Genomic DNA, 461,373 nt, shown 5'->3' on the forward strand with positions numbered 1-461,373 from the left:
TACTTTTACCGCATACGTGGTGTCATTGGCCAACGTTTTGGAGAGCGATATTTCCGCAGCGCAGCCGTTATTGAGGAATGTGCTGCGGCTGGCAGGGATCGTTTCGATCACCGCCTCATTCGACTTCTGCACCAGTTGGATGGAACCTGTTCCTGCCACCATCTCTTCTGCAAATGCCATTTTCAGCTTTAGGCCATTGGGATTTACCCCGGTTTCATTCACCGCAGGTTCAAAACCCGTGACAGCCTTCTTGATCGTGTTGAATTTGAGCTCTTCCGAAAGCGAATTTTGTCCATCATCCGTCTGAAAAACGCCTGCATTCACTTTCAGTATGTATTGATGACCGTATTGCAATCGATTCTGGCTGGTGAACCGGACCTCGTAATGCTTCCCTGGCTGCGCCGGGTCCTCCTGAATCTGCAGGTTTTCCATGCTTCCGTTCGAATTCGTGACATCCTGCAGGTCGACTTCCGTCTTCCCGCCAACGATCACAAGTTTCATGGGTTGATTAAAATCCAGACTAAAGGTCGGCGTCAGGCCGACTTCATCCTTGTTGCATTGATTGGGGGATACGGAAATTTTCGGCGTTAAATCTTGGGCAGAAGTGACCGCAGCGGCGCTTGCGCCAAGTCCTCCCCAGATCACTTCAATCGTCATGATGAAGGCCAGCAGCAGCGACAGCCTTTTTCTCATTCGTCTCATCTTCCTTTCCCGGGCTTGGTGTTCTCCTGACATGTTTTATGAGCCCATCACAAAACACACGCTTACCTTCTTTTTCGGTTAAAAGAGGGACGAAGTTTAGGATTCCGGCCGGAAGCTTTCTTTTCCACGTAAAAAAACCCCAGCCCGGCATCCAGCCAAACTGAGGTTGCATTTGAATTATAAAAGATTAGAAGCTTACAGACCCGCTTGGGCTTTAAGCTCTTCCGCTTTATCCACGCGTTCCCATGGCAGATCCACGTCCGTACGGCCAAAGTGACCATAAGCAGCGGTTTGCTTGTAGATAGGACGACGCAGATCGAGCATGCGGATAATGCCCGCAGGACGAAGATCAAAGTTGCCGCGGATCAGCTCAACGAGCTTCTCGTCGCTGACTTTGCCCGTGCCATACGTATCGATGCTGATGGACACCGGCGTAGCTACGCCGATCGCGTAAGCAAGCTGGATTTCGCATTTGTCGGCGAGACCGGCTGCAACGATGTTTTTCGCGACATAACGTGCTGCATAAGCTGCGGAACGGTCCACTTTCGTTGGATCTTTACCGGAGAATGCACCACCGCCGTGGCGTGCGTAACCGCCGTAAGTATCGACGATGATTTTGCGGCCTGTCAAACCGGCATCCCCTTGCGGTCCGCCAATGACGAAACGTCCGGTCGGGTTAATGAAATATTTCGTTTCCTCATCCAGCAATTCAGCCGGTACGACCGGAAGAATAACCTTTTCCTTAATATCCGCTTGGATTTGTTCCAGCGTGGCATCTTCGGAATGCTGCGTCGACACGACGATCGTGTCTACGCGTACCGGTTTGCCGTCCAGGTATTCGATCGTTACTTGCGTTTTACCGTCCGGACGGAGGTAGTCCAACGTGCCGTCTTTACGGACTTCGGACAAACGGCGTGCAATACGGTGAGAAAGCGCGATTGGGAGCGGCATAAGCTCCGGCGTTTCGTTGGTCGCAAAGCCAAACATCAGACCTTGGTCGCCTGCACCGATATTTTCCGTTTCTTTGTCCACTTGGGCAGGATCGCGGCTTTCAAGGGCAGCGTTCACGCCTTGGGCGATATCCGCAGACTGCTCGTTCAGGGATGTCAACACAGCCATCGTATTGTAATCGAAGCCAAACTTGGCGCGAGTATACCCGATTTCTTTCACGGTATTTCTAACAATAGCTGGAATATCGACATACTCGGATTTGGTGCTGATTTCGCCAATGACCAACACAAGGCCCGTCGCAACCGACACTTCGCACGCGACGCGAGCGTATGGATCGTTTTCCAGAAAAGCATCAAGCACCGCATCGGAGATTTGGTCGCAAATCTTGTCCGGATGTCCTTCCGTAACGGACTCTGAAGTAAACAGATGACGTCCTTTTACAGACATAGGTTCAACCTCCTAAGGATCAGAATATTGAGAAAAACGTCTTCGACGTACTTCCTTTGCAGCTGCACCGCGGATCGCGGTGGTGGTGGATTTCGATTATAAAAATAATCAATAAATATGTCCCACACAAAAAATGAACCTTTTCCCAGGCAGGAAAAGGCTGCTGACAATCCTCAATGGACATATTAACGCATTTGTCAACCTATGTCAACGAAAGGAGAATCAATCCTATATTTGCAAAAAGACGTTCCCTTTACCGGATCATCGTGTCCCATTACTGAGGAAATCTTTTGTTTTTGTATAGCGCTTTCGAATTCAAATGATGGGTTAGGATTACAATAAGCTTTGCTGTGCTTGGCGAACGAGGCGTTTCGTCATTTCCCCGCCAACCGATCCGTTTTGACGCGAACTCAAATGGCCGGCATAAGAACTTCTACCGCCGAATCCGCCAACTTCGCCCAACTCTCCGGCAAATTCAGTGTCCGCAGAACCGCCGGAAGAACCGTAAGCCGAACCCAGCCCCAACTCCGCTGCAATTTCATATTTCATTTGATTCAGCATGTTTCTGGATTCCGGAACAACCTTACGATTATTTGATCTAGCCATTGAAAATGCACCTCCTGCATGGTTGGTACTGCAGGAATAGTATCTGTATTTCGCATCACAATAGACGTATAAATCATTGTTACTTTTGGCAAAAATATGATTATAAGTACACGTTATCGTACATTATTGAATCGAATATCCACCGCGTACCATGACAATCAAATTGTATTTGTTGCCATCCTGCACCATGATGCCGCGTCCTTCTCTCGGAAATGAAAGCAAATGGTTATTCCCTACAGGTTGTCCATTGGCAATATCTTTCCCGTCCGTCAGATCGGCAACGCCGTTGACATCTTCGCTGTATATAACGCCTTTGCCGCTGCGAATAATAAATTCGGTACCGGCTTTGGCAATCAGCTTTTCGCCTGGTTTCAGCGTCACAACCGACACCGTATTTTCAACGACGGTGGTTTCGTCTTTATCGGATGGCTTTGGCTTCTCCGTTGCAGGTGGTGTCGTCGGAGTAGTTGGATTTGTTGGCGGCGTTGTTGGCGTGTTACCGCCACCGCCTAGTGCTTTTTGGATTTGCTGGTCTACGTAGCTTTTGGTGACGACGGGGTCGTCGGCTGTGCCGGGTTGGCCTACAGAGCTAGCGCCTTGGGCGGTGATGTTGAAGATGGAGCCAAGGGCGAAGCTTCCAACAATTGCAGTGATAGCAAAGATTTTTTTTGAAATTTTGGTCATTTCTTACTCCTATTCTGTATGTTATATAAATAAAATATCCCGTAGCAAATTGCTACGGGATATTTCGAACTTCAACTGCTAATTGGGAAATAACAATTAGAGCAATTCAGCCGAATGGAAGGTAGCAGTAGTGCCAGCAGGCAATTCAACTACCAGTGTTTTATCAGAAACGGATACTTGGTCTTTGGAGACAATTACAGGCGTTCCGCTCTTATCAGAAGATGTGTACAGAGCAACATAATTGAATTTAGTCACTTTGTTGTCGGCTGTCAAAGTAACAGTTGGCGCTACCGCATCTTTACCAGTTGCTGTAGTAACAGTACCATTAGCTGTCAATGCTGTTCCAGGTGCAACGTCGTCAGTTGCTACATCAAACAACTCAGCAATTTTTGCATTGTCTTTCAATGCATTAGCAACAGCCAACACTGTAGTAGCATTGCCTTTTACAGTGATAACATTATCGTTGATACTTGCAACTGCTTTGCCAGCTTCAACATTGGAAGAATTATAACTTACAGTTACTACATAATCGTTATATTCCTTTCCATCTGTTTTAGCAGTCAAAGTAATTTTTTTACTATCCAGGGTCATTTCACCTTTAGCTGGAGTAGCATCAGAACCAGGAGTTGTTGCACTAATAGTTTTGATTGTAACTGCATCTGGTGCTGTTGTCGATTTATTAGTTACAACTACTGGATCGGATTTAACAGCAGTTTCACCGTTCAATGCAGCAATATATTTCGCTCCATCGTTAACTTGAACTGTATAGGTTCCAGTGTAAGTTTGAGCTTTAGAAGAAGTCAAATTAACAACTACTCCGTCTTTGCTCCAATCTGTCAAGTAATCTACACCGGCAACAAGTGCAGGAGTATCTTTGATGTCAGCTTGTTTAATTGTCAGGTCAAAGCCAAACAGATTAGCATTTTCTGTTTTCAAAGTTGTCGTGAATGGCACTGTAATTTTGTTACCTTCTCTGTAGATCGGGCCGTTAACAAGTTTAGGAGCTACAGTGCTAGTAGTAGAGAGTGTTTTACCTACAACTTTGTTGCCTGCATAAGTTCTCAAGTTGCTGTTAGCTTTAACTATAACATCAGAACCAGATGCGGACAGGTCGTTAGCAGTTTTGATAACTACAACATCCCCGTTGTCTGCGATGTTTACAGAAGAAATGGAAGAACCAGATACAGTGAAATCAGAAGCATAAGCTTGAGAAATCGCTTGATCGAAAGTAACCTCAATCGTTCTGTAGTCCTTCTGTACAGCTTTTGTTGGAGTTGCATCTTTAACAGCGATTGCCTTTGGAGCATACGTTGTGTTCAGGATATTACCAGCAGCAGATTTGACACCTACAACAGTGATCGCTTTAACGGAACCGCCGTTACCATTCTCACTGAAAGAAGTAGGTACGTTTCCGTCAATGTATTCAGGGAACACGAGTTGAACTGCGCGACCTTCCAAGATTGGACGAATCGAAACCTCGGCTGGCAACGATTTAGTTACATTGTTACCATTCAGGTTAAGATCGAGGTAGTAGTTGCCACGATCAGTGATGCTTGCCAGATCCATTTTTTTATCGAAGTTAACAACAATTGTACGAGTCAGATTGTTAGCATCGATATCCTTGTTAAGGGAAGGACGTGTAACATCGTCAACCTTGAAAGTAGTGGTGTAGTCTTCCATCGTATTACCAAGAACTGTTCTGTCTTTGATTCCACTAATTTTCAAAGTATATTCTCCATCGCCCAGGCCACTGCTAGTAGTCAGGTAGAACACTTTGTTATCGGAACCAGGAGCTGCTTCAGCGCTAGTCACAGGGTACGTGTTGTCACCTTTAGTGATTTTATAGGCACCCTTAACATCACCGTAAACAGCTTTGTCGAATTTAACTGTCAGAATATTGTTTCCATCTTTACCATAAGCAACGCTAGACACTTTAGGGCGTGTCAAGTCAACAGAAGCAGTAATTTTATGTTCAACAGTTGCGTTGGCATTACCGCTATAATCCTTCACGTTGATATAGAGTGTAGTTTCATAACCTGGAAGCGGGTTTGCAGTAAAATCTACTTCATAAACATTACCTGCGATTTGGGTGGCTTTACCTGTTTTCTTGGTATCGCCAGACTTCCAGTAGAAGCTATCGCTAGTCACACTAGCCGGATCAACTTCTTCATTAAATGTTACAGTTACTTTTTCCAAAGTTGCACTGATTTCAGAAACAACTGGACCTTCTTTGTCTTCAACAACTGTGAAATCATTAGTCGCGGACAAAGATTTCAGGCCTGCATAATCTTCAACCAATGCAGCAGTCAACTTATGAGCTCCAATCCCCAAACTTCCGGAATATGGTTGAAGCACAACTTCTCTTTCATTAGCGCCTTTTGTTACATTACCAACATATGCTTTATCATCCAATTGGAAGTTGCTGGATGCAACATTCTTCACTGGTTCAGAAAAAGTCACTTTGATCGCTTTGTTTCCAAGGGCTTTCACTTCAGAAACAGTTGGCAAAGTATTGTCAGCAGATGTGAATTTCACTTCTTGAGTGCTCAGCACTTTCCCTGCAGAGGACTTAACGTTTTTCACGTTAACAGTGTAATCAGTGCCTTGAACGAACACGTATCCATCAGCCAGCAAGAGGCGAACTGTTTTTCCATCAGCTTGGAGAGCAGCGGATTTAACCACTTTTGCACCATTATTGATGCTGTAGTTATCCTTATCAGTTGCGCTAGCTTTGTCTACTTTGCCGTCGAATACTACATCAACCTCTTTAAGGTTCGAAGAAGAAGCAGACGAAACTTTAGTTGCGGATTCTACAACCCAAGTCACTTTTGCAGTGATTTCTTGGCCAGCAGCGTTTTTGAATTTAACTTCAGTTTCTTTGTTAGGCTCAAGAGCTTTTTCCAAAGTTACTTTTACAACTTCGCCGGAGCTCAGTGTGAACTCGATGTCTTTGCCGTTGTCAGCGATTTTGTATTCCTTTACGGAAAGGTTGATGATTTGCTCTGCTTGGTAAGCAGCGATAACCAGCTGTTCGCGAGTAGCGTTAGCTTGGAAGTTCAGGTCTTTAGCGATCAGACCTTTGTCGATTGCTGCTTGCACATAACCTTTAGCCCAAGCGGATGCGCTGTTGTCAGCATTAGCCGGAACTTCGATTTTCAGCGCGCGAACCAATGCAGTCGCCATTTCTTGAACGGTTACTTTACCGTTGTAGTTGAAGATTTGTTTTACTTTGTCTTGGCCTTCCATGATACCGGCAGCAGTTACTGCTTCGATGTAAGGAACAGCCCAGTTTTTAGCGTCATAGCCTTTGTCTTTGTAAGACAATGTGCCAGTGACTTCTTTCAGGCCCAGAAGTTTAGTCAGGACCTTCGCGAACTCAGCGCGAGTCATGTCTCTTTCCAGGTGAGCTTGTTGGTCTGGGTAACCATTGAAGATTCCTTTAGCTTTCAGGGAATCATATTTCTCTTGTACGGATACTGCGGAATCACCGAATGCTACAGAAGCAAACATGGAGAATGCCATTGCTGTAGACAAAGCGACTGTCAAAATTTTCTTCATAACCTTTTGTTCTCCTCCTTGAACTTTCATCACAATAGAGTTTTCTTTAATTGGGTAGCTCTTGTTACTCATTGTCGTTGCACCCCCTTTCCCGAGTTGAGCAGAGTTACATATAAATGATGTCTGTGACGAGATCACAGAAACTGGTAAACTTGGAATACGACAAAAATAGAGTAGATTCCTAATCCTACCTAAGTATTATACAATGGGGCCAAGGTGCCGTAAAGAACATTTTTCTAAATCATAGACAAATTTCTTCTTCAGGTCATTGTTGGATTCGCCCATCGTAATTGACTCTATATCTTAGACGCACAAGGTTTTAAAAAGTTGCACTCTTTTTTAAAAAATTTCAAATTTGTTACCCGAAATTTTTGAAGCGGATACAAAGGGCCTGTACATGAAAAATGTGGAAGCACGAGGCCTTTGCGAACTGGAAATAAAAAAAGAACGCCGGACGGCGTTCTTTAAGCTTCCTGTTTACGTATCATCGGTTACAAAACATTAACGAATTTTCATGGCCAGCTCGATGATCTGAGCGCGCATCTCCGGACTGGAGTTCAGGTTCTCATACATCTGCTCGATCGGCTGTTTGTTTTCGCGGTATGTCTTCTCGTGTTTGATCGTGGTGTGGGACCACTCGATCAGTGCGTTTTCGGATTGCAGCAGTTCGTTATAGGCATCATGAAAGCCCGTTTCCATTACAAGGCCTTCCATAACTTCTTGAGTAATTTCTCTCGTTTTGCGAGTCATCTCAATCTTTTTCTCCAATGTGCTGGCCTTATTCTCAAATTTGGTCTTTGCTTTCATATAGTCCAACTGAGCTTTGGAATAGATCGGTTTCATAAGATAGCCTTCACCCTTTAAATTATAAATTGTTTTCTACGTCATTGTATCCTAATCCTCGACAAATTACAAAGAATTGTAATTGGAAATAGAACGGGAGCCGGAATTGCCGGCTCCCGCTGTTTGTTTTTTCATGCTTACATCTTAGGCAGCTTCTTCAGGTCTGCCATGACTTTGCCCATAATGATGGCGGCATCTCCGCGCAGCATATTGGCGGTAGGATTAAACATGTTACCCCGTTTCGGATCGGCCGGATCGACAGGCGAACCTTGGATGAAGCCCTTTTTGGCGATGGCCAGAACCGAAGGCTGCGCGTAGTAATCGATGCTTGCATAGTCTTTAAAATATTTTTGGAGATCCTTCGTGATTTTCGCCCGGTCGGTCTCAAGCTTCAGGTTGAGCGCCTTGGCGATCATGACCGAAGCGTCCTGGCGGGTAATGGCGCTTTCCGCGTCGAAGAACTGCGGCTGCGCCCCTCTCGTGATCCCTTCGCGCGCCGCGGTCTCGATATATCTGAAATCCCATAGACCGTCGACGTTAATGCTCGTAAGCGAGCTTGGAATATCGGAGAAATGCTTAGGTCCCTGGTAATTCAAAGGAATCTCCAGCGCTCTGACGATCGCGCGCACGAATTCAGCCCGGGAAATATACAAATCCGTTCCAAAACGTTCCGACGGATCGAAGGCGTTCATGACGCCTTTGGCATAGATGGTTTCGATATAATCCCGGCCGTACGGATGCTGCACGACATCGTTGTAGGAATAACCTAATTTGGCAACGACGTAGTAGCCAAAGCGGTCAAACGGCACTTTAACCGTATGTTTTTTCGGATCCACGACGCCGCCGATGTTTTCCCATTTCTGCAGCTCCGGATCAAAACGGAATACCGTTACGAGCCGTCCCGCGTCCTGCGTAATATTCGCGTCATAGGTGAGCGTCAGCGTCCCGCGTTTGGACGGAACCAGCTCGTTCATGCTTTCTCTATTATAGAAGCTTCGCACTTCGGACCCCGGAAGCTGGTATGGGTCGGAACCATGCGTAATCGGGTCATATACCTTGTCCGTGTTGATATCGTCGGCCGTTCCCGGATCAATCCAGAATACAGGGCTCGATTTGACAAACCGCTGCTGGAAGTTGCCGATAAAGAGCTGTTTGCCCAGCGCGATTTCATTATCGAAATTGGCAACCGGCACTTCGAATTCGCGGCGGTCTACGACGCCGTCCTCGCTGTTCGCGATGGCGAACAAAATATCATGCCCGGAGAACACTTGGTTTTTGAACTGGTCGGCCACGTTGTAATCTCTCCGGATCAGGCTTGCACCTTTCGGAAAGGTTAACGTCAAATTGCCGTCAAAAGCTTTGTGCGAGCTTTTCATCGTTTCCAAATATTGCGCGCCCGGAATGCTTGTCGGCACGTATTTGACGGTAATGTAGTCTTTCAGTTGATCGTTTCCGACAAATACCGTAATGTCGATTTTGTTGTCCTTGTTCGGCTTGAGATCTTTAACGATCGCCCGATAAGCGTTCGGGTAATCGATGCCGTTGGACGGATCGTAATCCGCGTCAAAAGCGGACTTCTTCGCTTCCTGCTTTCCGATCATCACTTTCGATGCGTTGTCGGACGAAACGATGACCTCGACGAAGTTCTGGTTCACCAGTCTTCTGCCTTCAAGCGGACGAATGATCTGGAACGGTGCCGTTTTATAAGTGACTTCGAGTCGGAACGTTGCCGTCGGACCGCCTTCCCCGCTGTTATACACCGTGATGTTGTATACGATCGGGCTGCCGTTCAGCGGCAAGGATTGATTCAAAAGCTTAAAGCTGAACGTTTGGGTGTCGTAATCATAATAAACGTTCAGGTTCGGATTCGTATTGCCGTTCGAGCTGTTAAATACGTCGCCCGGGCTTTTTAATGCATAAAATCTTTGATCCATGGACCAAGTATATTCTTGGGTTTTGCCATCCGTCGTTGGAGTCGAGATTTTAAGCATATATTCCGAGTTGCTTGCTGAATTGGTGGAAAGCTTGCTGTCCACCGCGCTTTTGGTTTGGCCCAAATCGATGAAATCGAACGTTCCGTATACGTTCATCTTTTTCTCGGTCGTCGTATAGACGGAACCCGTCTTTTCGAACTTCTTGTCGTTGTTGTCAGGAACCGGGTCGGTATTGTCAATGCTGTAAGGGAATACCCCTACGGAATCCGGTACCGGAATCACAGGTACGTTCAAAGGCACGTAGCTGATATTGATCGATTTTTCATACGAATTTTTCGGAGACTTGAACACGAATTTAATGATATTGTTGCCCGGGAACAATGCTGTGTAAGCTTTGTTTTCGTCCGCCGAGGCGATTTTGAACTTCGAAGGGTCGTTCCGATCCGTGGGTTCAAGACTCACGAGCGTATTGTTGATATACAAAAAGATCGTCTGATCCTTGCCGCTGTATTTGATCTCGGTGTCGTTGGCGACGTTCATCAGCTGCCCTTTGAAATAATCCACGTCTTTCATGACGTTGTCTTTCAGATTCGGATTATTCGTATCCATCTCGATTTTCATGTCGTCATACAGCGATGTGAACTGCACATAAGGGCCGTAAAGCAGCGTAACCGGAACGGTCAGCTCAGACCCTTTGGGGTCGGCAGCCACATTGTTGGCCTGGAAGGTAATCTTCTGATAGCCTGCCGCGGGAAGCTTGTCTACCCGGATGATGATGCGCTGCAGTTCGACCTGATTGCCGTTAATGTTTCTAACGACTCTTTCGGAGGCCAGGACAACCGGCTGGCTGAATGGCGTAAGGTCGTTGCCTTTGGCATCCGTGATGCCGGTGATCGTGATGTTATTGACGCTTGCCCCGTTCGCGACCAAAACCTCCATGGCGATCGGCAGGGAGAAAATGTTGGCGCCGTTCATCGAAGTCCCCGAAAGGTTCAAGATCTGCGACGGGCTCATGCCGCTGCTGTAACCGGACAAATAATTGACTTCCTGGATAAAAGGCTTGTTTTTGTCTCTTAAGGTTAAACCGACCGTCGAACTAATGCCTGCACCGGTCGTGCCGTCTGCAGCTGTCAGCGTCACGTTGATCAGGCTGTCGAACTGCGCCGAAACCGGAGCCACGTCGGAGAACTCGATCATCATGTAATCGTTGGCACTCTCGAGCACGGTCACGCGCGCGGTTCCGCTGCCGGATGCCCCGTCGGCAAACGCGTACCCCAAATAGGTCGAAGGAGCTGCCACATCCGGCAATTGACCGTTTTTGATCGGGATAATTGCTTTACCTTTGACGGTAATTTTCGTGCTGCTTACATTGAAGTTAGGGAAAGACGACAGATCTGCCGATACGTCGGTACCGTCCGTCGCTCTTACGTCAAAAAAGGTGACCTTGCCGTTATAAAACGTAACTTCGCGGCTAGTTTCAAGCGTCTGGTTTTGATTCAAAACTTTGATTTTGACGATGTTGCTTCCGCTGTTGACATTGATCGGCGAAGCAAAAAACTTGTAGTTGTTGTAGCTCGACACCGTATAAGTCCAACTGCGTCCGTTAACCTCGACCGTCACTTTATCCGCGCTCGGCGCATAACCGGAGATGCTGATATCCGTTTTGGTCTTGCCATACGCAGGGCTTCCCGCGGAAGCCGTCAATACGGCCGGGCTGTCTTCTTTCAATTCCACGGCTTGGCTGCCGTCCACCAAATTGGCTTTCAGGTCATAAATCGTCGGGCCGTTGCGGTACTCGACATAGATCGAATCTTCGACCTGCGTCGTCCCCTGCAATCCTTTAAACGTAATCCGGTTCAATCCGGAAAACAGCTTAATGTTGGACACCGTGATTTTGCCGTTGTTGACGATGATATTGCCGGTCTGTCCTTCGTTTGAGTTGACGACGGAAGTCGTTCCGTCCGCCTTCTTCGTCAATTGGTATACGCTGTAGGAGATTTGCTTGTCATTGACTCCGTTCAGCGTACCCGTCAAGCTGACGCGGTCTTCATTAACAAGGCGCGCCGAGTTGGCGTCATACTGTTCGTTCGGAAAAATAAAAAAGGTGCCGGCTTGCGCTGCGCTTGCCTTACTCGCAAAGGAAGCCGGCAACAAACCTATGACCAGGGCTACCGTCAAAAATACAGATAGGATCCTCTTCAAAATCATTTCCCTCCTGTTTATGCATTTATCTAATTTATCGGCACCAATCTATCGATAATTTAGAAAAAGCTAACAATAAAAAAACCTTTCCTCACGAGCATCCAACTTGATCGCTTTATTCATGGCCGCACCCGTCCGTCAAAAAGCAATAAAAAAACGCCGCACCTCAGTGCAGCGTTCTCCATATAAATTAAATATAATGGCATGAATCCATGTCCTTAAAACTTCACTTCGAACCTCGCTCCGCGCTTGCCTTCATCCTAAGCCTTGCAACCAAGTCCAGAATCGGACGTTTCGTCTTGCCGACAAGGCCGATGACCTCGGCGCCGATTTGCATAAAAAACATCATCACGCAGATGACGACGAAGGTGACCCAATTCGCTTCATACATCGCGGCGGAAGACTGAATGACAGCCAGGACGCCGAAAAAGGCGGCGATGCCGTATACGATGAGGACAGACTGGCGGTGGCTGAAGCCAATTTCCCGCAAGCAGTGATGCAGGTGACCCTTGTCCGGGGCGAAAATCGGTTTCTTCTGGATCCAGCGGCGCACGATGGCGAAAAACGTATCCGACAGCGGCACGCCGATAATGATCAGCGGTGTGATAAACGAAACGATCGCGATCTGCTTGAATCCGAGCATGGACAACATCGCCAGGCAGAAGCCGAGGAACAGCGAACCCGTATCGCCCATGAAAATTTGTGCCGGATGGAAGTTGAAGAACAGGAATCCGATGATCGCGCCAAGCAGCAGCAGGCAGAGCAGCGCAACGGTCAGGTTGCCCATGAGCAGGGACATGACCAGAATCGTTCCGATCGCGATGCCCGATACTCCGGCGGCCAACCCGTCCAGACCGTCGATCAGGTTGATGGCGTTCGTGACGCCGACGATCCAGAAAATCGTGAGCGGGATGGCAATCCAGCTTTCGAGCGACGAGTAGGAATCGTTAAAAGGTATATTCACAAAATCGACCGTGATGCCAAAGCCGAAAACGACGATGCACGCGGCAATGATTTGTCCAAGCAGTTTCACTTTGGCCGACAGCTCAAACCGGTCGTCCAAGGCGCCGGTCAGGACGATCAGCGATCCCCCAAGCAAGAAGGCTTTAATAAAATTCGCATCCCGAGCGGAAAACTGATCTGCGACAAATGGAAGGACGGCAAACATGGACAGCATAAATGCCAAAAATATCGCCAATCCGCCAAGCCGGGGCATGATTTTCGTGTGCACTTTTCGGGCGTTCGGAACATCGACGGCGCCGATCTTTATCGCAAGTTTTTTCACCAGCGGCGTTAACAGCAGTGCCAAAGCCAATGACACGATACATCCGATGATGGCTATCATTAACATGTGTACGTTCAACCCCCATTTTCTTTACCGGATTGAATTATACTCTCATCAAAAAAATAAAACCAATCCTGTTTTTCAGCAAAAAATCGGGTTTTTGCAGTTCATAAGCGTCTTTTATCTGGGTTTCGTCACGTTTTCTTTATCCCGCATCACTTTAAGGGCGAATTTCGGCAGCGCAAGCATTCTTGCGGCCCGCGTCGGCTCTCTCAGCAGCCGGTAGAACCATTCGAGACGCAGTTTTTGGAACAGCTTCGGCGCGCGTTTGGACTTGCCCGAGATGACGTCGAAGCTTCCGCCGACGCCCATCATAAGCGGAACGCCAAGCTGTTCCTTATAACGGGCAATCCATGGTTCCTGCGTATCCGCCCCCCGCGCGACGAACAAAATATCCGGCGCAGCCTTGCGAATCTCCGCGATGACCTCCGCATCCTGTTCCGCCTTGAAATAACCGTCGCGGTAGCCCGCGATTTCGACGCCCGGATATTGCAGATGTAACCGCTCCGCGGCGGCCTGAATCACTTCCGGCGTCGAACCGAGCAAGTATACCTTCCAATGGTAGTCTTCTCCGACTCTCATCAGTTCATGTAAAAGGTCGAACCCGGCCACGCGTTCCTGGACAGGCATTCCCGTTTTTGCGGCCGCCCACACGACGCCGGTACCGTCCGGCACGAGCAGCTCGGCGTTTTTCATCACCTGCATGTAATCCGGCTCTTCCAGAGCTTTCATCACCATGATCGGGTTGGCCGTAATTACCTGTATAGGCTTGCGCTCTTCCGACTGCAACTTATGGGTTAAATACTTAACGGTGTCCTCCATCCCCCATCTGCAAATCTGCAAACCGTAGATGGGAACCGTAGGCATCTGTTCGAATTGGTTCACGGTCAAATCCCCTTATCCTTTACTGCTCAAAAACTCAATGATGTGCCGCGCAGGCTCCTGCGCCTCCCGCTTCAGCTTGTCGATGCGGGGTTTGGCCTCTTCCTTCCACCGCTCCGCGCCGGCCAACAGCCTGGAGATTTCCGACGCAAGCGCCGCGGGGGAAAGCGAACTGCTCGTTCCGACAGGCTCAACGTCGAGCCTTTTCAGGAAATGGTCGATCTTCGGGTCGTACGAAATGCCGATCAGCGGCACCTGCCGGTTAGCGGCGTAAATCAAACTGTGAAGCCGCATCCCGATGACCAGGTCGCAGCGACCCACTTCGGCCAGCATGTGGCGCGGATGTACCGCCTCCCGGCATACCGACACCTTGCTTCCGCTGGCAGCGAGATCCCCGAGCTGCTCAATGATTTCCTGCGACGCCTTTTCGTCGCCCGGAAAATAAAACGGCAGAAAGCGCAGGTGGGCGGGCTGCTTTTGGCAAAATTCCCGAAGCCCTTCGGCAATCGCCCGCAGCTCCCGGCGCTCCGCATCCCAATAACGGACGGAAATGCCGATGACGGGCAGCTGCGGCTCTTCATCCGAGGCAAGCGCAGCCAAGCCTTCCGTTTCAGGCGTTAGCCCCATCACGGGGTCGGGAACCACTTGAATCCGGTCCCGCTCCAGCCCCATGCTTTGCAGCAGCTCCGCGGATTGCTCGTCGCGAACGGAAATGTATTCGCATTTTTTGAACGTTCCTTTAATCAGCGGATAAAACAGCTTACGGTTCACGGGGCCGATCCCTTGGGAGTATATGAACACCGGTTTGTTTAACCATTGGGCCAGCTTGATGATCCCCAGGTAATACGGAATGGTCTTGGTTCCGGTGGCGTCCTGCAATAGGCTTCCGCCCCCGCTGATCAAGCCGCTGCTATTCTTCAGGGCGTTTCTCACTTCGCCCAGCTTCATCCGGTGAACCGCCCGCACGCCGTAGGTCGACGACGTCCATGCCGGATCGATCGAGAGCACGACGGGAGTGATTTTGACCCCCGCTTGCTTCCCCTGTTCTTCCAGCGCCGTCAGAATGGACTGCAGCACGGCCTCGTCTCCGCTGTTTTTAAAGCCGTAATACCCCGAAATGACTACTGTTGTTTCAGGCGAGGTGACCATTTTTTCCAACATCCTTCCGCGATTTGCCATACCACGATAGCGATCAGTCCGAGGATAAATCCGATTCCCAGACCCAGGAGGTCGCGGGCAAGCGAAATTTTCATCGGCGAATGAATATGGGCAAAAGTGTCCACCATCGACAATTGGCCGATGACGGCGAAAATCATGATGTAAACGGCATTGCGGTATCTAATCGACAGGAAGATGCCAAGCAGGAAGAGCGGATGCATGGCGATTTCCTTGTTACGCGGACGCACATGGAACGTATTTTCCAGGAACGTACGCATCACCATTTCGATCGAGCTGACTTTGCCCGCATTGCCTGTCCGGCTCAAATAATACATGCCGGCGCCGGCGATCACGACGCCCGCGACGACCCACAGCAGCGTAATCGGCGTTCTGAACAGCTTGCCGATCTGACGGAACGGCTGGCCGCCGCGGTACAAAATGACGAACACGGCGATAAGCAGAATCGGAGCGGCATGCAGCAGGCTGACGCCGCGGAACTGGTTCAGCACCAGGCTGTACGTAATATTGTTGAGCAGCGCGATCACAAACGGGATCGCCGCCATGGAAATAATGGCCGTTTTGATGTACAACACGATGGCATGCGTCACGCGCCGCCCCGTTGCCAGTTCCGAATCCGCGCCGTTAAGGGCATTGATCTTGCGTACCGCAAGAATCATCGCCACCGTTGGGCCGCTGATGGCCACGAACAGAGCAAGCGCTTGTTCAAACAGCGTAGGCTTCAGCACATACAGCCCCGCGCTGCCGATCAAACCGAGCACAAAAGCCGGCAAAGTAAGCAGCGGCAGGAAATAAGAAATCATAAGCGCCACAAAAGCGACTCCGCCAAGCACGACGACCATTTTCAAATAATGCTGCAAGGAAGAATCGGTAATATGGAAAGCTTCTGCGCGTCCCATATGGAAACCGTTTTTCTCCATTTGTTCGATGGCGTTGCCTGGCTCTTTCAAACTTTTGATGATGTTGTCGATCGAATCGGTCACCATCGCTTTGGATGCGCTCCGGCTTGGCGCCGTATTGATGTAAAGCATCCGGATATTCCGGTCTTTGGTCGCCAAGGCAAAACGGTCGGCGATCGTGTTCTCGTCCAGGAGCGCGTCTTTATCGCTCAAAGAGTACAGCCGGACGACATTATAATGGATGTTATACGCCAGCGTGGACATGCCCGCCTGCGGTTTTTTCGTGTTTTCGATGGCCGCAATGCCGATGCCGTGCTGGTTCAGCAGATTGGCGAAGCTTTGCAGGCTGTTTTTGTCTTCGTTATCGTTAAACCCTCTGACCGAGTCTCCCTCAAACAAAATCCGTTTGACGTCATTGGCTTCATAATAAGCAAGCAGCTTCTCCATCGCCTCTTGGTCGTAAGGAAGGCTGTCGGACATGCGCGGCACGATATGGAATCCTTTGCTGCGCAGCATTTCGAACGCGATCGGATCCGGCTGCATCGGTTTGAGCGCGGCGTCCTCCGGCGACGTTTCGATGATCAAACCTTTCTGGCCATGGAACTCCCAAGGTTTCACGTTGATATCCAGACTTTTGAACGTATCTTCGATAACAGGCGTTAACCGGCCTGCATTCTCTTCATTGGTAAACAGAATGTACGTGAAGTTTTCATCGGTCGGCACGACGCTTTGCGTCATTTGCGCAATGTCTTGGGCGTTATAGACCATCAGACGCCGCGATTTTTTGAAATCGTCCAGCGTGCTTTCAAACATGGCCATGCTTGTGATGCCGGCCGCTTTTAATTTATCCAGCTGCTCCTGCAAAAATTGCTCGGGATGGGCGTGGTAAGAAGCCACCTCGGCCAAGCCGCGGTAGTTGAATACCAGCTCCACATTGCTCGCTGATGATTCCGTTTGGTATCGGTCGTACGCGACCGGCAATGCGGCGACGATGCCCAATACGACCAGGATCCACAGCCATTTGCGCGATGCCGTGCTAAAGTGCTGCCATTTTTGATGCACCAAAAGTACCTCCTCGTTTATAACACTCCGCAAAGCCGCAGCAGCAGTTGCCGGGGCTTTGCGGACTATCCTTGTCTTGTCGTGTTAGGCGTCCACCCTCGACATCACTTCGGCCGCGAGCTTGTTGATCCGCTCCTCGGCATCCTGCAGCGACGTGCCGCGAACGGCAAAATACACCTTAATCTTCGGTTCCGTGCCGGATGGGCGCAGGCAGAACCATGAACCGTCATCGAGCATATATTTCAGCACGTTTTCGCGCGGCAGGCCGTCCAGCCCTTTGGAATAGTCCAGCACTTCCTTCACGGAAGCCCCCGCAATGGTCTGCGGCGGATGATTGCGCCAATCAGTCATTTTCGCCTGGATTTGGGCCAACCCGTCCTTGCCCTTCAGCGTGCGGGATTCCAGCTTCTCGCGGAAGTATCCGAACTGCTCGTACAGCTCCTGGAGCACGGTATAGAGCGTTTTGCCCTGAGCCTTATAGTAAGCGCCCGCTTCGCAGATCAGGAGCGACGCAAGCACCGCATCCTTGTCCCGTGCATAGTTTCCGGCAAGGTATCCATAGCTTTCCTCATAGCCGAACAAATACGTATGCGAGCCGGATTGTTCGAACTCGGTCATTTTTTCGCCGATATATTTGAAGCCGGTCAGCGTATTGAAGACTTGCGCCCCGTAATGCCGGGCGATCGTCGCGCCCATTTCGCTCGTCACGATCGTTTTGATGACCGCGCCGTTATCCGGCAGTTTTCCTTTTTCCTTCAGCTGGCTCAGCAAATAGTGAATCATGATGGCTCCGGATTGGTTTCCGGAAAGAACTTCATATTCGCCCTTGTCATTCAGCACGACGGCTCCCATGCGGTCGCAATCGGGATCGGTGCCGATCAGGATATCGGCCTGCAGCTCTTTGCCGAGTTTCATCGCCAGCGTAAACGCTTCGCGTTCCTCCGGATTCGGCGATTTGACGGTTGAAAATTCCGCATCCGGCTGCTCTTGCTCGGTTACGACATGCACGTTGGTAAAGCCAACCTTTTTGAGCACGTTCCGCACCGGGATGTTGCCCGTGCCGTGCAGCGGCGTAAAAACGATGTTAAAATCCTTGCCCAGCTTCGAGGCAATCAGGTCCCGATTGACGCTTGCCGCCGCGACCGTATCCTCGAATGCTTCGTCTTCGGCTTCCCCGAGCCAGACAAGCAGCCCTTTCGCTTCCGCTTCGGAACGGTCGAGCCGTTTTACCGCGGCAAAAGAATCGACTTCCTGAATATAAGCGATCACTTTTTCCGCCTGGTCCGGAACCAGCTGGCCGCCTTCGGCATTATACACCTTATAGCCGTTATATTCCGGCGGGTTATGGCTGGCCGTCACCACGATGCCTCCGGTCGCGTTCAAATGGCGTACGCTGAACGAAAGCTGAGGCGTCGGGCGAAGCGACGGAAAGAGTTTGGCGGTGATGCCGTTGCCGGCAAGAACCAGTGCCGCTTCAAGCGCGAATTCCGGAGAAAAATGGCGGGAATCATGGGCGATCACGACCGATGGCGTACCTTCCGCCTGGCCGTGCTGCTCAAGAATGTAGCGCGCAAAACCTTGCGTGGCCCTGCCCACGGTATAACGGTTCATCCGGTTGCTTCCCGCGCCGATCACGCCGCGGAGGCCGCCGGTTCCGAATTCGAGATCCTTATAAAAACGGTCTTCCAGCTCCTGCGGCTGCTCGCGCAGCTGTTGCAGCTCCTGTTTGGTCTCTTCGTCGACCGAAGGATCGGATAACCAGCGCCGTACGTTTTCTTCTGCCGTTAAGCTGAGTTGCGTCATATCGTTTCCCCTTTCACCGTCTTTTTAATATTGGTTTCGTCTAACCTTTGGTTGGATCGGACAAAGCAAACATGATTTCGCCTTCGGCAACCACCTTGTCGTCAACCTTCGCGACCGCATGGCCTTTGCCGATGCTCCCTTTCAATCGGGTGATTTCCACTTCCAGACGGAGCGTATCGCCCGGAACGACTTGTCCTCTGAAACGGAATCCGTCAAGGCCGGCCAAAAAACCTATTTTGCCCTTATTGCTTTCTTCCTGCAAAATCGCCGCAGCCCCTACCTGAGCGAGCGCTTCGGTAATAAGAACGCCCGGCATTACCGGATATTCCGGAAAATGGCCAATAAAAAACGGCTCGTTGATCGTCACGTTTTTAATGCCGACCGCACGTTTGCCGACCTCCATTTCCACGATCCGATCCACCAGCAAAAACGGGGGACGGTGAGGGATAATCTCCTGGATTTCTTTAACGTTAAGCACGAGTATCAATTCTCCTTCCAAAAGTGGGTTGAGCCGATGGGCGCCGCTACCGCCTGCGCCTAAACGGCGTTTCTAACCTCTATCATTGCATAAAAACATAAATATACGGAAAAAACTATACGTATCCTTCACCAACTGCAGAAGTGAAGGTTCAGATAAGGGGCTTTCTCCATCAAGCCGCAGTCGATTGGCGCGGCCCGGAGAGGGCCCTTTTGGGCGTTCTCAAGTCCCCCATCATTATACATTTTCCGAGCAAAAAAAGAAAACTCCCACGGACGAACGAAGGAGTTTTCTGTCACTCTGTTGCAATGTTTCGCCCTTTAAGGAGCAAAAACCAAATCGATGACATGCTGCCATGTCTCCCACTTGAACACGTCGGACAAGCTTTGCTTGCCGATGACGACGTATCCGACAATCATCCCGCCGACCAGCGCAAGCAGCAGAAACAGCGGAATCATCCAGCGTATGACAATTCTCCAGCGTGCCGTTTTTTTCCTGGCAGGCTTCGTCCCGTCATCCGGTTTCCCGTCCTGCTTGCCTTCGGCATCGTTTGTATGCCGTACCCTCGCCAAACGATCGGTTGGCTTATTCGTATCGCTCATAGCCGCTTCCACCTAACCCCGCATATTATTGGCCAGGCTCATCATCGTATCGCTGGAAGCAATGGCCCGGGCCGCCAACTGATACGCGCGCTGCATTTGCATCATATCGGTAATTTGGCCCATGTAATCCACGTTGGATTGTTCGAGATACCCGGAACGGATCGACGTATCCTTCGGCAGGCCTCCTGCTGCCGGTACTTCAAACACCTGATTTTCGTTTAAGCTCGCCGGAACGACAAACAGGTTGCCGTCCATTTGCTGAAGCTCATCTTCGCGCAGCGGCTTCAGCACTTTAAGCGTGCCTGCCGTCGTGATGGCGCCGCCTCGATCGACCAGAACTTTGCCTTGAGGGTCAATGGCCACTTTCGCCTTATCGGACACCCGGATATGCTGGTTTTTGTCGTTTAACACGAAATAGCCTTGGTTATTGACCAGCACCATCGATCCCGGAACGCCCGGATCCGGAACAAAATGGAAGGCGCCTTCCCGCGTGTACGCCCGTCTGCCGCCCGCTTCGACCGCAAACATGCCTTCCCCCTCGATCGCCAGATCCATCGGCTGGTTCGTCTGTTCCAGCGGTCCTTGCGACACATCACGGAAAACGTCGCCCGTACGGACGCCGAAGCCGGTCGTATATCCCAGCTGCGAAAATCTTCCCTGCTGCTTGAAGTCCTTCGGCTGCTGCATCACGGAAGTCAGCGTATCCTCGAACGTGGTATCCTTTTGTTTGTATCCCACCGTATCCAGGTTCGCGATATTGTCGGCAATGACATCCAGTTTGCGTTGAATCCCGTTCATCGACACCATCGCGCTGATCATGGAGTTGTTCATGTTAGACCTCCCTTAACCCTCATATCCGCTTTATACCCTGCCGACCTCGTTGACGGCTTTTTCCAAGCTTTTATCGTAAAACTGAATCACTTTCTGATTGGCCTCGTACGCGCGCAGCGCCGTATTCATATCGACCATGACCTCGGACGCGTTGACGTTCGAGCTCTCGATATAGTGCTGGCGTACCTCAACGCGGTCCGTTCCGCCGACGGGACGGACGCCGGCCTCTTGCGGATCGTCGATCCGGAATACGCCGTTTCCTTCGCGGACCATCTGATAAGGTTGTCCCACGACCGCCACGCCCAGCCGCGCCCCGCGCGCTCCGGTGGCCGGATTCAGGACGTATCCCTGCTCGTCCACTTTAAAACGGTCTGCAGGGCCTGTCAATACGATCGGCCGATTATTGCTATCCAATACCTGGTATCCTTCCTGGGTCAGCAGGCTGCCGTCAAGGGCGACTTTAAAGCTGCCGTCCTTCGTATACCGGAGTTCTCCGTTTTGATCCTGCACCGTAAAGAAAGCTTCAGGCTTGTAAAAAACTTCACCGTCCGCATTCACGTATTTGCCGGAGCCGTCAAACCGGATCGGTTGCCCGGTGGCCGGATCGGTCATTTCCATATCGGACACGAGCGCAAAATCGGTCGGTTTGCTGCTTTCCCGAATGACGCCCTGCTGATATATCGACAACGCCTCTTCCGCAAAAACCCCCGTGTTCAGCTTGCCGATCCTGGTTGCCGGGACATCGCTTGCGCCGCCGACCATCGACAGCAGCATTTCCGGAAACGAACGCGCTACGCTGTTCACCTGTTTGTAGCCCGGGGTATTGATATTCGCTAAATTTTGAACCGCCGTATCATGCCGGCTTTCCTGGGTCAGCATGCCGGCGGCTGCCGTGTACAATCCTCTAATCATTGAGCGGGAGCCCCCTTTTCCTGGTGGTGCATATCCGTAAACGAGCCCGACGGCCCGTGATCCTATACCTTTTTATCGGACGCTCAGACCGTTTTCTTAACCACCTTGTCCAAATTGTCCAGCATGATGCCCGTCCCTTTGACGACGCAATGCATCGGATCTTCGGCAATCAATACCGGAACGCGGAGTTCTTCGGAAAGAAGCTCGTCCAGTCCGTTCAGCAGCGCTCCCCCGCCTGTCAATATGACGCCGCGGTCGATAATGTCCGCCGACAATTCGGGCGGTGTCCGTTCCAAAACCGACTTGGCTGCAGCGACGATGGAGGAAACGGGCTCCCACAGCGCCTCCTGGACCTCGTCCGACGAAATGGTGACCGTGAGCGGAAGTCCCGAAACCATGTCGCGCCCGCGAATATCCATTTCATCCTTGCGTCCCCCCGGACGCACCGTGCCGATCTTGATTTTGATATCCTCGGAAGTACGCTCGCCGATCAACAGTTTATATTTGTTTTTGATATATTTTACGATGGACTCGTCAAACTTGTCCCCCGCCATTTTAATAGAAGAAGCCGTTACGATGTCGCCCATGGAAAGCACGGCCACATCCGTCGTGCCGCCGCCGATGTCGACGACCATATTGCCGCTCGGTTCGAAAATGTCCATGCCGGCTCCGATCGCCGCGGCCTTCGGTTCCTCTTCCAAAAAGACGTCCCTGGCCCCGCTGCGCTCGGCCGCCTCGCGGATAGCCTTCTGTTCGACTGACGTGATGTTGGTCGGCGCGCAAATCAGGATGCGGGGGCGGCTGCTCCAGCCGCGTGCACCCACACGTCCGATAAAATATTTCAGCATCGCCTCGGTGATGGCAAAATCCGCAATGACCCCGTCGCGAAGCGGACGGATGGCCACGATGTTGCCCGGCGTGCGTCCCACCATCCGGCGGGCGTCCTCGCCGACGGCAAGCACCTTTTTCGTATCGCTTTCAATCGTTACTACGGAAGGTTCGTCAAGGATAACCCCCTTCCCTTTGACATGGATCAGAACGTTAGCCGTACCTAAATCAATTCCAATATCCTTGCTAAACATCATGAAAAGAGCCCCCAAAGTCATATTTTATGGTAAAAGAGTCCCTGAGCCTTAAGAAGTCCCTTTTCGACAAGATGCGGCAGGAATTATGTATATAGGGAAGCAGGGATCACATTTTTCGACCTCATACCATCTTTTAACATATCATACTTCAGGGGACGGATTCAATGGTTTAAGGCGCTTTTGGACCAGCCAATCGTTACGATTTGGCCGACGCCACGGCTTCGCGTTTTTTCGTCTTTTTGTATTTGATTTTTGTCGCTTCCCCTCCCCGTAGATGACGGATCGACTTATGGTATTCGAGTATGTGTTTGACCTGGTCAGCCAGATCAGGATTGATTTCCGGCAGCCGCTCGGTCAAGTCCTTATGCACAGTGCTTTTTGATACGCCAAATTCCTTGGCTATAGTCCGGACCGTGTGCTTCGTTTCCACGATACAACGTCCAATCTTAATAGTCCGTTCCTTGATGTAATCGTGCACGTTCCCGCCTCCCTACTGTGGATAGTTTGGTACATTATATGAGGGGCGTGCCTATATATTCGCGCTTTGGAGGGCTGACAAGCTCCTTTAGGCCTATTTATTTTTCGCTGCATGCAAAAAACCTAAGGAAAACGGGGCCTTGGTTCGAAGCCGACCGAGCGCTTTGCCGGGCTTCGGAAAAGGATCATCGTCCCGGTTCCCCATAAAAGCTCCGCTGTACGAAGGACCGGCATGAAACGCCAAGCAAAGGAATGGACGAAAAAAAGGCAGGGGATTTCCCTGCCTTTCCTCATGCTTTAATTATTTTTTGGGAAGAAGCTCTTCCGGATTGACCGGCGCTCCTTTTTCACGCACTTCGAAGTGCAGGTGGTTGCCCAGGTCTTTTTCGAGTTCGCTGCGGCCGGCCGTACCGATCGTATCGCCCTGCTTCACCGTGTCGCCTTCTTTGACTTTGGCGTCGGAAAGGGATTGATACACCGTTTGGACGTCGTTGTCATGCGTAATTTCGATGACCGTGCCGGTGAGCGGCGGATTCAGCTCCACGCGGGTGACTTTGCCCCCGAGCGCTGCTTTGACTTCGAAAGCTTTGTCGTCCTCGCGTCCGAGATCGACCCCGACGTTCGGCATAAACGTGTCATTGTACTGCACCATGGCTGCCTGATTGTTTTCCGGCGTTCCATCTTCTTCAAAAAACGGCTTCACGACTTTGATTTCCTTGGCATCGGCCACCGGCCATGCCATGTCTTCGACGGTTGCGGTCACTTCAACGGCTTTGTCTTGTTTGGCGTCCTTGCCGGTTTCGCCAGCAGCAGGCGCGTTTGCGGTTTCCGACACTTTAGCAGGGTCTTGCGGAAGGTTCTTCATGCTGGCATCCTGGTAGACCCAAACTAAGGTTAGTATAATTGCTGCTGCGGCCACGTAAGCTGCCGGGTATACCCACCGTTTGGACAACAGCTTTTTCCATGCAGACGGCTGGTTTACCAGCTCTCCCTGTGATTTTTTAGGAGTTTCTCCATGGTTTTGACTACTTTTGTTTTGTTCATTCATATGGTTATCACCTCAGTAATCATTGTTACCGGGGTCAAACCTTTTATACGTATCTCTTATATTATTTTTGAAAAAAATCTATCGGCCCATTTTCGGAGTCTCACTTTACAAAATCGGAAGCTTTCGAAAATTGGACGCCGGTATAATAATGTTTCAGGATTTGCGTGGCGGTGTATCCTTCCTTCGCCATGCCTTCCGCCCCCCACTGGCTCATGCCTACGCCATGGCCGTACCCGTACGTCGTAATCAACACGTCGCTGCCGGAAGTCTTCCAACTGAATTCGCTGGAGCGCAGCCCTAGTTTTTCTCTCACTTCGCGGCCGGTGAACGTTTCGCCCCCGATCGAAATCTCTTTGATCCGATGCCCTTCGGTCGTTGATAGGATTTGGATAAAAGGCCGGTGTTCTCCCGTCACTGAAGCCGGAACCGCCTTGTCCGCCAATCCGAGCTTGGTCAAAAAATCCTTGATACTCATCTGAACGGTCTCTTTGTAACCCGGCGCCTGCTCGTCCCATGGACTGGCGACGCTGCGCAGGTACGGGATGCTCTGGCTCCAGTAGTCTTCGGAATTTTCGGTGTATCCGTTGCCGGTAGAGAAAAATGAAGCGGTGATCGGTTTACCGTTATAAGTCATGATCGTGTTGCGGCTTTCTTCCACCGCCCGTTTCAGCTTCGCCAGCTCCTCGGGTTTTTCCTTCCATTTGGCCGCCAGCTCGGCCTGGGAAATGTAAGCCTGGTGGGTTACCGTATCGGTCACGTCCGCCTGCAAACCGGGGACGCCGCTTTTATCCCCGTCCGCGAGCCTGCGGACAATAAAGGTGCGAGCCGCGACCGCTTGCGCCTTAAGCGCTTCAAGGTCGAATTCGGCGGGCATTTCCGCCGCGACGACACCAACGACGTAATCTTCGAGCGACAGCTTCTCCACCTGGCCCGTCTTCGTTAAATAGACGGACACCTGCGGCTGTGCCGTCTGCTGCGGCACAACCGGGGCGGCCGGCGCGGGGATCGGCGCCGGCGCGGGATCCGGCTTTTGGTGCGTTGCCACCACAAGCGCCGGGATGAGCAGCGCCAGCGTCAGCAGCCCGCCCGCCCACATGGCGGCGGGGCGGAGCCTGCGGGCGCTGCCCGGCCCCTGCGGCCGCCAGGCTTTGCCGCGGCCGCGCGCGGGCGGCGGCGGGGCCCATGGCCGCCGCCCGGGCTCCTGCCGGGGGCTGGCGGCCGGGCTGCGCTCCCGGCCGCCCTCCTGATGTATCGTATGCTCCGGCTCCGCAGCTTGGCGGCGCTGCCCGACGGAAACTCTGATTTGCGTGCGAGGATCGTTCATATTCTTTCAACCTCCATTGGTTCGGATCAACCGCTATTGGTAGAATGTCATCGGCATTCGGCTTGCGTAAGGGATTGTGGTCGGATTCCTCCAGCTATTTCGCCTCTCAACAATCCCGATACGTATAGTTATGACCCCAATTTGGATGATAGAACTCCTTTTTAAGAGAAAAGAAGATTCATATGCCCCGAACATAACGGCACGTTCATGCAGAAAACCGCAGCTTCACCCGATCGTCGCACGCATCGCATACATGGTTTCTTCCGCTTGCAGCTTCTCTTCTATATTGAAGAAACGGGAGACGAGAATTCTGCAAAACGATCGAAACGCAAAAAAGGCCGAACCCTCACGGGCCCGGCCTTCTTCCCAAAAACACGTACTTTATGTTTTGTTCCAGTCCAAGTTCTTGCTCGATTCCAGTACAATGTTATTTTTTACTTCATTTAATAAGAAATAAAAACAGTTATACCCAAGTCGGCTGGACTTTGAATAGAGGAACCTCTTCTTCCAGCTCCACTTTTTTCTTCGCCGGTTCAAGCACCGGCTCGTCGACGGAAACGCGCCAAATATCGGCGCCAAGCGCAGACAGCTTCTCCGCCAGATCCACGTATCCGCGGTCAATGTGATGCGTTCCGCTTACTTCGGTCGTCCCCTCGGAAACGAGGCCCGCCAAGATAAGCGCGGCACCGGCACGCAAATCCGTTGCGCATACTTTGGCGCCTTTCAGGTTGGCTCCGCCCGTTACGATGGCCGAGCGGCCTTCAACCTTGATTTCCGCATTCATGAGCTGGAATTCGTCCACATGCATGAACCGGTTCTCGAACACCGTCTCGGTGACGACGCTCGTTCCTTCCGATTTAAGCAGCAGCGCCATCATTTGCGCCTGCATGTCGGTAGGGAATCCTGGATAAGGCAGGGTTTTGATGTCGACTGCTTTCAGCGGATGGTTCGCCGTTACGCGGATTCCGTTTTCGTCGGTTTCGATCGTGACGCCCATCTCCTCCATTTTGGAGATGACCGGACCAAGATGGTCCGCAATCGCGCCTTCCACGTACACGTCGCCGCCGGTGATCGCCGCAGCGACCATAAACGTGCCGGCTTCGATCCGGTCCGGAATGACCGTATGTTCCGTGCCGTGCAGCTTCTCGACGCCTTCGATCCGGATCACGCCCGTACCCGCGCCGCGAACTTTGGCGCCCATGCCGTTCAGGTAGTTTGCCAAATCGACAATTTCCGGCTCTTTTGCCGCATTTTCGATGATGGTTACCCCTTCCGCCAGGGTAGCTGCCATCATAATATTTTCAGTAGCGCCTACGCTTGCCACATCCAAATAGATTTTAGCCCCGCGCAGTCTGCCGTTGATTTTCGCTTCAATATAACCTTGCCCGAGACTGATCTCGGCGCCCAAAGCTTCAAATCCCTTCAAGTGCTGGTCAATCGGTCTCGTTCCAATGGCGCAGCCGCCCGGCAAGGAAATCCGCGTATGCCCCATTCTAGCAAGCAAGGGACCCATAACCAGGAAAGACGCACGCATTTTTCGCACCCATTCGTAAGGCGCTTCGCAAGAGGAAATAGCTTGGGCATCAACCCTCATTACATTGTTGTCGTATGTAATGCCTGCACCTATGGATTCCAACACTTTGCTGATTGTAATTACATCGTCAAGAGGAGGTGCGTCATGAATGACGCTTACTCCTTCTTCCCCAAGAAGAGAGGCAGCGATGATCGGAAGAACTGAATTTTTTGCTCCGCTGACTTTCACGCTTCCGGTCAGTTTATTGCCACCGCGGACGATAAATTTGCTCATCATGATTCCCTCCGCGTCCATTTTTTTCCGCAAATTCTGTATTTATTAGAAAACACATTGTGAATTCCCTAACCTCCATCTTAACACCGACCATTTCAAGGATACAAGCGTTTTTTGACGAATGAGGCCCAGAACACAGCTTGGTTTGTGTCTTAAGACCTACTTTCAATTTGGCCGAATCATTTCATGAATACGGAGGGATACCGATGTGCGCCGAATCTGCAATGTCAGACCCCGGGCAGCCGATACGAAAGGGGGGTTAGAACAAGCTATAAATCCCGTTATACTCATTGTTGACATAAAAAAATGTTATTATTCGACAAGTTTTCCGTTCATTCGACTTCCTGTCTTGCAGGATAACCTAATGGGGTTATAACCACATACCGTCAAGTTAAAACATGTATTTGATCATTTGGCTCCAGTTCAAGTAATCCAGCAGGAATTTCGCGACGAAATGTCCCAAAATAATGGCCAGCAGCAAATGCAGCAGTTTGCCTTGGGGACTCTTCGGAAACCGGATGAACAAATCCAGCTTTAAATTTTGCAGAGCCCACCAAGACAGTCCAATGCAGACCAGCGAGACAATCATCGAGATCAAGCCCATTACGCCCAAACTGCCGACCAGGTTATTTGCAAAATTGGAATCCATGGCTACTCCACCTTTCCTGTAGGATTTGCTTCCGCAAAGGTTCGACTGAACTATTATATAATACTTGGCTTTGGTTCAAGAATCCAGCTTCAAAACCGTAATTTTTCGAAAACTTTCAATCCAAAAAAAGGAATACCTTTTTTAGATCAAAAGAGAACGGCTTTCTTTTGCTTCTCCACATTCGTCATTTCCTCGGAAATATATTTGAAAAAGGATAAAAAATCCTATATATTCGCGCTTTTCGACACAAGAGGCATCGTTTTCTCCTAAATCCAATTCCAATATGAAGTTTGCATTCTATAAATCACCAAAACAAGCAACCTCTTATTTCCGTTTTCATGTCAATCCAAGCTAAAACAGGAACATTCAGGGCGAGGCTCAAATTGGTTTTGGCACCTGAACAGGAAGAATCGGGCATATGATCCGTCTTAGACAGGCCCCATAGGCAAAGGTAAGCCCTGTTACAAACAGGCGTCCTCGATAACTTTCCCGCATATCATACGCTTCGGTCATTTAAAAACCCGCCTCAAAACCTATGAGACGGGCTGAACAGCTTATTTATTTGTTGTTGCTATGAACATTGATCCGGTTGATCGCCTTTTGCAAGGCCAATTCCGCACGGCGATAATCGATTTCGGCCTGCTTGTCAGCATTGGCCAAACGGCGTTCCGCACGTTCCTTAGCGGCTTGCGCACGCTGCAAATCGATTTCTTCGGCTGCTTCGGCACTTTCCGCCAGCACAACCACTTTGTCTTTGCGGACTTCCACAAAGCCGCCGTTCACCGCAATTTGACTGGTTTTATTGCCAGTTTTGATGGTAAGCGGAGCGACCTGAAGTGGGGTTACCATCGGAATGTGTCCCGGCAAGATGCCGAGATCGCCTTCCACACCCCGAACCGTCAGGCTTTCTACCTCTCCGGAATATGCCAAGTGATCCGGCGTCACAATTTCCAATATAAAGGTACTCACTTTCATCCCTCCTGAACAGCTCTCACCGGAAGCTTAACGCCCCCGCGCAGGACTTATTCCAGTGTTTTTGCTTTTTCTACCGCTTCTTCAATCGTTCCTACAAAGAGGAAAGCTGCTTCAGGAAGATCATCGTGTTTACCATCGAGGATTTCTTTGAAACTGCGGACCGTTTCTTTTACAGGCACGTAAGTACCCGGCATGCCGTTAAATGCTTCCGCAACGTGGAACGGTTGAGACAAGAAGCGTTGTACTTTACGGGCACGCGCTACGATCAGCTTGTCTTCTTCGCTCAATTCATCCATACCGAGGATCGCGATAATATCTTGAAGCTCGTTATAGCGGGCAAGAAGCTGCTTAACGCCTTGAGCAACGTTGTAGTGCTCTTCGCCTACGATTTCAGGCGTCAAAATCCGGGAGCTCGAAGCGAGCGGATCCACCGCCGGGTAAATACCCATCTCGGAAATTTTACGCTCCAGGTTGGTCGTTGCGTCCAAGTGGGCGAATGTCGTTGCCGGAGCCGGGTCGGTATAGTCATCCGCAGGAACGTAAATCGCCTGGATGGACGTTACGGAACCTTTTTTCGTGGATGTGATACGCTCTTGCAGCTGACCCATTTCCGTTGCCAGCGTAGGCTGGTAACCTACGGCCGAAGGCATGCGGCCGAGCAAAGCGGATACTTCGGAACCGGCCTGCGTAAAGCGGAAAATGTTGTCGATGAAGAGCAACACGTCTTTGCCTTCTTGGTCACGGAAATATTCGGCCATCGTCAAACCTGTCAACGCAACGCGAAGACGCGCGCCCGGAGGCTCGTTCATTTGTCCGAAAACCATCGCCGTTTTCGAGATAACGCCGGAATCGCTCATTTCATGGTACAAGTCGTTACCTTCACGGGTACGTTCGCCGACGCCCGCGAATACGGAAATACCGCCGTGTTCTTGCGCGATGTTGTGGATCAATTCCTGGATGGCGACGGTTTTACCTACGCCCGCGCCTCCGAAGAGACCGATCTTACCGCCTTTTTGGTAAGGAGCCAACAAGTCGATAACTTTAATCCCCGTTTCAAGCATTTCGGCTTGCGTGGACAATTCATCATATTTTGGAGCTTCACGGTGAATCGGGCTGGTTACTTCCGTAGAAACGTCTCCCGCCTCATCGATCGGCTTTCCGAGTACGTTAAATACGCGGCCAAGCGTCGCGCTTCCTACCGGCACGGTAATTGGAGCGCCAAGGTCGACGGCTTCCATGCCGCGAACCAGACCATCCGTGGAGGACATGGCGATGCAGCGTACCATGTTGTCGCCAAGATGGTTTGAAGCTTCCAGGGTCAGGTCGATTTGGCGTCCGCCAGCGACAGTGCCCTCAATTTTGATCGCATTGTAGATTTCCGGAAGTTGACCTCTTTCGAACTCGATGTCGACAACCGCACCCATAATGCTGACTACGCGTCCTTTGTTCATCTTTTTTGTTCCCTCCTACAAGTCTGCTTCTATGCAAACCTTCATCGTAAGCTGCTGGCAGCTTTACGCCAAAATCCGTTCATGGTTTGTCATTTGGTACAAAAACGTTCTACTTATGCCTGAGCGTTCGCTCCGGCCACGATCTCGGTAATCTCCTGAGTAATGGCAGCCTGACGGGCACGGTTGTACGTAAGCGTCAATTCGTTGATCAGCTTGGTTGCGTTTTTCGTTGCAGCGCCCATCGCCGTCATTTTCGATCCGAGCTCACTCGCCTTACCGTCGAGCAGCGCGCTGAAGATCAGCGTTTCGGCATATCTTGGCAGAAGCGCCTCGAGCACGGCTTCCGGAGAAGGCTCGTATTCGTAGCTTGCCGTTACGCCGGTCGACTGCGTTTCCATGTTTTCCATCGGCAGGAGCTGATTTACTTCAGGGATTTGAGTCAGTGCGTTCACGAAACGGTTGTAGCAGATAAACAGTTCGTCGATTTTGGACTCTTCAAACTGACGTACCGCTGCATAAGCGATGGATTTGATATCCGAGAAGGAAGGCGTATCGGACAGATCCGTAACCTCCTCGACAACCGGCATTTCGCGGCGGCGGAAGTAGTCACGGCCTTTGCGCCCGATAACGAAAATCACGTATTCGTCCTTGGACTTGTGCTTCTCTTTAATCGTGGACATCACTGCTTTCAAAATGTTCGAGTTATACCCGCCGCAAAGACCGCGATCCGAGGTGATTACCAGATAACCGGTCTTTTTCACAGGGCGTTTTTCGAACATCGGATGCTTGATGCCTTTCGTACCGGAAGCGATGCTGGACACCACTTCTTTCAGCTTATCGGAGTAAGGACGGGCATGCTGCGCCATCTCCTGGGCTCTTCTCAGCTTGGAGGCGGCGACCATTTCCATCGCTTTCGTGATTTGCTTCGTACCTTGAATACTCTTGATCTGACGTTTGATTTCACGCAATCCTCTTGCCATGTTTTCACCACCTTCAAGCTTTGGCGAAGCCAAAGCTAACTTCGTAAGCATAAGCTAAACTTTGGCGGAGCCAAAGTTACTTCGTAAGCATTTTGCTAGCTATAGCCAAGCCGGTCATAACAGCATTTATCCGTTTTTTGGCCCAGGACCGGAGGCTGTATTCCCGCGCCTTCGGAACCTGTGCCAAAGCATGTTCGCATTCATTGAAAAAGATGAATCCGAGCCTTGCGGCCCGGTTCATGTTATGACTTACGCCGTCACAGCAAAGCCTCTCTTGAATTTCGCGATGGCATCCTTCAAGGCTGCTTCGTTGTCAGCGACAAGATCTTTGGTGTCGCGAATGGACGCCAGAATTTCCGGATGGTTGCTTTCCAGGAACGCCAGGAATTCTTTTTCGAAGCGGCGGATGTCGCTCACCGGAATGTCGTCCAGATGGCCTCTGACAGCCGTATACAAGCTCGCTACCTGCTGCTCGACTTTGAGCGGCTGGTTAACGCCCTGCTTCAGGATTTCCATCAGTCTGGCACCGCGGTTGAGGCGGGCAAGCGTGGATTTATCCAAATCGGAACCAAATTGCGAGAACGCTTGAAGCTCACGGTATTGGGCAAGGTCGAGCTTCATACCGCCGGCAACCTTTTTCATCGCTTTGATTTGAGCGGAGCTACCTACGCGGGATACGGAGATACCCACGTTGATCGCCGGACGTTGGCCGGCATAGAAGAGCTCGGACTCCAGGAAGATCTGACCGTCCGTAATCGAGATGACGTTCGTCGGAATGTAAGCCGATACGTCGGAAGCTTGCGTTTCGATGAACGGCAGCGCGGTCAAGGAACCGCCGCCGAGCGCGTCGCTCAGCTTCGCTGCGCGTTCCAGCAAGCGGGAATGCAGGTAGAATACGTCACCAGGATAAGCTTCGCGGCCTGGAGGACGTTTGAGCAGCAAGGAAAGTTCGCGGTATGCCGCTGCTTGTTTGGACAAGTCATCATAGATGATCAGGGCATGCTCGCCTTTGTACATGAAATATTCGCCCATTGCGCAGCCGGCGTAAGGAGCGATGTACAAGAGCGGGGACGGCTCGGAAGCCGACGCCGTAACGACGATCGTGTATTCCAGGGCGCCATGGCGGCGAAGGTTTTCTACGACGTGAGCAACCGTGGATTGCTTTTGGCCGATCGCAACGTAAATACATTTTACGCCGTTGCCTTTTTGGTTGATGATCGTGTCGATCGCGATTTGCGTTTTACCGGTTTGACGGTCGCCGATGATGAGCTCGCGCTGGCCGCGGCCGATCGGTACCATGGCGTCGATCGCTTTGATACCGGTTTGCATCGGTTCATGTACCGATTTACGGTCGATAACGCCCGGAGCGTTGTTTTCTACAGGACGGAATTCGGATGCTTCGATAGGTCCTTTGCCGTCGAGAGGTTGACCAAGCGGGTTCACGACGCGTCCGAGCAGCGCTTCGCCTACGGGAACCTGCATGATGCGCCCGGTACGTTTCACTTGGTCGCCTTCTTTGATTTCCGTGTAAGGTCCGAGGATAACGACACCTACGTTGCTTTCTTCCAAGTTCAGCGCAAGGCCTACGACACCGTTCTCGAATTCCACGAGCTCGCCGGCCATGACGTTGTCGATCCCGTGAACGCGGGCAATACCGTCACTAACTTGAATAACGGTACCGACTTCGGATACCTCGATCTCTGATTTATATTGTTCAATTTGACTTTTAATCAGCGTACTGATTTCTTCAGGTCTGATACTCAAGTGTCTTCACCCCTATCTACTGTGCTAGTCTGTTAAAAGACTTTTCAAGCCGTTCCAGCTTCCCTGCCAGACTTCCGTCATACAGCTTGTCGCCGATGATGACTTTTACGCCGCCGAGCAGGCTTTTATCGATCACGTTCGTCACGCGGATTTTTTTGTTGGCCAAAGCTCCAAATTGTGCAGCAACGGTCCCTTTTTCCTGCTCACTCAGCGGATAAGTGGAGTACACTGTCGCATCCGCAATTCCGAGGCTTTCACCTTCGATCCGGATATAGCTTTCCAGAAGATCCGGGAGGATATCAGCTCTGCCCCGCTCAATGAGCAGTTCTACGGTATTGATGACCGGCTGGGATACTTTTTCTTGAAGGGCTTTTTTCAGCACATCCAGTTTTACTGTCACGGAAATGTTGGGTGTAGAGATAAACTGCTGCACGTCGTTGTCTTGCGCGATGGCTTCCACGACGGCTTTCAGCTCCTGCTCCACTTCCAGCGTCTTCTGCTGCCCTGCAGCCACTTCAAACAGCGCCTTTGCGTAACGCTTGGCTGCTATCGTTTCCCGGCTCATGGTCTGCCCCCTACCTCTTTAAGGTATTGGTCCACCAGTTCTTCCTGCACGCCTTCGCTGCTGACTTCCTTCTCAAGCAGCTTGGAAGCGATCTTCACGGAAACGGCGCCCACTTCGTTGCGCAGCTCCTGAACCGCCTTGTTCTTTTCGCTGGCGATGTCGCGGACGGCTTCTTCTTTGATGCGGGCCGCTTCTTCCTTCGCCTGCGCCATCAACTGGTCGGCCTGTTTGCTGCTCGTTTGCTTGGATTGTTCGATAATCTCGTATGCTTCCTTGCGAGCCGCCTCGAGGGCTTTCTTCTGCTCCTCTACGTAAGCGACTGCCTGATCGCGGGTTTGCGCAGCTTCGTTCATCTGCGACATCACCAGCTCACGGCGTTTTTCCATGATGGAAAAGAGCGGTCCGAAAGCATATTTGTTGAGAAGCAGGTACAAAATCACAAATGCGATCAACGCGAGTATAAAAGACGGGATGTTAATACTCAATCTTAGTCACTCCTTTCCGGTGCACGTGCACTGCCGTTCACTCTCGTTTACGAAAGACCATAATTCTCACGGCTAAAAAGAAGGCGCGGATGGCCGTGGCCTTCCCCGCCAAACCCTGCTTGTGTTAAATTAAGCTCCTGCGTAGAACAAGAACGCGAGTACGACACCGATGATTGGAAGTGCTTCGACCAGACCAACACCGATAAACATCGTCGTTTGCAGAGTGGATTTTGCTTCTGGTTGACGAGCGATCCCTTCAACCGTTTTAGATACGATCAAACCGTTACCGATACCTGCGCCAAGCGCGCCCAAACCTACTGCGATAGCAGCTGCCAAAAATGCCCAAACTCCCATTTGTAAATCCTCCTTAGAGATGTGTATTTTGTTTGTATTTATGTTGAGTTAAGTGAAGCCTTACTCCAAGCTTAACTTTGAAGCTAATGTTCGTCATGCGACTCGATCATTTGCGAGATGTACACCATCGTCAGGATCGTAAATACGAAGGCCTGGATCGCGCCGACGAAAATACTGAATCCTTGCCATACCACGAGTCCGAGCGCCGAAGCCACCCAGCCCGCCGCGCCAAGCGCAGTCAGTTTCAGCAATACCGAAATGAGCACCTCGCCCGCAAAGATGTTACCGAATAGACGCATGCCCTGCGTGAGCAGTTTCGCGAACTGTTCGATGACGTTGATCGGGAAGAAGAACCAGTATGGCTGAAAATAGTGTTTGAAATAATTCTTCGTATTTTTCGTGATGCCGAGGAAATGCGACAACAGGAAAACGATCAACGCGAGCGCCATCGTCACGGAAGCGTCGGCCGTCGGGGATTTCCACCAAGCGACTCCAACTTCCTCCAGTTCCGGATTTTTCTCGAAGGCCTCTTTTACGGAGACGATCTCCTTGCCGAAAATGTGCGCATGTTCGGCGCCGTGATAGTCGGTTACGATACCAAACGGCAAGCCTAGCAAGTTCGCTACGAAGATAAACATGATGAAAGTGAGACCAAGGGACAGAAAATGCTTCCCTTTTTTCCAGTCCATCGTGCTTGAAATCAGATTTTGAACGAATTCAACTGCCCATTCCATGAAGTTTTGCAGTTTGCCCGGATTTTCGACAGACAAATTTCGAGTTGCCAGTTTCGCGATGACAAACACGATCACGCATGTCACAATGAGCATGAGAACGATGGAAAGGTCAATTGGAATGCCGCCCAATTCAATAATCGGTGATTCATGCATATTTTTCTCACCCCTTTCTCAGTTGAGCAATCTACTCTTCTTTGCGAGACAATCGAATTCCTATAAATAAGAGAAGGAACTGCGATAAGATCAGGGTAGCTGCGACAGCGTACAAATTAAACGTTTCCGGCTTCTGATAGGCGAGTATGACGGCCAGCACGCTTACCGCTGCGCGGGTCAAGAACCCCATGTTCACTCTTTTGCTTTCTCCGTTTGCGACCGCATCGGTCACCTTCTGCACCTTATAGCCCAGATAGAAGCTATTCAGCAGGCTGACGGTAGCGCCAAGCACCATCCCGAGCGCAATGCTCTTGTAATCGGGAAAGAAAGCAGCACCCAAAAAGCATAGGGCAAGAAAATAAAGCGTGGTTCTGGTCAATACCCTGCGGTATTTCCATATTTCATTCATCACTTTCCCCCAGGACTGCCTTGGTGATTATAAAAACGCTTACGCCGCCGATAAGGAGTCCGAATAGAACGCCGAAAGCGATCCAAAGTCCGGGCCCTCCCAAGATCTTGTCCAGCCAGGAGCCCAAATAAAAGCCCCCTAAAGTACACGCTGCCAGATCAATTCCGATTGCGCTTGCAAGTCCGATATATTTCATTGGGGTTGCAACGTTTTTATTGGTTTTACGCGGCTTTTCAGGTTTACTCATTATAGTCCACCCTCATAATCCCTGTTCATTTTACTGAATGTCACAAGAGTTTGTCAATTGAGCGGATTAATGTCATTTTTGCCCGAAACTATGAAAATCATCACAGCAAAACGCCGCAAAACCGTGCAAACCGTACAGTTTAACTGTATGCTGTACTCTTTGCCTCAAGAATGTTGGTTCAACTTTCCTTTGTGAACATTCTGTGAAATTGTTCCGGACGTTCTTTTCGGATGCCAAAATGATGCAAAATCGCTTGAACGATCCGCTCCGACGCCTTGCCGTCCCCGTAAGGATTCGCCGCCTTGCTCATCGATTCGTAAAGCGCCTGGTCGGTCAGCAGCGTTTTGGTGCGCTCGTACACTTTTTCCTCGTCCGTGCCCACCAGCTCGAGCGTTCCTGCCTCAATGCCCTCGGGACGTTCGGTCGTATCGCGGAGCACGAGAACCGGCACGCCAAAAGAAGGGGCTTCTTCCTGAAGCCCGCCCGAGTCCGTCAGGATCAGATGGGTATGAGGATAGAAGTTGTGCAGGTCCACCACGTCCAGCGGGTCGATCAGCTTGATTCGCGGATGGCCGCCGAGGATGGCGTGGGCCGGCTCCTTCACCGCGGGGCTCAGATGCACCGGATAGCAAATCGCGACGTCCTCGAATTCGTCGGCAATCCGTTTGACCGCGCGGAAAATGTTCATATGGGGTTCCCCTTGCGATTCGCGGCGGTGCGCCGTCATCAGGATCAGCCTTTTGCCTGCCGCCCATTCCAGCACCGGATGCGTGTAATCCGGCTGTACCGTATATTGAAACACATCGGTAACTGTGTTGCCTGTGACATAAATGCTTGATTCGTTTTTGTTCTCCCGTTTCAGGTTGTCCGCGGACCAATCCGTCGGCGAAAAATGAAGATCCGCGAGGATGCCGGTCAATTGGCGGTTCATCTCTTCCGGATACGGGGACAGCTTGTTCCAAGTCCGGAGTCCCGCCTCCACGTGCCCTACTTGGATTTTTTGCAGGAATGCCGCATAGCTGGCCAGGAAAGTCGTCAGCGTGTCGCCATGCACCAGCACGATGTCCGGCTGCGCTTCGCGAAGCACGGGCTCGAGCCCCTCCAGCACGCGGATGGTAATTTCGTTCAGCGTTTGCCGGTCCTTCATGACATCGAGATCGTAATCCGGCTTGATTTTGAACACGTCAAGCACCTGATCCAGCATCTGGCGATGCTGGGCGGTCACGCAGACCACCGATTCGATATGCTCGGGGTGTTTTTCCAGCTCCAAAATGAGCGGAGCCATCTTGATTGCTTCCGGACGCACGCCAAAAATCGTCATCACTTTTATTTTAGACATGAACTCTAACCTCTTTTCGCTTACTTGGTTCCGAACAGGCGGTCGCCGGCATCGCCGAGGCCCGGCACGATATATCCATGGTCGTCCAATTTTTCGTCGAGGGCCGCCACGTAAATGTCTACGTCCGGGTGAGCTTCCTGCACCGCTTTGACGCCTTCAGGTGCAGCGATCAGATTCATCATTTTGATCTGGGTGCAGCCGCGTTTTTTGAGCACGTCGATCGCCGCGATCGCGGAACCGCCCGTTGCCAGCATCGGGTCGATGACGATCAGCTCGCGCTCCGTCACGTCGGTAGGCAGCTTGGTGTAGTATTCGACGGGCTGCAGCGTTTCGGGATCGCGGAACAAGCCGACATGGCCCACCTTCGCCGCGGGAATGAGCTTCAAAACCCCGTCAAGCATGCCAAGGCCCGCACGCAGGATCGGAATGAGTCCGAGCATGCGTCCGGCAAGCACCTTGCCGTCGACCTCGGCGACAGGCGTCTGGACCTTCACCGTTTCAAGCGGAACCTCGCGCGTAATTTCATAAGCCATCAAAGAAGCAACCTCGTCAACAAGTTCACGGAAATCTTTTGTGTTTGTCCGCACATCACGGATAAAAGTCAGCTTGTGTTGAATTAAAGGGTGATCGCAAATCACCAGTTTTCCCATTGTATTGTCCCTCCGGTAATCGTAAGTCTAAGTGCTGCCAGTGCCGGTTTGCCATGTGCAAAGACGTCTAGGTACACAAATCTTGTTTATTATATCATTCCCTGAAATGAAATTGCACCACGTTTCACATGTTTATTTTCGCCCCAAGCCGCGGAAGATTAAACCTTTTGTGACAAGGGCTGCAATCCGGAAACCGTTTGGCCGGCCGGAGGGTCTTGGTGCGGCATGCATAAAAAAGGGGCCGGAGGCCAAGCCTCCAGCCCTTTCAGGTTCAAGTAGGATGCGAATTAATAGTTAAGTTCCGGATACAGCGGATATTGGTCCGTCAATTCCTTCACCATGGCAGCCGCTTTGGACAGGACGGTTTCGTCCTGAGGCTGCTTCAGCGTCATGGCGATGATTTTGCCGATTTTCTCCATGGCGGCCTCGTCCATGCCGCGCGAAGTGGCGGCTGGCGTGCCGATCCGGATGCCGCTTGTGACGAACGGGCTGGTCGGATCGAAAGGAATCGCGTTTTTGTTCACGGTAATGCCGATGGAATCCAGCACCTTCTCGGCGTCTTTACCCGTGATGTTCACGCTGCGTGTATCCACCAGCATCAAGTGGTTGTCGGTACCGCCGGATACGATGTTCAGGCCTTCGCCGATCAGCGTTTCGGCCAAAACTTTGGCGTTTTTCACGACGTTTTGGGCATAGGTTTTGAACGAAGGATCAAGCGCTTCGCCAAGCGCCACCGCTTTGGACGCGATGACGTGCATCAAAGGACCGCCCTGGGTGCCAGGGAATACCGCTTTGTCGATGGCCTGCGCCCACGGCTGTTTGCACAAAATCATGCCGCCGCGCGGACCGCGAAGCGTTTTATGCGTCGTTGTCGTGACGAATTGGGCATGAGGCACCGGACTCGGGTGAACGCCCGCGGCGACCAGGCCGGCGATATGCGCCATGTCGACCATGAACAACGCGCCCACGTCGGTTGCGATCGAAGCGAAAGCTTCGAAATCGATCGTGCGCGGATACGCGCTGGCGCCGGCAACGATCAAACGCGGACGGTGTTTGAACGCGGCTTTGCGCACTTCGTCGTAATCGATCAGGAAGTTGTCTTCGCGAACGCCGTAAGCGACGAAGTTATACAAAAGGCCGGAGGCGTTGACCGGGCTGCCGTGCGTCAAATGTCCGCCGTGGGCCAGGTTCATGCCGAGCACCGTGTCGCCGGGTTTGATCGCGGCAAGATATACCGCCATGTTCGCTTGTGCGCCGGAATGCGGCTGCACGTTGACGTGTTCGGCGCCGAACAGCTGCTTCGCGCGGTCGCGGGCGATATCCTCGACGATATCGACGCGCTCGCATCCGCCGTAATAACGTTTGCCCGGATAACCTTCCGCATATTTGTTCGTGAGGACGGAGCCCATGGCCTCCATCACCGCTTCGCTGACAATGTTTTCGGAAGCGATCAGCTCGATGTTGCTGCGCTGGCGCTTCAGCTCCAGATTCATCGCATCCAATACCGCAGGGTCCTTTTTACGCAATTGATCCATCTTCTTGTTCCTCCCTTAAAATAAACTTTCCTATTTTTTTGTGCATGAACGCTGTCCAATCCCCGACGTTTAATCGCAAGCGGAGGCGTTGCCCGCATCCTGCCCGGGCGAGATGCGGTACACCGCACGCTCGCCGCCGATCAGCTTCGGCCGGGTGAAGGCGGTATTCACGCGCGCCTCCCCCACATATCGAAGCTTGGTGCGGTAAGGCACGGCCACGCGCCGCAAATGCATCCCGATCAATGTTTCTCCGATGTCGATCCCCGCATCCGCTTCGATCGTTTCGGCCAAACACGGCTCCTTCATGGAGCGGTATGCCGCGCTGGCCATGGAACCTCCGGCCTTCGGCACCGGTACGGCCGCCACTTCGGTCAGCCGCAAAGCGGCAAGAAGGGAACGCTCCACGACAAGCGCCCGGTTCAAATGCTCGCAGCACTGGAACGCGAGCTCGAAACCGAACTCGCGGCTGACTTCCCGGATGCCTTCCAGCAGCTCCTGCGCCACTTCAAGCGCCCCCGAGGTGCCGATCCGCCGGCCCGCCACTTCGCTCGTGCTGGTTCCAACCACGACGACCTTGCCGGGGCCAAGCCCGGCCGCTTCCGCCAGCTCGCGCAAAATGGCCGACACTTGCTCTTTTAGCGAAACTTCCGCCGGAATGCCTTGTTCGGAAAATTCCATGCGAATACCTCCCTAGCGCTGCAGATAACGGTCCTCGATCGCTTTGATTTTGCCGACGCGCTGCGTATGGCGCTCTCCGCTGCTGAACGGCGTATCGAGCCAGATTTTCGCGATTTCCTGCGCCAGGCCGGGGCCGATGACGCGCTCGCCCATCGCCAGCACGTTCGAATCGTTGTGCTCCCGGGTCGCTTTGGCGGAAAATACGTCATGCACCAGCGCGCAGCGAATGCCCGGAACCTTGTTGGCCGCGATGCTCATGCCGATCCCCGTACCGCAAATCAGAATGCCGCGATCAGCCTCACCCGAGGCAACCTGCTCGCATACAGGCAGGGCATAGTCCGGATAATCCACGGAGTCAGCGCAGCTGCACCCCACGTCCACGACCTCGTGGCCCATTTCCTGAATAACGGCGATGATGTCTTCTTTCAAACGCACTCCCGCGTGATCTGTTCCCACAGCAATCTTCATGTTTCGAAAAACCTCCCTGAATGTCGTGCTTTTGTGACTTCTTGTACATTATACCCTATTTCAAAGCCACAAGATGAAAATACCTTCATGGGGATGCCTGCAAAATCCTCCCTATGAATACAAAAAAGAGCAGTCCGCGGATAACCGCAGAATTGCTCTTTTGCCCAGGCGACCGGCCGTATCATCCGGTGCTCCATCGTGGTTTCATCCACAGTTGTCGCCAGTTACACCGGATCCAAGGTTTTTCACAACCATCATAAATCATTAGACGGCGAAAAGCAAGCAATTTCGGTGCTTGCTCCGCCTGCCGGAGGCGCACCGGGGAAACGTGCAGCCTGGGCCGCTGTATCCCTTGAAGAGGTTCGTTGACGCGCCCCGGATCAAACCGAAGCCGATCCCCACGCTTTGCTTACGAAGCGCGATAAGCTTCCAGCTTATCCAGCAAACGTTCGATCGCGGCCCGGATTTCTGCCGCGGCCAAATCATAATCCTCCCGGGACCCCCCGAACGGGTCGGAAATATCGAAGCTCGGCACGCGCTGCTGGATTTCGATCAAGCGTTCCCGCTCCGCATCGGTCAGCTCCTGTCCGAGCGAGCGTTTGACCTCCCAGGTCGCGTAAAGGCCGTCCAGTTCTTTCAGGTCGTTCAGCACGCCTTCGTCGTCTTCCACGTATTCCTTCAGCGTGAACACTTTGTCCGCCGCATGCGGAAAGTTGCGGATGACCTGCTGCTTATGGCTTTGGGTCAGCGTAAGGATCAAGTCGGACCAATCGACCGCTTCCGGCTTCAACGATTTCGAAGTCAGGCGGTCGCCGATCTCATGGTCGCGCAATACTGCCTCCGCATGCCGCGACATCGACATGCCGTCCATGGCCGCGACGCCGGCGGAACGGGCTTCCACGTCGATGCCGCGGTCCTTGGCCATTTTGCGGAGAAGGGCTTCCGCCATCGGGCTGCGGCACGTGTTCCCTGTACACACAAACAAGATATGCTTCACGTCTATCGCACCTCCCGGATTGTTCTTTGGCGATTATTGTATCAAAAGATAAAGGCGAGGCCAAATGCCAGCAGGATCACGCCTCCCAGCGCCTCCCCGAAATCCCCCAGGTTGCGGCTTGCCCTCCGGCCCAGCAGGAGTCCCATGACCGACATCACTCCGCCGCTGATGCCGAAGGCAAGCACGGTGACGATCAAATTGCTCTGGAACATCCCGAGCGACAGCCCGACGGAAAAGGAATCCACGCTGACGCTTAAGGCGAACAACAACATGCCCGGCAGCGACCGGTGGTCGATCATCCGGGTCTCTCCGCTTTTGAAAGAGCCGAATACCATGTGAACGCCGAGCAGGATGAGCAGTCCCCCGGCAACATAGTCGGCTACCTGTCCAAGCAGGGAGCTCATGTATTGTCCGGTATACATGCCGATCAGGGGCATCAGGATATGAAACAAGCCGATCAGCACGCTGATCTTCAGCACGTGCAGCAGGCGAATCCCTTTCATGCCGATTCCGATCCCCAGGGAAAATGCGTCCATTCCAAGTGCCGCGGCCATCATCAGGATCGCGATCAGCTGACCCAAACCGGCGGGTGTCTCCAACATTCCCATTCCTCCATGTCCGTTAGGTTCTTGTACAACCATATGCGGACAGGTGGACAATCATGACTTGTACGTTGTGGCGGCCAAGCTACCGATCGGCCCGCCCAAGCCTGACGACGTCCTGTCCCGCCGCCTTGCGGAGGCGGTTCATGATCGCCGCGCCGATGCCGTCTTCCGGGCAAGCCTCGGATAAAATAAAACCGACTCCCTCTTCGTCCATGCGGCGCAGGGCGGCATACAGGCGATGCGCAGCGGCGCTCAAATCGGACAGGCTCCCCAGCGACTCGACGCAATCGGCCTGATAGCGGCCGATATGCTCCTCGAACGCAAGGACCCCGGTCCGTTCGCCGCGGGCAGCGGCTTCCCGCAAATGGCGGGCAATCCAATCGGACACTTCGGACGCCGAAGGTCCCGTGACGATGCGGAGCGCGCCCTGGGGAGCATAATGCGTATATTTCATTCCCGGAGCTCTCGGCGCCTGGACAGGCTCGCTTCCGGACTCCGGCAGAAGCGCCGGATCCAAACGCGCCGGCGCTCCCGCCGCCTGCGACAGCTGCTCCAGCGTCACGCCGCCCGGCCGAAGGACGGTCACGATGCCGTCCTCCGCCACCTGAACGACGGTCGACTCGACGCCGACGCCGGTCGCGCCGCCGTCGACGATGCCGCCGATGGCGCCGGCAAGGTCCTCCAGCACGTGGCCGGCCAGCGTCGGGCTCGGCCGTCCCGAGCGGTTCGCGCTCGGCGCCGCCACGGGACAGCCGGATTCTTCGATGAGCGCCAGCGCGACCGGATGATCCGGCATCCGAATCCCGACCGTGTCCAGTCCCGCGGTCACGCGGTGCGAAAGCGCGCCGGACCGTACCGGCAGCACGATCGTGAGCGGTCCCGGCCAAAAGGCTTCCATCAGCCGCCGCGCCGCCGGGCTAACTTCCTTTACCAGCCCGTCCAGCTGATCCTTCCGCGATATATGTACGATCAGCGGATTATCCGACGGTCTGCCTTTCGCCCTGAATACCGCTTCAACCGCTGCCGTGGAACGGGCGTCTGCGCCAAGGCCGTATACCGTTTCGGTCGGAAAAGCGACCACGCCTCCTTCCCGAAGAATGGCCGCCGCCGGTTTAAGCGCTTCTTTCAGCCTGCCGGGCTCGGAGAGAAGCTCCGGACCGATACGCCAATAAGGCGTGACCGATGTCCCCGAAACCGTCTCTTGATCTGTTCGTTCCATGTTTATCCCTGTCTTTCTGTCTGATGTTCATCCCAATATTTAAAAAAGACCCAAATTCGAACCACGGCTTTGCCTCAGGCTTTTCAGCCGATCAGCGACCCGTCGAGCAGCCCCCTAACGCGCATATTGCCGTGATTATGAAGTTGAGCCGTTTGACCGATGAAATGGTTTATCCATTCCTTATCTTATCACACCTGAAACGATGGTTGTATCTCCCGCCCGGGCCGCCGTCCGGAAAACGCCGGATGCGAAAATGTCAAAACAAAGCCTTGAACCAGCTGAAGATCCCTTCGAGCATGTCCCAGAGAAAAAAGCGGACTTCCGGTTCGGATGCTTTGACCGGCGCTTGATCTGCGGCTTTTGCGGATTGGCTTCCCGGCTCCCCCGGGCTGTAGGACGTTTTTTTCGTTTTGCCCGACAACTCTTTGGACGATTCCGCTTTCGCCGCAGCGGGTTTTGCCGCCGCGTCGCCGCTTCCCGCATCGATGAAGCAAAGCGGCGGGAACAGCACGCACCACCAGTTCTGGCCTTTGCCTTCGCCCAGCGTGATCCGCAGCGCTTCATAGTTTCCCGCAGGATACACGGTGCCCCCGTACAATTTCGTCGGGAAAGGCACAACGCCGAGTTCCACGCGGTAACCGTAGCCGATCCCCCGCTCTTCCAGCTCTCTGCCTACCAAGTCATGAAGCTCGGGCAAATGTTCGCGGATCGTTGCGCGAGCGGCCTCCAGACTTTGCGGATCCTCCAAATCCTGTACCCAGGCATCCATTTGCTCTACCACCGCATCCCGGATTTGCCGCTTGACGAGCTGGTCGTCCGGATGATCGGAATTGGCCAGGATGCGCAGCCGGATCGATTCCCCCGGAATCGGCCCGCCGGCGACGGCCGCGTCCGTTTTTTGCGCTTCCCAAGTCATGGCGAGCATCAATAAGATACAAAAAATAATGACGGTATTCTTCACCAAAGACCGGAGACGGTCTCCTTTTTCGTTATGATTCCACATGCCGTTCATGCCCCCTCTATCAAATCCTGCTATGATACTGACCAGTATGGCCGGAAATGATAGAGTCTAAACCTGGCAATCTATGAATCTAGCGAAATAGTACAAAAGACCGTTCTCCCATTACCTTTGAAGGTCAGGGAAAACGGTCCACTTGTCCGTGTCAGGCCTGTTTGGCGGCCGCAGCTTTCTGCGGCGCCGGGGCGAAAATATCCTCGCTCACCTCGTGGCCGTGCACGCGCACGCTCATCACGATGCCGATGCTGGCCATATTGATGAGCAGCGACGTACCGCCGTAGCTGATAAACGGCAGCGTAATCCCCGTCAGCGGCATGAGCCCGATAAAGGCGCCAATGTTTTCGAAAATCTGGTAAAGCATCATCGACACGACCCCGACGATCAGCAGCGGCCCTGCCCGGTCCCGGCATTCGAGGCAAATCAGGATCATGCGGTGAATCAATATGAAATACAGCAGCAGAACGACCGACGATCCGACAAACCCGAACTCCTCCGCGATTTCTACGAAAATCGAGTCGGAATACGTGTAAGGCACGCGGCCGGACTGGACCGACGTCCCCTGCATGTACCCTTCGCCCATCATGCCTCCGGAAGCGATGGCAAGTTTGGCGTTTTTCGTATGGTACGAGGCTTTGGCCGTCGCTTTGTCCGGAACCAGCCAAGGGTCGATCCGTTCCGTCCAATGTTCTCGCCCGATGTCTTTCAAGAATTTTTCGATATTGTCATGAAAGTGAATATAAGAGAAAATCCCGCCGACGGCGACCGCTCCCAAAATAATGAGGGCCAGAAACGCATGCAGGAACTTGATGTTCCCAACCCACAGCAGCCCGAGCAAAATGAGCACATAGCTGAGCGCGTTCCCAAGGTCGTTTTGGATCATAACCAGCGCAAACGGAATAAAGGTCAGCCCCCCGATCGGCAGCACGTCCCTCCATAGGGAAAGCTTGGGTTTGGGCCTTTTCATCAACAAATACGTCAGGAATATGATCAAAATGAGCTTGAACAGCTCGGCCGGCTGCAGGCTGAATCCTCCGAATTTGAACCAGCCCTGGGCCCCGTTTACGTCCGATCCCAAAAAGTTGACCGCGACCAATAACGCGTTGCCGAACAAATAAATATATAACGCATACTTGACGAGCAACTTATAATCCAGTAACACCAGCCCGAAAAAAACGACAAAAGCCAAGATGTAATACTGGAGCATTTTGATGTGGGAGCCTGCGAACTTGGTATCCGTAGTAACGCTGTATATTGCCATGATGCTGACGCCCATGAAAATCATAAGTATAAAGACGACGACGTAATCCACTTTTTTTAGCTTCTGAAGCATCTGCTATCCCCCTGATGCGGGCCTCTCCCGCCCTTCTTGCCGTGATCCTTGCCGAAAACTCACTGTACTATTGTAATGGAATAGCAGCCCCATATTCAATTCCTGTTAAATCCATCGCGAAGACGCCGGAGCAAACGGCCGTACCGGCCGCCTTTCTCCATGCTTTCCGGAAGCGGAAACGGCTCTTCCTCCTCTTGCCCATGAATCCGGATGCTCATAACAACCCCGATGCTCACCATATTGATGACCAGCGAGGTCCCCCCGTAACTGATAAAAGGGAGCGTGATCCCGGTCAGCGGCATCAGGCCGATAAAAGCCCCGATGTTGACGAATATCTGATAAACGAACATCGCGATGATGCCCGTGATCAAATACGGCCCGGCCCGGTCGCGGCAATCGGCCGCGATCAGCACCATCCGGTGGATCAGGATAAAATAAAGCAGCAGCAGCACCGACGAGCCGATAAAGCCGTATTCCTCGGCGATCTGCACGAAAATCGAGTCGGCATAAGCCAGCGGCACGCGCTCCGATTGGATCGTCGTGCCTTTCATGTACCCTTTGCCTTCGATGCCTCCCGAACCGATGGCCAGCTTGGCGTTGTACGTTTGCCAGCTGACGTCGCGGGAGGCGAGATCCGGCACCAGCCACGGGTCGAACCGGGCGATCCAGTGTTTTTTGCCGAGATCATCCCTAATCAGTTTGACCGCCTTGTCATGATAATGGATGTAAGCCTGAATGCCCCCGAAAATGGCGGCAGAGGCGATCGCCAGCGCGATAAACGCATGCGAATATTTGATGTTGCCGACCCACAGCAGCCCCGCCAAAATGACCATGTAACTGAGGGCGTTGCCCAGGTCGTTCTGCAGCATCACCAGCGCCCAGGGAACCAGCGTGACAAGGCCGAGCGGGACCACGTCCCGCCAGAACAGCAGTTTGTTTTTGCGCTTGCGGACCAGCAGGAAGGAAATGAAAATGGTGAGAAACAGTTTGAACAATTCCGCCGGCTGCAGGCTGAGCCCGCCCGGAAGCGTGATCCACCCTTTGGCCCCGTAATATTCGTTGCCGAATAACAGCACCAGCACGAGCAGCATCAGGCCGAACAAATAGATATATAAGGCATACCTGACCAGCAGCTTGTAGCTGATCAGCGAGAAACTCAAAAAAGCCGCGAATCCGACCACGTAATAAACGGCCATTCGCTCCGAATAATGTCCGATTTTGGGCCTGCCGGCCGTGACGCTGTAGATGGAAAGCAAGCTGAACGCCATCAACGCAAGCAGGATGAAAATGATGGACATGTCCATGCGTTTGAATTTCTGCAGCATGCGGCATCCTCCAATATGTTTTGGATTTGGCGAAATTCCCCAAGCCTCAATACCTCTATTGTAGTTTAAACCGGATGCAAAGAAAAATTTACCTCAGGCGCGGCACGTTGGAGACGCCGATCACGTGGCGCTCGATGCCGGCGAGGTCAGGGACGATGATGATTTCGTCCCAATGGCCGGCGGCGCGAAGGAGCTGCGCGACTTCGCGGGCCTGCCCCTGCCCGAGCTCGAAGGCGATGAGCCGGGGCGGGGCCTGGAGCAGCGTCAGCTGCTCCATCATGAGGCGGTACGGCGCGAGTCCGTCTGTGCCGCCGTCAAGTGCGGTGCGCGGCTCGTGGTCGCGCACCTCCCGCTGCAGGCCGGCAATGTCGGCCGCAGGAATGTACGGCGGGTTGGACACCAGAATGTCCAACCATTCCCCCGCAAACGGTTCAAGCAGGTTGCCTTCCAGGAAGGCAACCTGCGCGCCGTTTGCGGCGGCGTTGCGCGCGGCCACCTGCAGCGCGCTTGCCGAGATGTCGCTGGCACGGACATGCCAGCGCGGGGCGTGCAGCGCCAGCGTGACCGCGATGGCGCCGCTGCCCGTGCCGATGTCGGCGCACTCGAGCCGCCGCTCGGCGCCGTTTTTGCCCGATGCCCCTTCACCGGAGGCATCGGGTCCGCCTGGAGCGCCGCTTCGCGCGGCGCCCTCCGGCCATAAACGTCCGGCCTGCGTCAGCACGGCCTCCACGAGCAGCTCCGTTTCCGGCCGCGGTATGAGCACGGCCGGCGTTACCTCAAACGGGATGCCGTAAAATTCCTGCATCCCGATAATGTATTGCGCCGGCTCCCCGGCCCCGCGGCGCGACACCGCGCGCTCCCAAGCTTCGCGGCGCTCCGCCGGGAACGGCTCGGCCAGCGCCATGTAATAGGCGGCCCCTTCCAGCCCCAGCACATGCTCAAGCAGCAGCTGGGCGCTGCGCTGGGGTTCGGTTACGCCGCACCCGCTTAAAAAAGAGGAAGCCTCAACGAAGGCTTCCCGTATCGTTTGCTTTGGCGTCATCACGAACGTGGCATCATGCAAAGCGTTATTCCCCTTTTTCCATCAGTTCCGCCTGTTCGGCGATGTTCAGCGCGGAAATGATTTCTTCGATTTCGCCGTTCATCACCTGATCGAGCTTATGCAGCGTCAGGCCGATGCGGTGGTCCGTCACCCGGCTTTGCGGGAAGTTGTAGGTCCGGATCCGCTCGCTGCGGTCCCCGGTGCCGACTTTGCTTTTGCGCTCGCCGGCGTATTTCGCTTCCTCTTCCTGGCGTTTCATATCGAAAATGCGGGCACGCAGCACCTGCAGCGCCTTTTCTTTGTTCGAGTTTTGCGATTTACCGTCCTGGCAGGTCGCCACGATTCCGGTCGGGATATGCGTAACCCGCACGGCGGATTTGGTCGTGTTGACGGATTGTCCACCCGCGCCGCTGGAACAGAACGTGTCCACGCGGATATCCTTGTCGAGAATCTCGATGTCGATATCCTCGACTTCAGGCATGACCGCCACCGTCGACGTCGACGTATGGATCCGGCCGCCCGACTCCGTTGCCGGGATGCGCTGCACGCGGTGCGCTCCGCTTTCGTATTTCAATTTGCTGTAGGCGCCGCGGCCGTTGATCATGAAGATAACCTCTTTGAAGCCGCCGAGATCGTTCATGTTCGCTTCCATCAGCTCCACGCGCCAGCCTTGGGTATCGGCGTAGCGGGTGTACATGCGGTACAGGTCGGCCGCAAACAGCGCCGCCTCGTCGCCGCCCGCCGCGCCGCGGATTTCGACGATGACGTTTTTGTCGTCGTTCGGATCTTTTGGAAGCAGCAGGATGCGGATGCGTTCTTCCAGTTCGGTCTGCCGCGAGGACAGCTCCTCGATTTCCATTTTGACCATTTCGCGCATCTCGTCATCGAGCTTTTCGCCTTGCATCGCTTTGGCGGCCTCCAGCTCTTCCGTTACGGTTTTATATTCGGTATAAGCCTCGTAAGCAGGCTGTAAGTCGGATTGTTCCTTCGAATATTCCCGAAGTCGCTTGCTGTCGTTCACAACATCTGGGTCGCACAGCAGCTCGCTGAGTTTTTCATAGCGGTCTGCCAAGGCTTGCAATCGGTCCAACAAGGGGGGTCACCTCTCCTGTTTTTAATATATTCCGGGCCCCCGCAAAGCAATCGGAATAAGCTTCAGACATCACGCGTCACTTTGTGGGGCTGTTTTTTTGGTATCATATGAAGAAAAAGCCGTTTATCCTTTCGCTAGCACACCATGGACAGACGACTTTTTATTATAACATGGAACATGTATTTTTTCCAGCTTCAAAACAGTGGCCCTACTGAACTCTGAAATAGCCGGGATTCAAGCTTCCCGGGTTGAGTGCGGTGCCAACGGTTCAAGGTTCCGCACCGGAATCCATCCATATCCTGCCCGCTCGCCATGCGGCACCATCCCCATTCGTTCAGTTCCTTAAACAGTTCAACCGTGTCGCCTTCGTCGACATCGAGTTCATGCGCGCAGTAGTTTTCGGTGATCCTGCCTTCCGTCCCGTTTTTTTCGATGATTTGCTCGGGCACCCACCCCTCCATGCCGCCGTCAAGGGTGTAGCAGTATCTCCAGTTTTTCCAGCCTTCGGGATCATCGTCGATTCGGCCGAGCACGACCGTCTGACCTTGGATCAGGCGAATCGGGTGAGGATAATTGGAGCGGTGCCGGGTATGTACGCTATAGAATTGACTCATGCCTGCCTCCCTAACATCTTCATGTTCGCTTAGCATTTTAAACCTCATTGTATGCCAAAATGGAAAGCAAGCAAAGGCCAGCCGCAAGATCATTCAAAACAAATACAGCACCCTTCCGCCTTAGGGTAGAATTAAAAAAAAGTTTTTAAAAATCTTGCAGGGTTCGTTTCGCGCGGGGCGTCTAACGAAATGAAACGGGAGGAGGGGAGAAGACTGGAAGAGTTGCAATGGGTCCGGGCCGTCAAGGCCGGCCATCCGGAAGCTTACAAATACCTGGTGCAGCGGTACCAAAACATGGTTTACCACGTGTGCCTTAAAATAACGTCCGACGATACGTCGGCCAAGGATTTGTCACAGGACATCTTCATGAAGGCTTATTCGGCCCTTCCCGCCTTCCGCGAGGATTCCTCCTTCTCCACCTGGCTGTACCAGATCGCCGTCCGCAAATGTCTCGACTGGAAGCGCGCGCAGCAGCGCGAGCAGGCGCGGCGGAGTCCCGGGGAAGTCAACGAAAACGATTGGGTTACAAGCGAGACCCCGGAACAAATCGTACTGTCCGAAGAAAAAAGCAGCCGGATCCGAAGGATGGTCGACGAATTGGCGGAGCCGTACCGGTCGGCCGTCCGGATGTATTATTTTGAACAATGCTCTTATCAGGAAATTGCCGAGAGGCGCGGGATCACCGCCAAAACGGTGGAATCGCAGCTGTACCGTGCAAGGGCGATGATGCGAAAGAAAGGAGAGGAATTACGATGAAATGCGAATTGATCCAATACCAGCTGGGGGCTTATACCGCAGGGGAACTTCCTCACGAATCCTCCCTTTTCATCGAACAGCACCTCCGTACCTGTCCTGCCTGCCAGGCATGGCACAAGGAGGTACAGGAAATGGCCCTCATCTGGCAACAGCCTGGAGAAACGAACGACTTTCCCGATTTAACGGCGGACATCATGGATGAAATCCGGCAGATGCCGCCTCTATATACGCGCCAGACTTCGCGTTTGAAGCCGAGGGATTCCCGAAGATCGATGATCGCCCATTTTGGGGTAGCGGCCTGCCTGGCCTTCTTCCTGTTCCAATTCAACGTGTTCGAACACGTAAGCTCAGGCATCACCCAGGCGACGCAAATCTTCTCCGATTCCGTGGATCATATATTTAAGGAGGGTAAACGATGATTAGAAAAAGTAGATGGCTGACGTTTTTGCTCGCGATGATTCCGGGCGTCGGACACCTGTACCTGGGTTTCACCAAACAAGGACTGCAAATGATGATCGGGGCCGCAGCCTGCATCATCCTGATTCCGTCCATTCCGATGATTTTCTCGTTCGCTCTGGCGATTCTGTGGTTCTATCAACTGTTCGACGCGCTGCAAAAAGCCGCCTGGATGAAAGCCGCAGCCCTGGAGCAGGAACGCATGATGATGGGGCAGGAAACCTTCGGGTATCCTTGGACGATGCAGGATTTGATGGCAATGGGCGGATATCCGCGGGAAAACCAGCTGAATCCGGTCTGGACCGGGATCGGGTGCGTCATCGTAGGGGCAGCGGTACTGCTCATGACCATCTTCCCCGCGCTCTGGCACTGGCTGCTTCAGCAAAACACGGCCAGCGTCCTGCTCGCCGTCGCATTAATCGGCTACGGCCTGCGGCTGTTGCTAAAAAAACCCGATCGTAGAGGGAGCGAATCTTTATGAACCCCCAAGTGAATCAAACGCCTCCGCCCGTCAAGGTCGGCCGATGGACTTCTGCCATCGGCCTGATCGGCATCGGCGTGATCGTTTTGCTGCAATTCAATAACATCATTTCGTTTGAAGCGCTCAAATACGTTTGGCCCATGCTGCTGATTCTGCTTGGCGTCGAGGTGGTCATCGCCAATATCGTCCACTCCGAAAGAAGGGTCCGTCTCGGCGGATTCAGCGTCACGATCCTGATTCTGCTGCTGCTGGTCAGCATGGTTCAGACCGTGGTTCCCGATGTAAGCAGCTTGTTCAACCGGGGATATGTCAGCGCCATTCGGGGCCAGGAGGAAATAGGGAGCAGCATCAAACGCGTCGAAATCATGGTCGATCACGGGAAGATCAACGTCACCGGCACCGAAGACGCCAAGTTGACCTACGACGGAAAATTTCGTTTCCGGGACGCCAAACATCAGGAAGATGCCGACCTCAAAGCCAAAGAAAGATGGAAGGTCAGTTCGTCGGGAGACACGCTCGTCCTTTCGCTCGAAGACAATCCTGAAATTTGGTTTAATTTCGGCTTCATCCCGGATGATTATTTGAACGTATCGGTTCCGAAATCGCTTGAGGTCGAGGTTCATACCAAAAACGACTCGGTGACCGGGAAACAAATGGACGCCGGCTTCACGGCCGTAACCACCAACTCGTCCATTACGCTGGAGGAAATCAAAGGCAGCGTGTCCGCTTCGACGACAAACGGAGCGGTTCGCGTGAAGGACATCGGCGGCTCCGCCCAAGCGAAGTCGACCAACGGGGCCCTTACGATCGAACGGGTCGCCGGCGCGGTCACCGCCAAGACGACCAACGGAGCGATCCGGGGAACATCCGCCATTGGCGGCGACTGGACCTTAAGCAGCACGAACGGCAGCATTAACCTGAAGGTTCCCGAAAACACAAGCGCCGAAATCAAGGCCAAAACCACCAACTCATCCATCAGCGGCAGTGTTCCGTGGACCGAGGACGGCGGTGATAAACATAAACAGGCCGTGGTCGGGGACGGTTCCCACCAAGTCGTGCTGTCGACATCCAACGGGAGCATCAAGGTCAATTATGGAGAGTAACCTTTAGCCGCCTTTACAGGAGATGTTCATTTTATTCGTTCGTAAAATTAAAGATCGGCCTATCGAGATTGTTCATCTCGTTTAGGCCGATCTTTTTGTTTGCAGGCCCCGTCGTTCATTCTTTATTCATCGACCAGCTCCAACAAGTAATCGGTGTATTCCTGCTCGCTCATCTTCGAAATGGCGGCCGCCAGCTTGTCCTGGGCTTGTTCGGACGGCAGCCGCTCATAATCGGCTTGGTTTATTTTGGCCATCCGCGCCCGATATGCGGGCGTGCTGTTCTGCTCGATATATTGAATGACTTCCTGCATGGGCATTTTCTTTAGCGTCCAAATACTGATGTCGTCGCTCAACGGATCCTCCCCCTTTTTAACCAGATGTCCATGTACTCCTATGGTGTCCGATCACCGTGACACCCATTCCGTTCATTTCGGGCGTTGCCTTGCCCGGAGCCAGACTAAGAGATGTAAAAAGGCTGCCCCCGGGCAAACTGAACTCTTTCGCTAATTGACTAGCAATCGGGTGCAGTGCGCTGTCGGGACAGCCTAATATGTCGAACTCTTCTTACACGTTAAACCGGAAATGCATCACGTCGCCGTCGGCAACGACGTAGTCTTTGCCTTCGAGGCGGAGCTGGCCGCGCTCTTTGGCCGCGTTCATGCTGCCGGCGGCCATCAGGTCATCGTAGGATACGACCTCGGCCCGGATAAATCCGCGTTCAAAGTCGGAGTGGATCACGCCTGCAGCCTGCGGCGCCTTGGTTCCTTTGCGGATCGTCCACGCCCGTACTTCCTGAACCCCGGCCGTGAAATAGGTATACAGGCCGAGCAGGCGGTAAGCCGCTTTGATCAGGCGGTTCAGGCCGGATTCCTCAAGGCCCAGCTCTTCCAGGAACATCGCCTTGTCTTCTCCCTCCAGCTCGGCGATTTCCGCTTCGACTTTCGCGCTGATCGGCACGACTTCGGCATGTTCCGCCGCCGCGAAATCTTTGACCTGCTGCACGTAAGGATTGTTGTCCGCGTCGGATACCCCGTCCTCGCTGACGTTGGCCGCATAAAGAACCGGCTTCATCGTCAAGAGATGCAGATCGCGCAGCACAACCTTCTCGTCTTCGGTCAGCTCCACGCTGCGCGCAGGCTGATCGTTGTACAACGCTTCTTTGACGCGTTCCAGAATGGCGATCTCCTGCTCGTATTGCTTGTTGCCGCCCTTCATGTTTTTGCGGGCGCGGTCGATCCGTTTGTCCACGCTCTCCAGATCGGCCAAAATCAGCTCCAAATTAATGGTCTGAATGTCGCTGACCGGATCGACCTTGCCGTCGACGTGCGTAATGTTTTCGTCCTCAAAGCATCTGACGACATGGACGATGGCGTCCACCTCGCGAATATGGGCCAGAAACTTGTTGCCAAGCCCTTCGCCTTTGCTGGCGCCGCGGACCAGGCCCGCGATATCCACGAATTCGAATGCGGTGGGCACGGTTTTGTTCGGCTGCACAAGTTCGGTGAGCTTGTCCAGGCGCTCGTCCGGCACCTCGACGACGCCGACGTTCGGGTCGATCGTGCAGAACGGATAGTTGGCGGATTCGGCTCCCGCCTGCGTAATCGCATTAAACAAAGTGGATTTGCCGACGTTCGGCAGTCCCACGATACCTGCTTTCAAAGCCATGGATGATGACACTCCTATTTCATATTGGACTAGGCTTAAGCCTGAATGAATTGAAGGATGCTGCAAACCCTCATCTATTAAAAAAACACATACGCGAATCCTCGTTACTTCGCTGCAAATGCGCAGCCTCTCAATCCTACCCATTATATATTAGAACCTTGGGGGCATCAAGATAAGGAACCGATTCCCCGCCGATGCGGCGGAGGTTCGCGCCAAACGCCATGATCCCTTCCACAAAAGGGCGGAAAGCTGGTGCAGACAGCCGTCACGGCGAAATCCGGACCAGCCTGTCGGTCGCCCGCAGCGCGGCGATATCGGCCGCGCCGATCCCGAACATGGCCGTGCGCAGCTCAAACTCGACTTGGGCCAGCACCGCATGCAGCGCCTCCTCCGACTCCACGGCCGGGCCAAGCATGCTTCGCCCGTACCCGGCCAGGTCGGCCCCAAGCGCAAGCACCTTGGCGGCATCCACGCCGGATTGGAGGCCGCCGCTGCCGATCAACCCGGCTTCCGCCGAGGTTTTCCGGATCTCCGCGACACATTCGGCCGTCGGATTGCCCCACCCGGCAAAGGCCTCGGCCGCTCTTCTTCGCATCGGATCTTGGCTGCGGTGCTTTTCGACCTGGCTCCAGGAGGTGCCTCCGGCTCCGGCGACGTCGATGAATTTCACGCCCGCCTCCAAAAGCAGCACCGCCGTCTCCCCGTCGATGCCCCAGCCGACTTCCTTGACCCCGACCGGAACCTCCAGCTGCCGGCATACATGCTCGATTTTGGACAACAATCCGCTGAAGTTCGTATTGCCTTCGGGCTGAAACACTTCCTGCAATCCGTTCAAATGAAGCACCAGCATGTCCGCTCCCGCTATGTCGACCGCACGGCGGCACTCCTCCGCCCCGAAGCCGTAGTTGAGCTGCACCGCTCCCAGGTTGGCGATGACGGGGATCGTGGGGGCATGTTTACGCACATGGAAGGTGTATGCAAGCTCTTCCCGCTCTACGGCGGCGCGCACCGATCCGACTCCAAGCGCCCAGCCCCGCGCCTCTGCGGCCGCGGCAAGTCGTTCGTTTATGGCCCCGGTCGCTTGGCTTCCCCCCGTCATGGAGCTGATCAGCAGCGGCGTGCGCACCGGCCTGCCCAAAAAGGAGGTCTCCAGGCTGATGGCCTCAAAATCCGTCTCCGTCAGCGCGCAATGGCGAAAGCGGTATGTTTCCAGTCCGGACGTCACGCCTACGCCGCTGACATCCTCCGTCAAACTGATCCGCACATGTTCGATTTTTCGTTCTCCCGTTGCGATTTCCGGCAAAAGCGATTTTTTGCCCGTATGATTATCGCTCATCGCGATCCCCCTTCCGCATCTTCCCGCTTGGCCATACACATGTGATCCGGCCGAATATGAACCCGTAGATTACGCATCCGTCCGCCAAAATATTCTCCTATCATCTCATTTCTAACCCTTTAGTTCAAATCCGATTCATGACCGGCGCCTTTTTAGTCCAGACTAGAAGGTGGATTTGAAAAAACGGACGGAACGCGTAAAAAGCAGCCGAAACGGAGGATGACACATGCGACAAAAGGCGGACAGTGCCGCGGCTTACGGGGCGAATCCCCCCTCTTCAGACAACCGATCCGAAAGCCTTCGCCGCGGAAAGCGGCGCAAAGGCCGCTGGGCCACGGCTTTGTCGGCCCTCCTCGTGCTCTGGCTCGTATGCGTGGTCATATACCAGACCCATAAACCGCTCCCTCCGGGCCTTTCCCACGAAAGCCCGCTTTATTACGTGAACAACGTCCGGTTTCTCTATGACCTGACCTACCCCGATCCGTCCGGCAGGGTGGTGAGCGAGCAGCAGATCAAGGACCGCATCCATGAAATCGTGGACGAGTCCCGGCGGTTTCTCGTGATCGACTTGTTCCTGTTCAACAACTACACCCATAAGGGCCAAAACTTTCCGAAGGTCAGCGAAGATTTGACCGATCACCTCATACGCCACAAAAAGGCGTTCCCCGCCATGGACATCGTTATGATTACCGACCCGGTCAACACGGAATACGGCTCCGCTCCCAACCCGTTGCTGGAACGGCTGAAGGCAGCCGGGATCCGGGTCGTGGTGACGGAACTGAATCCGCTGCGCGACCCAAATCCGGTCTATTCGGCGGTATGGCGCACGTTTATGCAATGGTTCGGCGAATCCGGCCAAGGATGGGTGCCGAATTTGATGGCGAACAAAGCTCCGAAAATGACGGTCCGCTCCTACTTGAAGCTGTTAAACGTGAAGGCAAACCACCGAAAAGTCGTCGTTAGCGAAAAAAACGCCCTCGTCCTTTCGGGCAACGTCCACGACGCCAGCGCCTATCATTCCAATGTGGCCCTGGAAGTGCAGGGTCCGGTGATTCAGGATATTCTCGCGTCGGAACAGGGCGCGGTCGACTTATCGAAGGGAGGCAAGCTTCCGCGGTACATTCCGGATGAACACGCAGGAAAAAACCGGGGGCCGATCGGCGTCCGGTATGTAACGGAAGGCAAAACGTACAAATACGTGCTGCAGGAGATCGAGAAGGCAAAGCCGGACGATACGCTGTGGATGGGCATGTTTTACATCGAGGACAAAAAGGTGGTGAACGCCCTGCTGTCCGCGGCGGCGCGCGGCGTGGACGTCCGCCTGGTGCTTGATCCGAACAATAACGCCTTCGGACAGAAAAAAATCGGGATTCCGAACCGGCAGATCGCTCCCATGCTAACCAAACGTTCAAAAGGGAGCATCTCCATCCGCTGGTACCATACGACGCAGGAGCAGTTCCATACGAAAATGATGTACATCCAAAAGCCGACCGGACATTCCGTCATCATCGGCGGCGCCGCAAACATGACCCCTCGCAACCTGGACGATTACAACCTGGAAAACGACCTGTGGGTTTCCATGCCGGCGGGCTCGCCGCTGGATTTGCAGTTGCAGCATTATTTCGACCGCTTATGGAACAACCGGGACGGCTCCTTCAGCCTCGATCTCGGCGCCTACCGCACCACCTGGTACGAAAATCTCATTTACCGCGTCCAGAAGGCGGTCCGTTACACCACCTATTGACGGTGGTATTACGGTACCCCCGGTATTCCCCCGCCGACATGGAAGCATGCAAAAAAGGCGTTCCGCCGGGCGGGACACCTTTTTTTATGGCGTTTTTATGGTTGCTCGCAAACGGACTTAAACTGGCAGCGGTCGCCGCACAGGCGGCCTTTGCCGTGCGGTACGCACATCGGCGTGCCGAAAATCGGGTCTTCCGCGATCATGCAGTCCATGTAAAACACTTCCTTGACCATCTGAGGCGTCAGCACGTCTTCGGGTGCCCCGGCGCAAAATACGCCCTGGTTTTTGACCGCGATCATGTGGTCGGCATAACGGCAGGCCAGATTCAAATCGTGGAGCACCATGACGATAGTGCGGCCCTGTTCGCGATTGAGCTCGTACAGAAGATCGAGCACTTCGATCTGATGGTTCAGGTCCAAATATGTGGTCGGCTCGTCGAGCAAAATAAGATCGGTATTTTGCGCCAGCGTCATGGCGATCCACGCCCGCTGTCTTTGGCCGCCGGATAGCGAATCCACCGTGCGTTCCGCGATGTCGGTAAGCCCGGTCATCTCCAGCGCTTCCCGCACAAGCCGTTCGTCCTCCTCGCTCCACTGCTTCAGCCAGGACTGGTGCGGATATCGGCCTTGTTTGACCAGCTGCAGCACCGTGAGTCCTTCGGGAGCCGTCGGCCCCTGCGGCAAAATCGCCATGTTTCTTGCTACCTCTTTGGTTGATGTGCGGTGGATTTCCTTGCCGTCCAGAAGCACAGATCCGCTTTTCGGTCTGAGCAGGCGGGCCAGCGAGCGCAGCAGCGTCGATTTGCCGCATCCGTTGCTGCCGATCAGCACGGTCACCTTTCCTTCAGGAATCTGAAGGCTGAGGTCCTTAATAATTTCCGTATCTCCGTAACTGAGTGTCAGCGCCTCGGTTTGCAAAAGCGTCATCGCCGGTTACCTCCCCATTCTCTGTTCTTTTGATCGCCATCCAAGCCAAAGTTCCGCCAGGCAGCAAATGATAATCATTATCACAAATATAAAATGTCCCGGAACCAATGTCAATACGGCGGGCTTGCCCGCCCCGCTATAAAAGCGGGGACATCAGGCGGGCGAGCGACTCCAGAATCCGTTCGGGAATTTTCTTTTTCATGAACTTGTCCATGACGATTTGCTTCGTCGATTTGAGATCCCGCTCAAAATCCGATACGATCCGCTTCACGCTTTCCGTCTGCACGAGCAGCGCGTTCACCTCGAAATTCAAATGAAAGCTCCGCATATCCATGTTCGCCGTGCCGATCGTGGCCACTTCGCCGTCGATGATGAGCAGTTTGGAATGCAGGAACCCTTTTTCGTATTCGTAAATTTGCACGCCGACGTCCAGCAGTGCCGGGAAATAGGAATGGGATGCCAGAAACGGCAGCCATTTATCCGGTTTTGCCGGGAACAGGATGCGAACGTCCAGGCCCGACATGGCCGCCACCCGCAGGGAGGTGAGGATGTCCTCATCCGGTATGAAGTACGGCGTCGCCAGCCACACGGATTTTTGCGCGGAAGTGATCATGGAGAAAAATATATTTTTGAGCGCGCGGCGGTCGTTGTCCGGCCCGCTCGGAATGATCTGGACGGCCCCGCTGTTCCGTTCCGCCAGAAGCGGCGAAAGGTATTCCGCCTCCAGCACCTGTTCCCCCGTCATGTAGTTCCAGTCCTGGAGAAAAATGATCTGCAGCGTCCGGACGGCTTCGCCTTTCACGGACATGTGCGTATCCCGCCAGAAGCCGTAGGTGGCATTGCGGCTCAAATATTCGTCCCCGACGTTCAGACCGCCGATGAACCCCACGTTCCCGTCGATGACGACGATTTTACGATGATTGCGAAAGTTGACCCTCGACAGGAAAAACGCTTTGGAGCTTCCGTATGCCGCAACCTTGACCCCGGCGTTGGCCATCTCCCTCAGGAACGACTTCGGCAGCTGCATGCTGCCCCAGGCATCGTACATAAACCGCACGTGGACGCCGGCTTTGGCTTTTTCTATCAAGATCCGCTGAATCCGGGTCCCGATATCGTCCGCCCGGTAAATGTAATACTCCATATGAATATGATGTTTGGCCTTTTCCAGCTCCTGCAGCAGCGTGGAGAAGGTTTCTTTGCCGTTGGTCAAAATGCGGGTTTCGCTCGAAAACGAAATCGGCGTCCTCGCCAATCTCTGGGACAGCTTCAGCAGCTGCTGCTGCATCGGATTCAAATCCGACAGGTCCTGCTGAATGCGGACGCTTCCTTCCTCGAGCATCTCGTAGATTTTCGAATCCTGCTCGGCCTTTTTGTCGAATTTGCGGCGTTTGAAGTAGTTTTGCCCGAACAGCAGGTAAAAAAACAGCCCCACGACCGGCACCAGCGCCAACAGCAAAATCCACGCCATCGTCGATGAAGGGTTTCTGTTCTCCATAAATATCATGAATCCGAGCGATACGACGGTCAGGGTCGAAAATATGCTGACGATCGTGCCTGCCGTTTTGCCGAAAAACCCGAATCCGACGTAATAAAAGACAAATAATAAAGCCGCAATAAGTACAGCCTGTATAGCCCTTCTCATCTCTTCCCCCGATTCGTCCGCTTTTCCAAAAGCGCGGCCTGTTCCGGAATTTGGCGAAAATCCAGGTACAGCCAGCAAATTCTATTCTACATGAAGTGACGCCATCTTCCTATAGATCCCGCGATAAAAAACAGTTTAAAAAACGGGATTTGAAAGGGGGCCATCCCTTTTCTTAAACAGAAAAATTTGACGCAGATAAGGACGCCTCTTCAAGGCAATGATCAAAAAGATGCATCGGCGGTCTTGACAACCGGCTGCATTCGTGAAATGATGTCCCTAACGACCGTTAGGTAGTTTTAATGGAGGCGATGTTTATGAATGCAAAACGAATGCTTTTGGAAACCGCGCTGGCGCATTTTGCGGAGGATGGTTACGAAGGGGCCTCGCTGCAGAAAATAGCCGAAGAAGTCGGGATCAAAAAGCCTTCCATATACGCCCATTTCAAGGGGAAGGACGACCTGTTCCTCTGTTCGCTCAAAAACGCGCTGAAAGAAGAAAAGCGGCGAATTACCCGCTTTTTCATCAGCCGGAAGGACCAGCCGCTGGATCGGCGTTTGTCCGGGCTGCTGGCCTTTCTTCAAGAGGAATACAACCGCAGCAGCGAGAGCAAATTCGTGCTTCGAATGTCCTTTTTTCCGCCTTCTTCCTTGTACGACGAAGTCATGAAACTGATTTATCCCTTTTTGGATTCCATGGAAAGGCGCGTTTTGCGGCTGATGGAGCAAGGGAAGGCGGACGGGACCGCACCCATCGCCAATCCCGAGGATGCCTCGGTGGCCTATATGACCTTGGTGGACGGCATTATGATCGAGATGGTGTACAGCGGGATGGCCAGCGCCAAGCGGAGACTGAAAGCATCCTGGCCTATTTTCTGGGCAGGCATTCAAGCTTCGCAAGCCTAGAAGGAATGATTAGAGGAGGGGATCAACATGAACCGGAATTGGTTGTACGTTATTTTGGGCGGCGTCGTCGAGGTGCTGTGGGTTTCGGGCTTGAAACACTCCACTAACCTGTTGGAATGGATTCTGACGATTGCCGCGATCGCGGTCAGCTTTTATCTCATTATCGAAGCATCGAATCATCTTCCCGTGGGGACGGTATATGCCGTCTTTACCGGTCTTGGAACGGCCGGCACGGTCGTTACGGAAATGCTCGTCTTCGGGGAGCCGTTCAGTTGGCCGAAAACGCTGCTGATTCTCGTGCTGCTGGCAGGCGTCATCGGATTGAAGTTGATTACGGCGGATGAAGGCGCCAAGAAAGGAGCGGATGCGTAATGGCTTGGGCAGCGATCGTGCTTGCCGGGATCAGCGAGATTTTCGGCGTCATCGGCATCAAGGGCGTAACGCAGAAAAAAGGCTGGACCGCCTACTTGCTGCTGTTCGCCGCTTTCGCCGCAAGTTTTTCCCTGTTGTCTTTCGCGATGAATACCCTGCCGATGGGGACGGCGTACGCCGTATGGACCGGAATCGGGACCGTGGGCAGCACGCTTGTGGGCATGTTTGTGTTCGGGGAGCCGAAGGAATGGCGCCGCATGCTTTTTATCGCGATGATTCTCGGTTCGGCGGTAGGTTTGAAATTAATTTCGTAATGGGTGTCACAAAATGAAGGTCCTCTTTGTCTTCCTATATGGAACGACAAGACGAGGAGGGAAACGGAAATGAACATGCGATTAAATTACCGGACCGTAAATCCGCATGTATTCCAAGCGTTGGGAAATCTGCAAAAGGCCAGTTCGGCCACTTCGATCGATATCGTCCTGCAGGAGCTGATCAAAATCCGCGTCTCGCAAATCAACGGCTGCGCGTTTTGCCTGGATATGCACGCCAAGGATTTAATGAAACACGGGGACTATTTGAATCATATCGTACTCCTTAGCGCATGGCGCGAGGCGCCGATTTTTACGGAGCGGCAGCGGGCGGCGCTTGCCCTGGCCGAAGCGGTGACGAAGATCTCCGAGCAGGGCGTGCCGGACGACGTCTATGCGGAAACCCGGAAGTATTTTGACGAAAAAGAGTTCATGGAGCTGATTCTGACGATCAACACGATCAACGGCTGGAACCGGGTGGCGATTTCGACGGGCTTGTTCCCCGGATGCTTCTCGCAGCCTGAGAACGCTAAAGCTTAATCGGTTCGCGGAATCGAAAACCCTGCCCTTTTAGCGAAGGTGCAGGGTTTCTTTTCATTGCACGGAAGGTTGATCCCTCTTGGGCGCAGAAATGTATCATACCCGTACAATAACGAAAAGAGGGAGGCTGGAGATGACGAATACGGCGGCATTCGAAACGCTTTACCGGACCTATCGGACCTACGGTTTGTCCATCGCCTACCGTATGCTGGGCACGTACGCCGATGCCGAGGATATCGTCCAGGACGTATTCGCCGAGCTTGCGGACAAGGACCCGGCGGAAATTAACCATATGAAATCCTATATCGCCAAATCGGTGACGAACCGTTGCTTGAACCTGCTGCGTTCCGCGAGGAAAACCCGCGAGGAATACATCGGCGAATGGCTGCCCGAGCCCATCGCGGCATCCACCGAGCTGCCCGAGCTTGCAGCGGAGCAAAAGGATACGCTCTCCTACGCCTATCTGCTCATGCTGGAGCGGCTTAGCCCGATCGAACGGGCGGTATTTCTGCTGCGGGAAGTGTTCGAATACGGGTATGGGCAAATTGCGGACATGACGGGCAAAACGGAAGCCAATTGCCGCAAAATACTCAGCCGGGCCAAACGGCAGCTTCAGGGAAACGAAAAGCCTGCATCCCCGCCGGGCACCGAGCGGCAAAGGGCAGCCGTGGAGCGGTTTGCGGACGCTTTTCTTCACTACGATTCGAAGGCGCTGCTTGAACTTCTGGCGGAAGACGCGGTGCTTATTTCCGACGGGGGAGGCGTGGCACGGACGGCCATCCGGCCGATTTTCGGCCGCGACCGCATCCTGAGATTGTTTTGCTCACCGAAGGCTTATCGGGATATGCGGATCTGGAACAGGCAAATCACCGAGCTGAACGGCGAAACGGCCATCGTGTTTACGGACGGCCATGGAGCGAAAGCGGCAGTTTGCTTCCGTTTTACCGAATCGGGGGATCGGCTGCGGCATGTGTATATGATCAAAAACCCGCACAAGTTAGTTCACTTGCGAACGTAATAAAAACGCCCCTTTATCAGGCGACAAAAAAGCCATGAAGAAGCTCTTCATGGCTTCTATTGTTGCTCCGCGGATGCAGGAATCCTCATTCTTAGATCAGTCTGCTCCTCTAACGTTAAGGGAATCCCCGTCGGCCCAAAAACGGGCCAAAGACGCAAATTTGAATCCCCCCTTCCTTTTGTAATATAATTTTTTTGACTACACGGTCAGATTAAGAACCGAAGTGTTCAGAAAGGAGTGAACGTTCGTTTGTCTGAGAAATTGGCGGACAAAAAGAAACAGATTTTGAAGACTGCCCTGCAGCTGTTTTCCACCCAAGGGATCTCGTCCACGTCCATGCAGGAAATCGCCGAGTATTGCGGGATGTCCAAGGGAAGCCTTTATTTGCACTTCAAATCGAAGGAAGAGCTTGAACAAAGCATTTATTCGTATTGCGAAGGAATGATCCGCGACAGCGTCATGCAGGTGGAGCAGGAGCATCTTCTGACTCCGAAGGAACAGCTTCAAAAGCAGGTCGAAGTTCTGCTGAACCGTCTGGTCGAGCTTAGGGAGTTTGCGATCATGCAGCTCCATGACCAGCATATGGGCGGCAAAAAGCCGGCCCTGGAAGCATGCATCCGCGAAAAGCATGTCCACGCGCTGCAATGGTTCCACGACAAATTGGCCGTCATCTATGGGAAGGACATCGTGCCCCACGCCATGGATTTGACGCTGTTTGTGACCGGCATGCTCGGCGGATACATCCGGATGCTCATGATCCCGGGGCTGCCGCTGAACGTCCGCCGGATGGCGGAACGCCTTGTGATGCTGCTGGACGACGTGGCGGCAAGCACGCTCCGCAAGCAAATGGAGCCGATGATCGCCACCGAGACGTGGTCCCAATGGCTGGATAAGTACATGACAAGCCCGGACCGTCCGCGCCATCCGCTTATGGTGACGAAACAAATGAAGGATAGGCTCAAAGTTGCCGACATCGACGCGGCCAGAAAGGAATTTGCCCTCGATTCCATTGAAATCATGGAACAGGAACTGCTCGACATCGAGCCGCGCAAAGCCATTCTGACCGGCATGATGAGCAACCTGGAACAAATCCGGGAGCTTGGGCCGCTGAACAAGGAACTGAAGGAAATTTACGAGCTTTACATCGTTTCCCGAGCCGAGCAGCTATGAAAATACATGACGATTTTGGCTACACCCCATACTTGGAAGGTAAATAGAGAGGAGTAGAAACCTGCGAGATGAAAGGAATCATTAATTTCTCATTGAACAACAAGTTTGCGATCTGGATTCTGACCGTCATCGTCGCGGCAGCCGGATTGTACAGCGGCTTGGCGATGAAACAGGAAACCATCCCGAACATCAACATCCCGTTCCTTAGCGTGACCGCGGTTTATCCGGGCGCTGCCCCCGAAGGGGTCGTCCAGGACGTGACCGTACCGCTGGAGCAGCGGCTGCGCAACGTCGACGGCGTCAAAACCGTCACTTCCACGTCGATGGAAAACGCGGCCAACATCGCGATGGAATTCGATTACGGCACGGACCTCGACCAAGCGACGGCGGCCGTGCGCGAAGCGCTGAACGAGGTCAAACTGCCGGACGGCGCCCAGAAGCCTACCATCTCCAAATTCAGCATGAATTCGTTCCCCGTCGTGTCCCTCAGCGCCTCCGACGATTCGGACGATCTGGAGAAGCTGACCCGCAATATCGAAAATCAGGTAGAGCCCGAACTGGAAAAAATCCCGGGCGTCGCCTCCATCTCGATTTCGGGGCAATACGTCAAGGAAGTAAAGCTGAAGTTTAACAAAGAAAAAATGGCCCAGCTCGGCCTTTCCGAGGACACCGTCAAAGGCATCGTCCAAGGATCTTCGATCCACGTTCCGCTGGGCTTGTTCACGCTGGATCAATCCTCGAAGGCCGTTGTCGTCGACGGCAACGTCATTACGCTGGACGACCTGAAAAACCTGGCCATCCCCGTCATCCCTAACGCGGGAGGCGCAGCCTCCGGAGCAGCCGGTGCGCAGGGCAATGCCGCTCCGCCTGCCGGAGGCGCCAGTGCAGGCATGACCGGCGGCGCAGCCGGGCAAGGACTTGCGGCGGCCGGCATTCCGACGGTCAAACTGAGCGATATCGCCGACATCCAGGTCATCGGCAAGGCCGAGTCGGTATCCCGCACGAACGGCAAGGCTTCAATCGGCCTGCAGATCGTCAAGGACAACGACGCCAACACCGTCGAAGTGGTAAACGCCGTTAAGGATAAAGCGAAGGCCCTGGAAAGCGAGTTCAAGGGCATGCACCTGACGGTTCTGCTCGACCAGGGCAAGCCGATCGAGGACGCCGTGTCCACGATGATGAGCAAAGCGGTATTCGGCGCTTTGTTCGCAGTAATCATCATCCTGATCTTCCTGAGAAACATCCGTTCGACGCTGATTTCGATCCTGTCGATCCCGCTCTCCCTGCTGATCGCGCTGTTGATCCTGTGGAGACTGGACATTACCTTGAACGTGATGACGCTCGGCGCCATGACCGTCGCAATCGGGCGCGTCGTCGACGACTCGATCGTCGTCATCGAAAATATTTACCGCCGGATGAGCAGCAGCGGCGAGAAACTTCGCGGACGCGAGTTGATTCGCGAAGCCACGCGCGAAATGTTCATCCCGATCATGTCGTCGACGATCGTGACGATCGCGGTCTTCCTGCCGCTTGCGTTCGTCAGCGGCATGGTCGGCGAGCTGTTCCTGCCGTTTGCGCTGACGATGGTATTCGCCCTGCTGGCTTCCCTGCTCGTGGCGATCACGCTCGTGCCGATGATGGCGCACTCCTTGTTCCGCAAAGGCATCAAAGCATCGAAGAAGCATGACCATGACAAGCCCGGCAAAATGGCCCGCGGCTATCAGCGCATCCTGAACTGGTCGCTTTCGCATAAGCTGCTCACCTTCGGCCTGGCCGTGATTCTGCTTGTGGCGAGCTGCTTCCTGACGCCGCTCATCGGAACAAGCTTCCTGCCGGATCAGGAGGACAAATACGTCATGGTGACGTACTCTCCGGAGCCTGGCGCTCAGCTGGAAACCGTCGAAAAACGCGCCTTGGATGCGGAAAAATACATTTTGCAACAGCCTGACGTCGACAAAATGCAGTATTCCGTCGGCGGCAGCGGCAATCCGCTTGGCGGCGGCTCCTCCAATTCGGGGCTCTTTTATATCGAATACAAAAAAGACACCAAAGATTTCGAAAACGTGAAGAAGAACCTCATCGAAGGACTGAAAAAACAAGTCGCCAAGGGCGAATGGGCCACGATGGACATGGCGGGCGGCCTGGGCGGAAGCTCGCTGAACGTCAGCGTCTTCGGCAACAGCCTGGAGGACATCAAGCCGGTGGCCGATCAAATCCTGAAGCTGGTCGAAGCGGACAAAGCCAATTTCGAAAAAGCAAAAACGAGCCTGTCCAAAGCCTATGACCAGTACACGATCATCGCCGACCAGCAAAAGCTGAGCTCCCTGGGGCTGACGGCAGGGCAAATCGCCATGAAGCTGAGTCCGGAAAGAGAGAAGCCGGTGCTGACCGAGGTTGAGGTCGAAAACAAAAAATACAAAGTGTACATCGAAACGGACGGCAAAGATTACAAGAGCATCGGCGACATCGAAAAAGAAACGATTGCATCCCCTCTTGGCATGAACGTGCCGATTAAAGACGTCGCCAAGGCGGAAAAAGGCACGTCTCCGGATACGATTACGCGCACGGACGGCAAAATGGTCGTCAACGTCACGGCGAACATTGTATCAAGCAACGTGGGCAAGGCATCCGCCGATTTGCAGAAGGGCATTGACAAAATCAATCTTCCGGACGGCGTGGAGGTCAAATTCGGGGGCACGACCGAGCAGATCAACGACACCTTTACGCAGCTCGGCCTCGCCATGGCGGCGGCCGTCGCGATCGTGTATTTCGTGCTCGTCGTGACATTCGGCGGCGGTCTGGCGCCGTTTGCGATCCTCTTCTCCCTGCCGTTTACGATCATCGGCGCGCTGGTCGGCCTGTGGCTCGGCGGAGAAACGCTGAACGTATCTTCGCTTATGGGTGCGCTCATGCTGATCGGCATCGTCGTCACCAACGCGATCGTCCTGATCGACCGGGTCATTCACAAGGAACGCGAAGGCTTGTCGACGCGCGAAGCGCTGCTGGAAGCAGGCGCAACCCGTCTGCGTCCGATTCTGATGACCGCGCTCGCCACCATCGGCGCCCTGCTCCCGCTCGTCACCGGGCTGGAAAGCAGCGCGGGCATCATTTCGAGGGGCCTCGGCATTACCGTGATCGGCGGCCTGATCAGCTCCACCCTGCTGACGCTGGTCATCGTGCCGGTCGTATACGAATTCCTGATGAAGTTCCGCAGACCCAAGATAGAGGATTAATTTCAAAAAACGCAGCATAACCAATAAGGACGCGTTCTTCCCCGAGCGGGAGGGGCGCGTCCTTTTATCGTAACTCCGCCAGGGCCATTCCCCCGGCCCATCAAGTTTGTATCGGCCTGCAGCTTGCAGTAAAATGAAAAAAATCCGCAGCACAAGGAGGCGGCCATGATGAACGAAGAATGGAAACAGGCGGAACCGGCATTATCCCGCATGGAAGTGCTAAAGCAGGGAGATAACGATCCCGTATCCATCGTCGGCGAATCGGACGACTTGTACTGCATCGGCGTCGGAACCGACGCCGCGGTGTTTGTATATGAGCCCCTTCCCGCTTATGCCTACAAACTTTATACCGAACCCGCGCTGCCGAAAAAACAGGCGGAAACCGAGGTATACCATAAGCTTGAGGGCATTCCGTATTTCCCCGTCTATTACGGCGCCGGCGACCGTTACGTCGTCATCAGCCGCGAGGAAGGAACGACCTTGTACGACTGCCTGCTCTACGGCATCCCGGTCCCAAGGCAGGTGATCGACGACGTGGAGGCGGCACGCGATCTGGTTCGGAGGAACGGACTGAACCCGAGGGACATTCACCTCAAAAACGTGCTTATGCAGAATGGCCGGGGGAAAGTGCTCGATGTGTCCGAATATATCCAAAGCGGGAACGACAAACGTTGGGAGCATCTGCTGTGGGCTTACGACAACGTGTATCCGCTTTTGGAGGGCAGAAAGCTCCCGCTATGGCTGCTTGAGGCGGTCAAAGCCGCATACAACCGCCTGGACCCGCTCAACATCAACCTGCAGGAGTTTGCGGAACGGATTCGAAAGCTGTTTTACAAAAAATAAGGCGACAGATTCCTCTTGACCCTCACATTAATGTCAGGCTTTACAATAAACATACCCCGGGCAGGAAGGAGGAGTTCACGGTGAATATCGGAGAGTTGTCGTCGTTGACCGGAGCAAGCATCCGCTCTCTTCGTTACTACGAGCAAAAGGGCCTGCTGTCGCCGTTCCGGAAAGATAACGGATACCGGGAGTACGCCCCGTTTGCCGTAGAGCAGGTGCGCTCGATTCAGCTGTATTTGAATCTGGGGCTGTCAACCGATGAGATTGCCGGCATCCTGCAGTGCGTGCTGAAAAACAAGGAAGCCTTCTGCGAGGAGGTGCTGCCAATCTACCGGCAGAAGCTCCAGGACATCGACGAACAAATCGAGCTGCTGACGAACATCCGGCAGAACTTGACCGAACGGATCGATGCCATCCTGCTCGAGCGGTCCATATCTGGTCGGGAGGAATAACGATGAGCATCGAAACCGTCAACGATGAGACGTTTGCGGCACGCATCCAACCGGAAGGAACCACGCTTGTGGAATTCGGAGCGGAATGGTGTCCTCCGTGCAAAACGCTGCTGCCCATGCTGGGCGAGCTGTCGAACGAACAAGGAAGTCAGGTCCGCTTTCTGCAAGTAGATTGCGACGAATCCCCGGAGACGGCAAGCAGGTACCGGGTGATGTCCGTGCCGACGGTGATCGTGTTCCGGGACGGAGAGCCCGTAGAGAAACTGGTCGGCTTGCGGCCGAAAAGCGTGTATGAGCAAGTTCTCTCCAAACACGGCTGAAAGCGACCGGCCAACAATAAAGAGCCCTTGCAGATATATAGCGCGTGACTTTTTTAGACGCCCTCGGCGCCGATTAAAAAGTCCGCGGCCCACGCCGCTAAACCTGCGGGGACAGCAAAAGGCGCATGCCGCACCGGCACGCGCCTTTCTTTATTTCGTCAGCTCTATTCGCAGCAACCTCAGCATCGATAGATCATAGGGAATAAACTCGCCCAAAATGCCGCCGATTTCCCGGTAAAGCGGTGTACGCGCGCTGGCGGCCAGTTCCTTCGCAAACTGCGGCGTCCACTGCAGCAAATGCCGCTCCAAAAAATCGACCTGCGTATCCAGCCACGTCAGCCTGCATTCCGGCAGCCCTGCCGTCAAGGCCATATGTTCCCCGGCCACGGCCATAAACTCAAGCTCGATCGTCAGATGATCGTCCGTTTCGCTTTGCAGCTTGTTAAAGACGATGCCGCAGTCCTCGTAAGCCTCCCGGATTTGCCGCAGGCAGCGCCGGGCGCCGCGCGCGTCTTCCGTCCGATAGGCGCTTTCGCGAACGCAAGGGAAGACCGCATTCCGGCCGACGAACAGCCGCCCGTACTCTTCCGTCTCCGTCCGGCAAGCCGCCAGCAGCCGATCCGGCGTTATGCTTGCCAAATAATCCTGCAGCCGGCGCCCTCCTGCAGTAAGCGCCAGCTCCTCCCGCAGCCCGGCTTGGCGCTGCCACGGCGCGATCTGCGCCAGTCCCGGCGGACTCTCCAAAAAATCGATCAGCAGCTGGTACGCCCAGCCCCTGCCCTGCAGCCATCGGGCTCCTTCCACCGTATCCAGCAGCGGTTCCAGCGTTGTCGTCATTGCCGCCCCTCCTTGATCCAGGTCCGGATATTGTTCAGGATGATGTATCTTCCTAACTTCACATTACCTGAAACCCAGCCGCAGTTATGTGACTTAATTCACATCATACGATTCAAATCCGCCCATTTTAAAGAAGAGTGGCATAAAAACGCTCGAAGCCCCCTGATCCCTGATGCCGCTCAGCCTAAACATCGCTGCACGGCCATAAAAGGCGGAGCGCCTTAACGCCCCGCCTCTTCTTCGCGCCGCTTCGCGAGCGCAGCCCGGTAATCCTCCGGACGGTTCATATTAAAAAACACATGGCCGGCTTCCAGCCCCGTCTCCTTGGCCAAAACGTCTTCGGGGATATACCGGACCCGAAGATGCTCCAGCCATTCGGTCATACGCAGCCGGCCGGTTGCGAGCGAATCCTCCAGCGCGGGCAGCGCGCTGGCGTGATAAGCCGCCAGCAGCGGCTGTACCCGGCCTCCCTCCATCGGGATGACCGCTTGGAATCCGCCTGCAGCCGGACCGGTTTCCGCGTCCTCTGCGATCTTTTTCAGAAAACGGAACAACCCCGGAGTGACGAAAGGCATGTCGCAGGCTGCGACGACGATCCACGGCGTCCTGGCCGCATGCAGCGCCGCATGGATGCCGGACAAAGGCCCCTGCCCCGGATATCGGTCGCAGACGATCTCCCTGCCCAGCATTCGGTAGGCGCTTGCGGTTTGCCCGTTTGCGGCGACGATCACATCGAGGCCGGCCTCCGACATGGCTCCGATAATGGCCTCGATCGCCTTTTCCCCGCCGACGGCCAGCAGCGCTTTATTTTGCCCCATTCGCCTCGATTCGCCGCCTGCCAACACCACGCCGGTCAGCTTCGTATCCGTCATTGAATCACCTCCTGAAAATTCGGTCCGTCCCCCCCTCTGATTACGGCCGTTCATCGTTTAAAAACCGCGCGGGGTGGACACTTTAACAATTATTGGTTTGTATCCCTTTTCAACAAATGATAAAGTGAGGGTGGCGGCTTCTATACCTAGCCTCTGTCGATTTGCATTCGGTCGGAAAGGAATGTGCAACGTGCATGATCGTGTAAAAAAACAGTCCAAGCTGCTGCCGCTTAAGGCATTTAATTTCTTAATTTACGGAACCATGGTGATCTTCACCAGCTTTTTTCAATTATACCTGCAGGACGCAGGCATGAACAAATTCGAAATCGGCAGCTTGATGGCGCTTGGCCCGCTCGTGTCCCTATTCGCCAATCCGTTCTGGATGAAATGGAGCGATCGTCTGCATAATACGAGACGCATCCTGCTGATCATGATGACCGGCACCTTGCTGCTCCTTCAATGGGTGTTCCATGCCGGCACCTACGGAATGGTTTATTTGGCGATGATCCTCTTTTTCTTCTTTCAGAGCCCGCTGTTCGCCCAAAGCAACACGCTGATTCTGGGATACACGGCGAGCCAGCCGGAAAGGTTCGGCGCGTTCCGGAACTGGGGTTCGATCGGTTGGGCGGTGGTCGCCGTGACCGGGGGCATGCTCATCGACCGGATCGGCATATCCCGGCTGTCGTTCCTTGTCACGGGCATTTTGCTGCTCGCCATCGGTATGGTTTTGCTCCTTCCGCCGCTGAAGGCGGCTTCGGAGACGCCGCCCATCCGGCTGAGGGGACTTGCCCAATTTGTCATCAACCGGTATTTCGTGGCGTTCATACTGCTTGGGATCGTCGTTTCCGTCCCCAATGTCATGAATAATACGTTTATGTCGCTTTATATTACGGAGCTTGGCGGTTCCAAAACGATGGTCGGGTTTGCCGTGTTTCTCTCGTCGTTTCTGGAGGTTGCCGTGCTGATCCTCTTTCACCGTTTCCTGAAACGCTCCCTTCCGACCCTGATCGGGTGTCTGGGACTGGTAAGCGTGCTTTTCTGCATACGGTGGTTGATGATGGCCGGCGCTTCGCATCCGCTTGAAGTCGCGTTCATTCAAATTATGCATTGCATCACGTTCGGCGGATATTTTTACGTCGGCATCCAGGTCGTCAGCCAGCTTGTTCCACCGGCTCATCGCGCATCGGCGCAATCCCTGTTCACGCTGACCTGGAGCGGCATTTCCGGGGTCATCGGCAGCTTGGCCGGCGGATGGCTGTACCAGAACTTCGGCGGCGCCGCGATGTACAACATGAGCTTCTTGATGGCTTTAGTCGGGGCTGTCGGCTTCGGCATGATGTGGTATTGGCTGCGCTCGCAGGGCCATCACCCGAAAACGGACATCCCTGAAGAAGGATTCGAGGAAATGCAAGACGTCTGACGCATCACGAAAAAAGCCAGCGCAAAGAACATGTCTTTGCGCTGGCTTTTGTATTGGGCAGCGGAACCCCTTCCGCCCTTATTTCGGCAGCTGGTAGGAGCTTTTCATCGAAACGATCAGGTTGAACACCGGCTCTCCCGGCTTCGAATATTTCGGATCGACGTTAAAATAGCCGTGGCGGAAAAATTGGAACTTGTCCTGCGGCTTGGCGTCCTTCATGCCCGGCTCCACGAACCCGTGCAGAACTTCCAGGGAGTTCGGGTTGATTTCGTCCAGGAACGTTTTTTCGGCCTTTTCCGTCTCGTCGATCGCTTCCTCGCCTTCGGCCTCGCCGTCATCCTTCGCTTTGATCAGCGGCTCATACAGGCGGAATTCGGCCGGCACGGCGTGGGAAGCCTCCACCCAATGGATCGTGCCCTTCACTTTGCGGCCGGTAAAGCCGGTGCCGCTTTTCGTTTCGGGGTCATACGTGCAGTGGATTTCGGTCACGTTGCCGTTTTCGTCCTTGATAAAATCGTGGCATTTGATGAAATACGCATTTTTCAGGCGCACCTCGTTGCCCGGGAACAGACGGAAATACTTATTCGGCGGGTTTTCCATAAAGTCGTCCTGCTCGATGTAAATTTCGCGCGAGAACGGGATTTGGCGGGTGCCCATCTCCGGATTTTCCGTATTGTTCTCCGCTTCGAGCCATTCGACCTGGCCTTCCGGATAGTTCGTGATCACCACTTTCAACGGCTTCAGCACGGCCATCGTGCGCGGCGCCTTCAGCTTCAGGTCCTCGCGGACGAAATGCTCGAGCATTTGCAGGTCGATGAGGCCTTGGCTTTTGGAAATGCCGGTTTCATAGACGAAGCTGCGGATCGCTTCCGGCGTATAGCCGCGGCGGCGAAGCCCGGAAATCGTCGGCATGCGCGGGTCGTCCCAGCCGTCCACGATGTTTTCGTCCACCAGGAGCTTCAGCTTCCGTTTGCTCGTCAGCGTTTGCGCCACGTTCAGGCGGCCGAATTCGTATTGATGCGGCGTGTTTTCCATTTCGCATTCCGCGATCACCCAATCGTAAAACGGGCGCTGATCCTCAAACTCCAGCGAACAGAGGGAGTGGGTCACGCCTTCGATCGCATCCTCGAGCGGGTGGGCAAAAGCGTACATCGGGTAAATGCACCATTTATCTCCCGTGTTGTGGTGCGTTGCGTGGGCAATCCGGTAAATGACCGGGTCGCGCAAGTTGATGTTCGGCGAAGCCATGTCGATTTTGGCGCGCAGCACCTTTTCTCCGTCCTTGAACTCGCCCGCGCGCATTTTGCGGAACAACTCCAGGTTTTCTTCCACGCTGCGGTCGCGGTACGGGCTGTTTTGTCCCGGCTCGGTAAGCGTCCCGCGCGTTTCGCGGATTTGATCCGCGCTTTGGTCGTCCACGTAGGCTTTGCCTTTTTGGATCAGCAGCTCGGCGCGCTTGTACATTTCTTCGAAATAATCGGAAGCGTAGCGCTTTTCCGCCCATTCGTAACCGAGCCATTTGACGTCTTCTTCAATGGATTTGACGTATTCCACGTCTTCCTTCAGCGGGTTTGTATCGTCAAAGCGGAGGTTCGTCGAACCGCCGAATTCCTGCGCAAGCGTAAAGTTAATCCAGATGGCCTTGGCATGTCCGATATGCAAATAACCGTTGGGCTCCGGCGGAAAGCGGGTAATCACTTTCTGGACTTTGCCGGACTCCAGGTCATCGATCATTACGTTTTTGATAAAGTTGGAGGGGGTGCTTGGTTTCTCCACAGTAATCAACCTTTCATCCTGATTTATGTCCGCCTCATAGAATGAACCGTCAGCAGTTTCCTGCTCTACCCTACATCTATTCTTTATAAGCGTGTTTCATTTAAATATACCTGTATTAACCGGATAGTTCAATGATTCGGCTTTTTGAGCTTTGACGAAAGGCAGGGGATTAGGGTAGCATGGAAAAATAGAATGGAAACGAAAGCCAAAAAGCGCGGCAAATGCCGTTTACCTCATTTTATATAGAAAGAAGGTCTGAAATTATATGTTTACATATCTTCTGGATGACCATATCGAGCTGAAGCCGCTGGCCCTCCAGCATGCGCGCCCGCTGTTCGAGCTGACGGTCGATTCGCGCGACACGCTGCGCGAGTGGCTTCCTTGGGTCGATGCCATCACGGACGTGGAGCATACGGTGAGCTTCGTGAAAAACGCCATCAAGCAGGGAGCCGAAAACGGCGCCGTCTCCGCGGGCATTTGGGTGCATGGGGAACTTGCGGGAATTATCAGCTTTCATGAGATTCAGTGGCATAACCGTTCCGTCAGCATCGGCTACTGGCTCGGCAAACATTTCGTAGGCCAGGGCATCATGACCAGCGCCTGCCGCGCTTTCGTCGATTACGCCCTCATGGATTTGGATCTGAACCGGGTCGAAATCCGCTGCGCCACGGGCAACCATCGCAGCCGCGCCATTCCGGAAAGGCTCGGTTTCGTCCTCGAGGGGATCGTCCGCGAAGCGGAGCTGCTGCCCCAAGGGTATGTGAACCATGCGATTTACGGCATGCTGAAAAGCGAATGGAAGCTGCTGCGATAAACACGAAGCGCACAAGGAAAGCCGCCCCGGCAGGATCCGCGATCCGGCTGAAGCGGCTTTTTGAGCTTTTTATTGATCCTGCAGCCATTTCGCAAAGGATTCCTTGACCGTCGCCGCCAGCGCATCCAGGCCCAGCAGGCGTTTCAGCTCTTCCCGGTCCGCCGCGCGGCGTCCGAGCGCCTGCTGCTTCAACACGGCCGCTACCGTGACGCCCATCGGATGCGAAGAGCGCTTGACGATCTTGGCATCCCGGCTTAAACGGCCCTCCTCCAAAATCCGCAAATAAAAGCCGCTGAATCCGGTATCGAGCACCCGGGCCGGAAAATCCTTGACGCCATGTTTGCTGGCCAGCTTAAAGCACGGGAAGCGCGGCTGGCTGACCTGAACGACGACTTCCCCGATTTCGAAAACGTCCCCGATGCACACCCCGGTTTCAAGCAGCCCGGTTACCGTCAAATTTTCGCCGAACGCGGAATAGTCCAATGTCTTGCCCAGCGCCTGCTCCCAATAAGCGTAATGTTCGTACGGGTATACGCAAACGGCCTTGTCCGGCCCTCCGTGATTGACCGTATCGGCCTGTCCGTCGCCGTCCATCTGCGTGCGTCCCACGAACACTTCGCCATGAACCGGTTGTTTATAAATGCCCGTCGTCAGCGGCTTGCCCAAATAATCGACCGTTACGGGCTTGCCGACATTGACGGACACGATGGCGTACGCGTTTTTTTCCTTCAACTTCGATCCATCTCCCTGCCGATATGCTTAACCCTTATCATACCAAAAAAAGGAGAAAGATCTCAAAGGAATTTTTCCGCCGTTGACGTCTTGCGGCGTGCAAGTCCGTTTTCTGCGGTTTCGCGTCCCGTCGCGGGAGCCGGGCACGCCGAGCGGTTACGCGGCAATGGCCTTCCGTTACAGGGCTTCGACCAGCCCTCCGTCGATCACTAACGTGCTGCCTGTGATGTAGGTGTTTGCTCCCGACAGCAAAAACACGACCGCTTTCGCGAATTCCTCGGGTTCGCCGTAACGGCCCAGCGGAATTTCCTTTTGCGCCTGCTCCGCGACGGCCTGGACCGGAATCCCTTTGTCCTTCGCGCTGCTTTCATTCAGCTTCTTGATGCGGTCCGTGGCAATCCGGCCCGGGGCTACCGTATTCACCAGGATATTGTATTGGGCCAGCTCTTGCGACAGCGTTTTGCTCATGCCGGCCACGCCCGTGCGGAACGTATTGGACAGAATCAGGCCGGGGATCGGCTGTTTGATGGAGCTGGACGTTATATTGACGATGTGGCCCCCGCGTTCCTTCATATGCGGCAGGGCGCAGCGGGTCGTCCGGACATAGCTGAGCAGGTTAAGCCGAAACGCGTTTTCCCAATCTTCATCCGTAAAAGATTCGAACGTTCCCGACGGCGGGCCGCCGCCGTTGTTGACCAGAATGTCGATCCGTCCGAACGTTTCGGCCGTATAGCGGATGAGCCCCTCCACTTCGTGCGGAATCGTAATGTCTGCCGCGTAGTATTCGACTTTGCCGCTGCCAAGCTGCTGCAGCTCCTGCTGCACCGCCTGCAGCTTGTCGTCGCTGCGGCTGTTCAGCATGACGTCCGCTCCCTCTTTGACGAGTTCGGCGGCAATCGCCTTGCCGAGTCCCGAGCTTGAAGCAATGACCAACGCCTTTTTGCCCTGAAGCTGTAAATCCATCATACAACCCCTTTTCCATCGTTTTTTACAAATTGGTTACCACCGAATATATCAAAATTTCCGAACTTTCGAGCGCCGACAAAAAACGCACATAACCTTCATTACCCGGCTTTACGCCCGGCGAATCGGCCATTTGAAACAAAGGACCTTCACCTCGTGAAAGTCCATTGATTTACTCTATTCTATTAAGAATAAGCCCGTCGCGGCAAAATATCAAATTCAGGCTATCCATCCAGAAAATATGCCATCCAAATTTCGTCCGTCTCCCGGCCTCCGATCCTATATTCACGAACAAGCCGGCCCTCTTCCACGAACCCGCATTTCAGGTAAAAACGGACCGCTCCGGGATTGGTCGAAAGCACGCGCAGCCGCAGCTTGCGTTTGCCCTGCCCGGCAGCCCACGCCTTGGCCGCGCCGATCAGCCTCGTGCCGATGCCTTCCCGCTGATGCGCCGGGTGCACGGCGATGTTGATCTCGCAAACATGCGAATGGGCCGGAAGGCCGGTGGGGTCCCGAAACCCGACATATCCGCACACGATCCCGTCCGCCTCAGCCACGAGCTGCGACGCCGGAGGGCTGTGCCTCAGAAACGCCTCCCTTGAAGTCCAACGCATCGGCTCAGGCGCGGTCCGCTCCGTCCATACCAACGCATCGATATCCATGAGCGCCTGGGCATCCTTCATCGTGGACAACCGGATCGTAAGCGTCTGCTGATCAAGGTTCATGGAAATTGCACCTCTTTTTGTCTAACGTGTGATGTTGAAATTCTCCGGCGAATCATCTTCCTGCCCTATCCGCCGATGGACTCGCTTAGCGCACGTTCCGCCGCCTTGTTGCGCATCGCATGCACGACGAAACAGAGAACGGCCACGACGGCGATGCCGATCGACAGCCAGGCCACCGGCGCCAGCCCTCCGCCGTCGTACAGGATGCCCATGAAATAGGGGCCGATCATGCGGCCGAGGGCGGTCATGCCGCCGGTCACGCCAATGTAAAACGGAGCCGCTTTATGCGCATGATCCGAGATGAACGCAGGCACGGCCGGGGAGATGAGCATTTCCCCCAGCGTGGCGAGCACCATCGCAAACAGGAGCCCGGAATAACTCGGAAGCATCAGAATGACCACGTAAGCCGCCAAATAAAACAGGCCGCTGGCCGTCATCTGCGAGGACGACTCTTTGGCGAACCACCGTTTGATCCAGGTCGTGACCGGCTGCGCCACGAAAATGAGGATCCCGTTCAGCGTCCATAAAAAGCCGTAGGCCCGTTTCGGCAGCCCTTCGGAAATGATATGCGGCGAAACCCCCGTGTTCCAAATCGAGTTGCCGAACCACAGGAACAGGGAGCCGAGCCCCAAGTACAAATAAAGCCTCGTATTGCCGAGAAGGGCAGGGACGCTTTCTCCCGTGCCGGCTTTGGTCTTTTTGGCCAAATGCACGGGGCCTTCCTGCTTGTCGAGCCGGTTCAAATAATTCAGGAAAAACAAAGCAAACACGGCAGAGGTGGCGCCGTTCAGGATAAAGGTCAGGTGATACGACACGTCGGCGAGAAAACCGCTCAGCGCCGTTCCGAGCGCCACGCCGATGTTGTTGGCCACATAAATGACGTTAAACAGCTCGCCGCGCCGGTCCGCGAACCGAAAGCCGACGAAGGCCTGGATGGCAGGCATCGACACCGCGTTGCACAGCCCGATGAACCCCATCATGATCATGTACAAGACCCAAAACGAGCTGATGAAAGGGAGCGCGAACAAGCCAAGGCTGCATAACCCCAGCGAGCCGACGATCAGCCGTTTGACCCCGACGCGATGATACAGCGCCCCGCCCAGAAGCTGGCCGATGATGCCTCCGAAGGCTTGGATCATGACGACCAGGCCGGCATCGGCCATGCTGCGCCCAAGCTCGTCGAACACGTACATCGTCGTCAGCGGCCACATCAGCGATCCGCCCGCGGAGTTGATCAGGCTGGCGGCGAGAAATATTTTGACTTCGTTCGGATAGGATTGCAAAAATTTCATGAATTATGTCTCCTGCTTTTGCAAAATGCGTGTTAGACAAGCTGTGCGGGACATCCGGCATCTTTCCGATGCCACGGTCCCGAAGACTGTTTTCCGATGCAAAAAAGCCCCGAGGGGCTTTTTCAAACGCAAGCGAATACGGTCTTCCTGTCCCAAAACCAGTATCCATGATCTTCGCATCCCTGGCAATGACGCCTGCTAACGCTTTACTTGGACGACGGTCGAAAAAAATACCGCTCCGCCCCCCATGTCGGCCAGCCGGTCCGGAGTCAGGGCGTTGGCCCGCTGCTTGCGGCCCTTGCCGTCCCACCACAGTCCTTGGCTGACGACCGTTCCCGGGAGCATCTTGTCCGTCACCAGCGCTTTCAGCTCCAGCCGTCCGCGGTCGTTGTAAACGACGACGTCGTCCCCGTCTTCAATGCCGCGTTCCGCCGCATCCTGCGGGTGGATTTGCAGCATCGGTCCCTTCTCCAGCCGCTGGTGTTTTTCGACGTTGGCAAAAGTGGAGTTCAGGAAGTTATGGTTCGGCGGCGAAATGAACATCAGCGGATAAGCTTCGCTTGAACCGGGCCGCCTTGTGCCGTCATAACCTTCCTGAAGCGGAATATATTCCGGGAGCGGCGGCAGGCCGGCTTCCTTCATCGCTTCCGAATACAGCTCGATTTTTCCGGAAGGCGTCGGCAGGCGGTCCAAAAAGGTTGCTTGCGGCGTCATGTCGAGCTTCACGAAACGCCGCTCCTTCAGCGCGTCGAGGGTCACGCCGTTCAAATACGGATTCTCCGGGTAATTCAGCGCCCCGGCGATCAGCTCTTCTTCCGTTTCCGCGAATGCTTCGTCGTCCAGCCCCATGGCGCGGCCCAGCATCGCAAACAGCTCGACGTTGCTTTTGGCTTCCCCGATTCTTTCGATCACGGGCTCCTGCAGCTGCACGTAATGATGCCAATACGATGCGTACAAATCGGTCGTCTCGAACGACGAGGCCGCTGGCAGCACGATATCCGCGTATTTGGCGGTGTCGGTCATAAACAGGTCGTGCACGACGGTAAACAGGTCTTCGCGGGCGAAGCCGGCCTGTACCCGCTCCGTATCGGGGGCAACGACCAGCGGATTGCTGCAATAGACGAAGACGGCCTTGATCGGCTGCTCCTTCAAATGCAGCGCTTCGCCGATCCGGTTCATGTTGATGGCGCGCGCCCCGGGGTTCGGCCGCAAATCCGGCCGCTCCAAATAATCGCTGTTCATGGCATGATAACCGCCGTTCGTTTTTACCGCGCCGCCGCCCTTTTTCAGCCACTGCCCCGTCAGCGCCGGCAGGCAGGCGATGCTGCGCACATTCATGCCCCCGTTATCGTGGTGCTGAAGCCCGTTGCCGATCGCGATATAGGAGACGAAAGCCTCCCCGTACGCGCGCCCCAGCTTCTCGATATCTTCCGCCGGCACGCCCGTGATGGCCGAAACATGCTCCGGCGTGTAGCTTCTGACATGCTCGCGAAGCTCCTCATGCCCTACGGTATACCGCTTCAGGAAGGCTTCATCCGTCAGTCCGTCGCGGAACAGGACGTGCATCATGCCCAGCGCAAGCGCCGTATCCGTCCCCGGATAAAGCGGGATGAACCAGTCCGCCCATTGGGCGGTGCGGTTTTGGTGCACGTCGATGACGATCACCTTGGCTCCGCGTTTGCGCGCTTTTTCGGCGATGACGATCTGGTGCATGTTCGTGCTGATCAGATTGCCTCCCCAAACGATGATCAGATCCGCATGCTCCGTATCTTCCGGCGAGGTGCCCCCCTTGAAGCCCATCGTATATTTCCAGCCGGCGTTTCCGGCGGCGTTGCAGATCGCTTGGTCCAGGCGGCTTGATCCGAGCGCGTTGAAAAACCTCCGGTCCATGCCGTCGACGCTGAGAATGCCCATGTTGCCGTAGAAGCTGTAAGGCAAGATGGACTCCGGCCCGTATTCGTCGATCAGCTCCCGGTACCGCGCCGCGATTTCACTGACCGCCTCGTCCCAAGTAATCCGCCTAAACTCCCCGGACCCCTTCGGGCCCGTCCGCTTCAGCGGGTACAGAATGCGTTCTTTATGATAAATCCGCTCGGTCATATTGCGGACTTTGTTGCAAATCGCTCCCTGCGTGATCGGATGCTCCGGATTGCCGGTAACCTTGACGATTTTGCCGTCTTCCTTATGCAGCAGCAGGCCGCATGTGTCGGGGCAATCCAGCGGGCATACCGCCGGGAACACGCCGTTTTTTTGGTCTATCATTTCCGCTCCACTCCCCTTGTCGCTTCCAGATTGTTCGCTCTTCTATAGTTATCTTAATGGGCGGGCGGGAAATGCGCAAAAGAAATTAAACCGCACCCATACCAAACCGACCGGGCGTCGGCGTTTTCGCCAAAATCAGAACCACCCGTCAAACGGGTGGTTTGCTCTTGGGGTATAACCCCTTGTTGCCAAACTGCGCCTAAAGACGCTAGCCTGACAATAAAATTGTTCAGGCTCAGTGTAATTTGTCACTTTCACTTACCAGTTAAACTGGTTTACTTCTTCTTGCTACTGTTTTTGCTGAATGGGTCTTCATACTCTTTCACACTCAGTTTATCAATTGCTTGGTCGTGTGCTTCTTGCTCACGGATATATTTTGCCACGGTTGCTTCATTCAAGCCCACTGTGCTGACGTAGTATCCCTCCGCCCAAAATTTTCGATTGCCATATTTATACTTCAAGCTAGCATGCTTCTCGAATATCATGAGTGAGCTTTTTCCCTTCAGGTATCCCATAAATGATGATACTGAGATTTTTGGGGGAATTGCTACCAACATATGTACATGATCGGGCATCATGTGGCCTTCGATTATCTCCACTCCCTTGTATTTACATAACCGTTTGAATATTTCGATTAAGTCTTTCCTCACTTGATTATAAATCTCTTTCCGTCTATACTTCGGGGTGAACACAATGTGGTACTTGCACATCCACTTCGTGTGAGCTAAACTATAGCTCTTGTTTGCCATCTAAGACCATTCCTTTCATTATTGAGCCTGAACATCTCAATTTTATCGGAATGGTCTTGTTGGTCAAACCCTCGATCCCTCCACCCGCATAGCGGGTGGTTTTATGTTTCGCACGCTTCGCGAGCTCAACTGGCTAAAGCCACTAAAGAAAAACCTGCCGCAAAAGCGGCAGGTTCCCCGTGCTGATGTTCGTTGTTCGGCTGCGATCCGTTTCGGCTCGTCTACAGCAGCTGTTCGATGGCCCCCGCCATCGCTTCCGGAGCTTCGCGCGGTTCATAACGTGCGACGACCTCGCCGCTGCGGTTCACCAGAAACTTCGTGAAGTTCCACTGGATATCGCTGCTTTCCGCGGTTCCGGGCTGCTGCTCCTTCAAATAGGCAAAAAGCGGGTGCTCGGCTTCGCCGTTGACGTCGATTTTCGCGAATACAGGGAACGTTACCCCGTAATTCAATTGGCAAAACGAAGCGGCTTCCTCGCTGCTGCCGGGCTCCTGTGCCCCGAATTGGTTGCACGGAAAACCGAGAATGACGAGCCCCTGATCCCGGTAACGTTCATACAGCTTTTGCAGGTCGCCGTACTGCGGCGTCAGACCGCATTGGCTTGCCGTATTGGCAATGACCAGCACCTTGCCCTTGTACTCCTCCAGAGAGACTTCCTTGCCCGCCGGCGTGGCGGCTGAATACGCATATACCGACATGTTCTTCCCCCGCTTTCATGGATTATCTTCCCCGGTGTTTGGCTTTGGCTTTTTGAACGGCAATTTCCCGTTTGCGCTTCGCCTGGGCTTCCCGCAGCTCTTTGGAGAGACGCGTTTTTTCCTGCTTGCGCAAATCAAGCTCCTGCTTGATGGCTTCCTGGCTTGCCGAGCTGACTCCGCGTCCCCTGGACTCCCTGGCCGCAAGCCGGGCGAGCCTTTTCGGGTTTGCCTTCGGCTGCGTTGCCTTGGCGATATCGACGCCGCAAGACAACCGGTCCGCCACGGAAGAAAGCCTGTGCAGGACAAATTCCCATACTTCCGGAAGCGAAGGCTCCCCGCCGAAAATATGCCTGCCCGCCAGCAGCTTGCCGTCCTTCTCCGCTTCCACGATTCCAACCCAATAGGGTTCTTCGAAAAATACCGTTAATTTCATGGTACTCCCCCTCTGTTCAACATGGGAACGCCGGACATCCCAAGGGGGGAAGGTTACTGACACGGGACGGCGCCGGGCCGCCGCCTCCGTGCGCCCGGACTACCAACCGGGCCGTGTTTTTGCGTTCTAATTCCATCATACACAAGTCGAAGCCGAGTGCAAGCCGCGGCAAGCGTTCGGCCCGGATCGACGCCCGGCAAAAAAAATGAACCGAAAAAGCGCAAAAACCGCGCTTTTCGGTTCATGAATCCGTTGATGTTAACGTCCCGCTCTTCCGCCACGGCGTCCGGAAGCGTCGCCGCGGCCTCTCCGGCCTTGCGCCTGGGATGCGCCGCGACCCGGTTTGCCGCCGCCCGGGGCTCCGCGCTTGGCACCGCCGCGGACGTCCCCCTTGCGGGAGGAAGCCCGGGCCGGCTTATCCTCGCGGCGGGAACGGCTTTGCCCGCCCCGGCTCGAACCGGCGCTGCCGCCGCGCCCGCCTTCCTGCTCTTTCCGGCGGCCGGGGGCCCGTCCTTCCGCCGGACGAGGACCGCGCGCTTCCACGATCGCTCCGTCCTTTTCATACCGGCGGCGCTCAATGGTGTACTGGATGCCCTGCTCAATGCGCTGCAAGTCCCCTCTGTCCTTCGGGGATGCCAGCGTGACGGCCATCCCTTTTCCGCCGGCACGGCCCGTACGGCCAATGCGGTGGATGTAGCTGTCGACCTCATGCGGCATGTCGTAGTTAAAGACGTGGGTTACGCCTTCGACGTCCAGCCCCCTTGCCGCCACGTCCGTGGCTACCAGCAGCTGCAGCTTGGCTTCGCGGAAACGTTTCATGACCTGCTCCCGTTTAGCCTGCGACAAGTCGCCATGCAGTTCGTCGGACTCATACCCCTGCTCCAGCAGCGCCGCGTTCAGCGCCGATGCCCGGCGTTTGGTGCGGCAGAATATGATCGCGAGGTACGGACGGTACATTTCAATCATCGAGACCAGCGCCTGCTGTTTGGTCCGGTCCGTCACTTCGACGACCAGCTGGCGAATGGACTTCAGCGGCACCGGGGAATGTTCCACCTTGATCGTGACGTCTTCGGCGTCACGGGTATAAAAAGAAGCGAGCCGCTTGACTTCGGCCGGCATCGTGGCGGAAAACAGCAGCGTCTGCCGATGGTACGGGAGCGCCTGGATGACCGTCTCCACCTCGTCCAGGAAGCCCATATGCAGCATCTGGTCGGCTTCGTCCAGCACGAGCGTTTTGACCCCGCCCAGCTCCAGCGTGCCGCGGCGAAGATGATCGTTCAGCCGTCCCGGCGTACCGATAATGAGATGCCGCCCGCCTTCCAGCTTGCGCAGCTGCTTCTCCACGTCCTGGCCTCCGTATACCGCTAGGATGCGGATCTCAGTGCCCCGCGCCAGCTTCCGCGCTTCCTCCGTGATCTGCAGCGCCAGCTCCCTCGTCGGCGCAATGATCAGGGCCTGCGGGAAAGGACGGCCCGGGTCCAGTTTCTGCATGATCGGCAGCAGGAAAGCCAATGTCTTCCCCGTTCCGGTTTTGGCGCGGGCGATGACGTCCCGTTCGGCCAGCGCCAGCGGAATCGTCTCCGCCTGCACCGGCGTCGGCACGGCAATTCCGTTTTCTTTCAGGGCGGAAACCCATGTTTCCTTGATGCCCAGCTCTAAAAAATTTGGCAAAACATCCACCTCGTTATGTTCACTTTTTCGTCTGTCCCTGTTTCGAATCCATCTTCAAAATACTTATTGTAACGGATATGCCGCAAGTTGGCGACTCCAGCCCCAAACCCGTTTGCCGAATCATTCCGGATTTACCGGATTTGCCGGCAGGCCATCGTGATCTCCGCGGGCCGCCGTCATCACTCACCTTTTGCCGGGTAATCCCGATTTGATCCGCCGCCACGGCCCGGACTTAAAATTTGCCCGATTTGAAAATGGCGTACAGCAGCCATACGACCATCAGGAACGCGACGCCCAGACCGATGCCGATCACCGGAAAATGCCATAGAATCGAAGACTGCCGGTTCATGGAGGATCCGATGATCAGCCCGACCATGATGATGCTGAAGGCCAGCAGCACGATGCTGAAGGACAGCCTGTTGCTGATTTGGTCCAGCTTGCGCATGAGCGATTCCATCTCCGGCATGCTGATCTCCACCTTCAGTTTGCCCTTGCTGAACAAAGCGGAGAGATGTCTCGCCTGGGAAGGCATATCCAGCAGCGCCTCGGCCAGCCCGGCCGCGCTGCCGAGCAGCTTCCCGCGGATGCGGCGGGGGCTGAACCGATCCTTGATCAGCTTCTTTCCGAACGGCTCCGCCATGTCGATGATGCTCAGCTCCGGATCGAGCTTCTGAATGACGCCCTCCATCGTAAGCAGCGCCTTGCCGAGCAGCGTCAGATCCGGGGGCATCATAATCGCATGGCGCTGGGCTACCCCGAACAGGTCGCTGAGCGCCTTGCCGATGCCGATCTCGGAGAAAGGCATGTCGTAATATTCGTCCCGGAGCGTGTCCAGATCCCTTCGCAGCGCATCCAAATCGTTGTCTTCCGGCAGCAGGCCGAGATGCAGGATCGCGCGGACCATGCTGTCCGTATTTTTACGCATAAGAGCAATAATAAGTTCGGATAAATGATCCTTCATATCGCCGCTAAGACGTCCGACCATCCCGAAGTCGAGAAAGGCCAGGCTGCCGTCCTTCCGGAGGATCAGGTTGCCCGGGTGCGGGTCGGCATGGAAAAATCCCTCGATGAACATCTGATGCAGCATGGCGTTGACGAATCGTTTGGCGATCAGCTTCGGATCGAATCCCGATTGTTCCAATTGCTCGGGCTGGCTGAGCGTAATGCCCTCCACATACTCCATCGTCATGACCCGCGAAGAAGAATACTGCCAGAAAATCCGCGGGATGAAAATGTAAGGGTCGTCCTGAAATTGCAGCGCTATTTTTTCCGTGTTGCGGCCTTCGCGGCTGTAATCCATTTCCGCCAGCAGGGATTTGGAAAATTCCTCGACGATTTTGGTCAGCTGGTACCGTCTGGCCCATTCCCAACGTTTTTCGGCGATCTGGGACAGATCCCGCAAAATCGCCAAATCGCGCGTAATGGTTTGCAGCGCGCCGGGGCGCTGGATTTTGACGGCCACCGCTTCCCCCGATTTCAGCTTGCCCAAATGGACCTGCCCGATGGAAGCGGCCGCAACCGGAACGTCGTCAAAACGAGCGAACACCTCGGCAACCGGCGCCTCCAGCTCTTCTTCCAGAATGCTTCGGGCGGCTTTCGCCGGGAAAGGGGGAACCTGGTCCTGCAGCTTCACCAGCTCCCTGATCACGGTATCCGGCAGCAAATCCGAGCGCGTGCTCGCAAGCTGCCCAAGCTTCACGAACGTCGGCCCCAAATCCTCCAGCACGAGACGGATCCGCTCGCCGAGCGTTTTCGTCTCCGCCTGCTCATGCTTCAGCCGGCGCCGCGGCAAGGACAGCATCTGAAACAATCCCAATTCCTCCACCATGTAGCCAAAGCCATGACGCATGAGCGCCATGGCGATTTCCCGGTAACGACCGGTATGCCTGATGCGGACGGCCATATCACGAATGTCCCGTTTCCGGCGCCCGCTCCCCGGCGGTCCCTTCGCGTTCGGCGAGCTTTCGTTCCAGCTCTTCGATGCGCCGCTCCAGATCGGCAACCTGCTTTCCGGAAGGTACATGAAGCTCTGTCAAAATCCGCTGAACTTGCTCCCTCAGAAAATCTTTGAACTGGGACTTCTCCTCCTCACCGCGTTCGACCAGCCGTTCGATCAGGTCCTTGGATTCCGTAGGCGCCAGTTCGCCGCGCTTCACCAACTCTTCGACCGTTTTTTCGATTTTTTCCTTGCTGACGATGGTCAGGCCCCATCCGAGCGAGATGGCTTTTTTCAACAGATCACTCATCATATTCCCTCCCATGGTTCATTTTCCCTTATTATACCCTGAAATCGCCTTACGTATTTAAAAGACCGTTATTCTGACGCCGCCGAAAATCGGTTTCCCTCCGAACTTAGCCGGGAAGATGGGCCGCCCAGCGGGCTGCCTGCAGGATGAGCTTGCGGATTTGCGGGTGCTGGAACGTCGGCTCATGATGGCCCGGCATGAAATAAACGACTCTGCCAAGGCCGTATTCATGGGTCCAGGCTGCCGGGTACCAATCTTCCCCAAGCTTGTATTCAAGCAGCACCTCTTTTTCCGTCAGCGGATCGAACCGGATTTGGTAAGGCTCCTCCTCGAGTTCGAACGGTTCGACGCCTTCGGTCACGGGATGTTCCCCGCTCACGCGGAAGGAGATCGGCTGAATCGGCGGATGCCCGTCAAAACGGCCGCCCATCAGCTGAGCCAGCTCATAACGGCGGTTCCCCAGCGACAGGCCGTTATGAAGCACCAGCAAACCTCCCCCCTGGCTGACATAAGAAAGAAGACCCGACGTTTGCTGCTTTGAAACCTGATCGTCCCACAGGTCGAAATAGCAGATGCACAGGTCAAACGGCTTCAGATGCTCGAGAAGCAGCAAATTTTTGTTTTCGCTGCATTGGACCGAGATGACCTCGTTCAGTATGTAGCTGATCTGCGCGTCCACGCCCTGCAGCGGATGGAATTTCGGATGGGTATAGTCGCCGAGCAAAATGCTTTTTTTATTGTACAAAGCTGTTCCTCCTTCGGTAAAACGCATTCTTGGCTATTCTTATATTGTCATATTCCACAATTTTGAATGCATGAAACACGTGCGGGCGGATCGACGCCCTTTCGCAGGGAGCCTAATTAAAAAGGGATGCCGCTTTCGTCTGCATCCCTCTATGGCTTTCATGCCTGAACCAATACACCGAATATGATTTTTACGCATCCTGCGTCTGAAAATAACGCGCAAGCTCGACAAGCATGCTGCCCATCCGCTCGTCCCCGGACGGATACACGACCCGCGCGATGCCTTCCTCCCGCAGCGCCTGCGCCGTCAGCTTGCCGACGGCCGCGGCGACGACGGGCCCTTCGAAGGCGGCTATCAGCGCCTCAAGTTTGCCCTGGCGCCTAGCGTATTCCGCCAAATTGCGGATTTGCGGGGCGCTGGTGAAGGCGGCGGCGTCGACCGCGCCGGTCAAAATATCCCCGAGCAGCCGCTCCAGCTGCTCCGGTTCAGGCGGGGTATGCCGGTAAGGCAGTACCTTCCGGACCTTCGCGCCCTGCTCCGCGAGCCACGCTTCCAATTTCGGCGCCGGATCGCCGTGAAGCTGCAGCACGACCTCCGCGTCCCGAAGCGGATATTCGGCAAGCCCGCGGATGAGGCCCGACGTGCTGCCGTCATCGTCGCGGACGAGAGCTTCGAGCCCTCTTTTGCGCAGGGCGTTTACGGTTTTGTACCCTCTCGCGGCCAGCGACGATCGCCGCAGCGCATCGAGAAAATCCTCTTCCGCGCCCATCTCGGCCGAAACGGCGAACAACGCATCCAGCCCCATGCCGGTCGTCAGGATCGTCCAGTCCGGAGGAGACCCGATCCAATCCGCCAGGTCGCCCCGCACCTTTTCGTCATCCAGAAACACCGTGCCTTGGGCAGGCCGAACGAGGGCCGCACCGCCCATTTTTTCAACGATTTTGACCATGTCCTCCGCTTTGCGCGGACCCGTTAGGGCAATTGTTTTACCAGCCAATCGGTTTCCCATTGACGTATTCTCCTCTCCCGGAAGCGAATCTGTTTTGAACAGTATACTTGACGGGAAGAACGAGGGAAAGGAGTTTTCCGAGTTTTATGGCTTTCGGCCGCACACGTCGTAATACGGTCCTACATCGGCGCGCCCGCCCTCTTGGACAAGCGGTGCTTGAGCCGCTGGTTGTACAAATACCGAACGACAAAATAGGAGGCGACTCCGAGGACAAGCCCGAAGACGGACATGCCGATCAATACGTGCAGGCCTCCCTGCAGCAGATGCTTGAAGATCGTAAAATCCCCTTGCAGCAAATTGCGCCAGGCATGCTCCTGCATGGGCACGTCGATCATTTTTTTCGGAAACAGCCATTCCCCGATTTTTTTGGCAAAAGGAAGCAATACGATAGGCAGGAAGGTCAGCTTGCCGATGACGTTGCCGATAATGGCGGCGGGGAGCGATCCTCCGGCAAGTCTGACGGTGGGATAAAAAATAAGATACACGAGCGATCCGGTCGAAATGACGATCATTTCGAGCCCGAACCCGATCGCGAATCCGAGCGAAACCTTCCTGGCTCCGCCCGGGGAACGGAACAGCTTGATCATATTGAAGCGCAGCTTCCGCGAAAATTTATGGAACAGGTTGTATTTCTTTTGTTTTTTTATCATGCGATCACCCTTCATAACCCATGGCGGCGTCAAGCCGCATGGAGAGCCGTACCGTCAAGGCCTGCCCTTATGCCCATTGTATCATTTCCGGGCCCCTTTTTCTAACGATACGTCGCCGCCGTGTTCCCTTCTCTTCACGTTTTTTGCAGGATGGTGAACGAGAAAAATCAGGATCGGCAGGACAAGGATGAAGAAAAGGGCAATCAGCGTCCATACCTCGTTGAAGTTAAACAGCTCGATCGAGTTGGAATAAAACCAAAAGGCGCAGCTGTAGGCAAGCAGGCCGATCGGCGCCGCCATCATTTTTCCCGATACCGGCGGAATGACGAGTTTCAGGCCGTAGCAAATGATATACAAGCTGATGGCCAGGTTCAGCAGCATCCCCGGGTACCACAACGCCACCACGATCAGGTCGAAACGGTCCAGAAAGTCTGTAATACGCAGCTGCCGAACCAGTTCGTACGTGGGGTACATCATTCGCTCGGTAATCTCCACCCCAAGCAAAAGAATGTCCATGATCACCGCGGCAGCCAACATCCCGACGACGAGCAGCGTGGCATAGAAACCGTACTTGAATTTGAAATCCTTGCCGGAAAAAATGAACGGAAGAATCAGCATCTGCCCGATGTACGCGACGGATATCCAGCTCCCCTCGGTCACTCTCCCCCAATCGACATGCAGCAGGGGCCGCATCAGCCCAAAGTTGAAGTCCCGCAAGGCGATGACCGGCATCAAGGCGAACACGATAATGATGATCGGGCCGTATAGCTCCGTGATCCCCAGGACCGTCCTGGCTCCGCCCCGGGCAATGTAAATAACGGTCGCGGTAACGCAGAGCGCCGTAATGAGGAGCGGAGTAATCGGCAGGAGCACGACGTTCGTAAAATCCGAAACGATCCGGATATCCCGTACGAGAATCATAAAGAAAAACAGCATGTACAGCACCACCAGCACCCGGCCGAGTGCCGGGAACCGGCTGATGAGCGACTCGAACAGATTTTGGCCGGGAAACCGCAGGGAGCTGCGGGTCAGCATATACAACAGCACCAGAATTAGGGCGCCGGATACCAGAAAACTGATAAAAGCATGCTGGTGGGCCCTGGAAACCAACTGGTTCGGCACGTTCAGCGCCGTTGTATTAATCACGTAGATCATGCCGAGCAGCACGATTTGGCGGGCGGTGATTTTTTGCACGTCAAACGTTCCTCCTTCACCTGACTTAATGTCCGGGGATTTTCGCAAATCCCGATCCTAAAAAGGCACTAGCGGGCCAAGCCATTTCTGCAACCATACGGAAGCATACACGACGCGGCTGATCTGCAGCGTATAAGCGAAAATGCCCATCCCCGCCAGCAGGAAAATATAGGTGAACCAGCGGTTGATTTTGGGAAGATCGCGAATCACCTTGAAGTCCGTAATCAAAATGATCGCGGAGGCAATCACGTAAATAATCAGAATTTTAATCATGTTTCAGTTTTACGTCCTTTCTGCCGAACGGTTTGTTTACCGCCCCGATGTTTTCGATATGCAGATTGGTGTTGACCACGACCTTGACGTTCGGGTAAAGCTCATCCCAGCGGTCCTTAAAGCGGTCCCAGGCTTTCGGATTTTTTTGGTGTATCGTCCGGCCGAATCCGAGGATATCGGTATGGTACTGGTCTTGAAGTTTATGAAGCCCGGTCTTGATCTGGGCGATGATCTCCTTGCTTGCCTCCTGCTCCAGCCGGTTCATATGTTTTTCATCGCCTAGAATGTAGTTGGAGTTGTTCTCGATGACCCCTCCCTTGGCCAAAATGTCTATGTGCATCGTAATGTTGTCGCCGTGGATTACGGGTCTTAACGTCACCAGGTTTTCGATGAACGTGATCGTGATGTATCCTTTCCCGCTGGGGCTCGGCACCGCCACGTCGTATGTCGTAGACTGATTCATGGCCAAATTGATCATTTTTATTTCCGGTCCCTTCATGACCCCTACGAGACGGTCATCTTTGAACAGGGCGAGACCGGTAATTTGAATGTTCTTTTTTTCGTTCTGGTCCCCGATATTATCGGGAACGGCCTGCTGCAGCGAAATGTAAGGCAAAACTACGTCAACGCCGGTTGTCAGCAGATCGTTGGCGAGGACTTTAAGCGTGACTGGCGTTTTCGTGAATTCATTCATCAACTCGCGGATCATTTCGCTCGGGAACTGTTCCATCGGCGCGGCCGCGTCCATGATTTTATAGGCGGGCCCTTCCGTGATCGCGACCAGGGACGAAAGCCGGTTTTGCGGAATGCGCGCGAATTGGTCGAGCATTTCGCTGATGCCCCCTTTGGCGAATTCCTCTCCGACCAGCAGCGTTCTGCGGTGGGCGAAAGAGAGTCTCCGCGAGTTACCCGCTTGGATTTGCAGGTTGGAGTTGCGGAGCGTGATTCCCTTCTTCGATTCCAGATAGTACTTTTTGTTCCCGGCCGTTCCGCCTCCGCCGCCTTCGCTCCCGCTCCCGCCCAAACTGCCGGGAAGCGCGATTTGCAGCGTGCTCCGGACCTGATCGCCTTCTTTGTCCACGCAGGAGCCGATCACGAACGCAACGTCGTTAATCTCGGTGCGGTCCCAGCAGCCGGTAAGAGCGACGGACACGCTCAGCAGCAGCCCTGCGGCACGTATTTTTTTCATCCAACATCACCATACCTTGTCGGAAACGGGGTTGCCGTTGATATCCGGCTTTTCCCGCTCCGAATTTTTCTTCGACAGCCAGGACGGCCGCGTACGCATTTTCCACCATGGGACGCGAACGAAAATATCTTTGTGGTCCTGCCCATGGAACGGGCTGACGCCCGACATGTACGGAACGCCAAGCGAAGACAACTGCGTCACGTGAACGAGAATCCAGGTAATGCCGAGGATAATGCCGAAAAGCCCCAGCACGCCTGCCAGCAGCATCAGCGGAAAACGCAGCAGGCGAATCGTAATCGCCAGATTGAAATGGGGGATCGTAAAGGACGCAATCCCCGTCATCGAGACGATGATAACCATCGGCGCCGAAACGATCCCTGCCTGGACGGCCGCCTGCCCGATGACCAGCGCACCGAGGATGCTGACCGCCTGGCCGACCGTCTTCGGCAATCGAATCCCGGCTTCGCGCAGCGCTTCAAAGGATATTTCCATCATTAACGCTTCGACCAGCGCCGGAAAAGGAATGGCCTCCCGCGCCGCGGCGATGCTCAGGACAAGCGTCGTCGGCAGCATGTCCTGATGGAACGTCGTGACCGCAATGTAGAGGGATGGCAGAAACAATGCGATAAACAGAAAGATATACCGGATCCACCGGATGAAATTCGTGATGAAAAAACGTTCGTAATAATCCTCGTTCGCCTGCATCAACTGGAAAAACGTCACGGGCGCGATCAGCACGAGCGGCGTCCCGTCCACGAAAATGGCGCACCGGCCTTCAAGCAGCTGCGCCGCGACGCTGTCCGGCCGCTCCGTATAGAGCATTTGCGGAAACGGCGAATACGGGTGGTCCTCGATCATTTCTTCGATGTAGCCCGATTCGAGCACCCCGTCGATTTTAATGTCCTTGAGCCTGTTTTTGACGTCGTTCACCATCTTTGGATCCGCAAGGCCTTCGATATAAGAAACGACGATGTCCGTCTTGGTATCCGTCCCCAGCACCATGCGGTACATCTTGAGATTCGGCGTCTTCACCTTGAACCGGACGAGCGCCGTATTGATGCGGATCATTTCGGTAAATCCTTCGCGCGGGCCCCGGATGACCGATTCCGTCTCCGGCTCTTGGACCGGGCGCCGGATGCCGCCCTTGATGTTGAACAGATGCGCTTCGCTCAGGCCGTCCACGAACACCGCCACGCTGGAATTGAGGATGCCCTCCACCGCGTCGATCCATTTCGTGGCGCTCATCACCTGCGGCAGGGAAACGCGGGTATTTTCCAGCGGTTCGAGATCGGCAGCCTTGATCTGCTCCGGAGGATGTTCGTTTTTCATCCGCATGTACGCTTCGACGATCGGCTCAAGTATATGCCCTTCAAGCTCCAGCGAGAGCACGATGCCCTCCACGTAAGCAATGAATGCATTGATGCCCGGAGCGATTTCGATGGAGCGGAATACCATATCCGAGCAGTCTCTAAAAATCGTTTTTAAGGTCTGGATGTTCTGATCGAGGCTTTTCTGGATCTCCAGCTTCTCCCAAGGGGGAGAGGGGAGCCCGAGCGGAGTGCCGGAGGCAAGCCCTTGGGCGCTGCTTCCGGGGTTCTTTCCGCGTTTACTCATGTTCTAACCCCCTCGTATGCCGGCTATAATATGGACGTATGAGCCATAGGTTGTGCCAAAATTGGATAAATTATGTGTTGTCGGCCCCGGCACCCCAAAAAAATGAACATGCCCGCAAAAGCAGACCTCGACCGCTCGGCCGGTTGAGTTGCTTTTCGGGAAGAAGTCGCGGGAAATTATTCGGACAACTGCGCAAAAAAGGCCGTGCCTGTCATGGGCACGACCTTTCCCTGCCGGGAGCCTTTATTCGATTTTAAATTTGGCCACCAAATGCTGCAGCTTCTCGGCCAGGCTGCTCAAATGCTCGGCGGAAGAAGCGATTTCTTCGATGGACGCAAGCTGTTCCTGGGCGGAAGCCGATACCGACTGCGTATTATCGGCAGCCACCTCCGACAGGCTCCGGATATGGCGGATCGCCTCCACGGCGCTTTCACCGTTCCGCGCAAGCTCTCTCGAAGCTTCCGCCGCGGAGTGGATGCCTTCCGCCGCGCCTTGAACCGCTTTGAGGATCCGGGTGAACGATCTGCCCGTAATGTCTGCGGCTTCCATGCCTTCGGCCACCCGGCCCTTGGCATCTCCCATCGCCGCAAGCACCCGCTGCATTTCCGAACGCATGCCCGCCACCAATTCTTCGATGCGCTTCGCCGAATGGCCGGACTGTTCCGCCAGCTTGCGGACCTCGACGGCCACGACCGCAAAGCCTTTCCCGTGCTCACCTGCACGCGCCGCCTCGATGGAGGCGTTCAGCGCAAGCAAATTGGTCTGCTTGGCGATTTCCGCCATGAGCGTGACGATTTCCCCGATTCGGCCGGTACGTTCGCTCATATGCATGACGACTTCGTCCAGCTCGTGAACGGTGGCATGGATTTCGCCCATTTTGCCCGTGACGTCTTCGACCGCGGCGTTGCCTTCCTCGGCCGACCGTGTGGTCCGCTCCATTTTGGACAAAGCATCATCCATGTGGGTGCGGATTCGCTCCGACTGCGTGGACATGATGTCCATGCTGCCCATGCTTTGCTCCACGCTGCGAAGCTGCTGTTCGCTTCCCGCGGCCACTTCCTGTATCGCTTCCGTCACGGTTTCGATCGCTTGGGTCGTCTGGTCGGCGCTCGTCGACAATCCTTTGGCGGACAAGCTTACCTGTCCGGTAATTTCCTGGACGTTGACGATCATGCTCCGAAGGTTGTCCACCATCGCTTGGAAATGCCGGCTGAGGTGGCCGATCTCGTCCCTGCTGGAGGTATCGATCCGTGCCGTCAGATCCCCTTGGCTGATCCGCTCCGTCGCCTGCGTCAGCTTGCTGATCGGACGGATGATCGACCGGACGTTCAAGAAGATGATCGCCAGCGCCGCCAAGATGGACGCCGTCATCACGATGATCACCGAATTGCGGATTCCGTGCGCGGACGCTTCAATGTCGGCCTCGAACATCGATCCGGCCACCTTCCACCCGGTCAGCCTGTTCGTCGTAAAAGCGAGGCGGCGTTCCTCATTTTCAAAGGTATATGAGAAGTTGCCCTCAGACTTGCCGTAAAGCGGTTTGAGAAATTCGCCCTCCGCCTTTTTGCCGGTATATTTCGGATGGACGACGTAGTTTTGGTCCTGGTCGGTAATGAATATGTATCCTTTGTTGCCAAGCTTCATATTGGTGAGCGTCCGGATATTGTCGAGATTCAGCTCGATCGAGAGAACGCCTTTCCCGGACGGAGCCGCCTGCGAGATCGACACGGCCATCTTTCCGTTGGCTGCCTGGAATACCGGCGATACGACCGGCTTGTCCCCTTGCTTTAAAGACTGGATATACCAGTTCTGCTTCGTGACGTCATATTGCTGCGGCAGAGGATCTTCGGAAGCGCGGACGAAATAACCGCCCTCGATGCCCAGAACGACGTCCTTCACGTCGGAATGCATATCCATGTATTCACGCAGCTGCAGCTTCAGTTCCCCTCCCTTTCCGAGCGGATCGCCGATGGCCCGTTCCAAATGGGGCTGCTTCAGCAGATATTCGATATCGTTCATTTTCGCCTGGATGTTCTGGGAGATGATATTGTCGGCCGATTTCGTGCTTTCGAGCGCGCTGTTCATCAATTCCTTCGCATTTGCGTTTTTGGCGGATTGGTAGGATAGAATGCCGATCATGAAGCTGGGGACGAGCAAAACGATAAGATACGTCATGAATAGCTTTCTCTTAATGGAAATTGAAAATCGTTTCACAATGGCATTTTCCTTTCTGCATCATTAGGACTTAAGGCATGTAAACAACGACATACCAAGGACATAGTTATTTGGGCACTTCTTCATAATATATCGGAAAAGTACACAAATTTTTTTCAACTATTATCCAATTCATTGAGAATATTCTATCATCTTCCGCTTCATAGGCAAAGAGGCCCAGTTTCAAAATGTGAAGCCCAACAAAATTTTCGCAAAATAACATGACCTGTGCCCCCATTGGCTTTCCCTAAACGTAAAAAAGGACAACCCTCGTCGTTGGGCTGTCCTTTTTTCAGCTGCGTTTCGCCTTCGTGATCCGTCCGCTGAGATCCGCAAGCTCCTGCCTGACCTTGGTCATCTCCGCGATTTTGTAATCGACAAGTTCGAGCTGCTTGCTTACCGCCTGGGACATCTGCTCCAGCTCGGCTTGCCGCTGCGCCTCGTCCAGGGACGAGGAGGCGTTGCTCCGGTGCTTCATCACCTGGTCGTGGATCTGCAGAAACTCTTGGATTTCCTGAAGCGAGAAACCGAGAACTTTTTTGGCAAGAACGATATTTTTAAGCTGCTGGACATCTTCTTCCGTATATAATCGGATTCCTCCATCCGACCGCTCCGGCGATTTGATGAGGCCGATTTCCTCGTAATAGCGGATGGACCGTTTCGTTAATCCCGTTTCCTTGGCGACATCGTCGATTTTAAGCCATTCCAAGCCGTTCTCCCCCTAGGTAAAGGTATACTTCAAGTATATCGTTCCGTGGAGGCGAAAGCCAATTTTTCAACTGCTCAACGGTACGAAAAACAAAAAAAGAATGGCCGCCGCAGGCCATCCTTTTCGCTGCATCCACGCTTACGGCCGAGCCGCGTGAAGCCGTCTATATAATGGATTTATTTGGAAAGGATTTGCTCGATTCGCTCCAGCGCTTCGGCGGGGATTTCAACGCCCGATGCCTTCACGTTTTCGGCGACCTGTTCCGGGCGGCTCGCGCCGATCAGCGCGCTGGCCACGTTCGGCTGGCGCAGCACCCAGGCGAGCGCAAGCTGGCTCATCTTGAGGCCAAGCTCGTCCGCTATGGCGCCGAGTTCCTGCACCTTCGCGATTTTCGCTTCGCTGATCTGCTCTTCCTTCCAGTTGAGCTTGGCGGCGCGGCTGCCTTCCGGCGCTTGTCCCGCCGTTTTGTATTTTCCCGTCAGCAGGCCCTGCGCAAGCGGCGAATACACGACTTGGCCGATCCCTTTGGCTTCGCCGAGCGGAATGACTTCCTTTTCGATGTCCCGGTTGAACATATTGTACACCGGCTGGTTCACGACGATCCGGTCCAGCAGGTAACGATCGGCCGTGCCGAGCGCCGCTTCCATTTGAGCCGCCGTCCACATGCTGACGCCGATATACAGCACCTTGCCTTGGCGCACCAGGTCGTCCATGGCCCGCAGCGTTTCTTCGATCGGCGTTTCCTCATGATAACGGTGGCAGTAATACAGGTCGACGTAATCATGGCCGAGGCGCTTCAGGCTCGCATGGCATTGCTCCATGATATGTTTTCTGGACAGCCCCATGTCGTTCGGGCCATCGCCCATTTTGCCGAATACCTTCGTCGCAAGGACATAGGATTCGCGCGGATACGCTTTCAACGTGTTGCCTAGCAGCTCCTCGGCCGCGCCGCGTTCGTATACGTTGGCCGTGTCAAAAAAATTGATGCCCAGATCGTAAGCCGTCTGAATCGCCTTGACCGCGTTCTCCTGCTCCACGTACCCCCCGTACGTCAGCCAGCTGCCCAAGCTGATTTCGCTTACCTTAAGCCCGCTTTTCCCCAGTCTCCGATACTTCATCGTCACAAGCAAAACCTCCCCGTCGGATTATTCTTCCTCCCATATTGTAAACAACCGCGGTTTCGATGGAAAGCGTGTCGGTTTCATTTCTGAAAAATATGGAAATAAATATGGTGTTGAATATGATGAGGAGGATACGCCATGCGTCAATCAGATTCCTTTTCCCGGCATTTGCCGCAGTTCCCTGAATCCCTGTGGAGAGCAACGACCGAATTGCCTTCCTTCCCGCGTTTGGACGAGGATATCGAGGTCGATGTCGCGATCGTCGGCGCGGGGATCGTCGGCATAACGACCGCCTACCTGCTGTCGAAGCAGGGGGTGAAGGTGGCCGTGCTGGAGGCAGGCGTCATTTTAAACGGCACGACCGGACATACCACGGCCAAAATTTCCGCCCAGCACGGAAAAATTTATGACGAACTGCTGAACCATTTCGGCAAAGAAAATGCGCAAATGTATTACAAAGCCAATATGGATGCCAAAGCGTTTATTTTGAACACGGCGAACGAGCTCGGCATCGAATGCGATCTCAGGCCGGAAAGCGCCTATATCTACGTCGAAAAAACCGATGACCTCCAAGGGTTGCAAAAAGAGTTCGACGCCTACATCAAACTCGGCATTCCCGGACAATGGAGGGACGAGCTCCCGATTCCGCTGAAGGTCAAAGGCGCGATCGAAATGCCTGACCAGGGCCAATTCCATCCGCTGCATTACTTAAAGCCGCTGGTCGAGGAAAGCGTGAAAAACGGCGCGAAGATTTATGAGCATACGACGATTACCCGGCTTGAAGACGACGGGCCTCCGTATACGCTCAGCGCTTATCACGGCAAAGCCAAGGTGCGCTGCCGCCGGATCGTGTCGGCTTCCCATTTCCCGTTTCTGGACAAAAAAGGGCTCTATTTCGCCCGGCTGCATGCCGTCCGTTCGTATGCCGTGGCATTCAGGCCGGAACGGCCGTTTCCCGGCGGCACGTACCTGAGCGTAGGAAACGCGACGCCCAAACGCTCTTTGCGTACCGCAAGCTATAACGGCGAGGATCTGATCATTGCCGGCGGGGAAAACCATAAGACGGGTCAAAGCATTCGCACGTATGAGCGCTATGAGCAGCTCGAAAAGTTCGGCTCGGAGCTGTTCGGCATCAAGGAAATTCCGTTCCGCTGGTCGGCGCAGGATTTGGAGACGCTCGACAAAGTGCCGTACATCGGGCAGCTTACCGAAGGCGACGACGGGATTTATGTCGCAACGGGCTTCTATAAATGGGGCATGACCCAAGGCACGCTGTCGGGCATGATTCTTTCCGATCTCATTGTAGGAAAGCCCAATCCTTATGCGCTGCTCTATAACCCTTCGCGCTTCAAAGCGGATCCGTCGGTCAAAAACGTGGTCGTGCAAAACGCGGACGTGGCCAAACATTTCATCGCGGGCAAGGTCGGCCTGATTCAGCGGAAAGCGGACGATCTCCAACCCGGCGAAGGCGGCGTCATTTCCTATGACGGCCGGCGGGCCGGCGGCTACCGGGACGACGAAGGCAATCTGTATATCGTGGACACGACATGCTCCCATATGGGCTGCGAAGTGGAGTGGAACGATGGCGAGCGCAGCTGGGACTGCCCGTGCCACGGCTCGCGGTATACGTATGAGGGCGAAGTCATTGAAGGGCCGGCAACGAAACCTTTGGACAAGCTGGAAAAACGAATATAAGCGGCCATTTCGGTCAATGCAAAGAAAAAGCGTTCTCCCTTGCCAAACGCGGCGGTCGGGAACGCTTTTTTATATTGGACGGGCTGTCTGCGGGCATGCGTTAATTTCCACAGGCAACCTTTTTAGGGAAAATTCGTTTATGATTAGGAGAAGAAAAAGCAGCGTTTCCTTCCATGCTGCCAAAAAGGAGAAATAGGATGAAAAGCACCCCATTCATGTTGCGGACGGCATTCGGCATCATCGCAACCGCAGCCGCGCTGTCTTTAACCGCCTGCTCCGGACAAGGCGCAAGCGAACCGCCCGCCGCCAAATCTTCGGAACGGCCCGTCGCCGTGCAAAACAGCCATGCCGAGGCCGGCACCGCTGCCAAAAAGCAGGAAACGCCGGAAGAAGCCTTCTACGCCGCGTATAAGGAAAGCTCGTCCGATCGGGACAAAATCGAAAACATGATGAGCCGCATCACCGGTTTGGATTGGAAAACGTATCGGGAGCTCCGGAAAGACGTTCCCCTTATGGACGAAACGCTGGGCTATCTATATAGAAACCGCAGCATGATCAAGCCGGAACATTACAAGGCGGTGTTCTCGGCCACCCGCAATCTGGACGGCGCAGGGAGCGAAAGTTACGCCGCCCTTGCGAGCGAACTGTTTTGGACGGACAAAAAAGCCGCGATCCAAGCTTTGTCCGGCATGGACGATCCGAAACGGCGGCAATCGGTCATCGGCTTGATCGCCTATGGCTTAAGTTATAAGGATGCCACACAGGTTCAAAAAGAAATCGAGGCATGGCAAGCCGGCGCCGAACTGACTTCGGCCGAACAGCAAATCGTTCAAAGCTTGCTCGAGGCCGTCAAAGATCCTTATTAAAGAAATTCCCGGCCCATACATCTGCCACGGTTTCATCCCCGTGTCGATCTAGTACGGCCGCTCCTGATAAAAGAAATTGGGATATACGATCGTATTGTCGTAAGATTGGTGAAAAATATGGGTCGTCGCCGGGGACACCGGCGGGATGAGCCAATTCCAGTACCCCGTCAGCTTCCGGCCGCATTGGGCCTCCCGCTGCTCGAACAATTGGAACTGGGCCGCCGCGGTATGGTGATCCACCATGCTGACGCCTGCCCGTTTGTACGAATGCAGCACGGCCACATTCATTTCGACCAGGGCGCGGTCGCGCCAAAGCGAGGTTTCGCTTGCGGTTTTTAGTCCCATCACCTCTGCCACCTGCGGCAAAACGTCGTAGCGGTTCGTATCCGCAAAATTGCGGGCCCCGATCTCCGTCGCCATGTACCAGCCGTTAAAAGGCGCCGCCGTATAATGAATGCCGCCGATGACCAGCTCCATATCGGAGATGAGCGGCACGGCATACCAGCGCAGTCCCAACTCCCCGAAGGCGGGATAATCCGGATGCGTCAGCGGAACCTCCAGCACCAGCTCATCCGGGATCGAATACAGTGCCGGCTTCCGGCCCTCCGCCTGGATAACGAGAGGAAGGACGTCAAACCGCGTGCCTTTGCCCTGCCATCCCATCTTCAGGCATACGTCCGTAAACGGCACCGAAGCGGGGTCGCCGACGATCCCGCCTTCCGTCCGGTACCCCGCATACCGGATCAGCTGGTGATTCCAGATGCGCACGCCGCTCCCGGTCGGCCCCGCAGGTTTGAACACCGATATCGTCGGCACGATTTTGCCGCCGTTGGTCGCGGTCTCGATATGCTCCAGCAGCGCCGAATGGATGTCGTCCGCATGGGCCAAATGGCGCCGGTCCCGCACCACCATCGAATCCCAGAACAGTCGGCCGATGCAGCGGTTGCTGTTGCGCCAAGCCATTTTGGCCCCATGCTCCAGCTCCTCGAACGTATGCCCGTAGGTACCGGTCAAACCGATTTCCTTTTTGATTTCCTTCAGCCTGCCGTCCGCTTCCTGCTCCGTTTTTCCAAGTTCGGCATAACAAACCCGTATAAAATCCTCCGCTTCCTGCAGCAGAACGTTACGATCCGTCATTTTCCATCATCCTTATGCTCCGTCTACTATGTGTTCGTACCTATTATAGCCTTGAAGAAGGCTGCAGGACCACGGCAAACTTGATATCTTCGTGAACTTGCATCCCCGTTTTAAGCTTCCGTGCGCACGGAACGCTCCTTCGCTGCGGCCGGTCTGGACGTCCAAAACGCAAATCGTCCCAGCAGGGCCGTAATCGCCGGCACCAGGAACGGACGGACGATAAACGTATCCAGGAGCACGCCCACCGCCGTAATGATGCCGAATTGGACGAGAACCTGGATCGGCAGCGACGCCAGCACCGCAAACGTTCCCGCCAAAATGAGCCCGGCGGAGGTGATGACCGAACCGGTCTCCCCGACCCCTTCCTTGATCGCCTGCTTGAAAGGCATCTCCTTTCGCTTTTTCCAAATGCTCGAAATCATAAAGATGTTATAGTCTTCGCCGAGCGCCACCAGGAACACGAACGAATAAAGCGGAATGGCGCTTTGGATGGCATCGGCTCCAAGGCCGTAATGGATAATGATCCAGCCGAGGCCCAGCGCCGAAAAATAAGACAAAATGACCGTCAGCACAAGGTAAACGGTAGCCGTCACCGAACGCAAATAGACCAGCAGAAGCAGCGTGATCATGCCGATCACCACCGGAATGATGACCATCGTATCCCGGTCTCCCGTCTCCCTCGTGTCGTATTGGGTCGCCGTTTGGCCGCTGATCCACACGCGGTCCGCCGGCGAGGCGATTCCCGCTTCCTGCAGCGCTTGCTCCGCAATGCCGCGAAGCTCGGGGATGAGTTCGATCGCCTCCGGCGAATACGGATTCATGTTCAATTCGATATCGTAGGCGAGTATATCGGCGTTTCTTTCTCCTTGTTGCGGCTTGGACACGCTGCTGACAAAGGGCAGGCCTTTCAGTTTTTCGCCCAGCACATCCCCTTGGCCGCCGGTGTTCGCCATCAGCTTAACGGGAGCAAGCGTACCCGGGGAGAATTGTTTGCCGATCAGGTCGTATCCTTCCCGCGAAGCCATGTTTTTCGGGAAAGAAGACATGATGTCGTTGGTGAACTTCACTTGGCTTGAAAAGACGGCGAGCCCTCCGAGGACGACCAGCGTGACGACGACGATCAGCCACGGTTTCGTGACGACCCAGCGTCCGGCAAAGCTCTCCTTTTTCGGCTTCGGAGCAGGAATAGCTTTGCCCTTCCGCCGGGCACGTGCTTCCTCCATCTCCGGCGTCCGCGGAACGAACGGATAAAACGAAGCGCGGCCAAAGACCGCCAGCAGCGCGGGAACCAGCGTCAAACTTGCGATGACCATCACCAGGATGGATACGCTGAACGGCACGGCAAAGCGGTGATAGGCGCCGTATTTGGCCAGCAATAGCGCAAACAGCGACAGCACCACGGTAAACCCGCTCATGGCGATGGCCCCGGAGGTTTCGGTAATGGCCCGGACCAGCGCCTTGCCTTTGCTTGCCTCCTCCTTCAGCAGATGGCGGAAATGAGAGATCAGGAACAGGCAGTAATCCGTCCCGGCGCCGAACAGGAGCACCGTCATGATCGACACCGCCTGCGAATCGACGGTAATCCAGCCTTTGGCCGCCATCAGGCCCAGCAGCGGACTGATCGCTCCGTATGCAAAACCTACCGCCACGATCGGGATCAATGCCAAAATCGGAGAACGGTAAATCAGCAGCAAAATGACCAGGACCAACAGAACGGTCGCCATCATCAGCTTAAAGTCGGCGTTTTTGAACAGCCCGGACGCATCGATGGAAATGCCGACCGGACCCGTCACGCGGGCGCTGAGCTCGGTGCCGGAGTCCACCCCCGCCGCAAAGGGATCGGTTCCGAACGTTTTGGCCGCCTGCTCCTTCAGCAGCTCGGCCCCTTCCTTCAGCTGGTCGCTGCTCGCGGTGCTGCTGAAAAGAACGGGCGTCACCAGCGTGCTTCCATCTTTGGAGAGCTGCGCCGTCAGAGCCTGTGCAGGGACCTGATCCAGCGGCGGGACAAACTCTTGATAAGGGACAGGCGAAGCCCCGAGCCCGGCGTACAGCTGCTGGATCAGCTCGAGATCCTCGTTTTTGATGCCGCCTTCCCGATGCCAAACGATCAGGGCCGGAACGCTTGAGCTGCCGAATTGCTCCGCGGCGATCTTTTCCGCCTGAACGGACGGGGTGTCCTCCCGCAAATTGGCGGCGTTGTTTTTCACCTCTTTGTTGACCATCGGCCATAAGGAACTAAGCACGCCCACGACGATCATCCAAACCGCCAGCATAACCCATTTGCTCCGTTTTCCGGCAACGAACCGCCCAAATCCCGATTTTTGTTCCATAATCTCCTCCTCACCCTGGTCCGGGCGTACATGGTATAGTGTGTGTATGTATGACCTTGAAGTGTTATGATTCATAGAGCATTCCCTTAAACCATACGCTCCTACAATAATTAAATATACCGGAAGGTTAATTATTGAACAAGCATTTTCAACGGAGGTAACCATGAACCATTCCGAGCAGCCAACCAAAACGAAACGTCCTCCCGGCCGTCCGAAACGGCAGGAACATGAAGAGGCGACCAGCGAGTTTATTTTGAAGACCGCTTCCGACCTGTTTATGGAATACGGTTATGAACCGATATCGCTGAAGCAAATTGCCGAAGCATGCGGGATCACCAAGGCAGCCATCTACTACCATTACGAAAATAAAGCGCAGCTCTTCACCGCGGCCGTCACGGCCATGATGGAGAGAGCGCGGAAGACGTCGGAGGAAATCATGCAGCAGCGGGACCTGCCGTTATACGACCGGCTTGTCATGTTGGCGGAACGCAAGCTTCGCTTCCCGCACGGCGATTTCGAGACCATCCTGCGCAAAGCGTCGGATGCGCTGACCAAAGAGCAGCTGGAACGCATCCGCCGGAGCGAGGAAAGCATTCATCACGTTCTGACGGTCAGCTTCACCGAAGCGATCCGGAAAGAAGAGGTCCGACCGCTGCATCCGCTGCTGATGGCCCATACGCTGGCCTCGATGCTGATGCTCGGCAACCGCGAGGTGGCCAATGACATTCAACCGTCGCCCCAGGAGCTTGCCCGCGACATCATCGAAATGTTCTGGAACGGCGTCGGCATGGAGCCCAAACCCCGGTCAGACGAGCCTAAATAAAAGGCATCCGTTCAACCGAACCTCCTCCTCTTCGCTTGCATAAGGTATATTAGCCCATCAAGTTGGAGAGGAGACCAGTCCCTTGAATCTATACGGAGCCTACTACCGGCCCTCAACGAGTCCCGACGCCGCGCTGGCCGGAGATCTGATCAAAGCCATCAATGGCGAATTTAGCTCGGTAACCTGTTACGAGCAATTGGCGAAACTCGCCCCATCGGAGAATGCCAGAAAACGCATTTTGGAAATTCGCGACGACGAAGTGAGGCATCTGCGATTTTTCCAGCAAGCATACCGGCACCTGACCGGTCAAACCCATACCCCCGTTCAAACGGAGGCCTGCCCGAGGGAATACAGGGAAGGTTTGATATCTTCGTTTCTCGATGAGCAGGAAACCGTCGATTTTTATTTGAAAATGTCCGACCGGGCACAGGATCCTGCCCTGAAGGACACGCTCCGCCGCATCGCCATGGATGAACAAAATCACGCCGTCTGGTTCCTGTACCTGTTGAATCAGGGTTAGGACGGAACCGAAAAAGAGGCTTTCCTCCGGGAAAGCCTCTTTCATTCAACATTCACTAGGCGATGTCGGCCTCCATCTCGGCCTGCCGGACCCGGCTGCGGTAAGCTTCGAGGGATTCGTCGATGATGCTGCTAACCATGACCCTATCCGCCTCGGGAATCAGGGTCAACGCGTAATTCCACGCATTCTCTTCAATTTGGAGAGCCGCCCGCATTCGCGTTCCTTCGCTGAGGCGCATATCCTCCGTTAGTTCGCTCAACGAGGACAGATCCGGATCTGCCGCATGTCCAAGCTCATGGGCCAGCACAATCGCAAAATATTCCTCCACCCGTTCAAGGGAGCCGAACATCTGCATGCACTGCTCCTCAATCACCCCGGTATACATCGTAACGCTTCTGGAATGCATGCCGAACTTCCCGCCGACCAGACGCCCGCCATCAAAACGGGATTCAAGCCGAACGGCAACATCAACCTTCGACCGCTCCAGCAGCCGCCTAGCGATCTGATTTAAGCGTAAGATCTCCAATTCCCTATCTTTGTCCCCTTTTTCATCGAAATACACAATAGCCATTATAAGAGGAATCGGCAAGAATGCAACAAGTTAGCAAGCACTTTATGCCCCGGTTTGCAATTCCTCGGCTTCCTTAGGTTTGGAGGACAAGACCTCTTTCTTCAAAAACCAGCACAATATGAACACGATGATCATCGCGGCAAAGGAGTACATGTAGATATACTGGAACGACTCTACGAACATCGTTTTTACCGTCGTGACCAGATTTGGCGGAAGATCTTTAGGGATCCCGCCTGCAGCCAAATCGTGCATATGTCCTTTGACGCTCTCAGGCAGCTGCGAGCCTAAGCTTCCTATTTTCGAAATGAGCGTCGACGATAAAAGATTGCCGAACAAACTTACTCCGATGGTGGCGCCAATCGTTTGAAATAAGGGAACGGTTGCCAAGGCAACCCCTGTGTGCTCCTTTTCAACAGACTCCTGTACAATCAAGTTATCGCTGCCGAACAGGACGCCCATGCCAAGGCCCGAGATCACGAAGAACATGATAATCTGCATGATGGTCGTATCCATATTGATATGCGAAAAGAAATAGAAGCCGATAACCGGCAGGATAAATCCGATGCCGAAAATTTCGCGGTAGCGAACCTTCGTCAACAAAAATCCGCAAACCATGGACGAAGCGACGGCGCCAACCATCATGGGCAGCTGCAAATAGCCGGATTCCGTCGGCGTGAGCCCTAACACATTTTGCCCGAAATACGGAAACGACGAGAAGGCACCCATGAGCCCAAGACCCACGATAAATACGATCATGGATAAAACCACTATATTGCGGTTCTTGAATAGATGCAGCGGAACGATCGGTTCCTTTACCTTGGACTCAACCCATACAAAGATTCCAAACAACGCAGCTCCTACGACGAGTATGCTTACAATAAGCGGTGAGTCCCAAGCATATCCGTTATTTTGAACGAGCACCGGCGTGATTAACAGCGATACGATCGAAGCGACCAATAGAATGGCCCCGCCCCAGTCGATAGCCACTTTCTTCGCCTGCTTCGACTCGCGAAGTCCGCTTGCCAAAAAGATCGCCGCAATCACTCCGACCGGGATGTTCACGAAAAAGATCCAATGCCAGCTCACTTGGTCGACGAAAAATCCGCCCATCAATGGTCCGAGCAGCATGGGAATAAACATGACCGGCCCCATCAAACCTTGCACTTTAGCACGCTGCTCCACCGGAAAGAGATCGCTTGATATCGTCATCGCTAGCGGCATCAAACCGCCGGCGCCGATCCCCTGTATGCCGCGCCCAACCAATAATAAGGTCATCGAATGCGATAAACCGCACACGATGGAGCCGCCGATAAATAAGGCCATGCATATTAAATAAACCTTTTTTCGGCCATACAGGTCCGCCAATTTCCCTAGAATCGGCATGAACGCCGACATCGCCAGCATGTAAATCCCGGCTACCCATCCATAGAGGGACAGTCCGCCGAGCTCGCGGATGATCGTCGGCATCGCGGTACTGACGACCGTTTCGTCCAATTCTGAAAATATAATTCCTATGAGTAGGCCGATCATGACAAGGACTTTGTGATTTTTCTTCTCCAGGGTCCCCTGACCGCCCTTTAACACATTTTCCATTTTGTATAGCTCCTTTCCTTTGGTACCACGATTATAAAAGAGCTATATGAACTGAATATGAACTGAAAATATTTCAGAAAAAAAGGGGCTCCCGGCTGCCCATAGACTGGACGCTTTGAAAAAAGGTGTCTGGGCTATGGGTACTTAAGACCAGGGCAGCCATACAAGCCCGACCTTTCAGAAACTGCTCAAGAAGTACAAGCTTGGTCAGTCGATGTCCAGACGAGGTAACTGTCGGGATAACGCCCCTCAGGAATCCTACTTCGGCCATCTTAAAGACCATGTTGACCACCAAAGCTGTAAAACCTTATAGAGCCTCAAACAGAAAGTATCCGATACATACGGTACTACAATAACCACAAATATCAGTGGGGACGTAAAAAAGATGACCCCTGTACAGTACAGGAATCATCTTTTATCCGCGGCTTAAAAACCACAAGCCTTTTTTATAAGTGTCCTTGACAAAGGGGACAGTTCAGGTCTTCCTCCGTCTTTTCACATCCAATTTTTCTGACTGGTCCCTATGGCCCAAGCCTCCACAATATTCTAACGGACCTCACAACCGCTAAGTGGTTAAGAAAAGCCGGTTTAAAAGTCTAACGGTTATCTCTGCGCTTAATTCCTTCGAAACACTTCTAAAAAGAAGCTTTTTCAAGAAATAGCCGCACCTGTAACCGTTAAAAAACAAATTTATCGGCTTTGCCCTCAATAACGGCGACTGCAACCGTTAGAGTCGCGGGTGCGTATGATTGTTGCTGTTCCTTGAAAAAAGGTACAGTTCAGCGTGGAGTGCCCTCTCTTCTTTTTGGCGATGAAATTTCACATGATGCTTAGAATGCCGCTTTAAAATATCGTGACGTATTTTCCGTAAACAAAGGCCGTTTTTCCTTGGTAAACGACTTTCACCCAGCCGTACGGCGCCGTTCCCGTCACTTCAAGCACAGTTCCTTTCGGAGCCGCACCCAAAATTTTCGCCTTGGCGGAAGCCCCCGCCCGAATGTTCAGGTATTCGGCCGTAATTTTCGCCTGCTTGCCGGAGGATGGCTTCGCAGCAGGTTTTGCCGGTTTTACAGGTTTAACAGGTTTAGCAGGCACCGGTTTCTCCGCCGGTTTGGTCGATGGCTTTTCCGCCTCCGGTTTGGCCGGCTTGCCCGGTTTTTCGGCAGGTTGCTCCGGCTTCGCAGCCGCTTTGCGCGCCTCGTTCAGCTTATGGTACAGCTCGCCGGTCGTTTTGACGCCGGCCAGCAGCGCCGGATCGACGCCCGCTTTTGCAGCCAATGAGGCTGCGTCTTCCGCCTTGACCGGATCAAGGATATTGATGGAAGCGATGTTGGTATATTTGCCGTCCGGCGTGGTCGGCACGCTCAAAATGCCTGCGTTCATCAGCTCCACCACATCCGCGCGTTCCTTTGCGGTCGTGTCGACGCCGATGATGTTCCAATTGTTTTGCAATTTTGCTTCATATTTGCCGTTCGCGACCTCTTTCAGATAGCGGATGGAAAGATTGCGGATCGTACCGCCGGTTTCCCCGTAGGCGCTTTCCGCTTTCGACGTCCACAGCTTTTCGAACTTGCGCCCTTCCAGCGCCCCGCCTTTGGCCACCAAGGCGTCCATGCGGTAAGCGTTCATGCCGAGCGTGAGCGTTTCGTCCATTTGGATCGGCGTGCCGTCCAGATGTCTCAGGTTGGTGATCCGGCTGCCGTAAGGTTTGGACAAATCGATGACGTATTTGACGCCCCCGAAGAAATCGTTGGTGCTGTATTTGGAGGATCGGCGTTTTTCATCGAAGCTGACCGTCACGTCGCCCGGACGGGTGCTGTTGAAATAGCCTGCCGCCCATTCCATGTAGTCTTTTAAGTCCTTGCCGGTGACTTTATAGTTGGTGACCTCGCCGAGCGCGAACTGATAGTTGTAGGCGATGTCCTTTTTGCGGATCGGACCGACGTCCAGCCTTGCTTTATCATTGTCGATCTGATGCGCAACGACGTCCGCTTTGCTGTAATGCAGCATGACTTCGCTGAAAAAGTCGGACAGCGGCGTCTCCTGAACCTGTACGGCCGGAATGCCCTTGATCTCGTTTTCCGGGACCATATTGCGCTTTCCGACCAGTTCGCCGACCACGATATTGGCGTCCTTGCGGGCGAATTCATGGTAAGGCAGCAGCTCTTTTTCCAGATCCGGGTCGGAAACCGCCGGGGTGCCGTCTTCGCCTTTGACCGGAATGGCCGTGGCCGTTTTGTCTTTCAGCACCATTTTGCCGCCTTGATTGACGAAGGTGAGATCGATTCGGGACACATGCGTTCCATATTTGTCGGGTTCGCCGATCAGGACGCCGTTGACCGTCGCGCTTTTCACCAGCTTGTGCATATGGCCCGCAAAAATGGCGGTCAGCTCCGGCACTTCATTGGCGATATCGGTGACGCCCGTTCCCGGAAGTGCATTTTCGTTTTCCAATCCCATGTGCATCAAGCCGATCATGACGTCGACTTTGCCTTCCAGCTCTTTGACGGCCTTTTTCGTTTCGTCGATCGGATTTTTGACGACCAGCCCGTTCAGGTGATCGGTGTCTTTCTCGAAGTCGGTGATGAGCGGCGTCGTCATCCCGATAATGCCGACCTTGATGCCGCCTCTTTCGACGATCGTCGTGGCCGGAAGGAACCGCTCCCCGTTTTCTTTGTATACGTTCCCTGCCAGCTTCGCCGCTTTGAATTGCCCCGCGACTTTGTCGAAGGTATCGAGGCCGAAGTTGAACTCATGATTGCCCATGGCCCAGGCATCGTATCCCATCTCGTTCATCGCGACCATCATCGGCGATTTCGGCTGGTCATTGAACAGCTCCGCGGAGTTGTCCTGAATGACGTCGCCCGCATCGAGCAGGATCGTGTTCGGGTTTTCGGCGCGAACCTTTTTGATCAAGGTGTACAGCTGGGTAAAGCTGCCGTTCGTGTTGGCCGTGTCCATCGCGTAGTCCCACGGCATGAACCGTCCATGGACGTCGGAGGTCGCCAGCAGCGTGATGTGCGTCTGCTGGTCTTCGGCGGCCTTCGCTTTTGCCGGCTGGAAACCCGCTGCGCCGGACAACGCAAGCGTGGCGGCCAGGGCCAGCCCCGTCAGCCTTTTGAAGCGGCTTTTCATGTTAAGCATGTTGGAGTCCCCTTTTCTCTTTATTCTTTTTTTGGAAAAATGGTAGCGCTATCAAAAGTTTTCCAAAGGCTCATTTTAATCTAAAAAAAACCATCCGTAAACCTTTAGGCGCAAAAAAACTCCTCCCGCATGCCTTGAATTCTGCGGCGGTGACTCCGTTATTTTACAGGGTTCCCAAAATGGGAATCCCTTGTAATTCCCCAAAAAAAAGAACGCCCCGTATATTCGGAGCGTTCATCATTTATAGATGATGCGTAAATCTAGAAATCTCTTTCTCCCGCATCAGCCTGCATGCTGCGCTTTTCCGCCCGTAAACTGGCTGTTGTACAGATCGGCGTAGAAGCCGCCTTTCGCCAGCAGTTCCTCGTGCGTGCCCTTTTCGATGACGCTGCCGCCGTTCATGACCAAAATCAAATCGGCGTCGCGGATCGTGGACAGGCGGTGCGCGATGACAAAGCTGGTGCGGCCCTTCATCAGCTCGTTCATCGCTTTTTGGATATACACCTCGGTCCGGGTATCGACGCTGCTTGTCGCTTCGTCGAGAATCAGGATCGACGGGTCGGCCAAAATGGCGCGGGCGATCGTCAGCAGCTGCTTCTGCCCCTGCGAAATGTTCGAAGCTTCCTCGTTGAGGACCGTATCGTAGCCGTCCGGCAGCGTCCGGATAAAATGGTCGGCATGGGCCGCTTTCGCCGCCTCCACCACTTCCTCCTCGGTCGCGCCGCTGCGGCCGTAAGCGATATTTTCGCGGATCGTGCCGTTAAACAGCCATGTATCTTGCAGCACCATCCCGAAAATGCTCCGCAGGTTGCCGCGCTTCAGCTTCGTGATATTGACGCCGTCGATCGTAATCGCGCCGTCATTGATTTCATAGAAACGCATCAGCAGGTTGATGAGCGTCGTTTTGCCGGCGCCGGTCGGCCCGACGATCGCAATCGTCTGCCCCGGCTTGACGTCGATGTTCATGTCCTCGATCAGCGTTTCGCCTTCTTTGTAGCCGAATTTTACGTGCTCGAAGGCGACCGCGCCTGTCGGTTTGTTCAGTTCGACCGCATCGGCCGCTTCCGGCACCTCCTCCTGCTCGTCGAGGAGCTCGAAGACGCGTTCCGCGGAAGCGATCGTTGACTGAATGATGTTGGCGATATTCGCCGTCTGCATGATCGGCTGCGTGAACTGTCTCGCGTATTGAATGAAGGCCTGCACGTCCCCGATGGTGATCGTTTTATGCGTGACGAAAATGCCGCCGACGACGCAGACCAGCACGTAACCGATGTTGCCGATAAAGGACATCATCGGCATGATCATGCCGGAGATGAACTGGGCTTTCCAGCCTGAATGGTACAGCTTGTCGTTGATTTCGTTGAACGTCGCCACGGACTCGTCCTCGCGGCCGAACGCCTTGATGATTTTATGGCCGGTGTACATTTCCTCGACATGCCCGTTCAGCTGGCCGAGGGAACGTTGCTGGCCCATAAAATGCTTCTGGGACCGCGATGCGATCATCCGGATCACGATAAAGCTCAGCGGCAGCGTCACGATCAGAATGAGCGTCAGCCAAGGGCTGATCGTCAGCATCATCACGATGACCCCGACCAGGGTGACGATCGACGTCATCAGCTGCGTCAAGCTCTGCTGCAGCGTCGTGCTGATGTTGTCCACGTCGTTGGTCGCGCGGCTGAGAATTTCGCCATGCGTTTTCGAATCGAAATATTTGAGCGGCAGCCGCGACAGCTTGCGGTTGATCTGCTCGCGCATGTCGTACACGACCTTTTGCGCCACGCCGGCCATCAAATACTGCTGCGCATAACTGAACACGGCGCTGAACAGATACAGCCCGATCAGCCAGAGCAAGATTTCCGTAATGTAGCCGAAATCGATGGAAGCGCCCGGCACGTGTTGCGTTTTGGCCAGGATGCCTTCAAACAGCGTGGTGGTCGCCTCTCCCAAAATTTTCGGGCTGACGATGCTGAACACGGTGCTGAGGATCGCCATCAGGAAGATGACCGCCAGCGTCACGCGGCGCGGCCGCAGATAGCCCAGGAGCCTGCGCAGCGTGCCTTTAAAATCTTTGGCCTTTTCGGCCGGCATCATCTGTCCGGGGTGGCCGCCGGGATGGCGCGGGCCCGGAGGCCGGCTTCCGGGATGTTTTCTGTGTTCGCTCATGCGATCTCCTCCTCCGACAGCTGCGAGGATACGATTTCACGGTATACGTCGCAGGTTTCCATCAGCTCGCGGTGTTTGCCGATGCCGGCCACGCGCCCTTCGTCCAGCACGATGATCCGGTCGGCATCCATGACCGTGCTGGCCCGCTGGGCCACGATCAGAACGGTTGCGTCCCCCGTCACTTCCTTCAGCGCTGCGCGCAGCTTGGCGTCCGTCTTGAAGTCAAGCGCGGAGAAGCTGTCGTCGAACAAATAAATCTCGGGTTTTCGGACGAGCGCCCGGGCGATGGACAAACGCTGCTTCTGCCCGCCGGACACGTTGGTTCCGCCTTGGGAAATCTCGGACTCGAAACCGTCCTTCATCTTGGAAATAAACTCGGTCGCCTGCGCGATGTCCGCGGCCCGGCGCAGCTCCTCGTCGGTTGCGTCGGCTTTGCCGTAGCGGAGGTTGTCCGCGATCGTGCCCGTAAACAGGACCGCCTTTTGCGGGACATAACCGATTTTGGCGCGAAGCTCCTCTTGGGTCATCTCCTTGACGTCCCGGCCGTCCACCAGCACGCTGCCGCTTTCCGCATCGTAAAAACGCGGGATCAAGCTGAGCAGCGTCGATTTGCCGGAACCGGTGCCCCCAATGATCGCGGTCGTTTCGCCCGGTGCGGCGCTAAAGGAAATTTGGCGAATCGCCGGCTGCTCGGCGCCCGGGTAACTGAACGTCACATCCCGGAACTCGAGATAACCGCGTTTCTCCGTTTCTTTGCTTTCGGCGGCCGGTGCGGCGGGATCGACGATTTGCGGCTCCATGTCCAGCACTTCGTTGATCCGGGTCGCCGACGCGGATGCGCGGGGCACCATCACGAAAATGACCGATACCATGATCAGCGAAAACATGATCTGCATCGCGTACTGGATAAACGCCATTAATGCGCCGACCTGCATATGGCCCTCGCTGATCCGGATGCCGCCGAACCAGACGATGGCGATCGTCGAGAAGTTCATGACGAGCATCATGATCGGCATCATGGCCGCCATGATTTTGTTGACTTTGACCGCCGTTTGCGTCAAATCGTAGTTGGCTTCATTAAAACGCTTCTGTTCATGTTCGATGCGGTTAAAGGAACGGATGACGCGTATGCCGGTCAAGTTCTCGCGCAAAACGCGGTTCAGCTTATCCAGCTTGACCTGCATCGCTTTAAAGAGCGGCAGCCCTTTGCCCGCAATGATGAAAATGGCCCCGGCCAGCACCGGCACGATCACGACGATCACGAGCGACAGCGTCGCATCCTTCGAAACGGCCATAATGATCCCGCCGATGCACATCATCGGGGCGCTGATCATCATCCGCAGAATCATCGTCAGCACCTGCTGCATTTGCGTAATGTCGTTGGTCGTGCGCGTGATCAGCGAGGCGGTGCCCAGCTTATCGAATTCCTGCAGCGAAAAATGCTGGACATGCCGAAAGACGCGGCTGCGCAAATTTTTGGCGAAACCGCCCGCCACCTTGGCCGACAGGTAACTGGCTCCGATGGAGCAAAAAGCCCCGCCCAAGGCCACCAGCAGCATAAAGCCGCCGATTTTCCAAATATAAGGGATATCTCCGTGCGTGATGCCTTTGTCCACGATGTCGGACATCAGCGTAGGCAAATACAGGTCCGACATCGATTGGATGAACACGAGCAAAAAAACGAACAGAATCGGCCCTCTGTAAGGCTTCAAATTCCGAAACAGCTTCAGCATGTCGGCACTTCACCTCCATCCGATGAATCATCCTTCTTTTTGCTTTCATAATACTTATAGGCCTTGTTCAGCAGCTCGGACAGCTTCTCGCTCTCCTCGATGCCCAGGTAATCGACCAGCCCCCGGAAGGAATGGATCGTCGCCTTGCGGGCTTGCAGAATCACGTCCCGCCCCTCCTCGCTGAGCCTGATCCGCACGACCCTGCGATCGGCCTCATCCGGGGTCCGCTCAATCCATTTTTTCTTCTCCAGCGCTTTGACAAACTGGGTGACGGTCGGAGAGGTGACCCGCAGCATCGAGCTGATCTCGGACACTTTAAGTCCCGGTGCGCCCGGCTCGACATGCCGCATGAGCAGAACCATCAGCCCCATCTCGCTGAGCTTCAATCCTTCGACCACCCGGTGGCGAAATTCGCCCCTGTTAAACCGCATGACCGCCTGAAGCAGCTGGACGACGGTTTCGTGATGCCGATCATGCTCCTGCAGCTCGGGATCCTCGCAGCAAGGTCCCTGCCGGTTGTTGTTATCGCCGTTCATGACGTATATCATCCTCCTTTCCTCAGGTGTGCTATGAAGAATGTTTGCCCGCACAAAAAAATAATTAGGTCACCAATTAAATAGGCAACCTAATTATATATCCGTTCCGATTTTTATGTCAATTAAAACATATGTAAAATACGATGAGCCGCTACCCCTTGTCTTCCATCAATATCCCCTGCGTAAATGCGATCCATTCCCGCGCGGCATAGGACAGGTAACGGTCCTTGCGCCAGATCATCCCAAGCTGCCACGGAATGACCGGTTCCACCAGCGGCATAATCCGGATCCGCTCCCGGTTGATTTCCCGGCAGATCGTTTCCGGCAGCAAGGCGATGCCCAAATTCGCAGCTACCATGCCGCTGATCAGGTCCCATTGGGAGCTTTCGTAAACGATATGCGGCCGGAAGCCGACCTTGACGCATTCGGTGATGATCCGGTCGTGCAGCGCAAAATCCTCCCGGAACAGCACGAAGTTCTCTTCCGCCAGATCGATAAGGCGGGCGCACTCCCGATCGGCAAGGCGGTGGGAGGGATGCATCAGCAGCATCAGGTTTTCCCTGACGAACGAAAACGAGTGGAACAGCGCGTCGTCGGTCGGCAGCACCACGACGCCGATGTCGAGCAAACCGCTCTCCACGTCGACCTCTACCTTTTTGGCCCCGTCTTCAAAGATCTGCATCGTCACCTGCGGATATTTCTGATGGAACTGCCCGATCACCTCCGGGAAAAAGCTCGATCCGACCATGGGCGGAAGGCCGAGGCGGATATGCCCCTTCTTCAGGTTTTTCAAATCTCCGAGCTCGGAGGACAAGCTTTGAAACGACTTCACGATCGGCTGCGCCTGCTCGTAAATAATCCGGCCGGCATCGGTTAGAACCACCTTTTTGCCGGAGCGGTCAAACAGGGTCACGCCAAGTTCCTCCTCGATGTTGCGGATCGTTTTGCTGATGGTCGGCTGCGTGATGTACAGCGTTTCCGCCGCTTTCGTAAAGCTCTGCAGCCGGGCTACCTCCATAAAGTACTGCAATTGCCTGATGTCCATCTCAAGCCTCAAACTCCTTTCAAAACGCCTGATCTGCAGCGGTATGTCCCAATTGCCGGCGTTCGGACGCGATCTTGTTATGTATAGAAAAAGGGAATGGTCATCATTCTTTTAATTCATTTTACTCATGAAAATAAGGGGTGTAAAATTTTCACGTAAATGAAAGGAGAGAATCCCTGTGAACAACATGATCAAAGGAACGGTGCAGGTTGCGGCGCTCATGGCATTCTCGCTGCTGATGAACAAGCTGGCCGGACTTTTGCATTTGCCGATTCCAGGCAGCATTCTGGGGATTGTCGTGGTGTTTGTTTTGCTGGAAACCGGCATCCTCCGCCTGGAATGGATCGAGCTCGGCGCCAATTGGCTGCTTGCGGAGCTGCTTTTGTTCTTCATTCCCGCGGCTGTCGGCATCATGAAATATATCCCGATGATGGAAAACGACGGCGTCCGCATCTTGATCGTAGTCATTTTCAGCACATTCATCGTCATGGCCAGTTCGGGGCTGCTTGCATCCCGAATCGCCAAACAAAAAGAACGGAGGGCTTCGCGATGATCGGCATTGTCTGCCTGCTCGTTACGCTCGGCATTTATTTCGCGTCCAAGCGCGTTTACGGCAAATACCGCAAAATTTATTTATCGCCGCTCCTGGTTACGCCCATCATCCTTGTCCTTATTTTGATCTGGGCGAATATTCCTTATGAATCCTACAATTCTGGCGGCAAATGGCTGAGCACCATGCTGCAGCCGGCGACGGTCGCGTTTGCGGTGCCTTTGTACAAAAACTTCAAGGTACTCAAAAAGCACGCCGTCGAAATTATCGTCAGCGTGCTTGCGGGTTCGTGCATGGCTATGGTCTCATCGGCGTTTCTTGCCAAATGGCTTCATCTCAGCGGATCGCTCGTCACGAGCATGATTCCCCGCTCCATCACGACGCCGATCGCGATGAACGTTTCGCAGGTCCTCGGCGGCGTGCCGAACATCACCGCCGTGTTCGTCATTATTTCCGGGCTTCTTGGCCCCGTGATCGGGCCGTTCGTGCTTCGCCTGTTCAAGATCGAAAGCGAAGTCGCCCGAGGCATCTTGTACGGCACCAGCTCGCACGGCGCAGGCACCTCGAAAGCCTTCGAGATGAGCGCCTTGTCCGGAACGATTTCGAGCATTTCGATGATTCTGGCCGCCTTGTTTACGCTCGGCGTGGCAACCTTCATGACGGCCATCACGTAAGATGGACATCTGATGGAACGATTTCACTCGTAATTGACGCGTACCGGCTTTCCGGTACCCGCCGATTCCAGCGCGGCGCAGGTGACGGCCTGCGTCTTGTACGCGTCGGCATAATCGGAACGAATCCGGGAGCGGTCACCCGTGCGCAGCGCATGGAGGAACGCTTCCGTTTCTTTTTGGTATGGATTCGAAGGCTCCCGGTATTCCGTCCGCTCGCCCGGCCTGATCCAGGATAAGCGCCGCGGGTTCCAATCCAGCACTCCCTGATCGGTATAAACGGCCAGTCCCACGCCGTCCGCTTCGGTTCCCGCCGGCAGCACGCACGTATTGGAAATATTGGCGACCAGGCCGCTTTTCAGCTTGAGCGTGACCGTGCCGACATCCGAGACTTCCACGCCTTCCTCCTGCTCATGTTTGACGCGGCTGCCGTACAGCGCATACACTTCCTCCACCTCGCCGGCCAAGTAACGAAGCAAATCCGCCAGATGCGTGGTTTGTTCGATGAACTGCCCTCCGGAACCGTTCTGCTTCCTCCACCAGGAAACGCCGGGCATGCCGTCCATCCAGCGGCCGAGAACCATGCCCGCCTTCTGCTGACGCAAAAGTTCCTTCATTTTATCCATGTTGGACTGGTAGCGGAAATGATACCCGACCGAAGTGAGCAAACCGGCTTCCTCCACCCCTGCCAGGATGCTCCGCGGAACGTCCGTATCCAGTCCGAGCGGTTTCTCCGCCAAAAACGGGATGCGGCGCAGGATCAGCTCCCGTTCGATCGCTCCGTGCGACATCGGGGGCACGCAAACGTATGCCGCGTCCAGCTGCTCCGTTTCCAGCATTTCCGTCAGGTCCCCATATCCGGCGGCCCCGTACGGCTGCGCCGCATGCTCCGCCTTCTCCTTGCTGGTCCCCAAAAAAGCCCGAACCTTTACGCCCTCGGCTGCGGCCAGCAAATCCGCGTGTACCTTGCTGAACCAGCCTGTCCCGATGATTCCGATCTGAAGCGCCATGGCAGATCCCACCTTCTTCCGTATTTATCCCCTATCATACAGGACGTTCGGAAGGGTTGGCTACGGATTTCATCCGTTCCGCCTAGCTCTTCCATTCCTCCGGAAGCAGCGCCCGGTAATGCGGCTGCGTAAACCGGTCGTCGATCAGCATCAAAACCCCGGTATCCCGCTCCGAGCGGATCAGCCTGCCGCCGGCCTGCAGCACTTTGTTCATGCCGGGCAAAACGTAAGCGTAATCGTAGCCGCTTTTGCCTTCGCGGTTAAAATGGTCGCGGATCAGGTTCCGCTCCAGCCCGAGCTGGGGCAGCCCGACGCCGACGACGGCCACGCCGATCAGGCGGTCTCCCTGCAGGTCGATGCCTTCCGAGAAAATGCCTCCGAGCACGGCAAACCCGGCCAACGTATCGCGATTATCCGCCTGGAAAGCGGACAGGAAACGCTCCCGCTCCTCTTCGGCCATGCCGGGTCCCTGCACGATCGTCCCGACGTCCGGATATTTCATGGCGAAAACTTCATACACGCTCTGCAAATATTGGTAGGAAGGGAAAAAGAGCATGTAATTGCCCCGTTTTCCGGTAACCAGCCGGTAGAGCAAATCGGCCAGCGCTTCGCGCGTCCGCTCCCGGTCGCGGTACCTGGTGGACAGCGGGTGAATCTGCACGTCAAGCTGCTCCTTCTTGAAAGGCGTTGGGATCGAGACGGCATAATCGTCCGCATCCGCCCCCAGCATATCCCGATAATAGGAAAGCGGCGTCAACGTCGCCGAGAAAAACACCGTCGAACGATACCCTTTCTCCGCCTGCGCCAGCAAATAGGAAGGGTCCAGGCAAAACATCCGGATCGTGACGTCGCTGCGCATAATCTCCGCATAGGTCACGTACCGTTCGTCGTACAGCTTGGACGTGCGGATGAAGTTTTGGGCGGCAAAATACGTTTCCAGCAGAAGCTGCTGTTCTCCCGGGCCTGCGGCCAGTTCCCGTTCGGCCTCGCCTGCAAAGGCCTCCAGGAGACGAACCAGCTCTTCGGGAGCTTCTTCGGACACATGCGTCCGTTCGTCCCCGCAAGCCTTCCGAAATTCGATGAAGTATTTGTTGACGGCGTCCGCGGCCTGGGCAACGGCCCGGTTGCGCTGCTTGTAATCCCGTTTCAGCTGGAGAAAGCCGGCTTTGCCGATGTCGGCCGAGAACATCTCCCGCCCCCGATCGACCAGGTTATGCGCTTCGTCCACCAGCAGCGCCGTACGCCGTTTTTGCTCTTCCATCAGCCTTTTGAACGACACGCGCGGATCAAAAACGTAATTGTAATCGCAAATGACCGCATCCGCCGCATATGCCGCATCAAGCGAAAACTCGAAGGGACAGACCCTATGCTTCCGGGCGTACCGCTCAAGCACCTCCCGCGTCATGATCGTTTCGTTGGCGAGAATGTCGAGCACCGCGCCGTTAATCCGGTCGTAATAACCGTCCGCATACGGACAGGCTTCCTTCGTGCATACGGTCTCCTCTTGAAAGCAGACCTTCTCCTTGGCGGTGATCGTGACGGACTGCAGGCGCAGCCCCTTCTCCTGCATCAGGCCTAACGCCTGCTCCGCGGCGGTCCGGGTAATGGTTCTTGCCGTCAGGTAAAAAATTTGCCCGAGCAGCCCTTCGCCGATCGCTTTGACGGACGGAAACAGGGTGGACATCGTTTTGCCGATCCCGGTCGGCGCTTTGGCCAGCAGCTTTTTCTTTTCCATGATCGCCCCGTACACCGACCCGGCCAGCTTTCTCTGCCCTTCGCGGTATGCGGGAAAAGGAAACGGCAGCGCCCGGATGCTCTCATCCCTGAGACGTACATTTTCGAGCCGCAGGGCGGCGTAGGGGGCGTACCGCCTGACGACGTCCGTCACGAAATCCGTCAGCTCGCCGAAGGTGCGGGTGCGCTTGAACCGCCTTTCCTCCCCCGTTTTGGCGTCTACGTAAGTGAGCTGAACGCCCACGCGCTCCAAACCCTGATCCTTTGCTACAATATAAGCGTATACCTCCGCTTGGGCCCAATGGACGGCTCGCCCGTCCTCAAGCATGTCCAGTCCGGCCGAGGTCGATTTGATTTCGTCGACGGTCAGCCCCTCGTCCGTGACGATCAAACCGTCGCATCTTCCTTCGATTTGATATATAATGCCGTCAAACGGGATTTCCGTTTTAAGATATACTTCTTTATGATCCCCTTCCCGGTACGCCCGCTGCACCTGCTGGTGAATCCGGGTGCCCTCATGCATCGCGGCCGGGGTCCGGAAACCGGAATCGATGCTCCCGCTGCTGAATACATATTCCACGAGCGGCCTAACCGAAATATGTACGATGTTGCTTTTCGTTTCTTCGCCAGTCAATGGGATCACCCGTTCCCCTGTTGTTTTTCAATATCATACCACATCGTTCTTCCCGCAGCCTACCTCTCCTTCCCAGAAAAAGGGTGTTCCTTCCAAAAAGTTGTCCAAAATGTTTCCGGAAGCCAAAAAAATATTGCCTGTTTAAAGTATTAAAGGGTTGAAGATTTCCGGCACTCTCGTGTATAATTCTTGTTTAAATACAGATTCATGCTTACAGAATGCGTAAGCCTTAAGTTAGATTTTCTTAATGCTTCAGCATTCTGTAATTTTGAATCCAGGGATAAGGAGAGAAGCCAATGACATTTTTGCATGTAGAACTGCCTGCGGAAAAGAAAGCCAAATCGTATGTCAATGAAGTCTTCGAAACGGTGTGTAAAAGGAACCCGAACGAAAGCGAATTCCATCAGGCCGTCAAGGAAATCCTCGACTCGCTCGTTCCCGTGCTGGCCAAAGAGCCCAAATACATGGAGAACGGCATTCTGGAAAGACTGGTTGAGCCTGAAAGACTGATTACCTTCCGGGTTCCTTGGGTAGACGATCAAGGAATCGTGCGCGTCAACCGCGGGTACCGCGTCCAATTCAACAGCGCTATTGGCCCTTACAAGGGCGGACTTCGCTTTCACCCCTCTGTAAACTCCAGCATCATCAAATTTCTCGGTTTTGAGCAAATTTTGAAAAACTCCCTGACAGGCCAGCCGATCGGCGGCGGTAAAGGCGGTTCGGATTTTGACCCGAAAGGCAAATCGGACGCCGAAGTCATGCGCTTTACCCAAAGCTTCATGACCGAGCTGTACAAATACATCGGATCGGACGTTGACGTTCCTGCCGGCGATATCGGGGTAGGCGCCCGCGAGATCGGATTTATGTTCGGCCAGTACAAGCGCATTCGCAGCGGCAACGAAGCCGGCGTCCTGACGGGAAAAGGCATCACTTACGGCGGAAGCTTGGCTCGTCCTGAAGCGACGGGCTACGGCACGGTATATTTCGTCAACGAAATGCTGAAAGCGAAGGGCGACAGCCTCGAAGGCAAAACGGTCGTCGTTTCCGGCTCCGGCAACGTGGCCATTTACGCCATCCAGAAAGCGAACCAATTCGGCGCGAAAGTCGTGGCATGCAGCGATTCCGCCGGTTACGTGTACGATCCGGAAGGCATCGATTTCGAAACGGTGAAACAGCTGAAGGAAGTCGAAAGAAAACGGATCAGCGAATACGTGAAGCTGCATCCGGGCGCAAAATATTTCGAAGGCTGCTCGGACATCTGGACGATCCCTTGCGACATCGCCCTGCCTTGCGCGACCCAAAACGAAATCGACGAAAACGCGGCGAAGCTGCTCGTAGCCAACGGCGTCAAAGCCGTGGCGGAAGGCGCCAACATGCCTTCGACGCTGGCCGCCATCGACGTATTCCTTGAAAACGGCGTTCTGTTCGGACCGGCCAAAGCGGCCAACGCCGGCGGCGTAGCGGTGTCCGCGCTCGAAATGTCCCAAAACAGCATCCGTACGTCCTGGACGTTCGAAGAAGTCGACGAAAAGCTGCATCAAATCATGATCAACATTTACAACAACAGCGCCCAAGCGGCCGAGCAATACGGCTACCCGGGCAACCTCGTGGTCGGCGCCAACATTGCCGGCTTCGTCAAAGTGGCTGACGCGATGATCGCCCAAGGCGTCATCTAATCCGGTCTCAATCATTTTTTACAAGCATCCGTTTTCCCGGAAGAAATTTGCCCCTTGCGGCAAACCTATTTTCTTCCGGAAGGCCGGATGCTTTTTGTTGTTGGCCGCGAAGCGGCTTTTTACCCCGAATTTGCCTTGAAATGTTTTGTCCTCGGTTTTGACTTCTGATCTGGCGAGGGGCATAATATTTTTATTACGATCCGGAATTTTGCAAGTTTTTGACTCACGAAGCTCCGAAAATCCGCATCCATCACCTGCTTCGCTGCCCGTTTGGGCGGCTAGTTGTTTTTCTCAACGGAGGGAAGTCGTATCGTGTCACGTGAATCCATTGCCCAAATTTTAAAAAAGCCGTTTGCGATCTTTACGATCATTCTGCTGTTGAAAGGGTACCTTGCCTGGGCCGTAACGTTTGGAGATTGGCTGCCCTGGAGGGTGCTGATCACGGAAATCCCTTTCATATGGCTGCTGTTTTGCCTGATCGAATGGTGCGCCTCCAAGCGCAAGCTCATGGCCTATACGATCGTAAACATCATACTCACCGGCGTTTTTTTCGCAGTCATCATGTATTTCAAGTACTACGGCGTCATCGTCAACTACCATGCCTTGGCGCAGGTCAACCAGGTAACCGAGGTCAAAAGCAGCGTGTTCTCGCTGATGGACCCGTATTATCTGCTTGTGTTTGCCGATATTATCGTGCTGCTCGTGCTTTTGCTGAAAAGCCGCAAGGTCAAGGAATGGAGAATCAGCATCAAGCGCAAGCCGAAAAAAAGCGTCGTAACCGTCGTCTTCATCTTGTGCCTGGTCGTCTGCCTGTTTAACATTTTGCCGAACCGGGCCAGCATGAACGAAATCAAAAAAGCCCAACAAATGGGCATTCTCAACTATGAGGCTTATACGATTTTTTCGCAGAAGAAAGAGCCGCTCATTCCGCTGGAAAACATCCATCAGGCCGACATCGACAAGCTGAAGGGCATTACGGTGCCGGACCATCCCAAATATTTCGGGAATGCCAAAGGGAAAAACCTGATCATCATTCAGCTGGAATCGTTCCAGAATTTCCTGATCGGCCTGAAAATCGACGGCAAAGAGATTACGCCGAACATGAACAAGCTTGCCAAGGAGCAGCTCTACTTCTCGAACTTTAACCAGCAAGTCGGACAAGGAAATACGTCGGATGCGGAATTCGTGGTCAACACCTCCTTCTACATTCCGCCGGACGGAGCCGCCACCCAACGTTACGTGGACAAAAAGCTGCCAAGCCTGCCGCGTCTGTTGGAGCAAAACGGCTACAATACGCTTACGCTGCACACCAACAAGGTGCATTTCTGGAACCGGGAGGAGCTGTATTCCTCGCTTGGCTTCCAGCATTATTACGACCAGTCTTATTTCGGGGAAGACGATCTGGTATTCTTCGGCGCTTCCGACGAGGTGCTGTACGCGAAGACGGCCAAGAAGCTGCAGGAGCTCGACCGGGAGGACAAACCTTTTTACGCCCAAATCATCTCGATGTCGGCGCATCACCCGTTTACGATTCCGGCCCGAAAATACAAAATGGAACTGCCTGAACGTTACCAAGGCACTTTTGTCGGAGACTACATCCGGGCGCAAAATTATGCCGATTACGCTTTGGGGCTTTTCATCGACGATTTGAAGCAAAAAGGGCTCTGGGACGACAGCCTGATCGTCATATACGGAGACCATATGGGACTGCCGATTTATTCCCTGGACCATGACGATAAAGAGCTCATGAAAGAAATTTACGGGCATGAATATTCGTACACCGACATGCTGAACATTCCGCTGATCATTGCCGGCAGCGGCGTTCCGCACGAGCAAATCCGCGAGGAGGTCGGCGGGCAGACCGACATTATGCCGACGGTGGCCAACCTGCTCGGCGTTTCCTTGAAGGATCACATCCATTTCGGACAGGACCTGCTGAACCAGACCTATAATTTGCTCCCGCAGCGGTATTACCTGCCTTCCGGATCGTTCTTGAACGACAACGCGATGTTCATGTCCGGCAGCGGATATGAGGATGGCACGCAATACCCGCTGAGCGGAAACGATTCGATCGGCAAAGGAACGACCAAAGATGAATTCAATCGCGCGCTCAAGCTGCTGAAGCTGTCCGACAGCTACGTGAACCAGCAGCCGCTGAAGTAAGCCCCGCGCGGCAAATAAAAGCCCCGCTCCTGATGTCAATCAGGGCGGGGCTTTTCATATCATTACGGCTAATACGCAAGCTGGTGCAGCAAATCGGTCAGCACCTGAACGCCGGCTTCCAAATGTTCGGGTTCCGTATATTCGAGCGGCGAATGGCTGATGCCTTTTCGGCTCGGGACAAAAACCATGGCCGTCCGGCAGCAGGCCGCCAAGATTTGGGCGTCATGGCCTGCGCCGCTTGGCATCCAGCGGTACGGCAAATCCCGCGATCGGCAGATCCGCTCGATGGCATCCGTAAGCTCCGCGTCCATGGCAATCGGTGCGGTATTCATCCAACGTTCGGTCTCGATATCGACGTTGCGCCGCCCGGCAACCTCATGCAGCAGGCCGACGAAATGGGCGCAAGCCTCTTCCAGCCGGGCCCCGTCGGGATGGCGGATGTCCATGGTGAAGATGACTTCCCCCGGGATGACGTTAGGCGTGCCGGGAATCAGCTCCATGCGCCCGACCGTCGCCACAAGCGGCGCACCGATCTGATCCGCGCCGTCCATGACCGCGGCCACCATCTCGCCGGCCGCCCGCATCGCATCCCTGCGGTACGACATCGGCGTCGTCCCCGCATGGTTCGCCTCTCCTTTCACGCGGACGGTATAACGCTGCAAACCGACGATTTGCTCGACGATGCCGATCGTCTGCCCTTCCTGCTCCAAGATCGCTCCTTGCTCGATATGCAGCTCGATAAAGGCGCCGATATCCGTCCGCGCCCCGCGCCCCCGGCTTCCGGGCCCGAAGCCCGCCGCCTTCATCGCCTCCATGAAAGAAATTCCCTGCTGGTCCCGCGCATGCTCCACGTCCTTGTAACCCGCAGCGCCGGTCAGAAACGTCGATCCCCAATAGTTATAAGGGAACCGGCTGCCTTCCTCTTCGCAAAAAGCGACGACTTCGACCGTTTTTTTCGGCGCTCCGTATTTCTCGCGCAGGCGGGCCAGCGCCGCGATTCCGGCCACGATCCCGTACGCTCCGTCGTATTTCCCCCCGCGCTGCACGGTGTCCACGTGCGAACCGGTCAAAATGCACTCGCTGTCCGCATCCGTGCCCTGCAGCCGTCCGAACAAATTGCCGGCATCGTCGAAAGCGGGTTCAAGCCCAAGCGATTTCATTTTTTCCGCCAATGCCTCCTGCGCTTCCTTCCAGGAACGCGTATATAAAAGACGGGTCACTCCGCCGTCCGCATCCGCCCCATAGCGGCCCAACCACTCAATAAGCTGTTCGGTCATCTGCATGTCTTCCTGCTCCAATCCTGTCTCGGTTTTCAAGCTGATGCAAAATATCCCCGCTCATACCGGATCTTCTGCATACTCTTCTTTGCTTCTATACACCATATCACTGCTGCAACAAAATTTCTATGTATACCCGTAAAGCTCTTTTCTCAGGTTTTCCCGGCTCCTTTTTTTCTGTAAATACGAACATTAATGACTATGATATTGCACAAAGTTCGCTTTTTTCTTTGACGCGTTCAAAATGTACATGGTATAGTTACAAGGCAGAAGACGAAAACACAACCAGACAAAGGAGTCCTCCAGCAATCATGAACAGCACGAGATTATCTTGGTTAGACCGCTTTTTTAAGCTCAGCCATTATAAGACGAACGTGAAAACCGAAATTCTCGCCGGTCTCACCACGTTCGTCACGATGGCATACATCATTGTCGTCCAACCGGACTTGATGAAAGCCGCAGGCATGGATCAGGGTGCCGTCATGGTCACGGTGCTGCTGGCATCCGGCCTGTTCAGCATTATTATGGGACTTTACGCGAAACGGCCGTTTGGCGTAGCGCCCGGCATGGGCGGAAACGTATTTTTTGCCTACAGCATCGTGGCCGCAGGCCTCGCGACATGGCAGCAAGGACTCGGGATGGTGTTCATCTCCGGCGTGGTGTTCCTGCTTCTCACCTTCTTGGGGCTGCGCGAAACGATATCCCGCATCATTCCTAAAAATATCAAGCATGCCATTGGCGCGGCCGTCGGCTTGTTCATCATCGGCACCGGCTTTGCCAATGCAGGCATCATCGTACAAAACAAAACCGGAACGCTCACGCTCGGCAGCTTGCATTCGCCGACCGTGCTGCTTTCCCTGATCGGGCTGGTCATCATCATCGGCCTGATGGCGCGCAAATTAAAGGCGGCCGTTTTCATCGGGATCATTATCACGTCCGCCATCGGAATACCGATGGGCATTACGAAGCTTCCGCATTCCTTCGGGGATTTATTCTCCCTGCCGCCGGATCCGTCTTCGATCATCTTCCAGGTCGATATTCCCGGGGCCTTGAAGCTTGCGTTTTTCCCGCTGATGTTTACCTTTTTCACGGGGGAATTCTTCTCCACCATGGGCACCGTGCTCGGCGTAGGAGCGAAAGCGAACCTGCTCGACAAGGAAGGGAATCTTCCGGATATCAAAAAGCCGTTTATCGTCGACGGGATCGCGACGGTGGGCGGATCCTTGCTCGGACAAACGACCATCACGACGTACATTGAATCCGCGAGCGGCGTCGAAGCCGGCGGACGCACGGGCCTCACGGCCGTCACGACGGGGGTTGTGTTCCTGCTCGCTTTGTTCGTTACGCCGCTCATCCTGCTCATTCCCAGCGCGGCTACGGCTCCGGCCCTGATCGTCATCGGCTTGTCCATGCTCGCCACGCTGAAGAACATCGATATGGAAGAATGGGAAGAATCCCTTCCCGCCTTGCTCACCGTCATCTCTGCGGGACTTACGTTCAGCTTGGCGAACGGTATCGTATTCGGCATTTTGTCTTACGTCGTCATCAAAGTATTCCTGGGCAAATTCCGCGATATCCATATCGGGTTATGGATTTTGTGCATTCCGCTCATCTACTACCTCTGGCTCAAATAATCTGGGATAAGGAGATCGATTCAGCATGAACCGCAAACTTATTGCCGCCGCGCGCGGCGATCATCCACTGGATTTAGCGATCAACAACATTCGGCTGGTCAACGTTTTTACCGGCGAAATTTACCCGGCTGCCATCGGCATCGCGGACGGCACCATCGTTCACGTCACCGCGCCGGGCGAAACGGAGCTTGAAGCCAACGAAACCATCGACGGGCAAGGCAAGTTCGCCGTTCCCGGACTGATCGATACGCATTTGCACATCGAAAGCAGCATGCTGACGCCGGCCCATTACGCGGAAGCCGTGCTGCCTCACGGCACGACGCTGATCGTGACCGATCCGCATGAAATCGGCAACGTCCTGGGCGAGGAAGGCGTTCGTTACATGGTCGAAGCCAGCAAGGTGCTGGACCTGCGCGTCATGACGCTGGCACCGTCCTGCGTGCCGTCCGCCCCGGCGGTCGAAACGGGCGGGGCCGATTTCACGCCCGAGGTCATCGAACGCATGTTGACCTGGGACGGCATCGACGGCGTGGCCGAAGTGATGAACTATCACGGCGTCATTCACGAGGACCCGCGCATGATGGGCATCCTCGAAGCCAATGAACGCGCCGGCAAAATTCCGCAGGGACACGCGCCGACGGTCGTCGGCCGCGAGCTGTCGGCTTACCTCGTCGCCGGACCGGACTCCGACCATGAATGCCGCACCATGGCAGAAGCGATTGCCAAACTTCGCGCCGGCATGATCGTGGACATTCGCGAAAGCTCCTTTTCGCTGAATATGGCCGAAGTCGCCAAGGCGATCGCCGGCAAAGGGTACCTGCCGAACGTTACGCTCTGCACCGATGACGTGCTGGCATCCGACCTGATCGACCGGGGCCATATCAACCACGTTGTGGTCCGTGCCATCGAAGAAGGCATTCCAGCCGTGGACGCCATCCGATATGCGACGCTGAACGCCGCAAACCGCCTGAACCGCAAGGATGTCGGAGCCATCGCCCCGGGACGCCTTGCCGACATCGTGCTGGTCGACGCGCTTGAAACGATGAACGTCTCCGACGTTTTCATCGGCGGCGAAGCGATCGTCAAAGAAGGCAAGCTGATCAAACGCCAGCAGCATCTGGAGCCGCCGCAGGCGTATTTGCAAACCGTGCACCTGCCGGAAATCCACGCCGAAGATTTGCGCCTCGACGTCGACGACCCGAACGCCACCCAAGCGCGCGTACGCGTCATCGAATACGATTTTGCGCCCGGCCTTCCTACCGGATTCATCGAAACCGTGCTGCCGGTCAAAGACGGACAGCTTGTCCCGGAAGCATATGACGGACATAAAGGGCCTCTGAACCGCGTTGCCGTATGGCATCGCCACGGGCTGAACAACAATAAGGCGCTCGGGCTGACGGCAGGCTTCGGCATTATCGAAGGCGCGGTAGCGACGACGGTTGCCCATGACAGCCATCATCTGGCCGTCCTTGGCGTCAACACCGACGATATGGTCATGGCGGCCAACGAGCTGCGCAAGCGCAACGGCGGCATGATCGCCGTCAAAAACGGCAAGGTGATCGCATTCCTTCCGCTCCCGCTTGCAGGGCTGATGAGCTTGGAGGAAGGCGAAACCTTCGCGCCGAAAATCAAAGAATTCATCGAGATCATCCAGGCAGAAGTCATGCCGGGCAAAAACCCGATCCACCGCATGATCGTCGTCACGCTCCCGGTCATTCCGGCAGCCAAAATTACCGATCTTGGCTTGGTGGACGTCAACAAGCAGGAGCTTGTCCCGCTGATTATCGAAACCAAATAATCCTTTGAACCATAAAAGCCCCCGGGACCGCACCGGACGTCCAACGTCCATGCGGTTCGGGGGCTTCTTTTTTGATCCGGCGCCGATTGCAGTTTTGCTTACACGACCGGCTGGTTTTCCGCTTTTTCCGGCACAGGGGACAAATAGCGCTCCACAAAACGGCTTATGCGATGCGCATATTCCTTCTTGTCCACAAAATAGGCATTCGCATGGACCGCGGCAGGCACGACATACAAATCGGTTTCCCCTCCGGCCGTCGCTGCGAGGCGATGAACCATTGGAAAAGGAACAAACGCGTCCTTGTCGCCATGGATAAACAAAATGGGAAGGCGCGTTTTGGCGACCTGCTTCAAGGCCGAACCTTCACCGAAAAAATAACCTGCCCGGAGCTTGCACACCAGACTGGTTACGGGCAAAAGGGGAAACGGGGGCAGCTTGTACATCTGCTTCAGCTGGTACGTCAAAATGTCCTTGATCGAAGTATAGGCGCAGTCGGAGACGATGCATTTTACCTGATCGGGGAGCTGCTCGCCGCTGGCCATCAGCACCGTTGCCCCGCCCATCGAGACGCCGTGCAGCGTTATCTGCATTTCGGGCCCGCTTCGCTCCAACATATAACGGATCCACTGCACGACGTCCCTGCGGTCATGCCAGCCGAAACCGATGTAATCCCCGCCGCTTTGCCCGTGTCCGCGGTTATCCGGCATCAGGACATGGAACCCCATGTCGCTGTACAGCTTGGCGAAAGCGCCCATTTCCCGTCCTTGGCTGTTATATCCGTGTACCACGATCGCCGTCCGGTTCGACGGCCGGGGCGCAGGGATGTAATATCCCGTCAGCGGCAGTCCGTCCTCTCCTTGAATATGCACGGTCTCAACAGGCTGGCTGCTCAGCCATTCCTCCGCGTGTTCCCACGGATGATCCACTTTTACCAGCGCCGGATCGGTTTCCAGGAAATCCTTCCGGCTTCGTTTAATGCCTACATTATAGAAATATATGCTTGCTCCGAAAAGAAGCAGCAGGATGACGATCACGCATAAAAAGACGATCATTGCCGCGGTCATGTTTTCCTCCTTACCGAAATTGCGATCGAACCACTGTAAATATGTACCTTTTAAAAATACCACTTGCCGCGGTCTTTCACAATGATTGCCCCAATCAAAAAAACAGCCCGCGGCTTATGTCCGCTGCGGCTGCTTTTTGAGGCTCGGAGCTCCGTTCAGGAGTCCCCTTTGTTTTGCTGTTTGCGCGCCATGGCCCGCAGCGCTTCGCGGTAAGCATCGTCGGAGCTGGGGTCCGGCTTTGCTTCCGTCTTCTCCTGCCGGACTTCTTCCGGAGCATACCCCGCAAACTTGCGCAGCGCCTCACGATAGGCCCGGTCGCCTTCGCTTGCGGACCGGTGCGCCTCCGATTCGGCTTCCGCCAGCGCCGTCCGGTCCGCGGCCCTTGGCGCGACCGTCCTTGAAGGTTCAGACGGAGCCGCGGTCGGGGGCCCGACCTCCGGAGGAAGATCCTGAATGGACATCGCAGGCGGAGCTTCGGGCGTTTTAGCCGCTTCTTGCTTTGCAGGTTCCTTTATTTCCTTGCGTTTGCCGGCCCGTTTGGCGGCACGGGAGTTATAGACGAAAAGAAAAACTAGCGCTGCAATGGCGAGCACCACGAATGCAATGACCATCGTTCATTCACCCTACCTTGAGGCCGATGAAGCAACCAGCCGTTTGGTTACCTCAGCCACCCGTCTGCCCAAAGCGCGCCCCAGAATCAAGTCGTTTTCGCTTGGCAGGTTTTTCGGATCGTCATCGGACAGCTCGACGGGGCAGGTGACGCCAACGCCGTAATAAGAGCCGTAAAGGGCATTTTCCGGAATGTCGCTCGGGAGCCCGACGATGATCATGCCGTTATGAAGCATCGGCGTAATCAGGTTGATTAACGTCGACTCCAGGCCGCCGTGAACGGTAGCGGTCGTGCAAAATACGCCGCCCACTTTTCCGATCAGCTTGCCCTGTGCCCATAAATACCCCAGACGATCGATCCATGTCTTCAGCCCGGCGCTGATCGTCCCGAAATGCCCCGGGCAGCCCCAGATGATGGCGTCCATGCCTTCCAGCTTGTAAATATCCGCCTCATTGACATGGGCGATCTCCGTTTCCGCTCCTTCGACTTCGCGGGCGCCTTCGGCCACGGAACGGGCAAGCGCTTCGGTATGTCCGTTTTCGCTGTCATAAACCACGTATATTTTCATGCGGATGATCCCCCTTACTCATGCTTTGATTCCTTATTTATCCCCATTCCCTTTTCATTTATCCATAGGCATGGCGGCCGGATGCAAAAATCGACAATGCTGAATATGATTTCCCCATTTAGGGGATGCTCACTTTATCTGGCTGCAACCAGCTACCCAAGATTAGGAGGAGACTAACACGTATGAACTCTCGCGCACTTCTCGTCAATGTTCTTGTTGTCATCATCGTGCTCGCGTTGGGCGGTGCGGCGATCTACTATTACAACCAGACGTCGAATTACGTGAAAACCGACAATGCGCAGGTGACGGGACAGGCTGTTTCCATTAACGCGCCGGCGGCCGGAAAGCTGGCGAGCTGGAACGGGCAGGTCGGGCATTATTACCAAACGGGCGAAGTGGTGGGCAGCATCGTCGTGCAAGGAACCCGCACGGACATTACGTTTCCGCTCAGTTCCACGATCGTACAGCAGAACGCTCTTCCCCATACGTATGTCGCGCCCGGCACGACGCTGGCAAGGGCTTATAATTTGAACAATCTGTGGATCACCGCCAACATTGAAGAAACGAAGCTGGACAAAATCAAAGTCGGACAAACGGTCGACGTCTATGTCGATGCCTTTCCGGATACGACGCTGACGGGCAAAATCGATCAAATCGGACTGGCGACCGCCTCGACGTTTTCGATGTTTCCGACGACGAATTCCAACGCCAACTACACGAAAGTGACGCAAGTCGTTCCGATTATTATCACGATCGAAGGCTACAAAGGTCTCGGGCTCGTTCCCGGCATGAACGCTACCGTCCGAATCCACATTTAGCGAGGGGGCTTTCCTGCCATGGCAAACGCAAAGGAATTTCATATGGGGCGAACGCTCACCGTCCTGCTGCTGGGAGCTTTTGTCTCCATTTTGAACCAAACGCTTCTGAACGTGGCCATCCCCCATTTGATGAATGAATTTAACGTGTCGGCCACGACCGTCCAGTGGCTCTCCACCGCGTATATGCTCGTGAACGGCGTGCTCGTGCCGGTGACGGCGTTTCTGATCGAATCGTACGGAACGCGCGCCTTGTTCATGTCCGCCATGGGCCTTTTTACCGCCGGGGCGGTCATATGCGCCGTCAGCAACTCGTTCGTGATCATGCTCGTCGGGCGGATCATTCAGGCGAGCGGCGCGGGCATCATTATGCCTGTCGTCATGAACGTGTTTCTGACGGTGTTTCCCCCGGAAAAACGGGGAACCGCGATGGGGACGATGGGCATCGCCATGATGTTCGCCCCCGCCGTGGGCCCGACGCTTTCCGGTTGGATCGTGGAGCATTACACGTGGCGCATTCTGTTCATCATGGTCATCCCGCTTGCCGTGTTGGACATCTTGTTCGCTTTCCGGTGGCTGACGAACGTCAACAAGCTGACCAAACCGAAGTTCGATTTTTGGGGAGTTGTCTTTTCCACGCTTGGTTTCGGCGTGCTTCTGTACGGCTTCAGCTCGGCGGGAGACAAGGGCTGGACAAGCGGGATCGTGCTTGGCTCGCTGTTCGTCGGGCTCGTCTTTATCGCGTTGTTCGTCGTGCGCGAGCTGAACATGAAGGTTCCGATGCTCGATTTTCGGGTGTTCCAGTACGATATCTTTACGTTTTCCACCATTATCGGCGGCCTGGTCAACATGGCGATGTTCGGCGCGATGCTGCTGCTCCCGATTTACCTGCAAAACATCCGGGGCTTCACGCCGCTTCAGTCGGGGCTGCTATTGCTGCCCGGCGCTTTGCTGATGGGCGTCATGTCGCCGATTTCAGGCGCGATTTTCGATAAAACCGGGGCCAGGCCGCTTGCGATCGTCGGTCTCATCATCACCGCGCTGACGACGTTCGAATTCAGCAAACTGACCACGGACACCACCTTCTCCCACCTGATGCTGCTGTACACGGTGCGCAGCTTCGGCATGTCGCTCATCATGATGTCCGTGCAGACCGAAGGACTCAACCAGCTTCCTCCCCGGCTTGGGGCTCACGGCACGGCCATGTCCAACACGATGCGGCAGGTGGCCGGTTCGATCGGGACCGCGCTGCTCGTGACGGTCATGTCCACGCGCACGACGATTCACGTTGAGCAGGCCGCGGAACTGTACACGCCCAATAATCCGTTTATGGCCGAAAACTTGGCCGCGGTCAGCCAAAACATCTCCGCCACGGCCGGGGTGCCCGCCGAAACCGGATTCGCCCTGGCGCTTCAAGGCGTCATTGGCGTCGTGACCGAAAAGGCAACGATCGAAGGGATCAACGACGCCTTTATCGTGGCGACCTGGATTGCCGTCATCGCATTGGTATTGTCCTTCTTCCTGCGCCGGGCGCGGAAAGGCAAAAGAGCCAAACCCGCGAAATAATAATCCGGACGCCGGAAGGCTTGGATGACGAAAAACGCTCCCGCATACGGGGATACCCTCGCGTGCTGGAGCGTTTTTGTATTGCCCAAAGCGGGCGGGACGAAGCCGGTCATGCCTTCATCGACCTCGCAAATTTTATCCATAAGTTCAAAAAAAACGAGGGGCTGACTCCGATCCAATACCGGACCGTCATCCGCGCCGAACGCCCCCGCGTAGAAGCGAGTTTGTAGCGCTTGCCCCTCATACCAACCTGCATTCCGGGAAGGAACGGCAGGTTTTCTTTATTTTTTCACGCCCCATGCTTTCAGGATCGCGTCATGCACGTACGTGTTTTCGTGCACGCCCGTAAAGAGCTCCGCGCCGCTTCCCATCGCCGTCAACGGAATGTCCGCCCCGGTATGTCCGGAAGTCGTCCAATCGACGTAGAACTGCTCTTTTGAGCCGTAAATGCTGAACGGTCCGTCCTCTTTCGAAATGCCGTCGCCGGATTCGTCCTTCTCATCGACGGGCTCGAGCGAAAAGCCGCCGGTTTCATGGTCGGCCAGCACCAGCACGAGGGTGTCCGGGTGCTTTTTCGCGAATTCTTTGGCGACGCCTACCGCTTTGTCCAGCTCCTGTCCGGCTTTGATCGTCAGCTTCGCGTTGTTTTCATGCGCCATTTCGTCGGTGCCTTCCTCTTCAACCATCAGGAAAAAGCCTTTTTTGTTGGTGGACAGCGTATCCAGCGCCTTTTGCGTCATGTCTTTAAGCGAAACGACAGGGTTGTATACGTCCCCTTCGCCTTCCGGATTTTGCTGGAACATCTCCTCATTGGCGAACAGCCCGAGGATTTTACCGTTTTTCGCCTTTTGCAACTCTTCCTTGCTCGTGACGTATTGGTAGCCGAGTTTCTTCGCATGCTCGACGAGATTGCCTTCCGTGCCTTTGCTTTCTTCCTTAGGATCTTCGGCCGGATGATCTGGGAATTTGCCCGGATTTCCTGCAGGGTACCAGAAATCTTCGCCGCCGCCGAGCAGCAGGTCGACTTTGCTGTTATCCAGATACTGCTTGGCGATTTTGCTTTGCTGCGAACGGTCTTCGACGTGGGCGCCAAATGCGGCCGGCGTGGCGTCGGTAATTTGGCTTGTCGTTACCAGCCCTGTCGATTTGCCGAGGCCTTTTGCCACTTCAAGCAGCGTTTTGGCCGGTTTTTTGTTGGCGTCGACGCCAACCGCGCCGTTATACGTCTTCACGCCGCTGGCGATCGCCGTTCCCGCAGCGGCCGAATCGGTCACCGCAACCGTGGAATGCGTGCGCAAAAGCGCCGAATAAGGCATATCGTCCATCTGCAGCTTGCCGTTCAGACCCACCGTGTTCAAACGAATGGCATCGCGCTGGGACGTTCCCATGCCGTCGCCGACGAACAAAATGACGTTTTTCGCTTTGGTCGGCGGCGCCGCGTTCCCTTTCGCTTGAACGGCTCCCCCGGATACGATAAGGCTGGCTGCCGCCGTCAGGCACAGCGCGGCTTGCACGATACTGCGTTTCTTTTTGCTCATCATTATTCCTCCTTCATATCGTTCCTGCTAGGGTTAGTATAGAAGGAAACTATGAAAAGAAATGAAGAGAAATGTAAACGCAATGTTTAATTGCATCCTTTTGCTCGCGCGCTTTCTTTTTTTCAATTTCAACTGGCCGGGAGATTATGATATATTTCATATGGAGACAGGTCCGTTTCTTGCGGCCGGTTTCGGCCCGGTAACGAGCCTTGGAATCGAATATGAACTCACGAGTGGTGAAGGAGGAAATGCAAGTGGAATTCAGAATCGAAAAAGACACCATCGGCGAAATTAAAGTTCCCGCGGACAAGCTGTGGGCAGCCCAAACGCAGCGGAGCTTTGAAAATTTCAAAATCGGTACGGAGAAAATGCCGCTGGAGCTGATCCGCGAATTTGCGATCCTGAAGAAAAGCGCGGCGCTCGCGAATAAAGAGCTGGGCAAGCTGAACGCCGAAAAAGCCGATGCGATCGTGGCGGCGGCCGACGAGGTGATCGAAGGCAAGCTGAACGAACACTTCCCGCTGGCCGTATGGCAAACCGGAAGCGGCACCCAATCGAACATGAACGTCAACGAGGTGATCGCAAACCGCGCCAACCAATTGCTGCAGGAAAAAGGCAGCGAGCAGCGCGTGCACCCGAACGACGACGTCAACAAATCGCAAAGCTCGAACGACACGTTCCCGACAGCGATGCATATCGCAGCCCTGATTGCCGTCGAGGATCAAGTCCTCCCCGCAATCGCGAAGCTGAAGGAAACGTTCCGCACGAAAAGCGAAGAATTTATGGATATCATCAAAATCGGCAGAACGCATCTGCAGGACGCCACTCCGCTTACGCTCGGCCAAGAAATCAGCGGCTGGCACCGGATGCTGGAAAAAAGCGAAGGCATGATCCGCACAAGCATCGAATCGCTGCGTGAGCTGGCCATCGGCGGAACGGCCGTGGGCACGGGCATCAATGCGCATCCGAAATTCGGCGACATGACGGCGGCCAATATCAGCAAGCTGACGGGCAAAACCTTCACCTCCGCCGCAAACAAATTCCATGCCCTCACCAGCCATGACGAGCTCGTGTATGTTCACGGCGCGCTGAAAGCGCTTGCCGCCGATCTCATGAAAATCGCCAACGACGTGCGCTGGCTGGCCAGCGGTCCGCGCTGCGGCATCGGGGAACTCACCATTCCGGCCAACGAACCGGGAAGCTCCATCATGCCGGGCAAAGTGAATCCGACCCAAAGCGAAGCGATGACAATGGTCGTCTGCCAGGTGATGGGCAACGATGCGGCGATCGGTTTTGCCGCGAGCCAAGGCAATTTCGAGCTGAACGTGTTTAAGCCGGTTATCATCTATAACTTCTTGCAGTCTGCGCGTTTGCTGGCGGACGCCATGGTATCCTTCAACGACCACTGCGCGGTCGGCATCGAACCGAACCGTGCCGTCATCGAGCGCAACCTGAACCAATCGTTGATGCTGGTCACGGCGCTGAACCCGCATATCGGCTACGAAAATGCCGCAGCGGTTGCCAAACTGGCGCATAAAGAAGGGCTGACCCTGAAAGAAGCGGCCCTGAAGAGCAACCTGCTCACCGAAGAGCAGTTTGACGCCGTTGTGCGACCGGAGCAAATGATTCATCCGAAGGAATAATACGTTACGGCAATAAATCAGCCCGTCCGGAAAGGACGGGCTTTTGCGGTTGGGCTAAACTTTAAGCGTTTGAAGCTCCTTGGGCATGCCTCCATTCGTTCCGAATCGCTTTGCTGCGGCTAGCCCGCCCGGCAGGCGGTTATGCAGATACGCTTCGACGCTTTCCCGTCAACGGCTTTCCGTTTCGCTTGGCGTAATATCGGGCGAACTTCACGGAGTAAGCCAGCATGTAAACGACCAGCAAGGAAGCAAGGATATTCAGGACGATCAGCGACACGTTCATATCGAAGAAATACGTCAGCACGCCGGTGCCGACGACCGGAACGATGAATCCCGAATATCCGGCGAAATAAAAGGTCGAAACGACCTTCGACCGGGCTTCCGGATTCGGCAATTCCCCGGCCAGGCGCAAACTGACCTGGAACGTCCACCCGCTGCCGAGCGCCTGAATCAAAACGCCCGCCCAGAGCAAGCCGATGCTTCCGGTCGAACCCGAAAAGACGACCAGCCAATCCCCAAGCGACAGCAAGGCGATGCCGGCGCGCAGACGGTGGACCGGATGTTTGACGAACGGCAGCAGCTGCAGCAGAGCGCCGCCTCCAAGCAGCAGCAAAATCAACAGGCCGGATACCGACAAGTTCGACGAATGAAGGACGCCTTTCACAAACGAAGGAATCAAGGACAGGATGATGCCGTTCAGCGTAAACAACGTAAAAATCGGCAGCGCGCTGAAGGACCAGAACGGACGGCGAATATCGTCGGGAACCCCGAGGGAAATCGGTGCCGGAGGCGTTTTGGCAAGCTGTTTGCGAGCCTCGAAGTCCCGGTCTTTTAACGTTTCAAGCGTGATCAGCCCGCTGAGCAAAAACAGAGTCAAGATCCAAAACGGCACCCTGAGCGGCATCAGATGGAGATATTGAATGACTAGCCCGGTTATGGCCGGTCCCAGGCCGAATCCGACGGACACCGTCATTCCCGATAACATAAGCGCCTTGCCCGTTTGCTCCTTGGGGGTTTGCTGCAGCAGGAAGGCCACGGACGTTCCCGTAAAGATGCCGTACGCGATGCCTTCCAAAATTCTGGCGGCATAGACCAGCCACGCCTGCTGGCTCCCCATAAAGACAAGCGTGGCGATGATGGATAACCACATACTAAAGCGCAAAACCCTTTTAAGTCCCCAGCCGCTCCCTCTGGACCCGGAAATGAGCAGGGACGGAAGCAAAAACAGCGCATAAACCGCAAATAGAACCGTGATTTGCAGACTGCTTAACCGATAATGCTCCTGGTAAAGCGGAAATAAAGGCGAAGTAAACGTCGTCCCGATGGACATCATCAGAATAACCCATAACATGCGTTTCATTGGATCCTCTCCTTTTTTGGAATGTTCGTTCAAGAAAATGAGGCAAAAAAACCGTCTATCGCCCCCACTTTCAAAGATTGACAGACGTATTTTTGCAAATTTCAGAAAAGCGTTATTGACGAAAAAAATACTTGAATGATGATTCAAAAATTAGTTAAAAAAAATTAGAAGACCGCCGAAACCGCGACTTTGCAAAAATCCTCCATCACGCTGCGATCCGCCGCGTTCCGGGCCATCACGTGCAGCCCCTGCTTGATACCGGACAGGAAACGCGCCAGCTCCCGCGGGCTATGCTTGCTTTTCAGGCAGCCTTTATTTTGAGCGCGCATCAAAAAGCTGAAAAACAACGATTCCGTGTTCATCGCATGCGCCTCCAGGCGGCGCGCCACGTTCGGTACGTTCGCCACCGGCCCGAGCGTCGTATTCGTCATCAGGCAGCCGCGCCCGCGCGCCGCGTTGTTCATCGACACGTCGATGACCTTGGAGAAAAAGCGCTCCAGCTGTTCGTGCGGCGAATCGCTGTCCTCTTTTAAAATATAATTGTAATTTTCGTCCGCCCGCTGGCTGAACCGGTCGAGGCAGGCCAAAAACAGCTCGTGTTTATCCCCGAACGTATCGTAAAGGCTGCCCCGGTGAATGCCCAAATGATCGCATAAATCCTGGATGGAGGTGCTTTCGTAGCCTTTTTCCCAAAATAGCTCCAGCGCTTGGTCGACGGCTTTTTCCTGGTCGAATTCTTTATGTCTGCCCATGGCTTTGCCCTCCTTTTCGTGTCTTATACTATAATTTTTCTTGAACGATAAGTCAAGTATTGGACAGGGAAAGATTGATAAATGGGCTGCAATAAGAGTAGAAGGCAGCAACTGCAATGACAAACAAGGGTGTCCCAACGGTTCATCGACCGGGAGACACCCCTTGTAGCGCGATTTTGCATGTTGAAGTAAACCATGGGTTTAGAACGGCAATATATTTTTTCAAGAAGATCGCCGCCAACTACTCGGATTGCTGCTCGCCGAACGCTTCCTTCGCGTCTTCGACCATTTCCTTCGCAAATTCCTCTCTTTGCTTGTCAGGCACCGGCATTTTGTTCAGTTCGGTTCTTTGGACTTCATATTTGCTTGGCTCTTGGGAATTGTTGTTGTCAACCATTCGATCGCACCCCCTTCGCATGCCATTTTAACCATATATAGGATGCGCGGATTTGGCGATCTTATTCATTCCCGTCTACCATCCAATCTCCGGCCGATCAAGCCGGTACAACCGCCGGTATCGTTCGGACGACGCCATCAACTCCGCATGGGATCCCCTCATTTCGATGCGGCCGTTCTCCATAAAAATGATTTCATCCATATACTCGGCACCCATCAAATGATGCGTCACCCAAATGAGCGACTTGCCCTCCATCGTCTCCAGCATGGTTGCCAGCAAATCTCGTTCCGTACGTGGATCGAGCCCTACCGTCGGTTCATCCAGAATGACCACCGGGTTGTTCTGCAGCAGCACCCTGGCCAGCGCGATCCGCTGGCGCTCACCGCCGGAGAAACGCTGCCCGGTTTCGAGCATCGGCGTTTTGTACCCAAGCGGCAGCGATTCGATCAGCCGATCCAGCTTCACCTGCGCGGCCGCGCCGCGGATTTCCTCATCGGTTGCGTCCCTATTGCCGAGGCGGATGTTGTTTGCCACCGTCGTATCGAACAGATGCGGGTTTTGATTCAGCACTGAAATGACCTGCGGCATCCGGTCGCCGATGGCATAAGCCTCGATTCCGTTCAATCGAACGCTGCCGGACGTCGGCGCCAAAGCTCCTTCGATCAGCTTGAGCAACGTCGATTTGCCTGCCCCGCTGCGTCCGATAACGGCGATCCGTTTGCCCTGCGGCAGGTCCAGGGAGATATCCTGCAGCGCCCAAGGGGAGCGGTCGTCATAACGGTAGCATAGGTCCTGTACCTTTACATGGACATTCCCCATGTTCAAGCTGCGAATATCCTCCGCCGCCCCGGCATCTCCCTCCTCCTTCGAAGTCTCCGCATGCCGGCTTATCTCGTTCAAACGCTGCAAAGAGCTTTGATACCCCGGGATTTTTTCGATCGCCTCGGATACCGGCAAAAACGCATCCATCATCGGGAAGACGACGAGCGTGAACGCGGCGATCAGCACGGCCGGGATGTGCCCGGCGGCGTATTCTCCGGCGGCCCATACCGCCATCGAAAGCACGCAAAGGCCCACCACGGCCTGCCCGATCAGCTGCCGCCAACGCGCCCAGCTTTTGAGCTGGCCGTCCACCCGCGCAGCCTCTTTCGCCGCCGCATCGTATGCGGCCAAAAACTGCCGCTCCCTGCCGCTGATCACCCAATCGCTCATGCCGAGCACGGCGTCGGTCAGCATGGCGTACAGCCCGCTGCGCTGTTTTTTCGCCAAACGGCTTTTCGCCTTGGTGACGAGCAGCGATGCCCATGGCAGGACGACGATAAGCACCAAAAGGTACAGTGCCATCACCAAAGCAAAACGAAGATCGAACCGCCCCAATGCCGCGATCGATCCTATATAAAGCACCAACGCCGCTACGCTCGGGAATACCGTTCGCAAGTATACGTCCTGCAAATATTCGATATCGTCCGCAAGCACACCCAGTACATCTCCGGTTCGGAACCGGGATGAAATGAACAACGCTTGCGGTTCCAGGACGCGATACAATCGGGTCCGCATCCGGGAGACGATCCGCAGCACGGCGTCATGGCTGACCAGGCGCTCCACGTAATGGACGACCGCGCGTCCGATCCCGAACGTGCGCACAAGCACGATCGGCACGTACACCATCAAAATATTTTCCGGCCGCAGCGCCGCCTTGGAAATAAGGAAACCCGAGGTAAACATCAGCATCGCCGCGGTCAGGAGCGTCAGGCAGCCAAGAGCGATAATGACGAGAAAACGGCCGAGATACGCCCGTACATAAGGCCGAAGCCAGCTTTCTTCCCTCATGCGATTCCCTCCCTTTGCGATCGGATCAGTTCATAATAGGCTCCCTTGCGGGAGATCAGCTCCTTGTGCGTGCCGACTTCGGCGACACGTCCGTGTTCCAGCACGACGATCAGATCCATATCCGGCATCCAGTGCAGCCGGTGCGTCGCTAGCAATACCAGCTTCCCTTCGAACAGCGGCAGCATCGTCTGCTTCAGTTCATATTCGGTCTCGATATCCAGATGCGCCGTCGGCTCATCCAGCAGAATGACGGGCCGTTTGCTGAGAAAAGCCCGGGCCAGCGCCACGCGCTGCGCCTGTCCTCCGCTCAGCTGGCGGCCGCCCCCTCCGATTGTCTCCTCAAGGCCATGCGGCAGGCTCCGCACCAACTCGGTCAGCCCGGCCGCAGAGACGGCGCGCTCCACGTCTGAGCTGGATGCTTCCGGCGCATAAAAACGAATGTTATCCGCAAGCGTGCTGCTGAAAATAAACGGATGCTGCGGAATATACGCCATCAGCTTTCTCCATTCTCCCAGCGCCGGGGCATCCAAACGCCGTCCATCCACTGCCACGAACCCTTCGGACGGCTGCAAAAATCCGCCAAACACGTCGATGAACGTGGATTTGCCCGCGCCGCTGGCGCCGATGATCCCGATTTTGCCCGTCCCCCGCAGTTCCAGCGAAAAGTCCCTCAGCGAATAAGGCCCTTCCTGCTCATGCCGTACGGACACTTCCGACAAGGACAGGCGGCTTTGGGCCGTCCAGTTCAGTTCTCTTTTTTCCTGACCGGTCTTCAAATCATCCGCATCTTCATTAAGCGGCTCCTCGATGATGCTCCGCATGGCGGCCCCGGCTTCCTTGCCGTCCAGCGTGGCGTGGAAATCCGCGCCCACTATCCGCACGGGCAAAAAATACTCCGGCGCCAGAATGAGCACCGTCAATCCGGTCACCAGCGCCAGATCGCCGCTGATCAGCCGCAAGCCCAGTCCGACGGCCACGACCGCCACCGACAGCATCGTAAAAAAGTCAAGCGCAAAGGAGGACAAAAACGCCACCCGCAGCGTGCGCATCGTCGCCGACCGGTATCTATCGCTGACCTTAGCGACGCTTCCGATATGCTCCCGGCTCTGCCCGAGCAGTTTCAGCGTCTCCAGTCCGCGGAGCGAATCGACGAAGTGGTTGGAGAGCGTGCGGTACGTATCCAGCTGCTTTTCCGTCGTTTTGCGCGCAGCCAGCCCGACCAGGATCAAAAACGCGATCAAGATCGGCATCGCCAGGATCAGAATAATCCCCGATGTGATGTCCTGCATGAAAATATACGCGAGGACGACCCATGGAATGAGCGCCATACCGGCCATCCGCGGCACGATCAGCTCCAGGTAGTTCCGGAATTTCGCCGTTCCTTCCAGAATGAGCGTGACCAGATTGCCCGTGCCCTCCTCCTTCGCGAACCTCGGCCCAAGCTGGAACAGCTTCCCCATCACCTGCTGCCGCAGGTCGGCTCCGGTCCGTTCGGCGAAGGCATAACTCATTTTTTGCTGAATGAAACCGATGATGTGCCGGACTAGGAATGCCCCCAGAAACATCATCAATTTGTTGTATTGACTATGAAGCGGTTCGCCGGCAAAAAGGGCGGAGAGCGCCTCCGCCAGCCATCTTGCCAGCAGGATGATCGACAGGCTTTGCGCAAGCGTTAATGCGAGTGAGGCGGCAAGAATTGGCTTTATCCCTTTATAGCCGAGCAAATTCCGATCCATTAATATTCCAAATGGCCTTTCTCGTGAACCCGTTTATGGAAGACAAAATAGCTCCAGATTTGATAGCCGAGCACGAAAGGCAGCAGGGATAAAGCCACGATCGTCATCACTTTCAGCGAATAATGTCCGGAAGCCGCGTTGTCCACCGTCAAGTTGAAGGCGGCGTCGATCGAGCTGATCATGACGTTCGGGAACAATCCGATGAAAAACGTCGCGATCGTCATGGCGATCACCGCCCCGGTCATGCCAAACGCCCAGCCGTCTTTTTTCTTGCCGGAAAACACGACCGCAAGCACGAACGCGATGGCCAAAGCCGCAAGCACGCCCGCCAAGATGCCGCCATGTGCTTCAAAAATGCCCGTGTTGAAATACGTCAGCGTAAAGAACGCGACAACGAGTACCGCAAGCGGAACCATCAGGCTGCGGGCCATGCGGCGCGCGCGGGCCTGAAGGTCGCCCGTCACCCGCAGCGTCGCAAACAGCAGGCCGTGCACAAGGCAAAGCACCACCATCGTCAGGCCGCCGACCACGGAATAGAAGTTGACGATATCGCCGAAAAACGAAGCTTTCATTTCCATCGCCCGGTCGATCGGCAAGCCTTGAATCAAATCGGCGAACACGACGCCCAGCAGAAGCGGCGGCAGCAGGCTGCCGAGCAGGATGACGATATCCCATGTTTTTTTCCAGGACGCCTTTTCCACCTTGCCCCGGTATTCAAAGGCGACCCCCCGCCCGATGAGCGCAAGCAACAGCAGCACCAGCGGCGTGTAAAACCCGCTGAACAACGTGGCGTACCAGTTCGGAAATGCCGCGAACATCGCGCCTCCGGCCGTCAGTAGCCACACCTCGTTGGCATCCCAGAACGGGCCGATGGAATTGATCAGCACCCGGCGTTCGGTATCGGTTTTCGCCAAAATGCCCGTCGACATCCCGATGCCGAAATCAAAACCTTCGAGGAAAAAGAACCCCGTAAACAGCACCGCGACGAGCACGAACCACAGCTCATTAAGAGATAGCATGGCGGTATTCCTCCTTATCGAATGGATCGCTGGACGTTTCCGCCTGCGTTTCGGCGGCATACGGTCCCTTTTGGATGACGCGGATAAACAGGTAGGCCATCACGACGGCCAGTATGGCATAAATGGCTACGAAGGCGATCAACGAAAACAGCACTTGACCCGCGGTCACGCTCGGGGACACGCCGTCGGCGGTCGTCATCAGTCCGAACACGGTCCATGGCTGGCGTCCGATTTCCGTCATGATCCAGCCCGACGTATTGGCGATGATCGGCAGCGAAATCGCAAAAACCATCAGGCGCATAAACCATTTGTTGCCGTTTTCCAATCTTTTGCGCGCGGCCAAGTATACCCCGTACATGCTGAGCAGAATGAGCAGCGTACCGCTCGCCACCATGATCCGGAAGCTCCAGAAGGTCGTGCGCACCGGAGGAATATAATCGCCTGGGCCGTATTGCTGCTCATACTGTGCTTGAAGCTCTTTCATGCCCTGCACTTCGCCCGAAAACTTGCTGTAAGACAAAAAGCTGAGCAGGTAAGGGATCTGGAACTCCCCGGTATTTCGCTGGTTTTCCGTATCGATGAACGCCGTCACCGTCCACGGCGCCGGGTCGCCGCTGTTTTCCCAAAGCGCTTCGGTTGCAGCCATTTTCATCGGTTGGGTTTTGACCAGATATTGGGCCTGCTGGTGACCGACAAGCGCCACGCCGATCGAGGAAACAAGCCCGATGACGGTGGCGATCACAAACGATTTTTTGAAGAACGGCACGTCTTGTTTCTTGAGCAGCTTATACGCGCTGACCCCGGCAATGAGGAATGCGCCCGTCATAAACGCGGCCAATATCGTATGCGGGAACTCCAGCAGCAGCTGGCCGTTCGTGATCAGCGCCAAAAAGTCGTTCATTTCGGCCCGGCCGTTGTTGATCGTAAAACCGACGGGACGCTGCATGAAAGAGTTCGCCGCCAAAATCCAAAACGCGGACAGAATCGTCCCGATGGCAACCAGCCAGATGCACAGCGCATGCACTTTTTTCGAAAGCCGTTCCCAGCCGAAGATCCAAAGTCCGATAAACGTCGATTCCATAAAAAAGGCAAGCAGCGCCTCTACCGCCAGCGGAGCGCCAAATACGTCGCCGACGAACCGGGAATACGCCGACCAGTTCATGCCGAACTGGAATTCCTGCAGAATGCCCGTCACGACTCCGATCGCGAAGTTGATCAGGAACAGCTTGCCCCAGAACTTCGCCATCCGTTTGTACTCTTCTTTGCCTTTGACGACGTACATCGTCTCCATGATGGCGATCGTAAACGCCAGGCCGATGGACACGGGCACGAAGAAAAAGTGAAAAATCGTCGTCGCCGCAAACTGAATCCGCGACAGCATAATTACGTCCATTGTTCTTCCCTCTTTCTCATAGTTTTCAAGTTAGAACCCTTGGGCGATGGATTCGAATACCCCATCCTTTTGTTTTCCTCGGCATTTTGCAAAACCCGGCTTTCGCGCTTCCGGGCTGCAAAATCCCCTTCTTCCTGTATTCTGGCAGAGCATCGGGATTCTAAATGTGATAAATGTCACAATCTTAGGTCCAAAAGCCCACTTATGTGAATTATGTCACAAAATATTAAAAATTTTAGGCATCGCCCCAAACAAAAGGGACCGTTCCAAGCCGCACGCGGCCCGAAAGCAGTCCCTTAATGGTTCGGATTTCCTCTATATCTTCTCGCCCGGACGGCGGGCGTTTCGCGCAAATTCCTGCTAGTCTCTTGCTACGTAATACTTGTTCGTCATGTACCAGGCATCGCCTTTGTCCGTAGCCACTTTGCCCTTCTTCTTGTCCAAAAACACGATCTCGTTGCATTTGGAACAATACCATTTGGTCGTGTAGTACTGGGAATAGGTCGTGTAAGTCGTGCCGCATTTGCAGTCGACTTTGAAGTACACGCGGTTCTCTTCATACGCTTTGGACAGCTGATCGGTATTATCCGATTCCGTGGGGCGGTTGCCTACGGGCTTGATGACTTCGGCGTAGTTGGAGAAACGGTTATGCACTTTGAAATCCGCGACCAGCTCTGGATTAAGGCCGAAAAACTCCTTGCCAATAGCTGTAATGAATTTCGCATCGGTGCGATAGCACTCGATCCATTCCTGAATTTGCTTATTCGATAAAGGTACAGTTCCTTTAATGCCACTATTCAAGGTGTAGGTCATGATGGTCAGGTTCTCATTGTCTTCATAGAACATTAATTCAGAAACCTCCTTATGATTTCATCTATTAATGTACTACTTCTTTGTACCATAATCAAAGTGTGAAATATAGGCAGGAAAGTGCAAATTTTTTTCGCTGGAGCAAGAACGGGTAATTTTACCTATTCAGGTACTTAAGACGCAGGCAGCTCGCGGAAAGCCAGCTTCCAAGCCAGGAGATTCAGAACGAGCAGAAGCAGCATATATAAATACTCGCCGTAAGGTAAAAATGTAAAGCCAAAATGCGCACCCGCGAAGACGCCGAGCAGCACTAAAAGCCCAAAAATGACGAACCCGCTGCCGGATTGCGAGCCTTGAAACGGCTGCGAAAACGGCAGTCCCTTCTCCAGCGCCATAAAGCTGACGACCGCGTAAAGCAGCACCCCGAGCAGAATGACGATGAGTTCCGGAATAATCCTCGCGCCGAAAATAATCAGAAAGATGACGGCCTGCAAAATAAACACCGGAGCAAACAGCCGGACGATCATGGCTTTCAGCGCGCCTTTGTAGACGGGCGCGGTATCCGTCAGCGGCGCGGTTTGGTAGATCCAAGCCCCTTTATAGTTGCCCGAATATTTGAGCATCATGATGATGCTCGGGATCATCAGCGCGCAGAAGTACAGGAACAGGAACCCTTTGCCCGTCCTCATGGCGGCAAAACCGCCTTCCGAACGCAGCATGTTGAACATGAAAATGAACGGAAAGACGATCGAAAAGCCAAGCTGCGGATACACCTTGAGTTTAAAGTCCCGTTCCCGGCCCATCATGTCCCAGGAAAAGCGGAAAAAGAGCCTTTCGAGCTGCCCCCGGCAAAAGAGCTTGCCCAGACCTTCCTGCAGGCGGAAACCTCCCGACTTGCCCCGCCCGTGATGGCTGACGAGCTTCTGCAAATTCCGTTCGAATGAAGGCATCAACAGCGAATACAACCCCCAGGCAGCCAATGTCCCGACGACCGAAAGAATGGAAAAGACGATAACCAGCGGCGACTTCCCTTCGCCAAGCAGCCATTCGAACGGGGAGGCGAACCAAGCCGGAAATATGAATATCTCCCACCATTGCGGCCTAAATGCGACCTTCAGATCGATGAAGTTAAACAATCTGGAGATAAACTGATAGCCCACCGTCATGACGATGGTCAGCCCGATCTGAACGTAATTGATGATGTCCTTCAGCTTCTCCCCGTCGAAAAAACGCAGTACAAGCCAGTAAAGCGCCGCCGTCAGCGCGACGATAAAAAAGTCCATCAGCACGATTTCCACAAGGAAAAGTAGAAAAAACAAGACGCCCTGCCTAAATAAACCGACCAAAAGCGGCACCACGGTCAACGATCCGGTCAACAGCAGCAGGTAAATCATCACGTGCAGCATCTTCGCCATACTGATCGTTCGGCGCTGCACCGGCTTGGAAAACAAAATGTTCCGGTCGCGCACGTCCAGCATTACGGATGAAAAGTCAGAGATCATGGATGTCGTGATCATGAACATTAGGATGCCGAACACCAGGCCCATCTGAAACATGTAATTCGTCTTCATGACGACAAACGGCACCAAGATGACACTGATAATGACGTAAATCCACAGCGACTTGATAAATTGGTTGGACTGCTTGTCAGGGTCAGCCGTTTTGGAGGATTTCTGAATAAGCGTCGGCACCCTGCGGCCGTCCATCAACAGCTTGACCTCCAAAATGCGGCGCATCATTTCGTAGTCGACTCCCGATCTTTCAAACAGCTCTCGCAGCGGATCCAGAATTCGCAGCCATTTCACGCTACCCATCCGCTACACCTCCTGAACGATCGACACGAACGAAGACGCCACATCCTTGTATTCGTGAAATCCGGTCAAATCATTAAAAATTTGCTCCAACGACCGTTCATGCGACTGCTCCCGCAGCTCCTCGAAGCTGCCGTCGGCGACGATCTGCCCCCCGTTAAGCAGCAAAATGCGGCTGCTGATCTTCTCGACGACGTCCATAATATGCGAGGAATAAAAAATCGTTTTGCCTTCGGCCGCCAGCGCCGCCAAAATCTCTTTTACGATCATGACGCTGTTGGCGTCCAGCCCGCTCAGCGGCTCGTCGAGGAACAGGATGTCCGGGTTATGCAGCAGGCTGGAGATGAGAAGCACTTTCTGCCGCATCCCTTTGCTGTACGAGGAAATCCGGTCGAAATAAACCTCCTCGAGCCCGAATTTGGCCATCAGCCGTCTCGCTTTATGATCCGCCTTCCGCTGCGCAAGCCCGTACAGCTCCCCGACAAACACCAAGTACTCCTGTGCGGTCAAGCTGTCGTACAGCTCCGCCACCTCCGGCACATAACCGATACGCCGCTTGTATTCGATGTCCCCGTCCGCGATGTCCCTGCCGAAAATACGCACCTCGCCCCGGTACCCCTCGACCAGGCCGAGCATGATTTTGACCGTCGTGCTTTTGCCCGCGCCGTTCGGGCCGATATAACCGATGATTTGCCCCTTGTGCACGTCCAGGTCGATGCCCTGCAGAATCGGCTTGCTTCCATAACTCATTTCCAGATTGCGGATCGATATGACCGGCTCCTGCCGATTTCCCGCCGTTTCAATCAATTCGTATCACTCCCTTTAGTGTTGCTTTATGTATTTTTGAAATCTTCATACATGCAAGTGGGCGATTCGATGATGGATCGCCCTTCCAAATGCCGTTTCTCTTCCAAATAATAACATATGGCTGCCTAATATGCTGGTTAAAAAAGTCAGATCATTTAAAGACCCTTCCAACAGCTAAGATATACCTCAATTTCTCATCATCATTACTCGCTGTAAAACTCACAGTTCTAGTAAAGATTTGGTTCAACCCGAGTTTTGGGCGTGGTCGTTCATTGTTCTGATCCGTCGTATTCGAGTCTGCTTCCATTTGAAATGCTTTATCAAACAGGAATATTACATGAAGATCCTCTTTTCCTTCGGCTATGACTTTTCCGCTTATATTTTTCGATTGGATATAGATCTTTCCATTTTGCAATTCACCGCTGCCGTTATTATTTAATGTCAAGTCGTAGAAAAGTGGAAGAATTGCATTATGATCCGCAATATCGGCAGGGGAAAGATCTGACTCTTTCATTAATTCAATTATTTGGTTTTTGTCCATGGATTCGCTGCTTATATGAACGAACCCTGTATTTGGGTCTATAATTGCCGGAAGATCCAAGTTATCGATCAAGGCACGAACCGGGATAAAAAAAGATTGTTGATACAGAACCGGGACCGTATCCATCATTCGGGGGACATTATTCACTTGGATACTCTTCGATCCGGCTGTAATCTGGAGATCTTTGTCATTCATTTGAATTAATGCTGTCTTGTGGGTTGGATTATAACTTACTTTACCACCGATTAATTCGCTTACAGCGCGTAAAGGTACCATTATTCTATTGTTTTTATCGAGGTATGGCTGCTTCGGGTAGGTGTATAATACATCATATTCATTAATCTGCAGCAGCACCGGAACCTTCTTTTCGATCATGGAAGCAGATGCATAGCTACCTTTCGGGAAACCCAAGAATACTGCCAAAACAGCAACTGCCATAAGAAAACGTTTTGTTTTTCGCACATGAACCCTCCAATAGTTTTTTTGGTTAGTTTAGCAAAGTTAATTTTGAAAAGGAGAATAAGAAGTCGGCCTGCTATTCCTATTTACGACATATTCATAAAAACAGATAAAAAAGTAAAAAGTTACATATTACAGTAAAAAAAACAAAGCCACTTGGAGTCCAAGTGGCGAATTCTTTTGGGAAAATTTTTACGGCCTAAAATGCTGCACAACCCTCCCGCGTCCGTCCTCCGCCTCCACCTCGGCGTATGCGCCGTTGATGAAGGTAATCTGCGGAGGCACATGCCCGCAGTCGATGTCATGGATAACAGGCACCTGCAGTTCTTCCGCAAGCTCGCGGTATATATCCTCGGCGGTGTAATTTTCGACCGGACGGTTGGCCGGACTTCGTCCGAACATCAGGCCGGAACAATGATCGAACCAGCCCGCCAGCTTCATCTGCACGAGCGACCGGCGCAAATCGGCCGTGTTCAGCTCGCAGTTTTCGAGATACCACAGGATCGGTTCCCCGCCAATCCGTTCCCGCTGAAAGCGGCGGACATCGCCAAACGGCGTGCCGATCAGATGCCGGATCACGTCGACGCAGCCCCCGAGGAGGCGGCCCTGGATGGCGGTTTTCCCTCCGGATACGGTCTTCCATGCCGTCGGTTCCGTCAATTGGAAGACGCATGGCGACGGGTTAGCATGATCCCATTGTTTCTGAAACTTTGGCGACGAATGCTGCACGACGGATTCCCCGGATTTCGTAGACAGTACGGTACGCCACATGGCCGTCGTCTCATCGGAAAATTCACCCCTTAAGTCCACCAGATTCGTGCCGTGGGCGGTGGCCAGCCCTGTTGTGAGCGTCACGGCAAGCAGCAGCACGCTGATGTCCGAATAGCCGAGCAGCCATTTTTCCGGCAGCTCTTCGATATCGAGATGCTCCAGAATCTCGACCAGCAGTTCCCCGCCCCAAGGGGGAACGATCAGGTCAATGCCCTCGTCCCGGACCATCCGGTTCAGTTCGGCGGCACGCACCTTGGCCGGGGCGGATTTTGCCTTGTTTTGCGTCCATACGGTTTCCCCGGCAACGACCCGAAAGCCATCCTTCTCCAAACGTCGGGTCGCTTCCCGAATCAAACCATGCATGCTTTCCGGGACGCCGGATGACGGCGCTGTCGTGCCGATGACGGCACCTTCTTTTAAAATGGGATAACGTATCATTGCCGACCCTCCGTTTTTACTTTACTTTTTAAGGTAATGGTACATGGGGAAAAATTTATAACCAATGGGGTGAATTCATTGAAATTAATTAAATTGATTATTATTTGTGCGTTTATTTTGACGACAGGCTGTTCAAGTACAAGCAAGCAAAGTGTGCTTGAATATTTATCCTCGGATTCTAGTAACAGATATAAAATCCACTTATTCTACGATAATCAAACTCAATTAGATGATAAGCTGCTTGAATATATGAATTCAAAAAAAGAACTGTTGGAACGAATTCAAGGTATCCAGCTATACGATGTTGAAGTCAAGAAAAACAAAAAAATGGCTGATGCCATTGGAATAGACGAATTCCCTGCTATAATCGTGACCGACAACAAAGAAATCACCCTTAAGACACAAAATTTAAACGATATTAAAAATTATTTCAACAAATTAAGCCAATAGGACTATTCAAAAATAAAAAAACATTACACTTAGATGACAAGCGTCTAAGTAACGAATAGGCTGCGATGGCTCGCAGCCTTTTTACTTCATCAAAGAGTTCAACTAACTTTTCAAAGGAATGCATAAAAGAACTTACCCGGAAACCTCCCGCATCTCCTCCGACAGCGTCGCGGCTTGCTTGGACGGCCACAACACCGCCTGAAAAACGAGGCAGGCTATTCCGATTATCAATACCACGGCCCCCAACAGGAGAAATACCCTGCTTACGCCCCATCCATGAATAAGAACCCCGCCAATTAACGGAGCGGCGACCATCAGGGTGCTGGCGGACATGTTTTGGATGCCGAAAATGCGTCCGGTCATGCCCTCTGGCGTTTCTTTCTGCAGAACATAGTTATACGTTACGATAAACAGCCCGTTGCCAATGCCGATGACGAAGCCCAAAGCGATGCTCCATATGTCCGGCGAGCCCGGTACGAGCAGCCCCAAGAAGCCGAAGGCGGCTCCAACCAGCGCTACGCCTCCCCCGATGCCGAGGCCGTATCTTACTCTGCCAAGACGGTTCAGCAGCAAGATGGTGATCACCGCGCCTACCCCGGTAGCCGACAGCACCCAACCGAGCAGCGATTCATTATGGGGTGCGATTTCCCGGTACAACGTTGGAAACTGAAAATCGATCATCAGGATGACCAGCATCACGGACATGTTGACGAGAAAGCTGCTGAGCAAAATCCGGCGCTGCAGCAGCGCGCCCCATCCTTGCTTCCACGATCTGACAAAGCCTTGTTTTTGCCCCTCATCGTCCGAATGGCCGCCGTGCGCCTTCCGCTCTACGGCCTCGTTTTGATCGATATGCCGCAGCGTAAACAGCAGTGCGCAGGAAAGCAGCCGCGTGACCGCATTGACCAGAATGCAAAGCTGCGGGGAAAAAACCGTCAAAGCCACGGCCCCGAGCAGGGGACCCGCGATTTTGGAAAACTGGTTGACGAGTCCGTTGTAAGAGGTCGCCTTTAGCAGCTGGTTTTCATGGACCACTTGGCGGGTCAGCGCCTGATGCGCCGGGACGCGGAATACGCCCATGGCGGCGCGCAGCGCAAGAAGCGGCAGCAGCCAGTACATGCCCGGGACAAAAAGCAGCAGCACGGTAAGGACCGTCTCGGCCGCATCGGCGATCAGCATTAAATTGACCTTCTTCCACCGGTCGGCGATGACGCCGGCAAAAGAACCGAGCAGGATGCCCGGAAGAGCCATCATGACGGGAATGAGGGCAATCATAAACGGATCGGCATGCCAGCGGTAAGCGACCAGGATTTCAATCGCAAAGGCGTCGAACCATTCGCCGAAAGACGCCATGGCGTAGGCCGCAAACATTTTCGAATACGTCCGGTTGGCCCAAACCGATGCCGGGCGGTTGCCGGACGCAGTTGATACGGTTGACATCAGAATTCCTCCACCAATCAGAATACTCTTACTTTAATGGAGGAATATCAGAAGAATATCAGACGGAATCAAGAATCCGCTCGATCATCCGTTCAAGCGGCTGTTTATGCGGCAAAAACCCGTACCTTCGGTCGAATTCGTCATAACGCGCCTGAAACTGCCGCTGGAGAGGAGGATCGTAATGCACCGTTTGAAGAAAGTCGATCGTGCCCAATACGGAACTTACGAGAACAGGTACATTATGCGCGGCTTCCCCGGCTTCGAGGCCATGCTCAAAAGCGGAAAGCGCCTCCGGACGGCGGCCTTGAAGCAGCAGCAGCCTTCCCTTTAAACCTTGATAGCTGCAAATCTCCCTTAAATAAGGGGTTTCGGCCAGCATGCCCTCGATCCGCTTCGAGCAGCATTCCGCCTCCGAAATATGCCGCGCTTTCAGATGAACGTACAGTTCCGACGTGGCCACATGTACCTTAAAACCGTCAAGCTCACTGGCAAGTCCGTCAATCACCCGGTAAGCAGCTTCGATCTTGAGCAGGTCTTCTTCAAGGCGTCCGTTGTCGGTATAAAGTCCGATGATGTTCAGCATTTCCAGCTCCCGGTGCATATGAAACGGTAAAATTCCGGCTTTGATGGCCCGCTCAAAGTAATCCAGGCATTTCTGCGGCTCTCTGTAAAAAGCGAAATAGGAAACCAGCAGCCAATACAATTTATCCCGATCCTCCGCGTCGGGGCTGTGCAGAAACCAGTCCAAGTCCGCCTGCACAAAACGGAGAAAAATCAAATAAAAGGCATCAATGTTTACGCCAAGCAGCTCCTGCTGGTTGGCCAGAGCCAGCATCGATTGGCTTTGTCCCAGCTTTTGATAGGTATCGAGCAGCTGCGCGATCTGCTGCTGCAGACCGCCGTCCGACCGCGATGGAACGGCAATCGCCGGGGTTTCCTGCACGATCAGGCTGTAACCGAGTCCCCGTACGGTAACCAGCCGGATCTGCCCGCTCCACCGCTTCAGCTTCTTCCGTAGGCGGTACACATGGTCGTCCACGGTGCGTTCGCCGGGATATTCCTCCCCCCACACCTGATCGAGCAGCTGCTCCCGCGTGAAGGGCCGGCCGGCATGGCGGTACAGAAACTGAAGCAGCGCGTATTCCTTAGCCAGCAGCACAATGGTATCCGACTTGTATGTGACGGAATAATCGTTGGGGCGAAAGTCCAGATAAGCCATGCCGCTCTCCTCTCCTCATTGCTTGGTATTTATCAGTAACCCCATTAAATCATATACAGGATTTGACAGACAAGATATCGTTTGACGGCGCTGTGTTCATTTTTAGATTCTCGCAAAAAGCATGGTAACGGCAATAAGAAAAACGCCTATCGACATATTCCCTAAGAAGCCAAGACGCCGTCTCTTAAAGGGTGGTATTATTCTTGCAATATCGGAAAGCAGGCAGCGGCTGTAGTTCTTACTTGCTGATATTATAAAAAAGCCGCCCGCAATTCCCTAAGGGAAATTGGGGCGGCCTTTCCGGCCATAACATGCGTGCTTTGCGCGCCGTTATTTGATGCTGTCGCCGACTTCCTTCACCATTTCCTGAACGGACAGCAGACCGCCGCCGGAGAGGTACCAGTAGTTCGGGTCAAGATAGACGATATGTCCTTCTTTGTATGCATTCGTGTTTTTCACTAGATCGTTTTCTACGGTTTGCTTCGCTTTTTCTCCGTCTTTATCGGTGGCTACCGCGGCGTCGCGGTCCACGACAAACAGATAATCCGGATTTTTCTCGGCAACGTATTCGCTCGTTACGCTTTGTCCATGCGTCGATACCTCGATTTTGTCATCCGAAGCGGCAAATCCGAGAACGTCATGAATGAGGCCGAAACGGGATTTCGGGCCGTATGCACTCAGCTTGCCTTCGTTGGAAAGGACGATCAGCGCTTTTTTGCCGGAAGCTGCAGCTTTGTCATGCACCTCGGCGATCGATTTGTCGATGGCTTCGAGTTCGGTTTTGATTTCGTCTTCCTTGCCGAAGATTTGACCGACGGTGGTCATGTTTTCCTTGAACGAATCCATGTAACGGGTCGTGTCCAGCCCAAGGTATACGGTCGGAGCGATTTTGTTCAGTTCTTCGTACGCTTCGGATTGTCTGCCGGAAATGATGATCAGGTCCGGATCCAGCGCGTTGATTTTTTCGAAATCGGGTTCTTTCAGACTGCCGACGTTTTGATAAGCATCTTTATCTTCATATTTGGACAGGTACGGAGGAATGTTGGCCTGCGGCACGCCGGTTACCTTCACGCCCAGCTTGTCGAGCGTATCCAGGATGCCGAAGTCGAATACGACGACCTTCTGCGGGTTTTTCTTCACTTTCGCTTCGCCGAGCTTATGTTTGATCGTCAATTCTTCCGAAGCGGAGGCATCGGAGGAGCCGCCGGCTGCATTGGCCGAAGTTTCCGTTACCGGCGTTTCCGCCGTCTTGTTATTGTTGCCGCAAGCCGCCAGCACGAACACCAGCATCGCGGATAGAATCAGCATGAACATGTTTCTTGTTTTCAAGGGGGTCACCTCATTTATATTTTTTTAATTTTTACTTTCGTGCACGGCGGCCGCTACGCTACCCATGTGCAATATTTCAATCACTCAAACACTTATAAGAATGATGCGACGCACAGCCGTCCTGCCGGGCCCTGGCAAATTTGGCGAGCATCGATCTCAATACCAACGTCGGGAGACACAAGTCTTACGCAAAATAAACGCAAATCCGGTGATCGTTGATCGTTTCGATCTGGATATCCATGCCGTACACCTGCTTCAGCACGGACGAATCGATGATTTCCGCCGCCGGTCCTTCCTTGACGACCCGCCCGTTTTTGAGGGCGACGATATCGTCGGAATACACCGAAGCGAAGTTGATGTCGTGAATGACGATAATGACGGTTTTGCCGATCTCGTCGACCATCCGCCGCAGCACCTTCATGATTTGCACCGAGTGCTTCATGTCCAGGTTGTTTAGCGGCTCGTCGAGGAGCACGTATTCCGTGTTTTGCGCGATGACCATGGCGATAAAAGCCCGCTGCTGCTGGCCGCCGCTCAGCTGATCCAGGTATTGGTGCTGCAGATCCTCCAGCTCCATGTAGCGGATCGCCTCGTCGACGTATTCCCAATCCTCCGGCTTCAGCTTGCCCTGCGAATACGGGAAGCGCCCGAAGCTCACCAGCTCGCGGATCGTAAGCCGCACATTGATATGGTTGGACTGCTTGAGGATCGATATTTTTTTCGCGAGATCCCCGCTTTTGCACTTGTCGATCGGATCGCCTTCGATCAGGATGTCGCCTTCGTCTTTTTTGTTCAGGCGGCTGATCAGGGACAGGAGCGTGCTTTTGCCCGCGCCGTTCGCGCCGATGAAGGAAGTGATTTTTCCCTTGCGGATCGTGACGGACACATCGTCCAGGACCGTTTTGTTGTTGTATCGTTTGGTTACGTTTTTGACCTCGATCACGACGATTTACTCTCCTTTAGCAGCAGGTAGAGGAAGTAGATCCCTCCGGCCAGATTGATGATGACGCTCAGCGTCGTAGAGAACGTAAATACCCGCTCGACCAGCAGCTGCCCGCCCACCAGGGCGATGATGCTGAGCAGCATGGAGCCAAGAATGAGAAAATGGTGTTTGTAGGTTTTCATGAACTGGTAGCCGACGTTGGCGACGAGCAGGCCGAGGAACGTAATCGGTCCGACGAGCGCGGTCGAAATCGAAATCAGGATCGCCACGACCACGAGCATTCGTTTGACGACCCGGTCGTAATCGACGCCCAGGTTCACGGCCTGGTCTTTTCCCAGGGCAATGACATCCAGATACTTGGTATAACGTGCAAAATAAATCGCGGTACCCGCCATCAGCACGATCGACAGAATCAGCAGCTCGGTGTTGATGTTGTTGAAGCTCGCAAACATCTTGTCCTGGACGATCTGGAATTCGTTCGGGTCGATCAATACCTCCATGAAGGTCGACAAGCTCTGGAACAACGTCCCGAAAATCAGCCCGAGCAGCAGCAGGAAGTAGATGTTTTGCCCCTCCCGCTTAAACAGCAGCTTGTAAAAGACCATCGAAAAAAGTCCCATCAGTGCGACCGAAATGATGAAGTTCACGTTTTTTCCCATCGCCGTAAGCCCTGCCGAACCGAATATGTACACCATAAACGTTTGGAACAGCATATACAGCGAATCCAGTCCCATGATGCTCGGCGTCAGGATGCGGTTGTTCGTAATGGTCTGGAACACGACGGTCGAAAAGGCGATCGCCCCGCCGGTAATCATCATGGCCAGCACCTTTTTGCCCCTGCGCGGAAGGATGTAGTCCCAGTGGCCTCCGGCCTGGATCAGCATGAACACGGCGATGAGGGCAAGTGCGATGACTGCCAGAAATATCAGCTTTTTTTTCATGACGCATATGCCTTTCTTCTCAGGAGTAGGAAAATAAAGATCGCGCTGCCCAAAACGCCGACCGTCAGGCCGATGGAGATCTCATACGGATAAATGATGATCCGGCCCAGAATGTCGCAGAACAGGACGAACACGGCTCCGAGCAGGGCGGTATGCGTCAGGTTTTTTTTCAAATGGTCGCCCTGGTACATCGTCACGATGTTCGGGACGACCAGGCCAAGGAACGGAATCGTGCCGACCGTCAAAATGACGACCGACGACACCGCCGCGACCAGCACCAGCCCGATGTTGACGACGGCCTTGTAGTTGAGGCCCAGGTTGACCGCGAATTCCTCGCCCATGCCCGCGATGGTGAAGCGGTTCGCGAACAGGTAAGCGATGATGAGGAGCGGGATGCTGACGTACAGCATTTCGTAGCGCCCTTTCAGCACCGTCGAGAAATCGCCCTGCAGCCAAGCGGACATATTCTGGATCAGGTCGTTTTTGTAAGCGAAAAAGGTCGTGATCGAACTGACGATATTGCCGAACATCAGTCCCACCAACGGAATGAAAATCGCATCCTTGAACTTCACCCGGTCCAGAATGCGCATAAAAATGAACGTGCCCAGCAGCGCAAACACGAACGCGACCAAAATTTTCTCCAGCGTGCTCGCGTTCGAAAACAGCATCATCGCGACCAATATGCCGAACCTTGCTGAATCCATCGTTCCCGCCGTCGTCGGCGAAACGAATTTGTTGCGCGTCAGCTGCTGCATGATCAGGCCGATGATGCTCATGCTGGTGCCGGCGATGATAATGCTGACGAGCCTTGGCAGACGGCTGATCCACAGTACCTGCTGCTGCTCCGGAGTCAGATGGAACAAATCCCACGGCGCGATGTCTTTGACTCCCACGAACAGGGAGATGATGGATAAAACGATGAATGCTGCCCACAAGTACCAAATTTTCATAGGAATCAGACTCTTTCTATCCAGACTATATGTCATCATATTACATATAATAAGAATGATATTCATTCTCAATTAGATGGATTCTGTTATCATTCTACCAGCTGAACCGGTTTTGTCAATCATTAAAGTGTGATCAAATCAAGGAATTTTAGGAGCAATGCAAAATTGCGGAACAGCGAAAAGGCCGTAACCGCAAAGATTACAGCCTGCCCGATTTGTTGTTTTATGCACAAAACTGTATACAATTTATGCAAACACCGTCAGCAGCACCGCGACCGTGTTGGTCAGCCCGTGAACGATCATGCCGGGGACGACGGAGCGCGTTTTTTCATAGGTCCAGGCAAAAATCAGCCCGCTGGCAAAATTGAGGGGCAGCGTATTATACGTCGGGATGTGGGCGACCGTAAATAATGCGGAGCTGATAAAAAGCGCCCACCCCGGCCCGCAGCGCGTCCGAAACCAGCGGTATAGAAAACCGCGATAGAGGATTTCCTCATACACCGGCGAGATCACGCCTCCGGCCGCAATGGCGATCAGGATGCCCAGCACGTTGGCATGGCTTTGTAAACTTTCGGTTTTACTGTTTTCGTAGCCGCCTCCAAGCAGCGACATCATCAGCAGCATGACTGCCCCAAGCGCCAGCACCGCAGCGGACCACAGCACAATGGGGCCCCAATACCTGCGCGGAAAAGAACGGAGACCCACCTCGGACCATCCGGCTTTATGCGGTTTAAGCACTATAAGATAAAGACTTGCTATGTACACGATGCTCAAAATGAAGCCCATCAGCGTGCCCGCATACAGCGTGTTGTCAAACCACTGTTCAAGAAATGCGTATAATTTGACCTCGACCAGCCATGGCACGAGCACAAAAGCCAAAAATACGATGGCGGCCAGCTCTTTGACCGACCAGGGATCTTTGGGCCAAGCTTGTTTGTTGGTTGTTTTCATTTGCGATTCCCCCTATATTTTCCTTCGGTTATCATGTAGTCTACAAGGTGACGCAACGTCACCTGCAAGCACAAATTTAAACCTTAAAGAAAGCGGGGTCTGATCGACATGGGCCATACCTGGACGACGGGGCAAGCGGCCGCGAAGCTTGGGGTGTCCATCCGCACCATCCGCTATTACGACCAGATCGGGCTGGTCACCCCCGGGATCAAGGAAGCGGGCGGCAGACGGCTTTATACCGAAGAGGATTTATTGCGCCTCGAAAAAATATCGCTGCTGAAGTCCTTGTCGCTTCCGCTCGAAGAAATCCGGCATCTGCTTGACGAGCTGTCCATCGGGCAGATTTTGGAGGCCCACCGGAAGCATTTGAAAACACAACTGGAGAATCTGCAAGAAAGCTTGGACAATACGAACGCTTTGCTGAATCTTCTCGAAGCGGAGGGCATGATCCGGTGGGAGACGCTGCTGCCGCTGGTGAAAGGATCGAAGGAGCGTACCGTAAGCTGGGAAGCTTATTTTGAAGATGAAGAGCTCAGCGTACTGAAGGCGAAACTGCCCCGCCTCGAGGGCAGCGATGAATCGACGCGCGGCTGGGTGCGTGTAATCGCCCGAATAGAGCAGTGTTTACGAGAAGGTCGCGGACCGAAATCCAGCGAGGGAAAGGCGATTGCCGAAGAAATCGAACGGCTGTCCGAGCTGACCTTCGGCGGCGACCGGAAGCTGATGGAGAAGTTCTGGAAACTGCGCCGGGACCCCGCCTCTTCGAAGCAGGGCCTCGCCCCGATCCGGGAAGAAGTGCTTGCTTTCGTGGAGGCATGCCTCGCATCCCATGAATTCCATTTGCCCTCTTCGGAAATCGTAACAGGGAACCCCATTTCCGAAACAGAAGGGAGTGAAGGCAACATGACGGACAGCACGCGCGATTTCGTAAACAAGGTCCACGAGCAGCAGGAAAACCAGCGCAAAAACAAGCAGCGCGCCGCAGGCCAGCCCCAGGCCCAGCTGCAGAACAAACAGCACAGCACGAATAAGTAAGACGCAAATAAGCACCTGGCCTTCCATTGCGGAGGCGGGTGCTTTTTGCATGCTCTCCCGCCGGCGCCAGGGCATGCTTCGGACGTTGTCCCGTCCCCCTAGCCATTCCTTGTACCGAACCGCTTCCTGAGAACTTGCAGGGAAAGACGGGGCTAAGTCGTCTAAATCAATAACAGGCACGCGCGGGCGCGGCCAGACCAAGGTCTAGGGCTTAGACTGGACCGCGGTCAGTTCCGAACGCTCTTCCGTTTCTTATAGAATGGACAATAGACGGAAACTCATTCCTGAACATGCGGATTTTGTACTGCCATTTGAATAAATATCCGGACATTTTCCGGCGATTAGAGATAAAAGGAGATTGAAACGATGGAGTGGATGAATCAACTGTTTGAACAATACGGTTACCTGGTGTTATTTCTCGGATTATTTTCGGAGTCGCTGGCGCTCCCTTTCCCGGGCGAATTGGCGATGGCCATATCGGGCCACATGTCCTCTTTCGGGGACTTCCATATCCCCTTCATCATTTTTTATTCCTACGTGGGCGCGATCATCGGCACGACCGTCACCTTTTTTGTCGGCTACAGGCTGGGGACCCCCTTCCTCGAACAGTACGGCAAATATGTGTTTCTCAATCAGGCGCGCTTGGCCAAGGTCAAGGAATGGTTCGGAAAATACGGCAACAAGCTGATCCTGATCAGTTATTTCGTGCCGGGGCTCCGCCATTTTACGGGGTACGTCTCCGGGGTGCTCAAAATCCGCCCGCGCACCTTTTTCGTTCTGAACTGCATCGGCGGATTGGTATGGGTTCTGGTTTACGTCATGATCGGCAAAATCTTCGGCCCGAACATCGAGCAGCTCCTCCACGTCGCCACCCGTTATTTTGCGCTGTCCATGGTCATTTTGGCCGTTGTCGTGGCGGCGTTGTTCTGGTTCAAGAAAAAAAGAAGCACGGCAAAAGGGCGCCTGTAATTTCAGGCGCCTTTTTCGTTAATCCCGGGCTGTTCCGGCGGCATCCGCCGCGCTTTCGAGGTTTTTGAACTGGCTTTCGAACATGCGGGCGTAAAAGCCCTGCCGCCGCATCAGCTCGTCATGGCTGCCCTGCTCGACGATCTCGCCATGGTCGATGACCATGATCGTATCGGCATCGCGGATCGTGTTCAGCCGGTGCGCGATAATGAAGGTCGTCCGGCCCTGCATCATCTGGAGCAGCGCATCCTGGATATGCAGCTCCGTCCGGGTATCGATGCTGCTGGTCGCCTCGTCGAGGATGAGAATGGACGGCCTTGCAAGCAGCACGCGGGCGATCGCCAGCAGCTGGCGCTGGCCTTGGCTCAGGTTGCCGCCGTTCTCGGACAGCACGGTATCGTATCCGTCCGGCAGCCGCCGGATAAACACGTCGGCATTGGCCATGGCCGCGGCCTCCCGGACCTCCTCGTCCGTCGCTTCCGGCTTGCCGTATTTGATGTTTTCCTTGATCGTCCCCGAAAACAAATACGTATCCTGCAGCACGAATCCGAAGCTGCGCCGGAGGCTGTCCCGCGTATAATCCCGAATGTCCGTCCCGTCGATGCGGATCGAACCGCCGGTCACGTCGTAAAACCGCGTCAGCAGGTTCACGATCGTCGTTTTGCCCGCTCCCGTCGGCCCGACAAGCGCCGTGCTGCTGCCGGGCTTTGCGGTAAAGCTGATATTTTTCAGGATCGGAACGTCCGGCCTGTATCCGAAGCTTACCTGATCGAAGACGACCTCGCCCTGAATCCGCTCCAGCGCTTTGGCATGTTCGGCATCAAGCGGCTCTTCGTGTTCATCCAGCACTTCGAAGACGCGCTCCGCGCCCGCGATCCCCGATTGAAGCAGGTTGTAAATGTTGGCGAGCTCGTTCAGCGGCCGGACGAACTGCCGCGAATAGCTGATGAAGCTCGCGATGACGCCGACGGTGATCAGGCTTTTGACAGCCAGAACCCCGCCGACGAGCGCCACGGCGGCAAAGCCGATATTGTTGATCACGTTCATCATCGGCATCATAAAGCCGGAACGGATCTGCGCTTTTAAGCCCACCTCGAACAGCTTCCGGTTCACGCCCTCGAATTCCTCGATCGCTTTGTGTTCATGGTTGAAAGCCTTGACCACTTCCATCCCCGAAATGCTTTCTTCGATATGTCCGTTCAGCCTGCCCAGCTGCACCTGCTGCTCTTTGAACAGCACCTTCGTTTTTCGGGTGACGGTCCGCGTCAGCCAGAACAGGATGGGCACGGTAATGAGGCTCGCAAGCGTCAGGATCGGGCTCAAGACGATCATCATCACAAGCGACCCGATGATGGTGATGACGCCGGACATCAGCTGAACGGTCGATTGGGAAATGGTCGAGCTGACATTGTCGATATCGTTCGTCAGGCGGCTCATCACTTCGCCGTGCGAGCGGGCGTCGAAATACGATACCGGCAGCTTCTGCAGCTTCCCGAACAGCGCCCGGCGCAAGGAGGCGACGATCCGCTGCGATATGCCTGCCATCAGCCAGCCCTGCAGGAAGCTCAGCACGGCATCGGTTACGTATGCGGCGGCCAGGACGGCGATCAGGATGCGAAGCAGATGAAAATCGACGCCGCCGATATCAAGCGACATCGCGTCGATCGAGCGGCCGATCAAATACGGGCCGACCAGCGTCACGCCCGCGCCGATGACGATAAACAGCATAATGAGCGACAACAGGCCGCGCTCCCGGCCGATATACCCCCACAAACGCTTGAGCGTTCCCGCGAAGTTTTTCGGCTTTCCGCCGGGACCCCTGCCCATCATTCCTCGCATGGGACCCGGTCTCCCCCCGGGAGCGCCGGCCCCCTGGGGCGGGGGAGGAGCCTGCTGCTGGTCGCGTGCGGCATCATTGTGCGGCATTCGGCTGCATCTCCTTTCCCAGTTGGGACTTGTAAATCTCCTGGTATACGCGGCAAGTTTGCATCAATTCCTCATGCGTCCCGCTGCCCGCGATTTCCCCGCGGTCCATGACGACGATCCGGTCGGCGTCCATTACCGAGGTAATCCGCTGGGCGATCAAAATGCAGGTCAATCCCTTCGCATACGTTCGCAATGCCTGCTTGATCCGTCCTTCGGTCGCGACGTCCACCGCGCTGGTACAGTCGTCCAAAATCAAAATCTCCGGCTTTCGGACAAGCGCTCTCGCGATGGAGAGCCGCTGCTTCTGCCCGCCGGAAAAGTTGACGCCGCCCTGGCCGATCCGGCTCCGGTATCCTTCCGGGGAGGCTATGATAAAGTCGTGCGCTTCCGCCGTCCGGGCCGCCTGCTCCAGCTCCTCGGCCGTCGCATCCTCTTTCCCCCAGCGCAGATTGTCTTCGACCGTTCCCGTAAACAGCATGATTTTTTGCGGGACGATGGCGATCGTTTCCCTAAGCTTGGCCGGGTCCATTTCCCGAACGTCAACGCCGTTCACTTTCACCGTGCCGGACGTCGCGTCGTAGAACCTCGGGATGAGGTGAACCAGCGACGTTTTGCCCGCGCCCGTCGACCCGATGATGCCTACGGTTTGCCCCGGCAAGCAGGTCAGCGTAAAATTCCGGATGACCGGATCGCCCGACGAACCGGCGTAAGCGAAGCTGACCTGCTCGAAATCGATCCGTCCCCGCTCCCCGGAGGCAGGCGCGGCATCCGCTCCTTCGCCCGGCATCCCGCTGTCCTCGGACATCACTTCGCCGATCCGGCCCGCCGATGCTTTCGCCCGAACGAACATGTTGAATACGTTCGAAATCATCATCAATGAAAACAATATTTGTGTCATATAATTGATGAATGCGATGATGCTGCCGACCTGCATTTGCCCGTTGTCAACGCGCAAGCCCCCAAGCCATAACACCGCGATGATGCCGAAATTGACCGCAAGCGATATGCCCGGGCCGAATACCGACATGACGCGCATCGAGGTCACCGAACGGGCCGTAAGTTCGTCGTTGGCAGCACGAAACTTCTCCACCTCGTAATCGAACCGGTTGAACGCCTTGACGACGCGCACGCCGGACAAATATTCCCTCATGACGCCGTTCACCCGATCCAGCGCGCGCTGCACGCGGATGAAAAACGGGAAGCCGATCTTCATATTCAGCACGATGAGCACGGCCACGAAGGGCACGACGACCGCAAGCACGACGGATAAATGGACGTCCAGCCGGACCGCCATGATTAAGCTGCCGAGCCCCAGCAAAGGCGCTTTGACGAAAAACCGCATCAGTCCGTTCACGAAGTTCTGCACCTGCGTTACGTCGTTCGTCAGGCGGGTGACCAGCGAGGCCCGGTCGAAGCGGTCCATCCGCTCGAACGAAAGCGACTGGATTTTGCGGAACAAATCGGACCTGACCTCGGCCCCGAAACGCTGCGATACATGGCTTGAAATGACGTTGCGGATCGATGCCGACAACGCGCCGATGCCCGTCACGAGCAGCATCAGTCCGCCCAGCTCGAATACCTTGTCCATGCTTCCTTTCGCGACGCCGTCGTCGATGACCTTGGACATGATGGTCGGCTGCAGCAAATCGCAAAACGCCTCCAGCGTCAAAAAGAGCACCGCCACGCAAAACAGCTTTCCGTATTTCCGGACATATTTCCGTAGAAATGACAAAGCGACACCCACCTCCCGCGGTTTAGGGCCGTATTTTCCGAACGCCCCACCCCTTTATGTATGTACATACATATTCGCCGATCGGGACGACATCCGTCAATCTCTCAGCCATGCATCGAAAAAGTTTTTGTACCCTTCCTTCATCACCCGGCTGGAAAACTGGTCGAACGCATAATAACGGTTGTCCATCGAATGGGACTGCGGCAGCGCGGCCGCCATGTTCACGAGCTCGAACCAGTTTTCCTCATGCCCGGAAAAGGAATGGCGCGCATTGATATGGCGGTAGCATGGATGCTCCGGCTTCACGACGATTTTGCCCATCGCAAGCGCCTCCGTGAGCGGCATGGCAAACGTATCGAAACGGGAGCAGTTCCAGTACACCTTCGCGGTGTTCATCAGCGCAAACACCTCGTCCTGGCTCAGCGCAAACCGCAGCCGCACGTTATCGGGAACGTCGTATTTTTTCATGCTTTCCCGGTAACGCTCGCCGCCGAACACCATGAACACTTCCTTGTCCGGATTCTGCTTCGCGTATTTCAGCACCAGATCCGGCCGCCGGTTCTCCTCGTCCCTGCCGATCCATAAAATGCGGTTATGCACGACCTGCGAAGGGTCAAAGTGCTTTTGCGCCAGGCTTTCGCTGAAGCCGATCGGAATGACGTCCACGTCGGTAATCCCGAAATTCCGGGCAAATTCCTCTTTCAGAAACTCCGTCTGCACGATGGCTTTGTCCACAATTTGATAAAAAGGCTTCATCATTTCGTATCCCGTCAAAGCCGGATCCGGAAAGCTGTGCGGAAAAAGGACGCTTTTTTCGATGAACATCTTCAGGTACGTAAACCCGGACACCGTGTAGATGACATGCTCGATGCCCTGTTCGTGGATTTGGTCCAGCACAACGTCGTAATTGACCAAATCCCCTTTTTCGTGCTCGTATCCCGGCAGCCAATCATACCCGCTGACATGGCGCTCCGGGGAAACAAACACGATGTCCACGCCCAGCTCCTGCCCGATCGCTTTCAGGCGGTCCGCAAACACGCGCGGCCCCTGGTTTTCGCGAAACTGGATTTTTCTCATGACCAGTCCGACTTTTTTCATATGTCTAATCATCCTTTTTTGCTGTGTCTTTGGTTTAAGTTAAAAGCGGCAGCGCCAGCAGCGCCATTTCCAGGCAGACGCGCCGCTCGGGCTCCAAATAGTCTTCGCCGAGAATCTCCATCAATTTATCGAGCCGGTTGTAAAGGGTCTGCCGGTGGATATACAGCGCTTTGGCCGTGTCGTTTTTGGAACCCATGCATTTCAAATACATGTCGAGCGTCTGCAGCAGATGCAGATGATGCTCCTGATCATAGGCAATCAAGGCGCCGAGCTGGTCCTGGACGAACGATTCGAGCGCTTCCGCCGGGATTGCCTTCAGCAGCCGGTATACCCCGATCCGGTCGTAAAAAAGGGCATCCTGAACCGCAGCCCTTGATCTCGCCACCTCGAGCACCTGCTCCGCTTCCTTGAAGCTCCGGTGCATATCCGTCATCCGGTTGCGGACGAGGCCAAACCCGGCGTGCAGCCGGAATACAGGCGCCCCCGAAGCCGGATGCTGCAGCCGTTCCACGATTTTGCGGATCGTCTGCTGCAGGGAAACCGGCGCATCCTCTCTGGCGGGTTTCTCCCGCGCGCACAGCACGTAAATCCTGCGTCCCTTCTGCATGAGCAGGTTATGAAGGGCGTATTTTTTCAAAAGCGCGCGCAGCCGGACGAGCAGGTCCTGCTGATCCGATTCGACCTTGTCCCGGTCCGGCTCTTCGTCTCCCCCGCCATATTCCGCTTCGATCATCCCGCCGGCAAACCACATTTCGCTTTGCTTCGGCGGCCGCAGCCCCATGCGCATCCGTGCTTCCTCTTCGTCCTCGATCTGGTGGTTCAAAATGTCCTGGATCAGCTGATTCTGGTCGCGGAGCATTTTTTCCTCCAGAAAAAGCATTCTAAGGAGGAGCGAAGCCAGCGATTTGGCGGTGTAATCCAGCAGCAGCGTCAGCCTCTCCTGCACCTGCTGGCGGGGCAGCACCAGCCCGACATGGGCCAGCGTCTGCCCGAGGCAAATGACGGGCTGCGTCAGCAGCAGCCTCTCCTGCGGCAGCTCGAACATGCCCGCCTCCTGGTGGGCGGATTCGTTTCCTTCCACGCGCTGCCGGTAAAAGGCGGCAATTTCGTCCGCAGCGGCCGGGGATATGCCGCGGGGCATAAATTTATTCGTATCCACGGTGGAGTAGTACACAACCTGCTGCTTGGCGTATTCATATAATACATGGAGGATCGCGTTCACGTCGGTGCTTTGAAGGGTGATCTGCTGAAGCCTGCGGGAAAAGGCCTCCAAATCCTTCAGCATCTGGTGCTGCTGGTTGATGAGCAGGCCGTGGATATCCTGGGTAATTTCCACGAACCGGACAGGCTGCTCGAACACGATCAGGGGAAAATCGGATGCGTCTGCAAGTTCGATGATTTCGGCCGGGATGTTTTCGATGCTCGTGCCGAGCTCCACGCACAGCCCTGCCGCTTCCTGGCGGATGAGCTGCTGCATGTAGGACAGGCGCTGCTGCTCATAATGGCGGAGCCAAAGCCCGGTCGTCATGATCAGATCGTTTTTCGTGACGTATGGGGCCACGTTGGCGATTTCCAGGATGTGAACCCATCCGACCTTGCGGCCGGTTCCGCCCGCGCCTGCGATCAGCCGGGCCTTCCGAAATACGGGGCGTTCCAGAACGTCCCTGATATATAGCGTAAATTCGCCCAAAGCCGTCACGTCCCCTCTCGTTAATGGAGTCATTATAGAAGTTTGGAGATCCATTTTCAATATGGGCGACATGCCCGCCCGGCTGAACAAAATGTCCTGTCATGTGATCTATTCCCTTGACAAGACGTATGATGCTTCGCCGCAAAATCGATTGTAAACTTTTACTGTCAAGGTTTTGCGCGATTTGATGGAGCTTGCATTTATTTTTAGGAGAAGGTGATCTGTCATGAACATCGGAATACCGAAAGAGATCAAAAACAACGAAAATCGGGTTGCCGTTACCCCGGCAGGCGCCTTGGAGTTCGTCCAGCACGGCCACAAGGTCCTCGTCGAGCGCGGCGCCGGTCTTGGAAGCGGATTCACGGACGAAGAATACCATGAAGCAGGCGCGGTCCTGTTGGCGGAAGCCAAGGATGTATGGGATCAGGCCGACATGATCATGAAGGTTAAGGAGCCGCTGTTAAGCGAATACGGATATTTCCGCAAAGGGCTGATCCTGTTCACCTACCTGCATCTGGCTGCCGAACCCGAGCTGGCCAAAGCGCTTGTCGCCTCGGGCGTGCATGCCATCGCATATGAAACGGTCAACGTGAACGGCACGCTGCCGCTCCTGACGCCGATGAGCGAAGTGGCGGGACGGATGGCCGCGCAGATCGGCGCGCAGCTGCTCGAACGACCGCATGGCGGCAAAGGCATTTTGCTGTCCGGCGTTCCCGGCGTTGCCAGAGGCAAGGTCACGATCATCGGCGGAGGCGTCGTCGGCATGAACGCGGCCAAAATCGCCGTAGGATTAGGCGCTGACGTGACGCTGCTCGATTTGAGCATTCCGCGTCTGCGCCAGCTGGACGATATTTTCGGCAACCAGATCCATACCCTCGTCTCCAGCCCGGCCAACATCGCCAAGGCGGTGGCGGACACCGACCTGCTGATCTGCGCCGTTCTCATTCCGGGGGCCAAAGCGCCCCGCCTCGTCACGGAAGCGATGGTAAAAACGATGAAGCCCGGTTCCGTGATCGTCGACGTCGCGGTCGACCAGGGCGGCGTGGTCGAAACGATCGACCATATCACGACGCACGACAACCCGACTTACGTCAAACACGGCGTCGTCCATTACGCCGTCGCCAACATGCCGGGCGCGGTGCCCCGCACGTCGACGCTGGCGCTTACGAATGCGACGATGCCTTTCGCGCTCAAGCTTGCAGGCACGGAGCTGCGGCAGCTGCTTGCGGCGAACCCCGCCATCCGCAGCGGCGCAAACGTCATTAACGGCCACGTGACGCATGAAGCGGTCGCCCGCGATTTGGGATACGACTACGTCCCGGCGGAAAAAGCGTTCAGCCAGGTGACGATTTAACCTATGCCGGCAACGAAAAACAGGGTCCCTTGCGGCGGCCCTGTTTTTCCTTTTCATATGATGGCGTGCACCTAGATCAAGGTGCCCTTTCTCAGCATTTTGATAGGATGATCGTTGACGACCAAAGGCAGCATCTTCGTGCCGCTGACCATGGGCGAGCTGCAGTGTGCGCAAACCGGCTCCTGCTCAAAGGCAAAGTTATCCCGCATCCAGCCATTGCAGTCCTCGTTGGTGCAGGACCAAATCGCCGTATCCGCTTGAGGAATCTCCTCAACCACTTTTTTTCCGAAGTACATTTAATCCCATCCTCATCCTATATTTTCGTCAGCATCCCAGCTGTTTCCTTAGTATGACCCGGAAGGGCTGAATTATGTTCCATGCATAAAGAATGGATCGGCCAGCCCTCCGCCACTAAAAAGGGATGGTCTGTCTTACTATATATATTTCGTATCGGGACTAATATTGCACCTTTTTGAAAATTCGAATGCTGCGTTCGGGCCAGCCGAAGCCGATATCATCGCCTCCGCTTTCCCCATGCCCCCGGGCATCCGGGAGCAGGACGTTGCAGCCCCATTTTTCATGGTACATTCTGGCGTAGCTGCTCATTTGCGTCGCGTCTTATTTGGTTTAGTATATCACAAAAATTCCCATCATTTCTTTTCCATTTCATAATAGGCCTGATCCGCATAGGCCCGGTCGTTTCCCTTCAAGTAAGCCCGCACGATGCCCGGATTTTTAACTAAACACCAATCCCCATACTGGTCGAATTTTCGGCATGAAGTCGTCATCAGCGCTTTCGTGACGGTACCGTATTTTTTCCCGTTCTGTTTGCCCCATTTGTTCAGGCGGCTGGCAAATTCGATATCTTCCGCCATGAGCATCTGTTCGTTAAAACCGCCCACCGCGTCAAAGTCCTTTTTGTACCCCCAGAAGAGGCCTACGGTTAACGGCCCGTATTTAAAAAGGAGCGGAACGATCAGCACAAGCGCCGACATGGCGATGCCGAGCGAATTCCGTTCAAAAGCCGAGCGGACGCCGCCGCCGATATATTTGCCCGTTTGCAGCATCCGGTCGATTTCGGTCAGCATATTGTCCGTCACCCAGCTGTCGGCGTCGATCGTCACGATGATTTCCCCTCTGGCGGCCCCAATGCCGGCGTTTCGGATCTGCGACAAGTTTTTGTGATCGACCGGCAGCGTGACAGCGCCGTAAGATTGGGCAATATCGGCCGTCCGGTCGGTGCAGCGGTTGATCATCACGATCACCTCGACCTGCCCCGGATAAGGTCTGGCGGCGGCAGCTATGGAATCGAGGCAGCGGCCGATATATTTCTCCTCGTTTCGTGCCGGAATATGACGGAAAACTTAATGGGTTGATCGGTACCCGATGCAAATGGGCTATTCATGATTCATCGCTCCTCAAGGAATAAATTATTTTTGAATCCCTTCGAGTAATAGCTTGGTTGCTTTGCGGTAAAACCGTTTGGCGTCTTCCTTGCCCATCATCTGGATGTGGTCGCTGAGGCCGGAAAAATAGCCTAGAATCATCATGCTCAGCTCCTGCGCGTTGCCGCCTTTCCACTCGCCGCGGTCGAGACCGGCTTGCACGAGCCGCTCGAAGCGCTGCATATACGCCATCATTGTGCCGAGAAACCGCTGCCCCGCCTCGGAATCCGCGCCGACGCGGCTTATGAATTCCTCTCCCGCCTTATTGAGCGGCTTTTCGAGCGTGTCCACAAAATAATCCGCGTACTTATACAGCTGCTCCGTGGCCGTCATTGTCCCGTCGATCTCCTGGTCCCAGTTCTCCCACGACGCCGTAAACGCCTGGTCGGCGATATAAATGAACAGATCCTCTTTGCTGTCGAAATGGTGATAGAGGCCTCCCCTGCTGCAGCCGGCGGCGCTGCAAATATCGCTCATGGAGGTTGCCGCGTAGCCTTTCACCGCAAACAGCCCCTTGGCGGCTTCCACAATATCCCGTTTCGTTTGTTCCGCTTCGTCTTTGCTTTTTTTCATGATCCCAATGCCTTTCCCATTAATGCGACCGACTGATCGGTCTGTATAAATTGTATTCCATGTATTTCCTTTTGGCAATATGTATTTGTGAATATTTGACGAGCGGCCGATCAAAAATCAATCGTTACGTCCAAGGAAGTGTAAGCGTTGTACTTATATAGGGTCATGCGCACAGAGCAAGGAAATGCCTCCTTGTTGTCGAAGAAGTATAATAGACAAACCAGGATAGGAGCAACAAAACATGATTCGCAAACTGACGCCGGAAGAGCTGGAGTCCATCCCCGCTTCGCTCGACCGCGAGAGGCATTTTTTATATTATTCATATTTGACGTTCCGAAAGCCGCGCACGACGCATTACGGGCAATTTACAGACCAAGGCGAGCTGCTTGGAGTGTTGGCCTTTCTGGAGGGGCTTCCGTTTTATGCCTTTTCCATATTCCCCGTGCATCCATCGTTTGATTTTCCGGCCGTTCTGGCGTTTACGAAAAAAGAACTTCGGCTGCCGGACGAGGCGATCGGCAATTTCATCGTGCACGAGGAGGACATGGCCGCTCTTCGCGGACAAATGGCGTTCGCCAAACCTCCGGAAAAACTGTTTCTCATGAAGCATATACATCATCAGATGCTGCCCGCCGCGGATCCGCGGGTCCAGCGTTTGGAGCCATCCCGCTTTGACCGGATTGAGGCCTTGATGAAAAAGATCGGCACCATGGCATTTTCGGCCGATGAGCTTCAGTACCCTTTCTATGGCGTGATGGACAATGAGCGGCTTGCCGCCGCAGGAGGGTATCACATTTACGGCGCGGATTACGTGGAGCTCGGTAATATCGGGACGGATCCCGCTTTCCGGAGACAAGGCTTGGGGAAAATGGTTTGCGCAGAGCTCACCCGCGCAGGAGCGGCTGCGTCTCCGAACGTTTACCTGAATGTTTTTGAAGAGAACGAAGCCGCCATCCGGCTTTATCGATCCATTGGCTACGAAACGGTTGCCATTCAGCACATCATCCAATTTTTCATGCCTGCTGATAGCCATAAATAACCCTTGCGAAAGGAAGTGATCCCGATGTCCGATTTCAACGACGAATTCAGCTCCATGCTCATTCTGGACCGGATGAACCCCGATCCGCAGCAGGATGCGCTGTATCCGTTCGCGCTCGACGAACTGCTGTGCAAGGAGACCGGCAGAGGCGGACCGCCCTTGCTGCATATTTGGCGCCAACCCCGCTCCTTTATCATCGGGCTGCGCGACAGCCGCCTGCCGGGGGCGGCCAAAGCCTGCGCCTGGCTGGAGGCGCTCGGGTACAAAACGGCCATCCGCAATTCCGGCGGCGCGGCCGTGCCGCTTGACGCGGGCGTCGTGAACCTGTCGCTCATCCTGCCCAAGCAGGGCAAAGGCGACGAACGTTTCCGCGGCGATTTCGAGCGGATGTATGCCCTCATTCGCGAGGCGCTGGCCCATACGGGCGTAACGGTCGACAAAGGCGAAATTGCAGGGGCGTATTGTCCCGGGGATTTCGACCTGAGCATCGGCGGCCGGAAATTTTGCGGGATTGCGCAGCGTCGCCAGGCGCATGCCTTCGTCGTGCAGGCCTTTGTCATCGCCGACGGCTCGGGGCAGGAGCGGGCCCGGCTCGTGCGGGAATTTTACGACCGGGCGGGCAAAGGGGCGGACCCCGGCGATTTCCCGCAGGTGGACAGCGGCAGCACTGCTTCCCTCGCCGAACTTGCAGGGCTCGGCCCCGGGGCGGCGGCAAGCTTCGCGGAAGCGGTCAAAAACGTCGTCCGCAGCCGCCAATCCGCCGAAGGCATCGCCGAATCGGCCGCGCGGCTGACGCTGCCGGGCACCCGGGAGGTTACCGCGATGGCGGAGCAGCTTAAGCAGCGTTATGCGCCGAAGGAACAGGTGTAACCAAAACATCGGCCCGTGAATTTTATATCAAGAAAGACGGCGACATCTGCAAGATGCCAAACCCGGCAACCGGGCATGTCGGCGGTTACGGAAATCCATCAAGCGAAGCTTCCCGGATGCCCAAGGGCTCCCATAGGCTTCGCTACTTTTATGCGGCGGCGATGCCCTCTCTTGTCCTTGCCTCGGTCCACAGACGGAGAACGATTTCCTTCTCGCGCCGTTATCCGGAAAATTCAGGATATTGTACACTCATATCAATTCCCGCGCCCTGAGAACTCCGAAAAGGTCGCCAGGACGCATGTACCGGATAAAATTTTTAGGAAATGAGGCAAACCCCGTATGGAACTTTTCCGCAACGCTATTTTTGTCAGAATGTTTTTGGCCGCCTTCGCGTCCCAGCTCGGCTCGATGGTCGGCAGCATGGCTTTCGCCTTCTATTTGGTCGACCGGTTCAGCAATCAGCCGGCTTACGCCTCGGTTGCCGAACTGATGTATTCGCTGCCGACGCTGGTCGTTTTCCTGTTCGTCGGCGTGCTGGCCGACCGGCTGGACCGCAAACGGATCGCCGTGCAAAGCGACTGGATCCGGGCCGCTTTATCCGTCGTCCTGCTGCTCTGCATTCATCAGGATTGGATCATCGCCGCCTTCGCCATCCTGTTCCTGCGGAGCGCGATTTCGAAATTTTTTACCCCTGCCGAGATGAGCTTGATGCAGGGCATTATGAAGCCGGAGCAATATGTGAAGGCGTCCAGCCTGAATATGTCGATCATGGGCATCTTCATGCTGTTCGGCATGAGCATGGGCTCCGCCGCTTACTATTACCTCGGCATCGAAGGAGCCATCATCATCGATACCGCAAGCTTCATCATATCGGGCATCCTGCTTGCGACATGCCATTTTCCGGCCGAAGTGCGCCAGCCGAACGGCAAAGTGAAGCTGCGCGACCTCAACCTGAAAAGCATGGCGGCCGACTTTGGCGCGGGCTTCCAATACATCGTCCGTTCCCGGCTGCTCCTTGCGATCATTCTCGGTTTCTTTTTCTTCGGCATCGTCAACGGCGTGTTTTCGATCCTCCCCCTGTTTACGATGAAATACGAGCTCAGTCCCGACCGCTATCAGGTGTATAACCCGCTGGTCATGGTTTTCCTCGGCATCGGTTACCTCATAGGCAGCGCGTTTAGTTCCCTGCTGATTAAAAAATGCGGCAAGGTGGCCGTGCTGATTACCGGACTGTTCCTTACGATGGCGCTGACCCTTGCTGCCGGACTCTCCGGAAACATTCAAATTTACTTGGGGGTCATGGTCCTGCTCGGCATCATCCTGGCTCCCATCAACGTGGTGCTCGGCGGTTGGCTGCCGGAGCTGGTCGAGCCGCAAAGCATGGGCCGCGTCAGCGCCTGGATCGAGCCCCTGAACACGACCGGGCAGGCGATTGCGCTCGGCTTCATCTCGGTGGCGTTTCCCGCGATCGTGAACGTTACGGCGCTGTACTGGATTTTGGCCGTCAGCATGCTGATCGTCAGCGTATATTACCTGATCGCCCTTCCGGGGCTCCACCGCAAGCATCAGAGCGCCATGAAGACGGAGATGACCGCCTAATTTACGCATTTTGTCCAAACGCCGCATTTGACTTTCCGGGAGAAATGTTTATGTTTAGATATCAGGACGCCAACGTTCGAAACCGAAATCACTCGCGATCCTGATACCGCAACAATAACGCGCCTCCCGGATGCTTCTCCGTTCTTCTTCGGCGAATGAAGGCTGACAACGCGTGCACCGGGAAGCAGAAAAACGATAGAGGTGAACAGGCCATGCGGCTCCTGGTCATAGAAGACGATAAGCATTTGTCCGATACGATCTGCGCAACGACGCGGGATTTGTACGAGACGGAGCAGGCCTTTGACGGCGAAGAGGGCTTGTATCTGGCGGAGCAAAACATTTATGACGCAATCGTTCTGGACGTGATGATGCCGGGACTGAGCGGCTACGAGGTGCTCGGACGCCTCCGGCAGCAGGGGATTCTGACGCCGGTGCTCATCCTGACGGCCAAAGACGGGATCGACGACAAAATCCGCGGCTTCCAACAGGGAGCCGACGACTACCTCGTCAAGCCGTTCCACCGCGAGGAGCTGCTGCTGCGCCTGGAGGCGATCCTGCGCCGCTCCGTCGGCGGGTTCAAGCAGCATACGCTGCTGTTCAAGGAGCTTAAGCTGAATTTGAAAAGCCGCGAGGTTCAGATCGGCGAGGCGCCGGTCCTGCTCAACGGCAAACAAATCGACCTGCTCGAATATTTGATCAACAACAAAAACATCATTTTGACGAAGGAGCAAATTTTCGACCGCGTCTGGGGCATGGACTCCAGCACCGCCAACACCGTCATCGAAGTGTACGTGAGCAATTTGCGCAAGAAATTCAAGCCCTTCGGCTACGACAAGTACATCAAAACGATCAGAGGCATGGGATACATGCTGACCGAGAACGGAGACGACCATGAATAAAAACAAAGTCATCCGCAGCCAGCAGCTGCGGTTCATGGTCTATACGCTGATCGCCTTTACCCTTCTGTTCGGCATGTTCGGGGCGATCATTTTCGGCCAGATCCAATCGACGCTGTACGCCAAAACCGACTCGGACCTGACGGCATCCAAAAGATGGCTCGAGACCGGCGGAGCCGGCGCCGAACGCGGCAAAGAACCGATTCGCGACAAATACGGCTTCCCCCCTGCCAAAGGCCGGGGATTGAACCCGCGGGTCATTCCGCTTCTGTGGAGCGACGGACACATCGCCAATGCCGAGCAGATCGGCTTCATCACTTACAATCATTACTTCAGCGAAATGAGCTTCGATCCCGCCACCATCGGCGTCATTTCCAACGTGACGGTGCAAGGCAAATACCATTTCCGGACCGTTTCCATTCCCTATCCCGCGGCGGAGGGGAGCTATGTGCAGCTGCTGGTCAACGTGGACCCCGAGCAAAACCTGATCGACAATTTCAAACGGATCATCATTATGTGTTCGGCCTTATTTATCTTGCTGTCGATCAGCGCGAGTTACATGTTGTCCCGGAAAATGATGAAACCGATCATCCGCTCCTGGGACAAACAAGCGGAGTTCGTGGAAAATGCCTCGCATGAGCTGCGGACGCCGCTGACGATCATCCAGAACAAGCTGGAGCTGCTGCAGACGATGCCGGAGAAGCGGATCATCGATACGTTCGAAAATATCGCCCTCTCCCTCTCGGAAACGCGGCGGCTGTCCCGCATGACGGCCGACCTGCTGACGCTGGCGAGAGCCGATTCGACCGAAACGCAGCTGGAAAAGCAAACGATCGAGCTGGACGAATTCGTGGACAACGTATGCCGCCCCTATAAGGAAATCGCCGAGCTGTCCGAAAAAAGCATGCAGCTTAGGCTGCACAGCCGGACCCGGCTGAAGGCGGACCCCGAGCGGCTGCACCAGCTCCTTGTCATTCTGCTGGACAATGCCCTGAAATATACCGGCGAACATGACAGCATCGCCATCAGCACGTACGTCAAAGAAAACAAAGCGTTCATCGAAGTCAGCGACACCGGCATCGGCATCAGCGAGGAAGGGCTTTCCCGCATCTTTGACCGCTTTTACCGCGAAGACCGGGCGCGGTCGCGCGAGCAAGGCGGCTCCGGGCTCGGCCTCTCCATCGCCCAGTGGATCGTCCACAGCCATCACGGGACGATCCAGGCGCTGCATAACGAGCCGAAGGGCGTCATTTTCCGGATTCGGCTGCCGAAGCAGTAAGGCTTTATTTGAATCCATAAAAAAATCAGCCCGTTCCCTTTCCCGGTCCGGGCTGATTTGTTATGTCCGCATACGAATCCTGCGGCCCCATGTTATGCATAAGCACTCTCGAAGCCCGTATGCAGAAGGGCAGCCTTGTATCCTCTACCTTTTTCCGCCTCCCCTCACTCTCCTCGACACCAGCCTCACCAAATCCACCGTAAGCGCCGGCAGCGACACCCAAGCGGGATAAGCCAGGAAACGCGGCTCCCATTCAGGGGAAAATTTCTCTTTGTATCTCCGCAAACCTTTGAATCCGTACCAATGGCCGCCGTATTGGAATACGAGAGCCGCAAGCTTTTCCTCGCGCAGCGCGCTTTTGCTCTCCCCGACGCTGGACAAGGGCGCATTGCCGAGGTTGAAAACCTTGTATCCCTGGGCCTTGCACCACTCCAACAGCCGGATAAACAGAACATCCATCGTGCCGTTCGGGGTGCCGCTGCGGTGGCGCATCAAGTCGATCGACATCGTCCGGCCCCCGTCGTATCCCGGGGCAAGCGACGCAAACGCCAAGATCATGCCCTGATCGTCCCTGAGAACCGCAATCGGGGCTTGTTCCAAGTAGGTTTTATCGAACCAGCCGAGCGAAAAGCCCTTCTCCCTCCGCCCCTTGATCCATTGATCCGAGACCGTCCGAAGTTCTTCGAACAACGGATCGGCAAAAGGCGGGTGCACCACTTCGAAAACATATCCCTCGCGATCGAAACGGTTGCGGACGCTCCGCAGGTCGGCTGCCTTTTTGCCGCTGAGGGTGAAGTTCTCCAAAGGAACGAGCGCTTCTTCCCCCAATTTAAAAAAACGGTAGCCGTGTTCATGGTAAACGGGCAGAAATTCGGGCGTGGCCTGGTAAAACACGACGGACATCGCGTATTCGTCGGCATACTGCTGGAATTCGGCAATGGCGTCCGGCACCAGCTTCATCGGTCCGATCGGGTCGCCCAGCACCACCAGCTTGTCCCTTGACTTGGCATAAGGAAGCAGCACCTGACCGTCCTGGGCCCAGAAAAAGCTTTTGTCTCCCGCAAACAGCATGTGGGTGAGCATATTGCCTTGTGTGTCCCTTAAGAAAAGCCGGAGCTTCTCAAGCTCCTCCGGACCCGCCCCGGTCGCGATATTCCGGTTCGGGCGCAGCAGCATCAGCATCGTCAGCAGCAGCCATGCGCCTGCCAGGCCAATGCATGCCGTCATGGCATACGGTTTCGGCCCGAACATCCAGTGGATGCGATCGGCCGTCGGCAGATGCCTGAGCCAGCCATGGTGGACATGGCTTCCGATCCAGTAGTACGCAAAAGCGATGACCGCCGACAATGCATACCAGAGCAGGCAGCTTCGGAAGTCGACGACGGCGCCCTTGCGGTAAAACCTCGATCGGGACATCCAAAGCGCAAGGCCGACGATCAGCAGAAAAATCGCTTCCTCGAAATCAAACGCCTTCGTAAACGTAAAAATCGCGCCGGCAAGCAGCAGAACCCCTGTCCAAACATATGCGCGGCGAATCCGCAGCGAAATGCCCCGGGAAAGAATGATGAGCATAAACCCGATAACGACCGTCAGCAGATGGGAGATGCGCATGATGGGCATCGACAGCAATTCCTCCGTCAGTTTCAGGCGGTAGAGCAAGCCGGGCATCGCAGCCGAGAGCAGGAGCGCGAGGCCGCTCACGAACACCAGCTTCCCGAGCGCCCACGCGCCCAGATCGCTTAAAAACCGGAATTGCCCCGGCCAACGCCACAACCGCTGCCATATGTTCAAAGGGAACTCCGGGGTCGCGTTTTCCCCGGCCCGCTTGGCCGCGCTGCCCAGCTCAAAGGCCGACAGGATCAGGCCGATCAGCCACGGAACGATGTAATAAAACAGCCGGAACAGGACAAGCACCGCCATGGCCCGGCCGGAAGGGAAACCCATCTGCTCCAGCCCGAGCAGCACCATCAAGTCGAACGCCCCGATGCCTCCCGGCGCCATGCTCAGAATGCCGGCGATCGCCGCGACCGAATACATGCCGATCACGTCCCGGAAGGATACGTCGTGCAGGACGCTGCCGGCGATCATCCAAAAGGTGATGCCCGCGCAGGCCCATTCCAAAAGCGAAGCGCTGAGCGATACGCCGACCGTCGTCCACGGCGTTCTCCCTTCCCCGCGGTTAAACCATTTCGCAAACAGAGAGGACCGCTGCATCAGGACAAATAAAGGCAAATACAAAGCCATCCCCCAGACGGCAAAAACAAGCCACCCATGCTCCTGCAGGAGCCCGTCCACGTTAAAAAGCCCAAAGATGATCCCCCAGGATAGGACCGACAGCCCCGTCACGACGACCGGGGAAAGGAACACGACGGCGGAAGCCATCAATACCGGCGATATCCCGCTTCGTTTATATAAAATCGTCCGGAGCCCGGCCCCGGTCAATCCCGCAAATCCGATGATGTTGTTAAACGTGTTGGCAATCCACGCATACCGAAACGTGCTCCAGAATCCAACCTTTAATCGAAAATGGCGGCGGATCATAAAATCGTAAAGGCTCATCACCGCAACGGAAAAAAGGGCAAACAGGAAAATTTCCGCAACGGACGAAGCCGGAAGCCGGCGCAACTCCCCAAATGTGCGTCCAATGGAAATCTGGGACAGCTCCCTTTTCCCTTCCCAGTAGACGAATCCGATCACCGCAAGCGGGATGAGCAGCCGAACGGCTTTGATCCTATATATGGATGCCAGGACGCGGAAAATTTTGTACCGCTCCAGCGTTTCCTTCATCGTCAAGCACCCTTTCACTTGAAAAGATTGGAATCCAAGTCCTCTCTATCCTAACAATAAAGCCATTCCGACACAAACCTCTGTCCAATGCCCAAAAAGGATATTTACATTTCTATAAAAATAGATATAATAATACCCATGGATATATTATTAACGATCAAAGCATTGTCAAACGAAACCCGGTTTAACATTTTGGAATGGCTAAAGCATCCGGAGGAGCATTTTGGACCCCAGGAGCATATGCCGGCATCCTGCGATTTCAAGGGCGGCATTTGCGTCGGTTCCATTTCCGCGAAAACGGGGCTGGCCCAATCGGTGGTTTCGGGTTATCTCGTCAAATTGCAGAAGGCAGGCTTGCTGGAATCCCGCCGGGCGGGACAGTGGACTTATTACAGACGTAATGAGGAGGGAATCAGCCGCTTTATCGAACAACTCAAGAAAGAGCTTTAGGCTTAAGAGCTTTCGTTTTCATGGTCTGCCATAAGCATAAAGCTCCTTCTTTTGATCATATATATCTATTTTTATAGAAATACAGAAAAATAAAATCTAGATTTTGGGAGGATCCATACATGAGCAACTCGCAGCAAAACATCCGCTCAACCGCATCCTTGTTTAAGCCCTATACTTTGGGCAGCCTGACGATTCCGACGCGGGTCGTGATGGCGCCGATGACCCGCAGCTTTTCGCCGAACGGCGTGCCCGGCCCGGATGTGGCGGCCTATTACCGCCGCCGCGCCGAAAACGGCGTCGGCCTCATCATTACCGAAGGCACGCTGATCGACCATCCGGCAGCCACCGACGATCCGAACGTGCCGAACTTCCATGGCGAAGCGGCGCTGAACGGTTGGGCTGAGGTCGTCAGACAGGTCCATGAAGCCGGCGGCAAAATCATGCCGCAAATCTGGCACATCGGCATGACGCGCCCCGTTGGCGCCCAGCCGAATCCCGAGGCGCTGCCGATCGGTCCATCCGGACTCGACCTGAACGGTAACCCCGTGACCGAGCCGATGACGGTGGCGGAAATCAAGCGCGTCATCCAGGCTTATGCCGATGCGGCAGCAAACGCGAAACGGATCGGATTTGACGGCGTGGAGATCCACGGCGCCCACGGGTACCTGATCGACCAGTTCCTGTGGGAAAGAACCAATCGGCGTACCGACGAATACGGCGGCGACATGATGAAGCGCGCCCGCTTTGCCATCGAAGTCGTGGCAGCCGTCCGCGCGGCGGTAGGACCGGACTTCCCGGTCGCCCTTCGCCTCTCCCAATGGAAGACGACCCATTACGACGCGAAGCTGGCGGATACGCCGGAAAAATTGGAGCAGCTGCTGACGGCATTGGCCGAAGCCGGCGTCGATATTTTCCACTGCTCCACCCGCCGCTTCTGGGAGCCGGAATTTGAAGGCTCCGACCTCAACTTCGCCGGATGGGCCAAAAAGCTGACCGGCAAAACGGTCATCACCGTCGGTTCCGTCGGCCTGGACGAAGCGTTCACGAGCCTATTCACCGAAGGCAAAGGCGCAGGCCAAAAGGACATCGACGAGCTGCTGAACCGCTTGGAAAAACAGGAATTCGACCTGGTGGCCGTCGGACGGGCGCTGCTGGCCGATCCCGAATGGGCTGCCAAAGTCCGCGAAGGCCGTTTCGGCGACCTGAAGCCGTTTTCGCCGGAAGCCCTGAAAACCCTGGTGTAAGGCAGCCCGCTCCCCCTCTGTGGCGATCGCCTTTACACCTTCCATATAGATTAAAGAACCGGAAAGAGCTTGTGCTCCTTCCGGTTCTTCTGCTTTATGGCCATCAATTTTGCCGCGTTTCATGAAGCTTCTTCTTACATCGGCTTGCCATCGGCATCCGAGCCGCTGACATGGACCGCTTTCAGCTGATGTCCGCGTTTCTGCCGGAGCCGTTCCGGCATCGTGATCAGCGCCGGAACGAGCATCGGCAGCAGAATAAAGCAGAGCACGACCAGCCCCACGATGACCGCGGTAGCCAGCTCAATGAGCAGCACCAGGCCGGATGGAATAAGGGTCGCAAACGTTCCGCCCAAAATCACCATCGCCGAAATGATGACGCCGCCGACGCTTTTCGCCGCTTTGACGATCGCTTCGCCAGGGTTCATGTCGCCATGCTCCCGGTACCGTTCCATCAGGAAGATGCTGTAGTCGACCCCTACCGCCACGATCACGATAAAGGAGAAAAACGGTACGAACGAGGACACCCCGTCGGCTTTGATGATATACGTCGTCACCAGATTGGAGGCGCTCATCGCGACATAATAGGAAGCGATCAGCGACAGCACGATAAATACCGACGGCCAGAAGGAACGGATGACGAACAACAATACGATAAACACGCTCACGATGACGATCACGGCCGTGCTGTTGAAGGAATTCAACTGTTCCTTGTTCATGTCGTACGTGGTTGAGCTTGGTCCGGCCGCCCCGTAGCTGGCGTTGTCCAGGACGGTTCCCTTCAGGCTGCCGGCGACCGTGTCGTTGATCTTTTCGATCGTGGCCAGCGCCGCCGGAGAATACGGGTCATCGTCCAAAATGACGAGCAGCTTCGTGATTTTCCGGTCCTTGGACATAAAGCTGTCCTCGGCCTTTTTGAAGTCCTCGCTTTCCAGCGCTTCACGCGGGATAAAGAACGTCTTCGAACCGCTGAGCTGCGTCAGGAAATCGCCGGTTTTGCCCAATCCTTCGGAAATGTCCCCGAGTCCGCTGCCGCTCTTGTCGATGCCCTCCTTCAACTGCGACATGCCGCCGGTAAGACCGGAAAGCCCGTCGATCAGCTGTTTCTGGCCGCTTTGCACTTCTCCGAGCGCAAGGTTCAGCTTTTTCATGTTCGCCTCGATCTCCCGGGAACCGCTGCTGCCCTGCTCAAGGCCTTTTTGCAGCTCCGCCGCGCCCTTTTGCAAAGCCGCAAGTCCGGCGGACATCTGCTTCTGGGCCGCCTGGATTTGGCCGAGTCCTCCCGCGGCCTCGCCAAGGGAACCGTTCAGCTTCGCAAAATTGGATTCCAGCTGCTGCAAGCCCCCGTTCAGCTGGGCCAAAGAGGACGCCAGCGTCGCGCCGGTCGCTTTCAATTTCGCGTAATCCGGATCTTCCGCCAGCTCGCCGTGTTTGGCGCCCAGTCCTTCAATCAAAGCGTTCATGCCCGCCAAACCTTGCTCGATTTGCGGAATTTGCCCGCCGAGCTGCTTATAACCTGCCTCCAGCGCCGCGTAACCCTTCGAAATTTCCGACAGGCCCGCGCTGATTTTGCCCGTGTTTGCGCTGACGGCATCCAATCCGCCTTTTAATCCGGCGATTCCTTTCTTCAGCTCGCCCGCGCCGCCGGCGCCTTTGCCGATGCCCGCGGCAACCTGGCCCAGGGCGTCCGTGATTTGGTCATAACCGTCTTTTACCTGTCCCGTGCCGTCCACCAGCTGGTTGGCGCTCGACGTATCCGGCGCCGCCAGTTTGCCCGCGATCTGATCCAGCCCGCTTTTGATTTGATCCACGCCTTTTTTGGAAGCCGAAATGCCGTCCGTGACCGTTTCCGACTGGCTGCTGATATAAAATTCGTCGATCGGCTTCGACTGCGGCTGCGTCACGCTGGCCACCGTTTTTACCCCGTCGATCGCTTTCAGCTTGTCGGTCAGCTTGTCGATGACGCCCAATGCTTCATTGTTGTCCATCGCCTTGTCGTCTTCGATGACGACGCTCGTCGGCAGCGCCTGCCCCCGGCTGAAATGCTCGGCTACAAGGCTGAAGCCTTTGGTGGACGGATAACCGTCTCCCAGTTCCTTAAGCTGGTCGAAGGAAAGTTTTTGCGCGCTCGTCAGCAGCGCCGGAATCATCAAAATGACGATGATCACTGTCACGACCACCGGATACTTGACCGAGACGGACGTAAGCTTCGCCCAAAATTTGCTTTCTTTGTGCCCCGCATCCTTTTTCGAGGGCCAAAAGAGCTTCGGACCAAACACCTTCAGCATAAACGGCGTCAGCGTCAGGATTTGCAGCACGAGCACGACGGTGCCGATCGCAACCACATTGGCGGACTTGTAAATGCCGAAGCTTGAGAAACTCAATCCCGCAAAGGCGATAAACACGGTGGCGATGCTGTAAATAATCGTTTTGCCTGCCGTTTTGTACGACGCGACGATCGCCTCGTCCACGGTCCGCCCATGCGACAACTCCTCTTTGAAACGGTTGAACAGCAAAATGTTGTAGTCCGTGCCGATCCCGAACAGGATAAGCACGAGCAGCATTTGCGTCACGCTGGTGACGGGGAAGTCCAGCTTGTCGATGATCTGCGCCGCGATCCCCATCGAAACCAAGTAGGTGATGCCGACCGTCAACAGGGACACGAACGGCGTGAGAACCGAACGGAACATGACGATCAGCACGACCAGAATAAAGATGACCGTAAGCGCCGCGCTTTTTTCCACCCCTGCGGTCGTCGCTTTGATATAGTCGTTTTGGATAAAATCCTCGCCGCTGAAGTAGTACTGCACGTTCACATCCTTCAGCGCGTCCTTGAACTGCTGGTCGATTTCTTCGATGTTGCGCCCCATTTTATCCAGGCTGAAGCTCACCATCAGCGTCGTGTTGTCCCCGGAGACGAGGGACGACTTCGCATCCGGCGTCGTAAACGGATCGATCAATTGGCTGAAGCCGAGCTCGGATTGATGTTCGATCATGTTGCGGATCCCCGCCTCGATCTCCTTCATGTCCTGATCCGTCAGTTTGTTTTCCCTATGAAATACGATGATGTCGCTGGTGCCGGTAGTGCCCGTCATTTTGTTGAGCAGCTTGCCTGCAACCTTCGACGGGCTGTCTTCCGTAAGCGGGTCCTGCCCCCGCTCATGCAAAATGGCGTTCACGTCCGGCTGAAACACGGTCAGCAGCACGGTAGCCACAAGCCAAAGCGCCAGAATCGCCCAGCGCCATTTGATGATTTGCCGCATCCTTTTGTTTTTCCTCCTCGGCTGAATTGTTAGTAAACAGGTGTTCATTTTTCAAACAAAAAAAATAGGGCTTCCTATGCATCTTACAAAAATAAGAAAAAAATTATTCATCCGCAAAGAAATCCGGGCCCCGATTTAGTCGGGAAGCCCGCACATCATGCCTGTATGATACAGACGAATAAACTCGTTGACGAGCCGCTTGACCGTCTCCCCATCCTCATGCTCCCGCAAAATCAGGCAGACGCCTTCGACGATGGTTCCCGCCAGCATCCGCGCGCTTTGGCGCTGCTCGGCCGTCAGCTTCGCCGCGTGTTCGCGGCCGGAAGCAAACGCATCCTCCAAAATCGTGGCGACAAGCTGCACCATATCCGCTTTGACGCCGCTGTACTTCGATCCCGTGCTGCGGTTCATCAGGATGGTCAATTCCGCGCTGTACGCATCAAACAGCCCGATGACCGTATCCTCGATCATGCCGAAATACTTCATTTCGCCGTTGCCGTCGATGTAGGAGCGGTCGAGCTCGTTTTTCAGACTCAGAAGATAGTCCAGCAGTTTCTCGTATACCGGCTTGACGAGCGCTTCGAACAGTTCCTCTTTGTTTTTGAAGTAGCGGTAAATGTTGCCCGTCGTGATGCCCGCCGCCGCCGAAATCCGGCGCATGGAGGCATCCGCGTAATCATGGGATTTGAATTCGGCCAAGGCAGCCCGCAATATGTTTTGACGAACGTCTTCCTTTAGCGTTTGCATAAATAAACACCTGTTTACTATTATTTTGATAAAATTATTATATAGCGCCGGCATGCCGGTTGGCAAATCGCGGTCAACATGGGTCAGTGTCAAGCTAGCGTGGGCAGTCATTTAAGATGCCTGGAACGCGAACCCCGAAGGAACCTCTTCCTTGTAAGCGCTTTGCTTCGTTCTTTCATCAAACACAAGTGATTTGTCAGAATTTTTTGCCGTTATCCGCGAAGTGCTTTGAGTGCCATACCCGTTGTGCTGCTTTGCTTCGGTCCTTGCAGCATGCGAATCATTCCAGCGATACAACCCTTGACCGGTTGCGTCACGTTCTTGAGCAATTGCCGCATGTTTATCGACTGCTGCGGCGTTGCCTGCTTACTCGCTTGTCCTTCAACCGTTCTTACCACCGTGCCCGCTTCTTGAATCCTCATCATCGTCCTCAGCATCGCCCTGACGCCTCGCTCACTCCAACTGTACCCGCCACGCTTCGTCCGCTTGGCGAATATACGCATCTGCGATTCCGCGCTTCCCATCGGGCGCATGCCGCTTGTGTCGATCCCCTTCGCCTGGAGTGTTTTTCGGTAGTCGTCCAAATGCTTCTCATGCCGCTTTAGAAATCTTTTATACGGCTTCCAATCCTTCCGGTTCTCTTCCGCTATCTCTTGCTCCGACACGCCTTCCAGGACCGCCATAAGCGCGGCTGCATCCTGTTTGGCCAAAGACCGTCTCACGGTCTCCCACACCTGCGGCAAATGACCAACAAAGCGTTTCAAATCACGCGCCACATGAAAGCGGTCCAGCATGTACAGACATTGGTGAAAGTAGGATGTACATTCCCCGATCCACGCCGCGCCGTCTCCGTTCACCACAAGCCACGTGTTCTCGTCGATTTCGTAACGCTCCACCAGAAAGTCCCCGAACCCTTCCCAGAAGTCGCCGCCGCTCGTATGCAGGTAATGCTGTTTGTTCTTCAGCTGTACCCGCTTGCCGTTCTTCTCCCAGCCTTCGTGTACGACTGCAATTGCGTTCTCCATCCCGCGCTTTTTGCTCCGCTGCAGCTTCGTGTACAGCCCATCCACTTCCACGAACAGCACGCGGGCAGCGCGCCGTTTCACCGCTGGCATCGGCTGTTGCGCACGCTCCATCAGTTTTTCCCTGATCGCTTGGTGGCTCAGCACATTGTAGCCCAAAAGCTGCTCCAGCCGCTTTGCGCTGTCCCGGTACGACGGTCCTTGGCTTGCGAATGCGATTGCTGTCTCTTCCAAATGCGGACTGACTTTCCCGCGCCCTTCGAATTGCAACAGCTGATCCAGCAGATACACGTGTTTGCCGCTTCTACGGTCACAGTACAATCTCCGCTTAAAGCGCACATTCCCGAACACTGTGTTGACGCTTGTTTCACGCTCGTCCTTTACTCGATAACGCTCTCGGTCCCGTTGCTCCAGGATCTGCTGATCCAGCGCCTCCAGCACCTGCTTCATCGCACGAGCGAATTCCTCCTGCATTTTCCGGAAAATCCATTGCTCAATCTCTTTCATCGTCGGCATTATTGTGGTAAAGTGGCTCACAGGAGCTTCCTCCTTCTTGGTGTGTTGTGCGTCAAACATCACTTTACCAAGGGAGAAGCTCTTTTTCTATATCCGCTTTTTCCAATTCCTACACCCACAGAGATTTTACACTATCTCAACATGGACATACGAAGGAGGGTTAAGCCCGGCAGCTACCGGGTTCAACCCTCTGTCCGGGAAGGGATGTTGCTTGAGGATGCGCGTGGGGAAATGACGGGGATGCGTTGGGAGGATGTAAAGACTTGCTTTCTTTTATCAGATTACCAAGAACAAGTTTCAAAAAAAACTAACCAAAGTTAGATTTTTCCATAAAAATTCGTTTTTCCGGGTCATAATTATGGATGGGTATGGCATGAAAAACGTCGTTTTCTGTTGATTTTTGATCCTTACCCGTTGTTGTAGCCGTCCCAATCGAAATCATCGACCTTCACGAACCTTCCCGTTGCCGGATCCCTTTCATAGGCGCATTGCGGCGCGTCATCGATGAACTCGAGGATCGAATCGTCCATATTCAGCACGACGCCGATGGAAACGACCTGCAAATGGTCGGCATGTTCCCAATAGTCTTCTTCTTCATACCCGCTCGATGCGGTCCATCCGGTGTCGCCGTCCCGATTGGGAAAGTCCCTCAGCAAAAAGTTGAATTCTTTCCTCGCAAGCACATCGCGGCTTACCACGATCCTGTTGTCGAAATAGTAATCCCACCGCTGCTCCTCGGGGTCCTTATATTCGGTGTCGCACACATGCTCGCCGCGAAAATGAACGGTTTCGCCCCGGACCGGCTGCTCCATGCTTACCGGCTCGTTCACCAGCGTGCCTGCAAAACGGTCTCCGTCCCTTTCCGTAATTTCGACCCACATCCGTTCGCAAACGTAGTCCTCTTCCGCGTCGGACATAAAAAGAAGTCTGACCCGATCGCCTTCCCCGAGCTTTTCGATGACTGAAGGCGACGGGACGTAAAACGTATACGGCGCTTTTTTATGGCGCTCCAGCGCGCTGTCGAGATACCAAGCCATTGTTTAGAGTCCCCGCCTTTTTGCAGTATTTTGAATCCAATCTTTTCATCACTATAAAACCTGTACTCCGGAGATTCAATAGCCAATAAAAAAAGCCCCGCCAAAACGGGGCATCGCCTTCGCAGCCGATAATCTTTCTTCAAATATGTTCGACATCGATGTGATATCTTCGTTTCAGATACTGGTGAATCCGCTTGAAGTCTTCCGGCGTCAGCTCCTTCAGCCGTTTCCGGTCTGCTTCGTACCCGAGGATGATTCCGATCGTCTGGGCCGCCAGCGCGTTGTTGGCCATGATCCGCGACGAACCGTATGCTTTGATGTCGGCTCCGATGTTTTTTCCGACGACGAGCACGTTGTCGTATTCCTTCAGCTCGAAAGAGCGGAGCGGAATCCCGTAGGCATCCGGCACGCCGAAGCCGATTCCGTGCGGGATGTGCACCGTTCCCTGCAGGTCGACCGGATAAGCGCCGATGCTGACGTTATCCCAAAACATCCTGCCGCCCATCACGTCCTCGTATTTGAGCACGTATTCCGTTTCGAACCGGTTGAAATCCCGGATATACAGGTAGCTTGGAAATCCGTTCAATTCGGCCTGTTCAAACCCGGGGAGACGGGAACGCAAATATTCCAGGATACGCGGCGCCTCCGCCTCTCCCTTTCGCATCGCCTCTTTGACGGAGGCATCGCTGGACGGATCGACGTTATACATGATTAAGGCGTTAATGATGACCTTCCCGTCCCCCTGGTTCGCCATGTTGAGGCCGCGCAGCCGGACGAGCTTTTCGGCGGGAACGTATTGGGCCATGACGTTGCTGAACCCTACCGCGAAGTTCCAGTCTACGTAGGTATTGGGGCCAAAAACCTTCCGGACGTTGGACAGCGGGTAATGCTTCAGCACCTCTTTGCTGAGTTTTTTCCAGTCGACGTTTTTAAAGTTCAGCATATAAGTAGCGCCCATATAGTCGGGCTTATGGCTTTTTTCGATCGTCTCCATGCCCGGAATCCGCCGTTTATGCTTAAGCCGGCCCGTCAGGGCATTAAAATCGGTGTTCTCCACCCAATAGCCGGCCTCCACCTTATAAGTCTTCCGATCCTGGTCCTTATAGGTGAGCGATTTCATCCGATGGCCTTTGCCTGCGGCATCTTCCTCCACGCCGCTGATGGTAATGCCGCTTTTAAGCGTTATATCTTGAATCAGCTTATCGTAATAAGCCTGGAATTCGTGCAAGTCGCGGATTTTGCCCTTGTTGTACCCGTCAAACAGTGCCTTGAGCTCGCCTTGTACCAGGCTTTTGCGCTCCTTGTTCATAGGCTCGTCGAGAAAGAGCATTTGCCCTTGGATCAACTCTCCTCCGGGTTGCTCCCGGGGATCGAGGATCAGGACGCTCCGTCCGAGATTTTGGGCTTCCTTGGCGAGGAGTACCCCTTGAATTTCGCTCCCGATGACGACGATGTCATAACGGCTGCAGCCTTCCCCGCAGGATTCCGGCTGGCTGATCCGCGTCAATCCGCGCGGAAGAAAAAAGGTCATGATGAGCAGGGATACCATGCCCAGGAGCATAAGCTTCCACGTTTTTTTTGACCGACGCACAGGCAATAATCAGCTCGCTTCTTGATAAGATGAAAATGAACTTTAAACATCATAATGCACAAAATTCCGTTTTCCTATTTATTACTTTTTTTCAAATCGCCTCCGTTCCCAATATACAATATTTAACACTCCGCTTACAATCCAAAGGATGAATATTAAGAAATATATGCTAAAATATTGATTTATCTTCCATTTGGCCCATCAAAAAAAGCCATCCTGTTAACAGGACGGCTTTAAACCGTAAAAAGTTACCCGATTGTAAAAATATTGAAAAATTATAGTTTTAAGCTCCTGTCCCCTCTACCTCCGTCACAACCATCTTTCCGCCCCTTTCACTGTCAGATCCGATCTCACCATTCTTTCATGTTCCATCATCCCGGACAACACCTGCGTATCCTTGAGCAGGTTGCCCGTCAATATGCACAGCGCCGTCTCCTCTTTGTCGATGACCTTCTCCGCCATAAGCTTGCGCAGCCCCGCCAGGGAAGCGGCCGACGCTGGCTCGCAGCCGATCCCGCTCCGGTCGATGGCTTGCTTCGAAGCCAAAATCTCCTCATCCGTCACGCTGCAGGTGACGCCCCGGCAAAATTCCAATACGCGGCGCGCAGCCTTCCAGCTTGGCGGGTTTCCGATATTCAGCGCGGAAGCGACCGTCTGCGGCTGTGGTTCAGGGCGTAACTCCTCGGCCCCCGCCGCCATCATCTTATGAAAGGGGCTCGCCCCTTCGGCCTGAACCAGCGCGATCCTCGGGCGCTTCGGGATCATCCCGAGCGTCCACAAGTCTTCGATCCCTTTGCCGATCGCGGTGACGTTGCTGAGCGCGCCGCCGGGCACGACGATCCAGTCCGGCAGATCCCAATTCAAATATTGGGCCGCTTCATAGATGATGCTTTTCTGGCCTGCGATCCGGAACGGATTGATCGAATTGCAGACATAAAGCCCCAAATCCTTGGCATGCCGTTCCAAAAAAGCAATGCCGTCATCATACGTGCCGCCAAAACGGATCACCTTCGCCCCATACGCCAACGTTTGCAGCACCTTATTTTGGGAAATGCCGCTTTCCGGCACGAATACGTACGAAGAACCCTCCCCCATGGCGGCATACATGGCCAGCGACGCCGACGTGTTACCGGTCGACGAGCAGGCAAATCGCGTATATCCGAGATGCCGGCCATGGGAAACCGCGACGGTCATTCCGTTGTCTTTAAAAGAACCACTGGGGTTCTCGCTTTGAGCTTTGAAGTACAGCCCGCGAATCCCCAGGCTTTTTCGGATCGTTTCCTGCGCGTACAGGCCGGTATTCCCCTCGTATTTCGTCACGATCCGGTCCTCGGGAAGTTCCGGAAAAATCAGCTCCTTATACCGCCATACGCCGCTTGCGTAGACCGACATCCGTTCCCCTGACCGTTTCCGGAAAATCCCCTTCAGCTTCTCCCCGTCCAGCCCGGTCACGTCGTGCTTGACCTCCAGCCTGCCGCCGCATGGGCATTTGATGATGAATTGCTGCCAATTCCGCGTATGGCCGCAGTGAACGCATTCCAGTTTCATTTGCCGGTTCATCCTCTCCGTTTTGGGCTTTGGCTCCAAGATCCCCTTGCCCCAAGCCCTGCTCAGGATTAGAATAAGCAGAAACATCCTATAAATCTAATATATTATATTTGCTTTTTCATAAAATTTTGTTATGAATCGACCACCCAAGCTGCAGGAAAGGACGGAACCCCGATGAACTTACATGCCCTGAGGTTTTTTAGCAAAGTGGCGGAAACCGGCAGCGTAACGCTTGCCTCCGAAATGCTTAGAGTCAGCCAACCGGCGGTAACGGCACAAATCAAGAGGCTCGAGCAGGAGCTTGGCATCCGGCTGTGGAGTCCCCAAGGCCGCGGCGTGGCCTTGACCGATGCCGGGCGAATGCTGGCCACCGAAGCGCAAAGGCTGTTTGACCTGGAACGGTCGATCGAGGAACGGCTGGAAGGAATCCGAGCGGGCACGGAGGGCAGTTTGCATATTTCGGCGACGTATTTGCCCGCCAACTTTTTGCTGCCGAGGCTTGTTGCGGAGTATAAAAAGCAGCACCCCGCCGTAGAGCTGGAATGGACGACGACCAACTCCGCCCGGGCGCTTGAGCTGCTCCTCCATTACAAGGCAGACGTCGCCATCGTCGGCGGCATTCGCGAGGAACATCCGCTGCTGGACAAGACGGCGCTTCTTGAGGATGACATGTGTTTTGTCGTTCACCCGGGCCATCCCCTGGCCGGCAAGGATGTCCCGCTCGCCGAGATGCTTCGGGAGCCTTTCATTTACCGCGAGGAGGGGAGCTTTTCCCGCGAGCAGCTTCTGGCATTGTGCAGCGTCCGCGGGCTGCCCGCCCCGGCCGTCGGCCTGCGGATGAACGGGCTTCACGAAACCCTGCGCGTCGTGATGGAAGGCTACGGCACCGCCCTGCTCTCCGCCCTCGAAATCGAATCGTATATCACGGCGGGGCGATTGGCCAAAGTCCATGTGCGGGATGCCAAGCTGGGCAACCCCATCTCCGTGTTCACGCGAAAGGAGCCGCTCCCCCCTGCTGCCCGGCGTTTTTATGAGGCGGTCATCCGAAGCTCCAAGGGATAATGCACACCTTGAAAAGCGTAGTACAAATTAGAACAACCCTCGTCAAAAACCGTCAAAAAGGCCCATTTTACGTGTTTGGGTACAAGAGGGGAACTCTGGTTTAAATTAGACTGTAGCCGACAGGATTCACCGAAGAACCAAACCGGGCAGCTCGAACTTTAACAGTCATTTGAGGGAGCTTTCAAAGCATTTTGGCGGGAGTGCGTGCGAGGGGCGGAATAACGAACCATAAAATTGAATGCGCGTAGAATGAGGGAGGGATGTATGGCCTCGTAACGGATTTTGCGGAGGAAGGGGGAAGGCTGGTTCAACGAGATCTTCGGAGTAGAAGCCGCATGGCTCAAGCCAAGCCCCGGATGGAAAAGAACCGAGCCTTGCTGGGAATGCCGATTGTTCAACCTTATAGGCATAAAAAAGAACAGCTTTCCAAGCTGCCCTTTTGAACTTATATCGTAAGATGCCCCAAAATGCGTCTTTTTATTGAAGATGATCCATCATTGCTGTTCCGTCCGCAAGTGCGTCAAAATCAGCCAAGCCGCGCCGACGGCACCCGCCTCATTGCCCAGCTGCGCAGGGCGCACATCCGCGTCCAGCTTCAGTTCTGCCATCGCTTCCAACAACAAAGGCCACCAGAGCTGCTTGGAGTCGATCAGCCCGCCGCCCAGAATGACTGCCTGCGGATTCAATCCTAAGTGAAGATGGTTGACCGCAATGGCCAAATGTTCCGCAAAACGCCTCATGACGTCCATCACCTGAGGGTCCCCTTTAACATAGTCATCCAGCACTTCCATCCCGGACGCGTAGGATTTGCCCGCGGCTTCGCTCGCCAGCCGCACCAGGGCGGTTCCGGACAGATACTGCTCCATGCACCCGCGAACGCCGCAATTGCATGGACGTCCGCCCGGCACCAGAATGGTATGCCCAAACTCGCCTCCGTTCCAGCGGGCCCCCCGATACAGCCGGCCGCCGACCATGTTGGCTCCTCCGACGCCTGTTCCAAGCGTCAGCATGGATACGTCGTCCAAATCTTTTCCCGCTCCGAGCCAGACCTCGCCGGCAAGCGCCGCGTTGACGTCATTGTCCACGAATACCGGCAAGCTGCGGGCATCCTCCAAATAAGCCTTGAGGTTCGTCCCCTGCCAGCCCGGCAAGTTGTCGGTTGCATAGACGACTTCGCCCGACCGTACGTCCACCCGGCCTGCGGTGCCGATTCCGATCCCTTGAACGTCGGCATGTCGCGCGAGCAGCCGATCCAGGAGCGTCAACAGGTTGGCCACAATCCGATCCTTGCCCTCCCTGGCATCGGTTTCGATTTTCCCCTGATCGAAAAGCCGTCCCGTGCGATCCACAACCATGCCTTTGATGGAAGTTCCGCCAATATCGATGCCGATGACCTTCATCCTTTCCCATCCTTTCGCGTTTGATGGCCCGCTAATGCATTCGTCCTCTCCCGGAGCCGCGGATCGCCAGCGCAAACCTCTCCGTGATCAGCTTCGGCCTCGTGATCGCCGACCCGACGACGACCGCATGAGCCCCGAGTTCCAGGCTGTACGCCGCCTGCTCCGGAGTATGGATCCTGCCCTCCGCGATCACCGGAATGCGGATTTGCCGCACGGCCTCCTGCAGCAGCTTGAAATCCGGGTCCTTTTGCCGCGGCGAATAAGGCGTGTATCCGGAGAGCGTCGTTGAAACGCAGCTCACGCCGATCGATTCGGCATAAAGCGCTTCCTTCAGCGTCGAAATATCGGCCATGACTTTTTGTCCACGGCTCTTCATGAAAGTTACCAGTTCCTCCAGCGTTTCCCCGCCCGGTCTCGATCGGCCCGTCGCGTCCAGGGCGATGACGTCCACGCCGACGTCCATCAGCTCGCGCACCTCGCGCAAGGTGGGCGTAATATAAATCTCGCTGTCTTCATAATCCCGTTTAATGATGCCGATGACCGGAAGTTTCGTTGCCTTCTTGATGGCGGCGATATCCTGAACGCTGTTGGCGCGGATACATACCGCCCCGCCCTGGTCGGCGGCCAGCGCCATTTTGGCCATCATGTCGCTCCCGTGAAGCGGCTCATCCTCCAATGCCTGGCAGGAAACGATCAGTCCGCCCCGAATGTTCTCGAAAAAATGATCGCTCATGGCTTCATCTCCTAACGCTCTACTGGCAAGTAAAGCGGAACTTTTTTCCACCTTGTTCGCATTCATTATAGCAGCGATTAGAGATTTTCTCCAATAATAATTTTATTATGGGAGATTTTTTTCTATCAGCGACAAGCGCTGCCTTGGGCAAAAGAAAAAGCCCCGCCTCCCGGCAAAAGGGGGCATGGGCTTCATTTTCCGAAAAACGCCGCGATTAATCCTCGTCCACGGCAATTCCTTTATCCATCAGATAATCCATCTCGGCATCGAGTACGGCTTCGACGGTCATTTCATCCAATTTGACGTCTTTGCGGCTCATGACATAGTCGACCAAATCGTCGCTGTCGATTTCCACTTCGCCATGTTCATTCGCTTCGGCAGTGTTGATGTACGTCTTTTCATGTTTCAGGACAACCCTGATGCTCTCGGGCTCAGCGCCCGTCTCAGCCGCTATGTACTGCACAAGCTCCTGCTCGTTGATTGTGCCGCTCATGGCTTTTCATCTCCTTATTTCATGTCCTAGGGAACATTGTAACATAAAAAGCGTCCGTTTCCATTTTTTCATGCAGCATTTTTACAAAATTTACAAAACTTTAACAGGAATCCGGACCGGCCGGCTCACAAGATCCACTCGGCGGCGAACCCGGCCCACCCGCCAGCGATGCAGAGGAAAATGCATCAATCTTTAGTTTTCCCATCTCATCGCTTCTTTAAGCACCCTAAAGTTCATAAGATTGGCAGAGAGCTACTCCCATTGAGTGACATGTTATGGCGCGCAAACGCGAAAAGCGCCCACATCATCCGAAAAATCATGTAAAATGGGAACATCCAAGAGAAAAAGAATTTCGGCAAGAGGAAGGCAGGAGTAAACATCGTGTTCAAAAAAGCAATCGATACATACTGGAGTCCTTACCTGGTGATGGCGATCGCCGGCGTGCTGAGCGCGCTGTACTTCGGCATCACCGGCACCGTCTGGGCCGTGACCGGCGAATTTACCCGCTTGGGAGGGCATATCCTCGAATGGTTCGGTGTGGACGTTTCAGGCTGGGCCTATTTTAACTTAGTCCATATGGAAGGAACGACGTTCACCCGCACGGACGGCTGGATCGTCTGGGGCATGTTCATCGGCGCGCTGCTAATGGTGCTGCTCAGCAACAATTTCAAAATCCGGATGCCCCGTCAAAAGCGCCGCCTGCTGCAAGGGCTGATCGGCGGGTTCGTGGCCGGCTTCGGGGCGCGCATGGCGCTCGGCTGCAACCTCGCCGCGTTTTTTACCGGCGTGCCGCAGTTTTCGCTGCATGCCTGGTTGTTTATCGTGGCGACGGCCGTCGGCACCTTCGCGGGCGCCAAAATCGTCGGCACGTCGTGGTGGAAGGGCAAGCCGGTTCTGCAAAAGGGCAACACGGCGCACATCGTCAAGGAACGCAAAAAAATCCAGCCCTACATCGGCGGCCTCATCGGGCTGGCGTATGCCGGACTGATCGTCTATTTTTACGCGGACGGCAAAACGATGCTCGGCACCGCTGCCTTGTTCGGCGCGGGTTTTGGCATTTTGATTGAAAGAGGGCAAATTTGCTTCACTTCCGCATTCCGCGATTTGTGGATCAGCGGGCGCGCCACGATGACCAAAGCGATTACGCTGGGCATGGCGGTCAGCTCGGTCGTCACCTTGATCATCATCGTCGCCGGCGGGATGGACCCCGTCACCAAAATAGCGGCGCCAAGCACGCTGATCGGCGGTTTGTTGTTCGGCATCGGCATCGTCATGGCCGGCGGCTGCGAAACCGGGATGATGTACCGTTTGATGGAAGGGCAGGTCGTGTTCCTGCCGGTGTTTATCGGCAACATTGCCGGAGCCACCGCGCTGGCGTACGGATGGGATCATCTCGGCATTCAGAAGGCGCTGGTGTCGATGGGCAAACCGGTCAACCTCATCGAAGCCATGGGCCCCGCCTGGGCGCTCATCCTTACGCTTGTCCTGCTGGCGGCGGGCTTCGTCACGGCCGTCCTTTGGCAAAAAAATTACCGCTTCGGCGTCGGTTTCAAGAAAGGGGAAACGCATCATGTCCATTGATTATACGCTTGATCTTCGCGGGGAATCGTGTCCTTACCCGGTCATTTATACCCTGGAAACGCTGCAGGGAATGAAAAAAGGGGAGCTGCTGCAGGTCATTGCCGATTGTCCCGCGGCTTTCCGCAACGTGCCGGAGGAGGTCGTCAAACACGGCTACACGCTGGAACGGGAGCCGGTCAAAAACGGCCGCGAGCTGCTGTTTTATATCAGAGCCTAGACATAACGCCCCTGTAAAGCGGCGCCTGCGGCTTCATAGCCAATGCAGGATGTAAAAAAGGATTAGGTGCGACTCTCCCGCCCTAATCCTTTTCAATATCTAAATGTTCCGCTACCCAAGCCATAAACGGAACACGTCCCGGCACGTCCAAATCCTTCAAATGAATAAATACGTCGCGGTCGGCCTTCATCATGATTCGGATCCAATGATCGTAAATCTGTACCTTCTCCACGTCTTTAATCTCGAACGTCCGGGTTGCTTGAACATTCGCGATCGTGACCTTGCCGTCCTGAATGCGGATATAACGGGCATAAACGTGCAAGAACCGGAAAGACAGCAGTACGAGCGCCGCCATCAGAATCGCGTTCCAGACGCCCTCCATCCAGGTATAGTCCGAGGACCACTGCAGCAGGAGCCGAGTCAATGCCGCCAGCAGCAGCAGTCCAAACAGCGCAATGTTCATCTTGTTGCCTTTAAATTGTGCAGTCATCGTTTGAAACATCCCTATCCTATGATTTCTTTTCTGCCCGAATATGGGAACAGGTCTTCACTATAACCCTATTTGACGTGCCTGCACAAGTCGATCGTTAAAAAAAAGCCCCTTCGCCCGCATCCGGGAAAGGGGAGCAGAATCGTAGGTTTGCCCTCCGGCCAATGCAAAAAGCCCCTCCCGGATTTCCGGAAGAGGCCTTCGCGCGAGCTTATCGATTTTAACGGTACGCTTGCCGTTTTCTCCGCATCCCGCGAGCTCACGACGCGCAGCTTACCCTACTTTAACGAGCATTTTGCCGAGGTTCGCGCCCTCGAACAGCTTCAGGAAAGCGTCAATGACATGATCGAAACCTTCGATGACCGTTTCCTCATATTTCAGCTTGCCTTCGGACAGCCATTTGCCGAGCTCCACCATTCCTTCCTGCTGCCGGGAAGCATAGTCTCCAAGAACAAAACCTTTCATCAGCGAGCGGGTCTTGATGATTTTCGTTTGAATGCGAGGACCTACATCCGCGTCCGTGGTGTTGTAGGAGGAGATGGCGCCGCAAAGCGGAATCCGCGCATAGTCGTTCAGCAGGTTCATGACCGCGTCCGATACCGGGCCGCCGACGTTGTCGAAATAGACGTCCACGCCGTTCGGGCAGGCTTCTGCCAGCGCTTTGTCCAAATCCGCCGTCTTGTAGTTGACCGCAGCGTCAAAGCCAAGCTCGTTCACGAGATAAGCGCATTTTTCGTCCGTTCCGGCGATGCCGACGGCGCGCGCGCCTTTGATTTTCGCAATTTGGCCGACAAGCATGCCGACGGCGCCGGCGGCGCCGGAGACGACGACGGTTTCTCCCGCCTTCGGCTGGCCGATGTCGAGCAGTCCGAAGTAGGCGGTGAGCCCCGTTAGGCCAAGCACGCTCAAGTAAGCGGACAACGGCGCGATGGATTCGTCGACCTTGCGGACAAGCTTCGCGTCCACCACGTTGTACAGCTGCCAGCCCAGCATGCCGATCACTTTGTCTCCCGGCTTGAACTGATCGGATTTGGACTCGACGATTTCCCCGACGATGCCTCCGCTAATCACTTCATTCAGACGGTACGGCTCGACATAAGATTTGGCATCGCTCATCCGGCCGCGCATGTAGGGATCGACGGACAGGTAGATGGAACGGACCACGACTTGCCCCTCGGCTGGAGCCTGGACGGGCGCTTCGCGGAATTCGAAATTGTCCATGGAAGGCAAACCGACCGGACGGGATACAAAAACGATGGATTTATTCATTAGCTGACTCATGAAACAGAAACATCTCCTATGTTCTTATTTTGTGGTTCAAGGATGGTATAAGATCCTTCATTCAAAAGAAAACCTTCCGCAGATGGCGCGCAAAATTCCATGGCTTTGACAGTCTTAAGTCAGATAGTTTTAAAACTTTAAAACTATCTGCCGGAAATAAGGGTTTCCCGTCCATCATAAGGTGTCCAGGAAACCCGGCAAAAATTCGTTAAACGTATCCTCTTTGAGTTGGCTGAGCCGATTTTGGCCCGCACGGCTCACGTCGATCAAGTCGGCTTCGTATAAAATTTTGAGATGGTAAGACACGTTGGACTTGTCCATTCCCATCGCTTCCCCGATCGTCCCGCAGGTGTTGTTGCTGCGGTGGGCACGCAGGTAACGAATCATTTCAATCCGTTTTACTTCCGACAGCGCCTTGAAAATTTTGGCCCGCTTCTCGTCTTCTTTTGATAGTTTGATTGTCATACAACTATACTAGTACTCGCTTTGGAGGAAGTCAAACCGCCACGGCTTCCTTTTTATGGGTGACTGGAAATAGAATGATCGGCAAGCGCCGCCGCTAAATTTTTCATCGATTAGGAATCGGCGCTTGCGACCCGCTTTATTTCCGCTCCATCAAATATTGAACGATCTTCTGCTCCTCCGGGCCCTGGCCCGTGAACTGAGCCTGGTAGCATACGCCCTCGTCCAGCCAGAAATAGCTCACCAGATCGGTTTCGTTCGGGCTGCTTAACGGACCGTCAACTTTGTATTTGTCCGACCGTAGAACTTCCCTGCCGCCAACGAGGATCGGCTGCAGTTTAACCTGGTGACGTTCGCCGTCGATTCGCTCGAAGGAGACCGTATTGCCTTTTTTCATATCCTCGTACATCTGCCCGTTCAGCATTTGCGTGAATTTGACCCTCTTAATGCCCGAAGTCTTTTTCTCTTTATCCGTTTTGTCCCGGTCCTTCGGGTTGTAGGTCACTGCAAGCAGCTTCCGCATGGAATCCGCTTGGTTTTCCGGATAGTTGAAGTTTACTTTTGTTGAAACATACGATCCGGTTGCGATGAAACCTCCGGGCAGCCGGCGCGGAAAAACGGCGTTGTAACCGATCAGTTTTTGCGCCCGCCGGATATCTTCGGTATCAAACAGATAGTTGATGGTTTTCCCGTGATAGTCATTGTTTTCATACAGATGGTTCAGCTCCGCATCCGGGGATTTCATTGACGAAATCATCGTCTCTAAATCGCTGCTCGGCAGCCGGTCTAAGCACCGCATCTGATACGTGACGCCTTGATCCTTCCAGACGTAGTAATACTGCTCCGGCTGCCCTTTCCACCCGGTCATGCGGAGGGTTATTTTGAGCCCGTTTACGCCCGGGAGCGCGATCGGCTCTTTTTCGACGACGAGACCGGCCTTTTCATCGTAGCTGCCTTTTTCGGATTCGGCGATCCTTTCATAGGCTTCCTGCAAACCGGAGCTGCGCGTCATGTTCAAAATAATTTGTCCAAAAGTCGTCGTCTCGGTGGCTTTTAAGAAATCAAACCGGATTTCGGAGCCGACCGACGATGCGAGAGGTTTTAAATCAAACGTCACGGCGTCAAAATGATAGCCTTCCGGCAGCTTCGCGGGCACCTTAAACGGGAACGGCGCCATACGCGCCGCTTTCTCCAGGTTATCATATTCGCGAAAGTCTTCCGGAAACAGCACCTCATTCCCGCCCCTTTCGGCATGAACCCACTCGGCACCGTCCGCTTCCGTTACCTTTCCGTTGGTCAGCGTTAAGGTGCCGATCAGCAGCATAAGCAGGATCGCCAGCATGGAAAATTTATAAGAACCCTTTTTAAAAGATTGAATCATCCGAATCCTCCTCACAATGTCCTTTTCGCCGGTCAAGCCCTTAAAATACAGCAGCTGAGGCTGGCTTCCCCGTGAAGAGTAACGTTTCAAAAAACTGATGATCGTCATGCCGTAGGCCACGGCCTCCGTTTCGCCCAGCGCCTCGAGGACGCAGGCATCGCATGCCAGCTCGCGGTCGGCCTTCATTCTGCGCATGATCAGCCACGCAAACGGGTTCATCCAATGAACGGCAAGGACCAGGCTGCCCAGCATGTTCCAGGCCGTATCTTTTCTTTTGTAATGGGCCAGCTCATGCGCGATGACATGCTTCAGGCGGGCGGCATCTTCCGGTTCATGACCGAACCCTTCGGGCAGGTAAACGGCAGGACGCCGGATTCCCGTGATGTAGGGACTGCGAACCGACCCTCCCGAATAAACGGAAACTTCCCGCTTGATCGAAAATAAACGGCGGCATTCCTCCACTACGTTCAGGATGTCAGGGTCGGCGACGCGAAGGAAATGTCTATGCCGCCCCTTCATACGCAGCAAATACATCAAATGATAGGATAAAAATGCTGCAACGCCAGCCAGCCAAACGACGGACAATGCGCGCACCGCGGGATGCGATTCGGTTCCTGCGGCCGCCGCTCTCTTTGGAGAGTCTTGCGGCACGAAGGTTTGCGGGATGTTCCCGTCACGTGCTTTCGTTGTATAATGTGGTTGGATCAATGTATTTTGTGTGCTGTTTTCGGCTTCGGGAGCAGGTTCGTCCTGCCAAAACCAAAGCCCGGAAACAGCCTTTTTTATGTCTGCGGCTTCGGGCATCATGTTGAACAAACTGACCGGGCTTTCCGGAACTGCCGGCAGCATCAGCCTGGCCAGCACGATCAGCCATAACGCATACCTTAGACGGGCGCCAATACGCCTGCGCAGGACATGCTGGACCGCCACGACCAGCACGGCGGCGAAACTTGCCGTCAACGTGGATAGGGCGAACCATCCGAAGAGGCTTTCGGCTACACTCATTTGGAATGACCTCATTTAATTTCAAATTTCACGGTTTTGGCCGTGATGCGTCCTGCGAATCCTTCCCCTGCTTTTCCGTCAAAATCCGCTGCAAACGCTCGATCTCCTGATCGGACAGCGGGGTCTCCTCCAAAAAATTGGTCATCATCAGCCCGGCCGCCCCGTTAAACACGCGGTTAAGAAAAGACCGGCTTTCCGCCCTCACGCATTCCTTTTCCGAAATGAGCGGGGAATACAGGTAGCTTCGCCCCGACTTTTCATAGCCGAGCGCTTTCTTTTTCACCAGCCTATTGATAAAGGTCCGCACGGTCTGATCGCTCCATCCCATGCCTTCCGGCAGCTTGTGCGCGATTTGCTCGGCGGTCAGCGGGCTCTCCTTCCAGACGATTTTCATGATTTCCCATTCCGACTCCGAAATTTTCGGCATTGCTTCCATCCTCTTCACCTCCTTTCCGATAAGGTTTAACTATTACAAATGTAAATATAACGGATATCCCAAACTATTACAATTGTAAATTTTAAAAAAGCAAAATAAAAAGCGTGCCAGGAAAGTCTGCAAGACTTCCTGCACGCCATAACATCAACGCGATTCTTTGACAGCCACAAAAATGTCCACGACGGTATCCTCCGGGTTAAAATCGCGCACATCATACCGTTCGAAATCGCCGGAATACGTCCGCTCCAGCTCCGCGTTTTGAAAAAACGCCGCCCAGATCTCCTGCCAAAGCTCGATCACCACCCGCTGTATCGGCCCCCGCTTCGACGTAAACTTGATGTATGCCGCTTCCGGGACCGTCGCGGAACTTTTTCCCCATCCGCTTACGGCCCGTTCCGTCTCATGGCCAAGCAGCAGCGTGTACTCCCCGTTTACGTCGCTTTCGTAGTCGGTATATAAGGCGTAAAGAACAGACGGATTTTGAAGTCCCGGCTTCTGCTGAAGCCCGCTGGCGAAATATCGCTCCCATAAGGACGGTATTTGCGCTTCCGGACCGCTTTCCCGCAGGTTGGACGTCCGAACGGCGACACCTGTCAGCGCCATGGCAGGCATATGCGTCATTGTTTCATGCATCGTGTGGTTACATCTCCTTTGGATCAGATGCACCCATTGTACCCGACCGAAGTGGACAACAGGGTGTCCGCGTTCCGATACAGCCGCAAAATATGTTCCGCCCGCCGAACCACTTCTTCGGCCGCCTGCGCCGGTTCCTCAATGACGACATGGCCGCCATAGCTGAGGATCATGCCATAAAACCATTCATCCAGCGGAAAATCCCCCTGCACGCGCAGGCTTCCGTCCTCCAGGACATGGACCTGATGATGGTCGAAGGCATCTCCAACCCGGTGCCTCACCGCAGCGGAAAAACGAAGGGTGACGCCGACCGCGGCAGCTTCGGACCAATCGGGCTTCCAATCAAACCGCTCCTGCGGCGGCAGCTCCCGCGGTTCGAACCGTTCATCCAGTACTTCGATGCCCTGAATGCGCGACAGGCGGAAGGACCGGAAATCCCGGCGAAGCAGGCAATAGGCTTGTACGTACCACACGTTCCCTTTTAAAATCAGCCGTCCCGGCTCCACCACCCGTCCGCTGTCCGTGCCGTTCATGTTGATGTACTGCAGCCGGACCCGCCTGGATTGCTCCATCGCCTGCCGCAGCAGGCCCAGTTTGCCTCGGGCATCCTTTCCTTGGCCCCAAGGGTTCAAATCGAACAAAAGCTTTTCGGAATAAGCCGCGCCCTGCCCGGAACCGGACCTGCGAAGCAGCGCCCCTACCTTTTCCAGCAGCCCGTCCAGCGCGCGGTCGTCGAGGGCAACCTTGACGCCTTTGACGGCTGCAAAAATGGAGGCGATCTCGTCGACGGTCAGGTGCTGTCTCGAGATCGTATAATGCTCCATCAGCTCGAATCCGCCGCTCGCCCCCGGATAGGCCGCGACCGGGATGCCCGCCCGGCTTAACGTATCCATGTCCCTATATATGGTTTTGGTCGACACTTCAAACCGATCGGCCAGTTCTTTGGCGCTGATCCTCCCCCGATTGAGCAGCAGGACGGTCATGGCTAATACGCGGTCTATTTTCATGCGTTTTTGCTCCCTCCTAGGTCGTCCCTGCTTCCGGGCCTCCGAAAAAAACCGATAATCTACGCCGCATCGGCACTTCATTTTCCGCAAACTGGCGGTGCCTGTGCCCGTTGGCCCCGGAAGGATGCGGGAATCCCCATAAAACCTGCTCCTCCCTGATCCTCCCCTGTTCCGCGAACCGCCGAAGAACCCGTTCCACGGCCCTGCCCAGCGGGATCATCAGCGCTTCACGCAATTCCTCCAGCTCTTCGCCTACGGATAAAGCCTGCTGCCGGAGCAGCGGCGAAGACCATATGTCGGGGCGGGCCCCCGTATAATTGCGCTTCTCCGCAAACACCGGATAACGCAGCAAAGAGATCGTATGCAGCAAATGCCGGGACTCCCCAAAAAGCGCGCTGCTGGACGAAATCTGCAAATATTCCGGCAGCCCCAGACGATCCAGCATGTCTTGGAGGTGGCTGCGCATCGAACCTGCAAACCCGGCTGCCTGTTTGGCCCGGCGGCAAACCTCTTCGTCCGGCAGACCTTCGGCGAGGGCCGTCCGCGCCGCTTGAAACGCTGTCTTCATTTGCGTCCAGCCGGGCGTAATCCCGATGATGACGATTCGCGCGGAACGGTTCAGGTATTCGTTATGGGGTGCGTAAAACATTTCGAGCCGCCCCTCCGTCGCCATGAGAAAAACATCCGTCAACAGATCCTCTTTCCCCAGGCTCCGTCCGGATGGCAACGATCCTATCGCCTGCTTATAATGCCGAAAAAACGGTGCGAACTTCAAGCCGTCAGCCTCCTGCGTTCTCTGCCCTAGTGACTATGAAGCCCCCGTTGAGGCTTCTAGGCATAAGACGTTCCTATCCTCAGCTTACCCCAAAAACCGAACCTTCGCACGGGCGTTTCGAGGAATGACAGGCTGAAGTCAATCGGCTTCCATGTTGAAAAGGGGTTTGCCTGCGGAGCTTTCCTTTTCAAGCATCAGCAAGAAACCCGATTCGGACGCATCCGAATCGGGCCATTTCCCGTACATGGCGGTTTAAAATCAAAATCATTGGATATACACGGACTATCGTTTTGAACCATCCTCCGGCTTCGTCCCAGCCCCGTACCGGACCTGGTTATAACGTCTGACCACCTGCTCCACCTCATGGGGGGCGAGATTGGTATATTCAGTTTTGGCGGAGATCAGTTCCGCGTTTTCGGACGGGGTAAGGCTTGAGCGGAAAGCATACCCCTGCTTGACGGCACGGCGGATCAGGCTCGCGTAAGCCCGGCGCGGGTCCCCGCTCCCGGCCCCGGCTGCATCGTCGTTACGCCTTCTCCACCGCCTTCCGGGCCGCTTCTGCACGGGTTCGATTTTCTCCACCTCGTCAACGTAATCCCCTTCATCCAGCGTCGTCCGCCGGATCTCGCGCATCAGCCGCAGCCGCTGCGCCAGCCGGGCCAACCAGGCGCGAAGGCTTTCCGGAAGCCAGCGCCGCAGCAGGCGGTATAACAGGAACAACAGGACGAGCGCCACGGCTGCTGCCAGCAGGTAAAACAGGAGCTGGCTTGCGACCTGTACCCAATGCGGCGTGGGGGACGCTGGAGGAAGCCCAAGATCGGGCTGCTGGGGTTGAGCCGGCGGTTCCTGCACCGCTTGCGGCTTCTCCCCGCCGCCCAAGCCGCGCAGCCACTCGGCCAGCCAACGCCTGGCATAGGCCAGCCCCTCGCCGAGACCGTTCCACAAGCTTAGCAGCGCGATAACGGCGATGGTCAGCCACGTCATCCGGCGGTTTCTGGCCACAATCCGGCGGAGGAGCTGACGGTCCGTCTCCTGCGCGTTGGAGGCATCGCGGACGCGGTCTCCGTTCCAGCGCAGCAGAACGGCAAACAACGTAAACAGGCTCATGAAATAAAGCGAGATGCGGTACGGCTCAAGGGCGCCCACCCTGGAGGAAAAGCCGTACACGATCAAAGCGGCCCCAAGCCCGGCCAACGGAAGCTTCAGATCGATTTCCCGCCACAGTTCCTTGCGGCCGACGACGAGTCCGCGAAACACGGCGATGAACGAAACGAGCGCCGCCAGAACGCCCGCCCGAAGGCCGGTTGCCGCCAGCGGAATCAAGGCGGCGGCGATCAGGGCCGCGGCAGGCAGCAGCGCTTTTCCTCCCCGGGCCTGCCGGATGCCCGTCAGCGTCCCCGCAGCATGCAGCAGCCAAATGAGCGGCAGCAGCCAGCCGGGAACGAGATCCATCGCAAACGCCATGTAAAGCAGCAAAAACGGATAACAGGCCGCCGTCTCGAGGAGCGAGTTCCCGATCACGGACAGCACGCGCCGCATGGCCGTGCCTTTCTTTTGCTTCATCATGCCCCCGCCTCCTTGGTCCCATCGTATACATCGGCGATCGATACGCGATGGCCCCGCTGCTCCAACTTCCGAACGGCGTCCCGGATCGCGGGGGAGACATGGGGCGTTACAAGGAAGTAGTCGATCGCATCCGTCCTCTCCGCTTCGGCTTCAAGCCGGAGAAGCTCATGAAACGGCATTTGGACTTTCATCTCGACGGCGGCCATCGCCTCCAGCACGGCCTCCAGGTGCGCTTGGCCGTAATCCGGCATCAGCTCCGACCGGCTGGCGTCGGCATGGGGCGAAAGACAGGCATTGCTCGCAAACCCGGCAGCCATCCCCTGGCGGATGAGCGCCGCGGCGCAAGTCGCAGCATAGGACAGTGCATCTTCGATGACCTCAGGTTTGGTCACCACGTTCCACATCTGCTCCGACACCTCGATATTGAGCAGAATCATCGCCTTCGGATCGGCCGAGTAGCCATGCTGATGTACCTGGAGTTCCCCGCTTCTCGCGCTGGCTTTCCAGTGGATGCGATTCATCGCGTCTCCCGGCGCGTAACTTCGGACTCCCGTATACAGAAACGGATCCTCGACGATCCAGCGGCGGACGGCCAGCTCGCCCTGCCAGGTTTTCCAGGAAGACGGCAGCTCTTCGTCCCTGCGCAGCGACGGGTAAACCACCAGCCGTTTGTTCAGGTTCACTTTCAGGGACGGCGTATACATCGCAAACAAATCGCTGCCGGTCATCGTTGCCGTATCCATGCGGAAGATGCCCCGTCCACGGCACTGAATCTGGTGCGTCCGGGTAATCCGCGTTCGGGCGGGCAGCGAGAAAAAGCTCGTATGGTTTTGGTAAATCTCGCCTTCGCTGACCCACGTTTCCTTGCTGCGCTTGAATCCGAGCGATGCGGGCAACATCGCTTCCAGCCGCAGCCAAGGGATCGGCACGCGGCGTTTGTTTTCGATGACCTCCACCATCTCGATCCAGTCCCCTGCGTAACATGTCCGGGTACTGAAATGGCGGTCGTAGTTCAGTTTGCCGAGCGCATATTTCCCGAGAACAAGTCCCTGCAGCACCATGACGGCGCCGCAGGCAAGGAACAGCCATAACACCGCCATCTACTTCACGCCGCTTTCGAGTTCTTTTTCGCTTGGAACCGGAATCCCGTTCAAAATCCCCGCGAGGATGCGCTCCGCATGGCTTCCGGCTTCATGCCGCTTTCTCAGCACCAGCCGGTGCGACCATACCGGCAGCAAAAGCTGCTTAATGTCGTCCGGCAGCACGTAGTCCCTTCCCTGCAGCGCCGCATAAGCCTGGGCGGCGCGAAGCAGCGCCTGCGTCCCGCGCGGGCTGATGCCGAGCGCCGTTTCGTCATGGCTCCGGGTCGCTTCGGCCAAAGCGACGATATAACCGAGCAAATCGTCGGCCACCCGGACCTGTCCGCACAGCCGCTGCGCTTCAAGCACCTCTTCGGCCGTTGCCGTCCGCGCAGGTTCCCCCGGCTTCAGGCTGCCCGCGGCGGCCGCCGTTCTTTTTAAAATTTCGACGCCCTCCGCCGACGATGGATATCCTAGCTTCATCCGGATCAAAAAGCGGTCCATCTGGGCTTCGGGAAGCGGAAACGTCCCTTGGTTGTCCACCGGGTTTTGCGTCGCAAGCACCATAAACGGGCTTTCCAGCGGCATCGTTCGCCCTTCGATGCTGATCTGCCGCTCCTCCATGCATTCCAGCAGGCTGGACTGCGTCCGGGGCGTGGCGCGGTTGATCTCGTCGGCCAGCACGATGCGGGCAAACAGCGGCCCGGGCCGGAAGTGGAATTCCCCGTCCTTTTGGTTGAAATAATGAATCCCCGTCAAATCCGAAGGGAGCAAATCCGGCGTGAACTGAATCCGCTGAAAGCTGAGGCTAAGCGACGCCGCCAGGCTTTTGGCCAGCAGCGTTTTGCCCGTCCCCGGGACGTCCTCCAGCAGCACATGCCCCGACGCCAGCAGCGCCGTCAGCAGCAGATCGACCTCGCGTTCCTTGCCGACGATCACGTTAGCGATATTTTGCTTCAATTTTTGCCCGAGCTGATGAACGATCTCCATATCAATCCCCGTCCTTCCTCCTTGCCTCCATTTTGATGCCTTCGATTCCAATCGAAGCCGGCGCCAAATATATAAAAGCGCTTGCAACATGGAGGGAGTGTATGTTGAAATTGGAACTGCCCTGTATTCCGGTTTCCTTTCTCAACCATTTTAACAAATAATTCGGGCAAATGGAGACTATAAAACGTTCCCGGCCGAATTCGCGGCGGAGCCCAACATTGACTCCTGCGCCATGCCATCGGTAATATGGGCTTAAGAGGTGATATGACTTGGACACGATGCTGATTCTTGGCGGGATCATGCTGTTTCTTGCGGTAGCGCTTGGCGCTTTCGGAGCGCATGCCCTGAAGGAACGGTTGAACGAAAGCCAGCAGAAAACATACCAGACGGGGGTGCAATACCATTTGGCCCACGGGCTTGGCCTTGTGCTGATCGGTCTTTATGCGGGCATGGCGGAGCAATCTTCCCTGGCCGTGCTGGCGGGTTGGTTTATTTTTGCGGGGATCGTTTTGTTCTCCGGCAGCCTGTACGCGCTTAGCCTCACCGGCATCCGGAAGCTCGGCGCCATCACGCCGCTGGGCGGCGTGGCTTTTTTGGCCGGATGGGTGTTGTTTATCGTTGCGGCGGCGCAAGGGTGAAAAAAAAGCTTTAACGCATGGCCGTTTTTGACCGAAAAAAGAGCGCATCCCGGAAGTAAGGGATTGCGCTCTTTTGATTGGTCCGACAAGATTACTCGTTTGCTGCCCGGTTTGCCTTTGCCCCGCGCGCGCGGTCGCTCTGGATTTGCTTGCTGCGCAGCTGGCCGCAGGCCGCATCGATGTCCGTGCCATGCTCAAGCCGCACGCTGACGCTGATATTGTTTTTTTTCAGCGTATCGTAGAAGGCGGTAATCGTCTCCTTGGAACTCCGCTGATACTGGCTGTGCTCGTCGACCGGATTATACGGGATCAGGTTCACGTTCGCCAGGTTCCGGCGGCTGCCTACCAGCTCCGCCAGCTCCTGCGCATGCTCCGGCTGGTCGTTGACGTCCTTCAGCAGGATATATTCCAGCGTGATTCGGCGGTTCGTTTTCTCCAGGTAATAATCGATCGCCTCCATCAGCGGCTCGATCGGATACGCCCGGTTGATCTTCATGATTCGCGTGCGGATGTCGTTGTTCGGCGCGTGCAGGGAAATCGCCAGATTCGTTCCGAGATCGCTGTCGGCAAATTCGCGGATCTTCGGCACCAGGCCGCTTGTCGACACCGTAATGTGCCGCGGACCGATCGCCAGACCTTTAGGGTCGCGGATGACCCGGATGAAATTCGACATATGCTCGAAATTGTCAAACGGCTCACCGATGCCCATCACGACGATATGGCTGACCCGCTCGTTATTTTGCCGGCCGTCCAGGAAAAGCTGGACCTTCATCACCTGTTCCACGATTTCGCCGCTGGTCAGGTCCCGGCTTTTGCTCAGCAGGCCGCTCGCGCAAAAGCTGCATCCGATATTGCAGCCCACCTGCGTCGTCACGCATACGGACAGGCCGAATTTATGGCGCATCAGAACGGTTTCGATCAGGTTGCCGTCCTGCAGGCGGAACAGAAACTTAATGGTGCCGTCGGCGGATTCCTGGCGGGTATGCTCCTCCAACGTTTGAATCGCAAAATGCTCCTCCAGCAGCGTCCGGCATTCCGGCTTCAGCTCCGGCATCCTGGAAAATGCCGTCACGCGTTTGCGGTACAGTCCTTCCCAAACAAGCTGGGCGCGTGATTTTTTATGTCCATGCTCAGCCAGCCAAGCGGCCAGCTGGTCCACAGTGAGTCCATAAATGGATGGTTTGCTCATTGGTTTACGTTCCTCTTTTCCAAAAGCGTAAAATTCTCGTCCCTCTCTACTTTACCAGATTGGAACGAAAATCTGTCATTATTGTCCCAAAATTTCATTAGCAAAACAAGGGGAGACAGGCAGGATTTGCGGCAACCCTTGCGTTTGTCCACCCTTGCCCGTTTTTCCCGGCGCGTACAACCGTCCCTGCAACGGGTGTCTTGCTTGCCTATATGCCAAAAAGGGGACTCCCGCGGATGGGGCTTATGAAAAAGAAAACCTGACGCTGTCAGCCAGCGGCAGGTTCATAGATTCCGGATGGATCGTCAAATTGCCAAAAACCGTTCGAGCCGTTCCTTTTGCCGCAAGTGATGCCGGAAATGCATTTCTACCAGCATGAACCACTCGGCCGCATGTAAAGCGCCGAAACCGGGGTGGACCAGCTTGTTTTGCAGCGGGGCCTGATGCACCAAAGGCTCGGCGTCTCTCATGCCGTCAAGGACCGAACGCAAGCCGTCGATCATTTGCTCCTTGCTCGCGGGTTGCGGCGGCGTATACGCCGGGGATGGCGGGACTTGGATCCGGATGTTCGGAAACTCCCCGTTTAAGAAGGCAATCTTCCCCCGTTCCGTCTTCTCTCCGGCCGTGGCGACGCCCTCAGCGGATTCGGCGCATGCCCGGACGTTCCTTAAATGCAGATGCAGGGATGCCTGAATCAAATGCATGTACATTTGCCCAAGCGACCATTCCTCTTCGCCGGGCTTGCGGTGCAATTCCTCCAGGCTGAAGCGTTCCAGCTCCCCGATGTAATGCCCGGTGATGTTCTCCAGGCTGCGGATCGTTTCTTTTGTATTCATCGCAATCACTCCTTGGTTATTGGTTCTGGAATAACCATAACAAAACGCTACTGACACCGTTATGTCAGTAGCGTTTCAGGAGTTTTTCGGCTTCTTTCCGAATTCGCTCGCGAAGGGCTTCCGGCTCGAGTACGGTCATGGCCGACCCCCAGCCCATGATCCAATGCAGAACCTCCTCGATGCGACGGACGCGCATCCGGATATGAAGTCCGTCCGGATGTTCCTCCAAAGCGTCGATATAGTAGTTGTCCGACTCTCTGATTCGGCCTTCGATCGTACGGTCGGCCGACAGGAGAATCACAAGCTCGCGGTCATCGGCCGGCCTGTATTTCTCCAGGTCGAATCCGCCCGGAAGCTCATAGCCACACGCCAACACGCAAAGTTCGGACATGCGGGATACCCGGAAATGGCGAATATCCCCGCGCAGCTCGCAGGCCGCGACCAGCAGCCAGGCTCCCCGGTCATAGATCAGGCCATAAGGAGCCGCGGTGCGTTCGCTCACCCGGCTCCCCTCCGTCCCCGGACCGGCTTTGACGTAGCGGAAGCGGATTTTCTTCCGCTCCAGGAGCGCCCGGCGCACCAGCTCCAAGTTTTCCCGCTCCATCCTGCCGGCGTCCGCCTCCGGGGTCTGCAGCAGGCGCATGGTAGCCCGGATCCGGCCGGCTTCGGCGCGTACGGCTTCGGGGAGAACGGCTTCGATTTTGGCGTTGGCGGATACGGCATGAACGCCGTAATTCGGCTCCAGCTTCTTTTGCACGAACTCGCCGCCCAGCAGCAGGGCGACCGCCTCAGCGGCCGTCAAGCTGACGGGAGGCAAAAAATATCCCTCCATCAGGGAGTAGCCTTGCCCGGGAGCGCCCACAACCGGCACGTTCGCCTCGCTGAGCGCTTGCATATCGCGGTAGATCGTGCGGACGCTTGTTTCGAACCGCTCGGCCAGCTCTTCGGCCCGAACGATTTTTCGGCTTTGCAGCTCCAGCACGATCGCCAGCAGCCGGTCTGTTCTGTTCATAGGGACGTCGGCTCCTTGCTCATCAATTTCGGCTTATTTTTCCGGTTCGGTCCGCCAGTGCGCGAAGGCCTTCAAGCGCCCCTTCCCAGTGGCTTTTCATCGTTTCCCTGGCATGCATGTCCTCCAGCTTTTCCTGATGAAAACTGACGGTCGCCTTCCCCTGCGCGGCAGGCAGCACGCGGATTTGCAGCGTGGACGGATGATTCCAACCGGGACGCTGCCATCTCATCCGCAGCTGCTCCGGCGGCTTGACCACCCCGAGCTCTCCCGTAACTCCCTCTGCCGCGGCAAAGGTTTCTCCCGGTTTCAGGTCCAGCCCGTCCGCCTTGCCGATCCACAGCTTCATTCCCTCGGGGGAGACCAAAAGCGACCAAGCCTCCTGCACCGACAAGGGCAAGGTTCTTCGTACTCCGATTTGAAAACCCGCGGCGGCCGTCAAACCGACCGGTTTGGCCTGCTGCCCGTTCCCTGATTCTTGCTCCGTTCCGGACTTAACCATGGTGCGTCGCCTCCAATCTTTGAATGGGCCCTGCGTTCATAAAAAAATCAGGGCGATGAAGCCCTGACAAATCATTCGACGCCGATTCCTTAAACTCCTTGAGGCCGTTGCTATTCGGCCATATTCGTTCACAGCAGAAATATCGCTAATATCGTCGTCGCAAGCAGTCCGATCAGCACCGGCTTCAGATTGCGGCGGGCGAGCTCGAACGGGCTGACCCCGCAAATGGCCGCCGCCGGGATCAACGCCCACGGGATCAGCGTGCCGCCTCCGACCCAAATCGCCGCTACTTGGCCCAATGCCGTCAGCGTTGCCGCACCCGTATGCGTCGCCGCCGCAAACAGCTGGGCGATGGAGCCTGCAAGCGAGATGCCGGAGAAGCCCGAGCCGTCCAGGCCGGTGATCGCGCCCGTAATCGTCAGCGTCACGGCTCCGACCGCCCCGTTGAGGGGAACCAAGCCGGCCAGGGCTACGCCGAGGTCGTTGACGATGCCATGCGAGGCCTGGGGCAAAACCTTCCCGAACAAGTCGGTGAACGCCGAATCGCCCAAGTAAAAAAAGGCGGCGATCGGAATGACCGGGCCGAACACCTTAAAACCGAAGACGAAGCCGTCGATCAAATAGGAGGTGATTTTCTCAAGCCCCCGGTTTTTATGGGCAATAAGCGATATCACGATCAGAATGAGCACCGCCGTGCCTCCGACGAGCGCCGTCGCATCGCCGCCTTGGAGCTTAAGCACGAACATGGCCGCGACGTCGGCCAGGAAAAGGAGCAAAATCGCCACGGCCAGCATGTTTTTGGTTCCGGCAGGCAGCTTCAAGCCTTGTTCATCCTCTTCGCCGCTGGCGGCGAGGGTGTTCCCCGCGCTTTTGACGGTCACCAATCCGTCCCTCCACGTTCCTTTTTTCAGGTCCTTTCGCATCATCCAAAATGCGGTTACGGTCGTAACGACCCCCATGCAGATCACAAGCGGCACGCTGGCTTCCATGACGCTCGCCACCGGAATTCCGGCCGCGTCGGCCGTGAGCTTCGGCGCTCCCTGGATAATATAGTCGCCGGACAACGCGATGCCGTGGCCGAACAAATTCATCGCCATCGCCGCGCCCAAGGCGGGCAAGCCGACCCGAAGCGCAACCGGAAGCAGCACCGCGCCGATCAGCGCGACGGCCGGCGAAGGCCAGAAAAAAAAGGACGTCGCCATCATGATGATCCCGATGCCCCAGTAGGCCAATGCCGGCGTCCGCAGGAACCTCGTGAGCGGCGCCACCATCGCCTCATTGATGCCGGTTCGGATCAGCACGCGGCTCATCGCGACGATAATGGAGATGATCATGATCGTCCCCATCAGCTCTTTAGTCGCATAAATAAACGAATTGAACACCCCGGATACGGAGCCGCTGATCGTGCCCGTCGCCAGCATGCCGAGCGCAAAAATGCCCGCGACGCAAATCATCGTCGTATCCCGCCGCCGGATAAGCAGCGCCATAATAAACACGATAAACGCCAGATACACGTAATGAATTGCCGTTAAATGAATGACCATGTCAGGGTCACTCCCTTCCCCTGCTGCAAAGTGTGCTATATGTTATGCAGGGGCCTGGGCATGGGTTCATGGCCTGGCTTTTTGGGCGTCCAAGCAAGCTCGGGCAAAATCAGGGTACTGCTACAAGCAACATTCTATATTACAAATGGAGGGATATATCGCCCATCAATATCCGTAAAACCATACTCCAGCGCAAGGTCGCCTACCTGCAGCACCTGCCCGTGTTTATCGTGCCTGTTAGGGTCTGCCGCTAATGCGGATACGGCCCGCCCGACATAATAGGTCGACTCGGTACGGCTGAGGGCCTCCACCTCTTGCCAATGATCTTCGTCGGTGCCGAAATTTTTCAGCACAAGCTCTGTTCTCATCCAACCGGGAGAAACCGCCGCCATCGTAATGCCGGTATTTTTCAGGTCGTGAGAGAGGCCGAACACGGTTCGATGGATTGCATTTTTGGCAAGATCGTAATAAAAGGTCGACAAATATTTGTCCTGATCCCGAAAGGTGGTATGCACGATGATGCCCCTGCCGGTTTCCAGCATCAGCGGAATGGCGTAGTGATTGGTCGCTATTTGGGCACGCACGCCGCTCTGAAATACCGCATCCCACATCTTTAACGGGTATTCCCAAAAAGCCTGCGGCTTTAGATTTGCTTCGAAATCATGCAGTCCCCAAACGTTGTTTACCAAAATATCAAGCCGCCCCTGCTCTTGGCGGATTCTTTCGATCAGAGCTTTTGTATCCTCGTCCCGCGTATGATCGCACCGGCATGGCACCGCCTGGCCTCCTAAACGGAGTATTTCTTCGGCGGTTTCGTCGATGCTTCCGGGAAAACCGTTGGTCGACTCGCCGCGCAAGCTCCTTCCGGAAACGTAAACAACCGCTCCGGCCTTCCCAAGCTCTATCGCGATTCCCCGTCCCGCTCCGCGGCTCCCTCCGGTAACGAGAGCAATCTTCCCATCAAGCGGTCTTTCCATCGTATCAGCTCCTTCATTGTCATTGTTTATACTGATCATACAGGGGAACTACGTCACCAAATGTCATAAATGCAAAAAAAATATGCCGTCACGGAAGGCGCGGCTATCCGCACCGTCTGTAACGGCAATAGGGTTAAGTCAACCGATACGTCGCAAAGGGCTTGCCGTACCGGAAGGGCTCGCTGATCTCGTTCAGCCGGCTCAAAGCCTCCGCGTCCGGATTCAGCTCCAAGCTCTTCAGGTTTTCGTCCAGCTGCTCGGGACGGGTCGCCCCGACGATGACGGTCGAAACGGCAGGCTGTTCCATCAGCCAGGCGAGCGATAGCGTGCTGGGCGTGCAGCCGTGTTCTCCGGCAATCCGGCTCACTTGCTCGGAAAGCGTCAACGTCTGATCGTTGATAAACCGGCCAAAGCTCGGGTCCGTTTGCGCCCGCGATTTCAGCGGTGCCCGGTCGGCGAAGCTGTATTTGCCGGTCAGAATGCCCCCGGCCAGCGGGAAATACGGAATGATGCCTACGCCTTGATCCAGACAGAGGGGGATCATCTCCTGCTCCGGCGTACGATCGGCGAGCGAATAGCTGGTTTGAAGGGATACATAACGGGTGAGCCCTTTCATCTCGCTGATCCCAAGCGCCTTCATGAGCTCCCAGGCTGCATAATTGGAAGCGCCGATATAACGCACCTTGCCGGCACGCACCATATCGTCCAGCGCCCGAAGCGTCTCTTCAAGCGGCGTGTGCGGGTCAAACGTATGGATCTGGTACAAATCCACGTAATCCGTCTGCAGCCGTTTCAGGCTGCCATCGAGCTCACGCATCAGGTGATACCGCGAGGAGCCCCGCTCGTTAGGACCTTCGCCGCGAACCAGGCCTGCTTTCGTCGCCAGCACCACTTCATGCCTTCTTCCCGCCAGAGCCTCCCCGATGATCCGTTCCGACTCCGTACCAGCGTAAATGTTGGCCGTGTCGATAAAGTTGATGCCCCGATCGAGGGCATGATGGAGAATCCGGGTCGAAGTCTCCTGGTCCGCGCGTTTGCCGAACGCGTTGGTCCCGAGACCAAGCAAAGATACTTCGACCCCGCTGTTTCCAAGACGGCGAAATTTCATGAACATCCGCTCCTTTGCGCAACTTTTTTGTAACGTTTGGGCTAAATCCCGACGCATAAAATAACTAACACGATTGTTCCGCCGAACCGATCATGCCTGAAAAGACGATAAAACGTCAAAGCATATGCCGTTTCAAATCCCGCCGGCGGGGTAGCGGCACCTTCTTCACCAAGCATACCTCAATCGGCATCAGAGCTCCAAGCGTAAACCGATAACCCGCGGACAGAACCGGCGGAAACACCCCGTTCGAAAATAACGCGCCTTTAAGCAACCCTTTTGTTGTTAGGAAACAATACGTTCTCCGCCCGGATTTGTCAATGATGCTCTTCAACAGGCAAAAGGAGACCCGGCTGCCTTGAGTTCGGGCCGCGCCGGGTCTTATCCTATCACTCTTCGTTTATGCCGACTGCTGGGCAGACAGGTTCCGATCCGATGTTTTACGGCTCCGTGAAGCCTTGTTCGCCACCAGCGTAACCGCGAACGCGAGCAGCAGCGCAGCCGCCATGGAGATCGTAAACCCAACCGCGTTGTTGGACAAGAGCGGCCCCATGAACGACGGGACGTAGGCCGTGCCGCGGACTTGAAACACGCCGACCAAACCGCCGCCGACACCGGCCGCCGCTATCGCTCCCCCGAAGACCCACTTATTCGAAAACATGAACGGATAGGCTGCCTCCACAAAGGTGCCGAAGCCCATGTTAATCAGGAAACCCGGGGCAGCCACCGCCGCTTCGCCTTTGTCTCTCGGCGCCACCAGATTGGCCAACGTAATGCCTGCCGATACCATGACCAGCCCGACCATATCGATGGCCCCGAGGAAGCTGTTGCCCGTCTTCTCCATTTCAAGGAGTACGATCGGCAAAATCGCGGCGTGGTACACTCCGCCGAGAATCGCCGGCCAGATCAGCAGGCCGCCGATCACGCCCGCCACGATCGGGTTGAAGGAAATCGCCAGATTGATCAGGTACTTGATGAATTCTCCGGCCTGCAGCGCAAACGGAGCCACCAAATAATACATGATGAGCCCGGAAACCAGACCGGCGAACCCTCCGGCCACGATATTGACCGTGGTCATCGGAAAACGCCACTGCACGCATTTGACAAACAGGAACTGCACCAGCAGTCCCGCCCCGATTCCGCCGAGAATCCCCCCGATAATCCCGCCGTTCATGGACAGCGTTCCGGCGATGACGCCGGCTACGATGGACACTTCGTCCATATCGGATATTTGCTTCGCCGCGATTACCGCCAGCACGACCGGCAAAGCCTTCAGCATAATGTCAAACACGGCGCTTAAACCTTGAAGGGCCGGAATTTGGCTGAGCGCCAACACGATCGCCATAGCGATAAACCCGGGAAGGGATGACTGCATGATCCCTTTCAGATTGATCCTCCGCCAGGGGTTGCCCGCAGGCTGCTTGTAGCCGTCGGTGCTTCCAAGCACAGGGACGTATTTCATCCCCCAATGCTTGCATAACGACGTTATAAACGACACCGCTCGCGTGCGGTTGGTCGTGCCCGTCGTACCCGAAGCGGCGATGACCTTCGCGCCTTTCGAGCCGATCAGCGCCATGGAGGTCCCGCCCGTGCCGACGACGGGGATGGACTTCTCCGCCGCTGCCCGGATCGCCTGGCCGTTGGCGCCTTCGGGATCGGCGCTCATGACGATCAAGCCGTCGATTTGTCCGGACCCGATCAGCGCAGCCATATCGGCGTCCAACTCAAAGGCGGCCTCGTTGACTTCCTTTAACGTGCCTTCCATGCGTTTTGCCAATCGGCATTCTTCCGTATTCCAACCATATAAAACGGCCGCCGTCGTTTCTTTGGCCGTATCCATCGATTCCGAGGCAGCGATAAATTGCACTGCTCCCAATTCCATGCCGGCGCTGCTGCATTGGGCCGCAATTTCCCCGACCAGCTTGTCCGGGTTTTTGCCCCCTAAATTATATAAATTGCCGCCGCTGCTGCCGATGACCGCTATTCGTTTCATGATGTGCTCCTCTATTCGCCATTCATTCGCTTTATTATGGTACCGTATTACCATATTATAAGAGTAAAATGTAATAGCGACAACCTTTATTCCGATAAAATGTCCGGTCAACCGGGAAGCGGCAGAACACCTATCATTGTTAACATTTTTGATGAACAAAAAAAGAGAGGGGCGCATCCCCCTCCACGATAATTTACCACCAGAACCGGTTCGGCTCCATCCGCCACGGGTGCGGCATCTCCGGGCCTGAAGGCCGCTGCTCCTGTCCATAACCCGGCTGCAGTCCCGGATAGGAGCGCGCATCATCCCCCTCATAAAACGAACCCTGCGAAACGCCGGGAACGTTCTCCCGATTCCGGGATTCGACGGGCGGGCCCAGGACGACGGATTGCCGGATCGGCGCCACCGCCTGCGCGAACTCCTCCGGATTGACGCCGTAAGCCAGTCCCATGATCTCTTTGGGCGTAAACCGGAGAAAATCCGCCGCGTATACGATATCCGAATTCGGACGGTCAAAGATCGCCATGATAAAGGTATCGTCCGTCAACGAAACGATCCAGTGGAACCATCCCTTCGGAAATTGGGCAACCTTTCCCGGCCCGAGCCGGTATGTCATTAACCGCTGCGTATTGGGGTTAAAGACCGAAGTCGTCACTTCGCCGGCAATTACCACGACCATTTCGCTCGAGTTCGTATGCCAGTGCGGCGTAATCATCACGCCCCGGCTCATGCGGATATTAAAAAACCCGATATCGGCCGCAGGCAGCTGCGGGGAAAAAAGCTGGGTAATGTAATTCCGCGAATCCCGGCGATAAGTCACCACCTCGTTCGAATCCGCGCTTAAGTTCAAGGATGGGGATGTTAAGTCAACCGCCACTTCCGAAGCCTCCCTCCACAGGATCATGTCATCAATCCTTGGGTCAATGTCTACCCTAATGTATGCGCCGGTTCCTCCTCATGCTCCTAACGCTTTGCTAGGCATAGTCTAAAAAAATCGCTTCTTGTCGGCCGCCGGAATCCGCTATAATAAAACTCATAGCATGGGATGGATATCTTTAACAATGGTGGAGGGTTCTATGAAGCAGCAAAACGCAGCATCGTTATCGGACATCATCACGGAAGGAATCGACAAGACGCTCGCCAAGGAAATGCCAAACGCCGGCCCGGAAGAGCTGGAACAACGGCGGCAGCAGATGAGCAAAGCAGAACTTATGGACGCATATCTTCTATCGTTCGATCAGGACTTGACGGGGCAGGTCATTCATGAGGTCGTGCTGCGGGTTTTTGGTTTGGATCTGGATCATGCCTTGGTGCTCCCGGAAGCCGAACGCGAAATCCGCGCCGCAGCCGAACGCAGGCTAGGGGAAATGCAAGCTGGCAGCAACCCGATCCCTCCCCGCGACGTCATCGATTTGCAGCTGGCCGAATGCGGCAGGCGGCTGGCAGGCCCTGAAGTTCGCCGCCTGCTGAACCAGCTGTTCGGCGTGAATCTTGACGCCATATCGGCTTTGGACAAAGCAAGAATATCGCTGTTCTCCAAAGGCCAATGGATCGTGCGGCAAGATCGGGATTTGTTCGTCGTGTATACGGGCGAAGGGGACATCGACGTCAGCGTGTATCCCACAGCATATTTCCGGGAGCGGACAGGACAGGACGAACTGCCGGAGGACCTGGGACAGGCTTTGGCCGATCTGGGTTACAGCCCTGTTGCGGAGGGGCAGAGATATTATTATGTCAATCCGGACGGGCAAGCCGTTCCGGATGCCTTTAAAGGCCAAACGATGGGTGCGATTATGGCCTCCATCCGGAATGCATACAGCCATCTATAACTTGCGCTTTCCTCATCGGCGTTCACTCAGCCGTCTTCCCGGCTGCGTTCCACGCTTTTGCCGCGCCAAAAAAAGGGCCCTGATCGAAGATCAGAGCCCTTTTTATCATACGGGTCATTATTTACCGAAAGAGGACAAAAATTTCACGCGGTCGCCCATCGGAGGGGTGTTGTTGTCCACCAATGCGATTTCGAGAAGCGCAGGTCCGCCGGCATTCAGCAGTCCGCTGAGCGCTTCCTTGTTCAGGTCACCCATCTCCTGGACGCGGTAGCTTGGAATGCCCATGGCTTCCGCCATTGCCGCAATGCTGATTTCCTTCTGCCCAAAGGACGCATGCGACCGTTTGTACTGCAGCTCATGCCCGTGATATACCATGCCCAGCCGCGCATTGTTCATGATGACGAACAGGATCGGCAAATTGTATTCCTTGGCCGTCAGAATCTCCATGCCGTGCATGAAGAAGCAGCCGTCTCCCGTGATGCATACCACCGGACGGTCCGGATCGGCGAATTTCGATCCGATGGCGGAGCCGATGCCGCTGCCCATCGCCCCGAAATGGACGTTAATGTCGAACGTGTTGTAATCCAGAACGTTCATGTAATGGATCACGTAGGACATGAACTCCCCGATATCGACGGTATAGCGCGTATCCGCCGGGAGATGCTTCTGCAGGTTTTTCAGCACGTTTTGCGTGTTGTATTCCTCTGTCGCGACGTAACTTTGCGGTTTTTCCAACGCTTTTGCGCCTTCTTTAGGCAGTCCGAGCGCTTTCAGCTCCTCGAGCAGGAACATCAGGCTCAGGTTGATGTCGCCCAGGACCGGGATGTCGATTTCGTATTTACGGCCGAATACGGTCTTGTCAAAATCCATCTGCACGCAGAACCGATTTTTGGTCAGATTCATATTCCAGTTGTTTGTTGCAGTTTCGCCCAAGCTGGAGCCGAGAATCAGCAGGGCTTGTCCATCGCCATCATTGATGAGCGCCGAAGTCCCTTCATGGCCCGCGAAACCGAATACCCCGGACAGAAGCGGATGCTCTTCGGGAATGAATCCCTTCGCCTGCGGCGTGGTCACGATCGGCCAGTTGAGAAGCTCCGCAAGCTCAAGCACCTGATCCACCGAACTGCGTACGCCTTGCCCGATGAAAATATATCCGCTCTCGCGTTTCGCCAGCTCCTCCGCAACCTTCTTGATCGTATCCAGTTCCGGCACGATCGGCGTTCTTTTCGGCGGCTCGGGAATCGTAACCTGCACTTCGCCCTGCTGCACGTCGATCGGCATCGCTACATGGACCGGCCCGGGCACGCCGGATATCGCGATTTCAACCGCTTTTGCCACCTCGGCCAGCAGATCCTTGGATTCGCGCACCGTCACGCTGTATTTGGTGACCGACCGGTATACCGGCTCGGCGTCCAATTCCTGCGACGCGTTCAACCCCACCGTATTGACCGGAACCGCACCCGTCAAAAACAATACCGGCAGATGCTCGCGCATCGCGTTGGCCGCGCCAGTGACAAGATTGGTTCCCCCCGGCCCGCTGCAGCCGATGGCTACGCTAAGCTGGCCCGAATATTTGGCATAGGCCGCCGCCATATAGGAGGCAGCCCCTTCATGTTTGGTAACGACGGGCGTAATTTCGGGCATCTCAACCAGCTGGTCGAACAGGACGTTGACGGAACCGGCGGGAATGCCGAAAATATGCCTTACGCCTAATCCTTTCAAATACTCCAATACTGCGCGTGCTGCTTTCATAAAAAAACCTCCTAATAAATTTCTATTTATCTATGGTGTAAAGGAGTGACCGGGCCGAAAAGAAGGCTCAGTTCACTCCGCAGGATAGGTACAATTGAGCGATGTCCTCCGCCTTCATCGGACGGCTGAAATAATAGCCCTGCATCAGATAACAGCTTCGGGCAGCCAAAAACTCGGCCTGCTCCTTGGTCTCGACCCCTTCGGCAATGACGTTCAGGTTCAAATTCTGGGCCAGCGTAATAATCGTGTTCGTGATGGCCGCATTGTCGTCGTCCTTGATGATGTCCTGCACGAAGGATTTATCGATCTTCAGCGTGCTGATCGGAAAGTTTTTCAAATACCCCAGGGAGGAATAGCCCGTCCCGAAATCATCGATGGCAATATTAATGCCCAGGCCCTTAAGCTGCTCCATCGTTCTGAGCGTCACGTCGGTGTTTTTGATGATCTGGTTTTCGGTGACCTCCAGGTGCAGGAATTCCGGCGACAGGTCGGTTTTTTTCAAAATGTTTTTCACGACGGTGAACAGGTTGTTCTGCTCGAACTGCCTGACCGACAAATTGACGGATACGCTGATCGGCGGGAATCCTTTTTTATGCCACTTCTTGATCTGCATGCATGCGTTCCGCAGCACCCATTCCCCGATCGGGACAATGAGCCCCGTCTCTTCGGCGATCGGAATGAACTCGTCCGGCGGCACCATGCCCTCTTTCGGATGATTCCAGCGCAGAAGCGCCTCCACGCCGACGATCGTATTCGTTTTATAATTGATTTGGGGCTGGTAATAGAGAATGAGCTCGTCCTGATCAAGCGCTTTGTATAGCGCATTTTCGAACTTGACGATTTCGAACGTCCTCGTGTCCATGCCCGTGCTGAAAAAATGATAGCTGTTCCCGGATATCTCTTTCGATTTATACATCGCGGTATCTGCATTTTTGATCAGCGTTTCGCTGGTGTCCCCATGATCCGGAAAGAGGCTGATGCCGATGCTCGTTTTGATGTACACTTCATGGTCTTTGACGTAAAACGGTTCCTCGAACGAAGCGATGACCTGGTTAACGACCTTCAAAATCTCTTTTTTGCTTTTGATGTTCGGCAGGAAAATCGTAAACTCATCCCCGCCTTGGCGCGAAACGGTCGCGCTTTTCGGAATGGAGTCGACGAGCCGTTTGGCAACGTCCCGCAGCAGCAAATCGCCGTAGGTATGCCCCAGCGTGTCGTTAATGAATTTGAAACGGTCCAAATCCAGGTACAGAAGCGCTATTTTCCCTCCGTTCGCTTGGGCGTACTTAATGCCCTGATCGAGCCTGTCTTTGAGCAAAACCCGGTTAGGCAGGTCCGTCACGCTGTCAAAGTAGGCATGGTATCTAATTTCCTCCTCCATCTGCTTTCGTTCCGTAATGTCTTTGAAAGTCACGACGTCGCCGACGATATCGTCCCCTTCCTTGATGGATGAAATGACGTATTCGACCGGAAAGCTGGAGCCGTTCTTGCGGTAAAAGCAGTCGTCCGCATGGCATTTATCCCATTTGCGGTAATCCATGCCGTCCCCCCGCTCCCTATCTTCACCCTTGCCGTAAAAAATAACGTTGGCTGGCTGGCCGATCAGCTCCCTGGATTCATAACCGAGCATCGCCTCGCCGGCGGGGTTGCAAAAGGTGATGTTGCCCTGAAGGTCAAGGCCGAAAATTCCTTCCCCGGCTGAGTTGAGGATAAGCTCCTTCTCCCGGCTCAGATGCTGAAGCTCGGCCACGACCCGCTCCAGTTCCCTGTTCTTGAACGTAATTTCCGAGGTCCTTTCCTCGATGATGACTTCCTGCTTCTCCATGTAAAGTAAATTCGACAACGTCGAAGCCGTGGCTTCTACAATGGATTGGCACAGCTGGATCGTGGCTTCCGAATACGTCATGATTTTTTCGCCGAGATTGACCACCGCGATAACGCCGAGCACTTCACCCATCGAAACCAGCGGAAACATGTACATCCCTTTGATCCCGAAATCCCGGCAAGCCTCATGGTTAGGCCTGTCGTCCTTGGAAACGTCGGGAATGATGATCACTTTTTTCGTGCGCACGACCTCGTGGAAAACGCGATCATTTTCCGGGTCGATTTTCACCCTTTGATGCGTTCGCATCCAGTCTTCCTCGGACCAGTCGCTGTCCTTGCTCAGCTTGGCGGGTTTGATTCTTTTCCCGGCGAGCGGGTCCAGCAAATGGGCCCCGATGTTGTAGTTGTTCAGCACTTTGGCGATATAATAAAAGCTTGTGTCCAGCCCCTGCTGCATGGTCGAGCACATCGATAAGTTGCGTGTCACGTCAAGCAGAAGCTGCTTCTCGGCGATCAGATTTTCCTTATGCGTCAAATTGTTGGCGTTGCGGATGGCCACGGCCGCCATATTGACGTAGGCTTCGACCGTCTGAATCTCCGATTCCGTCAAATTCATCGGAATGCCGTAATCAAAAAGAAACACGAGCCCAAACAGCTCCTGCTCATACGAGATGGGAAGAACGAGCAGCGATTTGATCTCGAAGCCTTCGATCGCCCAGGAGTCGGGGCGTCGATCTTGTGATGTGTCCGGAATGTAGATCGTTTTTTGCGTTTCGATCACTTCTTTGGCGAGCTGATCGCGGTTGGTGTCGATGATATGCATGTCCAGCGTCATCCCGTTGATGATCTCGGGTTTGCCGACATACCCCCTAAAGGTCCCATCGCCTTGCGGCAGATAAATGCCAACCGAATCGCATTGGACGATCTCCTCCGAAATAGCTGTCGTTACATGCTGCAATACCTCTCGCAATTCCAATTTGGTGTTGATCAGTTTCGTAATATTCGCGAGCCGGGAATACCTCGTTTGCTCCTTAACCATCACACGCTCTCCCCTTGTCATCTTCGTTTGACATCGATGTATGGTCCTGCTAAATATGAACTATTTATGTTATATAGGCGTATGATCTCCCTATCCTAGACTTCCGTCATGCGTGATGAAAAAATATAAGGTCCTATTTTCCTTATTTTAACTCAGAACGGTATCTTTTTTATATATCGAATACTAAAAAAAATAGTAATTTTTAGTTATTTCCCCTACGATCAGCGAATTTGGGACGTTAAAGGGGGAAAATGCGTCGGCAAAGGCGGTTTTCGAGAAAGGAAAGTTTGCAAGTTTAAGGGGAATACAAGCAATAATGTAATTAAAAGGAATACGTTTCCAGGAAGATCCTTTTGCATTTCAGGTGCCTCGGACTGGATTCTTCCTGATCGGGGATGATTCAATGGGAATCGGATCCGCGGCCTCTTCCCGATAACGAAAAAAAGCCCCCTCGCTTTGAGACAAAAGGACTTTCTATCGGTTCGCGGTTTACCCCATCATTTTTTTGACGAGCTCCCGGTTTCTGTCTTTGAATGCTTCGTTATGCGAGGAAACCATGGCGACCGCGTCGGCGTCCGGCTGAAGGAACCGTTTCGCCTTGTTGACGGCGTTGGCCGCATCCTGGAAGGCTCCCGCAATAAGGTGCAGCTTGCCTTCATGTTTGAGGATATCCCCGGCGGCGTACAATCCGGGAACGGAGGACTCGCTGTTTGGCGTGCCCGCTATGAAATATTCGTCGGCGATGTCGATTTTGAGGTCGCTTTGCTGCAGCAAGGTCGTGTCGCGTTCATATCCGTGATTGATGATCACGTCATCCACGTACAGCTCCATCACGTCGCCCGTCTGCTGATGGGTCAGTTCGACCCGTTCGATCGCTTCATGGTCTGCGCGGGCATGCAGCTTGGTAATCGTCCGATGGAACAAACATTCCACCGAGCTGTTCAGCAGCTGCTCCACGGAAGCCTCGTGCCCGTTCAGCGCGTCCTTGCGGTAGGCGACGTAGACCTTTTTCGCGATGGGTTCCAGCTCGTTGGCCCAGTCGACCGCGGCATTGCCCCCGCCGGAAATGATCACCGTCTTATCCTTGAACCGCTTCAGCGATTTGACCGTATAATGCAGGTTGCTGATCTCGAAACGGCTTGCGCCTTCGATCTCCAGCTTTTGCGGGTTCAGAATGCCGCCGCCGACGGCGATGATGACCGTCTTGGAGAGATGGAGGCGCCCCGAACTGCCATGAAGCTCGAATATTCCGTCCCGGCGCCGCGTAATGGACTCGACCTTTTCGTTCAGCACGACCTCGGGGTTAAACGTCAGTCCCTGCTGCACCAGCTGCTCGATCAGCTTGGCCCCGGGAATCGGCGTCAAGCCGCCGACGTCCCAAATCATTTTCTCCGGGTACACGTGTATTTTGCCGCCCAACTCGGGCTGGAACTCGATGATTTTGGTCTTCATTTCCCGCAGCCCGCTGTAAAAAGCGGAATAAAGCCCGGCCGGCCCCCCGCCGACCACTGTCATATCGAAAATTTCTTCCTGACCCATACCCGCTCGCTCCTCGACATTTATTTATAATCATTCTTATTAATGATAACAATTCTCATTCTCAATAAAAATATACATGGATTTTCCTTGATTTTCAAGATTCTATTGACATCTGCGCAAAATCAACTTATTCTTTTAACGATATTGAGAATCATTATCATTCATGTCCGAACATATTATGCTCCATTTAGGAGGGTTTATTTCGGCAATCATATCTTGTCTCTAAAAAATATTTTGCTATATGAGGGAGGGCCACTCATGGTTCGGCTGTACACTACGGAACTCAGCATCGGCTACGGCGAACGCTCTATCGTCAAAAATCTCAGCGTCAGCATTCCCGACAAAAAAATCACCGCCATCATCGGCTCCAACGGATGCGGCAAATCGACGCTGCTGAAAGCGATCACCCGCATCATTCCGCATCAGGGGGGCACGGTGATTCTCGACGGAGAAGACATCGCCAAGGAGAATACGAAGCTGCTGGCCAAAAAAATGGCCATTCTGCCGCAAACGCCCGAAAGCGCGGCGGGATTGACCGTCGGCGAGCTGGTGTCTTACGGTCGGTTTCCGTATCAAAAAGGTTTCGGGCGCCTGACGCCGCGCGACGTCGAGGTGATCGACTGGGCGCTTGCGGAGACGGGCACGAAGGATTTCAAGTACCGTTCGGTCGATACGCTTTCCGGCGGACAACGCCAGCGGGTATGGATCGCGATGGCGCTCGCCCAGGAAACCGATATCATCTTCCTCGACGAGCCGACTACATACCTGGACATGGCGCATCAGCTGGAGGTGCTGGAACTGTTGCAGAAGCTCAACACAGAGCAGCAGCGCACCATCGTGATGGTGCTTCACGACATCAACCAGGCCGCCCGTTTCGCCGATTACCTCATCGCGCTGAAGGACGGGGAAATCGTCAAAACCGGCAGCGGCGAGGAAGTGATCCGCCCCGAAGTGCTGAAGCAGGTCTATTCCATCGATGCGGCCGTCGGCCGCGACCCTCGGACCGGTAAACCGATGTGCGTCACCTATGATTTGATCAAAACCTAGCGTAATCCAAACATATAATTTGAGAAGGAGCGTCAATCCAATGAAAAAAGCATTTTTACCCCTTTTATTATGCCTTATCCTCGCTTTAAGCGCCTGCAGCAGCAAAAACGGAGCCGACGGCAAGGTGGAAGGAAACGCCGCCGCGGAACAAGCAAGCTCCGAAACGATCACCTACCAATCCGAAAACGGCCCCGTGAAGGTGCCGGCCCATCCGAAACGCGTCGTCGTTCTCTCCAGCTTCACCGGCAACGTATTGGCGCTTGGCGTCAACGTGGTCGGCGCCGACTCCTGGTCGAAAATGAACCCGAACTTCAAAGACAAGCTGAAAGATGCGGAAGAAGTTTCGGACGAAAACCTGGAAAAAATCATCGAACTGAACCCCGACCTCATCATCGGACTGTCCAACATCAAAAACGTCGACAAGCTGAAACAGATTGCGCCTACGGTCACCTACACCTACGGAAAAGTCGATTATTTGACGCAGCAGCTGGAAATCGGCAAACTGCTGAACAAGGAAAAAGAGGCGCAGGCCTGGATAGACGATTTCAAAAAGCGCGCCGATGAGGCCGGCAAACAGATCAAAGCCAAAATCGGCGACAAGGCGACCGTGTCCGTCATGGAAGTTTTCAACAAACAGCTGTACGTCTACGGCGACAACTGGGGCCGCGGCACCGAAATTCTGTATCAGCAGATGAAGCTGAACATGCCCGAGAAGGTCAAGGAAACCGCTCTGAAGGAAGGGTATTACGCGCTTTCTCCCGAAGTGCTGCCCGAATTCGCCGGCGATTACGTCATTTTCAGCAAGGACCAGGATTCCGGCAATTCCCTGGAGGAGACGGAGACGTACAAAAACATGCCTGCCGTTAAAAACGGCCATGTTTTCGTCGCGGATGCCAAAGCGTTTTATTTCAACGATCCGATCACGCTGGACTACCAGCTCGATTTCTTTATCAAACATTTCCTCGGGAAGTAGTGCGCGATGGACAAGAAAACTGGACGAATCCCATTTACGTATAAAATGCTTGCAGCGCTGCTGCTGCTGATTGCCGTCTTCGTGCTGGCGATGCTGGTCGGAGCCGCCGACGTTTCGGCCAAGGACGTATGGATGGCCTTGACCAGCAAAAGCGCCGGGGAAAAGCTGTCGATGATCCGGGAAATCCGCCTGCCGCGGGAGGTCGCCGCGATCTTCGTCGGGGCGGCGCTGGCCGTCGCCGGGGCGATCATGCAGGGCATGACCCGCAACCCGCTGGCCGACCCGGGGCTCCTCGGCTTGACGGCGGGCGCCAATGCCGCGCTGGCTGTCACGCTGGCGTTCCTGTCCTCCGTCAATTATTTCGGCCTGATGATCGCCTGCTTTATCGGCGCGGCCGCAGGCGCGGCGCTCGTCTTCGGGATCAGCGCCGTCAAGCGGGGCGGCTTCTCCCCGCTGCGGATCGTGCTGGCGGGCGCCGCCATCTCCGCCTTTTTGAACGCCGTTGCGGACGGGGTAGGAATTACCTTCAAAATTTCCAAAAGCGTCTCCATGTGGACCTCCGGCGGCCTGATCGGGGCGAACTGGAGCCAGCTTCAGGTGATCGTGCCCTTTATTGTCGCCGGCACCATCGTTGCGATGCTGCTGTCCAAGCAGCTGACGATCCTCAGCCTGAGCGAGGAAGTGGCCGTCGGCCTCGGCCAGAAAACCGCGCGGATCAAAGCGATCCTGTTCGTGGTGACGGTCCTGCTTGCGGGCGCTTCGGTCGCGCTCGTCGGCAGCCTCACCTTCCTCGGGCTGATGATTCCGCATATCGTGCGCGCCGTCGTCGGCACCGATTATCGGTTTGCGATCCCGATGGCGGCCGTCATGGGAGGAGCTTTCATGATGATCGCCGATACGCTGGCGCGCACGATCACCGCCCCGTACGAGGCGCCCGTCGCGGCCATTGTGGCGGTGCTGGGTCTTCCGTTCTTCCTCGTCATTGCACGGAAAGGAGGGCGGGCAAGCTCATGATCCATCCGTCACTGATCCGCAAGCAGCGTCTTATTATGCTGGCCCTGCTTATACTGATTGTACTGACCGTCGTCGTCGGCATGGGGCTCGGTTACGCTTCCCTATCCTTCGACCGGCTGATTCCGACGCTCCTTGGCCAAGGCACGTTCAAGGAAAATTTCGTGTTGTTCTCCGTACGGCTGCCGCGGATTGTCATTACGCTGCTGGCCGGGATGGCGCTGGCCCTTTCCGGTTCGATTTTGCAGGGAATTACGCGCAACGACCTGGCCGACCCCGGCATCGTCGGCATCAATTCCGGCGCAGGCGTCGCCGTATCGATCTTCTTTCTCTTTGCTCCGATCGAGGCCGGCTCGTTCATCTATCTGCTGCCGCTGATGGCTTTCGTGGGAGCGATGGTAACTGCCCTCCTGATCTACATCAGCTCGTACAGCCGCAAATCCGGCCTGCAGCCGGTGCGGATGGTGCTGATGGGCGTCGGCTTCTCCATGGCGCTTTCCGGCATCATGGTCGTGCTGATTTCGTCCGCCAACCGGGAGAAGGTCGATTTCATTTCCAAGTGGATCGCGGGCAGCATCTGGGGGACCGACTGGCCGTTTATCTGGGCGCTTCTCCCTTGGCTCGTCGTGCTGATTCCTTTTACGATGTACAAGGCCAACAAGCTGAACATGCTGTCGCTGAGCGAACCCGTTGCCATCGGCGCCGGCGTATCGCTGAACAAAGAGCGCGTTGTGCTGCTGCTGACGGCCGTTGCCCTGGCGGCTTCCGCCGTGTCGGTGACGGGCGGCATCGCCTTTATCGGCCTGATGGCGCCGCATATCGCCAAAGCGCTGGTCGGCCCGCGGAACCAGTTGTTTATTCCGGTGGCGATCCTGACCGGGGGCTGGCTGCTCGTGCTGGCCGACACGATCGGCCGCCAAGTCGCGAGTCCGGACGGATTGGCGGCGGGCATCGTGGTCGCGCTCATCGGCGCGCCGTATTTCATCTATTTGCTGCTGAAAAAGTAGCAGGTTTTCTTATAGAAGAAGCTCAAGCAAAGACGCAAATTCACCTGCGCATCGCTTGAGCTTTTTTACACATATATTCATGTTATAATTCTCGGAACAACAGATAGCTTATGGGCGGTCGGCCTTTGTTTATTTATACATATCTTTACAATGTAGCATACCATCACGGTTATGGAACATACAATTCATTTGCCGTATTTGCGTCCTTATCCTCTTTGCAGCGGCTCGATTCGATACACGCCAGGCTTGCCGGCTTCCTCGCGAATGACCCAGCCGAACGACATGACGGACGCGAGGCGTTCCTTCTGTTCGGGAGTCAGCTCGGCGATCACCGCTTCTTGCCCCGGCTCGCGAATGACCTCCGGCTCGAAGCCGCAGGCAACCAAAATCCAGGAGCGGAGGCCGCCAAGCGTGTTGTACTTGATGGAATAACCGTTCATCACCGCAGACTCGAACAACTCAGGTTCGGCCGCCGCCAATTCGGCCAATGCCTGATAATCGAATTCAAACATGCTCGTATCCTTCGGCAAATCGCGCTCGCGGACTCTGCGCAGCAGCTCTTCGTTGGACCAGCCGTATGCGCGGAGGCCTTCCAGCATTAATGCATCCCATTGGGACAGTTTGACGCGCTCATTTTTCTCCATGCTTCAATCAGCACCTCTAATCTTTTAATGGTCTGCCACGAAATGGCCCGGGCTCACTTCACGCAGCTCGGGCACCACGCCGTCATCGGCCGTGGGCACCTCGTATTTCACCGCCATTGTTTCGTTTGCCGTGCGCGGATCGGGAATCGGAATGGACGACAGCAGCGCCTTCGTATACGGATGCAGCGGGTTGTCGTACAGCTCGTCGCTTTCCGCCACTTCGACCAGGCGGCCTCTGTACATAACGCCGATCCGGTCGGAAATGTGGCGCACCATGGACAAATCATGCGCGATAAACAGGTACGTCAGACCGAATTCGGCCTGCAAGTCCTCCAGCATGTTGACCACCTGCGCCTGCACGGACACGTCCAGCGCGGAGATCGGCTCGTCGCATACGACGAAGTCCGGACGGACGGAAAGCGCCCGCGCGATCGAAATCCGCTGCCGCTGCCCGCCGCTGAATTCATGCGGGTAACGGTACAGATGCTCCCGTTTGAGCCCGACCTTTTCCAAGAGCCCCGCCACGAACTCCTTGCGCTCATCCGCCTTTTTATATATGCCGTGGATATCCATCGGTTCCCCGATCAAATCCAGCACGCTCATGCTCGGGTTCAACGAGGAGTACGGGTCCTGAAAAATCGTCTGAATCCGCCGGCGGAACGGCTTGAGCTGCTTGTCCCGCAGCTTGGACAGGTTTTGCCCGTCAAAAAACACTTCCCCTTCCGTATAATCGTACAGCCGGATCAGGCAGCGTCCGACCGTCGATTTGCCGCTCCCGGATTCGCCGACGAGGCCGAACGTCTCGCCCTTGCGGATTTGGAAGCTGACGCCGTCGACGGCTTTCAGCACTTCGCCGCCTTTCGTGAAATGTTTCTTCAAGTTGCGCACATCAACCATGATATTTTCGTTCATTGACCGGTTTCCTCCTCCCCGAGCGCTTCTTTCAGCGTGCTTTTGTCCTGCACGAGCCAGCACAAGGAGCGGTGGCCTTCGCCAAGGTCCGCCATCGGCGGAAGCTCCGAGCATTTGCCGAACGCGTACGGACAGCGGTCCCGGAACGGACATCCCGCAGGCGGGTCGATCAGGTCGGGAGGCGATCCTTCGATCGGCACGAGCCGCTCGCGGTTTGCGCCTACGCGTTTCGGAACCGAACGCAGCAGCCCTTGCGTGTAAGGGTGACCGGTCCGGTAGAAAATATCTTCGACCGTCCCCTCTTCCATGACCATGCCGCCGTACATAACGACGACGCGGGAGCAGACCTGGGCAACGACGCCGAGATCATGCGTGATAAGCAGCACGGCGGTATCCGACTCCGTCTTGAGCTGCTTCAGCAAATCGAGAATTTGCGCCTGAATCGTCACGTCCAGCGCCGTCGTCGGCTCGTCGGCAATCAGCAGCTCCGGACTGCAGGACAACGCCATCGCGATCATGACCCGCTGGCGCATCCCGCCGCTGAATTCATGCGGATATTGCTTGACGCGGCGCTCCGGCTCGGTGATGCCGACCTTGCGCAGCATTTCCACCGCTTCCGACAGCGCCTCTTTTTTTCCGAGCCCGCGGTGGCGCCGGATGACTTCCGCCATCTGGAAGCCGATCGTCTTGACCGGGTTCAGCGACGTCATCGGGTCCTGGAACACCATCGCAATCCGGTTGCCCCGGAGCTTGCGCCACTCTTTTTCGGTAAGGCCGCTCAAATCCTCCCCTTGGAACAAAACCTTGCCTTCCGTGATTTTCCCCGGAGGAGCAATCAGTCCCATAATCGCTTTGGCGGTCACGCTTTTCCCGCTTCCCGATTCGCCGACAATGCCGACCGTTTCGCCGGCACCCACATGAAAGCTGACGCCGCGGACCGCCTGGTTTTGCCCGTCCCTGGTCTGGAATGAGACCTTGAGCCCATCGACGGTTAGCAGTTGTTTTGTCATCTTGGTTTCTCACTCCTTCATCGCCTTACGCCGGCGGTTTATCTTTTGCCAAGCTTCGGTTCGAGACCGATGCGCAGTATATCGCCAAGTATGTTGAAGCAAAGCACGGTCACGAAAATGAGCAAGCCCGGGAACAGCGCCATATACGGCGCATTGACCACGTACCCCTGCGCGCCGTTAAGCATGCTGCCCCAGGTCGCGTTTGGCGCCTGCACGCCGAAGCCCAGAAAGCTGAGGGACGACTCCATCATGATCGCCGAAGCGATGTTGTTGGTGGCACTCACGATGATGACTGACAACAGTCCCGGCAGAATATGCTTCCGTATGATTCCGAATGCGCTTTGACCGGAAGCCTTGGCGTACAGGACGTATTCCCTCTCCTTCAGCGCCATCGTCTCCGCCCGGACGACCCGGGCGATGCTCATCCACATCAGCAGCGAAATAATGACGATGATGTTGCCCACGCTCGGTTTCAAGTACACGCTGAGCAGGAGCAGAATGAGGAAGGACGGGATCGACATGATGATATCCAGCAGGCGCATCAACAGGCTGTCGAGCCACCCGCCGAAATAACCGCTGATGATGCCGACCGTCACGCCGATCGCCGTCGCAAAAATCATGGACAGAAAACCGACCGCCAGCGAGACGCGGCCGCCGTAAAGCGCCCTTGTGAACGTATCCCGCCCGTAATCGTCGGTGCCGAACCAATGCGTCTTGCTCGGCGGCTTCAGCCGGTCGAGCGCATTGATCTGGTTCGGATCCTTGGAGGACAGGAAAGCAAAGATCGCAGCCAAAGCGATGATCAGCAACACGATAACGGCGGCGATCCCCAGCTTGTTTCCTTTAAGCTCACGGGCAACATTAATCCATTTACTCCGTTTCATGAGATCACCTCGTTGTTTTAATTCTCGGATCGACGATGCCGTATAAAATGTCCGCGAGCAGGTTCCCCAGAATCAACAGAACGGACGAGAACAATGTGATGCCCATAATGACCGGATAATCCATGCCCCGCACGGCCGTCATGCCAAGCGATCCGATGCCCGGCCACGAAAATACCGTTTCGGTTACGATCGCTCCGGCAACCAAATCGCCCATGGACATGCCGACCAGCGTAATGACCGGCAGCACCACGTGCTTTAGCACGTGCCGGAACAAGATGATCCGTTTCGCCGAACCGAATGCGTACTGGATTTGCACATAGTCCTCTTTCAGCTGGCTGATGGTGCTCGAACGGATATACCGCACGTAGACCGTCAAAAAGCCGATCGCCAGCACCACGCAAGGCAAAATGCCGTGCCTGATGACGTCCAGCGCCGAATTGACGCCAATCGTGCGCATGCCCATGCTCGGCAGCCAGTGCATCTTAATGGAGAAAAAGTACATCAGCAATATCGCCAGCCAAAAAAGCGGAAGCGAAATGCCGATGTACGCGATCATATTGACCAGCTTGTCGACCCAGCGGTTGCGGTTCGCGCCCGCGGCCAAACCGAGCGGAATCGCCAAAATGACGGCCAGCGCGATCGCCGACCCCATCAGTCCGGCCGTTGCGGGCAGCCGCTCCAAAATCTGTCCCATGACCGGTTTGTGGTTCACGAGCGAATAACCGAAATTGCCCGTCAAACCATTTTTGAGCCATATGAAATATTGAATGTACGCAGGCTTGTCCAAGCCGAGATTATGCCTGACGCGTTCAATGTCCTCCGCATGCATGTTCGGTGTAATAAAAGAACGCACGGGATCCCCGGGCGCCGCTTTCACCAAAATGAAGCAGACGATCGACACAAAAAACAGCATCGGCACGGTTTGCAACAATCTTCTGACGATCAGTCTTTTCATGCTCTTAGTCCCCCAGCTTAACATCCTGGATTTTGAATATGCCTATCTATCGTTTACCCACCTGAAAAAAATAAAGCTGGTTCCAGCACCGGAGGAGGGATAACCCCTGCTTCCAATGCTGGATGACCGGCTTGATTGTCGTTGATCTTCCCGGCTTTCGCGTCCGGTTTTATCGAAACCCTTATTTCTGGTACAGCTTGGACGGATCTTCAAAAATCACGACCGGCTTCAGCACGGCTTCGTCCAGGCCGCCGAATTTTTTATCCACGGCAACGATTGTTTTCGTATAGGCGATCGGGTAAATGACCGCATCGGCGGCAATCGTTTCCTGAAGTTTCTTGTAGATCTCTCCACGTTTGGCCGTGTCGGCTTCGCCGGCGCCTTCCTGGAAGAGCTTGTCGACTTCCGGATTCGAGTAGTGCGCGTAGTTGGAGTCGCTTCCCGTCGTGTACAAAATGCTGTATGCGTCAGGATCGAAGCCCATGATGTAACCGCCGACGGTCAGCTCGTAATCGCTGGTTTCCGGATTCGTGAACTTGTCGCTGAACGCCGATGCATCCATCGACTGGATTTCCACGTTGACACCGACATCCTTCAGCTTCTGTTGCACATAGAGCGCAATCGCCTCTTGGGCCTTGTTGCCGCTCGTTACGATAAAGCGCAGCGTTTTGCCGACGACGCCGTTTTTCTGCAGCAGTTCCTTCGCTTTTTCCACGTCGTTGTCGTACGTCGTGACGTTGTTGTCATGATACAGCCCGTCCGGCGTGACGAAGGATTTGGCCGGATCGGCATAATCAGGCGACGTGTAAGCCACTTGAATCAGCTCTTCGCGGTTCAGGGCGTAGGACAGCCCTTGTCTTACTTCCTTGTTTTTCATCAGGCCCGTGTCGCTGTTTTCGTTGAAAAGCATGTAAGCCAGGCGGCCTTCGCTGTAGTTCTTCATTTCGAAATTGCCCGTCGCTTCGATCGTCGCCGCATCCTGCGGATCGACGTATTTGATGTTGATTTCGCCGTTTTGCAGGGCGAGGTTCGAGGCGTTCGCATCCTTGGAAATGCGGTACGTGATCGTGTCCAGATGCGGCTTGCCGCCGAAGTAGTTGTCGAAGCGCTCCAGCGTCACGTATTCGCCCGTTTTGTATTCCTTGAACTTGAACGGACCGGAACCGACCGGCGTATTGTTTTTAGGGCTCTTTTCGATGTCCGCTTCATGTTCGAAAATATGCTTCGGAATCGGCGTGACCTGAACGAGCGTCGCTTCGAATGCCGGGCTCACCTGCGGCAGCTTGAATTCCACCGTCGTGTCATCGACTTTTACCGCTTTGATCGGTTTGCCGTGAATGATGAAGTTGCCTCTCAACATGCTGTTTTGTTTCTCGTCCAAAATCTTGTCGATGGTGAACACCACGTCATCCGCCGTCAGCTTCTCTCCATCGTGCCAAGTCAGGCCGCTTTTCAGCTTCAATGTATACGTCAAGTTATCCGCGGACGGCTCCAGGCTGTCGGCGAGATAAAAGGTTTTCTTGCCATTATTCACTTGGAAAAGAGGCGCATAAAGGGCTTGGTCAATCGTCAAGCTGACGCGGTCCCCTGCATAGTTCGGGTTCAAAATGACCGGATCGGCCTGTACCCCGATGATCAGATTGCCTCCGTCTTTAGGCTGGTCGCCGGTTGTTTGCGAAGACCCGGAAGACGAAGCGTCCGAAGGTGCTGCCGAATTGCCGGCATCCCCGGAGCAAGCCGTGACCAGCATGGTCAGCAGCGCCAAAATAACGACCCCTGAAAAATATTTACGCATGATGTCTTATCCCCCACTCTCTATTGACTGTTTTCAATTGTATATCGGATTACTAGGAATTACAATCCTTATCCGATGCTTGCGATTTTTTCCCATTTTAGCCTTTTAACCGACTAAAATGTCTACTAACTTTATTTTAGTGCCAAACTGTAAAAAATGCTATAACTATTTTCGAATTTTGTCGAAGTTTCGTGTCGAAATAAGGTGGTTTTTAAGAAAAAAAGCCCTGCCGGCTTCCATCGGTAATACCGACATAACCGGGCGGGCTTAATCAGGTGTTTCAGGCCGGATTAGGATCGCTTGCAAGCTGCCTGAATCATAGCTGCCTGGAGACGACGTCAAGCAATTCCCGCACGCGGCTCAGCAAATGATGCACATAACCGGCATGCGGCGAACGCCGGGCCACGATCCCTAACCTCCTCACGCCGATCCAGACGGCCCAAAGATCGATCTCCAGCTGATCCCATGCCGTCAGGGGAACGACGCTTCGGTATCCTTCGCATAACGCCGGAAAACCTTTATACCGCTGTCCATCGTGAAGTTTGAAATGCCCCAGATCGTATAAAGGGCTGCTTCCCTGAATCTCTCCGAAATCAATGATCCCCGTGTAGGTCCCGTTGTCCTGGAAAATATGCGAATCGTCGAAATCCCCGTGAACAAGCCGCGGCTCATGCCGGCCCATCAGCGGGAGCCCCCGTTCCATGACCCTGCGAATAATAGAGCCCTCCGCTTTGCTGAAGAGCTTTTCCGATAAAAATTGCACGTCGTCCTCCAAAAATTCCAGCAGGTGTTCATCCGCCGAACGGTTCTCCCCCCGCAATACCGCGCCGTCTTCGTTCCGCCCTCTCCTGATCCAGCCAAAACCGTCTACCGGTATCCCGTGCACCAAGGCAAGCTGGCTGCCGGCATTCTCCATGACCCGTTCGTATGACGCTTGAGACGTTACCTGCCCGGCATGAACCCCAGGGATTTCCCGCACCAGCATCACGGACAGGCCAAGCTCCTCATGAACAGGCTCAAAATGAAGCACTTCCGGCACCTGCACGCCTTTTTGCAGGAGCAGCCGATGAACAAGTACCTCGGGGGCAAAGCTCATATTCTGCTCCGGCAGAACCCGCAAATAAAAAATCCCGCCGTTCGCGGCAATGCGATATACATAAGTGGATACGCCCGACGGCTCCCTTTCGATTTGAAATGCGGTTGAACGAAAATATCGGCGGGCCAGGGCCGAAACTTGTTCCAGCTCCGGTTCTTGGTTTTTGTTCATAGGGACTCCTCCTCCGTTTTTCCTAGCTGGATTGTATACGACGGCGGAGCATTTCTCCCGGGAAAAAACGTTTATAGGGAAAAATTACGGAGTGTTTGGAAGGCCCGCTGCCTGGGCGAACCCGTGACGAAAAAAAGAAGAGCACATGGGCGGACCATGGACTCCTCTTCGGGGTCAAAACCTTATTCTTTCGTAAATTCAATCGTGCTGCGCACGGTGTCGATCGGACGGACCAGCTTCTCGATTTGTGCGCGTTTGGGCTCGAGGAACGGAGGCAGCGACAGCTTTTCGCCAAGCGTTTCATACGGCTCGTCGCCCATGAAGCCCGGACCGTCGGTCGCGAACTCGAACAAAATTTGCGGCGCCACCCGCGCGTACAGCGATTCGAAGAAATGGCGGTCGACATAACCGGAAGTCGAAAATCCGAACTGGCCCATCCGCTTGATCCAATGCTCCAGCGCGCTTCGGTCTTCGACGCGGAACGCCGCATGGTGAACGGTGCCGAAGCCTTGCCGGGACGGAGGCAGCACGGCGTTGTATTCCACGACGACCTGCGCCCCGTTGCCGCCTTCGCCGACCTCAAACAGATGGAAGGAGCCTTCTTTTGCAATCTCTTTGAATTCCATCGCTTTTTCCAGCACTTCCTTGAAGTAATCGAAGTTTGCAATCCGCACGAAAATCGGGCCAAGGCCGGTAATCGCGTATTCCAGCGGAATCGGTCCCTTTTGCCATGGCGTGCCGGACGGTACGCCCTCGTTGTTTTCGTCGGAAATCAGCTGGTACTGCTGATCGTCGAAGTCCACGAAGGACAGCGTCTTTTTCCCGAACATCTCTTTGATGCCGAAATGCTTGACGTTCATCCGGTCGAACCGTTTTACCCAATAGTCGAGAGCCGCGTCGCTGGGTACGCGGAACGAGGTTTTGGAGATTTCGTTCGTGCCGTGCACCCCTTTCGGAATGCCGGGGAAATCGAAAAACGTCATATCCGTGCCCGCGCTTCCTTTATCGTCGGCAAAAAACAGATGGTACGTTTGAATGTCGTCCTGATTGACGGTTTTTTTCACCAGGCGCATGCCCAGCACGAACGTAAAAAATTGATAGTTTTTCTCGGCGCTGCTCGTGATCGCCGTAACGTGGTGGATTCCTTTTAATCCATTCATGGCAGATTCCTCCTTGGGATTAACGTTCCCATTCGTTGTATTTAAAATCAATAAACTGAAGCTTACATAATTTATATTAAAGAATCTTTAATTTGAGATAAATATAACACTGAAGATCTTTCTTGTCAACAAATTTGCGAATGGATATAAACACCCCAAAAAACTGCCGCAAGCTTTGGGCTGGCATGGAGCATGACCTCGCCGCGGGGCATCCGGACCAGAGTGGACCGAAGTTTCCCGGGCCGGCACAAAAATAAGGCCACCCCTAATCGGGATGGCCTCTTTGCCGAAGGAACCGGGTATTTGCGTCAAGCGGTTTTCGATGCCGCTCCTTTTTCGGCGCGCCGGGCGAACCAGGTGGCCAGCAGCGAGCCGGAGATGTTGTGCCAGACGCTGAAGATCGCGCTCGGAACGGCCGCAACCGGATTAAAATGCGCCGATGCCAGCGTAGCTCCGAGACCGGAGTTCTGCATGCCGGTTTCGAACAATATCGCTTTGCGTTTGCTTAAGTTCATGCGGAAAAGTTTTGCGAACAAATAGCCCAGCGCATACCCAAGCAAGTTGTGCAGGATGACGACCGCGAAGATCAGCAGCCCGCTTTCGATGATTTTCGTTCTGCTGCCGCCGACGACGATCGCCACGATCAGCACGATCGCCAGCGTGGACACGAGCGGAAGGGCCTGGGCGCTCGCTTCGGCCTGCTTTTTGAACAGGGTCTTGACGATGACGCCGAGAACGATCGGCAAAATGACGACCATCAGGATGTCCTTGATCAGGGCGCCGCCGTCGATCGGCATCCATCGACCCGCCAGCAGGCTGATCAGAGCCGGCGTGGCGAGCGGAGCGATCACCGTCGACACGGATGCGATCGATACGCCCAGCGCGACGTCGCCTTTGGCGAGCAGCGTCATGACGTTCGAAGAGGTGCCGCTCGGGCAGCAGCCGACCAGAATGACGCCCACGGCGATATCCGGCGGCAAATTCAGCACCAGCGCCAGCACATAGGCAAGCAGCGGCATGATGATAAAATGGCCGACGACGCCGATCAGCACTTCAAACGGACGGCGAAAAACCTCGCGGAAATCGGCGGAGGACAACGTGAGTCCCATGCCGAACATGACGATCCCGAGAAAAAGCGATACGTACCCCTTTAAAGGGATAAAGACCTCCGGCATAAAAAAACCGAAACAAGCGAACAAAATGACCCATAAGGAAAACGTTCCTCCGACAAAACGGCTTACTTTTGCTACGGCGTTCATGGCCTAACCTCACTTCCGGTGTAATGTCAACGTAAGAGTATTAGGCATCATTTTACGCCGATATGAAGATATTGACAATGGTAAAAATTTCATATCGCAGTCCGATACAAAGATTTGAATTGACATAAAAAAAGAGAGGCATTACGCCCCTCTTTTGGCCTTATTCCTGCGGCTCGCCCGCAGCTTCCCATTTGGCGACCTCTTCGCGCACGATCGGCGCGACCTTCGTTCCAAGCAGCTCGATGGCTTTCATCACGTCGTCATGCGGCATGCTGCCTACGGGAACGTGGAGGAAAAACCGGGTAATGCCCACCCGTTTGCGAAGATGGATGATTTTCCGGGCCACCGTCTCCGGATCGCCGACGTACAGCGCTCCCTCGAAGCTCCGTGCCATGTCAAAGCTGCTGCGGTCATAAGGCCCCCAGCCCCGCTCCCGGGCGAGGATGTTCATGCTGTATTGCGTCGACGGGTAAAACTTATCCGCCGCAAGCTCCGTTTCCTCCGCCACGAAACCATGGGAATGGGAAGCCACGGGCAGCTTCGACAGATCATGTCCCGCATGCGCGGCCGCCCGCTTGTACAGCTGCACCAGCGGCGCAAACTGCGTCGGTCTGCCGCCGATGATCGCCAGCACGAGCGGCAGGCCGAGAAGGCCGGCGCGCACGACGGACTCCTGATTGCCGCCGCTGCCGATCCAGACCGGGAGCGGATCCTGAACGGGACGCGGATAGACGCCGCGGTCCTGGATCGCCGGGCGGTGCCCGCCCTTCCAGGTTACCTTCTCCGACGCCCTGATCTTAAGCAGCAGCTCCAATTTCTCGTCGAACAACTCGTCGTAATCGTTCAGGTCATAACCGAACAGCGGGAACGATTCGATGAAGGATCCCCTTCCCGCCATAATTTCGGCGCGTCCGTTCGAAATGCCGTCCAGCGTAGCGAAGTCCTGGAATACCCGCACCGGGTCGGCGGAAGACAGCACCGTCACCGCGCTCGTCAGCCGAATCCGCTTCGTTTGCGGCGCGGCGGCCGCAAGCACCATCGCCGGCGAAGAAACGGCATAGTCCTTCCGGTGATGCTCTCCGACCCCAAATACGTCTAGTCCCACCTGATCCGCCAGGATGATTTCCTCCACGACCTCCCGAATGCGCTCGGCATGGCTGAGTACGTTGCCGGTGCGGACGTCCGGCGTCGTTTCCGCAAAGGTACTGATTCCGATCTCCATGGGTGAGCCCCTCCCTTATCCATATATGTTTCGCTGCCAGGCAGCAGCTTAAACATGTGTATTTTAATAATTGATATCTTTATATTGAACTATTTGGCAGGGTTTTTCAAGCACCTGATTTCCTTCTATATTATGGCGGCATTATGGCGGCCGTTTCCCTTGCCATCATTTGGCACAAAACCAATTCAGCATGACGTCGTCCAACTATACGAAGAGAAATGTTGGGAACTCTTAACATCAGTCAACAAGGAGATGAAAGTATGTCCAAAAGCAAAGCGTTGCTTCTTTCTCTGTTAACGGCTTCGCTGCTTCACGCTACCCCGACGCATGCGGCAAATGCGGCTCAGGTTCAGGAGGAAGCCAAGTCGGTATCGATTTTTCTGGACGGGCGCCAGCTTCAGCCTGAAGTGGAGCCTTACAACGTAAACGGTACCTTGCTCGTTCCGATGCGCGGGCTGTTTGAGGCGGAAGGCGCCCGATTGACTTGGGATAACGCCACCAAAACCGTCACCGCCAAAAAAGGGGACGCGACGCTTGTTTACCGCATTGGCGAGCACACCGCTTCCTTAAACGGACAAGCTTTATCCGTCGACGTTCCCGGCCAAATCGTAAGCGGATATACGCTTGTTCCCCTTCGTTTCGTAAGCGAAGCGCTCGGGGGCACCGTAAAATGGGACCAGGGCTCGCGCACCGTTACCGTTACCTCGGCCATCCATGCGGAAACGTCCATTCTTTGGGGAGTGAACTTGCGCGACAAGCCCGACGCCGAGAAAGGCGCTTCGCTTGCCATGCTGGCCGCCGGGACGAAGGTCCATGTCCTGCAGGAGGTCAACGCCTCGTGGCTGAAGGTGCAAACGCCGGACAACCGCACCGGATACATATCGGCCAAACCGAAATATACCGATTATGCGAGCCCGAGCCTCGCCGAACTGCAGGGGGACGCACTGATCGCTTACGGGAAGACCTATTGGGGCGCGCCGTATGTTTTCGGAGCTTCGCCGGACCAGACGAAAACATTCGACTGCTCTTCCTTCGTCAAACGCGTCTTCCAGGACACGCTCGGAATTGATCTGCCGCGCGTTTCGTATGACCAAGCCAAAGTCGGCAAAGAAGTGCCGGTCGATCAGCTTCGCAAAGGGGACCTGCTCTTTTTCACCGCTCGCAATTTGCCCATCGGCCATGTGGCTATTTACGCGGGCGATAACCAAATCCTGCACACCTATTCCAAAGAGCTCGGCGTTCATATGGAAGCCTTTGACGGCCAGTGGAAGAAACGGTTCGTCACCGCGCGGAGAGTGTTTTAAAGTCTTATCCCCGAACCTTTTTCAGGGCCGCCTGCGGGCGGCCTTGTTTCTTTTTCCCGGAGCTTTCAACCTTTCCAACGCATTTTTGCATGTAACCTAAACCCGTTTTTTCCGTATATAGGCATATAAAACACGCTGTTGCTTTCAAAGCAGCCGGACGCGTATAGTGAGATTGGTTTTCTTGTTCTTAAAAAATCCAATGGCATGGGAGGGAAATGATTGATTTCGACTACCGATCAGGATTGCATTCATGAACGCGCCGATCGGCGTATGGAGCCTTTTTACTGGATACTGACCTTCGAGGTCATGACGTTCGTGTGGGCGCTTGGCGCCGGGCTTGTCATCGGCCCGCTGTATTTCGCCTACAGGTACCAATCCTGGGCCTTCCTGCTGCTGATCCTGCTGGTGCCGGGGTTCTGGCTGATCCGGTTCTCCGTCCGCTACTTGCGGTCCGCGATTCGCAAAAACCGTCTTCTAAGCCGGTACAGATTGTGCCGCGACCGGATCGAATACCGGATATACCATCATCCCAATCCCGAAGTCAGCGAAGGGACGATCCCGCTGGATCGGGTTGAACGGATTTACGTTTCGTATTATGTCGCGCTGTACCATTATGCCTACCGAAAAAGCAAATTCAATGAACATCAGCCGACGTATCATATTTTGCCGATGCTCAACGTCGTTTACCGGGAAGAAACGGAACGGCGCGTGCTGGGCGTTCCCTTTTTCGAATATTTCGACGCCGAGCAATGGCTGAAAGAGCTGCAGAGCAGGGACATTCCGATTTGGGCGACCGCCGTGCTGCCAAGTGCCCTGCCAAAAGAGGAACAGCTGCCGCAGCTTGAAGACGAATCCAATTCAAGGCTTTTTCCTTTCCACCATCATCTGCAAAAAGAACTGGAGCAGCTTGTCAGGGAAATCGAACACGGCAGACCGGGCCAAGTCGCCAGTGCAGAGGGCCCTCCCCAGCAGGAGGCCGGTACTCGCCATCCCGCAGGGATCAAGAGATTCAAGCCGCAATGGACGACACCGATCATTTTTGCGCTTTTATTCGCTTTCGTATACGTTTTTCTGAAGATTGCCTTCAAGGGAAGCATTGCATCGGACGGCTTCGGCATCTGTTTTGCGGTATCACTCGTCGGCGGACTGATCTACCTGTTTTTGGCAAAACGCTTGACGTACTGGGTTCCGCTGCGTTATGCCCTCCTGTTGTTTTTCGGATGGGCCCTGATCGGCGCAATGATGCCGGAAACCGATACCGGGGCCGGCGAAGAGTATTACGTCTCCACGTTGACGGCCGCCATCTTCGCAGCGCTTGCCATTTGGCCGGTCTTCGGCATCCTGTACTGGATTCGCCGCCGGCGCCGGAGCCGCTCTTAACATGAAAAGCCGGTCGGACTTGAAGCACAAGCAAAGCAAGATGAAAGGAGGCGTCGGCACTGTCGCTCTATACGGAAATGTTTTTTTCCAAGTGGCATCTGATTACCCTTGTCCTGATCGTGATCGCTTGGGTGGCGCTGATTGCGGGCGGATATGAACGGCGCGTGGTGCTCCGCAGCGGTTTCGGGGCGGTCGTCATGCTGTACATCGTTACGACGATTCCCATCGCTACGATCACGTACAACGAAAAATCGATGGAAATGAAAATGCGCGCGGAAGTCGCCCGCCACTATGAATATAAAATGGAGCAGCTCGGCGATTCCGTACGCGATATCGACCGTTTGGCGCTGGCCGCCGGGTCGTTCAGCGATGACAAATCATTCAAAATCAAATTATATGCCGGAAATTACAACGACTCGTACCGATTCACGGGAACCTTGATCGTCACAACCTATGATGAGCAGGACAAAGAGCTGGATCGGAGAACCTACGAAAAGGTGACCGTTGAACCCGGCGAAGTCAAGGAAATCGATACGTATTATTCCTCAACGTCGTTCGAAAAGTATAGATACGAATTTATACCGCAAAATGAATGAAGCGCTTGGAAGGGTATCGATTCGTTACATGCATGATGCAAGGGGCGCCCGTCGGGTGCCCCTTGGCTTTTCATCCTTTCCGAATGGTTTCGGGAACCAGCCCCACCTTCTCCTTATCCCGCGCTTTGCTCCGCCTCGCCGTAGGCGTCCAAAACGGCGCGGAAGCTTGCCGCAACGTCCCTGGGATTTTCGTAGCCGGCTTCGTACATAAACGGGCCGTCGTAACCGATGTCGACAAGCGCGCGCAGCACGGCCCCCCAGTTGACGATCCCGCGGCCCGGGATCCAGTGCCGTTCGTCCACGCCGTCATAGTCGGACACATGCAGCGTCCTGATGCGGCGGCCGATGGCACGGATGAAGTCCTCCGGCGTTTCCGTCAGCAGATGGTTCGTATCGCAGCACACGGCCGCTTCGGGGGCGTCCTTGATGAGCGCCGCGATTTCCGCGGCGTTGTTGCCCAAGCAGGTCCGCGGGAGATCCTCCACGGCCAGGCGCAATCCCCGCTTCGCGGCCTCGCCGCTTAACAGACGGACGGCTTCTCCGGCTCTTGCAAGCCGCTCTGCCCGCTCCTCGTCCGGAATCGGTTCAAAGCTCGGATGGATGACGAGCATTTTCGGTCCCCAGCCCTTGGCCCAATCCATGATCTCGACAAGCCCCTCGATGGCGGGGCCGCGAACCGCGTCATCCAGATCGGAAATGTCCCAGAGGCTGCCGAACGGCAGGTGCACCGACCAGATTTCGAGTCCCAGCTCCGTCGCCGCCTGTACCGCCCGGCCGTAACGCGCGAAATTCGCCTGCGTCACCGTATCCGCAGGCGCTTGGTAGTTGTCCAGGTTCAGCTCGATGCAGGAAAAACCGGCCTCCCGGATCTCCTCAAGGGAGTGCCCCTCCTTGTCGTCCCAATACGTGCCCAGCTTCCATTCCGCGGGATTGATCCCCATGACGTTTGAACCTCCATTCTTTTTTTGATCCCCTACTCGTCCTCGCCAAACACCGGCTGAATCGTCACCTCGAACGTAAACGACTTTTCGTTGAGCTGGTATTTCTCCATCAGACGCGGTCCGCAGGAGTTGGAGCCGACGCCGCTCATTTTGTAGTCGAGATGCACGATCGTTTCGTCGCGGCGCACCAGCTCGACGTTATGCTGGGCCTTCGTCAGATCCCCGGGCGTATAATGGCTCGCATTGAAGGAAAAGCGGTCAGGCCCCGTAAATCGCAGCCCCATGCCCAGATGGTTGCTTACCACCGCCCATTCGGTATGATAACGGGAGCCGTTTTCCTGTGGCATGATGTAATCGGTATGCATCTGGTCTACGCTCGTATGATATACGTCCCGCTTCACGCTCAGCTTCTTGTCGATGTAGCTCTCATGCGGCCCCAAACCGTAATAGGTTACGGCCTCGTTTCCTTTTGGCATCGTAAGCTGCAGGCCGAACCGCGGCAGGAAATCGACCGTTCCCCCGACCTCGACGTCGGTTCTAAGCGTAATGGAGCCATCCGCGAAAACGGACCATTCAGCCGTACCCCTCAGGATGTTCCGGATCGAATACCCGCCCATGGAATAACTCACTTCGATCGTCACCCGGTCGGAAGCAGGCTGCTGCCAGCTTACGCTGTACATCTTCGTCACGGCCCGGTCCAGCCCGGCGTTCGCCCAGGCATGTTTTTCGTTGCGGTCATTGTCGGTAGGCGCCCGCCATACCTCGAAATGCGCCGGAGCGGCAAGCATGTTGACGCCGTGCTTCGTGATCCCCGTGAAGGTGCCCAGACTCAAGTCGAACGTATGCTTGAAATCGAACCCTTCGATGACGAGCAGCCGTCCCTCTTCAGCGGCGTGAACCGATTTTGCAGGACCCCCAGCGCCGCCTTGCTCCGCACTCGTCATACGCGGTCTGACTTCAAATTGCATGCTTGCAATCCCGTATCCCGCTTCCGCCCAAACCTGATCTTCGTTCAGGACCACGATAAACTCCAGATCGACGGCTGCAGCTATCGAGGCGGGAATATTCAAGTCGACCGTCACCTCCGCGCTTGCATGCGGAGCAAGCTCCGGCACGGCGAGTTCTTCCTGCGCAAGAAGCGTGCCTTCGGCTTTCAAGCGGTAGCGGATCGCAAGCTTGCCCAGCGTGCTGAAATCATAGCGGTTCGTGATGCTGAAACGCCCTTTCGCCGCATCGATCGCTTCGATCTGCACCGGAGCGTAAACCTCCTTCAGTTCCAAAAGCCCGATATTCGGCTTGCGGTCCGGGCTGACCAATCCGTCGAGGCAGAAATTGCCGTCATGCGGTTTCTCGCCGAAATCGCCGCCGTATCCATAAAACGGCCTTCCGTCTTCGGTATAGGTTTGAATGCCGTGGTCCACCCATTCCCAGACGCAGCCGCCCATCAGCTTCGGATAAGCATAAATGATCTCCCAGTAGTCTTTGAGATCGCCCGGGCCGTTGCCCATCGCATGGCTGTACTCGCAGAGAAACATCGGTTTCCGTTTGTCGCCGTCCTTCGCGTAAGCCTCCAAATCGGGAACGGACATATACATGCGGCTTTCCATGTCCAGGCAGCTTTGATCGAATTCTTGCTCCGGATCATGGGCTGCGCTTTCGTAATGTACGAGCCTGGACTGATCGCGGGCATGCGTCCATTCGGCCATCGCGACATGGTTCGGCCCGTAATAGGATTCGTTGCCAAGCGACCAGATGATGACGGAGGCATGGTTTTTGTCCCGCTCCACCATTCGGATTTGGCGATCCAGGAAGGCTTCCTTCCACTCCGGATTTTTCGGGAAGCTTCGGTTGTCTTTCGTGCCGTAATAAAGTGAAAAATCGCCGTGGGACTCCAAATCCGCCTCGTCGATCACGTAAAAGCCGTACTCGTCGCAAAGATCCAGAAAACGCGGATCATTCGGATAGTGGGAGGTGCGGATCGTATTGATGTTATGCAGCTTCATCAGCTTCAAATCCTCGATCATATGCCGGAGCGGTATCGTTTGGCCGAGCTCGGGATGGGAGTCATGGCGGTTGACCCCTTTGAGTTTGATGTCTTGTCCGTTAATACGGAATACCCCGTCTTTGATTTCGATGCGGCTGAAACCGACCTTGAAGCGCAGAACTTCCTCCCCGCTCGAAATAAAAACCTCGTACAAATGCGGATGTTCAGCGTTCCAAAGCATGGGCGAATCCACCGGAAGGTCGAAGGCATGTTTTCCGTCCACGTCTCCGCGCTGATTCAGCAGTTCCCGCCCGCTTGGATCCGTCAGCTGAACGCCAACGGACGCGGCGCCGGTGGTATCCACCTCCACCCTGATCCGTCCCGACTTCAGATCCTCGGCAAGCTCGGTCCGGCAGAACACGTCGCGGACATGGGCTTGATCGCGTGCCAGCAGGTACACGTCCCGGAAAATGCCGGTGTAACGCCACTGATCCTGGTCCTCCAAATACGAGCCGTCGCACCACTTCAGCACCATCACGGCGATTTTATTGCTGCCTTGGCGCACGTACGGAGCGATGTTGAACTCCGCCGGGACGCGGCTGCCCTGGCTGTATCCGACGTATGCGCCGTTAATCCACAAATAAAAGCAAGCGTTTACACCCTCGAACATAATATACGTGTCTTTGCCGGACCATTCCGGACCGATCCGAAAATCCCTGACGTATAATCCGGCGGGATTGTCGTCCGGCACGTAAGGCGGATCATAAGGGAACGGATAATTGACGTTCGTATATTGAAGCTGGTCGTAACCCTGCACCTGCCAGCAGGAAGGAACCAGCAGGTCATCCCAACCCGTTGTATCGTACCGTTCCCCGGTCCAATCGGTGTCGACATCCTTTGCGCGCGGGCGATAATTGAATTTCCAGCTGCCGTTCAGCGTTTGGTACCAGGGCGAGCGCGCCCGTTTGCCGGAACGCGCGCTTTCCGTGTCTCCGTAAGGAATGTAGGAAGCGCGGGCCTCTTCGCGGTTCTCTTGCAATATTTTAGGATTCTCCCAATAAGGTTTTAAGGTCACTTGGATTCCGACTCCTCTCGTAAGCGAACGATGGCCGCATGCACTCTCAAGGGCATCGTCCCCGCTTCAGCGTTATGTTATATTAACATTATAAAAGGGGCGTACCGCTTGATACAGAACGCGATTTTCTTATTTATTCAACGATTTTCACATCATGAAGCTGTCGCCTGAGGGGTGGGAACATGGCAAACAAACTTGGATTTCTGATGCAAACCGACACAGTCTTGAAGCTGCCCGTCTATATGACGGGCGCCGGGCATTGGGATCATCAGGATCCGATCCACAGACCCGGCGGTTATCCCCAATTCCAATGGCTGCACTGCGTATCCGGCCAAGGAGAACTGGCGGTCCGCGGGCAAACCTACCGGGTCAGACCCGGTTCGGGCATGTTTTTGTACCCGGATGAGGAGCATGCCTATTACGGCGTTGAAAAACCTTGGGAAGTGTATTGGATGACCTTCTTGGGGCCGGAGGTGGAAGCGCTGGCACGGCTTGCCGGCATGAACGAGTCCGCGGTCTATCCGGTACACAGGCAGGAGCTGATCCTCAACCACATGAAAAATGCGCTGTCCCTAACGTTTTCCGACAAACCGCTTGCGGGGCTGGAATGCTCAAAGCTTGCCTACATGTTTTTTATCGATCTGATGACGGACATGACCATGCACGCACCCTCCACCGATCAAGGATATTTGCGCCTTCAGCCCGTGTTTGACCACATGGAGGAACATTACGCTCGGGATCTTCCGCTGCAGGAGCTTGCCCTGCAAATCGGGGTGTCCGCCCAGCATTTGTGCCTCCTGTTTCGGAAAATACTGAACAAACGCCCGATGGAATACCTGAACCAGCTTCGCATCCACAAGAGCAAAGAACGCCTGCTGGAATTTCCCGAAGCCCGAATCGGCGAAATCGCAAGGCAGGTCGGATTCACGACGCCGGGGTACTTCAGCACGTTATTCAAACGAACCGAGGGGATGACCCCGGAGGCTTTTCGCAAGCTGAACGGAGTGAGGTGACATATGCTTACAAAAAAAGGACGCGCCCGGGTCCCTATCGCCGCTTAAAGCGACAAAGGAAAATGCCCGTACGCGTCCCTATTCATTTAAGAGGCAGAAACGGCCCGTGACCGATTACAGCACGATCTCCCGTCCACGTTCAGCGGACTCGTAGATGGCGCTCAAAATTTTGATCATGTCGACGCCCTGCTCCGGCGTGAAAATCGGCCGCTCATGGCCGAGCACGCAGTCGATGAAATGCTGAATGTTGGCCGTATGCTGCGGAATCTCGTCCTTAAAATACGGCTGCTGGTTGATCAGCGCTCCTTCGTTCTCCAAGTAGAGGTTCAGCTTGTCGTTGACCAGGCTGAAGCCGCCTTCGGTGCCTCTCCACTCCAAAAATTTTTCCTCTTTTTCGATATTGGACGCCCAGCTGAATTCGATCTGCAGCGACGCTCCGTTATCGAACCGGATGAAACCGGCCGCCAAGTCCTCGACGTCGAACGTGCCTTCCGGCACCTTGCCGGACGCATCCGGACGGTCGGCGAATTTGCGGTACGTCGAGCCCGATACGGTAACCGGCTTCGGATTGCCGCTCAGCCACATCGCGAGGTCGATCATATGTACGCCCAAATCGATCAGCGGCCCGCCTCCCGACAGCGCCTTCGTCGTAAACCAGCCGCCGCGCCCCGGTATGCCCCGGCGCCGGACCCAGCCGCAGCGGCCCATGTACAGTTCGCCCAGCTGGCCTTTTTCAACCAGCCTTTTAACGTACTGCGCCTCCTGCGAAAAACGGTTGTTGCGCATCACCATCAGCAGCTTGCCGGTTTCCCGGGCCGCATCGGCCATTTTTTGCGCTTCGACCGGATTGACCGCATCCGGCTTTTCGCAAAACACATGCTTGTCCTGCCGCAAGGCGGCGACGGCGATTTCCGAATGGAACACGTTCGGCGTGCTGATGCCGATGATGTCGATCGACGGGTCCGCCAGCACTTCGCTGAAATGGTCGTACACCTTCGCTCCCGGAAAGTTGGCGGCCAACGCCTCCGCGGAAGCGCGCAATGCGTCGCAAAAGGCGACGATCTCCACCTCGGGCCGGGAAAGCCAGCCCGGCAAATGGGCCGATTTAAACATGCTTCCTGTCCCGATAATGCCTACCTTTAATGTCATTCAAGTCTCTCTCCTTCATAAGTTCTACGGCTATGCCGGAGCCTGCATAGACCCCCCGAAAATAAATAGAACTGCTCCTGACGCGACAAAAGCGAATGCCCCGCATTTTTTTTAAAATAACACATCTTCCCCCATTATTCACCAACGAAAAATTCAGCAAACCAAACCGAAAAAGGAGCATGGGACTGTACTCCCCATGCTCCTTCCCAGCCGGTCGGATGTTACGATCGATATGGTTGCCGCACTTTAGTTTTTCAAGAAATCCGGTTGTGCGAAGCTGGGATTCGGATATTTGTAGAAGCCTTCTCCCGTCGCTCTTCCCAGCTTCCCTTTGTCGATATATTCCGATTTCAGCAGGTCGGCTATTCTTTGGAACTCTTCGTCCCCTGTCGCTTCCGCTTTCGCGCGCCCGATATTGTATGCGGTGTTGATGCCCACCACGTCCAAAATCGCAAACGGTCCCATCGGCGCTCCCGTTGCCACCATCCAGGTTTTGTCAATCGTTTCGACGTCGGCCACTTCCTTGATCAACAGGCGCTGAGCCGCATCCAGCAGGGGAACAAGCAAAGAGTTCAAAATATACCCCGGCTGTTCTTTATGCAAAGGCAGCGCAACCATGCCAATCGCTTTCGCGAATTCGACCACGTCCTGGAACACGCCCATGTCCGTTCCCGGATGTTTCATGATTTCCGCCGTATTGTTTTTCCAAATCTCGTTGGCGAAATGCAGCGCCAAAAATTTCTCCGGACGGCCCGTAGCTTCAGCGAATTGGCTTGGCAGCAGGGTGGAGGAGTTGGTCGCAAAAATCGTTTTTTCCGGGGCTGCCTTTCCGAGATTCGCATAAAAATCGGTTTTGATCGAAACGACTTCCGGAATGGCCTCAATCACCAGATCGGCATCCGCCACCGCTTGCGGCAAATCGCTGCTGAACGACATCCGGCCGTATGCCGCCTCAACCTCTTCCTGCGTTGCTCCCAGATCCGCCTGATAATGCGGCTTCAGCTGCGAGATTCTCTCTTTAGCGCGTTCCAATGCTTCATCATTGATATCATATACCGTCACCTGAAATCCCTTAAAAGCGGTTTGGTACGCGATTTGGCTGCCTAAAACGCCGCTTCCGGCAACCGTGATGTTTTTATAGTTCATGATCGGTTCCTCCCAAGTCATAAGTCTGTTGATTCATGCGGAGACGGGGCAATCCAGGTCACCCTTCCGCTTGGAGTTCGTCCTCCCGGCGGAGTTTCTCGAATCCCCCCCGCAGCTTGGCCAATCCTTGAAGCAGCGAGTCGATGTCGCTTTCCCCGAATTCCGACACGAGCTGGTTCATTAAGGAAAGAAACAATGGCGTCATTTCCTTTACCTTGCTTAAACCGGCCTCCGTAATGGAAATGACCATGCCGCGCCGGTCACGGTCGTCCAGCTCGCGCGCAACATGTCCGCCCTTTTCGAGGGCGTCGATCATGGAGCTTACCGCTGCCCGGGTTACCTTCAAATGGTCGGCCAACGCCGAAGGATTGGACCGGCCGTCCGGCTGATAACGGAGCACGCAGAGCAGCATGTATTGCCCGTAGGAGATGCCGAATTCCCGGGCGCGGCGCTCCAGGTCCTTCTGTATTTCGGTGGTGAGGAAAAACAGGTTGGCCAACACCCTCCCCGTTTTGTATTCCGTTTCCGAAACATTCAATTTGCCCGAGTATCGTTCGATCGCATGCAAGAAATGAAACATCTGGTCCCCCCACGTATATAGTTCACTTTTTAATAATAAACCAGTTAACTAATTTTGGTCAACGTGAAGGGAACATATCCCTTTAATGAACCACGGCCGGATATGTTCCTTTTAAACCTTTCGCTATCCTCGAGTCTGCAAGCCGTTTTGCCGCGACGGCACAACCGATTATTCGTTTCCGCCGCGGTCCACCATTTGCTGCTGCGCCAGCCGGATCATTTCGCGCACCATCGAACCGCCGATTTTGCCGCCGATCTGGCCCGCCGATTCCGTGGTTAAATTGCCGTTGTTGCCCGGCTCAAGCGGAACGCCGAGATCCTTCGCCACTTCGTATTTCACGTCGTCCGGACGGCTGGGATCCACGTTGTAGCCCTCGCGCCGCATCACTTCCGCTTTAAACGCCTGCATGCCGCGCTCGGCTCCCGGGACCGCGTATCTTCTGTTTCTTCTGGACATTGCACTCACTCCTATACTCATGTTTTTAACTAAGTTGCCCGAAACATGGAGCCGCCATCCTTGCTAGTTTCTGGCCTGGCGATCCGGATCGGGAACGAACATGAAAAAAAGGATGTCCCCAAAAGTCGCAAACGACTTTTAGGGGACATCCTTTGTTGTTTTCACCCGTTTAGGCTTGCGGCTTGTTAGCCGCCCATAATGACTCGAGGTCTTCCAGGGATTTTTCCTTCGTCTCCGGAACGACGCGCCAGCTGAACACGACGGTAACCAGCGACATGATGCCGAAAATCCAAAACGTCATCGCCGGACCCGCCGAGGACAGCATCGGAGGGAAGGCCTGCGATACTACGTAGTCGGCCGCCCACAAGGCCATCGACGAAATCGAGGTGGCAATGCCGCGCACGCGGTTCGGGAAAATTTCCGAAATGACGACCCATACGACCGGTCCAAGGGACACGGCGAAGGCAGCCACGTAGATCAAAATGAAAATAAGCACGAGCGGTCCGGACGTATGCCCCGTTTGGAAAGCTATGCCGATCACGGCCAAGCAAATCGTCATGGCGGCCGAACCTACGAGGAGCAGCGCCTTGCGTCCGACTTTGTCGATCAGCCAGATGGCCAAAATCGTGAACAGCAAGTTGATCAAGCCGACCAAAATGGTCTGGATCAGCGCCGCATTCGTGCCCGCTCCGGTCTCTTTAAAAATTTCCGGCGCGTAATACATCACCGCATTGATCCCGGTAATCTGCTGCAGGATCGCAAGACCCACGCCGACGATCAAGGCCATGCGCAAGCCGGGCCCGAACAGCTGCCGGAACGATCCTTTTTCCTGCTTGAACGATTCTTTAATATCAAGCACTTCCTGCTTCGCCAGCTCTTCGCCGTGGATGCGCAGCAGGATCGGAAGAGACTCGGCCGCCCGTCCCTGCTTGATCAGCCATCTTGGGCTTTCAGGCACCAAAAACAGCAGGACCAGGAACAATACGCCGGGAACGACGCCGGCTCCGAACATCCAGCGCCATGCGGAGGATACGTCCCAAGCATCGTCGCCCAAACTTGAAATCCACAGATTGACGAAATACACGAGCGAAATGCCCGTGACGGTGGCCAGCTGGTTCAATGCAACAAGCCGTCCGCGGTATTTGGCAGGAGCGATTTCCGCATTGTACAGCGGGCATAACGTGGAAGTAATCCCGATCCCGATGCCCCCGATCATCCGGGCGACGATAAAACCGCTGAACGTGCTCGGAATCGCCGAGCCGACGGAACCGATGATAAAAAGAATGGCCGCCGTAATCAGTATTTTTTTGCGTCCGAATTTCTCGCTGAGCACCCCGGTGCTCAAAGCGCCGACGATACAACCGATGATCAAGCTGGAAACGGCCCAGCCGACCTGGAATTCACTTAAATCGAAACGTATTTGCATAAAGCCGACCGCACCCGAAACGACCGCGGTGTCAAACCCGAACAACAAACCGCCGAGAGCGGCGACGATCGAGACCAACGTGACGAACTTCATGCTGATTTGCTGTTGATCGCTTACTTGCTGTATGTTTGAGCTCATCATCCGATGTCTCCTTCTATGATGTAATAGGATTAACGAAAACTGCTGTTTCCATACTGCAGAATTCTTTAATCCCATTGTAACACCGGGGACTCTGCACTTATTTGCGTTATGGCAGCATAAAATTGCCCGGGGTCCCGTTCCGCTTCCGCAGGACTAGCATTATTTTTCCCGGCCACAACAAAAAAGTCCATGCCATGCGGCATGAACTTTATCAGGATTGAAGATGCACCCGGTATTCCGAGGGGGACACCCCCGTCACTTTTTTGAATACGCGGCTGAAATAATTCGGATCTTTATAACCGACCGCGTAACAGACCTCCTTCAGGCTCAGCTCCCCGTTTTTCATCAAGTCCTTGGCCTTGTCGATGCGGAGCCTCGTCACATAGTCGATAAAGGTTTCGCCGGTCTGCTGTTTGAAAACTTTGCTGAAGTAATAAGGATTCAGATGAACATGCTCCGCCGCATCCTCCAGCGACAGCTCCTCCTGGAATCTATCGCGTATGTACGCCAGCGCCTTGTCCAGCATATTCGTCGTGTTTTGCTCCCGTTCTTCCCGGATCTGCCTGATCGCCAGCTGGACGTAGGTGCTTTCTTCGCCAGGTCCCTTCCCGTAGGGACCCTCCGCTCCTGCTCCGTCAGCGGCCTTCAGATCCTCGAAACGATAGAGGCTTCCCCATTTGTCCTCGAACTTGGAGGCAAACACGGCCTCATAATAGGACCGCCTGATCCCTGCTGCCTCGCTCTGCACGGAACCGATGCCGACGGAAATGGTGATCCCGCACTGGTTGGCAAGCGATTCGGCCAGCTTTGCGCCTAATTGCGCGGCGCCTTCCCGTAACGCTTCAGCGCCGGCCTGCGGACCGGCAAGCAGAAATACGGCCATATGGCTGTGGACCATGGAGCTGACGACGGCACCGCAGCGGTCTTTGGCAATGTCATGCGTAAGCGTTTTGACCGTGTCGTACACCTTTTTCTTCTGGTCGCCGATCTCCGGAAAGGCAAGCACGATGGCACAGCCCTTGCCCGCTGGCAGTTTCAATATGTCGGCCAGCTGCGAAACCTCGGTCTCGTTGACTTGATCGGACATAAAATGGAGCGCCAATTCCGTTTCCGCAAGCGGCAGCAGCTGAAAGAACTTGTCCCGGACCGCCAGCTGCTCGTTGCGTTCCCGCCGGTCCTCCGCGATCTCATCCACCATCCGCTTCAGGACGGCGGCAATTTGTTCTCGCTTGGCGGGTTTCACCAAATACTCGTGCACCCCAAGGGATAAGGCCTGCTTCGCATAATCGAAATATTCATAGGCGGTGATCAGGATCATTTTGACGCCGGGATTGTGGGCCTTGATTTCCTTCAGCGCCTCAAGCCCTTGAATGCCGGGCATTCTGACGTCCATCATTACGATATGGGGATGGAATTCAGCCGCTTTCTGAATCGCCGTCCTTCCATTTTCCGCATGCATGATTTGAAACGTGTCCGGCAGCATCCGGTTCACGATCCATTCGATTCCTTCCCTCTCCAGAGCTTCATCATCCGCGATCAACAGGCGATACATGGTTTTCCTCCTTTCCCCGGACAGGTATCCTCAGAATGACCGTCGTCCCTGCTCCCGGCGCGCTTTCGATGCGGACCAGATCCTTTCTGTCGTAAAAAAGCTCCAGCCGTTTGAACACGTTGCGCGTGCCAAGGCCGGTGGAATGGCCGCCTTTGCCGTCCGCATTTTTCGGGGACGCCTCGTCGTAATTAAGCAGCGAATCTCGAATCTCTTCGCTCATTCCGGCCCCGTTATCCGATATCGACACCCATGTTTCGTCCGGCTTGCACTGCACCGCCAGTTTGATGACGGCTCCTTCCTCCATGCCCTCGATGGCATGCACAAACACGTTTTCGAGGATCGGCTGCAGCGTCAGCACGGGCACCAAAACGTCCAAACCCGCCTCTTCGATCTCGGTTTCGAACCGGATCCGTTCCCGGAAACGGGCCTGCTGGATGATGAAATACTCCCTGGCATGCTCCACTTCATCCCGCAAAGGCACCGGACGGTCCAGCTGACGGAGGTTGTAGCGGAGCAGATTGGACAAGGAGACCGTCAGATCGCTCGTTTTTTCGGCTCCTTCGATCAAAGCCAGCTTCGATAGCACGTTTAAGGAGTTGAACAAAAAATGGGGGTTGATCTGATTTTGCAGCACCGCAAGCTCCAGCTCCTTGACGAGCCGGTCCTTCGCAAGGCCTTCCTTTTCCTTTTGAATAAGCAGCTTCAAATTTTCCTGCATCTGCCGAAACGCTTCGGATAACGTCCGGAACTCGTCGTGGACCCCTATCGGAGGCCGGGTCGCTTCCAGATTGCCCTCTGAAATTTGCTCCGCCGTCCGGACGAGCCCCTGAATCGGTTTCGTGATCCGCAGCGAAATCCAATAAGCAAACACGAGACTGATCACGGTATTCGCCGCAAACACGGCTATCCCCCAATGATTCATGACATCGGTTTGCACGAGAATTTTCCGGTAAAACGGCTGATAATAGCTGAGCTCCTGATCGATCAATTGATAGGCCTCTTCCCGGATGAACCCGGCCGTCGTCTCCGCGTCGGCGTAGGAGGACGCATAGGCAAGCGGCGTACGGCTGTTTAACGCGTCCATCACGCTATTTTCCTGCGATATAAACGTTCCCAGCATATGGCGGTAACTCCGGACGGCAAGCTCGACCGAAGCCACCGGCTGCTGCGCCGACAGGCTTGTCTGCAGCGCTTTCAGCTCGGCTCTTTGGTTTTCGAATTCCTTCAGGCTGCCGGGGCTGCGGTCCATGATATGGACGTTGATCGCCCGCAGGTTCTCGCGGGTCTTCTCGTCGATTTGTTTATATAATAATACCCGGTCGAGCATCATATTATAGCTTTGCTGCACGGTGCGACCGCTCTGGAATACGAAAAAGGACACCGCATTGTTCAAGATAAACAGCAGCGGGATAACGATGAACAACATTCGGCGCATATTCACGGCGTAGTCCCTCCCGTTTGCCCATGCTCCCGAACGAGAACGCTCGTCGAAATAAAATGCTGCGACGGCAGCTTTTCCCCCCGAAACCATCGATCGAGCAGACGGATGGCTTGGGCGCCGATTTCCCGCGGCTCCTGCACGATCGAAGCTGCAATGTCTCCTGCCGCGATGCCTTTGCGGGTTGCCTCCAAATCGTCAAAACCGTATACACGCACGTCTTCCCTGCCCGCTGCCTTCATGCCTTCGAGAATGCCTCCGGCATCAAGCGCGCTGAATCCGACGATGGTGCCGATCTCTGGATGCTGACGCAGCATGGCCTCTGCCTGTTTGGCCGCGCCGATCCGCGAGATGTTCGACGAACGGACATCGACGACTTGATAACCGGGTATTCCTGAGACATATGCCCGGAATCCTTCCAGCCGCTGCCTCTGGTTGTCCGCAAACTCGCTACCGATGATGACGCCGATGCGTCCGCCGCCTTGGGCGCTTCCGACCACGAGCTCTCCCATCCGCTCTCCCGCCTTGCGGTTGTCCGTGCCGACGTAAGCCAGACGCCGGCTTCCCGGCTCGTCCGCATCGACCGTCAGCACCGGGATTCCCTGCCCGATGGCTTTGGCGATGAGCCGGTCGTAATCGGCACTGCCGAGCCCTTGAACCAATATGCCGTCCGGTTTGGCGGCAATCGCTTTTTCCAGAAGCCTGGATTGCTCCGAAGGGTCGATCCGAATCGGTCCCGTGTAGTCGATTTTCATCCCGAGCCGCTCGGCCGCTTGATCCGCTCCCTGCTTCATTTCCCGCCAGAACGGATTATCGAACTCCTGCGCGATCAGAACGATATGCTTTGCGGGCGGAGCCGCCGCTTTGCCGGGTTCCATGCGATGGATCAAATCATCCACCATCGTCGTCGAAGCGAAAAAGCGAATCAGGACATACCCAAAAACCAAAGCCACCACGACCAGTCCGAGGGACCACTTCCTGTTTGACATGTTCTCCCTTCTTTCAGCGCAAGCGTTTCTATCGATCATTTTGCCCATTCCAATAGTATATCATCATGCGCCAGGCCGGGTGATGTCCCCGGACGAAAATCAGGTCGGAATCGTAATGAGGAACGTCGTGCCTTTGCCCTTCTCGCTTTCTACCTCGATGAATCCCTTCAATTTGTCGACGGTGCTGTAAACCATCAGCATGCCCAGGCCCGTCCCTTCCTCCTTGGTGGAATAATACGGCTTGCCGAGCCGGGAGATTTCTTCCTTGGTCATGCCGACGCCGGTGTCCTCGATGCGGATGACGATATTTTGCTTTTTCTCCGAAATGTCGATGAACAGCGTTCCTCCGCCCTTTTCCTTCATCGCTTCGATCCCGTTTTTGTACAGGTTGATGAGGCACTGCTGGACCTGGTTCCGGTCGTAATGTTTTTTCAGCGAATTGTTGAATCGGAACGCCACTTCAACCTTGTGGATGGACGCGTAAGGCATGATGACGCTTTTCGTGTATTCCAGCTCCTCGCTCATGTCGGAATAGACCATGTTATCGGATTGCGGCTTGGCAAACGAAAGATAGTCGCTGACGATTTTTTCGGCGCGCCGCAGCTCCTGCAGGGACAATTCCACATATTCCTTTTCCTCCGGCCCGATCGCCTTCGACTTGCTTAACAGCTGGAGAAATCCGCTGGTAACCGTCAAGGGGTTGCGGATTTCATGGGATACGCTGGCCGCAAGCTCGCTGACGACGTTCAGCCTCTCCGAATGCATGATCCGGTCGCGGTTTTTGATGTTGGCAATGATCTTTTCGATGAGCACCATCAGAATTCCCATAAACACCACATACGTCGTTAAAGTGTTAAGGGCGAGCATCCCAAAGTGACTGTTTAATGCCCCCGTGGCAAAACTTAAAGTACACAGGTAAAAACCGATCGTCAAAAAAGAGGCGGCCATCGCCCAAAGAATGCGCCTCCTGGAGCTTAGCTTCATAAATTTGGCGCTGTAATACGGCACGATGACCATAATCGTCGTCGAAAAAAGAAAAGACTGCATCGTCCCTTCCCCGCCCACGTAAAACCGATACAGGTTCAAAATGATATATAAAAGGAAAACGCTCCGATATCCTCCATACAACGCAACCACCAGAAACGGAATGTATCTTAAATCCACGATAAACCCAATGCTGAGCTGAATCGGCATCGAAATGCAGAGAATCATCGACGCGGCCGACAACAAAACGAGGATTTTCCCATGGTAATCGGATGGACGGTTCTCGAAAAAAACGAGAAAAACGATGACCGGAACCAACAAAAACAGGAAATTTAAAAGCAACGTTTCAAACAAAGGTTAACTTCCTTTCGGCCCTTATGCTGCATGACATACACTGTTAGATTAAATTGAATGATTACTATAAGACATTACGCCAAATCGATGTTATAAGTAAAGTCAAAAATGCCAATGCATGTCCCCCCTTATTTTGGAAAATAAATCGCAAACAAAAACCGCCCCTTGTTGGAGCGGTCTGTCGATGATTTCATAGCTTCGATGTCACATAAGTCTCAAATTATTTCCTTCGCATCATTCTTGGGCAAGTCCGGTTTTATACGCATTCTCATGGACCAGGCCACGAATGAACGCCTCGAAGTTCGGGGCCAGCTTGATCGCCTTATGGTTCCGTTCCTTATCGACGTACACCACTTCAGGCTCGCCGTCGTTGCCCGACGGGCGGTAGTCCAGCATGACGACTCCGGATCCGGAAGGACAAGGGCAGATCACGACGCCAAATTCCGGATACCCTTCGGTTTCAATGATATGCCGGCTCCCTTCGGGGCCGCACAGCGAATATCTTTTCTCCCTGCCGATGCCCATAATGCCGGAAATCGTAATGTGATCCGGGTCTCCCGCTTCGGTTCCGCGGACGGGGAAACATCTGCTGCGCGGAATTCCCCCGTTATGCTGCTTCATCATCTCAACGTAGGAGGCAGGCAGCTTGAATACCAGCGATTCCTCCACGGAAGCGATCAAATCGTCCGCAGGCGGACCGGATATGTAGTGTTCCGCGCCTTCCGCGCCGTCGTCCCAGAAACCGGCCTGATCGGGATCCGCATCGGTTGCGGGAGCGGCGGCAACGACCGGCTCCGCCTTGGACTCCGCCGGAACGGGCTCACCGGCCAATTCCTCGACGGGTTCCGATTCCGCCAGTTTCTGCCGAATGGAGTCCAGGAACTCCAGCGTATCCTCATCGCCGGGATCCAGCTTGTCCGCGGCTTCAAACGCCTGCAAAGCCTCCTCGTAACGGTCCAAATAATAATAAGCGAGCCCGATGCGGTAATGCCAAAGCGAATCGTCTTGTCCTTCTTCGGCTACGGTCAGAAACTGCTCGACCGCCTCCTCGTAACGCTCCAGATTATTCATTGCCCTCCCCAGATGGCTGACCAGCTCGTAATCCCGCTCTTCCTCCGGAATGTCCGCGATCGCATCCACAATTTGCTCGAATTCATCTTCTTCATGCCATGTTTCCAGCTGTTCCAAAAGATCTTCACGCATATTTTTTTGCCTCCCACCAAAAGCCTTTTTCAAATTATACCATTCGAGGGATGGCGTCTCCAGCATGGGAGGAAAAGCATAAATCAAGGGGGCTCAAAATAGGCCATCCGTTGCAAAGGATTTTAGAAAAGACTAGAGAATCTTATATGCAGCAGCAAGACTTGCCAATCATTTTCCAGTTTATGGCTTAGTTCCATTTCCCGCCTGCCGTTACAATACATCCTGAAGGAGATGATGTCGATGAAAGCTTATAAGTGGAAATGGTTTGCTTTATTTATCGTTCTCTTTGTCGTTTACGGCTTGGGTTGGAGGGGGGATCAGGCCGAGGCGGCATCCGTCCTTACGCTTGGCAGCGAAAACCGCGAGGTCCGGGATGTGCAGTATCGGCTCAAAACTCTGGGCCTTTATGACGGAGCGCTTGATGGTACATACGGCCCGGGCACGGCGTCCAGCGTCATGACATTTCAAAAGAAGTACGGGGTTCATCCGGACGGGACCGTGGGACCCGCCACATGGAGAAAACTTAAAAAATACACGCTCAGCGAAAGCGAAATGGAAATCATGGCCAAAATCATCTACAGCGAAGCCCGGGGTGAATCCTATAAAGGGCAGGTTGCCGTCGGAGCCGTCGTGATGAACCGAATCCAATCGGACGAGTTTCCGAATACCATCCAAGGCGTCGTCTTCCAAAAAAATGCTTTTACGGCCGTCAGCGACGGGCAATACGGGATGAAGCCGAACCGGACGGCTTACCGTGCAGCCCTGGATGCCGTTCGCGGATGGGACCCGACCCGCAACTCGCATTACTACTATAATCCGAAGACGGCAACCGACAAATGGATCCGGACGCGCACCCCCACCCTGAAAATCGGCCGCCATCTGTTTGCGAATTAATCGGATTGCATGCCTGGGGGCATCCCCCAGGCTTCCGACCGCGCGGACGATCGCTGGAGGCATGGGAGCCGCCCGGCGCCCCGCCGAAATTATAAAAAAGCACCCTCCCGGGTGCTTTTGCAACGCTAGGGATTACGCTTCTTCAACTCACGGAGGTTAACGGGATCAAGCGATTCGATATCCGCGCCCATCCCGTGTACAAAAACACGGGCCGCTTTTCGCGGCCCGCTCTGACCGGATGTTCCCGGCAGCTGTATGTTTATGCTGATCTTGATCCGTTCGCCTAATCCCGGCTCGCCAGCTTCGAAAGCAGGCGCAAAATTTCGACGTACAGCCACACGAGCGTCACCAGCAGCCCGAAGGAGCCGTACCACTCCATGTATTTCGGAGCCCCTTGCCGGGCCCCTTCTTCGATAAAGTTAAAATCGAGCACGAAGTTCAAGGCGGCGATAATGACGATAACCACCGAAATGCCGATGCCGATCGGGGTGCTGTCATGCAAATACGGCACGGTCACGCCAAACAACCCTAGCACGAAACTCAGCAGGTACACGAGCGCGATTCCCGCCGTAGCTGCGAAAAGGCCTTTCTGGAAGCCGGCGCTGGCTTTGACCAATCCCGTCTTGTAAACGACCAGCATAGCCAAAAACACGCACATCGTCAGCAAGGCAGCCTGCAAGGTAATGCCGTAATATAAAGATTCGTAAGCCGCCGATAAAGCTCCTAAAAAGAGACCTTCTCCAATCGCATAAATCGGCGCCAAATACGGTGCCGTCGTCGGCTTAAAACTGATGACCAACCCAAGCACCAATGCGCCGATCGCCCCGCCGATCATGTAGGGATACATTTCGTACCCGTTAAAAAACATCACCCAGGATACGACCGCCGCCCCGATCAGGAGCGCCAGCAGCATAAACGACTTATTGACCGTCCCGCCGATCGTCATGGCCTCTTGGCCGTTGTAATGTTCGCTTCTTTCAAACGTTTTTTTGTTAAGCGTCGGATTTCCGCTGCGACCGATCAAATTGATTCCCCCCAACATTTTTAATGCTATTCTAGCATAGGTTGGAATATTTTAGGATACCACAACAAGATTCTTCAAACGCCTTATTGCATTTCGTTTCGCTCTTTCAGGTAAGCTTCGATCACTTTCTTGTTGTTCTCGTCGATCCGCAGCGGAATCCCGGCGCAATTGACGACGATGCCGTTCATGTTTTCGGACAAGGCCAACAGGTCGTCGAAACCGGCGACATTGCTGCTCCACACCGTTTTATCGTAAACCTTCTCGAATTCGGGCCAATCCGTAAATGCCGGGAGCCACGTCGAATCGTTTTCCGCGCCCAACACGCCGAACCGGATCTCCGTTCCTTCCCGGATCGTTTTGATGCCTTGTTCATCGGAAGGCGCCGGCTCTTTTTCAATCAACTGCATCGGCAGCAAATATTTGGCCTGCAGGACTTCATCCAGCATTCGCCCCTCCAGCGCCTGAAGCAGCTGTTTATTCCCCTCGCCGCCCTGCCGCGCATGCAAGGTTTGGAAAAACCGGATCAGCGCATGCTGCAGGCGGGGATTGGTGACCGGAATATTGATTTCCGGAATGCCGGTCCAGTCCGGCGGCGGCAATACATCGTCCCTGTCGATTTCGATATGGTATTGCCCGTTGTCCAAAAGGATTTTGGGGAGGCCAAGGGTATGAAGCTCGGCAAAGGTCCCGGGGATTTCCTCCCTGCCGATTTTTTTCATCTCTAGCATCAGAAGCTGCTGCCGGAAATAATCTTCCGCGCTTGCGGCATATCCCTCTTGCGAGAACATCCATACCCTGTCATCGATATCGACGTACGGATAGTTCGTATGCTTGTCGTAAGCGAGATACAGTGCTCCCGCTTCTTTGATCTTGTCTGTCAACACGGCGGAAAATGCTTGTATTTTCTCATCCGCATCCTGTTTGGTCAACGTCTGCTGCTGCCTGAAATGCTTGGCGGAATGAATCAAAAAAATCAATTCCTGTATCTCCAGTTCCCTGCATTCTTCCACCGATACCCGTCCGTTCAACAAAAACCTTACCCCGACTTCATTTTTTCTTTCCTCGTTCATCGGCACGGCCGCCCCCTCCAACCTGTTTGCCTCATTATAGCTTTATATTCCAAACAAAAACAGGCCCTCGTATTCCGATTTTTTCTAGGCCAACGCCTGAGCGCGTCGTCTAAAGCAACCAACTCTGATTCTCCGGCCAAATGAAACAATGGTTCGAAGGCTTCCTGTATTGCCTCCTCAAACATATCCGAGAAAACTTCCGAGGTATGAAGCGAGATAAGTACCTTCGCCAGCTCGCCAATGTCACCCAGGGATTCCTCGCTCAACTCAGCAATGGTTTCCTGCAATGCCTCACCTTGAAGTTCCAATATCTCCATGATTCGTTCTTCGCCCTGCTTGTACAGCTGTTCTAGCACATTACGCTCCACATAGGTCAGTTCCAGGCTATCCAGAAACTCATCGTCATCAGCCTTGGCGATCAGTGTCCAGCATGCTTCACACATGTACGCCCACCTCTGCCCCACCCTTACGAAGCAAACGCTTGGCGATCGTAACAACCCGCTCCTGCAGGGCATCCGTGTCGTTGTCTTTCTCTGGATCGAGCAGCTCTGGCTGGCTGCCAGCAAGCTGAGCAATCGGCGTATCAAGATACTCAAGGCTGTATTTGCTTTCATCGATCGTTGTTCCCAAAACGTCCTCCGCTATCGGGATTAGATCACGAACCAGCATAATGCCACGGTCAGCGATAAAGTCCAACATCGATTTACGGTCAACCGGATCAAAGATGTTTGGACCGCGTAGCACCGCCCGCACCCGGAAAATTCCCATAGCTGGGAACAGCCGCTTATTGAACAGCTCGTTCATGATCCATTTGCGGAGGGTTCAAAGACTTGTTCCTCCGCGAATTGAAGCGCAGCCTGTGCTGTTGCACGATTATAATCTGAGCTCTGGCCGACCAATATCGGCGGCAGCCGGAAGGCGGACAGGATATCGGATTTCTTCTCCTTGCCGTATTCGAGGAAAAGGGCGTCCTGCTGTAAGAGGTCGTTCAGCTTGTCTAGATTTATGGCGACTTTTTCGACCTTCTCATCCATCGGACGCCTGTTTCTTCCCCCTTAGCTTCGAGGTATAGGATGCCTCCCTGAGACTGTGAGCCCTTGACGTTCTTCAGCAATTCCATGGACTGTTTCGTCAGTTTCCCATTCGTTACCGTCAGGATCATGGACAGCATGCGGCCATTGCTGAAATAGGAAACATTCAACTCCTCAGCTTCGCGAGCTCCTACTACCCCGGGCGCATTCCCGAACCATCGTGGTTCCCCGTATGCCCCATCATTGCCAATGCGCAAGGGGATGATTTGATTATTGGTGCCTTCGGTACCAAACAACCTGAACCAAACCACGGATGTCCCTCGCTTCATTGCATAGCGCCGGGCATAGATTTCCTGTGAAAACTCTTCGACCTTCTTGGTAGAACTAATTCTCCGTTTCCGCTTAATCGTTGTAAGGTTGTTTTCCCTGGTACAACGAACATACTTCGGATCCATTCCAAAAATCGTCGGGAACTCGCTGCCTGCCGGCCAAGCAACCTCCAAATTACCCATTCCGGTGCTTTCGAGATCTTCAATCAACTGGCTCACAATTTCTTCCGGCGAATCCTCCAAATTACAGGTCTCCAGAAACCGTTCAGCCCGGTCCCATTCTTCCTTGGCCGTGCTGTCATCTTCACCCGACAAATACTCTAATGCGATGCCGTAACCAGCGATATTTCGTTTATAGGCTTCGATGCATTGCGGAATAATATTGCTGTTTTTGACAAGCTGCCTGCAACTGGCCGGATCATTACCGGGTTCAAATGGTAACAGGCCATGCTGATCATAGAGCTTTTCAAATACATCGGGCAGCTGAGCACTGGACGGGATATGGCGCCCCTCTTCCTTTGCGATCGGGAACCAAGCAGCATTGCCTTCACCCATCTATATCCACCCCACTTCTTCCTCATTTTCCTTCTGTTCTTCCCGCTTCTGCTGTTTCTTCATAAACCATTCAAACCACTTATCTGCTACTTGTCTCACCTGCAGGGCGATGGAATAGGCCATGACTCGGTCATCGTTGCAACCGCTGTCGGCCTCTGCTTTGCCGTTCTTGTCAATCAGCGTCATGCATTCGCCGGACAGCTCCGGACAGTAAATCTCGAAAAGCTGATCGCGGATCGCTTCCTTAAAATCGCTGATCATCACAGGACCGGTTGCCTGGTTGGTGTTCCATCCCATCGTTCCCTTCTTGTGCATAAAGAGCAGCGGATAATGGCAGGTATTGAACAACGTATTCAGCACTGATTCCCCGGTGTTGTTGTTCTCTACGGCCAGCAGTGCGGTGTTGTAATACAAGCCCAGCGTATTCAGCTTTTTGCCGAACAAGTCAGTGTCCCATTTGCCATGCAGAGCCCCGCACATTTCGCCTGTACGCGACTCGATTACATAGGCAGCATCATAGTCACCGTCTTCTTTACCTTTAGCCGCATCCGCAGCTAGAACGTATTGTTTACCCGGCTCCGGCTTCCGGTAGATGACCAGCTCGCCAGCCTCATGCGAAGGAATGATCTTGTTCTTAACATAATCGATTTCATGAAGGTTGCCTTTTAGGCTGATTGCATCCCGAAGACGCTTGATAAATTTGTTGTCAAAGATGCCTTCGCCGGACAACAGGAAGGCGTCTTCAGGCTCCGAAGGATATTCCTGATCGAATTGCCGCGGATCACCGCCGCAATCGTTCCGGATGGTGTATCGGCGCCATTGCAGCTGCTCATCGTCGAGTCCGTATTTCTTTTTTAGCTCCAGTTCTTCTTCAGTCGGTTCGAAGCCAGGTGTGACCAGCTTACGATAATCAGGCATTTCGAACCACGCGAAAAAGAGCGGAGTAAAATCACTCTCGCCCTTTACAGCTGCATCCCACATTTTTTTAAACTCTTCCATGCCGTTGGCCGTGGATTCGATTACCCCCAAGCTGCCTGGTTCCTTTGACAGCGCAGCCAGCAACGGCAATAGATGTCGTTTCTTCTTCTTAGCTGGCCAGAAAGCGACCTCGGAAGCGTGCAGATAATGGATGGTGTCTGAACGGGCAAGGACCCGGCTCTCCGCCGTCTGTACGGTAATCTTCGATTTCAGCCCTGGGTTCTTCCGGCGGTCTGCCGTTCGGATCGAAGGGTTCTCGAAAGTCAGCTTCTTGGCGTTGTTTTTCCGGCTCATGGGCTGAATAACCGCTGGCACCTTCTCATAGTAAAGCTGGAACATATCGTACAAGTTGCTGGAAGCGTCCGAAGATTGAGCAACGATAAAGGCGTTCTTCGCCTCCTGCAGCGAAGTGAAGTAATAGATCAGGGCTTCTGTCACTGTTGAAAATCCCATCTGGCGGGCCTTCAAGATAATAATCCGTACAGGCTTGCCGGCTGCTAATATCCTCGAACGCCTTGGCCGCATATCGACGCTGGGCATCGTTGAGAACCAAGGGGACCATTTCCCCAGACTTGTTTTTGATCTTCAGCATCCTGAAACAGAATTGTTCGAAGTCTGAAAGAATCTCCTTCAATTCTTCCAGTTTCTCGGGCCGTTGCCGAAGCTTCCGTTTGATCCGCCGGCGGTGCTCTTTTGCGAGCGATATTACCATCCTAAATCATCTCCATCATCGTCTTCATCGTCGTCATCCCCTTCCCCTTCGCCGTAACCTAGTGCCTTAAATTTATCCAGCTCAAGCCGTTCACGGGCAATCGCCAGTTTTTCTTCTTCCTGTTTCATATTTGCGATCAGGTTGATTACCCGAAGCTTCTTGTCCCTTGTTTTAACCAGAGCTTCCTCCTGTTTGAGGATCTTGTCTAGTTTTGACGTAATGACAGTCGTAATCTCGGTGACTTTCATGCCTTCAGTAAGGACCGGTACCTGCATTTGTTTCCCACTTTTAGGACTGGTGAAAGGTACCATGTCCTTCCGTTGCGTAAGCTCCTCCTTGATTTTCCGCTCTTCGTCGTTCAATCCCGCCTCGAGTAATTTAACCCGCTTCATATGACGGCGTTCTTGGATTGTCAGCATACGGAGCTGCTCTTCCAATTGTGCAAGGGGAGAAGTGTCGGATATGTTCATGAAGTTCCAATTCTTCTTCCTCAAGCGTATCGAGAAAGATCGTCTCATACATACCATGTTTTAACGCCTTCTTGTTACGGTATGGTCCACCCGGACCACCACGGTTCCCCTTCGCATTTTGGTTGCCGGGAGGGACACCGCCGCGGTTACCCACAGCGTTTGTGTTCCCTCTGGGCGCTCCCCTTGACTTCGGAACGCTCCCATTCGCTCCATTTGGAATGTGCTTCAGCGCTCCCATTTAATTCGTCTTGCCAACGGTCTACAGCTTTCCATTTTCGGACTCTGGATTCCGGAATAGAAAGAGCGGCGGCGATGTCTTTAAGCTTCATCGTCCCGCCGCTCTCCAGCCACATCTGTTTCGCCTTGTCCCGTTCGGGACTTCTCCTTCTGGCCATGCTACACAATCACCACCCCCACAGTAAAACGCACATTCCGAAGCTCATAAAATAATCCTCCCCTTTTGCTTATATTTTAATGTACATTAGGCACAGAAGGAGGTGTTACTCATGCTACTACCTATTGGAGTAACTATAGAAGAAAGAGTTCCTGGAGAGTGGAGAATTTACACGCCCCAAAATCTCATCACGCCAGCTGGAACTATATCAAGACCGTATCCAACAAGAGAAGAAGCTCTAAAAGCAGCAAAAGAAGGTATATACGATTGATTAGAAGTCATCCTTCTGCAATTCGATATCTATTTCAATCAGCTTCTTTAAGTCGTCCACCGTTCTAATCTCAATCCGGCCATCTTGAAAATCCTTTACCCACTTGGCTATCCCGGCTTTGACGATCTTACGGTATTGTTCCTTGCTCTCGAGGATACCTTCCATGACTTGAAGCTCATGCTGCATAAGCAAATCTTTATTTTCAGGTGATCCCATTGTCGTTCCCCTCGGCTTTCCGTTATGATGGAATGCGAGATAGCGAATGTCAGCTAAATGCCGCGCGCGGCGGGCCGCTATCTCAGCCGGGGGGATACCCTGGACTATGGGGAGGACGTTGCTGCGTCCTCCTTTCATTTTGCGTTGGATAGACATTTGAGGCAAAAATGAAACCACCTAAAATACATAGGTGGTTGATGCTGGACTCCGGTTTTCCGTTTGGATTAAGATTTATTTTCTACAAATAACCTTATAAATTCATCAGCAAACTTCCTTACAAAATCTCGGTCAAGTGCAGTAGCTAAAGTCTCATCATTATTTCTAGCAGTTTTACTCCAATTATACGAACCATGCAGTACATACTCAAAATCAATTATACAGAATTTATCATGAAGTCTATTTCTACCCTCTAAAGGAACCTTCACAGTTTCAAAATCACGTTCCAATTTTTCAATCAAAAACCCATTTGTCTTTTCATCTGAAGTGATAATTCGAATATGAACGCCAGCTTCTTTTCTTAATAATAACTCGTTATAAATATCATTATCTGTAAACCAAGCTACGGCAACCCAAATCGTATATTTTGCATTTCGGATACCTTGTATTATTGTTTCTTGTATTTCATCAAAGTAAACATCATGCTCAATTGTTTCAACATTATCGAGTTCAACAGGTTTGGGCTTAATAATTAATCCCCAAAACGAATATTCTGGCGTTTCTATATATACTGTTGCTGCCAATTTTTCGAATTCACTTTTTAATAGTCTTGCATTTTTCAACATCGGTACTGGAACTCTTAAATCTAAATATTCCTTGCGTTGATTAGAGACTTTCGTGTAATCACTTGTTTTACGGTACGTGATCATTGAGTGTCTTAAAATACCAAGTAGTTCATCCTTATTTTTATATTCGTCATCATATTTTACTGTCTCGATCATTGTTTTCAAAAATGTTTGCTCGTCCATATTATCCCCCTCATTTTTTTCATCTGGTTTGTTATATTTTAACATAATACATTGAAGTTAGCTTAAGTAGAGCATTCTCGCAAAATCAATATGGGAGCAATGCCAGTTGCCTCATAGTACCGTTGTTTGATCACGTCACAAAACTTGGGATCAAACTCTAAAGTCCGGCAAACACGCCCCATCTGATCGCAGGTCATGAGCGTGGACCCGGATCCACCAAAGAGATCAACCACCTCATCCCCCTTCTGGCTGCTGTTGCCTATTGGAATGGCCAGTAGTTCGAGTGGCTTCTGCATTGGATGAACGTATTTGCTTACATCTCCACGGGAGACCTCCCAGACCGTTGCCGGTTCCGTTGGCTCACCAGGTAGGCCAGCGCGCCACACTGTAGATTGCCGGCGGTCTCCATACAAAGCAGGAGCTTTACCCCGTAGATGAGCATAAAAGACCGGCTCATGCTGCCAGCGATACTGCGACCAGCCAAAGGATGCTGCATTCTTCACCCAAACACACTGGCTGCGAACGACAATACAGGCAGCGTTCATTGCATCCTCAAATTCGCGCTGGTACGAAGACGGGTGAAAGACATAGATAGCGGCCGTCGCCTCCATAATCGACGAGTACCGGTCAAAGACGGCATGCAAAAAGCCCGCAAATTCCTCTGCGGGCATATCATCATTCATTATGCTGCTGCGGCCATCAGCGGCCAAGCGCTCAGAATCGCTTTCGGTTGCCACATTGTACGGCGGATCCGTGACAACTAGGGCCGCCTTGGCTCCTTCCATCAAACGCGAGACGTCTTCCGGATCCGTGGCATCTCCGCAAACTAACCGATGGGGGCCGAGCTGCCAGACATCGCCCCGCTGCGTCTTCGGTTCTTTGATGTCATCCGATGCCTTCCCAACGTCGAAGTCGTCCTCAACAACCGGCTCTTCGACATCTGGAATGTCCGACAGCGTACTGACGAGGTCCGCAATCTCATCATGTTCGAACCCAGACAAAACGACATCCGCGCCAGCCTCCTGCAGTTCGTCCAGTAGCCTTGCCAGCGCTTCCTCATCCCATCGTCCGGATACCTTATTCAGCGCTAGATTAAGCAGCCGTTCCTCCTGATCGTCCAGATCGACAACACTGACGGCCAACTCTGTATGCCCTTGCTAATGGACCATGATCTTATATCGCTGATGGCCGCCGACCATATTCCCGGTCCGTTCGTTCCAGACGATCGGCTCGACATAGCCAAAGGATTCGATGCTTCGGCGTAGTTTCTCATATTCCGGATCGCCCGGTTGTAAATCTGCTCTTGGGTTGTAGGCTGCTGCATTAATCTGATCGATCGGTACGATTCTGATGTTCATTTAAAACACCTCTATTTATTTGAATATTAAAAATGGACGCTATTTGAGCGTCCATTCATCACTTTGTATTTTTTTATGTAATTCAAACCTATTCAACAACATTAGATTATGCTGATTGTTTTGATTCATACCATATAAAACATGAACTTCCGACTTGGATACCTCAACAAAAATCAGCTTACCGACCATGTCTTTTAATCTGTCTTCTAATTCAGAATCAACTATATACTGAAGAATGTAAAAAAAGGAATTCATAAATTCATTAAGGACCGGATAATACGATGCATCTGAAGACATGTTTTTTCTAACTAATTCAGTTATAGCTTTAATTCCGCTATGAGTGGTTGTGAAACCTTTATTTGTTATCTCAAAATTTAAAAAACTTATTTTCTTATTCTTGATAGCTATTAATTCATTTACGTGTGCAACAACAAGCTGAAAATATAACAACTCTCGTTGGCTTTCGAGTTGATCAGCAGACCGAGCCGTTTCTTTAGTTTGCATTTCTATAGCTTTTCTTTGTAACGCAAGTTCCTCAGTTTGCATCTGTACGGCGGCTCTCTGAAGTGAAAGTTCGTCCGTCTGCATTTTTATGGCTGATACTTGGGCCTGAAGTTCTTGCCTCTGCACTGAAATTGTGTAAATGAGCCCTGCGAAGGCAAGCCCTGAGAACAATGCATTTACCGCTCCAAACATATCTCCGAATGTTCCGGCTCCTAATTCTTCTTTGCTGTACATAAGTGGTATAAAATACCACGAAGCTCCCCACAAGGTTAAGATTGCTAGAATCACTAAACCAAATATGAACTGCTTCCTCATATGCTCACTCCTCGTCTATTTCTGAAATAACATCTTCCAGTATCAGACAATAAACGACAGTGGTCAAGAACGACATTTGTGTTGAGTTGGTTTCACATACACACTCAAGCAAAATAGGGACACACGCCAACGCTGTGCCCCTTCTCTTCCGTTTTCCTTCCACGTTCCATTATTCATTCACGAACAATAACTGACATCTCAATACGACCTAGATCCATGTTTGATAGCAAAAAAAGACGCACACTATTTCCTTATCTGTATACTAATCCCTTTCCCTCTCTTCAATAACCTTTTGTGCTAGTTTTTTTAGTGCTTTCTCACTCACTTCTTCTTCAATTATTTTAGGTAGTTCTTTTTCTTTAAAATCTTCAACGGCAATCTTCACTCTATCGCGGATAATCTGTCTCAATTTGTCTGAGGCGACCTGCTCATTTTTTAAGCTCATTATATAGAAGACTATCCCGATACTGCATAAACCAGAAAAGTCATTCACTTTTTTTATTACAGATTCTGGCCACAGTATAGGAATAACCGGAATAACCATAAATGCAATTACTGCAATGAAAATTAACGACTTTTTTAAGAACCCAAATTTAAATGGATCATTAGCCTCATTAGCTTTGTATTCTAAGAAATCCTTAATAGCAAACATTAGAGCCGCTATAGAGAATCCCATTAAAAATGCTGGTTTTAAAACAACAATATTAAAAATGTTTAAAACCGCTAGCAGTATTAAAGAAAATGACATATATTTTGTAATTGATTCTGTCTGCATTTGAGATTCCCCCCAGCTATCATAATTCGACATCACGAAGGATTCCCCTTCTTCACACACCGCTGTTTGTGTTGTGCCTTCCCACTTCCCCCAAACACATCCTTTACATTTCTCCGGCTGCTTAGACTTGGGCCGTGTCCGCTGCAGCTTGTTACGTTTTCCGGCCATGTCGTCTTTCCTCCCGATTCCGTGGCGAAATGCCCGCTGTTTACTTTAACCAACCATTCAATCCATTTCATGTAACATCACGCTCCTTCGAGAAACAAAAATAAGCCGCTCCAGGAAGGAACGACTTCGGATTATTCAGTTTTTATCTGCAGAGAGATCCGTTCAGAGCTTTGCGTCCGGATCTGTCCGCCGCAAAAACGCTACGCTCTTTGCTTTAAAAGAACCCGTACTTAGTTACTAGATACGAATGACAAGACCATTTTAACGAGCTACGGAAAATCGAGTCAAAAGTTCAAATAGCCATACTCGCGAAATATCCCCGCCTTATACCTGATAATCTTCTAGTTACTCACTCTTTTGATATTCTCCTCGGAAAGGTTTATTCTGGAAGAAACAAAAGAGTAAGGGGGAATGAAATGCGTATTTTTGAAAGTCTTTGGAATGACCTCATACTAAAACGGGCATTTCCACTGTTTGTAGCTTTGGGGCTTCTCGCTCTAATAGCTAAATTAGTTTCATAACAAGAAAAAGCGAGAAGAGGTACGCCCCGGTTTCAACGCCGTATTCATGCAGCCGTGCGTGTCATTCTCGCCTTTTTCTATGCTCCCATACTATCATGGGAAAACCGTCATATGGTGTTCAACTTAGAATCAGGTTACGTTCAATTCATGGTAATTTTCTTGATTGGTATTATTTAACCGTAGAGTAAGGGAAAAGTATTGGGCTGAAATGCTAGAGCATAAATGGGAAAACCATCAGTCTAACTTAATTGTTAGTGTTGTAATATACATAAAAAGGGATGTGCTATTTTGAAATTACAAATCGAATTGTGGGCAGAAAAAATAAAACCTTTTGGTGAAGAAGCTGAGCATTTGTTTAAGGAATCCGTACTATGTTATAAAGTGGGCGCTTATACTTCGGCGTTCTTGATGTCTTACCTTGCCTTTCGCACAACTGTTCGCTACCGTATATTAAAATGTACATATAGACCAAGTAAGTATACTAATGATCAGATGTGGAATCATCACATTTCCACACCTCTAAAGTCTGATGAAGAATGGGAAGATGCATTAGATAAAATTCTAGAAGCGTCCGCTGACAACATCAAAGCTATTATTTATTTTGAAAATCGCGATAAAGCACTTAATGAGTTGAAATACTGGAGAGGTATTCGGAATGATTGTGCTCATGCAAGAAAGGCTACTATCAGCAGCTCAACAGTTGAGTCCTTTTGGAATTACCTAATTGATAATATGGCAAAATTTTATGTATTAGGTGGAAGAGAATATCTCGTTGAAAAAATGATTGATAATTATAACTATCATAAGGTTGATGAAGAAGGTTCGGGAGAACGAGCTCTACTAATTCATGATTTAAAAATTGTTTATGATGACCCAGCAGAATTTTTTGATGAATTTTTTTCTAAACTTGGACAAAATGACATCAAGTACCTCCGTAACATGCACAATAACATTGACTTTTGGAAAGATTTTATCGATACGGAATATGAGGAAATTCAAGTAGGCATTGTTAAGGAACTAATGGAAGTTGACGAAACGTTCTATGCTTTTTATTCAGAGTTTCCCAAAATATTAGAACTTGCAATGAACATCGACCCTAGGTTCTCAAGGGATGTCCTATCAGATTGGCTAGCTAATTTTGACCCTTATTTTGCTCGTTGTTCAAATCAAGTTTTTTGGAATATTTTATGTACAGCATTAGAACGTAACAAAGAATCTATAGATATACAGAATGTAACAAGAAAAATAGAGCTTGAACTTATTGAAGAAATAACACTTAATGAACGACAAATTATGCTTTTGAATGAATGTGACTTTTTTAATCAAAGTGTACTATCTAGTGGCAGCTATTTTTTTGATGTTGATTACGATTCGATCTTGAGGTATCATGGTCGCCGAGAATTAGTAGTTTTACAATGGTTTAATTATGTACGATGGGATATTACATTATTGGAAAAGTTGGACACTGCAATTGATGTAATTAATCAACGTATTCAAAGATTATCAGGAAAACATTATGGAACAATGGAACTAAAAAGAAGAGATCACTACGAAAAGATTATTGAAACAAATAAAGACAAGATACTCAAATGTCCAGAACAATTAGATATTTTTGAGCATATTAAAAGAGTGATTCTATAAATTATTCCTTACGCTCTCAATAACTGTGTGAAAAAAACGGCAAACTAAGACTTCGTATACATCTTAGTTGCCGTTTTGTTTTCGTTCCTCTCAAAAATCTGCATTATCCTGCTCGAAAAACCCCATCAACTTTAATGTATTTGCCATACTTTCGACTCCCTCAAGGATCTTCCGCCGGATCGTGCTGTCAGACAATCCATGCCGGAAGAACAGCAATGTTTCCTTATAAGAATAGCCCTGCATATACCTGTAGTCGACAGCCTTCTTTGCATCTGGATCCCGGATTAAATCGAATACCCTCCTGAGCTGCTGGGTATAGAACTGGCTTGTCCGCGTGCAGATCCTCCTGATCGATTCGACGAGCCACCTCGCCGTCAATCGTCGTCTGCTTTAACTCTTCCTCAAACTTTTCGAAATCCTGCATAACCAGCGTCATTTCTTTATATTTACCGAGCAGGAATTTTGTCCGCTGGACCTCCGCTTCATTGGCTGTTGGGAAGAGTTCCCCTTGTCCCCATGCATCGCCATTCCCCTCATTCCCCTTTATGCTATAATGGTGAGAGGAAAGCATTATCTTCTGACCCCCGCGCCGACCAAGGATTTGGGGGTCTTTACTTATTGGTCTTTCAGCTAGGTCAACTCTACATGTCTACGGTATCTCTGCCGCTCTGTACCAAGTGGATCGTGCGCGGGCCCCGGTTCTTTCTGATTTGTCCATTCTTGATAAGTCTTTCTACAATGCTAAATGCTGTTGACGCCGAGCTGTACCCCATGTGCTCACTAATCTCTCTCACTGTAGGAGAATATCCGTTTTTTGAAATAAATTCTTTGATGAATTCAAGAACCTCATTCTGACGCCGTGTCGGTGGTTTATTATTCATGCTGATTATCTCCGTTTCCTCATCGGTAGATGCATGTATTTAGGTACCCCGATCTGGATTGGCTTGTTTGCATATATCCTTAAGCCACACCGTGGCTCATCATTACCTTTTTGACCTCTTCTTTGTATTTGGAGATCTTGCCGCTCAATTGCCCAGAGGTCATACCCACTTCCTTTGCAATCTCCCTCCAGGTCACCCCGTCCTTCCTTTACGCTCGAACAACCTTGAGAAGTCGAGCTGAAGGTCAGGGAAAGAAGGTCGCTGGGAAAGAATGTATTGTTCCAGCTCTTCCGGAGTGATCTCAACGTCGCCAGAATTTTGGCTATCCTCTGCAGCTGCTGAAGCTTCATCCTCCGATTCCTGATCAGTGTCCTCGAAGCTCATTTCCTGATCCTTTAAGGATTGAGCGTCTCCCTGCATCCATTCCGGAAGATCAGAGCCTTCCTGAGTTGTTCCCTCACCCATAATTCCCTTCTCATAGTCACTCAGCTCGTCGCTTTCTTCTGCCGAAGTGTTTCCTGCCGGCGGCTCCACTACCGGTTCTCCTGCTTTATCCTCTTCACGATCCCATTCTTCTCCTATACCCGATTCATCAAGAGTCAGCTCCGCCTGATTCTCGTCCTTTTCAGACTGCTGGACCGATGGACCACGCCGGAAGCATCCGCCGTCACACGGCGGCCGCCCGTGTATAGCTTGTACGCGTCGTCATCCTCCTCATCAAAATCAAATGACATTTGCGGATCCCCAAGGAAAACGGTTAGCTCTTCCCCTTAGTTGTTACTTAAGAAGACCAAATGCGGTAATGCTGCTTTAAATGGAAATGTCAGTTTAATCTCAATAGACGATTCCCCGATTTTGATACCTTTTGATAATTCTCCAGTAAGCTTCGCAAATCTTTCCCCATATCGATCACTTTCCTCTCTTCTTTTTCTTATTGGCCGGCTTCTTTGCCGGCGGATTTATAATGTTATGAATGACTTCCTGCTGCGGCTTAGTAAGCTCTACAGGCTCATGAATTGCTCTTATGACTTGGGCCAGGACGAAAGCATCCCGGACGTTATCACTTGGGTGTTCAAACCCCCAGCGTTTGAATATAGGCAAGATCAAATCCTCTTTCGATCCTTTCCCCACCCTGGTAGCAAATTTTTTGAGCTGGGTAGGAGCTACCTCGATATATTTCTGTTTTCGCACATGCAGTCCAATGCGGATTGCCCAGCCTATTGCATACTGTTGTCCCACAAACGACCCCGTCGACCCATGAGAGAATCCTTCGATGGCCACTTTGTCGGTTGGCTGGATAATACTCCCGTTTATGTTCGGCTTTAATCATTTTTTGTTTCCCCCGATCCGCCCAAGATTTCCCGAATGGTTTTTTTATTATAACCTCCCCTGTTCGGACTGTCCGCCGAAAATCAGGCATTTATTTTTTTGCCCTGCGGTTGCAGGCCCAAGGTTTATGCCGACCCTTCGGACAGGCTATAATAGAAACATTCGAAAACAGGCAGGAGATGAACCCAATGTCCAAATCTATCGTAGAAAAGCTTGGCTTGCAAAAGTACAAGCATGCAGCGATATTGAATCAGCCTGATGGAACGGATTATTTTCCGGACCTGACCGGCTACGACACCGTGCTGAAGAACGACCCTTACGACCTCATTTTTGCTTTTGCGCTGGATCTGGAATCTCTGAAGGAGCTGGTTTATCGGATTATCGAGCAGAACCTTCTTCAACCCAACGGCTATCTCTTTGCGGCTTACCCCAAAAAGGGAAATAAGACGTATCCCACGTATATTCACCGCGATGATTTGTTTCCGGGCTTAGGCAGCGACGAAGAAGGATATATCGGGGACAGCGGCATCAAATTTGCGCGCATGGTCGGGCTGGACGAAGTGTTTACGGTTGTCGGCTTCAAGCGGGACGCCAAGGGCAAAGCGAAGGAACAAGCTTCTTCCCGGCCGAGTCAGCGCGTGGACGATTACATGGCGATGATTCCCCGCGTGGAAAAGGATTTGGAAGATACGCCGGAGCTGCTCGCGTTTTACCAAGCGCTGACCGCCGGCTACCGCAAAGATTGGGCGCGGTATGTGTACAGTGCCAAACAAGAGGCAACCCAAGCCAAGCGCCGGGAAGAAATGAAAATGATTCTGCAGGCAGGTTACAAAAGCCGCGATCTTTATCGCAAGGACCATCCGTAACCCGAGCCAAAACGCAGCATCCCCTAGAAATCGATGCGGATCAGCCGGGTCATGATTTCGTCCTGACCAAGGCTGCCCTGTATTACTCACGCCATATACTCGGCCATAAAGGGCTGCAGGCAAAACAAAACGGCCTTTCTCCCCAAAATGCAGGGAAAAAGGCCGCTTGATCACGTGCCGCAATACGTCCGGTAAGGCGTGATCGTATTAGGCACGATACAGTATTCATCCTGTTCCGCAGAATACGCATACGGGTTCGACAACACCTCAAGAAGCTGTTCCATTACGCTGAAGTCCTCATCCTCCGTTGCGGCTTCCAGCGCCTCCTCCACCCGGTGATTCCTTGGAATGACGGCCGGGTTGCTGCTTCGCATCAGCTCCTTCGAGGAAACCTCCCCCTCCTGCTGTCTGCCGAGCCGCGCTTTCCAACGCTTATGCCACGCCACAAACTCGGAAGATTGAAACAGATCCATACCTTCCATGGTATCCAATGTTAACGCGCGGAAGGTGTTCGTATAATCGGCATGATGCTGTTCCATGAGATCCAGAAGGTCGCCGATCAGTTCCTTATCCTGTTCTTCTTCGTTCAACAGCCCGAGCTTGGCTCTCATGCCCTGAAGCCAGTACGCTTCGTACACATCCTTATAACCGGATATTTTGTCCTGGGCCAGCTTGACGGCCTGCTCCGGATCATCGTGCAAAAGCGGCAGCAGCGTTTCGGCGAATCGCGCCAGATTCCAGCCGGCGATCGGCGGCTGATTGCCGTAGGCGTACCGGCCTTGCGTATCGATGGAGCTGAACACCGTCGCCGGGTCATAGGCATCCATGAAGGCGCAAGGGCCGTAATCGATCGTTTCGCCGCTAATGGCCATATTGTCGGTATTCATGACGCCGTGGATAAAGCCGACAAGCTGCCATTTGGCGATCAGCGAAGCTTGGCGTTTGATGACCTCCTCAAGGAGCGAAAGATAACGGTCCCCTCCCGCTTCGATGTCAGGATAATGGCGGCTGATGGTATAGTCGGCAAGGCTGCGCAGATCCTCGATCGTAGCGAAATGCGCCGCGTACTGAAAGGTTGCGACGCGAATATGGCTGGAAGCGACGCGCGTTAGAACCGCACCGGGCAGTTCGCTTTCACGGATGGTGGGCTGCCCCGTCGTGGCGACGGCAAGGCTGCGGGTGGTCGGAATGCCAAGCGCGTGCATGGCTTCGCTGATGATGTACTCGCGCAGCATCGGTCCAAGCGCGGCACGCCCGTCGCCTCCCCGCGAGTATGGCGTTCTGCCCGAACCCTTCAGCTGGATGTCCACCCTCTTGCCATGGGGCGAAATCTGTTCGCCAAGCAGCACGGCTCTCCCGTCCCCCAGCATGTTAAAATGTCCGAATTGATGCCCTGCATAAGCTTGCGCAATAGGCTCCGCCCCTTCCGGCACTTGATTCCCGGCGAATACCGCCGCGCCGCCTTCGCTTTGCAGCGCCTGAACGTCGAGCCCAAGGGACTCCGCCAACGGGCGATTCAGAATGGCCAGCTGCGGCGAACGCACCGGAGTCGGCTCGATCCGCGAAAAAAAGGTTTCCGGCAGCCGGGCATAGCTATTGTCGAAGTTCCATCCTGCTTTTTTATGATTTTCCATAAACTCTCCTTATGTTTGAGGCATGTATGATCCTGTTGTCCCATCGCTTTTTAAATGTCCACTTCTGCTCTTTATTATACCGTTTTCGGCAAAACCGTGCTTCGAGCAAGCGGCAGACCGGACAAACAAAACGGCCCCCGTCCCGTGAGGCTTTGGACGAAGGCCCGTTTGAATCATCTATATATTGGCTACACGATGGTTTGCAGTTCGCTGTTCAGGCCCAGCGCCCGCGTGGTCGATTCATGAATTTCGCGGATCAGTTCAGGGTTATCCACCAGCGACAATCCGTAGGAAGGGATCATTTCCTTGATTTTCGGCTGCCATGCTTTGAGCTGATCCGGGAAGCATTTTTCGATGACCTCAAGCATGACGGAAACGGCGGTAGATGCACCCGGAGAGGCGCCAAGCAATGCGGCGATCGATCCATCGGCGGCGCTGACTACCTCCGTACCGAACTGAAGCGTGCCTTTGCCGCCATCGACCGTATCTTTGATGACCTGTACGCGTTGGCCCGCCACCAGCAGGTCCCAATCTTCGCTTTTGGCGTTCGGGATGAACTCCCGCAGCTCTTCCATCCGTTTTTCTTTCGACAACAACACTTGCTGGATCAGGTATTTGGTCAACGACAGGTTTTTGGCGCCTGCCGCGAGCATCGTTAAGATGTTGTTCGGTTTGACCGAGCCGATCAAATCGAACATGGAACCCGTCTTCAGGAACTTCGGCGAAAACCCTGCAAACGGTCCGAAAAGAAGCGATTTTTTATGATCGATGAATCTCGTGTCCAGATGCGGCACGGACATCGGAGGCGCGCCGACCTTGGCTTTGCCGTACACTTTGGCATGGTGCTGCGCGACGACCTCCGGATTGTTGCACACCATGAACAGGCCGCTGATCGGGAAGCCGCCGATATGTTTTCCTTCCGGAATGCCCGATTTTTGAAGCAAAGGAAGGCTTCCTCCCCCGCCGCCGATAAAAACGAATTTGGCCTTATAGCGTTCGACTTCGCCGCGGTCGTTTCGCACTTTCAGTTCCCACTTGCCGTCTCCGGCGCGTTTAATATCGTCAACGTGATGTTTGTAACGGATTTCCACGTCTTTCCTTTTCAAATGGTCGAACAGCATGCGCGTTAAAGCGCCAAAGTTCACGTCCGTTCCGGAGTCCATTTTGGTCGCCGCCATCGGTTCGTTCGATGCCCGTTCCTTCATGATCAGCGGAATCCATTCCATCAACTTTTTCGGATTATCCGAGTATTGCATGCCCTGGAACAACGGATTTTTGGACATGGCTTCAAAGCGCTTTTTCAAAAACGCTACGTTTTGCTCCCCTTGCACCAGACTCATATGAGGCAACGGCATGATAAAATCTTGCGGATTGCGGATCAGCTTGCTGTTCACCAGATAGGACCAGAACTGCATGGAGACCTGAAACTGCTCGTTTACTTTTATGGCTTTGCTAATATCTATAGATCCGTCCGGTTTTTCGGTCGTGTAGTTCAGCTCGCACAGCGCGGCGTGCCCCGTTCCCGCATTATTCCATTCGTTGGAGCTTTCTTCTCCCGGGCTGGCCAGCTTCTCGAACACCTTAATGTCCCAGTACGGCACTAATTCCTTCAGCAATGTTCCCAAAGTCGCACTCATGATTCCGGCACCAATTAAAATAACGTCTGTTTCGGTTTGTCTGTTGCTCATGTTTACCGCCCTTATACGCTAATATTTGGAGAAAAGATGTAGGCGCTCTCACGGCAAGTCAGAGTGCGACCTGGTCAACACCTTTTCTGGATGAATGATTACCTGCTCCTAGTATATCACTATTTTATAGACTATTAAATGATTGTTATATGCCATTTACAACCCGATTACACGGAAGAAGCGGGAAACGAGGCACAAAACCTTGGGAAAACACAAAAAACCAACGCTATAATCCGGCGTTCCGGTGAATAATAGCCTGGTTTTAAGCCAAAAATATCCATAATGCCTATTGGTATACAAAGGAGTTGAAATCCATGAGGCTTTTCTTGCTGTTGTTGATGGGGACGCTCGTTTTTTCATCGCCCGCCATCGCTTTAGCGGCTTCCGAAGAGGTGCCCAAAGACGCAAAAAGAGCGATGCACAGACTAAAAAAAGAAAGCGGCGATACGCTCACGGTCCATTGGGATCCAAATGCCAACACTCCCTCCTTGCTTGCGGGAAACTTGTCAAAACCGTCGAAACATTCGCCCCAGTGGATCGCCTATGAGTTTTTGAATCATAACAAGGCCGTCTACGGCTTGAGCAACGCAAGAACCGACATGAAGGCGACCGAAGTCAACCGGCTTTCCGACGATACGATCCAAGTCAGGCTGCAACACCTTCTCTATAAAACGCCGGTCTGGAACGACGGGCTGGTTGTTCAAATGAATGAACGGGGCGTCATTCTGCGCGTCGAGGGCAGAATCTATCGCGATCTGAAGAAAAGGACGCTGAACCGCCCCATGCACCCCTCATTTTCCGAAACAAAAGCCGTCGAACTCGCCTTGGCAGCCTCCAATATGGACAAAGCCAAGTTGGGAGGGTTTTCGGTCGAGAGGTATTATCATCCTTCGATCCCGGGTACGCCTCTGATTTATGCGGTGAATTTGCGAAGCGCGGATCCGGACGAGCCCAAGCAACAAATTTTGATTCACGCCCTTAGCAAGCGGATCATCGAACAAAAGACAATAAGAGAAAAGGGAGAGCCTTAGAGGCGCTCCCTTTTTCGAAGAGATATCCGACCTGCAACTAAACCAAGTAACGAAAGTAAACGTAGATGCTGGATAAGACGATCGAAAGCAGCATTAAAGGAAAACCGTACTTCAAAAATTGCACGAACCGGATCGGATGGCCTTCTTTCCCCGACATCCCGGCCACAATGAGGTTGGCGCTGGCGCCAATAAGCGATCCGTTGCCCCCCAAACATGCTCCAAGCGCAAGGCTCCACCAAAGCGGCTCCAAATTGCTGACGCCCATATGGCCCATCTCCTGGATCATCGGAATCATCGTGGCTACGAACGGGATGTTGTCCAGAAAAGCCGATGCAATCGCGCTCAGCCATAAAATCAGCATGGACGTCGTTACCAGGTCCCCTCCGGTCAGTTCGATGGCTTGCTCGGCCAATTTGGCGATCACGCCCGTTTCAATAAGGCCGGACACCAGCACGAACAAACCGACGAAGAAAAAGATCGTCGTCCATTCTACCTTGGCGAATGCTTCTTCCATCATGTGTTCTCCGGTAAGCAGCAGCAGCAGGAAGGCCCCCGCCAATGCGACGGTCGCCGATTCCAGATGCAGCAGCTGATGGGTAAAGAACCCAAGGATCGTCAATCCCAAAACGATCAGGCACTTCCGCAAAAGCCCGCGATCGGTAATCAGCTCGCTTTCGTCCATCTCCATGATGGTTTGTTTCAATTCGTTTGTCGTCTGAATTTTTTTGCGGAACAGGAAAATAAAAATCGGGATATACACGGCCATGACAAGGGCAGCAATCGGCGCCAGATTGACGATGAAATCCATAAAGGACAACTCTTTCACGGCGCTCCCGATCATAATGTTCGGAGGATCGCCAATCAAGGTGGCGGTACCCCCTGCATTTGAGGCAATGATTTGCGTTATGAGAAATGGTACGGGATTGACGCGCAGCTGTTTGGTAATGCTGAACGTCACCGGCACCATAAGCAGAACGGTCGTCACGTTATCCAAAAAGGCCGATCCCACCGCCGTAATCAGCGCCAATGCGATCAGAATCCGGACAGGCTCCCCTTTCGCCTTTTTGGCGGCAACGACGGCAATGTACTTAAACAGTCCCGTTTCAGCCGTCACCCCTACGATAATCATCATGCCGACAAGCAGACCCAGTGTATTGAAGTCAATGTGATGCAGGGCCGTTTCTTGGTCAACGATGCCCAAGACGACCATTAACGTTCCGCCAATCATCGCGACGATGGTACGGTGGATCTTCTCCGCAATGATAAACCCGTAAATGACGAGAAAAATGCCGATTGCCAAAATTGCCTGGTTTTCCATAAACCCCTCCCGAAAGTGTTGTTTTCTTCAATATTCCCCAACATGTGGATTGTCATGAAAGAAACCTTCGGCAGGCCAAAAAAAGGCAAAAAGGAGCCTACCGATGGCAGGCTCCTCCGATAATCCGTATGAAGTTGATTATAGCTATTATAACAATCCCTCCAATAGGTGTAAAGGTATCCGATGCATGACCTGAATCCGGACTGGAAACCCGTGGCTTGTATGCCGATTCATCTGTAACTTCAATACCCTTTAGGGCGTTATGTATCAAAGGGAGTAAAAAGGAAAAGGAGGATGATTATAATTTTTAAGTACAAAAAAGTCACATATTCGTTATTTGCCGCTGCGATCCTCCTGATGTTGGCGCTCAGCGCCGCATGGCTGACCCAAGGGACGGAAAGCAAGGAAAGCACCGGCCAGGGTACGGGTTCCAGAACAATCTCCAAAATCGAGCCCTCCCTGTTAAAGATAAACCGACTGAATGACGACTTGTATAAGTGGTTTCACAGCCTCGATCGGGCCCGGAAGTTTGCCGGATTTGATTTTAAAGTTCCGGATTACCTCCCGGCAGGTTACCAACTTCAAAATGTGGATTTGTATAAGTCATTTTCGAATGCCGACAGGTCAGATCTCTTAGATGCGGTCTCCATCCGATTCGTTTCCCAATTCGGCGGCAAAAACGAACAAAAGATCGAAATGCTGGCGGTCAAAGGGAACGGCCATATGTGGGAGCACGGTTTGCTGTGGGGAGCTCCTAGCACCCAACAAACGACAACGACACTTCCTTTCATTCAAAAGGCGGTTACGGCCGGCCATGTCAAAGGCACGTTATTCTCGAAGACGCAGAGCTCCGATCGTAAGCCGGGAGGATCCAGAAGCTTCGTCTGGCAGGATGGAGGCGTCACGTATGCAATCAACTATTACAGCGAAAACGATGCCTCAAAGGAACGGAGGCTGTTACGAGGCGGAATCCTCACGAATAAAGAGCTTGCGAAAGTCGTTCAATCCTTTGTATTTCCGGAGCAGACCCGGCACGTTCGCTACGATGGCGAGGGGAACTCCTTTCCCCTGTACGACGAGACGGATTTGAACGCAGCCAAAAAGATCCTGGGCATACCGTTGAAGTTCCCGACGGACTTGCCGGATACGCAGTTTACGCTGAGCAATTCGATTTTGTTGAGGACGAAGGATCACAATACCGGGTACGCGTTCAGGCAGTCGGCGGATGCGCTGTGGAACACCTATAGCCCGCCGTACGATTCGACCATTTACGATCTCAACGACGAACTGTGGTTTTACCAGAGCAAAGCGCCTCTTTTTAATCCGGCCAAACTGTCGTATCTTCGCAAGCTGCAGATCAATGGCGTGGAAATTACCGCTTATGCCGACAACCATCACGTCTATTTTGGGTCTCGTCATTCCGAACCGTCGGAATTAAAAAGCCAAACCATATATATGTGGAAGCAAGACGATGTCTATTATGCTTCGTTGTTTTTAGGCCAAGAGCAATACCAGGAAACAAACCTGGAGGCTCTGATACTCGCTCCCTACCAAAATTAAAAATCGGATCATCTCACGCCCGAAAATCAGCTCCGCTCCCTGAAAAGCGGCATCCTTGCAGATCAGCTGCTGAAAGAAGGGCAAGCCGTACCGCAAAACGGACATCGAAACTTCGCCCCTGAACTTCGCTTATCTGGAGTAGATCTTTGCCGCACAAAAACAACCTTTGCCGGCCGTGCAGGGCAGCAAAGGTTGTTTTGGGTTCACCCCCAAATCAACTTGGGTGTTGATGTAACTTATGGCTTCACCTCATACAACGATGAATCCATCCCCCGAATAAACGGGGTCCATTCTCCCGTTGCGAAAAGCAAAAGCCGATGCATGGCACGCGTACACGCCGTATAAAAAAGCTTGCGCTCGCTTTCCCGATGATAAGTTTCCGAAGAGGCGTCATAAATGAGCACTGCGTCGAATTCAACGCCCTTGGCAAGGTAGACGGGAAGAATCAAAGTCCCCTTCTCAAAGGTAGGCGTGTTTTTCGTAATGAGCTTGATCCCCTCGGAGCCATGCTGCATCAAGAGGTTATAAGCTTCCTCGCTTTCGGCCGCTGTTTTCGTGATGACGCCGATGGAAGTCAAACCTTCCGCCCGCAGCGCGTCAAGCTGCCCGGCAATTTGCTCCGCCCGCTTTTCCTTGCTCTCCGCCTTAGAGAGAAGCGGTTTTCTGCCGCTTCGTTCAAACGGCACGATCTCTTGGGCGTTCGGCAGCAGCGACTTCGAGAATTCCACGATCTCCCGGGTAGACCGGTAGCTGCGAACCAGGCGGAACAAGCGCGTTTCGGTTGCTCCGTATAGCCGGGTAAGCGGCGAATCTCCGCCGTACAGCTCCGTCGCTTGAGCAAAGATCGCCTGGCCGAAGTCGCCGAGAACCGTCATGCGGGCGCGGGGGAACAATCTTTTGAGGAACTCATATTGAAACATCGAATAATCCTGGCCCTCGTCGACGAAGACATGCCGGACTTCCGTATTCGTGCGGACGCCTTCGATTAACTCTTTTAAATACAGGTACGGCGTGGCATCTTCATAAAACAGTTCGCTGCGGCTTAGCTTTTCCCGGGTCTGCTCGCAGATTTCCGGCCAAAACGGGGGGGCTTCCGCTCCGCCCGTCATCTTTTTGAATGCATCTTCATTTTCGAACAACTGGGCGTAGAGTCCGGCCATATCGATGAACAACATCCGCTTCACGCTTCGTCTCAGCGGCTTAAACTGCTCCTTGACGATCATCCGCCGCAGCAGCTGCTCCTCCCGATCGGCATAGTCGAAATCGCCTTCATCCGGCCTGCGCTCGCCTTGCAGCCTTTCGCGCATTTCCTCATATTGCTCGGCAAAATCGAAAACGCCCCTGTCTTTGTGCAGCTGCCGATACGCTTCGGCGTATTGGTCCTTGTCGAGATAATCCAGCTCCTCCTGCACCCATAGCGCCTCCCGCTCTTTTCTCTCCAGCGCGGCCAGTTCGCCCAACAGCCACTCCTGCAGCATGGCCATGCGGTAGGTGATGCGGATGGAAGGATCATAGCCGTAAAACTTGGACTCCATTTGCTCCGCCGTGATCAAATCGCGGTCCCGAAAGCGAATGCTTTGGAATCGCATGCCCTCGCGCTCCAACCACCGCGCGTAATTTTGAAGGGCTTGCAGGAATGCTTCGGACGCCTTATAACGAATCCCGCTTAGCCGGGCCCCGTACCCTTGCGCGGACGGCTCCGTCAGCACGTATTCGATCTGATCGAACGGATCCTCCAACCGGAACGTCCTGCCAAGCCAGTAATCCAAATATTCCTGGAAGGTCGTTTGCTGCATGTTTTCTTCGCCAAGCTCGGGAAGAACGGTCGAGACGTAGCTGTTAAACATCGGATTCGGCGAAAACAACACAATTTGGTCGGCCTTCAGCCGCTCCCGGTGTTTATACAGCAAGTACGCGACCCGCTGCAGCGCCGCCGAGGTTTTCCCGCTTCCGGCCGCCCCTTGCACGATAAGCATCCGGCTTTTATCCTCGCGGATAATGGCGTTTTGCTCTTTTTGGATCGTCGCGACGATGCTTTTCATCTGGTTGTCCGCGCCTTTTCCGAGCACTTGCTGCAGCAATTCGTCGCCGATCGTCAAGCTGGTGTCGAACACGTTGTGCAATTGCCCCTCGCGGATCTGATACTGCCGTTTCAGCTTCATTTTGCCGGACACGTACCCGCCCGGCGTATCATAACCGGCTTCCCCCGGGGAGTAATCGTAGTACATGCTGGCGATCGGAGTGCGCCAATCGTAAACCAGAAACTCCATGCCGTCCGAATCGACGAAAGACGCGACGCCGATATAGACCTTTTCGGTAAAACCCAGGCCGTCTTCGTGGAAATCGATCCGTCCAAAGTAAGGGGATGACAGCAGCCGCTTCATGTTTTTCCATTGCTGCACGCGCTGCCGGTGGCTTCGCTCCCGCTCGGACAATATCGCCTCTTGCTGGCGGATGCTGTAGAAGGTTTCTTCGAAATCCTCATCCGTGCTCGTGTTGACGGTAACTTCCTCCCAAAATTGTTTGCGGATGTCCGTCACCTGACCATGCAGACCGGCCACCTCCGGCTCCAGTTCGGCGATTCTTGCCTGCAGTTTTTCCGTGACCATGTCCAGCCGCTCTTGCTCTTGCTTCCAATCCTCTGCGTTGATCAATTTCCAGCACACTCCTTCGCTCGATTTTGAAGAAAAAGAAGGTTTGACAGACTGCCATGTCCTGTGGTAAGATTAAAGTGTAAATAAGATGGGATTACTATGATGTTTGCAAAGAATGTTGACAGTTCTTTCATCATATCATAGTGTTTCTTTGTGTGCAACTTCATTTAGTCATAAGATAAACCCGGCAGAACCTGCCGGGTTTTTTTGGGTTTTTGCCATATACTACTCACCGACGCGGGGCACAGGGCCTCGATGTTGAATGTTCGTCTCAGGGCATGAAGCGGCAGCCCTTTCCTCCCACTTCTCCCGCAATGCTTTCAAATCCTCGACAAAGAACTTTAGCAAATTGGGCCTTCTTCTTACTGCCAGTGGATGGTAGGTGAAGCCGATCGGGATCCCCTCAAACTCATGCCAGCTTCCCCGCAGCTCTTTGACGGTGGCATTTTCCTTCTGCGGAAATAATCCTTCGGCCACAACATTGCCAAAACCGAACAGGACGAGCGGCTGCTTCTGAACAAGCTGCGACTGCAGATGCGGAAGGCACGCCGCTCGGGTGGCAGGCTTATCGTAAGCGCGGACCGGCCGGCGTTTCAGCAAATAGGTCACGTAAACCGAGTGGATATCCATGCCCGCTTCCCTCATGCCGAGTTGAAGGGTTTCCCGGGTACCGCACAAAAACGGATTGCCTTCCCGGTCCTCCCGCGCCCCCGGATTATCCAGGATCATCACGAGCGAGGCCTGCGGATTGCCTTCCCCCCAGATGATGCGGGTCCGCTGTTTGAACAACTCGCAACGTTCGCAATGCTGCATACCTTCGGGCGCATGCTCTTCGGGCAGGATGATGCAGGGATGATTCGTTTCCGCCGTCATGCAGTACCTTCCCTCCTCTTTATATGTCATGATTCCATTATGCCCGGCTAAACCCGAAAAAACAGACCCCAAACCCAAAAAACGGTACCTGTTCACCGCAGGATGGTTTTCGATAGAATGAAGTCACTCCCGGTTGTAAGCGTTTTCCGATTCGCTCGTTAGCCGGGAATCCATTATGTTCAAGGGGGGTATTTATGAAGCGATCTTATGCTGCGAAAAGGCTGTTCAGGAGTAAGGCATGGAACTTGTTTTTGGCAGTCCTCCTGCTGACCGGGGCCGGACTATGGCCAACTTCGCAGGCTCAAGCTGCCGAAACGGCCGGAACCACCATTTCCTCGATGACGTACTTCTCGGCGGCAGACGGGCCTGTCATCACGAAATCGGGGGTCGGCCAGGCCAGCTATGGTTTTGTGATGCCGATTTTTAACGGAGGAGCCGCCACTTGGAATGACGTGGCCCAGGATTTGGGCGTCAAGGTAAAAGTCAACGGCAGCTGGGTCGATATCGACAGCGTCGGCAGCTTTGTCTATAACCAGAATTGGGGTCACTGGAACGACGGCGGCTTTACCGGCTATTGGTTCACCCTCTCCGCAACAACGGACATTCAGCTGTACTCCAAAGCAAACGGGGTTACGCTGGATTACAGGCTTGTGTTTCAAAACATCAACAAAACCACCATCACGGCGATGACCCCGACGCAAGGGCCGCAAATTACGGCGGGTTTTACGGGCGGTGCCGGCTTTACCTATCCGATATTCAACAACGATCCGGCCATTACCTATGAAGCGGTAGCGGATGATTTGAAGGTGTACGTGAAGCCGGTAAACGGCAGCGAATGGATCGATATCGACAACAATGCGGCCAGCGGCTGGATCTATGATCAAAACTTCGGCCAATTCACCGATGGCGGCGGCGGATACTGGTTTAACGTCACCGAATCGATCAATGTCAAACTGCAATCCAAAACCTCTTCGGCCAACCTCGTGTACACCATTACTTTTAATGAACCCGCAAGAAATTCTTATCTCCTTACGCCTTATGAAGGAACGACCTTTACTGCGGACGCGAACGGCGCCATCGGCATCCCGCTGCCCAAGATTGACGGAAGCGCCCCGATCGCCAAGGAGCTTGGCAATTTCGTTTACCAGATCAACATCAACGGACAGTGGGTGGATCTGGCTGATTCGAGCCGGAGCGGATTCGCATATTCGGCGAACGGCTACAACAACATGTCCGCAGCCAATCAGTGGGGATATTGGGCAGACCATATCTACGGCCTGTGGTTTCAGCCGATCCAAGAGAATATGCAGATCCGTATCGGCTATCCATTAAATGGTCAGGCAGGTGGGAACGTGGGCAACAACTTCGTCAACTATACTTTGATCGGCAATCCGGATGCTCCCCGCCCGGATGTCACCGGACAGGAGGATATTCCGATCGGAACGCCAAGCGACCCGGCCATCGAAGGCATGAACCTTATCTGGCAGGATGAGTTTAACGGAACGGCGCTGGATCGCAGCAAGTGGAACTACGAAACAGGGTATTATCTCAATGACGATCCCAATACCTGGGGTTGGGGCAATTCGGAGCTGCAGCACTATACCGATAGTACGCAAAATGTTTTCGTGCAGGACGGAAAGCTAAATATCAGAGCCTTGAACGAGCCAAAATCGTTCCCGCAGGATCCCAATCGGTATGCGCAATACTCCTCCGGCAAAATCAATACCAAAGATCATTTTTCCTTCAAGTACGGCAGAGTCGACTTCCGCGCCAAGCTGCCCACCGGCAACGGCATCTGGCCGGCACTCTGGATGCTTCCGCAGGATAATGTCTACGGGACATGGGCGTCCTCCGGGGAAATCGACGTCATGGAAGCTAGAGGGCGCTTGCCCGGCGCGACGAGCGGAGCCATCCACTTCGGCGGGCAATGGCCGGCGAACCGGCATCTTTCCGGCGAATACCACTTCCCTGCAGGGCAAACCTTCGCCAATGACTACCATGTCTATTCGGTCGTCTGGGAAGAGGACAACATCAAATGGTACGTGGACGGCAAGTTCTTCTTTAAAGCGACCCGGGATCAATGGGATTCCGCAGCGGCGCCGAACAATCCGAACGCTCCTTTCGACCAGCCGTTCTACCTCATTATGAACCTGGCGATCGGCGGGGCCTTTGACGGGGGCCGGACCCCGGATCCGTCGGATATCCCTGCCACGATGCAGGTGGACTATGTACGGGTGTACAAAGCAGGCCAGGGCGGGCAAAATCCAGGAAACGTACCCGTTACCGGCGTTACGGTGAATCCGAGCACGGCGCAGGTGGAAGTCGGGCAAAGCGTCCAGTTGAACGCCAATGTAGCACCGTCCAATGCAACGAATAAGCAGGTCACGTGGTCGGTTGCGGGCGGCAGTACCGCATCCGTAAGTCCGAGCGGTCTCGTGACCGGGCTCGCTCCGGGTACGACAACCGTCACGGCGACAACAGCCGACGGCAATAAAACCGCCAGTGCCACCATCACCGTTGTGCCTCCTCCTTCCACCGTCATCGTCATCGGCGATGGGGTGAAGGGGCTGAAGAAAATCGGCGATGACCTGCTGTTCTATGTGAACGGCGCCACCTTTGCCGACTTGCACTATAAGGTCAACAACGGCGTGCAGTTGAACGTTGCCATGACCCCGACGGGGAACGGCAACTACACCTACTCCGTCCGCAACCTGAAGCAAGGGGATAAGGTCGAATATTTCTTTACCTATAATCCGGGGCAGGGGGCGCTGGACACCCCATGGCAGACGTATGTTCACGGGATAACTCAAGGAACGCCGGAATAATCCCGAGCGCATCATATGGCTTCAAATAAACCAGTTGCGTGCCAGGCATGCAAGAAAGCATAAAAAATCAGGGCGCCTTCCAACACGAAGGGCCCTGATTTATCTATTGGCTGTTTAAATTCCTACTTCCAAATCTCTTCCGCAATCTCCTTAATAAAAGCAAGCTTGCGCCACTGCTCTTCCTCGGTCAGATGGTTGCCTTCTTCGGTGGAAGCAAACCCGCATTGCGGGCTTAGGCAAATCCGGTTCAGATCGACGTATTGCGTCGCTTCTTCGATCCGCTTCAAAATATCCTCCTTGCTCTCAAGCTCGCCGAACTTGGATGAGAACAGCCCCAACACGACCTGTTGATGGTCCTTCAGGAATCGAAGCGGCTTAAAATCGCCTGCACGATCGGTATCAAACTCCAAATAGAAGCCGGAGTAGTCATCGATGCCGAGAAGCGTCTGGGCGATCGGCTCGTAACCCCCGCCTACGCCAGCATAAGTTGAAACATAATTCCCGCGGCATACATGCGTCGTGACAACGAGATCATCCGGGAGACCGGATACCACTTCCCCGTTCAATTTCGCAAATTCGTTCGCATATTCGGCGACATCCATGCCTGCCTGCTTCATGAATGCCATGAATTGCTCGTCGCACAGCGCTCCCCACGTGCAATCGTCGAATTGAAGGCTGCGGCAGCCGGCTTCATAAAAATCAAGAATCGCCGCTTTGTACGCTTTGGCAATGTCCGAAACCAGCTCTTCCCGATTCGGGTAGACAGCCTTCGTGCTTTCCTGATTTTCTGCCCGGTCCAGCTCGAACAGGAACTGCGCGGCCGCAGGAATCGATTGACGGGCCACGACGTCGTCGCCTGCCGCCTCTTTTAAAAATGCAAAGTGCGAAACAAACGGATGGCCGCTGTAACGGATTTTGCCGGTCAGGCGGGCGGTTTCGGGCCTCGACTCGGCGCCGTTGAATTGATAACCCTGATCAATGATGGTTCGTTCTACGCCGTCCAAGCCCCAAAAGAAGTCCAGATGCCACCAGGAGCGTCGGAATTCGCCGTCGGTTACCGCTTGAAGGCCCACCTCTTTTTGTTTTCGCACGAGCTTGACGATTTCGGCGTCCTCGACTTCCTTCAGCTGCCCGGCTGTCATTTCGCCGCTCTGGAATTTCAATCTGGCCTCTTTTAGCGCCTTGGGCCGCAGAAAGCTGCCGACGATATCATATCGAAACGGAGAAACGGTTCGCTTTTTAGGTTCGGTTTGAGTGGTCATCTGATTTATCTCCTCGGAAAAAAATATTAAAAATACTATAGCATACACCATTGGTTATATCGTTCTACCAAAAGGTTATAGCACGTTATAGTTATTAGCTATAGCGAAATGGCTGTCCCTTTGAATTGTAAAAACCTTCAAGTTCCCGTATCCTTATTCTTGTTACGAGTCCTCTGACATCATGTACCAAGAAACGGAGACTGCACGTGCAATGAAATCATCGATATTAACCCGTCCTTTCTATTTCCTGTGGACCACCCAGACGGCTGCAAACGCCGCGGATGTGCTCTATATTATGGCGCTTACCGTCCTCGTATTGAACCAGACCGACTCGATCGTGTCGGCGGCGTTTATGCCGCTCATGCGCAGCGGCGCCCAAATGCTGAGCGGCCTGATCGCGCCGCTGCTGCTGAACCGCTTCAAACTGCCCGCATTATTGCTTTTTTCGCAGACGGGCCAGTTTCTGCTGTTCGTAGGTTTGGCTGTCTACCTGCGGCTCAGCGGAAACGATGCGCTGTTTGCTCTTGTCTTTGCTTTGGTTTTTGCCATGTCCTTCCTGGACGGATGGACGGTTCCCGCCCGCAACGCGCTCGTACCGCGGCTCGTTGCCCAGGAGCAGGGCCTGCTCAAAGCAAACAGCCTGATCAGCGTCAGCGACCAGGTGGTGCAGTTTGCGGGCTGGGGACTGAGCGGCGTTATCGTTGCTTTGCTGGGACCCGGCCCCACGCTGCTGTTGACGGCCGTCATCTACGGGCTGGCGGCGGCTTTTACGCTCGGGGTCAAGGAGCCGGCAGAAGCCCAGCCTGTACAGCAGCAGATCGACGTTGCGCCTGAGGGCAGCCACGACAACCCGGGGGCACCATCTACCGGATGGCACACCCTGACCGAAGGCTGGAAAATGATTTGGCGGATGCCGAACCTGCGGCTGCTGACCTTTATGGACATGATCGACATGCTGGGCGGCTCGGTATGGGTCGGCGCCTTTACGCTGGCATTCGTTCAAACTGCGCTTGGGCAAGGCGAAGAGTGGTGGGGGTTCATTAATGCGGCGTATTTTGCGGGGTCGGTTGGCGGCGGGTTGGTTGTCCTGGCCCTAGCGCGGGCCATCGGCAGCCGCTTCCTGGCCGCCATGCTGGTCGGCATGGCCGGATACGGCATCCTGGCCGCTGTTTATGCGATTAACACCCATCCCTTTTTGGCGCTTATTCTCGTGCTGCTGATGGGACCGTTCGCCGAGCTATCGGTCATCAACCGGCGCACCTTGATCCAGCGAAGCGTGGACAAGGGGATGCTGCCCAAAGTGCTGTCGGCTCAAGCTTCCCTGCTGAACCTGATCTTCTGCATTTCGCTGCTGGCCATGGCCGCCCTCGCCGAAAAGTTCGGCATCGTGAACCTGTACCTGTTCGCGGCCGGCCTTACCTTGCTGGCGATGGGGGTTGGCTTGATCGGCCGCCGGGCTTTCCATGCCGTGACAACAACCAGTCCTGATGTCATAAGCGAGTAACTTCACCAACCAGCTCCATGCTTAACCAGCAGGATAAGCCGCTTCGCTTATCCTGCTTTTTTCATACGGCCAAAACATAAATGGACATATCCAGGCCGCCGTGCCGCCCATCCACTTCATTTTCCAGCAACCAGTCCTTTTCACCCGATAAAACCTCCTGTACCGGCGGCATGTTCGTTGAGCGAATCATCGATGTGCGTTACATCCATGGCGCCTGGATGGTAGAGGACATCAGCTACCTTCTTGCATCTCCGTAAAAAAGGGGCGCGCTCCGCAAGCAAAGCCGCCGTCCTCGGCAGGCGCGATCCTGAATTAGGAAGAAAAAAACAACCATTGACGACTTTCCATGTCATCAATGGTTGTTTTGGTTGTATTACTGATCGATCAAACGGGTCACCTCGGCATTCCAGCGATCCGTACGTCGACCCATTTATCCGGAAGAAGCCAATGGTCACGCACGCCCCGTTGCCCGGCAATCAGTTCGCGCTATTGCGGTTAAATCGATCAAGTTGCCACTGCCTACCTTGACTGCCTTAAATCTTGTACAATAACTAACCCTTCATCGGAGTTGTTAAAATCTAAATTGCTGCTAACGGAGGGTTAGTCTCTCCAGTAAACTATCCTCATTGTTTTAATCCGTTCAGGAGCACACTAAGGGCCTTCATCGACTCATCCAAAGCATTAGGCTGCAGGGACTCGTTGGCAAGCCAGAGCGCCGTCTCATTCAAACCGCCTGAAATAAAATGGGTCATTGCGTCAAGGGGAACCATCCGAAGGTATCCGCGTTCCTGCATGATTCCAAGCTGCTCTCGTAATAAACGCATGGAATGGTTCTTATCCATCGCTCTCCATACATCCCAACCAAGAATCGCAGGGCCGTCAATCAGCATGATCCGCCTGTTTCGCTCTTCAACCGCAGCCATAATGAATGCACGGCAACCCAGGTAGAGTTGCTGCCATACATCCTCACTTGCCGATGCCTCCTGCTCCACCCTTGCGGCAACCTCTCGCTGGACATCATCAAGGACGATTCGAAATAGTTCCTTCTTGCTGCGAAAATGATGATAAACCGCTCCCCGCGTCAGATTCGCCTCGTGAACGATGGATTCCAATGCGGCTTGGGCATAACCGTAATTGGTAAAATGGGTTCTGGCGACATCGATCAGCTTATGAATCGTTTCCTCAGTCGCTGCCTTAGTTCTTCTCATGATCGATCCGTTCTCCATTCATTACATTAATTATAATTTCTATAGCTCACTTAGCATAGACAATGTACGCATCCGGATTCCAGGACTCAAGGATCCATGGCTGCCTTGTGAGTATTCCCTTATTTCCATATTTCTTCAGAATATTGGTTACTAAAATCGTTTGAAGGGGGGATGACAGTAATAATATCGATCAATATCCCGTTGGGATCTGAGGTCATGAAATGCCGCTGTCCAAAGTCTTCGCTTCGGATATCAAGCTCTAGTGGCAGCTTGGCTCCCCGAATGAGACGTTCGTATTCAGCATCAACATCGTCCACTTCGAAGTTCAGAATCAGCCCTCTTACTTTGGACCGATATGCGTCGGGGATGGTCGAATGAGAAGCGTCAAGAATAGCCAATTCGTACGGCGTGTCATTGCCGTGCATTTTCAAGCTGATATACCAGTCAGCCTCAAACACCTTCTCGAATCCAAAGTGATCTTCGTAGAATGCTGCAGTGGAAATAACTTGATCTGTTAAAATGACGGGATAAAAACTGGATACTCTCATCATAATACCCCTCTCGATTATTATTGTACCCATCTTAACATACATACAGTATGTATGTAAAGTGTAGTCAAGATAATGAAGCGATTGATAATTTTACAGGATGGGACGCAGGTAATAATTAGAGCATCCTAATGCCCTTCACGGGCAGCCTTTGGCCTTAAATATTATTTTTCAATGTAAACGAGCCGTTTCCCGCTTCGGTCCCAGCGCCACCCCATTTCATTCGTTACAGACAAGCCGCCGTACCACTCATCCACTTCTTTTTCCAGCAACCAGTCCTTTTCACCCGCTAAAACTTCCTGTCCCAGACGGGTTAATGCGACAGTGCCGTCTTTGGCGGAAGAGGGCCCGCCAAGAAAATAATCCGTCCCCTCGGCCTTAAGAAGCGGCTTCGGCAGCTCCGCCATCGTTTTTAAGCGGTACCGAAACTCCAAGTCCCCCATTCCCAATTCATGCAGCCGATCCCCCACTCTCTTAAACAACTCGGCAGGTTTTTGCACGCCGCTTTTTACAAGCTCTAACGTGGTTTGCTCAACGATTCCCAATCCATTGCCCGGCGACGGAAGCCGGTTCAAATGCATCGTAAATGCCGAATGCACGAAAGGAAGCACCGATGGATCCGACCTTAAGATCCCAACATGTTTTTCGACGTCCCGGGAAACGTACGCCTCCCAAATTTCGGCACCCAGCGTGAGTTCTTCCTTTCCAATTCGCCGCCACGTACCTGACAAGGTTTTCAGTTGCTCCGTCGTCAGCTGCCCCATTCCCCGAAACAAATCAATTCCAGGGTAGTCCCCGATGCACAGCAAATTTAATTTTGTATGGCCTAACGACTGCTTCGAGAACCAGTGCAATAGAAAGGCCAGCATCGTTTGATCGAATAAATCATGCTCGAACCACATCACGACCTCATCGTATTTGCTGAAATGTTGGAGACGGGTTTCCTGGGATTCGCAGCTTTTGATGTACTCCGATGCAGGAATGCCCAGGGTCTTTTCCAAATAGTCCGCCCTAAAAAGCCGCTCGTGGTTCCCGTCCATGCTCGCAAATGCCGGTCCGACGGGGTACACCTCCCTCCAAACCAAAATATCCCCCTGCACATTACCTTCCCTAAGCTTATTCCCCACATGATCGCCGTTCACGATATGAAGCATGTTTTCCCCTCCCTGGTATAAATCGTTCAACACCGATGCAAAGTCGGAGACAAGCAGCGAGGTCCTCAGCTTTTTCCGGGCATCGAAAAGCCGCTTTTTCAGGGTGGAAACAGGCACGCCCAAAAAGCTCGATATCTCTTTAATCGAATACCCTCGATAATAAAACAGCTGCACCGCTATTCTTAGAGCGGGAGGCAAGCCTTCGACGGTCCGAAGCAGCTTCTCCTCCCATTCTCTTCTTTCTATAATGGAATCCACGCTGTTCGGGTCCGCAATTTTGCCGGCGGTCTCCTCAATGGGCATCACGGCGTGTTTCTTTCTGCGAAGCATCCGGTAACATTGGCGTTCCACAATGACTTTAAACCATCCCGGGAATGCGTCTTCATCCTTCAGGCTGCCGAGATGGGAGAATGCTTCGACGAACGCTTCCTGCACCGCATCCTCCGCCAAAAACGGGTCGTTTAACCTGGCATAAGCCACCGTGTAGGCTAACCCCTTAAAATGGCTCACGATATGCTCGTACGCTCTTTGATCTCCCTGCCTGGCCTCTTCGATCCAATGCCGCAGTTTTCCTGCACCTCCTTTGTATCTGATGTTTACACCTACTAAGTGCCTTCAAGACTGCAAAAGGTTACGTCATTTCTTGGTGGGAGGGCAGGAAACTTGCCCCCGGTTCAGGAGGAGTCCTTGATCACCAGTCTAACATTTGGTTCCCTGTTCGAAACGCAACTTTTTAATCCGATGCGGCGTCCAATCCCATAACAGATACGGAACCGAGAAAGGAGGACGTCATCTTGATCAAAAAGCTGACCGCCGGACTGCTGGCGGCTGTCGTGACCATGTCGTGTTTAATAGGCGTTGTCTCCGCAAAAGAAAACACGATCGTCCAAGTTCATGGGAAATATGTAAGAGGGTACACGATGATTCCCCTGCGGGCGGTTTCCGAAGCTCTCGGAGCGACGGTAACGTGGAGCAAGGAGACTTATACTGCGACCATCACGAAGAATGATACCGTCATTACGATGCCGATCCATTCGCATCATGCAACCGTCAACGGTCAAGGCCAGATGCTGGACGCTGCTTCCAGCTTGGATGGCGGCACGATGTACGTTCCGCTCCGCTTCGTCGCCCAGACGCTGGGAGGCAGCGTCAGCTGGGACGCATCAACCGGAACCGCCACCGCTTCGCTTGATGATCGCACGGTTACCATTTCCACGCAGTACGGGAAGACATTCCCCGCGATGACGGCAGCCCGGATCAACGCGTTGGTCAAAGCCGCCAACGAGTCGGCCGACCTGTCCGCTTACAAGCAGGTCCGGACCCATTTCCGTCCTTATTTTACGGATGCGTTCATCAATAAGCTGCTTCAGAAAAACGGGGCTGTCACCCGGCACAAATTCGTTACCAAGCCCGTCACCCGCTTCTATGAAGGGGAAGGTTTGGGTTATATCAAGCAATTGGAAAGCCCGAATGATACCGGCGGCATGTTCGTCGAGCGAATCATCGATGTGCGTTACATCCATGGCGCCTGGATGGTAGAGGACATCAGCTACCTTCTTGCGTCTCCGTAAAAAAGGGCGTGCTCCGCAAGCAAAGCCGCCGTCCTCGGCAGGCGCGATCCTGAATTAGGAAGAAAAAAACAACCATTGACGACTTCCCAGGTCATCAATGGTTGTTTTGGTTGTATTACTGATCGATCAAACGGGTCACCTCAGCATTCCAGCGATCCGTACGCCGGCCCATTTATCCGAAGAAGCCAATGGTCACGCACGCCCCGTTGCCCGGCAATCAGTTCGCGCTATTGCGGTTAAATCGATTGACCGCGCTAAACAGCGCTTTTACCGACGAGGTCATAATGTCAGCGTCGATGCCGCAGCCCCAATATACGCTGCCGTCGGGCGCCGTGACGCCGATATAAGAGACGGCTTGCGATTTCGAGCCGGTTTCCAGCGCGTGCTCCGTATAAGTCAAATCCGTATAATTCATGCCAAGCTCGGTTTGCAGGGCATTGCTGATCGCATCCAGCCTTCCGTTGCCGGTGCCTTCGATCTCCTTGACTTCGCTGCCGGTCCGGATCGTGACGATGGTATGAAAATCTTCATGGTCCGTAAAACGGTATTTGACAAACTCGACGGGCGTTTTGATATTGACGTATTCCTTCACGAAAATATCGTATATTTCTTCGGGCATCAGTTCCTTTTGCTGCTGATCCGATACGTTTTTCACGAAGTACCCGAAGTTTTCGCGCATTTTCGCCGGGAGGTCAAGTCCGTACTTCAGCTGCAGTACGTATCCGATTCCGCCTTTGCCGGACTGGCTGTTAATGCGGATAATGTCGCCTTCGTATTCCCTGCCGATATCCATCGGATCAATGAGCAGATAAGGGACCGACCAATGCTCGGGTTCCTTCTCCTCGCGCCATTTCATGCCCTTCGCGATGGCATCCTGATGCGAACCGGAGAACGCGGTGAATACCAGCTCGCCTCCGTAAGGATGTCTTTCGGTTACCTTCATTTTGGTCAGCCGTTCATAAACGGAGATGATCGCAGGAATGTTTTCGAAGTTCAGCTTGGGATCGACCCCGTGCGAGTACATGTTGAGCGCCAGCGTCACGATGTCGACGTTCCCCGTTCTTTCCCCGTTGCCGAACAACGTTCCTTCGACGCGCTGGGCTCCGGCCAGCATCCCCAGCTCGGCGTCCGCCACGCCCGTTCCTCTGTCATTGTGTGGATGGACAGACAGAATCACGTTCTCCCGATAGTTCAGGTGCTCGCTCATATACTCGATCTGGCTGGCGTAGACGTGAGGCATCGACATGGATACCGTGGCAGGAAGATTGATGATGACCGGGTTCTCCGCCGTCGGCTGCCATACGTCCAGAACGCTATTACAGATGTCCAGCGCAAAATCGATCTCCGTCCCGGTAAAGCTCTCCGGCGAATACTGGAACTGAAAGTTCCCTTCCGTCTCCGCCGCGCATTCCTTCAACAGTTTGGCGCCGCTTACGGCGATGTCGATGATCTCTTCCTTGGATTTGCGGAATACCTGCTCCCGCTGCGCCACGGAGGTCGAGTTGTACAAATGGACGACGGCTTTTTTCGCGCCCTTCAGCGATTCGAAGGTTTTGCGGATAATATGCTCTCTCGATTGGGTCAGCACCTGGATCGTGACGTCATCCGGAATCAAATCCTGCTCGATCAATGTGCGCAAGAAGGCGAACTCCGTCTCCGATGCTGCCGGGAATCCGACTTCGATCTCCTTGAACCCGATATCCACGAGCATCTTGAAGTATTCCAGCTTCTCCTCCAGATTCATCGGAACGATCAACGCCTGATTGCCGTCGCGAAGGTCGACGCTGCACCAAATCGGCGCCTCTGTAATATATTCCTTTTGGGCCCACTTCAAGCTGGTCTCCGCCGGCATAAAATATCCTCTGGCGTATTTGTTTACATTTTTCATGGATATCCTTCCCTTCATCGATTTCCTGCGTTGACCTGCCAAAGATCGAACGCACAAAAAAAGTCTTCCATCTCCACCAACAGAGACGAAAGACTTTGACATCTTACGCGGTACCACTCCGAATTCATGCCGTCGCCCGGCATGCACTCTACGGATACAGGATTACAAAAAACGGACAAACCTGCATCCTCCTGATGATAACGGTCAGGGCTCCGGCTCCGCCTACTTAACGGGTTCAGCGGGCAACTCCAAGGCGAGTTCCGATCTTCTCCGCGGCTGTTTTGCACCGTCCAACAGCTCTCTGATCGCTTCAAAAACCGTACTATTCCTTTTCAACGTAGTTTAATTATTAGGATTAATGCTATATCACCAATACGATGGTGTCAAGGGGAATCTAAGACGTATTTTTCTTCAATTCATGTTTTTTTATTTTGCCGATGAGCTATGGGTTCATACGGGATTTAATTTAATTTCGTTTTGCCGTCAAAATGTAGGCGGAGTAGAAACTGCTATGAGCAGCGTTTCACCGTCCCAGATATTCTTATAACTATGGGGGGTTCTGGCATCATAATAAATGCTGTCCCCTTCTTCGAGTGTATAACGTTCATTGCCAAGCACAAACTCCAGACGCCCGGAGTGAACAAATAGAAACTCCTCGCCATCGCTATGGCCAACGCTAACGTCGCCGTAAGATGCTCCTTCTTCCAGTACTCCCCATATCGGTCCCATTTTGTTGCTGCTTCCCTGGCTGAGCGCGTACCAGGTAATGCGGGAACCCTCGGAATGCACCAAAGGTTTGCGCTCGTTTTTTCTAACGACGATGCTTCGCTCCTCCTCGCCGAACAAATCCGTAAAATTCACGTTTAATGCATTCGCTATGCGCTTAAGTACACTGATGCTGGGATTGGCCTTATCCCGTTCAATTTCACTGAGAAAAGACAAGGATACAGAAGCCGCCTCAGCTACCCTCTTGAGCGTTAATTTCTGTTTTTTTCGCGTGTTTCGAATGGTTTCACCGATCGAATTCATGTGCCGTCCTCCCAAATTGCGGAAATGGCACTTTAGAAAATAAAGCCCGCTGGGGAAAGGCGAAGCAAGACATGAGTGCGGAAAAATTATGCTTGGATAGAAGTTTGGGGTATTAACGCACAGAGAGCAACCCAAGTGCATACCATGCTACGTGTCGTCTTCTCCGTTTCCTTGGACCATTCCAGTTGATCGCATTATTAGGTGTAAGGTCACTTTCTCAAGAGAATCTTTCACCGTCACTTGCGGTACGGTCCAGCTTAACGGAAATACCGACAAAAGACCGCTACGGCATGTTGAATACCCATAAATTGGATACCTTATTGGTTTTCGACACCGCCAAAAATGCTTGTTTCAAATTTCCTCTTGCTCAATACCTCCTATCCTGCTATTATGGAGAAGCATAATTTTTGGAAAGCGAATATTCGATATATGTAGGATCTTTCCAAGCAGATAATCTTTGACCACTTCCTTCGGGTAGTTAAGGCCATACGGACAGCCGGGTCAAATGCCGATTGGCAACTTTCGTTGCCTTATTGATTGAGTTAAAAGCTCAAATTTTATAAGTTGGTAACTTTATAACCAGTGCATACGCACACAACTTGTGAAACGGTCAATAAGAGTGGTAAAAGTAATTATTTGCTATATAGACTCTGATCCTAGGTAATATATTTGAATATTAAGAGCCTTCCATGAAAACGATGCTTTTTATGGCTGACTGGCGAGCGCGCTAGAGCTTTGTCCTGTCATGCTTAATGGAACTATCTTATTATTCGACTATATCAAGCAAGTGTGATGCGCATGGTGCGTGTTTCGCTTGCTTTTTTGTTGCCGTTTTACAGAAAATTTTATTTTGGTGAGGAGATTGAGAAATGGGAAAAGCACTAATCATCGGCGCCGGCGGCGTCGCATCTGTAGCCGTTCATAAATGCGTTCAAAACAGCGAGGTCTTCGAGGAAATCTGCATCGCCAGCCGCACCAAGTCCAAATGCGACGAACTGAAAGCCAAATTGGACGGCGGCAAAACCAAAATTACGACTGCTCAGGTCGATGCCAACAACGTAGACGAGCTGATCGCCCTGATCAACGAAGTTAAACCGGATATCGTCATGAACCTGGCCCTGCCTTACCAAGACTTGACGATCATGGATGCTTGCCTGGCTACCAAAACGCACTACATGGATACCGCCAACTACGAGCCGGAAGATACGGCGAAATTCGAATACAAATGGCAATGGGAATACAAAGAGCGCTTTGAAAAAGCAGGCATCACGGCACTGCTCGGCAGCGGATTCGACCCCGGCGTAACCGGCGTATTTTCCGCTTATGCGCTGAAACACTATTTCGACGAAATCGAATATATCGATATTCTGGATTGCAACGGCGGGGATCACGGTTATCCTTTCGCAACCAACTTCAACCCGGAAATCAATATCCGTGAAGTGTCCGCCAACGGCCGCTACTGGGAAAACGGGGAATGGATCGAAACGAAGCCGATGGAAATCAAACGCGAGTATAACTTCGCCGAAGTCGGCAAAAAGGACATGTACTTGCTGTACCATGAGGAGCTCGAGTCCCTTGCGAAAAACATCCCTGGACTGAAACGCATCCGTTTCTTCATGACGTTCGGACAAAGCTATCTCATGCACTTAAAAGCGCTTGAAAACGTTGGAATGACTTCCATCGAACCGATCGAATTCGAAGGAAAACAGATCATTCCGCTTCAATTCCTGAAGGCTGTCCTCCCGGACCCGGCTTCCCTTGGACCTCGCACGGTGGGCAAAACAAACATCGGCTGCATCTTCAAAGGGAAAAAAGACGGCCAAGACAAGACGTACTATGTTTACAACGTTTGCGACCATCAAGCGTGCTATAAAGAAGTGGGCTCCCAAGCCATCTCCTACACGACCGGCGTTCCTGCCATGATCGGCGCAGCCATGGTGCTCACCGGCAAATGGAATAAACCGGGCGTATACAACGTCGAAGAGTTCGATCCGGATCCATTCATGGAAGAACTGAACAAATGGGGACTTCCTTGGGTAGAAGACTTCAATCCGGTGCTGGTCGACGCCTTGCCTGAAGAAACGAAAGAACCGGAGCTCGTGCGTTAATATGCGGTTCGAGGAATTGCCGACACCTTGTTTCGTCGTCGATGAAGCGCTCATCGAAAAAAACCTGAAAATTTTGAACGGCGTCATGCAGCGTACGGGAGCCAAAATCGTGCTGGCGCAAAAAGCTTTTTCCATGACGGAGATGTATCCGCTCATCGGAAAATATTTAAGCGGCACGACCGCGAGCGGCCTATTCGAAGCGCGGCTAGGGCACGAGGAAATGGGCAAGGAAAACCACGTCTTTGCCCCCGCTTACCGCGAAGATGAAATGGACGAAATTGTTTCCATTTGCGACCACATCATCTTCAACTCGTTCTCCCAGCTGGAAAAGTTTAAGGGGAAGGCTCTTGCAGCCGGCAAAAAGGTAGGCCTTCGCATCAATCCGGAATGTTCGACGCAAGTGGGGCATGAAATTTATGATCCTTGTTCGCCGGGATCCCGATTTGGCGTGAAGCGCGAGGATTTCCAGCCGGAACTGCTGGATGGCGTGACGGGACTGCACTTCCATACCCTTTGCCAACAGAATTCGGACGATTTGGAGACCACGCTGAACGCGGTCGAAGACAAGTTCGGGCCATGGCTGCCGCAGATGGAATGGATCAACTTCGGCGGCGGTCACCATATCACGCGGGAAGATTACGATATTCCGAGGCTGGAAGCCTGCATTAAGAGAATGCAGGAGAAATACGGTTTGGAGGTCTATCTTGAACCGGGGGAGGCCATCGCGCTGAATGCCGGTTATATGGTCACCTCCGTCCTGGATATCCATCGCAACGGCATCGAGATTGCGATCGTGGACACTTCGGCTACGTGCCATATGCCGGACGTTCTGGAAATGCCTTATCGTCCGCCGCTGATCGGTTCGGGCGAAGCCGGGGAAAAGGCATATACCTATCGCCTTGGCGGGCCGACCTGCCTTACGGGCGACGTCATCGGAGACTATTCTTTCGATCAGCCCCTGAAGAGCGGCGACAGATTGGTGTTCGAAGACATGGCGATCTACTCCATGGTCAAAACCAACACCTTCAACGGCATGCCGCTGCCGGCCATCGCCGTGCAGGACAAAGACGGCAACTGCCGCATCGTGCGCGAGTTCGGCTATCAGGATTTTAAGATGAGACTCGCTTAAAGAATAACAAAGCCTTAGCCCTGTCATCAGGGTTAAGGCTTTTTGCATTTTCGCCGTTCCTTTTGATACGGTTCACTTAGATGTATCCCCTGGACGATCTGCTCCGTAGAGCATATTCATGTGCTCGATATGAGCCGCTCCCCAATCGTTTAATGCCTGTAATACCACACTTAAACCTTTACCGTAATCCGAAATCGAATATTCTACTTTCGGAGGGATTTGGTTATAAACCTCGCGATGTACAATATCGTTGTACTCAAGTTCCCTTAATTGTTGGGTGAGCATCTTTTTGTTTATATTCGGTATCGCTTTTTGAAGCTCGCTGAACCTCATTGTACCGTTTGAAATCAGTTGAAGCAGAATGACGGGCTTCCATTTCCCCACTAAAATATCCAGTGCCGATTCGAATTTACAATACTCTTTCATTGGATCCCCACCTCACTTTCCTTTGCTTTTGCAAGGTAACTTTTTGTTTACTATGTTTAGATAAAGTGCCTACTTCCGAAGTCGAATACCATGGTCTATTATACCCTCAGAGGATGTCGAACAAGCAATCAGGAGGTTGGCACCATTCATGAATTTTGTAATATGGATCATTCAAGGGCTTGTAGCCTTAGGTTTTGTCTACTCGGGGTGGCTGAAGGCAATTCAATATGAAAAAGCCAAAGAGTCATGGGGTTGGGTAAAGGACGTTTCAAAAGGATTCGTCGTTTTTATCGGGCTAGCCGAATTGGTTGGGGCACTGGGCGTTATTCTGCCCGAAGCGTTAAATATTGCGCCTGTATTGACGCCAATTGCCGCAACCGGGCTTGCCGTAGTCGTTTTTTTAGGCGCCTTATTCCATATTAAACGCAAGGAATACCGGGATATCGGCATGAACATTGTCTTTCTCGCATTAGCTGTATTTGTTGCGGTCAGTCGTTTTTAAGCCGACGGGATCTTTCGGTCATGTTAGGGACTTGCCGTTACTTCTTTGTGGTCCGGTTTCATGGGGCGATCGGCGATAAAGCGATAAATTAAAGGGACCGGATTCACCCGGTCCCTCGTGTCTATGAATACCTATTTTATGCTTTTTTCTTTCTTAACAGGAACCACCCTGCAAGCAGCATGATGAATCCGGCCAGGAAATAGTTATACATGTTTGTGGCCGTATCTGGCAGTTTGTTGCCTGCCTCCTCGTTGTCACTAGCATCAGCGTTCTCCGGGTCGCCAGGAGTGCCGGATTGTCCGGATCCATCAGGCCCAGGGGCCGGATGGGCAGGATTCGTTTCCTTTTCGTCCGGGTTGTTTGGATTCTCGGAGGAAGAATCCGTGTCTCCCGGCAGGCCCGGATGACTAAAATTCCCGGAAGAAGGTCCGGCATCCTCTGGTTCACCGCCGGGATTGTTCGCGTTTCCGGACGGTGATCCTGGATCTGCTTCTCCCGGTACGCCAGGATAACTGCCGCTTTCACCGCCAATGGCAATGTCCTCAAATGGGCGATCGGTACGGATCAAATTGCCTCCGGTTACTTCAGCCGTGTTGCGGATCGTCAGGCCGGATTGCCCAGCCACTACTTTAGCCTGGAATACGATCGTGTGCCAGTTCGTATCCGTAATGTTTCCAAACTGTCCGTTGACCGTACCGTCGACGTATGCGCCTTTATCGTTATCGATGGCATCCGTCACCGATTTGCCGTCCACGCTCAAGCTGCCTGTCACATATTCCAGTTCTTTCGGCAGTTTGTCGGCAATGGCGAGGTTCGTAACCGTAGTACCCGGCACAGTGTTGCGCGACCGGATCGTATACTCGATCGTATCCCCGATTTCAATGCTGCTGCCGTTCAAATCCATTGCAATCTTCTCGGATTCAATGACAGGGGATGGCGGCGTACCGTTGTCGGTTCCGCTATTGCCGTCGCCCGGCGTGGGATTGACAGGGTCAGGTCCAGGGTTACCGGGGTTGCCGGGGCCAGGTCCAGTGCCGCCTGGAAGCTCTCTCGTATTGACGAACTTGGCTTCGGCAATTTCCCTCGCCACGATAACACCGGTATGAGTCCGATCCTCCGGATTCGTAGTGTAGCCGTCGGCTGTATAATTCGCTTCGGTCACAGTGTACGCGATATCCGGCGGCAGCCCCTCCACCGTAATGGCCTCGCCGTGTTTCAGAAGAATGGTATCTCCACTCTTTATCTTGCCCGTTGTCTTGTCAGATTTCGTATAGGAATATTCATCGCCTTCACCATCGCCTTCAAATGTTAACGTGAAGGCAAACTCCTTCTCCTTGTCACCACCGTTGCCTGCCACCGCATTGCCGACCAGCAGACCGCCGACCCGTATCCGTGTATTGACGAACTCGGCTTTGTGGTCGCCATTCCAGACGATGGTGCCGGTATGCACTCTATTCGCCGGGTCGGTGGTGTAGCCGTCTCCAGTGCAATCAGCCTCGGCGACGGTGTAAACCAGATCCTTGGGCAGTATCGGAATAACAGCCGTTTGTCCATGTTTCAATTGAATGGTGCCGCCGCTTTTGATCGTTCCGGTAGTGCCATCCGATTTAGTATAAGGATACTCGCCATCCTTGCCTTCTCCGTCGAAGGTAACGGTAAACGCGAATTCCTTATCCTGCTCCCCGTCTTTACCCGCCACGGTCTGCCCGATCGTCAGCTTGCCGGAAGCAGGGGTCGGCACGACCAGCGGTTTAGTTGCAGTCACGAGCTCGCCGTCCGCAAAGGTAGGGCTGTCTTTCACATCGGCAACACGCACCGGATAAACCGTTGTGGTAGGCAGATAAGTATTCTCATCGATATAAGTCTGCTTCAACTGGTAGAGCCCCGGCGTAGGGATCAACAGCATAAGTTTGCCGTTTGCGTCTGTGAATCCTTCGATGGTTTTGCCGTTTTGGTCTTTCGCCGGTGTTTTGCCATCGGCTTCATACAGCGTAAATTTTACGCCTGGCAGCTCCTTGTTTGCAGGGTCTACCTTTTGGATATACAACACGCCATTGGACCCAGCGCCGCCGCTTACGTCATTGACGTCCAACGTGCTTTCGCTGCTTGCTTCGATAGGCGGCAGGCTGTCATCGCCTAAAAGCTCGATTTTGTTGCCGACTTTTCCAGGAGACATACCGCTCGACTCGGTCTGATAGACGAACTGGTAGTACCGGTTCGGGTCCTTCATCTTGAAGATCAGCTTTGTCGGGTTGCCTGCGGATTTCTGCATCTCCACCGTGACCTCAGGATCAGGACCGGTTAAATCGAGCGCCGCGCCATCTCTTTCGAGAGCTCCGCTCGCGGTCATCGTGGCACGGTAGACCGCCATATCGGGAGATGTCAGCGAGAGCTTGCCGTTCTCATCCTCGCGCAGCTTCAATCCTGTTCCAAGAGTGTCCTGCAAATAGACGCCATCCGTCATTGCGAAGGACGGAGCGTAATTCACCGTCCATTCCTGAATGCCAGGGGCCGGCTTGGTTACCGACTTGGTCAGCGAACCGAGCGGAACAATCACCTTGCGTTCCTCAGTGGTCACTTTTTCAACGCCGCCCCACTTGATCTTCAGCTCGGCTTTATTATAACCCTGAAACCTCGCTTCGCCTGTTGCGAGGTAGGCGTCTAACGCCTCAGCCGTTGGTCTTGCCTTCAGCAAAATGACATAAGGGCTTTCCAGCTTGCCGAAGGTGAAGGTACCTACGTTGCCGCTATGGGAGAAGCTGACCACATGGGCATCAGAGTCTGGCGGAATGACCTTCTCAGCCCTAATTTGAGTACCGTACTGCGTGTCTGAATTATTGCTCGAATAGCCTTGATAAAGCTCATAGAACTTTCCACTCTCATCATAAGGGGCAAATTCCCAGCCCTCAGGTAAGGTGTCCACCAGCTTAATGTCGCTGGCCACCCGGTTACCACCGTACTTAGCCATCGCTACAGTGTCTAAGCCTTTATGATTGACCGCGAGACGGAAAGTCGCAGTTTTCGTCACCCGGTCGTAGCCCGCGATCGTCCATGCCTCGTTGCTGTCGTTTGTGATGTAGCTGTTAACATCGTTAGGCTTAACTTTTTCAGGCGTACCGTCTGCCTTCAAGGGCTTGGATGCGAAGAGCATTCCCTTGTCAAGCATATTCCCGTGACGATTCACATAACTTTGTGCACTTATATTCGCATTTTTATCGCCTTCGAACAAATATGCGCGGTTATACCTAGGGGCTGCGTAGCCTGTTTTGGAATACTGCCCTGCGAATTGCTCCGGATCCGTCATTAGTGTACGGAAATTAAAGGTCGCCTGCTTGTCTGTGTAACCGCTGACCTTCAATAGATCCGCCACCTGCACGCCGTCCTGATACAAGGGAATTACTTCCCCTTTTAAACCATCGCCGGTAGTAAATGAATCCTCAAGATACTGCTGCCCGATCAAATCTATATTTCCCCTAACTCCATTTGCAAGTGCCGTCAAAACCGCTGGAGCAACCTTGCCCTTCGAATCCAGCTTGCTGGGATCGATGAAGTTCGGGGTTCTGCTGTACACCAGCAGGTCATACACCACTGCGCCGGAGTCGCTATACTGCGGTGTCATAGTCACTGTCCATGTGGTGGCCCCGATCTTAAGATCGTCAGCGGTCAATGTGCCGCTTTTGGCCAAGCCATGCGCGCCAACGGTGACCGTCGCGAAAGCACTCACGGTTTTGGGGTTATCCCCCTCAGTCGCATCGTTGTCCTGCAGGCCGCTTGGCGGATTTTCCAGCGACCAGTTGGCGCGAGCCTTATTGGTGAAGCTGCTGCCGCTGTTTACTTTGGACTCGATGACCAGCCGGACAGGGCTGTTTTCACCGCCAGGAATAGAATAGGTATCATTGTTTGCGCCAGTCGGGGTGATCGGCGTTGTCGTAACGGACCAATTATTCGTATTAGTATCCCACAGTTGATAAGCTGCCGATTCGAAGCTCAGCCCGGCCGGCAGGGCGTCAGTGATAGTGAAGTTCTTTAGCCCCTGCTTGTTGTAACCTTTGTTCACATCGATGGTCCATGTTACAAAGGTGTCCTCCCCCCGCTTGCTCACTGCACCAGATTGCTGAATCCAGTCCGGATAGATGTTGACGCGATACGAGGACGCCTTGATCAACTCATTCCCGGTCTCATCCTTCAACTGAGCGATAGTGTCCATCTTCTGGCCGCCATCGTTTCCAGGGACTGGCTGGTACTCATAATAGTACAAGTTTTTGGGAATCCATGTTTTGAAGGTAATGGTTGCCTTATTGCCGGCGCTCGCCGGGAAGGTGTAAGACAGCGCACCGTTTTCGTAGACCGGCATTGCAGGCTGCCCGTCGACCGCGAACGAGCCATCCACATAGACGCCGGCAGCGTTGTGGCTAGCGCCCTTGCTAATATCGTCATAAAACGTCGTTCCGGTCAGCGGCAGCGGTATGGTGTTGTCAATCTGGTCAAATGCTTCGACATCCACCTTCCACGTGATTGTCCCCTCTACAAACGAGTTTTTACCTAGGTTAACGTAGGAATACTGACTCGGCTTAACGCTGTCCAGAGGGTTTATCGCGATTTTATACGCGGGCGTCAGCGGCGGGTTGTCGATGATGTAGTTCTTGCCGAATATTTCTGTTTGTCTATCCTCCCCGTCGCCTAGATCCGACAAATCCGCTTTTGCGGAGAATGTAAGACTGATGACGACATTCCTTTTGTTACCGTTAAAAAACACATCATCGCCATCAAAGGTAATGGTGAGGGAGGTCTCGCTAAAAGTAGCCGTTGCGATTTTCTGGCCCCCCACCGTGATCGACTTGCTGCCTGCTGCCGCCAGGTCCACCATCGGGAAATAGGTTTCTTTATCAAAAATCACCTTGTCGTTCTTCTGGATAATTGATTCAGAAGGGGCACTTTGATTATCGCCAAACACCGGCACCTTGATGTTGCTCAGATTCAGGGTGAACGGCTGTCTGCCGTGAATGACGCCCGTACCATCATCCCGTACAGGTTTTCCGTCCTGTGTGACTTCCAGCGGAAAAGGCGTATTCGCCCCCACGAGCACCGCCGTTTTGTCCGCCGGTTCTGCCGCCATTGCTTCGGAATGGACCGCGTGCTCCCCCTCAGGTACCAACGACGGTTCGCCCGGCGTAGCCTCTTCCTCAGGCAACGAAGGTGGTTCGTTCGGCGTAACCACATCCTCAGGCAACGGTGACGGTTCATCCGGCGTAACCACGTCCTTAGGCAACGGCGACGGTTCATCCGGCGTAACCACGTCCTTAGGCAACGGCGACGGTTCATCCGCGCTTACGCTCGCCTCCGCCTTCCCGTAACCGTCCTGCGCACTCTCCGCGTAAACGGCAGTAGAAAACGTTAAGGTCTGAAAGACTAGCAAAAAGGTTAGGTAGATAGATAGAATAGTTTTACCAACACTGCGTTTTCGTTTCAATACAAAAATCTCCTCCGTTCCGAAGTTAAATTTCCCGAAATTTGTGGCGACCGCAAGACCATCTACCCGACACAACGCTCAAGCAAATCATCGAATGCGATTTGGTTGATCCCAGTGGCCCGGATTTTTGCGAGTTCAAGATGAAAGAATAAGTGCCGTGGGCGTTCAGGCGGATGACAATATGTAGTAAATTCCCCCTCTCATTCGAACATCTTCACCACGTATGAACTGAAAATGACAGATAACGCCAAGTTTACACAGCGTATTTCACCATTATATTACCGGGACCTATACCAAACCTATACAAAGCCCTCGCAGCACCCGGCAATGAGCCTCGATTCGGGAACACGCCTATTGTCCATGTAAAATAGCAAAGGAGAACGCGTAATCGCCGTTCTCCTGTAAGTATCGTAAACTCGCTTGTAAACTCGCTTCTTGAAAATGATCTAACGTGGCGGCAAGATGCGCAATTTACTAATTATACTGCCATTGTTCGTTGTGATCTTTCACATTCAACCCAAAGAAAGCTAAACAAGCCGGCATCGGTAAAGTTCCGGTGCCGGCTTGCAATTTAAAGGCTTTTCATTGTTTTCTGAAATGAGGCTCGATGCTTCCGTATGACCATGCCAAGCAGTCACCGTTCATTCGTCCCGTCTCCACAATATAGGAAAAGTCCCATCCGGAAAACGGCTGAGTCGCTTGCTTGATCCAATATTCAAATGGCTTGTCTTCTCTTCTCATTTAAAAGTCTCCAATATCGTGATCTGCAAATCAAATATGACTCCATTTACAGATGCATCCGGAGGGCAGCGCGCATAAGGAGATAAGATTTAGTATTCGTGCTCGATCGATCGCATACAAGTGCTCCTCTCGATTGATGCAATCACCTTTTTGCCACCCTTAGAACAGGCTAACATATGCTGATAATCTGATGGTATCACATCAAGGAAGCATATTCATCATCACTAAGTTTGATTATGGATTTTGGAAATGCCTAAGGTACCTTTGCTGGCGTATCTTTCGTACATCAAAAGCGCTCAAGGTTCACAAATTTCGCCCTGCTCCCGGAACGGATCTCCGCGTTATCCACAACGGATTCGCTTTCGTTTTACTCCTCGTCTCCCAACGCAAAGTCAACGGCGGCCTCGGCATGAATTCGTGTCGTATCATAAATCGGAATATTACAGTCTTCCTGTGAGACGAGCAGCGTGATTTCCGTGCATCCGAGAATAACGGCTTCCGCTCCCTTACGGATAAGACCGTCAATGATGTCTAGATATTTTTTCTTTGATTGTTCATTTATAATTCCAAGACAAAGCTCATGATAAATGATATCGTGAATGACCACGCGATCGGCCTCATCCGGAACAACAACCTCCAGTCCAAACGGATTGATAAGTCTGCTCTTGTAAAATTCCTGCTCCATCGTAAAAGCAGTCCCTAACAATCCCACCTTTTTTATTTGATCGTTAACAATTTTACTTGCTGTTGCATCTGCAATATGAAGAAAAGGTATCGATACCGAGTTCATCACTTCGGGCGCCATCTTGTGCATCGTATTCGTGCATATGACGATGACGTCGGCTCCGCCTGCCTCAAGTTTTTGAGCCGATTCAATCATGATTTTCGCTGCCTCCGTCCATTTCCCTTGATGCTGCAAATCCTTGATTTCTTGAAAATCCACGGAATACATCAGGCTTTTTGCCGAGTGGTGCCCACCCTTTCTTTCTTTTACCCGCTCATTGATGATTTGGTAATAGAGCATGGACGATTCCCAGCTCATGCCGCCTATAAGTCCTATTGTTTTCATGCCTACTCAACCCCCTTCTTTTTAGTCTTATTTTGGCATAAGTGTCTCGGGTTTGCATTATGATGGATCAAATCTTGCCCTTGCTCGATACGATTCAGTTTAACTGGACGATCGGCGAAAAAATGCCCAACTTTAGAATAGAATCAGCCTTTTACTAACTTTAATGCACGAATAAGCCCCTGCTTGCAATCTGCTTTGACAAATAAAGCGAGAGAGTGGTAGATTCTATCTATACTAATTTCCTTAATATGGTGGGCTTATGAGGAGAAAATTACAAATTTATATATCGGCTACTTACTACGATCTTATCGAGGATCGACATGCCGCTGTTGAATCCATACTCCGAGCCGGTCATATCCCTGCTGGAGTCGAGCAATTTTTCAATGAAAGTCCACTGAACATGAGGAAAAGATGGATCGACGATTCCGACGTATATATCCTGATTCTCGGCGGATTCTATGGTTTAACGCTCCCCGATGATGAATCCAAAAGCTATACGCAATGGGAATATGAATATGCCGGAGAAACGGGAAAACCTAGATTTGCTTTTGTTCTCACAGATGAGAGATTAAGACAACTGCCATACGATTTCACAGAAATTGAGCACTATCAGGAGTTTCAAGCGTTTAAGCAAACGGTCATGGAAGAAGTCCCGATCTATTATGTTGATGATGTACGGCACATTAAAATGGTACTTCGTGATCAATTGCCGAAGTATGCAGCAAGAGACGATTTGTATGGCTGGGTTTCCGGCAAGGATATCCCGGACGTTCAAAAGCTGTTGGAAGAGAATGCAAGATTAAAGGCGGAGTTGGAAAAAAAATGAACGAGGGGCTGGCCGAACCAGTCCTTTTTTGGGTCTTCCTTTAAAATTCCAGTTTTTTCTCGATGACAACAACTAGGGCCCGATCATTGAAAAAAGGAGCGAAAAATCGTGTCTAAAAAGAAGTTGAACTTCACCTTATTAGTTCATTCATTATTTTGTTCATTCATTTTGATTGGGTTCCTCAGTGGCTGCTCACAAAATCGAATGGATTTTTACGAGAATACGGATACTACAGATCTATCCAAAGAAAATATCGGGGGGATCAAGATCGGATCCATTGAAAAGGATGTGACGAACGTTTTTGGTAAACCGGATTCTATCCATCGGTCACAAGAGCCTGATACTTATTATTTGATTTACGGTAAAAATGAAGATGTTCAATTCAAAATCGTAGATGGAGTTGTGAAAGAGTATTTTTTTTCGGACCAAAAGCTTACCACGGAAAAAGGTATCTCCATCGGGGATTCCAAGGCAGACGTTATTGAGAATTATGGCAAAAACTATTATACGAGAACTGATACAGGAGAAAAAGACAACGTTCTAGGTTATTTCGATAAAGAAAACAATATCGTATTGGAGTTCATTTTCGAAAAAAACCTGGCCGTCATACTCTCAACATATAATGGCTCATCAAATCACTAATGGGCAAGCACAAAAGACTACAGGAATTCATCATTAGTTGCTTCCTTAAACAAGACCTCGAAATTATGCAAAGCCCCGCAAATGATGCATCGCAGAACAGGCTGACACAATCCGTACCGTCAGTATAGTGCTGTAATACATTGACTTTTTTTCCAAAACAAATTACTCTATACACAGCTTAGCGATAAGCGAGTTCCTGACATGAAGGGAGATGTGTTTTAATGGCAACGACTTATATGGTGGTTTGGTCTTAAAACTGAATAGCAGGCATACGCGAAAAAAGCGGGAAAACGCCCGCATTATTTGGTATGCCATTCAAAAGTACCTTTCGTGAATATTGCTGTTTGCAGGATACGATGAAGGTCGTATCTTTTTTGCGTCCTGATGCCGCGCGACAGCAGCTTCTTTAGAGGCTGCTTGTCCGCGGCATTTTTGCGTCCAAAAAACAACATTAAAGGAGCTAACTAAAAAAACATGATGGATTTGAAAGCCTATGGCTACACAGAAATATCATGCTCCCCTTTGGAGCAAGCAAACGAAAAAAAGACGGAGGTTGGAAGAGATGATTATTAAATATGAAACGCTGATCTATGCCTTAAGCCGACGGTTCAGGAAGGATATCATCTCTGCCGACTGCCAAACGATGCCGTTACAGGGCGGAACTGTGGGAAAAGTGTACCTGGTAACGGGGATCGCCAAAACCGCAGATAGTGAATCATTGCCGTACCGTATCGTGCTGAAAATCCAGAAGAAATGGGAGCGATACGGAGATCCGGGTTCATGGCGCCGGGAATTTGATCTCTACGCGTCCGACTTGGGAGCGACGTTCTCGGATGCCTTCCGCTGGCCGACATGTTATCACGCCGAGATTAATGCGGAAGAAAATGAATTCCGGCTATGGCTGGAATATATCGACGGCGTAACCGGTTTAGACTTGACCGGTGACATGTACGAACAGGCCGCGCTGGAGTTAGGACGCTATCAAGGCAAGCTGTATATGGAGAAGCCCCCTGTGCTGCAGAGCCTGACCAACCTGAGCCATGCAGATCTCATGAAGAATACGTATCTGCATTACCGGTCATGGCCGGTCGTCTACGAGTATATCCGTTCGGATGGCTGTGATTTGCCGCGGCACGTGCGGCAAATGCTCATCGATATCGATGAGCATTCAGACGAAATTTTCGCCCGCATCGAAAAATTGCCCCTCGTGTTCTGCCACAGGGATTTCTGGGTGACCAACCTAATCTATGCCGACGGGAAAATCGCGCTCATCGATTGGGACACATCCGGATGGGGTTACTTGGGAGAAGATCTCGCAAGCCTGATTGCGGATGAAGCGGATATCGATCACATGGTCGAATACTACCAGCGATGCATCCCCGCGTATTACAAAGGCTTTTCGGAGTATGCGAATGTATCCCCTATCACTGATCATTGCGTCTACGAGATGATCCTTCTCATATTCGGGTACAGGCTTGTGGAGGGTTATCTCCACACAGAGGACGATGACGAGAAGACGAAACATGTCCATACGCTCCAAAAAATCTATGAAATGAAGACCAGCCCAGTGCAGAGTTTTTAAAACCGTTCATAATTAGACACTCCACATGCGCGTCAAGTAACTCAACAATTTAAGCTTCAACATTTAGCCCGATTCTCTACATTACCACTAGCGATGATACGGTTCTTCATGCCACTTATAGCGCGAAATTAAAAGGCATCCGCTCGGATGCCTTGATTTATGCCTATCAAAGACCAAAGTTGCCTCTCGATCAAGGGAAATGGCTTGCATGCAAGATGGTATAGACGCTTGCGTTCTACGCTCGAAGTACGCTTGACACATTACGTTTACACCTGTAAACTTTAAATATCGTTTACGTGTGTAAACAAAAAAATCTAGAAGGGTGAATACGATGCACGAGTCTCCACACATTACCGAGGCCGAAAGCGAAGTGATGAAGCTTCTCTGGCAAAAGGAGCCTATGACCGCCAGCGAGATCATTTCCGAATTAACCCAACAAATGCAATGGTCGGATCAAACGATTAAAACCTTCCTGAATAGGCTTCACAAGAAAAAAGCCATTCGATTTGAAAAATCCGGCCGGAATTACCTTTACTATCCGCTCGTTTCGCATGATGAATACTTAAAAGCCGAGAATCGCTCATTCCTGAATAGAGTTTATAAAGGAGCTGTGGGAATGTTGTGCGCGAAATTTCTCGAAGAAGAGTCACTTTCGGAGAAAGATATTGAGGAGCTCCAACAATTCTTGGAGAACAAGAAAAAGTCATGACGTATCTGGAAACAACCTTCTCTATTCTGTTCAACGCTTCAGTGGCATCGACGGTAATCCTATTGTTATTGCTTTTGATCCGGAAGCTGTGCCAAAAGCATCTTAAACCAAGAATTGTTCATATATTGTGGTTTCTTGTGTTAATCAAGCTTCTGGTTCCCATTGCTCCGCAGAGTCCGGTGAGCCTGTTTAATGTGCTGCCGCAAACGTTCCCGATGGAATGGGATTCAGGTCAGAAAAGTAAGCAACCTATTCACCTTAGCGAGAACGGTTCCAACCCGGAAATTCAGTCCAATGATGCGGATGTACAAAAAAAGCTTCCCGAGTTCACCCTGAACCTTGCGGATGAACCCGTTCCTTCCGTCGTGTCACGTTCTTCTCAAGATCATTCCCCAGTGAACAAGGATAGACAGACTTGGCTATCGATTGGCTCGCTGGTGTGGCTTATAGGGTTTCTAGGCTTGGGAGGATATTACCTGTTTTGCGCGCTCATTTTCAGAAATAGGATCGGGGACTCCATAAAGATCGAGGATGCTGAAGTACTCACCGCTCTTGAGGCGTGCAAACGGAAGCTGAACATAAAAAAACGGATATACGCCTATGAAACAAGCTATCTTCGCAGCCCTTGTCTTTATGGCTTATGGAAGCCGAGAATTTATTTACCTGAAGATATATGCACGATCGCCGACCCAAGCCAGCTGACGCATATCCTGATGCACGAGCTGGTGCACTACAAGCGTAAGGACCTATGGTTCAACTCCCTGTGGGCTCTTTCCGTAGGGATGCATTGGTACAACCCTTTGGTGTGGCTTTCCGTAAGAAAGATGAAGGCCGATCAGGAGGTGGCCTGCGACGCAAAAGTTCTTGAAACACTGGGAGAGCGCGAAGCTTTGCCATATGGCAAGACGTTACTCCTGCTGTCGCGTTCATTTTCCCAACAACCTCGTCCTGGGATCAACCTGTCGCATTTTGGGGACAGCAAATATGAAGCGAAATGGAGGATGATGATGATTACCAAGTTTAAGGAAGGTTCGTACAAGCTATCCGCCGCTGCGATTCTTTTGGTTATTGTCTTGGGAGCCATCTTGCTTACCAATGCGTCGGATGCCGGGAAGGATACTGGGTTGGATATGGCGGAACCATCCGTAAACCCTGGTTTGAATCTATATCCTGCATACAACGACAGATTCAGATGGTTTCATAGTCTGGATCGGGCTCTCGATTTCCCAAAATATAATTATAAAGTGCCTGACTATCTTCCTGAAGGTTATCATTTGGATGCTATATCATATTATAAGAATGTCACCAACATCAATGATACCGATCCTATTCTCGATGTAGCATCCGTTACTTTTGTATCTAACTTTGGCCAAAAAAATGAACAGACCATAGAGGTCAAGGCTTCCAAGGGCAAGGGGAATTTGTTGGAGGAAGGTGAATTGCGAGGTGCTCCTTATGCTCAGATTCCCCCAAATCCGAACAAGCCGCTTGAATACCGACAGGAAGCTGTGACGATCGGCAATGTCAAAGGCACTTTATTCACGGAAATGAGACGCGACAAGAAAAAGCCGGAAACCGGCAAAAGCTTCTACTGGCAGGATGACAACGTATGGTACGCAATCGATTATTATAGCGGGTATATGTCGCAGGAAGACCTCACAAAAATGGTGCAATCTTTTGTTAAACCGAAGGAAGTACAGCATGTCCGCTACGACGGAGCCGGAAACTCATTTCCCTTGTATGATGAGAGGGATTTGCTTGCGGCGAAGAATATTCTCGGCTTTAAGGTGAAAATCCCTCAGGAATTGCCCGGACTTAACCTGAGCGGTTCGGTACTGCTTAGAGCCGGCGACCAGAATACCAGGTATGGGTTCAGACAAACGACGGACGCTCTATGGACGACCTATCGCGGACCTGACGATTCCTCAACCAATGTCTCGCTGTATCAGAGCAAAGAGCCGCTTTTCGATGTGTCCCAACTCTCGCTCACCCGGACGCTGGAGATGGACGGCATCGCAATTTCGGCTTATGAAGATAAAAATCATGTCTACTTATCATCCGACGAAAACATACAACTTCCTTATTACGTATGGAAGCAGAACGATATTTATTATACTGCCGTTTTCTGGGGCATGGACAAACTTCCGGAAGACAGCCTGAAGGCTATGATTTCGGCTCCTGTGCAATAGACTCGAGGAGTGCTTTAGGAAATGGCTTCAATAAGCAAGCCCCTCTCTATCGTGATTCGAGAGGGGCTTGCTTGTCATCCTTTTATAGCATAGTTTACCTTCACTTGTGATATGACTCAGCGAGCTGAATAGATCGAGGGGTGAGCACTGGGCCGCCATCGATGTCCGGCCAAGCAGTGATAGGCGTCTCGTACTAAAGTGAAGCGAGTACGCGTTTGATGATCGCCTTTACGAACTGGTCGTCGATCGGTTCGCGCGAGAACCAGCGGCGGTAGAAGAGCGGCCCCATCAGGGCTGCGACGATCGTTGACACATCGGTGTGTGCGGCCAGCTCGCCCCTCTCTATCGCGCGCTGCAGGGCCTCTCGCAGGGGCGCCGCGTGTCCCCGCTGAATCCGACTGTGGATTTCCGCGAACTCCGGATTGCGCTCGGCGGTATCGACGATTGAGGGCAGGACGAAGGACCAATTCGCCGTGGGCAGCAGGTGCGCGATTTCCATCAGGATTGCCGTGATATCACCTTCGAGTGAGCCGGTATCGGGGGTTTCCTGCTCGGCAATCATCCGTGAACAGGCGTCGATCACCAGAGCTTCCCGCGTCGGCCAGTGGCGGTAGATGGTCGTCTTCGCGACCCCGGAACGACGCGCCACCTCGTCGACGGTGAAGCCACCCACACCGCCTTCGCTGAGCAGTTCAAACGCAGTGGTCAAAACGTTATGTCGCGAACGCTCGACGCGACTATTCATCTTAGCCGACGGCACACGTTCGGATTTCTTAGACGTATTCACCATCTTCCCTCCAACATCAACATATTTAAACTAAGGTTCGTTACTTTAAAACAAAGGTCCTTCACATTATACCACGAGGGCATCCCAGGCGCCGGATTCACGACCGCGCCAGGCTTTGTCATGCGGTCACTTGTACTTTCCAGGCGAATGTGATACGATACGGTATCGTAGCGTTATATTCCATTATTGAAAGGTTGTTATCTCATGAATTTCGCTTCTGTACGCATCATTACCGACGATCTGGATCGACTCGTCATGTTCTATGAAAAGGTCACAGGCGTTCCGGCGAAGCGTCCCGCGCCTGTCTTCGCTGAGTTCGTTTTGCCATCGTGTACGCTGGCGATCGGCCACTCCCAAACGGTGCATCTGTTCGGCGCTGGTTCCGTGCGCCCGGCCGACAACCACACCGTCATCATCGAATTTCGCGTCCACGACGTCGATGCCGAGTACACGCGCTTGAAGCCGCTTGTCGACGAGTGGGTACAGGAACCGACCACGATGCCATGGGGGAACCGCTCTGCATTGTTTCGCGACCCCGACGGCAACCTCGTCAACCTCTTCGCGCCGGTGACCGAGGAAGCAATCAAACGGTTCGAAGGCAGGCGTTGACGGATCGTTGAAGTGATGGACGATTGAACCTGACTCCTTCAAGCGTCTCTCGCTTTTTTGCTTGCAGTCCTGCTGCCTGACTCTATCATTGAACCGGAGCCACCTACCGCCCCCAAGCGGTTGAGGCACTGTTACAGCGGTTGAATGAGATCAGCGAGACGATAAGAATCGTTGCGGGTCATGATATAATGGAGCAATCAACGAGCAGGAAGGAGCATGATTTCATGGAAGCAACCGCACAGGACGTCGCGGAATGGATGGTCAAGGAAATCAGGTTCACGGGGACGCTGCACCAGGCCGATGCAATTGAATATGCGAAGACCCATTTCGGCGAACAATTCGTATTCATCAATGAGAATGGAAATGCATCGTTATCCAAAGAGGTGAAGAAGGCTTTCCGCAAGCTCCATGGCGGCAGAATTGCTTGGGACCGCGACCGGTTCCTGTGGGCCTGGACCTGATCGTCCGTTGCGTATCCTCCGTCATTAATCAGAATGAATGTAAGCATGAAAAAACACATCCTAAACTGGGATATAGCAATCTCCTTGATAAACCTTTCCATGAATTAAAGGACGAATTGAGGTTTACCAATAGAAGAAAGCTTATTCACCAAAAGGGATGTGTTTTTCTGACGTAATATAAGGTTTGAATAAGTTCTACATTATGAAGCTTTTGCCGCCACTGCTTTTTGAATTAAAGCTTTTGCATCGTCAGTAGACAAAGTTTGTTTAGGTTGAAGCAATTTTTTCTCCGCTGCACTTAGAATACCTTTATCAATCAGTTTTGCCATAGATTTAACCGCATAGGCAGAAACGGTTTTGCCATCTTCGAAACCTGCAAGGATCGCAGCAGCGTCTTTATCAGAAACCGGATTGTTCAACAATCTAGCAAGAATGGTAGCCGCTTCTTCACGAGTGATATCCCGATCCGGATTGAAGTTGCCGCCGTAGCCTTGAATAAATCCGGCATGAGCAGCTTCAGCAATAGCATCTGCATAGGCAGCGTTAGCAGCAACATCCTTAAATGCAGGTGCTGTGGCTACTTCGTTTAGTTTCAACATGTCTACCAGCGCACGTACAAATTCAGCACGGGAAATAGCTTCTGTGGTTACTGGTGTTTCCGGTTGTTCGGTAGATGCAGCCAGGTTCGTGATACGTCCTTCTTTTTTAGCCTCAATCTTACCGCCTTTAAACGTATCCACGATGTACTGATAGAATACATCCAGATCGATCGGACCTGCTAAGGATGATTTAGCATCCACCAGCACTTTGTAGTTATCTCCGCCTGCTGCCATAAAGTTGTTCACTACAGCCGTATACGTTTTTTGAGGATCAATCGGTGTACCATCTTCAAGAGTCAGACTAGTCACACGTTCTGCGACCGGCTTATTGAAATCTGCTGTATACTTCAAGCCAGAGATTTGCAGTGTTTTGGTGTTTGGTGTACCGTCAGCGTTTGTACCCCATTGTTGCTGCAACAAGGTTTGAATTTGTTTACCGGTCAGCTCTAGCTTCACTAAAGTATTGCCAAAAGGTTGGATTTTAGCAAGATCAGCAAAGGTTACATCGCCTTGCGGCAGATCCGCACGAATCCCGCCTGGATTCATAAATGCAAAGTCAGCAGCGCTTGCTTTATCACCAAAGTCTGCTTGACGCATTGCATCTGCAATGAGGTTTCCAAGAGGCGCTTCGTTATTATAAGCATCTGTACGAGTCACAGAACCATCTGTTGTACCTACCGGCTTCGTCAGCTCAGGATGCTTGTCTAATGATTTTTTAATAATAGCTAAAGATTCAGGGTCTGCTTTGACGCCGTCTTGATAAGTCGTTGTAACTGTAGCTGATTTTTCCGTTACATCCCCCGTCGCAGGGTCAATCATCAACTTAATATCTTCAAATGCCGTTCCATAAGAATAAGCCTGTACGATCAATTTTCCATTCACTTCACCGTTAGCCAAAGCATGATTGTCACCTGCAACGATCACATCGACAGGGGAATCGGCAGGCAAAGCTTTGGCCAAATCAGCCGCTTCTCCAGTGGTTACGCCTTCTTTGGTTGTTGCTGGATCATGCGCCAGGACGATGATCGTTTCTACGCCTTGACCTTGCAATTCTTTTGCATATTTATTAACGGCTTCAACTTCTTCTTCTGCGCTTAAGAAACGCACGCCTGCTGTGCCCGATGGGGATACCTTAGAAGGCGTCGCTTTTGTCACTAATCCGATAAATCCGATTTTAACTCCGCCTACTTCTTTAATCACATATGGCTTGATCAATGGTTTGCCCGTGGAGGTTTCAACGACGTTTGCATTGACATAATCAAATTTTGCTCCGGCATGGGTTACCTTGCCTTCTTTAGGATCAAGGCCGCCAAAGATTTGTGCTTTTAATGCAGCGATACCTTGGTCGAATTCATGATTGCCCAAAGAACCTACATCAAAGCCCATCATATTCATCCATTCCATCGTGGGCTCATCACGATCCAGGGATGAAATTGGAGCGGACGCGCCGACAGAGTCTCCATTATGGAAAAGCAGGGAGTTTTTATATTTGGCTTGAGCTTCTTTTAGATATGTTGCTAGAATTGGAGCAGTTCCTGCCTTTTTATCGCCAACCATCGATGTGGTATCTAACTGACCGTGCAGGTCATTGATACCGATCAAGTGGACTTCGACATCGTTGCCTGCAGCCGAGACAGAACCTGCCGCGCCAAACAGTTGGGAAAGCAATAGAGCAGTAGTAGCCACACGAATGGTGCTTTTACCCAGAACTTTTTTCCATAACATAAGTTAAAAAACCCCTCTCCAAATTCTGTTCTGAAATACTTTAACATAAATCAAGTCATAAAAATCGTAAAGTATTTAAAATCTATGTAAAAAGTTTGGGAGATTGGTAGAGAAGAAAAGTACGTATATCTGGCTCTACAACAAAGGTAGTGCTTGAGGTTTCGATCTACTCTAAAGGAGGGGGTTGTCCCACTCAACCCATTTTTTCGCCGTTACTTGCGGTATGGTTCCCCGTAACATCTATAGAGCGAAATTAAAAAGGCACCCGAATGGGTGCCGCATGGGTGCCTTTTCTTAGACTGAGCACAATTCATTTATTAATATGCGCCGCTTAATCTAACTAGAATTTTTGCTTGAGATTTATCATGAATTAACGCTTCAAAACCTTGTTCGGCGATATTATCGAGATCAATTTTACTTGTAATAATGGATTGTGCGGGTAAGCTTCCATTAGCAAGTAATTCAATGACCTCATTGTAAGTTTCATTACTGTATCCCACAGATCCCATTAATTTTACGCCGGTAAAAAGCAGAGAAGAAGGAACGCTAAATTGGATATTTTGAGTGAAGAAGCTGACAACCATCATAGTGCCGCGGATTTTGGTTGATTGAATGGCTTGATTAAAAGGTCCTATGAGCAAGAATTAGATTAATAGCGAAGTTGGAGAAAAAGAAATAAAAGAGGGACTGACAAATCAGCCCCTTCTCCGTTTCGCATTTCCCTACACCTGGCAAGCAGCAAATATCAGAAATTTCTCCTTACTTAGGATACGGTTCAGCGAAAAGATTTCCACATTTAGAATTAGTTGATTAATACTTTCGGTTCCTCATTTGCAGGCCCTACAATCGTGTTTCCGCCGAAACTGAGATGCTGACCATACTTCTCTACTATAAAGTCGTTAAACGATCCGTCTGCATCCACTGTGGCAATGACTGTGGGAGCCCCTTTTTTGGTGAACGTCATTTGATCCTTGTCCCATGCATTTGTTCCTCTTGCTCCCTTATATCCTTTCAAATCCAGATTTAGCATCGTTTTTGCATCTCTCACTGCATTTTTCATTAATGTATCCAATGTCAGCTTCTTGATCTTTGCATCTTTTTCTTTTTCTTTATTTTGGAATTCTTTGTAATTATCTATGCTTTTACCATCACTATGATATACGCCTGCTTGAAGCAGTTCCAGCGTTTGTTCTTCAATGGCAAAGCTCGCATTCATCGTTTTGGATTTATACTTATATTGATACACATTCGGTTTGCCATCACGGACAAACACACGATCCAACTTAGCCCCCTGCTTGACCTTTCCATTGGTAAGCTTGGATAATACCTGAGCAGCCGTCTTCTCCACGCTTGCCGGGGCGTTGTCAGGGGCATAATTTACGCCGTGCACCTCGCCATTCTCTTCCATATAAACTTGTTTATTTTGCTTGGCATTCGATGAGATCGTACCCACACTGTAGTTTGACTCTGAGATACTTACATACTTTGGTGCTTCCCCTGGGAACAAAGCTTCCCACGTTTTCCCCAGCTCAGTCTGATATTTTCCGCCATTTAAATCTTCATAGTTGACGTTAATATTGATGCTTTCAAGCTTTCCATTCTTTTTATAAGTAATAACATCATATTTGAAATTCTCTCTTTTAAAACTCACAAGATCTTTCATGACTGTTCCCTGAATTAACTTATAGGTATTTCCTGTTAGCTCTTTCAGTTTATCCTGAGCCTGCTGCATAAGCTTCTGATCCGCCTTAACATTCTGTGAAGCATTGGTATTTACTTTGTTAGGCGATTCTGCCTGAACAGGTGTTTGGCACCCCAGCAAACTTCCTGATAATAACGCGACCCCGAGCATAGGGAAAATTATCTTTTTGTTCATATCGATGAATTCCTTTCTTTGGCTACCTCATGGTTATACCGAAATATAAGTGCATCTCCAAGCTGCTTTTCCATGCATATCAGTCAATTAGCAACTTGAGTTCTTCATTTGGCGGACCCACGATAGTCATTCCGTAAAAATCGATTGTCTGATTATACTTATCAATGGTAAAGCTGCTAAACGATCCGTCTTTATTAAATCTAGCAGTAACTGAAGGAGCCCCTTCTTTTGTGAACGTCATATAATCTTCATCCCATTCATTCGCTCCTCTTGCTGCTTTATACCCTTTCAAATCCAGGTTTAGCATCGTTTTTGCGTCTTTCACTGCGTTCTTCATCAAAGTGTCTACCGTCAACTTCTTAATCTTTTCACTTTTTTCTTTTTCTCTTTTCTGGAATTCTTCATAACTGTCTACCCCTTTACCATCGGTATGATTTACGTCTGCTTGGAGCAGTTGCAGTGTTTGTTCTTCAATGGCAAAGGTCACGTTCATCGTTTTTGATTTATACTTATATTGATACACATTGGGTTTGCCATCACGGACATACATACGATCCAACTTAGCACCCTGCTTCACCTTTCCATCGGTAAGCTTGGGCAGAACCAGATCAGCCTCTTTCTGCACGCTTGCCGGGGCATCGTCAGGAGCATAATTTACGCCATAAGCCTCGCCATTCTCTTGCATATAAATTTGCTTATTTTGCATAGCATTCGATGAGATTGTACCCGTATAGTAGATTGACTCTGATATATTCACATACTTCGGTTCTTCCCCTGGGAACAAAGCTTCCCACATTTCCTTCAGTTTGGTTTGATATTTCCCACCGTTTAAATCTTCATAATTGATTTTAATGCTGATCGTTTCGGGCTTTCCGTTAGCTTTATAAGCGATGATATCGTCCTTGAAGTTCTCTCTTTTTAAATGGATAGATTCATTTGCAGCAGTTCCTTGAATCAACTTATACGTATTTCCTGTCAATTCTTTAAGCTTATCCTGGGCCTTTTGCATAAGCGTTTGCTCAGATTTAGCATCTTGTTCAATGCGTATATACTCGTTGTTATGCGAATTAGCTTGAATCGGTGTATCATATCCAAGCAGACTTCCTGATAATAAGGTTGCTCCGATGATAGGAAAAATTATTTTTTTGTTCATACGAATAAACTCCTTTATAATTTTTTTACCCACAGCTTTTTAATGGAATGCTTCAGTTACGTTGAAATAAATCTATAGAAGCAGTAGTCATCACCCCCTCTCCCTAATTGAGCCTAATCCCTGCATTTCCTTGATTAGTCCGTTCCTTTTTCGGATAACTCCTGTAGCTCGATTTCAATACAATAGACCGTTCCTTTAGAGGTGAACAGCGCAGTTGCGGCTGGGGAACCCGCTTTTGTGAAAGTTAATGTATCAAACCGTGATTCAAGCTTGGATACGTTATAATCCGTTAAGTCCAAATTCATCCATGCTTTAGCCTGTTTCACGGTTTCCTCACGAATCTTATCCAGCTCAATTGCTTTTGTTTTCTCAACTAGATCTTGATATTTATTTTTATCGTCCAATTTATAAAGATGATCCGACAACGGAAAAGCTAATACCCTTGTGATCTGATTGGTATCTTTTTGTACATCAATGAGGATAGAACCCTTGTTTGTTTCGTACACGAACTTATACACCGGGTTTTGATTGGGTCTTAAGATCATTTGACTTACTGACCGTTTACTTTGTTTAAAATCCCCGACTTTATGAAAAGCTTGATCCGCTGCATCTTTTGCGGCCTCTGGAACCTGGTTCTCTCCAATCGTTTGTTTCGCATAAAACCAGTTACCTTGGTCAAATTCGATCGATCTGTTTTCGTTGCGCGCCTCTATATGAAATGTGTTCGCACGATATTCGTACACGATCACTTCATTAATTCCTTCTCCCTGGGGAAAAATCTCATTCCAAACCCTTTGCAGCTGGCTTTTAAATTCTTGGTCCTCAATATCATCAAAGCGAATCATCCCTGTATGGAAATGCTTATTCCCATCCAAACCCTGCGCATAAAGAGTATCCACCTTCTGATTTGGATTTTTTTTCACTTCTTTGACAAAAGGGTTGATATATTCAAGCAAGGATAGCCGCTCTATGGTTTGAGCCATGACAGGAGTTAGAAACACGCAAAAAGCAACCAATGCCACGGCGATGACTCCCGCTCTTCTTGTGAAGACTGGCTTTTGGGGTGGCACGCTTTTTGATTCAAGCTTTTCTATAATCTGTTGACTCATGCTGTGCTCCGGCGTCTCCGTATCTCGAATCATTTGCTCCACCTGGTGAATACTTACGGTTTTAGATGGATTTGGTGATCGACGCATTCGCTGTTCCTCCTTCATTAACTTCCTTCGTCTGCAGTTTTTTGCGAAGACGTTCATACTTTTTGCGCACAGTTGCTGGTTTCATATTCATCATTTCACTAATCTCGTTAAAGTGATATCGATGAATCGCCCGGAGAACCAATATATGTCTCTCTTCCGTCGTCAGTAAATTTAGAATTTCCTTCAGTGTCGTTTGACTGTCGATTTGCTCAGTCGAAGCCTCTGGCTGATCATATCTATAACGATCTATAAAACGAAGCCACCTTTTTTTGCCCCTGATTTGATTCAGACTGTAATTGTAGGCAATTTTGTACAGCCATGCCGAGAAAGTCATATTTGGACGATACTTATGTATCTGTTCATACACTCTAATAAATATTTCTTGTAGAGCATCCTCGGCTTCTTCCTTGCTTTTGAGCATATGGTAACAATAGATATACATTGGTTTTTCAAATTTTCTTATAATTGACGCGAAAGCTTCCTTATCACCAAGCTTAGTTCTTTCAATCAGCATCTCAATTTCTTCTGAGTTTGATTTATACTCTCTTTGCTGTCTATCCAAAAATCATCCCCCCTCCTGGCTACACTCTTAATACACCAATGCAGCTCATTTTGTGACAGCAGCATCAAAAATAATACTTGGTAACATCATCGGCTCGATCTTGAAATGATGAACAAGAAAATGAATATTTACGGGTATAAAACAATAGGAAATCCTTGTTTTCCAATTGTAACGTACGAAGCCGGCAAATTGTTCAGTACTCCTAGAGGGGCTGCTTTATCCACTTATTCACGGCCTGCTTGCAGACGGACTGATCGAGCAGGTCCCCGATGAACAGACGGAGGGCGATTGAAAAATATACGCATTGCATTACGGGAAGAACAGGAGATCTATTCGAATGGGGGAATGCGGAATTAGCGAACCAAATGCATTGTTTTGTAAGCGAATTGGCATGCCAGAAAACGAAAAAATAACATTTGCAGCTACCGCCAGTTCCTTTGACCGGGGGAGACTGTAGCTTCGCGCAACGGGGCATTTCGGGTACGGAAGCGTACAGTGAACACGGGGACTATGTGTTGGAAATGAAACTGAAGCATAAGGATAACGAATGGAGACTTGGGTATGTCTTCAATTCCGGAAATCCGGTCGATGATGTGGCAGAATTAAATGAAAATCAGACAATCATCGCCGAATATCCGGATTCGCCATTCAAGGCTTAAGACAGTTGATTGTGAAGTACACGAAACTGAAAAAGCATCGTGCTATGCGATTGAAAGGATTTTCATGGGAATATCAATTTCTTGTTATGATTGCGAGCTTTCAAGAGCCGCGGTGCGGTAATTGTTATTTTGCTCAACGGTGGCTTCTGAAATTGCCTTCTTCAGCTCTATAGCGTTCAAATTCACGCCAGTAGTGGGGGTTCCAATCTGGACACGCCATGAATCGTCAATGGTACCCCCATCGACAGGATCGAATCCGAGTGTATCGATAAGCTTCATCACAACCGCTTTGGACGCAGGATCGTCTGCAAAAACCGACAGCGCAATTCGATTCTCAACGCCTTCCGGTTTTGCTAGATCAATAATACTCTGAGCCACGATGTGGTTGAACGCTTTGACGACTGGGGCGCCGATATGCTGCTCCACCCAACGGCTTTCCGTTTTAATGCTGCCATCAAGGAGCTGTTCAATTCTTCCATCCCGTTGTACAACATAATTGCTTGCATCAATAATAATAGCTTTATCCTGCCTAAGATCGAACACTCCGCGAGGAAGTGAAGCAATTTTGATGAAAGGGATTGCAAGAATAATAAGATCGGCTCCACGAACTGCTTCTTCAATAGTCACCGGACTCGCTCCGGTGAGGACTGCAACATCTGCCAATGTGTCCGGTCCGCGTGAATTTGAGATGTTAACCTGATAACCCAAAGCAACAAACTGTTTGGCCAATGTTGATCCGAGGACGCCAGCTCCAATAATTCCAATATTCATGCCTATACTCCTCCAATTCAAATTTAATATGGAAACGCTGTCCTAAACAGAACAGAACAGTTCTGTTCATTTTAAAGTATAGCTTTGTCCAATGTCAAGAAAGAAGAGAGAATGGGCAGACGCTGCACAACTATTGGTTAAGGTGCAGATCGATTAGGCTGACCGATGCTTTTTTTAATTGTTCTCCTGCAATGTCTGCTCCCATAATCGGTGCTGTGGATAAAGCGCCATTAATGAGCAGCAGAAGCTGGTCAGCCAATGTATCGTCTGTAGCCCCGGCTTCTTTTGTGAGACGCTGTAGGAGATTCCTTAACTTATGGATACGCTCTTGAACAAGATTTTGGATAGGATGCTCGCTTGAAAATTCGGCTTGGGCATTCAAAAAAACACAACCACGATTTCTAGGTTCGGTCAACGATGTCTTAACACTTTCCACTATCGCTAATATTTGCATACGTGGCGCCCCCTCGTAGACAGAGATGGCATCTTCAAATAGAACCCACGAACTTTCATTTTGTTCTTCTAGGTAAGCGATAATCAGATCATCTTTTGAAGGAAAATGACGATATAACGTACCTTTGCTCACTCCGGATACTTCCACAATTTTATCAACACCTACGGCACGGATTCCCTCGTTATAAAATAACTCAGAAGCTACGTCCAAAATTTTTTGACGAGCCGATTTATAGGTTTTGTTCATTTATAACCACCTGACCTATCTATAAAAATGAGAAAACTCCGCCTTTTAATGAGGCAGTTCTATAGTACCACCCCTTTCTTTTTACTACAATGAATGGAGATTTTTCATCGCACAAAATGCCTTCATATGTTTCTCCTTATGAGATCTTGATAATTTGGCGATTCAGCTCCCGTTTAATTGTAAAATGGTCATCACAGTTTCACATAATCTGAAACTAAGTCCCTGCGTCGAGCCGGGGCACTCACAACGTCCGCGACCTCGGCAACGTCGGGCTGAACCGTGAGGACGGCAGTAAAGAACCCAAATTTTTCGCCGTCACTTATGATACGGTACACCGCGCTGTCTGTAACGGCAAGTTTTAGGGCCATCCCTTGCGGGATGGCCCTTTTTAAACTAACTATAAATGCCTTTTGGGCTTTGACATGCGTTCCATGATCAAGGCTACCCTGCGCCTGCTAAAAAATCGGATCATTTAAGCCATAAGGTAGTTGTTACGGCCATCGATGATGTAGCTGCGTCCCTGGTCGATTCCGCGAAATCCGGCCTGTACAACCTTCTCCGGGGTCGAGAGCTTTTGACCCGCTCCCATATCCTCGCTGCCGACCGCATCGAAAAAACCCGTCTCGGTTGCACCCGGGTACAATGCAAGCACGCGAACGCCTCGCCCACGCGTTTCTGCCCATAGCGCCTCAGAGAAGGACAATACAAATGCTTTGGTAGCCCCGTATACTGTAGAATAAGCACAAGGCATGAACGCGGCCATCGAAGCCACGTTAACGATGACTCCGTCCTCTCGCCTCAGCATATCAGGCAGCAACCGATGCGTAAGATCGACTAACGCAGCCGTGTTCAGCATAATCTCTTCCTGCTCGCGCTCCGGGTTTATTTCCTCGAAACGGCCATACGTGCCAACGCCTGCGTTGTTGATGAGAATATCGACCGATAAGCCCCGTTCGGATATTTGTTCGGCCAGTTGACGAGGGGCATTCGCTTTGGACAAATCGCAAGCCATTGCATAAGCCTGCACCCCGTACTGGCGGTTGATTTCCCCTGCCATTGCATCCAGTTTGTCCTTGGAGCGCGCCGCCAGGGACGTGACAGCCTCGTGCCGCCAGTTCTTTGGCATACGCTTTCCCGATTCCTGATGAAGCACCGGTGACTACAGCCACCTTGTTTCGATATGCATACTTGTTCAAGATACAAAACCTCCTATTGATAGCACTGCTCTGATGTAAATTATCTTAATCGTACCGTCGATAGGAGGAGGTTAACCACATCATGTTTATACTATTAGCAAGACTAACAGCCTCGGTTATGGTTCTCTTTTGTGGTAACGGACACTTGACAGAGATTATAATAATCGTGTATGAAGTGATTTTGGTCTATTTGGTTCACCGCGATATATATCTTCCATATGAGCGAATAGAGGTGACCTAGTTGAAAATGAATCGTTCCTCATCCGCATTGGGTGAATTCCTTAAATCGCGCAGAGAACGGTTGCAGCCTTCGGAGGCCGGGATCGAGCCGCTGCCCGGACGGAGACGCACGCCGGGACTTCGAAGAGAGGAAGTCTCTTTTCTTGCCCATATAAGCGTGACTTACTATACCTGGCTGGAACAAGGCAAGGAGGTGAATCCTTCGCCGGAAGTGCTGCTAAGTATCAGCAAAGCGCTTCAGCTTGACGAGGATGAGCAGAAGCATCTGTTCGATCTGGCCAATATAGACGCGGCGAGTGTCGTTACAGTGCCGAATAACGGAGGGCCGGATGCGGGGGTTTTGCAGAAAATCGTAGATCAACTTTATTATCCTTCTTTTATCACGGACGAAGGTACGGATGTTATCGCCTGGAATCGGGCAGCAGAACTGATCGTAGCCGATTTCGGCAGTCTGCCGGACTACGAACGGAATATGATGAACATTATGTTTTTAAAGCCGGATTACCGTACAAGACTGCTGAATTGGGAAGGTTTTGCCCGTTATTCCGTAGCGGTTCTGCGGGCAAGCTTCGACCTTTACAAGAACAACCCGTTGTATATGGAACGGTTCGAACGCTTGAGACGGGAAAGCGAAGAATTCGTGCATTTTTGGGAGCTATATGAAGTCAAGCAAAAGCGCCAAGCCACCGCATTATTTCGTCTTCCTGACGCACAGGAGATGGAGTTCGTGCTCCATTCGGCGGCTGTCATTGATAACGACCCTGGACTGCACTGGTGTTTCTTTGTTCCGGTTCCCGGTTCTGGCACGGAGGAGAGATTATTGCGTTTACTGGAGCAGGACAGGTAGCTCCCGTAGACTGTTACTCCCGTTAATAGAATAGACGTGCTGTGGCTAGCTCCCTCCAGTTGCTTGTATGATTCAGTGGAATTGTCAGTAACGGCAAGTTTTAAGGCCATCCCTTTGCGGGATGGCCCTTACATTACACGAATAAACCGGAAACAGCATTCACACATTCACAGCGCGTCTATTGAGGCAAAGACTCTTTTAAAAAGTCTCTTAGCGTCATCGGAGGTCGCCCGATCAGGTCAGCTAAAGCGTTACTCGTTTGCGCGAAGTCCCCGTTACGGCTGGCACGGAATAAACCCAAGGTGATTGCAATGCGCACTTCCGGAAAACCTTGGGCAGTCAGATACGCCCGATATTCTTCGTCAGTGACGACCTTTCGATAGATAGGACGACCGACAATATCCGATACCATCGCCGCAACCCCTTCCATGTCAATCGCTTCAGTGGCCGTAAGATTCGGAGATGGGCCATCCCAGTTCTTTTCGGTTAAGATCATTGCAGTAGCTTGGGCCAAATCCGAGTGCGTTGTCCAGGCAATCGGACCGTCCTCGGGAACAATCAACTCGCCCGTTTTGACGGCGTCGCCTATTAATCCAACCAATGAGGAGGCGTAAAAACCGTTGCGAAGAGACGTATGGCGCATACCCGACTCTTTAAGCAAATCCTCTGTCGCTGCATGGTGAGCCATAGGCGGAAAATACGACGTCGAAGAAGAACCCATATGACTCGTGTACAGCACCCGGGTGGCGCCAGATTCCTTTGCTGCGTCAATCGCGGTTTGGTGCTGACGGATCCCCGCATCTCCCAAAATACCCGTTGAAACAAGGAGAACCTGCGACGCGTCTTCAAAAGCATTCAGCAAGCTCTCCGCGTTAGCGAAATCGCCATGACGAACACGCACGCCGCGCTCCTTTAAATCCTGCGCCTGGCTCACATCCCGAACACTGACACCAATCTGCTCAGCCGGGATGCGTTTAAGCAGTTCCTCGACCACGCCCCTGCCTAACTTTCCATTCGCTCCAGTAACAATAAGCATGTTATCTCACCCTTCCCCTTCTGTAAAAAATTTGCTTACGATACGATTTTGTGTAAGCATATATCGCATAACCAAAAGATAAAGGGTTGGAGCCCGGTCAACAATCAGCAAAAGGCCGGTTTTGTTGCGTTCCCGACACAATCGCAGTTTTGTTTGTTTTTGAAATCCGAAGAAAAGGTGGTTTAGCATGCCGGTAAATCCCAGCAACCCCCGGGTGAAGAGAACCCGCCAATTGTTTATACAAGCCTTTAACGATCTGCTCGACGAAAAGAAAAACCTCTATTCCATTTCTGTTCAAGATATTGCGAATCGAGCAGCCGTCAACCGCGCAACTTTCTATGCCCATTTTGATGACAAATTCGCTTTTCTTGCTTATTGGATGACGGAGAAGTATCAGCTCATTCTCAAAAAAAGACTGCCGGATGATGCTGCCTTCAGTCCGGACAATCTATATATCCTTGTTCAGACCGTCTTTCAATTTCTAATACGATTTCGACAGTACCTCACGCCGGGAGACAAGCAATTTGAGCCGCTGCTGGAGAACGCCATGCAAAAGGAATTGTATCGTCTTCTGCTCCGATGGTTAAAATCGGGGCCTAAACAGAGCGGCCCGCAAGAAAAGCTGGAAGCTACGGCTCTTGTGGTCAGTTGGGGCATATTCGGGTCGGCCCTGCAGTGGAGCAGGGAGATTCAAGCCCGCACGCTGGAGTCGATGGTGGAAGAGGTTATCGAGGTTGTATCGAATAATGTAGGCGCTTTTTGGGAGCAAGCATCCGAATGAACTTGAACGTGAATGACCGCAATCTCCTGCGATCTGCGTAGTCACACCTAGAAAGCCTAATCCGTTTAAGCACCTTCCGGAAAAAAGTTGCCGTTATTTATGATACGGTTCAGCTTAACGGGGCTATCGGCGAAAAATACTAAGGGGGTTCCCTTCCGCTGTTCTTTATAATATGACAACGGTCTGTCATACATCTTCATTTCAATCGGTTCAGATGGGCACCTGTCCGTTATACATATGCTTTCTACTCCGTCACTCATTATATATCCCTCATGCTTTACGAACAGATGGCGAATAAAATACGTCACTATGCATATGAAGAATTCTGTCCCAGTTGCCGGGATTCGTCGTATCTGGAGAGCGGTGCTCTAGAATGTCCTGATATAGGGTTGTTTTTTCCTCCAAATGGGCAACGTGCAGTTTAGCTTCTTCGAGCTTAGCAAGCGCTGCCTCTTTATGCTCCATCATGAGTTTGTAGCGCTGAGGAATGGTCGAATCCCCTTCGAGGCATAAATCGATGTACTTTTTTATGAGTTCAATGGGCATCCCGGATTGCTTGAGGCATTTGACGCCATGCAGCCAGTTGATCGATTCTTCATCGAACATCCGGATATTATTCTCATTGCGCTGTACACTCGGCACCAAACCTTTATCTGTGTAAAAGCGCACGGCGTGCTCGGTGAGTCCTGTTATCTGGGCGGCGTCTTTAACCGTATGCATGTAGAATCCTCCTAGAAAAACAATTTTTAAAGACAGCTTGACTTCGTGTAACACGAAGGTTCTAAGCTGATTGTAACGCAAATTGGTTATAAACGGAATCTCCGCTCTGTAGTACCGTCCCCACGGGATTCGCTGCCGTTTGCTGTTATTTATTTGAACAATAGGAGGAATTACAATGCAAACCGTAACGTTGAACAACGGAGTGAAAATGCCGATCATCGGCTTCGGGGTCTACCAGGTTCCTGATGCCGAGGAATGCGAGCGTGCAGTATATGAAGCACTAACGACCGGTTACCGCCTGATCGACACCGCCGCCGGTTATCTGAACGAGGAAGCGGTCGGACGCGCGATTAAGCGCAGCGGCGTACCGCGAGAGGAGCTTTTTATCACGACCAAACTTTGGGTTCAGGATGCCGGCTACGAGAGTGCCAAGCTGGCGTTTGCTAAATCCTTGAAGAAGCTGCAACTCGACTATCTCGATCTGTACCTTATACATCAGCCGTTCGGCGATTACTACGGTGCTTGGCGTGCAATGGAAGAGCTGTACAGTGAAGGCAAAATTAGGGCAATCGGAGTCAGCAACTTCCTGCCCGACCGTCTGATGGACCTCATCGTGCATAATGAAATCGTGCCCGCCGTCAACCAGATTGAAACGCATCCGTTCTATCAGCAGACGGAGACCACCGATTTTATGAAAGAGCAGGGAGTTCAACACCAGTCGTGGGCGCCGTTCGCTGAAGGACGGGGCAACATGTTCGGCAACAAACTGCTGACCTCGATTGCTGTTAAACACAACAAGTCCGTCGCCCAAGTCGTGTTGCGCTGGCTTGTTCAGCGCGAAGTCGTTGTCATTCCAAAATCGGTACGCAAAGAGCGGATCGTAGAAAACTTCGATATTTTCGACTTTGAGTTGAGCGCGGATGACATGGAACAAATTTCCACAATCGATACGCGGGAAAGTCTCTTCTTATCGTACCGCGACCCAGAAGTCGCCAAGATGATGGGCAGCTGGAGAGTCGAACTGTAACCTCGCTGAAACACAAATTCATTACGCGTATATCTCCATCTATTAAGAAAGTACAGGGCTGATGCCCTGTACTTTTACACTATAAGATTCTACCGTTTTTTTATACTCTACCAAAGCCCTCGTAGGCTCTGTTTTTCGGATGAGGACGAAACCACGATGCTGCAAGGGCCAATAGGGAAGTCCATAGCAATGCAATGATGACCCAGTGATAGCCGTGAAGGATGAAAGCAAAATCAACGTTCGAAATCACAGCGTTTTTTCCGGAGTACAGCACGTTCTTCATATGGGCCGGTAGGGCCGCACTGACAATGGTTAAAGAAAGGGCCGTACTCAGCACCTGGCCCAAGTTATAGAGCATGGACCGCAGCCCATTGGCCATCCCTCGGCTGTTCTCAGGAACGGACGACATGATCTCCATCGTATTGGGCGTAAGAAATAAGCCAGTCCCGATCCCGATTAACAGCATCCCGCATGCGGTGGCCCCGTAAGGGAAATTCCCCCCGATTACGAATAAGAGCATCAGAAGCCCTGCTATCGATAGGAGTATTCCAAGCGAGGATAGGAGTCGAAGGGCGATTCTCTTGGTTAACAAGCCGGCAATGGGGGATATAATCAACATTCCTATCGTAATTGGAAGAATCCTTAGACCGGCATCAAGTGCGTTTTGATGGAAGGCAAATTGGTAGTACAGCGCGAAAAGCAGGGCAACAGCCGTGCGAGCAAAGGAATGAAAGAAGGTGGCGATATTCGCCATACCGAACATCCAATTTTGAAAAAGGCTTATATCCAGCAAAGGTGAAGCTGATCGATGCTCATACCATAAAAATATAGGGGTTACGATCGCGAATACAGCAAAACCTCCAATCACTTGCTTGTCTCCCCAGCCCAACTCTCCCCCCTTGGATAGAGCAATAATTAAACCAGCTAAAGCGATAAAGACCAAGATACCCCCATATCGATCGACTTGGGTACGAGGCTCTGTTAGCGGCTTCTCCTTTAGAATCCGGAGGCCCCAGATGAAGGCGATGATCCCGAAGGGGACATTGAACCAGAATACCCACCTCCAGCCCCAAGCAGTGGTTACCAGGCCACCTGCGACGGGGCCTAGCACCTGCGCGATGGAAGCGGACAAAATATTCAGGCCTAGACCGGTGCCAAGCTTCGATTTGGGAAAAGCATCGGTTATCATCGGCGTTGTGTTCGTCACCACGAGAGCTCCTCCGGCAGCCTGTATGATGCGGAGAAGAATGAGTACATCTGCGCTCGGGGAATAGCCAAGAAGCAGACTCGCTACGGTAAAGACGGCCAATCCTATTAAGTACATCCTTCTTCTTCCGAAGATATCCGAAATTTGACCGAAGACCAAAATCAGAATGGTGTTGACCAGCATGTAGGAAAGTAAAATCCAGCTGGAGCTTGCTGCATCTGCATGAAAATACCGGTTTATTTCCGGCAAGGCGACATTTAGCGTTCCGATATTGATCAGAACCAGAAACGCACCGAGACTGGTTACGGATAGGACATACCAGGGGTACATCCGGTCATTCTGGGGTCTTCCCCTTGAGCTCATAGAGATCGACCTCCTGCAATAGCCTTAGGATTCCGCTTCAGAAAGGGCAGAGATGATTTCTTGTGTGGTACGAATACGCCCGATGCGCGGGAAAATATAGTTCTTCACGTAATCATGCTCGGCTTGGGAAAATCCGGTCATCGCATCAATCGCAAAAATCTGCTGATAGCCACGCATAAACGCTTCCCGCGCAGTTGTATCAACACCAAGTCCGGTTGCGATACCGCATAAGACGATGGTGTCGATTCCCCTGCGGCGCAGCTGCAGGTCCAGCTCTGTACCGTAAAAGGCTCCCCACTGCTTCTTGGTAATGATGTGGTCTGAATCGGCGACCCGCATTTCCGGGACGATCTCATCCCATCCCTCAGGCAGATTCAGTGCAGGTGCAGGGGTATCCAGCTTCGGTTTAGGGATATCCTTCAGGTCTTTGCTGGATACCCGGACCAGGGCAACCATAGAGCCTTGCTTACGGAATACATCTGCCAAGACGGCGGCGTTGGATACCACCTGCTCTGCGGAATAAGGGGCGTATTGGTTCCCTAACCACTTTTGCAGATCAATGACAACCAGCGCTGTTTTTTTCGGATCAAGTAATTTTTCCATACCGACATTCTCCTCATTATTTTATTTGACTGCAGATTAAAAAACGTGAACAAATGGTCATTTGACTTCATGTTTCATATTTTGTACTATGATTCATAGTATGTCAAGGAGGGAGAATCATCTTTATGGTTGTGACAAGGGAAGAGGTAGTTCAATCAGCAACGAGGCTTTTTAAGGAACGCGGGTTTCTTTCGACGACGATACAGGATATTGCCGATGACTGCGGCATTTCCAAAGGATCGGTCTATAAATACTTTCCTTCCAAAGAGGATCTCTTTAGCGAGGTATTTAATCAATGTCATAACAACTATTTTGATCAAGTCGATGAGCTAACACGCCTTCCCGGACTATCGCCGGAAGAACAGTTTGTTCAGCAGATCGTTTTGCGATTCCGCTACTTTATGGAATACAAACATATTCTGGTCGAATTTACTGAGCTCCCTATTCAACAGGATCCCAAGTTCCAGCCGCTCAGACACAAGGTTAGGGGACGGCTTATCCGATGGCATAGAGAGTGCTTGCTGCATGTATATGGCGAGGAAATCCAACCGTATCTATGGGATTTGGTAGCCATCTATCGGGCGATTCTGAAGGAATATCTATTTTGGATTGTATATGAGGAGAGGTCGTTATCACTCGAGGAAACGGCGAGGTTCATCTTGGACAAGCTCCATGTGCTCGTTAAGCATATGATGACGTCCGATCTTAAGCCTATGCTAAACCAAGCTTCATTCGAGAGGTATCTAAACTGGGGATTCGAGGATCGCCAGAGTGAGAAGGGGCAGATTCTTTCAGAACTGTTTCGGGAGATGGATACAGCCATTAACACGATTCCGGCCGGTGCCGTACATCGTTCGGAAATAAGGGAGCTTTACCGTTTTATCCAGACGGAGGTTAACAAGGAAACAGCGAATCATTCGTTAATACAGGCCTCGCTGTACTATTTGGAGAGGGAGAAGGAACTTAAAAGTCTGGTCGTTCAGTTAAGGAATATTATATTCTCGGGCATTTAGCCTGATGGAATGGTACTTATAAGTTCTTATAATGAGGATATAGTACGAATAGTACCTGAGACGCACAAATTTGACATTTTACTTGGCGTGGGTACGGCCACCATTACGAAAGGAGAAGAAATAAGGACTACTTATGACACAGCATTTTTGCAGACCAAATTTCTAGTATAGGGTCGAGTTGCAAGTAAGCACATTCGGAATCATTCTCGGCCTCATTGTTGGTATTGTCCTATTTATCGTGCTGAATCGGATGTTCAGCATTACCTTCGGCGGGTTCAACAGCATGATCGTCGTTTTCGGCATCTGCGTCATGATCGGTTTCGCCATTGTAGAGTTAGGAATCGGCTTTATCAAACACCATTACATCTGGACTGTCATCATTGTCGTCGTCCTTGCGCTAATCGCTTATGGAGCCAAGAAGGGAGTTCCAGAGAACCAGCAGGAATAAGCCCAATGAATTATGAATTCCCCCAACCAGACGGAAGGATTTTCCTGACATGTCGAGAATTATTGTTCGATGTCGAAATTAAACATAGAGGGGATACTAGAAAATGAAGCTTTCCAAAGTCAAAGTCATTGTCTCACTACTCTGCGTGTTTCTGCTCGGGTTCGGAGTAGCTACAGCAGCCACGAACCCCATTCTCAAGATCGGGCTGGACGGGTTTACCCTGACTACAAACAAGGGCAAGATACAGGTCGGAAACAAAATGGTTCCCGCAACGATAGCCCAGAACGGGACTACATACATCGCCGCACCAGCCATCGGAACGGTCTTCCAGGCAAATTATGCGTTCGACTCCAAGACGAACACCTTCATGTTCAATAGCTATAAGAAAGATCAGGACAAAGCGCAAATTCAGAAGCTTCAAGGCCAGGTCTCGACTCTTAAGCAGCTTCTCGCCCAGGCACAATCAACCAAAAATAAGGCAGAAGGCTGGTTGGAATATCATTCAAAGCATTTTACGCTACTATACACGAAGCAATATGAAAAGGACGTAGAAAAAGCCGCTGCCGATTTCGAACAGGGTTACAACGTCGCAACCACAGAGTTTGCATCTCTCGTGCCAGAGATCGGTAGCATTCTGAACGACGGTCTTCATCCAATCTATATTTATTTGCATCCTGTTGCGATCGATAATATTGATGAGGGGAACGCCTATAATAAAACCTATGGCACTGACAATGTATTGAAGACAGAGATTCACGTTCTGACGCCGTCCGCTTATCAGAAAAAGTGCTGTACGCTCGCGGGAGACACCTACGATGACCCGTCTTACTTCACCCATTTGTTCAAGCACGAATACCTCCACACGCCGCAAACTCTTTTACAAGAAACAATTCGCCGGGGAGATAAAACAGGATGGTTTACCGGTGGAGAAGAGATGCAGTGGATCAAGGAAGGACAAGCAGAATACCTGGCGGCAAAAGGTACCGACGATCTCAAGAAAGACAAGATGCACTGGAAGCCAATCATACTTGAGAAGCCTCAGGAGCATATCATCATTTATAAAGACAATATTTCCGTGAAAACACAGTATATCGGCGGTTACATGTTTACAGCATTCTTGTACGAAACCTACGGTAGCGACAAATTCAACAGTTTCCTGGCTAGCACACAGCCGACGATGGAAAAGGCCTTTGTTCAAACGTTTGGCAGCCTCGAACAAGTCAACACGAAATGGCTGGAGTGGTTGAAAAAGTAGGCGCTAGCCGACATGGTGAGAAGATCCGATTCTTCCTATTTGGGAATCGGGTTTTCTTTTTTTCGTTTTGGTGAGATCACCCCTCCCTTCCAATTTCTGACTCGATCAAGACGGGTAACATAGCCTACCAGCGTCATACACCTTCCAAAATGCACTCTCCCCAACCGACATATATAATAAAGAAAGAATAGGAACGAAAAAGGGAGGAAGCATTATCAACATGAACAGTAACATCCTTAGATTATCACCAAAGGGCCGGAACCTGAAAAAGTTGGTTGAGAAGTGCCACTGCTTATACGATGAATTCGGTAAGATGTGACCCAAAAACAACAAGCGCGAAAATTTGTTGCACCCAGCCGCATTCCTACTCTCCACAAAATTCTCACTACCGATCAAACCATGAATCAGCTCTTCCCGGATCGAAGTGAATGTGAGCGTGCCAAGATCGTATGCAGGGAAATGGCAAATGATCTCGCTAAAGCCCTCTTGATGATTCAACTATCGTATCCGTTAGCTTAACCTTGGGATGATCTATTGATTGATAATGCGATAGCCTTCTTATTCGTAGTATCCTTCGGTTGATTTGCGAAATTGTTTGAATTGATTGTCATCATGTCCGAACCACACTTGGGAGTTTGTTCGGGTAGCCAGCGTACGGATTCTCTCAACTGTGTTCCGGTAACCGATTGAATCATAGATAATGCCCGGTGGTTTAACTGGAGGGCCGTAACTCTCAGCCGTATAAACGGTATCCGAAGCGAGGATGATCCCGCCTGTTTCGGGCATTTCAATGTGCAAGCCTAACATACCCCAAGCATGCCCGCTTCCAAAATTCAAAATTTTGATTCCTTCAGCCAGATCGAGATAATCTTCATTGCGTTTGACCGTTTTCCATTGTAAATGGTTTTTGATCCAAGCATCGATGTCTGCCCAAACATAGGCCCCTTCTTTTTCATTACGGGCATAACTCTGCAGTGTGCCATTCAGTTCATCTTCGTGGACGATTATCGTAGCATTCGTAAACATCTCTAGGCAACCCGCATGATCCAGATGCAAATGAGAGGCAATGACGTATCGGATGTCCTCAGGTCTTACGCGGAGCTGCTCTAGTCTGTTATGCAGAAAACATTCCTCATATGCCACCCAAGGGGACGCTTGTTGGGTGGATTCCGCCCAACGTCCTTCAACGCCCATGGAATTCGGATTGCAAGCCGTATCAAATAGAATCTTCCCCTCCGGATGGTCAATCAACACCGTATAAATCGGAAATTCCACAAATTGCGTCGCCGCGTTAGGATTGCTAACCGTGGCTGGGTTATGCATGTTAATCAACCAGTTTTTGTCCATGCTCATACGGCCGTTATCCATCACATACAGTTTAGGGCGGGGCTTTATAATATTCGACATGTTCATTTCCTCCTACTAGATTAATTTAGTTATCATCCTGTTCAAAATGTCAACCTTCGTAATGAATCAGGCGCTTTTGGCGTAAAGCTCAATGCTTGCTTTGCCCTTGATATAGTCATACAATAATGCATAAACTAAACCTACATAAGTAGGCACTTTAAAGTGTCCTGGGAACTTCAAGGTGCAGAGGAGGGAAATCATTTGACATCTTTGGTCAAACCAAAACACCCCAACATCGCGCTTGCGGTGTGTGGCTACAGTAAAGTGCTTGATATTATCTCTAATAAATGGACCGCGCTCATCATTTACGCAATGGAAGACGGAAGCATCCGTTACGGGGAAATGGTGAGAAGAATCGAGGGTATTTCCAAAAAAATGCTGACTCAAACCCTACGTAAGCTTAAACGCGATGGACTGGTCCAACGTCATATCACACCATCGGTTCCTCCAATGGTTGAATATTCACTCACTCCTCTAGGGGAATCTTTACTCCAGCCGATGAGAGAGCTACGGCAATGGGGAAGAGAAAATTATGTACGTGTCGAGGAAGCAAGAGTCAACTTCGATCTAACTTACAGTGATGATTAACTATCTCAATAAGTTAAGGTCCATATAAGCTTTTACTTGTCGCACCGCTGAACAAATCCTTGCCGAAATCGGAACGGATGTAGGTGCCCGATTTCCGAGTGCTGCTCACCTTTGCTCATGGATTGGACTTGTTCCTGGGCATAACGAAAGCGCCGGTAAACGCGTTGCCCTCCTTTGCGAGCTGCAATACGTCGGTATTGGGCACCAAGATAGTTGTCTGACCCAACGGACTCACGATGGAACTGCTCCAGTCCAAGCTTCATGAGGAGAGCATGGAGAGAAAGATTGACGGGATGAAGAAGGCGTACACAAAGGCACACCAGCAACGCAAGGAGAAGCTTCGCCTTACTTGGAGATCTCCAGAATATCTACTTTATGAAGATCGTCCCTTAAATGCTTTACCGATGCGAGGGTTGGCAAACTTCTATTTTAGTAGGTGGAACTTTCAATCTTAAAATCTAAATTGATGTCAAATTCCGCTGGCCCCTTCCTTTCTGTCTTTTGCAAAACAAACTCAAATGTGGATTCGTAATATGAATCCTGCAACGTTTCCCCACCCAATATTTCTATGCTGTACCAGCCGTTTTCAATTTCAATCATCGGCTTTTTGTATTGCCGGTAATGATTAAGTAAAGCGTTGACTCTTTCGTTAGTGAATTGTTCTAGTATTCGCCAAGTAAACAACATCAGTATGTTGTTCTCAACTTTAAGCGAATAGCCACCACGTCTAAATTGTAAATGGCTATCTGATTTTAACAATTCCGGTGTATTACCAGAAAGATTAAATATAATTGTATAGGGATAGTTTTCAATCCCTGCCATTGGAAGTACGATACCATCAAGCACGGCACGATCGCCGCTTTCGTTTGTTGTAAATTCCATTGCTAAGTTGTCAGAATGATGATTGGCCTGTTTCCAGCTCTCCAGCAGCAGAATATCCCCGAGAATGAAATAGTCTATCAGATCATTCAGCACTTCTGTAAATTTGTAGATCATTTAAAGCTCCTTCTTCCTCTTTTATGCGTTCCCATTCCGGGAACGAAACGATTGGAACGTGTACAAGAAAACCTCGGCGCGCTGCAAGTGAAGCTGACAGCTGACGATCTGGCCGAGATTGAACGCATATCCCCCCAAGGCGTGGCCGCAGGCAGACGCTTTGGATCCTTCTAAATACAGTACCGAACCTTTTGTGACTAAACACGTGACTTTGGCCGTACGGGTGAACCTCCAAACGGCCATTTTTCGCTGTCACTTATGATACGGTTCACCGTAACATCTATAGAGCGAAATTGAAAGGCACCCATTCGGGTGCCTTGAGCTTGGTTTAATTTGAATTCAAGAAAGACTGGTTTGGAAAACTCACAAAGGGCATTCAGACAAGCTAAGTAGATTATCAGGTTGGGAACCATCGGCCACTGTTTTTAAATACTTGTGACCATACTGACTTTTGGCTACAATCACATCTACGGTCCTTCCACCCGCACTCACATAGAAGGCCCACTTTCCATTTTCAATTCCTTGTATTGCGTCCTGCTGTGTAATACGCCATCTTGTTCCGTTTGCATTTTTACCACCAACATGTGTGATTCTTTCATGTGGGTTATATCTTTCGGACTTGTTAACACATGTAATCTGATGCCTATCAGCCATTCTGAAGCCTCCCTTAGAAATATAATTAGTACTGACTTTTCCTTTTTATAGGATATATAAAACATACGTTCCTGTCAAGAACATATGTTCTAAATTGGAGTGTAACTCCTCAACAATGCCATTGCTTCTGTTGTTCGTTTCAAATCATAGAAAAGGGAGCAAAGCTGCCTTTTCTATATTCAATGGTTATCTTGTCGTCTTTCGGAAAATCAACAGATGTTCATGGACAATTGGTACAAATCGCCCTCGGTATTGATACCGTCCAGATGCTACATTGTGCTGGAGCTTAATGATATGTGATTCTAAGGTTCCTGGGTAATTCATGTCCTTGATTATAGAGTAGTACTTGGCGTTCCTTCTATAGTCACCGATCAAGATAGCCAATCTACCACCTACCCGAAGGCTATTCATTAGTTTTATATTTACTCTGTCTAATTTATCTATGTAATCCTGGTAGCTCAGTGCTCTAGAGAGGTCATCGTCATGGGCTTCACCCCACACTTGCCCTGAGTAGACAACCATATCAAAATAAGGAGGATGGCTAAATATCAAATCGGTACTTACTGGTACCTCATCTTTTAAAGCATTCCATCCGCCCCACTGTGGATTGAGGTCAAGGTGAACGGAATTGGTGAACCCTAACTCTTTAGCCACCTCGTAACCTGTCCCTCCGCCAGCAAATACTTCTAAAAACTTTTGAGGTTTATAAAACTTCAATAAGTCTAAAATGACATATCCCGAGCAATTTCCCCTGTAGTCTGACTTTCCCCATTTACCCCTTACCGGATAAGATAGAACGCTTCTCATAAAACCTCCTCTGAACGCAAAAAAGCACACCCAAAAAAAAGTGGGCATGCTTTGCTCCAATGCATTATAATTATATTTACTTTATTATTCTATAATATCATCATGTCACCTAAGAATAAAGTACAAAGTATAAGGCGGTAAACCACATGGATAACATAGCGATGCTTAACAAGGAAGTAGAAGTCCCTCATTTTATAAAATACATGGGTTCCAAACGAAAGATCATCAACTTTGTTGTGGAAGCAATCAACGAAGTTAAGACAGTTGGGCCTGTTTGTGATTTGTTCGCAGGGTCTAGCGTACTATCCGGCATTCTCAGAAATCAAACTCATATGATTAGTAACGATATTCAAGCCTACTCCGCTGTCTTGGCCAGAGCTTATCTAACCAGCTATAATTGGGAATCTTGCCCTTCACTTGTTCAAGATGTGGTTTCTTCGGCAAGTGAGAAAGCTAACAATTTCTTTGAAGCTTTCCCAGATCTGAACTTCGATTATGAACAAGATTTCACTGTGGGTGAATTTGTGTCGCTAGAAGAAAAGCAACGTCAACTTATCGACTACGATTTTAGTTCCTTTGACTATCATTTATTTGCAAAGAACTATTCCGGAACATACTGGTCCTTTAGTCAATGCGTATGGATCGATGCTTATAGAGCAACCGCTGAGGAGTATAAGGAAACCCATTTCTATCACGCGATATTGGCCTCATTGATGTTCGCGATGTCTTACAATTCCCAAAGTACCGGGCATTATGCACAATATCGAGACGCTACAAGTCAATCCTCCATGGAGGACATTTTGACTTATCGAAGAAAGGAAATTACCCCTTTCTTCATTAGAAAAATGGAAGAACTGCAGCAAACCTTAAGTACAAACAATTTCTCATTTGATACCTATTGTATGGACTATCGTGATTGCCTTGGGCAACTCCCTAAACATGCTGTAGTTTATGCTGATCCTCCGTATGCCTTTGTTCATTATTCCAGATTCTATCACGCCATTGAAACGTTGGTGAAATATGACTATCCAGAAGTTCGACACAAAGGCAGATATAGGACTGACAGACATCAGTCACCATTTTGTATTAGAACTCAAGTAGAAGATGCATTTCGAGAAATGTTCCAAAGAGTAAGTAACAAGGAGGCTAATCTTGTCTTGAGTTATAGCAACACGGGAATGATTGATTTGGATGCTCTTATTGACTTGGCCACAAGAACACTCGGAAGTCACTATATTATTGACACCAAAACCGTAGATTATTTACACAGCACGATGGGCAGAAGAGAAGATAAGAGTAGAAATGTTCAAGAGGCACTAATTATTGCCAAACAAGTTTAAGAGATTATAATAAAGGATCATTCTTTATGTTATGATAAAGGATGATCCTTTTTGTTCGTTCCATCTACTCAACGTAACACTGTTTCTCAATAGCAAACACAAGCAGAGGGCATCCACCACCAGCTCGCCCGTCGATTCGCGGTTTCAGCTTTCCAAAATGCGTGGTTGATGGTCCATAGGAACTACCTTTCCCCAGTTGATTGAAAACTGACTGCAATCCTTCTGATCTCGTTATGATAACACCTACGCTCAAAGCATTCACTTCATGCAGTAGACGGAAGTTATTCAAATCTCTGTCATAGAAGGGATCCTTATTATTCCACTCAATCTCGATACCCACACGGTTTTTAAAACAGTCCACTTTATGAGAAGGTGTATGATATGGCACATCGTCTACCATAATATCAATATGGAATTGTTGCTCTTTCCATCCAAATGAATAGAACTTGCTATCAAGCTTCTCAGAAATAGGTGACTTTCTCCCACCTGGAGTGAGGATGTCCTCCTTCTTTAAGACAAATTCCCCAAGTACAGTAATAATCTCCTCGTATTCTTCTCGAAAATCTGTCATAAGAATAGCACTGGCATGATTCCTTTCAATAATATGAAACTTGTCATGAATTTGCTTAGGGATATCAACTATTGACATATTTTATACCACCTCTAAAAGTTGTTAGATGAGATATCTCAAGAAATCAAGGTCCTTGATTGAATTATATTCCAGGACAATATACAAAGTCAAGGTCCTTGATGTCGGTGAATACCCTTATTTTAAGGCAATAAAAAATCAAATCAAGGTCCTTGATGCCAACCCCTAAGATATGCCAGTATGAACACCCTTCAAAATCAAAAGACATTTCATAATCCTAAGTCACTGGGCCACATATTCAGCATAAAAGCAGAAACACGATTCTATGCCATCAAACGGAGCATCCCAAACTCCAAGCACAAGACGCTCTTACTTTTTAACGATTTTCCCCTATTATGACGGCATTGTTTTGGCCTGTCTCTATTACTGTGTACTTGTATATTTCCCACCTAAAACATACCTTCTAAGTGCCAAGAATACAGACCAAACAAGAAGGAGAATCCAAAAAAATGACAACTCATCAAAATGTAATTTTGTCTTTATTGAAAAAACAATTAGAAACCAGCGGTTTTAACGGGCCACATCAGCAAAATGTCTGGATTATGGCAGCAGCGGCCGTCGATTACCTTGGGAAACTGAATGCTCCTAATGCATACGCAGAAATACCTACCCATGTTGTACGCCTCATTCTCCGTACGACCGACGAAGCCGGAACTAACGACTACGTAGACGGAACAGACGTCTACGTTAGGCTAGACCAAGAAAACCAGATAGCAGATTTCGTGTGGGAGGACCTCTGGGCAGAGGGACCTCCCATTTTTCATGGCGGGACTATCCCCGACGCACTCCGATGGGTACGAGATCTCGCAGAACCTTTCTACATTCAGCTTAGGGACCCGTTTCTGACACCTGAGCAGTGGATTTCCCTGAACGGCCATGACAAGGACTTCGCCGAGCCACAGTTAAAGGACGATCAGAAGGAAGACAGATGCATGATAGACGATGAACTTGACCTACCCTTCTGACCAAACAGAATTTCGTCAATTACGTCTATTCCGACAAGTCAGCTATCAAAACGAAAAAGGAGGAGCCCACAATGGCCCTAACCATCAGTGAGAATAAGAAAAAATCCGTCGTTGCTTACATTAACGATCACTTCGACAAGCACATGTCGCACTTCCCCTACGCCAAGTACCCAACAGAACCGCTCAACCAGTGGCGCGAGCAGTTCTCCGATCCGAAGGCAGTCGACCCGAAGACGATTCGCACAGCGCTGTCCTGGCGCGGCGGACTCTGGCAGCGGAAAGACGCGCCCTACGCCCAGCGGCAGACTGCCCTGTCCGTCGTCAGGTTATGGCCGGAGTTCGTGCGGGAGGAGGCTGCTGAACCCGCCCATGTGTTCGACTTCTGGACAAACAGGCTCGAAAACGACCCCCTCGCCTTCGATACCGCCTCATTTCTCGCCCATCTGATCTGCCCTGACGCGCTAGAGCTGGCGGACGCACAGCGGTTAGAAGCGATGTGGGACCTCCTCAAGGAGGTCGGGCATGATGGCGGCGAGCCTGACGACGGCTTCAGCCTGGACGTACTCCTGCGTTACACCGACTTTTTCCGGGCACTGCTCCCCAAGATGCAGCCCAAAGATGCGGATCGGGCGCGTGTCCAGCTGGACCGCTTCCTGAAGGCATACGGGAACCGGCACGCCCTGGCCAAGCTGGCGGGCAAGACTCCGCCCACCATTGAGCCCGTGATTCAATCACTGAATTGGGGAACCATCGACTGCAAGAAATACGCTCCCGAACGAATAGCGGGAAGGGCAAATGCGGACGTGCTGTTCGCCTGCCTGCTCCTCGCCCTCGACAGGCAGCCGGAACGCAAGGAAAAGCTGACCGTCGGGGAAGTTGCCGAACTTGTTCCGCTCGGAAGCGGCGGCGTCTGCAATCCGGGCAGCTACCACTACGCCATGATCGCCCTCTTTGGGGGCCAGAAGGGACGTGACTTCTTTACATTCGAGGATGGGACGCTACATGCGGCGTTCACCGCCCAGGCCAACCAATCGAGCCGGGACATGCGCTTTTATCGCAAGCATGCGGATGCATCTATCACTATCAATCCGAAGTACGCCCGTACTTGACCCGCAAGCTTGCGTCATTTGCGTCGACAGCGACAAGGACGGTACCGACGATTTTTGGAACAGCAACAAATCCTGAATAACATCAATTTCCATTGAAAAGGAGACTCACCTATGTCCAAGACAAACCGAAACCCCCAACTGGCAAAGAAGGCAGATCAGCTGCCGGAACAGGCCGAGGCGTCACAGAACCTGCCGACCGGCGTTCTTCTTTATGTGAACAAGCATTCTCTCAGCCTCAACATCTCCACCGCATTCCCAGTGGGTCTCGAAGCTCATTGCCAGTTTTCAAAAGCAGATCGGAAGCCATTGAAGTGCAGGCTTAGTCTCATTTACCGAGCGGTAAGGCCGTGATAATAAATAAAAGGGCGAGCGCTGCAGCCTACGCTGCCCGCTCGCCCCCTTCTCACGATTCGTGCTCTGCTTTCCTGTCAAAGGTATCGAACATGTCCTTCGCCATACGATGCACCAGCTTGATTTCCGGCAGACTGCGGTCCCTGAGCAGGTACAAATGAATGTCCAAGATCTCCTGCTTTTCCAATTCCCCGTCCAAATCCGCGACCTCGTCCAGTCTACCAAACTTAAGTGCCTCTACCGGGTCGGCCCCCAGGGCCGACATGATTTTTTCCAGTGAATTCAGAGAGATGTTCCGGTTCCCCCTCTCTACGCCCCCGATATACGAATCCTGTAGCTCGGCCAACTCTGCCAGCCTGGCCTGCGACAGTCCCTTCTGCACTCTTAACTGCTTGATTCTGGCGCCTACCAGCGCCAAGAAGTCAGACATTCCTACCACCACCCTTATCCAAAGGGTAGGAAATAACATCTCTATCGGACAGAGCACCAAACTAGAAGAAAATGTTGTAAATAATACTTATAAGTTCTTATAATGAGGATATAGTACGAATAGTACCTGAGACGCACAAATTCGACATTTTACTTGCGTGGGTACGGCCACCATTACGAAAGGAGAAGAACAAAGAACTACTTATGACACAGCATTTTTGCAGACCAAATTTCTAACATAGGAGCGATTTGCAAGTGAGCACATTCGGAATCATTCTCGGCCTTATCGTTGGTATTGTCCTATTTATTATGCTGAATCGGATGTTCAGCATTACCTTCGGCGGGTTCTACAGCATGATCGTCGTTTTCGGCATCTGCGTCATGATCGGTTTTGCCATTGTAGAGTGGGGAATCGGCTTTATCAAACACCATTACATCTGGACTGCCATCATTGGCGTCGTCCTTGCACTAATCGCTTATGGAGCCAAAAAAGGAGTTCCAAAGAACCAGCAGGAATAAGCCCAATGAATTATGAATTTCCCACATGCAGGAAGGATTTTCCTGACATATCGAGAATTATTGTCTGATGTCGAAATTAAACATAGAGGGGATACTAGAAAATGAAGCTTTCGAAGGTCAAAGTCATTGTCTCACTACTCTGCGTGTTTCTGCTTGGGTTCGGAGTAGCTACAGCAGCCACGAACCCCATTCTCAAGATCGGGCTGGACGGATTTACCCTGACTACGAACAAGGGCAAGATACAGGTCGGAGACAAAATGGTACCCGCAACGATCGCTCAGAACGGGACTACATACATCGCTGCACCAGCCATCGGAACGGTCTTCCAGGCAAATTATGCGTTCGACTCCAAAACGAGCACCTTCATGTTCAATAGCTATAAGAAGGATCAGGACAAAGCGCAAATTCAGAAGCTTCAAGGCCAGGTCTCCACTCTGAAGCAGCTTCTGGCCCAGGCACAATCAACCAAAAATAATGCAGACGGCTGGCTGGAATATCATTCAAAGCATTTTACGCTCCTATACACGAAGCAATATGAAAAGGACGTAGAAAAAGCCGCTGCCGATTTCGAACAAGGGTACAACGTCGCAACCACAGAGTTTGCATCCCTCGTGCCAGAGATCGGTAGCATTCTGAACGACGGTCTTCATCCAATCTATATTTATTTGCATCCTGTTGCGATCGATAATGTTGATGAGGGGAACGCCTATAATAAAACCTATGGCACTGACAATGTATTGAAGACAGAGATTCACGTTCTGACGCCGTCCGCTTATCAGAAAAAGTGCTGTACGCTCGATGGGGGCACTTACGATGATCCGTCTTACTTCACCCATTTGTTCAAGCACGAATACATCCACACTCCGCAAACCCTTTTACAAGAAACAATTCGCCGGGGAGATAAAACAGGATGGTTTACCGGTGGAGAAGAGATGCAATGGATCAAGGAGGGACAAGCAGAATACCTGGCGGCAAAAGATACCGACGATCTCAAGAAAGACAAGACACACTGGAAACCAATCATACTTGAGAAGCCTCAGGAGCATATCATCATCTATAAAGACAATATTTCCGTGAAAACACAGTATATCGGCGGTTACATGTTTACAGCATTCTTGTACGAAACCTACGGTAGCGACAAGTTCAACAGCTTCCTGGCAAGCACACAGCCGACGATGGAAAAGGCCTTTGTTCAAACGTTCGGTAGCTTCGAACAAGTCAACACGAAATGGCTGGAGTGGCTGAAAAAGTAGGCGCTAGCCGACATGGTGAGAAGATCCGATTCTTCCTATTTAATCGGGTCTTCTTTTTTTCCTTTTGATGAGGTCACCCCTCCCTTCCATTTCCCTCACTCGATCGAGACGGGAGAACATAACATACCAGCATCGCATACACCTTCCAAAATGCACTCTCTCCAACCGACATATATAATTAAAGAAAGAATAGGGGCGAAAAATGGAGGAAGCATTATCAACATGAACAGTAACATTCTTAGATTATCACCAAAGGGCCGGAACCTGAAAAAGTTGGTTGAAAAGTGTCACTGCTTATACGATGAATTCGGTATAGATGTGACCCAAAAACAACAAGCGCGAAAATTTGTTGCCCCCAGCCGTATTCCTACTCTCCACAAAATCCTCACTACCAATCAGAACATGAATCAGCTCTTCCCGGATCGGAGTGAATGTGAGCGTGCCAAGATTGAGTGCAGGGAAATGGCAAATGAACTTTCTAAAGCCCTTGGAAACAAGCGTAAGACCAGAACCGCCATCGAGAGGGCAAAGAATAGAGAGCAACAGGAAAAGGAAGAGGACAAGTCCAAGAAACGGGCCCGACTTCTCAAGCACCTGAACAAAGAACAGCTTATAACCACCCTGCTCAAACACACCCCGGAAACTGAGCTAAAAGTGCTACTTCAAGAGGCTAGGCAGAAGAGAGAGCAAAAGCGTGCGCTTAAGGCGCAGGATACCGATTCGTGAAACAAAAGGAAGAGCCCTGTACAAGCCCTGGACTCTTCTTTTTTCTATTTTCGAGAAAAGAAGAGAATGAAAGAGGAAATCCGCTAAGAAAGTATGATTTCCCCTCCAAAATTCAGGGATTTCAAAAACAACGAAAATAGCGGAAGCCGTATCCGGCAGTTCCCCCTCCCCAATCAGTCTGATCGCCCCTGGCCAGTCCCGCTTGGCGCAGAATGACAGAAATACAGGCATCCAATATGATAATTACATAAACAAACGCACCTTGAAAACAAAACAGACAAGCACCAAATGTACCACTGGGAAATCCCCGCTGCAAAGACTGCCTGCCAGTGTACAACATTCCGCCACAGACGCCAAACCCGCCCTGCTTCTTTCGGGACGGAAAGGTCGATCCGGGCGGTAACCGGCCGGCAAGGCGGGGCCTATCAAAAGAAGAGGGAGTGCTAGAAATGCAAGTAGACAAATTGTACCGCCCATGCCCCAACCTTTCGCAGTTGGAGGACGGCGATCATCTGGGTGTCATCGTTCGCTCGGAATGCCACTGTGCAGATGGGGAATCCCCGGCAAAACTAAGGCTTGGTCTTCATCTCCTACCCGAGGGAAGCGATCACCCCTATTACCTGGAACATGTCGTCCCTGTGGACTGGGAGCCGGGTAGTCAATTCATTCATACTCTCACCGTGCTCCAGTGTCTTCCCTTGGAAGGTGGATACCTGAACCCGGAAGATCTCCTTGGTACGGCTATAATATCGACTATTTCAATGGGGACAATGGGTAACACAGAGGGAAATTACACCATCGTAGATATTCGGGCGGCGACCGAGGAAGAAATCGCCCGTACCGATTGGGACCCGGAGGACGACTTTCCTGATTCAGAAGACGATACCGGCGTGATGGATGAGGGCCTCCTTGCGTACGAAGAGGATGCCAACGGAAACACAGAAGACGATATTGACGAGCTTGACTGGGATGACCTTTTCTAGTCACGCTTGCAGGACACACTTTAAGCAACTCGTTTGTTAAAAACCACATTCGGAAAGAGGGATTCAGAATGAAAAGCAGGCTTGGGGAAAACCCGAAGGAAACCGATGTACAGAAGCTAATCAATCTCGGCGCTGACGGCGTGTACTTCATGGATAATTTAGGCGAAGCATACGTAGAGATCACGGAAAAGAATGTCCGGCGCTCCCTGAAGGTTAACAGCAAAGCATACAAGCTTTTCCTTCACCAACGTTTCTATAACGCTACAGGCAAGCCTGTGAGCCTGGAAGCATTGAAGCAAGCAGCCTATCACTTCGAGTCCATTGCTACATTCGATGGAAAGGTCAGAAAGCTATCCAGGCGTGTAGCTCTTGCAAAGGACGGACGCATTGTTTACGACCTGGCCGATTCGCAGTCCGGTGCCGTCATCATCGGCCCCAATGGATGCCGGGCATATAAAAACGGGCCCGGCATCTTCCACCGTACCACGAATACGGCTCCGCAGGTGTGGCCTGATTTCGATGAGGAGCACGACCTGCTTAAATTGCTGTCGAAACATTTCCGAACCCAGCTTAAAAAGGACCTCTTCTTACTGGCCGTCTACATTGTTAGCTGTTTCATTCCGGAAATGCCTCATCCGCTTCTCGTGCTCGCCGGGGAGAAAGGCGCCGCGAAGTCCACTTCCATGCGGATGATTCGCGCCATCGTCGACCCTGCGAGAACGGATTTGCTTTCCATGCCCAACAGCACCGACAACCTGGGCATCATTCTAAGCAACAACTACATGCCGGGTTTCGACAATCTTGATCACCTATCGCCCGAACGGAGCGACCTGTTATGCATGGCAGCCACTGGGGGCAGCATCGCCAAAAGAAGACTTTATACCGACGACGAGGAAGTCATACTCCAGCTCAAACGCTGCGTCATGCTTAACGGAATAAACATTGTCGTTACGCGCTCAGACCTGTTGGACCGCTCCATTGTCATCGAATTCAAGCGCATCCCGCCCTCCGAACGAAAGGATGAAGGGGAAGTATGGGATGCTTTTCGAAAGGACCTGCCCCAAATCCTGGGCTCGTGCCTTCTCTTGCTCTCCAAGGCGATGGCCATTTTCCCACAAGTGGAGCTTGCCGAGAAGCCAAGGATGGCCGACTTTGCCAGATGGGGGTACGCCATTGCCGAGGCCATGGGGAAACCAGGTCAGCTTTTCCTGAGAGCCTATAATGAAAATCAGCAATGCGCAAGCCAGGAAATCCTGCACAATAACCCCGTAGCAGCGGCCCTCTTGAAGCTCATGGAAGACCGGCGGGAATGGGAGAGCAGCCCAACCGCCCTGTACACGGCGCTTCAGGATGTATGCATGAGAAACGCCATCCGCATCTCCGGAAGGAACTGGCCCGAGAGCCCGAACGCTCTCACCCGGCGGATGAACAACCTGCGGTCGAATCTGGAACAGGCCGGACTTTTCTTCGAATCCCGGAAAACAGGCGACAGAAAGATCATCATTACCAACGAACACTACAAGCCGGTTTCTTCCCTCTCCCTCAAGAAGAGACGCAGAGGGAAAATGAACCCCTGAAGGAAACCGTCCTTACCGCCCCGATCGTCCAGGCACAAGCGCCGGTTCGGGCAAAAATTAGAAGGCAAAAAGATTGGGGTCGCCCCAAGCGGAATGTCTGAAATTTCAGATATATATTATTTCCTTGTACCCCTTGAGTAACAGGGGCGGAACAATACCCGCTTGGAGGCGAAACCTATATGTTAAACATTCACTGCACGACAGACATAGACACCATGGCTCACAAATGCGCGCCCGTCCTGATACGCGCAGCAAGAGAAGAGCTCGACCAGCTTCGCAAGCTGCTGGATTTCGACGGTAAGGGAGACGGCTTTCGGCTAGACGGCAGAGGCTACAGCATCGTGTGCCTGGAACCCCAGGAACCGAAAGCCTCCATCTTCTCACTCGGCCTCAGGTATCCCTACCTGAATGTAGAGTTCGTCGAGCTGCTTACAATTAAAGGCATCCCGTACTACCGGATCATGCTCATGCACGATAACGAGAGCTTCACAAGCGTGTTCTCCTTGAAGGGAGAGCAGGAGGTCGAACTGGAAACATGGCTTGCCTTACAGGCTATTGAAGAGGAGGCCGATCCGGAATGACGGTAAACGAAATTGAAAAGCCAGCGAAAAGGGTTCAGGTGGTGAGCCTGCGGCTGGTTCGCGAGAAAACGTCCATCCTGTACCCACAGCGGAGAATCTACAGGGCGGCCGATGCCGCTGACTTATTTCTCCAATTTCTCGGTGACTTTGACCGGGAGGCGTTCTGCATCCTCACTTTGGACACCAAGAACCAGCCGACAGCCATACACATGGTATCCTGCGGGACGCTCAACGCCTCGCTGGTGCATCCGAGGGAAACCTACAAGCTCGCCATTCTCGCCAATGCCGCATCCATCATCGGATGCCACAACCATCCGAGCGGGGACCCGACGCCAAGCTCCGAAGATGTCGAAATCACGGAACGCATTCGGGATGCGGGTTTGCTTATGGGGATCGAGCTTCTCGACCACATCGTGCTGGGAGAAGGGAACTTTGTCAGCCTGAAAGAACGAGGACTAATGTAAATATTTAGAAAGGGGCACGACCACCGATGGCAAAACTCACTTTCGCTCCGCGCGCGGCGACCAAAGGAATCTGGGACAACCTTCCCCATGAATTGCCGTACATCCTGTTTAAATTTATTGACGCGCAGCTGGACCAGGACCTGGAGATGGACTACCTGCAAATCTTCGATTTGTCGGTGCGAGACATCGAGGGGCAGAAGGTTCAGCATATCATCCATCGTCAGGAGCAGCCTGAAAGACGCACCGAATACACGCTTGGCGGCATCGAAAATCCCGTCGACCTCACCGTCTGGATCGTCGACGAGGGCATTCACGCCCAAATCATGCTACCCGAAGAATACTGAAAACTACAAACAACAGGGAGGAATCAGCCATGAATACCATACAAGAATCGAACGAACAAGACCTGTTTATCGATGTCCTTGCCGACATGATCTGCCAGTACCTCGATGCCGAACAGGAGCGGCAACAGCGCGCAGCCTTCTGGCTGAATTACCTCGCAAGTCTGGGCATCGAAGCGCAGATTGTGGCGTAGGGGGTGCTCCATGAATTACGAGAAACAACTGGCCGCCCTGTACATTCGCGTTTCAACCGAGCAGCAGGTCGAGGGCTTCAGCCTGGACGCCCAAAGGGACGCCTTGCAGGACTACTGCCGCAAGTCTCACATCGATGTTCACAAGGTTTATGTCGACGCGGGTCGCTCGGGTAAGTCCATCGAAGGCCGACCGGCACTTCGCGAACTTCTGGAAGACGCCCGCAGCGGTCGCTTCCGGCAAGTCGTGTGCCTGCGGCTGAATCGGCTCTCCCGCAATCTGAAGGACCTCCTACACATCGTGGAATTGCTGGACAGGTACGGCATCGTCCTGCGCAGCCTGACGGAGGAGTTCCAGACGGACACGCCGATGGGCAAGTTCGCTCTTCAGATGGCCGGGTCCGTGGCCGAACACGAGAGGCGGCAAATCGCACAGAACGTCCGCCACAGCATGCAGCAGCGCAGCAGGCTCGGCAGATGGAACAGCGGCAATCAGGTTCTCGGATACCGCTGGGTCACCCATCCCGACGACCCGCGCCTTTCTTACGTGGAGATCGTGCCCGGGGAGGCCGAGCGGGTCGCCTCCATTTTCGAGATGTACGCCAGCGGCCTCGGCCTGAAGGCCATCGTCAACCGATTGAACGGACAAGGCCACAGGACGAAGCGCGGCAAGGCCTTTCATAGCATTTCGGTACGCGGCATCCTGACCAACGTGAACTACATCGGCAAGATTACCTACACGGACGAGCAAGGCAACAAACAAACGGTGGACGGCGAGCACGAGCCAATCATCCCGAAAGAACTTTGGGAGCGTGTGCAGCTGCGGCTTACCGGAAGCTCTTGCCCGCCTACAAAGCGCATCACGCGTCCCTTCCCGCTGTCCGGGCTTCTCAAGTGCCCGAACTGCGGAAGCAGTATGATTCCGTCCCACGTAACACGGAAACGAAAGAACGGCGTTCATTCCAAAAGCTTCTACTATGTGTGCAGTCGCTACAACTCCGGAGGAAGCAAGGCTTGCCGGGCGAACCATATTCGGGCTGATGAAGCCGAATCCTGGGTCGAATCCCGGGTCCGGCATTTCATCACCCATCCTTCCGTTGCAGAGCGGCTGGTGGAGGAGATCAATCTCAGGCGGGACAGGAAGTTGCTGCCTATCCGGCAGGCATTGAAGCAAATCGACGCCCAGCTCGCCTCTCAGAAAAAGCGAAGCCTCCGATGTTACGAGCTTTTCGAAGATGGGCACATCGATGCCCCGGAACTCCGAAAAAGGCTGGATGAGATTCGGGCTGAATCAGGGCTTCTGGAGGAAGAGCGGGAAAAATTAGAACGATCTGTAGCCGGACAGCCCGAGCGCCCCATTCCTGAGGCGAGCATTCGGCAAGCGCTGGACAGCTTTCGGCCCATGATGCGGAATGCCTCACCCGAACAGCAAAAGAAGCTTTACCGAAGCCTTATCGATTACATCACTGTCCCGCGTGACCGGGACATCTCGGCGGCGACCATCCAGGGCACGTCAGCCCTGCTGAGTCTGGAGATTCCGCCGATTCCAACAAGGAGGGACAAGCAAGGATGAACCAAACAATAAGAGTCGCCATCTACGCTCGTGTCAGCACAGAGGAGCAAGCTGAGCACGGCTACTCCATCGACGCTCAACTTGAAACTCTGCGAAAGTATTGCGATGTATACAAATGGGAGATCGTGGGGGAGTACGTGGACCGGGGCGTCAGTGGAAAGAGCATTGAGGGGCGATATGAGCTCCAACGACTCCTTCGCGACGCTCAGGACAGGAAGTTTGACGAGGTGTTAGTCTGGAAATTCAATCGGATGGCCCGCAAGAACATCGACCTCCTCCATATCGTCGACCTGCTGGAAAAGAACAACGTCGCCTTCCGCTCACTTTCCGAGAATTTTGATACAACCACGTCTATGGGAAAATTCGCACTTCAAATGATGGGTGCTGTGGGGGAGCTGGAGCGCAACACGATCGTGGACAACGTGAAGATGGGCCACAAGCAGCGCGCCAGAACGGGCAAGCACAACGGCAAGGTGCCGATCGGCTACCGGAGCGTCAAGGTCGACGAACGCGGGAAAGAGACAAGGATTGTCGTCATCGAGGAGGAGGCGGCACTTGTCCGCAACATTTTCGAACAGTATGCCGCCGGTCACGGCCTGAAGGCGATTGCCAACGACCTGAACCGCCGGGGCTACAAGACCAGGACTGGCAAGACTTTCTCCACTTGCGCCATCCGGGACATTCTCGACAATCCGATGTTTGTCGGAAAAATCCGCTATAACCGCTACGAGAACTGGGCGGAAAGACGCCGCAATGGCAAGTCCACCGAGCTCATACTTTCCGAGGGCCATCATCCGGCGATCATCTCTGAAGAGTTATGGGAGAAGGTACAGCTCCTGCGGCAGAAGAAGAGTGTCATGCCGAAGAAGCGTTTCGAGGGGGAGTACTTGCTGACCGGGCTCATCCGATGCCCCGAATGCGGCGCGGCGATGACCGCAAGCCGCACGGTAAACCGGGCGAAGGACGGGACGAAGATCGTCCGCATGTACTACTCCTGCGGTCGCTTTCGCAGCCAGGGCAGTTCGGTCTGCCACGCCAACAGCGTCCGCAAGGACGAGGCCGAAAAAGCCGTGACGGAGCGCATCCGGCAGGCAGTGACTCAGCCTCACATTCTCAAGAAAGTCGTACGCAGCATCAACGAACACCGATCGGGACGCATCAAGCCGCTTCGCGACGAGTTAGCGGCAGTACAAGCCCGCATCGACAGGCTGGAGGAAAAGAAGCGCAAGTACCTCGGGCTGTACGAGATGAACGAGATCGACCGCGACTTGTTCGCGGAACGCCTGAACGACCTGAACAGGGAGCTCGACACCGAGCTTACCCGCCGATCGAAGCTGGAACTGGAACTCCGCGACGATCAGGCCGAGCCCGTCTCCTACGAGCTCGTACGTTCCCTGGTGGGCAGGTTCGACACCCTGCTCCACCGCTCGCCGTTCCCGCAGCGCAAGACCCTGATGCACCTGATCGTAAAGAAGATCACGCTGGACGAAAGAAAGCGCGTCGGCAGCGTTGAGCTCGTCTTCAACGAGGAGACCGAGAAGCATTTTTTAAGCGTAGCCCCTTCTGCTGACAAAGCAGAGGGGGCTTTTCCTTTGCCCGGAAAAGCCCCTTCGTTAAATCAAAAGTTATCTATTTTCATCTAATTTAGTTTACAGGTCTAGAACACTAGCCTCTTCCGGCGTAATCCCACGGTATATCCCGCAACCTTCAGTGTGGTTCCAAGAAATCTGCAAGAAGGGAAACCCTTCCTTTGTACCACCTGAAAGTCGTTGCCATCTGCCCGGCCTGAATACGCCTGGCAATGTGCCCTGTGGTGCCAAGAATGGTAAATCACGCTTTAAGATGTGCGCGGAAACATTGCCTGGATTGTCCTTCATCCATTTAAGGACTTCATATTGATTAGGTGATGCTTCGGTTACGAACTGCTGAAGGATTTCGATGTTAGATCTTTTAGCAATTGCACCATTGGCATTGTTCTCAGAAGAACCTTCCTCGCTGGACAATTGACTATGCCCATGTTGTAGCTGTTCCAGTCGCAATTCCAGCAATTCCTTTAGATTAGCTACTTCTCTCTCGTTGTCAAGATCAACCTGAAATGTCGTTTGCATTTTTGTACCTCCACATTCAAAATGTCTTACTAAAGCAATAGTAATCCATTTGAATATTCCTGTCAAGCAAAATTTGCTTTTGAATATTCAAATGCGCATTTAGAGAATTTTGAATAGAAAGCAATTTCACATGGCAACTTTCGCCCTACTTATGATACGGTTCACCGTAACATCTATAGAGCGAAATTGAAAGGCACCCATTCGGGTGCCTTGAGCTTGGTTTAATTTGAATTCAAGAAAGACTGGTTTGGAAAACTCACAAAGGGCATTCAGACAAGCTAAGTAGATTATCAGGTTGGGAACCATCGGCCACTGTTTTTAAATACTTGTGACCATACTGACTTTTGGCTACAATCACATCTACGGTCCTTCCACCCGCACTCACATAGAAGGCCCACTTTCCATTTTCAATTCCTTGTATTGCGTCCTGCTGTGTAATACGCCATCTTGTTCCGTTTGCATTTTTACCACCAACATGTGTGATTCTTTCATGTGGGTTATATCTTTCGGACTTGTTAACACATGTAATCTGATGCCTATCAGCCATTCTGAAGCCTCCCTTAGAAATATAATTAGTACTGACTTTTCCTTTTTATAGGATATATAAAACATACGTTCCTGTCAAGAACATATGTTCTAAATTGGAGTGTAACTCCTCAACAATGCCATTGCTTCTGTTGTTCGTTTCAAATCATAGAAAAGGGAGCAAAGCTGCCTTTTCTATATTCAATGGTTATCTTGTCGTCTTTCGGAAAATCAACAGATGTTCATGGACAATTGGTACAAATCGCCCTCGGTATTGATACCGTCCAGATGCTACATTGTGCTGGAGCTTAATGATATGTGATTCTAAGGTTCCTGGGTAATTCATGTCCTTGATTATAGAGTAGTACTTGGCGTTCCTTCTATAGTCACCGATCAAGATAGCCAATCTACCACCTACCCGAAGGCTATTCATTAGTTTTATATTTACTCTGTCTAATTTATCTATGTAATCCTGGTAGCTCAGTGCTCTAGAGAGGTCATCGTCATGGGCTTCACCCCACACTTGCCCTGAGTAGACAACCATATCAAAATAAGGAGGATGGCTAAATATCAAATCGGTACTTACTGGTACCTCATCTTTTAAAGCATTCCATCCGCCCCACTGTGGATTGAGGTCAAGGTGAACGGAATTGGTGAACCCTAACTCTTTAGCCACCTCGTAACCTGTCCCTCCGCCAGCAAATACTTCTAAAAACTTTTGAGGTTTATAAAACTTCAATAAGTCTAAAATGACATATCCCGAGCAATTTCCCCTGTAGTCTGACTTTCCCCATTTACCCCTTACCGGATAAGATAGAACGCTTCTCATAAAACCTCCTCTGAACGCAAAAAAGCACACCCAAAAAAAAGTGGGCATGCTTTGCTCCAATGCATTATAATTATATTTACTTTATTATTCTATAATATCATCATGTCACCTAAGAATAAAGTACAAAGTATAAGGCGGTAAACCACATGGATAACATAGCGATGCTTAACAAGGAAGTAGAAGTCCCTCATTTTATAAAATACATGGGTTCCAAACGAAAGATCATCAACTTTGTTGTGGAAGCAATCAACGAAGTTAAGACAGTTGGGCCTGTTTGTGATTTGTTCGCAGGGTCTAGCGTACTATCCGGCATTCTCAGAAATCAAACTCATATGATTAGTAACGATATTCAAGCCTACTCCGCTGTCTTGGCCAGAGCTTATCTAACCAGCTATAATTGGGAATCTTGCCCTTCACTTGTTCAAGATGTGGTTTCTTCGGCAAGTGAGAAAGCTAACAATTTCTTTGAAGCTTTCCCAGATCTGAACTTCGATTATGAACAAGATTTCACTGTGGGTGAATTTGTGTCGCTAGAAGAAAAGCAACGTCAACTTATCGACTACGATTTTAGTTCCTTTGACTATCATTTATTTGCAAAGAACTATTCCGGAACATACTGGTCCTTTAGTCAATGCGTATGGATCGATGCTTATAGAGCAACCGCTGAGGAGTATAAGGAAACCCATTTCTATCACGCGATATTGGCCTCATTGATGTTCGCGATGTCTTACAATTCCCAAAGTACCGGGCATTATGCACAATATCGAGACGCTACAAGTCAATCCTCCATGGAGGACATTTTGACTTATCGAAGAAAGGAAATTACCCCTTTCTTCATTAGAAAAATGGAAGAACTGCAGCAAACCTTAAGTACAAACAATTTCTCATTTGATACCTATTGTATGGACTATCGTGATTGCCTTGGGCAACTCCCTAAACATGCTGTAGTTTATGCTGATCCTCCGTATGCCTTTGTTCATTATTCCAGATTCTATCACGCCATTGAAACGTTGGTGAAATATGACTATCCAGAAGTTCGACACAAAGGCAGATATAGGACTGACAGACATCAGTCACCATTTTGTATTAGAACTCAAGTAGAAGATGCATTTCGAGAAATGTTCCAAAGAGTAAGTAACAAGGAGGCTAATCTTGTCTTGAGTTATAGCAACACGGGAATGATTGATTTGGATGCTCTTATTGACTTGGCCACAAGAACACTCGGAAGTCACTATATTATTGACACCAAAACCGTAGATTATTTACACAGCACGATGGGCAGAAGAGAAGATAAGAGTAGAAATGTTCAAGAGGCACTAATTATTGCCAAACAAGTTTAAGAGATTATAATAAAGGATCATTCTTTATGTTATGATAAAGGATGATCCTTTTTGTTCGTTCCATCTACTCAACGTAACACTGTTTCTCAATAGCAAACACAAGCAGAGGGCATCCACCACCAGCTCGCCCGTCGATTCGCGGTTTCAGCTTTCCAAAATGCGTGGTTGATGGTCCATAGGAACTACCTTTCCCCAGTTGATTGAAAACTGACTGCAATCCTTCTGATCTCGTTATGATAACACCTACGCTCAAAGCATTCACTTCATGCAGTAGACGGAAGTTATTCAAATCTCTGTCATAGAAGGGATCCTTATTATTCCACTCAATCTCGATACCCACACGGTTTTTAAAACAGTCCACTTTATGAGAAGGTGTATGATATGGCACATCGTCTACCATAATATCAATATGGAATTGTTGCTCTTTCCATCCAAATGAATAGAACTTGCTATCAAGCTTCTCAGAAATAGGTGACTTTCTCCCACCTGGAGTGAGGATGTCCTCCTTCTTTAAGACAAATTCCCCAAGTACAGTAATAATCTCCTCGTATTCTTCTCGAAAATCTGTCATAAGAATAGCACTGGCATGATTCCTTTCAATAATATGAAACTTGTCATGAATTTGCTTAGGGATATCAACTATTGACATATTTTATACCACCTCTAAAAGTTGTTAGATGAGATATCTCAAGAAATCAAGGTCCTTGATTGAATTATATTCCAGGACAATATACAAAGTCAAGGTCCTTGATGTCGGTGAATACCCTTATTTTAAGGCAATAAAAAATCAAATCAAGGTCCTTGATGCCAACCCCTAAGATATGCCAGTATGAACACCCTTCAAAATCAAAAGACATTTCATAATCCTAAGTCACTGGGCCACATATTCAGCATAAAAGCAGAAACACGATTCTATGCCATCAAACGGAGCATCCCAAACTCCAAGCACAAGACGCTCTTACTTTTTAACGATTTTCCCCTATTATGACGGCATTGTTTTGGCCTGTCTCTATTACTGTGTACTTGTATATTTCCCACCTAAAACATACCTTCTAAGTGCCAAGAATACAGACCAAACAAGAAGGAGAATCCAAAAAAATGACAACTCATCAAAATGTAATTTTGTCTTTATTGAAAAAACAATTAGAAACCAGCGGTTTTAACGGGCCACATCAGCAAAATGTCTGGATTATGGCAGCAGCGGCCGTCGATTACCTTGGGAAACTGAATGCTCCTAATGCATACGCAGAAATACCTACCCATGTTGTACGCCTCATTCTCCGTACGACCGACGAAGCCGGAACTAACGACTACGTAGACGGAACAGACGTCTACGTTAGGCTAGACCAAGAAAACCAGATAGCAGATTTCGTGTGGGAGGACCTCTGGGCAGAGGGACCTCCCATTTTTCATGGCGGGACTATCCCCGACGCACTCCGATGGGTACGAGATCTCGCAGAACCTTTCTACATTCAGCTTAGGGACCCGTTTCTGACACCTGAGCAGTGGATTTCCCTGAACGGCCATGACAAGGACTTCGCCGAGCCACAGTTAAAGGACGATCAGAAGGAAGACAGATGCATGATAGACGATGAACTTGACCTACCCTTCTGACCAAACAGAATTTCGTCAATTACGTCTATTCCGACAAGTCAGCTATCAAAACGAAAAAGGAGGAGCCCACAATGGCCCTAACCATCAGTGAGAATAAGAAAAAATCCGTCGTTGCTTACATTAACGATCACTTCGACAAGCACATGTCGCACTTCCCCTACGCCAAGTACCCAACAGAACCGCTCAACCAGTGGCGCGAGCAGTTCTCCGATCCGAAGGCAGTCGACCCGAAGACGATTCGCACAGCGCTGTCCTGGCGCGGCGGACTCTGGCAGCGGAAAGACGCGCCCTACGCCCAGCGGCAGACTGCCCTGTCCGTCGTCAGGTTATGGCCGGAGTTCGTGCGGGAGGAGGCTGCTGAACCCGCCCATGTGTTCGACTTCTGGACAAACAGGCTCGAAAACGACCCCCTCGCCTTCGATACCGCCTCATTTCTCGCCCATCTGATCTGCCCTGACGCGCTAGAGCTGGCGGACGCACAGCGGTTAGAAGCGATGTGGGACCTCCTCAAGGAGGTCGGGCATGATGGCGGCGAGCCTGACGACGGCTTCAGCCTGGACGTACTCCTGCGTTACACCGACTTTTTCCGGGCACTGCTCCCCAAGATGCAGCCCAAAGATGCGGATCGGGCGCGTGTCCAGCTGGACCGCTTCCTGAAGGCATACGGGAACCGGCACGCCCTGGCCAAGCTGGCGGGCAAGACTCCGCCCACCATTGAGCCCGTGATTCAATCACTGAATTGGGGAACCATCGACTGCAAGAAATACGCTCCCGAACGAATAGCGGGAAGGGCAAATGCGGACGTGCTGTTCGCCTGCCTGCTCCTCGCCCTCGACAGGCAGCCGGAACGCAAGGAAAAGCTGACCGTCGGGGAAGTTGCCGAACTTGTTCCGCTCGGAAGCGGCGGCGTCTGCAATCCGGGCAGCTACCACTACGCCATGATCGCCCTCTTTGGGGGCCAGAAGGGACGTGACTTCTTTACATTCGAGGATGGGACGCTACATGCGGCGTTCACCGCCCAGGCCAACCAATCGAGCCGGGACATGCGCTTTTATCGCAAGCATGCGGATGCATCTATCACTATCAATCCGAAGTACGCCCGTACTTGACCCGCAAGCTTGCGTCATTTGCGTCGACAGCGACAAGGACGGTACCGACGATTTTTGGAACAGCAACAAATCCTGAATAACATCAATTTCCATTGAAAAGGAGACTCACCTATGTCCAAGACAAACCGAAACCCCCAACTGGCAAAGAAGGCAGATCAGCTGCCGGAACAGGCCGAGGCGTCACAGAACCTGCCGACCGGCGTTCTTCTTTATGTGAACAAGCATTCTCTCAGCCTCAACATCTCCACCGCATTCCCAGTGGGTCTCGAAGCTCATTGCCAGTTTTCAAAAGCAGATCGGAAGCCATTGAAGTGCAGGCTTAGTCTCATTTACCGAGCGGTAAGGCCGTGATAATAAATAAAAGGGCGAGCGCTGCAGCCTACGCTGCCCGCTCGCCCCCTTCTCACGATTCGTGCTCTGCTTTCCTGTCAAAGGTATCGAACATGTCCTTCGCCATACGATGCACCAGCTTGATTTCCGGCAGACTGCGGTCCCTGAGCAGGTACAAATGAATGTCCAAGATCTCCTGCTTTTCCAATTCCCCGTCCAAATCCGCGACCTCGTCCAGTCTACCAAACTTAAGTGCCTCTACCGGGTCGGCCCCCAGGGCCGACATGATTTTTTCCAGTGAATTCAGAGAGATGTTCCGGTTCCCCCTCTCTACGCCCCCGATATACGAATCCTGTAGCTCGGCCAACTCTGCCAGCCTGGCCTGCGACAGTCCCTTCTGCACTCTTAACTGCTTGATTCTGGCGCCTACCAGCGCCAAGAAGTCAGACATTCCTACCACCACCCTTATCCAAAGGGTAGGAAATAACATCTCTATCGGACAGAGCACCAAACTAGAAGAAAATGTTGTAAATAATACTTATAAGTTCTTATAATGAGGATATAGTACGAATAGTACCTGAGACGCACAAATTCGACATTTTACTTGCGTGGGTACGGCCACCATTACGAAAGGAGAAGAACAAAGAACTACTTATGACACAGCATTTTTGCAGACCAAATTTCTAACATAGGAGCGATTTGCAAGTGAGCACATTCGGAATCATTCTCGGCCTTATCGTTGGTATTGTCCTATTTATTATGCTGAATCGGATGTTCAGCATTACCTTCGGCGGGTTCTACAGCATGATCGTCGTTTTCGGCATCTGCGTCATGATCGGTTTTGCCATTGTAGAGTGGGGAATCGGCTTTATCAAACACCATTACATCTGGACTGCCATCATTGGCGTCGTCCTTGCACTAATCGCTTATGGAGCCAAAAAAGGAGTTCCAAAGAACCAGCAGGAATAAGCCCAATGAATTATGAATTTCCCACATGCAGGAAGGATTTTCCTGACATATCGAGAATTATTGTCTGATGTCGAAATTAAACATAGAGGGGATACTAGAAAATGAAGCTTTCGAAGGTCAAAGTCATTGTCTCACTACTCTGCGTGTTTCTGCTTGGGTTCGGAGTAGCTACAGCAGCCACGAACCCCATTCTCAAGATCGGGCTGGACGGATTTACCCTGACTACGAACAAGGGCAAGATACAGGTCGGAGACAAAATGGTACCCGCAACGATCGCTCAGAACGGGACTACATACATCGCTGCACCAGCCATCGGAACGGTCTTCCAGGCAAATTATGCGTTCGACTCCAAAACGAGCACCTTCATGTTCAATAGCTATAAGAAGGATCAGGACAAAGCGCAAATTCAGAAGCTTCAAGGCCAGGTCTCCACTCTGAAGCAGCTTCTGGCCCAGGCACAATCAACCAAAAATAATGCAGACGGCTGGCTGGAATATCATTCAAAGCATTTTACGCTCCTATACACGAAGCAATATGAAAAGGACGTAGAAAAAGCCGCTGCCGATTTCGAACAAGGGTACAACGTCGCAACCACAGAGTTTGCATCCCTCGTGCCAGAGATCGGTAGCATTCTGAACGACGGTCTTCATCCAATCTATATTTATTTGCATCCTGTTGCGATCGATAATGTTGATGAGGGGAACGCCTATAATAAAACCTATGGCACTGACAATGTATTGAAGACAGAGATTCACGTTCTGACGCCGTCCGCTTATCAGAAAAAGTGCTGTACGCTCGATGGGGGCACTTACGATGATCCGTCTTACTTCACCCATTTGTTCAAGCACGAATACATCCACACTCCGCAAACCCTTTTACAAGAAACAATTCGCCGGGGAGATAAAACAGGATGGTTTACCGGTGGAGAAGAGATGCAATGGATCAAGGAGGGACAAGCAGAATACCTGGCGGCAAAAGATACCGACGATCTCAAGAAAGACAAGACACACTGGAAACCAATCATACTTGAGAAGCCTCAGGAGCATATCATCATCTATAAAGACAATATTTCCGTGAAAACACAGTATATCGGCGGTTACATGTTTACAGCATTCTTGTACGAAACCTACGGTAGCGACAAGTTCAACAGCTTCCTGGCAAGCACACAGCCGACGATGGAAAAGGCCTTTGTTCAAACGTTCGGTAGCTTCGAACAAGTCAACACGAAATGGCTGGAGTGGCTGAAAAAGTAGGCGCTAGCCGACATGGTGAGAAGATCCGATTCTTCCTATTTAATCGGGTCTTCTTTTTTTCCTTTTGATGAGGTCACCCCTCCCTTCCATTTCCCTCACTCGATCGAGACGGGAGAACATAACATACCAGCATCGCATACACCTTCCAAAATGCACTCTCTCCAACCGACATATATAATTAAAGAAAGAATAGGGGCGAAAAATGGAGGAAGCATTATCAACATGAACAGTAACATTCTTAGATTATCACCAAAGGGCCGGAACCTGAAAAAGTTGGTTGAAAAGTGTCACTGCTTATACGATGAATTCGGTATAGATGTGACCCAAAAACAACAAGCGCGAAAATTTGTTGCCCCCAGCCGTATTCCTACTCTCCACAAAATCCTCACTACCAATCAGAACATGAATCAGCTCTTCCCGGATCGGAGTGAATGTGAGCGTGCCAAGATTGAGTGCAGGGAAATGGCAAATGAACTTTCTAAAGCCCTTGGAAACAAGCGTAAGACCAGAACCGCCATCGAGAGGGCAAAGAATAGAGAGCAACAGGAAAAGGAAGAGGACAAGTCCAAGAAACGGGCCCGACTTCTCAAGCACCTGAACAAAGAACAGCTTATAACCACCCTGCTCAAACACACCCCGGAAACTGAGCTAAAAGTGCTACTTCAAGAGGCTAGGCAGAAGAGAGAGCAAAAGCGTGCGCTTAAGGCGCAGGATACCGATTCGTGAAACAAAAGGAAGAGCCCTGTACAAGCCCTGGACTCTTCTTTTTTCTATTTTCGAGAAAAGAAGAGAATGAAAGAGGAAATCCGCTAAGAAAGTATGATTTCCCCTCCAAAATTCAGGGATTTCAAAAACAACGAAAATAGCGGAAGCCGTATCCGGCAGTTCCCCCTCCCCAATCAGTCTGATCGCCCCTGGCCAGTCCCGCTTGGCGCAGAATGACAGAAATACAGGCATCCAATATGATAATTACATAAACAAACGCACCTTGAAAACAAAACAGACAAGCACCAAATGTACCACTGGGAAATCCCCGCTGCAAAGACTGCCTGCCAGTGTACAACATTCCGCCACAGACGCCAAACCCGCCCTGCTTCTTTCGGGACGGAAAGGTCGATCCGGGCGGTAACCGGCCGGCAAGGCGGGGCCTATCAAAAGAAGAGGGAGTGCTAGAAATGCAAGTAGACAAATTGTACCGCCCATGCCCCAACCTTTCGCAGTTGGAGGACGGCGATCATCTGGGTGTCATCGTTCGCTCGGAATGCCACTGTGCAGATGGGGAATCCCCGGCAAAACTAAGGCTTGGTCTTCATCTCCTACCCGAGGGAAGCGATCACCCCTATTACCTGGAACATGTCGTCCCTGTGGACTGGGAGCCGGGTAGTCAATTCATTCATACTCTCACCGTGCTCCAGTGTCTTCCCTTGGAAGGTGGATACCTGAACCCGGAAGATCTCCTTGGTACGGCTATAATATCGACTATTTCAATGGGGACAATGGGTAACACAGAGGGAAATTACACCATCGTAGATATTCGGGCGGCGACCGAGGAAGAAATCGCCCGTACCGATTGGGACCCGGAGGACGACTTTCCTGATTCAGAAGACGATACCGGCGTGATGGATGAGGGCCTCCTTGCGTACGAAGAGGATGCCAACGGAAACACAGAAGACGATATTGACGAGCTTGACTGGGATGACCTTTTCTAGTCACGCTTGCAGGACACACTTTAAGCAACTCGTTTGTTAAAAACCACATTCGGAAAGAGGGATTCAGAATGAAAAGCAGGCTTGGGGAAAACCCGAAGGAAACCGATGTACAGAAGCTAATCAATCTCGGCGCTGACGGCGTGTACTTCATGGATAATTTAGGCGAAGCATACGTAGAGATCACGGAAAAGAATGTCCGGCGCTCCCTGAAGGTTAACAGCAAAGCATACAAGCTTTTCCTTCACCAACGTTTCTATAACGCTACAGGCAAGCCTGTGAGCCTGGAAGCATTGAAGCAAGCAGCCTATCACTTCGAGTCCATTGCTACATTCGATGGAAAGGTCAGAAAGCTATCCAGGCGTGTAGCTCTTGCAAAGGACGGACGCATTGTTTACGACCTGGCCGATTCGCAGTCCGGTGCCGTCATCATCGGCCCCAATGGATGCCGGGCATATAAAAACGGGCCCGGCATCTTCCACCGTACCACGAATACGGCTCCGCAGGTGTGGCCTGATTTCGATGAGGAGCACGACCTGCTTAAATTGCTGTCGAAACATTTCCGAACCCAGCTTAAAAAGGACCTCTTCTTACTGGCCGTCTACATTGTTAGCTGTTTCATTCCGGAAATGCCTCATCCGCTTCTCGTGCTCGCCGGGGAGAAAGGCGCCGCGAAGTCCACTTCCATGCGGATGATTCGCGCCATCGTCGACCCTGCGAGAACGGATTTGCTTTCCATGCCCAACAGCACCGACAACCTGGGCATCATTCTAAGCAACAACTACATGCCGGGTTTCGACAATCTTGATCACCTATCGCCCGAACGGAGCGACCTGTTATGCATGGCAGCCACTGGGGGCAGCATCGCCAAAAGAAGACTTTATACCGACGACGAGGAAGTCATACTCCAGCTCAAACGCTGCGTCATGCTTAACGGAATAAACATTGTCGTTACGCGCTCAGACCTGTTGGACCGCTCCATTGTCATCGAATTCAAGCGCATCCCGCCCTCCGAACGAAAGGATGAAGGGGAAGTATGGGATGCTTTTCGAAAGGACCTGCCCCAAATCCTGGGCTCGTGCCTTCTCTTGCTCTCCAAGGCGATGGCCATTTTCCCACAAGTGGAGCTTGCCGAGAAGCCAAGGATGGCCGACTTTGCCAGATGGGGGTACGCCATTGCCGAGGCCATGGGGAAACCAGGTCAGCTTTTCCTGAGAGCCTATAATGAAAATCAGCAATGCGCAAGCCAGGAAATCCTGCACAATAACCCCGTAGCAGCGGCCCTCTTGAAGCTCATGGAAGACCGGCGGGAATGGGAGAGCAGCCCAACCGCCCTGTACACGGCGCTTCAGGATGTATGCATGAGAAACGCCATCCGCATCTCCGGAAGGAACTGGCCCGAGAGCCCGAACGCTCTCACCCGGCGGATGAACAACCTGCGGTCGAATCTGGAACAGGCCGGACTTTTCTTCGAATCCCGGAAAACAGGCGACAGAAAGATCATCATTACCAACGAACACTACAAGCCGGTTTCTTCCCTCTCCCTCAAGAAGAGACGCAGAGGGAAAATGAACCCCTGAAGGAAACCGTCCTTACCGCCCCGATCGTCCAGGCACAAGCGCCGGTTCGGGCAAAAATTAGAAGGCAAAAAGATTGGGGTCGCCCCAAGCGGAATGTCTGAAATTTCAGATATATATTATTTCCTTGTACCCCTTGAGTAACAGGGGCGGAACAATACCCGCTTGGAGGCGAAACCTATATGTTAAACATTCACTGCACGACAGACATAGACACCATGGCTCACAAATGCGCGCCCGTCCTGATACGCGCAGCAAGAGAAGAGCTCGACCAGCTTCGCAAGCTGCTGGATTTCGACGGTAAGGGAGACGGCTTTCGGCTAGACGGCAGAGGCTACAGCATCGTGTGCCTGGAACCCCAGGAACCGAAAGCCTCCATCTTCTCACTCGGCCTCAGGTATCCCTACCTGAATGTAGAGTTCGTCGAGCTGCTTACAATTAAAGGCATCCCGTACTACCGGATCATGCTCATGCACGATAACGAGAGCTTCACAAGCGTGTTCTCCTTGAAGGGAGAGCAGGAGGTCGAACTGGAAACATGGCTTGCCTTACAGGCTATTGAAGAGGAGGCCGATCCGGAATGACGGTAAACGAAATTGAAAAGCCAGCGAAAAGGGTTCAGGTGGTGAGCCTGCGGCTGGTTCGCGAGAAAACGTCCATCCTGTACCCACAGCGGAGAATCTACAGGGCGGCCGATGCCGCTGACTTATTTCTCCAATTTCTCGGTGACTTTGACCGGGAGGCGTTCTGCATCCTCACTTTGGACACCAAGAACCAGCCGACAGCCATACACATGGTATCCTGCGGGACGCTCAACGCCTCGCTGGTGCATCCGAGGGAAACCTACAAGCTCGCCATTCTCGCCAATGCCGCATCCATCATCGGATGCCACAACCATCCGAGCGGGGACCCGACGCCAAGCTCCGAAGATGTCGAAATCACGGAACGCATTCGGGATGCGGGTTTGCTTATGGGGATCGAGCTTCTCGACCACATCGTGCTGGGAGAAGGGAACTTTGTCAGCCTGAAAGAACGAGGACTAATGTAAATATTTAGAAAGGGGCACGACCACCGATGGCAAAACTCACTTTCGCTCCGCGCGCGGCGACCAAAGGAATCTGGGACAACCTTCCCCATGAATTGCCGTACATCCTGTTTAAATTTATTGACGCGCAGCTGGACCAGGACCTGGAGATGGACTACCTGCAAATCTTCGATTTGTCGGTGCGAGACATCGAGGGGCAGAAGGTTCAGCATATCATCCATCGTCAGGAGCAGCCTGAAAGACGCACCGAATACACGCTTGGCGGCATCGAAAATCCCGTCGACCTCACCGTCTGGATCGTCGACGAGGGCATTCACGCCCAAATCATGCTACCCGAAGAATACTGAAAACTACAAACAACAGGGAGGAATCAGCCATGAATACCATACAAGAATCGAACGAACAAGACCTGTTTATCGATGTCCTTGCCGACATGATCTGCCAGTACCTCGATGCCGAACAGGAGCGGCAACAGCGCGCAGCCTTCTGGCTGAATTACCTCGCAAGTCTGGGCATCGAAGCGCAGATTGTGGCGTAGGGGGTGCTCCATGAATTACGAGAAACAACTGGCCGCCCTGTACATTCGCGTTTCAACCGAGCAGCAGGTCGAGGGCTTCAGCCTGGACGCCCAAAGGGACGCCTTGCAGGACTACTGCCGCAAGTCTCACATCGATGTTCACAAGGTTTATGTCGACGCGGGTCGCTCGGGTAAGTCCATCGAAGGCCGACCGGCACTTCGCGAACTTCTGGAAGACGCCCGCAGCGGTCGCTTCCGGCAAGTCGTGTGCCTGCGGCTGAATCGGCTCTCCCGCAATCTGAAGGACCTCCTACACATCGTGGAATTGCTGGACAGGTACGGCATCGTCCTGCGCAGCCTGACGGAGGAGTTCCAGACGGACACGCCGATGGGCAAGTTCGCTCTTCAGATGGCCGGGTCCGTGGCCGAACACGAGAGGCGGCAAATCGCACAGAACGTCCGCCACAGCATGCAGCAGCGCAGCAGGCTCGGCAGATGGAACAGCGGCAATCAGGTTCTCGGATACCGCTGGGTCACCCATCCCGACGACCCGCGCCTTTCTTACGTGGAGATCGTGCCCGGGGAGGCCGAGCGGGTCGCCTCCATTTTCGAGATGTACGCCAGCGGCCTCGGCCTGAAGGCCATCGTCAACCGATTGAACGGACAAGGCCACAGGACGAAGCGCGGCAAGGCCTTTCATAGCATTTCGGTACGCGGCATCCTGACCAACGTGAACTACATCGGCAAGATTACCTACACGGACGAGCAAGGCAACAAACAAACGGTGGACGGCGAGCACGAGCCAATCATCCCGAAAGAACTTTGGGAGCGTGTGCAGCTGCGGCTTACCGGAAGCTCTTGCCCGCCTACAAAGCGCATCACGCGTCCCTTCCCGCTGTCCGGGCTTCTCAAGTGCCCGAACTGCGGAAGCAGTATGATTCCGTCCCACGTAACACGGAAACGAAAGAACGGCGTTCATTCCAAAAGCTTCTACTATGTGTGCAGTCGCTACAACTCCGGAGGAAGCAAGGCTTGCCGGGCGAACCATATTCGGGCTGATGAAGCCGAATCCTGGGTCGAATCCCGGGTCCGGCATTTCATCACCCATCCTTCCGTTGCAGAGCGGCTGGTGGAGGAGATCAATCTCAGGCGGGACAGGAAGTTGCTGCCTATCCGGCAGGCATTGAAGCAAATCGACGCCCAGCTCGCCTCTCAGAAAAAGCGAAGCCTCCGATGTTACGAGCTTTTCGAAGATGGGCACATCGATGCCCCGGAACTCCGAAAAAGGCTGGATGAGATTCGGGCTGAATCAGGGCTTCTGGAGGAAGAGCGGGAAAAATTAGAACGATCTGTAGCCGGACAGCCCGAGCGCCCCATTCCTGAGGCGAGCATTCGGCAAGCGCTGGACAGCTTTCGGCCCATGATGCGGAATGCCTCACCCGAACAGCAAAAGAAGCTTTACCGAAGCCTTATCGATTACATCACTGTCCCGCGTGACCGGGACATCTCGGCGGCGACCATCCAGGGCACGTCAGCCCTGCTGAGTCTGGAGATTCCGCCGATTCCAACAAGGAGGGACAAGCAAGGATGAACCAAACAATAAGAGTCGCCATCTACGCTCGTGTCAGCACAGAGGAGCAAGCTGAGCACGGCTACTCCATCGACGCTCAACTTGAAACTCTGCGAAAGTATTGCGATGTATACAAATGGGAGATCGTGGGGGAGTACGTGGACCGGGGCGTCAGTGGAAAGAGCATTGAGGGGCGATATGAGCTCCAACGACTCCTTCGCGACGCTCAGGACAGGAAGTTTGACGAGGTGTTAGTCTGGAAATTCAATCGGATGGCCCGCAAGAACATCGACCTCCTCCATATCGTCGACCTGCTGGAAAAGAACAACGTCGCCTTCCGCTCACTTTCCGAGAATTTTGATACAACCACGTCTATGGGAAAATTCGCACTTCAAATGATGGGTGCTGTGGGGGAGCTGGAGCGCAACACGATCGTGGACAACGTGAAGATGGGCCACAAGCAGCGCGCCAGAACGGGCAAGCACAACGGCAAGGTGCCGATCGGCTACCGGAGCGTCAAGGTCGACGAACGCGGGAAAGAGACAAGGATTGTCGTCATCGAGGAGGAGGCGGCACTTGTCCGCAACATTTTCGAACAGTATGCCGCCGGTCACGGCCTGAAGGCGATTGCCAACGACCTGAACCGCCGGGGCTACAAGACCAGGACTGGCAAGACTTTCTCCACTTGCGCCATCCGGGACATTCTCGACAATCCGATGTTTGTCGGAAAAATCCGCTATAACCGCTACGAGAACTGGGCGGAAAGACGCCGCAATGGCAAGTCCACCGAGCTCATACTTTCCGAGGGCCATCATCCGGCGATCATCTCTGAAGAGTTATGGGAGAAGGTACAGCTCCTGCGGCAGAAGAAGAGTGTCATGCCGAAGAAGCGTTTCGAGGGGGAGTACTTGCTGACCGGGCTCATCCGATGCCCCGAATGCGGCGCGGCGATGACCGCAAGCCGCACGGTAAACCGGGCGAAGGACGGGACGAAGATCGTCCGCATGTACTACTCCTGCGGTCGCTTTCGCAGCCAGGGCAGTTCGGTCTGCCACGCCAACAGCGTCCGCAAGGACGAGGCCGAAAAAGCCGTGACGGAGCGCATCCGGCAGGCAGTGACTCAGCCTCACATTCTCAAGAAAGTCGTACGCAGCATCAACGAACACCGATCGGGACGCATCAAGCCGCTTCGCGACGAGTTAGCGGCAGTACAAGCCCGCATCGACAGGCTGGAGGAAAAGAAGCGCAAGTACCTCGGGCTGTACGAGATGAACGAGATCGACCGCGACTTGTTCGCGGAACGCCTGAACGACCTGAACAGGGAGCTCGACACCGAGCTTACCCGCCGATCGAAGCTGGAACTGGAACTCCGCGACGATCAGGCCGAGCCCGTCTCCTACGAGCTCGTACGTTCCCTGGTGGGCAGGTTCGACACCCTGCTCCACCGCTCGCCGTTCCCGCAGCGCAAGACCCTGATGCACCTGATCGTAAAGAAGATCACGCTGGACGAAAGAAAGCGCGTCGGCAGCGTTGAGCTCGTCTTCAACGAGGAGACCGAGAAGCATTTTTTAAGCGTAGCCCCTTCTGCTGACAAAGCAGAGGGGGCTTTTCCTTTGCCCGGAAAAGCCCCTTCGTTAAATCAAAAGTTATCTATTTTCATCTAATTTAGTTTACAGGTCTAGAACACTAGCCTCTTCCGGCGTAATCCCACGGTATATCCCGCAACCTTCAGTGTGGTTCCAAGAAATCTGCAAGAAGGGAAACCCTTCCTTTGTACCACCTGAAAGTCGTTGCCATCTGCCCGGCCTGAATACGCCTGGCAATGTGCCCTGTGGTGCCAAGAATGGTAAATCACGCTTTAAGATGTGCGCGGAAACATTGCCTGGATTGTCCTTCATCCATTTAAGGACTTCATATTGATTAGGTGATGCTTCGGTTACGAACTGCTGAAGGATTTCGATGTTAGATCTTTTAGCAATTGCACCATTGGCATTGTTCTCAGAAGAACCTTCCTCGCTGGACAATTGACTATGCCCATGTTGTAGCTGTTCCAGTCGCAATTCCAGCAATTCCTTTAGATTAGCTACTTCTCTCTCGTTGTCAAGATCAACCTGAAATGTCGTTTGCATTTTTGTACCTCCACATTCAAAATGTCTTACTAAAGCAATAGTAATCCATTTGAATATTCCTGTCAAGCAAAATTTGCTTTTGAATATTCAAATGCGCATTTAGAGAATTTTGAATAGAAAGCAATTTCACATGGCAACTTTCGCCCTACTTATGATACGGTTCCCCCCGATTGATCTTCACCGCGCGATAAATCTGCTCCACCAGCACCAGGCGCATGAGCTGGTGCGGCAGCGTCATGCGCCCGAAGCTCAAGCGCTGCTGGGCGCGGCGCAGCACCTGATCGGAGAGCCCGTGGCTCCCTCCGATCACGAACACGACATGGCTCGTCCCGTAGGTGCCGAGCCGGTCGAGTTCGGCGGCCAGCTCCTCCGAGCTCCAGAGCTGGCCGCCGATGGCGAGCGCGATCACGTGCGCGCTCTCCTTCACCTGCGCGAGGATGCGTTCGCCCTCGCGCTCCTTCACGATGGACACCTCCGCTTCGCTTAAGGTGTCCGGCGCTTTTTCGTCCGCGACTTCGATCACCTGGAATTTGATGTACGGGGTCAGCCGCTTGGCGTATTCCTGGATGCCCTGCACCAGATACTTTTCCTTCAATTTGCCGACGCCAATGATTTGAATCAACATGAAGAATCCTCCATCTCTCATACATGGGTTATGTATTTATTATGGCAGGCGCTGCCTGCTTTCATTTTCCTTTAAGGCTAAACGTGCAAAAAGGAGCGTGCTCCCACGCTCCTCTTTCGCCTTTTCACTTATGTCAGACCACCAGAAACTTGCCTGCCTGCTCGCAATGCGCACACTGCACCGGCGGATCCCAGTCGGAGAATTCCGTTTCCTTCAAATCCACGATGTCCGGAGCATCCTCGTATTCGTCCACGAACATGTCGATGGCAAGTTCCAAATGTTCTTTGCATACTACGTACATATCGAAAGCATCCCTTCCAGCGCTACACAAGGTTGTGATCCTGCCCTAGTTTTACTGACTTTAGCCCTTCATCAGGCGTATGCGCGCCCGGTTTTCCCAGAGCTTTCTTTTGATTATACCATGGACGGGCCTGCGGCGGGGGAAACTTCTGCCTGCCCGTAAAGGGAACCGCAAGGATCGTCGCTTGCTGCTGCTCCCTTTCTTATTTTGGCTCCAATGCGTTTTATTGATCCGGCTTTTCCGCCAGCTTCACATTGGTTGTTTGCTCTTTTCCGTCGCGATAAAACGTGACCTTCACGGTATCGCCGATTTTGACTTTGTCGTACAGAAATTTTTTCATTTCCAGCGTCGTCGGGATCGGCGTATCATTGAATTTCACGATCACGTCGTTCAGCTGAAGTCCGGCCTCCTGCGCGGGCCCGATCGCATCCAGCACCACGACGCCGTCCTTGACGTCGCTTGGCAGCTTCAGCTCTTTGAGCTGGTCTTCCTCTAAAGGTGCATAGGAGTTGTTCAGGTCCATCGAATAAATGCCGATATACGGACGGGCAACTTTTCCGTGCGTCATCAGCTCGTTGACCGTCTTCATCACCTGATCGGCCGGGATCGCGAATCCCAAGCCCTCTACCCCGGTGTCGGCGATTTTCATCGTGTTGATCCCGATCACTTTTCCGTTCAGATCGACGAGCGCTCCGCCGCTGTTCCCTTCGTTGATGGCCGCGTCGGTCTGGATGACCTCCTGCTCCCAGTCGTATACGCCGTCCTGGTTCAGCGAAACCGGCACGATGCGGTTCGTGTAGCTCACGATGCCGGAGGTCAGCGTATCGCCGAGCCCCAGCGGATTGCCGATGGCCAGCACCGTCTCCCCGAGCCGCAGCTTCCCGGAGTCGCCCATTTCGGCCACTTCGCCGATGTTTTTTCCGTCCACGGAAAGCACCGCGATATCGTTCACTTTATCGGCGCCGACAAGCTTCGCTTTTTTCATTTCGCCATTGACCGTCACCGCCTCGAGCTCCTGCGCGCCTTCAATGACGTGGTTGTTCGTTATGATAAAAGCCTGCCCTTTGTCTTTTTTGAAAATGACGCCCGATCCCAAAGCTGACTCTTCCAGACTTTTATCCTTCTTCCCGTCCTTGTAATTCACGATGCTCACGACGGTAGGCCGCACCTTGGCCGCAGCCTGCACCAGTCTTTCGTAGGGATCGGCGGCGCTGTCCACCTGCTTGGAATTCAGGGCGGCGACCGCATGCGGCGCCTTCCCGGAGGCAGGCAGACCCGTAATCATGCTGAACAGCAGCACGGCCACGAACGCACTGATAACCGAACTGATCGTTGCGATCTGAAGCGTCGACAGCCCGCGGCTGCTCCTGGATCTCGGCCAAATTTCCCGTGCCTTGCGAGCACGGCCGAATACACGTCTGCGTTTCGTCACTTTGGTTGAATAAAAATCATCTTGAAACAGCCCCATGAGATCCTCTCCCCTTCGTTATCAAGCGCCTAAATTCCGTTTCTGCCGCCTTTCTCCAATACCCATATAGGTATGTAATCCATCCGATGTCCTATACCTAAAGATTACCTCTTCGGCGCCGTTTTTTCTGTAGTGCAAAAGTCTCCATTCGGAAAACATTTCCGAGCAGAGGGCCTACAAAGCAAACAGGCCGTTTTAAGCCAATATTGTCTCGGGATACAAGGCTGCATGTTCTTGAAAGTTAGGCTCCCATATATCTTAAACTAACCGATGGCCGTAAAGGTTTCGTTTCGCCGGCCCTTTATTTTTCTATCACCCTAAAAATGTGCCTTCAAGCAGAAAATCAGGAAATTTTTATGGAAAATGGGCCGTTTTGCAAACCTTCTCTTTGAAAATAGGAATAATTCAGGCGGCGGGCTACTAGAATAAAAGAGAAAGCACCTCTTATACTTCACAGCATACCTGAACATAATGGCATTCCCGCGGCAAAAAACGCGATGCCCCTGCCAAAAAAAGGGTTGGAGGTCAAACGCCATAAGCCCTCGCACAGCAAGGCATTTCAGGTTTTTCAGGTACTAATCATTGTACCACAAGGGGGCTTTAGGTCCCAATTGAAATCGAAATCGGCCGCTGGTGATTTGTGGAATCGATTCGCCTGTTTTTGGGAAAAATAGCATTAACGATCCAGTCGTCTTCTAAACGATAAAACGATATAAGGAGGAAGAACAGATGATAGAGCGGTTTCCGTCCGGCATGGACTACGTGCAGTTGATGGCCAAGCTTGGGGATTTGAAAGAAGAGCATTACCGCAATACCCTTGCCTTAAGCACCATCATCGAGCTGCTGATCGACAAGGGCATCCTCACCCGCGAAGAGGTGGAGAAAAAAGCGGCGGAGCTCGACCAGTTTATGGTTCACTCACCTTATCCCACGGTGTAGGGCGGTCGTAATACGTATCGCATAATTTGAACTCGCTGTCTTTATAAAAGCAGCCGCGTTCCTCCATGCTGTCGCGCACCGTCATTTTGGCCAAATCCATCATGTTATGGTCGCGGCTGAGATGGGCCAGGTACGTTCGCTTCAGGTCGCCGGTCAGCAGCTCGCTTAAGGCTTCCCCTGCGTCCTCGTTGGACAAATGCCCCATGTCGCCCAAAATGCGGCGCTTGATGTTCCACGGATACCGGCCCATCCGCAGCATCTCGATATCATGGTTCGATTCAAGCACAAGCACGTTCGAATCGCTGATGGCCTGCTTGACCTTGTCGCTCATATAGCCGAGGTCGGTCGCCACGCTCAATTTTTCGTTTCCGTCGTAAAAGCAGTATCCTACCGGCTCGGCCGCATCATGCGAAATCCCGAACGATTCCACCCGCAGCGTGCCGAAGTCGCGCACCTCGCCGGTGCCCAGGACGACCCGGTTTTCCTCCGCGATTTTGCCGATGGACTTCTCCATCGCTTCCCATGTTTTCTCATTCGCATAAATCGGCAGGTCGTATTTCCGCGCCACGGCGCCGAGGCCTTTGATATGGTCGGAATGTTCGTGGGTGACCAGAATTCCGTCGATCTCCTCTCCCGTCACGTCCCGCTCCTTCATAAGCTCGTCAATCCGTTTGGCGCTCAGGCCCGCATCGATCATCAGCGTCGTTTCTTCATTTCTGACGATCGTTGCGTTCCCCGTCGACCCGCTGGACAACACTGTAAAAGATATCCCCATTCCCGTTACTCCCTTTCTTTCTCGGTCTTCGGACTGGTCACAGTGACATCTCCGCTGATGCCCTGAACGTAATACATATCCCCGCTTTCCAATGTGAACCGCCACGACGGGGCGGCTACCTGGCTTTCCGAATTGTATACTTGCCCGTAATATCCAAGCTGTATGTCCTTGATCGCCGATCCCGGCGGAAGATGCCGCTCTACCAGCGTTTTCAGCGCGTTGCTCGCAGGCATCATTTTTTGATGCTCTTCATCGTCCACCGCAGTAATTTCAACCGGCGACTGGCGGTAGGAGATGATCCGCTGCTCGCTGTAATACAGCTCCAGCTGATCGTTAAACAGCGGCCATTTGTGGTCCACAAGCGTATGCATGACGAACCGGCCGGCCGCTCCGGCTTCCTGGATGCGTTCGAGCTCGCTTTTGGTCGCGTATTCGCTGGCCTGCGGGTCATACTGATAGTTCGCGATGTCCGGAATCGATTGCTTCAGGGCATTGACCAGCTCCCGTTCTTTGAAAATCAGCTGGCTTTCGATATGCTCCCCAAGCGTAACCTGCCGCCCGACGCTGTCCCCGTTGACGTATTGGTACGTAATTTTCGGCAGCTGCGGCGTCATGCTCGGAATTTGGCACAGCAGCTGGATCGACTTTTCCTTCATCACCTTCTGCGTGCTTTCCGATAAGGAGGCGAAATCCAGACTGGTGTCCGCCTGCTCGCGCATGTCGATCCACAGCTGGTACCCCAGCACCAGGTTCAACAGCAAAAAAGCGTATATCAGCACGTTTTTGGCCCGTCCCCAATCCATCGCTTCGCCTCCTTGAATCGTTTATGAAGCTTGTTCAGCGGCCGCTTCGCAGGCCCGCCAGCGGTTCATCGCCGGCAGGTCCCGCCGCCAACCCGCATCTTGCGTTTCTCTATCGGATGGTCCGGATTTGCCCGTTGGCCAGCTTCACCGCCCATACCGGCGCCAGTTTCAGCTTTCCTTCATCCAGCTTGGGCAAATAGGCCGGGTACAGATCCTCGATCGGCGAATCCTTGCTGATGGCAAGCAGCATCGGCCTTAAGCTGTTTCCGGCCGGAAGCTTCCTCACCTGCTTCGATTGCCCTGGCTTCATGTAAATCAACGACCGCTCATAGGTGGACACGTTGCCCTGCTGCAGGTCCAGCTTCATTTTGCCGTAATGGAAGCCAGGCGTATCCAAAACGGGGTAGGAGCCGAAATACTGCTGGAACACGACCTGGTTCTGCCCGACGCCGACGCTTGACAAATCCACGCGGTATTCGCCGTTCCAGCCGCCATGCTCGTTCACGAAGTCCACGGCGGCCAACATATCCTTGCTGTCGCTGCTCTCCCCTGCCGGGGGCGCTGCCGGATCGGTGTAGCTCATCCATTTTTGCTCCTGGCGCACCTGCAGGCTGCGTTTCGAATCGGTATAGATCTCCGAGCCGTCCTTCTCCCGAATGTACCGGGTGATGCCCGGGTCGAAAAAGAGGCTCTGCTGCATCTGCGCCACCGTATACGATCCGATCTCCAGGTCCGCCTCCACGACGTCGAGCGGCTTTTCCGGCACGTAATAAGCCCCGCCGTTTTGCATCGAATACGGAATCCAGTTCTTGCCGAAATCCACGTGCTGCTGCACGTCCTGGACGGTCAAATCGACCTTGGCCGCTTCGTACATCACGTCCCCTTGCGTGCTGAAAAATAGCGCATGCGTTTTCGATTCGCTTGGCGTGTTATAGATCCAAATCCGGTTGATGCGCTCTGCCTCAAACAGCGAATCGGGCTGAATCTGCATCACGCGTTCGAGCAGCGATACGGGAATTCCTGCGCCGAAGGTCAGCTCAATGCCGGGATTTTCGGTCCTGATTTTGTTCCAGTCCACGTTTTCCACGGATTCCCGCTGGAAATTTTCGAAGCTGCGCCCCTTGAGGCGCGCGTAGATCAATTTATAAAACGTCGAATTCGGATAAAAAACGGTATGCTTGCCTTCGCCCATATGGATGAGCATCTTGTCCGGATACACCATGTTTTCGATCCGCTGCTGCGGGCCCATGTTATCCGTCTTGATATAGGTATTGGTCGCTTTGGCGGCCGTATCGCTTCCCGGAAGCCGGTAGATGAGATAATAGCTCTGCACCAGGCTGCCCGCGACGAGCAGCAGCAGGAGGAGCGATTTCAACCGTTCCTTCATGACGCCACCCCCTCGTCTTCCGCCGGCGGCAGCGTAAACGTCACTTTCGTGCCCTGCCCGAGCTCGGATTGAATCGAAATGGTTCCGCCGTGCGCCATGACGATCTCCCTGGCAATGGACAAACCGAGACCGGTGCCGCCCATGCTGCGGGAGCGGGCCTTGTCCACCCGGTAAAAGCGCTCGAAGATCCGGTCCAGATCCTTCTTCGGAATGCCGATCCCCGTATCCTGTACGGCAATGGCCAGCATGCCCCCGGGCGCTTGCACGGCCCCCATCGTGATGCTTCCGCCGGGCTGCGTGTATTTCAGCGCATTGGACACCAGATTATCCAGCACCTGGTCGATCTGGTCGCGGTCGCACAGCGCTTTCGGAAGCCCGGCGCCCACCTTGACCTCGGAGCCGATATCCTTCTGCTGCATCTGGAAGGAGAAGCGGTCCGCCACGTCCTCCAGCATCTCCAGCACATCGGTCGGCTGCTTGCGCATGAGGGCCTCCTTGCTGTCCAGCCGGGACAGATGGAGCAAATCGGTCACAAGCCGGATCATCCGGCCGGTTTCGTTCTGAATGACTCCCACGAACCGCGAAGCCAGCGGCGGATCGTCCAGCGCGCCGTCATCCAGCGCTTCGGTATAGCTTTTGATCGTCGTCAGCGGCGTCCGCAGCTCATGCGAAACGTTCGCCACGAATTCGCGCCGCGACGCCTCGAGCTTTTCCTGCTCGGTAACGTCCTGCAGCACGGCGATCGTCCCCGTAATGCCGACCTCCCGGCGGTGGATCGGGGTAAAGGTCACCCGGATCATATAGGACCGGTCCGCCTCCTGGCTCATTTGCAGCAGCATCGTCACGTACGTCCCCTCCGTGAACATCTGCGTCTGTTCCTCGCTCAGTCCGAGCACCTCGGCGATGGCGGAGCCGGACACTTCTTCTTCATCCACGTTCAAAATGGCCGCCGCGCGGCGGTTCATCAGAATGATGCGCCCCGCTTCATCCGTCGCGATCACGCCGTCGCTCATGTTGGTCAGGATGGAGGCCAGCTTCTCTTTCTCCTCTTCATTGACCAGCAGCGCTTCCCGGAGGCGGGTCGTCATATAGTTAAAAGCTTCGCTCAACTGCCCGATTTCGTCGTTGCCGAAGACCGGCATCTTGAGGTCGAATTTGCCTTCGGCGACCGCCGTGGCATGCCGCGTCATTTCCTTGATCGGGTGCGTGATGGTATGCGCCAAAATGACGCCAAGCACCGCCGTCAGCCCGAGCGCCAGCAGGATGCCCGAAATGAAGATGTTGTTGACCCGCCCCATCGTCGTGTATAGCTCTTTCATCGAAGCGACGATATAAACCGCGCCGATGATTTTCCCCTTGTTGATCAGCGGTTTGGCGACGACCTTCTTCCGGACGTTGTCCTCGTCGATGACGTATTCCTCGTTGTCCTTGCTGCCTTGAAGGGCACGGCTCACCACCGTCTGGGTATTTTTGCGGCCGACGATGTCCATATGCGACTGATTGGACGTGATCAATACTTTTCCGCTTGCGTCCAGCACCTGGATTTCCGCCCCGTCCATATTGAACAGGTTCGTCACGATCGGCCCCAGGGTTTCGACGGAATTATTCTCGCCCGTATCGGCGGCGCTCTCCAGTTTCTCCGCAGCCAGCACAGACAAGAGCTCGGCTCTTTCCTGCAAATCTTGGGTGAAATTCCGGGTTAGCGAGTTTTTCATGGCACTCACGAAATAAACGCCAATCAGCTGCATGGCGATCAGGATGAGCAGCACATAAATAATGATCAGCTTCGCCTGAATGGTGCGGAAAAAGGAGGTCCACTTCATTTACAGGCCTCCGTTTTTGGGACTTCGCATCATGTAACCGAGACCGCGGCGCGTCAAAATATACTCCGGCTTGCTCGGATTTTCCTCGATTTTCTCGCGCAGCCTCCGAATCGTGACATCCACCGTCCGGACGTCCCCGAAATATTCAAAGCCCCACACCGCCTGGAGCAAATGCTCCCGCGTCATCACTTTCCCGGCGTTTTTCACCAGATAATACACCAGCTCGTATTCCCGGTGCGTCAAATCGAGCGCCTCGCCGTCCTTATACACCAAATACATGTCCGTATCTATAAAAAGGTCAAACAGCTGAATGCCCTGCTTCGTCTCCAGCGCCGCCACGGCAGCCGTTTCGGCCCCCGCCGTCTTCGTCTGCCGCCGCATCTGCGCCTTCACCCGGGCCAGCAGCTCGCGCGTGCTGAACGGTTTGGTGACGTAATCGTCCGCCCCCATCTCAAGGCCCAGCACCTTGTCGATCTCGCCGTCCTTTGCCGTAAGCATGATGATCGGCATGTGGAGCCCCTGCGCGCGCACCTCGCGGCAGACGTCCATCCCGTCCTTACCAGGCAGCATCAAATCGAGCAGCATCAGGTCCGGCTGGGTCGACAAGGCCATTTCAACCGCGCTGACGCCGTCAAAGGTGCAAATGACGTCATAGCCCTCTTTTTCCAAATTAAACTTCAAAATATCGGCAATGGGCTGTTCGTCATCCACTACCAAAATGGTTCCCTGCATTCGCCTTTCACCCCGTTCATCAAAGCTTGTACAGTCCTTTTCCCATTTTACCATACCTGGCTTCGCGTCACATCCCGTTCAAGCGGCAATTCCTGGGCAGCCTCCCTTGAAGCGAAAAGGCACCGCCTCCCGGAAGAGGCCGTGCCATGTACTTGCGAATCTTGGATGTTGCGATATTCGTTGAATGATTGCGAAACGGATGCGGTATGACTGCGAATTAGTTCAAATACTTCATCGGATTTTGAATAGAGCCGTTTTTATGGATTTCAAAATGCAAATGGGTGCCGGTCGAATGGCCGGTGCTGCCCATAATGCCGATGGGATCCCCTTGGTCTACGCGCGCCCCGGCATGCGTCGAAATGCTTCTCAGATGCCCGTACAGCGTTTCATATCCGTTGCCGTGGCTGATGATGATCGCATTGCCGTAACCGCTGATCTGCCCGGTAAACGTGACGATGCCGTCGTCGGCCGCCTTGATGGTCCGGTTGCCGGACACGATATCGATGCCTTTATGCATCCGGCCCCAACGCGAGCCGTAAGAGCTGGAAATGCTGGCGCTGCTGACCGGCCATGCGAACCGCCCCGTGCCCTTGCCGGGAACCTTCGTTCCTTGCAGCACGACCTCCTTGAGCGAAGGTTTGATCACCGTCTGCCCGACCCACTGCTCGTCCACGACTTTGCCGTTTTGTTTCGTCACGACGTAGTTCATGACCTTGAGGCCTTCCTGGCCGGGGCGAACCACCTTGCTTTTCCCTGCCGGAAGGTCCTTGGACTTGCGGATTTCGATATCCGGGGCTGTGGCCACCTGTTCAGACACCTTTTCCACCGTCGTCACCGTCAGAGGCGGCTTCGGCACGGTCAGCTTCAGCTGGTCGCCGATCTGCATGTATTTTTCCTTCACCTGCGGATTGTTCGCGAAAATCTCCTTTTGGCTCACGTGGAATTCTTCGGCGATCGAGCTGATCGTGTCGCCTTCCTGCACCGTGTACACAAGCGGCGCGTCCTGGCCCGTCGTGAGCAGCTTGGCCGCTTCCTCGGCCGTGAGTATTTTATTCGGATCGGCCTCTACCGGAGCCGAAGTGACTTTCTCTTCGATCCGCACCGACTTTACGGCAGGCCCGGCCGCCGTTTTTTGAGGCACGGCCTTGCCGCCGGCTGCCAGCTTTTGCACCGCTGCGCCGCCCGCTTGGGCAGCCTTCGTTTGCGGCACGAATTTCTGCTTCGCTTTTTCCACCGCGGCATTTATCGTCGCCTGGTCCTTCACGATGCCGACGACCTTGCCGCCCACTATCAGCTGGACGCCTTCCGCGTAAGCTTTCAGCTTCCCGCCCAGCTTGTCCAGCGTTTCCCGCGTGTTCGGTTCCGCCTTAAAGCCTTTTTCCAGCTTCGTCGTAATCCCGTCGGTATGCAGCTTCATCGCCACATCCGGATATTTATTCTGATATTCCTGCCGTTTCTGGTCGTATAATTGTTCAAGACGTGCCGGATCGTCAATCGTTCCGATTTCTTCCCCATGTATGTAGACATGATAGTAGGGTACGGTTTGGGCATCGACGTACTGATTGCCTGCAAAAACGAGGCCGGTAATCAAGATCGCCGCTCCCGCCGTTCCGATGATCCACTTTCGGGCTGCGCTCCACCGCGGCCGCTTTGGCTCTACAGGGTTAGAATGGCTTATGTCATGTTCTCCGTGCCCGGAAGCCTGCACCGTCGGTGTTGCCTCTGCCTGCGTTCCTTCCGTCTGGCGAAAATCGTTAGAACCTTTCATTTTACTCTCCCTTATGCTTTGCGTATCGGTGGGCTGGAATATAATCCAACGACAAAAAGGTTAAAATTTTGATACCTTTTTACACCCTCGTATACTTTAACATAAGCTCCGTTAACAATTCAACTTTACGGAATTAGCAAAAAAAACCGCTTGGGATGCGGGCTCTCAGGGAATCGTATGCTGTCCGCACAGGCTGCGGCGTTAACAAAAAAATAACAATTCTTCACGGCTCCAGCATTGGTTTCAACGCATTGTATTCCTCGGCGTTCAAATACCGGGAGATCGACGCTTCAATCGCCTTCGATTCGTCTTCGGTCAGTCCGTCCTCCATGGCACCCGAAATTTTTTGAAGCTCCGCCGGGGGCAGCTTTGTGATCAGCATGTTGAATATTTGCTCTTTTTCGCTTCCGGTGAGCTCGCGTTTCTTTTGCAGGCTATCCGTGCCGCTCTGCTCCTCTGCCTGGGTCGATGCGCTTCCCGTTCCGGCATCCCCGGGGAGATCCTGGCCCATGACCGGGAACGCGTTGTCCGGCGCTTTCTCTTGCTCCGCTGCCCCTTCCCCCGTACTGCGGCTGACTCCGGATTCCGTTGGGGATTCCCCGCCGCCGGTCGCGCCATTCGTTATTGATTCCCCGCTGTCGGAAGAACCGGCTTCCCCTGACGTTCCGCCATTCGCCATGCCCTCAGCGAGACCGCTGCCGCCTGCATCGCTGCCGCTTCTGTCGCTGGAGCTGCTGGAGTCCGTTCCCTCGCCGATCATGCCGGTGCTGCCGGATGAATCCGCACTGCTTTGCGACCCCGATGCCGAATCGCCGCTGCCCGAATCCGATCCGCCTGTTTCTCCGGCTGCCGCATCGTTATCGTCCGTTGATGACTTCCCGTCGGGTTGTTCCGGCGTTTTGGCGGCTTCCTCCTGATCCGTCTTCTTGTCCTCCCCGCCTCCGCCACTCCAGCCGAACAACCCTTTCATCATGCTGCCGAAACCAAAAGATTGCCCTTCCAGCGTAATATTGAAACTGGACAACAGCGATTGCACATAGCTGTTGACGATCAGTCCGGTCGTCATGATTGTCAAACCGCTGATCAAAAGTACCGTCAATACCGTTTTGACCAGCCACCGCGTCAATTTCATGCAAGTCTTCCTCCTTTTAAAACATGCTAGGATGATTGCAGCGTATAGAAAGATCGGCATCAATCTATGAAAGAGATTTGCAAAATCCTGTTTACTAGAAGTATTGACGGGTTGCGGCCGCTTTTAACCCATTCGGGCAAGAAAAAAAGCCCGCTGGCCGGAATTTTCCGGCAACGGGCTCGATTCGTAACGGTAAGCAGCGGCGGTCGACTGAACGATCCGGACCGAAGCTTACTGCTTGCGATGATGATTAATAGATTGGCAAAATTTGATTCGTTTGGCTGCGGTTGCGTCCCACGGAGAAGATGGCGATCGGAATGCCGGTCAACTCGGACACGCGCTTGACGTAATTGCGGGTCGTTTCAGGAAGATCCTCGAGCGTTTTCGCTTCGGAAATATCCTCGTGCCAACCCGGCATTTCTTCGTACACCGCTTCGCATTCCGCCAGCATTTTCAGGCTTGCAGGGTAATGCGTAATCACTTCGCCGCGGTATTTGTATCCGGTGCAGATTTTAACGGTGTCCAGACCGGTCAATACGTCCAGCGAGTTCAAAGACAATCCGGTCAAACCGCTGACGCGGCGGGCATGGCGCACCACGACGCTGTCGAACCAGCCGACGCGGCGAGGGCGTCCGGTTACGGTGCCGTATTCATGGCCTTTTTCCCGGATGAAATCGCCGATTTCATCGTTCAGCTCCGTCGGGAACGGACCGTCGCCTACACGGGTCGTGTAGGATTTGGCTACCCCGATGACCTGGTCGATTCTCGAAGGACCCACGCCGGAACCGATGCAGACGCCGCCGGCCGAAGGGTTCGAGGACGTAACGTATGGGTACGTTCCTTGGTCGATGTCAAGCATAACGCCTTGCGCGCCTTCGAACAGCACTTTGCGGTTTTCGTCGATCGCGTCGTTCAGCACGACCGAAGTGTCGGTCACGTATTTGCGGATGACTTCCGCATACTCCAGATACTGCTTCAGCACTTCTTCCACGTCCAGCGGCTCGGCGCCGTACACTTGCTGAATGATTTGGTTTTTCTCTTTCATCAGGTGACGCAGCTTCAGCTCGAATTCTTCGGCATCCATCAAATCCGCGATCCGGATGCCGTTCCGGGCAGCCTTATCCATGTAGCAAGGACCGATCCCTTTCCGGGTCGTCCCGATTTTGTTCGGGCCCTTGCGGTCTTCTTCCAGTCCGTCCAATACCAGATGGTACGGCATAATGACATGCGCGCGGTCGCTGATGACCAGATTATCCGTTGTAAATCCGTTATCGTGAATGTAATTGATTTCTTCAATGAGTGCAGCCGGATTGATCACCATGCCGTTTCCGATGACGCAGATCTTGTCGGAGTAAAACACGCCGGATGGAATCAAGCTCAGCTTATATTTTTTACCGTCAATCAGAATGGTATGTCCGGCATTGTTGCCGCCCTGATAACGGGCAACCACATCGGCGCTTTCCGCGAGAAAGTCCGTGATTTTTCCTTTGCCTTCGTCTCCCCATTGTGTTCCCACAACGACTACTGTTGACATTTTCATTCCCCCGCTTGGTGCGTATGGCGCACCTCGTTTTAATAATTCCTATGCATTGTGCGCGAAAAACCCCAACTCTATGCACGTTTCCCGCTTGTGTCATTGCATGAATAAACAATGTTCATAAGCCGCTTGGCCGGTTGAAACCCGTTAACAGACTCAAACCATAATAGATCGATTCCCAAAGCAAAGCAGCATTATCAGTGTAACAGTCCCCATTTTCAAAGTCAAATAAAAAACGAACAATCGCACATGGAGACGTACGATTGTTCGGAAATGGAAATGATATGGATCCATAAGTGCAATCGTGTTGCATCAGACCCCCAAAATGCGGAAGTCCGTTGTATAGAATCAAGCGGCTACATGGCGAATGGCTCGGCATGGTTCCGCTCGTAATTGACGAATTTATTGAAGTTTTTCAAAAAGACCAGTTCCACCGTGCCGACCGGACCGTTACGCTGCTTGGCGATGATGATTTCGATGATGTTCTTCTTTTCCGTCTCCTGATTGTAATAATCGTCGCGGTAAAGGAAGGCAACGATATCGGCATCCTGCTCGATCGAACCCGATTCCCGAAGGTCGGACATCATCGGACGTTTGTCCTGACGCTGCTCGACGCCCCGGCTCAGCTGGGACAAGGCGATAACCGGCACGCTCAGCTCGCGGGCGATTTGCTTCAGGGTACGGGATATTTCCGATACCTCCTGCTGCCGGTTTTCGCCGGGTTTGCCGCGTCCTTGGATGAGCTGCAAATAGTCGATAACGATCATGCCAAGGCCTTTTTCCTTCTTCAACCGCCGGCATTTCGAACGAATGTCCGCCACCGTAATGCCGGGCGTATCGTCGATATAGATTTCGGCTTCGGCCAGCGATGCGATTCCCATCGTCAGCTTGGCCCAATCCTCGTCGGTTTTGAAATCGCCTGTACGCATCAGGTTGGCATCCAGGTTGGCCTCGGCGCAAATCATACGGTTGACCAGCTGCGGCGCGGACATCTCCAAACTGAATATCGCTACCGTTTCTTTGGCCCGGACGGCAACGTTTTGGGCGATGTTCAGGGCAAACGCCGTCTTCCCCACGGAAGGACGCGCCGCCACAATGATAAGGTCCGAACGTTGGAATCCGTTCGTCATCTTGTCCAAATCGACAAATCCGGTCGGAATGCCGGTCGTGGTGCCGCCTTGCTGGTTCAAAACCTCCACGCGGTCGAACACTTCCATCAGCACGTCGCGGATGGCGACGAAGCCGCTGCCGGTCCGGCGGTTGGAGATCTCCAGAATCCGGCGCTCCGCGTCGCTGAGCATGCCGGCCACGTCTTCTCCGCCGCTGTAGCCTTCGCTTACGATTTGCGTAGCGGTGCGGATCAAACGGCGCAGCATCGATTTTTCTTCGATAATCTGAGCGTAATACTCCACGTTGGCTGCCGTCGGCACCGCATGGGCAAGCTTGGCCAAATAGCTGACGCCGCCCACATCCTCCAGTTGGCCTTTGTCCTGCAGCCGTGAAGTCAGTGTAACCAGATCGATTGGCTGATTCTCTTCTCCGAGCTGGATCATCGCCTCATAAATCAGCTGATGTGACGCGTCATAGAAATCCTCCGGCTGCACCCGCTCCATCGCGGTGATCATCGCTTCGCTCTGCAGCAGAATGGCCCCTAGAACCGCCTGCTCCGCCTCCAGATTCTGCGGGGGAATCCGGTCGAAAAAGAGCTCTCCGCCCATCTTATTCCTCCGTAACCTGAACCTTCAGCGTCACTTTCACTTCAGGGTGCAGCTTGACGGTCATCTGCGTAACGCCCAGGTGGCGGATCGGCTCTTCGAGTTCAATTTTCCGTTTGTCGACTTTGATGCCCGAAGCAGCCAGCGCTTCGGCAATTTGCTTGCTCGTAATGGCGCCGAACAGGCGGCCGCCTTCGCCGGCTTTGGCCTTCAGCTGCACGGTCATCTCTTCAAGCTTTTTGCCAAGCTCCTGCGCTTCGATTTTTTCCTGCTCCTTGCGTCTTTGCTCGGCCGCATTCTGGTTTTCGAGCGTCTTCATGTTACCTTCCGTCGCCGGGCGCGCCAATCCGCGCGGCAGCAGGAAATTGCTTGCGTATCCCTCGGATACGTCCTTGATTTGGCCTTTTTTACCTTGACCCTTAACGTCTTGCAGAAAAATGACTTTCATTCGAACAACCCCTCTTTCTCCTCAATTTGCGAAAGAACCTCAAGCAGCTTCTGCTCGGCCTCTTCCACGGTTCCCTTCAATTGGACGGCCGCATTGGTCAAATGACCGCCGCCGCCAAGCCTTTCCATCACGACCTGGACGTTCATCCGGCCAAGCGAACGCGCGCTGATGCTGATCAAGCCGTCAGGCCGTTCGCTGATCACGAACGATGCGACCACATCCGTCATATTGAGCAGCGTATCCGCAGCTTGGGCGATGAGCAGCTGCGGAATGACGGTCCCCGGTTCGGTCACGGCAAGAGCGATATGATCATATACCATTTTAGCATGCTTGATGATTTCTGACTTTGCCAGATATTCCTGTAAATCTTCTTTCAGCATCCGCTGAATTTGGATCGTGTCGGCGCCGCTGCGGCGCAGGAATCCTGCCGCCTCGAACGTGCGCGATCCGGTATGGAGCGCAAAATGCTTCGTATCGACCGTGATGCCGGCCAGCAGCATCGTGGCCTCCATCGGCGTGAGCTGGATTTTTTCGTGGATATATTGCAACAGCTCGGTCACCAGCTCCGATGCGGACGACGCGTACGGCTCCATGTAGACCAGCACAGCATCGTTGATGAACTCCTCGCCCCGGCGGTGATGGTCCACGACGACGATCCGGCTTGCATTTTGCACGAGCTTCGGCTCCATCGTCATGGAAGCCTTATGGGTATCCACGATGACGAGCAAGCTGTGCGGGCTCAGAAGAGCCAGCGCCTGCTCCGGCGAAATGAACCGCTCGAACAGCTTTTCGTCCTTTTGAACCTGATCCATCATCCGGTCAATGGACGGATTTCTCCCCGGCAGGACGACGTAAGCCTCGACGTTGTACATTTGGGCAGCCTTAAGCACGCCGATGGAAGCGCCGATGACGTCCATGTCCGGCATTTTGTGTCCCATAATAATAACCTTGTCGCTTTCCTGCATCAAATCGCGCAGCGCATGGGCGATAACCCTGGCCCGTACCCGGGTGCGCTTCTCGACGGCATTGGACTTGCCGCCATAAAAGGACAGCCGCTGCCCCGCCTTGACCGCCGCCTGGTCGCCCCCGCGCCCAAGCGCCATATCCAGCGAGGATTGCGCCAGTTCCCCTAACTCGTTGATGCTTTCCGCACCGAAGCCGAGCCCGATGGAGAGCGTCATCGGCACCTTCAGTTCCGCCGTCATTTCCCTGACTTCGTCCAGAATCACAAACCGGCTTTTTTCCAGCTCCTGCAACGATTGATAATTCAGCATCATCAAATACCGGTCCGATGACAACCGCCGCAGGTATACCCCGTATTGTCTCGCCCATTCCGTAATTTCCGTCGTCACCCGCGCGATCAAAGAGGTTCGCTGCTGGTCATCCATCCCTTGGGCGGCTTCATCGAGGTTATCCATCATGATGATGCCGATCGCCAGCTTTTCGGCCTCGTATTTCTCGCGCAGCACCACCATATCGGTAATGTCGTACAAGTAGATCAAACGTTCTTCCGGGTTCAGCATCAAATGAAAATGCGATTCCCCGATTTTGATCTCGGTATGGATCTGCTTCCCGTCCTTGACACCGTCCCGATGCCCGTCCTTATGGCCTTCCTTCTTGTCGTTCAGCATCGGCGTCAGCGAGGGAAACAGCTCCTGCAGCGAATCGCCGACCAACGTTTTTTGGCCGAAAATTTTGCACACGTAACGGTTGTTCCATTCGACCGTCTTATCCTCGCCGTATAGCACGATCCCGAACGGCAGGGCGCTGATCGCCTCGCCCTCGACCCTTTTGACGCGAAAGGACAAGCCGTTGATGTATTCCAGCAGGTTTTTTCTGTACCGCATTTCCGCCTTCAGCAACAGGTAGCATAACGCCGCCACAAGAATGAGGCTTATGATTCCGAGCGGCCAATTGTACCGGGTCACGATAATGACCAAAAGCAGCATCAGCATAAACGCCCATACGGTATAATAGCCGTGCCAGCGCTGTTGTAGAAATTTAGGCATGACTCCCACCCTAACGTTTTGATTTAGTCATAAATTGACGCAGCGGAAATGCCAAGTCCAAAATCCCGATGATCCGCATCGGCGGAAACAGAAGGATCGGAATCGCAATAAGCAGCGGCACGATCGGGTGCCATTTTTTCGTATGCCCCAAGTAATAGAAAAAACCGATGGCTTGAATCATGAAACAGATGTGCAGGAGCGGCACCAGATTCGCTGCAATCATCGTCAGAAACGGACTGTCTGCGCGGCGGGCGAACACTTCAATGATGACTCCGATCAAATAATACCAAATCAAGGACCGCGGCAGCATCCATTCCCGCGCAGGCTTCAACTTAGGAACATGGAACGCCGTGCTTTCGATGATCGGCCGTGCCAGCGCATGCGTGATGACGGCCATCATAAAGGAGCTGACGATCATGGCAAAAGGAATCATTTGCATGGTGGCGTCGCTTACCATCTGCATTTGTTCGGGCGTCCACATCATGTCGGTCACCAGCGGATTGTTTCCGCCGACGTCCTTCAGCGGCGACATCGTCATTTTTACGATATCATGCACATAGCTGGACAAGTCGAAGTGCAAAAATACGGTGCCGATTAGCAGCAGTATCAGCATTTCGGCCAAAATCGTGCCGGCTCCGGACATCAGCGTTCGCAGCGCGGGCCTTTTTTTCTTGTAAGCCCAGCCCATGACGAGCGCAGGTATGACAAAATATACGGCCAAGAGCAAATTCACCGGATGAACGATGAAGGCGATCAGCCATACCGGGAGTACATGAAGCAAAAAAGATCTCGTATTTAGCGTTGCAAACAGAATCGTGGCCGGCAAAATCAAAAAAAATACCGTCACGATGGACAAAGGAGAAAGCAAGGAAAGCAGCAGAAGCAGATATACGACGCTCCATACTACCGATGTCCAGCGCATTTTCAATGTCTTCACCTCTTACGCATATGTTCTTCGAGCGCGGAAATATCCTGGTACCAGTCCTCTAGCTGGTGGCCTTCCTGTTTGTGTTTCTTTAATTTATCGATCAAAAGATCATCCAGGTCACGGTATGACATCCCCAGCCTGCGGGCCAATATGTAAGAGCTCATGATCAAACTTGCAAGACTGTCGCCAACCCGGGTCGTGCTGCCTTCCCACAATGCCTTGAACAGCCTCGATACGTGGTCCACTACTTCGGTTTTCAGCCATTCGATCACCTTGGCGCGCTTGGCTACATCCAAATCTTTAGGCATATTCTGAAGCTCACACTCCCTGAAAAAGCTTTATTCTCCATTATAGCATAAAAGAGTCCCGCCCACGAAAAACGGTCCCTCAGTCCCTTGCGTCCGCAACGAACGGTAAATCCCGCCGCCATGTGGTGCGGTAAATCAAAAAACTCCGCTCATGCCGCTTTCTGATATTGTCAAAAAGACCTGCCCGAATCGTCTTCATCAAAAGCAGGTCTTTTTCTCATTCTATGCCTTTTGGCTCTAAGGTAATCGCAGCTTTTGCAAAATTCGAACGTCTTGAGCGCGGTAAAACGAAAATATGATTCCCTAAAACGAAAACTTATATCGAATTGACTGATTCTTTGGACACAAATCGTTCGCAGTATTCGATAATCTGGCTTCTGCGGACGATCCCGATAAAGCGGTTCATGTCGTCCACGACCGGCACGAAGTTCTGCACTTTGGCCAAATTGATCAAGTCTTCCATATTCGCGTCGATCGACACCGGTTTATTGTTCATTTTAAGCGGTACATCCTTCAGCAGATACTTGGACGCATTCTCGAAATTGATTTTCCCGCCCGAGTTTTTCATATGCCACAGCAGGTCGCCTTCGGTCACCGTTCCGGCGTATGTTCCGTCCTTGCCCAGAATCGGCACCGCCGTGTACCTGTGGTATTCCATTTTTTCGAGGGTTTGCCTCAGCGTCGAGTCCGTCGTTACCGTAACCACTTCCTGTTTAGGCAGCAGAAAAAACGCGATGTTCATGTCGGATCATCCTCCTCTGCAGCTTCTTCCAGCTTCCCTCGTCTTCTTACGGTGTAACCCTGCGATCGTTTCAGGAGGACACAAAATCAGCAGCCGCACCTGTGGCTGCCGATTTTATTCAAAAGGGTACATGACCTTTGCTGCATTTTATCTTGCGAGGGAACGCCCTGAAGAGGCTGTTCTCATTTTGCCGTGCCGTCCTCTTGCGTCGTGTCATCGTCCGGCAGCATCAGCTGGTCGGAAGGCGTGTCGGGATTTTCCCAACTGTCGATGAGCGCTTTCGCCTTGTCCACGTCTTTTGGGATCGGCTTATCGTAATATATTCCGTTAATCTTCATGCCTTCGCCCATGATCGTATAGCTTGTAAATTGGGCTTCCGATCCGGTCAAAATTTGTTTGGCCAGATCAATGATGAATTTGGGCTGCATATCCGTCTGGAAGTTGTCGCCCATAATGTCGAGCAGCTCGGGAATTTTGGAAATTTGATTCAGGCGCAGCATCCGGTTCGCTACCGCATCCAAAAACACCTGCTGCCGCTTCGTGCGATTAAAATCGCTGTCCTCCCGGTAGCGCACGTAGTTCAAAGCTTCCTCGCCGTCATAGATCGGCTTGTTGGCTTTAATGGTGAATTTCTCATGGTCGCGGCCTTTGTTCACGATATCCTTCTTGATCGGCAGCTCCACCCCGCCAAGCGCATTGACGGCATCCTTCAAACCTTGGAAATTGATCGTAGCGTAATAGTCCACCTCGTGATCGAGGAACGCCTCGACGGTATCCTTGGACATTTGCTGTCCGCCGAACGCGTACGCATGCGTAATCTTATCCTTTTTCCCTTTGCCGATGATCTCGGTGTACGTATCCCTTGGGATGGAGATCAGCAGCGCTTTCGAATCCTTCGGGCGCACGACGGCATAAATCAGCGTATCCGAACGCGCCGGTTCGTCCTTGCGCTGGTCGGAACCGAGCAGCAGGACCGAAAAAGGCTTATTCTGATACACGACCGGTTCGGCCGGTTTGGTCGGCCCGTTGTCCCTCGACTCCAGCGGCTGATACGATTTCTGGAGCGAGCTCTCCACTTGTTTGGACAGAAATAAATCAAAGGCCATCACCGCGAGCTGCTTGCGGAACACATACGAGCTCCCCGCAACCAGAAGAATGACCACGGCAATGGATATATATATTTTTGTTCTCTTTTTCATTCAATGATTCCTTCTTTGATTAGAATAAAAAGTCCTAACTCAAACAAAAACGGGAACCTTCCAGCCTCCTTTCCTATTTAAACGGATCCCGGATGAATGACGCATTTCGATGAAAGGGCGATCCGTTTAGGCAAAGATAAACGACATTAACATTGTAAACGGTATTTTTGCAAAAAGAAACCGCAGAACGGTGTCGATTCATGAAAAAAAGGTTCCTTTCCCGTTAAAAATGTGCAGTTTTGCCGTGAACAACCGGTAACCGAAAAAGACTACCGGAATGAGCAGGTCCGCAATGCATAGTATTTGGCGGGTATGTCGCTGCCGGAAAGGCAAAAAAGCAGCCTCGTGCCGGTTATCGGCACAAGGCTGCTGATGAACATGTCGTATTCAATGAACGCTCAGGAGGACCCCAATCCTTCCTTGATTAGCCGTTTTGTCAGACAGTGTTTCGATTAACGATTTAATTTGCTCATGTCGGAGCCGCCTTCGACGCCGATCGGGAAGTGGCAAGCCACCTCGCGGCCCGGCTTCACTTCCTGCAGCTTCGGCTCGACCTGGCTGCATTTTTCTTGGGCAAACGGACAACGGGTATGGAAACGGCATCCTGACGGCGGGTTGGCCGGGGATGGCACGTCGCCCTGCAGCACGATCCGGCTGCGTTTTTTGGTTGGCGTCGGCTTCGGTATAGCCGACAGCAGAGCAGCCGTATACGGATGCAGCGGCTCGGCGTACAAGCTTTCCGTTTCGCCGACTTCCACCAGTTTACCCAAATACATGACGCCGACGCGGTCGGAAATGTGGCGAACGACGTTCAAGCCGTGCGCGATGAACAGGAAGGTCAGTCCCAGTTCCTTCTGCAGCTTCATGAGCAGGTTGATCACCTGCGATTGCACCGACACGTCGAGCGCGGATACCGCTTCGTCCGCGACGATGAATTTCGGCTTGAGCGCAATGGCCCGGGCAATCCCGATCCGCTGGCGCTGACCGCCGGAAAATTCATGCGGATAACGGTTGCGGCGCGTTGGATCCAGACCGACCATTTCCATCAGTTCCACGACCCGCGCATCGATTTCTTTGGCGGACATTTTCGTATGAATCTTCAATGGTTCGCCGATGACGTCCTTAACGAGGAAACGGGGATTCAGCGATCCGAACGGATCCTGGAAAATGATCTGCATTTCTTCGCGCATTTTGTTCAGCTCGCGGTTGCTCAGCGCATGAACGTCGCGGCCGTTGATTTTCACGGAGCCTTCCGTTGCGCTTTGCAGGCGGAGGATAACCCGTCCGAGCGTCGATTTGCCGCAGCCGGATTCCCCTACAAGCCCGAAGGTTTCGCCTTCGCGGATCGTAAGCGATACATCGTCCACCGCTTTGACGTTGCCGACGACGCGGTTCAGCAGCCCTTTATGGATCGGGAAATATTTTTTGACGTTATTGACTTCCACCAAATTTTTAGCCATGGATGTTATCCCCTTTCCCGGCTACGGCTGCCTTGCCGTTTTCTTCGAACAGCCAGCATTTTGCGTAATGCTCGTCACCGACCTGGATGTCTCCAGGCTCGACTTGGCGGCATTTATCCATGACATGCGGGCAGCGCGGATTAAAGCGGCAGCCTTGCGGAAGGTTGCCCAGCGCCGGAATCGTGCCTTTGATCGTGTACAATTCGCCGCCGCGTTCGCCTTCGAATCCCGGAATGGATTGCAGGAGGCCAACCGTATACGGATGGGACGGATTCGAGAAGATTTCCTCTACCGTTCCCTGCTCTACGATGGCGCCTGCGTACATAACCGCGATATGGTCGGCCATTTCGGCAGCTACGCCCATATCGTGGGTAATGAGCAGGATCGATGTGCCGAGCTTTTCTTTCAAATCTTGCAGCAGGTCCAAAATTTGAGCCTGAACCGTTACGTCAAGCGCGGTTGTCGGTTCATCGGCGATCAGAAGCTCCGGTTTGGAAGCCAGGGCAATGGCGATGACGACGCGCTGACACATCCCGCCGGAGAGCTGGTTCGGATACTGCTTGGCGCGGATTTCCGGCGAAGGAATGCCGACCATGCGAAGCAGCTCGATGGCTTCCTTCCATGCTTCGTCCTTGGATTTATTTTGGTGAAGGCGCAAGCTTTCGGCTATTTGCTCCCCAACCGTAAACACGGGATTCAATGCCGACATCGGATCCTGGAAAATCATCGAGATTTTATTCCCGCGGATGCTTCTCAGTTCCTCTTGTTTTTTCTTGGCCAGGTCTTCACCTTTAAAATTGATGCTTCCTTCCAGGATGATGCCGTTGGCATAATCGATCAGACGCATAATCGACATCGAGGTGACGCTTTTGCCGCTGCCGGACTCGCCGACGAGACAAAGCGTCTTCCCTTTTTCGATACTCAATGAGATGCGGTCCGTTGCTTTCACTAAACCTTTTTCCGTCAAAAAGCCTGTGGTCAGATTCCGGACTTCGAGAAGTTTTTCCGCCATTTTGCTAACCTCCTCCGGGATTTTTTCTGTCTTGGATCAAGGGCGTCACGGATCCCGTCGCCAATGAAGTTAACGGCCAGCACGACAATCAGGATACACAGACCCGGATAAACGGCCAGCATCGGATTGATCAGCATGAACTCCTGCGAGTTGCTCAGCATAATCCCCCAGCTTGTTTGCGGCATTTGGATACCGAGGCCCAAATACGACAAACCGGATTCGGACAAGATCGCTCCGCCGACCATCAGCGTGGCGTTAACGATAATCGGGAAGCTTGCATTGCGCAGCAAATGCCGGAAAATGATGCCCCAGCTGGAAACCCCGGTGGCTCTGGCCGCTTCGACATACTGCATTTCGCGCAGCTGCAGGAATTGTCCCCGCACGAGGCGGGCAACCCCGGTCCAGCTTGTCAGCGCCAATATTAATATGAGGTAAAGCATTTTCGTTCCGAAAATAGCCATGACCAGAATGTTGATGAACATGCTCGGCAGCGAAATCATCACGTCGATCAGACGCATGAAAATCGTGTCGACCCAACCGCCGAAATAACCCGAAATCGCGCCGATTAACGAGCCTAAAAACACGGCAATAACGGCGACGGAAAAACCGACCATAAGCGAGATGCGGCTGCTGTATACAAGACGGGAAAAAATATCCCGGCCCAGCTCGTCCGTTCCAAGGAAATGCTTGCCCGATCCCGGCTTCAAGTTGGAATTCATCATGTCGACTTTCGCCGGATCAAACGGGGCGACCTGTTTGGCGAAAATGGCTACAAGTACAAAAATCAATAAAACGACAAGACCGGTCATTGCGTACGGGTTATGCGAAAACTTCTGCCACACGAGCCTCCACGGTCCTGGCGGTTTTTTACTAGGAGGAAGCGGTGCGTTTTCCGGCGCCGTCGGCTCTGCCGGCTGTACGTTCGGAGCGGTTGCGGCATTCATGTCACTCATTAAGCTTTTCCTCCTTTGCGTCCGATTTGAACTCGTGGGTCTACCAATTTATAAAGAATATCAGCTATCAGGTTGCCAAGCACCACCGCCACGGCGGTAATCATCGTAATGGCCATCAGGACCGAATATTCGCGGGACCTTGCCATATCGACGAACAAACGCCCCATTCCCGGCCAGTTAAATACGTTTTCCGTAAGGGCGGCCCCCGCCACGAGGTTTGCCAGGTCCATACCTAATACTGTAATGATCGGAATTAATGCATTGCGGAGCGCATGGCGGAAAATAACTTTACGTTCAGAAACGCCTTTCGCGCGTGCGGTACGGATATAATCCTGCTCCAGTACCTCCAGCATGCTTGAACGGGAGTATTTGACATAACCGGCCAAATTAAGGAGAATCAGCACGGTTGAAGGCAAAATCAAGTGCATAAACAAGTCGCCGATGTTCCCTTGCTTATCCATGGAATACATGTCCGAGAGCGGCAACCAATCCATTTTCAACGAGAAAAACTCCTGCAAGATGATACCGAACCAGAAGGCCGGCATTGCAAAACCGATATAAGTGACGAAGTTGGCCGTCTGATCAGACAAGCCGTATTCGCGGGTACTGTTGTAAATCCCCCACGGAATGGCGATGATCAAACTTATAACCCAAGAAAAAGACATCAAGACAAGCGTGTTTTTTATGGCAGGCCAAATCACGTCGCCAACAGGAACATTGTTTTTAAACGTATATCCCATATCGCCTTTTAACATGTTTTTAAGCCAAATGACGTACTGTGTAGGTACTGGTTTGTCCAGACCCAGGTTATGCTTTTGAATCGCTGCGGTCTCAGGCGAAAGTCCCGGGGAAATCATCATTTGGGTCGGACCGCCCGGTGCAGCATGCATCAAGCCAAATGCAGCCACCGAAACCAAAAACAATACCAATATGGATTGCAGCAAGCGGCGGATGAGATATTCAGTCATAATTGATCCTCCTAAAATTAAACGTACGCGACACCGCAACCATCCGAAAACGCAAAAAAGGGCGAGGGGAAGATGACTTCCCCTCTAGCACGTTTGCGCCCCTAAATTGTGATCCAATTTATTATTTTGCGTCGTCGATCCACCAGTTGATTGCGTGGAAGAAGTAGCCGTAAGCAAGCGTTGCTTCTGGTTTGTCTTCTTCTGCAAATTTAATCTTCTTGGACATTGCTGTTGGTGCACCATATTGGTACATAAAGATGTAAGGCAGGTCAGTCGACAGGATTTTCGCAGCTTCTTTGTAGATTTCGGCACGTTTTGCTTGGTCTACAGTCGAAGTGCCTTGCTGCCAGAGCTTATCCAATTCAGGGTTGTTGTACCATACGTTGTTTTGGCCGGTTGGCGGCGTAAACTTGGAACCGAAGATCGTTTCTTGGTCCGGATCCGGATTGTTCAGGGACCAACCGATCAGAACGGCTTCGAATTTACCAGGGTTCAGGTTTTGGTCAACCCATGCGGAGAAGTCGAGCGCTTTAGGCTTCACTTCAATGCCTACGTCCGCCAGGTTTTGCTGGATTACCGTTGCTACGCCTTCACGACGGCTGTTGCCGGCGTTGTATTGCAGTTCGAAGGAGAAGCGATGTCCGTCTTTCTCGAGAATGCCGTCTTTGCCTGGCTTCCATCCGTCTTCAGCAAGCAATTGTTTTGCTTTTTCAGGATTGTAGTCATAGTGGGTAGCGGCTTCTTTCGGATCTGCCCAAGAACCTGGAAGGAACGGAGCGTCCATGACGGAACCGATGCCTTTCAGAACGTTATCGATCATGCCTTGACGGTTGAGGGCGTATGCGATCGCTTGTCTTGTTTTCGGGCTGGACCATGGAACGTATTTATCTTTGAAATTGTCGGCTTTGTGGTTCAGGCCGATGTATTCGTATTGAGGACCCGGAGTTGGATCTACGCTCAAGTTGTCTTTGGATTTCAGGACTTCCAGCTGAGTTACAGGAACGCCGTTCGCCAGGTCGATGTCGCCTTTGATGAGGGCTTGGACTTCCGTGTTTTGGTCAGCATAGATTTTGTAAACGACTTTTTGGATGTGAGGCTTAGGACCCCAGTAATCCGGATTCGCTTCAAACGTCAAATATTCTTTTTGTTTCCACTCCGTCCATTTCCAAGGGCCGCTTGTAACGGTTTTGGCAGGATCGGTGCCGTATACGTATTTTTGCATTTCTTCCGGCTTCACGTCTTTCAGGACGTGCTTCGGAACGATTTCCATAGCAAGTACGTATTGGAATGGAGCATACACTTCTTTCAGTGTCACTTTGAACGTGTGATCATCCACTTTTTCGACCTTGCTTACTTTGTCGAATCCCGTGATGCCAGGAGCGCCCGCTTTAGGGTTGCGAACGGTTTCGATCGTGAAAACAGCGTCGTCGGCCGTGATCGGCTGGCCATCGCTCCACTTCGCGGTGTCTTTCAGTTTAACGGTGTATTCCAAGCCGTTTTCGGAAATCGTCATCGGCTCTGCAGCCAAGGACCAAGGCTCAACAGCCACTTTACCGGAACGGTCGATGTCGAACATTTTAGCGAACAAAAATTGCTCCGCGTCGCCCGAAGCCGTGTCCTGCACGTAGATCGGGTTAACGCTAACGATGTCGGATGTGCTTCCGAAAGTCAGCGTACCGCCGTCTTTAGGCGTGCCGGCCGCCGGTTCTTCTTTTTTGTCACCTTCGCTTTTTGCCGGCTCTTCTTTCTTCGGCTCGTCTTTAGGCGCATCGGCGGTTTTGGAATCGCCGCAACCTACGAACAGAGCACTGACAACAGACAATGATACCAATAAGGACAACCATTTTTTCTTACTTGCCATACCTTTTTCCTCCCCTTTGAAAATAAAATGATGGATACCTGCAATTGCTGCATGGAACATCCCAAAAGCCCAACCAATAGTTCAAGCGAAGCTTGTCCGCCGGCTATCAGGGACTTTTACACCTGTGTTCAATTCGTTCTACTGCCCCGAATTACGCCTAACGATTTCCCCCTCTAGTGTTATAGCCATGTAAAAAGCCAGGGTGACGGCAACAGGTGAAGCAATATATTAAAAAATTAATATATCCAAATGTTAGGAGATTGCGGCACCAAATCCGCTCCGGGAGAGAGATGAAAATTGTGAACAACCCGGACATAATTACGGATACCTAATAACGCAATAAAGCATTAATGCTTTAAATGACCATCGGTCAATTGAAATCAGTAAAAAGGGTGTCGATTTGTGCTGGGTAAAACTTCCTACATAAATTTAATGTAATGATACGTGTAAATTAAACTCACGTCAATATTTTTTTAGGCACATCGGATTAAATTTTTTAATGACGCAAAACAAGCGGCAACAATGGGTTTATCGTGAAAATAGAAACCATTTCTTTTCGAATTTTAATGTTAAAGAGCAGAGGATGCCTGAGTAAGAAATGGCTTGTTTGGAAGTGATGGAAAAATTGAATTCGCTTACAACGGTTGAACGCCGTCTGGATTTCAATTAAGTTGTCAGGTTATCTGACATGGTAAATATTTAATATAATACGATCAAATTTACTGGAAACAGATTCATCTGTCAATGGAATAATTATGCATAAATACATTGAAATGTAATTATTGTATTTCATGGAATTGCTTACGATTTTCAACTGTTCTTAGCGTTTGCCATATCAGTATTTACATAACAGATCCGCTTTCCTTATGCTCCTAAAAATACCAAAAAACTTACCGAATCTCTTCTTGGAAAGAAAGACTCGATAAGTTCGATGGGTCAAGCAAAATGGCATGCCACGAAGTGGCCCGGTTCGGCCTCGCGGAACGCCGGGATATCCTTTTTGCAAATATCGGACGCCAACGGGCAGCGCGTATGAAATTTACAGCCTGCGGGCGGATTGGCCGGACTTGGGATGTCGCCTTGCAAAACGATCCGCTCCCGTTTCAGCGTCGGGTCGGGGATCGGGATTGCCGAGAGCAGGGCTTTCGTATACGGGTGCAGCGGGTTTGAAAAAAGCGCCTTTTTGTCCGCCATTTCCGCCATGGAGCCCAAATACATTACGCCGATCCGGTCGCATAAATGCTCGACGACGCTCAAATCATGGGAGATGAACAGATAGGTCAACTGCCTCTCCTTTTGTAAATCGCTGAGGAGATTGATGATCTGCGCCTGGATCGATACGTCCAGTGCCGAGACGGGTTCATCGGCGACGATAAAGTCGGGGTTCAGGATGAGCGCCCGCGCAATCCCGATCCGCTGCCGTTGCCCGCCCGAGAACTCATGGGGAAAACGGTCGTAATGATAGCTTGCCAGCCCGCAGATCTCCAGCGTTTCGACGACCTTTTCCTTCAGCTTTTTCCTCTCGACCAGGCCGTGCTCAAGCAGCGCCTCCCCGATGGCTTCCCCTACTTTGATCCTGGGATTCAAAGAGCTGAACGGGTCCTGGAATACGATTTGCAGCTCCGGACGCAGCTCCCTCAGCTTGTTTTTGGGCAGTCCGAACAGATCCTGGCCTTTAAACCTAACCTCGCCGGCAGTTTTTTCGTGCAAGCGGAGAATCGTGCGGCCAATGGTGCTTTTCCCGCAACCGGATTCGCCCACCAGCCCGAAGGACTCGCCGCGGCGGATGTCGAAGGATACGTCGTCAACCGCTTTGACATACCCGACGGTGCGCTGAAATACGCCGCCGGTGATCGGAAAGTATTTTTTCAGGTTTTTGACTTCGATCAACGCTTCGCCCATCGTTTACCCTCTCCCCTCTTCCTCATAGAGCCAGCATGCCGTTTTATGGCCCGATTCATGGGCGCGGAGGGGCGGTTCTTTCGTTTTGCAGATGTCCATGCAAAAGGCACAGCGGTCATGGAAGTGGCAATTGCTTCCGAGCTCGATCGGATTGGGGACCTGACCCGGGATCGTGTATAACCTCTCCTTCGTCTGGTTGATGACCGGCTTGGCTTTCAAAAGCCCTTGGGTATACGGATGTTTCGGGTTTTTGAACAATTCGACGACCGGCGCCTCCTCAATGACTTTGCCTGCGTACATGACAACAACGAAATCGGCCATTTCCGCGACGACGCCCAAATCATGGGTGATCAGCATAATGGACGTATTCAGTTTTTTCTTGATATCCCGCATCAGATCGAGGATTTGGGCCTGGATCGTCACGTCCAGCGCCGTTGTCGGTTCGTCCGCGATCAGCAGCTTCGGGTTGCAGCTAAGGGCGATGGCGATCATAATCCGCTGGCGCATGCCCCCGCTGAGCTCATGCGGATAAGCATGGAAAATATCCTCCGCCCTGGGGATCCCGACCAGATTGATCAGCTCAATCGCCCGTTTCTTGGCCGCCTTACGGTCCAGCATGAGATGAAGTATCAATGGTTCGGTAATTTGCTCGCCGATGGTTAGAACCGGGTTCAAGGACGACATCGGCTCCTGAAATATGATTGAGATTTCATTGCCGCGGATTCTTCTCATTTCGCTATTGTTCATTTTCAGCAGGTCTTTGCCTTCAAAAACGATTTCTCCGCCGACAATGTTCCCTGGAGGGGATTCGACGAGCCGCATAAGCGACATGGCGGTTACGCTTTTGCCGCAGCCGGATTCGCCGACGACGCATAACGTCTCCCCTTCCCGAATCGTAAAACTGACATCATCGACTGCCTTGACGACACCTGCGGAAGTTCGGAAATGAGTTTGTAAGTTTCGAAATTCAACCAGATTTTTCGCCATATTCGAATCCCCTATTTTTTCGTTTTCGGATCTAAGGCGTCCCTTAGCCCGTCACCTATCAAGTTAATCGCTACGACCGTAATGAGAATACACATGCCCGGAGGAATCCAAAGCCACGGTCTTTTTCGAAAATCGATCATATTGTTGGCAGCCGATATCATGTTGCCCCATGACGGTGTCGGCGGAACGACGCCGATGCCAAGGTAACTGAGCGCGGATTCGTACAAAATTGCGCCGGCCACGCCAAGCGTCGCCGCAACGATAATAATAGGAATCGTATTGGGGAGCAGATGTCTGAAAATTTTACGGCGATCCCGGATTCCGAGGGCATCGACAGCCTGCATGTACTCCATTTCGCGCAGGGCAAGAATTTGTCCGCGGACCAAACGCGCCAAAGACGTCCAACCTAAAATGCCGATGATCAACATAAGGAAGTAAATCCGGTATTTAGGGTCGACTTTCAAATCGGACAAAACGGCGCCCAATATAATCAAGATCGGCAAGGTCGGCATCGACATAAAAATATCGGCAATCCGCATGATGATGGTATCGGCTCCCCTACGGTAAAAGCCTGCGATGGAGCCCAGCGTTGCGCCGACGATGACGGCAATGGTCGTTGAAATAATCCCTACCACAAGCGAAATTCGACCGGCAAGCATCATCCGCAATAAAATGTCGCGCCCGAGGGAATCGGTTCCCAGCCAATGTGCGCTGCTTGGCGGCTTGTTTTTCATCGAAATTTTGTAATCTTCAAGCTCGTAAGGCGAAAAAAGCGGGCCGAAAAAGCAAACGACAAACATAACGACGAGTATGATAAAGCCGATAAGAGCCAGTTTATTCCTGGTAAAACGCCGTAGGGCCATGCTCCAGGGAGAGGCGGGCGCTTTTATGGCTTTACCGGCGGTAGGGTCTGTTTTGGCTACATCAATAACGGACATGGATTCTCCCCCCTCACTTTAGCCGTATTCTTGGATCCGCGACCCCGTATAATACGTCAGACAACAAGTTGCCGAGCAGAGTCAGCAGCGCGATGAAGATCGTAAAGCCCAGCATGAAAGGATAGTCCCGCATATTGATGGATTCGAGGTAAACTTGCCCAACCCCGGGCCATATAAAAATCTTTTCCAGAATAATTGCTCCCCCGAAAAGCCCGGGCAATTCAAAACCGAGCAGCGTAATGGCTGGCAGCATGGCGTTACGCAAAGCATGCTTAAAAATAACCACCCGTTCGTGAAGCCCTTTTGCGCGCGCCGTTCGAATATAATCCATATGGATGACTTCTAGCATGCTTGTTCTGAAATAACGCGTTAAGCTGCCTGTGCTCAGCATGGTCAATACCAAGACGGGCAGAAACGCATGTTTAAGAACATCCACGATATATGCCCAACCTTGGGCGTTCAGACCTGCAGTCGTCATGCCGCCTACTGGGGTAATACCCAAACCTAATGAGAGCGTTTTAATTAAAAAGAGCCCCAAAAAAAACGATGGAAGCGACATAGATAGAAATATAAACAGGGTCACAATTTTATCGAATAACGAATACTGAAATCTGGCCGAAAATACGCCGGCAAAGATGGCGATGATCCACGCAAACAGCAAGCTGAAAAATGCGATAATAACCGAATTCCATACGTAATTGTTCATGACGGAAGTGACGGGCTCCTTGTGAACCAAGGAATCGCCCATGTTCCCTGTCAGCATGTTGCCGATCCATATGAAGTAACGCTGTACCGCCGGCTTGTCAAGTCCGTAGATTTCCCTAAGCTGCTGCGCCTTTTCCTGGGTCATATTCGGGTTGTTCTGGGCCGTAATGTAATCTCCGGGAACGAGCGCAGAGATGGCGAAAATGATGATCGAAACCCCGATCAGGGTCGGGATCATCTGCAGCAGCCTCCGGATAATGTACTGCTTCATAACGATTCCTCCCGGCTTCATATGTGGATATGCTCAGCTCCCTGAATTCCGGGAGCCGAGCACCATGAATTCCATTCGTTTATTGCGGCAATTCCGCGTTATAGAGGCCATAGGAGAAATCTTTGTACGGGGAAAGGTCAAAGCCCTTGACTCTGGCATTGATCGGCCACATGTCTCTTCTCTGATACATGAAAATCATCGGCAGGTCGTGGTTAAGCTCTTGATACAGCTCTTTATAAATTTCCTTACGTTTGTTTGTATCCAGCTCAACCTTGCCCTTTTCCATTAATTCGTCAACTTTTTTGTTAGAGTAGCCCATTTTGTTCTGAGCCCCGTTCGTGATAAAGATCGTTGTGTCCGGATCCGCTGACAGACCCCATGCTGCAAAGAACATATCGTAGTCGCCTTTATCCTTCTTATCCATGACGGCATTGAAATCAAGCATTTCGGATGTTAATGCGATGCCGAGTTCTTTGTAGTTTTGGGTCATAATCGGGATGAGAGCATCCACAACCGAAGTTTCAGCTGTTGCAGAGAAGTTGATCTTGAACTTTTCGCCGTCTTTTTCGCGGATGCCGTCCGATCCGACCTTCCATCCGGCTTCATCGAGCAATTGTTTAGCTTTATCAAGGTTAAACTCATATTTCTCGATGTTTTCGTCGGTATATGCCCAGGAAACTTTGGACTGAGGAATGTTAATTACGTCTGCATATTTGCCGAAGACGCCTTCGACGACCTCTGCGCGGTTCAAGCCGTATACCAGTGCTTGGCGAACTTTCAGGTCCTGATATTTCTTTAACTTATGATTAAATTGGACGTATCCGTAACCGTTCGTCGGGAAGATATTAACGTCTAAGAAGCCGTAAGATTTGAGTTCTTCGACGTTGTCTTCACTGACAGTGACCATGTCCATATCCGTTTCGCCGGATTGCAGCATGGCCATTTTCGTTTCCTCGGTCGTTGTTTTAAAGACGACGTTTTTGATTTTCGGCGCGCCCTTGAAATAATTCGGATTTGCCGTGAGATCTACCTCTTGGCCCGGAGCGTATTTGGTCAGCACATATTGTCCGCTGCCGATCGGCTTATTGTTCAAAGCTTTGATCGATTCGACATTACCTTGCTTGTACCCCTTTCCATAGTAGGCTTCAGGTACAAGATAAACCGTGCCCAAGTCGATTTTTGTTATCGCTTGTGGTTCCAGCACCGTCACTTCCACCGTGTTGTCGTCGATGACTTTAACCCCGGAAATATCCTTCGCCTTGCCGTCGTGGTATTCTTGAGCGCCTTTGATTTTATCGCTGAGCAAGTCCGACGGTCCGTCGTAGCTGCCGTCAAGCAGTACTTTAAGTGCAAACACGTAATCTTTAACGGTTACCGGCGTTCCGTCGCTATATTTAACGCCTGGCTTTAGATGGAACGTATATTTTAAGCCATCGTCCGATACATCAACTTTGTCAGCAAGCGAATTGTCATAGGTTCCGTCTTTCTGGACTTCCAAAAAGCTGCTGAATAAGGCTTTGACCACGTATTGGTCATATGCGGTTTCACCGTAGAACGGGCTGAAGATACCCTTGGGAGCGGTCATCCCCACGATCAGCGTATCTTTGCGGTTCGTTGCCAACGCCGGGCTGGAAGCCGGATCCGTCGCCGGGAAGATCCCGTCATTTTGATCGGTTGCCGCAGCATCGTCCTTTTTGGCGTCATCCGTTTTTGCGGTATCGTCTGTTTTGGCCGTATCATCTGTCTTTTTCGAGTCGTCGGTTTTATTTTGCGTTCCTTGCTCTGTCGGCGCAGGATCCGCCGTTTTCTCATCGCCGCCCCCGCATCCAGCCAACAATCCGCCAAACATCGCAAGCGTCAATAGAAATATCGAAAGCTTTCTCTTCAAAATAAAATCCCCCTTAGATTTAGTGAAACTCCAAAAACGGGTACTGCAAACAAACGGTGCGATCACTCCTTTTCGGACGATGAATCTGCTTCTTGCCGCATTTCGTCGCATACTTGCAATAAAGCATTAATGCATTAAATGACCATCGGTCAATTGAAAACGGCAAGAGTGGAAGGATTAAATTACAATGGGTAATTTTTCCTCGTAAATTTAATGTAAATAATACGTGCAAACTTATGCCTAGTCAATATCTTTTTTGTGCGCATTTATCAATTTTTTTGAATGTTAAAAAATCCTGTATAATAAGGGTTTTTCGATAAAAATTCGGGTCGTCTTATGTCATTTTTTTAACGTTAAAGTCGAAGGGTGCACAGGGGTGGAAATTCGAGTTTTCAAAGATGAATAGATAGGGAATGAAACTAAGAAGAGTATCCATGGAAATCTAAATATTGGTAATATAAGATAATTATGTATCAATGAGACTATAGTTTTCATGAACAAATCACAGATACAGGAACATAAAAAAAGAGGACCAGGGATGCCCCTGACCCTCTTGCTTTGCCGATCTATGATCGCTTGATTCCGACGGTGACGATCTCGCAAGGACCTGCGGTAAGCTCTGCGCGGGCAGAAGCCGTCGCCAGCTTGTCGCTGCTGTCCTCTTCCAAAATCGTCGTCTTGTACATGGAAGCCGTGCCCTGCGTCAGCTCGAGCTTCAAGTCTGCCGTCTCGCGCTTCATGTTGTACCAGCGCAGGATATCGTCGCCGGTATGCTCGCTGACCTTCCAAGCCGAAAATGCCAAGCCGTAGTCCGCTTCCCATGCGTACGGCGCATGGACGGCGTCGATGGCGCCTTCATGCTGCCCGGTTTGCGCGGCCGTCCAAGGGATTTGGAACTGGTATGCTTCCTGGTAAGCTCCCGCTTCGACTCCATCGCCGCTATGAGGGATGATTTCGAGATGGACGGTATGCTCGCCAAGGCATTGGGCTTCAGGCGTAGGGAAATGCCCCCAGTCTCCAAGCTCGCCCACCGAGCGCAGCAGCGTAACGGCAATCGTGTTGCGGCCGTCGCGCAAAACCTCATATTCGTTCAAGCCGCGGTTTGCGACCGTCAGTCCGGCCCCCTCGCCGCTGACGTCGACGAAGGCCTGCTGGTGCTGCGTATTGCTTGGGTTCTCCCATTCCTTCGCAGGATGAATATCGCGTACCGCCACTTCGAACATCGAGTCGACCTGGTATTTGGAAGCCTCGATATCGGTAGGCATCAGCATGCGCACGCGGTGGTCCTTCGCCTGGTTGTTGAAGCTGGCTTCGATGTGAACGCCTTGTCCCTCCCGCTCCAGGCTGACAAGCGTGCGGATTTTCATCGGAACGGTTTCTTTCACGCGCTGCGCTTTGCGCACAGGGTAATAAACCAGTTCCACCTGCTCCCGGTCGAGAAGCTCCTCGGCGGACGCCGGAATCTCCCAATCATGCACGATTTCGAGCACGGCGCGGTAAGGCGTGTCTTCGACGACGCGGATGGAAGCCGCGAGATCTTTCGTCGTCAGGGCCTCTTCCCCTTCCGGCTGTTTGTACATGTACTCGTTGCCGATATCGCCGGTGTCTTCGTAGATCATCAGATCGTTAAACACGCGGCCGGTGCGCTTGTCCGTAATCGACAAGCTGCCGTTCGGCGCCGCTTCCACCCGCAGGATGCCGTTTTCGATGACGTTGCCGCCTTTGACCAGCGAATCCTTCTGTACCTGGAGCCCTGTCGCCGCTTCTCCGGAAACGAGCGCATAAGCTTTCAGGCCTAGCGCAGGGATTTGGCTTGCCTCAAACGTCACGCGGACGGCGCGGGCCATATAAGGTTGACGGAACTTATCGTCCGGCAGGTCATAGCCGAAACGAAGGCCCAGATCCTCGAGCGTAAAAGCTGCCGGGTTGCCGTCGGCATCCACGACCGCGCGCAAGCCAAGGTCAAAGTCCTTCATTTGGCTTCTCATGTCTTCGAAGGAGTGTCCTTCGCGGAAGTATACGCGTTTGACGTCCAGATCGACGGACACGGTGCCGCTGCGTTTCCAGCCGGTCGTATTAAACACGACAAACGGAACCGCCTCTTCCCCATAGCTGCTGAATACGGACGTATTGACTGCATCGGCTACCGCCTGCTTGCTCTCGTCGATGATCGATTCGGCCACGTCGCGGCTTTTCGCAAAACGGGTTACCATTTCGCGGTGGACCTCGTCCACGCTGCAGCCGCAAATGCTGTCATGCGGATGGTTTTGCATCAACGTTTTCCATGCATACGTCAGCATGTCATGCGGATATTCCTGTCCGGCAAGACGGGCATACGATGCCAGCGGCTCCGCAACCTTTTCCAGAAGCGTCTGTCCGAGCTGGTTCATTTGCTTCAAATACACGCGCGAGGAAGCCGTATTGACGAGCGTCCCCCAACCGTCGGTGCGTTGGCTGCGAAGTTCGCCGCGAACGACGGAAAGCTCGCCTTCTTTGGCTTTTTTCACGGCTTCGAGATATTTCGGGAAATTGGAGTGCACAAACTCCGTATCCGGATAAAGCTTCCGGGCGGTTTCCAGCGCCTGCGCCAGGTCCGTTTGGATCGGCTGGTGGTCGCAACCGTTCATGTACAGAAGTTCCGGAGTCGAAGCATACTTCTCGGCGTCTGCCAGCTTTCTGTCCCAGAATGCCTTGGCTTCTTCCGGATCGACCGGAACCTCGTTGCCGTTGCTGTACCAGTTGGCAAACAGGATGCCCAGCACGCGGGAGCCGTCCGGGCCTTCCCAGATCAGCTCGGAGAACGAGGATTCGTAATCGGAATCGGACACCGTGTTGTTGAAGCCCGTCGGCTTCACGCCGCGGCCGAACACCGCATTATCGATGCCGGATTGGCGCATGAGCTGCGGCGTTTGTCCGACAAGGCCAAACGTGTCCGGGAAATAACCGATTTTGGAAATTTGCCCGTAACGCGCGGCATCCTTATGGCCGACCTGCATGTTGCGGATATTCGCTTCGCCGCTCGTCAGGAACGCATCCTGCAGGATATACCACGGGCCGATGAAAATGCGCCCTTCGCGGATATATTTTTCGAGGCGTTCCTTCTGCTCCGGACGCACCTGCAGGTAGTCCTCCAAAATGATCGTTTGGCCGTCCAGGTAAAAGCTTTTGTATTCCGTGTCTTTATCCAGCGTATCCATCAGCACGTCCATCAGGCGGATCAAGCGCATGTGGTGTTTTTCATAAGGCAAATACCACTCCCGGTCCCAGTGGGTGTGCGAAATGATATGCGCCGTTCGTTTAGGTTGTGAAGTCATGAAAGTCAATCCCCTTTTCTGTAAGTCCGGGCCTGCCGCGTCATGCGGCCGACCGGCCGAGGAATCCCCGTAATGAGATCATGTGCTTGCCCAATATACGTTTTATTTTATAATGATCGCTTGCATTGCCGGCTTCTTTCGAACCGTACGGAAGCCTTTCGATTGTCCATTCCACACGAACAATGACAGGTTATGCTCTATATCACAAATCAGGGAATGATTCCCTTTTTTCGTTCAAGTCAAAAATATTCCATCGTCTTGCCACGTCACATATTATACTTAAATATGTCCTCATCGTATAGGAAAACCTGCGATTTTTCCGCAAAATATTATTACGGTTACATTCATCCCCAGGTTCGGCGTTTCAAAAGGACACACGATGATTGCGCCTTAAGCCGTCCAAACGGGATGAAGAACAACTGTCCACCATATGAGGACAGTTGTTCCATACCCGAAAGCCTTCGTCGGCCCTGCAGCAAGCTCGGCCCGTCTTCGTCTGCCGACTTTGGAGCAAGGCCTATCTTATCCCAAAGCCTTTATGCTTGAACGCCTTCCGTGCGGATGGCAACTTCGTCCGGACGGTACACCGCCGTAATGCGGCCTTCCCGGTCCGTGGCAAACAATACGCTCCGGTCGCTTTCCAGCGTAAAGCTATAAGCTGCCCCGGTGCGCGGATCTTGAACCTTGACGGAAGCATCCCAGCCGAACTCGGAAACGAACACGTACAGGCTTCCTTCCTTAAAGCTTAATTTCCTTCCGTATACCCCCGGAAGCTCGCCGCCGGCAATCCAATGCATGTCCTGCCCCACGCCTGCGGCTTCGGCCGCATAGTGGTACAGCTCAATGATCGGCTCGTCGCGGCCGTTCAGCTCCAGCGGAAGGCTGCTCCAGATAAGGCGTCCCTTGCCGAGCGGCATATCGACGACATGGTCCATGGATCCTTTGGTTCCATCTGCATCAGCCGGGCTTTCCTTGACGACCTCCGCAATTCGCCGGTGGCCGAAGGAAACGGCCATCGGACTGCCGCCCAGACCCAGCATTTCCTCCCTGCGGACGTTGGCGAGCTTGCGTTTGCCAAGCACCTCGTCCATGCGGTCGCTAGGCCGCCAGTAGGCATCGAGGCTGAGCGGTCCCGTCACGAGAAGCGTTACGCCCGATTCTTTGACGAGGGCGATCAATTCTTCCAGAGCGCCGCTGTCCATATTATGCGGGCTTGGTACCATGATCAGCTTCGGCGTTTGCCGCCGCAGCGCGTCCAAATGATATTCGGATGCCCCTCGGAACGGAATTTTGAGATCATAGGACATCAGTCGCGTCAGGCGGGTCGTCGATTGGAACGCCAAAGCCCGGTTCGAAAAGTCGTTCGAATACGGGAAGACGACGGCGATATCTTCAAGCTCGCGGTCCGTGAACAAATCACGCGTTTCCGCAATGAACCGGCCAAAATCATACGAGACGTCGGCCTCCGGCTTTTCCGTGCCGTCTGCCCGCAGGGCGCCGATATGCGATTCGTTTGCGTTGTCCATATAGAAGTTCGTGTTCCAGATCCAGTGGATCGCACCGGCTCCTCCCGTCGAGAAGGCGTACGCGTATTTACGCTCCAAAATGTTGCGCAGCTCGGCTTCGGAGCGTTTGGCGCGTCCGTCCGGCGTTTCCACGTACATGATGCCGGTTTCCTGAATCAGGTTCGGCTTGTCAGGCGTTTTGGCGAAAATGCCGTCCCAAACCAAATAATCGTTCAGCCACCAGGAATGCACCGTCGTATAATCAACGGCTTTCTCGTAGAAAAACGGTGAAGGACGCTGAGCGCCGAGCGCCTCATCCTGGCCGACCGTCACGAGGTGGTTCGGGCACAGCTCTTTGATGGTGCCAACGAGCTGCTCTGCCCAAACGTTGTGCATATCCATCGAGAAGAGGCAGTAATCCAGCCATCTGGTCCCTTTTTTCGCCTTATGCATATCCTGTACGTCGAAGTTGATGTCCTCCGCTTCGGGAATGACGACCGACTCGAAATCGGGCAGCTGATCCGGCGACATGTTCCAAGCCTCCTGAAGGCTTCTTATATCGCCGTGACGCTGTTTCAGCCACTTCACGAACGCCTGGCGCTCGAACGGATCCCTTGCGGAACGCGGGCCTTCCGAGAAAATCCGCGGCGGGTCGAACATCGAAGGCTCGTTGATCAAATCCCAATCCACATGGGTCGTCGCCGTATGGCGGCTGACGATGCTGCGGATGAATCTCTTCTGAGCCTCCACGCTTTGCGGATCCAGATAAGGATTGACCCCTTCCCAAGTCTCCGGCGTGAAGGAGAAAAACGTAAAGGTCACCTGCAGGCCGTGGCGTTTGGCCGTCAGGAAAAAGGCGTCGATCGCGCGCAGAACCTCTTCCGACGCGTGTCCGTCGACCTGCATGATATTCCGGTATGCCGTCCATACGCCGGTACGGATCCAGTTGATGCCGGCTTTGGCCATTTGGGCCATATCCCGCTCCCAAACGTCTACGTTCGGCAGGAACAGAAACTTCCGGGCCACGTCGGAGGTCATGTACGTCATACCCACGACAGGCAAAGGCCGTCCGTCCTTGACAAAATAGTCCCGGCTGCGGCTGATCGGCTCCCCTTCGGCCAGCAAACGGTCGTCGCGTCCCCAGAAGCCTTGGCGCAATATCCGCACTTCGCCGTCGGGGCCTTCCGCACGGCAGCGAATCCGGTATAATCCGCTCTGAACGTCCAGCGGAACCGAAATGCGGACAAAATTTTGCTCTTTGCTCACTTGGGCTTCGAATTGGTGGTTCCAAACCTCGCCGCCGTCTCCCTCATGACGGACTTCCAGCGCAAAGCTCCATGTTTCGGGAGCCTGGGCCCGCTCGTCACCGCGCTGCAAAATTTGCGTCTGAAGCGTCAGCACGGCGTGTTCGCCCGATTCATAGGAAGCATAATTCGGCTTCAGCGAGAGCTCGGTGACCCCTTTGGCGCAAAAACGTGCCCATGCCAATAACCGCTCTGCGCCGCCATTGTCCCAGAATGCCGCCTTCAGCGGCAGGAAGACAAACATCCAGCGCGAACCGGCAAACGTGACGCGGGAGTTTTCCCACAGCACGACCGGCGCGGCGATTTCGCGCCCTTCGGCGCTGACCCCTTTCAGCAGCGGATAAATCTGCGTGCTCATCGGGCCCGCCGATCCCATCTGGTGAGGCAGGTCGCTGCTTTTGGTCGTATGCGGCACGAGGTTCCACACATCATCCAATTCGAAAAGCCCTTCTTGTCCCGCAAGAAGCGGAATGCTGTCCGAGGCCGCAAGCGAGGCAACCTTCGCCGTATCCACCCGCAAAGCTTCATGAATGTACAGCTCCTGATGGTACGCCGTCTGTTCCGTTTCGGGAACCCAGGATCCGTTTTCCAAAGAAACCGGACGCTTAAAAGGCGCCCCACCCGCGCTGATCAAACTTCCCCCCCGATGAAGGAAAGCCGATATTTCCGTCCAAGCGGATTTCGGGAAATAAGGGGCGTGCAAATTGACGAAACAGCCGTTTTCAAGCCCGCGCAGGGCATCGGCAAGCTCTGCAGCGCCGACGATGTTTACGCCGTCCGTTTTCCCGAACGCCCCGGCCTGCGGGATCAAGCCCGCCGCCGGGAAATCCGGATCGCAAAAAATGATGATTCGGTTTTGGCTCATAGCAATCCTTCCTTCATCGCTTTATAAACCAACTGCGAGAACAGGCTGTTCGACCAGGCGAACCATTTCCGCGTGAAAATGGTCGGGTCGTCGGCATGGAAACCTTCATGCATAAAGCCCGTATCCGCGTCGGTTGCTTCCAGCATTGCGATCATCTCCAGTTTTTCCTCGGCCGTCTGCGCCGTCAATCCCTGCATGGACAAGGCCATGTGCCAGATATAATTTTCCGGCGTGTGCGGGCTGCCGATGCCTTTGGCCGCCTTGCCTTCGAAATAGAACGGGTTTTCCTTGCTGAGGGCAAACCGTCTCGTATTTTGGTAAATCGGATCGTCGGCCGTCGTATAGCCCAGGTAAGGAATGGACATCAGTCCCGGCGTGCCCGCGTCGTCCATCAGGCAGTAGTTGCCGAAGCCGTCGGTCTCATAGGCGTAAATCGGCCCGAATTCCGGATGGCGGTAAATGCCGTACAGCTGAATGCCGTGATTGACTTCGATTTCAAGCTCCTTGAGCTCTTCAAGGAGATCCATGTCGCGGAATACCCATTCGGCAAACTCCTGCATTTGGCGCAATGCGACCACCGCGAACATGTTGCCCGGAATGTTGTAATGGAAGTCGCAGGCGTCGTCGCTGGAGCGGAATCCGGACCAGATCATGCCCGTGTAGTTCACCGGCATCCCCAGTCCGTTGTTGCGCAGCGAATCGGTCAAAATGCCGTTGTTCCGCGTGAAACGGTACGGAGACAGCTCAAAATGGCGCTGCTCGGTTTTGAATACGTCGACGATTTTACGCAACGCCGCTTTGAAGTTGGCATCGAAAATATCGGTAAGCTCCGTCTCTTTCCAATACAGGTAGGCCAGACGGATGACAAAGCAAAGGGAATCGATTTCAAATTTGCGTTCCCACACCCAAGGCGACATCTCGGTCTTATCGGTGGTATTCCAATGCCAGTCGTTCGCCGATTCGTTGAAGGCATTCGCATAAGGATCGATTTGAACGTAGTGGATGTGGCGTTTGATCAATCCTCCGATGATGCGCTGCAGATCGGCGTCATTTTTGGCAAACGGCACGTAGTGAATCACTTGCTCGACGGAATCCCGAAGCCAGGAGGCGGGAATGTCGCCGGTGATCACGAAGGTCGTTCCGTCGTCCATCAGTTTCGTCGTCGTTTCCAGCGTATTCGGGAAACAGTTTTTGAACAGCTGAAGCAGCTTCGGCCGGTGGGCCAGCTTCTCTTCGGCTTCTTGGATTACGTCTTGAATAGCCTGCGGCAGCTCAAGCATAGGCATCGGTATTTTGGGAAGTCTGAATTGTTCCAATTGAAGAACGCTCCTTTGTAAGCAAAAATGAAATATGAAGCACGGTTTGATCGCTAACGAAAAAAGTCATAAAACCGGCATTCCCGCGATGAAGACGCGCAAGACCATGCATGGTCCCTGCGGGAACCCGGATTGAAAAACACTGTATATCCTATCGGAATCGGTTATCGGAGGAGTACCGTTTTAATCTCGAACGGAGCAAAAGACAAGGTCAGACGTCCTTCGTCCGGTTCCAGCCTCTGAACGGGCTCCTCCAGCGCATTCGAAAGATATGCCTCTTCAAAAGCATAGGGCCATTGCAGTTCGATCTGCTCCCGGCCGCCGGAAGATTCATAGAACCGCAGGATCGCGCCGTTTCCGTCTTCCGCCGGTTTTACCGTATCCAGCACGACATGCCGGCTATCCAAAGATATGAGGGACTGCGCGGCAGGGCGCGTCCCCTTCTTGCCTGCTTGCAGCGGCAGCACGGGGAGCTCTTGGTTCAGTTCCGCCGCATGGCGGACCGTATGGGCGTCTCTCCAGTCGCCGCAATGCGGAAGCAGCGAATACGTAAAGTCGTGCTCGCCGAGATCGGCGGTTGCATCCGGCCATTTCGGCGCGCGCAGCAGCGACAAACGGATCGTGCTGCCCTGAACGTCATAGCCGTATTTGCAGTCGTTCAACAGGCTGACGCCATAACCATGCTCGGATACGTCCACGAAACGGTGCCCGCATACCTCGTACTGGGCCTGCTCCCAGCTGGTATTGCGGTGCGTCGCCCGTTCCAGCGATCCGAACGGAATTTCGTAGGTCGCCTTTTCCGTCACCACGTCGATCGGAAAGCCCACTTTCAGCAGCTTGTGCGCTTCATGCCAGCTGACATGCGTTTGAAAGTCGATCCGCGGATCATGATGATAAAAGATGACGTCCTGCGTGATTTCGGATTGGCCGATCCGCCAGCGGAAGCGAAGCACGTCCTTGGTGCGTCCCGAGAGTACCAGCCGTTTCTCCAGCAACTCCGCTTCTCCCGCCGGCTGCTGCTCGTACCGCGTATCGATGTCCCATGCGTCCCATAACGTCGGTCGGTCATGGAAAAAGTGGAACCGGTTCGCTCTCTCGCCCGACTTGACGATCTCCCGCCCGGCTTTTTTGTCGAACAGCCCGATCATCTCGCCGCGCTCGTTAAAACGGGCAAGGTAATAGGAAGTTTCCCATGTATCCCCGAACGTGAACCCTTCTTCCGTTTTTTGAGAGGATAACGTGTCCGTTGCGTCCTTCAGCCATATCGTCTTATAGCCAAATGCGGGAATTTCCGGAACATGGACGGATACGCCTTGCTCGACCCGGTCGGTTTCGAGCCTTGTACCCTGTTCGTCATAAGCCTCCCATGCTCCCTGCTGCGTTTCAATGCGGATCGTGGCGCTTCGGCTCCAGCCCAGGCTGTTGAACACGGCATACGGGATTCCATCCTGCCCGGTCGTGTCGATCGCCGCAGCGATTGCCTGAACGCCTTCCTGCAGCCCCGACTTCCCTTTATCAAAAATTTCTCCGTATTCTTTATCGGAGGTTTCGTACGTTTCCGTAATGGCCGAACCCGGGATGATGTCATGGAACTGGTTCAACAGAATCAGCTTCCAGCCTTCATGCAGATGCTGCAATGCGGCTTCCCGCTTCGATGCGGCCATGTCCGGCTGCGCCAACGAATTCCATAGCTCCGCTTCCCGGTATAACGCTTCCGCTTTCCGGTTGTTTCGTTTGTTGCGGGCATGGGTCGTATAGGTTCCCCGGTGAAGTTCGAGATATAAGTCGCCCCGCCACGTCGGCAGCGCGGGATTCGCTTCGGTAATGCGTTCAAAAAACTGTGCTGCCGTGCTGTAGCGGCTTGCGGGTTGTCCAACCATCAGCTCGGACCGGTCGATGTATTCCAGCATTTCGCGGGTCACGCCGCCTCCGCCGTCTCCATGTCCGTAGAGAAGCATTTGCTCGTTATGCCTGGACTTCTCCCGGTAAGACTGCCAATGGTCGTGGATGTCTTTCGGCAGCGTGTGTTCATTGACGCCATGGTTGAGATAAGACAAAATCGGCGTCCCGTCGATGCCCACCCAATGGAACAAATCGTACGGAAACCGGTTGGTGTCGTTCCAGCCCAGCTTGGTGGTCATGAAATAGTCCACTTTTCCGTGCTTTAAAATTTGCGGCAGCGAGGCGCAATACCCAAACGTATCGGGCAGCCATTCGATGTTCGACGTCTTGCCGAATTCCTCCTGATAGAACCGCTGTCCGTACAACATTTGGCGAATGAGGGATTCGCCGCTCGGCAGATTCAGGTCGGGCTCGACCCACATGCCCCCGACGAGTTCCCAGCGCCCTTCCGCGATGCGGGCCTTCACCCGCTCGAACAGTTCAGGATCGTTGTCCTTCAAAAAGGCGAACAGAAGCGGCTGGCTTTGCGCATACCGATACTCCGGATACTCCTCCATCAGCCTGTCGACGGTCGAAAACGTCCGGCTGGCCTTTCGCACCGTTTCCCGCACGGGCCACAGCCAGGCGATATCGATGTGGGACTGGCCGACCATATGCTCCAATCCTTCGGCGTTTCCGCCGATGTCCCGAACTTCCCGTCTTAACTCGGTTTCGATGTCGGCAATCCCGCCGCCTTCGCGGATCGAGGCCGCGTCCATGTTCACGAATCGGTCCATGGCCCGATGCAGCGCTTCCATCAGCCTCACCCGCCGGAAATCCTCCTGCGGCAGCAGCGCGGTGGAATCCCGGACGATCGTAACGGTATACATCAAGCTTTGTACCGCCCGGTTCGGTTTGACGAGTTGGCTTGTAATCGAAGTGATCGGAGGCTGGATCACAGCCTGTTGGTTCAGCGGATCCACGGGCTCCGGCACCGGATCGAACAGCTCGATTTCCAGCTCCGGAGATTCGCCGACGACGCGCGGGTCCAGCGTAACGTACGTATGGTTCCGGTCCAACCCTTGATAGGAAGCTCCGTTGACCCGGAGCAATCCTTCGCCGCCCGACTTGAACACAAGGCCAAATGGCTCTTGCGTCCATTCGGCCGGTAGTTGCAGCTTAGTTTTAAAAAAGTAGGTCGTCCCCTGCTTGCTCGGAAACGAGTTCAATCCTTGCCCTTCCGGATAAGGAGCCGAATTCTCGTATTCGCCCGGCAGTTTATAATAAGAACGAGTAATTTCCCAGCGGCGGTACTCCATTTGCTCAAGCCACTGGTTTTCCGACAGTTCGCGGATAAAACGTCTGATCCGTTCCATCATCCATCCTCCCGTACAGTCAAATACGTACTCAGCGTATCGTTTACGTTCCTTCCGATGTGGACTTGGAACAGACCCGGCTCAACAACGGGCTCCAGATCCCGCCCAATGTACTGCAGTTGCTCTTTTCCTATTTCAAAAGAAACCGTTTTGGTTTCTCCCGGCGCAAGCTCAACCTTGGCGAACCCTTTCAGTTCCATCAGCGGCCGGCTGGCTTTGCTGACGGCATCCGAGATGTAGAGCTGTACTACCTCTGCTCCGGCCCTGCCGCCGGTGTTGGTCACATCCACCGATACGATCGCCGATTCGTTCGCTCCGATGGAATCCTTCGTGATGTTCAGGCGGTCATAACCAAAGGTCGTGTAGCTGAGTCCGTATCCGAACGGATACCGCGCTTTCGAGTCTTCCTCCAAATACCGCTTGCCGCGCGACCGTTTGCCGTTGTAATAAACCGGAAGCTGTCCGACATGCTTCGGCACGGACACGGTCAGCCGGCCGGACGGATTGACGTCGCCGAACAAAATGCCTGCCACCGCATGCCCCCCTTCCTGTCCGGGGTACCATGCTTCCAGAATGGCGTCGGCATGCTCGTCGATCCACGGTTCGGCGATCGGACGCCCGTTGATGTAAACGACGATGAAGCGTTTGCTGAGCTTATGGATTTCCTGCATCAGCTCCAGCTGCACGCCGGCAAGGCCGAGCGTCATGCGATCGATCCCTTCGCCGCAGTCCATGTCGTTCCACGAATTGTCCGAAACCTTCGAAGCCCCGGTTCTCAGGTCGATGGTCCCTTCCCCGAAATCGCGGGCGCTGGAACCGCCAACCACCATCACGACGGTATCCGCTTGCTTCGCGCAAGCGAGCGCGTATTCAAAGCCCTCCCGGTCATCGCCTTTGATCCGGCATCCGGGTGCGTACAGCACGCGCTCAGACTCTTTCGCTAGCCTTGCCCGGATTCCCTTCAAAACCGTCGCCACTTTTTCCGGCGGCTGCGGCGACGTGTAATCGCCCAACTGGTTGTAACCGGCATCCGCATTCGGTCCGATGACCGCAATTTTGCCGCTGCGATCATCAAGCGGCAGCGCTCCGTTTTCGTTTTTAAGCAGTACGATGCCTTCCTCGGCAAGCTTGCGCGCCAAACTTACATGCTTTTCGCTGCCGATGACGCGCACGGCCCGATCCGGATCCACGTAAGGATTGTCGAACAAACCGAGCTTGAACTTCAGGGTCAGCACCCGAAGCACCGCCCGGTCCAATACTTCGACGTTCAGCCGCCCTTGATGGATGGCTTCCAGCAAGTAACGCCCAAACATTTCGCCGGACATTTCCATGTCGATGCCCGCCTCGATCGCCTGCACCGATGCGTCCAGGCCGTCTTCGGCCACGTCGTGCCCCGCAGCAAGCATATCGATTGCGCCGCAATCGGTGATGACCATGCCGTCGAATCCCCATTGCTTCCGCAGCACTTCTTGGAGCAGCTCGGTATTGACCGTACATGGCACGCCGTCAATCTCGTTGTAAGCGGGCATGATCGACGCCGCTCCGGCTTCGACGGCCTTTTTAAACGGATACAGATCCACTTCAAGCAGCTCGCGCCAGCCCATATGCACCGGACCGGCATTGCGTCCGCCCTCGGAACTGCCGTATCCGGCAAAATGCTTCAGCGTGGCCGCTACGCTGCCGTCGCTGTCCAGGCGCTCCCCTTGAAGCCCCTGAACCGCCGCGGCCGCAAATTCGCCGATCAGGTACGGGTCTTCGGAGAAGCATTCCTCCGTTCGTCCCCAACGCGGATCGCGCACCACGTCGAGCACCGGAGAATAAGTTACCGCTCCCCCTTGGGCGCGGGTTTCCGCGGCTACCGCGCGGCACATGTCGCGGTACAGTTCCACGTTCCATGTGCTGCCTAACAGCAGCGGCACCGGGAATACCGTACCGTCGATCGCCATATGCCCATGCGAGCATTCCTCCCCGATCAGGATCGGAATGCCGAGACGCGAATGTTCCACGGCGTACCGCTGGATCTGGTTGACGGCCTCGGCCCCTTCTTTGGCCGACAGACCGTTTTCCAATGTGACGCCGGTCCACGGATCGGCGCGCAGCACCCCGTAGAGGGAACCTACGCCGCCGTTTTTCACCTGCTCTTTGAACGTTTCCGTCAATGTCACGGCGCCGTCTTTATATTCATAGGTTTGCCAGCCGAACGGTTGCACCAGCTGGCCCACCTTTTCTTCCAAAGTCATCAGGCCCAGCAAATGCCCGGCCCTTTCCTCAACCGATTTCGTTGTGTCCTTATAAAGCAACATCTCCACTCTCCCTATCCGCTTATAGTGATGTTGTTATTCTTTTACGGCACCTACGGTCAAGCCTTGAACAAAGTAACGCTGGAAGAACGGGTATGCAAAAATAATCGGCAATGTGGCCAGAACGACCATCGCCATCCGGGACGTATCCTGCGGAATCGACTGCAGCGCCGCCATGCTGAGCGAAGTATTCGCCGAGTTTTGCTGAATGAACTGAATGCTGGATTCGATCCGCATGAGCATGGATTGCAGCGGCACCAAATTCGGATTGTCGATGTACAACAGGGCATTAAACCAGTCGTTCCAGTAGCCGAGCGTGCTGAACAAACCGATCGTTGCGAGGCCGGGCAGGGACAAAGGCAGCACGATACGCAAGAAGATGTAGAAATCGCCCGCACCGTCGATCCGTCCCGACTCGATAATCGCCTCAGGAACGCTGGTGCTGTAAAACGTCCGAAGAATCATGATATAAAAAGCATTCATAGCCAGCGGCAAGATAAGGGCCCATAGGCTGTCTTTCAGACCCAACAACTGCGATACGACCATGTAAGTCGGAATCATGCCGCCGTTGAACAGCATCGTCAAAATGGCAAATATGGAGAAAAATCTGCGGTAGCGGAAGCTTTTCCGCGAAATCGCATAAGCGTAAAGCGAAATCAGGATCAAGCTGACGATCGTGCCTACAACAGTGACAAGGATCGTTACCCCGTAAGAACGGAGCAGCGTATCCCCGCTTTGAAATACGAACCGATAGGCTTCCAAGCTCCATTTGGCCGGAAGCAGGCGGTAGCCGTCCGTCGCCAGCGTTTTTTCATCCGTTAAAGAGATGATGACGACGAACAAAAAAGGAAAGACGCATATGAAGGCGAACAATCCCGCGATGATGTTGAGAACGACGTTCCAACCGGGGGACACATGATGAAAATCCCGTTTTTTTCTGATGACCTTCGCCATAATTCTGACACTCCTTTCAAATCTTTTAGAACAGGGCGCTGTCTTTGTCGATTTTGCGCACGACAAAGTTGGAGACGATGACAAGAACAAAACCGACAACCGATTGGTAAAGCCCTGCAGCCGTACTCATGCCGATTTCCCCTGTCGTTTTCAGACCGCGGTATACGTACGTGTCGATTACGTTCGTCACCGAGTAAAGCGTGCCGGAGTCTCTCGGAACTTGATAGAACAGACCGAAGTCGGCATAGAAAATGCGGCCTACCGCAAGCAGCGTCATAATGATGATGATTGGCGAAAGCATCGGAATCGTAATATTGCGGATTTGCTGCCATTTGCTGGCGCCGTCGATCATGGCCGCTTCGTAAAGGGATTTATCGATGCCCATAATCGAAGCCAGATACACGACGCTGTTGTAACCGACCGACTTCCACAAACTGACGAAGATCAATATATAAGGCCAATATTTAGGATCGGAATACCATTGAACGGGCTCTGCGCCAAACCAGCCTAGAATCTGGTTCAGCATCCCGCGGTCCATGCTGAGGAAGCTGAACGCAAAATAGCCGACGATGACCCAGGACAGAAAATACGGGAGGAACATGCCGGTTTGATATATTTTGGCCATCGTTTTGCCGACAAGTTCGGACAGCAAAACGGCCATCGCAACGGAAAGCACGAGTCCTATAAAGATAAATGCAATGTTGTACAATAACGTATTGCGCGTAATGGTGTAAGCATCGCTTGTGCTGAACAGGAACTTGAAGTTGTCCCAACCTACCCATTTGCTGTTGAAGATGCTGGCCCAAAAGCCGTCGCGGCTAAAACGGTATTGCTTGAAAGCGACGATCGTACCCACAAGCGGCAGATAGGAAAAGAAGAAAAACCATATCGCACCGGGCAGCACCATAAACAGCATGACCTTGTTCTTTAAGAGGTTTTTAAAAAATGCAGCCATCGTGTTCCCTCCTGAATGTTGAAAAATGAAAAAGGATCGGGCGAAATCATCACCCGCCCGATCCCAAAAATGTCGTTCAATTGTTACTTGTTATTTGCGGCTCTCCATTCGTCGAGCTGTTTTTGGGCTTCGGCAATGACTTTGTCAAGACCGGCTTGCTTGAAGGCAGCGATTGCTTTCGGCAGGTAGGTTTCAGGATCTACGGTACCGGTCATCAGGGATGCCCAGAATTGTTCTTTCACGTTTTGAACGGCAGCCATTTCGGTTGCGACTTTCGTGCTGTCGAAGTTGAAGCTCAGGATTGGAGAATTTTTACCCGATGCGTTGAACTTCTTGAATTGATCCCATTTGTCGTCCGGATCATTCGGATTGAGGTTCAGCAGCATGTTGTTGCCCAAAGAGTAAGACGGCATGTCGTAGTTTTTGGATTCCGGAAGGTTTTCCATATGCTTGTCGTCAACCTTCTTGTAGTGAACGCCTTCGATACCGGAGTCGACCATGTTGCGAAGCACAGGATCCGTATTCAGCAGGTTCAGGAATTCCATCGCTTTTTCAGGATGTTCGGAGTTGGCCGAAATCGCCATGATCGAACCTTGTACGGAAGTGTTCGTAATGATCGGATCGCTTGCCGGCGTCGAAACGACAGGATATCCGTAGCTTGCGGACCAGCTGTTGTCGGCCAGCGGCTGAGTTTGCGCGCGGTCCATGAACCAGTTGCCGGAAGTCATCAGATCGTTCGTGGAACCCGTCGTTGCAGCTTCAGACGCTACATAACCGGCTTGATAGTATTTGTGCATCGTTGTCAGCGCTTGCTTCATTTCAGGCGTTTCAAGGATGTCGACGATTTTGTAATCCGTCGTGTCCAGCTTCACCGCCATCGGCAGGTTCTGAATAACGTAATCATAAGGAACGTAAGGCACAAACTGTTTGTCCATCGCGAACGGCGTCACGCCAGGCTCTTTTTCCTTGATCGTCTTCAAAAGCGGTTCAATGCTTTCCAGTGATCTTACTTTTGTAATGTCGATGTTGTATTTGTCTAACAGTTTTTTGTTAAAGCGCCATACCTCTTGTTGAGGAAGCTCTTTGTTGGCAGGAATGCCGTAGTTGTGGCCGTCGACCTTGGAGCCCTCCAAAAAGGCGGGATCGATCGTTTCCTTGATGCCTTTTCCGTATTTTTCAAGCAGGTCGTCAAGTTCCATGAATGCGCCTTTTCTTGCGTTTTGCACGTAATCGAATCCGCCCGCCGATGTGAACATGATGTCCATTGGCTCGCCGGATGCTACGTTGACCTGCATTTTTTGCGCGTAATCGCCCCAATCGACCATTTTCATCGTAACGGTTGCGTTGATTTTTTCTTTGGTATATTTGCTCACTTCCGCCATGACCTTGTCCACGTCTTTTTGCGGCGTTCCGATGGTGTACCAGATCAGGTTGACCGGTTTTTCGGAATCTTTTCCTCCGGAGGCGGAATCGCTTTCGGCGCTGTTGCTTCCTCCCCCACAGGCACTGAGGACAAGCGTCAAGGCCGTCAACATGGCCAGTGCGAACGAGAAGCTTTTTTTACTCTTGCTCATGTATAATCCTCCCTTTTGAATGCTTCAAGCATCTCTTCCCGGCCCGGCTCGCGGGCGGGCGCCAGATGCGTTTCTCTATTTAAGCGCTCTGGCTTGTCTGTACTAACTAAGTTAACCTTACCGAATGAAAGCAGTTTCAAAAAGAAGATAAATCTAATAAATCAGGGTACAAATTAAAGAAAAGATTCGATTTTTGCATGATTTTGTCAATTCGGCTGAAACCGCTTTTAATTCCCGCTCCGCCGCAGATGATAACGCTCTTAACTTTTCTGAAAATAAACAAAAATACTCTGAATGAAAGCGGACCCGCATTTTGATGCAAAGTCCATGATCATCCAGAGTATGCGGCTTGGATCACCCCAAGCTTTTATAATCGGTCGGTGAAATCCCGACGTATTTCCTGAATTGTTTATAGAAGTACCCCGTTTCCCAATAACCAACGTTTCTAGCGATTTCGTGCACCTTCAGGTTGGTGTTTTTCAGCTGCTCCTTCGCTTTTTCGATCCGGTATTTGTTGATGTATTCCGCAAACGACTCCCCGGTTTCCTTATGGAAAAGCTGTCCCAAATAGACCGGATGGATATGGTATTGCGCGCCAAGCGTTTTCAGGGAAAGTTCATCGGCATAATGCCCGTGAATATAACTGAGCACCTGGCTGACCACGGGGTTCTTGACGTCCTGCAGCAGCGAAGACACCGTTGCTTTGGCCACCGATTGAAGCGAAGCGGCCAGTTCGTCGAAGGTGCCGCTGTTCCGGACGTCCGTCAGCGCTTGTTTAAAGATATCCGACTCGTCCGTATGCTTGATCTGCTCCAGCTCCATCTTGAACCGGATGACGAGCTCCAAACCGGCGTTGCGGAGGTCTTCCGGCCGGATGCCCTCCATCCCCTGCATTTGCAGTAAATCCGCTTTGATTCTCCGCTCCAACCCTTCAAGATCCCTGGCCAAAATAAGCTTGCCGTATTCCTCCCAGTGGATGGACAACCGGCGATCGCCGCCTTCGCTTCTTCCTTCAAGATTCCCGTAATCCAAAACGGACCGGTCGGGATATACCATAAAATACTCCAGCGATTTTTTAGCCTGCCTATAGCTGAGCGAAGCTTCCTCCGGAAGCTGCACCACGCTGCCTACCCCGATTCGGACAGGGACGCTTAATTGCGCATATTCGTCGGAAAGACGCTCAAGCCGTTCCATAAAGTTCTTTTTCCCTTCGGTCCAATGCTGCATGCACCCGACCCAAACCAGGTCGCCGTCCACATCGCGGAAAGACGTAATCCCTTCCGATTTGCTCCAACGCTCGCCGATCCGGTTCAAGCCCTCGGTCGTATCCCCGTTGGTCCGAATGACGGCAACGATTAAATACGGCTTCATCAAATCAAGCCCCAGCAAATCGGCCCGTTCCCGAAATTCCGCCTCGCCGATTTGTCCCGTCAACCACCGGTAAAGCGTATTGTCCTTCAAAATCTGCATATCGAAGGCATCGTACAGCTCGTCGGATTTCATGCTGTTCATCTTTTCCACCGTATTGCGCAGCGTGGACTCCAGTTCCTCTACGTTGATCGGCTTCAGCAGGTAGTTTTCAATGCCCAGTTTCATACCCTCTTTCAGGTAGTCGAATTCATTAAACCCGCTGAGGATGATCACCTTTAACTCCTGATGAAGCTTCCGGGCTTCAGCGATGAGGCTGAGGCCATCCATCACCGGCATGGATATGTCGGTAATCAGCAGGTCTGCGGGAATCATAGCCAGCGCCTCCAGCGCCTGCCGTCCGTTTTCCGCGTGCCCGACGATTTCCAGGCCGAAAGACGCCCAATCCAAAATATCGTACAATCCTTCAATGATAAACGGTTCGTCATCCACAATAAATACTTTATACATGTTCAGCATCCGTTCCTTCCCGGCTTGGATAACGCACGGTAATGACCGTGCCCTCATCCGGCCGACTTTGAATCTCGATTCCGTATGCAGGCCCGTACAGAAAACGGAGACGGCTATGAACGCTTCGGAGTCCGAACATTTTGCCGCTTTCCTCCGGTTTCTCCAGCTCCTCCCGAATTTCGTTCAAGCGATCCGGCTCGATTCCTTTTCCGTTGTCGCGCACTTCGGCGATGAGCATATCGCCTTCTTCCCTGATCTCGACCGACAAGCGGTTATCGTACCTCTCCGTTCGAATGCCGTGAATGATATAGTTCTCTATGATCGGTTGGAGCGATAGCTTCATGACCGCTTTATCGGCGAGCTCCGGGCCATAAGTGATCGTATAATCAAACTTGTCCTTGTACCGTATTCTAAACAGCTCGAGATATAGGCGGCAGGTTTCCAGCTCGTCTTTAAGCGTGTAATTCCTTTTTTGCTGCACCAGGCTTTTGAACAGGACGGACAAGCTATAGATCATTTCCCCGACGTCTTTCGCTCCTTGGGAAATCGCCCTCATCCGGATAACCTCCAACGTGTTATACAAAAAGTGAGGGTTGACTCGGGCCTGAAGCGCGACAAGCTCCGTCTGTTTCTGTTTGATTTCCGCCTTGTATACCCGTTCGATGTACGCATTCAGCTCATCCAGCATATCGTTGAAGCTCCGCGAGATTTGCCCCAGCTCGTCCTCGCGCGGATCGTCGATTCTGGCGGCAAAATCGCCGTTTTTTACCTTCCGCGTAAATTTGATGATCCGGTTGGTCCGATTGGCAAAATTGATGATGAACAGCGCCGGGAAAAGAACCGCAAACAAGATGCAAATCGCGCTGATCGTAATGATCGTCTGCCGCACGCCCGAATAGCTTGATGCGATTTCATTTTTCGGAACGGCGCCAATGACCACGTATCCCCCTTCGGCGGAGATCAGCTTGTTAATATACATGCTTTCCCCGCTTCGGGTCAGCCCCGCCTGCGGATCATCAAAAAGCGAATCCGTGACGTCCACGTAAGGGTAGGTTTTGCCGTAATATTTTCCTTCCGAATCAAAAAGGACGTCTCCCGACGAAGAAAGGACGACGATGCTTCCTTTGTAGCCGTTTTTATAGGTTTCAAGCGCATTCAAAATGCTGTTGGAATCAAGGTAAACCAAAAATTGGCCGGCATTTTTCAGCTGCTTGTTGTTGATGGGCACTCTAATCGCATATAATTCCTTATCCCATTGATCGGCCGCTTTGCGAATCCAAACATTTGGAGCCGCAATGCCTTTCGTTTCCATGGCCATAACCTCGGGAATATAGGAATTGGCGAAATTGGTGGAGAGCTGCTTAAACTGCTTGTTCGATTTAAAAATAGAGAGATACTGATGTTCTGACCCGTACAGCATCAGGTTTCGGATATCGCCGTTTTCGTCCATGATATTTTGAAAATATTGAAGCGCGTCCGTCGAATCCCCGTTCGATTGAACATTAAACTGATCCATACGGTGCTGCACGTATTCGGCATAAGGGTTTTCCATTAAAAATGAGATATTGGAAAACAAGGTTTCGTTTCGGTACATGTCCCTTGCAATATTCTCTATCGCATGGTGCCGATTGTCGATGTACCTGCTTACGCTTTCCATGGCGGCTTTTTGGTTATCCAGTTCTTTATTTACGATCGACTGCGACAAGGAGGAAATCATCAGGTATGACAATATTACAATCGTCACAATGGCGATGAAAGTGAAGATCAGAAGGATCTTCATGAACATATTGTTCTTAAAATAGTTTCTGTATATTCTGCCGATTCCCATGAAGCTTCCCTCCTGCCGACGAGTCGATTTGAACATGCGCTGATCATCATTATTATAACATAGGGCGGACAGATCTCCTTCTTCTCTACCTCCATCTGGCGATTGGGCATCTTTGGAGCCAATTAGCATGCGTTTTTGCCTTTTGAAGAACGCCGCTTGCAAAGCCTTGGGTCCAATCGTCATTGCCCGGGAAATTTGAAAATTCGCACAAGCTTCCAATGCTGTGCACCTGAGAGTGGCTTTTTATGTAGATCGTTATGCAGGTATTCAGAGGCAAAATAAAACCAAAAAGGCCAGCATCCTGGTAAACCCAGAATACTGGCCCTTCTATAGCCGAAACGGAATTATTCCGTTGTGTATGGCAGCAATGCGATTTGACGGGAGCGTTTGATCGCAATCGTCAGCATGCGTTGGTATTTTGCGCTCGTGCCGGTTACACGGCGAGGCAAAATTTTTCCGCGTTCGCTAATGAATTTTTTCAGCAGATCCGTGTCTTTATAATCAATGTGAGTAATTTTGTTCACAGTGAAGTAGCACACTTTACGACGTTTGTTACGGCCGCCGCGGCGAGCCGGTCTTTTATCGTTGTCTCCGCCTTCTCTTTGTTTAAAAGCCATGCTGTTTCAGTCCTTTCCGTATTTAAAATGGCAAATCATCATCCGATATGTCTATCGGTTTTCCGTCATCGAAAAAAGGATCTTGATTGGAATTGCTCCGGGAGTAATTGTTATTCCCGCGGCTTCCGCCTCCGAGAGAGGAGTCTTCACGCGGTCCTTGGCCGCCGCCGCTGCCGCCTTCGCGGTTCGATTCCAGGAAACGTACGTTATCGGCAATGACTTCGGTGACGTATACGCGTCTACCTTCGTTATTTTCGTAGTTCCGCACCTGGATGCGACCTTCCACGGCCGTCAAACGGCCTTTGCGCAAGTAGTTCGCGCAGGTCTCAGCGAGCTGTCTCCAAGTCACCACTGGAATAAAATCCGCTTCCCGCTCTCCGCCTTGCGACGTAAACGGTCTGTCTACCGCCAGCGTGAACTGCGTTACCGCAACCCCTGCGGGCGTGTAGCGAAGCTCAGGATCCTTGGTCAATCGGCCAATTAAAATTACACGGTTCAACAATCCTATCCCCTCCTTCGATCGAATGGATCACTTCAAGCCAAAGCTTGGATTAAGCAACGTCAAGAGTAATGAGATAACGAATTACTTCGTCGGAAATTTTCATGATACGCTCGAGTTCGGCAACAACTTCAGGAGTTGCAGTGAAGTTTACCAGAACGAAAGTGCCATCACGGAATTTCTTGATCTCATACGCAAGACGGCGTTTGCCCATCACTTCGTGCTTCGTGATTTCCCCACCGTTGGAGATGATGCCTTGGAATTTTTCGACTGCAGCTTGAACGGCTTCTTGTTCAATGTCCGGACGAATAATGTACATCACTTCATATTTGCGCATATTTTTCACCTCCTTATGGACTTCGGCCCCTGATCGCGTCAGGAGCAAGGAGCGAGTCTAAACTCGCACCATATTAATATATCAAAACGCCCGACCGAATGCAAGCATGCCTGAATTGGCAAAATTAACGGGCACATGAATCCCCCCGATGTGTAAACACTACAGAAGCAGTCCATTTTCATTTCGATAAGGAGGTTTGTGCCATGGGTGAAAAAACCGAATTCGAGCCTGGCGACAAGGCGCCGAACCCTGGGGTATATATGGAGGTCGGGGAAGCCAGCTTCCATACCGAAATCCAGAATCCGAAGATGATCACGATGGAGCGCGGCGAGACGTTTCCGGAAACGACCAACAAAGACCGGAAGTGGAAAAAGAAAACCAAAGCTCGGGTCCACTAAAAATTTTTTAGACGCGGATGCATAATCCGCTGCCGAAATGCAGATGATACAATCAGACGGTTACGAGAGAGGTGTGGTTCCGTTGGGCCTGAGCTGCGTAACAAATCACTGGAAGTCTGAAACAGCATAACTAAAAGAAGCGAGGGGACGTGCCAAAGACATTTTGTCTGGAGCAATGGAGATTGCTCCGCGGCTTTATCCGAAGTTTCAATGACGTTTTGTTGTAGAACGAATTCCAAAATCCATTGAGTAGCCGTCTGCCAAACTGGAGAACCTTCGGGTTCTCCTTTGGTGTTTTATTGAAGTGTCAGCATTTCGCCTGCACAACCCCATACAACGTAAAAAACCTCTGGCGATGACGGGCCAAAGGTTTTGTCCAATTACGTTAATCTATGAAGTATATTTGATGAAAAAGGGAATGTGGCGGAAAGAGAGGGATTCGAACCCTCGCACGCCTTGCGACGCCTAACTGATTTCGAGTCAGCCCCCTTAGACCTCTTGGGTACCTTTCCGCAGCAAAACTTATTCTATCACAAGAGGACAAAATATGCAATAGCTGTTTTACAAAAGATTACTTTTCGTTCGACTCCTGCGTTTCCTCGCCTGCATTTTTGGAGCGGAGCACTTTTTTCATGTTTTTTTCGAACTTGGCGCGGGGAATCAGAACGCTGTGCTGGCATCCGACGCACTTGATCCGAATGTCCATCCCCATGCGAATGATTTCCATTTCGTTGCTGCCGCAAGGGTGATTTTTTTTCATTTGCACGATATCGCCGAGTTGAAACACTTTCCGTTCCATTTGACCATGCCTCCCCTTTTTATTCTTCCGAAGCCGCCATCTCGCTTAACGCTTGCTTTTGCTGCTCTTCGGCTTCCAACGCTTGCTTGATATGCTCCAAAATGGCCCGCTCCACTTCCGCCCTCGTATTAGGCAGGCACTGCGCCACAATGCGAATCACGTACTCGCTGGTGCTCAAGGACTGAATGCCGAGAACGTCGGGCACCGCCATAAGATTCGGGTTTTCCTCCTGAACGCCCGTCAGCGCTTGCTTAATCAAGCCCACGGTGTCCTCCAGCGAACGTTCGTTTTTGACCGGCAAATCGACCATTGCGAGCGCATTGGACAAGGAAAAATTCGTCACGCTCGTAATCATCCCGTTAGGCAAAATATGCGTTTCCCCGTTCATGCTCACAAGGCGGGTGGAACGCAGGCCGATGACTTCAACCGTGCCTTTGTAGGTTCCCGTCTGAATGACGTCCCCCACCGCAAACTGATCCTCCAATATAATGAAAAAGCCCGTAATGACGTCCTTCACCAAGCTCTGGGCGCCGAAACCGATGGCAAGGCCCAGCACCCCTGCTCCCGCCAACAACGGACCCAGCTTGAAATTAAACTCGGACAAGATGAGCAGCACCATGACGAAATTGCAGGTGACGGCCGTTATATTTTTCAGAAGCTCCCCGACCGTGGCAAACCGGCGCGGATTGACATTGATCCGGCTCTGCTGGTGGCGTTCCAGCGACCGGTCGATAATTTTGGAAACGACTCGGATGGCGATCCGGGTCACGATAAATAACACGACAATGCGGATGCTTGAAAACATCACATTTGTCCACATATCCACATTCGTAATCCAGTCCAAAAACTTATCGCTGAACTTCAACGCTTTATCCACAGCTCCTTCCATTTCGCTGTTTGCCGTTTCGAGCCATTGTGGATTCATCATCTTGATCGATCTCCTATCCCTCGATGCTTATATATCTATCATGATTGTCTTTATAGTAGATTCCTCTGATCTCCACTTGCTCCTGTACAATGATCTGCTGTACGGAAGCCAGCTCCTCCTTCGGAAATTGGATTGATAACGCGCAGCCCGCCGTAATCGTCTTCGGCGTTGGGCATAAATCGATTTCAATATCGGCATATTCCAGCAGCATTTCCGCCCGAAGAGCCTGCTGCGTCGAATCGAAGGCCATCAACATCCATGACTCCATTGCATTATTGCCCGCCTTTTCGTTCTAATAAATTGCTTGTCCCGAGGAAGTATAAAAACATGCAGCCGTCCATATACTAGATACTACCAATCGCATTTGAAAGGAAGATTCTATGACTCAGCTGCCCAAACCATCCCAGAACCAGCAGCTCTCATGCTTAAAAATACCACATACCGATCCTGAAATCCATTCCGCTATCATTCATCGTCTTTTGTTTTATTTGTCCCAGGCCGAAGAACAACAACCTGTCGTGGTCGTCTGCATCGGCACGGACCGCTCTACCGGGGATTGCTTGGGCCCTTTGGTCGGCACGGCCCTCGCCCGCTACAAAAGCCCATGGTTCCATCTTTACGGCACGCTGGACGAGCCCGTCCATGCCGTCAATTTGCAAGAAACGCTTTCGACCATCTATGCCCTTCACGACCGTCCATTCGTGATCGGCATCGATGCTTGCCTCGGGCAATCTTCGAGCGTCGGCTGCATCCAAGTCGCCAGCGGCCCCCTCAAGCCCGGCGCAGGCGTACATAAAGAATTACCGCCGGTTGGCGATATCCATTTGACGGGTATCGTTAATGTCGGCGGCTTCATGGAATATTTCGTGCTGCAAAATACGCGATTAAGTTTGGTCGTTCGTTTATCGGAAATTATTGCGTCCAGTCTGCATTCGGCGATCCAGGAATGGAAATCCCGTTCTACGCTTGTTGCGAGGCTAGACTGATGGCCTCTACCTCTTCGGGAGACAGGGCATACGACGATTCGCCTGCCGCAAGCGGTTTGGCATATACATAGGAGCTGTCACGGCTGTAAAGGGCCGAGATGACAACTCCATTTTTCTTTTCGTCCACAATTGCAATCGAAAAGCTCAAATCGCTGCCTTGACCGCTAAATGCATTGTACCGTTTGATGCCGATCTTCCCTTTGACCTGCTGCAGTTTGGCCAGGACGGTTTCCAGCGTTTTGCGCTGCTGCTCATGTTCATCCTCGATCGAATCCATTTGCACTTTCAGGTCGATGAGCAGCGTCTCCAAATTTTCCACACCGCTGCCTGCCATCATCAGGTCGTATTTCCGGCGCATTTTTCTAAGCTTCGCGCCTTGCGTCAATACCATTACGAGCAGGATCAAAATGAGGAGTATGCCTCCGCCGATAAACCACTGCAACTGTTCTAAAATTAAACTATTCAAGTCCGACATTGCTGATTTCATTCCTTTTCCTCATTCTTGATCACAATCGTTTTTCCATACCGTTGCTTGCGCCTATTTTTCGAACCAAACCTATGGCCGCTGGCCGCATATTTCCTTAACGGCATCAATCACCGCATCGGCCTCCTGCCGCGTCGTGGTGACGCCAACGCTGATCCGGACAGCCCCCGTCTGCAGCGTCTCGACGGCCTCATGCGCCAGCGGCGTACAGTGCATCCCAGCTCTTACGGCGATTCCGTATTCCCGGTCCAATCGGAAGGCGATCTCGCTGGAATCCTTTTCCGAGGAAACGAAGGACACGATTCCGGTTCTCGGCTGCCCCGCTTCGGGTCCCAATACCCGAAGATGGCGAATGCCCCGAATCCCTTCGATAATCCGCTGCGCAAGCTCCCATTCATGCCGATAAATCTGCTGCGGCGTCTGCTTGATCACCTCTGCGACGCCGGCCTTTAGCCCTGCAATGCCGGCCGTATTCGGCGTCCCTGCCTCATAGCGATCCGGGCGGACTGCAGGCTGCTCTTTTTCCTCCGATTGGCTTCCGGTCCCTCCGTGTAAAAGCGGCTCCAAATCAACCGACGGGGATATGTATAACCCTCCCGTTCCTTGCGGTCCCAGCAACCCCTTATGCCCGGGAAAGGCCAGCAGATCGATATTCATGGCGGATACGTCAATATCCAGGCAGCCTGCGCTTTGAGCCGCATCCACTAAATAGACCGCTCCAAAACGACGGGCAAGCGCCCCGATCTCGGCAACCGGCAGAATGCTGCCAAGCAAATTGGAACTATGCGTGCTAATGACCAATTTGGGGCGGCTTTCCAGCGCAGCTTTCAGTTTGGCCATATCCAGTTGTCCTTGACCGTTCACCGGAATATATTCCACCTGAATGCCCATCACCCGTTTCAAATATTCGAGCGGGCGTCTTACGGAATTATGTTCAACCATCGTCGCCACGACCCGGTCCCCGGATTTCAGCAAGCCTTTAATCGCCAAATTTAACGCTTCCGTTGTATTATACGTAAATATGATGTCATTTTGGTTACGAACCTGAAACAGTTGGGACAATATCTTGCGGCCTTCGAACAGCACCCTGCTCGCTTTTACCGCCATCTGATGACTGCCTCGCCCCGGATTGGCCGCCGCCTCCTCCATCGCCTTCTGCATTGCCTGCAACACCTCGGGAGGCTTTGGCCAGGAAGTGGCTGCATGATCCAAATATATAAACGGTTCCATGATACTCCATCCACCTCCCCTTCATTTATGCGGACTATAGCTTGCCAGAATCTCTGTCCCCACCATTACCGCGGTAATAATGAAAATACGGTTAGCGGTGAAACTCAGAGCGTCTTTCTTAAACATTCGCTTTGCCGATCCTTATAAAAAGAGAAAGACATATCCATTTCCCTATACAGGAATAAAGCCGGACATGTCATCTTGGCGCAATCACAAATTCACTTTTATTGCAAAAGCTCCAGCAGCCGTTCCAGATCCTGCTTGCTGTAATAGTTCAACTCGATTTTGCCTTTGTCTTTGTTTTGCTTGATTTTGACCGTCGTCCGGAATCTTTCGCGCAGCGTTTCTTCCAGGCTATCAATATAAGGATCGCGTTTTTTCACCTTGACCTTGTTTTTATCGGCCGCTTTACGATCCAGATTTTTAACGGCTTCCTCCAGATCGCGAACGCTCCATTCGTTAGCCACGCATTGTTTCGCCAGTTGTTTGATGAGATCCGAATCTTTCAATCCGACAATGGCACGGGCATGCCCCATCGATAATGTTCCACGTGAAACATAATCTTTGACTTCTTCGGGAAGCGAAAGCAGCCGCAAAAAGTTGGCGATATGGGACCTGGATTTCCCCACCTTCAGCGAGAGCTCTTCCTGCGTCAAGGAATACTGATCCATCAATCCTTGATAGGCCACCGCTACCTCCATGGCATTCAAGTTTTCACGCTGCAGATTTTCGATGAGCGCGATTTCCATGACCTGCTGATCGCTAAACGTCCGGACAACCGCAGGAATGGTTGGTTTCCCGCATATTTGCGATGCCCGAAAACGCCGCTCCCCGGCAATGATTTCATAGCCTTTTAATACGCTCCGGACAATGATCGGCTGAATGACGCCATGCTGCCTGATCGACTCCGCCAGTTCCTGGATCGACTCTTCGTTAAAGTCTTTGCGCGGCTGATAAGGGTTTGCACGCAGTTGGCTAAGCGGGATCTCCACAATTTTGTCATCGTCGTTGATCGAAAGGGAAGGAATGAGGGCATCGAGTCCTTTGCCTAACCGTTTACTCATAAGAAATCACTTCCTTTGCCAACTCTAAATATACTTCTGCACCTTTGGAACGAGGATCGTAAGTCATAATCGATTGACCATGGGAAGGCGCTTCGCTTAAGCGGACGTTTCGAGGAATAATCGTTTTATATACTTTTTCTTGAAAATACTTCTTCACTTCTTCTATGACCTGTATACCGAGATTCGTGCGGGCATCCAGCATCGTCAGAAGCACGCCTTCGATCTGCAGCGACGTATTCAAGTGCTTTTGAACAAGCCGAACGGAGTTGAGCAGTTGGCTTAACCCTTCGAGAGCGTAATATTCGCACTGAATCGGGATAATGACGGAGTCGGCTGCCGTCAGCGAGTTAATCGTCAAAATCCCCAACGACGGAGGGCAATCGATTAGGATGTAATCATAGTTTGCCTTCACGAGATGCAGCGATTTTTTCAAACGAAGTTCTCTGGATATGGTAGGAACCAATTCGATTTCCGCGCCTGCCAGTTGAATGGTCGCCGGAATGATATGCAGCCCTTCAACCTGTGTCTCAAGAATCGCTTCCTTAGGATGAACTTCATTGATAATGACGTCATAGATGCAGTTGGCCACATCGGCTTTATTTACGCCAACGCCACTCGTTGTATTGCCTTGCGGGTCAATGTCTACAAGCAGCACTCGTTTGCCGAGCGAAGCCAAGCCTGCTCCGAGATTGACGGAGGTTGTGGTTTTCCCTACCCCGCCCTTTTGATTTGCTATGGCAATGATTTTGGACACTCAATTTCACCTCATTGTGTATGAAAACTCTTCTTGTAGGTCACGGGATTATGTTACACAGCAAAACAATCGGCTGCATACCTCCTGAAAGAAAACGCGATTCGGAACCGACGTTCGAATGTCCGCTCCCCTTTCAGGTACTAGCTGAAACGGCTTCGCCCTGCACGAGTACATTTTCTTGCAAAAAGGAAAAACCTGAGCCTGAACCACAAGTATCGGTTTCTTCAACTTGATCTGCTTCAATGCATGCATAATACGGATGGATGCGCCTATAAAATTCGATTAGGACCCTATAACGCAAATCACGTATCGCTTCCTGAAGAGTTTTCGGCAGATGGCCCTCCAACTCCCCCAAATCGATTGGCAATACAGCAAAATGCAAACCGCTTCTGGACGAGAAGCCGTTTGCTCTAACACCGGGCAGTCAACCCGCAAACCTAAATTGGCATGATGCTCAATCCAACAACTTTAGAGCTTCCTCATGTAGATTAATCATAAGAACCTGTTTGCTCTGGATAAATCGGCCATGGGATGTTCAGATTCATTGGAATCGAAACGATGTCTCCCCTACGGGGTACGCGTGTTGTAAACAACCCTTCCCCACGGCCTGTCCCGGCTAACGATAATGATCTACGCCTGAGACCCAAAACAACCCATTGCTCCAAAAAAGCGGCCTGACCAGCCGCTTGCAGTCATCCCCGCCCCGATTAACGTTTGGGGATCTGTATCACGATTTCGTAATGATCCTCGTGGTCATTTTCCGTTGTTTTAATGGCCAGGCCGGAATCGGTAACCATATCGATCGACTGGCGGATCGTATTTAACGCAAGGCGCACGTCTTTCGTGAAGGAAATGCGCTTGGATTTTTTGACTTTTGAAGCTTCTTTATAAAAAGCCACCCTGGCTTCCGTCTGCTTCACGTTCAACTCTTTGGCAATAATTTCGGCAAGCAGCTTCAGCTGGAGTTCCTCCGTATCCAAGGACAACAAAGCCCGCGCGTGCCGTTCAGAAATTTTGCGCTCCATCAGAGCCATCTTTACTTCCTCAGGCAAATGAAGCAGCCGAATTTTGTTGGCGATGGTTGATTGGCTTTTGCCCAGGCGCTGCGCCAGGCTTTCCTGCGTCAATTGATGAATGTCGATCAGCTTCTGATAAGCTACCGCTTCTTCAATAGCCGTCAATCCTTCCCGCTGCAGGTTCTCGATCAACGCGATCGAAGCTGCCTGGGAATCATTAAATTCGCGAATAATCGCTGGGATCGTTTCCATCCCGAGTTTCGTTACTGCACGCCAACGCCGTTCACCGGCTATGATCTCATATTTGGAATTGCGGACACGAACAACGATCGGCTGAATGACGCCATGGGTTTTGATCGTTTGGCACAGCTCGTCAATCTTCTCGTCGTCGAAAATCGTACGGGGCTGGTATGGGCTGCTGACGATCTCCCCGACCGGAATTTGTTTCACTTCATCACTATGGTTTCGCTCCGTCAAACCAAACAATTTAGAAAATTGTTCTTTCATTCCGTATATTACCACCTAATTTCGTAATAGCACTTGGCAAAGCGCTTGGTCAACATGACTAAAACAAATCAACTTGGTTTATTTCCCAGCCATTCAGCGTATGCCACGGGACCTTCTCAAGCTGCATCGGTGATTGCATGATCCATTCACACGAAATAGAATTAAAACAAGAGCCGGGCGTACGAATGCAACCCCCGTTATGTACACCCTGTTTCCTACCGTTTTGGTACGGGGATAACTTTCCTCGACCGGCCTCCGCCGGAATCGTGGGCAATGGCTGCCCCCTGCTTGAAGCAGTCGGAAACGACCGATTGATTCTGCGAATTTCGGGTATGAGACGAGGAATGTTATGGGCTGCTTGAACCCAAACTTTCAACTATGGTAACTCTCTCTATTCTACCACTTTTTTTCATATAATCCTATTCTCCAAAGTCCTCTTTTTTTCCTGCCGACCAGTTATTTTTTACGGTTGAATGCTGTCAATCCGTGGATAATAACGCAAAGTGTTTGCGAGCGTTCCCGGCCTGGATCGCCTCCCATCCGCCTCGACTTGTTTTGGCTTAGTTCTTTGAACTGTGGGGAACCATCCCGGGTTGTGCAACAACCGCCACTCTCTGTCCCTTTAGTTACAACCCCGATCCAACTCAAATCTAACCGTTAACTTGATTCCTATCCCGGCTGCCAATCAAATTGAGAGTAAGGGAACATCCGAAGTCTAAAGGTTTATAAAAACACAATTTTGGGTTTGGTTTGATAGCCGCACAAAACAGTTATCGAACAAAATAAAGTGGAAAAAGAAGATGATGATATCGAAATCAAACGCCTCGCTATTCAGGGATTTCGAACATTCCCTCCCTCAAACCATCTTCTCTTTTTCTCTGTTCAAACATCATTTGACGAATTGCTTATTAATTTAGGGAAACACCGTTTGCTTCCCTTGTGGTTTACCTTTTGAACAAGTCGCGAATCTCTTTCTATGCCACCCTATTTTACGCCGAACCTGTACACAAAATGATTGCCTTTTACATGTACGCCCCTCTCCGCTCGATTGGGTAAAATTATGAAATCATCATTGGAAGTCCTTTGACGTTTCAGCGACGTCGCTCCTATTTGAGGATTCGTGTCCGCGACGGAAACGCCACGACATACGCACTCTTGCGGACAAGATGCCCACTCAGAGATGGACTTGAAAAGAAGTTAAGACAAACCCGAGGCATTCCTCAAGCCATGCACATCCTCCCTGGAAAGCCACATCTTCTAGGAGATCTGAATCGGCATTATAGCGGCTCCTGGTCTTTTCCCGTATTCCCCAAGTGGGTGGAACAACAATGAGGTCTCAATACAGAAGTGAGCGTATGCAAGCATGCTGCACATCATGGGAAGAGATCCGTCGTTCACCACTTTCGCCCTCAGGCAGCCGGGCAAGGGCGTCATCCACACTTCCCTATTCCGGCATAAAAAAAGAGGAATGTTCCACGTGAAACATTCCTCGAAAAATCAATTCATGATGTTGTCATTATACTTGATGCTATCGGCTCACAAAGGAGTCTTCAAAGCCGTACCCGCTTTACGCGGATATTTGCCCGGCGTCGCCGCCGTTTTATCAATCACGACAATATGCCGTTCGGCTTCTTCAATCGGAAGCGTAAGACGCTCTACCCGCTGCAGCTTGCCTTTAAGCTCCTTGAAACTGCGCGATGCTTCCCGGATTTCCTCATCCGGGTTGCTCCCCTTCATCGCCGCAAACACGCCGCCCACCTTCGCATAAGGAAGGCAGAATTCGTTAAGCACGGCGAGCTTGGCGACGGCACGCGCGGTGACGAGATCGTATTGATCCCGATGTTCCGGTTTGCGTGCCCAGTCTTCAGCCCTTCCATGCAAAAGCTGCACCTGCTCAAGGCCCGTTTCCTGCACGACATGTTTCAAAAAGTTGATCCGTTTGTTCAGTGAATCGATAATCGTCAGCTGCACATGCGGATAACAAATTTTGAGGGGAATGCCGGGAAAACCTGCGCCGGAGCCGATATCGGCCATCGTACGAACATCGTTCATATCGATATAAAAAGCAAGAGAGATCGAATCATAAAAATGCTTCGTATAAACCTGTTCGCGATCGGTAATACCGGTCAGATTCATTTTTTCGTTCCACTCAACAAGCTCTCTATAATAAGTTTCAAACTGTTCCAGTTGGGTCGAGGTTACCTCGATCCCTTTTTCCTGAAGGCGTAACGCAAAAGCTTCTTGTATTGGATCCATAGTTAACCTCTTGCAGCCGTTACCCGGTTATAGTGCTCCAGATAAACCAGCAGGATCGAAATGTCCGCAGGCGTAACCCCGGATATGCGGGAAGCCTGGCCGATGGAAAGCGGACGGATGCTGGACAGCTTCTGCCGCGCTTCGATGGCGATACCCTCAATTTCGTTGTAATCGATCGTTTCCGGAATTTTCTTCTTATCCATCTTTTTCAGTCGTTCCACATGAATCAATTGTTTTTCGATATATCCGGCATATTTGATTTGAATCTCTACCTGCTCCTTCATTTCTTCCGTAAGGCCAAACGGAGAAGGCGAGATTTCTTCGATATCGTCATGGCTGACTTCCGGACGGCGCAAAATGGTCAGCAAATTGCTTCCATCCTGAATCGGCGCCGAGCCTACCCGTTCGAGCATCGCATTAACATGCGAAGGTCCGACCTTGGTCGCCTTCAAACGTTCGATTTCTTGTTCCACCTTTTGTTTCTTATCCAGGAACTTGGCGTATCTTTCTTCGGAGATGAGGCCGATTTCATGTCCCAGCGGCGTCAAGCGCAAATCCGCGTTGTCGTGGCGCAAAAGCAAACGGTATTCCGCACGCGAAGTGAGCAGACGGTAAGGTTCATTGGTACCCTTCGTGACGAGATCGTCAATCAACACGCCGATGTAACCTTGCGAGCGGTCCAAAATGACAGGATCCTTGCCTTGCACGCGGCGTGCTGCATTGATGCCCGCCATGATTCCTTGCCCCGCAGCTTCTTCATAACCGGAAGTACCATTGATTTGTCCGGCCGTAAACAGTCCCGGAATCAATTTCGTTTCAAGCGATGGCCACAGTTGGGTCGGAACCACCGCATCGTATTCGATCGCATAACCGTTGCGCATCATTTCCACTTTTTCCAGTCCCGGGATCGAACGCAGCATCGCGAGCTGCACATCCTCCGGCATACTGGTGGACAGTCCTTGGACATAATATTCAGACGTATTCTTGCCTTCCGGCTCAAGGAAAATCTGATGTTTCGGCTTGTCGCTGAAACGAACGATTTTATCCTCGATGGACGGGCAATAACGCGGTCCCGTTCCTTCGATAATGCCGGAGAACATCGGCGCCCGGTGCAGGTTCGCATTGATGATCTGATGCGTTTCGAGCGACGTGTAGGTCAACCAGCAAGGAAGCTGTTCGTTGTCGGAGCTTTCCGTTTCATATGAGAAAAACTTCGGTTTTTCGTCCCCGGGTTGAATTTCCGTTTTGGAAAAGTCGATCGTCGACTTGTGCACGCGCGGAGGCGTGCCTGTTTTAAAGCGGACAAGCTCAAAGCCAAGATCACGCAGGTTTTCGGCCAATTTGATCGAAGGCTGTTGGTTGTTCGGGCCGCTTTCGTACGTCATTTCACCCATAATGACTTTTCCGCGCAGGTACGTGCCGGTCGTCAATACGACCGATTTGGCGCGATAAGCGGTACCGGTTTTCGTAATAACGCCAACGCATACGCCGTTCTCCACGATCAGCTCTTCGACCATGCCTTGGCGCATCGTCAAATTCGGTTCCTTTTCCATCGTTTCTTTCATCGTGTGTTGATACAGGAATTTATCCGCTTGAGCGCGCAGCGCGTGCACGGCCGGTCCTTTCCCCGTATTCAGCATGCGCATTTGAATGAATGTTTTATCGATGTTGCGGCCCATTTCGCCGCCAAGGGCATCGATTTCGCGAACGACATGGCCTTTGGCCGGTCCGCCGATCGACGGATTGCACGGCATGAACGCAACCATGTCCAGATTGATCGTGATCATCAGCGTGCTGCAACCCATACGGGCCGCGGCGAGCGCCGCTTCGCAGCCGGCATGGCCGGCGCCGATGACAATGACATCAAAGCTGCCACCATCAAAACTCATATGAAAAACCTCCTTTAAATTTAAAATGCAGAGTGAGAAAAATCCGATATATGTTCAGGATGTTATCCATCCTTATTTGCCTAAGCAGAATTGCGAGAAAATTTGATCCAAAAGCGATTCGGACGCCGTATCCCCGATAATTTCGCCAAGCTGCTCCCATGCCAGCCGGACATCGATCTGGATCATGTCGATCGGGATCAGCTGCTCGGCCGCATCGTATGCATCCTGAAGCGATTTATAGGCTTTTTTCAGCAGGGCGATATGGCGTACATTGCTAACATACGTGAGGTCCGCGGTTTCGATGCTGCCGCTGAAAAAGAGCTGCGAAATGGCCGCTTCCAGCGCATCGACGCCTTCCTGGGTTTTGACGGACATCGGAACGATCAAATCCTCCGGATAATAACGCAAAAGCACGTCTTTATCCAGCTGTTGAGGTAAGTCCATTTTATTCATAATGACGATGGATTGTCTACCGCGGATTTGTTCCATTAATTCCAGTTCGTCCTCATGCAGCGGTTCGCTGCCGTTCAGGACCAGCAAAATGAGGTCGGCTTCGGTAACGGCATGTTTGGAGCGCTCCACCCCGATCCGTTCGACGACGTCCATCGTTTCGCGAATGCCGGCCGTGTCCAACAGCTTCAGCGGAATGTTGTTGATCGTGACAAACTCCTCGATGACGTCCCGCGTCGTCCCCGGAATATCCGTCACAATGGCGCGATTCGTATGGGCCAACGCATTCAGCAGCGAAGATTTCCCCACGTTCGGGCGTCCGACGATCGCTGTCGTGATCCCTTCGCGGAGGATTTTCCCTTGTTCGGCCGTCTTCAGCAGCTTCGTAATGCCCCGCATGACCTCCGTGCTCTTTTCCTTGATGAATTCAGCCGTCAACGACTCGACGTCATGCTCCGGATAATCGATGTTGACCTCGATATGGGCCAGCGTCTCCACCAGCGTATGGCGGAGCTTCTGGATTTGGTCCGAAAGTTGCCCCTCCACTTGCTTCAGCGCTACGGAAAACGCCCGGTCCGATTTCGAACGGATCAGGTCAATAACCGCCTCCGCTTGCGACAGGTCGATGCGTCCGTTAAGGAAGGCGCGTTTGGTGAATTCGCCCGGTTCGGCCAAACGAATGTCCTGCTGTAGCAGCAGATCCATCACCCTTTTCACCGAAATGACGCCGCCATGCGTGCTGATCTCCACCACGTCTTCCGTCGTAAAAGAACGCGGAGCCCGCATGACCGTAACAAGCACCTCTTCCACCCGTTCTCCGTGTTCCGGATCCACAATATGCCCATAATGGACAGTATGGCTTTCCGCCTCCGTCAGCTTCGTTTTGCTGCGAAAAATGTTGTCTACCTCGGCTATGGAAGCAGGACCGCTCACGCGAATGACCGCGATGCCCGCTTCCCCTACCGCCGTCGAAATCGCTGCAATTGTATCGCTTAGCAACGTTACTCACCTCTTCCTTTATATTGTTCGTACGGATCGTTTGCCCTTACCTCTACTCTACCCGAATCGCGAGTCATAAAGACCCTGGATAGAGCTCCTTATCTACGAAAAAAGCAATGACTTCATCAGCTGCATCAGCTGAATAAAGTCATTGCACATCATGCACGTCTTAGGACAATCTATAAGTCCCCGGGATTCCTTGAAACTCCCGTTACTTTAATGTGATGACGATACGCCGGTTCGGTTCTTCCCCTTTGCTGAATGTCTTCACCTGCGGATGATCCTGCAGTTTGGCGTGGATCACTTTCCGCTCCTGCGGAGACATCGGCTCCAGGACGACTTCCTTGCCGGAACGGATGACGCGGCCCGCAAGCCGGTCAGCCAATTCCTCCAGCGTTTTTTTGCGCCGTTCGCGGAAATTTTCGGCATCGAGCACGATGCGGATGTAACTTCCCGAATAGCGGTTGGCCACGATGTTGGCCAAATACTGCAAAGCGTCGAGGGTTTGTCCCCTTCTGCCGATGATCAAGCCCAAATCGGGCCCGAATATATGAAGCGTCGTGACATCCTTCGCATGCTGCACGTCGACGGTGACGTCCAAGCCCATGCTTTTGCCGACATCCTGAATGAATCGCACGGCTTCTTCATAAGGATCTGGATCGGCGTTTGTGTGTTCGGCCTCCGGCACAGCCGGCTCTAATGGCAATGAAGTTGCCGTCTCGACTGGCATGGGTTCGGATTCAGGCTCGGGCAGCAGCGCCAGCTCCACCTTCGCATCCTTGACACCAATCAGTCCCAGGAATCCTTTTGACGGCTGCGTTAGGATCTGGACCGATACGCGGTCGCGGCTTACCCCGAGCTGGGTGAGCCCTTGTCTTACAGCTTCTTCAACGGTTTTTCCTGATACGACGACTTTGCTCATTTAGACTTTTTGGCCCCCTTTTTGCCTTTTCCCGCGTTTCCTTTGTTGCCTTGGCTTTTGTTGTTGCCGCCCTTGGCAGGGTTTCCGCCTTTGGCGTTGCCGCCGCCGGCAGAGGATACGGCCGCCACGGTGGCACCCGGTCTTTTGCGGTAAAGGAAGTAGTTTTGCACGATCGTATACAGGTTACTGAAGAACCAGTACAGAGGAAGTGCGGACGGGAACTGATAGGACATAAAGAAAATCAGCACCGGATACACGAACATCATGAACTGCATGGCCCCTTGCTGCGGGGTCGGGTTCATCCGCATCATCATCCACGTTTGCAGGAACGTCGTCGCCGCGGCTAAAATAGGCAAAATGAATGTATGGTCCGGCTTACCGAGCTGGAGCCATAAGAAAGAATGCTCATACAAATACTTATTGTGAATAATCGAGTTATAGAGAGCGATGAATACGGGCATTTGCACGATCAGCGGCAAACATCCCGCCATCGGATTGACCTTGTTTTCCTGGAATAAGCGCATCGTTTCCTGCTGCTGCTTTTCCGGATTGTCCTTGTACTTCTCTTTGATTTTGGCAAGCTCAGGCTGAATCGCCTGCATCGCCTTGGAGCTTCGAACCTGTTTGATCGACAGCGGCAAAATGATCGTCCGCACGATGATCACCATCACAAGGACGGCCAGTCCATATTCGCCGTTAAACCACTGAGCAAACGTATCGAGCGCTAACGAAAAATAATAAACGACGTTTCTTTGCCAGAAACTGCCGCTGGTTTTCATGTCTTCAGTCGTATACGTTACCGAATTGGAACCGCACGCTGATAATACCATGACTGCAAGCAGCAACACTGCCGTGAGGAGGATCCATTTCCTGCCTCGTCTCGTCTTGAATAGCGACACTTCATAACCCCTCTCTGGACACTTCCGTTCAACGTAAATCATACCATAAACAATTGGACAAAGAAACCAGCTTTCAATGGCCGGGAGGCTTTAAAAGCGACGCTTTGCGCAGCACGTGCAGCACGCATTTTTCCAAGTCCTTGTATGGCAAATCCAGCGCGCCTTTGCGGACGATAAAAACAAGGTCCACATGCTCGATGAGCCGGTCCTCATGGTGGCGGACGATCTCTTTCACGAGCCGGCGCATCCGGTTGCGGACAACGGCATTGCCCACCTTTTTGCTGACGGAAATCCCTACGCGAAATTTCTCTACCTCTTTTTTGCGGAACCAATACACGACGAACTGATGGTTCGCAAAAGACTTCCCATGGCGATATACGCGACTGAAGTCCGCGCGGTTTCGTAATCGTAAACTTTTATGCAACCCGATCCCCTGCCTGCTTCTCCGCCCGGTATGCTCAGGCGGTCATTTCTTGATAATAAGCATGAAGAAATTTTAGAAAGCGAGGGCCATCGTCAGCGAAAAAGCATTCTCGGCGGCAAACGAACCGCCCCTGCCTTCGCTGAAGACCAATACCATCCTCTTAAAACATCTTTTTCGATTCTTATCATCAATCTTGCGATTCGGGATACAACCGATCCCTTTTTGTCCGGAAAACGGGGCGCTTTTCGCATACTGCCCCCGCCTCCATCCTATTGAAAATTTTTGCTTCATATAATAGTAGGAAAAAACAGACGACGAACCGCGGCTTCGGACGAAACGCTTTCAGCAATTTCAAGCCCCGGCAGCCGGCCGGCACGACCACATCCAATCCTGATCCAAAAGAAAAACGCATTTACCAGTATTGGCATTCCGCCATACCGATAAACCGGACGCGGCAAAATCGTTTCTCCCTCTTTTTCGGATGCCTCTGCCGGATTCCTGCCTCAAAACCGCATTCCGATCCTCGAAATGTCCATCCCATTGAAGAAAAAAAGACCACCGCGGTGGTCTTTATGCACGAAATTTACGCACTCAATACTTTTCTGCCCTTCTGACGACGAGCTGCCAGCACTTTACGGCCGTTTTTCGTGCTCATTCTTTTCCGGAAGCCATGTACCTTTTTGCGTTTGCTTACATTTGGTTTAAATGTAGGTCTCATGTATTGCGCACCCCCTTACAGGATTTAAAATAACCTTTATGGTTAATTCATTTTCATTCACACAGAAAATGCCTTTATACATTTAACCATGTCAAGGGCCAAAAGTCAACCTGAACCCTTCCCCTTTTCGCATCCGAAATTCGGCCAATCCGGCTTGTCCGCCTTTTGGGCCGTTCTTTTTCTCCCTTCGGCCGCTCTTCTTCCTCTTTTTTATAGGTTCATCCGCTCCAAACCGGACTAAAGCATGCCGCCAAGCCCAAAAATCGGGAACTCAACTTCTGATCCGGCAATGACCACAATGGCCATCCGTATTTCATTATAAAACCTCAGTCCAAAAAAGGTCATCCACAGGTCCAACGGTTCCTCCCTTTCCAACCGCTCCTCAAATTTCGGCTGAAGGGGCAAAGCAAGGTTTTCCACAGGCATCTTTCGTCGCAGCATGTAAAAATCCACAGACCTTACTTATCCACTTGTTCACATAAATCGCCTCGACTTCCTTTTTTCCGGCACAACCTGTGCACAACCGATTTTCCGTTTTTAGGAATACTGTCGAAACTTAAACAATTTATAAACAATATATAGTGTTGTGAATATGATTTATACACAACTTATTGAATTTGTGGATAAAATGGACGCATACATTGATAAAAAGGGATTCTTTTGCTATGATTATATTACTTTTGGTTGTGAATATCTGTTTTCACCCATAATATTATTAACAGGCTGTGGATAAACTTGTGAACAATTTTAATTTATCCACTTTTTTTATTTTCTCCAGACCGTGAAACTTGGGGATAAATACGCCATGTTTCATTTTTTTTCGACAATTCCACTCAAGTAGCGGAGGCCAATGCCGCATTTGGAAGATTTAAAGGAGTGACAGTTAGTGGACAGCCATACTTCCGAATTATGGCAGCAAATCCTATCTATTATTCATACCAAACTAAGCAAGCCGAGCTTCGACACCTGGTTTAAAGCAACAAAAGCGATCCAGATGAATGACCACTCCATTGTCATTTCCGCGCCTACGACCTTTGCTGTTGAATGGTTGGAAAGCCGCTATACCAAGCTCGTCAGCTCGACGATTTACGAAGTACTTGGCAAACAGGTTGACGTGAAATTCGTCATCGAAGAGAACAAGCCTGCAGAAGTCGTTCCCCAGCAGCCCGCTCCAATGCCTCAGGTGACCCAAGAAGAAGCATTCACCCATATGCTGAATCCGAAATACACCTTCGATACGTTCGTGATTGGATCCGGGAACCGGTTCGCCCATGCGGCATCGCTCGCCGTCGCCGAGGCGCCGGCCAAAGCATACAACCCTTTGTTTTTGTACGGAGGGGTCGGGCTGGGAAAAACGCACCTGATGCATGCGATCGGCCATTACATTCTGGAACATAACCCTGCAAGCCGCGTCGTGTACATTTCCTCGGAGAAATTCACGAATGAATTCATCAACTCCATCCGGGACAACCGGGCGGAAAGCTTTCGCAACAAATACCGCAACGTAGACATTTTGCTGATTGACGACATTCAATTCCTGGCTGGGAAAGAATCGACTCAGGAGGAATTTTTCCATACATTTAACGCGCTGCATGAGGAACAGAAGCAAATCATCATTTCCAGCGACAGGCCGCCGAAGGAAATTCCGACGCTGGAAGACCGGCTGCGTTCCCGCTTCGAATGGGGACTCATCACCGACATTCAGCCGCCGGACTTGGAAACGCGGATCGCCATTTTGCGCAAAAAAGCGAAGGCCGAAAATCTCGACATCCCGAACGAAGCGATGATGTACATCGCCAACCAGATCGACACGAACATCCGGGAGCTCGAGGGCGCCCTTATCCGGGTCGTCGCCTATTCGTCGCTCACCAATCAGGACGTCACCACGCACCTGGCTGCCGAAGCGCTGAAGGACATCATCCCTTCCAGCCGTCCGAAGATGATCACCATCCAGGACATCCAGCAGAAAGTCGGGGAATACTACAATTTGAAGCTGGAAGACTTCAAGGCGCGCAAACGAACCAAAGCCGTCGCCTTCCCGCGCCAGATCGCCATGTATCTCTCGCGCGAGCTGACGGATTTTTCCCTGCCCAAAATCGGGGAAGCTTTCGGAGGCCGGGACCATACGACGGTGATCCATGCGCACGAAAAAATATCCCAGTCGCTGAAAACCGACCAGGATCTGTTTAAAGTGATCAATAACATTACAGAAAAAATCAAAAATCCGACCTGAACAAGTTCAAAGCCTATGCACAATCTATACACATGTGGATAGGCTTAATTTGTTGAGGTTTCGTGGGCTTATCCACATATTCAGCGCCCCTACTGCTATTACTATGTTTTAAATATAAAAAATATAACCATAAAAGCTGCGCAAAAGAGGAACGGACATCATGCTGCCTCTGCCAGCCGAAATTTCCTGCTAGGAGTGAAAAGATGAAAATCAGCATTCTCAAAAACGTCCTTAACGAATCCATTCAGCATGTATCCAAAGCGATTTCCAGCCGCACCACCATTCCGATTCTCGGAGGCATCAAGCTGGACGTGACCTACCAAGGGGTGACGCTGACCGCCAGCGATACGGACATTTCCATTCAATCGTTTATTCCAGCCGAAGATGCCGACCGGACGATCGTGCAGGTGGAGAGAATCGGCAGCGTCGTTTTGCCTGCCAAGTTTTTCGTGGAAATCATCAAAAAACTGCCTTCCCAAGAAATCCAAATGGAGGTCAAAGAGCAATTCCAGACCTTCATTTCTTCCGGTTCGACGGAAATTCAAATGGTCGGGCTGGATCCGGAGGAATTCCCGGTGCTGCCTGACATCGAAGGCAACCAGACGATTTCCCTCCCGGGATCTCTGCTGAAAAACATGATCCGCCAGACGGTGTTTGCCATCTCCACGCAGGAGACGACTCCGATTTTGACCGGCGTTCTTTGGAACCTGGATCATAACGACCTGAAGTTTACGGCGACGGACCGCCACCGGCTTGCCACGCGTTCGGCCCACCTGGAGGGGGCGGATGACGTGAAGTTCAGCAATGTCGTCATTGCCGGCAAAACGCTGAACGAGCTGAGCAAAATCATTCCGGACCAAAACACGCTGATCGATATCGTCGTGGCCGACAACCAGGTGCTGTTCAAGCTGGACCGCGTCCTGTTCTATTCCCGTATTCTGGATGGCATTTACCCGGATACTACTAGAATTATTCCGACAACCTACAAAACAGAACTGATTTTGGACACAAAAAAATTGAGCGAGTCGATCGACCGCGCTTATTTGTTGTCCCGCGAGGAAAAAACGAACATCGTTCGCCTGCAGACGATGGAAAACGGCGGAATCGAAATTTCGTCCAGCTCGTCCGAGCTCGGGAAAGTGCGCGAAGAACTGGATGTCATCGACTTTAAAGGCGAGCCGCTGCGCATCTCCTTTAACTCCAAATATATGCTCGACGTGCTGAAAATCGTGGAAAGCGAACAGCTGATGATTGCCTTTACCGGCATGATGAGCCCGATTATCCTCAAGCCGTTGGATGACAGCCAAAGCTCTTACGTCATTTTGCCTTACCGGACAACGAACTAAAGCAGCCAAAGTTATCAACAGGAAGGGCGTTTGCGATGAAAGAAATATTTATCCACAGTGAATATATCAAGCTGGATCAATTTTTGAAGCTGGCCGATTGCATATCCACAGGCGGGATGGCGAAAGCCCTTCTTGCGGAAGGCCATGTGCTTGTGAATGGAGAGCCTGAGGAACGCCGGGGGCGCAAGCTGTATCCGGGCGATCGGGTGAGCGTAGAGGATTGCGGCGAGTTTACCGTATCCAGGGAGTCCTGATATACTCCTCATAAAGACGTGCTCCGGCGCGGGACGATTCGGCGGGAGATGGGGAGGAAGCATACGTGTTTGTAAAAAGCATCAGCCTGCAGCATTACCGCAACTACGAAGAGCTCCGATTGGATTCCTTCAGCGACGTCAATCTGCTGATCGGGCAAAACGCCCAGGGGAAGACCAATTTGGTTGAAGCTATTTTTGTTCTGGCCTTAACGAAAAGCCACCGGACCTCGAGAGACCGCGAGCTCATCTCCTTCCAGGAAAAAAGCGCGCACGTTTCCGCGGCGGTGGAACGAAAATACGGCCAGCTGACGCTCGACTTGAATTTATCCCCCCAAGGGAAGAAAGCAAAAATTAACGGTCTGGAGCAGCGCAAACTGAGCGATTTCATCGGATCGCTGAACGTCGTCATGTTTGCGCCCGAGGACCTGGAAATCGTAAAGGGAACGCCAGGCGTACGCCGGCGTTTTCTTGACATGGAGATCGGACAGGTTCAGCCGGGGTATTTATACCATTTGCAGCAGTACCAGAAAGTGCTGAACCAGCGGAACAACCTGCTCAAGCAAATGTGGGGCAAGGACAAGCCGCAGCAGGGGCTTCTGGAGGTCTGGGACCAGCAGCTTGCTGAACATGGTGTTAAAATCATCAAAAAGAGGAAACAATTTATCTTAAAGCTGCAAAAATGGGCCGAGTCCATCCACCACGGCATTACGAACGGCAGCGAGGACCTCAAGCTTGTCTATGTTCCGTCGTTTGGCGAAGAGGCGGAGGAAGATGAAGCTTATCTTTTCGAACAATTTATGTTAAAATTATCACAACTGAAAGATCAGGAGCTTCGGCGCGGGATGACGCTTGCCGGGCCTCATCGCGACGATGTGGCCTTTTATATCAACGGCAAGGAAGTGCAGACCTACGGATCCCAGGGGCAGCAGCGCACTACGGCACTGTCGCTGAAACTGGCGGAAATCGAACTGATCCATGAAGAGATCGGCGAATATCCCGTCCTGCTTTTGGATGACGTCTTGTCCGAACTGGATCCTTACCGCCAGACGCAGCTGATCGAAACCTTTCAGACCAAAGTGCAAACCTTTATCACGGCGACGGGGATCGAGAGCCTGAATACCGATAAACTGAAAAAGGCCAGCGTTTTTCACGTCCACGACGGACGGATTGGCTCTTAAGGAGTTGGGAGTATGTATATTCACCTGGGCGGCGAAAGAATTATCCGCTCCGCGGAATTGGTCGCCATTTTCGACGTTTCGATCGAGAAATCCTCAAAAATATCCAAGCAGTTTGTCAGTCACGCCTGCGAGCACAAAAACGTGGAGTTCATCGGCGAAGAGGAGCCCAAGTCGATCGTGATCACGAAGAGCACGGTTTATTATTCCCCGATTTCCTCGTCGACACTCAAAAAACGGGCGAAGGTATTTGTGGCCAACGCTTAATATATACGAAAATCATGGATTGAACTCTCTGAATCCGGCAAGACGGTTTCGCACGAGAGTTTTTGCTGCGATAAAGCGCGATTTTTTATTTACGATGTTGCAATATCCTTAGCAGGAGATTCCTTTTCCATCGCAGTTGTACTCGCAACAGCAGATTTAGAATTTATAGAAGTAGGTGACAGGCATGTCTATGAATCAACCGCAATATGATGAGAGTCAGATTCAGGTTCTGGAGGGTCTGGAAGCCGTCCGCAAACGTCCAGGTATGTATATCGGGTCCACAAGCTCCAAAGGCCTTCACCATCTCGTATGGGAAGTTGTGGACAACAGTATCGACGAAGCGATGGCCGGCATATGTGATCACATCGAGGTCATCGTTCACAAGGATAACAGCATTACCGTCGTCGATAACGGGCGGGGCATTCCGGTCGGCGAACATCCCAAGATGAAAAAATCCACGCTTGAAGTCGTTATGACCGTTCTGCATGCAGGCGGTAAATTCGGTGGCGGCGGATACAAGGTTTCCGGCGGTTTGCACGGCGTGGGCGTGTCTGTCGTGAACGCGCTGTCGACCAAAGTGGTCGTGCAGGTCAAGCGTGACGGCCATATCTATCAGCAGGAATACCATCGCGGCGTTCCTCAATACGATATCAAAATCATCGGAGACACCGATGATCACGGTACGACGGTAACGTTCCTGCCCGATCCGGAAATTTTCACTGAGACCACGGAATACGACTACAACACGCTGCTTACCCGGATCAGAGAACTGGCTTTCCTGAACAAAGGCATTGCCCTGACGCTGACGGACGAACGGACGGGCGCTTCCAACTACTTCAAATACGAGGGCGGGATTATCGAATACGTCAAATATTTGAACGAGAAAAAGGAACCGCTCCATGAGCAGCCGATTTACGTCGAAGGCGCGCGCGACATGATTCAGGTCGAGATCGCGCTGCAGTACAACGATAGCTATACGGAGAATATTTATTCTTTCGCGAATAACATCAACACGCATGAAGGCGGTACGCACGAATCCGGCTTTAAGAGCGCGCTGACGCGGATCATCAACGATTATGCCCGCAAAAGCGGCATGATTAAAGACAGCAACGGCAACCTGACCGGCGACGACGTCCGCGAGGGTCTGACGGCCATCATTTCCGTCAAGATTCCGGAGCCCCAGTTCGAAGGACAGACCAAAACCAAGCTGGGCAACAGCGAAGTGCGCGGCATCGTGGAATCCCTGTTTTCCGAGAAGCTGCAGGAGTTTTTGGGCGAAAACCCTGCCGTATCCAAACGGATCCTCGAAAAAGCGCTGCAGGCATCCCGTGCCCGCGAAGCCGCCCGCAAAGCCCGCGAACTGACGCGCCGCAAAAGTGCGTTGGAAATCAGCGCGCTGCCGGGCAAGCTGGCCGACTGCTCCTCCAAGGACGCATCGATCTGCGAGCTGTACATCGTCGAAGGCGACTCCGCCGGCGGCTCGGCCAAACAAGGCCGTGACCGGCACTTCCAGGCGATTTTGCCGATTCGCGGTAAAATTTTGAACGTGGAAAAAGCGAGACTGGACCGCATCTTGTCCAACATGGAGATTCGCGCCATGGTTACGGCCATGGGGACGGGGATCGGCGATGAAGACTTCGATATCTCGAAGGCTCGTTACCATAAGCTGATTATCATGACCGATGCCGACGTCGACGGGGCGCACATCCGTACGCTGCTGCTGACGTTCTTCTACCGGTATATGCGGCAGCTGCTTGAAGCGGGGTACGTGTACATCGCGCAGCCGCCATTGTTCAAGATCGAGCGCAACAAAACGATTCGGTACGCCAATTCGGAGAAGGAGCGCGACGAAATCATCGCTTCCTTCGGCGAAAACGCGAAATATACGATCCAGCGTTACAAAGGTTTGGGCGAGATGAACCCTGAACAGCTTTGGGAAACGACGATGGACCCTGATAGCCGCACCATGCTGCAGGTGACGATCGAGGATGCGATGCAGGCGGATATCTTGTTCGATACCCTGATGGGGGATAACGTCGAACCTCGCCGCGACTTCATCCACGAGCATGCCAAACACGTCAAAAACCTGGATATTTAAATCAAGACAAGAAGGAGCCCGCGCGGCTCCTTCTTTATTTTGCGTATTTTTGCTTATGCCTTCGATTTGCGGCGGCCCTTGGGAGCGGAAATGCGCCCATAAGCGATCGCATATCGCTCGATGCGGCGGTACACGCTTTTGTCCTTGAAAAACTTTTTGAACGGAAAAATGGCCGGGAGCGTGTTCACCTCCAAAATCCATGGATACAAGTTTTTGTCCAGGGCGATGTCCAGACCGATCTCTTTTAACCGCGGGTATTCCTTCTGCAGCTGTTTCCCCGTATCCTCGCCCAGGGCGTACAGCTGTTTTTCAAGCGCGTTGATTTCTTGCCGGGAAGCGTGATCACTAAGCACCTCATGGAGAAGTTTTGCCGAGCCGCCGCTGTGGTAGTTGGTGATGACTTTGTTTTTGGCCGCCACCCGCGCGATTACGCCCGTCGACTCCCAGGTGCCATGGGGCGTTTTTTGCGTCAAGACCCTGAGGTCGAAGGAACGGTCCTTGTGTTTAAGTTTGGCAATGCCGTGCTGGATAAGATAAACCTTTTTGCCGATCTGGTTGCGTACGGCACGGTGAAGATCGTTTAAAGAGCCGAACTCCTCAATGCTGGTACCGTAATGAAGCTTGTATCGTTCGGGGGCCGATGTCCCGTTTTCGATTTCTGCGGAATCTCCGGTTTCCGTAAAACGCTCGGCGCACATCACGCCGTTGCCGTACGTCCCGACATCGGGCTTGATATATACCATCATTTCGTTTTGCATCATTTCGTTGAGCGCATCCTGCGAGTACTTCATCGTAAGGGGAATATAGGCCGCTATTTGCTTATTCCGCATGAGCACCTTGGTTTTGGCCCATTTGCTCGAAACACGCTGTATGGACAAGTCATCGCATCCTTTCCGTGAAGGTTGTAGTAGGAAGCAGGGGGAACAAAGGCGGTCGAGAATTGTAAAATGCTTCATGGAATGCGTAAAACATAGGACAAGGGAGCAAATGAATGGTATAATATGAAGATATGGATAATTGAAATTTTAGACTCCCGAAACATAAATCCTTTTGCCTATCAGTATATGTCCCGGGCAGGAAGAGGGTAGGGCGAATCCCCAGAACAGAGGCAAGTTGGGCGACCGGTCATCTAAACAAGGCCAAACGTTTAATTGTGCTCTTTTTGTGAAAGTAATATAATAAAGATTAGTGGTTTTTATCTATTTTGGCACATGAAGCGGTACTGCTTTCCCCGTTCGCCGGCGGATTGCGGCTTGCCGTTTTATGCCCGTATGGAAGTAAAAGATTCGTTGATTCTATATAGGCCGTATGCTTGTTTGTTGAGGGAAATGGAGGAGGTCCACCATGGCGGAAGAAAAAAATCCCCAGATTAAGGAGCGGGACATTGGTGTCGAAATGCGCGAGTCCTTTATGGACTATGCGATGAGCATCATTGTGAGCCGGGCTTTGCCGGATGTGCGCGATGGACTCAAGCCGGTACACCGGCGCGTGCTCTATGCGATGTCGGAGCTTGGCTTGTCGCCGGATAAGCCGTTTAAAAAATCGGCGAGAATCGTCGGCGAGGTCATCGGTAAGTACCATCCGCACGGTGACGCGCCTGCTTATGAGACAATGGTCCGCATGGCCCAGGATTTTTCGATGCGCTATATGCTTGTCGAAGGGCACGGCAACTTTGGCTCCATCGACGGAGACGCTCCGGCCGCGATGCGTTATACCGAAGCACGGCTTTCGAAGATCGCCCAGGAGATGCTGCGCGACATTAACAAAGAAACCATTGATTTTACGGAAAACTATGACGGTGAAGAGCTGGAACCCGTCGTGCTGCCTGCGCGGTATCCGAACCTTTTGGTGAATGGCGTTTCGGGTATCGCCGTCGGGATGGCGACGAATATTCCGCCGCATAATCTCGGCGAGGTCATTGACGGGGTGCTTGCCCTGATCAAAAATCCCGACATTACTTCACTGGAATTGATGGAATATATTAAGGGTCCGGATTTCCCGACCGCCGGTTATGTCCTCGGACGCCACGGCATCCGCCAGGCTTACGAAACCGGCCGCGGCTCCGTCACGATGCGTGCCAAAGCCGAGATCGAAGAGAACAACGGCAAGGCGCGGATTATCGTTACCGAGCTCCCGTACCAGGTCAACAAGGCCCGTCTGGTCGAAAAAATCGCGGAACTCGTGCGCGAAAAAAGACTGGACGGCATTACCGACCTGCGGGACGAATCCGACCGTAACGGTATGCGGGTCGTCGTCGAACTTCGCCGTGACGTGAACCCGAGCGTTATGCTGAACAATTTGTACAAGCATACGGCGATGCAATCCACGTTCGGCATCAATATGCTGGCGATCGTCAAAAACGAACCGAAGGTGCTGAGCTTAAGGGACGTTTTGAACTACTACCTGGAGCATCAGATCGAGGTTATTCGCCGGCGGACGGAATACGATTTGAAAAAAGCCGAAGCACGCGCCCATATTCTCGAAGGTTTGCGCGTCGCTTTGGATCATTTGGACGAAGTTATCTCGATTATCCGTTCCTCGCAAACGACCGATATCGCCCGCGATCGTTTGATCGAACGCTTCGGACTGAGCAACGAGCAGACGCAAGCGATTCTCGAGATGCGTTTGCAGCGCCTGACCGGACTGGAACGCGAGAAAATCGAAAATGAATACCAGGAACTGATGGTTAAGATTGCCGAATATAAAGAAATTTTGGCCAACCAGCATTTGGTGCTGGAAATCATCAGCAACGAGCTGATCGAAATCAAAGAGCGTTTTGCCGATGAGCGCCGTACCGAAATTACGATTGGCGAAGAAAGCATTTTGGACGAGGATCTCATTCCGCGCGAGGAAGTGGTCATCACCATTACGCATACCGGCTACGTCAAACGGCTGCCGGCCAATACGTACCGCAGCCAAAAACGCGGCGGACGCGGCGTCGTGGGGATGGATACGAAGGACGAGGATTTCGTCGAGCATTTGTTCGTCACCAACTCCCACCATTACCTGATGTTCTTTACCGATCGGGGCAAGGTGTACCGGCTTAAAGCGTATGAGATTCCTGAGCTCAGCCGAACCGCCCGCGGCACGGCGATCATCAACCTGATCCAGATCGAACAGGGAGAGACGATCAACGCCGTCATTCCGGTGGAGGAGTTCGAAAACGACAAGTACCTGTTCTTTGTAACGCGGAGCGGGATCGTCAAAAAAACGCCGCTTGAGGATTACGTCAATATCCGCAAAGGCGGTTTGATCGCGATCAACCTACGTGAAGATGATTCCCTGATCGAGGTCAAATTAACCGACGGCCAGCAGGAAGTCATCATGGCGACGGCACAGGGGATGTCGATCCGGTTCTCGGAAAATGACGTTCGTTCCATGGGCCGGAGCGCAACCGGCGTCAAAGGGATCACGCTGGATGATGACGATCATGTCATCGGCATGGACGTCGTCGACAAGGATCTGGACACGCTGATCGTTACGGCGAAGGGTTACGGCAAGCGGACGCCTCTGAGCGATTACCGTTCGCAAACCCGCGGCGGCAAGGGGATCAAGACGTTGAACGTGACCGAGAAAAACGGTCCGGTCGTAGGCCTCAAGGTCGTAAAACCGGATGAGGATCTGATGATCATTACGTCGAGCGGTACCCTGATCCGCACCAGCATCGACGGCATTTCCATTATGGGCCGTTATACGCAGGGCGTGAAGCTCATCAACATCCGCGAGGACGATGCCGTTGCCACGGTATGCCGCGTCGATAAGAGCGAGGAGCCGGAAGAAGGAGAAGAAGGCGTTGAGTCCGAGGAGACCGGACTGAATCCTTCGTCCGACGCGGAAGCGCCGGGAAATGGAGCAGAAGAGGGAGCGAATTCGGACGCGGACGATTCCTCCGATGAAGCGTAAACGATAGTCGAAAGAGCATGGCTTTTGAGCGATCAGAAGCTGTGCTCTTTTTTGCGTTCAAACCATCTGCATGTAAAAACACTCATTGTTTCATTTACGCCATAAAAAAAGAGGAACATCCTCGTTTCATAAACTGTTAATAAAGATTGTACAGACCTGCTATACGTAATATAATGGAGTATATTGCCATTATCCATGGATAAAAGTTAGCGAGGGAATCATCGTTATGGCCAGCATATCTATTTCCGAATTGAAACCTGGTATCAAGCTAGAAAAAGATGTACATACACCGCTGGGCGGATTGCTGATGCGCAAAGGCACGGTTCTTCTCCCGCGCGATTTGGATATTTTGCGTGCTTTTATGGTGCCGCAGGTCGAAGTGGATATGGGGGAGATGGAACCCCAAAACGGATTCTCAAACGCTGTGGGCCAGGTCGCGGCCGTAAACGAGCGGGCAGTGGACGAACCGGCATTGCCGACCAAAATGGCCTCTTTTTATGAGGAATACGAAAAATTGATTTCGTTGATGAAAAGCGCTCATCAATCCGTTATTGCCGGGGGGCTGCCGATATATGAGCTTCGCAACCAACTCGAAGCGGCTATCGGACATATCAAGGAATATAATCCGTTGACGTTCGTCCCAAGAACGATGAATGAGTATGACTATATATTCCATAACAGCGTATTATGCGCACTTTCTTCGTATTTGCTTGCCAAATGGAGCG

The 461,373-nt window shown here is 52.8% G+C and carries 409 protein-coding genes, 1 tRNA gene, 7 pseudogenes, 1 riboswitch and 1 other annotated feature (2 of these 419 only partly in view); of the genes and pseudogenes, 126 read left to right on the forward strand and 291 right to left on the reverse strand.

Features of this window, described 5'->3' with window-relative positions; all coding sequences use genetic code 11:
* The 46 genes from MKY58_RS25290 to MKY58_RS25515 all read right to left on the reverse strand — a co-directional run.
* On the reverse strand, positions 1-693 hold the start of the coding sequence (locus tag MKY58_RS25290) for an Ig-like domain-containing protein (protein ID WP_339322558.1). Its footprint begins 3,300 nt before the window's first position; 693 of the gene's 3,993 nt are visible here — the first part of the coding sequence; it begins with the start codon at positions 691-693; the stop codon falls past the left edge of the window.
* Positions 694-897: 204 nt separating this feature from the next.
* The gene (gene metK, locus MKY58_RS25295) at positions 898-2,100 is read right to left on the reverse strand and encodes a methionine adenosyltransferase (protein ID WP_339322559.1); all 1,203 of its coding nucleotides are present in this window, start codon (positions 2,098-2,100) and stop codon (positions 898-900) included.
* Positions 2,101-2,433: 333 nt separating this feature from the next.
* Positions 2,434-2,706: an alpha/beta-type small acid-soluble spore protein gene (locus MKY58_RS25300; protein ID WP_339322560.1), complete on the reverse strand. Its 273-nt coding sequence runs from the start codon at positions 2,704-2,706 to the stop codon at positions 2,434-2,436.
* Between the two features lie 123 nt (positions 2,707-2,829).
* The gene (locus MKY58_RS25305) at positions 2,830-3,390 is read right to left on the reverse strand and encodes a hypothetical protein (protein WP_339322561.1); all 561 of its coding nucleotides are present in this window, start codon (positions 3,388-3,390) and stop codon (positions 2,830-2,832) included.
* A 96-nt stretch (positions 3,391-3,486) separates the two neighbouring features.
* Complete coding sequence (locus MKY58_RS25310; RefSeq protein ID WP_339322562.1) at positions 3,487-7,020, reverse strand: hypothetical protein; 3,534 nt, start codon at positions 7,018-7,020, stop codon at positions 3,487-3,489.
* A gap of 429 nt (positions 7,021-7,449) precedes the next feature.
* A complete protein-coding gene (locus tag MKY58_RS25315; RefSeq protein WP_339322563.1) occupies positions 7,450-7,791 on the reverse strand; it encodes a hypothetical protein in 342 nt (113 codons plus the stop codon).
* Positions 7,792-7,928: 137 nt separating this feature from the next.
* Positions 7,929-11,927 carry an S-layer homology domain-containing protein gene (locus MKY58_RS25320; RefSeq protein WP_339322564.1) on the reverse strand — a complete coding sequence of 1,333 codons (3,999 nt, stop codon included), beginning with the start codon at positions 11,925-11,927 and terminating at the stop codon, positions 7,929-7,931.
* A 226-nt stretch (positions 11,928-12,153) separates the two neighbouring features.
* Positions 12,154-13,278, reverse strand: coding sequence for an MraY family glycosyltransferase (locus MKY58_RS25325; RefSeq protein WP_212949813.1), 1,125 nt, complete (start codon positions 13,276-13,278; stop codon positions 12,154-12,156).
* A 114-nt stretch (positions 13,279-13,392) separates the two neighbouring features.
* Positions 13,393-14,163 carry a WecB/TagA/CpsF family glycosyltransferase gene (locus MKY58_RS25330; RefSeq protein ID WP_036715060.1) on the reverse strand — a complete coding sequence of 257 codons (771 nt, stop codon included), beginning with the start codon at positions 14,161-14,163 and terminating at the stop codon, positions 13,393-13,395.
* Between the two features lie 6 nt (positions 14,164-14,169).
* Positions 14,170-15,303: a polysaccharide pyruvyl transferase CsaB gene (gene csaB, locus MKY58_RS25335; protein ID WP_339322565.1), complete on the reverse strand. Its 1,134-nt coding sequence runs from the start codon at positions 15,301-15,303 to the stop codon at positions 14,170-14,172.
* Positions 15,276-17,291: a DUF5693 family protein gene (locus MKY58_RS25340; RefSeq protein WP_339322566.1), complete on the reverse strand. Its 2,016-nt coding sequence runs from the start codon at positions 17,289-17,291 to the stop codon at positions 15,276-15,278. The genes csaB and MKY58_RS25340 overlap by 28 nt, the downstream gene beginning before the upstream one ends.
* A gap of 84 nt (positions 17,292-17,375) precedes the next feature.
* Positions 17,376-19,094: a phospho-sugar mutase gene (locus MKY58_RS25345; RefSeq protein ID WP_212949807.1), complete on the reverse strand. Its 1,719-nt coding sequence runs from the start codon at positions 19,092-19,094 to the stop codon at positions 17,376-17,378.
* A gap of 40 nt (positions 19,095-19,134) precedes the next feature.
* A complete protein-coding gene (gene fabZ, locus MKY58_RS25350; RefSeq protein ID WP_036715052.1) occupies positions 19,135-19,572 on the reverse strand; it encodes a 3-hydroxyacyl-ACP dehydratase FabZ in 438 nt (145 codons plus the stop codon).
* Between the two features lie 320 nt (positions 19,573-19,892).
* Positions 19,893-20,045 carry a DNA-directed RNA polymerase subunit beta gene (locus MKY58_RS25355; protein WP_339325247.1) on the reverse strand — a complete coding sequence of 51 codons (153 nt, stop codon included), beginning with the start codon at positions 20,043-20,045 and terminating at the stop codon, positions 19,893-19,895.
* A 141-nt stretch (positions 20,046-20,186) separates the two neighbouring features.
* Positions 20,187-21,005, reverse strand: coding sequence for a flagellar hook-basal body protein (locus MKY58_RS25360; RefSeq protein ID WP_339322567.1), 819 nt, complete (start codon positions 21,003-21,005; stop codon positions 20,187-20,189).
* 30 nt (positions 21,006-21,035) lie between these two features.
* A complete protein-coding gene (locus MKY58_RS25365) occupies positions 21,036-21,917 on the reverse strand; it encodes a flagellar hook-basal body protein (RefSeq protein ID WP_339322568.1) in 882 nt (293 codons plus the stop codon).
* A gap of 83 nt (positions 21,918-22,000) precedes the next feature.
* The gene (locus MKY58_RS25370; protein WP_036715062.1) at positions 22,001-22,999 is read right to left on the reverse strand and encodes a rod shape-determining protein; all 999 of its coding nucleotides are present in this window, start codon (positions 22,997-22,999) and stop codon (positions 22,001-22,003) included.
* Between the two features lie 199 nt (positions 23,000-23,198).
* On the reverse strand, positions 23,199-23,480 hold the full coding sequence (spoIIID, locus tag MKY58_RS25375; RefSeq protein ID WP_036715046.1) for a sporulation transcriptional regulator SpoIIID: 282 nt from the start codon (positions 23,478-23,480) through the stop codon (positions 23,199-23,201).
* Positions 23,481-23,780: 300 nt separating this feature from the next.
* Positions 23,781-24,527, reverse strand: a complete 747-nt coding sequence (locus MKY58_RS25380) for a M23 family metallopeptidase (RefSeq protein ID WP_339322569.1) — start codon at positions 24,525-24,527, stop codon at positions 23,781-23,783.
* Positions 24,528-24,627: 100 nt separating this feature from the next.
* Positions 24,628-25,623 carry a stage II sporulation protein D gene (gene spoIID / locus MKY58_RS25385; RefSeq protein ID WP_339325248.1) on the reverse strand — a complete coding sequence of 332 codons (996 nt, stop codon included), beginning with the start codon at positions 25,621-25,623 and terminating at the stop codon, positions 24,628-24,630.
* Positions 25,624-26,314: 691 nt separating this feature from the next.
* Entirely contained in the window at positions 26,315-27,658 is a 1,344-nt protein-coding gene (murA, locus tag MKY58_RS25390) for a UDP-N-acetylglucosamine 1-carboxyvinyltransferase (RefSeq protein WP_212949800.1), read from the reverse strand.
* Positions 27,659-28,049: 391 nt separating this feature from the next.
* The gene (locus tag MKY58_RS25395; RefSeq protein WP_339322570.1) at positions 28,050-28,307 is read right to left on the reverse strand and encodes a DUF1146 family protein; all 258 of its coding nucleotides are present in this window, start codon (positions 28,305-28,307) and stop codon (positions 28,050-28,052) included.
* A 558-nt stretch (positions 28,308-28,865) separates the two neighbouring features.
* Positions 28,866-29,276 carry a F0F1 ATP synthase subunit epsilon gene (locus MKY58_RS25400; protein WP_036706408.1) on the reverse strand — a complete coding sequence of 137 codons (411 nt, stop codon included), beginning with the start codon at positions 29,274-29,276 and terminating at the stop codon, positions 28,866-28,868.
* 53 nt (positions 29,277-29,329) lie between these two features.
* Positions 29,330-30,733 carry a F0F1 ATP synthase subunit beta gene (atpD, locus tag MKY58_RS25405; RefSeq protein WP_212949798.1) on the reverse strand — a complete coding sequence of 468 codons (1,404 nt, stop codon included), beginning with the start codon at positions 30,731-30,733 and terminating at the stop codon, positions 29,330-29,332.
* Between the two features lie 113 nt (positions 30,734-30,846).
* Entirely contained in the window at positions 30,847-31,713 is an 867-nt protein-coding gene (gene atpG / locus MKY58_RS25410; RefSeq protein ID WP_036706404.1) for an ATP synthase F1 subunit gamma, read from the reverse strand.
* 249 nt (positions 31,714-31,962) lie between these two features.
* A complete protein-coding gene (atpA, locus tag MKY58_RS25415) occupies positions 31,963-33,477 on the reverse strand; it encodes a F0F1 ATP synthase subunit alpha (RefSeq protein ID WP_036706402.1) in 1,515 nt (504 codons plus the stop codon).
* Positions 33,478-33,493: 16 nt separating this feature from the next.
* Complete coding sequence (locus MKY58_RS25420) at positions 33,494-34,042, reverse strand: F0F1 ATP synthase subunit delta (protein WP_036706400.1); 549 nt, start codon at positions 34,040-34,042, stop codon at positions 33,494-33,496.
* Entirely contained in the window at positions 34,039-34,527 is a 489-nt protein-coding gene (gene atpF, locus MKY58_RS25425) for a F0F1 ATP synthase subunit B (RefSeq protein WP_212949796.1), read from the reverse strand. The genes MKY58_RS25420 and atpF overlap by 4 nt, the downstream gene beginning before the upstream one ends.
* 129 nt (positions 34,528-34,656) lie before the next feature.
* The gene (gene atpE, locus MKY58_RS25430; protein WP_036706394.1) at positions 34,657-34,881 is read right to left on the reverse strand and encodes a F0F1 ATP synthase subunit C; all 225 of its coding nucleotides are present in this window, start codon (positions 34,879-34,881) and stop codon (positions 34,657-34,659) included.
* Between the two features lie 83 nt (positions 34,882-34,964).
* The gene (gene atpB, locus MKY58_RS25435; protein WP_212949794.1) at positions 34,965-35,768 is read right to left on the reverse strand and encodes a F0F1 ATP synthase subunit A; all 804 of its coding nucleotides are present in this window, start codon (positions 35,766-35,768) and stop codon (positions 34,965-34,967) included.
* A 31-nt stretch (positions 35,769-35,799) separates the two neighbouring features.
* Entirely contained in the window at positions 35,800-36,177 is a 378-nt protein-coding gene (locus MKY58_RS25440) for an ATP synthase subunit I (protein ID WP_212949792.1), read from the reverse strand.
* Positions 36,170-36,424: an AtpZ/AtpI family protein gene (locus MKY58_RS25445; RefSeq protein ID WP_036706388.1), complete on the reverse strand. Its 255-nt coding sequence runs from the start codon at positions 36,422-36,424 to the stop codon at positions 36,170-36,172. Before MKY58_RS25445 ends, MKY58_RS25440 begins: the two co-directional genes overlap by 8 nt.
* 178 nt (positions 36,425-36,602) lie before the next feature.
* Positions 36,603-37,763: a UDP-N-acetylglucosamine 2-epimerase (non-hydrolyzing) gene (wecB, locus tag MKY58_RS25450; RefSeq protein WP_339322571.1), complete on the reverse strand. Its 1,161-nt coding sequence runs from the start codon at positions 37,761-37,763 to the stop codon at positions 36,603-36,605.
* A gap of 20 nt (positions 37,764-37,783) precedes the next feature.
* Positions 37,784-38,413, reverse strand: a complete 630-nt coding sequence (upp, locus tag MKY58_RS25455) for a uracil phosphoribosyltransferase (protein ID WP_036706382.1) — start codon at positions 38,411-38,413, stop codon at positions 37,784-37,786.
* A gap of 287 nt (positions 38,414-38,700) precedes the next feature.
* On the reverse strand, positions 38,701-39,948 hold the full coding sequence (gene glyA, locus MKY58_RS25460; RefSeq protein WP_339322572.1) for a serine hydroxymethyltransferase: 1,248 nt from the start codon (positions 39,946-39,948) through the stop codon (positions 38,701-38,703).
* 69 nt (positions 39,949-40,017) lie between these two features.
* Positions 40,018-40,626 carry a TIGR01440 family protein gene (locus MKY58_RS25465; RefSeq protein ID WP_036706377.1) on the reverse strand — a complete coding sequence of 203 codons (609 nt, stop codon included), beginning with the start codon at positions 40,624-40,626 and terminating at the stop codon, positions 40,018-40,020.
* A gap of 12 nt (positions 40,627-40,638) precedes the next feature.
* Positions 40,639-41,094: a ribose 5-phosphate isomerase B gene (gene rpiB, locus MKY58_RS25470; RefSeq protein ID WP_036706374.1), complete on the reverse strand. Its 456-nt coding sequence runs from the start codon at positions 41,092-41,094 to the stop codon at positions 40,639-40,641.
* 155 nt (positions 41,095-41,249) lie between these two features.
* A riboswitch (ZMP/ZTP riboswitch) is annotated at positions 41,250-41,332 on the reverse strand.
* Positions 41,333-41,503: 171 nt separating this feature from the next.
* On the reverse strand, positions 41,504-42,091 hold the full coding sequence (locus MKY58_RS25475; protein ID WP_036706371.1) for a low molecular weight protein arginine phosphatase: 588 nt from the start codon (positions 42,089-42,091) through the stop codon (positions 41,504-41,506).
* 41 nt (positions 42,092-42,132) lie between these two features.
* Positions 42,133-42,693, reverse strand: coding sequence for a manganese efflux pump MntP family protein (locus MKY58_RS25480; RefSeq protein ID WP_212949789.1), 561 nt, complete (start codon positions 42,691-42,693; stop codon positions 42,133-42,135).
* Between the two features lie 85 nt (positions 42,694-42,778).
* Positions 42,779-43,915: an L-threonylcarbamoyladenylate synthase gene (locus MKY58_RS25485; protein WP_339322573.1), complete on the reverse strand. Its 1,137-nt coding sequence runs from the start codon at positions 43,913-43,915 to the stop codon at positions 42,779-42,781.
* A 256-nt stretch (positions 43,916-44,171) separates the two neighbouring features.
* The gene (gene spoIIR / locus MKY58_RS25490; protein ID WP_339322574.1) at positions 44,172-44,918 is read right to left on the reverse strand and encodes a stage II sporulation protein R; all 747 of its coding nucleotides are present in this window, start codon (positions 44,916-44,918) and stop codon (positions 44,172-44,174) included.
* 160 nt (positions 44,919-45,078) lie between these two features.
* Positions 45,079-46,263, reverse strand: coding sequence for an FtsW/RodA/SpoVE family cell cycle protein (locus tag MKY58_RS25495; protein WP_036706360.1), 1,185 nt, complete (start codon positions 46,261-46,263; stop codon positions 45,079-45,081).
* 95 nt (positions 46,264-46,358) lie between these two features.
* On the reverse strand, positions 46,359-47,588 hold the full coding sequence (locus tag MKY58_RS25500) for an FtsW/RodA/SpoVE family cell cycle protein (RefSeq protein ID WP_339322575.1): 1,230 nt from the start codon (positions 47,586-47,588) through the stop codon (positions 46,359-46,361).
* Positions 47,589-47,676: 88 nt separating this feature from the next.
* Positions 47,677-48,630, reverse strand: a complete 954-nt coding sequence (gene prmC / locus MKY58_RS25505) for a peptide chain release factor N(5)-glutamine methyltransferase (protein WP_339325249.1) — start codon at positions 48,628-48,630, stop codon at positions 47,677-47,679.
* Between the two features lie 25 nt (positions 48,631-48,655).
* Positions 48,656-49,723: a peptide chain release factor 1 gene (gene prfA, locus MKY58_RS25510; protein WP_036706357.1), complete on the reverse strand. Its 1,068-nt coding sequence runs from the start codon at positions 49,721-49,723 to the stop codon at positions 48,656-48,658.
* 194 nt (positions 49,724-49,917) lie between these two features.
* Positions 49,918-50,337: an SH3 domain-containing protein gene (locus MKY58_RS25515; RefSeq protein WP_339322576.1), complete on the reverse strand. Its 420-nt coding sequence runs from the start codon at positions 50,335-50,337 to the stop codon at positions 49,918-49,920.
* A gap of 189 nt (positions 50,338-50,526) precedes the next feature.
* On the opposite strand from MKY58_RS25515, the gene MKY58_RS25520 reads away from it, so the two are divergent.
* The 4 genes from MKY58_RS25520 to MKY58_RS25535 are packed head-to-tail and all read left to right on the forward strand — an operon-like array spanning position 50,527 to position 53,133.
* The gene (locus MKY58_RS25520; RefSeq protein WP_197069897.1) at positions 50,527-51,093 is read left to right on the forward strand and encodes an RNA polymerase sigma factor; all 567 of its coding nucleotides are present in this window, start codon (positions 50,527-50,529) and stop codon (positions 51,091-51,093) included.
* On the forward strand, positions 51,090-51,512 hold the full coding sequence (locus MKY58_RS25525) for a zf-HC2 domain-containing protein (RefSeq protein ID WP_036706349.1): 423 nt from the start codon (positions 51,090-51,092) through the stop codon (positions 51,510-51,512). Before MKY58_RS25520 ends, MKY58_RS25525 begins: the two co-directional genes overlap by 4 nt.
* Complete coding sequence (locus MKY58_RS25530; RefSeq protein WP_339322577.1) at positions 51,509-52,030, forward strand: hypothetical protein; 522 nt, start codon at positions 51,509-51,511, stop codon at positions 52,028-52,030. Before MKY58_RS25525 ends, MKY58_RS25530 begins: the two co-directional genes overlap by 4 nt.
* A complete protein-coding gene (locus MKY58_RS25535; protein WP_339322578.1) occupies positions 52,027-53,133 on the forward strand; it encodes a DUF4097 family beta strand repeat-containing protein in 1,107 nt (368 codons plus the stop codon). Before MKY58_RS25530 ends, MKY58_RS25535 begins: the two co-directional genes overlap by 4 nt.
* Before the next feature lie 122 nt (positions 53,134-53,255).
* Here MKY58_RS25535 and MKY58_RS25540 read toward each other — a convergent pair whose 3' ends face one another.
* The 3 genes from MKY58_RS25540 to fni form a co-directional block, all read right to left on the reverse strand.
* Positions 53,256-53,486 carry a hypothetical protein gene (locus MKY58_RS25540; RefSeq protein ID WP_339322579.1) on the reverse strand — a complete coding sequence of 77 codons (231 nt, stop codon included), beginning with the start codon at positions 53,484-53,486 and terminating at the stop codon, positions 53,256-53,258.
* A gap of 211 nt (positions 53,487-53,697) precedes the next feature.
* Positions 53,698-54,798, reverse strand: a complete 1,101-nt coding sequence (ychF, locus tag MKY58_RS25545; protein ID WP_339322580.1) for a redox-regulated ATPase YchF — start codon at positions 54,796-54,798, stop codon at positions 53,698-53,700.
* Positions 54,799-55,063: 265 nt separating this feature from the next.
* Positions 55,064-56,134, reverse strand: coding sequence for a type 2 isopentenyl-diphosphate Delta-isomerase (fni, locus tag MKY58_RS25550; protein WP_339322581.1), 1,071 nt, complete (start codon positions 56,132-56,134; stop codon positions 55,064-55,066).
* A gap of 226 nt (positions 56,135-56,360) precedes the next feature.
* Here fni and MKY58_RS25555 point away from each other — a divergent pair, with 226 nt between their 5' ends.
* Positions 56,361-57,878 (forward strand): phospholipase D family protein, encoded by a 1,518-nt coding sequence (locus MKY58_RS25555; RefSeq protein ID WP_339322582.1) that lies wholly within the window; start codon positions 56,361-56,363, stop codon positions 57,876-57,878.
* A gap of 95 nt (positions 57,879-57,973) precedes the next feature.
* On the opposite strand, the gene MKY58_RS25560 is transcribed toward MKY58_RS25555, so the two are convergent.
* Both MKY58_RS25560 and cls read right to left on the reverse strand, forming a co-directional pair.
* Entirely contained in the window at positions 57,974-58,804 is an 831-nt protein-coding gene (locus tag MKY58_RS25560) for an ABC transporter ATP-binding protein (RefSeq protein ID WP_212949778.1), read from the reverse strand.
* 136 nt (positions 58,805-58,940) lie between these two features.
* A complete protein-coding gene (gene cls / locus MKY58_RS25565; RefSeq protein ID WP_339322583.1) occupies positions 58,941-60,446 on the reverse strand; it encodes a cardiolipin synthase in 1,506 nt (501 codons plus the stop codon).
* Between the two features lie 314 nt (positions 60,447-60,760).
* On the opposite strand from cls, the gene MKY58_RS25570 reads away from it, so the two are divergent.
* The 10 genes from MKY58_RS25570 to MKY58_RS25615 all read left to right on the forward strand — a co-directional run bounded on the left by MKY58_RS25570 (position 60,761) and on the right by MKY58_RS25615 (position 69,607).
* Positions 60,761-61,348, forward strand: a complete 588-nt coding sequence (locus MKY58_RS25570; RefSeq protein ID WP_339322584.1) for a TetR/AcrR family transcriptional regulator — start codon at positions 60,761-60,763, stop codon at positions 61,346-61,348.
* A gap of 27 nt (positions 61,349-61,375) precedes the next feature.
* Entirely contained in the window at positions 61,376-61,720 is a 345-nt protein-coding gene (locus tag MKY58_RS25575) for a multidrug efflux SMR transporter (protein ID WP_339322585.1), read from the forward strand.
* Positions 61,720-62,034 carry a multidrug efflux SMR transporter gene (locus MKY58_RS25580; RefSeq protein WP_339322586.1) on the forward strand — a complete coding sequence of 105 codons (315 nt, stop codon included), beginning with the start codon at positions 61,720-61,722 and terminating at the stop codon, positions 62,032-62,034. Before MKY58_RS25575 ends, MKY58_RS25580 begins: the two co-directional genes overlap by 1 nt.
* Before the next feature lie 69 nt (positions 62,035-62,103).
* Positions 62,104-62,571, forward strand: a complete 468-nt coding sequence (locus tag MKY58_RS25585) for a carboxymuconolactone decarboxylase family protein (protein WP_339322587.1) — start codon at positions 62,104-62,106, stop codon at positions 62,569-62,571.
* A 133-nt stretch (positions 62,572-62,704) separates the two neighbouring features.
* Positions 62,705-63,589 (forward strand): RNA polymerase sigma factor SigJ, encoded by an 885-nt coding sequence (gene sigJ, locus MKY58_RS25590; protein ID WP_339322588.1) that lies wholly within the window; start codon positions 62,705-62,707, stop codon positions 63,587-63,589.
* Positions 63,590-63,838: 249 nt separating this feature from the next.
* The gene (locus MKY58_RS25595; protein WP_339322589.1) at positions 63,839-64,759 is read left to right on the forward strand and encodes a TetR/AcrR family transcriptional regulator; all 921 of its coding nucleotides are present in this window, start codon (positions 63,839-63,841) and stop codon (positions 64,757-64,759) included.
* A 68-nt stretch (positions 64,760-64,827) separates the two neighbouring features.
* Positions 64,828-67,992 carry an efflux RND transporter permease subunit gene (locus tag MKY58_RS25600; protein WP_339322590.1) on the forward strand — a complete coding sequence of 1,055 codons (3,165 nt, stop codon included), beginning with the start codon at positions 64,828-64,830 and terminating at the stop codon, positions 67,990-67,992.
* Positions 67,993-68,160: 168 nt separating this feature from the next.
* Complete coding sequence (locus MKY58_RS25605) at positions 68,161-68,835, forward strand: serine/threonine protein kinase (protein WP_339322591.1); 675 nt, start codon at positions 68,161-68,163, stop codon at positions 68,833-68,835.
* An 80-nt stretch (positions 68,836-68,915) separates the two neighbouring features.
* Complete coding sequence (locus MKY58_RS25610) at positions 68,916-69,287, forward strand: MerR family transcriptional regulator (RefSeq protein WP_339322592.1); 372 nt, start codon at positions 68,916-68,918, stop codon at positions 69,285-69,287.
* Positions 69,288-69,289: 2 nt separating this feature from the next.
* Positions 69,290-69,607: a thioredoxin family protein gene (locus tag MKY58_RS25615; protein ID WP_212949767.1), complete on the forward strand. Its 318-nt coding sequence runs from the start codon at positions 69,290-69,292 to the stop codon at positions 69,605-69,607.
* Between the two features lie 150 nt (positions 69,608-69,757).
* On the opposite strand, the gene MKY58_RS25620 is transcribed toward MKY58_RS25615, so the two are convergent.
* Both MKY58_RS25620 and MKY58_RS25625 read right to left on the reverse strand, forming a co-directional pair.
* A complete protein-coding gene (locus MKY58_RS25620) occupies positions 69,758-70,444 on the reverse strand; it encodes a molecular chaperone TorD family protein (RefSeq protein ID WP_339322593.1) in 687 nt (228 codons plus the stop codon).
* A 221-nt stretch (positions 70,445-70,665) separates the two neighbouring features.
* Complete coding sequence (locus MKY58_RS25625) at positions 70,666-71,316, reverse strand: molybdenum cofactor guanylyltransferase (protein WP_339322594.1); 651 nt, start codon at positions 71,314-71,316, stop codon at positions 70,666-70,668.
* 181 nt (positions 71,317-71,497) lie between these two features.
* On the opposite strand from MKY58_RS25625, the gene MKY58_RS25630 reads away from it, so the two are divergent.
* Positions 71,498-72,736, forward strand: a complete 1,239-nt coding sequence (locus MKY58_RS25630; RefSeq protein WP_339322595.1) for an MFS transporter — start codon at positions 71,498-71,500, stop codon at positions 72,734-72,736.
* A 78-nt stretch (positions 72,737-72,814) separates the two neighbouring features.
* Here the strand turns inward: MKY58_RS25630 and MKY58_RS25635 are convergent, their stop codons facing one another.
* Positions 72,815-74,512 (reverse strand): glutamine--tRNA ligase/YqeY domain fusion protein, encoded by a 1,698-nt coding sequence (locus MKY58_RS25635; protein ID WP_212949922.1) that lies wholly within the window; start codon positions 74,510-74,512, stop codon positions 72,815-72,817.
* 265 nt (positions 74,513-74,777) lie between these two features.
* On the opposite strand from MKY58_RS25635, the gene MKY58_RS25640 reads away from it, so the two are divergent.
* Positions 74,778-75,326, forward strand: coding sequence for a GNAT family protein (locus MKY58_RS25640; RefSeq protein WP_036706313.1), 549 nt, complete (start codon positions 74,778-74,780; stop codon positions 75,324-75,326).
* A 69-nt stretch (positions 75,327-75,395) separates the two neighbouring features.
* Here the strand turns inward: MKY58_RS25640 and MKY58_RS25645 are convergent, their stop codons facing one another.
* The 21 genes from MKY58_RS25645 to MKY58_RS25745 all read right to left on the reverse strand — a co-directional run bounded on the left by MKY58_RS25645 (position 75,396) and on the right by MKY58_RS25745 (position 97,812).
* Positions 75,396-76,058 (reverse strand): MOSC domain-containing protein, encoded by a 663-nt coding sequence (locus MKY58_RS25645; protein WP_246536854.1) that lies wholly within the window; start codon positions 76,056-76,058, stop codon positions 75,396-75,398.
* Positions 76,059-76,235: 177 nt separating this feature from the next.
* Positions 76,236-77,021, reverse strand: a complete 786-nt coding sequence (locus MKY58_RS25650; RefSeq protein ID WP_212949759.1) for an SDR family oxidoreductase — start codon at positions 77,019-77,021, stop codon at positions 76,236-76,238.
* A 224-nt stretch (positions 77,022-77,245) separates the two neighbouring features.
* Positions 77,246-77,746: a GNAT family N-acetyltransferase gene (locus tag MKY58_RS25655; RefSeq protein WP_036706311.1), complete on the reverse strand. Its 501-nt coding sequence runs from the start codon at positions 77,744-77,746 to the stop codon at positions 77,246-77,248.
* Positions 77,747-77,811: 65 nt separating this feature from the next.
* Complete coding sequence (locus MKY58_RS25660) at positions 77,812-79,038, reverse strand: MFS transporter (RefSeq protein ID WP_339322596.1); 1,227 nt, start codon at positions 79,036-79,038, stop codon at positions 77,812-77,814.
* Positions 79,039-79,236: 198 nt separating this feature from the next.
* Complete coding sequence (locus MKY58_RS25665; protein WP_339322597.1) at positions 79,237-81,300, reverse strand: molybdopterin oxidoreductase family protein; 2,064 nt, start codon at positions 81,298-81,300, stop codon at positions 79,237-79,239.
* A 275-nt stretch (positions 81,301-81,575) separates the two neighbouring features.
* On the reverse strand, positions 81,576-82,049 hold the full coding sequence (tnpA, locus tag MKY58_RS25670) for an IS200/IS605 family transposase (RefSeq protein WP_007128375.1): 474 nt from the start codon (positions 82,047-82,049) through the stop codon (positions 81,576-81,578).
* A 221-nt stretch (positions 82,050-82,270) separates the two neighbouring features.
* The gene (locus tag MKY58_RS25675; protein ID WP_339322598.1) at positions 82,271-82,747 is read right to left on the reverse strand and encodes a glutathione peroxidase; all 477 of its coding nucleotides are present in this window, start codon (positions 82,745-82,747) and stop codon (positions 82,271-82,273) included.
* A 22-nt stretch (positions 82,748-82,769) separates the two neighbouring features.
* The gene (locus tag MKY58_RS25680) at positions 82,770-83,180 is read right to left on the reverse strand and encodes a YjdF family protein (RefSeq protein WP_339322599.1); all 411 of its coding nucleotides are present in this window, start codon (positions 83,178-83,180) and stop codon (positions 82,770-82,772) included.
* Positions 83,181-83,438: 258 nt separating this feature from the next.
* Positions 83,439-84,851 carry a DEAD/DEAH box helicase gene (locus MKY58_RS25685; protein WP_339322600.1) on the reverse strand — a complete coding sequence of 471 codons (1,413 nt, stop codon included), beginning with the start codon at positions 84,849-84,851 and terminating at the stop codon, positions 83,439-83,441.
* A 232-nt stretch (positions 84,852-85,083) separates the two neighbouring features.
* Positions 85,084-86,754, reverse strand: a complete 1,671-nt coding sequence (locus MKY58_RS25690; protein ID WP_339322601.1) for an AarF/ABC1/UbiB kinase family protein — start codon at positions 86,752-86,754, stop codon at positions 85,084-85,086.
* A 1-nt stretch (position 86,755) separates the two neighbouring features.
* Positions 86,756-87,097 carry a phasin family protein gene (locus MKY58_RS25695; RefSeq protein ID WP_339322602.1) on the reverse strand — a complete coding sequence of 114 codons (342 nt, stop codon included), beginning with the start codon at positions 87,095-87,097 and terminating at the stop codon, positions 86,756-86,758.
* A 106-nt stretch (positions 87,098-87,203) separates the two neighbouring features.
* On the reverse strand, positions 87,204-87,842 hold the full coding sequence (locus tag MKY58_RS25700; protein WP_339322603.1) for a ThuA domain-containing protein: 639 nt from the start codon (positions 87,840-87,842) through the stop codon (positions 87,204-87,206).
* A gap of 190 nt (positions 87,843-88,032) precedes the next feature.
* Positions 88,033-88,851, reverse strand: a complete 819-nt coding sequence (locus MKY58_RS25705; protein WP_212951095.1) for a uroporphyrinogen-III synthase — start codon at positions 88,849-88,851, stop codon at positions 88,033-88,035.
* 119 nt (positions 88,852-88,970) lie between these two features.
* The gene (locus tag MKY58_RS25710; RefSeq protein WP_036706290.1) at positions 88,971-89,501 is read right to left on the reverse strand and encodes a DUF2062 domain-containing protein; all 531 of its coding nucleotides are present in this window, start codon (positions 89,499-89,501) and stop codon (positions 88,971-88,973) included.
* An 81-nt stretch (positions 89,502-89,582) separates the two neighbouring features.
* Entirely contained in the window at positions 89,583-90,695 is a 1,113-nt protein-coding gene (locus MKY58_RS25715) for an endospore germination permease (protein ID WP_339322604.1), read from the reverse strand.
* A 57-nt stretch (positions 90,696-90,752) separates the two neighbouring features.
* Positions 90,753-90,968: a hypothetical protein gene (locus tag MKY58_RS25720; protein WP_036706286.1), complete on the reverse strand. Its 216-nt coding sequence runs from the start codon at positions 90,966-90,968 to the stop codon at positions 90,753-90,755.
* Positions 90,961-92,157, reverse strand: a complete 1,197-nt coding sequence (locus MKY58_RS25725; protein WP_036706283.1) for a Ger(x)C family spore germination protein — start codon at positions 92,155-92,157, stop codon at positions 90,961-90,963. Before MKY58_RS25725 ends, MKY58_RS25720 begins: the two co-directional genes overlap by 8 nt.
* Before the next feature lie 6 nt (positions 92,158-92,163).
* Entirely contained in the window at positions 92,164-93,771 is a 1,608-nt protein-coding gene (locus MKY58_RS25730) for a spore germination protein (protein ID WP_212951100.1), read from the reverse strand.
* A 243-nt stretch (positions 93,772-94,014) separates the two neighbouring features.
* Positions 94,015-95,946: a methyl-accepting chemotaxis protein gene (locus MKY58_RS25735; RefSeq protein ID WP_339322605.1), complete on the reverse strand. Its 1,932-nt coding sequence runs from the start codon at positions 95,944-95,946 to the stop codon at positions 94,015-94,017.
* Positions 95,947-96,277: 331 nt separating this feature from the next.
* Positions 96,278-96,694: a MerR family transcriptional regulator gene (locus tag MKY58_RS25740; RefSeq protein ID WP_036706279.1), complete on the reverse strand. Its 417-nt coding sequence runs from the start codon at positions 96,692-96,694 to the stop codon at positions 96,278-96,280.
* A 176-nt stretch (positions 96,695-96,870) separates the two neighbouring features.
* Positions 96,871-97,812 carry an aldo/keto reductase family protein gene (locus MKY58_RS25745; protein ID WP_036706450.1) on the reverse strand — a complete coding sequence of 314 codons (942 nt, stop codon included), beginning with the start codon at positions 97,810-97,812 and terminating at the stop codon, positions 96,871-96,873.
* A 141-nt stretch (positions 97,813-97,953) separates the two neighbouring features.
* Here MKY58_RS25745 and MKY58_RS25750 point away from each other — a divergent pair, with 141 nt between their 5' ends.
* The gene (locus tag MKY58_RS25750) at positions 97,954-99,510 is read left to right on the forward strand and encodes an FAD-dependent oxidoreductase (protein WP_212951103.1); all 1,557 of its coding nucleotides are present in this window, start codon (positions 97,954-97,956) and stop codon (positions 99,508-99,510) included.
* Between the two features lie 197 nt (positions 99,511-99,707).
* Positions 99,708-100,376 (forward strand): hypothetical protein, encoded by a 669-nt coding sequence (locus MKY58_RS25755; RefSeq protein WP_212951105.1) that lies wholly within the window; start codon positions 99,708-99,710, stop codon positions 100,374-100,376.
* A 48-nt stretch (positions 100,377-100,424) separates the two neighbouring features.
* On the opposite strand, the gene MKY58_RS25760 is transcribed toward MKY58_RS25755, so the two are convergent.
* Both MKY58_RS25760 and MKY58_RS25765 read right to left on the reverse strand, forming a co-directional pair.
* Entirely contained in the window at positions 100,425-101,513 is a 1,089-nt protein-coding gene (locus MKY58_RS25760) for a nitric oxide synthase oxygenase (protein WP_212951107.1), read from the reverse strand.
* 110 nt (positions 101,514-101,623) lie between these two features.
* Positions 101,624-103,843, reverse strand: coding sequence for an MMPL family transporter (locus MKY58_RS25765; protein ID WP_339322606.1), 2,220 nt, complete (start codon positions 103,841-103,843; stop codon positions 101,624-101,626).
* 163 nt (positions 103,844-104,006) lie between these two features.
* On the opposite strand from MKY58_RS25765, the gene MKY58_RS25770 reads away from it, so the two are divergent.
* Positions 104,007-104,666 carry a TetR/AcrR family transcriptional regulator gene (locus MKY58_RS25770; protein ID WP_339322607.1) on the forward strand — a complete coding sequence of 220 codons (660 nt, stop codon included), beginning with the start codon at positions 104,007-104,009 and terminating at the stop codon, positions 104,664-104,666.
* Between the two features lie 82 nt (positions 104,667-104,748).
* On the forward strand, positions 104,749-105,186 hold the full coding sequence (locus tag MKY58_RS25775) for a ferritin-like domain-containing protein (protein WP_339322608.1): 438 nt from the start codon (positions 104,749-104,751) through the stop codon (positions 105,184-105,186).
* A gap of 55 nt (positions 105,187-105,241) precedes the next feature.
* On the opposite strand, the gene MKY58_RS25780 is transcribed toward MKY58_RS25775, so the two are convergent.
* Complete coding sequence (locus tag MKY58_RS25780) at positions 105,242-105,712, reverse strand: hypothetical protein (RefSeq protein ID WP_339322609.1); 471 nt, start codon at positions 105,710-105,712, stop codon at positions 105,242-105,244.
* 87 nt (positions 105,713-105,799) lie between these two features.
* Complete coding sequence (locus tag MKY58_RS25785; RefSeq protein WP_339322610.1) at positions 105,800-107,350, reverse strand: MDR family MFS transporter; 1,551 nt, start codon at positions 107,348-107,350, stop codon at positions 105,800-105,802.
* Between the two features lie 148 nt (positions 107,351-107,498).
* On the opposite strand from MKY58_RS25785, the pseudogene MKY58_RS25790 reads away from it, so the two are divergent.
* Positions 107,499-107,780 (forward strand): annotated as a pseudogene (locus MKY58_RS25790) (IS3 family transposase); the annotation flags it as partial.
* Between the two features lie 413 nt (positions 107,781-108,193).
* Here MKY58_RS25790 and MKY58_RS25795 read toward each other — a convergent pair.
* The 5 genes from MKY58_RS25795 to MKY58_RS25815 all read right to left on the reverse strand — a co-directional run bounded on the left by MKY58_RS25795 (position 108,194) and on the right by MKY58_RS25815 (position 115,971).
* Complete coding sequence (locus tag MKY58_RS25795) at positions 108,194-110,494, reverse strand: 5'-nucleotidase C-terminal domain-containing protein (RefSeq protein ID WP_339322611.1); 2,301 nt, start codon at positions 110,492-110,494, stop codon at positions 108,194-108,196.
* 282 nt (positions 110,495-110,776) lie between these two features.
* Positions 110,777-112,657, reverse strand: coding sequence for an ABC transporter ATP-binding protein (locus MKY58_RS25800; RefSeq protein WP_036706264.1), 1,881 nt, complete (start codon positions 112,655-112,657; stop codon positions 110,777-110,779).
* On the reverse strand, positions 112,654-114,390 hold the full coding sequence (locus MKY58_RS25805; protein WP_212951114.1) for an ABC transporter ATP-binding protein: 1,737 nt from the start codon (positions 114,388-114,390) through the stop codon (positions 112,654-112,656). The genes MKY58_RS25800 and MKY58_RS25805 overlap by 4 nt, the downstream gene beginning before the upstream one ends.
* Complete coding sequence (locus tag MKY58_RS25810) at positions 114,384-114,926, reverse strand: MarR family transcriptional regulator (protein WP_052146731.1); 543 nt, start codon at positions 114,924-114,926, stop codon at positions 114,384-114,386. Before MKY58_RS25810 ends, MKY58_RS25805 begins: the two co-directional genes overlap by 7 nt.
* A 151-nt stretch (positions 114,927-115,077) precedes the next feature.
* Positions 115,078-115,971 (reverse strand): LysR family transcriptional regulator, encoded by an 894-nt coding sequence (locus MKY58_RS25815; protein ID WP_339322612.1) that lies wholly within the window; start codon positions 115,969-115,971, stop codon positions 115,078-115,080.
* Positions 115,972-116,149: 178 nt separating this feature from the next.
* Here MKY58_RS25815 and MKY58_RS25820 point away from each other — a divergent pair, with 178 nt between their 5' ends.
* The gene (locus MKY58_RS25820) at positions 116,150-116,524 is read left to right on the forward strand and encodes a CidA/LrgA family holin-like protein (RefSeq protein WP_036706259.1); all 375 of its coding nucleotides are present in this window, start codon (positions 116,150-116,152) and stop codon (positions 116,522-116,524) included.
* The gene (locus tag MKY58_RS25825; RefSeq protein WP_339322613.1) at positions 116,521-117,195 is read left to right on the forward strand and encodes a CidB/LrgB family autolysis modulator; all 675 of its coding nucleotides are present in this window, start codon (positions 116,521-116,523) and stop codon (positions 117,193-117,195) included. Before MKY58_RS25820 ends, MKY58_RS25825 begins: the two co-directional genes overlap by 4 nt.
* 23 nt (positions 117,196-117,218) lie before the next feature.
* Here MKY58_RS25825 and MKY58_RS25830 read toward each other — a convergent pair whose 3' ends face one another.
* Positions 117,219-118,202, reverse strand: a complete 984-nt coding sequence (locus MKY58_RS25830) for a Gfo/Idh/MocA family oxidoreductase (RefSeq protein WP_339322614.1) — start codon at positions 118,200-118,202, stop codon at positions 117,219-117,221.
* Between the two features lie 82 nt (positions 118,203-118,284).
* Positions 118,285-120,579 carry a helicase C-terminal domain-containing protein gene (locus MKY58_RS25835; RefSeq protein WP_339322615.1) on the reverse strand — a complete coding sequence of 765 codons (2,295 nt, stop codon included), beginning with the start codon at positions 120,577-120,579 and terminating at the stop codon, positions 118,285-118,287.
* 287 nt (positions 120,580-120,866) lie between these two features.
* Here MKY58_RS25835 and gdhA point away from each other — a divergent pair, with 287 nt between their 5' ends.
* Entirely contained in the window at positions 120,867-122,246 is a 1,380-nt protein-coding gene (gdhA, locus tag MKY58_RS25840; RefSeq protein WP_052146730.1) for an NADP-specific glutamate dehydrogenase, read from the forward strand.
* 312 nt (positions 122,247-122,558) lie between these two features.
* Positions 122,559-124,409 carry an LTA synthase family protein gene (locus MKY58_RS25845; RefSeq protein WP_339322616.1) on the forward strand — a complete coding sequence of 617 codons (1,851 nt, stop codon included), beginning with the start codon at positions 122,559-122,561 and terminating at the stop codon, positions 124,407-124,409.
* Positions 124,410-124,477: 68 nt separating this feature from the next.
* Here the strand turns inward: MKY58_RS25845 and allC are convergent, their stop codons facing one another.
* The gene (allC, locus tag MKY58_RS25850; protein ID WP_339322617.1) at positions 124,478-125,725 is read right to left on the reverse strand and encodes an allantoate deiminase; all 1,248 of its coding nucleotides are present in this window, start codon (positions 125,723-125,725) and stop codon (positions 124,478-124,480) included.
* A gap of 272 nt (positions 125,726-125,997) precedes the next feature.
* Between allC and MKY58_RS25855 the strand changes: the two genes are divergently transcribed.
* Both MKY58_RS25855 and MKY58_RS25860 read left to right on the forward strand, forming a co-directional pair.
* Positions 125,998-127,320 (forward strand): NCS2 family permease, encoded by a 1,323-nt coding sequence (locus MKY58_RS25855; protein ID WP_339322618.1) that lies wholly within the window; start codon positions 125,998-126,000, stop codon positions 127,318-127,320.
* A gap of 25 nt (positions 127,321-127,345) precedes the next feature.
* Positions 127,346-129,118, forward strand: a complete 1,773-nt coding sequence (locus MKY58_RS25860; RefSeq protein WP_339322619.1) for an adenine deaminase C-terminal domain-containing protein — start codon at positions 127,346-127,348, stop codon at positions 129,116-129,118.
* Between the two features lie 98 nt (positions 129,119-129,216).
* Here MKY58_RS25860 and MKY58_RS25865 read toward each other — a convergent pair whose 3' ends face one another.
* The 3 genes from MKY58_RS25865 to MKY58_RS25875 form a co-directional block, all read right to left on the reverse strand.
* Positions 129,217-130,182, reverse strand: coding sequence for an alpha/beta hydrolase (locus MKY58_RS25865; RefSeq protein WP_339322620.1), 966 nt, complete (start codon positions 130,180-130,182; stop codon positions 129,217-129,219).
* A 155-nt stretch (positions 130,183-130,337) separates the two neighbouring features.
* Positions 130,338-130,793 (reverse strand): hypothetical protein, encoded by a 456-nt coding sequence (locus MKY58_RS25870; protein ID WP_339322621.1) that lies wholly within the window; start codon positions 130,791-130,793, stop codon positions 130,338-130,340.
* A gap of 12 nt (positions 130,794-130,805) precedes the next feature.
* Positions 130,806-131,360, reverse strand: coding sequence for an NAD(P)H-dependent oxidoreductase (locus MKY58_RS25875; RefSeq protein WP_212951126.1), 555 nt, complete (start codon positions 131,358-131,360; stop codon positions 130,806-130,808).
* Positions 131,361-131,542: 182 nt separating this feature from the next.
* On the opposite strand from MKY58_RS25875, the gene MKY58_RS25880 reads away from it, so the two are divergent.
* The 3 genes from MKY58_RS25880 to MKY58_RS25890 all read left to right on the forward strand — a co-directional run bounded on the left by MKY58_RS25880 (position 131,543) and on the right by MKY58_RS25890 (position 133,971).
* Positions 131,543-132,178 (forward strand): efflux RND transporter periplasmic adaptor subunit, encoded by a 636-nt coding sequence (locus MKY58_RS25880; protein WP_339322622.1) that lies wholly within the window; start codon positions 131,543-131,545, stop codon positions 132,176-132,178.
* An 18-nt stretch (positions 132,179-132,196) separates the two neighbouring features.
* Positions 132,197-133,741 carry a DHA2 family efflux MFS transporter permease subunit gene (locus tag MKY58_RS25885; protein ID WP_339322623.1) on the forward strand — a complete coding sequence of 515 codons (1,545 nt, stop codon included), beginning with the start codon at positions 132,197-132,199 and terminating at the stop codon, positions 133,739-133,741.
* 62 nt (positions 133,742-133,803) lie between these two features.
* Entirely contained in the window at positions 133,804-133,971 is a 168-nt protein-coding gene (locus tag MKY58_RS25890; RefSeq protein ID WP_339322624.1) for a helix-turn-helix transcriptional regulator, read from the forward strand.
* 51 nt (positions 133,972-134,022) lie between these two features.
* Here the strand turns inward: MKY58_RS25890 and MKY58_RS25895 are convergent, their stop codons facing one another.
* Complete coding sequence (locus MKY58_RS25895) at positions 134,023-135,279, reverse strand: alkaline phosphatase (protein WP_339322625.1); 1,257 nt, start codon at positions 135,277-135,279, stop codon at positions 134,023-134,025.
* A gap of 254 nt (positions 135,280-135,533) precedes the next feature.
* Here MKY58_RS25895 and fumC point away from each other — a divergent pair, with 254 nt between their 5' ends.
* Complete coding sequence (gene fumC / locus MKY58_RS25900) at positions 135,534-136,922, forward strand: class II fumarate hydratase (RefSeq protein ID WP_339322626.1); 1,389 nt, start codon at positions 135,534-135,536, stop codon at positions 136,920-136,922.
* A gap of 139 nt (positions 136,923-137,061) precedes the next feature.
* On the opposite strand, the gene MKY58_RS25905 is transcribed toward fumC, so the two are convergent.
* The 12 genes from MKY58_RS25905 to MKY58_RS25960 form a co-directional block, all read right to left on the reverse strand.
* Positions 137,062-138,282, reverse strand: a complete 1,221-nt coding sequence (locus MKY58_RS25905) for an MFS transporter (protein WP_339322627.1) — start codon at positions 138,280-138,282, stop codon at positions 137,062-137,064.
* A 164-nt stretch (positions 138,283-138,446) separates the two neighbouring features.
* Positions 138,447-139,034: a TetR/AcrR family transcriptional regulator gene (locus tag MKY58_RS25910; protein ID WP_339322628.1), complete on the reverse strand. Its 588-nt coding sequence runs from the start codon at positions 139,032-139,034 to the stop codon at positions 138,447-138,449.
* A gap of 241 nt (positions 139,035-139,275) precedes the next feature.
* Positions 139,276-139,431, reverse strand: a complete 156-nt coding sequence (locus MKY58_RS25915) for a hypothetical protein (protein ID WP_197069894.1) — start codon at positions 139,429-139,431, stop codon at positions 139,276-139,278.
* Positions 139,432-139,506: 75 nt separating this feature from the next.
* Entirely contained in the window at positions 139,507-141,261 is a 1,755-nt protein-coding gene (gene cydC, locus MKY58_RS25920) for a thiol reductant ABC exporter subunit CydC (RefSeq protein ID WP_339322629.1), read from the reverse strand.
* A complete protein-coding gene (gene cydD / locus MKY58_RS25925) occupies positions 141,258-142,997 on the reverse strand; it encodes a thiol reductant ABC exporter subunit CydD (protein ID WP_339322630.1) in 1,740 nt (579 codons plus the stop codon). Before cydD ends, cydC begins: the two co-directional genes overlap by 4 nt.
* Positions 142,997-144,016, reverse strand: coding sequence for a cytochrome d ubiquinol oxidase subunit II (gene cydB / locus MKY58_RS25930; RefSeq protein WP_339322631.1), 1,020 nt, complete (start codon positions 144,014-144,016; stop codon positions 142,997-142,999). The genes cydD and cydB overlap by 1 nt, the downstream gene beginning before the upstream one ends.
* Positions 144,003-145,409, reverse strand: coding sequence for a cytochrome ubiquinol oxidase subunit I (locus MKY58_RS25935; RefSeq protein WP_339322632.1), 1,407 nt, complete (start codon positions 145,407-145,409; stop codon positions 144,003-144,005). Before MKY58_RS25935 ends, cydB begins: the two co-directional genes overlap by 14 nt.
* Positions 145,410-145,769: 360 nt before the next feature.
* A complete protein-coding gene (locus tag MKY58_RS25940) occupies positions 145,770-146,255 on the reverse strand; it encodes a hypothetical protein (RefSeq protein WP_036706234.1) in 486 nt (161 codons plus the stop codon).
* Between the two features lie 137 nt (positions 146,256-146,392).
* A complete protein-coding gene (locus MKY58_RS25945; RefSeq protein ID WP_339322633.1) occupies positions 146,393-148,033 on the reverse strand; it encodes a hypothetical protein in 1,641 nt (546 codons plus the stop codon).
* 3 nt (positions 148,034-148,036) lie between these two features.
* On the reverse strand, positions 148,037-148,780 hold the full coding sequence (locus MKY58_RS25950) for an ABC transporter ATP-binding protein (RefSeq protein WP_339325250.1): 744 nt from the start codon (positions 148,778-148,780) through the stop codon (positions 148,037-148,039).
* Positions 148,781-148,988: 208 nt separating this feature from the next.
* The gene (locus tag MKY58_RS25955; protein ID WP_339322634.1) at positions 148,989-149,840 is read right to left on the reverse strand and encodes a copper amine oxidase N-terminal domain-containing protein; all 852 of its coding nucleotides are present in this window, start codon (positions 149,838-149,840) and stop codon (positions 148,989-148,991) included.
* Positions 149,841-150,029: 189 nt separating this feature from the next.
* Positions 150,030-151,046 carry a S66 peptidase family protein gene (locus MKY58_RS25960; RefSeq protein WP_339322635.1) on the reverse strand — a complete coding sequence of 339 codons (1,017 nt, stop codon included), beginning with the start codon at positions 151,044-151,046 and terminating at the stop codon, positions 150,030-150,032.
* A 78-nt stretch (positions 151,047-151,124) separates the two neighbouring features.
* On the opposite strand from MKY58_RS25960, the gene MKY58_RS25965 reads away from it, so the two are divergent.
* Positions 151,125-151,496: a hypothetical protein gene (locus MKY58_RS25965; RefSeq protein ID WP_339322636.1), complete on the forward strand. Its 372-nt coding sequence runs from the start codon at positions 151,125-151,127 to the stop codon at positions 151,494-151,496.
* 132 nt (positions 151,497-151,628) lie between these two features.
* Here the strand turns inward: MKY58_RS25965 and MKY58_RS25970 are convergent, their stop codons facing one another.
* The 7 genes from MKY58_RS25970 to MKY58_RS26000 all read right to left on the reverse strand — a co-directional run bounded on the left by MKY58_RS25970 (position 151,629) and on the right by MKY58_RS26000 (position 159,269).
* A complete protein-coding gene (locus MKY58_RS25970; protein ID WP_339322637.1) occupies positions 151,629-152,936 on the reverse strand; it encodes an MFS transporter in 1,308 nt (435 codons plus the stop codon).
* A 58-nt stretch (positions 152,937-152,994) separates the two neighbouring features.
* A complete protein-coding gene (locus tag MKY58_RS25975; protein WP_339322638.1) occupies positions 152,995-154,155 on the reverse strand; it encodes a winged helix-turn-helix domain-containing protein in 1,161 nt (386 codons plus the stop codon).
* Between the two features lie 330 nt (positions 154,156-154,485).
* Entirely contained in the window at positions 154,486-155,484 is a 999-nt protein-coding gene (locus tag MKY58_RS25980) for a siderophore ABC transporter substrate-binding protein (RefSeq protein ID WP_339322639.1), read from the reverse strand.
* A 184-nt stretch (positions 155,485-155,668) separates the two neighbouring features.
* On the reverse strand, positions 155,669-156,427 hold the full coding sequence (locus tag MKY58_RS25985) for an ABC transporter ATP-binding protein (protein WP_339322640.1): 759 nt from the start codon (positions 156,425-156,427) through the stop codon (positions 155,669-155,671).
* Positions 156,424-157,368, reverse strand: coding sequence for an iron chelate uptake ABC transporter family permease subunit (locus MKY58_RS25990; protein WP_339322641.1), 945 nt, complete (start codon positions 157,366-157,368; stop codon positions 156,424-156,426). Before MKY58_RS25990 ends, MKY58_RS25985 begins: the two co-directional genes overlap by 4 nt.
* The gene (locus MKY58_RS25995; protein WP_212951155.1) at positions 157,365-158,318 is read right to left on the reverse strand and encodes an ABC transporter permease; all 954 of its coding nucleotides are present in this window, start codon (positions 158,316-158,318) and stop codon (positions 157,365-157,367) included. The genes MKY58_RS25990 and MKY58_RS25995 overlap by 4 nt, the downstream gene beginning before the upstream one ends.
* A gap of 246 nt (positions 158,319-158,564) precedes the next feature.
* A complete protein-coding gene (locus MKY58_RS26000) occupies positions 158,565-159,269 on the reverse strand; it encodes a type II CAAX endopeptidase family protein (protein ID WP_339322642.1) in 705 nt (234 codons plus the stop codon).
* Between the two features lie 108 nt (positions 159,270-159,377).
* Between MKY58_RS26000 and MKY58_RS26005 the strand changes: the two genes are divergently transcribed.
* Together MKY58_RS26005 and MKY58_RS26010 are read left to right on the forward strand one after the other, a co-directional pair.
* Positions 159,378-160,304: a DUF4023 family protein gene (locus MKY58_RS26005; protein WP_339322643.1), complete on the forward strand. Its 927-nt coding sequence runs from the start codon at positions 159,378-159,380 to the stop codon at positions 160,302-160,304.
* 366 nt (positions 160,305-160,670) lie between these two features.
* Complete coding sequence (locus MKY58_RS26010) at positions 160,671-161,273, forward strand: DedA family protein (RefSeq protein ID WP_339322644.1); 603 nt, start codon at positions 160,671-160,673, stop codon at positions 161,271-161,273.
* A gap of 18 nt (positions 161,274-161,291) precedes the next feature.
* Here MKY58_RS26010 and MKY58_RS26015 read toward each other — a convergent pair whose 3' ends face one another.
* The 4 genes from MKY58_RS26015 to MKY58_RS26030 all read right to left on the reverse strand — a co-directional run bounded on the left by MKY58_RS26015 (position 161,292) and on the right by MKY58_RS26030 (position 167,716).
* On the reverse strand, positions 161,292-163,109 hold the full coding sequence (locus tag MKY58_RS26015) for an ABC transporter ATP-binding protein (protein ID WP_339322645.1): 1,818 nt from the start codon (positions 163,107-163,109) through the stop codon (positions 161,292-161,294).
* Positions 163,110-163,182: 73 nt separating this feature from the next.
* Entirely contained in the window at positions 163,183-164,928 is a 1,746-nt protein-coding gene (locus MKY58_RS26020; protein ID WP_339322646.1) for an ABC transporter ATP-binding protein, read from the reverse strand.
* 96 nt (positions 164,929-165,024) lie between these two features.
* Positions 165,025-166,026: a glycosyltransferase gene (locus MKY58_RS26025; RefSeq protein ID WP_339322647.1), complete on the reverse strand. Its 1,002-nt coding sequence runs from the start codon at positions 166,024-166,026 to the stop codon at positions 165,025-165,027.
* A 34-nt stretch (positions 166,027-166,060) separates the two neighbouring features.
* Positions 166,061-167,716, reverse strand: a complete 1,656-nt coding sequence (locus MKY58_RS26030; protein ID WP_339322648.1) for a PucR family transcriptional regulator ligand-binding domain-containing protein — start codon at positions 167,714-167,716, stop codon at positions 166,061-166,063.
* A 226-nt stretch (positions 167,717-167,942) separates the two neighbouring features.
* Between MKY58_RS26030 and ald the strand changes: the two genes are divergently transcribed.
* Entirely contained in the window at positions 167,943-169,070 is a 1,128-nt protein-coding gene (gene ald / locus MKY58_RS26035) for an alanine dehydrogenase (protein ID WP_339322649.1), read from the forward strand.
* Positions 169,071-169,141: 71 nt separating this feature from the next.
* Here ald and MKY58_RS26040 read toward each other — a convergent pair whose 3' ends face one another.
* The 4 genes and pseudogenes from MKY58_RS26040 to MKY58_RS26055 all read right to left on the reverse strand — a co-directional run bounded on the left by MKY58_RS26040 (position 169,142) and on the right by MKY58_RS26055 (position 171,088).
* A complete protein-coding gene (locus tag MKY58_RS26040; protein ID WP_339322650.1) occupies positions 169,142-169,366 on the reverse strand; it encodes a cold-shock protein in 225 nt (74 codons plus the stop codon).
* 193 nt (positions 169,367-169,559) lie between these two features.
* Positions 169,560-169,679, reverse strand: a pseudogene (locus tag MKY58_RS26045) (alpha/beta hydrolase); the annotation flags it as partial.
* A 41-nt stretch (positions 169,680-169,720) separates the two neighbouring features.
* Positions 169,721-170,475, reverse strand: a pseudogene (locus tag MKY58_RS26050) (glycosyltransferase).
* Positions 170,476-170,500: 25 nt separating this feature from the next.
* Positions 170,501-171,088 (reverse strand): TetR/AcrR family transcriptional regulator, encoded by a 588-nt coding sequence (locus MKY58_RS26055; RefSeq protein ID WP_339322651.1) that lies wholly within the window; start codon positions 171,086-171,088, stop codon positions 170,501-170,503.
* A 241-nt stretch (positions 171,089-171,329) separates the two neighbouring features.
* On the opposite strand from MKY58_RS26055, the gene MKY58_RS26060 reads away from it, so the two are divergent.
* The 5 genes from MKY58_RS26060 to MKY58_RS26080 all read left to right on the forward strand — a co-directional run bounded on the left by MKY58_RS26060 (position 171,330) and on the right by MKY58_RS26080 (position 176,771).
* Positions 171,330-172,127, forward strand: a complete 798-nt coding sequence (locus MKY58_RS26060) for an N-acetyltransferase (RefSeq protein ID WP_339322652.1) — start codon at positions 171,330-171,332, stop codon at positions 172,125-172,127.
* A 24-nt stretch (positions 172,128-172,151) separates the two neighbouring features.
* On the forward strand, positions 172,152-172,997 hold the full coding sequence (locus MKY58_RS26065; RefSeq protein WP_339322653.1) for a lipoate--protein ligase family protein: 846 nt from the start codon (positions 172,152-172,154) through the stop codon (positions 172,995-172,997).
* A gap of 339 nt (positions 172,998-173,336) precedes the next feature.
* Complete coding sequence (locus MKY58_RS26070; RefSeq protein ID WP_339322654.1) at positions 173,337-174,596, forward strand: MFS transporter; 1,260 nt, start codon at positions 173,337-173,339, stop codon at positions 174,594-174,596.
* 212 nt (positions 174,597-174,808) lie between these two features.
* Positions 174,809-175,495: a response regulator transcription factor gene (locus MKY58_RS26075; protein ID WP_339322655.1), complete on the forward strand. Its 687-nt coding sequence runs from the start codon at positions 174,809-174,811 to the stop codon at positions 175,493-175,495.
* Positions 175,488-176,771, forward strand: a complete 1,284-nt coding sequence (locus MKY58_RS26080; protein ID WP_339322656.1) for a HAMP domain-containing sensor histidine kinase — start codon at positions 175,488-175,490, stop codon at positions 176,769-176,771. Before MKY58_RS26075 ends, MKY58_RS26080 begins: the two co-directional genes overlap by 8 nt.
* A gap of 144 nt (positions 176,772-176,915) precedes the next feature.
* Here MKY58_RS26080 and mprF read toward each other — a convergent pair whose 3' ends face one another.
* Complete coding sequence (gene mprF / locus MKY58_RS26085) at positions 176,916-179,558, reverse strand: bifunctional lysylphosphatidylglycerol flippase/synthetase MprF (RefSeq protein ID WP_339322657.1); 2,643 nt, start codon at positions 179,556-179,558, stop codon at positions 176,916-176,918.
* Positions 179,559-179,696: 138 nt separating this feature from the next.
* Here mprF and MKY58_RS26090 point away from each other — a divergent pair, with 138 nt between their 5' ends.
* Both MKY58_RS26090 and MKY58_RS26095 read left to right on the forward strand, forming a co-directional pair.
* Positions 179,697-180,008, forward strand: coding sequence for a helix-turn-helix transcriptional regulator (locus MKY58_RS26090; RefSeq protein WP_160042885.1), 312 nt, complete (start codon positions 179,697-179,699; stop codon positions 180,006-180,008).
* Between the two features lie 119 nt (positions 180,009-180,127).
* The gene (locus MKY58_RS26095) at positions 180,128-181,252 is read left to right on the forward strand and encodes an NADH:flavin oxidoreductase (protein WP_339322658.1); all 1,125 of its coding nucleotides are present in this window, start codon (positions 180,128-180,130) and stop codon (positions 181,250-181,252) included.
* Between the two features lie 134 nt (positions 181,253-181,386).
* Here the strand turns inward: MKY58_RS26095 and MKY58_RS26100 are convergent, their stop codons facing one another.
* The 6 genes from MKY58_RS26100 to thrC form a co-directional block, all read right to left on the reverse strand.
* The gene (locus MKY58_RS26100; protein WP_339322659.1) at positions 181,387-184,512 is read right to left on the reverse strand and encodes an MMPL family transporter; all 3,126 of its coding nucleotides are present in this window, start codon (positions 184,510-184,512) and stop codon (positions 181,387-181,389) included.
* A gap of 135 nt (positions 184,513-184,647) precedes the next feature.
* A complete protein-coding gene (locus tag MKY58_RS26105) occupies positions 184,648-185,259 on the reverse strand; it encodes a helix-turn-helix domain-containing protein (protein WP_339322660.1) in 612 nt (203 codons plus the stop codon).
* Between the two features lie 212 nt (positions 185,260-185,471).
* Positions 185,472-186,818, reverse strand: a complete 1,347-nt coding sequence (locus MKY58_RS26110) for an ISLre2-like element ISTco1 family transposase (RefSeq protein ID WP_339320778.1) — start codon at positions 186,816-186,818, stop codon at positions 185,472-185,474.
* A gap of 386 nt (positions 186,819-187,204) precedes the next feature.
* Positions 187,205-187,834, reverse strand: coding sequence for a DUF2185 domain-containing protein (locus MKY58_RS26115; protein WP_339322661.1), 630 nt, complete (start codon positions 187,832-187,834; stop codon positions 187,205-187,207).
* A 139-nt stretch (positions 187,835-187,973) separates the two neighbouring features.
* A complete protein-coding gene (locus tag MKY58_RS26120; RefSeq protein WP_339322662.1) occupies positions 187,974-189,425 on the reverse strand; it encodes an FAD-dependent oxidoreductase in 1,452 nt (483 codons plus the stop codon).
* A gap of 309 nt (positions 189,426-189,734) precedes the next feature.
* Positions 189,735-190,973 carry a threonine synthase gene (thrC, locus tag MKY58_RS26125; protein ID WP_339322663.1) on the reverse strand — a complete coding sequence of 413 codons (1,239 nt, stop codon included), beginning with the start codon at positions 190,971-190,973 and terminating at the stop codon, positions 189,735-189,737.
* A 174-nt stretch (positions 190,974-191,147) separates the two neighbouring features.
* On the opposite strand from thrC, the gene MKY58_RS26130 reads away from it, so the two are divergent.
* Positions 191,148-192,035 (forward strand): LysR family transcriptional regulator, encoded by an 888-nt coding sequence (locus tag MKY58_RS26130; RefSeq protein WP_339322664.1) that lies wholly within the window; start codon positions 191,148-191,150, stop codon positions 192,033-192,035.
* Between the two features lie 494 nt (positions 192,036-192,529).
* Here MKY58_RS26130 and MKY58_RS26135 read toward each other — a convergent pair whose 3' ends face one another.
* The 3 genes from MKY58_RS26135 to MKY58_RS26145 all read right to left on the reverse strand — a co-directional run bounded on the left by MKY58_RS26135 (position 192,530) and on the right by MKY58_RS26145 (position 194,661).
* Positions 192,530-193,435 (reverse strand): ROK family protein, encoded by a 906-nt coding sequence (locus MKY58_RS26135; RefSeq protein ID WP_339322665.1) that lies wholly within the window; start codon positions 193,433-193,435, stop codon positions 192,530-192,532.
* A gap of 31 nt (positions 193,436-193,466) precedes the next feature.
* On the reverse strand, positions 193,467-194,168 hold the full coding sequence (locus tag MKY58_RS26140) for an N-acetylmannosamine-6-phosphate 2-epimerase (protein ID WP_339322666.1): 702 nt from the start codon (positions 194,166-194,168) through the stop codon (positions 193,467-193,469).
* Between the two features lie 214 nt (positions 194,169-194,382).
* Complete coding sequence (locus tag MKY58_RS26145) at positions 194,383-194,661, reverse strand: hypothetical protein (RefSeq protein ID WP_036706178.1); 279 nt, start codon at positions 194,659-194,661, stop codon at positions 194,383-194,385.
* A gap of 381 nt (positions 194,662-195,042) precedes the next feature.
* Between MKY58_RS26145 and yedE the strand changes: the two genes are divergently transcribed.
* Together yedE and yedF are read left to right on the forward strand one after the other, a co-directional pair.
* On the forward strand, positions 195,043-196,242 hold the full coding sequence (yedE, locus tag MKY58_RS26150) for a selenium metabolism membrane protein YedE/FdhT (protein ID WP_339322667.1): 1,200 nt from the start codon (positions 195,043-195,045) through the stop codon (positions 196,240-196,242).
* Positions 196,232-196,459: a sulfurtransferase-like selenium metabolism protein YedF gene (yedF, locus tag MKY58_RS26155; protein ID WP_036706176.1), complete on the forward strand. Its 228-nt coding sequence runs from the start codon at positions 196,232-196,234 to the stop codon at positions 196,457-196,459. Before yedE ends, yedF begins: the two co-directional genes overlap by 11 nt.
* Before the next feature lie 82 nt (positions 196,460-196,541).
* Here yedF and MKY58_RS26160 read toward each other — a convergent pair whose 3' ends face one another.
* The 11 genes from MKY58_RS26160 to MKY58_RS26210 form a co-directional block, all read right to left on the reverse strand.
* Complete coding sequence (locus MKY58_RS26160) at positions 196,542-196,949, reverse strand: hypothetical protein (RefSeq protein ID WP_339322668.1); 408 nt, start codon at positions 196,947-196,949, stop codon at positions 196,542-196,544.
* A 273-nt stretch (positions 196,950-197,222) separates the two neighbouring features.
* Positions 197,223-198,230 (reverse strand): NADP-dependent oxidoreductase, encoded by a 1,008-nt coding sequence (locus MKY58_RS26165; RefSeq protein ID WP_339322669.1) that lies wholly within the window; start codon positions 198,228-198,230, stop codon positions 197,223-197,225.
* A 174-nt stretch (positions 198,231-198,404) separates the two neighbouring features.
* Complete coding sequence (locus tag MKY58_RS26170; protein WP_036706172.1) at positions 198,405-198,695, reverse strand: metalloregulator ArsR/SmtB family transcription factor; 291 nt, start codon at positions 198,693-198,695, stop codon at positions 198,405-198,407.
* Between the two features lie 136 nt (positions 198,696-198,831).
* Positions 198,832-201,078 carry a M56 family metallopeptidase gene (locus MKY58_RS26175; protein ID WP_339322670.1) on the reverse strand — a complete coding sequence of 749 codons (2,247 nt, stop codon included), beginning with the start codon at positions 201,076-201,078 and terminating at the stop codon, positions 198,832-198,834.
* 28 nt (positions 201,079-201,106) lie between these two features.
* Positions 201,107-201,514: a BlaI/MecI/CopY family transcriptional regulator gene (locus MKY58_RS26180; RefSeq protein WP_339322671.1), complete on the reverse strand. Its 408-nt coding sequence runs from the start codon at positions 201,512-201,514 to the stop codon at positions 201,107-201,109.
* 144 nt (positions 201,515-201,658) lie between these two features.
* Positions 201,659-202,147: an effector binding domain-containing protein gene (locus MKY58_RS26185; protein ID WP_339322672.1), complete on the reverse strand. Its 489-nt coding sequence runs from the start codon at positions 202,145-202,147 to the stop codon at positions 201,659-201,661.
* 23 nt (positions 202,148-202,170) lie between these two features.
* Entirely contained in the window at positions 202,171-203,154 is a 984-nt protein-coding gene (locus MKY58_RS26190) for a YafY family protein (RefSeq protein ID WP_339322673.1), read from the reverse strand.
* 16 nt (positions 203,155-203,170) lie between these two features.
* Complete coding sequence (locus tag MKY58_RS26195; RefSeq protein ID WP_339322674.1) at positions 203,171-203,929, reverse strand: hypothetical protein; 759 nt, start codon at positions 203,927-203,929, stop codon at positions 203,171-203,173.
* 282 nt (positions 203,930-204,211) lie between these two features.
* The gene (locus tag MKY58_RS26200) at positions 204,212-205,495 is read right to left on the reverse strand and encodes a hypothetical protein (protein WP_339322675.1); all 1,284 of its coding nucleotides are present in this window, start codon (positions 205,493-205,495) and stop codon (positions 204,212-204,214) included.
* Positions 205,492-206,595, reverse strand: coding sequence for a DUF58 domain-containing protein (locus MKY58_RS26205; RefSeq protein ID WP_339322676.1), 1,104 nt, complete (start codon positions 206,593-206,595; stop codon positions 205,492-205,494). Before MKY58_RS26205 ends, MKY58_RS26200 begins: the two co-directional genes overlap by 4 nt.
* Complete coding sequence (locus MKY58_RS26210) at positions 206,596-207,564, reverse strand: MoxR family ATPase (protein WP_339322677.1); 969 nt, start codon at positions 207,562-207,564, stop codon at positions 206,596-206,598.
* A 269-nt stretch (positions 207,565-207,833) separates the two neighbouring features.
* Between MKY58_RS26210 and MKY58_RS26215 the strand changes: the two genes are divergently transcribed.
* Entirely contained in the window at positions 207,834-208,202 is a 369-nt protein-coding gene (locus MKY58_RS26215; RefSeq protein ID WP_036706160.1) for a DUF423 domain-containing protein, read from the forward strand.
* Positions 208,203-208,293: 91 nt separating this feature from the next.
* On the opposite strand, the gene rlmN is transcribed toward MKY58_RS26215, so the two are convergent.
* The 9 genes from rlmN to MKY58_RS26260 all read right to left on the reverse strand — a co-directional run bounded on the left by rlmN (position 208,294) and on the right by MKY58_RS26260 (position 218,234).
* A complete protein-coding gene (rlmN, locus tag MKY58_RS26220) occupies positions 208,294-209,391 on the reverse strand; it encodes a 23S rRNA (adenine(2503)-C(2))-methyltransferase RlmN (protein WP_339322678.1) in 1,098 nt (365 codons plus the stop codon).
* 305 nt (positions 209,392-209,696) lie between these two features.
* Positions 209,697-210,227 carry a DinB family protein gene (locus tag MKY58_RS26225; protein ID WP_339322679.1) on the reverse strand — a complete coding sequence of 177 codons (531 nt, stop codon included), beginning with the start codon at positions 210,225-210,227 and terminating at the stop codon, positions 209,697-209,699.
* A gap of 64 nt (positions 210,228-210,291) precedes the next feature.
* Positions 210,292-211,239, reverse strand: a complete 948-nt coding sequence (locus MKY58_RS26230; RefSeq protein ID WP_339322680.1) for a YafY family protein — start codon at positions 211,237-211,239, stop codon at positions 210,292-210,294.
* Between the two features lie 22 nt (positions 211,240-211,261).
* Positions 211,262-211,738, reverse strand: a complete 477-nt coding sequence (locus MKY58_RS26235; RefSeq protein WP_339322681.1) for an SRPBCC domain-containing protein — start codon at positions 211,736-211,738, stop codon at positions 211,262-211,264.
* A gap of 128 nt (positions 211,739-211,866) precedes the next feature.
* The gene (locus MKY58_RS26240; protein WP_339322682.1) at positions 211,867-213,282 is read right to left on the reverse strand and encodes a hypothetical protein; all 1,416 of its coding nucleotides are present in this window, start codon (positions 213,280-213,282) and stop codon (positions 211,867-211,869) included.
* A gap of 134 nt (positions 213,283-213,416) precedes the next feature.
* Positions 213,417-214,259 (reverse strand): SDR family NAD(P)-dependent oxidoreductase, encoded by an 843-nt coding sequence (locus tag MKY58_RS26245; protein ID WP_339322683.1) that lies wholly within the window; start codon positions 214,257-214,259, stop codon positions 213,417-213,419.
* A 133-nt stretch (positions 214,260-214,392) separates the two neighbouring features.
* A complete protein-coding gene (locus MKY58_RS26250; RefSeq protein WP_339322684.1) occupies positions 214,393-215,367 on the reverse strand; it encodes an aldo/keto reductase in 975 nt (324 codons plus the stop codon).
* 397 nt (positions 215,368-215,764) lie between these two features.
* On the reverse strand, positions 215,765-217,357 hold the full coding sequence (locus MKY58_RS26255; protein ID WP_339322685.1) for a PTS sugar transporter: 1,593 nt from the start codon (positions 217,355-217,357) through the stop codon (positions 215,765-215,767).
* 193 nt (positions 217,358-217,550) lie between these two features.
* Entirely contained in the window at positions 217,551-218,234 is a 684-nt protein-coding gene (locus MKY58_RS26260) for a cupin domain-containing protein (protein ID WP_339322686.1), read from the reverse strand.
* A gap of 199 nt (positions 218,235-218,433) precedes the next feature.
* On the opposite strand from MKY58_RS26260, the gene MKY58_RS26265 reads away from it, so the two are divergent.
* The gene (locus MKY58_RS26265; RefSeq protein WP_339322687.1) at positions 218,434-219,186 is read left to right on the forward strand and encodes a hypothetical protein; all 753 of its coding nucleotides are present in this window, start codon (positions 218,434-218,436) and stop codon (positions 219,184-219,186) included.
* Between the two features lie 117 nt (positions 219,187-219,303).
* Here MKY58_RS26265 and MKY58_RS26270 read toward each other — a convergent pair whose 3' ends face one another.
* The 3 genes from MKY58_RS26270 to MKY58_RS26280 all read right to left on the reverse strand — a co-directional run bounded on the left by MKY58_RS26270 (position 219,304) and on the right by MKY58_RS26280 (position 225,340).
* Positions 219,304-220,938: a thiamine pyrophosphate-binding protein gene (locus MKY58_RS26270; protein ID WP_339322688.1), complete on the reverse strand. Its 1,635-nt coding sequence runs from the start codon at positions 220,936-220,938 to the stop codon at positions 219,304-219,306.
* A 67-nt stretch (positions 220,939-221,005) separates the two neighbouring features.
* On the reverse strand, positions 221,006-223,801 hold the full coding sequence (locus tag MKY58_RS26275) for an EAL domain-containing protein (protein ID WP_339322689.1): 2,796 nt from the start codon (positions 223,799-223,801) through the stop codon (positions 221,006-221,008).
* Between the two features lie 489 nt (positions 223,802-224,290).
* Positions 224,291-225,340, reverse strand: a complete 1,050-nt coding sequence (locus MKY58_RS26280; RefSeq protein ID WP_339322690.1) for an NAD(P)/FAD-dependent oxidoreductase — start codon at positions 225,338-225,340, stop codon at positions 224,291-224,293.
* Positions 225,341-225,598: 258 nt separating this feature from the next.
* On the opposite strand from MKY58_RS26280, the gene MKY58_RS26285 reads away from it, so the two are divergent.
* Genes MKY58_RS26285 through MKY58_RS26300 form a run of 4 tightly spaced genes read left to right on the forward strand, consistent with a single transcriptional unit; the run spans position 225,599 to position 229,378 of the window.
* Positions 225,599-226,387 carry an ABC transporter ATP-binding protein gene (locus tag MKY58_RS26285; protein WP_339322691.1) on the forward strand — a complete coding sequence of 263 codons (789 nt, stop codon included), beginning with the start codon at positions 225,599-225,601 and terminating at the stop codon, positions 226,385-226,387.
* Between the two features lie 40 nt (positions 226,388-226,427).
* Positions 226,428-227,360 carry an iron-hydroxamate ABC transporter substrate-binding protein gene (locus MKY58_RS26290; RefSeq protein ID WP_036706141.1) on the forward strand — a complete coding sequence of 311 codons (933 nt, stop codon included), beginning with the start codon at positions 226,428-226,430 and terminating at the stop codon, positions 227,358-227,360.
* Between the two features lie 6 nt (positions 227,361-227,366).
* A complete protein-coding gene (locus MKY58_RS26295) occupies positions 227,367-228,374 on the forward strand; it encodes an iron ABC transporter permease (protein ID WP_339322692.1) in 1,008 nt (335 codons plus the stop codon).
* Positions 228,371-229,378, forward strand: a complete 1,008-nt coding sequence (locus MKY58_RS26300; RefSeq protein ID WP_339322693.1) for an iron ABC transporter permease — start codon at positions 228,371-228,373, stop codon at positions 229,376-229,378. The genes MKY58_RS26295 and MKY58_RS26300 overlap by 4 nt, the downstream gene beginning before the upstream one ends.
* A 206-nt stretch (positions 229,379-229,584) precedes the next feature.
* On the opposite strand, the gene MKY58_RS26305 is transcribed toward MKY58_RS26300, so the two are convergent.
* From MKY58_RS26305 to MKY58_RS26350, 10 genes are all read right to left on the reverse strand, one after another.
* Positions 229,585-230,022 carry a hypothetical protein gene (locus tag MKY58_RS26305; protein WP_339322694.1) on the reverse strand — a complete coding sequence of 146 codons (438 nt, stop codon included), beginning with the start codon at positions 230,020-230,022 and terminating at the stop codon, positions 229,585-229,587.
* A 24-nt stretch (positions 230,023-230,046) separates the two neighbouring features.
* Positions 230,047-230,934 (reverse strand): ATP-binding cassette domain-containing protein, encoded by an 888-nt coding sequence (locus tag MKY58_RS26310; RefSeq protein WP_339322695.1) that lies wholly within the window; start codon positions 230,932-230,934, stop codon positions 230,047-230,049.
* Complete coding sequence (locus tag MKY58_RS26315; protein ID WP_339322696.1) at positions 230,931-231,944, reverse strand: ABC transporter ATP-binding protein; 1,014 nt, start codon at positions 231,942-231,944, stop codon at positions 230,931-230,933. The genes MKY58_RS26310 and MKY58_RS26315 overlap by 4 nt, the downstream gene beginning before the upstream one ends.
* 38 nt (positions 231,945-231,982) lie before the next feature.
* Positions 231,983-232,828, reverse strand: coding sequence for an ABC transporter permease (locus MKY58_RS26320; protein ID WP_339322697.1), 846 nt, complete (start codon positions 232,826-232,828; stop codon positions 231,983-231,985).
* Between the two features lie 4 nt (positions 232,829-232,832).
* Positions 232,833-233,783: an ABC transporter permease gene (locus tag MKY58_RS26325; RefSeq protein ID WP_339322698.1), complete on the reverse strand. Its 951-nt coding sequence runs from the start codon at positions 233,781-233,783 to the stop codon at positions 232,833-232,835.
* A gap of 181 nt (positions 233,784-233,964) precedes the next feature.
* A complete protein-coding gene (locus tag MKY58_RS26330) occupies positions 233,965-235,578 on the reverse strand; it encodes an ABC transporter substrate-binding protein (RefSeq protein ID WP_212951469.1) in 1,614 nt (537 codons plus the stop codon).
* A 316-nt stretch (positions 235,579-235,894) separates the two neighbouring features.
* Positions 235,895-236,845 carry an aminoglycoside phosphotransferase family protein gene (locus tag MKY58_RS26335; RefSeq protein WP_339322699.1) on the reverse strand — a complete coding sequence of 317 codons (951 nt, stop codon included), beginning with the start codon at positions 236,843-236,845 and terminating at the stop codon, positions 235,895-235,897.
* 182 nt (positions 236,846-237,027) lie between these two features.
* Positions 237,028-238,005, reverse strand: coding sequence for a ring-cleaving dioxygenase (locus MKY58_RS26340; RefSeq protein ID WP_339322700.1), 978 nt, complete (start codon positions 238,003-238,005; stop codon positions 237,028-237,030).
* Positions 238,006-238,313: 308 nt separating this feature from the next.
* A complete protein-coding gene (locus MKY58_RS26345) occupies positions 238,314-239,264 on the reverse strand; it encodes a bile acid:sodium symporter family protein (RefSeq protein WP_339322701.1) in 951 nt (316 codons plus the stop codon).
* Between the two features lie 160 nt (positions 239,265-239,424).
* A complete protein-coding gene (locus MKY58_RS26350; protein ID WP_339322702.1) occupies positions 239,425-240,486 on the reverse strand; it encodes an LLM class flavin-dependent oxidoreductase in 1,062 nt (353 codons plus the stop codon).
* 260 nt (positions 240,487-240,746) lie between these two features.
* Between MKY58_RS26350 and MKY58_RS26355 the strand changes: the two genes are divergently transcribed.
* From MKY58_RS26355 to MKY58_RS26365, 3 genes are all read left to right on the forward strand, one after another.
* Positions 240,747-241,790, forward strand: a complete 1,044-nt coding sequence (locus MKY58_RS26355) for a stalk domain-containing protein (protein WP_339322703.1) — start codon at positions 240,747-240,749, stop codon at positions 241,788-241,790.
* Positions 241,791-242,009: 219 nt separating this feature from the next.
* Entirely contained in the window at positions 242,010-243,170 is a 1,161-nt protein-coding gene (locus tag MKY58_RS26360; RefSeq protein ID WP_339322704.1) for a hypothetical protein, read from the forward strand.
* A gap of 77 nt (positions 243,171-243,247) precedes the next feature.
* Positions 243,248-243,766, forward strand: a complete 519-nt coding sequence (locus MKY58_RS26365; RefSeq protein ID WP_339322705.1) for a hypothetical protein — start codon at positions 243,248-243,250, stop codon at positions 243,764-243,766.
* 113 nt (positions 243,767-243,879) lie between these two features.
* Here MKY58_RS26365 and MKY58_RS26370 read toward each other — a convergent pair whose 3' ends face one another.
* Entirely contained in the window at positions 243,880-244,707 is an 828-nt protein-coding gene (locus MKY58_RS26370) for a sugar phosphate isomerase/epimerase family protein (RefSeq protein ID WP_339322706.1), read from the reverse strand.
* Between the two features lie 32 nt (positions 244,708-244,739).
* Entirely contained in the window at positions 244,740-247,766 is a 3,027-nt protein-coding gene (locus MKY58_RS26375; RefSeq protein ID WP_339322707.1) for a glycoside hydrolase family 2 TIM barrel-domain containing protein, read from the reverse strand.
* 182 nt (positions 247,767-247,948) lie between these two features.
* Between MKY58_RS26375 and MKY58_RS26380 the strand changes: the two genes are divergently transcribed.
* Positions 247,949-248,779: an AraC family transcriptional regulator gene (locus MKY58_RS26380; protein ID WP_339322708.1), complete on the forward strand. Its 831-nt coding sequence runs from the start codon at positions 247,949-247,951 to the stop codon at positions 248,777-248,779.
* A gap of 114 nt (positions 248,780-248,893) precedes the next feature.
* Here the strand turns inward: MKY58_RS26380 and MKY58_RS26385 are convergent, their stop codons facing one another.
* The 10 genes from MKY58_RS26385 to MKY58_RS26430 all read right to left on the reverse strand — a co-directional run bounded on the left by MKY58_RS26385 (position 248,894) and on the right by MKY58_RS26430 (position 260,197).
* Entirely contained in the window at positions 248,894-249,928 is a 1,035-nt protein-coding gene (locus MKY58_RS26385) for a Gfo/Idh/MocA family oxidoreductase (protein ID WP_339322709.1), read from the reverse strand.
* A gap of 246 nt (positions 249,929-250,174) precedes the next feature.
* Positions 250,175-251,074: a 3-hydroxyacyl-CoA dehydrogenase gene (locus MKY58_RS26390; RefSeq protein ID WP_339322710.1), complete on the reverse strand. Its 900-nt coding sequence runs from the start codon at positions 251,072-251,074 to the stop codon at positions 250,175-250,177.
* 58 nt (positions 251,075-251,132) lie between these two features.
* Positions 251,133-251,654: a MarR family transcriptional regulator gene (locus tag MKY58_RS26395; RefSeq protein WP_339322711.1), complete on the reverse strand. Its 522-nt coding sequence runs from the start codon at positions 251,652-251,654 to the stop codon at positions 251,133-251,135.
* 168 nt (positions 251,655-251,822) lie between these two features.
* A complete protein-coding gene (locus MKY58_RS26400) occupies positions 251,823-252,110 on the reverse strand; it encodes an alpha/beta-type small acid-soluble spore protein (RefSeq protein WP_212951500.1) in 288 nt (95 codons plus the stop codon).
* A gap of 169 nt (positions 252,111-252,279) precedes the next feature.
* Complete coding sequence (locus MKY58_RS26405; protein WP_339322712.1) at positions 252,280-253,674, reverse strand: sugar porter family MFS transporter; 1,395 nt, start codon at positions 253,672-253,674, stop codon at positions 252,280-252,282.
* Between the two features lie 214 nt (positions 253,675-253,888).
* Positions 253,889-255,229: an AraC family transcriptional regulator gene (locus tag MKY58_RS26410; RefSeq protein ID WP_339322713.1), complete on the reverse strand. Its 1,341-nt coding sequence runs from the start codon at positions 255,227-255,229 to the stop codon at positions 253,889-253,891.
* Complete coding sequence (locus tag MKY58_RS26415; protein ID WP_339325251.1) at positions 255,204-256,664, reverse strand: sensor histidine kinase; 1,461 nt, start codon at positions 256,662-256,664, stop codon at positions 255,204-255,206. The genes MKY58_RS26410 and MKY58_RS26415 overlap by 26 nt, the downstream gene beginning before the upstream one ends.
* Positions 256,665-256,666: 2 nt before the next feature.
* Positions 256,667-257,656 (reverse strand): substrate-binding domain-containing protein, encoded by a 990-nt coding sequence (locus tag MKY58_RS26420; RefSeq protein ID WP_339322714.1) that lies wholly within the window; start codon positions 257,654-257,656, stop codon positions 256,667-256,669.
* 99 nt (positions 257,657-257,755) lie between these two features.
* Positions 257,756-258,994: an ATP-binding protein gene (locus MKY58_RS26425; RefSeq protein WP_339322715.1), complete on the reverse strand. Its 1,239-nt coding sequence runs from the start codon at positions 258,992-258,994 to the stop codon at positions 257,756-257,758.
* A 234-nt stretch (positions 258,995-259,228) separates the two neighbouring features.
* Positions 259,229-260,197 carry an SMI1/KNR4 family protein gene (locus MKY58_RS26430; RefSeq protein ID WP_339322716.1) on the reverse strand — a complete coding sequence of 323 codons (969 nt, stop codon included), beginning with the start codon at positions 260,195-260,197 and terminating at the stop codon, positions 259,229-259,231.
* 240 nt (positions 260,198-260,437) lie between these two features.
* Between MKY58_RS26430 and MKY58_RS26435 the strand changes: the two genes are divergently transcribed.
* Positions 260,438-261,091 (forward strand): cell wall hydrolase, encoded by a 654-nt coding sequence (locus MKY58_RS26435; RefSeq protein ID WP_339322717.1) that lies wholly within the window; start codon positions 260,438-260,440, stop codon positions 261,089-261,091.
* A gap of 283 nt (positions 261,092-261,374) precedes the next feature.
* Here the strand turns inward: MKY58_RS26435 and MKY58_RS26440 are convergent, their stop codons facing one another.
* From MKY58_RS26440 to MKY58_RS26480, 9 genes are all read right to left on the reverse strand, one after another.
* The gene (locus MKY58_RS26440) at positions 261,375-262,115 is read right to left on the reverse strand and encodes a Bax inhibitor-1/YccA family protein (protein ID WP_339322718.1); all 741 of its coding nucleotides are present in this window, start codon (positions 262,113-262,115) and stop codon (positions 261,375-261,377) included.
* Positions 262,116-262,198: 83 nt separating this feature from the next.
* A complete protein-coding gene (locus MKY58_RS26445) occupies positions 262,199-263,185 on the reverse strand; it encodes an SseB family protein (protein ID WP_339322719.1) in 987 nt (328 codons plus the stop codon).
* A complete protein-coding gene (locus MKY58_RS26450) occupies positions 263,182-263,628 on the reverse strand; it encodes a hypothetical protein (RefSeq protein ID WP_339322720.1) in 447 nt (148 codons plus the stop codon). Before MKY58_RS26450 ends, MKY58_RS26445 begins: the two co-directional genes overlap by 4 nt.
* Positions 263,621-263,989, reverse strand: a complete 369-nt coding sequence (locus MKY58_RS26455) for a hypothetical protein (RefSeq protein WP_339322721.1) — start codon at positions 263,987-263,989, stop codon at positions 263,621-263,623. Before MKY58_RS26455 ends, MKY58_RS26450 begins: the two co-directional genes overlap by 8 nt.
* A complete protein-coding gene (locus MKY58_RS26460) occupies positions 263,986-264,219 on the reverse strand; it encodes a hypothetical protein (protein ID WP_339322722.1) in 234 nt (77 codons plus the stop codon). Before MKY58_RS26460 ends, MKY58_RS26455 begins: the two co-directional genes overlap by 4 nt.
* A complete protein-coding gene (locus tag MKY58_RS26465; RefSeq protein ID WP_339322723.1) occupies positions 264,189-265,100 on the reverse strand; it encodes a hypothetical protein in 912 nt (303 codons plus the stop codon). The genes MKY58_RS26460 and MKY58_RS26465 overlap by 31 nt, the downstream gene beginning before the upstream one ends.
* Positions 265,101-266,531: a DNA packaging protein gene (locus MKY58_RS26470; RefSeq protein WP_339322724.1), complete on the reverse strand. Its 1,431-nt coding sequence runs from the start codon at positions 266,529-266,531 to the stop codon at positions 265,101-265,103.
* A gap of 252 nt (positions 266,532-266,783) precedes the next feature.
* Positions 266,784-267,260, reverse strand: coding sequence for a hypothetical protein (locus MKY58_RS26475; protein ID WP_339322725.1), 477 nt, complete (start codon positions 267,258-267,260; stop codon positions 266,784-266,786).
* Between the two features lie 146 nt (positions 267,261-267,406).
* Entirely contained in the window at positions 267,407-267,655 is a 249-nt protein-coding gene (locus tag MKY58_RS26480; protein ID WP_339322726.1) for a phage terminase small subunit-related protein, read from the reverse strand.
* Positions 267,656-267,766: 111 nt separating this feature from the next.
* Here MKY58_RS26480 and MKY58_RS26485 point away from each other — a divergent pair, with 111 nt between their 5' ends.
* Positions 267,767-267,925, forward strand: a complete 159-nt coding sequence (locus MKY58_RS26485; RefSeq protein ID WP_339322727.1) for a hypothetical protein — start codon at positions 267,767-267,769, stop codon at positions 267,923-267,925.
* On the opposite strand, the gene MKY58_RS26490 is transcribed toward MKY58_RS26485, so the two are convergent.
* The 5 genes and pseudogenes from MKY58_RS26490 to MKY58_RS26510 form a co-directional block, all read right to left on the reverse strand.
* Positions 267,926-268,141 carry a hypothetical protein gene (locus tag MKY58_RS26490; RefSeq protein ID WP_339325252.1) on the reverse strand — a complete coding sequence of 72 codons (216 nt, stop codon included), beginning with the start codon at positions 268,139-268,141 and terminating at the stop codon, positions 267,926-267,928. It abuts the gene before it with no gap.
* A 224-nt stretch (positions 268,142-268,365) separates the two neighbouring features.
* Positions 268,366-269,106 carry a phospholipase D-like domain-containing protein gene (locus tag MKY58_RS26495; RefSeq protein WP_339322728.1) on the reverse strand — a complete coding sequence of 247 codons (741 nt, stop codon included), beginning with the start codon at positions 269,104-269,106 and terminating at the stop codon, positions 268,366-268,368.
* 62 nt (positions 269,107-269,168) lie between these two features.
* Positions 269,169-270,464 (reverse strand): annotated as a pseudogene (locus MKY58_RS26500) (site-specific DNA-methyltransferase).
* 39 nt (positions 270,465-270,503) lie between these two features.
* Positions 270,504-271,283, reverse strand: coding sequence for a hypothetical protein (locus MKY58_RS26505; protein ID WP_339322729.1), 780 nt, complete (start codon positions 271,281-271,283; stop codon positions 270,504-270,506).
* A gap of 262 nt (positions 271,284-271,545) precedes the next feature.
* Positions 271,546-272,226 (reverse strand): hypothetical protein, encoded by a 681-nt coding sequence (locus tag MKY58_RS26510; protein WP_339322730.1) that lies wholly within the window; start codon positions 272,224-272,226, stop codon positions 271,546-271,548.
* Between the two features lie 809 nt (positions 272,227-273,035).
* Between MKY58_RS26510 and MKY58_RS26515 the strand changes: the two genes are divergently transcribed.
* A complete protein-coding gene (locus MKY58_RS26515) occupies positions 273,036-274,388 on the forward strand; it encodes a hypothetical protein (protein WP_339322731.1) in 1,353 nt (450 codons plus the stop codon).
* Between the two features lie 223 nt (positions 274,389-274,611).
* On the opposite strand, the gene MKY58_RS26520 is transcribed toward MKY58_RS26515, so the two are convergent.
* From MKY58_RS26520 to MKY58_RS26535, 4 genes are all read right to left on the reverse strand, one after another.
* Positions 274,612-274,959, reverse strand: a complete 348-nt coding sequence (locus tag MKY58_RS26520) for a hypothetical protein (RefSeq protein ID WP_339322732.1) — start codon at positions 274,957-274,959, stop codon at positions 274,612-274,614.
* 502 nt (positions 274,960-275,461) lie between these two features.
* Positions 275,462-275,803: a hypothetical protein gene (locus tag MKY58_RS26525; protein WP_339322733.1), complete on the reverse strand. Its 342-nt coding sequence runs from the start codon at positions 275,801-275,803 to the stop codon at positions 275,462-275,464.
* Between the two features lie 65 nt (positions 275,804-275,868).
* Entirely contained in the window at positions 275,869-276,003 is a 135-nt protein-coding gene (locus MKY58_RS26530; RefSeq protein ID WP_339322734.1) for a hypothetical protein, read from the reverse strand.
* 175 nt (positions 276,004-276,178) lie between these two features.
* Positions 276,179-276,508: a hypothetical protein gene (locus MKY58_RS26535; RefSeq protein ID WP_339322735.1), complete on the reverse strand. Its 330-nt coding sequence runs from the start codon at positions 276,506-276,508 to the stop codon at positions 276,179-276,181.
* 278 nt (positions 276,509-276,786) lie between these two features.
* Between MKY58_RS26535 and MKY58_RS26540 the strand changes: the two genes are divergently transcribed.
* Positions 276,787-277,464 carry a YdeI/OmpD-associated family protein gene (locus tag MKY58_RS26540; RefSeq protein ID WP_339322736.1) on the forward strand — a complete coding sequence of 226 codons (678 nt, stop codon included), beginning with the start codon at positions 276,787-276,789 and terminating at the stop codon, positions 277,462-277,464.
* Positions 277,465-277,634: 170 nt separating this feature from the next.
* Here MKY58_RS26540 and MKY58_RS26545 read toward each other — a convergent pair whose 3' ends face one another.
* A complete protein-coding gene (locus MKY58_RS26545) occupies positions 277,635-279,098 on the reverse strand; it encodes a YdiU family protein (RefSeq protein ID WP_339322737.1) in 1,464 nt (487 codons plus the stop codon).
* A gap of 188 nt (positions 279,099-279,286) precedes the next feature.
* Entirely contained in the window at positions 279,287-280,786 is a 1,500-nt protein-coding gene (locus MKY58_RS26550) for a malate:quinone oxidoreductase (protein WP_339322738.1), read from the reverse strand.
* Positions 280,787-281,100: 314 nt separating this feature from the next.
* Here MKY58_RS26550 and MKY58_RS26555 point away from each other — a divergent pair, with 314 nt between their 5' ends.
* Positions 281,101-281,817, forward strand: a complete 717-nt coding sequence (locus MKY58_RS26555) for a hypothetical protein (RefSeq protein WP_339322739.1) — start codon at positions 281,101-281,103, stop codon at positions 281,815-281,817.
* A 37-nt stretch (positions 281,818-281,854) separates the two neighbouring features.
* Here MKY58_RS26555 and MKY58_RS26560 read toward each other — a convergent pair whose 3' ends face one another.
* Positions 281,855-283,135: an ArsB/NhaD family transporter gene (locus MKY58_RS26560; RefSeq protein WP_339322740.1), complete on the reverse strand. Its 1,281-nt coding sequence runs from the start codon at positions 283,133-283,135 to the stop codon at positions 281,855-281,857.
* A gap of 294 nt (positions 283,136-283,429) precedes the next feature.
* Between MKY58_RS26560 and MKY58_RS26565 the strand changes: the two genes are divergently transcribed.
* Positions 283,430-284,695: a peptidase M56 gene (locus tag MKY58_RS26565; protein ID WP_339322741.1), complete on the forward strand. Its 1,266-nt coding sequence runs from the start codon at positions 283,430-283,432 to the stop codon at positions 284,693-284,695.
* Positions 284,696-284,931: 236 nt separating this feature from the next.
* Here MKY58_RS26565 and helD read toward each other — a convergent pair whose 3' ends face one another.
* Both helD and MKY58_RS26575 read right to left on the reverse strand, forming a co-directional pair.
* Entirely contained in the window at positions 284,932-287,346 is a 2,415-nt protein-coding gene (gene helD / locus MKY58_RS26570; protein ID WP_339325253.1) for an RNA polymerase recycling motor HelD, read from the reverse strand.
* A 228-nt stretch (positions 287,347-287,574) separates the two neighbouring features.
* Entirely contained in the window at positions 287,575-288,222 is a 648-nt protein-coding gene (locus MKY58_RS26575; protein WP_339322742.1) for a uracil-DNA glycosylase, read from the reverse strand.
* A gap of 194 nt (positions 288,223-288,416) precedes the next feature.
* Here MKY58_RS26575 and MKY58_RS26580 point away from each other — a divergent pair, with 194 nt between their 5' ends.
* Positions 288,417-291,047: a family 16 glycosylhydrolase gene (locus tag MKY58_RS26580; protein WP_339322743.1), complete on the forward strand. Its 2,631-nt coding sequence runs from the start codon at positions 288,417-288,419 to the stop codon at positions 291,045-291,047.
* A gap of 122 nt (positions 291,048-291,169) precedes the next feature.
* Here the strand turns inward: MKY58_RS26580 and MKY58_RS26585 are convergent, their stop codons facing one another.
* Positions 291,170-292,309 (reverse strand): 5-methyltetrahydropteroyltriglutamate--homocysteine S-methyltransferase, encoded by a 1,140-nt coding sequence (locus MKY58_RS26585; RefSeq protein WP_339322744.1) that lies wholly within the window; start codon positions 292,307-292,309, stop codon positions 291,170-291,172.
* A 211-nt stretch (positions 292,310-292,520) separates the two neighbouring features.
* Here MKY58_RS26585 and MKY58_RS26590 point away from each other — a divergent pair, with 211 nt between their 5' ends.
* Entirely contained in the window at positions 292,521-293,813 is a 1,293-nt protein-coding gene (locus tag MKY58_RS26590) for an MFS transporter (protein WP_339322745.1), read from the forward strand.
* Between the two features lie 623 nt (positions 293,814-294,436).
* Here MKY58_RS26590 and MKY58_RS26595 read toward each other — a convergent pair.
* The 3 genes from MKY58_RS26595 to MKY58_RS26605 form a co-directional block, all read right to left on the reverse strand.
* Positions 294,437-295,021 carry a TetR/AcrR family transcriptional regulator gene (locus MKY58_RS26595; protein WP_339322746.1) on the reverse strand — a complete coding sequence of 195 codons (585 nt, stop codon included), beginning with the start codon at positions 295,019-295,021 and terminating at the stop codon, positions 294,437-294,439.
* Positions 295,022-295,140: 119 nt separating this feature from the next.
* Positions 295,141-295,569 (reverse strand): VOC family protein, encoded by a 429-nt coding sequence (locus MKY58_RS26600; protein WP_339325254.1) that lies wholly within the window; start codon positions 295,567-295,569, stop codon positions 295,141-295,143.
* A gap of 164 nt (positions 295,570-295,733) precedes the next feature.
* The gene (locus MKY58_RS26605; protein ID WP_339325255.1) at positions 295,734-297,290 is read right to left on the reverse strand and encodes a sigma-70 family RNA polymerase sigma factor; all 1,557 of its coding nucleotides are present in this window, start codon (positions 297,288-297,290) and stop codon (positions 295,734-295,736) included.
* 227 nt (positions 297,291-297,517) lie between these two features.
* Here MKY58_RS26605 and MKY58_RS26610 point away from each other — a divergent pair, with 227 nt between their 5' ends.
* Positions 297,518-298,294, forward strand: coding sequence for a copper amine oxidase N-terminal domain-containing protein (locus MKY58_RS26610; RefSeq protein ID WP_339322747.1), 777 nt, complete (start codon positions 297,518-297,520; stop codon positions 298,292-298,294).
* Positions 298,295-298,511: 217 nt separating this feature from the next.
* Here MKY58_RS26610 and leuA read toward each other — a convergent pair whose 3' ends face one another.
* Both leuA and MKY58_RS26620 read right to left on the reverse strand, forming a co-directional pair.
* Positions 298,512-300,182, reverse strand: coding sequence for a 2-isopropylmalate synthase (leuA, locus tag MKY58_RS26615; RefSeq protein WP_339322748.1), 1,671 nt, complete (start codon positions 300,180-300,182; stop codon positions 298,512-298,514).
* Between the two features lie 78 nt (positions 300,183-300,260).
* Positions 300,261-300,527, reverse strand: a binding site (T-box leader).
* Positions 300,528-300,665: 138 nt separating this feature from the next.
* Entirely contained in the window at positions 300,666-301,211 is a 546-nt protein-coding gene (locus MKY58_RS26620) for an XRE family transcriptional regulator (RefSeq protein ID WP_339322749.1), read from the reverse strand.
* 869 nt (positions 301,212-302,080) lie between these two features.
* Here MKY58_RS26620 and MKY58_RS26625 point away from each other — a divergent pair.
* Both MKY58_RS26625 and nspC read left to right on the forward strand, forming a co-directional pair.
* On the forward strand, positions 302,081-303,319 hold the full coding sequence (locus MKY58_RS26625; RefSeq protein ID WP_339322750.1) for a saccharopine dehydrogenase family protein: 1,239 nt from the start codon (positions 302,081-302,083) through the stop codon (positions 303,317-303,319).
* Position 303,320: 1 nt separating this feature from the next.
* Positions 303,321-304,448, forward strand: a complete 1,128-nt coding sequence (gene nspC, locus MKY58_RS26630; protein ID WP_339322751.1) for a carboxynorspermidine decarboxylase — start codon at positions 303,321-303,323, stop codon at positions 304,446-304,448.
* A gap of 72 nt (positions 304,449-304,520) precedes the next feature.
* Here nspC and MKY58_RS26635 read toward each other — a convergent pair whose 3' ends face one another.
* Complete coding sequence (locus MKY58_RS26635; protein ID WP_310858913.1) at positions 304,521-304,874, reverse strand: helix-turn-helix domain-containing protein; 354 nt, start codon at positions 304,872-304,874, stop codon at positions 304,521-304,523.
* A 148-nt stretch (positions 304,875-305,022) separates the two neighbouring features.
* On the opposite strand from MKY58_RS26635, the gene MKY58_RS26640 reads away from it, so the two are divergent.
* Positions 305,023-305,376 carry a DoxX family protein gene (locus MKY58_RS26640; RefSeq protein ID WP_339322752.1) on the forward strand — a complete coding sequence of 118 codons (354 nt, stop codon included), beginning with the start codon at positions 305,023-305,025 and terminating at the stop codon, positions 305,374-305,376.
* Between the two features lie 136 nt (positions 305,377-305,512).
* On the opposite strand, the gene MKY58_RS26645 is transcribed toward MKY58_RS26640, so the two are convergent.
* The 3 genes and pseudogenes from MKY58_RS26645 to MKY58_RS26655 form a co-directional block, all read right to left on the reverse strand.
* On the reverse strand, positions 305,513-310,846 hold the full coding sequence (locus MKY58_RS26645; RefSeq protein WP_339322753.1) for an isopeptide-forming domain-containing fimbrial protein: 5,334 nt from the start codon (positions 310,844-310,846) through the stop codon (positions 305,513-305,515).
* Positions 310,847-311,455: 609 nt separating this feature from the next.
* Positions 311,456-311,587, reverse strand: a pseudogene (locus MKY58_RS26650) (SAM-dependent methyltransferase); the annotation flags it as partial.
* A 367-nt stretch (positions 311,588-311,954) separates the two neighbouring features.
* On the reverse strand, positions 311,955-312,656 hold the full coding sequence (locus MKY58_RS26655) for an aspartate/glutamate racemase family protein (protein WP_339322754.1): 702 nt from the start codon (positions 312,654-312,656) through the stop codon (positions 311,955-311,957).
* Positions 312,657-312,915: 259 nt separating this feature from the next.
* On the opposite strand from MKY58_RS26655, the gene MKY58_RS26660 reads away from it, so the two are divergent.
* The 5 genes from MKY58_RS26660 to MKY58_RS26680 all read left to right on the forward strand — a co-directional run bounded on the left by MKY58_RS26660 (position 312,916) and on the right by MKY58_RS26680 (position 318,604).
* Positions 312,916-313,482 carry a DUF4062 domain-containing protein gene (locus tag MKY58_RS26660; RefSeq protein ID WP_339322755.1) on the forward strand — a complete coding sequence of 189 codons (567 nt, stop codon included), beginning with the start codon at positions 312,916-312,918 and terminating at the stop codon, positions 313,480-313,482.
* A 108-nt stretch (positions 313,483-313,590) separates the two neighbouring features.
* Complete coding sequence (locus tag MKY58_RS26665) at positions 313,591-314,124, forward strand: hypothetical protein (protein ID WP_339322756.1); 534 nt, start codon at positions 313,591-313,593, stop codon at positions 314,122-314,124.
* A 562-nt stretch (positions 314,125-314,686) separates the two neighbouring features.
* Positions 314,687-315,706, forward strand: coding sequence for an aminoglycoside phosphotransferase family protein (locus tag MKY58_RS26670; protein WP_339322757.1), 1,020 nt, complete (start codon positions 314,687-314,689; stop codon positions 315,704-315,706).
* A gap of 331 nt (positions 315,707-316,037) precedes the next feature.
* Positions 316,038-316,415, forward strand: a complete 378-nt coding sequence (locus MKY58_RS26675) for a BlaI/MecI/CopY family transcriptional regulator (protein WP_339322758.1) — start codon at positions 316,038-316,040, stop codon at positions 316,413-316,415.
* The gene (locus tag MKY58_RS26680; RefSeq protein WP_339322759.1) at positions 316,412-318,604 is read left to right on the forward strand and encodes a M56 family metallopeptidase; all 2,193 of its coding nucleotides are present in this window, start codon (positions 316,412-316,414) and stop codon (positions 318,602-318,604) included. The genes MKY58_RS26675 and MKY58_RS26680 overlap by 4 nt, the downstream gene beginning before the upstream one ends.
* 193 nt (positions 318,605-318,797) lie before the next feature.
* Here the strand turns inward: MKY58_RS26680 and MKY58_RS26685 are convergent, their stop codons facing one another.
* Positions 318,798-319,394, reverse strand: coding sequence for a TetR/AcrR family transcriptional regulator (locus MKY58_RS26685; RefSeq protein ID WP_339322760.1), 597 nt, complete (start codon positions 319,392-319,394; stop codon positions 318,798-318,800).
* Between the two features lie 201 nt (positions 319,395-319,595).
* Here MKY58_RS26685 and MKY58_RS26690 point away from each other — a divergent pair, with 201 nt between their 5' ends.
* Both MKY58_RS26690 and MKY58_RS26695 read left to right on the forward strand, forming a co-directional pair.
* The gene (locus MKY58_RS26690; protein ID WP_339322761.1) at positions 319,596-320,000 is read left to right on the forward strand and encodes a VOC family protein; all 405 of its coding nucleotides are present in this window, start codon (positions 319,596-319,598) and stop codon (positions 319,998-320,000) included.
* 224 nt (positions 320,001-320,224) lie between these two features.
* Positions 320,225-320,461: a hypothetical protein gene (locus MKY58_RS26695; RefSeq protein WP_339322762.1), complete on the forward strand. Its 237-nt coding sequence runs from the start codon at positions 320,225-320,227 to the stop codon at positions 320,459-320,461.
* Between the two features lie 200 nt (positions 320,462-320,661).
* On the opposite strand, the gene MKY58_RS26700 is transcribed toward MKY58_RS26695, so the two are convergent.
* The 6 genes and pseudogenes from MKY58_RS26700 to MKY58_RS26725 form a co-directional block, all read right to left on the reverse strand.
* Complete coding sequence (locus MKY58_RS26700) at positions 320,662-322,785, reverse strand: 5'-nucleotidase C-terminal domain-containing protein (RefSeq protein WP_339322763.1); 2,124 nt, start codon at positions 322,783-322,785, stop codon at positions 320,662-320,664.
* Positions 322,786-323,102: 317 nt separating this feature from the next.
* Positions 323,103-323,411: pseudogene (locus MKY58_RS26705) on the reverse strand (zinc-binding dehydrogenase); the annotation flags it as partial.
* 176 nt (positions 323,412-323,587) lie between these two features.
* Entirely contained in the window at positions 323,588-324,661 is a 1,074-nt protein-coding gene (locus MKY58_RS26710; RefSeq protein ID WP_339322764.1) for a hypothetical protein, read from the reverse strand.
* Positions 324,662-324,740: 79 nt separating this feature from the next.
* Complete coding sequence (locus tag MKY58_RS26715) at positions 324,741-325,814, reverse strand: hypothetical protein (RefSeq protein ID WP_339322765.1); 1,074 nt, start codon at positions 325,812-325,814, stop codon at positions 324,741-324,743.
* Positions 325,815-325,948: 134 nt separating this feature from the next.
* Complete coding sequence (locus MKY58_RS26720; protein WP_339322766.1) at positions 325,949-327,010, reverse strand: hypothetical protein; 1,062 nt, start codon at positions 327,008-327,010, stop codon at positions 325,949-325,951.
* Complete coding sequence (locus tag MKY58_RS26725) at positions 326,985-327,572, reverse strand: sigma-70 family RNA polymerase sigma factor (RefSeq protein WP_339322767.1); 588 nt, start codon at positions 327,570-327,572, stop codon at positions 326,985-326,987. Before MKY58_RS26725 ends, MKY58_RS26720 begins: the two co-directional genes overlap by 26 nt.
* Positions 327,573-328,087: 515 nt before the next feature.
* Here MKY58_RS26725 and MKY58_RS26730 point away from each other — a divergent pair.
* Positions 328,088-328,231 carry a hypothetical protein gene (locus tag MKY58_RS26730; RefSeq protein ID WP_339322768.1) on the forward strand — a complete coding sequence of 48 codons (144 nt, stop codon included), beginning with the start codon at positions 328,088-328,090 and terminating at the stop codon, positions 328,229-328,231.
* 84 nt (positions 328,232-328,315) lie between these two features.
* On the opposite strand, the gene MKY58_RS26735 is transcribed toward MKY58_RS26730, so the two are convergent.
* The 3 genes from MKY58_RS26735 to MKY58_RS26745 form a co-directional block, all read right to left on the reverse strand.
* On the reverse strand, positions 328,316-329,002 hold the full coding sequence (locus tag MKY58_RS26735) for an NAD(P)-binding domain-containing protein (RefSeq protein WP_339322769.1): 687 nt from the start codon (positions 329,000-329,002) through the stop codon (positions 328,316-328,318).
* A 130-nt stretch (positions 329,003-329,132) separates the two neighbouring features.
* Complete coding sequence (locus MKY58_RS26740) at positions 329,133-329,702, reverse strand: TetR/AcrR family transcriptional regulator (RefSeq protein WP_339322770.1); 570 nt, start codon at positions 329,700-329,702, stop codon at positions 329,133-329,135.
* Positions 329,703-330,174: 472 nt separating this feature from the next.
* Positions 330,175-330,828 carry an SDR family oxidoreductase gene (locus tag MKY58_RS26745; RefSeq protein ID WP_339322771.1) on the reverse strand — a complete coding sequence of 218 codons (654 nt, stop codon included), beginning with the start codon at positions 330,826-330,828 and terminating at the stop codon, positions 330,175-330,177.
* A 317-nt stretch (positions 330,829-331,145) separates the two neighbouring features.
* Between MKY58_RS26745 and MKY58_RS26750 the strand changes: the two genes are divergently transcribed.
* Positions 331,146-331,985, forward strand: coding sequence for a helix-turn-helix transcriptional regulator (locus tag MKY58_RS26750; RefSeq protein WP_339322772.1), 840 nt, complete (start codon positions 331,146-331,148; stop codon positions 331,983-331,985).
* Between the two features lie 178 nt (positions 331,986-332,163).
* On the opposite strand, the gene MKY58_RS26755 is transcribed toward MKY58_RS26750, so the two are convergent.
* On the reverse strand, positions 332,164-333,021 hold the full coding sequence (locus MKY58_RS26755; RefSeq protein ID WP_339322773.1) for an SDR family oxidoreductase: 858 nt from the start codon (positions 333,019-333,021) through the stop codon (positions 332,164-332,166).
* A gap of 187 nt (positions 333,022-333,208) precedes the next feature.
* Between MKY58_RS26755 and MKY58_RS26760 the strand changes: the two genes are divergently transcribed.
* A complete protein-coding gene (locus MKY58_RS26760) occupies positions 333,209-333,802 on the forward strand; it encodes a TetR/AcrR family transcriptional regulator (RefSeq protein WP_339322774.1) in 594 nt (197 codons plus the stop codon).
* A 270-nt stretch (positions 333,803-334,072) separates the two neighbouring features.
* On the opposite strand, the gene MKY58_RS26765 is transcribed toward MKY58_RS26760, so the two are convergent.
* Positions 334,073-334,522 carry a MerR family transcriptional regulator gene (locus tag MKY58_RS26765; RefSeq protein ID WP_339322775.1) on the reverse strand — a complete coding sequence of 150 codons (450 nt, stop codon included), beginning with the start codon at positions 334,520-334,522 and terminating at the stop codon, positions 334,073-334,075.
* A gap of 175 nt (positions 334,523-334,697) precedes the next feature.
* Between MKY58_RS26765 and MKY58_RS26770 the strand changes: the two genes are divergently transcribed.
* The gene (locus MKY58_RS26770) at positions 334,698-335,549 is read left to right on the forward strand and encodes an aldo/keto reductase (protein ID WP_339322776.1); all 852 of its coding nucleotides are present in this window, start codon (positions 334,698-334,700) and stop codon (positions 335,547-335,549) included.
* Between the two features lie 100 nt (positions 335,550-335,649).
* On the opposite strand, the gene MKY58_RS26775 is transcribed toward MKY58_RS26770, so the two are convergent.
* Both MKY58_RS26775 and MKY58_RS26780 read right to left on the reverse strand, forming a co-directional pair.
* Positions 335,650-337,119 carry an MFS transporter gene (locus tag MKY58_RS26775; RefSeq protein WP_339322777.1) on the reverse strand — a complete coding sequence of 490 codons (1,470 nt, stop codon included), beginning with the start codon at positions 337,117-337,119 and terminating at the stop codon, positions 335,650-335,652.
* A 24-nt stretch (positions 337,120-337,143) separates the two neighbouring features.
* Positions 337,144-337,722: a hydrolase gene (locus MKY58_RS26780; protein ID WP_339322778.1), complete on the reverse strand. Its 579-nt coding sequence runs from the start codon at positions 337,720-337,722 to the stop codon at positions 337,144-337,146.
* A gap of 125 nt (positions 337,723-337,847) precedes the next feature.
* Here MKY58_RS26780 and MKY58_RS26785 point away from each other — a divergent pair, with 125 nt between their 5' ends.
* The 3 genes from MKY58_RS26785 (at position 337,848) to MKY58_RS26795 (ending at position 340,438) form a co-directional block, all read left to right on the forward strand.
* Positions 337,848-338,735: a TetR/AcrR family transcriptional regulator gene (locus tag MKY58_RS26785; RefSeq protein ID WP_339322779.1), complete on the forward strand. Its 888-nt coding sequence runs from the start codon at positions 337,848-337,850 to the stop codon at positions 338,733-338,735.
* A gap of 178 nt (positions 338,736-338,913) precedes the next feature.
* The gene (locus MKY58_RS26790; protein ID WP_339322780.1) at positions 338,914-339,183 is read left to right on the forward strand and encodes a hypothetical protein; all 270 of its coding nucleotides are present in this window, start codon (positions 338,914-338,916) and stop codon (positions 339,181-339,183) included.
* Positions 339,184-339,286: 103 nt separating this feature from the next.
* Positions 339,287-340,438, forward strand: coding sequence for a hypothetical protein (locus MKY58_RS26795; protein WP_339322781.1), 1,152 nt, complete (start codon positions 339,287-339,289; stop codon positions 340,436-340,438).
* Between the two features lie 558 nt (positions 340,439-340,996).
* Here the strand turns inward: MKY58_RS26795 and MKY58_RS26800 are convergent.
* A complete protein-coding gene (locus tag MKY58_RS26800; RefSeq protein WP_339322782.1) occupies positions 340,997-341,845 on the reverse strand; it encodes an N-acyl homoserine lactonase family protein in 849 nt (282 codons plus the stop codon).
* Between the two features lie 201 nt (positions 341,846-342,046).
* Here MKY58_RS26800 and MKY58_RS26805 point away from each other — a divergent pair, with 201 nt between their 5' ends.
* Positions 342,047-342,433, forward strand: a complete 387-nt coding sequence (locus tag MKY58_RS26805) for a helix-turn-helix domain-containing protein (protein WP_339322783.1) — start codon at positions 342,047-342,049, stop codon at positions 342,431-342,433.
* A gap of 55 nt (positions 342,434-342,488) precedes the next feature.
* Positions 342,489-342,596 (forward strand): annotated as a pseudogene (locus MKY58_RS26810) (transposase); the annotation flags it as partial.
* 266 nt (positions 342,597-342,862) lie between these two features.
* Here MKY58_RS26810 and MKY58_RS26815 read toward each other — a convergent pair.
* A complete protein-coding gene (locus tag MKY58_RS26815; RefSeq protein WP_339322784.1) occupies positions 342,863-343,429 on the reverse strand; it encodes a hypothetical protein in 567 nt (188 codons plus the stop codon).
* 51 nt (positions 343,430-343,480) lie between these two features.
* Here MKY58_RS26815 and MKY58_RS26820 point away from each other — a divergent pair, with 51 nt between their 5' ends.
* Positions 343,481-343,603: a hypothetical protein gene (locus tag MKY58_RS26820; RefSeq protein ID WP_339322785.1), complete on the forward strand. Its 123-nt coding sequence runs from the start codon at positions 343,481-343,483 to the stop codon at positions 343,601-343,603.
* Positions 343,604-343,792: 189 nt separating this feature from the next.
* Here MKY58_RS26820 and MKY58_RS26825 read toward each other — a convergent pair whose 3' ends face one another.
* Together MKY58_RS26825 and MKY58_RS26830 are read right to left on the reverse strand one after the other, a co-directional pair.
* Complete coding sequence (locus tag MKY58_RS26825; RefSeq protein ID WP_339322786.1) at positions 343,793-344,083, reverse strand: DUF3892 domain-containing protein; 291 nt, start codon at positions 344,081-344,083, stop codon at positions 343,793-343,795.
* A gap of 186 nt (positions 344,084-344,269) precedes the next feature.
* Entirely contained in the window at positions 344,270-344,890 is a 621-nt protein-coding gene (locus tag MKY58_RS26830) for a DNA modification methylase (RefSeq protein WP_339322787.1), read from the reverse strand.
* A 146-nt stretch (positions 344,891-345,036) separates the two neighbouring features.
* Between MKY58_RS26830 and MKY58_RS26835 the strand changes: the two genes are divergently transcribed.
* Positions 345,037-346,230, forward strand: coding sequence for a DNA adenine methylase (locus MKY58_RS26835; RefSeq protein WP_339322788.1), 1,194 nt, complete (start codon positions 345,037-345,039; stop codon positions 346,228-346,230).
* A 64-nt stretch (positions 346,231-346,294) separates the two neighbouring features.
* On the opposite strand, the gene MKY58_RS26840 is transcribed toward MKY58_RS26835, so the two are convergent.
* Positions 346,295-346,879, reverse strand: coding sequence for a BglII/BstYI family type II restriction endonuclease (locus MKY58_RS26840; RefSeq protein WP_339322789.1), 585 nt, complete (start codon positions 346,877-346,879; stop codon positions 346,295-346,297).
* Positions 346,880-347,328: 449 nt separating this feature from the next.
* On the opposite strand from MKY58_RS26840, the gene MKY58_RS26845 reads away from it, so the two are divergent.
* From MKY58_RS26845 to MKY58_RS26855, 3 genes are all read left to right on the forward strand, one after another.
* Positions 347,329-347,844, forward strand: coding sequence for a hypothetical protein (locus MKY58_RS26845; RefSeq protein ID WP_339322790.1), 516 nt, complete (start codon positions 347,329-347,331; stop codon positions 347,842-347,844).
* A gap of 71 nt (positions 347,845-347,915) precedes the next feature.
* Complete coding sequence (locus MKY58_RS26850) at positions 347,916-348,953, forward strand: hypothetical protein (RefSeq protein ID WP_339322791.1); 1,038 nt, start codon at positions 347,916-347,918, stop codon at positions 348,951-348,953.
* Positions 348,954-349,064: 111 nt separating this feature from the next.
* The gene (locus tag MKY58_RS26855) at positions 349,065-349,304 is read left to right on the forward strand and encodes a hypothetical protein (RefSeq protein ID WP_339322792.1); all 240 of its coding nucleotides are present in this window, start codon (positions 349,065-349,067) and stop codon (positions 349,302-349,304) included.
* A 52-nt stretch (positions 349,305-349,356) separates the two neighbouring features.
* On the opposite strand, the gene MKY58_RS26860 is transcribed toward MKY58_RS26855, so the two are convergent.
* On the reverse strand, positions 349,357-349,734 hold the full coding sequence (locus MKY58_RS26860; RefSeq protein WP_339322793.1) for a helix-turn-helix transcriptional regulator: 378 nt from the start codon (positions 349,732-349,734) through the stop codon (positions 349,357-349,359).
* Between the two features lie 254 nt (positions 349,735-349,988).
* Between MKY58_RS26860 and MKY58_RS26865 the strand changes: the two genes are divergently transcribed.
* The 11 genes from MKY58_RS26865 (at position 349,989) to MKY58_RS26915 (ending at position 359,584) form a co-directional block, all read left to right on the forward strand.
* Positions 349,989-350,252 (forward strand): hypothetical protein, encoded by a 264-nt coding sequence (locus tag MKY58_RS26865; RefSeq protein ID WP_339322794.1) that lies wholly within the window; start codon positions 349,989-349,991, stop codon positions 350,250-350,252.
* A 101-nt stretch (positions 350,253-350,353) separates the two neighbouring features.
* Positions 350,354-351,505 carry a hypothetical protein gene (locus tag MKY58_RS26870; RefSeq protein ID WP_339322795.1) on the forward strand — a complete coding sequence of 384 codons (1,152 nt, stop codon included), beginning with the start codon at positions 350,354-350,356 and terminating at the stop codon, positions 351,503-351,505.
* A 222-nt stretch (positions 351,506-351,727) separates the two neighbouring features.
* A complete protein-coding gene (locus MKY58_RS26875) occupies positions 351,728-352,231 on the forward strand; it encodes a hypothetical protein (protein ID WP_339322796.1) in 504 nt (167 codons plus the stop codon).
* A 449-nt stretch (positions 352,232-352,680) separates the two neighbouring features.
* A complete protein-coding gene (locus MKY58_RS26880) occupies positions 352,681-353,214 on the forward strand; it encodes a hypothetical protein (RefSeq protein ID WP_339322797.1) in 534 nt (177 codons plus the stop codon).
* Positions 353,215-353,282: 68 nt separating this feature from the next.
* Positions 353,283-354,791 carry a hypothetical protein gene (locus MKY58_RS26885; protein ID WP_339322798.1) on the forward strand — a complete coding sequence of 503 codons (1,509 nt, stop codon included), beginning with the start codon at positions 353,283-353,285 and terminating at the stop codon, positions 354,789-354,791.
* A 215-nt stretch (positions 354,792-355,006) separates the two neighbouring features.
* Positions 355,007-355,372 (forward strand): hypothetical protein, encoded by a 366-nt coding sequence (locus MKY58_RS26890; RefSeq protein WP_339322799.1) that lies wholly within the window; start codon positions 355,007-355,009, stop codon positions 355,370-355,372.
* Positions 355,369-355,836: a JAB domain-containing protein gene (locus MKY58_RS26895; protein ID WP_339322800.1), complete on the forward strand. Its 468-nt coding sequence runs from the start codon at positions 355,369-355,371 to the stop codon at positions 355,834-355,836. Before MKY58_RS26890 ends, MKY58_RS26895 begins: the two co-directional genes overlap by 4 nt.
* A 26-nt stretch (positions 355,837-355,862) precedes the next feature.
* The gene (locus MKY58_RS26900) at positions 355,863-356,180 is read left to right on the forward strand and encodes a DUF960 family protein (protein WP_339322801.1); all 318 of its coding nucleotides are present in this window, start codon (positions 355,863-355,865) and stop codon (positions 356,178-356,180) included.
* 29 nt (positions 356,181-356,209) lie between these two features.
* Positions 356,210-356,371 (forward strand): hypothetical protein, encoded by a 162-nt coding sequence (locus MKY58_RS26905; RefSeq protein ID WP_339322802.1) that lies wholly within the window; start codon positions 356,210-356,212, stop codon positions 356,369-356,371.
* Between the two features lie 10 nt (positions 356,372-356,381).
* Entirely contained in the window at positions 356,382-357,941 is a 1,560-nt protein-coding gene (locus MKY58_RS26910; RefSeq protein ID WP_339322803.1) for a recombinase family protein, read from the forward strand.
* The gene (locus MKY58_RS26915) at positions 357,938-359,584 is read left to right on the forward strand and encodes a recombinase family protein (RefSeq protein WP_339322804.1); all 1,647 of its coding nucleotides are present in this window, start codon (positions 357,938-357,940) and stop codon (positions 359,582-359,584) included. Before MKY58_RS26910 ends, MKY58_RS26915 begins: the two co-directional genes overlap by 4 nt.
* 6 nt (positions 359,585-359,590) lie before the next feature.
* On the opposite strand, the gene MKY58_RS26920 is transcribed toward MKY58_RS26915, so the two are convergent.
* The 3 genes from MKY58_RS26920 to MKY58_RS26930 form a co-directional block, all read right to left on the reverse strand.
* The gene (locus MKY58_RS26920) at positions 359,591-360,049 is read right to left on the reverse strand and encodes a hypothetical protein (protein WP_339322805.1); all 459 of its coding nucleotides are present in this window, start codon (positions 360,047-360,049) and stop codon (positions 359,591-359,593) included.
* Positions 360,050-360,305: 256 nt separating this feature from the next.
* On the reverse strand, positions 360,306-360,596 hold the full coding sequence (locus MKY58_RS26925) for a DUF3892 domain-containing protein (RefSeq protein ID WP_339322786.1): 291 nt from the start codon (positions 360,594-360,596) through the stop codon (positions 360,306-360,308).
* A 186-nt stretch (positions 360,597-360,782) separates the two neighbouring features.
* On the reverse strand, positions 360,783-361,403 hold the full coding sequence (locus MKY58_RS26930; RefSeq protein ID WP_339322787.1) for a DNA modification methylase: 621 nt from the start codon (positions 361,401-361,403) through the stop codon (positions 360,783-360,785).
* Between the two features lie 146 nt (positions 361,404-361,549).
* Between MKY58_RS26930 and MKY58_RS26935 the strand changes: the two genes are divergently transcribed.
* On the forward strand, positions 361,550-362,743 hold the full coding sequence (locus tag MKY58_RS26935; protein WP_339322788.1) for a DNA adenine methylase: 1,194 nt from the start codon (positions 361,550-361,552) through the stop codon (positions 362,741-362,743).
* 64 nt (positions 362,744-362,807) lie between these two features.
* Here the strand turns inward: MKY58_RS26935 and MKY58_RS26940 are convergent, their stop codons facing one another.
* Positions 362,808-363,392, reverse strand: a complete 585-nt coding sequence (locus MKY58_RS26940) for a BglII/BstYI family type II restriction endonuclease (RefSeq protein ID WP_339322789.1) — start codon at positions 363,390-363,392, stop codon at positions 362,808-362,810.
* 449 nt (positions 363,393-363,841) lie between these two features.
* Between MKY58_RS26940 and MKY58_RS26945 the strand changes: the two genes are divergently transcribed.
* The 3 genes from MKY58_RS26945 (at position 363,842) to MKY58_RS26955 (ending at position 365,817) form a co-directional block, all read left to right on the forward strand.
* On the forward strand, positions 363,842-364,357 hold the full coding sequence (locus MKY58_RS26945) for a hypothetical protein (protein ID WP_339322790.1): 516 nt from the start codon (positions 363,842-363,844) through the stop codon (positions 364,355-364,357).
* Positions 364,358-364,428: 71 nt separating this feature from the next.
* Entirely contained in the window at positions 364,429-365,466 is a 1,038-nt protein-coding gene (locus tag MKY58_RS26950) for a hypothetical protein (RefSeq protein WP_339322791.1), read from the forward strand.
* 111 nt (positions 365,467-365,577) lie between these two features.
* Entirely contained in the window at positions 365,578-365,817 is a 240-nt protein-coding gene (locus MKY58_RS26955) for a hypothetical protein (protein WP_339322792.1), read from the forward strand.
* 52 nt (positions 365,818-365,869) lie between these two features.
* Here MKY58_RS26955 and MKY58_RS26960 read toward each other — a convergent pair whose 3' ends face one another.
* A complete protein-coding gene (locus tag MKY58_RS26960; protein WP_339322793.1) occupies positions 365,870-366,247 on the reverse strand; it encodes a helix-turn-helix transcriptional regulator in 378 nt (125 codons plus the stop codon).
* 254 nt (positions 366,248-366,501) lie between these two features.
* Between MKY58_RS26960 and MKY58_RS26965 the strand changes: the two genes are divergently transcribed.
* The 11 genes from MKY58_RS26965 (at position 366,502) to MKY58_RS27015 (ending at position 376,097) form a co-directional block, all read left to right on the forward strand.
* Positions 366,502-366,765: a hypothetical protein gene (locus tag MKY58_RS26965; protein WP_339322794.1), complete on the forward strand. Its 264-nt coding sequence runs from the start codon at positions 366,502-366,504 to the stop codon at positions 366,763-366,765.
* 101 nt (positions 366,766-366,866) lie between these two features.
* Positions 366,867-368,018, forward strand: coding sequence for a hypothetical protein (locus MKY58_RS26970; RefSeq protein ID WP_339322795.1), 1,152 nt, complete (start codon positions 366,867-366,869; stop codon positions 368,016-368,018).
* A gap of 222 nt (positions 368,019-368,240) precedes the next feature.
* A complete protein-coding gene (locus MKY58_RS26975) occupies positions 368,241-368,744 on the forward strand; it encodes a hypothetical protein (protein ID WP_339322796.1) in 504 nt (167 codons plus the stop codon).
* A 449-nt stretch (positions 368,745-369,193) separates the two neighbouring features.
* Positions 369,194-369,727 carry a hypothetical protein gene (locus tag MKY58_RS26980; RefSeq protein ID WP_339322797.1) on the forward strand — a complete coding sequence of 178 codons (534 nt, stop codon included), beginning with the start codon at positions 369,194-369,196 and terminating at the stop codon, positions 369,725-369,727.
* A 68-nt stretch (positions 369,728-369,795) separates the two neighbouring features.
* A complete protein-coding gene (locus tag MKY58_RS26985; RefSeq protein ID WP_339322798.1) occupies positions 369,796-371,304 on the forward strand; it encodes a hypothetical protein in 1,509 nt (502 codons plus the stop codon).
* Positions 371,305-371,519: 215 nt separating this feature from the next.
* Positions 371,520-371,885, forward strand: a complete 366-nt coding sequence (locus tag MKY58_RS26990) for a hypothetical protein (protein WP_339322799.1) — start codon at positions 371,520-371,522, stop codon at positions 371,883-371,885.
* Complete coding sequence (locus MKY58_RS26995; protein WP_339322800.1) at positions 371,882-372,349, forward strand: JAB domain-containing protein; 468 nt, start codon at positions 371,882-371,884, stop codon at positions 372,347-372,349. Before MKY58_RS26990 ends, MKY58_RS26995 begins: the two co-directional genes overlap by 4 nt.
* A gap of 26 nt (positions 372,350-372,375) precedes the next feature.
* The gene (locus MKY58_RS27000) at positions 372,376-372,693 is read left to right on the forward strand and encodes a DUF960 family protein (protein ID WP_339322801.1); all 318 of its coding nucleotides are present in this window, start codon (positions 372,376-372,378) and stop codon (positions 372,691-372,693) included.
* A 29-nt stretch (positions 372,694-372,722) separates the two neighbouring features.
* Positions 372,723-372,884: a hypothetical protein gene (locus MKY58_RS27005; protein WP_339322802.1), complete on the forward strand. Its 162-nt coding sequence runs from the start codon at positions 372,723-372,725 to the stop codon at positions 372,882-372,884.
* Between the two features lie 10 nt (positions 372,885-372,894).
* Entirely contained in the window at positions 372,895-374,454 is a 1,560-nt protein-coding gene (locus MKY58_RS27010; RefSeq protein WP_339322803.1) for a recombinase family protein, read from the forward strand.
* On the forward strand, positions 374,451-376,097 hold the full coding sequence (locus MKY58_RS27015) for a recombinase family protein (protein ID WP_339322804.1): 1,647 nt from the start codon (positions 374,451-374,453) through the stop codon (positions 376,095-376,097). Before MKY58_RS27010 ends, MKY58_RS27015 begins: the two co-directional genes overlap by 4 nt.
* Positions 376,098-376,103: 6 nt before the next feature.
* On the opposite strand, the gene MKY58_RS27020 is transcribed toward MKY58_RS27015, so the two are convergent.
* From MKY58_RS27020 to MKY58_RS27035, 4 genes are all read right to left on the reverse strand, one after another.
* Complete coding sequence (locus tag MKY58_RS27020) at positions 376,104-376,562, reverse strand: hypothetical protein (RefSeq protein WP_339322805.1); 459 nt, start codon at positions 376,560-376,562, stop codon at positions 376,104-376,106.
* A 145-nt stretch (positions 376,563-376,707) separates the two neighbouring features.
* Positions 376,708-377,187 (reverse strand): 23S rRNA (pseudouridine(1915)-N(3))-methyltransferase RlmH, encoded by a 480-nt coding sequence (gene rlmH, locus MKY58_RS27025; protein WP_339325256.1) that lies wholly within the window; start codon positions 377,185-377,187, stop codon positions 376,708-376,710.
* A 133-nt stretch (positions 377,188-377,320) separates the two neighbouring features.
* Positions 377,321-377,488 (reverse strand): CxxH/CxxC protein, encoded by a 168-nt coding sequence (locus MKY58_RS27030; protein ID WP_339322806.1) that lies wholly within the window; start codon positions 377,486-377,488, stop codon positions 377,321-377,323.
* Positions 377,489-377,711: 223 nt separating this feature from the next.
* Entirely contained in the window at positions 377,712-378,956 is a 1,245-nt protein-coding gene (locus MKY58_RS27035) for a trypsin-like peptidase domain-containing protein (RefSeq protein ID WP_339322807.1), read from the reverse strand.
* A 729-nt stretch (positions 378,957-379,685) separates the two neighbouring features.
* On the opposite strand from MKY58_RS27035, the gene MKY58_RS27040 reads away from it, so the two are divergent.
* Entirely contained in the window at positions 379,686-379,895 is a 210-nt protein-coding gene (locus MKY58_RS27040; protein WP_036710643.1) for a hypothetical protein, read from the forward strand.
* On the opposite strand, the gene MKY58_RS27045 is transcribed toward MKY58_RS27040, so the two are convergent.
* The 38 genes from MKY58_RS27045 to rpsF all read right to left on the reverse strand — a co-directional run bounded on the left by MKY58_RS27045 (position 379,864) and on the right by rpsF (position 432,649).
* Positions 379,864-380,670 carry an MBL fold metallo-hydrolase gene (locus tag MKY58_RS27045; protein WP_036710646.1) on the reverse strand — a complete coding sequence of 269 codons (807 nt, stop codon included), beginning with the start codon at positions 380,668-380,670 and terminating at the stop codon, positions 379,864-379,866. The two genes, MKY58_RS27040 and MKY58_RS27045, sit on opposite strands and share 32 nt — an antisense overlap.
* 5 nt (positions 380,671-380,675) lie before the next feature.
* The gene (yycI, locus tag MKY58_RS27050) at positions 380,676-381,473 is read right to left on the reverse strand and encodes a two-component system regulatory protein YycI (RefSeq protein WP_036710650.1); all 798 of its coding nucleotides are present in this window, start codon (positions 381,471-381,473) and stop codon (positions 380,676-380,678) included.
* Positions 381,474-381,582: 109 nt separating this feature from the next.
* Positions 381,583-382,860 carry a two-component system activity regulator YycH gene (gene yycH / locus MKY58_RS27055; RefSeq protein ID WP_339322808.1) on the reverse strand — a complete coding sequence of 426 codons (1,278 nt, stop codon included), beginning with the start codon at positions 382,858-382,860 and terminating at the stop codon, positions 381,583-381,585.
* A complete protein-coding gene (walK, locus tag MKY58_RS27060; RefSeq protein ID WP_339322809.1) occupies positions 382,857-384,683 on the reverse strand; it encodes a cell wall metabolism sensor histidine kinase WalK in 1,827 nt (608 codons plus the stop codon). Before walK ends, yycH begins: the two co-directional genes overlap by 4 nt.
* Positions 384,684-385,415 carry a response regulator YycF gene (gene yycF, locus MKY58_RS27065; RefSeq protein ID WP_339322810.1) on the reverse strand — a complete coding sequence of 244 codons (732 nt, stop codon included), beginning with the start codon at positions 385,413-385,415 and terminating at the stop codon, positions 384,684-384,686. It abuts the gene before it with no gap.
* A 217-nt stretch (positions 385,416-385,632) separates the two neighbouring features.
* A complete protein-coding gene (locus MKY58_RS27070) occupies positions 385,633-387,183 on the reverse strand; it encodes a M23 family metallopeptidase (RefSeq protein ID WP_339322811.1) in 1,551 nt (516 codons plus the stop codon).
* Between the two features lie 223 nt (positions 387,184-387,406).
* Positions 387,407-388,315, reverse strand: a complete 909-nt coding sequence (locus tag MKY58_RS27075) for a hypothetical protein (RefSeq protein WP_339322812.1) — start codon at positions 388,313-388,315, stop codon at positions 387,407-387,409.
* A gap of 250 nt (positions 388,316-388,565) precedes the next feature.
* Positions 388,566-389,849, reverse strand: a complete 1,284-nt coding sequence (locus MKY58_RS27080; protein WP_339322813.1) for an adenylosuccinate synthase — start codon at positions 389,847-389,849, stop codon at positions 388,566-388,568.
* A 359-nt stretch (positions 389,850-390,208) separates the two neighbouring features.
* A complete protein-coding gene (gene dnaB / locus MKY58_RS27085) occupies positions 390,209-391,570 on the reverse strand; it encodes a replicative DNA helicase (RefSeq protein ID WP_339322814.1) in 1,362 nt (453 codons plus the stop codon).
* A gap of 1 nt (position 391,571) precedes the next feature.
* Positions 391,572-392,015 (reverse strand): 50S ribosomal protein L9, encoded by a 444-nt coding sequence (gene rplI / locus MKY58_RS27090; protein ID WP_212952683.1) that lies wholly within the window; start codon positions 392,013-392,015, stop codon positions 391,572-391,574.
* Positions 392,012-394,024, reverse strand: a complete 2,013-nt coding sequence (locus tag MKY58_RS27095) for a DHH family phosphoesterase (RefSeq protein WP_339322815.1) — start codon at positions 394,022-394,024, stop codon at positions 392,012-392,014. The genes rplI and MKY58_RS27095 overlap by 4 nt, the downstream gene beginning before the upstream one ends.
* A 10-nt stretch (positions 394,025-394,034) precedes the next feature.
* Positions 394,035-394,946 (reverse strand): DUF2232 domain-containing protein, encoded by a 912-nt coding sequence (locus MKY58_RS27100; RefSeq protein ID WP_246537279.1) that lies wholly within the window; start codon positions 394,944-394,946, stop codon positions 394,035-394,037.
* 11 nt (positions 394,947-394,957) lie between these two features.
* Positions 394,958-395,260, reverse strand: coding sequence for a MazG-like family protein (locus MKY58_RS27105; protein WP_036710678.1), 303 nt, complete (start codon positions 395,258-395,260; stop codon positions 394,958-394,960).
* Between the two features lie 316 nt (positions 395,261-395,576).
* Positions 395,577-396,002 (reverse strand): CBS domain-containing protein, encoded by a 426-nt coding sequence (locus MKY58_RS27110; protein ID WP_036710681.1) that lies wholly within the window; start codon positions 396,000-396,002, stop codon positions 395,577-395,579.
* A 182-nt stretch (positions 396,003-396,184) separates the two neighbouring features.
* Positions 396,185-397,201, reverse strand: a complete 1,017-nt coding sequence (locus MKY58_RS27115; protein WP_339322816.1) for an LCP family protein — start codon at positions 397,199-397,201, stop codon at positions 396,185-396,187.
* 452 nt (positions 397,202-397,653) lie between these two features.
* Positions 397,654-398,661 (reverse strand): dipeptide ABC transporter ATP-binding protein, encoded by a 1,008-nt coding sequence (locus MKY58_RS27120; RefSeq protein WP_339322817.1) that lies wholly within the window; start codon positions 398,659-398,661, stop codon positions 397,654-397,656.
* Positions 398,654-399,673, reverse strand: a complete 1,020-nt coding sequence (locus MKY58_RS27125) for an ABC transporter ATP-binding protein (RefSeq protein WP_339322818.1) — start codon at positions 399,671-399,673, stop codon at positions 398,654-398,656. The genes MKY58_RS27120 and MKY58_RS27125 overlap by 8 nt, the downstream gene beginning before the upstream one ends.
* A complete protein-coding gene (locus MKY58_RS27130; RefSeq protein WP_339322819.1) occupies positions 399,640-400,626 on the reverse strand; it encodes an ABC transporter permease in 987 nt (328 codons plus the stop codon). Before MKY58_RS27130 ends, MKY58_RS27125 begins: the two co-directional genes overlap by 34 nt.
* Positions 400,626-401,594, reverse strand: coding sequence for an ABC transporter permease (locus tag MKY58_RS27135; RefSeq protein WP_339322820.1), 969 nt, complete (start codon positions 401,592-401,594; stop codon positions 400,626-400,628). The genes MKY58_RS27130 and MKY58_RS27135 overlap by 1 nt, the downstream gene beginning before the upstream one ends.
* Before the next feature lie 121 nt (positions 401,595-401,715).
* Positions 401,716-403,455 carry a peptide-binding protein gene (locus MKY58_RS27140; RefSeq protein WP_339322821.1) on the reverse strand — a complete coding sequence of 580 codons (1,740 nt, stop codon included), beginning with the start codon at positions 403,453-403,455 and terminating at the stop codon, positions 401,716-401,718.
* Positions 403,456-404,391: 936 nt separating this feature from the next.
* Positions 404,392-405,357 carry a dipeptide ABC transporter ATP-binding protein gene (locus tag MKY58_RS27145; RefSeq protein WP_339322822.1) on the reverse strand — a complete coding sequence of 322 codons (966 nt, stop codon included), beginning with the start codon at positions 405,355-405,357 and terminating at the stop codon, positions 404,392-404,394.
* A 3-nt stretch (positions 405,358-405,360) separates the two neighbouring features.
* Positions 405,361-406,344, reverse strand: coding sequence for an ABC transporter ATP-binding protein (locus MKY58_RS27150; protein ID WP_339322823.1), 984 nt, complete (start codon positions 406,342-406,344; stop codon positions 405,361-405,363).
* A gap of 11 nt (positions 406,345-406,355) precedes the next feature.
* Entirely contained in the window at positions 406,356-407,282 is a 927-nt protein-coding gene (gene opp4C, locus MKY58_RS27155) for an oligopeptide ABC transporter permease (RefSeq protein WP_339322824.1), read from the reverse strand.
* Between the two features lie 13 nt (positions 407,283-407,295).
* Positions 407,296-408,258, reverse strand: a complete 963-nt coding sequence (locus MKY58_RS27160; RefSeq protein WP_339322825.1) for an ABC transporter permease — start codon at positions 408,256-408,258, stop codon at positions 407,296-407,298.
* 79 nt (positions 408,259-408,337) lie between these two features.
* Positions 408,338-410,107, reverse strand: coding sequence for an ABC transporter substrate-binding protein (locus MKY58_RS27165; RefSeq protein ID WP_339325257.1), 1,770 nt, complete (start codon positions 410,105-410,107; stop codon positions 408,338-408,340).
* A 605-nt stretch (positions 410,108-410,712) separates the two neighbouring features.
* Positions 410,713-413,460 carry an alpha-mannosidase gene (locus MKY58_RS27170; protein ID WP_339322826.1) on the reverse strand — a complete coding sequence of 916 codons (2,748 nt, stop codon included), beginning with the start codon at positions 413,458-413,460 and terminating at the stop codon, positions 410,713-410,715.
* A 536-nt stretch (positions 413,461-413,996) separates the two neighbouring features.
* The gene (locus tag MKY58_RS27175; protein WP_339322827.1) at positions 413,997-417,134 is read right to left on the reverse strand and encodes a beta-galactosidase; all 3,138 of its coding nucleotides are present in this window, start codon (positions 417,132-417,134) and stop codon (positions 413,997-413,999) included.
* Positions 417,131-418,450 (reverse strand): glycoside hydrolase family 125 protein, encoded by a 1,320-nt coding sequence (locus MKY58_RS27180; RefSeq protein WP_339322828.1) that lies wholly within the window; start codon positions 418,448-418,450, stop codon positions 417,131-417,133. The genes MKY58_RS27175 and MKY58_RS27180 overlap by 4 nt, the downstream gene beginning before the upstream one ends.
* A 164-nt stretch (positions 418,451-418,614) precedes the next feature.
* Positions 418,615-421,707 (reverse strand): alpha-mannosidase, encoded by a 3,093-nt coding sequence (locus MKY58_RS27185; protein WP_339322829.1) that lies wholly within the window; start codon positions 421,705-421,707, stop codon positions 418,615-418,617.
* Positions 421,707-424,010 (reverse strand): glycoside hydrolase family 3 N-terminal domain-containing protein, encoded by a 2,304-nt coding sequence (locus MKY58_RS27190; protein WP_339322830.1) that lies wholly within the window; start codon positions 424,008-424,010, stop codon positions 421,707-421,709. The genes MKY58_RS27185 and MKY58_RS27190 overlap by 1 nt, the downstream gene beginning before the upstream one ends.
* 33 nt (positions 424,011-424,043) lie before the next feature.
* A complete protein-coding gene (locus MKY58_RS27195; RefSeq protein ID WP_212952023.1) occupies positions 424,044-424,961 on the reverse strand; it encodes a carbohydrate ABC transporter permease in 918 nt (305 codons plus the stop codon).
* A 25-nt stretch (positions 424,962-424,986) separates the two neighbouring features.
* Complete coding sequence (locus tag MKY58_RS27200; protein WP_339322831.1) at positions 424,987-425,916, reverse strand: ABC transporter permease subunit; 930 nt, start codon at positions 425,914-425,916, stop codon at positions 424,987-424,989.
* An 83-nt stretch (positions 425,917-425,999) separates the two neighbouring features.
* Entirely contained in the window at positions 426,000-427,490 is a 1,491-nt protein-coding gene (locus MKY58_RS27205; protein WP_339322832.1) for an ABC transporter substrate-binding protein, read from the reverse strand.
* A gap of 354 nt (positions 427,491-427,844) precedes the next feature.
* Positions 427,845-429,368, reverse strand: coding sequence for a response regulator transcription factor (locus MKY58_RS27210; protein ID WP_339322833.1), 1,524 nt, complete (start codon positions 429,366-429,368; stop codon positions 427,845-427,847).
* The gene (locus MKY58_RS27215; protein WP_339322834.1) at positions 429,361-431,196 is read right to left on the reverse strand and encodes a histidine kinase; all 1,836 of its coding nucleotides are present in this window, start codon (positions 431,194-431,196) and stop codon (positions 429,361-429,363) included. The genes MKY58_RS27210 and MKY58_RS27215 overlap by 8 nt, the downstream gene beginning before the upstream one ends.
* A gap of 344 nt (positions 431,197-431,540) precedes the next feature.
* Complete coding sequence (rpsR, locus tag MKY58_RS27220; RefSeq protein WP_036710728.1) at positions 431,541-431,813, reverse strand: 30S ribosomal protein S18; 273 nt, start codon at positions 431,811-431,813, stop codon at positions 431,541-431,543.
* A gap of 22 nt (positions 431,814-431,835) precedes the next feature.
* Positions 431,836-432,315 (reverse strand): single-stranded DNA-binding protein, encoded by a 480-nt coding sequence (gene ssb, locus MKY58_RS27225; protein WP_339322835.1) that lies wholly within the window; start codon positions 432,313-432,315, stop codon positions 431,836-431,838.
* 49 nt (positions 432,316-432,364) lie between these two features.
* Positions 432,365-432,649 carry a 30S ribosomal protein S6 gene (rpsF, locus tag MKY58_RS27230; protein ID WP_036710734.1) on the reverse strand — a complete coding sequence of 95 codons (285 nt, stop codon included), beginning with the start codon at positions 432,647-432,649 and terminating at the stop codon, positions 432,365-432,367.
* Positions 432,650-432,852: 203 nt separating this feature from the next.
* On the opposite strand from rpsF, the gene MKY58_RS27235 reads away from it, so the two are divergent.
* On the forward strand, positions 432,853-433,047 hold the full coding sequence (locus MKY58_RS27235; protein WP_036710736.1) for a YjzC family protein: 195 nt from the start codon (positions 432,853-432,855) through the stop codon (positions 433,045-433,047).
* 421 nt (positions 433,048-433,468) lie between these two features.
* Here the strand turns inward: MKY58_RS27235 and MKY58_RS27240 are convergent.
* The 4 genes from MKY58_RS27240 to MKY58_RS27255 all read right to left on the reverse strand — a co-directional run bounded on the left by MKY58_RS27240 (position 433,469) and on the right by MKY58_RS27255 (position 435,042).
* Positions 433,469-433,559, reverse strand: a tRNA-Ser gene (locus MKY58_RS27240).
* Between the two features lie 59 nt (positions 433,560-433,618).
* A complete protein-coding gene (locus MKY58_RS27245; RefSeq protein WP_339322836.1) occupies positions 433,619-433,846 on the reverse strand; it encodes a DUF951 domain-containing protein in 228 nt (75 codons plus the stop codon).
* A 19-nt stretch (positions 433,847-433,865) separates the two neighbouring features.
* A complete protein-coding gene (locus MKY58_RS27250; protein ID WP_339325258.1) occupies positions 433,866-434,735 on the reverse strand; it encodes a mechanosensitive ion channel family protein in 870 nt (289 codons plus the stop codon).
* Positions 434,736-434,787: 52 nt separating this feature from the next.
* Positions 434,788-435,042, reverse strand: a complete 255-nt coding sequence (locus MKY58_RS27255) for a DUF3343 domain-containing protein (RefSeq protein ID WP_339322837.1) — start codon at positions 435,040-435,042, stop codon at positions 434,788-434,790.
* 112 nt (positions 435,043-435,154) lie between these two features.
* On the opposite strand from MKY58_RS27255, the gene yyaC reads away from it, so the two are divergent.
* Positions 435,155-435,760 carry a spore protease YyaC gene (gene yyaC / locus MKY58_RS27260; protein WP_212952019.1) on the forward strand — a complete coding sequence of 202 codons (606 nt, stop codon included), beginning with the start codon at positions 435,155-435,157 and terminating at the stop codon, positions 435,758-435,760.
* Here yyaC and MKY58_RS27265 read toward each other — a convergent pair.
* From MKY58_RS27265 to MKY58_RS27325, 13 genes are all read right to left on the reverse strand, one after another.
* A complete protein-coding gene (locus MKY58_RS27265; RefSeq protein ID WP_036710754.1) occupies positions 435,735-436,235 on the reverse strand; it encodes a DUF4446 family protein in 501 nt (166 codons plus the stop codon). The two genes, yyaC and MKY58_RS27265, sit on opposite strands and share 26 nt — an antisense overlap.
* A gap of 81 nt (positions 436,236-436,316) precedes the next feature.
* Positions 436,317-437,474 carry an aminotransferase class V-fold PLP-dependent enzyme gene (locus MKY58_RS27270; RefSeq protein ID WP_339322838.1) on the reverse strand — a complete coding sequence of 386 codons (1,158 nt, stop codon included), beginning with the start codon at positions 437,472-437,474 and terminating at the stop codon, positions 436,317-436,319.
* Between the two features lie 224 nt (positions 437,475-437,698).
* The gene (locus MKY58_RS27275; protein ID WP_212952015.1) at positions 437,699-438,538 is read right to left on the reverse strand and encodes a ParB/RepB/Spo0J family partition protein; all 840 of its coding nucleotides are present in this window, start codon (positions 438,536-438,538) and stop codon (positions 437,699-437,701) included.
* The gene (locus MKY58_RS27280) at positions 438,531-439,292 is read right to left on the reverse strand and encodes an AAA family ATPase (RefSeq protein WP_212952013.1); all 762 of its coding nucleotides are present in this window, start codon (positions 439,290-439,292) and stop codon (positions 438,531-438,533) included. Before MKY58_RS27280 ends, MKY58_RS27275 begins: the two co-directional genes overlap by 8 nt.
* A 707-nt stretch (positions 439,293-439,999) precedes the next feature.
* Positions 440,000-440,815, reverse strand: a complete 816-nt coding sequence (noc, locus tag MKY58_RS27285; RefSeq protein ID WP_036710762.1) for a nucleoid occlusion protein — start codon at positions 440,813-440,815, stop codon at positions 440,000-440,002.
* A gap of 1,536 nt (positions 440,816-442,351) precedes the next feature.
* Complete coding sequence (gene rsmG / locus MKY58_RS27290) at positions 442,352-443,071, reverse strand: 16S rRNA (guanine(527)-N(7))-methyltransferase RsmG (protein WP_339322839.1); 720 nt, start codon at positions 443,069-443,071, stop codon at positions 442,352-442,354.
* Between the two features lie 2 nt (positions 443,072-443,073).
* Entirely contained in the window at positions 443,074-444,960 is a 1,887-nt protein-coding gene (gene mnmG, locus MKY58_RS27295; protein WP_339322840.1) for a tRNA uridine-5-carboxymethylaminomethyl(34) synthesis enzyme MnmG, read from the reverse strand.
* 72 nt (positions 444,961-445,032) lie between these two features.
* Positions 445,033-446,409, reverse strand: coding sequence for a tRNA uridine-5-carboxymethylaminomethyl(34) synthesis GTPase MnmE (gene mnmE / locus MKY58_RS27300; RefSeq protein ID WP_339322841.1), 1,377 nt, complete (start codon positions 446,407-446,409; stop codon positions 445,033-445,035).
* A gap of 211 nt (positions 446,410-446,620) precedes the next feature.
* Positions 446,621-447,331: an RNA-binding cell elongation regulator Jag/EloR gene (gene jag, locus MKY58_RS27305; RefSeq protein ID WP_339322842.1), complete on the reverse strand. Its 711-nt coding sequence runs from the start codon at positions 447,329-447,331 to the stop codon at positions 446,621-446,623.
* Positions 447,328-448,230: a YidC/Oxa1 family membrane protein insertase gene (locus tag MKY58_RS27310; RefSeq protein WP_339322843.1), complete on the reverse strand. Its 903-nt coding sequence runs from the start codon at positions 448,228-448,230 to the stop codon at positions 447,328-447,330. The genes jag and MKY58_RS27310 overlap by 4 nt, the downstream gene beginning before the upstream one ends.
* A gap of 73 nt (positions 448,231-448,303) precedes the next feature.
* Positions 448,304-448,654, reverse strand: a complete 351-nt coding sequence (gene rnpA, locus MKY58_RS27315) for a ribonuclease P protein component (RefSeq protein WP_212952000.1) — start codon at positions 448,652-448,654, stop codon at positions 448,304-448,306.
* A gap of 583 nt (positions 448,655-449,237) precedes the next feature.
* A complete protein-coding gene (rpmH, locus tag MKY58_RS27320; RefSeq protein WP_068778604.1) occupies positions 449,238-449,372 on the reverse strand; it encodes a 50S ribosomal protein L34 in 135 nt (44 codons plus the stop codon).
* A gap of 237 nt (positions 449,373-449,609) precedes the next feature.
* Positions 449,610-449,825, reverse strand: a complete 216-nt coding sequence (locus tag MKY58_RS27325; protein WP_339322844.1) for a hypothetical protein — start codon at positions 449,823-449,825, stop codon at positions 449,610-449,612.
* Positions 449,826-450,258: 433 nt separating this feature from the next.
* Between MKY58_RS27325 and dnaA the strand changes: the two genes are divergently transcribed.
* The 6 genes from dnaA to gyrB all read left to right on the forward strand — a co-directional run bounded on the left by dnaA (position 450,259) and on the right by gyrB (position 456,745).
* Positions 450,259-451,605, forward strand: a complete 1,347-nt coding sequence (gene dnaA / locus MKY58_RS27330; RefSeq protein ID WP_212951998.1) for a chromosomal replication initiator protein DnaA — start codon at positions 450,259-450,261, stop codon at positions 451,603-451,605.
* Positions 451,606-451,808: 203 nt separating this feature from the next.
* Positions 451,809-452,951 (forward strand): DNA polymerase III subunit beta, encoded by a 1,143-nt coding sequence (gene dnaN, locus MKY58_RS27335; RefSeq protein WP_339322845.1) that lies wholly within the window; start codon positions 451,809-451,811, stop codon positions 452,949-452,951.
* Positions 452,952-452,986: 35 nt separating this feature from the next.
* On the forward strand, positions 452,987-453,205 hold the full coding sequence (gene yaaA / locus MKY58_RS27340; protein WP_036710775.1) for a S4 domain-containing protein YaaA: 219 nt from the start codon (positions 452,987-452,989) through the stop codon (positions 453,203-453,205).
* A 65-nt stretch (positions 453,206-453,270) separates the two neighbouring features.
* The gene (gene recF, locus MKY58_RS27345) at positions 453,271-454,383 is read left to right on the forward strand and encodes a DNA replication/repair protein RecF (RefSeq protein ID WP_212951993.1); all 1,113 of its coding nucleotides are present in this window, start codon (positions 453,271-453,273) and stop codon (positions 454,381-454,383) included.
* Between the two features lie 12 nt (positions 454,384-454,395).
* Entirely contained in the window at positions 454,396-454,647 is a 252-nt protein-coding gene (locus tag MKY58_RS27350; protein ID WP_036710781.1) for an extracellular matrix/biofilm biosynthesis regulator RemA family protein, read from the forward strand.
* A gap of 184 nt (positions 454,648-454,831) precedes the next feature.
* Positions 454,832-456,745: a DNA topoisomerase (ATP-hydrolyzing) subunit B gene (gene gyrB, locus MKY58_RS27355; protein WP_036710784.1), complete on the forward strand. Its 1,914-nt coding sequence runs from the start codon at positions 454,832-454,834 to the stop codon at positions 456,743-456,745.
* 53 nt (positions 456,746-456,798) lie between these two features.
* On the opposite strand, the gene MKY58_RS27360 is transcribed toward gyrB, so the two are convergent.
* Positions 456,799-457,623: a YheC/YheD family protein gene (locus MKY58_RS27360; RefSeq protein ID WP_339322846.1), complete on the reverse strand. Its 825-nt coding sequence runs from the start codon at positions 457,621-457,623 to the stop codon at positions 456,799-456,801.
* Positions 457,624-458,089: 466 nt separating this feature from the next.
* Between MKY58_RS27360 and gyrA the strand changes: the two genes are divergently transcribed.
* Both gyrA and MKY58_RS27370 read left to right on the forward strand, forming a co-directional pair.
* Positions 458,090-460,648, forward strand: coding sequence for a DNA gyrase subunit A (gene gyrA / locus MKY58_RS27365; protein ID WP_339322847.1), 2,559 nt, complete (start codon positions 458,090-458,092; stop codon positions 460,646-460,648).
* Positions 460,649-460,874: 226 nt separating this feature from the next.
* A protein-coding gene (locus MKY58_RS27370) for an HD-GYP domain-containing protein (RefSeq protein WP_339322848.1) crosses the window boundary here: on the forward strand, positions 460,875-461,373 show its beginning. Its footprint extends 602 nt past the window's final position; the window shows 499 of its 1,101 coding nt (coding positions 1-499); it begins with the start codon at positions 460,875-460,877; its stop codon lies off the right edge, out of view.

It is taken from the genome of Paenibacillus sp. FSL W8-0194, assembly GCF_037969745.1.
Classification (GTDB): domain Bacteria; phylum Bacillota; class Bacilli; order Paenibacillales; family Paenibacillaceae; genus Paenibacillus_AQ; species Paenibacillus_AQ cookii.

What these genes read in the sequence shown, in the direction of transcription:
- MKY58_RS27145 (WP_339322822.1), bottom strand. Translation starts at nt 405,357, where the DNA reads ATGGGCGAAGCGTTGATCGAAGTCAAAAACCTGAAAAAATACTTTCCG.
- MKY58_RS26545 (WP_339322737.1), bottom strand. Translation starts at nt 279,098, where the DNA reads ATGGAAAATCATAAAAAAGCAGGATGGAACTTCGACAATAGCTATGCC.
- MKY58_RS27070 (WP_339322811.1), bottom strand. Translation starts at nt 387,183, where the DNA reads ATGAAAGGTTCTAACGATTTTCGCCAGACGGAAGGAACGCAGGCAGAG.
- atpB (WP_212949794.1), bottom strand. Translation starts at nt 35,768, where the DNA reads ATGCATGAATCACCGATTATTGAATTGGGCGGCATTCCAATTGACCTT.
- MKY58_RS26295 (WP_339322692.1), top strand. Translation starts at nt 227,367, where the DNA reads ATGGACAAGAAAACTGGACGAATCCCATTTACGTATAAAATGCTTGCA.
- MKY58_RS26345 (WP_339322701.1), bottom strand. Translation starts at nt 239,264, where the DNA reads ATGAACGCCGTAGCAAAAGTAAGCCGTTTTGTCGGAGGAACGTTTTCC.
- MKY58_RS26985 (WP_339322798.1), top strand. Translation starts at nt 369,796, where the DNA reads ATGAAAAGCAGGCTTGGGGAAAACCCGAAGGAAACCGATGTACAGAAG.
- glyA (WP_339322572.1), bottom strand. Translation starts at nt 39,948, where the DNA reads ATGGATCAATTGCGTAAAAAGGACCCTGCGGTATTGGATGCGATGAAT.
- MKY58_RS25760 (WP_212951107.1), bottom strand. Translation starts at nt 101,513, where the DNA reads ATGACGGATCGTAACGTTCTGCTGCAGGAAGCGGAGGATTTTATACGG.
- MKY58_RS27205 (WP_339322832.1), bottom strand. Translation starts at nt 427,490, where the DNA reads ATGAGCAAGAGTAAAAAAAGCTTCTCGTTCGCACTGGCCATGTTGACG.
- MKY58_RS25785 (WP_339322610.1), bottom strand. Translation starts at nt 107,350, where the DNA reads ATGGAAAATGTGTTAAAGGGCGGTCAGGGGACCCTGGAGAAGAAAAAT.
- rpsF (WP_036710734.1), bottom strand. Translation starts at nt 432,649, where the DNA reads ATGCGCAAATATGAAGTGATGTACATTATTCGTCCGGACATTGAACAA.
- MKY58_RS26550 (WP_339322738.1), bottom strand. Translation starts at nt 280,786, where the DNA reads ATGAGCAACAGACAAACCGAAACAGACGTTATTTTAATTGGTGCCGGA.
- MKY58_RS26780 (WP_339322778.1), bottom strand. Translation starts at nt 337,722, where the DNA reads ATGGAAAAATTACTTGATCCGAAAAAAACAGCGCTGGTTGTCATTGAT.
- MKY58_RS26300 (WP_339322693.1), top strand. Translation starts at nt 228,371, where the DNA reads ATGATCCATCCGTCACTGATCCGCAAGCAGCGTCTTATTATGCTGGCC.
- MKY58_RS26940 (WP_339322789.1), bottom strand. Translation starts at nt 363,392, where the DNA reads ATGTCAATAGTTGATATCCCTAAGCAAATTCATGACAAGTTTCATATT.
- MKY58_RS26325 (WP_339322698.1), bottom strand. Translation starts at nt 233,783, where the DNA reads ATGAAAAGACTGATCGTCAGAAGATTGTTGCAAACCGTGCCGATGCTG.
- MKY58_RS25500 (WP_339322575.1), bottom strand. Translation starts at nt 47,588, where the DNA reads ATGCTGCAGAAATTCAAACGCATGGACATGTCCATCATTTTCATCCTG.
- MKY58_RS27210 (WP_339322833.1), bottom strand. Translation starts at nt 429,368, where the DNA reads ATGTATAAAGTATTTATTGTGGATGACGAACCGTTTATCATTGAAGGA.
- MKY58_RS26920 (WP_339322805.1), bottom strand. Translation starts at nt 360,049, where the DNA reads ATGCAAACGACATTTCAGGTTGATCTTGACAACGAGAGAGAAGTAGCT.
- MKY58_RS25735 (WP_339322605.1), bottom strand. Translation starts at nt 95,946, where the DNA reads ATGACGTATCTTATCGTTTTGCTCGTCCCCAGCTTCATGATCGGCATT.
- MKY58_RS26620 (WP_339322749.1), bottom strand. Translation starts at nt 301,211, where the DNA reads ATGAATTCGATCGGTGAAACCATTCGAAACACGCGAAAAAAACAGAAA.
- MKY58_RS25975 (WP_339322638.1), bottom strand. Translation starts at nt 154,155, where the DNA reads ATGGCTTATCTGGACTTTCGCCCCAACGATTATTCCGTCACATACAAG.
- MKY58_RS26585 (WP_339322744.1), bottom strand. Translation starts at nt 292,309, where the DNA reads ATGACCACTCAAACCGAACCTAAAAAGCGAACCGTTTCTCCGTTTCGA.
- MKY58_RS27005 (WP_339322802.1), top strand. Translation starts at nt 372,723, where the DNA reads ATGAATACCATACAAGAATCGAACGAACAAGACCTGTTTATCGATGTC.
- MKY58_RS27190 (WP_339322830.1), bottom strand. Translation starts at nt 424,010, where the DNA reads ATGTTGCTTTATAAGGACACAACGAAATCGGTTGAGGAAAGGGCCGGG.
- ald (WP_339322649.1), top strand. Translation starts at nt 167,943, where the DNA reads ATGAACATCGGAATACCGAAAGAGATCAAAAACAACGAAAATCGGGTT.
- MKY58_RS27030 (WP_339322806.1), bottom strand. Translation starts at nt 377,488, where the DNA reads ATGTACGTAGTATGCAAAGAACATTTGGAACTTGCCATCGACATGTTC.
- MKY58_RS26675 (WP_339322758.1), top strand. Translation starts at nt 316,038, where the DNA reads ATGCACGAGTCTCCACACATTACCGAGGCCGAAAGCGAAGTGATGAAG.
- MKY58_RS26190 (WP_339322673.1), bottom strand. Translation starts at nt 203,154, where the DNA reads ATGAAAATAGACCGCGTATTAGCCATGACCGTCCTGCTGCTCAATCGG.
- MKY58_RS25895 (WP_339322625.1), bottom strand. Translation starts at nt 135,279, where the DNA reads ATGAGCAAAAAGAAACGCAGTATCGTGCAAGCCGCGCTGTGCCTGACG.
- cydC (WP_339322629.1), bottom strand. Translation starts at nt 141,261, where the DNA reads ATGAGGGAAGAAAGCTGGCTTCGGCCTTATGTACGGGCGTATCTCGGC.
- MKY58_RS26555 (WP_339322739.1), top strand. Translation starts at nt 281,101, where the DNA reads ATGAGGCTTTTCTTGCTGTTGTTGATGGGGACGCTCGTTTTTTCATCG.
- cydB (WP_339322631.1), bottom strand. Translation starts at nt 144,016, where the DNA reads ATGCTATCTCTTAATGAGCTGTGGTTCGTGCTCGTCGCGGTGCTGTTT.
- MKY58_RS27015 (WP_339322804.1), top strand. Translation starts at nt 374,451, where the DNA reads ATGAACCAAACAATAAGAGTCGCCATCTACGCTCGTGTCAGCACAGAG.
- cydD (WP_339322630.1), bottom strand. Translation starts at nt 142,997, where the DNA reads ATGGATCGGAATTTGCTCGGCTATAAAGGGATAAAGCCAATTCTTGCC.
- MKY58_RS25860 (WP_339322619.1), top strand. Translation starts at nt 127,346, where the DNA reads ATGAACCGCAAACTTATTGCCGCCGCGCGCGGCGATCATCCACTGGAT.
- MKY58_RS25885 (WP_339322623.1), top strand. Translation starts at nt 132,197, where the DNA reads ATGGCAAACGCAAAGGAATTTCATATGGGGCGAACGCTCACCGTCCTG.
- MKY58_RS26695 (WP_339322762.1), top strand. Translation starts at nt 320,225, where the DNA reads ATGGAAGCAACCGCACAGGACGTCGCGGAATGGATGGTCAAGGAAATC.
- MKY58_RS26690 (WP_339322761.1), top strand. Translation starts at nt 319,596, where the DNA reads ATGAATTTCGCTTCTGTACGCATCATTACCGACGATCTGGATCGACTC.
- MKY58_RS26230 (WP_339322680.1), bottom strand. Translation starts at nt 211,239, where the DNA reads ATGAACAGAACAGACCGGCTGCTGGCGATCGTGCTGGAGCTGCAAAGC.
- MKY58_RS26320 (WP_339322697.1), bottom strand. Translation starts at nt 232,828, where the DNA reads ATGAAACGGAGTAAATGGATTAATGTTGCCCGTGAGCTTAAAGGAAAC.
- MKY58_RS25880 (WP_339322622.1), top strand. Translation starts at nt 131,543, where the DNA reads ATGAACTCTCGCGCACTTCTCGTCAATGTTCTTGTTGTCATCATCGTG.
- gyrA (WP_339322847.1), top strand. Translation starts at nt 458,090, where the DNA reads ATGGCGGAAGAAAAAAATCCCCAGATTAAGGAGCGGGACATTGGTGTC.
- MKY58_RS26100 (WP_339322659.1), bottom strand. Translation starts at nt 184,512, where the DNA reads ATGCGGCAAATCATCAAATGGCGCTGGGCGATTCTGGCGCTTTGGCTT.
- MKY58_RS25615 (WP_212949767.1), top strand. Translation starts at nt 69,290, where the DNA reads ATGAGCATCGAAACCGTCAACGATGAGACGTTTGCGGCACGCATCCAA.
- MKY58_RS26870 (WP_339322795.1), top strand. Translation starts at nt 350,354, where the DNA reads ATGAAGCTTTCGAAGGTCAAAGTCATTGTCTCACTACTCTGCGTGTTT.
- MKY58_RS26200 (WP_339322675.1), bottom strand. Translation starts at nt 205,495, where the DNA reads ATGATGAAGCAAAAGAAAGGCACGGCCATGCGGCGCGTGCTGTCCGTG.
- MKY58_RS26505 (WP_339322729.1), bottom strand. Translation starts at nt 271,283, where the DNA reads ATGAGGAAGCAGTTCATATTTGGTTTAGTGATTCTAGCAATCTTAACC.
- MKY58_RS27075 (WP_339322812.1), bottom strand. Translation starts at nt 388,315, where the DNA reads ATGAAATTGACGCGGTGGCTGGTCAAAACGGTATTGACGGTACTTTTG.
- MKY58_RS26130 (WP_339322664.1), top strand. Translation starts at nt 191,148, where the DNA reads ATGAACTTACATGCCCTGAGGTTTTTTAGCAAAGTGGCGGAAACCGGC.
- MKY58_RS27275 (WP_212952015.1), bottom strand. Translation starts at nt 438,538, where the DNA reads ATGAGTAAACGGTTAGGCAAAGGACTCGATGCCCTCATTCCTTCCCTT.
- MKY58_RS25370 (WP_036715062.1), bottom strand. Translation starts at nt 22,999, where the DNA reads ATGTTTAGCAAGGATATTGGAATTGATTTAGGTACGGCTAACGTTCTG.
- murA (WP_212949800.1), bottom strand. Translation starts at nt 27,658, where the DNA reads ATGAGCAAATTTATCGTCCGCGGTGGCAATAAACTGACCGGAAGCGTG.
- MKY58_RS26445 (WP_339322719.1), bottom strand. Translation starts at nt 263,185, where the DNA reads ATGAACGAGGAAAGAAAAAATGAAGTCGGGGTAAGGTTTTTGTTGAAC.
- MKY58_RS27040 (WP_036710643.1), top strand. Translation starts at nt 379,686, where the DNA reads ATGATAGAGCGGTTTCCGTCCGGCATGGACTACGTGCAGTTGATGGCC.
- atpG (WP_036706404.1), bottom strand. Translation starts at nt 31,713, where the DNA reads ATGGCAAGAGGATTGCGTGAAATCAAACGTCAGATCAAGAGTATTCAA.
- MKY58_RS26275 (WP_339322689.1), bottom strand. Translation starts at nt 223,801, where the DNA reads ATGGTTAAGGAGCAAACGAGGTATTCCCGGCTCGCGAATATTACGAAA.
- MKY58_RS25575 (WP_339322585.1), top strand. Translation starts at nt 61,376, where the DNA reads ATGAACCGGAATTGGTTGTACGTTATTTTGGGCGGCGTCGTCGAGGTG.
- MKY58_RS27250 (WP_339325258.1), bottom strand. Translation starts at nt 434,735, where the DNA reads ATGGAAGGAGCTGTGGATAAAGCGTTGAAGTTCAGCGATAAGTTTTTG.
- MKY58_RS26420 (WP_339322714.1), bottom strand. Translation starts at nt 257,656, where the DNA reads ATGTCAAACAGGAAGTGGTCCCTCGGACTGGTCGTGGTGGCTTTGGTT.
- MKY58_RS27165 (WP_339325257.1), bottom strand. Translation starts at nt 410,107, where the DNA reads ATGTTTGGCGGATTGTTGGCTGGATGCGGGGGCGGCGATGAGAAAACG.
- MKY58_RS26395 (WP_339322711.1), bottom strand. Translation starts at nt 251,654, where the DNA reads ATGTTTCATTTCTTGCATGCGATCGAACGATACTCGGGCAAATTGAAT.
- MKY58_RS26910 (WP_339322803.1), top strand. Translation starts at nt 356,382, where the DNA reads ATGAATTACGAGAAACAACTGGCCGCCCTGTACATTCGCGTTTCAACC.
- thrC (WP_339322663.1), bottom strand. Translation starts at nt 190,973, where the DNA reads ATGAAACTGGAATGCGTTCACTGCGGCCATACGCGGAATTGGCAGCAA.
- rlmH (WP_339325256.1), bottom strand. Translation starts at nt 377,187, where the DNA reads ATGTTGATTCAAATCATTGGCGTCGGCAAATTGAAGGAAAAGTATCTG.
- MKY58_RS25655 (WP_036706311.1), bottom strand. Translation starts at nt 77,746, where the DNA reads ATGAACCTTGATCAGCAGACGCTTACGATCCGGTTGTCCACGATGAAG.
- MKY58_RS25815 (WP_339322612.1), bottom strand. Translation starts at nt 115,971, where the DNA reads ATGGACATCAGGCAATTGCAGTACTTTATGGAGGTAGCCCGGCTGCAG.
- MKY58_RS26715 (WP_339322765.1), bottom strand. Translation starts at nt 325,814, where the DNA reads ATGAACAAAAAAATAATTTTTCCTATCATCGGAGCAACCTTATTATCA.
- MKY58_RS26700 (WP_339322763.1), bottom strand. Translation starts at nt 322,785, where the DNA reads ATGTTATGGAAAAAAGTTCTGGGTAAAAGCACCATTCGTGTGGCTACT.
- MKY58_RS25865 (WP_339322620.1), bottom strand. Translation starts at nt 130,182, where the DNA reads ATGACCGCGGCAATGATCGTCTTTTTATGCGTGATCGTCATCCTGCTG.
- gyrB (WP_036710784.1), top strand. Translation starts at nt 454,832, where the DNA reads ATGTCTATGAATCAACCGCAATATGATGAGAGTCAGATTCAGGTTCTG.
- MKY58_RS26740 (WP_339322770.1), bottom strand. Translation starts at nt 329,702, where the DNA reads ATGAACAAAACCTATAAATCGGCTCGTCAAAAAATTTTGGACGTAGCT.
- MKY58_RS27175 (WP_339322827.1), bottom strand. Translation starts at nt 417,134, where the DNA reads ATGAGCCAAAACCGAATCATCATTTTTTGCGATCCGGATTTCCCGGCG.
- MKY58_RS27235 (WP_036710736.1), top strand. Translation starts at nt 432,853, where the DNA reads ATGGGTGAAAAAACCGAATTCGAGCCTGGCGACAAGGCGCCGAACCCT.
- MKY58_RS26900 (WP_339322801.1), top strand. Translation starts at nt 355,863, where the DNA reads ATGGCAAAACTCACTTTCGCTCCGCGCGCGGCGACCAAAGGAATCTGG.
- MKY58_RS27010 (WP_339322803.1), top strand. Translation starts at nt 372,895, where the DNA reads ATGAATTACGAGAAACAACTGGCCGCCCTGTACATTCGCGTTTCAACC.
- MKY58_RS27120 (WP_339322817.1), bottom strand. Translation starts at nt 398,661, where the DNA reads ATGGCTAAAAATTTGGTGGAAGTCAATAACGTCAAAAAATATTTCCCG.
- upp (WP_036706382.1), bottom strand. Translation starts at nt 38,413, where the DNA reads ATGGGAAAACTGGTGATTTGCGATCACCCTTTAATTCAACACAAGCTG.
- MKY58_RS27035 (WP_339322807.1), bottom strand. Translation starts at nt 378,956, where the DNA reads ATGGGGCTGTTTCAAGATGATTTTTATTCAACCAAAGTGACGAAACGC.
- rsmG (WP_339322839.1), bottom strand. Translation starts at nt 443,071, where the DNA reads ATGGATCCAATACAAGAAGCTTTTGCGTTACGCCTTCAGGAAAAAGGG.
- MKY58_RS26090 (WP_160042885.1), top strand. Translation starts at nt 179,697, where the DNA reads ATGGATATATTATTAACGATCAAAGCATTGTCAAACGAAACCCGGTTT.
- MKY58_RS26310 (WP_339322695.1), bottom strand. Translation starts at nt 230,934, where the DNA reads ATGAACGAAAATATCATGGTTGATGTGCGCAACTTGAAGAAACATTTC.
- mprF (WP_339322657.1), bottom strand. Translation starts at nt 179,558, where the DNA reads ATGAAGGAAACGCTGGAGCGGTACAAAATTTTCCGCGTCCTGGCATCC.
- MKY58_RS25935 (WP_339322632.1), bottom strand. Translation starts at nt 145,409, where the DNA reads ATGGACGTAATTATGCTGTCGCGGATTCAGTTTGCGGCGACGACGATT.
- MKY58_RS25570 (WP_339322584.1), top strand. Translation starts at nt 60,761, where the DNA reads ATGAATGCAAAACGAATGCTTTTGGAAACCGCGCTGGCGCATTTTGCG.
- MKY58_RS26270 (WP_339322688.1), bottom strand. Translation starts at nt 220,938, where the DNA reads ATGAAAGCAGCACGCGCAGTATTGGAGTATTTGAAAGGATTAGGCGTA.
- MKY58_RS26595 (WP_339322746.1), bottom strand. Translation starts at nt 295,021, where the DNA reads ATGAGAAGAACTAAGGCAGCGACTGAGGAAACGATTCATAAGCTGATC.
- MKY58_RS26935 (WP_339322788.1), top strand. Translation starts at nt 361,550, where the DNA reads ATGGATAACATAGCGATGCTTAACAAGGAAGTAGAAGTCCCTCATTTT.
- MKY58_RS25650 (WP_212949759.1), bottom strand. Translation starts at nt 77,021, where the DNA reads ATGGATTTACAGCTTCAGGGCAAAAAGGCGTTGGTCATTGCTTCAAGC.
- MKY58_RS25310 (WP_339322562.1), bottom strand. Translation starts at nt 7,020, where the DNA reads ATGAGTAACAAGAGCTACCCAATTAAAGAAAACTCTATTGTGATGAAA.
- MKY58_RS26390 (WP_339322710.1), bottom strand. Translation starts at nt 251,074, where the DNA reads ATGAACTATAAAAACATCACGGTTGCCGGAAGCGGCGTTTTAGGCAGC.
- MKY58_RS26960 (WP_339322793.1), bottom strand. Translation starts at nt 366,247, where the DNA reads ATGTCTGACTTCTTGGCGCTGGTAGGCGCCAGAATCAAGCAGTTAAGA.
- MKY58_RS26970 (WP_339322795.1), top strand. Translation starts at nt 366,867, where the DNA reads ATGAAGCTTTCGAAGGTCAAAGTCATTGTCTCACTACTCTGCGTGTTT.
- MKY58_RS26075 (WP_339322655.1), top strand. Translation starts at nt 174,809, where the DNA reads ATGCGGCTCCTGGTCATAGAAGACGATAAGCATTTGTCCGATACGATC.
- MKY58_RS25675 (WP_339322598.1), bottom strand. Translation starts at nt 82,747, where the DNA reads ATGTCGGTATATGCGTATTCAGCCGCCACGCCGGCGGGCAAGGAAGTC.
- MKY58_RS26540 (WP_339322736.1), top strand. Translation starts at nt 276,787, where the DNA reads ATGTCCAAATCTATCGTAGAAAAGCTTGGCTTGCAAAAGTACAAGCAT.
- MKY58_RS27245 (WP_339322836.1), bottom strand. Translation starts at nt 433,846, where the DNA reads ATGGAACGGAAAGTGTTTCAACTCGGCGATATCGTGCAAATGAAAAAA.
- MKY58_RS25940 (WP_036706234.1), bottom strand. Translation starts at nt 146,255, where the DNA reads ATGTTCTATGAAGACAATGAGAACCTGACCATCATGACCTACACCTTG.
- yaaA (WP_036710775.1), top strand. Translation starts at nt 452,987, where the DNA reads ATGAAAGAAATATTTATCCACAGTGAATATATCAAGCTGGATCAATTT.
- MKY58_RS25830 (WP_339322614.1), bottom strand. Translation starts at nt 118,202, where the DNA reads ATGGCGCTTCAGATCGGAATCATCGGGACAGGCTGGTTCAGCAAGGTA.
- MKY58_RS26040 (WP_339322650.1), bottom strand. Translation starts at nt 169,366, where the DNA reads ATGTACTTCGGAAAAAAAGTGGTTGAGGAGATTCCTCAAGCGGATACG.
- MKY58_RS27125 (WP_339322818.1), bottom strand. Translation starts at nt 399,673, where the DNA reads ATGGCGGAAAAACTTCTCGAAGTCCGGAATCTGACCACAGGCTTTTTG.
- MKY58_RS26225 (WP_339322679.1), bottom strand. Translation starts at nt 210,227, where the DNA reads ATGAATACAAAAGAAACGATCCGCAGCCTGGAGAACATCACCGGGCAT.
- MKY58_RS25600 (WP_339322590.1), top strand. Translation starts at nt 64,828, where the DNA reads ATGAAAGGAATCATTAATTTCTCATTGAACAACAAGTTTGCGATCTGG.
- tnpA (WP_007128375.1), bottom strand. Translation starts at nt 82,049, where the DNA reads ATGGCAAACAAGAGCTATAGTTTAGCTCACACGAAGTGGATGTGCAAG.
- MKY58_RS27135 (WP_339322820.1), bottom strand. Translation starts at nt 401,594, where the DNA reads ATGACTGAATATCTCATCCGCCGCTTGCTGCAATCCATATTGGTATTG.
- MKY58_RS26280 (WP_339322690.1), bottom strand. Translation starts at nt 225,340, where the DNA reads ATGGGTCAGGAAGAAATTTTCGATATGACAGTGGTCGGCGGGGGGCCG.
- MKY58_RS26895 (WP_339322800.1), top strand. Translation starts at nt 355,369, where the DNA reads ATGACGGTAAACGAAATTGAAAAGCCAGCGAAAAGGGTTCAGGTGGTG.
- MKY58_RS26330 (WP_212951469.1), bottom strand. Translation starts at nt 235,578, where the DNA reads ATGCGTAAATATTTTTCAGGGGTCGTTATTTTGGCGCTGCTGACCATG.
- MKY58_RS26800 (WP_339322782.1), bottom strand. Translation starts at nt 341,845, where the DNA reads ATGTCGAATATTATAAAGCCCCGCCCTAAACTGTATGTGATGGATAAC.
- MKY58_RS27045 (WP_036710646.1), bottom strand. Translation starts at nt 380,670, where the DNA reads ATGGGGATATCTTTTACAGTGTTGTCCAGCGGGTCGACGGGGAACGCA.
- MKY58_RS25745 (WP_036706450.1), bottom strand. Translation starts at nt 97,812, where the DNA reads ATGAAGTATCGGAGACTGGGGAAAAGCGGGCTTAAGGTAAGCGAAATC.
- MKY58_RS25380 (WP_339322569.1), bottom strand. Translation starts at nt 24,527, where the DNA reads ATGAATGAACAAAACAAAAGTAGTCAAAACCATGGAGAAACTCCTAAA.
- MKY58_RS25705 (WP_212951095.1), bottom strand. Translation starts at nt 88,851, where the DNA reads ATGGGAAACCGATTGGCTGGTAAAACAATTGCCCTAACGGGTCCGCGC.
- MKY58_RS26510 (WP_339322730.1), bottom strand. Translation starts at nt 272,226, where the DNA reads ATGGCCGGAAAACGTAACAAGCTGCAGCGGACACGGCCCAAGTCTAAG.
- MKY58_RS25755 (WP_212951105.1), top strand. Translation starts at nt 99,708, where the DNA reads ATGAAAAGCACCCCATTCATGTTGCGGACGGCATTCGGCATCATCGCA.
- leuA (WP_339322748.1), bottom strand. Translation starts at nt 300,182, where the DNA reads ATGAAAAATGTAAACAAATACGCCAGAGGATATTTTATGCCGGCGGAG.
- MKY58_RS26955 (WP_339322792.1), top strand. Translation starts at nt 365,578, where the DNA reads ATGTCCAAGACAAACCGAAACCCCCAACTGGCAAAGAAGGCAGATCAG.
- MKY58_RS25805 (WP_212951114.1), bottom strand. Translation starts at nt 114,390, where the DNA reads ATGCTGAAGCTGTTTCGGAATTTGAAGCCTTACAGAGGGCCGATTCTG.
- MKY58_RS26915 (WP_339322804.1), top strand. Translation starts at nt 357,938, where the DNA reads ATGAACCAAACAATAAGAGTCGCCATCTACGCTCGTGTCAGCACAGAG.
- MKY58_RS27215 (WP_339322834.1), bottom strand. Translation starts at nt 431,196, where the DNA reads ATGGGAATCGGCAGAATATACAGAAACTATTTTAAGAACAATATGTTC.
- yyaC (WP_212952019.1), top strand. Translation starts at nt 435,155, where the DNA reads ATGACTCAGCTGCCCAAACCATCCCAGAACCAGCAGCTCTCATGCTTA.
- MKY58_RS26720 (WP_339322766.1), bottom strand. Translation starts at nt 327,010, where the DNA reads ATGCGTCGATCACCAAATCCATCTAAAACCGTAAGTATTCACCAGGTG.
- MKY58_RS26905 (WP_339322802.1), top strand. Translation starts at nt 356,210, where the DNA reads ATGAATACCATACAAGAATCGAACGAACAAGACCTGTTTATCGATGTC.
- MKY58_RS26855 (WP_339322792.1), top strand. Translation starts at nt 349,065, where the DNA reads ATGTCCAAGACAAACCGAAACCCCCAACTGGCAAAGAAGGCAGATCAG.
- MKY58_RS26095 (WP_339322658.1), top strand. Translation starts at nt 180,128, where the DNA reads ATGAGCAACTCGCAGCAAAACATCCGCTCAACCGCATCCTTGTTTAAG.
- MKY58_RS27270 (WP_339322838.1), bottom strand. Translation starts at nt 437,474, where the DNA reads ATGGAACCGTTTATATATTTGGATCATGCAGCCACTTCCTGGCCAAAG.
- MKY58_RS26365 (WP_339322705.1), top strand. Translation starts at nt 243,248, where the DNA reads ATGTTTTTTTCCAAGTGGCATCTGATTACCCTTGTCCTGATCGTGATC.
- MKY58_RS26460 (WP_339322722.1), bottom strand. Translation starts at nt 264,219, where the DNA reads ATGGATGAGAAGGTCGAAAAAGTCGCCATAAATCTAGACAAGCTGAAC.
- MKY58_RS25555 (WP_339322582.1), top strand. Translation starts at nt 56,361, where the DNA reads ATGCGACAAAAGGCGGACAGTGCCGCGGCTTACGGGGCGAATCCCCCC.
- MKY58_RS26400 (WP_212951500.1), bottom strand. Translation starts at nt 252,110, where the DNA reads ATGTCCAGAAGAAACAGAAGATACGCGGTCCCGGGAGCCGAGCGCGGC.
- MKY58_RS26575 (WP_339322742.1), bottom strand. Translation starts at nt 288,222, where the DNA reads ATGACGGCGGAAACGAATCATCCCTGCATCATCCTGCCCGAAGAGCAT.
- spoIID (WP_339325248.1), bottom strand. Translation starts at nt 25,623, where the DNA reads ATGTGGGCGGGCGGGCTGCTGACGCTGGCGCTGCTCATCCCGGCGCTT.
- MKY58_RS26600 (WP_339325254.1), bottom strand. Translation starts at nt 295,569, where the DNA reads ATGAGAGTATCCAGTTTTTATCCCGTCATTTTAACAGATCAAGTTATT.
- MKY58_RS26745 (WP_339322771.1), bottom strand. Translation starts at nt 330,828, where the DNA reads ATGCCAAAGAACTGGCGGCACGAGGCTGTCACGTCCCTGGCGGCGCGC.
- MKY58_RS26335 (WP_339322699.1), bottom strand. Translation starts at nt 236,845, where the DNA reads ATGAACAAAAACCAAGAACCGGAGCTGGAACAAGTTTCGGCCCTGGCC.
- MKY58_RS26055 (WP_339322651.1), bottom strand. Translation starts at nt 171,088, where the DNA reads ATGAAAAAAAGCAAAGACGAAGCGGAACAAACGAAACGGGATATTGTG.
- MKY58_RS26930 (WP_339322787.1), bottom strand. Translation starts at nt 361,403, where the DNA reads ATGAGAAGCGTTCTATCTTATCCGGTAAGGGGTAAATGGGGAAAGTCA.
- MKY58_RS25690 (WP_339322601.1), bottom strand. Translation starts at nt 86,754, where the DNA reads ATGGCCGTCCGCATCAGGCATACCGGTCGTTACCGGGAAATCGCCATG.
- MKY58_RS26475 (WP_339322725.1), bottom strand. Translation starts at nt 267,260, where the DNA reads ATGAACATATCCGACACTTCTCCCCTTGCACAATTGGAAGAGCAGCTC.
- MKY58_RS26405 (WP_339322712.1), bottom strand. Translation starts at nt 253,674, where the DNA reads ATGAGCTCAAACATACAGCAAGTAAGCGATCAACAGCAAATCAGCATG.
- MKY58_RS26265 (WP_339322687.1), top strand. Translation starts at nt 218,434, where the DNA reads ATGAAGCAGCAAAACGCAGCATCGTTATCGGACATCATCACGGAAGGA.
- MKY58_RS26950 (WP_339322791.1), top strand. Translation starts at nt 364,429, where the DNA reads ATGGCCCTAACCATCAGTGAGAATAAGAAAAAATCCGTCGTTGCTTAC.
- nspC (WP_339322751.1), top strand. Translation starts at nt 303,321, where the DNA reads ATGCGGTTCGAGGAATTGCCGACACCTTGTTTCGTCGTCGATGAAGCG.
- MKY58_RS26670 (WP_339322757.1), top strand. Translation starts at nt 314,687, where the DNA reads ATGATTATTAAATATGAAACGCTGATCTATGCCTTAAGCCGACGGTTC.
- yycF (WP_339322810.1), bottom strand. Translation starts at nt 385,415, where the DNA reads ATGCAGGGAACCATTTTGGTAGTGGATGACGAACAGCCCATTGCCGAT.
- MKY58_RS26835 (WP_339322788.1), top strand. Translation starts at nt 345,037, where the DNA reads ATGGATAACATAGCGATGCTTAACAAGGAAGTAGAAGTCCCTCATTTT.
- MKY58_RS25990 (WP_339322641.1), bottom strand. Translation starts at nt 157,368, where the DNA reads ATGAAAAAAAAGCTGATATTTCTGGCAGTCATCGCACTTGCCCTCATC.
- MKY58_RS26755 (WP_339322773.1), bottom strand. Translation starts at nt 333,021, where the DNA reads ATGCTTATTGTTACTGGAGCGAATGGAAAGTTAGGCAGGGGCGTGGTC.
- MKY58_RS26170 (WP_036706172.1), bottom strand. Translation starts at nt 198,695, where the DNA reads ATGACAATCAAACTATCAAAAGAAGACGAGAAGCGGGCCAAAATTTTC.
- MKY58_RS26490 (WP_339325252.1), bottom strand. Translation starts at nt 268,141, where the DNA reads ATGGGATCACCTGAAAATAAAGATTTGCTTATGCAGCATGAGCTTCAA.
- MKY58_RS26655 (WP_339322754.1), bottom strand. Translation starts at nt 312,656, where the DNA reads ATGAAAACAATAGGACTTATAGGCGGCATGAGCTGGGAATCGTCCATG.
- MKY58_RS26765 (WP_339322775.1), bottom strand. Translation starts at nt 334,522, where the DNA reads ATGCATACGGTTAAAGACGCCGCCCAGATAACAGGACTCACCGAGCAC.
- MKY58_RS26995 (WP_339322800.1), top strand. Translation starts at nt 371,882, where the DNA reads ATGACGGTAAACGAAATTGAAAAGCCAGCGAAAAGGGTTCAGGTGGTG.
- walK (WP_339322809.1), bottom strand. Translation starts at nt 384,683, where the DNA reads ATGAAGTGGACCTCCTTTTTCCGCACCATTCAGGCGAAGCTGATCATT.
- MKY58_RS25730 (WP_212951100.1), bottom strand. Translation starts at nt 93,771, where the DNA reads ATGAGTAAACGCGGAAAGAACCCCGGAAGCAGCGCCCAAGGGCTTGCC.
- MKY58_RS26860 (WP_339322793.1), bottom strand. Translation starts at nt 349,734, where the DNA reads ATGTCTGACTTCTTGGCGCTGGTAGGCGCCAGAATCAAGCAGTTAAGA.
- MKY58_RS26640 (WP_339322752.1), top strand. Translation starts at nt 305,023, where the DNA reads ATGAATTTTGTAATATGGATCATTCAAGGGCTTGTAGCCTTAGGTTTT.
- MKY58_RS26070 (WP_339322654.1), top strand. Translation starts at nt 173,337, where the DNA reads ATGGAACTTTTCCGCAACGCTATTTTTGTCAGAATGTTTTTGGCCGCC.
- MKY58_RS25875 (WP_212951126.1), bottom strand. Translation starts at nt 131,360, where the DNA reads ATGAAAATATACGTGGTTTATGACAGCGAAAACGGACATACCGAAGCG.
- prmC (WP_339325249.1), bottom strand. Translation starts at nt 48,630, where the DNA reads ATGACGCCAAAGCAAACGATACGGGAAGCCTTCGTTGAGGCTTCCTCT.
- MKY58_RS26245 (WP_339322683.1), bottom strand. Translation starts at nt 214,259, where the DNA reads ATGGAAAGACCGCTTGATGGGAAGATTGCTCTCGTTACCGGAGGGAGC.
- MKY58_RS26005 (WP_339322643.1), top strand. Translation starts at nt 159,378, where the DNA reads ATGGGCCATACCTGGACGACGGGGCAAGCGGCCGCGAAGCTTGGGGTG.
- MKY58_RS26840 (WP_339322789.1), bottom strand. Translation starts at nt 346,879, where the DNA reads ATGTCAATAGTTGATATCCCTAAGCAAATTCATGACAAGTTTCATATT.
- ychF (WP_339322580.1), bottom strand. Translation starts at nt 54,798, where the DNA reads ATGGCTTTGAAAGCAGGTATCGTGGGACTGCCGAACGTCGGCAAATCC.
- MKY58_RS27140 (WP_339322821.1), bottom strand. Translation starts at nt 403,455, where the DNA reads ATGGCAAGTAAGAAAAAATGGTTGTCCTTATTGGTATCATTGTCTGTT.
- MKY58_RS27160 (WP_339322825.1), bottom strand. Translation starts at nt 408,258, where the DNA reads ATGAAGCAGTACATTATCCGGAGGCTGCTGCAGATGATCCCGACCCTG.
- MKY58_RS25325 (WP_212949813.1), bottom strand. Translation starts at nt 13,278, where the DNA reads ATGTTAATGATAGCCATCATCGGATGTATCGTGTCATTGGCTTTGGCA.
- MKY58_RS26145 (WP_036706178.1), bottom strand. Translation starts at nt 194,661, where the DNA reads ATGAGCGGCACAATCAACGAGCAGGAGCTTGTGCAGTACATAGCGGCT.
- MKY58_RS25725 (WP_036706283.1), bottom strand. Translation starts at nt 92,157, where the DNA reads ATGAAAAAAATACGTGCCGCAGGGCTGCTGCTGAGCGTGTCCGTCGCT.
- MKY58_RS26080 (WP_339322656.1), top strand. Translation starts at nt 175,488, where the DNA reads ATGAATAAAAACAAAGTCATCCGCAGCCAGCAGCTGCGGTTCATGGTC.
- MKY58_RS26410 (WP_339322713.1), bottom strand. Translation starts at nt 255,229, where the DNA reads ATGTATCGCCTGTTGATCGCGGATGATGAAGCTCTGGAGAGGGAAGGA.
- atpE (WP_036706394.1), bottom strand. Translation starts at nt 34,881, where the DNA reads ATGGGAGTTTGGGCATTTTTGGCAGCTGCTATCGCAGTAGGTTTGGGC.
- MKY58_RS26250 (WP_339322684.1), bottom strand. Translation starts at nt 215,367, where the DNA reads ATGAAATTTCGCCGTCTTGGAAACAGCGGGGTCGAAGTATCTTTGCTT.
- spoIIR (WP_339322574.1), bottom strand. Translation starts at nt 44,918, where the DNA reads ATGTGGAATCATAACGAAAAAGGAGACCGTCTCCGGTCTTTGGTGAAG.
- MKY58_RS26000 (WP_339322642.1), bottom strand. Translation starts at nt 159,269, where the DNA reads ATGAAAACAACCAACAAACAAGCTTGGCCCAAAGATCCCTGGTCGGTC.
- MKY58_RS27195 (WP_212952023.1), bottom strand. Translation starts at nt 424,961, where the DNA reads ATGGCGAAGGTCATCAGAAAAAAACGGGATTTTCATCATGTGTCCCCC.
- metK (WP_339322559.1), bottom strand. Translation starts at nt 2,100, where the DNA reads ATGTCTGTAAAAGGACGTCATCTGTTTACTTCAGAGTCCGTTACGGAA.
- yedF (WP_036706176.1), top strand. Translation starts at nt 196,232, where the DNA reads ATGTCCATTGATTATACGCTTGATCTTCGCGGGGAATCGTGTCCTTAC.
- MKY58_RS26060 (WP_339322652.1), top strand. Translation starts at nt 171,330, where the DNA reads ATGATTCGCAAACTGACGCCGGAAGAGCTGGAGTCCATCCCCGCTTCG.
- MKY58_RS26625 (WP_339322750.1), top strand. Translation starts at nt 302,081, where the DNA reads ATGGGAAAAGCACTAATCATCGGCGCCGGCGGCGTCGCATCTGTAGCC.
- MKY58_RS27265 (WP_036710754.1), bottom strand. Translation starts at nt 436,235, where the DNA reads ATGTCGGACTTGAATAGTTTAATTTTAGAACAGTTGCAGTGGTTTATC.
- MKY58_RS26015 (WP_339322645.1), bottom strand. Translation starts at nt 163,109, where the DNA reads ATGCGAGGAATGATGGGCAGGGGTCCCGGCGGAAAGCCGAAAAACTTC.
- MKY58_RS25630 (WP_339322595.1), top strand. Translation starts at nt 71,498, where the DNA reads ATGTGCAACGTGCATGATCGTGTAAAAAAACAGTCCAAGCTGCTGCCG.
- MKY58_RS26850 (WP_339322791.1), top strand. Translation starts at nt 347,916, where the DNA reads ATGGCCCTAACCATCAGTGAGAATAAGAAAAAATCCGTCGTTGCTTAC.
- wecB (WP_339322571.1), bottom strand. Translation starts at nt 37,763, where the DNA reads ATGTCTAAAATAAAAGTGATGACGATTTTTGGCGTGCGTCCGGAAGCA.
- MKY58_RS26975 (WP_339322796.1), top strand. Translation starts at nt 368,241, where the DNA reads ATGAACAGTAACATTCTTAGATTATCACCAAAGGGCCGGAACCTGAAA.
- rplI (WP_212952683.1), bottom strand. Translation starts at nt 392,015, where the DNA reads ATGAAAGTCATTTTTCTGCAAGACGTTAAGGGTCAAGGTAAAAAAGGC.
- mnmG (WP_339322840.1), bottom strand. Translation starts at nt 444,960, where the DNA reads ATGAGTTTTGATGGTGGCAGCTTTGATGTCATTGTCATCGGCGCCGGC.
- MKY58_RS26560 (WP_339322740.1), bottom strand. Translation starts at nt 283,135, where the DNA reads ATGGAAAACCAGGCAATTTTGGCAATCGGCATTTTTCTCGTCATTTAC.
- MKY58_RS26785 (WP_339322779.1), top strand. Translation starts at nt 337,848, where the DNA reads ATGGTTGTGACAAGGGAAGAGGTAGTTCAATCAGCAACGAGGCTTTTT.
- csaB (WP_339322565.1), bottom strand. Translation starts at nt 15,303, where the DNA reads ATGGTCACCTCGCCTGAAACAACAGTAGTCATTTCGGGGTATTACGGC.
- MKY58_RS25665 (WP_339322597.1), bottom strand. Translation starts at nt 81,300, where the DNA reads ATGATAGACCAAAAAAACGGCGTGTTCCCGGCGGTATGCCCGCTGGAT.
- jag (WP_339322842.1), bottom strand. Translation starts at nt 447,331, where the DNA reads ATGAGCAAAGTCGTCGTATCAGGAAAAACCGTTGAAGAAGCTGTAAGA.
- MKY58_RS26775 (WP_339322777.1), bottom strand. Translation starts at nt 337,119, where the DNA reads ATGAGCTCAAGGGGAAGACCCCAGAATGACCGGATGTACCCCTGGTAT.
- rpsR (WP_036710728.1), bottom strand. Translation starts at nt 431,813, where the DNA reads ATGGCTTTTAAACAAAGAGAAGGCGGAGACAACGATAAAAGACCGGCT.
- MKY58_RS26945 (WP_339322790.1), top strand. Translation starts at nt 363,842, where the DNA reads ATGACAACTCATCAAAATGTAATTTTGTCTTTATTGAAAAAACAATTA.
- MKY58_RS25710 (WP_036706290.1), bottom strand. Translation starts at nt 89,501, where the DNA reads ATGATAAAAAAACAAAAGAAATACAACCTGTTCCATAAATTTTCGCGG.
- MKY58_RS27000 (WP_339322801.1), top strand. Translation starts at nt 372,376, where the DNA reads ATGGCAAAACTCACTTTCGCTCCGCGCGCGGCGACCAAAGGAATCTGG.
- MKY58_RS26370 (WP_339322706.1), bottom strand. Translation starts at nt 244,707, where the DNA reads ATGGGGATCAATCCCGCGGAATGGAAGCTGGGCACGTATTGGGACGAC.
- dnaB (WP_339322814.1), bottom strand. Translation starts at nt 391,570, where the DNA reads ATGGGCGGAGAGCTCTTTTTCGACCGGATTCCCCCGCAGAATCTGGAG.
- MKY58_RS26735 (WP_339322769.1), bottom strand. Translation starts at nt 329,002, where the DNA reads ATGAATATTGGAATTATTGGAGCTGGCGTCCTCGGATCAACATTGGCC.
- MKY58_RS26990 (WP_339322799.1), top strand. Translation starts at nt 371,520, where the DNA reads ATGGCTCACAAATGCGCGCCCGTCCTGATACGCGCAGCAAGAGAAGAG.
- MKY58_RS25620 (WP_339322593.1), bottom strand. Translation starts at nt 70,444, where the DNA reads ATGACGACAACGCTGGAACCGCTGCTGGATACGGTGGAAGGAGCCCGA.
- MKY58_RS25345 (WP_212949807.1), bottom strand. Translation starts at nt 19,094, where the DNA reads ATGACGCAACTCAGCTTAACGGCAGAAGAAAACGTACGGCGCTGGTTA.
- MKY58_RS26105 (WP_339322660.1), bottom strand. Translation starts at nt 185,259, where the DNA reads ATGCAAACGCTAAAGGAAGACGTTCGTCAAAACATATTGCGGGCTGCC.
- MKY58_RS25720 (WP_036706286.1), bottom strand. Translation starts at nt 90,968, where the DNA reads ATGATTAAAATTCTGATTATTTACGTGATTGCCTCCGCGATCATTTTG.
- MKY58_RS26175 (WP_339322670.1), bottom strand. Translation starts at nt 201,078, where the DNA reads ATGAGTGTAGCCGAAAGCCTCTTCGGATGGTTCGCCCTATCCACGTTG.
- MKY58_RS26760 (WP_339322774.1), top strand. Translation starts at nt 333,209, where the DNA reads ATGCCGGTAAATCCCAGCAACCCCCGGGTGAAGAGAACCCGCCAATTG.
- MKY58_RS25480 (WP_212949789.1), bottom strand. Translation starts at nt 42,693, where the DNA reads ATGTTGGAGACACCCGCCGGTTTGGGTCAGCTGATCGCGATCCTGATG.
- MKY58_RS25515 (WP_339322576.1), bottom strand. Translation starts at nt 50,337, where the DNA reads ATGAGTCAATTCTATAGCGTACATACCCGGCACCGCTCCAATTATCCT.
- MKY58_RS25525 (WP_036706349.1), top strand. Translation starts at nt 51,090, where the DNA reads ATGAAATGCGAATTGATCCAATACCAGCTGGGGGCTTATACCGCAGGG.
- opp4C (WP_339322824.1), bottom strand. Translation starts at nt 407,282, where the DNA reads ATGTCCGTTATTGATGTAGCCAAAACAGACCCTACCGCCGGTAAAGCC.
- MKY58_RS25520 (WP_197069897.1), top strand. Translation starts at nt 50,527, where the DNA reads ATGAAACGGGAGGAGGGGAGAAGACTGGAAGAGTTGCAATGGGTCCGG.
- MKY58_RS26025 (WP_339322647.1), bottom strand. Translation starts at nt 166,026, where the DNA reads ATGAAAAAAGTCGGACTGGTCATGAGAAAAATCCAGTTTCGCGAAAAC.
- MKY58_RS26520 (WP_339322732.1), bottom strand. Translation starts at nt 274,959, where the DNA reads ATGCTTTCCTCTCACCATTATAGCATAAAGGGGAATGAGGGGAATGGC.
- MKY58_RS25395 (WP_339322570.1), bottom strand. Translation starts at nt 28,307, where the DNA reads ATGGATTCCAATTTTGCAAATAACCTGGTCGGCAGTTTGGGCGTAATG.
- MKY58_RS26065 (WP_339322653.1), top strand. Translation starts at nt 172,152, where the DNA reads ATGTCCGATTTCAACGACGAATTCAGCTCCATGCTCATTCTGGACCGG.
- MKY58_RS27130 (WP_339322819.1), bottom strand. Translation starts at nt 400,626, where the DNA reads ATGAGTGACATGAATGCCGCAACCGCTCCGAACGTACAGCCGGCAGAG.
- MKY58_RS26925 (WP_339322786.1), bottom strand. Translation starts at nt 360,596, where the DNA reads ATGGCTGATAGGCATCAGATTACATGTGTTAACAAGTCCGAAAGATAT.
- MKY58_RS27080 (WP_339322813.1), bottom strand. Translation starts at nt 389,849, where the DNA reads ATGTCAACAGTAGTCGTTGTGGGAACACAATGGGGAGACGAAGGCAAA.
- MKY58_RS27100 (WP_246537279.1), bottom strand. Translation starts at nt 394,946, where the DNA reads ATGCGCTGGACATCGGTAGTATGGAGCGTCGTATATCTGCTTCTGCTG.
- MKY58_RS26885 (WP_339322798.1), top strand. Translation starts at nt 353,283, where the DNA reads ATGAAAAGCAGGCTTGGGGAAAACCCGAAGGAAACCGATGTACAGAAG.
- MKY58_RS25795 (WP_339322611.1), bottom strand. Translation starts at nt 110,494, where the DNA reads ATGCTTAACATGAAAAGCCGCTTCAAAAGGCTGACGGGGCTGGCCCTG.
- MKY58_RS26240 (WP_339322682.1), bottom strand. Translation starts at nt 213,282, where the DNA reads ATGGTCATTCATTTAACGGCAATTCATTACGTGTATCTGGCGTTTATC.
- MKY58_RS26530 (WP_339322734.1), bottom strand. Translation starts at nt 276,003, where the DNA reads ATGTCATTTGATTTTGATGAGGAGGATGACGACGCGTACAAGCTATAC.
- MKY58_RS25530 (WP_339322577.1), top strand. Translation starts at nt 51,509, where the DNA reads ATGATTAGAAAAAGTAGATGGCTGACGTTTTTGCTCGCGATGATTCCG.
- MKY58_RS25305 (WP_339322561.1), bottom strand. Translation starts at nt 3,390, where the DNA reads ATGACCAAAATTTCAAAAAAAATCTTTGCTATCACTGCAATTGTTGGA.
- MKY58_RS27105 (WP_036710678.1), bottom strand. Translation starts at nt 395,260, where the DNA reads ATGCCTAAAGATTTGGATGTAGCCAAGCGCGCCAAGGTGATCGAATGG.
- MKY58_RS25765 (WP_339322606.1), bottom strand. Translation starts at nt 103,843, where the DNA reads ATGGAACAAAAATCGGGATTTGGGCGGTTCGTTGCCGGAAAACGGAGC.
- MKY58_RS26825 (WP_339322786.1), bottom strand. Translation starts at nt 344,083, where the DNA reads ATGGCTGATAGGCATCAGATTACATGTGTTAACAAGTCCGAAAGATAT.
- MKY58_RS25945 (WP_339322633.1), bottom strand. Translation starts at nt 148,033, where the DNA reads ATGGGTAGCGTGAAATGGCTGCGAATTCTGGATCCGCTGCGAGAGCTG.
- MKY58_RS26235 (WP_339322681.1), bottom strand. Translation starts at nt 211,738, where the DNA reads ATGGTTAAGTCCGGAACGGAGCAAGAATCAGGGAACGGGCAGCAGGCC.
- MKY58_RS25695 (WP_339322602.1), bottom strand. Translation starts at nt 87,097, where the DNA reads ATGAGTGATCTGTTGAAAAAAGCCATCTCGCTCGGATGGGGCCTGACC.
- MKY58_RS26980 (WP_339322797.1), top strand. Translation starts at nt 369,194, where the DNA reads ATGCAAGTAGACAAATTGTACCGCCCATGCCCCAACCTTTCGCAGTTG.
- MKY58_RS27150 (WP_339322823.1), bottom strand. Translation starts at nt 406,344, where the DNA reads ATGGCGAAAAATCTGGTTGAATTTCGAAACTTACAAACTCATTTCCGA.
- MKY58_RS25855 (WP_339322618.1), top strand. Translation starts at nt 125,998, where the DNA reads ATGAACAGCACGAGATTATCTTGGTTAGACCGCTTTTTTAAGCTCAGC.
- MKY58_RS27185 (WP_339322829.1), bottom strand. Translation starts at nt 421,707, where the DNA reads ATGGAACGGATCAGACGTTTTATCCGCGAACTGTCGGAAAACCAGTGG.
- MKY58_RS26495 (WP_339322728.1), bottom strand. Translation starts at nt 269,106, where the DNA reads ATGGACGAGCAAACATTTTTGAAAACAATGATCGAGACAGTAAAATAT.
- MKY58_RS26315 (WP_339322696.1), bottom strand. Translation starts at nt 231,944, where the DNA reads ATGACAAAACAACTGCTAACCGTCGATGGGCTCAAGGTCTCATTCCAG.
- MKY58_RS25465 (WP_036706377.1), bottom strand. Translation starts at nt 40,626, where the DNA reads ATGGAATTTTCCGAACAAGGCATTCCGGCGGAAGTTTCGCTAAAAGAG.
- MKY58_RS25495 (WP_036706360.1), bottom strand. Translation starts at nt 46,263, where the DNA reads ATGCTTCAGAAGCTAAAAAAAGTGGATTACGTCGTCGTCTTTATACTT.
- MKY58_RS26470 (WP_339322724.1), bottom strand. Translation starts at nt 266,531, where the DNA reads ATGGGATTTTCAACAGTGACAGAAGCCCTGATCTATTACTTCACTTCG.
- MKY58_RS26660 (WP_339322755.1), top strand. Translation starts at nt 312,916, where the DNA reads ATGAGGAGAAAATTACAAATTTATATATCGGCTACTTACTACGATCTT.
- rlmN (WP_339322678.1), bottom strand. Translation starts at nt 209,391, where the DNA reads ATGAGCAAACCATCCATTTATGGACTCACTGTGGACCAGCTGGCCGCT.
- MKY58_RS26180 (WP_339322671.1), bottom strand. Translation starts at nt 201,514, where the DNA reads ATGGAAGCAATGCCGAAAATTTCGGAGTCGGAATGGGAAATCATGAAA.
- dnaN (WP_339322845.1), top strand. Translation starts at nt 451,809, where the DNA reads ATGAAAATCAGCATTCTCAAAAACGTCCTTAACGAATCCATTCAGCAT.
- MKY58_RS25580 (WP_339322586.1), top strand. Translation starts at nt 61,720, where the DNA reads ATGGCTTGGGCAGCGATCGTGCTTGCCGGGATCAGCGAGATTTTCGGC.
- MKY58_RS25810 (WP_052146731.1), bottom strand. Translation starts at nt 114,926, where the DNA reads ATGAACGGCGATAACAACAACCGGCAGGGACCTTGCTGCGAGGATCCC.
- MKY58_RS26255 (WP_339322685.1), bottom strand. Translation starts at nt 217,357, where the DNA reads ATGAAACGAATAGCGGTCATCGGCAGCAGCGGCGGCAATTTATATAAT.
- MKY58_RS26485 (WP_339322727.1), top strand. Translation starts at nt 267,767, where the DNA reads ATGCTACTACCTATTGGAGTAACTATAGAAGAAAGAGTTCCTGGAGAG.
- MKY58_RS26465 (WP_339322723.1), bottom strand. Translation starts at nt 265,100, where the DNA reads ATGGGTGAAGGCAATGCTGCTTGGTTCCCGATCGCAAAGGAAGAGGGG.
- MKY58_RS26890 (WP_339322799.1), top strand. Translation starts at nt 355,007, where the DNA reads ATGGCTCACAAATGCGCGCCCGTCCTGATACGCGCAGCAAGAGAAGAG.
- MKY58_RS25360 (WP_339322567.1), bottom strand. Translation starts at nt 21,005, where the DNA reads ATGAACAACTCCATGATCAGCGCGATGGTGTCGATGAACGGGATTCAA.
- rpmH (WP_068778604.1), bottom strand. Translation starts at nt 449,372, where the DNA reads ATGAGACCTACATTTAAACCAAATGTAAGCAAACGCAAAAAGGTACAT.
- noc (WP_036710762.1), bottom strand. Translation starts at nt 440,815, where the DNA reads ATGAAAGAACAATTTTCTAAATTGTTTGGTTTGACGGAGCGAAACCAT.
- MKY58_RS25300 (WP_339322560.1), bottom strand. Translation starts at nt 2,706, where the DNA reads ATGGCTAGATCAAATAATCGTAAGGTTGTTCCGGAATCCAGAAACATG.
- MKY58_RS26565 (WP_339322741.1), top strand. Translation starts at nt 283,430, where the DNA reads ATGATTATAATTTTTAAGTACAAAAAAGTCACATATTCGTTATTTGCC.
- MKY58_RS26880 (WP_339322797.1), top strand. Translation starts at nt 352,681, where the DNA reads ATGCAAGTAGACAAATTGTACCGCCCATGCCCCAACCTTTCGCAGTTG.
- MKY58_RS25915 (WP_197069894.1), bottom strand. Translation starts at nt 139,431, where the DNA reads ATGGTTGACAACAACAATTCCCAAGAGCCAAGCAAATATGAAGTCCAA.
- MKY58_RS26635 (WP_310858913.1), bottom strand. Translation starts at nt 304,874, where the DNA reads ATGAAAGAGTATTGTAAATTCGAATCGGCACTGGATATTTTAGTGGGG.
- gdhA (WP_052146730.1), top strand. Translation starts at nt 120,867, where the DNA reads ATGACATTTTTGCATGTAGAACTGCCTGCGGAAAAGAAAGCCAAATCG.
- MKY58_RS26875 (WP_339322796.1), top strand. Translation starts at nt 351,728, where the DNA reads ATGAACAGTAACATTCTTAGATTATCACCAAAGGGCCGGAACCTGAAA.
- MKY58_RS25825 (WP_339322613.1), top strand. Translation starts at nt 116,521, where the DNA reads ATGATCGGCATTGTCTGCCTGCTCGTTACGCTCGGCATTTATTTCGCG.
- MKY58_RS27350 (WP_036710781.1), top strand. Translation starts at nt 454,396, where the DNA reads ATGTATATTCACCTGGGCGGCGAAAGAATTATCCGCTCCGCGGAATTG.
- MKY58_RS26115 (WP_339322661.1), bottom strand. Translation starts at nt 187,834, where the DNA reads ATGGCTTGGTATCTCGACAGCGCGCTGGAGCGCCATAAAAAAGCGCCG.
- MKY58_RS26140 (WP_339322666.1), bottom strand. Translation starts at nt 194,168, where the DNA reads ATGAGCGATCATTTTTTCGAGAACATTCGGGGCGGACTGATCGTTTCC.
- MKY58_RS26480 (WP_339322726.1), bottom strand. Translation starts at nt 267,655, where the DNA reads ATGGCCAGAAGGAGAAGTCCCGAACGGGACAAGGCGAAACAGATGTGG.
- MKY58_RS25995 (WP_212951155.1), bottom strand. Translation starts at nt 158,318, where the DNA reads ATGAAAATTTGGTACTTGTGGGCAGCATTCATCGTTTTATCCATCATC.
- MKY58_RS25485 (WP_339322573.1), bottom strand. Translation starts at nt 43,915, where the DNA reads ATGGAACGAACAGATCAAGAGACGGTTTCGGGGACATCGGTCACGCCT.
- MKY58_RS25445 (WP_036706388.1), bottom strand. Translation starts at nt 36,424, where the DNA reads ATGAGTAAACCTGAAAAGCCGCGTAAAACCAATAAAAACGTTGCAACC.
- MKY58_RS25315 (WP_339322563.1), bottom strand. Translation starts at nt 7,791, where the DNA reads ATGAAACCGATCTATTCCAAAGCTCAGTTGGACTATATGAAAGCAAAG.
- rpiB (WP_036706374.1), bottom strand. Translation starts at nt 41,094, where the DNA reads ATGAAGATTGCTGTGGGAACAGATCACGCGGGAGTGCGTTTGAAAGAA.
- MKY58_RS25800 (WP_036706264.1), bottom strand. Translation starts at nt 112,657, where the DNA reads ATGAGCGAACACAGAAAACATCCCGGAAGCCGGCCTCCGGGCCCGCGC.
- MKY58_RS25960 (WP_339322635.1), bottom strand. Translation starts at nt 151,046, where the DNA reads ATGATACGTTATCCCATTTTAAAAGAAGGTGCCGTCATCGGCACGACA.
- MKY58_RS25605 (WP_339322591.1), top strand. Translation starts at nt 68,161, where the DNA reads ATGAACGAAGAATGGAAACAGGCGGAACCGGCATTATCCCGCATGGAA.
- fni (WP_339322581.1), bottom strand. Translation starts at nt 56,134, where the DNA reads ATGAGCGATAATCATACGGGCAAAAAATCGCTTTTGCCGGAAATCGCA.
- MKY58_RS26435 (WP_339322717.1), top strand. Translation starts at nt 260,438, where the DNA reads ATGAAAGCTTATAAGTGGAAATGGTTTGCTTTATTTATCGTTCTCTTT.
- MKY58_RS26285 (WP_339322691.1), top strand. Translation starts at nt 225,599, where the DNA reads ATGGTTCGGCTGTACACTACGGAACTCAGCATCGGCTACGGCGAACGC.
- MKY58_RS26770 (WP_339322776.1), top strand. Translation starts at nt 334,698, where the DNA reads ATGCAAACCGTAACGTTGAACAACGGAGTGAAAATGCCGATCATCGGC.
- MKY58_RS25660 (WP_339322596.1), bottom strand. Translation starts at nt 79,038, where the DNA reads ATGAAATTTTTGCAATCCTATCCGAACGAAGTCAAAATATTTCTCGCC.
- MKY58_RS25750 (WP_212951103.1), top strand. Translation starts at nt 97,954, where the DNA reads ATGCGTCAATCAGATTCCTTTTCCCGGCATTTGCCGCAGTTCCCTGAA.
- MKY58_RS25440 (WP_212949792.1), bottom strand. Translation starts at nt 36,177, where the DNA reads ATGAATGAAATATGGAAATACCGCAGGGTATTGACCAGAACCACGCTT.
- MKY58_RS25950 (WP_339325250.1), bottom strand. Translation starts at nt 148,780, where the DNA reads ATGAGTTATGGAAGCAAGCCGATTCTGCAGGGCATCGACCTGGACGTG.
- MKY58_RS27200 (WP_339322831.1), bottom strand. Translation starts at nt 425,916, where the DNA reads ATGGCTGCATTTTTTAAAAACCTCTTAAAGAACAAGGTCATGCTGTTT.
- MKY58_RS25535 (WP_339322578.1), top strand. Translation starts at nt 52,027, where the DNA reads ATGAACCCCCAAGTGAATCAAACGCCTCCGCCCGTCAAGGTCGGCCGA.
- MKY58_RS26185 (WP_339322672.1), bottom strand. Translation starts at nt 202,147, where the DNA reads ATGCATGAAACAATGACGCATATGCCTGCCATGGCGCTGACAGGTGTC.
- MKY58_RS25420 (WP_036706400.1), bottom strand. Translation starts at nt 34,042, where the DNA reads ATGAGCCGGGAAACGATAGCAGCCAAGCGTTACGCAAAGGCGCTGTTT.
- MKY58_RS26205 (WP_339322676.1), bottom strand. Translation starts at nt 206,595, where the DNA reads ATGGCGGTGTTATGGCTGTTCCTTGCCTGCGGCGCCGTCATGGTGCTG.
- yycH (WP_339322808.1), bottom strand. Translation starts at nt 382,860, where the DNA reads ATGAAGGAACGGTTGAAATCGCTCCTCCTGCTGCTGCTCGTCGCGGGC.
- MKY58_RS26305 (WP_339322694.1), bottom strand. Translation starts at nt 230,022, where the DNA reads ATGGAGAAAAATGAGCGCGTCAAACTGTCCCAATGGGATGCATTAATG.
- MKY58_RS26385 (WP_339322709.1), bottom strand. Translation starts at nt 249,928, where the DNA reads ATGACATTAAAGGTAGGCATTATCGGGACAGGAAGCATGTTTAAATCG.
- MKY58_RS26430 (WP_339322716.1), bottom strand. Translation starts at nt 260,197, where the DNA reads ATGCGTGAAGATCTTTTGGAACAGCTGGAAACATGGCATGAAGAAGAT.
- MKY58_RS26010 (WP_339322644.1), top strand. Translation starts at nt 160,671, where the DNA reads ATGGAGTGGATGAATCAACTGTTTGAACAATACGGTTACCTGGTGTTA.
- MKY58_RS25870 (WP_339322621.1), bottom strand. Translation starts at nt 130,793, where the DNA reads ATGGTCATTGCATTCGTGGTGCTCGCCATTGCAGCGCTAGTTTTTCTT.
- MKY58_RS25585 (WP_339322587.1), top strand. Translation starts at nt 62,104, where the DNA reads ATGAACATGCGATTAAATTACCGGACCGTAAATCCGCATGTATTCCAA.
- MKY58_RS26380 (WP_339322708.1), top strand. Translation starts at nt 247,949, where the DNA reads ATGGCAAACAAACTTGGATTTCTGATGCAAACCGACACAGTCTTGAAG.
- MKY58_RS25770 (WP_339322607.1), top strand. Translation starts at nt 104,007, where the DNA reads ATGAACCATTCCGAGCAGCCAACCAAAACGAAACGTCCTCCCGGCCGT.
- atpD (WP_212949798.1), bottom strand. Translation starts at nt 30,733, where the DNA reads ATGAACAAAGGACGCGTAGTCAGCATTATGGGTGCGGTTGTCGACATC.
- MKY58_RS27020 (WP_339322805.1), bottom strand. Translation starts at nt 376,562, where the DNA reads ATGCAAACGACATTTCAGGTTGATCTTGACAACGAGAGAGAAGTAGCT.
- MKY58_RS27110 (WP_036710681.1), bottom strand. Translation starts at nt 396,002, where the DNA reads ATGAACATCGCGTTTTTTCTGCTGCCTAAACAGGAAGTGGTTACGGTA.
- sigJ (WP_339322588.1), top strand. Translation starts at nt 62,705, where the DNA reads ATGACGAATACGGCGGCATTCGAAACGCTTTACCGGACCTATCGGACC.
- MKY58_RS26680 (WP_339322759.1), top strand. Translation starts at nt 316,412, where the DNA reads ATGACGTATCTGGAAACAACCTTCTCTATTCTGTTCAACGCTTCAGTG.
- MKY58_RS26455 (WP_339322721.1), bottom strand. Translation starts at nt 263,989, where the DNA reads ATGAACGAGCTGTTCAATAAGCGGCTGTTCCCAGCTATGGGAATTTTC.
- MKY58_RS25640 (WP_036706313.1), top strand. Translation starts at nt 74,778, where the DNA reads ATGTTTACATATCTTCTGGATGACCATATCGAGCTGAAGCCGCTGGCC.
- MKY58_RS26165 (WP_339322669.1), bottom strand. Translation starts at nt 198,230, where the DNA reads ATGAGTCAGCTAATGAATAAATCCATCGTTTTTGTATCCCGTCCGGTC.
- MKY58_RS26355 (WP_339322703.1), top strand. Translation starts at nt 240,747, where the DNA reads ATGTCCAAAAGCAAAGCGTTGCTTCTTTCTCTGTTAACGGCTTCGCTG.
- MKY58_RS26340 (WP_339322700.1), bottom strand. Translation starts at nt 238,005, where the DNA reads ATGAATGGATTAAAAGGAATCCACCACGTTACGGCGATCACGAGCAGC.
- MKY58_RS26415 (WP_339325251.1), bottom strand. Translation starts at nt 256,664, where the DNA reads ATGCGCCGAATGTTGTTCATCGTTATCCCGCTGCTGTTTATCTTGAAC.
- MKY58_RS25560 (WP_212949778.1), bottom strand. Translation starts at nt 58,804, where the DNA reads ATGACGCTTTTGCAAACCGAGGCGCTGACACTCAGTTACGGAGATACG.
- MKY58_RS25970 (WP_339322637.1), bottom strand. Translation starts at nt 152,936, where the DNA reads ATGTCAACCGTATCAACTGCGTCCGGCAACCGCCCGGCATCGGTTTGG.
- MKY58_RS26710 (WP_339322764.1), bottom strand. Translation starts at nt 324,661, where the DNA reads ATGAACAAAAAGATAATTTTCCCTATGCTCGGGGTCGCGTTATTATCA.
- MKY58_RS26590 (WP_339322745.1), top strand. Translation starts at nt 292,521, where the DNA reads ATGAAATCATCGATATTAACCCGTCCTTTCTATTTCCTGTGGACCACC.
- MKY58_RS25680 (WP_339322599.1), bottom strand. Translation starts at nt 83,180, where the DNA reads ATGAAATTAACGGTATTTTTCGAAGAACCCTATTGGGTTGGAATCGTG.
- MKY58_RS26290 (WP_036706141.1), top strand. Translation starts at nt 226,428, where the DNA reads ATGAAAAAAGCATTTTTACCCCTTTTATTATGCCTTATCCTCGCTTTA.
- MKY58_RS27170 (WP_339322826.1), bottom strand. Translation starts at nt 413,460, where the DNA reads ATGACTTCACAACCTAAACGAACGGCGCATATCATTTCGCACACCCAC.
- MKY58_RS26750 (WP_339322772.1), top strand. Translation starts at nt 331,146, where the DNA reads ATGAATCGTTCCTCATCCGCATTGGGTGAATTCCTTAAATCGCGCAGA.
- MKY58_RS26845 (WP_339322790.1), top strand. Translation starts at nt 347,329, where the DNA reads ATGACAACTCATCAAAATGTAATTTTGTCTTTATTGAAAAAACAATTA.
- MKY58_RS27095 (WP_339322815.1), bottom strand. Translation starts at nt 394,024, where the DNA reads ATGCCTAAATTTCTACAACAGCGCTGGCACGGCTATTATACCGTATGG.
- yycI (WP_036710650.1), bottom strand. Translation starts at nt 381,473, where the DNA reads ATGGATTGGGGACGGGCCAAAAACGTGCTGATATACGCTTTTTTGCTG.
- MKY58_RS26815 (WP_339322784.1), bottom strand. Translation starts at nt 343,429, where the DNA reads ATGATCTACAAATTTACAGAAGTGCTGAATGATCTGATAGACTATTTC.
- MKY58_RS26450 (WP_339322720.1), bottom strand. Translation starts at nt 263,628, where the DNA reads ATGTGTGAAGCATGCTGGACACTGATCGCCAAGGCTGATGACGATGAG.
- MKY58_RS26160 (WP_339322668.1), bottom strand. Translation starts at nt 196,949, where the DNA reads ATGACTGCACAATTTAAAGGCAACAAGATGAACATTGCGCTGTTTGGA.
- MKY58_RS26350 (WP_339322702.1), bottom strand. Translation starts at nt 240,486, where the DNA reads ATGGAGATCGGAATCAGTACCTTTGCGGAAACGACGCCGGACGTCCGC.
- MKY58_RS26685 (WP_339322760.1), bottom strand. Translation starts at nt 319,394, where the DNA reads ATGGTGAATACGTCTAAGAAATCCGAACGTGTGCCGTCGGCTAAGATG.
- MKY58_RS26580 (WP_339322743.1), top strand. Translation starts at nt 288,417, where the DNA reads ATGAAGCGATCTTATGCTGCGAAAAGGCTGTTCAGGAGTAAGGCATGG.
- MKY58_RS27255 (WP_339322837.1), bottom strand. Translation starts at nt 435,042, where the DNA reads ATGGAGTCATGGATGTTGATGGCCTTCGATTCGACGCAGCAGGCTCTT.
- MKY58_RS27115 (WP_339322816.1), bottom strand. Translation starts at nt 397,201, where the DNA reads ATGAAAAAGAGAACAAAAATATATATATCCATTGCCGTGGTCATTCTT.
- MKY58_RS26830 (WP_339322787.1), bottom strand. Translation starts at nt 344,890, where the DNA reads ATGAGAAGCGTTCTATCTTATCCGGTAAGGGGTAAATGGGGAAAGTCA.
- MKY58_RS26210 (WP_339322677.1), bottom strand. Translation starts at nt 207,564, where the DNA reads ATGGAGATCGTTCATCAGCTCGGGCAAAAATTGAAGCAAAATATCGCT.
- MKY58_RS25365 (WP_339322568.1), bottom strand. Translation starts at nt 21,917, where the DNA reads ATGATTAGAGGATTGTACACGGCAGCCGCCGGCATGCTGACCCAGGAA.
- MKY58_RS25625 (WP_339322594.1), bottom strand. Translation starts at nt 71,316, where the DNA reads ATGACGGATACGAAGCTGACCGGCGTGGTGTTGGCAGGCGGCGAATCG.
- MKY58_RS26795 (WP_339322781.1), top strand. Translation starts at nt 339,287, where the DNA reads ATGAAGCTTTCCAAAGTCAAAGTCATTGTCTCACTACTCTGCGTGTTT.
- MKY58_RS25905 (WP_339322627.1), bottom strand. Translation starts at nt 138,282, where the DNA reads ATGAAACGCATGTTATGGGTTATTCTGATGATGTCCATCGGGACGACG.
- cls (WP_339322583.1), bottom strand. Translation starts at nt 60,446, where the DNA reads ATGAGAAGGGCTATACAGGCTGTACTTATTGCGGCTTTATTATTTGTC.
- MKY58_RS25910 (WP_339322628.1), bottom strand. Translation starts at nt 139,034, where the DNA reads ATGGGCAGACATAAAGAATTCGACCAGGAAAAAGCCGTCGACCAAGCG.
- MKY58_RS26135 (WP_339322665.1), bottom strand. Translation starts at nt 193,435, where the DNA reads ATGAAGGTCATCGGCATCGATATTGGCGGAACTTCCATCAAAGGCATG.